Source organism: Streptomyces sp. NPDC001678, from assembly GCF_042892945.1.
Lineage (GTDB): Bacteria > Actinomycetota > Actinomycetes > Streptomycetales > Streptomycetaceae > Streptomyces.
Map to the genome: position 1 here is coordinate 55,564 of NZ_JBIAUP010000003.1, position 333,804 is coordinate 389,367.

The window sequence follows — 333,804 nt, forward strand, 5'->3', positions numbered from 1 at the left end:
GCTCGGCGCGAGCTTCAGCGGTGGCCCGGCCGCTGGTGGCGGCGGGCGGCCCAAGCGCCGCGCGGCGAAGAAAGCGGGCGCGGCCGCCTCGGGCGACTCGCTGACCTCCCCGATGCAGGGCACCATCGTCAAGGTCGCCGTCGAAGACGGCCAGCAGGTCAACGAGGGCGACCTGGTCGTGGTCCTGGAGGCCATGAAGATGGAACAGCCGATCAACGCCCACCGCTCCGGCACGGTCAAGGACCTGGCAGCGGAAGTCGGCGCGTCGCTGTCCTCAGGCGCGGTCATCTGCGAGATCAAGGACTGACGAGCGACCGCCGAGCACGAGCACAAGCACAAGCACGGGGAACACGCTGGGCATCCCATCTCGCCCTCGTTTCCCCCACGTTGAATTCCATGAACTACACGCACTGATTCCCACGAACAACACGAACAGAGGAAAGCCATGTCCAGTCGCCTGCGCACTCGCCGCCGTATAACCGCTGCCGCCGTCCTGGCCTCGGCCGCCGCCCTGCTCCTGCCGATGTCGGCATCCGCGCACGCCGAGCAGTCCGGTCCCGCCCCGCGCGCCGTAGCCGACACGGCCGCTCCCCTTCCGGCGGTCGTTCAAGGCGAGGGTCGCGCCATCCACCCCGAGGGCGTCACCTGGGACCCGACCCGCAACGCCTTCCTCATCGGTTCTCTGCGCTACGGCACGATCTCCGCTGTCGGGGCCGACGGCATACCCCACACCCTTGTCGACGACCCCCGTCTGATCGCCACCGGGGGCATCCGGGTGGACGCGGCCCACAACCGTATCCTCGCCACGTACGGCGATGTCTACGCCGGCCCGAACGCCCTGCTCAGCGTCGGTTCCACGCCCCAGACCCGGGGCCGGTACGTCGGCCTGGCGATCATCAACCTCTCGACGGGTGCCGTGGAGAAGCTGGTCGACCTCGGCCAGGGCCCGGGCCTGCACCTGGCCAACGACCTTGCCCTCGACGCCAAGGGCAACGCCTACGTCACCGACTCCTTCACCGGAACGATCTTCAAGGTGACCCCGTCCGGCACCGCCTCCACCTTCCTCCAGGACTCCGCTCTCGACGCGGGCCACGACGCCAACGGCGTTCCCAACGTGGGCGTCAACGGCATCGTGTACGACCCTGCCGGTTTCCTGATCGTGGTCCGCTACGACAACGGGTCCCTGTTCCGCATCCCGGTGCACCGGCCGAAGGACTTCCAGGAGATCCGCCTGGACGCGCCGATCCCCGGCGCCGACGGCATGGCCCTCGGCGCGGACGGCACTCTCTACGCGGCGACGAACACCATCAAGGCGAACAGCACCGACGCCCTGGTCAAGCTCCGCTCGGAGGACGGCTGGCGCAGTGCCCGGACCGTGAGCAAGGTGGCCTCACCCGAAGCGGCCCCGACCACGGTGGCTCTCACCCCGTCGGGCGACTACGTCCTCAGCGCCAACGACAACATCCTGTTCAACAGCGGCGGCAGCCAGACCCGCGACGGCTTCGTGCTGCGCCGGTTCTGACCCCACCCATGCCCCGGGACCGCGGGACGGGCATCCCCCTCCCGCCCCGCGGTCCCGGCCCCATGCCAAGGAGCCAGCCAGCAATGGCACTCGACCAGTCATTCGTGGGCCGCAGCTATCCGCCCACCGCGCCGTACGAAGTGGGCGTGGAGAAGATCCGTGAGTTCGCGGCGGCCATCGGCGACCCCCACCCCGCGTACCGGGACCGCGCGGCAGCCGCGGTACTCGGCCACCCTCAGGTGATCGCACCGCCTACCTTCGTCTTCTCCATCAGCTACGCGGCGGCGGGCCAGGTCATCGAGGACCCTCAGCTCGGCCTCGACTACAGCCGCGTGGTCCATGGCGACCAGAAGTTCGTGTACACCCGCCCCGTTCGCGCGGGCGACCGTCTCACGGTCGTCACGACGATCGAGGCGATCAGGTCCCACGCCGGCAATGACGTGCTGGACATCCGCGGTGACGTCCGGGACGACACGGGCGTCCATGTGGTGACCGCGTGGACCAAGCTCGTGGCACGTGGGACGGGAGTGGAGGAATCGTGACTGCGAGCATCCGCTACGAGGACGCCCCGCCCGGCACCAGACTGCCGGCGCAGTCGTTTTCGGTGACCCGTTCCACCCTGGTGCGATACGCCGGCGCGTCCGGCGACTTCAACCCCATCCACTGGAACGACGCCTTCGCCCAGCGGGTCGGCCTGCCGGGCGTCATCGCGCACGGCATGTTCACGATGACCGAGGCGATCCGTGTCGTCACCGACTGGGCGGGCGACCCGGGCGCGGTGATCGAGTACGGGGTGCGCTTCACCAAGCCGGTCGTCGTCCCGAACGACGATACGGGCGCGCTGATCGAGGTCAGTGCCGTGGTCGGCCAGCAGCTCGCGGACAGACGCGTCCGGGTGGACATCACGGCGACGAGCGCGGCCCAGAAGGTCCTGGGCGCGGCACGGGCAATCGTCCAGCTGACCTGAACTCCCCACCACACCCGCACACCTGACGGAGACCAATGCACCAGCGCCGACTCGCCGGCCTGGACGTCTCGGCCCTCGGCCTCGGCTGCATGGGCATGAGCGACCTCTACGGACCGGGCGACGACACCGAATCGATCGCGACCATCCACCGCGCACTGGACCGCGGTGTCACCCTGCTCGACACCGCCGACATGTACGGCCCGTTCACCAACGAGCACCTCGTCGGCCGGGCGATCTCCACGCGTCGCGACGAGGTCGTCCTCGCCACCAAATTCGGGGTGGAACGCCTCCCGGACGGCACCACCCTGGGTGTCAACGGCCGCCCCGACTACGTCCGGGCCGCGTGCGACGCCTCGCTGCGGCGCCTCGGCGTCGACCACATCGACCTCTACTACCAGCACCGCGTCGACCCGACCGTGCCCATCGAGGAGACCTGGGGCGCACTCGCCGAGCTCGTCGCCGCCGGCAAGGTCCGCCGGCTCGGCATCTCCGAGGCCAGTCCGGCCACCGTGCGCAGGGCGCACGCGGTCCACCCCATCACCGCCGGGCAGTACGAATACTCCCTCTTCAGCCGCGACATCGAGACCGAGTTGCTGCCCACGCTGCGGGAGCTCGGCATCGGGCTCGTCGCCTACGCCCCGATGGGGCGCGGTCTGCTGACCGGCACTGTCACTGGCCCCGGCCAGTTTCCCGCCGGCGATGTGCGCCGCCTCGCGCCACGCTTCCAGGAGGGCAGCCTCGTCACCAACCTCGCGCTCGTGACATCGCTGCGCGAGTTCGCCACCGCCTCGGGCGCCACCCCCGCCCAGCTCGCCCTGGCCTGGCTGCTGCACCGGGGCCCGTACATCGTGCCGATTCCCGGCACCAAGCGCCGCGGCTACCTCGAGGAGAACCTGCGGGCGGAGGGCATCGCGCTCACCCCGGACCAACTGGCGGCCATCGAAACGGCGGTTCCGGCGGGTGCCGTCGTCGGGGAACGCTACGACCCGCCCCGCATGGCCACCCTCAACCTCTGACGGAAGTCTCCGGAACCCCGGGCTCCCGCCCCGACCGATCCCACCCGAATCGAGAGAAGAGCACGCACATGACCATCACCGTCCTCGGAGCCACCGGGTCCTCCGGTCGGCACATCGTGGAAAAGCTCCTCGCCCAGGGGCATCCCGTGCGCGCCGTCGTCCGCAAGGCCCGCAAGGCCGCGGCGCTGCAGGCCGCCGGAGTGGAGGTGGTCGAGTTCGACCTGGCCTCCCCTTCCCACGAGATGTTCGTGCCGGTCTTCGCCTCCGCCGAAACGGTCATCAACGCGGCGGCGACCGGCAGTATGACCAAGAGGCAGGCCGAACTGATCGACCACAAGGGCGTTGTCGCAGCCGTCGACGCCGCCGCGGCCCTGGGCGTCAAACGATGGGTCCAGATATCGATGATGGGCAGCGGTGACCCCGGCCGGCTGCCCGGCTATCTGCGGGCCACCGGCCGGGCCAAGGACGCGGCGGACACCCACCTGACCCGGTCGGGCATGACGTGGACGGTCATCCGGCCGCCGTGGCTCACCGACGGCGCCGCCCAGGGACGCATCACCGTGGGCGACAGTGTCACGGAAGGCTCCCTCAGCCGTGCCGACCTCGCCGCCGTGGCCATCGCGTCCTTGGACGTCACCACCACGCACAACCGCATGTTCGAAGTCACGGGCGGCGGTGCCCCGATCACCGACGCCTTGCACGGCCTGGCCTGAACCCCGACGGCCCGCTCGGCGCGGTGGGCACGATGGCCCGTACGCCACAGCAGAGCTCGGCAGCGCCCGGCAGCGCCCGGCAGTGCTCGGCAGCGCCCGGTTCGCGTAACGCTCGGTTCGCGTAACGCTCGGTTCGCGTAAGCGGAATGCCAGTTATCCACAGGCTCGGCCGCTCCCCGCCGCGTTGTCGGCCGAGCAGCGCAGAATGGGGGCATGACTGAGAGCAACGGGTCCCTGCGAGGCGGCGCGGCCGAGACGCCCACCGCCTCCATCGCCACCATGCCGGACTGGGAAAAGCGCTTCCGCGCGCCGCGCACGGGGCTGCCGAGGTGGGCGGAGGACGCCCCGGACAGGTCGCTGTTCACCTCCAGCGCCACGGGGACCTTCGAGCTGTACGCCTGGGACCGGGCCACGGGCACGCAGCGCCAGGTCACGGACCGGCCCAACGGGACGACGGGCGGAGTGCTGTCCCCGGACGGGGAGTGGATCTGGTGGTTCTCCGACACCGACGGCGACGAGTTCGGCGTCTGGGTCCGCCAGCCGTTCCACGGCGGGCCCGACGAGCCTGCCACGCCGGGCCTGGAGCCCTCGTACCCGGACGGGCTGGCGCTCGGCCGGGACGGCACGGCCGTCATCGGCCGCTCCACGGACAAGGCGGGCTCATCCGTCCACGTCATAAGGCCCGGCCACGAGGCCGTGGAGATCTACCGGCACCAGCAGTCCGCGGGTGTCGGCGATCTGTCCCACGACGGCACGCTCATCGCCATCGAGCACACCGAGCACGGTGACGCCATGCACTCCGCCGTCCGCGTCGTGCGCACCGACGGCACGACCGTCGGCGAGCTCGACGACACCCGCGGCGGCACCGAGGAGCTGGGCCTGTCCGTGATGGGCTTCGCGCCCGTCGACGGGGATTCGCGGCTGCTCGTCGGCCACCAGCGGCGCGGCCGCTGGGAACCCATGCTGTGGGACGCGGTCACGGGCGAGGAGACCCCGCTCACCATCGACCTGCCGGGCGACCTGGACGCCGCCTGGTACCCCGACGGCTCCGCGCTGCTCGTCGTCCACGGCTACCAGGCGCGCAGCGAGCTGATGCGGTACGACCTGGGCAGCGGCGAGCTGACCCGCCTCGACACCCCGCCGGGCACGGTGTCCGGGGCGCTGCCGCGCCCGGACGGGACGGTCGAGTTCCTGTGGTCCTCGGCCGCCAAGCCGCCGGTCGTGCGGTCCACGGCCGGACATGTCGTACTGGAGCCGCCGGCGGCGGCGCACGGCGTCACCCACGCCCCGGACTCGGTGGCGGTCACCGACGCCTGGGTGGAGGGGCCGGGCGGCACGATCCACGCGCTGGTGCAGCGGCCCGCGGGCGAGGGCCCGTTCCCGACGGTCTTCGACATCCACGGCGGCCCCACCTGGCACGACAGCGACGCCTTCGCGGCCGCGCCCGCCGCCTGGGTGGACCACGGGTTCGCGGTCGTCCGCGTCAACTACCGGGGCTCCACGGGATACGGGCGGGCCTGGACGGACGCCCTCAAGCACCGCGTCGGGCTGATAGAGCTGGAGGACATCGCCGCCGTCCGCGAGTGGGCCGTGGCCTCCGGGCTCGCCGACCCCGAGCGGCTGGTGCTGGCCGGCGGGTCCTGGGGCGGCTATCTGACACTGCTGGGCCTGGGCACCCAGCCCGGATCCTGGGCGCTGGGCCTGGCCGCGGTGCCGGTCGCGGACTATGTGACGGCCTACCACGACGAGATGGAGGCGCTGAAGGCACTGGACCGCACCCTGCTCGGCGGTACGCCCGAGGAGGTGCCGGAGCGCTACGCCGCGTCGTCACCGCTGACGTACGTCGACGACGTGCGCGCCCCGGTCTACATCTCGGCCGGGATGAACGATCCCCGCTGCCCGATACGTCAGGTGGAGAACTACGTCGAGCGGCTGAAGCTGCGCGGCCACCCGCACGAGGTCTACCGCTACGACGCGGGGCACGGCTCGCTGGTGACGGAGGAGCGGATCAAGCAGCTTCGGCTGGAGATCGCTTTTGCGGAGCGTCATCTGGGCCGTCCGTAGCCGGACCGTCCGGGTTCGGGCCGTCCGGCTTCGGGCCATCCGGAGTCGGACCGCCCGGGCCCTCGGGGGTGATGCCCAGCGCCAGGTCCCGGGCGGCCTCGGCCTCGCGGCGGAAGAGCCGGAACCACATGAAGGCGACGAAGCCGGCGAAGACGAACCACTCACCGGTGTAGCCGAGGTTCTGGAAGGCCTTGAGGTCCAGGCCGCTGTTCGGGGGGGCGGCCGGGGGCACGGCGGTCAGGGGGGCGGGCGCCTCGCGCAGGGTGATCCACGCGTCGTACACCTCGTACGGCACCAGGTTCACCAGCGAGGCGGCGCTGATCACGCCGATCTGACCCTGGGGCAGCCCTCCGGAGGAGTGGACGCCCTTGGACGTCGAGCTCTCGGACGACTGGAGCGCACCGGTCACGGTGACCTCGCCGGACGGCGGGGCGGGCACCTTGGTGGCATCGGCGGACGCGCCGGCGTCACCGGGCAGCCAGCCCCGGACGACCGGCAGGGCCTTCCCGGCGTCGGTGCGCAGCAGGGTCAGGACGTAGAAGCCCTTGCGCTCGTCGAGGTCCCGGTCGGGTACGAGCAGCTGGTGGCCGGCGTCGTAGCGGCCGGTGGCGGTGGCCTGCCGTCCGGAGGTCTCGGTGCTCACGGGCAGCAGTTCGCGCAGGGGCGCGGAGGCGGCCGCCCGGGCGTCGTCGGCCTGGGTCTGCTGCTCGCGGTGCGAGTCGACACGCGTCTCGAAGCGGCTGAGCTGCCAGCTGCCCATGAACAGGCACACGGGGATAGCCAGCACGGTGAAGACGTTGATCCCCCACCAGCGGGGAGTCAGCAGGAACCGATACACACCACCACGGTACGGGCACCGCCCCGGCACCAATCCGCCGGGGCCGAGGGTCAGGGAATGGGGTGGGGCGGGGGCGCGGGGGAGGGTGGGGTGGGGGCGGGGGGAGGCCCCCCTAGGAGGCGCGCTAAGCGGACGGTGGAGTCGCCGCCGCCAGGGGGCCCGTGCGGTAGACGGTGCCCGCGCAGGCGTCCGGGAGGGTGGCGTCGGCGGCCTTGGGTTCGCCTACGTCGGGGGTGTGGCTGAGGACGACCGTGGCGGGAGGCTTGGGCTGGTCCGGGTCCTGGGGCTGGACCTTCTCCTCCGTCTTCGTCGCACCGGGGGCCGCGCTGGTGGTGGACTGCGGGGTGGCCGTGGGGGCCGTCGGGCGGGCGCAGCCGTTGGGGCCGCCGTCGGCCGACGGGACCCACGCGAACTTGATCTCGTAGGCCTGCCCCGGCTGGAGGATCACCTGGCTGGGCTGGACCGAGGGGTCGGGCAGCGCCGGCGCGGCGTCGCCCGATGTGTGGTCGACGACGGTGACCCGTGCGCTGTCCGCGCTGCCCCGGGCCTGGGCGGCGACGACGCCGGAGCCGGCCACGGAGCAGACGGTGCCGGAGACGTTGACCACGCGGAAAGCGCCGTAGATCTTGCCGTCCTTGCCGGCGGCGCCGACGGTGCTGGTGCCCTTGCCGAGCTGGTCGCGGTCGCAGGTGGGCGAGGCGGCGATGAGGGTGGGCCCCCCGGTGGAGGGGGCGGTGCCGGCGATGGAACCGGCCGGGCCGGTGGCGCTGCCGTCGTCCTTCTTCCGCTGCTCCTCCCGCTTCTTCTCCTCGTCCTTCTTCCGTTCGTCCGGGGTGGCGCTGCCGTGGCTCCGCTCCGGCTCGCTCTCGTCGCCGTCGGCGCCGTGCTGGCCGCCCGTGAGCTCATGGGTGCGCTGGTGGCTGCTGGCGGCGTTGGCCGCGTGGTCGTCCGCGGTGCCCGCGGTCGTGGCGACGTGGATGAGGGCGGGCAGTGCCGTCGCGCCGAGGATCACCGCTGCGGCAGCGCCGACGACGGCCTGCCGGCGCCGGGTGCGCCGGGCGGGCACGGCACGGCGCAGGTGCTCCAGCGCGTCGGGCGAGGGCTCCAGGTCGCCGACGGCTCCGTGCAGCAGACGGCTCAGCGCCTGCCCGTCGAGGCCGGGTGCGTCGGGTGCGTCGGATGAGCCGGGTACGTCGGCGAATGTGTCGGCGAAGTGGTTCGCGCCGTTCACGCCGGCGCCGTTCGTTTCGTCTGTCATGTCGTACGCGCGCGGGCCGGAGGATTCCGGCTTATCACGCCCTTCCGGGGAGTGCGGGAAGTGCTGGTGGCTCATACCGGTGCCTCCATGGCGATCCGGAGTGCCGCGATGCCCCGCGAGCCGTACGCCTTGACCGAGCCCAGGGAGAGGCCGAGGGTCTCGGCGACCTGGGCCTCGGTCATGTCGGCGAAGTAGCGCAGGACGAGAACCTCGCGCTGGCGTCGCTGAAGTCCTCGCATCGCTTTGATCAATTGGTCCCGCTCCAGTTGTTCGTACGCGCCTTCCTCCGCGCTCGCCATGTCGGGCATCGGCTTGGACAGCAGCTTCAGCCCGAGGATGCGGCGCCGGAGCGCGGAACGGGAGAGATTGACGACAGTCTGCCGCAGGTAGGCGAGGGTCTTCTCCGGGTCGCGGACGCGATTGCGGGCCGAGTGCACCCGGATGAATGCTTCCTGCACCACATCCTCGCAGGAGGCGGTGTCGTCGAGGAGCAGAGCGGCGAGGCCGAGCAGCGACCGGTAGTGGGCGCGGTAGGTCTCGGTGAGATGGTCGACTGTGGTGCCCTCAGCCATCGCCTCGTCAGCGTCCCCCGGCCGTGGCGACGGCTGTGAGGACGAGTGTGACGGGCGTGGAGACGACTGCGAGGACGTCTGTGGGGACGCCTGCGGGGCGAGCGCCGAGGAGATCGGCGTGATCGGCGCGAGCTGCGCGGACGTCGTGGAGGGCTGTGCGGGGACCTGCGGCGGAAGCTGCCCGGGGCGGGCGGCCGACCATGGAGCGATCACCGGCATACCGCCCCGTGCGCCGGAACGCGGACGCGCCGGGGCGCTGCCGCGCCTCGGTACCGTTGCGATGCTGATGACCTCTGCCACGCCTGTTGGACACGCTTCCCCCCGTCAGGGTTGTACGCGCCAGGCATCGCGATCGACGACGCGCCATGGGACGCGCCGGATGACGCGCCGCATGACGAAGCGTCATATGCCCTCATGCGTACCAGCTCTTCCTCAATGCCCCGGTTCATTCCCCGTGCCCCGGCACCGTCGCTAAGGACGGCGACAAAGACGTTCCCCGCCCAGGGCGCGGTTGCGGCGGGCGGGGAGCGCATCGTCGAACAGATCATTCGCCCAGTTCAAGAGGTCTGGACCAACGAGTTGATCACAAGACCTTCACACATTCCCCAGCCCGTCCGCCAAGTATTACGGAGCGGTAAGCTCGGCCGCCACGCATTCCGCGATCTGCGCCATGTTCAGGGCCGCGCCCTTGCGCAGATTGTCCGCGCAAACGAAGAGTTCGAGCGCCCTGGGATCGTCCAGCGACCGTCGTACCCTCCCGACCCACGCCGGATCCGTGCCGACCGCGTCCGCCGGAGTGGGGTACTCCCCTTCGGCGGGGCTGTCGCACAGCACCACGCCCGGAGCGTTGGCCAGCACCTCGTGCGCCCGTTCCACGGTCACCTCGTTCTCGAAGCGCGCGTGGACGCTCAGCGAGTGGGTCGTGATCACCGGTACGCGGACGCAGGTCGCGCTCACCCGCAGCCCCGGCAGTCCCAGGATCTTGCGGCTCTGGTCGCGTATCGCCAGCTCGGCGGAGGACCAGCCGAGCTCGGCGGAGGACCAGCCGGCGCGGTCATCGACAGAGGCCGAGGCCTCGGAAGCACTGTCGTACGACCCCGCCCACGGCACCACGTTCAGCGCCACCGGCGCCGGGAACGGGCCCGTGCCGTCCCCCACCGCGCGCCGCAGGTCACCGGGGTGCGTCCCCAGCTCCGTACCGGCCACGGCCGCGAGCTGTGCCCGGAGCGCGTCCGCCCCCGCCCGGCCCGCGCCGGAGGCCGCCTCATAGGTGGAGACGATCAGCTCGCCCAGCCCGAACGCGGAGTGCAGCGCGCCCACCGCGACGATCATCGTCAGCGTGGCGCAGCCGGGGTTGGCGATGATCCCGCGCGGCCGCACCCGGGCTGCGGGCGCGTTCACCTCGGGCACCACCAGCGGTACGTCCGGGTCCATCCGGAAAGCGGTGGAGTTGTCCACCACGACCGCGCCCTTGGACACCGCGATCGGCGCCCAGCGCGCCGAGATCTCGTCGGGGACGTCGAACATCGCGACGGCGACGCCCTCGAACGCCTCCTCGCTCAGCGCGACGACCTCGGTCTCCTCGCCCCGGACGATCAGCTTCCGGCCGGCCGAGCGCGGGGACGCCATCAGCCGGATCTCGCCCCAGATGTCCGCGTGCCGCGAAAGGATCTCCAGCATCACCCCGCCGACGGCGCCCGTGGCACCGACGACGGCGAGCGTGGGCCGCCCGGCCCGGCCGGCCCCGGCGCCGCCGCCCTGCGCGGCGGCCCCGAGGTCGGCGGCGGCCGTCATCGGCCGGTGCCTCCGTAGACGACGGCCTCGTCGCTCTCGCTGTCCAGGCCGAACGCGGTGTGCACGGCGCGCACGGCGTCCTGCACATCGTCGGCGCGCGTGACGACCGAGATGCGGATCTCCGACGTCGAGATCAGCTCGATGTTCACCCCGGCGTTGGACAGGGCCTCGAAGAACGTCGCCGTGACCCCCGGGTTCGTCTTCATCCCGGCGCCGACCAGCGAGATCTTCGCGATCTGGTCGTCGTAGCGCAGCGAGTCGAAGCCCACGCCGGCCTTCGTCTTCTCCAGCGCCCCGATCGCCTTGCGGCCCTCGGTCTTCGGGAGGGTGAAGGAGATGTCGGTCAGACCCGTCGTCGCGGCGGAGACGTTCTGCACGACCATGTCGATGTTGATGTCGGCGTCCGCGATCGCGCGGAAGATCGTCGCGGCCTCGCCCGGCTTGTCCGGCACCCCGACGACCGTGACCTTCGCCTCGGAGGTGTCGTGTGCGACGCCCGAGATGATCGCCTGCTCCATCGGCTGGTCCCCTTGCGGTTCGTTGCTGACCCAGGTGCCGGGCAGCCCCGAGAAGGACGACCGGACGTGGATCGGGATGTTGTAACGACGTGCGTACTCGACGCAACGGTGCAGCAGCACCTTGGAACCGGAGCTCGCCAGCTCCAGCATGTCCTCGAACGAGATCCAGTCGATCTTGCGGGCCTTCTTCACCACCCGCGGGTCGGCGGTGAACACACCGTCGACATCCGTGTAGATCTCGCACACCTCGGCGTCCAGCGCGGCCGCCAGCGCGACGGCCGTCGTGTCGCTGCCGCCGCGGCCCAGGGTGGTGATGTCCTTCTTGTCCGCGGACACACCCTGGAAGCCGGCCACGATCGCGATGTTGCCCGCGTCGACGGACTGCTGGATCCGGCCCGGCGTGACATCGATGATGCGCGCTTTGTTGTGGGCCCCGTCCGTGATCACACCGGCCTGGCTGCCCGTGAAGGACTGCGCCTCATGGCCGAGGTTTTTGATCGCCATCGCCAGCAGCGCCATGGAGATCCGCTCTCCGGCGGTCAGCAGCATGTCGAACTCCCGCCCGGCGGGCATCGGCGACACCTGCTCGGCGAGATCGATCAACTCGTCCGTCGTGTCGCCCATCGCGGAAACCACGACGACCACCTGGTGGCCGTTCTTCTTGGCTTCCACGATTCGCTTGGCGACCCGCTTGATGCCTTCGGCATCGGCAACGGATGAGCCTCCGTACTTCTGCACGACAAGGCCCACGTGCGCTCCTCGCAGCTATACGTAATGCGGTCGGGTCCGAGTCTAACGAGAGGTCGGAATCAGCCACGGGGGTCCCACATGGTGAGATTTTCGGCCGTGGGGCGTCAGTCCGCGAATTCCTTCAGTTCCTCGGTGTCGAGGACGATGCGGACGGGGTCGGGGATCTCGACGCTCTCGCCGAAGGACCGGGTGATGGTGCTGCGGTACCGACCTTTCGCCGGTTCCGTGTGCACGGTGACCTCGCCTCGGTCGCGGTCGACGAGGAGGTACACGGGGATGTCCGCAGCCGCGTACCCGTCCCGCTTCTCGCGCTGGTCTCGACGATCGGTGCCGGAATCGTGTGAGGTGACCTCGACCGTCATCAGCACGCCCTCGGGGTCGGCCCACTCCCCCTGACCGACGAAGTGCTTTCGAGGCACAAGGGAACCGTCCGGGCGAGCTCGACCCTTGCGGTACGCCTCCACCTTCAGCCCCTGCTCGGGATAGAGCGCAAGCCCTGGGCGCTGCTGCATGCACTGCGTCAGCAGCCACATGACGATCTCGCTGTGGTTACCGTCCGGCACCGGCTTGACCTCTACCTTTCCATTGATGAACTCAAGCCGGACGGTCTCCGGCGCGGTACGAGCGAGCTCCTCGAAGTCCTCGACGGGCATCTGGGGCCGGGGGGTCATATCGGTGCTGGGGGTCATGGCGTCGCCTCCTCCCTCCCATGGTGCCCTCACCAAGGGCGGCGCGGTCATGATGCGCCGCCTTTACGGGCGATGCCGGCGGCGGCGCGGAGGATGTCGACGTGGTTACGGACCTCGTCGGGCGACGGGCCGTTCCACCATGCCTCCGCGTCCTCCTCGTCGGGGAGGTTGTCGCTCGCGAACGCGACAGGCTCGCGCGGCGCGGAACGGTCGTCGTGGGCCTGTACGAATCTCAGGGGCACAGGGGGCATCTTCTTCTCCAATCGGTTGCGGAGGAGTGCGGGCGGGTGGCGGAGCGGCGACGGCAGCCCGGTCGTCAGTACCGCCGTCATCTGTTCGGGGGTCGCGTCGAGCGCCAGCCACTGCGCCGCGAGGGGTTCGAGTTCCGCGCACTCGACAGCGGAAAGCGTCAGTCTGGGGTCGACACGACCGAGGGAAGCGAGGGCGCGGTACGCGCGGGAGCGGCGGGGTTCTTCCGGCACCCGCTCGGACGCGGGCTCCGATTCCGGAGCCGGTTGTTCTACGGTCGGTACGTCGCCGCGCAGCAGCCGTTCCCACCACGAGGCGGGGCGCGCGGTGCGCGAGAAGAACGTACGTGTCACCCGGCGTACCCCGGTCTTCGTCACCTTGGGCAGGTGACGCATGAACACATGTCCGACCTCGCGCAGGTACCGCAGCGCCGAGCGGCACGCCTGCTGGCCGTAGTCCGGCAGGACCTTGGCCAGCGTCTTCGCGTCCATCGCCGCCCCTTCGGGCAGCCGATCGATGAACGCGGCGATCGACGCCTCGCGCCTGGGCAGATGTGCGAAGTCGTCTGCGGTGCGCGGCGCCTCGTCGGGCGCGATGCGCTTCCCGTAGCCCGGATTGGCCATCGGGTGTGCGGGGGCAGGCAGGACGGCACTAGAATTAGCAACAGCCATGGATCGAAGCCTCATTCGATCTAGCAGGTCAGGCCCCGGATCGGTGTTCGCAGCACCGGCCGGGGTCGTCTGTTATGCGGCACGCTAGGGCGTCCGCACTCCGCGTCGCAAGCGGATCACATCAAGTCACCACACTTGTGGTATGGGCGACTTGGGAGGGTGGGTGGGAGATATCCCCCACCACCCATTCCTTAGAAACAGCGCTCGGGTCTCGGGTCTCGGAGCTCGGGTCTCAAGCCCCGGCTACAAAACCCGTGAATGCCGCCCAGGCGGATGGCGTCACGTCAAGTCTCGGAGCTCGGAGCTCAAGCTTCGAATCGCGGACGTGGACGGTGTCGGGGCAGCAGGTGGCTACCTCGACGCACGCGTCGCCTTGGTCACTGCTGTAGCTGGACTTCCGCCAGGCGAAGGCGACTTCGACGCAAGCGCCGCCTTCACCACTGCTGTAGCTGGACTTGAACCAGCGCAGATCCGGGTCTCTCGATATTCGCGTCTCGGGGTTCACAGGTCTCCTAGCATCTTTTCCAGCAGACTCCTCGTGTCGTCGGGCCTCAGAGCCTGCGATCGCAGAACGGCGTACCGCATGTTCATGTCTGCGACCGCCTTCGGGTCCGACATCAGCACGCTGCCTTTTTGCACTTCGGAGTAGACGAACCGCTCCTGGTCCTGGGTTTCGAGCACGTACATGTGCCCCGCAAGCCCTGCGTGATCCCCCCTCTGGGTTGGCATCACCTGGATGTCGACGTTTCGGAGGTCCGAAAGCGCAAGCAGGCGTCGCAACTGTCCTCGCATGACTTCCTTACCTCCGATCCACCGCTCCAGCGTGGCCTGCTCCAGGACCGCACTGATCATGGCAGCCGGGGTTCGGTGGAGCAGACGCTGGCGCTCCATGCGAGACGCGACGCGCTCCTCGATCTCGTCTTCGTCGAGCACCGGTCGATCGTTGAGGAAAACCGCCCGTGCGTACTCCTCGGTCTGGAACAGGCCTGGGATCACATGGGTTTCGTACATCCCCAGCGAGGCACACTCCGCCTCGTACTTCGCATACGACTCGAACCAGTCCGGGAACTTGCTCTGCACGATGTGCTTCGCCGCCTCCCGTAGCAGCCCTCCCCCATCGCACAGCTCCTCCGCCGCGTCGATGAGCTTGCTCGACGGCTGGCGCCGTCCCTGCTCCACCGAGCAGATCATGTCCACCGAGTACTTCGCCGCCTCAGCGAGTCGTTCCCTGCTCACGCCCGCGCGTCTGCGCACTGCCTGCAGCACCGCGCCGAACATCCGCATCGTCGCCGACTTGGACCGTGCTTGCCTGCCGTCCGGCATGCTTCTCCCTCCCGGCATTCCCCGGCAGCGGCGTACCGAACCGGGGGTCCGCCTCCAGTCACTGGTCAGGCTAGGCACGATCACCCATCGTGTTCGGCGTGAAAGACGAAACTCACCCCCCAACCTCAACAATTACCTTCCGTCCAGAGTGGGTTCCGCTGTCAGGACACCACCTGTGGCGCTGTGGCGTGCACTTCGACGCGGTGCGCGCCCAAGGCGTGCTCGGTGAAGAGTTCGCCCTTCAGCTCATCGAACGCGCCGCGCCCGACCCGGGGCCGGTGGTGTGCGAGGCGAAGGGGTTCCGCTGGACGTACTTCCTGCTGCCTCCGGGTACGGCGAGGCAGTACCCGTGGCCCATGGGCGTCCAGTGGTTCAGTGGGAAGCGCACGATCGCGTACATCGGCGTGCCCGCCCTGACGGGGAACACGTGGCCGTTGCTCTGGTACTCGCGGCCAACCCGCGCGGCACCGTTCGTGGACCCGAAGACGCTGCACAACGTGACGGATCCGGCGGGTCCGATTCCGCGCTTGTGAGGTCAGGGACCCACGGGAACGCTGGCGCAATGCCTTTCAGACATGTACGTCATGTGCGTAGAGCCGTCGGCTCGTTCGTCGTGGGCCTCGCGTTCGTGGCCGGTGCGGCCCCGACCGCAACCGCCGCAACCGCCGCGCCCGCCGATCCGCCCGGCTGCACCCGTACCGCCCTGCCGAGCGGGGGCGTCCACATCGTGTGCGCCCAGGGCGTCCCCGCCGGCACGTCCCTCGACGGGACCGACAAGGCGGACGTCATCGAGGTCAGGGGCGGTGACGCCGCCACCGGCCATCTGTCCGGCACGGTCAATGGTCTCGGCGGGGACGACGTCATCGTCGTCGACAGGATCCTCGCCGGTGGCATCGACGGCGGTGACGGGGACGACAGGATCACCGTGACCGACACGGACGGCTGGAGCGTCCAGGGCGCCATCCGCGGCGGCGCGGGCGACGACACCATCACCACCGGTTCCGTGTCGTACCGGGGGCGTATCGACGGCGGCGCCGGGAACGACGTGATCGGCACCGGCACCGTGACCGCCACCAGCGTCGACGGCGGCGACGGGGACGACATCCTCCGCATCGCGGCCTACCGCGTGCCCGGGTACGACAAGACGAGCCGTATCGACGGCGGGCCGGGCGACGACACCATCGCGGTCGGGTCGTTGGGCGGCCCGGTCCACGGCGGGCCCGGTGCGGACGCGATCACGGTGGGCAGTACGGCTCCCATCGACTCCCGCCTCCCCAAACCCGCCACCGTCGACGGGGACGAGGGCGACGACGTCATCCACGTCGGGGCGGTCGGCGCGGACTCCACATCGCGCAGCACGTACGTCCGAGGGGGTGCCGGAGCCGACCTCATCGAGGTGCCGTCCGCCGGGCAGGCCGGGTACGTCACGGTCTCCGGGGACGACGACGATGACGTCATCCAGGGGCCGGGCGGTACGGCGATCGTTCTCGGCCCGTACGGGACCGTGGACGGCGGCAAGGGCGACAACCTCTGCCGTACCGACAACCGCCTCGGCGGGACCGTCGTCAACTGCCGGGCGGTGTGAGGACGGTGAACCTCAGAAGACTCTCCGCCACCCTCGCCCTCGCCGTGACCGCCGCTCTGTCGGCGTCACCCGCGCACGCGGCCACCACCACCGCCCCCGCCGCCCCCGCCGCCCCCGCCGATCCGCCCGGTTGCGTCCGCTATCCGCTCTCCGGCGGCGGCGAGCGCATCGTCTGCACGCAGGGGATCCCCGCCGGCGCGACTCTCAACGGCACCGACCGGAACGACATCATCGATATCTCCCTCAACGGCATCGTCCGCGGCACGGTCAACGGCCTGGGCGGCGACGACATCATCATCGTCCACCAGGTCCTGTCCGGCAGCGTGAACGGCGGTGACGGCGACGACGAGATCACCGTGACCGGCAAGGGCGACCAGTACGGTGACGAGAACGTCAGAGGAAACATCGACGGAGGGGCGGGCGACGACACGATCTCCACCGGCGGCGTCGTCCTGGGAACGGTCAGCGGCGGTGACGGCGCCGACATCATCGAGACCGGAACGGTCGCCGTCAACAGCACGATCAGCGGCGGCGCGGGCAACGACACGATCCGTGTCACCGAGCTCGACAAGAGCGGGCGGTTCGACCGCTCCGTCGTCCAGGGAGGTGACGGCGACGACACCATCGTCATAGAAAGCGCGGACGGCGACGTGGACGGCGGCAAGGGCAACGACTCGATCACCGTCGACAGGGTGGAGGGCGGCGGGTACGGCCACCAGCTTCACATCCGCGGCGGCGAGGGCGACGACACCATTCGCACCGGCGCCTTCGGTGGCACCGAGACGAACACCGGAAGCATCGACGGGGGTCCGGGCGCCGACGTCATCGAGGTGCCGGAGATCGGGCAGGTCAACCCCGCCACCGTCGAAGGCGGTGAGGGCGACGACATCATCCGTGGCCCGGGCGGCACGGCCCTCGTCGTCGGCCCGCACGGAACCGTCGACGGCGGCGCGGGCATGAACACCTGCCGCGTCGACAACCGCGTGGGCGGCACCGTCGCCAACTGCCGGGCGTAGCCGCCCGGCCCGGGACCGCCCGCCCCGCCCGCCCCGCCTGCCTGCCTAGGCGTCCTCGGAGACGCTGCGGGCCCGCATGGTCATCGGGCCGCCGATCTCGGCGGCCATGACGCGGCCGGCTTCCTCGGCGAGCTGCTCCTCCGGGGCCATGACGTCCGTGTCGAGGCCGTCGAGCTCGGCGAGCGGCTGGTCGAGGCGGACGTGCGCGACGAGCGACTGGAGGGCGCGCAGACAGGCGGAGGCGGTGGGGCCCCAGTTGGAGAGGTAGGAGAACTGCCACCACCACAGGGCCTCGCTGACGCGGCCGTCACGGTAGTGGGCCATGCCGTGGCGGAGGTCGGTGATGATGTCGGCGAGGTCGTCGGAGATCCGGGAGGCCACGGGCGCGGTGCGCGGGACGTAGGGGTCGAAGACCTCGGAGTAGACGTCGACGGGGTCGAGCATGGTGGCGAACCGCTCACGGAGCTCGTCGACGTCCGGCTCGGGGCCGACGTCCGGCTCGTAGCGCTCGTCGGGGACGAAGTCCTCGTGCGCGCCGAGGCGGCCGCCGGTGAGGAGGAGCTGGGAGATCTCCAGGAGCAGGAAGGGCACGGCGCTGTCGGGTTCGTCGCCTCGGGAGACCTCGGTGACGGCCACGATGAAACTCTCGATCGAGTCCGCGAGCGAGACGGCGAAGTCGTCCGGATCGCGTTTGGCGTCGTGCAGCGTTGCGTCAGACATCGAGAAGTCTTCTCCCTTCGAAGGCACGGCCGAGCGTGACCTCGTCGGCATATTCGAGATCCCCACCCACGGGCAGTCCGCTGGCCAGCCGGGTGACCTTCAGCCCCATGGGCTTCACCATGCGCGCGAGGTACGTGGCGGTGGCCTCGCCCTCGAGGTTGGGGTCGGTGGCCAGGATCAGCTCGGTGACCGTGCCGTCCGCGAGCCGTGCCAGCAGCTCGCGGATCCGCAGGTCGTCCGGGCCGACGCCCTCGATGGGGCTGATCGCCCCGCCGAGCACGTGGTAGCGGCCGCGGAACTCGCGCGTCCGCTCGATGGCGACGACGTCCTTGGGCTCCTCCACGACACAGATGACCGTGGTGTCGCGGCGCGGGTCCTGGCAGACCCGGCAGCGCTCCTCCTGCGCGACGTTGCCGCAGACCGCGCAGAAACGGACCTTGGCCTTCACCTCGGTCAGGGCGTGGGCGAGCCGGCGGACGTCGGCGGGCTCGGCCTGAAGGATGTGGAAGGCGATCCGCTGCGCGCTCTTGGGACCGACGCCGGGCAGCCTGCCCAGCTCGTCGATGAGGTCCTGGACCACGCCTTCATACACGGATCGGGTTCTCCTTCTTCGTCTTCTTCGGCTTCTTCGGCTTCAGTTCGTGGGTGTCAGTGGCGTCAGAACGGGAGGCCCGGGATGCCGCCACCGCCGCCCAGACCCTGGGCGAGCGGGCCGAGCTTCTGCTGCTGCATCTTCTGGGCGGTCTCGTTGGCGTCGCGCACGGCGGCCACGACGAGGTCCGCGAGGGTCTCGGTGTCCTCCGGGTCGACGGCCTTGGGGTCGATGACCAGGCTCTGGAGCTCGCCGGCACCGGTGACGGTGGCCTTGACCAGGCCGCCGCCGGCCGTGCCGTCCACGAGGGTGCGGGCCAGCTCCTCCTGGGCCTTGGCGAGGTCCTGCTGCATCTTCTGGGCCTGCTGGAGCAGCTGCTGCATGTTGGGCTGACCACCGGGGAACACGGTTTCGCTCCTGGCTCTCGACGACTCAATGCTTCCGAAGCTTCCGAACACATCCGATGCTTCGGTAGCCCGAGCCTACGTGCTCACCGGGCGGTACGCCCTACGCCGCAGGAAGGAGAACGGGCGCGTGGGTGCGCTTTGCGCTGCGCGCGCTCCTGACCTGCGGCTTCATGTCCGCCGATGAGCGCCGGTGGGCTACTTCTCGCCTGTTCTCGGCCGTTTTCCCGCCCGTTTCCCGCCCGTCTTCCGGCCCGTTCTCGCCCGTTACTCGTTGGCGATTTCCTCGATGACGGTCGCGCCGAGCTCGCGCACGATCAGATCGTGGCCGGTCAGGGCGGTGTCGTCGAGATCCGGGTCGTCCTCGGCGGGGATGTCGTCCTCGGGGGCGACGGGCGGGGCCTCGGGCTCCCCGCCGCCGTACCGCTGCGCCGGGCCGGAGGCCGGGGCCGCCGAAGCCGCCGAGGGGGCCGGACGGGCCTCCGGAGCGGGCGCGGCGGCGGGCTGCGGGGTGGGGGCGGGCGCTGCCGTAGCGGGGGCCGGGGCCTGCGGGCGGGCGTAGGCGGGGGCCGGGGCGGCCGCGGGGGCGCCGTAGCCACCGCCGGAGCCGCCGAAGCCGCCACCGGAACCGCCGAAGCCGCCGGAGCCGCCGCCGGGCGGGTTGGCGCCGCCGCCGGAGGGGTCGACGATCAGCTCGGTCTTCCACTGGAGGCCGAGGTCGCCGAGGGCCTGCCGCAGGACGTCCTCGCTGCCGCTGTTGGCGAAGCTGTCGCGCGCGCCGGCGTTGGAGAAGCCGACCTGGAGCGTGATGCCGTCGCAGCCGGCGACCTGGGCGTTCTGGCTGAGCAGGATCCACGTGAAACGGCGACGGTTCTTGACCGTCTCCAGGATGTTGGGCCAGAGCTGGCGGGCCTGGCTCGCGTCGCCCTGCGGGGCGCCCACGGGCCCGCCCGTGGGCGCGGCGGGGGCCGGGGCGGCGGGCGCGCCGGGCGCGGCGCTCGTCGGCCAGGCACCGGCCTGCGGGCCCACCTGCGGGGCAGCGGGGGCTTGGGCGGTTGCGGGCCACGCGCCGGCCTGCGGGGCGGAGGCCGAGCCGGGCGCGGCAGCGGTGGGCCAGGTACCGGGCACGGAGCCCGATCCCTGCGGGGCGGCAGGGGCCTGGGCCTGGCCCTGGGGGGCGGGGGTGGCAGGAGCGGCGGCGGCCGTCGGCCACGCGCCGGTCTGCGGGCCGCTCGCTGCCGGGGCGTCCGGTCCGGCGGCGGCCGACGCGGCCGGGCCCTGAGCGGCCGGGGCCGCCCCCGCCGGCCAGGCGCCGGTCTGCGGAGCACCCGCCGCCGGGCCCTGAGCCGCCGGGGCGGCACCTGTGGGCCACGCACCGGCCTGGCCGCCGGAGCCGCCCGCAGGGGCACCCGGCCCGCCCTGGGCCGGGGCGGCGGCGCCGCCCCCGGCCACCGCCGCGCGTGCCGCCGCCGGGCCGGACAGCCCGGCGGCGGCAGCGGCAGCGGGGGCAGCCGCAGCGGGAGCAGGGGCATGGGCATGGGCGTGAGCGTGGGCGTCCGGACCCGGGACGTAGCCCACAGCGGTACCGGGCGGCGCGGGGGTGAAGGCCGCCGCCGCGGTCGCGGCGCCGCGCTCCAGGCGGTCGAGACGGGCCCGTACGGACCGTTCGTCGTCGAAGGCGGCGGGCAGCAGCACGCGCGCGCAGATGAGCTCGAGCTGGAGGCGCGGGGAGGTGGCGCCGCGCATCTCGGTCAGGCCCTCGTTGACCAGGTCGGCGGCGCGGCTGAGCTCGCCGGCGCCGAAGACGGAGGCCTGGGCCTGCATGCGTTCGATGACATCGACCGGGGCGTCGATGAGGCCCTTCTCGGCCGCGTCCGGGACGGCGGCGAGGATCACCAGGTCGCGCAGCCGCTCCAGCAGGTCGGCGACGAAGCGGCGGGGGTCGTTGCCGCCCTCGATGACGCGGTCGACGACCTCGAAGGCCGCGGCGCCGTCGCCGGCCGCGAAGGCGTCCACGACGGCGTCGAGCAGGGAGCCGTCGGTGTAGCCGAGGAGGGACGTGGCCATGGCATACGTCACACCGTCCTCGGCGGCGCCGGCGAGGAGCTGGTCCATGACGGACATCGAGTCACGCACGGAGCCGGCGCCGGCGCGGACGACCAGCGGCAGGACGCCGTCCTCGACGGGGATCTTCTCCTGACCGCAGACCTCGCCCAGGTACTCACGGAGGGTGCCGGGCGGGACGAGCCGGAACGGGTAGTGGTGGGTACGCGAACGGATCGTGCCGATGACCTTCTCGGGCTCGGTCGTCGCGAAGATGAACTTCAGATGCTCCGGGGGCTCCTCGACGACCTTCAGCAGGGCGTTGAAGCCCGCCGAGGTGACCATGTGGGCCTCGTCGATGATGTAGATCTTGTAGCGGCTGGCGGCGGGGCCGAAGAAGGCCTTTTCGCGCAGCTCACGGGCGTCGTCCACACCACCGTGCGAGGCGGCGTCGATCTCGATGACGTCGATCGACCCGCGCCCGTTGCGCGCGAGGTCGAGGCAGGACTGGCACTCCCCGCAGGGCGTGGGCGTCGGGCCCTTCTCGCAGTTCAGGCAGCGGGCGAGGATGCGCGCGCTGGTCGTCTTGCCGCAGCCGCGCGGGCCGCTGAACAGGTACGCGTGGTTGACCCTGTTGTTCCGCAGGGCCTGCTGCAACGGGGCGGTGACATGCTCCTGCCCGATGACCTCGGCGAAGGACTCGGGACGGTAGCGGCGGTAGAGCGCGAGGGACGACACACCTACGACGATATCGGGCCCCACTGACAAGTGGCCTCCGTCACAGATTCCCGGCCCGCACCCGGCCTCACACCGGCCCGCCGGGACCCCGGAAAACACAAGGGCCCCTCACGCACCCGCCAGAGCCCACTTACCCTTGCTGCCTTCCGGCCCTGGGGGAGTTGGGTGAGATAGCGCCACGTGAGGGGCTTGCCCCCAGCGTAGCGGATCGCCGGGGGTGCTCGGCCACCCCTCGCCCCTCCCCACTCCCTCCCACCCCCTCCCGAGAGCACGTGTTCGCGAGCACCCCTCGGAGTCTTGTATTGTTTGCGGCGGAGGATTCGCCTAGAGGCCTAGGGCGCACGCTTGGAAAGCGTGTTGGGGGCAACCCCTCACGAGTTCGAATCTCGTATCCTCCGCCAGTGCCTCACCGGGCACTACCGAAGGCCCCGACCGGGAAACCGGCCGGGGCCTTCGGCGTTCCCTGGCCGCAGTTCTGGTTGCGGTCGCGCCGAGCCCCCGCCGTTCCGGGCGCGGGAGCGATCAACCAGCGCCACACGCCGCTCGCCGCTCGCCGCTCACTCCGAAGACGTGGCGTCGATCACAGACGACGTCAGCCGTGGCGCCACGCCATCCCCATCGAACGCCGCAGCCCCACCGCGCGCCGACCCCTGGGGTCGGCAGCACCCCCGGCCGGCCCCCACCGTTGGTAATGGTTTCCGTTTTCATATAGCGTGGCGGCACGCACCCGACGACGGAGGTCCCGTTCCCATGGCCGTGCCCAAGCGGAAGATGTCCCGCTCCAATACCCGCCACCGCCGCGCCCAGTGGAAGGCGAGCACGCCCCACCTGGTGCCGGTCACCGTCGAGGGCGCCGTGCATCTGGTTCCGCAGCGCCTGGTGAAGGCGTACGAGCGCGGGCTGCTGCGCCCGGAGGGCTGAGGTCCATGACCGATCACCGGCTGCCGGTGACTGTCCTCTCCGGCTTCCTCGGCGCGGGCAAGACGACCCTCCTCAACCACGTCCTCGCCAACCGCGACGGGCTGCGCGTCGCCGTGATCGTCAACGACATGAGCGAGATCAACATCGATGCCGCGCTGGTGCGGGGCGGAGAAGGCGCGCTGTCGCGGACCGAGGAACGCCTGGTCGAGATGACCAACGGCTGCATCTGCTGCACCCTGCGGGACGATCTCCTCGAGGAAGTGGACCGGCTGGCCCGCGAAGGACGCTTCGACTACCTGCTGATCGAGTCGAGCGGGATCTCCGAACCGATGCCCGTCGCCGCCACCTTCGCCTTCCCCCGGGACGACGGCGCGACCCTCGGCGACCTCGCCCGGCTCGACACCATGGTCACCGTCGTGGACGCCGCGAACTTCCTCCCCGAGCTCGAGAGCGGCGACGGCCTGGCGGAACGCGGCCTCGACCAGTACGAGGACGACGAGCGGACGGTGAGCGATCTCCTCATGGACCAGATCGAGTTCGCCGACGTCATCGTGGTCAACAAGCTCGACCTGGTGGACACGGCGGACGCCGCCCGGCTCCGGGCGGCGCTCGCCCGCCTCAACCCGGCCGCCCGCGTCGTGCCGACCGAGCACGGCCGGGTGGACCCGTCAGCGATCCTCGGCACCGGTCTCTTCGACCTGGAGCGCGCCCAGCAGGCGCCCGGGTGGGTCAGGGAGCTCAACGGCGACCACACCCCCGAGACCGAGGAGTACGGCATCTCCTCGACGGTCTTCCGCGCCGGGAGGGCCTTTCATCCCGAACGGCTGTGGACGTTCGTCACCGAGGAGCTCGACTCCGGGGCCTACGGCCGAGTGCTGCGTTCCAAGGGGTTCTTCTGGCTGGCCGGGCGCGACCGGGTGACCGGGCTGTGGTCGCAGGCCGGGGCCGTGGCCCGGTTCGAGCCCGCCGGCGCCCGCGAGCGGGACGGGCAGGACGGGCAGGGGCAGGGGCAGGGGCAGGGGCAGGAAATCGTCTTCATCGGTACGGAGTTGCGTCCCGAGGCACTGCGGCAGGCGCTGTCCGCCTGCCTCGTACGGCCGGACGAGTCGCAGACGTCATGGCCCGACCCCTTCCCCGCCTGGGACGCCCACGGCCTGGATGAGGACACCTGCGAGCACGACCACGGGCTGGAGACAGCCCGCGCATGAGGCCAGGGCCCCGGGCCCGGCTGTCAGCTGTCAGCTGTCCCGTCAGGGTCGCCCCGGCGGGACGGCACTCAGCGAAACGACACCGATGTCCGTCTCGTTGTGCTCCCTCGGCACACTGGGGCGGTGGTCGGCTAACCGCCGCACTGGCACGAGCCGCCGGACTGGCATCCGCAGCTGCAGCCCGGACCGCAGGTGCAGCCGGAGCCGCACGTCGGGCGGCCGCGGGGTGGCGGTGGCCGCTCGATGTCCGGGTCACCTTCTGTCGCACGGCGTGTTTCCAGCCGACTTCCGGCGACTTTCGTGAATCCCCGGCGCGGCTGACACTGGAAGGGCAGGCTCTCCCGTCGGACAGATCCGATCACGCGGGGGAGAAGGAAGGCTTCGCCATGCTGACCAGCGCGCACACTTCTCACGCGAACCACACTCACCAGCACGGTGTGGAGTGCGGGCACGTCGCCGTGCCGCACGAGGGCCACGTCGACTACGTGCACGACGGGCACCTGCACCGCGTACACGAGAACCACACCGACGAGTGCGAGCCCACCGGCCACACCGTTCACCAGGAGCACGCGCACCAGCACGGTGCGGAATGCGGGCACGTCGCCGTGCCCCACGGCGACCACGTGGACTACGTCCACGACGGGCACCGTCACGCCCGGCACGAGGGGCACTGGGACGACCACTGATCTTCAGGGCGTCTGTGCCCGCTCCTCCTCCCGGAGGCAGTCAGGACAGCGGCCGGAGAGTTCGACGGCGTGCCGGACGTCGGCGAACCCGGAGGTCCGGGCGATCCGGTCCGCCCATTTCTCCACAGGGCCGGATTCGACGGGCAGGCTGAGGCCGCACTCGGTGCAGATCAGGTAGTGGCGGTGGTCGGGGCCGGGGCGGTGGCGGAAGAGCCGCTCGCCGTTGGTGTCGCGGAAGATGTCCGCACGCCCGGCCTCGGCCAGCGCGGTCAGGGTGCGATAGACGGTGGAGAGGCCGACGGACGAGCCGTCGGCCACGAGCCGCTTGTGCAGGGCCTGGGCGCTGATGAAACCTTCCGCCACGACAAGGGCCCCCAGAACCACCGCACGCTGCTGTGTGGCGCGGCCGATCAGCGCCATGTCGTGCACGGTGTCGTGCGTCGTCGTCATTGCCTGCTGCCGGTCGTCTGCCATCGCGGCGCTCCTCCGCTCAGCCTTCAGCCAGTACGCGGGGCGGGGCGCCGTATGAGGAAGGTGGCGGCGTAAACGGCGGTGGCCGTGGCCATGATGGCGAAGCTCGGCGGCATCCGCGGTACCGCGTACGAGGCGAACAATCCCGCCCACATCTCCGTCACCGCAAGACCCACGGAGAGGGCAAGGGCACGATACGGGCGGGCGGTCAGCCGGATCGCGGCTCCGGCAGGGGCGGCGAGCAGGCCGAGCAGCAGCAGGGAGCCGACCGCTTGCGTGGCCTCGGCGGCGCTGGCCCCGGCCACGGCGAGGAAGCCGTAACCGAGCAGCCGGACCGGAACGCCACGCGCCGCGGCCACGGCTTCGTCCACCGTGGCGAACAGCAGCGGGCGGGCGGCGATCAGCGTCACCAGGCAGACACCCGCCGCGAGCAGGGCGGCAGTGGTGGCATGGGCCGCGGACATACCGAAGATCGAGCCGAACAGGACGCTGACGCCGGCAGGGCCGTCGGCTGTGCTGCGGGAGGTGGTGTAGAGGGTGACGAAGAACGCGCCCAGGCCGAGGACCCAGGAGAAGACGCTCCCTATGACGACGTCGTCCGGACGGGCTCGCCGGCCGAGCACGCCGAAGAGCAGCGCGATGACGATCGTCGCGACGAACAGTCCCAGACGCAGGTCGACGCCGAACGCGAGGGCGGCCATGGCGCCGGTGAACGCGACGTGGCTCAGCGCGTCGGCGGTGAAGACCTGGGCGCGCAGCACGAGGAAGTAGCCGACCATGCCGCAGGCGGCCGCGACCAGCGTCCCGGCGAGGAGGGCGTGCTGGAAGAACGGCTGGGACAGCGCGGTCATGAGGCGACCTCCCTGACCGGCCGGCCCGGCGAGGCCGCGCGCAGCGCACGCGTTCCCAGGGCGGCTCCCAGGGTGGCTCCCCGGGCGAGGACGTATCCGGCGAAGGCGAAGGAGGTCACGAAGAACCCCAGCGGATAGGGCGAGTAGTAGGCGGCGATGAGCCCGGCCCAGGTGGCCGCGAGGGCCAGCGCCACGGCCAGCAGCAGGCTCACCGCCGGACGGGCGGTGAGGGTCTGCGCGGTGGCGGCGGGGATCACCAGCAAGGCGAAGACCAGCAGCGTGCCCGTGATCTGGCTCGCCTCGGCGGTCGCCGCCCCGACCAGCACGAGGAACGCGATGGACAGCGCCCGCACCGGAACTCCTCGTCCGGCGGCGACCCGTGGGTCGACGGAGGCGAAGAGCAGCGGCCGGCCGATGAGCGCCAGCACCGCGAGGACGGCGACGCCCACGCAGAGCAGGACGGTGACCTGGTCGGCGGTGATGCCGAGGAAGGTGCCGAAGAGGATCGTCTGCGGCCCTTCCAGCAGTCCCCTGTAGAGGACGGTGAAGAGGTACCCGCAGGCGAGGAGGAAGGCTTGGACGGTTCCGGTCAGTGCGGATTCCGCACGGTCGCCGGTATCGCGCAGAGCCGCGAGGACCAGGGCCGCGGCGAGACAGACCGCGAAGTAGCCGAAGACCGCGCCGACGCCGAGGAGCACGGCCCCCGCGGCACCGGGGAAGGCGACGGCGGAGACGGTGTGCGCGGCGAACGTCTGCCGCCGCAGCACCACGAACCACCCGACGACGGCGGAGACCACGGCCACGATCGCGCCCACGCGGAAAGCGTTGACCATAAACGGGTACGACCACATCTGCTGGACGTCGGCCACGACGTTCCACGACCAGAGCGGGTCAGCGGGCACCACAACCGCCTCCCGGGGAATCGGGCCGGCCGACCACGACGAGCCGCCCGTCCGATGCCCGCAGCACCTCGACCGGCGTGTCGTACAGTCCCGTCAGGGTCTCGGAATTGATCACGTCCTGTGGAGCACCGGTGGCCGAGCCGCCCTCGGCGAGGTACACGACCCGGTCGAGGTGGTGCAGTATCGGGTTCACGTCGTGCGCCACCATCACCACCGCTACGCCCTCCTGGTGACAGATGCGTCCGATCAACGCGGCGATGCTGCCTTGGTGAGTGAGGTCGAGGCTGTCCAGCGGCTCGTCCAGCAGAAGGAGTTGCGGTCGCCGGACGAGCGCCTGCGCGATGAGGAGCCGCTGCTGTTCACCGCCGGAGCACTCTCCGACGGGCCGGTGGGCGTAGGCGGTCGCCCCCACCAACTCGATGACCTCGGCGACGCGTTCGCGGGCGGCGCGGCGACGCGGGCCGGGAAGGGGCAGCGGCACGCCCCAGCGGTCGCCGTCCAGGCCCAGGCGGACCACGTCGATGCCACGGATCCGCATCGAAGCGTCGAAGCTGCGGCGCTGCGGCAGATAGCCGAGGCGACGGCCGGCCGCGCCGGGCCGGGCCCCCAGGACGCGCACCTCGCCCGCCGCGACCGGCATCGCCCCGAGCACCGCCCTGACCAGGGTGGACTTGCCGACGCCGTTCGGGCCGAGGACGGCGACGAACTCCCCTGCCCCGACCGTGAGATTCACCCCTGCCCACAGGGTGCGACCACCCACCCGCACGGCGGTGTCGCGCAGCTCGAGCACGGGTGCGGCCGCCTGCCGAGGGGCGGGGATCCGGGCCTCGTCGGCCCGCGCTGCCGGCTCCATGGCCTCGATCATCGCCCGGCGACCTTGGCCAGGGCCTCTGCGATGCCCTGGAGCTGGGCGGTCTGCCACTGCTGGAAGGTGGCGTTGCCCGGGGTCGGCGTCTCCGTCACCGTGGCCACCGGAATGCCAGCCTCCTTGGCTTCCTTGACCTGCGCCTGCACGTCCGGCGTGGAGTTCTGGCTGTTGTAGACGTAGATCTTGATCTGCTTGTTCTTGATCTGGTCGTCGATGGTGGCCTTGTCCTTGGCCGTGGGGTCGGTGCCCTCGCTCATGGCGTCGAGGAACGTCTCGGGTGTGAGCATCTTCAGCCCGAGTCCCTCGGAGAGCGGGGTGACGATGGACTCCGAGGCACCGATCGGAGTGCCCGTGTACTTGCTCTTTATCTCCGATATGAGCTTGGTGTACGGGGCGAGGTCCTTGCTCTCGTAGGCGGTCCGGCGCTGGTCGAAGTAGGCGGCGTGGGCCGGGTCGGCCTTCTTGTAGTCGTCGGTGATCTTCTCGATGACCTTGTGGACGTCGTCCGGCGAGTACCAGCGGTGCGGGTTGCCGCCCTCCTTGACGCCGACGAGGTCGCCGACCTTGAGCTCGGTGCGCCCGCTCGCGGGGTTCGCGGCGAGGAGCTTGTCGGCCCAGGCGTCGTAGCCGATGCCGTTGACGATCGCGTACCGGGCCCCGGCGACGGCACGGGCGTCGGCGGCCTTGGGCTCGTAGTCGTGCGGGTCGGTGTCCGGGTTGCTGATGATGCTGGCGACGTGGACGCGGTCGCCGCCGAGCTGAGCGGCGATGCTGCCCCAGAAGTTCTCCGCCGCCACCACCTCGATCTTCCCGCCCGCACCGGATCCGCTCGCGGCCGACGTGCTGCCGCTCGTCTTCGCATCGGAGGAGGACGAAGTCGAACAGGCGGTGGCGGTCGCGGCCGTCAGGGCTGCCACGGCGGTGACGAGGGCGGTCCGTGCGGATGGTCGCGGAAATCGGGAGATGGCGGCGGTGAGCATGGGGGGCTCCTTCGTGCGGTGCCGGTGGCGCTGTGGGCCACTTCGGCGTGCGGGACCCATTCAACGTAAGTGAAAATGATTTTCATATCAACGGTAGCCGAAAACCATTGCCATTTTTTGGCTGGAGTACAACCATCCGGGCTAGACCATGCGCAGCTGTGATCACATGCGGCGCGACGAGGCCCCACCGCCACAGGCGCGGGGCCCCACCACACCGGGCGAACACACATCAGGCCGCGGGGACCGGCGTGCCCCACCACAGCCCGCCCACCTTGTGGGTGGCGTCCTGAAGGGCCCGTCCCGTCAGGTGCTGGTAGCGGCGGCGCCGCATCCGCGCCGACTTGCCCGGCTCCCAGCCCATGACGGCGTCGACGATCGCGTAGGGGACGCCGAGGTTGAGCAGGACCGTGACGGCGGTGTGCCGGGCGTCGTGGAGGCGGCCGTCGCGGACCTTGGCGGCCTTCAGCAGGTCCTTCTACTTGTGGTAGTCAGTGTTCGGGTTGAGCGGCTCGCCTGTGGGCGAGGTGAAGACGTAGCCCTCCACCGCCCAAACGGGCATCGCTCGGGCTGCCAAGCCTCACGACGATACGCGGCTCAGGCCTCCGTCGAGAGCTCGGGACACACGTCGAGGGCGGTCCGACAGACGGCCTCCTGCACGTCCGTGTAGGCCAGCAGATAGACAACCCGGATGCGCGACGCCGGATGGGCTTCGAAGTAGCTCATGGTGGCTGCCAGCAGGGTGTCCACGGTGCCGTGCAGATCGCTGTTGCCTCCGCCGGTTCCCAGCAGCGGCAGGACGACCGAGCGCAATGGCTCCCCAGCCTCGGCGAGCCGGTCAACCTCAGCCAGGATGTTGCGGGCGCACCGCGCCAGGTCCATCACCTGGCGGTAGCCCGAGCCGGGTTCCCCCTCGACCGCGGCAACATGCACGATCTTCCGGACCTGATGGCTCTCCAGCAGCTCGCCCGGCCCGGTGACCAGCACCTGGCCAGCCGACACGTACTGCCGCCCGTCCATCCGCTCGGCGAGTTCCTTGGCGATGACGTCGTCGACCATATGCCCGGCGTCGTCCCGGCGGCCCCCGTGGTAGCGGATCACAGCGGAGACGGTCGGCTCGTCGACGCGGGACATCTCCATGCGGGTGTTCTCTGGATTGACCCACACGTCGACGCCGAGCACATTCGCAAGATTTCCGGTAACCACGCCGATACGGTGCCGCCTACTGCCGCGCAGGGGGATCTCGTACCGGGTGGACTGCGCGAGCGGGCGCTGGCCTTCCCCCGTAGGACGTTCGGCTGCCAACTGCCGCTGCAGAGCCGTGTTCTCGCGCTGGGCTTTCTTCAACTGGGCAGTCAGTTCATCCCGTCGGCGGGTCTTCGCGAGCCAAGTGAAGGAGATCAACATGAAGAAGGCGGCGAAACCCGCCGCACCGCTGAGGCCGAACCCCAACGCCCTGCCCTCCGTCAGCGAAGCCGGGAAGATCGAGAACAGGAAGAGCGCCGCAGCGAGCGAGTACAGCAGGACGGAAGGGAGTTGAAGGGCGTACTGCCGTTCGGCTCGGTTCGGCGCGGACGACCAGATCTGCAGTGCGATGCCGGTGACGGTGAGGATCGCCGTGATGGCGAGCTGCAACGAAGTCAATGGTGGCGTCCCTTCCGCCTCGGACCGACACGAGCCAATCATAAGTCCCGCCGCCCTCTGGGCGTTCGGCGCACTCAAGCCGTTCAGAGGTGGCTTGGAACCATTCGTGTGGCGGAGGGCGCTACGAGAGGTGCACCTCCCCAGTCGCAGTGGTTGGATCGGTTCATGGGTCCTATCGACTTCGGTGATATCACCGACCTCAAGATCCGCCTTCAGCTCTTGGCCGAGGAGGCCGATCGTCGCCTTGTCACCGTGTTCGGTTCGGGGATCAGCAGCGAGGTCCTCCCCGGCGTCCCCCAGCTCACGGACATCTTCCGGGACCACGTGCCGAAGGCAGGCCTGGCCAGGTTCGACGCGACCGTCGCAGACGCCCCGGACCCCGGCGTCAGGTACCAGAGCGCGGCAGCAGTTTTGACCAGGCAAGCAGGTGAGCACACAGTCATGCGGGCGATCCGGACGGCTGTGCTCCAGGCATGCCCCGACGTGCCCGAGAAGGACGTGGCGGAGGTTGCCAGGGACGAGGAGCGCTGCCGGGAGCACGCAAGGACGGGGAACTGGCTCATTCCTCGCGGGTACCAGCGGTTCGCTCAGTTCTTCGCATCGCTGAGCGGGCGGGTACGGGGCCCGATCATCACCACGAACTTCGACCCGCTGATCGAGATCGCCCTCGGCCAGGCCGGTGTTCCCGCGGTCCCCATCCCCATCCCAACCGACACCACCCCCACAATGCAGCAGCTGCAGGAAGCCATCGCCCAGCCCGTGCTGCACATCCACGGCTACTGGACTGGCTCGGCGACGAGCAACGCCCCGACGAGGATCACCTCCGACCGCCCCGGACTGGACGACCTGCTGAGGAGGCTACTCACTAACTCGGTCGTACTCGTCGTGGGCTACAGCGGGTGGCTCGACGGCTTCATGAGGAGCCTGCGCAGCCAGGTCCTCAACAACAAGGCTGATCTGCTGGAGGCCGAGGTTCTCTGGGCCGCATATGAGACGGATGCCGCCGCTGTGACAAGCGGCGTTATCGGTGACTTCGTGGAGGCGCCCGGCTTCACCCTCTACCTCGGCGTCGATGGACACGAGCTGTTCACCGACAAGCCGGAGCGGCACGAGGCGGAAACCGACAAGACCTCTTCTCCCTTCGGTTACTCACGAGTTCCGCGCATTTTGGTTGACTCGGCCTCGTACCAGCCAGGGGCCTTCGCAGAGGGCAGCCAGCCGGTGTGGGCGGACGCCGCGCCTGGCTGCTGGCCTGTCCTCAGCTCAACGGTCTCCCTGGAGCAGAAGGTGGTCGAGTGCCTGCGGGTCGGCGGTGGCGGCGGCGCGGTGGCCATCGGCCCGCTCGGCGAGGGCAAGTCCCTGGCCCTGCGTCAAGTGGCGCACGCGTTGGCGGGCTCACGACCGGAGTGGAACGTGCTGTGGCGGGAACCAGGCGCGCCGGTGTTGACCAAGGCGTGGCTGAACGACGTTCGTGCGGCCGGGAAGACCCTGATCTGTGTCGACGAGGCCGACCTGATCATGGACGACATGGTGTCCACGAAGGACGTCTGGGCGGCCGAGGGGTCGGGCATCGCTTTTCTGCTTGCCAGTCACGACCGGCTGTGGTGGCAGGGCGCCGGTTCGACACTGCGACCGTGGATCGACGACGTTCTGTTCCACGGCATCACCGACGGCGACGCCAGGAATATCGCCCTGACCTGGCAGGGACTTGGGCTGCTGCCAGGCAGGAGCCCAGAGGTCGAGACCGTCGCGGAGCGCCTCACGACGTCGGCCGGCGTCATGGCCGCCGAGAGCAACACGCTCTTCGGGGCGGTTCTCGACGTCCGGTACGGGGCGGATCTGGGCGCCCGTGTGGAGGATCTGGTGCGCAAGCTGCACGAGATCAAACTGACCGACTCCGTCGACCTCGGCGACATCTTCGGGGGCATCTGCGTGATGCAGCACGCGCTGGACAAGGACGGCAACCGCGGTAAGGGGGCCAGCAGGTCGGTGATCGCGGCCATGGCGGGGCTCGACCCCGCCTTCGCCGACGGAAAGATCCTTCAGACGCTCGGCCGGGAGGCTGCAGTGACTTTTGCCGGCAACCGCGTCTACTGCCGGCACCCGTCGATTGCCGCGACGGTGGTCGACTACCTGCACCAGGAGGGAAGCGCCGAGAAGGTCTACGAACTTGTGGGCCAGGCCGGCGGGATGCGCTTGGTAAGGAAGGCTGCGACGCTCGAGGGCTATCGCGACGCCTACTTGCTGTCTCGCTCCCTGTCAGCGCCTGAGTCGGTGTGGGCGGCCAGAGGGGCGGTGAAGGGCACCGGCCAGCAGGTCCTGGAGTCACGGGTGTCTCTACTGCGGGCGCTCCGCCTGGAGGGGGAGCAGCGAACTGGTGCCTTCGCCAGGGGACTCGCGCCTCGGCTGAAGACCTACGACGACTACCACGGGGCCGTCAGGGCGTTCCTGGTGGAGTTCTCGATCTCGCTCCGAGACGAAGGGGAGCCCCAGACGTCGGCCGGTCTGGCGGCGCTCGCGCTGGACGACCGGGTCGGCTACTCGCTCGTCGAGGACCGGGCGGGCTACGCGCTGGTGAGCCTCGCCAAGTCGGCTGCGGCCCTGTACGCCCAGACTGGCGACGTAGCCACCAAGGAGGCCCCCGCCCTCTGCGCCATCCTGTTGGAACGTGTTCGCGGCAAGGAGAACGCTACTAAGTACCTCAGCCGGCACCGCCCCCCAGCACACCACGAGCTGCGGCAGCTGTCGACGGGCAAGCTGTGCGGCCGGCTCGCTACAACATTCGACAAGGCCGCTGCGCAGGCTATCCGCGAGACCAAGGTCGATTTGGAGATGCATGGGGTGCTGTCCTTCGACACCCTGCGCCGCCTAGCGGACCACTCCCGCTGGTCGGCCAGCTGGTAACCCGCACGCGCTCCTAAACGCGGCCGAAGTCGGCGCCTCGGGCACAACGCAATTGCGCCTAAGCGTCGTCCCAGACGGCCCCGAAGGAGTGGAACCGAGCAGCCCAGGACCACGTTGCTCGGTTCCGGAGGCTGGCAGAGGCCGGAAACCAGTCTGGTTGCATTCGGCTCCGTACAGGACAGTTCGAACGAAGGCGATCAAAACGCTCCGCCGCAGGTCGGGTCACACACGACCCCAGACGGACGGCCGGACGAAAGTGCGTTTGGGGCAACCCCTCACGAGTTCGAATCTCGTATCCTCCGCCAGTGCCTCACCGGGCACTACCGAAGGCCCCGACCGGGAAACCGGCCGGGGCCTTCGGCGTTTTCGTATGGCGCGCGCCCCGAAAGTTTCGTGTGACGCCGTTCACATCTCCTCTCTTCCCGCCGCGCCATCAGCGCGCCGACGCATCGCACACCCGCCCTTCCGGAATACCCCCAGGGGGTATATCGTTCTTCTCGTCGGAAGCAAGGCACCGCATCCCGCATCCCGAAGGAAGTGGCCATGACCTCCCAGCCCCGGACGAACTCCGGCTCCTGCTGCACCTCGGCCGGCACCTGCGGCACCGCCGCCGCGGCCGAGGTCCAGGGCGGCGTCACCACCGTCTACAAGGTGACCGGCATGACCTGCGGCCACTGCGAGGGCGCGATCTCGCAGGAGGTCTCCGCCCTGGCCGGCGTGGCCTCCGTCAAGGCCGTGGCCGCAACCGGCCTGGTCACCGTGGTCTCCGCCGGCCCGCTGGACGACGAGGCCGTGCGCGCCGCCGTGGACGAGGCGGGCTACGAGCTCGCCGGCCGCGCCTGAGCCACCAGGTACCCGCCACCCGATACCCCTCCCCGGTATTTCCCCGCCGGGTCGTGCCGCCCCACTGATATGGCAGCCGCACGGCCCGGCCCTCCTCCAGGAGACCCACAGCCATGACCAGCACCGCTCCCGAGAAGGCCCCCGCGCCCGCCACGACGGCCACCGCGACGGCCACCGCCGCGGTCGAGCTCTCCATCGGCGGCATGACCTGCGCCTCGTGCGCCGCGCGCATCGAGAAGAAGCTCAACCGCATGGACGGCGTCACCGCGACGGTCAACTTCGCCACCGAGAAGGCCAAGGTCTCCTACGGTGCGGGAGTGGCGGTCGCCGACCTCATCGCGACCGTCGAGAAGACCGGCTACACCGCCCAGGAGCCGCCCCAGCCGGCCGCCCGCGCGGAAGCGGCTCCGGCCGATGCCCAGGAGGCCGACGGCGAAGTGGGCGCGCTGCGGCAGCGGTTGCTGGTGTCGCTGGTGTTGTCGGTGCCGGTGGTGCTAATGGCGATGGTGCCGGCGGCGCAGTTCGACAACTGGCAGTGGCTGTCCCTGACGCTGGCCGCGCCGGTCGTCGTGTGGGGTGCGCTTCCCTTCCACAAGGCAGCGTGGACCAACGCCCGCCACGGCGCGGCGACGATGGACACGCTGGTGTCGATCGGTACGCTCGCCGCGCTCGGCTGGTCGTTGTGGGCGCTGTTCTTCGGTCATGCGGGGATGCCGGGCATGCGGCACGGCTTCGACTTCTCGATCTCCCGGGCGGACGGCTCCTCCTCCATCTACCTGGAAGCCGCCGCCGGAGTGACCGCCTTCATCCTGGCCGGCCGCTACCTGGAGGCGAAGTCCAAGCGCAAGGCCGGCGCCGCGCTGCGCGCCCTGCTGGAGCTGGGTGCCAAGGACGTGGCCGTCCTGCGCGACGGGCGTGAAGTGCGCGTCCCCACAGCCGAGCTGGCCGTCGGCGACCGCTTCGTCGTCCGCCCCGGCGAGAAGATCGCCACCGACGGCACCGTCGTCGAGGGCAGCTCCGCCGTCGACGCCTCCATGCTGACCGGCGAGTCCGTGCCCGTGGACGTGACCGTCGGCGACACCGTCACCGGCGCGACCGTCAACGCCTCCGGCCGCCTCGTCGTCCAGGCCACCCGCATCGGCTCCGACACCCAACTCGCCCGCATGGCCAAGCTGGTGGAGGACGCGCAGAACGGCAAGGCCGCCGTCCAGCGCCTGGCCGACCGCATCTCCGGCGTCTTCGTCCCCGTCGTCCTGCTCATCGCCCTGGGCACGCTGCTGACCTGGCTGTTCACCACCGGCGACGCCACCGCCGCCTTCACCGCCGCCGTCGCCGTCCTGATCATCGCCTGCCCGTGCGCCCTGGGCCTGGCCACGCCCACCGCCCTCATGGTCGGCACCGGCCGCGGCGCCCAGCTCGGCATCCTCATCAAGGGCCCCGAGGTCCTGGAGTCCACCCGCCGCGTCGACACCGTCGTCCTCGACAAGACCGGCACCGTCACCACCGGCCGCATGACCCTCCACGAGGTCATCACGGCCCCCGGCGTCACCGAGCACGACCTCCTGCGGCTGGCCGGGGCCCTGGAGCACGCCTCCGAGCACCCCATCGCCCGCGCCATAGCCGACGGCGCCGCCGAGCGCACCGGCACGCTGCCCGCCCCCGAGAGCTTCGAGAACGTCGCCGGGCTGGGCGTGCAGGGCGTCGTGGAGGGCCACGCGGTTCTGGTGGGGCGCGAGACGCTCCTCGCCGAGTGGGTGATCGAGCTGCCCGCCGAGCTCGCCGCCGCCAAGGCGGCCGCCGAGGCCGAGGGCCGCACCGCCGTGGCCGTCGCCTGGGACGGCGAGGCCCGTGGCGTCCTGACCGTCGCCGACGCCGTCAAGGACACCAGCGCCCGGGCGGTCGCCGAACTGCGCCGCCTCGGCCTCGCCCCCGTCCTGCTGACCGGCGACAACAAGGCCGTCGCCGAGTCCGTCGCCCGCGAGGTGGGCATCGACGAGGTGTTCGCCGAGGTCCTGCCGCAGGACAAGGTCGACGTCGTCAAGCGCCTCCAGGCCGACGGCCGTTCGGTCGCCATGGTCGGCGACGGCGTCAACGACGCGGCCGCCCTGGCCACCGCCGACCTCGGCCTGGCCATGGGCACCGGCACCGACGCCGCCATCGAGGCCGGCGACCTCACCCTCGTCCGCGGCGACCTCCTCGTGGCCACCGACGCCATCCGCCTCTCCCGCCGCACCCTCGGCACCATCAAGGGCAACCTCTTCTGGGCCTTCGGCTACAACATCGCCGCCCTGCCGCTGGCCGCGGCCGGCATGCTCAACCCGATGATCGCCGGCGCCGCGATGGCGTTCTCCTCGGTCTTCGTCGTCACCAACAGCCTCCGGCTCCGCCGCTTCACCTGACGGACCCGCCCGACCAGGGCCGGTACGACGAAGGCCCCGACCGGTGAACCGGTCGGGGCCTTCGTCGTACCGGCCGAGGTGTGGCGGGCGGCACATACCGGTAATTTTGGGCCTCGGGGCATCCACCGCTTCCACCCAGGAGGACGCGATGTCGCGGCACACCCGCTTGCCCGGCGAGTCCGCGGAGTACCTCGCCGCCCGGGAGGAGCTCCGTCTCGCCGAGATCGAGCTCATGCGTCACCGCGAGAGGGTCGCGGCCCAGCGTCGGGCGCTCCCCCAGGGGGCGCCGGTCGACGACTACGTCTTCGTCGAGGGCCCCGCCGACCTGGACGCGGGTGACGCGCCCGTCCGGGAGGTCACGCTGAGCGGGCTGTTCACCGCACCGGACCGGCCGTTGATCGTCTACCACTTCATGTACGGCAAGCGGCAGACCGAGCCGTGCCCCATGTGCACCATGTGGATCGACGGCTACAACGGCGTCGCCCACCACATCGCGCGCAACGCCGACTTCGTCATCGCGGCGGCCGCCGACCCGCCCACGCTGCGGCAGCACGCCCGTCGGCGCGGCTGGTCCCGGCTGCGGCTGCTGAGCTGCGGGGACAGCGGCTTCAAGTACGCCCTCGGCAGCGAGGACGCGGAAGGCGAGCAGGACTCGACCGTCTCCGTCTTCACCCGGGACGCCGACGGCACCGTCCGCCACGTCTACTCCGCCCACCCGCGCCTGGCGGAGGACATCCAGGAGCGCGGCATCGACCTCCTCAGCCCCGTCTGGCACCTCCTGGACCTGACGCCGGGCGGCCGTGACGACTGGTATCCCGGGCTGGACTACTGACCGGCCCGGGCCGCGCGAGCCGCACGGGCAGGACGAGGGGCTTCTACGGGCGGAGGCCGGAGAGACGGGGGTGCCCGGTCATCAGTGGGCTCTCTCCGGGCGCCGCCCGAGGTGGTGGCTCAGGGGTTCGTCGTGGGGTTTGTGTTGGCCGGTGGGGTCGGAGGGTGGGTCGCCGGCGGTGTCGAGCGCATGTCGCGGGCGCGTTCCAGGGAACAGATCTGCATGCCGAACGAACGGAGCCGCCACATCTTTCCCGACGTGCCCTTGATCTCGTCGACGCTCGGATAGCCCTTCTCGTCGTGGGCGACGTTGTTGAGGGCGTAGATCTTGCCGTCGGGCGCCGTGAAGGTGATGGCGAAGCCGCTGTACGGCGTCGTGTTGCAGGCCACCTTCCCCTTGTCGGGCTTGAGGGGCCACGCGGCGCCGAACTGGTCGGAGGTGACCGCCTGCGGGTTGCTCTCGGCGCCCGGCCACTTCAGGACGGCGTCGCGCTCCTCGGAGCAGCCCGTGACGAGTACGGCGCCGGCCAGCACCCCGGCCGCCAGGGCCAGCGCACGGACCCTCGTCCCGCGAGTACGAGTGATCATGAGTTTACGAGTGATCATGAGTTTCCCGCCGCCTTTCGTGCCGCGTGAGTGATGCCGAAGGTGAGGAGGGCGATGGCCGCGACGCCGACGGGGACGGTGACCGGAGTCGACCGCTGTCGAGCGCCGGAACGCCTTGGACAGGCCGCGGGTCTCGATCACCGGAATCGCCGCCGTGTACATGGTCTCTCCCTCCTTCTGCTACATGGCGTAGCACTTGTGGGTGTGGGGATGCCCCGCCACACACGTGGATTTCTTTACGACAGGCTCAAGTCTGTTGAGGAAAACGCCATCACGGCCACCGCAGCCGTCACAGCAGGATGCTGACCGTGCTCACCAGCGCCGCCGTCGCGATCCGCACCGGCCACGCCTGCCACGCCGGCATCACTCTCGGCGGCGCCGCCAGCGCCCGCGCGCGGTGGGCGAGTTCGATCCTGGGGTCGAGGAACCCCGTGCCGAGCGTGCCGATCCCCGTCGGCGAGAGGTCCGGCCTGGCCGGCCGCGCCTTGGCCTCTATCTGCGCGCACAGCGCCTTCGCCACGGCCGCCGCGCCGTCGGCCTCACGGGCGTTCTGATCCGCCCAGAGCTCGGCGGTGAGCCGCACCTCGGCGAGGACGGTCTTCCGGCCGGGTATCCACCACCACGACCGCAGGGCGCAGGTGGCCAGAAAGATCCACAAGGGGTGGTACGCCCGTGCGTGGGCGCGCTCGTGCTCGATGACCGCGGAGGCGTCCGAGGAGTCCGCCACCGCGGAGCCGAGGATGATCCGGGGCCGGACCAGGCCGACCGTGCTCGCCAGACCCTGTTCGGCCTGGCCCTCACCGTGCACGATCCACACGTCGCCGCACTGCTGCGGCGCGAGCAGCGCGACCATGCGCCCCGTGCGCGCCACCTGGATCGCCCCGGCGACGAACGACACGGCGATCGAGGCCAGCGGCACGACCGACGCGGCGAGCATCAGCTGCACCCCCAGGGCCTGCAGCACATGCTGTCCGTCGATGTCCGTGATGCCGTTGCTGATGCCCCAGGCCATCGGCGCCCGCCACGGCAGCGCGTCGCGCAGCGGGCTGTGCGGCATATAGGGAACGGCCGTCGCCAGCAGGGGCGTCACGGCGAGCCCCACCGCGAGGACGAAACGCTCACGGGCCGGTAACCGCGCCGACAGCCGCCGCAGCGCGTGCCACAGGCCGACGGCGACCAGGGGGCACCACCAGGCGAGCAGCACCTGTGGATAGCCCAGCCAGCTCATGTTCACGCGGATACCCCCGCCGTGCCCTCGGATTCGCCGTCGCCGGTGCCGTCGCCGGTACCGGTGCCGGACGGATCGGCGATGCCGGCCAGCAGCGCGCGTACCTGCGCGAGCTGGTCGGCATCGCCGCTCACCGTCCGGACGAAGTTCGCCACGGCGAGGTCCCCGAAGCCGTCGACCACCTGCCGCACCTGCTCGGCCGCCACGCGCTGCTCGACCTCGCGCCGGGAGGAGCGCGGCCAGTACACGTACTGGCGGCCCTCCTTGCGGCGGGCCAGCAGCTCCTTGACCACCAGGCGCTCCATCACCGTCTTGACGGTGGTGTACGCCTGGCCGCCGTCGAGCCGCCGGGCGCAGGTGCTCACGTCCATCCCGCCCGACGAGGAGTCCAGCGAGCCCGACGACCACATGACATCCAGGATCGCCAGCTCAAGCGGCCCGAAGTGCCCTGCCAAGCCCTGGCCCCGAGAACCTCTCCACGCTGACATGCTACGCACCATAGCAGTTCATGGCATGCGCAGGTGATCAGTATTCGCCGGCCGAACCCGCCTTCCTGGCACGGGACATGCCCACCGAGAAGGCGACCAGCCCGATAGGCAGCAGCACTGCTGGTGACCGGCCGGCCGTCCACGAGCGCCTGCACCCAGGGCTGCCACATCAGCAAGTAAGCACATAGGCACGGATGTTCGACTGAGCATCACCGCGGTTGACCACCGACGCGCCTGCAAGTCCGCTTCGGGCGAGACCAGTCCGGCGCTCCCGTGCACACGGGAGCGCCCGGCTCTTCGCGTGGAGACGGCCGCGGTGACCGCCGATGACGGGCACTGGGCCGACATCCCTCCAGCCCCGCCGACCCCCGTCATCGAACTGACGGTCGAATTCCGACCGAGGCGAGGCCCGTCCCGACTTAGCCCTATGTCCGTATTGTGCGGATATTCTATGGACTATGACCCAGCCAGGTCGGCCGCTGTTCCGTCGCTCCCCCCAGGGCGGATGGTCCCCTGTCCAGCTCTCCCCGGTGATCCTCACCGTGGTCATCGCCGCCCTGGCGTACAACACGCCCAGGCGCATGGCCTTCAGCCGCCTCCTGCCCGCCGCGCCCGCCCTCGCCGCCGCCATGTGGCCCGTGCTCCCCACCGTCCTGCTGGGCACGGTCTGCCTGTTTCTCATGATCGGCCTGAGCATCGTGTTCCCCGGGCTGGGGACGTGGTGGACGGCGGGCGGGATCGTCGCGGTCACCGTGGCGGCCGCGTACGGCAGCCATGTCCGGCTCCAGCGGGAACGGACCCTCTTCCAAGTGCGACTCGTCGCCGACGCGGCCCAGACCGTGGTCCTGGGGGCCATGCCACGCTGCTTCGGGGGCATCCGGATCGACTCGCTGTATCTCGCGGCCGCGGCGGAGGCCCGCATCGGCGGCGACTTCTACGAGGCGGCCGACACCCCGTACGGGGTCCGGCTGCTCATCGGGGACGTACGGGGCAAGGGCCTGCCGGCGGTGGGGGCGGCCGCGGCGGTGGTCAACTCCTTCCGCGAGGCCGCCCACGACGAGCCGGACCTGAGCGGCGTCGCGCGCCGCCTGGAGGCCAGCAGCAACCGCTACAGCGCCGCGTTCCCACCGGAAGACCTGGTGGAACGCTTCACCACCGCCCTGCTCGTCGAGATCCCGCACGAGATGGACAGCCTCAGAGTGCTCAATTGCGGCCACCCCCCGCCGCTCCTCCGGGGCCGCGGGGAACTGCGCACCCTCCAGCCCAGCGACCCCTCGCCGCTGCTCAACCTCGCGGAGCTCATCGGCGGCCGGTACACCGTCGACACCTTCGACCTCGCCCCCGGCGACGAACTGCTCCTCTACACGGACGGCGTCACCGAGGCCCGCGGCCACGACGGCGCGTTCTTCCCCCTGGCGGACTGGATGCGGCGGCAGAACACCGCCCAGCCCCGCGAACTCCTCGACAACCTCCACCGCGATCTCCTCAGCTACAGCGACGGAGGCCTCAACGACGACATCGCCGTCGTCGCGGTACGGGTCGGCTGACGGCCACGACCTCGTACGGCGTGCGCCGCACGCCCCGCGGAGGGACCATCGCCCCATGGACCGTGACCCTGGGGGCCCAGGCCCCGGCCGTCCCCTCCGGCTGGCGCAGCAGGAGGACGCCGACGCGCTGCTCTCGCGCAGCCCGCTCGCCGCCCTCGTCGGCATGCTGCTGGACCAGCAGATCCCCATGGAGTGGGCCTTCACCGGCCCGTACACCATCGCCCGGCGGCTCGGGCGCGACGATCTGGACGCGCACGAGATCGCGGCGTACGACCCCGAGGCGTTCGCGGCGCTGTGCGCCGGGAAACCGGCCGTGCACCGGTATCCGGGGTCAATGGCGGGACGGGTGCAGCAGCTGTGCCGGTACCTGGTCGAGCACTACGACGGGGACGCGAGCGTGGTGTGGACCGGGGCGGGATCGGGGCGCGAGCTGCTGGAGCGGCTCCAGGCGCTGCCGGGGTTCGGCCGGCAGAAGGCACAGATCTTCCTGGCGCTGCTGGGCAAGCGGCTGGGGGTGACGCCGGAGGGCTGGCGGGAGGCGGCCGGGAGCTACGGGGAGGCGGGGTCGTACCGCTCGGTGGCCGACATCACCGGGCCGGAGTCCCTGGAGAAGGTCCGGGCCTACAAGCAGGAAATGAAACGAGCCGCCAAGAAGGCAGCGGTCAAGAAGGCGTGAGACCGCCCCCTCGGGGCTGCGGCGCGTCGCGCCGCGCGTCGGGCGGGGAGCGCCGGAAGACTGTCCCCATGAGCAGCGCCAAAGCATTCCTCGAAGGCGGCCCGGACGATCTGCCGGAGCGGGTCGTGCCGATCGTCCCTCCCGGGGTCGAGCTGAAGGTCCAGTTCAAGGGTGGTTACGAGCACTTCAAGGCCACCTCGCGGCATCAGGACACCGCCGAGGGCCGGCTGCCCGTCTACGAGTGGTGGGAGCGGACCGAGATCGCCGAGTGAGCCGCTGATCACGGCGATCACGTTGGTCCGGAACGGCCGGGAGTACGGATTCCGGGGGCGGAAGTCCGGAATGCGGACTCCCGGCGGACTCCCGGGGAAAGAATTCTCGCTCAGGAGTTCCATGCATCACTCCCGGTATGCGGCTGATTGTCGTCATCGCACTCCCGCGCCATGGCTGCGCCGGGAGCCGCTCGCCCGGTAGGCTTTCCGTGTGATCTTCAAGCGCATCGGCAACGGGCGGCCGTACCCCGACCACGGCAGGGAAAGCACCCGCCAGTGGGCGGACGTCGCCCCTCGCCCGGTACGCCTGGACCAGTTGGTGACCACCAAGCAGCAGCTCGACCTCGAGACGCTGCTCGCCGAGGACTCGACGTTCTACGGCGACCTCTTCGCGCACGTCGTGAAGTGGCGTGGCGACCTCTACCTGGAGGACGGGCTGCACCGGGCGGTACGGGCCGCCCTTCAGCAGCGCCAGGTGCTGCACGCGCGCGTGCTCGAGCTCGACTGACCGCTGTCGACCTCGACCGACCGCCGTCGATCCACTGTCGACAGCCGTATCGATTTCCGCACCCGCATTCGAGTCGGGCGGGTTTCGAAAACGGTCGCATGGACGCCTATTGGCCCTTTTGGGTAGGGGTCCGGGCAACCCATTGATCATCTAGTAGGCAGCGGCTCCGCCCGGCACTACGCTGCGCTCATGAGCATGCTCACCCCTCCTGGCATGGGTGGTAAGTACCGCATCACGGGCCATCGGTTCCCGCACATGCGCCGCGCCCGCAACCGCCGAAGGATCGTGCTCGTCGGCACCGCCACGGCCGTCGTCATGGGGCTGGCCGGGTGGGGGACGGTCCAGCTCGTGGACGTCTTCTCGGGCGGGCCGGCCACGGCGCGGGCGGCGTCCCCGGCGAAACGCAACGGCGACTGCAAGAGCGGCTCCGAAGCGGCCGAGGCGGCCGGCCGGAAGCTGCCCCGGGACCTGCCCCGGCCCGGTGACATCACCGTCAACGTCTACAACGCCACGCCGCGCGGCGGGCTCGCCAAGATCACGGCGGATGAGCTGGAACGGCGCGGCTTCAGGATCGGCAAGGTGGGCAACGCCCAGGAGGACTACGACAAAAAGGTGAACGGCACCGGAGTGCTGCTGGGGTCCAAGGAATCCCTGGAGGGCGCGCTCCGGGTGCTGGGCACCCAGCTCGCCGGGGCGGAGGCCAAGGCCGACCAGCGCGAGGGGCAGGACGTGGACCTCGTGCTGGGGGCGGCCTATCAGGGGCTGACGTCGCAGGAGGATTCGGAGAAGGGGCTGGCGGCGCTGGAGCGGGGGGAGGTGCCGCCTTCGCCTTCGGCGCCTTCGCAGGCGCCGTCTTCGGCGCCGGCCTCAGCGCCGGCCTCGGCGGCGGCCCCGAAGGGCAGCCCGCCCGCCAAGTGCTGACGCACGTCGGCGGGCGGCGCCCGAGGCAGGTACGGCCTGTGCAGGCCGGTGGTCGGTTTGTGCCCACCCGTTCCGCCCATGCGGAACGACTGCCCACAAACCTGCTTAGCCTGCCGTGCCGTACATGCGGTCGCCCGCGTCGCCGAGGCCCGGGACGATGTAGCCGTGCTCGTTGAGGCGCTCGTCCACGGAGGCGGTGACGACGGTCACCGGGGCGCCCTCGAGCTCGCGCTCCATGACCTCGACGCCCTCCGGCGCGGCCAGCAGGCAGATCGCGGTGACGTCGTCCGCGCCACGGGCGATCAGCTCGTTGATCGCGGCGACCAGCGTGCCGCCGGTGGCGAGCATCGGGTCCAGGACGTAGACCTGGCGGCCGGAGAGGTCGTCGGGCATACGCGTCGCGTACGTCTCCGCCTTGAGGGTCTCCTCATTGCGGATCATGCCGAGGAAGCCGACCTCGGCCGTCGGCAGCAGCCGGACCATGCCGTCGAGCATGCCCAGGCCGGCCCGGAGGATCGGCACCACCAGCGGGCGCGGGTGGGAGAGCCGGACGCCGGTGGTGGCCGTCACGGGGGACTCGATGCTGACCTGCTCGGTGCGCACGTCGCGCGTGGCCTCGTACGCGAGCAGGGTGACCAGCTCGTCGCAGAGGCGCCGGAAGGTGGGGGAATCGGTGCGCTTGTCGCGCAGGGTGGTGAGCTTGTGAGCCACCAGGGGGTGGTCGACGACGTGGATCCGCATGACATCGACATTAACCGAGCTTTAACGCCCGAGCGCCCGCCCGGCCGCCACAGCGGGGTCACCAGGGGACTTCCACGGTCTGTCGCAGCCCTGGCATCAAACCACCACTTAGGGGGAAAGTGGGCACGTACGCCCGGCCTGTCGCCGGGCGAGGACCTCGGCACGAGGTGGTGCTGCCCATGGCTGGCCGTGACAGGCGGGGATCCGGGTCGGCTGCCCGGACGCCCCAGGAGGCAACGGAAGCGGACCCCCGGAAACCGGGCTCCATAGACCCGGCGGGCCGGGCGCCCGGCGAGCGGACGGACCCCCGGAAGTCCCGGGAGGCCGCCGGCGCCGCCCCGGACGGCGGGACGGAGAGCGCCGAGGACCGCAGACGACGACGGGCCCAGTTCCTCCGTGAGCTGAACGAGGCCAAGGAGCTGCGCGACCGCGTACAGCCGCGCCGGGCCCGGGCGGCCCGGATGCGCCAGCAGATGCGGATGCGCACCTTCCGCTGGTGACGCCCGGTGGACCGGCGCGCCCGCCCCCGCCACGTCCGTACGGCGCCCTCACGGGCCCCACGTGAGCGACATCTCTCGGACTGCTGCACGACGCAGCGCGGAAGACCTCTCGCAACGCCCAGGTTTCTGCCACGATTCCGAGTGGGCGGGGTGGTCCCCGTCCGACCCGGCACCGCCTATGACCAGTGGGAGAGTCACGGTGTACTTCGCCGCAATGCTCGCGCGCACCGAAGACGGGTGGGTAGCGAGCGACACAGAACTCGACAACGTGGAGACCCTGTCCGACATCGCCGACATCGCCCGCGAGGCATCGGAGGACGACGACACGGTCCTGGTGCTCATCGAGCAGGAGGACGCCTGGTTCGGCGTCGTCCGGGTGGACGGCGAGGACGACCCCCGGGTCTTCCTCTCGAACGCCGCCGTCGCCAACCGCAGCTCCTACGGGGCGATGCTCGTCGACGAGCTCCTGGGGCACGAGGACGACGAGGGCGACGATCTGGACACCCTCGACCTCGACGGCACCGAGGACGGCGAACCCGAGACCGGGGAGGACGACGAGGGCGACGACGGGGCGGCCGCCTCCGTCGCCCCCAGCGGCCCGCTGGGCGACGGCAGGCTGCTGGAGGACCTGGGGGTGAGCGAGAAGGAGCTCCTGGCCCTGGACGGGGACGCCCTCGGCACGATCGCCGAGGCCCTCGGCTGCACCGACGTCCTGGAGGCCGTCCGCTGACGTCCGCCCGGACGGGTGCGCTCACACTGGTGCCATGAACGAAGCCGTCCACGACCCAGCCGCCCCGGCCCACGACCCGGTGCGCGACCCCTGGCTCGCCCCCATGCGGGCCGCCCTGGCGGAGGCCGCGGCGGCCCCCGCCACGGGCGACGTGCCGGTGGGCGCCGTCGTGCTGGACCGGGACGGCTCCGTCATCGGCCGCGGCCGCAACGAGCGCGAGGCCACCGGCGACCCCACCGGCCACGCGGAGGTCCTGGCGATCCGCGAGGCCGCGCGGGCGGTCGGCGAGTGGCGGCTGTCGGGCTGCACGCTCGTCGTCACCCTGGAGCCCTGCACGATGTGCGCGGGAGCGATCGTCCTCTCGCGGGTGGACCGCGTCGTCTACGGCGCCGTCGACGAGAAGGCCGGTGCGGCCGGCTCCCTCTGGGACGTCGTCCGCGACCGCCGCCTCAACCACCGCCCCGAGGTGATCTCCGGGGTCCTCGCCGACGAGTGCGCCGAGCTGCTCACCCGCTTCTTCCGCGACCGGTGACACGGCGGGTGGGACGACCGCCGACCGTCCGGTGACCAGGACCACACCCCCGGAACCCGGAACGGATTTCGGACCACGGCCCACCGTCCGCTAAGCTCTCTCTCGGTAGCGTGTCCGAGCGGCCTAAGGAGCACGCCTCGAAAGCGTGTGTGGGGGCAACTCCACCGTGGGTTCAAATCCCACCGCTACCGCTCTTGGGAACCGCCCCCGATCCGGATCACCGGATCGGGGGCGGTTCTGTTTTCCGCCCGCCCGACGTTTCCGCCGCCCCTACGACGGTTTTGCGCTGCCCCGCCGACGCGACGCGCCCGGGCGGGCGGTCTCAGTGGATGGAATCCGGTCATCTCGCGGTACGGACCAAGCCGACGCCCGGCGGTGGACGCCTTGCCCCGGGCCAATGGCCGTGGCTTCACGCTCCGTCGGGCGCACGATTCCGGACCGTGTCCCAATCCCCCTCCTTGTGACACGAACCCACCGACCGGACGATCGGTCTGCGCTCCCGCGCGGGCACCGCGCGGGCTCTTCGAGGAGGACCGCATGAACGATCGACTCAGTCTCGCGCCCGATGCCGCACGGCAGTTGGCCACGACCACCAAGACCACCCCGCAGATGCGCGGGATCACGCCGCGCTACCTGCTGCGCGCGCTGCCCTGGGTCGACGTCGAGTCCGGCGTCTACCGGGTCAACCGCCGCCGGACGTTCATCCTCGGCGACGACCGCATCAGCTGCTACTCCGAGGGCGGCGCGCACCGCGTCGTCCCCGAGGACCTGCGCGAACTGCCCTTCCTCCGTGAGGCGGACGAGGCGCTGCTGGCGGAACTCGCGGGCGCCTTCGAACAGGTGGCCTTCGAGCCCGGTCAGATCATCGGCGCCGAGGGCGAGACCTGCGACAAGCTGACCGTGATCGTCAGCGGTCGCGCCGAGAAGCGGGTCACCGGCCGGTACGGCGAGGACGCGCTGCTGGAGGTCATCGGCGACGGCCAGTTCTTCTGTCTGGACTCCTGGACCCGATGTCAGCCCTTGCCGTTCCGGGTCAAGGCGGTCACCTCCGGTGTCGCCCTGACCGTCGGGCTCGACACGCTCAACGCGCTGGCCGACCGCGACGCGGGCCTGCGGGCCGCCCTGGACGCCCACATATCGGGCGAGGCCCCCATGCCCGGCTCCGAGGTGCCCGTCGACCTCGCCTCCGGGCACACCGGCGAGCCCGAACTGCCGGGCACGTACGTGGAGTACGAGGACACGCCCCGCGAGTACCACATGACCCTCGCCCAGACGGTGCTGCGCGTCCACACCCGCGTCTCCGACCTCTACAACGCGCCCATGGACCAGACCCGGGTCCAGGCCGACCTCACCGTCCAGGCGCTGCGCGAACGCCAGGAGGCGATGATCCTCAACCACCCCGAGTTCGGCCTGTTCAACAATGTCGCCCCGGGCCAGCGCGTCCAGCCGCGCACCGGCGCGCCGACCCCCGACGACCTCGACGAGCTGCTCTCGAAGGTCTGGAAGCAGCCCAGCTTCTTCCTCGCCCACCCCAAGGCCATCGCCGCCTTCGGCCGCGAGTGCACCCGCCGGGGCGTCCCGCCGGTCATCGACACCCGCTTCGGCAGCCCGCTGATCACCTGGCGCGGGGTGCCGCTGCTCCCCTCCGACAAGGTGCGCTTCAAGGGCAACGGCGGCGCCGCGACCACCGAGATCCTGCTGATGCGGGTGGGCGAGGCCGAGCAGGGCGTCATCGGGCTGCGCCCGGCCGGGGTGCCGGACGAGGTCGAGCCGGGCCTGTCGATGCGGAACATGGGCACGGACCAGAAGGCCATCACCTCGTACCTGCTGACGGCGTACTTCAACGCCGCGGTGCTCGTGGAGGACGCCCTCGCCGTCCTCCAGAACGTCGAGGTGTCCAAGTACCATGACTATTCCTGACGTTCGGACGTACGGGCAGCCGTTCCCGGCCGACGCGCGTTCCGCCGGCACGGGCCCGCGCCCGTACGAGCAGCCGAGGTACGAGCAGCCGACGTACGAGCAGCCGGCTGCGGACGCCGCTCCGGCGGTGCCCTCGACGGCCCCGCAGTCCACCCCGCCGCGCGCCGGGCGCGGCTTCGACCCCATGGCGGCCCGGGCGGACGTCCCCGTCCTCCACCGCACCGTCAACGGCCATCCGCTCGTCTGGCTGGACAACGGCGCGACCACCCAGAAGCCGCGTCAGGTCATCGAGGCGCTCACCGCCTACTACAGCGCCGCCAACTCCAACATCCACCGCGGCGCCCACACCATGGCCCGCGAGGCCACGGAGACCTACGAGGCGGGCCGGCAGGCCGTCGCGGACCTGCTGGGCGCGGCCTCCCCGGACGACATCGTCTTCACCCGGGGCACCACCGAGGCCATCAACCTCGTGGCCCAGACCTGGGGACGCGCGAACATCGGCCCCGGCGACGAGATCCTCGTCGCCACGCTGGAGCACCACTCCAACATCGTGCCCTGGCAGATGCTCGCCAAGGAGAAGCGGGCCCGGCTCGTGCCCATCCCGCTCCTGCCCGACGGCAGCATCGACCAGGCCGCCTTCGCGGACCTGCTCTCCTTCCGCACCCAGCTCGTCGCCGTCAGCCAGGCGTCGAACGTGCTGGGCACCGTGCCGCCGGTGAAGGAGATGACCGCGCTGGCGCACCGCTACCAGGCGAAGGTGCTGGTCGACGGGGCCCAGGCGGTAGCGCACTTCCCCGTCGACGTCCAGGACCTGGACGCGGACTTCTACGTCTTCTCCGGGCACAAGCTGTTCGCCCCGACGGGCATCGGCGCGCTCTACGGCAAGCCGGAGCTGCTCGCCGCCATGCCGCCCTGGCAGGGCGGCGGCAACATGATCGACCAGGTCGACTTCCCGGCCAGCACCTACGCGCCGGTGCCGCACCGCTTCGAGGCCGGCACCGGGCACATCTCCGGGGTCGCCGGGCTGCTGGCGGCGATCAACTGGCTGACCGGCTTCGACCGTGAGGCCGTCGCCGCCTACGAGCACGGGCTGCTGGGCTACGCCGAGCAGGCCATGTCCCAGGTGCCGGGGATCGCCGTCCTGGGCTCGGCGCCCGAGAAGATCGCGACGCTGACGTTCACCCTGGCCGGGCACAACCCGGTCGACATCGCCCGCTCGCTCGACGCCGACGGCATCGCCGTCCGCGCGGGGCACCACTGCGCCCAGCCCTCGCTGCGCCACTACGGCGTGGAGAGCGCGGCGCGGGCCTCGCTGGCGCTCTACAACACGCGGGAGGACGTCGACCGGCTGGTCGCGTCCCTGCTGCGGCTGACGTCCGGAGGCTGACGGCCCCGGGCCCGTACCCCGATGCGAACAGGGGGTACGGGCCCGGGTTTTCTCAGGGGTTCAGTCGAACGCGGCGGCGAACATGCCGGGCTCGTAGGAGCCGCCCCGCTGGTGGAGGGTCACGGCGAGCCGGTTGGCCGCGTTGACCAGGGCGACCATGCAGACCAGGGCGGCCGTCTGGTCGTCGTCGAAATGCTTTCGCACCCGCTCCCAGGTCCCGTCGGACACGCCCTCGTGCGCGTCGGCGAGCCGGGTGGCCTCCTCGGCGAGCGCCAGCGCCGCCCGCTCGGCCTCGGTGAACACGGTGCTCTCGCGCCAGACGGCGACCAGGGCGAGCCGCACCGCGGTCTCACCGGCGGCCGCCGCCTCCTTGACGTGCATGTCGACGCACCAGCCGCAGCCGTTGATCTGGCTGACGCGCAGCGCCACCAGCTCCTGGACGGTCCGCGACAGCGACGACTGGTGGAGCACCATGCCGGCGTTGGCGAACCGCTTGGCGAACTTCATACCGAGCTCGTTCTCGAAAATGTCGAACCGGGTGTCCATGGCTTCGTCCTCACTCGTGCTCGTTCGTGGTGCGGCTTTGACGAACACGAGACGCCGGCGCCCCGCTCCCTGTGACAGACGAAGGGACGTGACGAGCGCCACCGCCCACGGGTGTCACAAAGCAGCGGGAAGCGGCGTCTTGTGCGCGTGAACATTGAGAACCCCGCCACCGAGGCGTTCGTCGCCCACCGCAACCTGCTGTTCACCGTCGCCTACGAGATGCTCGGCTCGGCCGCCGACGCGGAGGACGTCCTCCAGGAGACCTGGCTGCGCTGGTCCGGCGTCGACCTCGGCGTGGTGCGGGACCAACGCGCCTATCTCGTCCGCATCACCACCCGCCAGGCGCTGGGCCGGCTGCGGACGCTCGGCCGCCGCAAGGAGTCCTACGTCGGCACCTGGCTGCCCGAGCCGCTGCTCACCGCCCCGGACGTGGCCGAGGACGTCGAGCTGGCCGACAGCGTCTCGACGGCGATGCTGCTGGTCCTGGAGACGCTCGCACCCACCGAGCGGGCGGTGTTCGTGCTGCGCGAGGTGTTCGACCTCGGGTACGACGAGATCGCCGAGGCCGTCGGCAAGAGCCCGGCCGCGGTCCGCCAGATCGCCCACCGGGCACGGGCGCACGTCGCGGCGCGCCGCCCGCGCGGGGCCGTCTCCCCGGCCGAGACCCGGGACGCGCTCGACGCGTTCCGGCGGGCGGCCGAGACGGGCGACATCCAGGGCCTGCTCGACGTCCTCGCGCCGGACGTCGTCCTCCTGGGCGACGGCGGCGGCGTCAAGCAGGCCGTCCTGCGGCCGATCGTGGGGGCCGACAAGGTGGCCCGCCTGATGATCGGCGGACTGGCGAAGATCACCGCCGTGATGTCGCTGCGGCCGGCGCGGGTCAACGGCCACCCGGCGCTCGTCGTACGGCTCGACGGCGAGCTCGACAGCGTCCTGACGGTGCGCGTCGACGACGGCCTGATCACCGGGCTCTACGCCGTGCGCAACCCCGAGAAGCTGTCGCACATGGGGCAGGAGACCACCCTGAGCCGCTGAGGTGGGGGCCGCCGGGACCCGATTCATGCGTTTTCATGGCCCGGCCGTCCACGATGTCCCGATGACGGCCGGGCGCATGGGGCGACGGCCCTGTGGAGAGGACGGACGGCATGGCGCGGCTCACGGCGGAGGACGGGAACTGGGTCAGGAGGTACGCCGCGTCTTCCGGCGCCAAGCAGGTGGTGTGCTTCCCGCACGCCGGGGGCGCGGCGGGCTTCTACCGGCCGTGGGCCATGGCGCTCAAGGACGAGTACGACCTCCTCGCCGTGCAGTACCCGGGGCGGCAGGACCGCATCGGCGAGCCGTGCGCCGCCACCATGGACGAGATGGTGCGGCGGGCCACCGCCGCCCTGCTGCCGGAACTCGACCGGCCCACCGTGTTCTTCGGGCACAGCATGGGGGGCCTGGTCGCCTTCGAGGTGGCCCGCCGGCTCGCGGCCGCGGGCCGGCAGCCGGAGGCGCTCTTCGTCTCCTGCAGCCGCGCGCCCGGCGACCGGGATCCGGCGCAGATCGGCGAGGACGACGAGAGCATCCGTACCGAGGTCCGGCGCCTGGGCGGCATGGACCCCCGGCTGCTGGACGACCCCGCGCTCATGGAGATGCTGCTTCCGCCGCTCCGCGGCGACTTCGCGCTGCTGCGGTCCTACACGTACGTGCCGGGTCCGCCGTTGACCTGCGACATCGTCTCCCTCGTCGGCACCGAGGACCCGCTGGTGTCGCCCGGGACCGCCCGGCGCTGGGGCCGGTACACCTCGGGCGGGTTCCGGGCCCACGAACTGCCGGGCGACCACTTCTACCTCGTGGAACGGCAGGCGGAGGTGCTGGGCCTCCTCCGCCGCCGTCCGGTCTCATGACGTCCCGTCGCCGCCTGACGTCCCGTCGTCGGGATAGGCGCAGCCTCGCACCGCTGGGCTGGCCCAGGCGGCGAGCGCCAGCACGGCCATCACCGCGCTGATCACCAGGACGCAGTCGCGGGTGCCCAGCGCCTCCAGAAGGAACCCGCCGGCCAGGTTGCCCAGCGACAAGGTTCCAAAGGCGGCGAGGGACACCACGGCGGCGACCCTGCCCAGGAGGGCGTCCGGGGTCACCCGGAGCTGGTAGACCCCGGCGGCCACGTTCCACACCGCCCCGGCCAGCGCCATGCACGCGAAGAGCGCGCCGAGCGCGAAGGGGTTGGCGGTGAAGGCGGCGAGGGGCATCAGCAGGGCCCACAGCACATTGGCCCCGATGACCAGGTGGGGCAGCCGGAACCACGACATCCAGCGGTTCGCGGTCAGCGCGCCGATGGCACCGCCCACCCCGGTGACGCCCACGACCAGCCCCAGCCGGGTCGCGGACCCGCCGCCCTGGCGCACGATCTCGATGAGGGCGAGGTTCAGCGCCTGGAACAGCATGTTGCTGACGGCGATCAGGCACGCCGCCACTCTGATGAACCGGTTGCGCCAGACCCAGACGACGCCCTCGACCAGTTCCGTCCACAGCCGCCTCAGCTGCCGCGGCTCCCGTGCCCGGGCCGCCCGGTCCTCCTGGGCGGCGCTCTGGAACGGGGTCCTGATGAACAGCAGGGTGACGAGCGCCAGCAGGTGCGCCAACGCGGTGAAGACGAAGGGCGCGCTGCGGCCGATCGCGAACAGCAGGGTGCCGGCCGGTCTTCCGAGCAGGCCCGCCGCCTGCTCGCGGGCCTCGTTGCGGGACAGCGCCTTGGCCAGTTCCCCGGACCGTACGAGGTTGGGGACCGCGGCCCGTTCCGCCAGCCGGTACAGGATCGTCAGGCTGGTCTCCACGAAGGCGACGGCCGCCAGGTGCGGCAGCCACACCTTGCCCAGCGCCAGCGCCAGCGCCACGCTGCCCACGGCGAGGAAACGGCCCGCGTCGCAGGCGATCATCAGCCGCCGGCGGTCCCAGCGGTCGACGAGCACACCGGCCGGCAACTGCACCAGGGTGAACGGAAGGGTGGCGGCGAAGCCGACCAGTCCGGCGTCCCGCGCCGAGCCCGTGTACCAGAGCACCAGCAGGGGGTAGGCCAGGGTGCCGACCCGGGAGCCGAGGAAGGCGAGCCCGGCACCCACCCAGAGCAGCCGGAAGTCACGATTGCCCCGCAGGGGCGGCACCCGCTCGTCCACGGGTGCCGCTGCGACGTCCGTCATCGCGGGCCGGAGCCGTTCCCGGCGGCTTCTTCCGTGCCGGCGGCGCGGCACCACTCCAGGACGGCCATGGCGCTGTGCATCTTGTTCTCGGCCTGGTCGAAGGCGATGCTCCGGGGGCCGTCGAGCACCTCGGCGACGACCTCCTCACCGCGGTGCGCGGGCAGGTCGTGCAGGAACACGGCCTGCGGGCTGTCCTCCCACAGTGCCTCGGTGACCTGGAAGGGAGCGAAGATCTCCCGCCAGTTCGCATCGGGCTTGGACGTGCCGGTGGTCTGCCAGCGCGTGGTGTAGACGACGTCCACGCCCTGCGGCAGCCCGTCCATGTGGTGGTGCTCGACGACGGACGAACCCGTGCGCGCGGCCTGGTCCCTGGCGCGCTCGAGCACCTCCGGGGCCAGTCCGTAGCCCGGCGGCGTGCGCAGTTCCAGCTCCACCCCGGCGAACCGGCTGAGGGCGAGCGCCAGCGCGACCGCCGTGTTGTTGCCCTCGCCTATGTACAGCAGGCGCAGGCCGTCGATCCGGCCGAAGTGCCGCTGCAGGGTCGTCAGGTCCGTCAGCGCCTGCGTGGGGTGCTCGTCGGCGCTCATCGCGTTGACCACGGACATCCCGCCGTCACCGGCGAGCGCGCGCATCTCGACGGGGTCCCCCGCCGTACGGGCGACGAGCAGGTCGAGCATCCGGGACATCACCCGGCCCGTGTCCTCGACGGTCTCGCCGGTGTTGGTCTGCAGATCGTCCGGGCCGTAGCTGACGATCTGCGCGCCCAGCCGCAGCGCACCGCTGGAGAAGGCGGTGCGGGTACGGGTCGAGGTCTTCTTGAAGTAGATCCCCACGACCTGGCCGGCCAGCGGGCGCTCGGCGCGCCCGGCGCCGGAGGCGAAGTGGACGCCGCGGTTCACGAGGTGCCGCAGGTCGTCGTCGGTGAGGTCGTTGAGGGTGATGAGGTGTCGGGTGGGCATGGCCCGTTCTTCCTTCTTCGGTACGTGAGGGGTCGGGAGGGCGAGGGGCGGCGGTCAGCCGTGGTGCAGACCGAGGTGGGCCGGGAGCTCGCCGCGCATCCAGTCGTCGGCCAGCGTTCCGCCCTCGGGCGCTTCGTCGTCGTGGACCAGGGCGCGGCCGAGGAACTTCACGACCTCCTTGCCCTGCTCGCCGTTGGTGAGGACGACCAGCCCGGAACCCGACCGCAGGCGGCTGAAGGCCATGGCCCGGTAGCCGACGGTCTCGCCGCCGTGCCCCACCATGACGTCGGGGGTGCTGTCGTCGACCACGGTGCCCAGCCCGTAGAAGCTGCCGGGGTGGGCCGCCAGCAGCTCGGCGGTCAGCGCCCGGTCCAGCAGCGCGGTGGGCTCGCCGCGGTGGGCGCGCTGGACCTCCAGGAGCACCTTGGCCAGGTCGGCCGCGGTCGTCCACAGGCCCGTCGCGGCCGCCGCCGGGTGGACCCGCCAGCCGCCGGGGACCCGCACGCCCTTCTCGTCGTGGCCCCGCGCCACGGGCCGTCCCGAGCGCTCCGGGAACGCCTGGTCGAAGCTGCTGCCGGTCATGCCCAGCGGCTCCAGCACCAGGTCCCTCATCAGCTCCGGCAGCGGCGCGCCGGTGACGTCGGTGAGGATCCGTTCCAGGACCGCGTAGTGGCTGCCCGACTTGCGGAAGACGGTCCCCGGCGGCAGTTCGCCGCGGACCGGTGCCGTGACCGCCGGGGCCGCGCCGTCCAGGATCTCCTGGAGCGTGGGCACCGGGCCGCCGCGCTCGTAGCCCTCGTACCGGCCCTCGGAGAGGCCCGCCAGGTGTCCGAGCAGCTGGCGCACGGTGCGCCGGGGGGCGGGGGCCGTGTCCGGCATCCGCCAGCCGGTGAGGTAGTGGCGGATGTCCTCGTCCAGGTCCAGGCGGCCCTGGCCGACGAGGGCCAGGACGCCCAGCGCGGTCACGTGCTTGCTGATCGAGGCGACCTGGAACAGCGTGTCCGGCGTGACGGGCTCGTCGGAGCCGGCCTCCAGCACACCGTAGGTCTCCACGGCCCGCACCTGCCCGTCCGCGACGAGGGCGACGGCGGCACCGGGCACGTGGTGCCCGGCCATCGTGGCCAGCGGCGAGGGAAGGACGGCCGGCCGGGTGCCGGAGGCGGTCCGGGCGCCCGCCGGGCTCCCGTCGGCCAGCCGCCGCAGCGCGGCCTCGTCCAGCCCCTCGGCCGCCGCCGCTGCCAGCGCGGAGAGCGTGTGGTGCTGGTAGAGCATCCACAGCGTGAGCGGCAGGCCCGCCTCCCGGGCGCCCGAGATCACCTCGGTGATCAGCAGCGAATTCCCGCCGAGGTCGAAGAAGTTGTCGTCGCCGCCGACCTTCTCCACCTTCAGCACCCGGCACCAGATGCCGGCCAGCACGCGCTCCGCCGGGCTGACGGGCTCGGTGTATCCCGTGTCCAGCCGCAGCTCGGCGTGCGGCGGCTCGGGCAGCGCGCGGCGGTCGACCTTGCCGGCGGTGGACAGCGGCAGTTCGTCCAGGACGACGAACACGGACGGCACCATGTACGGGGGAAGCTGCCCCGCCAGGAAGGTCCGCACGTCGGCGGGCTGGGGGTGGCGGCCTTCGGAGGGCACCAGATAGCCGGCCAGCCAGGCGCCCGACGGGCCGTCCTCGCGGACGGTCACCACGGCGGCCGAGACGTCCGGGTGGCGCAGCAGCGCCGACTCGACCTCGCCGAGCTCGATCCGGTAGCCCCGGACCTTCACCTGGTGGTCGGTCCGGCCCAGGAACTCCAGCAGGCCGTCGGGCCGGTAGCGCACCAGGTCACCGGTGCGGTACAGCCGGCCCCCGGGCCGGCCGCCGAAGCCGTCCGGGACGAACCGCTCCGCGGTCAGGCCGGGCCGCCCGAGGTAGCCGCGGGCCACACCGTCGCCGCCGACGCACAGCTCGCCGACCGCGCCCACCGGAACGGGCTGGAGCGCCGCGTCCAGCACGTACAGCCGGGTGTTGGCCAGCGGCCGGCCGATGGACACCGAACCGGTGTTCTCCGGCACGTCCCAGCTCAACGACCAGATGGTCGTCTCCGTCGGGCCGTAGACGTTCACCAGCCTGCGCACCCGCCCGCGCAGCTCGCGGGCCAGCGGCACCGGCAGCGCCTCGCCGCCCACCAGGGCGGTGACGGGACGGTCCGTGAACCCCGACTCGAGCATCAGGCGCCAGCCCGAGGGCGTCGCCTGCACATGGGTGACCCCGTGGCCGTCGATCAGGCGCGACAGCGCCCGTCCGTCGCGGGCCTCCTCGTCCGCCGCGACGACGACCCGGCCGCCCGTGGTGAGCGGGAGGAAAAGCTCCAGGCCGGAGATGTCGAAGCTGAGCGCGGTCAGGGCCAGCCAGACGTGGTCCGGGCCGCTGTCCAGCTCCGTGCGCATCGCGTGCAGCAGGTTGGCGAGCCTGTCGTGCGGGATCTCCACGCCCTTGGGGCGCCCGGTGGAGCCCGAGGTGTAGATCACGTAGGCCAGGCCGCCGGGGTGGGTCCCGCACGGCGCCGCCGGGTCCAGGGTCTCCTGGGCGTCGGCGTCGCCGTCCAGCAGGACGACGGCCCGTCCGTACAGCGCCTTCAGCCGGGCCTCGAAGACCCGCTGGCTGACCACGGCGGCCACACCGGCGTCGGCGAGCATGAATCCGATGCGCTCGTCCGGCAGCGCCGGGTCGAGCGGGAGGTAGGCCGCGCCGGCCTTCCACACGCCCAGCAGGGTGGCGAGGGCGTCCGGACCCCGCTCCAGCAGGACGCCCACCACCGACTCGGGGCCGGCTCCCAGGGCGCGGACGCGGCGGGCCAGGCGTTCGGCCCGGGCGTCCAGCTCGGCGTAGCTCAGCCACGTCCCCACGTCGACGCCGGTGGATCCGAGGACCGCCGGGGCGTCCGGCGCGGTGCGCGCCAGCTCCTCGAAGGCCTCCAGCGCCGTCGCCGCCGTCGGCCAGGCGACCTCGGTGTCGTTCCACCCGGTCAGCAGCAGCTCACGGTCGGCCGCGGGCAGCGGGTTGCCGGTGGCGTCGCCGTCCGCGTCGGCGGCCATGGCCTCCAGGACCGCGCGGTACAACTGCCCGAGGTGTTCGGCGGCGGCCCGGCCCAGCGAGCGGGTGCCGGTGTTCAGCGTGAGCCCCGAGGGCGAGGCCGCCACCGTCAGGCCGAACTCGTTGGTGCCCTCTCCCATGCTCGCGTCGACGTCGATGAGGTCGGTGTCGACGACGTGGAAGTCCTGGTAGTTGAAGTAGACGTCGATCAGCCGGTCCTGGGAGGCGGCGAGGCGCTGGATGGCCGGCAGCGGGTGGCGCCGGTGCGACCACAGCCGGGTCTCCTGGGCGAAGACCTGCTGGACGAGCTCGCCCCAGGTGCGCGCACTGCGGTCGTAGCCGAAGGGGACCGTGTTCAGGAACATGCCGTACACCCGGTCGGCGCCGAGCGCCTCGGGGCGCGCGTCGCACACCAGGCCCGTGAAGAACGCCTCTTCGCGGGTCAGCATGCTCATCACCTTCAGGTGCGCGGCGTGCAGCACGCTCTTGACGGACGCCCGGGAGCGGGCCGCCAGGTCGCGCAGCGGCTCCTCCAGGTCGGGGTACGCCACCTGGAGGCGGAAGTTCTCGTTGCGCGCCGCCGGGTCGCCCCAGCCGGCGGGCAGCTCGAACCGGGCGTGCCGGTCGACGACGTCCTGCCAGTAGGCGCGGTCCTCCTCCGACTCCAGCGAGGCCCGCTCGGCGGCGACGAAGTCCGCGTACCGCACGGCCGGCGGCTCCACCGCCTCCGGCCCGGCACCGTCACGCAGGGCCCGGTAGCAGTCGAGCAGCTCCATGAGCAGGGAGTGGTAGCTCCAGCCCTCGACGATCGCGTGGCAGACGGTGAAGGACAGGGCCCAGTCCTCGTCGCCCAGGATCTGCGCGCCGACCCGCAGCAGCGGGGCCTTGCGCAGGTCGAGCAGCGAGCCGCGCTCCCGGCGCAGGAAGTCGCGCAGGTCCTCGTCCTGCTCCTCCGGCTCCAGGTGGCGCAGGTCGCGCACCTGGACGGGCAGCCTGGCCGCACCGTGGACGAGCTGGACCGGGACGGCGAAGCTCTCCAGGTCGATGGAGGTGCGCAGCACCTCGTGCCGCTCGACCACGGTACGGACGGCCTCCTGCAGCGCGCGGGGCGCGAAGGGCCTGTCGTCACGCACCCGGAAGAGCGAGACGTTGTGGTAGCGGTTCTCCTCGGTGTCCGCGAACATCTCCAGCAGCATGCCGAGCTGGATCTGCGACAGCGGATAGGCGTCCGCCAGGCCCTCGGGCAGGGCCGCCCGGGTCTCCGCGTCGAGCAGCTCGAACGGGGCCACGGACCGGACGGGGGCGGCCGGTGCGGCGGACACCTCGGCGACGGCCGCGAGTCCGGCCACGGTGTGCCGCTCGAAGACGTCGCGGACCGTGACGTCGTAGCCGGCGTCGCGCAGGGCGCCGACGAGGGCGACGGCACGGATGGAGTCGCCGCCGACGGTGAAGAACGGCTCCTCGACGCCGACCTGCTCCAGCCCGAGGATGTCGCACCACACGGCGGCGATGCGCTCCTCGGCCTCGGTGCGGGGGGCGACGTAGGTCGCCTGGGAGCCGAGGGCGCTCTGGTCGGGTGCGGGGAGGGCGCGCCGGTCGAGCTTGCCGTTGGTCGTCAGGGGCAGCCGCTCCAGCGTCACGAAGGCAGACGGGACCATGTAGGCGGGCAGGGACGCGGACAGCAGCGTCCGCAGCTCGGCGGGTTCGGGGGCCTGGCCCTCGAACGGGACGAGATAGGCGACGAGCTGCTTGTCACCGGGGGTGTCCTCGCGGACGATCACCACGGCGTCGCGCACCAGCGCGTGAGCGGCCAGCGCGGCCTCGATCTCACCGAGCTCGACACGGAATCCACGGATCTTGACCTGGTGGTCGATACGGCCCAGGAACTCCAGGCTGCCGTCGGGGAGCCGACGCGCGAGGTCGCCACTGCGGTACATCCGCGAGCCGGCGGGGCCGAAGGGATCGGGCACGAACCGCTCGGCGGTGAGATCGGGACGGTTGAGGTAACCACGGGCCACGCCCGGGCCGCCAACGTGGATCTCGCCGGGCACGCCGACGGGGGCGAGGTTGCCGCGCCGGTCCAGGAGGTAGACCCGCAGGTCGGCCAGGGGATGGCCGACGGGGTTGCCGGCGCCGACCTCGAGGTCCGCCTCGGTCACCCGGTAGTAGGTGGTGTGGACGGTGGTCTCGGTGATGCCGTACATGTTCACCAGCACCGGCCGGTCCAGCCCCAGACGCTCCACCCAAGGAGCAAGCTCCGGAACGTCCAGCCGCTCACCAGCGAACACCACAGCCCGAAGCTCGAGTTGGTCGACTCGGGAGTCGCCGTCGGCAGCGGCCGCGACCAGCTGACGGAACGCCGTCGGCGTCTGATTCAGCACCGTCACCCGATGCTCGACCAGCAGATCGAGGAACTCCTCAGGAGAACGCGACACCCCGAAAGGCACCACCACAAGGCGCCCGCCGTAAAGAAGAGCACCCCACATCTCCCACACCGACACATCGAACGCGTACGAGTGGAACAACGGCCACACATCCGACGCACCGAACGCGTAATGCCGCTCAGCCGACGTCAAAAGCCGCAGCACATTCGCGTGCGACAGACACACACCCTTAGGCCGGCCCGTCGAACCCGACGTGTAAATCACATAGATCAGCGACTCCGGACCCGCCAACACCCCAGGATTCTCAGCCGACTCACCCGCCAGCACATCCCGGTCACGATCCAGAACCACCACCGCGCCATCGAAGATGCCCCCCAGCATCTCCACCTGACCCGACTCCGTCAGAACAACACCCGCACCCGCGTCCGCCAGCATAAAACCAAGACGATCAGCAGGATTCGACGGATCCAACGGCAGATACCCAGCACCCGCCTTCAAAACACCCAGCAGCGCCGGCATCAACTCGATGCCACGCTCCAGGCACACACCCACCAGATCCTCAGGACCAACCCCCATACCCCGCAGATGATGCGCGATACGGTTCGCCCGAGCGTTCAGCTCACCATACGAAAGCTCAACACCCTCGAAAACAACCGCCACCGCATCCGGATCAGCAGCGGCACGCTCCTCGAACACCTCATGCACACACCGGGTGACCGGGTCACCGGCGGCGTTGTCCACATCGGCCAGCAGGACGCGGAGCTCCGCCTCCGGCAGGGGGTGGGCGGTGGCGTCGCCTTCGGGGTCGGCAGCCATCGCCTCCAGGACGGAGCGGTAGAGGTTCGCCATGCGATCGGCGTTCTCGCGGCTCAGGACATGGGTGTTGGTGATGAGCGTGATGTGCCCGCCGAGCGTGGCGATGTGCAGGCCGAACTCGTTGGGACTGTCGTCGATGCTCGCGTGGAAGTCGATGAGGTCGGTGTCGACGACGTGGAAGTCCTGGTAGTTGAAGAACACGTCGATCAGGCGCTCGCCACCGGCGGCGCGCTGGATGGCCGGGAGCGGGTGGCTCCGGTGCGGCCACAGCTCGACCTCGCGTGCGAAGACCTTCTCGACCAGCTCACGCCAGGTGCGGGCATCCCGGTCGATCGCGAACGGCACGGTGTTCAGGAACATGCCGTACACCCGGTCCGCGCCCAGCGCCTCCGGTCGCGCGTCGCAGACCAGGCCGGTGAAGAACGCCTCCTCACCGGTCAGCATGCTCATCACCTTCAGGTGCGCGGCGTGCAGCACGCTCTTCAGCGACGCGTTCGCCCGGAGCGCCAGCGCGCGCAGCGGCTCCTCGAGGTCCAGGAACGGCACCCGGCTCCGGAAGTTCTCGCGCTCCGAGCGCTTGTCGCCCCAGCCCGCCGGCAGTTCGAACCGGGCGTGCCCGGCCACGATGCCGGCCCAGTAGGCGGGGTCCTCCTCCGACGCCAGCGACGCCTGCTCGGCGGCGATGAAGTCCGCGTAGCGCACGGCGGCGGGCTCCACCGGCTCGGGGGCGTCGCCGTCGCGCAGCCTGCGGTAGACGGCGAGCAGCTCCATCAGCAGGGAGTGGTAGCTCCAGCCCTCGAGGATCGCGTGGCACTCGGTGAGCGACAGCCACCACGTGGTCTCGCCGGTGACGTGCGCGAAGGCACGGAGCAGCGGCGCGCGTTCGAGGTCGAAGAGCTCGGAGCGCTCCCGCGCCGTGAACGCGTGCATGGCCTCCTGCTGCTCCTCCGTGTCCAGGTGACGGAGGTCGCGGACGCCGACCGGCATGGCGGCGGTGGCGTGGACCAACTGGAGGGGCCGCGAGTACGAGGTCAGGTGGATGGAGGTGCGCAGGACGTCGTGGCGCTCCACGATGACGCGCGTCGCGGCCTCCAGGGCCGCCGCGTCGAAGGGCTTGTCGTCGCGGACGCTGAAGGACGTCACGTTGTGGTAGATGTTCTCGCCCGTTCCGGCGAGCATCTCGACGACCATGCCGAGCTGGATCTGCGACAGCGGGTAGGCGTCGACGAGGCCCTCGGGCAGACGGCCCGCGTCCTCGGACGCGAGCATCGAGAACGGCTCCACCGTGGTGGTGGCGACGGCCGGGGCGGGCTTGCCGGTGAGCACCTCGCAGAGGCGGGCGATCGTCTGGTGCTCGAAGACGTCGCGGACGGCGACGTCGTAGCCGGCTTCGCGCAGGGCGCCCACCACGGCGACGGCGCGGATGGAGTCGCCGCCGACGGTGAAGAAGCCTTCCTCGACGCCGACCTCGTCCAGCCCGAGCACGTCGCGCCATACGGCGGCGACGTGTTCCTCGGCCTCGGTGCGGGGGGCGACGAAGGCCGCCTGGGAGCCGAGGGCGGCCCGGTCGGGAGCCGGCAGGGCGCGCCGGTCGAGCTTGCCGTTGGTCGTCAGCGGCAGCCGCTCCAGCGTCACGAACGCCGACGGGACCATGTACGCCGGAAGCGACGCGGACAGCAGCGTCCGCAGCTCACCCGGCTCGGGACCCTCGCCCTCGACAGGCACCACATAGGCGACGAGCTGCTTGTCACCGGGGGTGTCCTCGCGGACGATCACCACGGCGTCCCGCACCAGCGCATGCCCGGCCAGCGCGGCCTCGATCTCGCCCAGCTCGACACGGAATCCACGGATCTTGACCTGGTGGTCGATACGGCCCAGGAACTCCAGGCTGCCGTCCGCCAGACGACGAGCGAGGTCACCACTGCGGTACATCCGCGAGCCGGCGGGGCCGAAGGGATCGGGCACGAACCGCTCGGCGGTGAGATCGGGACGGTTGAGATACCCACGGGCGACACCCGGGCCACCGACGTGGATCTCACCGGGCACACCGACAGGCGCGAGGTTGCCGTTCTTGTCGATCAGGTAGACCCGCAGGTCGGCCAAGGGGTAACCGACCGGGTTGCCCGCCCCGGGGAGGAGGTCGGAGTCCGTGACCCGGTAGTAGGTGGTGTGGACGGTGGTCTCGGTGATGCCGTACATGTTCACCAGCACCGGCCGGTCCAGCCCCAGACGCTCCACCCAAGGAGCAAGCTCCGGAACGTCCAGCCGCTCACCAGCGAACACCACAGCCCGAAGGTCGAGTTGGTCGACGCGGGAGTCGCCGTCGGCGGCGGCCGCGACCAGCTGACGGAACGCCGTCGGCGTCTGATTCAGCACCGTCACCCGATGCTCGACCAGCAGATCGAGGAACTCCTCAGGAGAACGCGACACCCCGAAAGGCACCACCACAAGGCGCCCGCCGTAAAGAAGAGCACCCCACATCTCCCACACCGACACATCGAACGCGTACGAGTGGAACAACGGCCACACATCCGACGCACCGAACGCGTAATGCCGCTCAGCCGACGTCAAAAGCCGCAGCACATTCGCGTGCGACAGACACACACCCTTAGGCCGGCCCGTCGAACCCGACGTGTAAATCACATAGATCAGCGACTCCGGACCCGCCAACACCCCAGGATTCTCAGCCGACTCACCCGCCAGCACGTCCCGGTCACGATCCAGAACCACCACCGCGCCATCGAAGATGCCCCCCAGCATCTCCACCTGACCCGACTCCGTCAGGACAACACCCGCACCCGCGTCCGCCAGCATAAAACCAAGACGATCAGCAGGATTCGACGGATCCAAAGGCAGATATCCCGCACCCGCCTTCAGCACACCCAGCAACGCCGGCATCAACTCGATACCACGCTCCAGGCACACACCCACCAGATCCTCAGGACCAACCCCCATACCCCGCAGACGGTGCGCGATACGGTTCGCCCGGGCGTTCAGCTCACCATAAGAAAGCTCAACACCCTCGAAAACAACCGCCACCGCATCCGGATCAGCAGCGGCACGCTCCTCGAACACCTCATGCACACACCGGGTGGGCACGACAGGGGGCTCGCCGTCGGCCGCGCCGGCCGGGCGGCCGCTGATCAGCAGCTCCCGCTCGGCCGGCGAGAGGATCTCCACACGGGAGACGGGGGTGCCGGGCGCGTCGGCCACGGCGGTCAGGAACCGGACGTACTGCTCGGCGAACCGCTCCACGGTCGAACGGTCGAAGAGCGCAGTGGCGTACTCCAGCTGGCAGCCCAGCGAGCCGTCCGCGAGCTCGGAGGCCTGCAGCGTGATGTCGAACTTCGCTACCCGCCACGCCAGTTGGACCCGCTCGACGGTCACGCCCGGCAGCTCGTAGGTCGTGGACGTGGTGTCGTGCATGGTGAACGCGGCCTGGAAGAGCGGGGTGCTCGACAGGTCGCGCTCGGGCTGGAGCTCGTCCACCAGACGGGCGAAGGGCAGCTCCTGGTGGTCGAAGGACTCCAGGACCGTGTCGCGCACCCCCGTCAGCAGCTCGGTGAAGGCGGGGTCGCCGCTCCATCGGGCCCGCATGACGAGGCTGTTGATCGCATGGCCGACGAGCTGCTGGAGCTCGGGGCGGTTGCGTCCGGAGACCACCGTGCCCACGGCGATGTCGTTCTTCCCGGTGTAGCGCGACAGCAGGGCCTGGTAGCCCGCCAGCAGCACCATGAACGGCGTCGCGCCCTGCGCACGCCCGATGGCACGCAGCCGCTCCGCCACCTCGGCGGGCAGGGCGAAGCCGACGGCCGCGCCCTCGCCGGTGCGCACGGCCGGCCGGGGCCGGTCGGTGGGCAGGTCGAGGGGGGCGATGCCGTCGAGCCGGTCGCGCCAGTGGGCGATGTGGGCGTCCGTGGCGGGACCGGCGAGCCGGCCGCGCTCCCAGGCCGCGTAGTCGGCGTACTGCAGCGGCAGCGGCTCCGGCGCGGGCGCCGCGGGGTCGAGCGCCCGGCGGTACAGGGCGCCCAGGTCACGGGCGATGACGTCCTGGGACCAGGCGTCGCAGGCGATGTGGTGCAGGACCACGACCAGCAGGTGGTCGTCGTCGGCGAGGCGCAGCAGCCGGGCCCGCACCGGGTTCTCGCGCAGCAGGTCGAAGGGCGTGACCGCGTCCCGCTCCGCCAGCTCGAACGCCTCGCGCTCGCGTTCGTCCGCCGGCAGTCCGGTGAGGTCCGTGCGGGCGAGATCGGCCCGGGGGCCGGTGCCGACGAGCTGGACGGGCTCGTTGTCCCGCAGCTCGTAGCGGGTCCGCAGGATCTCGTGCCGGTCGGCGAGGTGCTGCCAGGCCAGGCCGAGCGCGTCGGCGTCGAGCGTCCCCCGCATCCGCAGGATCAGCGGTACGAGGTATTCGGGGCTGTCCGGCTCCAGCTGGCTGAGGAACCACATCTGCTGCTGTCCGGAGGACAGGGGCAGCGGGCCCTCGCGGTCGGCCTTGGGGATGCCGTCGCCGCCGCGCGCCTTGCGGGCCGCGGCGCGGCGCCGCAGGAGTTCGGCCCGGAGGTCGTCGGCGACCGGTCGTTCGTTGTCGTGCTGTCCCATGGTCAGGCCCCGTGCCCCTTCTGCGCCGTGGAGTCCGCCTCGGGGGCGGAGTCGGAGAGTCGGGCGAGTTCCGCCCGGATCTGTGCTTCCACGGCCGCCGCCAGCTGGGCGATCGTGGGTCCTTCGAAGACGGTCCTGGCGGGCAGGGTGACGTCGAATTCCTGCTGGATGCGGGCGATCAGCTTGATGGCGAGGATCGAGTGGCCGCCCAGCTGGAAGAAGTCGTTGTGCACTCCGGCCTCGACGCCCAGCAGTTCGGTCCAGATCTCGGCGACCATCTCCTCGGCCGTGGTGCGCGGGGCGACGAAGCCCCGCGCCGCGACGAGCTCGGAGCGGTCGGGGGCCGGTAGCGCCGCCCGGTCGACCTTTCCGTTGCGGTTGAGCGGGATGGTCTCCAGCTCGATGTAGACGCCGGGGACCATGTACTCGGGCAGCCGGAGCCTGCCGTGGTCCGCCAGTTCCTCCGTGCCCGGCAGGGTCGCGCCGGCCGGCACGCAGTAGGCGACGAGCTCCTTCTCGCCCGGCTGCGATTCGTGGGCCACCACGACCGCTTCCCGGACGCCGGGGTGCTCGGTGAGCACGGCCTGGATCTCCCCGGGCTCGATCCGGTAGCCGCGCACCTTGATCTGGGTGTCGATCCGGCCGAGGAAGTCGATGTCGCCGGTGGGCAGCAGCCGCACCAGGTCTCCCGTGCGGTACAGCCGGGAGCCGGGCGGGCCGAAGGGGTCGGGGAGGAAACTCTCGGCGGTGCGGTCGGGCGCGTTGACGTAGCCGCGTGCCACGCCGGTCCCGCCGACGTAGAGCTCTCCGGCGACGCCGACCGGAAGCGGCCTCATCCACTCGTCGAGCACGTAGAGGGTGACGCCGGGCAGCGGGGTGCCGATGGGCACGATCTCCCGGTGCTGGGGGCCGTCGATCACGTGGACGGAGCTGCCGACGGAGCCTTCCGTCGGCCCGTACTCGTTGATCAGGCGGACGTCCCCGAACAGCTCCAGGCCGTGGTTGGCCGTACGGCCGGTGAGCGCCTCGCCCGCCACGATGACGGTCCCGGCGAGGCCGGGCACGCGCTCGTGGCCGAGCTGGTGGTGGAGCATCTCGAGGTGGCCCGGCGTCATCTTGATCAGGCCGTAGGGGCCGGACTCGACGAGCAGCCGGCCGAGCTCCTCGGGTGCGAAGTCCCGCGGCAGCAGGTGGACCGGCTGCCCGATGAGCAGGGGCGCGTAGAGGTTGGGCACGGGCAGGTCGAAGGCGATGGACGAGAAGACGGGCGCGCCGCCGGTGCCTCCCCGGGCGCACTCGCCGGCGGCCCAGACCAGGTGGTTGGCGAGGCCCCGGTGCGGCACCGCGACGCCCTTGGGGCGGCCGGTGGAGCCGGAGGTGTAGATGACGTAGGCGATCCGGTCCGGGTCGGCGGCCACGCCGGGAGCGGTGTGCGGCCGGGCCGCCAGGGCCTCGGCCTCGTCCTCCAGGACGAGCGGGCTCGTGTCCCGGCCGGCGTCGGCGAGCAGCGCGGTGTGGCGTCGCTCGGTGACCACCAGGCGGGCTCCGGCGTTCTCGAGCATGTAGCCGAGCCGGTCGGCGGGGTGGGCCGGGTCCAGCGGCACATAGGCGCCGCCGGCCTTCCACACGCCCAGGAGGCAGGCCAGCAGGTCCGGGCCGCGGTCCAGGAGGACGCCGACGACGGACTCCGGTCCGACGCCCAGCTCGCGCAGGTGGTGGGCGAACCGGTTGGCGCGCTCGTCCAGCTCGGCGTAGGTCTGCCGGCCGTCGGCGTGCCGGACGGCCACCGCGTCGGGGGTCGTGCGCGCCTGGGCCTCGAAGAGCTCGTGGACGCAGGCGGCGGGCTCCGCCGAGGCCGTGTCGTTCCACTCGGTCAGCAGCTGCGTCCGCTCGGCGGCGGTCAGGATGTCGAGCGAGTCCAGCCGGGCCGCCGGGTCGGCGGCCGCGGACTCCAGGAGCCGGACCAGGTGCCGGGTGAGCCGCTCCGCGGTCGTCGCGTCGAACAGCGCCGTGGCGTACTCCAGGACGCCGGTCAGGGAGCCGTCGGCGCCCTGGCGGATGTAGAGCGTCAGGTCGGTGTGGGCGGTCCACCAGGCGTCGAGGAAGGTGCCGAGCTCGTCGGTGTCGGCCGCGACTCCGGTCAGGCCCTCGTCGTGGAGGTCGAGGGCGATCTGGTAGAGCGGGGTGCGCGAGAGGTCCCGTTCGGGCTGCGTCTCGTCGACGACGCGCTGGAAGGGCAGGTCCTGGTGCGCGAACGCGGACACGCAGGTCTCCCGGACCCGGTCGAGGGCGTCCTCGAAGGAGAGGTCGCCGGTCAGCCGGGGGCGCAGCACCAGGGAGTTGAGGAAGAAGCCGACGGTACCGGCGACCTCGGGCCGGTCGCGTCCGGCCACGGGGGTGCCGATGGCGACGTCCCACTGGCCGCTGTGGCGGGCGGCCAGGGTGCTGAGGGCGGTCAGCACGGTCACGAACGGGGTGGCGCGGTGGCGGCGGCCCAGCTCCAGTACCGTGCGCGCCACCTCGGGAGCCACGGTGAAGGTGACCGCGGCGCCCTGCGGGTCCCGGACGGCGGCGCGCGGCCGGTCGGTCGGGAACTCCTGGGGGGCGAGCCCGTCGAGGGCGGTGCGCCAGTGGGCCAGGTGTCGTTCGGCCTTCTCGTCGGTCAGCAGTGCGCGCTGCCACGCGGCGAAGTCGGCGTACTGGACGGCCGGTTCGGGCAGCTCGGCGGGACGGCCGGCGGCGTGTGCGGCCAGCAGCTCGCGGAACTCGCGCTCCAGGACGACGGACGACCAGCCGTCACAGGCGATGTGGTGCATGGTGAGGATGACCGCGCGGCCGCCGGAGGGGGTGCTGACGAGGGCGGCGCGCCAGACCGGTCCGCGCTCCAGGTCGAAGCCGCGGGCGATCTCCGTGCCGACCAGGCCGGACAGCTCCTCCGACGGGGCGTCGAGCGAGGCCAGTTCCACGGGGCCGGGGGCGTCGACGACCTGGTACGGCTCTCCGTCCTCGGTCACATAGCGGGTGCGCAGGACCTCATGCCGGGCGGCGAGGGTCTCCAGAGCCCGGCGTACGTCGTCGGCCTCGGTGCCGGGGGCCACCCGCAGCAGCAGGGGGACCACGTACTCGGGGCTGCCGGGGTTCATCCGGTCGACGAACCACAGCCGGTGCTGCCCGTGCGACAGCGGCATCCGGCCGGTCCTCTCGACCGGCACCACCGGCGGCACCTCGTCGCGCTCGGCCGTCAGCAGCCGGGCCTGGGCCTCGACGGTCGACGCGGCGAAGAGCTCCGCCAGCGGGATCACCGCACCGGCCACCGCGCCCAGTTCGGCGGCCAGCCTGGCGAGCAGCAGGGAGTGGCCGCCCAGCTGGAAGAAATCGTCGTGCGCGCCCACGGTCTCCGTGCCCAGCAGCTCGCGCCAGACGCGGGCGACGGTCCGTTCGGCCTCGTCGCGCGGTGCCACGTGCGCCGGGCGCCCGGCGTGCGCGGCCGGGTCGGGGGCGGGCAGCGCCTTGCGGTCCACCTTGCCGCTGGTGGTCAGCGGGAAGGCGTCGACCTCGACGAAGACCGACGGGACCAGGTGGTCGGGCAGCCGGTCGCGGAGGAAGCCGCGCAGTTCCCCGGCGTCGATCGCGCCGTCGCGGCCGAGGACGTACGCGGCGAGGCGGGCGGCGCCGTCCCGGTCCGTGAAGGCCGCCGCCACCGCGCCGCGCACGCGCGGGTGGGCCGCCAGCGCGGCCTCCACCTCGCCGGGCTCGATGCGCACGCCGTTGACCTTCACCTGGTGGTCGAGCCGGCCCAGGTACTCGAGGGTGCCGTCCGGCCGCCAGCGGGCGCGGTCGCCCGTGCGGTACAGCCGCGAGCCGGCGGGACCGTAGGGGTCGGGGACGAAGGTCTCGGCGGTCAGGCCGGGGCGCCCCAGGTAGCCGCGGGCCACGCCCACGCCGCCGACGTGCAGTTCGCCGGGGACGCCGAAGGGAGCGGGCTCGCCCTCCTCGTCGAGGATCAGCACGCGCATGTTGTCCAGCGGCCGGCCGATGGAGACGGGGCCCGCCTGCTGTGCCGGGTCGAAGCGCAGTGCCGTGACGTCGATGGAGCATTCGGTGGGCCCGTAGGTGTTCCACACCTCCACGTCGGCCAGGGCCAGCAGACGGTGGCAGAGCTCGGCGTGCAGCGGCTCGCCCGCCGAGAACACCAGGCGCAGGGCCGAGCAGCGGTCCCAGCCGGGCGCCTCCACCAGGAGCCGCAGCACCGAGGGCACCACCTGCAGCACGGTGACGTCGTGGTCGGCCACCGCCCGCACCAGGGCCGCGGGGTCGCGCTCGGCGCCCACCGGCGCGAGGACGACGGTGCCGCCGCTCACCAGCGGGGCGAAGATCTCCCAGCCGGCGGCGTCGAAGCTCAGCGAGGTCTTCTGCAGCACCCGGTCCGCGGCGGACAGGCGGTGCTCCCCCACGGTCCACAGCACCCGGTTGGCGATGCCGCCGTGGCCGATGACGACGCCCTTGGGGCGCCCGGTGGAACCGGAGGTGTAGATCGCGTAGGCGGCGCCGTCCGGGCTGAGCGTCACCTCGGGAGCCGTGCCGGGCAGCGAGGCGAGGAGGTCGTCCGCGGTGTCGAGGGCCACGACCTCGGCGTCCGTCCCGGTGAAGAGGCCGGTCAGCGACGACTCGGTCAGCACCAGGCGGCCGGCGGTGTCCCCGAGCACCCAGGCGAGCCGGTCCGCGGGGTGGGCGGGGTCCAGCGGCACATAGGCGGCGCCCGACTTCCACACGCCCAGCAGGGCGGCCACCAGGTCGACGCCACGGTTCAGGCAGACGCCGACGAGCGCCTCGGGGCCCGCGCCCCGTCCGGCGAGGAAGTGGGCGACCCGGTTGGCCCGCTCGTCGAGCTCGCGGTAGGAGATCCGGCGCTCCCCCGCGATCAGGGCCGTGGCCTCGGGGGTCTCGGCGGCCTGGAGCGAGATGAGCTCGGGCAGAAGACGACCGGCCGCGGCCGGGCCACCGGCGCGGGCATCGGGCGAGGCATCCGACCGCGGCTGGGCGTTCACGACTACTCCTTGTGTCAGCGGACCCACGGCACCGCTGCCGGGGGTGTGGGTGGCGCGTGGGGCGCGCGGGGTGTGCGACTGGGGGACGCGAGGGGGCCGTGCCGACTCCGCCGGGCCGTGTCCGCGAGGACACGGCCCGGCGGGGAGCGGGCACGACCGGGGGGTCAGGCGGCGGAACGGTCCTGCGTGCGCGAGCGCAGGCTCAGCGGGCGCATGTCGACCCAGACCTCGTTGATCCGGGTGAGGCACTCCTCACGGGTGCCCGTGGTGCCCTCGGCACGCCAGCCGGCGGGCAGCTCGCGGTCGGCCGCCCAGATCGAGTACTGCTCTTCGTCGTTGAGGACCACCTGGTACCGGAGGTCCTGCTGCTCGTCGGACATGTGTGCTCCTTCTCAGCGGTCGGTGCCGCGTGGATGTACGGGTCAGCGGTCGGCCGGGGCCGACGGGCCGGGCAGGAAGTCCTCGACCTTCAGGCCCAGGCCGGCGCTCTCGGCGCGGGTACGGACGAACTCGGCCAGGGCGATGTCCAGGACGCCCAGGCCGAACGGGGAGAAGACCCGCACCTTGTCCGGGTCCCGCTCCAGCGTCACGGTGCCGCGGATGAGCTGACCGATGGTGGCGTCGATGAAGCCGCGGTCACCGGCGAGTTCCTGGGCCAGGTGGAGGGAGGTCTTCTCACGGCAGACGTGATCCGGGTCGTCCACCACGTTCTGCGCGGCGAGGACCGACTCGGGGGTCAGGTCGCGCAGGGAGACGTTGAGGACGACGCTCCCGGGCCGGCAGTGGCTCAGGTCCGTGTACGGCTCGGCCGCCGTCGTGGCCAGCGAGACCAGGTCGTGGGCCCCCATGGCCTGTTCGAGGGTTCCGGCGACCTCGAAGGCGCCGTCCGGGAGCAGTTCGGCGCACCGCGCCGTGAAGCCCTCGGCGCGCGCCGGGTCCATGTCGAACACCGTCACGCGGGACAGGCCGGGGAAGGCGACCGTCAGGAAGCGCAGCACCTCGAAGTTGATGACGCCGCAGCCGACGAGGGTGACGCCCGTCGGGGCCGTCTCCCCGGCCATCAGGGTGGCGGCGAGGGCCGCGCTGGCGGCGGTGCGCCGGGCGGAAATGACGGAGCCCTCCACCATGGCCACGGGGCGTCCCGTCTCCATGGAGTTGAGCAGGACCGTCGCGCTGGCGCGCTCGATGCCGGATTCGATGTTCTTCGGGAAGGAGGCGATCCACTTCATACCCGCCACCGGCTCGTCACCGCCCCGGTAGGCCGGGAGGCCGATGATCCGGTCCCGCGGGCTGTCGGGGAACCGCAGGAAGATGGAGTGGGGCACGGCGGTGCGCATCTCGTCGTGCAGCCGGTAGGAGTCCCGGACGACGTCGATCGTCTCGGCCTCGCTGCCGTTCAGCACCTGCCGGACGTCACCATTGCGAATGATCAGCACAGGCCCGCTCCAACCGTGGCCTCTGCGGATTCCAGCCAGGCGTCGGACATGACCGGATGCTCCTTCCAGAGATGGGATATTTCACCGAAGTTCTGGGCGACCCAGTCATCGGAATAGATCGTGTCCAGATAACGGTCGCCGCCGTCCGCGAGAACGACCGCGACATTGGCGCCGTCGGGAATGCGGTCGGTCATCGTCTCCAGGGCGGCGAGCACCGCCCCCGAGGAACCGCCGGCCAGGATCGCCTCCCGGTCGGCCAGCTTCCGGCAGGCGACGACACAGTCCATGTCGGTCACATGGACGACCTCGTCCGCGGCGTCCGGCGTCCACAGGGCGGGCCGGACGGAGGCCCCGTGCCCGGGCAGCAGCCTGCGCCGCGGGGTGTCGCCGAAGATGGCGCTGCCGACGGCGTCCACCGCGACGACGGCCGTGGACATGCCGGTCCGCCGGACGTACTCGGCGCATCCGCGCAGCGTCCCGCAGGTGCTCGCCGCGCAGAAGAGGTAGTCCACCCGGCCGTCCAGGGCCTCGGTGATCTCCCGCATGGTCTCCACGTGGGCACTCGGGTTCAGCGGGTTCGAGTACTGGTCGGGCGAGTACGCGTCCGGTATCCGCTCGACGAGCTCCTTGACCCGGCGCTTGCGCACGGGCAGGAAGTTGCCGTCGGGGGCGTCCGCGTCGGTGACGACCTCGACCTCGGCCCGCAGGGCCCGCAGCATCGCCAGGTTCTGGCTGGTCGTCCTGGCGTCCACCACGCAGATGAAGCGCAGCCCGAAGTACCGGCAGATCTGGGCGATGCCGATGGCGAGATTCCCGGAGCTGGACTCGACGACAGTCGAGCGGCCGGGCACCAGCGTGCCGGTCCGGAGCTTCCCCAGGATCATGCTCAGCGCCGAACGGTCCTTGATACTGCCACCCGGGTTGAAGCGTTCCATCTTCGCGAACACCCGGAAACGAGAATCCGGAAGATATCTCTTCAAGTGGACGAGGGGAGTGTCACCGATCGTCGCCAGAATTCCCGGAAAAGCCTGCTCAGTCATGCCTTCTCTTTCAGTCACGCGCAAATTCAATGGTCCGCGCGAGCCCTATAAGTTCGCTATGAGACAGATATTCGGCAGGGTCTTTTCAGGGCATCGCCCCGAGTCCGAGCGCCAGAATCCGGTCGCGTTCCGAACGGTCCACGAGGGACAGCCGGCGCACCGGGGTCCCGGGCTCGTCCACACCGGCCTCGACGAGCCGCAGATAGTGCTCGGCCAGGCGCTCGATCGTCGCCGCGTCGTAGAGGTCGGCGCGATAGCGGAAGACCGCCTTCAGGGAGTGGGAGGTCTGCAGGAGCTCGACGGCGAGGTCGAACTGGCCCTCCTGCTGGGGCACGTCGAACGCGGACAGCCGCAGCCCCGCCAGCTCCAGCTCCCGGCCGGACTCCTCGCCCTCGGCGAGCACCTCCATCAGCGGTTCGGACCGGCCGGCCGCGACCATGGTGAACGTGACCTGCACCAGCGGCGACCTGCCGGTCTCCCGCGGCACCCCCAGGGCCCTCGTCAGATGGGAGAAGGGGTAGGCCGCCCGGCCCATGCCCTCCCTCACCTGGCGCTGCGCCTTGCCCGCCAGCTCCGGCAGCGTGGACGAGCCGCCCACACCGGCCCGCACGACGACGGTGTTGACGAAGCACCCCACCACGGCACGCGATCGCCTGGACAGCCTGGTCGTGGTCGGCATGCCGATCAGGAAGTCGCCCTCGCCGGTGTACCGGTGGAGCAGCGCCTGGAAACCGGCCAGCAGCAGGCTGAAGGGGGTCGTACCCGCCTCGGCCGCGCCGGCGCGCACCTTCTCCCGGACCCGCTCCGGAACGGTCACCTCGTAGCTGGCGCCCGTGTAGTCCGCGCGCGCGGGCCGGGGCCGGTCCGCCGGGAGCTCCAGGACGTACGGCGCCCCCGCGCACACGCCCCGCCAGTACTCCTCGAACTCGGCGGCCCTGTCCGACGCGAGCAGCTCCCGTTCCTCCGCGACGAACTCGGCGAAGGGAACGGGCTCCTGCGGCCACTGCGGCGACTCCCCGCACCCGAACGCGCGGTAGGCCTCCAGCAGTTCGCGCAGCACGACCCCCTGGGCGACGGCGTCGGTCACCAGGTGGTGCGCCGCGCACACCAGCACCGCGTCCTCGGGACCGGTACGCAGGACCACGAACCGGAAGACACCTTCCCCCGCCATGTCGAACGGGGCGGAGCCGGCCTCGGCGACGAGCTCGCGGAGCCGCGCCTCGCCGCTCCCGGCGGCCTCACGCACCTCCAGCCGCACCGCGGGAGCCGCGCCCGGGAACATCCGGGGCGCTCCGGCGACGTCGGCGAAGCGGGAGCGCAGGATCGGGTGCCGGTCCACGACGGCGTCCAGCGCCCGGCCCAGCACGGCGAGATCGAGCGGTCCCCGGGCGCGCAACGCCATGACCACGTTGTACGCCGCGCTGTCGGGAGCCAGCCGGTTGAGGAACCACATGGCCTCCTGGCCGGCCGACAAGGGAAGGGTCTCGGTCATCGGCTCGCCGTGACCTGGGTGTGGAGGTACCCCGCCATCGCGTTCACGGTGGGGTGGTCCCAGGTCACCGTCGGCTCGACGTCGAAGCCGAAGTGGTCCTCGATGTCGCCGCAGATGGTCAGCGCGTAGACCGAGTCCAGGCCGAGCTCCACGAGCTTGGCGTCGGGGTCGACCTCGTCCTGCGGACGCTCCAGGTAGAAGGCGACGCGCTCGGTGAACCAGTCGCGGATCTGCTCGACGGTGAGGGATTCGGTGTTTTCGGGCATGACGAAGGTCTCCGTTGTCAGTGGGAGGGCGGATCGCCCCGCGGCGACGCGGGGCACGGCGGCGGGCCGGCGGGGCTCAGCCGGCGAGCCGGAGGGCGGACAGGTCGAAGGCCCGGCGGTCCTCGTGGCGGGCCAGCAGCTCGGCCCAGGCCCGCTCCTCGGCGTCCCCGGTGCCGGCGGCGGGCCGGCGGCCCAGGCGTGCGGCCAGCCGGCTCAGGCCGACGACCAGCCAGGCCGGGGGCCGGCCGGCGCCCTCCGGATCGTGCAGCCAGTGGCCGAGGCAGGACGCCGCGGCGAGTACGACGGTGTAGCGGTCGGCGAGGGTGAACGCCTCCGGCCCGGCGGTGACCGTACGGTCCTTGGGCCGCAGCTCCGCGCACCGGACCGTGAGCTCCGCCAGCTCCTCCGTGAACGCCGCGCACAGGGCCGCGAGGGGCCCGCCGTCGGCGGCGCGGGCGGCCGAACGGAGCACGGCGCTCAGGCCGTCGGCGCCCCTGGCGTTCATCTCCAGCGCCCCGAAGTCCAGTTCGGGCAGCTCCGACTCGAAGCGGAACAGCTCCGCCGGGGCCTCCTCGGCACCGCCGCCCCAGCTCTTCCTCGCCAGCTGGGGCAGCTGGGGGATGATCGTGGCCAGGCAGACCGTGCTGTTGGCGTGCCCGAAGGTCGCCGCCGGAAGGTCCCGGAAGACCTTCTGGAAGATCGCGTGCGGGCCGTCCCGGAGGTACGACCGCGCGCCCAGCACCGTGGCCAGCCGCCGGCTCGACTCCTGGAGCAGCTTCGGCACCAGGTACTTGGCCGCCGCGGTGTAGACGCTGGTCTGGGCCGGCAGGACGTGCAGGGCCCGGGCGGCCGTCATGGCGAGGCAGTCGGCGGTCAGCAGATCGGCGTACGCGGCGGTGAGCACCGACCGGGCGTGCGGGAGGTCCGCGACGGTCCGGCCGTAGAGCCGGCGTTCCAGCGCGAAGCGCAGGACGGTGCGCAGCTGGGTGTCGCCGCCGCCCACGGCCATGCCCGGCAGGACGCCCCGGGTGACCTGGAACGCCTTGAGCACGGTCTCCATGGCCCGGCCCTCGCCGCCCACGACGCCGACGCCGCCGCCGTCGGGCACGGTGCAGTCGGTGAACTCGACACCGCCGATCCGGCAGCCGCGCACCCCGGCCGTCCGGAACCTCGGCAGGTAGCGCCGCTGCTCATCGGTAAGGCCCCGCATGTCCACCAGGACGTGGGAGTGGCTGCGGGCGCCCGCCTCGTCGGCGGTGCGCGCCAGGAAGATCGCCGCGTCGGCCCGCGCGAGGTTGTTCACCACCTGCTTCCCGCCGTTGAGCAGCACCGTTCCGTCGCCCGGCACCGCGCGGAGCTCCACGCGGGTGAAGTCGTTGCCGTGCGCCAGTTCGTTGTACCCGGCGGCGATCTTGCCGCCCGAGAGCAGCAGATCGGCGGTCCAGCGGCGCTGTTCCTCGCTGCCGGCGGCCCAGACGCCCGCCGAGGCGATGAAGTTGGTGACGCCGTAGCCCAGTCCGAGGGTGACGTCCCGGCGGAAGAGCGTGCGCAGGACCCGCACCATGTCGTCGGCCTGGGTCAGCCTGCCGCCCAGCGAGCGCGGGACGAACTCCGCGTTGAGGACGAACGCGTCGAGCATCCGCTCGCCCGCGGCGAGGATCTCGCCCTGTTCGTCCGCCTCCAGGACGGCGCGGTGGCCGAAGGGGTTGGCGTCGTCATGGGGGTCGCCGAGCAGCGCCTCGAGCGCGCCGGCCCGGTCGAGGCCCGTCATCCGGTCGTTCATGTCCCGGCCCCCGTGGTTCGGTCGGTCAGCAGAGAGTGGAGGACACCGTCGCGGTGCCGCTCCAGGAGCGCGGGGACGAGGCGGTCGTAGACCTCGTGGTCCTCCCGGTCCCCCGGCCGGAGCTGGCGCAGGAGCCTGCTCAGGCAGGCGTCCAGCCAGTCGGTCTCCTCGCGGACCGTGCCGTCGGCACGGTTGCGCAGCCAGAGCTGGAGGCAGCACGCCGCGGCGAACACCAGGGTGTAGCGCTGAGCCAGTTCGAAGGCGTGCGCGGGTACGTCCCGGGAGGACGGGCGGTGGGCGGCCATCCGCTCGTGCAGCTCGTCGGCGGCCTCCCGCAGCAGCGCGGCGCGCTCCCCGAGCGCGGCCGGCACCTCGCCGGCGGCGGCCAGTTCGCGGAGCTCCTCGACGGCCGCGGGCAGGTTCTGCACCACGCTGCAGCCGTTGCGGGAGAGCAGGGCGAGCCCGCCGTGGTCGAGGGCGGGAGTCTCCTCGGTCAGCCGCAGCGCGGCCGAGAGCCCGTCGAGGTCCGCCCGTCCGGCCCGGTACGCCCGGGCCAGCGTGCCGAACTGGTTGATCAGCATGTTCAGGTTGACCAGCGAGTTGCCGTCGAAGATGCCGACGATGCGGTGGTCCCGCTCGAGCTTCTGGAAGCGGCCGTCGCGGAAGGTGCCCGCCAGGAAGGCGCGGGCGCCCAGCAGTTGCCCCAGGCGGTCGATCATCGTCTCCACGCCGGACGGCACCAGGTACTTGGCCGCCGCGGAGACGACGCTCAGCTCGCCGGTGAGGTGGTGGAGGGACCGGCTCGCCACCAGGGCCACGGCCTCGGCGACGAAGAGGTCGGCGCAGCTCTCGCCCAGCGTCCGCCGGGCCTCGGGGAGTTCGGCCAGCCGCCGGTCGTAGAGCCGGTGTTCGAGGGCGAAGTCCACGCCCAGGCGCAGGGCGTGGTCGGCGGCGCCGAGGGAGAGCGCCGAGCACAGGGTCCGGGTGATCTGCAGGCTCTTGAGCACGGTCTCCAGGCCCGTGCCCTCGGCTCCGACGAGGGCCGAGGCGGCCACCTTCGCCCCGGTGAAGGCGATGCCGCTGATGTCCGCGCCGCGGATGCCGTGCGTACGGGCCGCGGGCAGGCAGGTGTACGCGCCCTCGCCGACCTCCTCCTTGTCGACCAGCAGCACGCTGAGGGCGCGCGGGCCCCCGTCCGGGTCGGTATTGGCGAGGAGGGAGATGATCCGGCCCCGCGTCGCGTTGTTGATCAGCCACTTCTCGCCGTCGACGCGGTAGCCGTCGGCTTCGCGCGTGGCGGTGACGCCGCTCGCCAGCAGGTCGCTGCCGTGCTCGCGCTCGGTCAGGCCCCAGGAGACCACGGCCCCGGAGACGATGTCACGGCCCAGCCGGGCGGCCTGCTCCTGCGTGCCGGCCACCCAGACGCAGACGGCGCCCAGGTAGGTCTTGCCGTGCCCGATGGCGACCGTCAGGTCGCGGCGCGCGACGGCGCGCATCAGCTGGAGGACGTCCTCGTAGCTGCGCAGCGAGCCGCCGTGCTCCTCCGGCACGTAGTAGCCGGGCAGGCCGAGGGCGTCGAGCTCCCGGCAGATCTCCGCCGGGAACTCCTCGTGCTCGTCGAGCCCGGCGCACCGGGCGTACGAGAAGGTAGCCCCGGGGTCGTCGGGGTCCCCCAGCCGCCGGTCGAAGCCGGCGGCGAGGGCGTAGGGAGGATGGGTCATGCCGCCGTCCCGTCGGAGCCGCCGTCCTGCGCGGGCGCGGGACGGAAGCGCTGCCGGGTGCCGGGGGCGAGCTCCTCGTGGAGGACCTCGAGGGCGTTCGCCTGGAAGAGCTCGCGCATCAGCCGGCGCTGGATCTTGCCGCTGGTGGTCTTGCGCACCTTGCCCGGGCGGACGAGCACCACATTGCCGATGTGGACGCCGAGGCGGTTGCCGGCCTCGGACCTGATCTTCCGCACCAGCTCCTCGACGGGCATCTCGCCGAGGTCGCGCGGCCGGATCTCCTGGACCACGACGATCTCCTCCTGCGCCGCGACGACGGAGAAGACACTGGTGGTGCCGGCCGCGGCGGCCGGGTGGACGGCCCGCACCTCGCGCTCGATGTCCTGCGGGTAGAGGTTGCGGCCGTGGGTGATGACCATTTCCTTGATGCGGCCGGTGACGTACAGCTGGTCGCCGAGGAACGCGCCGAGGTCTCCCGTGCGCAGGAAGCCCCGCTCACCGCCGGTGGTCTCGGCCTGGAAGGTCTCGCGCGTCTCGCGCTCCTTGCCCCAGTAGCCGACGGCCACGCTTCCGCCGCGCACCCAGATCTCGCCGACCTCGCCCTCGGGGAGCTCGGCGCGGCTCTCCGGGTCGACGATCCTGACGTCCAGCTCGTTCACGATGCCGCAGCTGACGACCAGGGGGCCGTCCTCGTCCTCGCCGACGGGCCGCAGGACGTTCTTCTCCAGCGCCCGCGCCTCCATCCGGGTCACCAGCGGGGGGGCCTCCCGGCGCGTCCCGGAGATGTAGAGCGTCGTCTCGGCCATGCCGTAGCAGGGCAGGAACGCCTCACGGCGGAAGCCCGCCGCGGCGAAGCGCTCGGCGAAGCGGTCCAGCGCGGTGGCGTCGATGGGCTCGGCGCCGTTGCAGGCGATCTCCCACCGCGAGAGGTCGAGGCCGGCCAGCTGCTCGTCGGTGACCTTCCGGGCGCACAGGTCGTAGGCGAAGTTCGGGGCCGAGGTCACGAGGACGTTGTGCCGGTCGATCAGCCGCAGCCACAGGTGGGGCCGCTTGAGGAAGTCGACCGGGCTCATCAGGATCGCCGTGGACCCGAGGAAGAGCGGCAGCAGGAACAGCCCGATGAGACCCATGTCGTGGTACAGGGGCAGCCAGCTGCAGAAGGTGTTGTACCCGCGTATGCCGAGGCTGGACTCGATGAGCCGGAGGTTGTGGAAGAGGTTGGCCTGGGTGACCATGACGCCCTTCGGGTCACTGGTCGAGCCCGAGGTGTACTGCAGGAAGGCCAGCGTCTCGGAACCCACGCCCTCGGGCCGGGTCCAGCCCGCGGGGTCGGCCTGTTCCGCCACCGAGGTGGCGGTGCACACGATCCGGTCGAGGCCGTCCTGGCTGAGCCAGTCGGCGATCGCCGGCAGATTGGCGCTGTCGGTGAAGACCACCGACACGTCCGCGTCGAGCGCGATGCCGGTCGCCCGCGTCAGGTGGTGGCGGTGCCCGCCGGGGAGCGGTGCGGGGACCGGGGTGACACCGGCGTACATGCACCCGAAGAACGCCTTGACGAAGTCGAGGCCCGTGGGGTGCAGCAGCAGCGCCCGCCGGCCGGCCTCGATGCCCTGTTCGCCCAGCCAGACCGCCACGGCCCGGGCGGCACGATCGAGCTCGGCGAAGGTGAGGGGCTCCTCCACCGTCTCCCCGCCGTTCGCCTTCGCCAGCACGACCGCCACCCGGTCAGGAAATTCCTCGGCGTGCCGCGCGATGAAATCAGGAAAGAACTCCGACCCAGACATTCCCCACCCGTTAATTCGAATGACACGAAATACGGGTTCGCCTTCTTCCGCCCCCCGCAGTCGGCCGTCTCCGGCACTGCCCATTCTGATCCGCACGACTTGCGGATGTCCGCCTCGGGAGATGGCAGCATCTTGCAACGGCCGGACGCTGACATGGCGGACGGCGGGCGATGGAAAATGTATGGAAAATATATGGGGTCAGGACCCGGCGGTGATCCAGCCCGACTCGACGGCCAGCGCGCCGGCCTGGAAACGGCTGCGGGCACCGAGCCGGCTCATCAGATTGGCGGTGATCCGCCGGCCGGTACGGACGGACACCCCGAGGTTGCGCGCGACCACCTCGTCCGTGTGCCCCTTGAGGAGCAGGGTGAGCACGGCCCGTTCCTGCCCCGTCAGCCCCGATCCGTCCCGGCCCCGGTGGTCGCCCAGCGGGGCCGCCTCCTCCCAGAGCCGTTCGAAGAACGCGCACAGCACCGCCACCAGGCCCCGGCCGCGCAGGACCTGGGCACGGTTGAGCTCCCCGTCGACGTCGGCGGGGAGGACGGCGACCTGGCCGTCGTAGACGACCATGCTGAGCGGGAGCACGGCGACGGACCCGACCCGGCCTCCCGCGTCCACCAGGGCCCGGGCGAGGTGGGCGACGGCCGGATTGCCGAGCAGGCTGGCCATGCACAGGCACCGGATGTCCACGCCACGTTCCAGGAGTTCGCGGTCCATCCCCTCGGGCACCCAGGCCGGGGTGCTCGTCAGCGCACCGCCGGCGGCGAATACGAGGACCTCCGAACGGCAGTTGTGCGACAGCTCCAGCACCCTGTTGCGAATCGCGTCGGCGCCCTCCAGGAATTCGGCCTCCGGGGCGCCCCGCGTCTCCTGGGTCTCACGGTATTCGGCGATTATCTGAGCCATCATCAGGCGGTTGGACGCCACCTGTTGCTGGTATTCTTGGAGTTCCGCCTCCTGGCGGGCCAGCAGTGACGAGAGCCCCACCTCGGGGCTGATCGGCCGCAGTTCCCCCAATTCCTCGGAGGACGGGCGCACCAGCGCCAGCCTGGCCAGCTCGTCGAGGGCGGCCGCTACCGACGGTACGTCGAGGCCGACCCTCTCGGCGAGTTCCCCCAGGCCGGCATCGGGCTCCTGGAGCATGGTCCGGTAGACGGACTGCGCCACGGCACTCAGCCCGAGCGGTTCCAATGGGGCTCCTCCTCGCGGATGCGCTCGACAGGCACCTAGATCGACTTCGGCGCATTCTGCGTCACGTGTACATGGTTGGCAAGTAAGGGCACTTCTTCGGAAACGAAGACAAATCACCCTTCCATCACCCTGTCCCGCTACTCCCGGGCGAAATACCCAGAACCCCCGATGCTTGACATTGACCGCAGAAGCTACCCGACGCACCTCTGCCTCCACACCCATTCAACTAAGGTCAGGAGCCGCAGCAGCGCTCCTACGCCGCCCCTCCAACTCACGCCGCCGTCAGACATATCCGGATGGTCCAGACATGCACTTGATCAATGGTCGTCTCGACACCCCACAGTGCCGGGTCAGCGCCGCCTTCCTCAATCGGCTAGCGGCCGACTGCGCCGACGAGGAGGACGGTCTTGAGCACGTCTACACCCAGGTCGACCCCCGTGGCGCCGACATCGTGCTGTTCCTGCTCCAGCCCGACGCCGCCGCGGCGACCGCGGCGGCGGACCGGCTGCTGCGCCGCATGCTGGGCTCCGAGGCCCTCCACGACTGGCGGCTCGTGCACCACACCGGCCTGCTGCCCCGGCGGACGGACGACGAGCACTGACGGAGGCGGGCCGCACGGAAGCGGGCCGCACCGTACGAAGAGGGCCGCACCGTACGACGGCGGAGACCGGGAACGACCGAAGAGCGCGCACGGACGCTGACAGGTATCGGTCACTCGCAGGACCCTGACACCCCAACGGGCCGCATCACCCCCTCGCGGACAGCAGAATCGTCCAGGGCGAGCCGTTCCGGGGGGACGGCCACAAGGCGTCGGCAAGGGGCACTCGGCACGAGGCACCCTGCTCGTTGGGGGCAACATGACATTCCATCTCCTCGGCCCCGTCGAGGTCCGTGAGGGTGGGACCACCCTCGACGCCGGCGGGCCCAAACCCAGGACCGTCCTCGCCGCCCTGCTGCTCGCCGGAGGCCACGTCGTCTCCGACACGACGCTGTCCGAGATGCTCTGGGGCGGCAATCCGCCCGCCACCAGCCCGACGCAGATCCAGACCTATGTGTCCCGGCTGCGCCGGCTGCTGGGCGAGGAGACCCCGATCGTCCGCCGCCGCCCCGGCTATCTGATGCGCGTCCCGCCCGGTCTGCTCGACCTGACGGAGTTCGAGCGGCTGGCCGCGGAGGGACGGGGCCAGCTGGCCGCCGAACGCTTCCACGAGGCCCGTGAGACGCTCACCGCGGCCCTCGCCCTCTGGCGCGGCCCCGCGATGTCCGGGGTCACGGAGCACCTGATCCACCTGGAGGGGCCCCGGCTGGAGGAGCTCCGGCTCGCCGTGACGCTGGACCGCGTCGACGCCGATCTGGCCCTCGGCAGACACGCCGAGATCATCTCCGAGCTGACCGGCCTCGTGGCCCAGTACCCGCTGCGGGAACAGCTCTACGCGCGGCTGATGACCGCCCTGCGGCTCTGCGGCCGGCAGGCCGAGGCGCTGCGGCTCTACCACCGCTGCAGACGCACCCTCGTGGCCGAGCTGGGCGTCGACCCCGGCGACGAGCTGCGCGCCCTCCACCAGCGGATCCTCCTCGACACCCGGCAGCCCGCCCGCCGCGACCCCGCGCCGCCGGCCCAGCTCCCGCCCGCCCTGGCCGACTTCGCCGGGCGCGAGCCGGAGACGGCCCGGATCACGGAGGTGCTGCGCCCCGGCGACGGCCCCCGGCCGGTCTGCGTGATCACGGGGATGGCCGGGATCGGCAAGACCGCGCTCGCCGTCCACGCCGCCCACGGGCTCGCCCCGCAGTACCCCGACGGCCAGCTGTACGCGGACCTCCGCGGCACCGGCGAGCACCCCACCCGCCCCGTGGACGTGCTCGTACGCCTGCTGGAGTGCCTGGGCGTGCCCACCGCCCGGGCCTCCGACGGCCTCGACCGGCTCTCCGCCCAGTACCGCAGCAGGCTCACCGGACGCCGGATGCTCCTGCTGCTCGACGACGCCGCCGACGCCCACCAGGTGCGGCCGCTGCTGCCGGGCACGCCCGGCTGCGCCGTGCTGGTCACGAGCCGGGGCCCGCTCGCCGCCCTGGCGGGAGCCCGCTCCGTCCACCTGGGGGGCCTCGCCCCCGACCGGTCGGCCGAGCTCCTCGGCCGGATCATCGGCCATCACCGCACGGCCGCCGAGGAAGAGGCGGCCCGGCGCATCGTCGAGCTGTGCGCGGGGCTCCCGCTGGCCCTGCGCATCGCGGGCGGCCTGCTGGCCAGCCGGCCCGAGCGGCCCCTGGCCCGGCTCGCGGACCGGCTCGCGGACGACCACCGGCTCCTCGACGCCCTCCGGCTGCCCGGTCTGCAGGTGCGGCCGCGGCTGGAGGACAGCTACCGGGCGCTCGATCCGGACGCCCGACGGGCCCTGCGCCTGCTGTCGCTCCCCGAGGAGCCCAGCTTCTCGCTCTGGACCGTGGCGGTGCTGCTCGACCTCCCCCTGACCATCGCCCGCGAGATCGTCGAGCGTCTTCTGGACGCCCGGCTGCTGCAGGTGACCACCGGTCCCTCCGCCGGGCAGGACCGGTTCTCCTTCCACCGTGTGGTGCGGGCGTTCGCCCGGGAACACGCGGCGGAAGCCGACGCCGGGGAGCGCGGCGCCGCCCTGGAGCGGGTCCTGCGGGCCTGGCAGGACGGGCAGGACGGAACGGGGGCGGTCGCCTGAACCGACCTCCCGGCCGGGCAGGACCCGGCACTCACGCCAACGCTTGCCTGCTCATAGTGACACCTGTAAGGTTCTTCTTACATACGTAAGAGGAAGTGGCTATGAGTCATGCGGTCTTGACGGGGGATGAACTGCTGCGGACCCTCGCGGCACTCGCCAACCCGCACCGGCTGCGGATCGTGGCTGCGTTGGCAGAACAGCGAAACTACGTAAGCCAGCTCGCTCGCGAGCTCGGCATGAGTAGGCCACTCCTGCATCTGCATCTCCAGCGACTCGAAGCGGTCGGTCTGGTGATCGGCTCCCTAGAGCTCTCTGAGGACGGTAAGGCGATGAAGTACTACGAGGTGGCGTCGTTCGACGTGCACCTGACACCCAAGGCGATCGCGGCGGCCGCGCCGACGCTCACCGGAGACGAGAAGGGATCTCAGCGATGAACCTGACCCCCACCGTCCTCCTCGCCGGGGGTGTCGACGGGCCGGGCTGGAGCAAGGGGCTCCTGACCGCGATAGCCGTCGTGTGCATAGCGGTGATCATCGGCATCACCAAGGTCATCCTGGCCCATCGCACCAAGCAGCCCACTTCCGACGAGTACCGCACTCTCCTCGAAGAGGCACTCGACGTACAGAACCGCACTGCCGACGAACTCAGTGAGATCAAGGCACGCATGGCCACGATCGAAAAGATCATTCGCGAAGTCGAGTAGCGAAGTCGGCACCCACGAAAAACCCCGGGCCATCGAGCGGCAACTCGACGGCCCGGGCGGTGGAAGCCGTGGCATCGCGCCCATGGGCGCGCTTTCGACAGCACACACTTCCTCTAGAAAGGAGAGCACCTCGTGCTCCCCTCAAGCAAGTTCGGGACCCGCATAGCGGGTCTCACCTGCGGACGCGTCACAAAATGGCTGGTGGTCCTGGCCTGGGCCGCCATCCTCGCCGTCGCCGTCCCGATGGCCGGCAAGCTCAAGAGCGCCGAATCCACCGATTCGACCTCCTCCCTCCCGTCCGGGGCGCAGTCCACCCTGGTCGCCGAGGTCGCCGACCGCTTCCCCGGCGGTGACCGGATCAGCGGCATCATCGTCTACAGCCGGGACGGCGGCATCACCGCCGACGACCGCGCCAAGGCCGACCGCGACCGCCAGGCCTTCGCCCGTATGACCTCCACCGAGGTGGCGCCGGCCAGGACCTCCCAGGACGGCAAGGCCCTCGCCCTCGGCGTCTCCCTCCCCGGCGACGTCGAGATGGAGCCCCTGCAGAAGCTCCAGGACCAGGCCAAGGACGGCCTGCCGCAGGGCCTCGAAGCCCACCTGACCGGCTCCGCCGGTGACCGCCTCGACTCGCTCGACTCCTTCAAGGGCCTCGACGGCACCCTGATGCTCGTCGCCGCCGGCGTCGTGGCGCTGCTCCTGCTCCTCACCTACCGCAGCCCCGTGCTGTGGATGCTCCCCCTCATCGGCGCGGTGGTGGGCAGCGAGCTCGCCAACTCCGTCGTCTACCTCCTGGCCAAGCACGCCGGCCTGGTCGTCAACGGCAAGATCGACTCGATCCTCGTCGTCCTCGTCTTCGGCGCGGGCACCGACTACGCCCTGCTGCTCATCGCCCGCTACCGCGAGGAGCTCAGGAACTACGCCGACCGGCACGAGGCCATGGCCGTGGCCGTGGCCCGCGGCGGCCCCGCCATCATCGCCTCCGCCGGCACCGTCTGCTTCGGCCTGCTGTGCCTGATGGCCGCCCAGCTCAAGCTCAACCAGTCCCTGGGCCCGGTCGCGGCGGCCGGCATCGTCTGCGTCCTGCTCGCCATGCTCACCCTGCTGCCGGCGCTGCTCACCATCCTGGGCCGCTGGGTCTTCTGGCCGCTGGTCCCGAAGCCCGGCACCGCGGCACGGACCCGTCGCACCGTCTGGGACCGGATCGGCAGCGGCGTCTCCCGCCGCCCCCGTACCGTCTGGATCGCCTCCACCCTGCTCCTCGCCGCCCTGGCCACCGGTGCCTTCGGCGTGAAGTCCGGGCTCGACTTCGAGCACACCTACCGCACCACGCCCGACTCCGTCACCGGCCAGAAGGTCCTCTCCGAGCACTTCTCCGGCGGCGGCGGCAACCCCGTACGGGTCGTCTCCGAGGCCGGTGCCGCGGACGAGGTCGCCAAGGCGCTGCGCGGCGTCAAGGGCGTCGCCGAGGTCAGGCCGGCCCAGCTGTCCAAGGACGGCAAGCTGGCCGCCATCCCCACGGTCCTCACCGACGCCCCCACCAGCAAGGCCGCCGAGGACACGGTGGACCGGGTCCGGGACGCCATCCGTGAGGTGCCGGGCGCCGACGCCAAGGTGGGCAACAGCGCCGCCGCCACGCTCGACATCGCCCGGGCGCAGGCCCACGACCGCAAGGTCGTCATCCCGCTCGCGCTGGCCGTGGTCTTCGTCCTGCTCGGTCTGCTGCTGCGGGCGCTGGTCGCCCCGCTGCTGCTGATCGCCACCGTCGTCGTCTCCTACTTCTCCTCCCTGGGCGCCAGCTGGCTGCTGTTCAAGCACGTGCTGGGCTTCCCGGCGGTGGACGACACCCTGATCATCTACGGCTTCATCTTCCTGGTGACGCTGGGCGTCGACTACAACATCTTCCTCGTGCACCGCATGCGGGAAGAGGTCGCCGGGAACCCGACGGACCGCGGCCACCGGGACGGCGTCCTGCGCTCCGTCTCCGTCACCGGCGGTGTGATCACCAGCGCCGGCGCGGTGCTGGCCGCCACCTTCGCCGCGCTCGCGGTGCTGCCGCTGGTCTCCATGACCGAGCTGGGCATCATGGTGGCCCTCGGTGTCCTGCTGGACACCTTCCTGGTCCGCTCGATCCTGGTCCCGGCGCTGGCCCTGGACACCGGCCGGAAGTTCTGGGCGCCCAGCAGGCTCTCCGCCCGCCGCTCCACCCCGACGGCCTCCCGTCCCACGGACACCCTCGTGGGCTCCGGCCGCCGCTGACCGGCGCGTGCCGGGGCGGTCACCCCCGCCGTCCCGGCGCCGCCTCCCCCTGGCGGTGCCGGGACGGATCCCGCCCCGGCACCGCCATCCCCCGGCAGTCCTCCCCGGCAGTCTTCGCCTCCTTGAGCAGAGTGAGTCGCCATGCAGACCCGCTATCCCGAACTCGCCGATGACCAGCGGATCACACTGTCCTCCCCGCACTGGTCCATACGGGCCGCGAAGGCCGCTCCCGGACGCCACGCGATCGCGCTCTACCACGACGACACCTTCGTCGACGTGCTCGTGCAGACACCGATCTACCAAGGGCTGATCCGGGACGCCTGGTACGGGAAGGGCGCGGACGGCGAGGCCTGGACGATGGCGTGGGGGCGGCTGCCCGCCGGCGCCACCACCGTGGACGTCGAGTTCACCGGCCGCGGCCGCACGCTCCACCGGACCGAGCCGTCCGTGCTGGCCGAGGCCTTCTGGTTCGCCGAGGCACCCGGCAGGTTCCACCGGGTCTCGGTGTCGTCCGGCGAACTGCGGGACGTCGTCCGGCCGGCCGAGCGGTAGGGAACAGCGGTAGGGAACGCGCCCGAGCGGCAGGGAGCGCGCCCGTCACGGCCCGGTCCGAACATCCATGGAAGAAATATGGAGTTCGGTTCGATGATGTGCGGGATTACGCCAAAAGGCCGTGCGCACAGCGAAAGAGAACGGACAGGACATGCAGCAGAGCTGGACACCGAAGGAAATCACTCCGGAATCGGTCGGCGCCGAGCCGACCGCGGACGGACTGCGGGACCTCCTCGGCGGCCGGTTCGACGTCGCGGACCAGCTCCTGCGCGAGAAGGCGCTCGTCTTCCGGGGCTTCGGAGTGGCACCGGGAACGCTCGACCCGGTCCTGGACCTGCTGCTGCCGAACCGGCTCGCCTATGTGCAGGGCAACTCCCCCCGCACCAAGGTCGGCGAGAACGTGTACACCTCGACCGAGTACCCGGCCGAGTACGCGATCTCGATGCACAACGAGCTGTCCTACGCCCACCAGTGGCCGGCCCGGCTCGCCTTCTTCTGCGAGCAGGCCGCGGCCACCGGCGGCGGCACCCCGATCGTCGACAGCGCGGCCCTGCTCGAGGCGCTGGACCCGGAGGTCCGGGCGGCCTACGCCGGTGGCGTGCGCTACACGCAGAACCTCCACGGCGGCCACGGGTTCGGCAAGAGCTGGCAGGAGACCTTCGAGACGGACTCCCGGGACGAGGCCGAGGCGTACCTGGCCTCGACCGGCGCCACCTGGGAGTGGAACGGCTCGGGCGACCTGAAACTGCGACAGGTCCGGCCGTCCACCACCCGGCACCCGGTCACCGGGGCCGAGGTCTGGTTCAACCAGTCCGACCAGTGGCACGTCGCAGGCCTGGACGGCGAGACCGCCCGGACGCTGGCCCAGATCCTCCCGGAGGACGACCTCCCGCAGTCCGTGAGCTTCGCGGACGGCACCCCGATCCCCGCCGAATACATCACCCACGTCAGGGACACGGCATGGCGGCTCGCCGTCGACGTGCCCTGGCGTACGGGCGACCTCATGGTGATCGACAACGTGGCGGTGGCCCACGGCCGGCAGTCCTTCACCGGACCCCGGCGTGTGCTCGTCGCCATGTCGGACTGACCGACCCGGCCCCCGGGAACGGGGCGGCCCCTTCGCCGCCCCGCCCGGCAGCTTTACTCAGCAAGGAGTTTTGGTGAATACCTCCCGTACGGTGATGGGATCCGCGCTCGCCGCGATCGCCGGTCTCCTGCTCTGCGGTTGTTCGCTGGACAGCGGCATCAGCCGCACCGTCTCCGACACCGCCGAGGTGAACCAGGACGTCTCCGCGATCGACCTCAAGGACAGCGGCGGCGTGATCACCGTGCGGCCGGGGCGGGAAAAGGGCGTGAAGATCGAGCGGACCGTCCACTACTCCGGGGACCGCCCCAAGCCGGACCAGGGCGTCGACGCCGGCGTGCTCAGCTTCGACCAGGGCTGCAGCGACTGCTTCGTCGACTACACGCTCACCGTGCCCGCGGCGGTGCACGTCAAGATCGACACCAGTGGCGGCACGGTCAAGGTCCAGGGCGTGAACAAGGTGGACGTCCAGGCCTCCGCCGCGTCGGTCTCCGTCTCCGACGTCCCGGGCCCGGTCAAGGTGCGCGGCTCCTCGGGTGCCGTGCGGCTGGACGCCCTGCGCGGCCCCGTGGACGTGAAGACCGCGAGCGGAAGCATCAACGGCACCGCCCTGCGGTCGGCCGACGTCGTCTCCCGGTCCACCTCGGGTGAGACCCGGCTCGTCTTCGCGTCGGCGCCCAACTCCGTCAAGGCGCGGACCACGGGCGCCGACCTGACCCTCGAACTGCCGGGCGGCCCCTACCGGGTGCGGAACGGCGGCTCGGTGCCGTCCTCGGCCCGCATCACCGTCCCGCAGTCCGGAACGGCCGACCGCGTCATCGAAGCCGAGGCGGTGTCCGGGCAGTTGAAGGTCGTCCCGCCCCAGTGAACGGACGGGCGTCCCGGTCGGTCGAGGGACGGGCGTCCCGGTCGGCCGAGGCGTCCCGCCCTACCCGGTCTGCCCGACCTGTTCGCGCAGACCGGTCCGGCGGCGGAGGCTCACGACGCCCGGGGTCTGGACCCCGCAGGCCAGTACCGGGGTGCGGGGCTCGGGGACGACGGCACCCGCCCCGCCCTCCGGGGAAGGACCGACGAGCATGTGCCGCGCCAGCTCGTCGAGCGCGGCCGTGACCCGGCGCGGCGCCCATCTCAGCCGTTCCGACAGGCCCGCCACCCCGTCGGACGGATTGTCGTCCAGCGCATGCCGGATGATCTGTACATCCGAGCACAGATTCATCTGAATGGACATATTTTCCCCCTAGTTGTACTGCTGCAGAGGTCCATCCGGCGCAGGGATGCGTCGCTCCCGCGCATGGCGCCTCCGTACTGGCTGTGCGGCCGCGCTCAAGGCTCACCGAGCGCGACACCGGACCGCCCGCGCGCCGACTCCGCGCCGCACGCGCGTTCGCGGACAGGTTCACGCCTGCCGGCCTCTCCCAGGTAGATCCATTCCCCCTGTATCACCCACCGGACTGACCAGGGGGCATTTTAGGCGCCCCCAAACGGCGAGTACAAGCCAGGCTTACCTGCGGTGAACCCGCTGAAATAGGCCGGAGTTAGCCGCGGTAAGGATGGGGACAGCCATCCACAAGGGTTATGGATAGGCCTACTTCCGTAAAACCGCCACGCTTCGCCGACTATCTGTCACAGAACACGCACATACGCACCTTGCCGCCGGGCGCAGAACTGGCCATCACTTGGGTGACCTATAACCGAGCCTTTCCCGAGTTCAAACGGCACGCCTCTCGGCCTTGCATTGCCGTGCGCCGTCCCGGGCGCCGAGTACTGTTATTTCGCATATAACGGAACTAATGACGTCAGGGAGCGGTGCCGCGTGGACGACCAGGACGAGCCCCAGCACCGCCTCCGGTTCCATGTGCTCGGCCCGGTACGGGCCGACCGTGACGGCCAGCCGCTGCCGCTCGGCTCCCCGCAGGAGCGCGCCGCCCTCGCGATCCTGCTGCTGCGCGACGGCCGCTCCCTCACCGCCCCCGAACTCGTCGACGCCCTCTGGGGCGACGACCCGCCCCACCGCGCCATGGACACCCTGCGCGCCTACGTCACCCGGCTGCGCGCCGTCCTGGAGCCCGGCCGGCCCTTCCGGGGCCGCGCGAAGGTGCTCGTCTCCACCGGCGGCGGCTACGCCGTGCGGGTGCCGCCCGGAAGCCTGGACGCGACCGTGTTCGAGGACCACCTCGCGGCCGCCGCCACCGCCCGCGCCGGCGGCGACCCCGCCGGGGCGTACGCGCGGCTGACCACCGCCCTGGCCCTGTGGGAGGGCACCGCGCTGGCCGGGCTGACCGGCCCGTACGCCGAGCGCGAGCGCGAGCGGCTCACCGAACTGCGCGCCACCGCCCGCGAGGACCACTTCGACTGCGCCCTCGCGCTGGGCCGGCACTCCGAATCGGTCGCCGGGCTGCGCGCCCTGACCGCCGAACAGCCCCTGCGCGAGAGGCCGCGCGCCCTGCTGATGCTGGCCCTCCACCGCGCCGGGCGGCAGTCCGAGGCCCTCGCTGTGTTCAGCGAGAGCGCCCGCCTGCTCCCCGAGGGGCCCGGCCCCGAACTCGTCCGGCTGCGCGAACGGATCCTCGCGGGCGACCCCGCCCTCACGGCCCCGTCCGCCTCCGGCGCGGCACCCCCGGCCGCGGAGGCACAGAGCGCCCCCGTGCCCGAACACGCCGCACCCGACTTCCTGCCGCCGGGACCCGCCGGCTTCACCGGCCGCGAGACCCTCACCGCCGAGGTGCGCGAGGCCCTCGCCGCGGGGGGTGCCGTCGCAGGGGGTGCCGTCGCAGGGGGCGTCGTCGTCCTCACCGGCCCCGGCGGCGCCGGCAAGACCGCGCTCGCCGTCCGCACCGCCCGTACCGTCCGCGCCTCCTACCCCGACGGCCTGTTCCACCTCGACCTGCGCGGCACCGACCCCGAACCCGTCGACACGGGCACGGCCCTCGCGGACCTGCTGTACGCCCTCGGCGTCACCGACGCCGCCCTGCCGGACGGCATGGAGCGCCGGGCCGCGCTCTACCGCTCCCTGCTCGCCGACCGGCGCGTGCTCGTCGTCCTCGACGACGCCCACGACACCGCGCAGGTGCTCCCGCTGCTGCCCGACGCGCCCGGCTGCGCGGCGCTCGTCACCACCCGCTCCCGGGACCTCGACCTGCCAAACGCCCGGACGGTCGGCGTGGACGCCATGGAGGAGAAAGAGGCGCTGGCCCTGCTGACGGCGGCCGGTGGCCGCGCCGCCCCGGCCGTCGCCGGGGGCGACGCCGCCCGTTCCGTCGCCGCCGCCTGCGCACGGCTGCCGCTGGCCCTGCGGATCGCCGGCGCGCTCCTTGCCGCGCCCCCCGCCTGGCCGCCGTCCGACCTCGCCGCCCGGCTCACCGAGGAGCGGGGACGGCTCGACGCGCTGCACGCCGACGTCGACGTCGACGCCGGGACCGACGTGGATGCCGGCGCCGATGCCCTCGCCCTGGAGGCCGTCTGCCGGGTCGCGCACGACGCGCTCGAGCCCGAGGCGGCCCGCGCCTTCCGGTTGCTGGCCCTTCCCGACACCGGTCCGCTCGACGCCGACTCGGCCGCCGCCGTCCTCGACCTCCCCGAGACCGCGCGCGCCGAGGCCCTCACCGACGGGCTCACCCGCGCCGGGCTGCTGGAGTCACCCGCCCCGGGCCGGCACGGCCACCACGCCCTGGTGCGGCTGTCCGCCCGGCGCCAGAGCGAACGCACCGACAGCCCGCCCGTCCGCGACGCGGCGCTGCTGCGCCTCCTGGACCACCAACTGGCCACCGCCGTCACCGCGCTCCTGCGCCTGACCCCCGACAGCCCCCTGCCCCGCCACCTCCTGCACCACCTCGCCACCGCGGGCCGCCCCCCGGCCGACGCCGGCGCCGCCCGCGCCTGGACGCACGACGCCCACGCGCACGTGCTCGCCACCGTGCGGCAGGTCCTGGCACAGGACGTCCCCGGCGCCCTGCGCCCCGCCGTCGACCTGCTGACCGTCTGGGCCGAACTGACCGCGGACACCGCCCGGCGCCAGGACCTGGAGCCGCCCGCCCGGCAGGCCCTGGACCGGGCCCGGGAGCAGAGCGACGACACCGCCACCGCCCGTACGCTGCGGCTGCTCGCCACGCCCCGCCCCGGCCCGGACACCCATGAGCGCGCCGCGCACGACCTGCGGGAAGCCCTGCGCCTGGCCGAAGGCGCCCACGATCCGCTCACGCCCCTCCTCGCCGGGTACGAACTCGGCGTCGTCCTGCTGGAGCTGGACCGCGCCGACGAGGCGCTGCCCCTGCTCGTACGGGCCGAGGAGGGCCTCGGCCGGGAGGGCGCGAAGGGCGTCGCCGCGCAGGCGCTGGCCCACGCGGCACGCGCGTACATCGCGCTGGGCCGGCCCGAGGAGTCCCTCGCCGCCGCCGACACGGCGGCCGAGCGGGCGCGGGAGCTCGGCCACGGGCGGACGCTCGCGCTGGTGCTCCTCCAGACGGGCCGCGCCCATCTGCGGGCCGACCGGACGTCGGCGGCCGCCGACCGGCTGCGGGAGGCCCTGGCCGTCGAACCGGAGGGGACCGACCCCCGCCGGGAGGCCCTGGTGTGGACGTGGCTGGCGCGCTGCCGGCTCGCGCAGCTCCGGCACCGCGAGGCCGTCGCGGCCGCGGACCGCGCGCTGGCGCTGGAGGCCGGGCCCGGGGACGACCGCGTCCGGGGCCTGGCCCTGGCCGCCCGCGGCCGGGCCCAGCTCGCCCTCGGCGAACCCCGCCTCGCCGAGGGCGCACTGCGGGAGGCGCACGAGGTGCTGACACGATGGGGCGCGACGACGGAGGCGGCGGAGGTCGCGACGCTGCTGGCCGAGGAATTCCCGGCGGGCGGCCGGGGACGGGGCGGGGCGGACGGGCCGACCCCGTAGGCCGGCCCCCTACCCCCGCCCCCTACCCGGCCAATCCGTGCCGGGCAATCGGGCTGGGGGCACCTCCCAGCGGTAGCTGGGGGAGGGTGGGGTAGAACCCGCGCCGAAGGCGCGGAAAACCCACCGGCGGCGAGCCGAAAGTCAACGGAACCCCGCCGTCAGGCGGGAACGCTGCCCACCGCAGACGGCGGAAACTCCTCCAGCCAAGCGAACGCCGCCTCGACCCCGGCGATCCGGATCACCTTCGAAACCATCGCCCCGCCCCGAACCACCCGCAACCCCGCCCCGCACCGCGCCGCGCGCGCCCGCACCCGCAGCAACAGCCGTACGCCGCTGGCGTCCAGAAAGGTCACCCCGCGCAGATCGAGCACCAGCTCACCGCGGCAGCGCGCCGCGACGCCCTCCATCCGCGGCCCCAGCGTCTGCTCGGCCAGGATGTCGATCTCACCGGTCAGTTCCATGACCACCGCTCCCCCCGCCACGCGTTCCCGCATGGTGAAGGCGAGCTCGTACACGCCCATGGCGAACCTCACCGCCCTCCCTCATCGGGCACATCGTGTGCCTTTCTGGTGCCCCGGCCGTGGGCCGATTTCACCTCTGAGGCCCAGCCGTGATCCGGCGGAATCCGGGCCGGAAGCACGGAAGCCCCGGCCCCGGACCACTGTGCGCGTTGTGGCCCGGAGCCGGGGCTTCCGGCGAACGTGGGACGGGGGAAGCGGCATCGGGGGGACAACCGCTTCCCCCGACGAGGACACGGCCTCCAAGTACGGGCCGCGGTCGGGGGGATTCGCACGGCCCGGACCCCGCAGTGAGGTCCGTATCCCTGGTCCACGAGATTCCTGCCAGATCCGTGGACCGCCCCTCCATCCTCCGCCCCGGCACGAGCGCCGGAGTCTGCCGAAGGGCCCGGTTTGCAGGGTCCAAAGTCCTTAAAGTCCGTGTGAGGGGTGTGAATCGGTCCACACCGCGCCCGCGTTCCCACCCGCGCTCCGCCCATGCGACGCGCCACGACTTTCGGTCATTCATTCGCTCGTACGTTTGCGCGGATAGACTCTCGCGATCAAGGCGGGACCGCAGGGGAGGCAGGGCGTCATCGTGCAGACAAAGAAGGTCGTGCTCTGGGGCCTCGGCATCTTCGTGGCGTACACGATCATCCATTCCCCCGCCCGGTCGGCCGAGCTCGTCCAGATAGGGTTCCAGGGGCTCTCGGACGCCGCCATGAACATCGGCGAGTTCATGACCCAGCTCGTCAGCTGAAAGAAGGCAGCAGTGATCCGTCATCTCGTCCTGTTCAAGCTCAACGAGGGCGTCGAGCGCGACGACCCGCGCGTCGTCGCCGGTGTGCAGGCGTTCGAGGAGCTGGACGGCGCCATCCCCGAGCTGCGCTCCTGGGAGTGCGCCTGGAACATCTCCGACCGGCCGATCGCCTACGACTACGCCATCAACTGCTCGGTCGAGGACACGGACGCGCTCCAGCGGTATCTGGACCACCCCGCCCACCAGGCGGGCGTCGCCCAGTGGCGCGAATTCGCGACCTGGGTGATCGCCGACTACCCGTTCTGACACCCCTTCCGGCGCCCTTTCCAGCGCCCCTTCCGGCACCCCTCGCCTCCCCGGCGAGGGGTGTTTTTTGTCGCCAACACGGTGCTATGCGGTGCTTGCACACTACGGACATGTCTTGTGATGCTATGACCGCTTTTGCCGGATGAGTTGATCGATTTTGACCGCGAAGGGGTGGTGACCATGCCGGCCCGTACAGCGCCCGAAGCCCCCCTCCGACGCGACAAGTCCACCGACGGAACCGACCGCGTCGGCGACCCCGTCGCCGACCGCCTCACCAACGCCGTCACCGACCCCGGCACCGACGCCCGCGACATCCCCGACGGCCTCCCCGACGACCTCGGGCCCGCCGGCCACGACGGGGAGCCCGCCGGGGACCACGACGCCGACGAGGACGGCCGGCCCGGCGAGCCCGGCGCCGTACGCGGCCCCCGCCCCCGGGAGGGCCGGGGCGCCGACGCCCGGGCCCTGACCCAGGTGCTCTTCAAGGAGTTCGTCACCCTGGACCCCGGCACCCCCGAGCACGCCCGCGTGCGCGCCGCCCTGATCGAAGCCAACCTCCCCCTCGTGCGGTACGCCGCGGCGCGTTTTCGCAGCCGCAACGAGCCCATGGAGGACGTGGTCCAGGTCGGCACCATCGGGCTCATCAACGCCATCGACCGCTTCGACCCCGACCGCGGCGTCCAGTTCCCCACCTTCGCGATGCCGACCGTCGTCGGCGAGATCAAGCGGTACTTCCGCGACAACGTCCGCACCGTGCACGTCCCGCGCCGCCTCCACGAGCTGTGGGTGCAGGTCAACGGCGCCACCGAGGACCTGACGGTGCTCCACGGCCGGTCGCCCACCACCGCCGAGATCGCCGACCGGCTGAAGATCGCCGAGGAGGAGGTGCTGGCCTGCATCGAGGCCGGCCGTTCGTATCACGCCACGTCCCTGGAGGCCGCTCAGGAGGGCGACGGCCTGCCTGGCCTGCTGGATCGCCTCGGCTACGAGGACCCCGCGCTGGCCGGGGTCGAACACCGTGATCTCGTACGCCATCTGCTCGTACAGCTTCCTGAGCGGGAACAGCGGATCCTCCTGCTGCGCTACTACAGCAATTTGACGCAGTCGCAGATCAGCGCGGAGCTGGGGGTGTCACAGATGCATGTGTCCCGGCTACTCTCACGAAGCTTCGCCAGGCTCCGTTCCGCAAATCGAATCGACGCCTAACCCTCGCGGGTGACCCCTCCCCCGATGTCATGGGGAAGATATATCGACTTGACGCTACAGCGTGTTGCCGACATGTGACATTCTGCTGGAACTGCGTTTGCCACAGCGCAGCCTCCGGTATTCAGGTGGAGGCTGAACCCGCGAGGGTGCCGCTGTGATCCGTCCGCGACCTCAAGGGGGTGGCATGTCCGTAGACCTGGGCAGCGCGAAGGTGCTCGCCAACGACGCACCGCACGCCGTGCTCGACGACTGTGAAGCCATCGACACCCGCACCCTCTCCCGCTCCCTCTTCCTGCGGCTGGCCGCGCTCGACCGGGACAGCGCCGAGCGCACCTACGTCCGCGACACCCTCATCGAGCTCAACCTCCCCCTCGTGCGGTACGCCGCGGCCCGCTTCCGCAGCCGCAACGAGCCCATGGAGGACATCGTCCAGGTCGGCACCATCGGGCTGATCAAGGCGATCGACCGCTTCGACTGCGAACGGGGTGTCGAATTCCCGACGTTCGCGATGCCCACGGTGGTCGGCGAGATCAAACGCTTCTTCCGGGACACCAGCTGGTCCGTGCGGGTCCCGCGCCGCCTCCAGGAGCTGCGCCTCGCCCTCACCAAGGCCAGCGACGAGCTCGCCCAGAAGCTCGACCGCTCGCCCACCGTCCCGGAGTTGGCGCTGTGCCTCGGCGTCTCCGAGGAGGACGTCGTCGACGGCCTGGCCGTGGGCAACGCCTACACGGCGAGCTCGCTGGACTCCCCCTCCCCCGAGGACGACGGCGGCGAGGGCTCCCTGGCCGACCGGCTGGGCTACGAGGACACGGCCCTCGAAGGCGTGGAGTACCGCGAGTCACTGAAGCCCCTGCTGGCGAAGCTGCCCCAGCGCGAACGGCAGATCATCATGCTGCGGTTCTTCGCCAATATGACGCAGTCGCAGATCGGCGAGGAGGTCGGCATCTCCCAGATGCACGTCTCCCGGCTGCTGACCCGCACCCTGGCCCAGCTCCGGGAAGGCCTCATCGCCGACTGACGCCCGGATCCCCGGGGATATGCAAGCGGGGGATCTGCAAGCGGGGATATACAAGCTGACGAATCGTCAGCGAAACTGGGCCGATGCGACGGAAGACGCTCGTCTGCCTGGTTGCGGTGGGCACGCTCGCCACGGCGGGCTGCGGCGGCGGCGATCGCGAGGGCCGTGTCGCCACGGGGGCCGCCGGACCGGGCACCACAGGAGCGGCCGGTCACGCCGTGCCGCCCAAGGGCGGCGTGGAGCTCATCCCGCTCCCCGCCCCGAGCACGAGCATGAGCCAGAGCCCGGACCTGAGCCGGCACCCACGTCCCAAGGACAGCGCGCCCCCTTCACGATCACCGAGCGGCAGCCTGGGCCGTACGCCTTCTGGTTCGACCGCCCCTTCGACTGCCCCTTCGACCACCCCTTCGGCGCCCGCACTCGTCATGAGCGAACCGCGCCGCGAACCGGCCGACGAACGCTGGTGCGAGCGCCTCACCCTCGCCTTCGCCAACAACGGCGGCACGGCGATCGCCTCGGGCACGGTCACCGTGACCGTCCACATCCTGGGGAAAACCGGATTCGACTGGGCGCGGATCCCCTCCACCCACGCCCTCCCGTCCCCGATAGCCCCGGGCGGCAGGGCGGAGGACACGTGGAAGGTGTGCGTCGACGAGTGGCGGGTCCTGCCGGGGATGCGGATCCAGACGCGCGAGGTCAGGGCGGAGTGGACGTAAGGGTGCCCACAGCCAGCCCGTCCGGCGTTTGAGGACCGGGGGTCCGGGGGCGGAGCCCCCGGAAAAGAGAGCTCAGCCCAGCGCGAGCCAAGCCGCCCCGGCAACGAGCACGACCGCGACGATCACGCCGACGATCAGCCCCACTCCGGGCCCGGAGGACTTGGCCCGCCGGGCCGCTGCCCGGCCCCCACCGGGGGTGGTGACCACGGGCGCCACATCGGCGCTGTCGTCGGCCACGAACGCTCGGAACATCTGCGTGCTACCCGCCGGGTCGTAGTCGCCACCGGGGTTCTGCTGAGGGTTGGCCATGGGCGGGACCCTAGCGAAAGCCCCTGCCGCCGCGCCCGGCGGGCCGCCCCTTTGCGCCCGCCCGAAGAACCCTTGGTTCTCCTTTTACCCGATAATCCCATTTTTCATTTGCCTTCAGCAACCAATCTTCCCTATGGTTGCCCAGAGCAACCTAACCGTCGAGCGAGTGGCACCCGGGAGCCGAGGCCCATGGCCGCACAGGAGCAGTACCAAGAGCTGGCGCGTCAACTGAGCGCCATCGGCGCGGTCAAGCGCGGCCTGAGCCGTGTCCTGCCGCAGGACTGTTCCCCGGCCACGGCCATCATGCTCACCCTGCTGAAGCAGCACGGCGAGATGCGGATGAGCCGCCTCGGCGAGCTGCTCTCCATCGACGCCTCGGTGACCAGCCGGCATGTCGCCTACGCCGCCGAGCGCGGCTGGCTGGAGAGGCAGCCGGACCCGCTCGACAAGCGGTCCCGGCTGCTGAGCCTCACCGCCAGCGGCCAGGAGCTGCTGGACGAGGTCTCCGCGCGGTACACGGACGCGCTCGCCCATGCCCTCCAGGACTGGTCCGACGACGACGTCGGCCACCTCATCGGCCTGATGACGCGGCTCCGCGACAGCTTCGGCGACTGCCGGTCGCGGCCGTATCACCACTCCGGCGCCACCTCAGGCGCCCCGTCCGGCGCCGAATCCACCACCCGTACACCCGTCTGACCACCAAGCGAGAAAGGAAGTCCATGGCCAAGTCCTCACCGGCAGGTGTGCGGGACGCCTCTGGAGCCCCGGCGACCGCCGGAGCCCCCACCGACGCGGCGCCCATGACGCACCGCCAGATCATGGAAGCGCTCTCCGGGCTGCTGCTCGGCATGTTCGTCGCGATCCTCTCCTCGACGATCGTCTCCAACGCCCTGCCCGAGATCATCCACGACCTCCACGGCAGCCAGTCCTCCTACACCTGGGTGGTCACGGCCTCGCTCCTGGCGATGACCGCGTCCACCCCGCTCTGGGGCAAGCTCTCCGACCTCTTCAGCAAGAAGCTGCTGGTCCAGCTGGCGCTGGTCGTCTATGTGGCCGGTTCGGTCGTGGCCGGTCTGTCGCAGAACACCGGCATGCTCATCGCCTGCCGCGTCGTCCAGGGCATAGGCGTGGGCGGTCTTTCCGCCCTGGCCCAGATCGTCATGGCCGCGATGATCTCCCCGCGGGAGCGCGGCCGTTACAGCGGCTACCTCGGCGCGACCTTCGCCGTGGCGACCGTCGGCGGCCCGCTGCTCGGCGGCGTCATCACCGACACCAGCTGGCTCGGCTGGCGCTGGTGCTTCTACGTCGGCGTGCCGTTCGCGGTCATCGCGCTGATCGTCCTCCAGAAGACGCTGAAGCTGCCCGTCGTCAAGCGTGACGTCAAGGTCGACTGGCTGGGCGCCCTCTTCATCACCGCCTCCGTCACCCTGCTGCTGATCTGGGTCACCCGGGCCGGCAAGGGCAAGGACTACGACTGGATCTCCTGGCAGAGCGCCGTGATGGTCGGCGGCTCGATCGTGCTCGCCGCGCTCTTCCTCCTGACGGAGTCGAAGGCGGCCGAACCGATCATTCCGCTGCGGCTGTTCCGCAACAAGACCATCGCCCTGTCCTCGCTCGCGAGCCTCTTCGTGGGTGTGGCGATGTTCGCCGGCACGGTCTTCTTCTCCCAGTACTTCCAGCTGGCGCGCGGCGAGTCGCCGACGATGTCCGGTGTGCTGACGATCCCGATGATCGGCGGCCTGTTCGTCTCGTCGACGGTTTCCGGTCAGATCATCACCAAGACCGGTCGTTGGAAGGCCTGGCTGCTCACCGGTGGTGTGCTGCTGACCGCGGGCCTCGGCCTGCTCGGCACGATGCGCTACGACACCCCGTACTGGCATCTCGCCATCTACATGGTGCTCATGGGCCTCGGCATCGGCATGATGATGCAGAACCTCGTGCTCGCCTCCCAGAACCAGGTCGAGCCGAAGGACCTCGGCGCCGCCAGCTCGGTCGTCACCTTCTTCCGCTCCCTGGGCGGTGCGGTGGGTGTCTCCGCGCTGGGCGCGGTGCTCGCCAACCGGGTGCCGGACTATGTGAAGGACGGCCTCACCGCGCTCGGCCCGAAGGCCGCGGCGGCCATGGGCCACGGCGGTACGGGCGGCGGTGGCATCCCGGACCTCAAGTCCCTGCCGGCGCCGCTCCGCACGGTCATGGAGAGCGCGTACGGGCACGGCATCGCGGATGTGTTCCTCTACGCGGCGCCGTGTGCGCTGATCGCCTTCATCGTGACGCTCTTCATCAAGGAGGTCGCGCTGAAGGGCACCCCGGGGGCGGCGACCACCGCTTCCGAGCCGGCCGGGAAGGCCGGCTGACGAACCCCGGCCGACGGGGGCGCGCGCCATGAGCGGAGCGCGCCGCCTCCGGAGGCCGGTGGCCCGGACGGACCGGAACGGCATAAACGGTCCGAGGGCCCACGGCCCCGGTCGGGGCGCGTGCTCACACAGGCAGGGGACGGCCTGAGCACACGCCCCCACCGGGGCCTCAACTTTTCGTAGGCCAGCCCCCTACCCGGCCAATCCGTGCCGGGCAATCGGGCGGGCGGGTGGGCGAAACCCGCGCCGAAGGCGCGGAAAAACCCACCGGCGGTCAGCCGAAAGCGCCGGAGGGGGGCGCACCCCCTCAGAACTGGGTCGCCCCGCGCGAGCGGTCCCGCATGACCTCGATCCCAGCGATGACCGTGTCGAGCGCGAAAGAGAAATCGTGCTCCCACATCCCCGCCGTATCCCCCTCATGCTGAGTCATCCGCTCCTCCACGATCTCCGTCACCTCCTCGTACGGCTCGGTGGTGTCCCGACGCTGCGCGAACGCCTCGACGACCCGCCGGTAGTACTCGTCCTCGGTGATCCCCTGCTGGCGGCAGCGCTCCTTGTACATGCCCTCGACGGACGCGAATCCGTAGACGAACTGGAAGAGCGCCGAGATCGCGCCGGTCATCGAGTGCGGTGCCACCCCGCTGCGGCGCATGACGGTGAGCGTCGCCTCGGAGAAGGCCAGCGCGCGCGGCCCCACGTTGAGGTACTGGCCGAGCAGCCGCGGCACCCAGGGGTGGGCGATGAGGACGCGCCGGTACTGGACGGCCAGGTCGCGGAGCTGGTCGCGCCAGTCGGCCGTCTCGTCGGTGAGGTCGGGCAGGTCCAGCTCGCCGCTGACGTGGTCGACGGCGAGCTCCAGCAGGTCGTCCTTGGTGTCGACGTACCAGTAGACCGACATGGCGGTCACGCCCAGCTCCGTGGCGAGGCGGCGCATCGAGAACTTCGCCAGCCCGTCGGTGTCGAGCATCCGCACGGTCGTGGCGACGATCCGCTCCAGGTCGAGCGTGCCCTCGCCGGTCTGGCCGTCGGCCTTGCGACGGGGCTTGTCGGTCAGCCACACACTGACCCGGGAACCGTCCGCGCGGCTTCCGCTGGGCATCCCGGCTCTCCCTCTTTCCACTGGTCAGTACACCTCGCATGCTACGTCCACGCCGTTCCGCTCCCGGCTACGCCGACTGCCGCTCCGCCCGGCGGAGCAGGACCGCCGCCACGATGCCGCCCGCGAGCACGGCGGTCGCGCCGACGAGCTGACTGGCCTGCACACCGGAGGCGAAGGCGTCCTCGATGGCGGTGCGGTCCGCCGCCGTACGGGCGTGGCCGAGCGCCTCGGGCAGCGAGCCCGCACCGGCGGCGACGGCCGGGACGAGTGCGGCGAAGCGGGAGTTGAGCACCGCGCCGAGCACCGCGACGCCGAGGCCGTTACCGGTCTCCTGGAGGGTGCCGTTGACGCCGGCACCGACGCCCGCCTTCTCCGGCGGGATGGCGGACATGATGGCGTTGGCCATGGCCGGCATGTTGATCGCGATGCCGACGCCCATGAGGATCAGGCCCAGCAGCATCCCGTCGTAGCCGTCCGCCCCGAGGGTGGCGATGGCGGCCAGACCGGCGGCCAGCAGGCCCATGCCGCCCGCGATGGCGGCGGGGGTGCCGATCTTCGGCAGCAGCCGGGCGCCGACGCCGGTGAAGTTGAGGACGACGATGACCAGGGCCAGCGGCGTCATCCGCAGACCGGTCTCCAGCGGGTCGTAGTGGAGGACCAGTTGGAGGTGCTGGCCGAGCAGGAAGAACGAGCCGCCCATGCCAAAGGCGACGAGGATGCCGCCCGAGACCGCGCCGACGAAACGGCTGTTGCGGAAGAAGTGCATGTCGAGCATCGGGTACGGGCAGCGACGCTCCCATATGGCGAAGAAGGCCAGCGTGACCAGGCCGACGAAGGCCGAGGTGAGCACCCGGGCGGAGGTCCAGCCGTGGGCGGGACCGGAGATGATGGCGAAGACGACGCCGGTCATGCCGATCGTGGACAGCAGCGCGCCGAGCAGGTCGGGCCGGTCGCCCGAGGGGTTCTTGGACTCGGGCACCCACTTGAGCACGGCCAGCAGGCCGAGCACGGCGACCGGCAGGTTGATCAGGAAGATCGAGCCCCACCAGAAGTGATTGAGCAGGGCGCCGCCGACGATCGGCCCGCCGGCGAAGCCGAGCGCGCTCACCGCTCCCCACAGGCCGATGGCCTTGGGGCGCTCCTCGTCGTCGAAGACCTGCACGACGACGGCCAGGGTGGTCGTCATCAGCAGCGCGCCGCCTATGCCCATGCCCGCGCGGGCGGCGATCAGCTGGCCCGTGCTCTCGGACAGCGACGCGACGAGCGAGCCGAGGCCGAAGAGGGCGAGTCCGGCGGCGAGGAGCTTCTTGCGCCCGTAGCGGTCGGCGGCGCTGCCCGCGGTGAGCAGCAGGCCCGCCTGGACCAGCGAATAGGCGTTGATCATCCACTGGATGTCGGCGGTCGAGGCGCCCATCTCCTCGGTGAGGGAGGGGATCGCGACCGTGAGGACGGTGTTGTCCAGGAGCACGGTGAGCTGGGCCAGACAGATGACGCCGAGCACCAGCCACCGCGTGGGATGGCGCTGCGGCTTCCCGTCGGCTCCGGTGCTGGACGACGGCGTTTCCGCCGCGGTCGCGGTCATATGGGTTCCCCCCTTGTACGGCCACATGGCCTTGTACGGTGTACGACTGGCTTGCGTCGTACACCGTACAGGAGTCGCTATACGCCGTACAAGGCGATTTTTTCGAGAGTCCTACGCGCGACAGCGCGGCAGTCCTACACCGCCGGCTTGATGAGATAGCCCGCGCCCCGCCGGGTGTGGATCATCGGCGGGCGGCCGGCGTCGATCTTGCGGCGCAGGTAGGAGATGTAGAGCTCGACGACGTTGGCCTGCCCGCCGAAGTCGTACGACCAGACGCGGTCGAGGATCTGCGGCTTGCTGAGCACCCGCCGGGGGTTGCGCATCAGGAAGCGCAGCAGCTCGAACTCGGTGGCGGTGAGGTGGATCTCCGTACCGCCCCGGGAGACCTCGCGGCTGTCCTCGTCGAGGACCAGGTCCCCCACGATCAGCACGGACTCCCCGCGCGGCGCGGCGGCGCGCGAGCGGCGCAGCAGTCCGCGCAACCGGGCGACGGCGTCCTCCAGGCCGAACGGCTTGGCCACGTGGTCGTCACCGCCGGCGGTGAGCCCCGCGACGCGGTCCTCGGCGGTGTCCCTGCCGGCGAGGAACAGCACCGGCACACCGGGCCGTTCTCGCCGCAGCAGGCCCAGCGCCGTCAGCGCGTCCATATCGGGGAGCGCCATGTCCAGGACCACGGCGTCCGGCCGGAAGTCCCGGGCCTGACGGACCGCTTCGGCGCCGTCGGCGGCGGCCCGGACCTCCCAGCCCTCGTAGCGCAGCGCGAGGGAGAGGAGGTCGGCGAGCGCGGACTCGGCGTCGACGACCAGGACGCGTACGGGCCTTCCGTCGTCGCGCCGCGACTGAGTACGCCCGTAGGGCGAGGCGATGGTCATGCCGACGATGGTGGAACGGGCGCGTGAGAGCGCTCTTTCGGCACTCTGTGAATCGTCTGAGAATCGGCCGGGAATATCCGGAAGGCGCCTCCGGTTGCCGTCGGCATGGCATCCGGAAATGATCACTGCATGAACGGCGCGGCCGAGTCGCTCGGCACCATCGGCGTCTGGAGCGTCGCCCTGCGCGTGGACGACCCCGCCCGGCTCGGCGAAGTCCAGGAGGCGGCGGCCGAATTGGACGAGCTGGGCTACGGCACCCTCTGGGTCGGCGGCAGCCCGTCCGTCGCCCAGGCCGCGCATCTGCTGGCCGCGACCGAGCGCGCCACCGTCGGCACCAGCATCCTCAGCATCTGGGACCACACCGCCACCGAGGTCGCCGCCGCGTACGCCGCGCTGGAGCCGGGCCGGCGCGAGCGCTTCCGGCTGGGGCTGGGCGCCAGCCACTCCCATCTGGCCTCGGGCTACGCCCGCCCGTACTCGGCGATGAAGGAGTATCTGACCGCTCTCGACACCGCGCCCGTCCCGGTCCCCGCCGGGCAGCGGCTGCTGGCCGCGCTCGGCCCGAAGATGGTGGCGCTGGCGGCGGAGCGCGCGGCGGGCGCCCTCCCCTATCTCGTCACCGCCGAGCACACCGCCCGGGCCCGGGAGCTGCTGGGCGAGGGCGCGGTCCTGGCACCCGAGCTGAAGGTCGTCCTCGATCCCGACGTGGCCCGGGCCCGGGAGACCGCCCGCGCCTATCTGTCCTTCTATCTGCCGATGCCCAACTACACCAACAATCTGCTGCGGCTCGGCTTCACGGAGGAGGACTTCGCGGGCGGCGGCAGCGACCGGCTCGTCGACGCGCTCTTCGCCCTCGGCGACACGGAGGCGATCAGGGCCCGGGTCGACGAGTTCCTGGCGTCGGGCGCCGATCACCTGGCCGTCCAGGTCGTCCTCGACGCGGAGCGGGACCCCCGGCGCGACACCCTCGCGCGCACGGAATGGCGCACGCTGGCCGAGGCCCTGCCGCTGAAGGGCTGAGGGGGCAGGGGCGGGGAAACGCCGAAGACCCGGTACGAGAACGTACCGGGTCTTCGGACTTAGTAGCGGGGACAGGATTTGAACCTGCGACCTCTGGGTTATGAGCCCAGCGAGCTACCGAGCTGCTCCACCCCGCGACGGACGAGAGACGAATCTCTCGACAGTGCGCTCGGCAGGATTCGAACCTGCAACCTCTTGATCCGTAGTCAAGTGCTCTATCCGTTAAGCTACGAGCGCTCGGCTTCCCGGCGTTTTCTTGCCGGTCGGCGTTGCGTGGACAACATTACATGAACCTCGCCGTCAGACGAAATCCATTGACCGCAGCCCCCCTGACCTGCGGAAACGTTGTTTTTCGAGATCGTTGGGGCAGGGCTGGAGGAGATCGGCGGCGGGTACGCGAAAGCCCCGGCCGTCTGGGACGACCGGGGCTTTCGTTACTGCGGAGGCGGAGGGATTTGAACCCTCGATGGGCTTTAAGGCCCAAACCGCATTAGCAGTGCGGCGCCATAGACCGGACTAGGCGACGCCTCCAACCCCCCTCGCGCGTGCGCCAGGGGTGCTCGCAGATGATGACACAACCTCGCGGCCGGTCACCAATCGCACCCCTACGGTACCGGGCGACAGGTGTCCGGGGCAAAGGCGTTCGCGGCGCGCAACGCGGGGCGCTCCGGAGCGTTAGTGCGGGTGAGGGGTCCGGCCGGGCGATCCGGCCGCCCGGCCCCGCGTTCGCTCACACCCCGGGAGTCCCCCGAATGCCGCTCCGCCGCCTCGCCCTCGCCGCCGCCCTGGCGCCCGCGCTGCTCGCGCCGGCCGCCTCGGCCGCCCCGATCCCGCTGGACGGGCTGGACCTCTCCGCCGACCACCTCACCGTCACCGTGACCGACACCGGCGGCCACGACGGCAGATACGAGCTCTACTGCCACCCGGCCGGCGGCACCCATCCACGCGCCAAAGAGGCCTGCGACCAGCTGGACGGGCAGACGACCTGGGGGAAGGACCTCTTCGCGCCCGTACCCAAGGGCTCGGACTGCACGATGGTCTACGGCGGCCCGGACCGCGCGCACGTAAGCGGAACGTGGGCCGGACGGCCGGTGAACGCGGACTTCAGCAAGGCGAACGGCTGCGAGATGGCCCGCTGGAACCGATTCTCCACTGTGTTCGGGGAGTCGAAGGGCTCGCCGAAGAAAGCACCCGCAAGGAGTCCGCTGGCCTGACCGGCACGTCCCCACGAAGAGGGACACGAGGGGCATGTCCGGCCTGCCCGAGACGCCCCGGAGAGGCTTACCGGAACCTCCCGGCACACCCGTCATCCGCAGTAGCGCCCACCACGGCAGCCCGTAGACTTCCCCTCGATGACAGGCCCCACAGGCGGTGCAAACCCGCCTGGAGCGGTCGGCAAGGTGCGGTAACCAGGGAGGAAGCGTCGTCGTGAGCAGCAGGCCATCCCGAGGCGCTGCTCGCCTCGCAGCCATACTCGACGCCCTCCCCGACGCGCTGCTGCTCGTCAACTGCAACGGCACGGTCGTCAACGCCAACCACATCGCGCTGGAGACCTTCGAGGTGCCCGGCACCGGGCTCGTCGGGCGCGGTCTGCTCGACCTGCTTCCGGAATTCGACTCCCGGCGCATCCCCGGCGGTCTGCGGGCCCCCCGCGACGAACCGGACGGCGGCCGCACCAGGCCCACCCGCATGATCGCCCGGCGCACCGACGGCACCCAGTTCCCCGTCGAGGTGACCAGCGCCAACCTCGACGGCCGCACCCCTTACGCCGAGACGGGCTCCGCCGCCTCCTACGAGGACGAGCTCCTCATGCTGGTCGTCCGCGATCTGACCGGCACCATGGACACCGAGGCCGAGCTGGCCCGTTCGCAGCGCCAGACCGAGATGATCCTGCGGGCGGCGGCGGAGGGCGTGGTCGGCGTCGACACCGCCGGCAAGGTCGTCCTCGTCAACCCCTCCGCCGCGCAGATCCTCGGCTACCGCGCGAGCGACCTCGGCGGCCGTGAGCTCCACTCCCTGATCCACCACTCGCGCGCGGACGGCACCCCCTTCCCGTACGAGGAGTCGCCCATCGCCGACACCCTGCGCTCCGGACGCAAGCACCGGGTGCGCGGGCAGGTGCTGTGGGCGAAGGACGGGCGCGCGGTGCCCGTCGACCTCACCACCGCGCCGGTGCGCGACGGCGAGCAACTCGTGGGCGCGGTGATGACCTTCACCGACCGCCGCCCCTACGACGCGCTGGCCGCGCGCCACGCCCAGCTGCTGAACCTGGTCGACGGCTCGCTGCGCGGCCCCCTCGGCCGGCTCCGCGCCGAACTCGGCACCCTGGCCGACGACCCGGCGGGCCAGCTGTGGCCCGAGGCCAACCAGATCCTCCACCATCTCGCCGCCGGATACGCCCGGATGCGCACTCTCGTCGACAACGTCCTCGCCTACCAGCGGCTGGACTCGGGAGCGGACAAGCTCGTCCGGGAGAAGGTCGCGCTCGACGAGGTCGTCGCGGCGGGCGTCGACGGCGCGATCGAGCTGATCGGCCCGGGCCGCGCGCAGTTCGCCGTGCACGCGCCGGCCATCGAGGCCGAGGTGGACGCGGAACGGTTCGCGCAGGCGCTGGCCCATCTCATCGCGGACGTGGCGGGCGTGGACTCCACGGGCGCCACGACTGCCTCGCTCTCCGGCTCGGGCGCGGGCTCCGGAGACTCGACGATCGTCGTCGCGGTGGCACAGCGCGGGGAGGTCGTCCGCATCGAGGTGCGCGGCCCCTTCCCGGGCGGCGACCCGGTGCACGGCCCGCTGGTGCGGGGCATCGTCCGGCGCCACGGCGGAGTGCTCCAGACGCACGACGTGCCGGGTTCGTCGGGTGGCAAGGCGTACGTCCTGGAGGTGCCGGTCGCGGCCGACGCGGGCCCGGTCCCGCCGGGCGCGGAGCGGCGCGGGCCGGACACGGAGAACCTGACGACGGTCATGCCGATGCCGACGCAGCGGGGCCGGGGCACGAGCCCGGACGAGGCCCGGACGGCGCCGCCGTCCTCTCCGCCCGACCAGCCCGAGCCCGCCGACGAAGCCGCGCCGCAGGGTGCCGGCAGGCGCGCCCGCCGAGGCCCGGCGGAGCCGGCGGCCGAGGGCGGTACGGATGCCGGTGCGGGTGCGGGTGCCGCCGGGGCCGTTGCGGTTCCCGCGCCCGTTCCCGCGCCCGCGCCGACGGGACGCCGCCGGGGGCCGGCGCGCGCCGAGGAGGAGCCGGCGGAGCGTTCCGGCACCGCGCTCGTCCCGCCGCAGGCCACGGGCACGCCCACCGGCCGCCGGGCGCGCCGGGAGGCGGCCGCCGCGCCGGCGGAGCCGGGCGAGGCGCCGCGCGCGGCCTTCGCGCTGCCGCCGGCGGACGCGGACCGCGCCCCCGCCGCCGCGCCCACGGGCCGCCGCGCCCGCCGCGCCGTCGCGGAGGCGACGCCGGAGGGCCAGATCCCCGTCCAGACCACCGCCGAACCGTCCGTCCCCCGCACGCCCTTCGCCCTCCCCCCGGCCGACGCCGACCGCAAGCCCCCGTCCCCCGAAGACCACCCCGACCCGACGGCCGCCCCCGCCGGCTTCGCCCGCCAGGGCGCCGAGCCGTACGGCGAGGACGGCACGCCACCGCCCGCCGAGGACGGCCGACGCGGCGGCCCCGGCACGGCGGGCACGCAGGCCGCACCGGGCTTCCCCGACGGCACCACACGCCACGGCGGCGTCGGGACGGCGGGCGCGCAGCCTGTACCCGGCTTCCCCGACGGCCAGGGCGGCACGCCCGACAACGTTGCGCGGCACGGCGCGCCCGGCGGCCCCGGCCGGCAGGCCTCCGGCTACCCCGATGGCCAGGGTGGCGCACCCGACGGCCCCGGGGCGGCCGGCACGCAGGCCGTATCCGGTGTCCCCGGCCGACAGGGCATCGGCCCGGACGGAGCCCGACAGGGCGACGCGCCGCAGGGCGCCCCCGGCGGCACGCCGGTCATGCCCGGCTTCGCCGACGGCCAGGGCGGCACGGGCGGCACGGGCGGCACGGGCGGCACGCCCAACGGCGGCACGCCCAACGGCGCCGCGCAGCACGGTGGCCCCGGCACGCCCGACGGCGCCCGGCAGGGCGACGTACGGCCCGGCACCCCCGGCCCGCACGCCATGCCCGGCTACCCCGACGGCCGGGGCGGCGCGCCCGAAGGCGCCGCGCGCCACAACGGCCCCGGGTCCCCCGGCCGACCGGCCGCACCCGGTTACCCCGACGGCGAGGGCGGCACGCCCGACGGCACCGCACGGCACGGCGCCCCCGGCACTCCGGTCGCCCCCGGCCCGTACAGCGGCGGTGGCGACAACACAGCCCCGAGCGGGCGCCCCGGCCCCGGCCAGGACGGCGTGCCGCAGGGCGGCCCCGGCGGCGGTCCGTACGGTCACGACGCCCGGCCCGGCCCGGCCGGCGAACCCGGCGGGGCCCGCCAGGACGGCGTGACCGACGGCGCCCCCGGCGCCCTCGGCACACCCGGCGCTCCCAGCAGCCCGTACGACGGCCAGGGCGGTGCGCCCGGCGACGGCCGCGCCCGGCACGGGGCCTCGGAGGCCGGCGAGCAGGCACGGGACGCGTCCGGCACGGAGCAGGTCCGGCAGGCTCCCGGCGCCGGCGGCCCCGGTGGACCGGCGGCAGCGGCCGGCACGGGTGCCGCGCCCGGTGGGTCCCAGAGCGGTCCCGGGCCGTTCGCCCTCGCGGGCGCGCCCGCGCCGCGCGAGGCGCGGAGCGGCGAGGCCCCCACGCCGGGTCCGTACGTCTTCGACGCCGCCGCCGAGGCTTCGGCACCCACCGGGCGCCGCCGGGCGCGGCGCCCGCTCGCGGAGGAGCACGGCGCGGCCGGCGCGCGGCCGATCAGCGTGCGGACGCTGGGGCAGGGCCCGGGCGCGGGGGACACCCCGGCCGCCGGGACGCCCTCCGCCGGGTCCGGACGCCGCCGCAAGCTGGCGAACCCGGCCGAGAGCGAGCGCGAGGCACAAGCGCAGACCGCACAAGCGCAAGCGCAGGCACCCGCACCCACACCCGCGCCGAAGGGCGCCGCCCGCCCCCAGTCGCTCGGGCTGCCCGAAGGCCGCGCGTTCGCCATAGGAGCGCCGGACGACGGCGCCGAGGGCCCCGAGCCGCTCGACGGCCCCAATGGCGCGGTCGAGGTCGTGGAGGCCGTGCGGCCGCCGATGGACGACGAGCTGCCGCCGGAGCCGCTGGACAATCCGCGCCGGCTGCTGGTGTGGCCCGCCCCGGACGAGTCCACGGAGGCGGCGCTGACCGAGCGCGGCTACCGCCCGGTGATCGTGCACTCGCGCGAGGAGGTGGACGCGCAGATAAGCGCGTACCCGGCGGCGCTGTTCGTCGACCCGCTGACCGGCCCGATCACCCGTACCGCGCTCCAGTCGCTGCGCGAGGCGGCGGTCGCGGCCGAGGTGCCGGTGCTGGTGACGGCGGGGCTGGGGCACGCGACGCGGGAGGCCGCCTACGGGGCCGACCCGGCCGTGCTGCTCAAGGCCCTCGCGCCGCGCGACAGCGAGATGCACCCGCCGCGGGTGCTGCTGATCGAGGAACACGAGCCCATCGCCAACGCGCTGACCGCGACGCTGGAGCGGCGCGGCATGCACGTGGTGTGCGGGGCGACGGACTCGGAGGCGGTGACGCTCGCCGCGCAGACCCGGCCGAACCTGGTCGTGATGGACCTGATGCAGGTGCGGCGCCGCCGCGCCGGCATCGTCGACTGGCTGCGCGGCAACGGCGCGCTCAACCGCACGCCGCTGGTCGTCTACACCTCGGCGGACATCGACCCGGCCCAGCTGCCGCGCCTCGCCTCGGGCGAGACGGTCCTCTTCCTCGCCGAGCGCTCGACGAGCGCGGAGGTCCAGGGCCGGATCGTGGACCTGCTGGCGAAGATCGGAACGAACTAGCCGGACGGACCAGCCGGCGCCCCAAAGGGGCGCGGGACAGTGTCGCTATGCGGCTACCGCCGCGTGGGCGCGACCGGCCACGACGCGCCCGCAGTCGCATGACCGCGCCCCCGGGGCGGAGCGCTCAGTCGCCGGGGGCGGCCTCCCGCCCGATGAGGCGCCGCGCGGCCGTGCGAACGGAAGCACGCAGCCGCGCCTGGTCCTCGCACGTGTCGCCGATCAGGATCCGCCGCATCTGCGGCTGCACGGTCGACCACGAGGCGAGGGCGATCAGCATGAAGAGCAGGTCGGGCGCGGGGATCGTCGCGTCGATGTCGCCCCTGGCCTGGGCCTCCGCGAAGGCGGCGGTCTTGCGGGCGTAGTGGTCGGCGCGCTCCTCCTCGTGGGGGATGCCGCCGGTGCCGTACTCCAGGCCCTCCCAGAAGACGAGCCTGACCAGCTCGGGGTTGGCGGCGTGGTACCTCATCAGGCGGTCGATCCAGCCGTTGAGGTCCTCGGTGTCGACGGGGTTGGCGGCGGCGAGCTCGATCAGCCGCCGCTCCAGCACCTGGGAGAAGAGCTCGGCCTTGTTGCCGAAGTAGGCGTAGATCAGCTGCTTGTTCGCCCGCGCCTCGCGGGCGATGCGGTCGATACGGGCACCGGCGATGCCGTACGCGGCGAACTCGGCGGTGGCCGCCTCGAAGATACGGGCCTTGGTGGCCTCGGGATCCCTGACTCCTGCCATGGGGAACAGAGTAACCAACTATTTGGTTGACAGCCGCGGCAGGCACTTGAGACAGTGCCTGCCGCATCTCAACCAACCAGTTGGTTACCAGCCCCGGGGGAGCAGCCGCACCAATGACCACCCAGTCGCAGTCGCCGACCACCGACGCCCCGCCCCGAATACACCCGTCCGCCGCCGAGCGCGGAGCGTCCGGCGGTGGCCCGCTGCTCGCCGTGATCGCGCTCTGCACGGCGGTCACCGCCGCGAACATCTACCTCGCCGCCCCGCTCCTCGGCCTCATCGCCCGGGACTTCGGCGCCTCCCCCTCCGGGGCCGGCTGGATCGCCTCCATAGCCCAGCTCGGCTACGCCGTCGGCCTGCTGCTCTTCGCCCCGCTCGGCGACACGGCCGACCGGCGCCGGCTCGTCGGCGTCCTGTCGGCCGTGGCCGGTGCCGCGCTGGTCGCCGCCGGGCTGGCCCCGGGGCTGCCGGCGCTGGCCGCGGCCGTCCTGGTGGCCTGCGCCGCCACGGTCGTACCGCAGCTGCTCGTCCCGCTCGTCGCCGAGCGCGCGCCCGCCGAGCGACGCGCGCGGCACGTGGCGGCGGTCGTGGCGGGGCTGTTCACCGGCATCGTCGCGGCGCGGGTGCTCGGCGGGCTCGCGGGGCAGGCGTTCGGCTGGCGCGCGGTGTTCTTCGGCGCGGCGGGACTGACCGTGGCCGTCGGCCTGCTGACCGCCGCCCTCCTCCCGGCCGAGACCCGGCCGCGCAAGGCGGCCAACCCCTTCAAGGCGATCGCCGGACTGCCGGGCCTCTTCGCCTCCTCCGCCGGGCTGCGGGCCGCGTGCCTGCGCCAGGCGGGCCTGTTCGGCGCGTGGAGCGCGCTGTGGACGACGCTGACGCTGCTGCTGACCGACGCGGACGGCCCCTACGGCCTGTCCCTGGGCGCGGCGGGCCTGTTCGGCCTCTTCGGCCTCGTCTCCACCGTCGCCGGACCGCTCTCCGGCACCTTCGTCGACCGCTTCGGCGCCCCGCGCCTCGTCACGGCCGCCTATGTGCTCACGGCCTTCTCCGTCCCGCTGTTCCTGCTCGGCGGGCACGCCCTGTGGGCGCTGTGCGCGGGCGCGGTCCTCATCCACGCGGGCCTCATGGCGGGCCAGGTCGCCAACCAGACCCGCGCCCTGGCCGCGACGGACAAGCCGGCCGCCGCCAACACCACCTACGTCGTCGCCGCGTTCATCGGCGGCGCCTCCGCCTCCGCCCTCGCGGGCCCGGCCCACGACCACTGGGGCTGGCCGGGCGTCTGCGCGATCGCGGCGGCGTGGGTCGTGGCGGGCTGGATCGGCGGAGCGCTCGTCGCGCGGAAGGGGCGACCGGCGGGGGCGTGAGCGCGCCTCACCAGGCGGTGATCTGCAGAATGTAGACCCGCTCCTGTCGCGGAACGACCTGATAGGCGAACATCCCGTCGGTCACCAGGGCGTTCCCGCCTTGCGGAGAGAACCCGTCGTAGGCCTGGCCCTCGACGTGCAAGGCCTCGGCAGCCCGTACCAGCTCGGCAGCTCGCTCCTCCACCTGGGAGACCAGGACGGGGGGAGCGCCGTCGGCGACGTGCCGCTCGTCGGGAACGTACTCCCACGTCCAGCTCACCCGGCGGCTCCTCGCGCCTCCCGCAGGACAGCCAGGATCTCGTCCATGGCGGCGCGCCATTCGGGATCGTCACGATCACGCGTCTGCACGACACCCTCCGCCTCGCGGCGGCGCGCCATGAGATCGGGGCGGCGTTCGACCTCCACCTCGCCCGCCCAGATGGTCAGCCAACCCTGAATCGGGCCGAGGCTGTTCGTCTGAGCAGCGATCTGAAACGCCTCGTTCTTCTGTTTCTCCATGTCGGCCAGGCGGTGCGGGGCGAGGCGGGCGAGCGCCATGCGCAGAGCGTCGGGGGTCCGCTCCGGGCGGGCGATCAGTTCCCCTTCGATGTGCTTTTCGGCGGCACTCACACTGCACTCCTCTCACCTCATGCCCCGGGACCGTGACCAGCCGTGAAGGCCGTGACCCATGGGTGCCACCGATGCTACAGACGCCGCGTCCACCGCACCCTTCGAACGCGGAAGGACATCCGCGTGCCCAATGTGGCGGACTCGTTTCCTCCGGGTAGTGACTTACCGGCGGGTACGCCAGCAGAATCGCCGGGAACGACCCTCGCGTAACGACGCGCGCGCAGAATGGGGAGGCTCCCGTGCAGAGCACGATGCAGGACGTACCGCTGACCGTTACCCGGATCCTGGCCCACGGGGCGCGGATCCACGGCAGCGCCCGCGTCACGACGTGGACGGGAGAAGGCGAGCCAGAGCGGCGCACCTTCGCCGAGATCGGGACCCGTGCCATCCGGCTCGCGCACGCCCTGCGCGCCCTCGGCGTCGCCGAGGGGGATCCCGTCGCGACGCTGATGTGGAACAACGCCGACCACGTCGAGGCGTACCTCGCGATCCCCTCCATGGGCGCCGTGCTCCACACCCTCAATCTGCGGCTGCCCCCCGAGCAGCTCGCCTGGATCGTGCGGCACGCCGCCGACCGCGTCGTGATCGTCAACGGCTCCCTGCTGCCGCTGCTCGCCCCCCTCCTCCCGCACCTCGACAGCGTCGAGCACGTGATCGTCTCCGGCCCCGGCGACCGCTCCGTCCTGGAGGGCGTGAAGCCCCGCGTCCACCTCTACGAGGAGCTCATCGCCGGGCAGCCCGGCGACCACTACCCCTGGCCCGAGATCGACGAGCGCCAGGCCGCCGCCCTCTGCTACACCTCCGGCACCACCGGCGAGCCCAAGGGCGTGGTGTACAGCCACCGTTCGGTCTACCTCCACGCCATGGAGGTCAACGCCGCGGCCTCCTTCGGGCTGACCCCGGCCGAGACCTGCCTCCCCGTCGTGCCGATGTTCCACGTCAACGCCTGGGGCCTGCCCCACGCCGCGTTCATGGCCGGCACCTCGCTGCTGATGCCCGACCGTTTCCTCCAGCCCGCGCCGCTCGCCGAGATGATCGAGAAGGAGCGCCCGACCGTGTCGGCCGGCGTCCCGACCATCTGGCAGGGCCTGCTGGGCGAACTCGACGCCCGCCCCCGCGACATCTCCTCCCTGCGCACCGTGATCAGCGGCGGCAGCGCCTGCCCGCCCTCGCTGATGAAGGCGTTCGAGGAGCGGCACGGCCTGACGCTCGTTCAGGCGTGGGGCATGACCGAGACCTCCCCGCTGGGCTCGGTCGCCTTCCCGCCCGCCGGGCTGGACGCCGAGGCGGCGTGGCCGTACCGCGTCACCCAGGGCCGGATGCCCGCGTCCGTCGAGGCCCGGCTGATCGGCCCCGGCGGCGAGGAACTGCCGTGGGACGGCGAGTCGGCCGGTGAGCTGGAGGTACGCGGCCCGTGGATCGCGGGCGCCTACCACGGGGGCGCGGACGGCGAACCGTACCGCCCCGAGGACAAGTTCAGCCCCGACGGCTGGCTGCGCACGGGCGACGTCGGCACGATCACCCCGGACGGCTTCCTCAACCTCACCGACCGGGCCAAGGACGTGATCAAGTCCGGTGGCGAGTGGATCTCCTCGGTCGAGCTGGAGAACCACCTGATGGCCCACCCCGAGATCGCGGAGGCGGCCGTCGTGGCCGTCCCCGACGAGAAGTGGGGCGAGCGCCCGCTGGCCGCCGTCGTCCTGCGCGACGGCGCGGCCGTCGACTACGAGGGCCTGCGCGCCTTCCTCGGCGAGCGCGTCGCCCGCTGGCAGCTGCCCGAGCGCTGGGCGCTGCTCCAGTCGGTGCCGAAGACGTCGGTGGGGAAGTTCGACAAGAAGGTGCTGCGCAAGCAGTACGCGGACGGCGAGCTGATCGTCACAACGCTCGGCTGACGCGACGCCGCCGCCCGGCGCCCCTGGCGCGTTTGTGTCCGGGGGCACCGGTTTGCGGCGCGGCTAGCATGGCGGAATGAGCGACTCCACGTCCGATGACTACAACCCGAACCCGTCAGCGACCTCGCGGTCCGGGAAACCCGTATCGCTGAGCACGCTCGGGCGCGCGGCCCGGTGGGAGACGATCGCCATTCTCGTCGTGCTGTTCGTCGCCGCCCTCGTCTTCGCCTAGGCCCCCGCCCTCGCGCAGCTCGAACCAGACGCTCTTGCCGATCACGTTCAGGGCGTCCCAGACGAGGGAAACGCCGGAGGCGTGGGAGAGGGCTTCCACGAGCATGAGCCCCCGGCCATGCTCGTCGTCGGCGTCGGCGGCCTGCCGCCGGTAGGGCCGCCGCGCGGCGTTGGCGTCGCACACGGCGATGACGACGTGCCGGTCGTAGGCGGTCACGTCCACGGAGAGGCCGTTCACGCGGGCGTGCTGGACGACGTTCGTCACGACGTCGGAGACGCAGACGAGGGCACTCTCGATGAGGTCGGGGTGACGGGTCGCTTCGAGCGCGCCGGTCACGAACTTCCGGGCCAGTCTGGGGGTGGTGGCGTCCGCCGGGGCGGACAGGTGGTAGGTGGCGGTGCGGAGTTGGCTGTCTAGCGTTGCCGATGTCATGGCTTGGTCTCCCAACGCGGTCGTCGTTGACCTGCACGCGGTCGCCGTCCGTGGCCCGGCCGTCGAGCTCGCCCCAACTGGCGGCCCGCCGACTGCACTTCGGATCTTCCCGGCCTGGCGCGCGACGCGTCGGACACTACGGGGGCATACATACCCCGGGAGAAGGTTCCCTCGAAGGTTCACGCGATCGAGTGGACCCGTCGGACACCTGCACGGCAGGCTCCGAGTCGCATGAGGATGGTGGAATGCCACCGAGGGACAGACCAACGGTTCGACAGGCCCGCCTGGGCGCCGAACTGCGGAAGCTTCGCGAAGCCGCACGCAAGACCGCCCGTGAGGCCGCCGAGTCGGTCGGGACGGATCAGGCCAAGATCAGCATGATCGAGGCCGGGCGGCGAGGCGTCAGCGAGGAACGGATCCGCCGGCTCGCGGCCTTCTACTCATGCGATGACAGCGCCCTCATCGACGCCTTGTGCGTGATCAGCCGTGAGCATCGCGGTCAGGGGTGGTGGGACGCGTACCGCGACATCCTTCCTCCCGGTTTCCTGGACATCGCGGAGCTGGAGCACCATGCGGCGTACATCCGCTGTCTGCAGCCTGTGAACTTTCCCGGTGCCCTCCAGACCGAGGACTACGCACGTGCCTTGTTCGCCGGCGTGCTCCCCAAGCTGCCGGACGGCGAGGTGGAAGCGCGCGTGGAGCAGCGTCTGAAACGGCGAGCCATCTTTGAGCGCGAGAACCCACCACGGTTCGAAGCCTTTGTCCATGAAGCCGCCTTGCGGATGCGCGTCGGCGGCCGGAAAGTGGCACGTGAACAGCTTGGCCACCTCATGGAGATGTCCGAGCGGCCGTACGCCAGCCTGCGGGTCATTCCCTTCGCACATGAGGACTTCATTGAAGTCACCCAGACCGTGCTGTATGCAGGTGGTGTCGTCCCGCAGTTGGACACCGTGCAGCTCGATACGCCCTTCGGGGGCCGCTACCTGGACGCGGTCGCGGACCGCGAGAAGTACCGGATGCTCCTCGACGCCGCGAAGCAAGCGTCACTCGGTCCGGCCGATTCCCGCACGTTCATCGGCAAGATCGCGCAGGAACTGTGAGAGAAGCGATCATGAGATCTGACATCGCATGGCAGAAGTCCTCCTACTCGGGCGGAGGCGGCGAACAGTGCATCGAGATATCCGCCGTCCCATGGCAGAAGTCCTCCCGCTCCGGTGGCGGCGAGCAATGCGTCGAGATATCCACCCACCCCCACACGATCGCCATCCGCGAAAGCGACACCCCGACCGTGGTCGTCACCACAACCCCACCCCGCTTCCGCGCGCTGATCGCCAGCATGCGCGGACGCGCGTAGAACGCGGCGACTACGCCGCGTGCGCGAGCTCCGGATCCTCCCGCAGCTTCCCGAGCGCACGCGACACCGCGCTCTTGACCGTGCCGACGGACACTCCGAGAAGCTCCGCGGTCTGGACCTCGGTCATGTCCTCGTAATACCTGAGGACGACCATGGCCCGCTGCCGGTCCGGCAGCCGGTGCACCGCGCGCCACATCGCGTCGCGCAGGGCCTGCTGCTCGGCGGGGTCGGCGACGGGCGCCGAATCGCGCTCGGGGAGCTCCTCGCAGGGGAACTCGTCGACCTTGCGCTTGCGCCACTGGGAGGTGCGGGTGTTCACCAGCGCCCGGCGGACGTAGCCGTCGAGGGCCCGGTGGTCCTCGATGCGGTCCCAGGCCAGATAGGTCTTGGTGAGGGCCGTCTGCAGCAGATCCTCGGCGTCGCACGGGTTCGAGGTCAGCGAACGGGCGGTGCGCTGGAGTACCTGTCCTCGGGCCCGTACGTACGAAGAGAACGACGGGTACACGGACGCGGTGGAAGCGCTGGTGCACACGGACGTCGAGGTCACTGTCATGCCCTCAACGCTAGGAGCGGGGGCACCACCGGCGGATCGGCCGGAGGTGCCGAAGCCCGATCCCCCTCAGGTCGTATGCGTGGGGCTGTCCCCACCTCCTGGAGGGGGAGAGGCGAGAGGCTTCCGTATATCTCAGCGAATGATCGCCACGGGGGCGTCGATGGCGTTGCGGTCGATGGTCAGTTTCCGGCCACCGTGCGTTTCCGTGACATTACCGGCGTACTGGTGGATCCGCCGGTGCGGCTGCCAGGAGCCCGACGCCAGCACGCGCTCGCTGTCCGTCGAGGCGGGAACCTTCCAGCGGGCGAACCACACCACCTCCGGCAGGTCGCCCAGCCCGTCCCGCCGGGCCAGCTCCATGTGCCGCACCCCGGACTCGGCGCTGCTGTAGAAGCCGGGCATGTAGCCGTGACGGGAGACCGTGCCGCTCCAGGAGCGGATGAAGTCGAGGGTGGTGCCGCCGCACTCCTCGTCGCCGTAGTCGTACGCCTCCATGTCCAGGTAGAGCGGGCTGCCGACGGCGATGCCCAGGTCATCGGCGCTGCGGACGGCGTCCAGGCCCTCCTCCTCGCCCTGGTCCCAGGGGTAGTAGCCGATGGGGTTGCCCCGCTTGGAGGCCGCGCGCACACAGGGTGACTGCGAGCCGACGTACACGGGCAGCACCCGCCAGCCCAGGTCGCGGGCGCCGGTGAGCCAGCGGTGGCTGAGGTAGCGCTGGTGGGGGCAGGCCCGGCCGCGACCGGCGTAGTAGACGCCGACGGCCCCGTACGACGTGGCCGCCCCCCAGGCGTTGAGGGTGGTCAGCGGGGGTGCCTGGCAGCTGTCGAAGCCCCGGCCCCGGTAGACGGAGGGCCGTTCGCCCGGGGCGGCCGTGACCGGCACGGCCTGGGCGGCCACCTGGGCCAGCGCCGCCATCAGGGCGACGAGATATCCGATGATCTTTCTCGGTCGTGGCATAACCGCGAGTCAAGGGGCCCGGACGCGACGCCCCGGCGGTGACACGCCCTCGGTTCATCCGGATGCCGCAAGAATGAGCCCCGACGTGGGAACACCGCTTCCGGCGGTGACGAGCACCCGTCCGGCCCCCGGCACCTGGTTCACGGACGTGCCGCGCACCTGGCGCACGGCCTCGGCGATCCCGTTCACCCCGTGGAGATACGCCTCGCCCAACTGGCCCCCGTGGGTGTTGATCGGCAACGTTCCGGAGGCCACGAGCCCGCCCCCTTCGCCGGGCCCGCAGAAGCCGAACTCCTCCAGCTGCATGAGGACGTAGGGAGTGAAGTGGTCGTAGAGGACGGCCACGTCGATGTCCGCCGGGCGCAGCCCGCTGTCCCGCCACAGCCGGCGCGCCACGACGCCCGTCTCGGGCAGCCCGCCGAGATCGCCCTCGTAGAAGCCCGTCATCTGCTCCTGGCCGCGCGCCGCGCCCTGCGCGGCGGCGGCGATGACGACGGGCGGGCGGCGGAGCGCCCGGGCCCTCTCCAGGGAGGTCACGACGAGCGCCTGGCCGCCGTCGGTCTCCTGGCAGCAGTCCAGCAGCCGCAGCGGCTCGGCGATCCAGCGCGAGGCGGCGTGCTCGGCGAGCGTGAGGGGACGGCCGTGGAAGTACGCGGCGGGGTTGCGAGCCGCGTGACGCCGGTCGGTGACGGCGACATGGCCGAAAACCTCCGTCGTCAGACCGTACATATGGAGATAACGACGGGCGTGCATCGCCGCCCAGGAGGCGGGCGTGATCAGTCCGAAGGGCAGGCCCCAGCCCAGCGCCACGCCCTCGGCGGAGGGCTCCCGCTGCCGCACTCCGGCGCCGAAGCGCCGTCCGGAGCGCTCGTTGAAGGCCCGGTAGCAGACGACGACGTCGGCGACCCCCGCCGTCACCGCGAGGGCCGCCTGCTGGACGGTGGCGCAGGCCGCGCCGCCGCCGTAGTGGACCCGGGAGAAGAAGGCCAGCTCGCCGATGCCGGTGGCCCGGGCGACCGCGATCTCGGGGCTGGTGTCCATGGTGAAGGTGACCATGCCGTCGACGTCGCCGGGCGCGAGGCCCGCGTCCGCGAGGGCGGCCCGTACGGCCTCGGCGGCCAGGGCGAGTTCACTGCGGCCGGAGTCCTTGGTGAAGGGGGTGGCGCCGATGCCGGCGATCGCGGCGAGGGCGGTCATGCTCCGGCCTCCTCGGACGGTTCGGAAGTGATGTTCACAAGCGCCGTGCCGGTGACGTGACGGCCGAGGCTGTTGGTGCCCGTGATGGCGACTTCGACAACACATTCGCCTTCACTTGCTTCACTTGCGGATTCACTTAAGGGTTCACTTACGGACGTGATCGATCCGGTGAAGTGAAGGGTGTCGCCCGGGTAGTTGGGCACCCCGAGCCGGATGGACAGCTTCCGGAGCCGGGCGCCGGGGCCGAGCCGCTCGGTGAGGAAGCGGCTGACGAGGCCCTGGGTGGTGAGGATGTTCATGAAGACGTCCGGGGCGCCCTTGGCCCGGGCCGCCTCGGGGTCGTGGTGCACATCCGTGAAGTCCCTGGTGGCGAGGGCCCCGGCGATGATCAGGGTGCGGGTGACGGGGACGCTGAGGACGGGGAGTTCGTCGCCGGGTTTCAGCCCGTCCCGGTCGCCGGGCTTCACAGCCCCTCCTCGTACGCCCGGAAGACGGGCAGCTCCTGGCCCCCGGACGGACCCCCGGACGGACCCCTGGACGGACCACCGGACCGCCCCCCGTACCGGACGAACTCCAGCGTCACCGGCATCCCGATCCGGATCCGGCCCGGTTCGACGCCCACCACATTGCTGATCATCCGTACGCCTTCGACGAGTTCGATCAGCCCGACGGCGAACGGCGCGCCGAAGCCCGGCACGGGTGGGTGATGCATGACGACGTACGAGAAGACGACCCCCTCCCCCGCCGCCTCGACGGCTTCCCACAGCGGGGATCCGCACTCGCCACACCCCGGCAGCCAGGGAAAACGCTGTCTTCCACAGGCCGTGCAGCGCTGGATGAGCAGCCGGTGCCCGGCGACGCCCTCCCAGAACCCGGCGTTGTCGCGATTGATCACGGGGCGGGGACGCTCGGCGGGCGAAAGGGCGGGGGCGGGGGCGGCGGCAGCCCCGGCCCGGGCCGGCGCGTACCGCAAGACGCGGAAGCGGTGGATTCCCACGAGCTCGCCGTTGGCGCGGATCTCGGTGCGGGTGGTGATGAAGTGACCGGTGCCGAGTGCTGTGGTCTTTCGGGGGGAGACCGACTCGATCACCGCGTCGAAGGTGATCTCGTCGCCGGTCCGTAGCGGCCGTAGGTACTCCTGCTCGCAGTCGGTCGCGACGACGGCGGTGCAGCCGGCGCGGTCGAGCAGGGCGACGAGCTCCTCGTACGCCGTGGCGCGTCCGACGGTGCCGGAGAGCCCGCCCATGATCCAGACCTGGAGCATGGCGGGCGGCGCCACGTCCTGCCGCTGTGGCTCGGCACCCGATTCGGCACCCGGCCCGGCACCCGGCTCCTGGACCCCCATGGCCTCGCACCAGTGTCTGATCATCGCGGCATCGACGGGGTCCCTGCCCCGCCCTCCCAGGACGGCGGGGCGCCCCTCGTACGCCGTGAGCTGCGCGGACAGGTCGGCCACGGTCATAGTTTCTGACTGTCCGTCAGATGAAGGGCGCTGTCAAGGCATACGGAAAAGCCGCGCGGCGGCACCGGAGTGCCGCCGCGCGGTGTCGTACAGACCCAGTCCGTTTCTCTCGCCACATCACCCGTGTCACCCGGGTGGGAGGCGGGCGCTCAGTGGCGCCACAGCTCCGTGAAGGTGATCCTCACGTTCTCCTGCTGGATGAAGTTGTGGCCGTGCTGTCCGGGACTGAGGATGCTCGCGGTGTTGGTCTGATTCGTGGCTCCGGTTCCGGTGGCCTGCGACAGGGTCGTGGTGCTGTTGCCGTGGTTACTTCCGCCGACGCCGCTGCCCACGATGCCGGCGGCGGCGACGTTGGAGCCCCTGTTGGCGAGCTGGCCACCGTCGTCGGCCGTGGCCACGCCGGCGAAGAGGAGGGCCGCCATCGGCAGGGCCGTGAGAGCGGCGAAGATGCGGGCGGCAGTGCGGGTGCTTGCCATTTCGATTCCTCCTGAAGGAACAGAACTACTCGATGTTGCCGGGAGGTTGGCCGACCGCCTCGGCGCTTGTTCGACGTCGCACCGCCAGAATTGCCCACCGAATCTCCACCGAACCCCCAGTCTGTCCGCATTCCCTCGCAAGCATGACGAGTCCGACTTAAACCCACATCATTGCGAAAAGCGTCGCATCCACGCCATCTCGATCCCCTTAAGTCCCATGCGCCCCATGTGGTGAACCGTTTCGTCAAGTCACTGTGAATCTCCCCCGAATTGCCCATAAGTCGACACAGTGACAGGCGTCTTCACCGGGTGAAGCCCTCCGGCTCCGGCCGGTACAACTCGTGAACTCCCTTACGGCTCACCGCACTCATCAAGCACGCACCACACACAGGACGCACGGGATGCACAAGACGCATATGGCACAGGAAGCGCATGAGTCGCATGAGTCGTCGCGTGAGTCGCGCGAAGTGCGTGAAGCGCGCTAAGCGCAGAGCTCACGAATCCTCAACAGCCGCAGCAGAAACGCAAGTCGCGCACGTCAACCCGTCTCACAGGAAGGTGCACGATGAACCTCATACTCCAGGCCCTGCCCGTCGCCGCCCCGACCGTCGGGTGGGCCGCCCACGCGCTCTTCCTCTCCCGCCGGCTCCACAGCGCCCGTACGGACCGGCTCACCGGACTGATGCGCCGCGAGGAGTTCACCGCCCGCGCCGGCCGGGCCTTCCGGCATCCGCACACGGCCGTGCTGCTGCTCGACCTCAACGGCTTCAAGCAGATCAACGACACCCACGGGCACGAGGCGGGGGATCAGGTCATCGCGGCCGTCGGACGGCGGCTCGCCGTCTGGTGCCGGGAGCGCGGCGGCTTCGCCGCGCGGCTGGGCGGCGACGAGTTCACCGCGCTGGTGCGGCTCGCGCCGGAGGCCGACGCGGACGCGGAGATGACCTGTCTCTCCGCCCGGCTCTCGGCCCCGCTCGACACGGGCCGGGTGACGCTGGCGCCACGGGCCTCCATCGGGCTGTGCCGCCCCGCCCACCGGCCCGGCGGCGGCCTGTCGGACCTGCTGCGCGCCGCCGACGAGGCCATGTACGCGGCGAAGCGGTGCGGCGACCACTGGCGGCCCGCCGGAGCCGCCCCTGTCGTCCACCGCACCGCTTCCGCCCACCGTCCGGGCCGCCCCCAGCGGTCCGGTACCCACCTGACGCTGCTCACGCCGGTGCGGCGGAAGGCGTCATGACGGCCGCCCCAACGGCCGTGCCCCCCGCTGTCAGTCGAGACGGGTGGAGACGTACATGCCGCCGAGGCGCGAGTCGCTCGGGATCAGGCCGGCGCAGTAGCCGCTCTGGCCCCCGTAGTACTGGTCGCCGTAGCGCAGCAGGTAGTTGCCGGTCGTCGGCCCGACGATCCCGTCGGCGTCCGCGCCCACCCAGTTCTGGTACCAGACGACCTGGTCCTTGGTCCGCGGGCCCCACTTGCCGTCCTCGGCGACCTGCGCCCGGCCGACCTTGGCGGCGATGCTGTTGACCTGGTGCTGCACACACCAGACGGCGGATCCGCTGGTGGTGTACCCGGAACCGACGTAGCGAGCGCCCTCGGCCGCGTTGGCCGTACCGGCGAGCCCGCCGGCGACCAGCGCGGCCGTACCCGCCACGAGGCCGGCTTTCGCCGCGTACTTCTTGAACACGTGCTCTCCCCGTTGAAAGTTGATCTCTGAACGGAGATTAGGCACTGATCTGCCCACGCCAGAAGCCGCCGACCACCGTCGGACGCCCCTGATGCGCGACCGCGACGGCCCGGTGATCTCTGTGACGGAAGCGGAACGTCCGTCACGCCCGTCCGTGAAGGCCGTCCGTGAAGGCCGTCCGTGAAGGCCGTCCGTGAAGGCCGTCCGTGAAGGCCGTCCGTGAAGGCCGTCCGTCAAGCCCGCCGGTCCGGACGCCGGAGCTCCGGTATCCGGTCAGAGGTGTCCGGCATACCGGCCGGTCCATTGACGCCCCCGCGTGCCACCCCCGAGGCTGGCGCAGCCCCCCAGTCGTACACACCAGCCGTACACACAGGCCCGTACGCCCGTAGGAGGCTCCCATGGCCCACAGCACCCGCAGTTCCCGCAGTACCCGCAGTACCCGCAGTACCCGCAGCAGACTCCGCCTGGCGCTGACCGCGCTGGGCGCCGCGGCGGCGGTCGCGGCAGGCACCGCCGCGACGCCCGCCACGGCGGCGGAACCGCGTCCGCGCGTCCCGCGCTACGTCGCCCTCGGCGACTCCTTCACTTCCGGCCCGTCCATCCCCCGCCAGGTGAACCTCCGGTGCGGCCGCTCCGACGCCAACTACCCCTCGATCGTCCGCGAGGAGCTGGGCATATCGGACCGCACGAGCTTCACGGACGCCAGCTGCGGCGGCGCCACGACCGACCACATGTGGAACCGGCAGGGCGCCACCGGCAACGCGCCCCAACTGGACGCCGTCAGCCCGGACACCTCGCTGGTGACCATCGGCATCGGCGGCAACGACATCGGCTTCGGCGACATCATCGGCCGCTGCATCCACCCGCTGGGGCCCGTGGACAGCATCCCGCGCGACAACCCCTGCCAGCGCTACTTCACGCAGAACGGCACCGACGAGCTCGACAAGCGCATCAACGAGACGGCACCCAAGGTCGCGGCCGTCCTCAAGGCCGTCCACGAACGCGCGCCGCACGCGCGCGTGGCCGTCGTCGGCTACCCGGCGCTGCTCGGCGACGACATCGAGGGCTGCCGGAAATCGGTGCGCATCGCCGACGGCGACATCCCGTACCTGCGCGGCACGCTGCGCCGGCTCAACGCCATGCTCCGCCGGCAGGCCACCGAACGGGGCGACCTCTACGTCAACACCAACACCACGACGGCCGACCACGACGCGTGCCAGCCGTTCGAGGAGCGGTACGTCGAGGGCCTCTACCCCCGTGCGAGCCGGCCCGCGGCGGCCTTCCACCCGAACGCGAACGGCGAGCGGGCGATGGCGGAGGCGATCGTCGACACGATCATCTTCGGCCCGGGCGCGCGCTGACGCGACCGTCGTGGGGGTACGCGCGGAGGCACGTACCCCCAGGTACGTCTCAGGCCCTCAGGAGGAGGGCGTCGGCCCCTCGATCTGCTCGCTGATCCACTGGAGCGGGCCGTCACCGAGGTTGGGGGCGTACGTGGCCCCGTCGTGCCGGCCGCCCTCGATCACCTTGAGGTTGGTGTGGACGGGGCCCTTGCCGTAGGTCTCGATGAACTTCCGGACGTCGGGGAGCGTGTGCTTGTTGCTCTCCCGCGTGCCGACCTGGAAGGAGAGGTAGACGTCCGGCCCCTTGGTGTCGATCAGCTGTTTGGCCAGCACCTCGGGGTTGTTCTCGGCCTTCTCCTTCTCGTGGCCGTTCCACAGCGGCGAGTCGGGCACGACGTCCGGTCCGTTGGCTATGACGGCCTTGAACTTGTCCGGGTGCTTCAGCACGGCCTTCAGACCGGCGAATCCACCGGTCGAGGAGCCCATGAACGCCCAGCCGTCCCGCGACTTGAGCGTACGGAAGTTGGCGCGCATCAGGTCCGGGACGTCCTCGGTCAGCCAGGTGCCCATCTTCGGCTGCCCCGGGATGTCACTGCCGTCCCAGTAGATGCCCTTGTCGTCCGGGCCCGGGTTCAGCACCGGCATGGCCAGCAGGAAGGGCTTGACCTTGCCCTCCTTGTACCACTTGGCCATGTTCTCCTGGAAGTTGAAGCCCGCCCACCAGTAGTTGGTGCCATAGCCCGGGCCGCCGGGCAGGGCGATCATCACGGGGAAGCCGCTCTTCGCGTACTTCGGGTCGTCCGTGTACTCCTTGGGCGCCCAGACCCACACCTTGCCCTTGAAGCCGGACTTCTTGCCCTCCAGGGTCACGAGGCTGACGTGGGTGCCGTCGTCCAGGGTCCGCGCGTTCTTGAAGTCGGCGGCCGGGCCGGTCGGCATCAGCACCTTGGAGTCCACCGGCGCGGCGGGAGCTCCCCCGCCCTTCCCCTTGCCCGGCCCCTTCTCCGGCTGCTCGATCTTGCCGTAGCTGACGGGGTCGCCCTTGTCCGTGAAGGGGGGTATCTCGTAGTGGACCATCACGGGCCAGGCGATCAGTCCGAGGACGACCAGGCAGGCCACCACGACGGCCCACCGCCTGCCCCGCGAGGCGCGGCGCCGCGGCGGCGGTGGCACGGGGCCCGGGGGCGCGTGGATACCGGAAGGCGAATGCGTCATGGCGTCGCTCCACTGGGTCGGCTGCCCGACGAGCAGCACAGGGCACATGGCGAATGGATGTGCCCTGTGGGATGCGGCCGGGGACCCGGGCGTTCCAGCCATGAGCCGTGACTTTTTGCACAGCCATTACCCAGGCATTACTCGGCAACCACACAGATACGCGGGAGTGCGCGACAGGAGCACCCCTTGGCCGGGGGCGCCCCCGTCGCGTACTCCCGCGTACTCAGCCGTACGAACGTCAGCGCTGGGCGGCACCGCGCCGACGCGCGGCGATCACCAGGCCCGCACCCGCGCCGAGGGCGACGACGGTGCCGCCGACGATCCACGGGGTGGCGGAACCGGCGCCGGTGAAGGCGAGCTCGGAGCCACCGCTCTTGGCGGACGCCCCGGAGCCCTGGGCCGACGCGGACGGCTTGGCACCGGCCTCGGCGCCGCCGCCCTGCTTCGCCGCCTGGTCGACGGAGGGAGCGGGCTTGGCGGCCTTGTCGTCCTTGGCGGCCTTGTCGTCCTTGCCGCCCTCGTGGCCGGTGCCGGACGTGTCCTTGCCGTCCTTGCCCTTGCCCTCGTCCTTGCCCTTGGCGGCGGCCTCGTCCTTCTTCCGGGCCTCGAACTGGCCGACCTCGAGGAAGTGCTTGACGGCCTCATCGGAGTTGTCCCGCAGCGCCTCGTAGGCCGCCTTGTTGACGGCGGGGCCACCGGCGCCGCCGATCCGGGTGACCATGATCCGGTCGTCCGTCCGGCGGGCGGCGGGCAGCTCGTCGAAGAAGTGCTTGACGGCCTCGGCGGTGCCTGCCCGCAGGGCGTCCTTGCCCAGCTCCTTCACGGTGGGCCCGCCGGAGTTGATGAACTGGGAGATCCGCACCTCGTCGTCGGTCAGCCGCTCCTGGTACTGCCCGACCTCGAGGAACCGCACCCGGTCCTCGGGCGTACCGTCGAGCGCCTTCCCCGCGGCCTCGCGGACGCCGGGACCCGAGTTCTTGTCGCCCAGAATCCTGGCGATGGCGACCTGGTTCTCCTCGTCCGCGGCGGCGGCCCCCTTCGATCCCCCGCCCGGCTTCGCGTCACCGGCCTTGTCCGCCACCGACACGGCGGCGGGCTGCCCACCACCGGCGGCCACCGCCGGGGAGGAGAGCAGCACGGCCGGGGCGATCGCCACGGCCGCGACGAGAGCCGACGCACGAACCAGCTTCATGTACGCACCTACTTGCCATAAGGAACAGATAAAAAAGACTCCTGTCACACTACATCCGATGATCACAGCAGACTCACCGATTTACCGGGGTTCGCTAGAGGCGCCGAAGGTGCTGGAAGCCCACCGAGTTCACGGTCGAGGACCGTGATCTCCGAGCCGGCGCGCCGCGCATACTGGGGCGATGCCCACGCCCTCCCCCGCCCGCTTCCGGGACCCCGGACATTGGAAGCACCACTTCGCCGTCTCCGGCTGGATACTCGTGCGCTGTCCCAAGTGCGAGCGGCAGGCAGGGGTGGTCACGGCCGTCCGCGACGCCCGGGACGATTCACCGGGTATGGACGCCCCGCGGCGGCTCGTGTGCCGTCACTGCGGACTGTCGCGGCAACGGAAGAAGAGCGATCCGATCGCGTTCTTCTGGGGCGGCGCCCAGGACATGCTCGACCCCTACTTCCACGAGCCCCTCTGGCTCCAGAAGAACACGCGGCACGGCCACCTGTGGGCGTACAACCCCGAACACCTCGACCTGTTGCGGCAGTACGTCCAGGCGACTCTGCGCGAACACGACCCCTGGTACGAGCCCTGGCGCAAGATGGGGCTCTTCGGCCGCCTCCCCGCGTGGATCAAGCAGGCGAAGAACCGCGACGAGGTGCTGCGCGGGCTGGACCGCATACGGGCCTCGCTCGCGGCCTGAAGCACAGGGCCCGCAATGCGGTCCGCTCCATTCCCATCCCACCGGTGTTCGTGCGGATGGTGCGCGAGCACATCGCGGTCCATGGCACCGCTCCGGACGGCCGGCTCTTCTGGGCGGTCGGCGGCGGGCGTGTCCGGTCGACTGAGTACTGCGATCTGTGGGGTCAGGCTCGCGAGATGGTGCTCAGCCCTGAAGACTTCGAGACTCCGCTCGCCGAGGTCGCGTACTCGCTACGCCAGGCTGCCATCTCCCAGTGGATCAAGGCAGGCATGGACCCCGTGGAGGCCGCCCGCCGCGCCGGGCACAGCTTCGCCGTGCTGTCACGCTCCTACGCGAAGATCCTGCGCGGCGCCCAGCGCACCGCTAACGCCCTCGTCGACCGCGCCCTGGCCGAGTCAGCGGAACGCCCTGGTCCCAGCGCCGACCGCACCCCCGCCACGGGCCCGCACTGAGCACTGCAACAAAATCCGGCGGCCAGGGCAGGGAGCGGAAGCGGCCGAGCCGAGATGTCCATGAGCTTCGACAGCACCGGGCCCTCCTTGGGCACCGGTGCTGCCCGTGCACCGCGGTGCGTCAGAGCCCCAGGGCCGGTGAGAGGTCGGTGCGACGGTCGGTGAGGGCTTGCTGGGCTGACCAGGTGTATCCGGTGTACTGCGACCACCAGATGAGGTTGTCTCCAGTACCGCGCCAGGCCATGAGGAGTTGCCCGTTCGTACCGCGCGCGAGGGCAGGTGCCGCGTCGGTACGACGGTCGGTCAACGCCTGCTGCGGAGACCACGAACTGCCGTTGAAGAAGGACCACCAGATCACAGTGTCCGGGCCAGTTCCCTTCCAGGCCATGACAGGGGTGCCGTCCGCACCGGTTCCCAGCGCCGGAGCGAGATCGGTACGACGATCCATGAGCGCCTGCTGCGGAGACCAGCTGTACCCGGTGTACTGCGACCACCAGATGTGGTTGTCACCGGTACCGCGCCAGGCCATGAGAAGCCGTCCGTCGGTGCCACGTGTCAGTGCGGGAGCCGCGTCGGTATGGCGGTCGGTGAGCGGCTGCTGCGGAGACCATGAAGTGCCGTCGAAGTAGGACCACCAGATCACAGTGTCCGGGCCGGTGCCCTTCCAGGCCATGACAGGGGTGCCGTCCGCACCGGTTCCCAGCGCCGGAGCGAGGTCCGTACGACGATCCGTAAGCGCCTGCTGCGGAGACCAAGACGTGCCATCGAACTGCGACCACCAGATGTGGTTGTCCCCGGTACCGCGCCAGGCCATGAGGAGTTGCCCGTTCGTACCGCGCGCAAGGGCGGGTGCCGCGTCGGTACGACGGTCGGTCAACGCCTGCTGCGGAGACCACGAACTGCCGTCGAACTGCGACCACCAGATGAGGTTGTCCGGACCGGTCCCACGCCAGGCCATCACGGTCCTGTCGGCGGATCGAAGGGCAGGGGCGCCGCTCGCCGCATGGGACGCCTGTGGCTGGATCACCGGAGCCACCAGGCCGGCCAACAACAAGACGACTACGGATAGGAGGCGGCCCGCGCGACCGCGGTCCGGCGACGTGGGTCTTCGAGGTAAGTGGAACATCCGTTCTCCCAAGGATGCGTGTATGCGATCACTCTGGAGCGATGACGGCTTCACCATGTACCAGAAGCAGGGGAGGCGGTAATCCCCATTTCCGGGGATTGACACCGTGGTAAGGAGCGAAAGGCGTGGGATCCCGCCGGGCTCGGGGGAGGGCGCCCCTGGCGGGTCGGAGACACAGGCCCGGCGCCTCCCCGTCTCGGCCCTGGCCCGCACGCCCTCATCGACCACGCACTCGCCGAGAACGCGTACTGCCCACCGGTGTCGACGCGCGTCCCGGTCCAGGCTGAGGGCTGCTGTGTGGTGACAGGGTGGTTCCAGTTGCTGTGACGTGCCAGTGACACGGAACAGGCAAGTCCGCCAAACGTGATCAATAGATTCATTCCTGCAGCCCGCCGGACCTCGCGGCCCCACACGAGAGAGGAGGCGGCTTGCCTGCCCGTCTCTTCGACTCTTCGTGACAAGGAACCACCGTCAATGTCCATGCTGAAGTTCCGCCGCCGTACCGCCGCCCGTGCCGCTGCCACCGCCGTGCTGGCGGGGGCGCTTCTCGCGCCGGCCGCGAGTGCCCTCGCCGCCGGGTCCGACTCCGCCCCCGGGGCGACGACCGCCCAGACGGCCTGGGCGGCTTCCAAGCGCGCCGCGGCATCCGAGGTGCGGGCGGAAAAGCTGGTGGACGGCAGCATCGCGGTGATCACCAAGCTGGGCCCCCAGCACTACCGCCTGGAGAACCTCGCCAACGGTTATGTCACCGGCCGACTCGAGGCCGACAAGCAGGACGCCGGCGGCAACTTCAACGGGATGTTCGTCGTGCTCGACTTCGGTGGCCGCGTCGCCTCCTGGACCGGCAACCAGCACCGCGGCCCCGGCTCCTTCGCCCTGCCCGACGGCAGCACCGCTGAGGTGACCAAGGTGGGCGACCACCACTACACCCTGAACGTGGTCTACGACGGCTACGTGACGGCCCGGCTCGACGCGGACAACCGCAACGCCGCCGTCAACGCCAACAGCATGTTCATCGTCCTCACCCCCGGTGGCACCTTCAGCTCCTTCATCCCGACGAAGGCCTGATGCCGTCGCCCGGCAGCATGACACCCGGGGGCGTTGGCGCAGACCCGCACAGTCCGGGCGCCGCCCGCCCCGGTCCTGGCCCGCCCCTGGCCCGCACGCCCTGGTCAACGTCGGGATCGTGCGAGCCGGACTGAGACAGTCCCAACGAGAAGGGACGCCCGGAATCGTCCGAGCGCCCCTTCTGAGCTGCGTCAACGCAGTGCTGGCGGAGACTGTGGGATTTGAACCCACGGTGACATCGCTGCCACGACGGTTTTCAAGACCGTTCCCTTAGGCCGCTCGGGCAAGTCTCCCCGTGTCGGTACGACCCGCACCGGCACGGGGGACAGCCTACCGGGTGGTGGCTCACGGTTGAGAGGGACGGCCGCGGGCCGGCCACGGGCCGGCCCCGTCGGTCAGCCGGACTTGGCTGTGGCCCGGACGCCGAAGTGGACGTAGCGGCTGCCGTCCTGCAGGGCGTAGAAGACGACGGGTATCCAGGCGTCCTTGTCGTTGCGGCGGCCGGCGAAGACCGTCTTGGACGGGGTGTCCGAGACCGGGGTGAGGTGCCAGACGAGCGGTTCGAAGGTGCCCGCGAGTCCGTCGGCTCCCTCGTAGCGCAGTTGGAGCACGCCTTCGCCGGTCGTGCCGGCGGTGATGGTCATGAGGAAGCCCTCACGCTTGTACGTGCCGGTGAACGGGTCGGTGTCGACGGCCGGGTGGTTCTCGGCGGGTTCGAACCGGGGCATGCTCACTCCGGCGAACTCGGCGGTCAGCTCGCGGCAGAGAGTGTCGTAGACCTTGGGGGCGGCGCCTCCGCCGTTGGTGAGCAGGGCTATGGCGAGGCCCTTCTCCGGGATGGCGCGCAGGTAGGCGAGCTGGCCGAAGGTGCTGCCGTCGTGGCCGAAGCCGCGTACGCCGTCCCAGTCGAACAGGCCCCAGCCCAGGCCCCAGTGGGCGCCGAGGAACCACTGGTCGGGCATCTCCACCTCGGGAGCGAGCATGGCCTCCACGGCCGCCGCCGAGAGCACCCGGGTGCCGTCCGGCGCCTTGCCTCCATCGATGAAGAGCCGGGCGAAGCGGACCACGTCGGCGGCGGTGGCGCTGATGCCGCCGTACGGTCCCGCCGAGCGGGGCAGCATGTTCCACAGCGGGGTGGGGACCGGGTCCTCTCCCGGGTCGCCCATGTGTCCCATCGCGGCACGGAAGCGCAGCACTTCCTCGGGCAGCGTCATCGTCCGCTCGAGTCCGAGCGGGTCGCAGATCAGCTCCTTGAGCGCCTCGTCCCAGGTGCGGCCGGTGATCACCTCGACGATGCGGCCGAGGACGTTGTAGGCGGTGCCGGAGTACGACATGGTGGCGCCGGGCGGGTTGGTGAGGCCGACGTTCCTGGCGGCTTCGACGTAGCGGGCCAGGCAGTCGTCGCCGCGGCCCGTGTCGTTGACGTAGTCGCCCTCGATCCCGCTGGTGTGGTTGAGCAGCTGGCGCGGGGTGACGGTCCGGGTGGCCTCGGCGTCGGCGACGGCGAAGCCGGGGAGGACGTCCACGACCGGCGCGTCCAGGTCGAGCTTGCCGGCGTCGGCGAGGCACATCACCATCGCGGCCGTGTAGCCCTTGCTGACCGAGCCGATCTGGAACACCGAGTCCGTGGTCGTCTCGACGCCGGTCCGGGTGTGCAGGATGCCGCTCGCCATCTCGTGGATCTCGCCGTCGGCGAGGACGGCCAGCACCGCGCCGGGGATGCGGTGCTCGGTGATCAGCGCGTCGAGCCGGGCCTGCCAGTGGTCCTGGTCGAACGCCCCCGGGGCGGCGGTCCTGCCCAGCGCCCGGTCCACGGCCTGGGCCGCTTCCCGGTTGGCGCGGTCCACGAGCTTGGCGACTTCCTCGTCCACGCGCTTCGAGAACTCTCCGTACGCATGCTTCGACATGACAATCCTCTGCGGTGGTTGGTGGCGGTGCGAGCAGTACGAGCGGTACGAATGCCGGCTTCTCTAACCGGCCTGCCGGGGCCGCCGGCCGACGAGGGCCGTCAGCGAGGCCACGGTCATCCGCGGGGGACGCCGGAGGTCCCGGTCGGGACGGATGACCGGGCGGGCCAGGACACGGACCAGCGCGCCGAGGACGAAGCCGTACGCCGCCACCAGTCCGTGCCCGTTGGACTGGGCGAACCACAGGGCCAGGCCGGCGACGGGCACGGCGAGCGCGAGCAGCCGCTCCTTCGGGGCGCCGTCACGAGCGCCGGCGCGCAGCAGGAGGGCGGCGGCCAGGGTCGCGGCGAGGAAGTAGGTGGCGCCCGAGCTCCCGGCGAAGTTCCGGGGATCGGCGGTGGCCCGGTCGGACTGCCCGAAGAGGGCGTCGATGTGCTGCGGCAGCAGGATGCCCGCGGCGAACAGGCCCGCCATCAAGGGGGCGCCCCAGAACCACTCCGCGAGCGCGGCGACGACCACGAGGGTGGCGATGTTCCACGCCGCCCCGAAGAAGCCGCCGTTCTGCATGAAGACCGAGGTGACCACGCGCCACCAGCCCGATTTGCTCGGATCGTCGTCGAAGGCGTCCATCGCCCCCGACCAGCAGAGCTGGGTCACCACCGCGCCGATCGCGATCACGGCCAGCCCGGCCGAGGCCCAGGGCACGCGGCGCCGGCTCACGGTCTCCGGCCCGATCAGGGCCATACCGGCCTTGAACATCAGCACCATCAGCCCCGCCGTGGTCACGTTGAACACGATCGCGCCCATCGCCGCCTCCATCCCCCTGTTTGACCTGCGATGACAGTGACCATAGCGGCAGCGGCGGACGAATTCAAACAATGTTTGAAAACTGTGGATAGACTGCCCCCATGAAGCTGACCGCGGACCGGATCATCGACGCGGGCATGATCGTGTTCGCCGAATCGGGCTATCACGGACTGTCCATGCGAAAAGTGGCGGAGCGACTCGGCGCGCACGCCGGGAGCCTCTACTACCACGTACCCAGCAAGAGCGCCCTGCTCCAGCTGATGGCGGACCGGCTGGCCCGCCAGGCCTACGAGGCCGGCACGGCCGCGCTGACCGCCCTCCCCGAACAGGCCGACTGGAAGGTCCAGTTGGAGGCCCAGGCTGTCGCACTGCGCCACAGCGTCCGGCAACACCCGGGTGGCGCCGCCCTGTTCGCCGACAGCCCGAAGGTCCTCAGCACCGGAGCGCTGTCGTTGATGGAACGGCTGTTGCAGACCCTCGTGGAAGCCGGAGTGCCCGAGGGGCAGCGCGGCGTCGCCGCCGACGCGCTGCTCAGCCACATCACGGGATTCGTGCTCCAGGAGCAGGGCGATCCGCCCGCCGTGCCCGTCACGCCCCAGGCCGTCGCCGAAATCCACGAACGCTTCCCGATGACGGTGGCCGCGGCGTCGACCTCGGCCCACGACCTGGACGAGAAATTCGTACAGAGCGTGCGGCTGCTCTGCGACGGCATCGAAGCGCGGATCCGGCCGTCCGGCCACTCCTGATCCGGGCTACTCCTACCCCGGGCCGCTCCCGCCCCAGGACGCCCCTGCCCCAGGCCGGGGTGGCACGGCGACGTTCCTGCTTCCGATGCTGGGCCGGTGCGCCGACTGGCGCACCGGCCCAGCCCCCCCAACGGCGAGTCGCTCCTAACGGCGAGTCACCTCTAGGGGAACAGCATGATCCCGAAGACCAGCACCACGAGGAAGGCGATGAGGACGACGGTGCCAATCCGCATCGGGTGATGCGCCAGCGCCGCGTTTCCCGGCCTGCCACCGCGCGGCCGGTCCTCCGGCAGCCGTGGATTCTCCGGCCTGTCGTGTGTATAGAAATCGCCACTGGCCATGAGCACACCTCCTGGTGGAGGTCGGCGAGCCCTCCCCGGGACAGGGGAGAGCTCTGGATGAGTGCTACATGGCCATTATGCGACTTTTGTCCGGAAAGCGAGATGTAGCAGGCCGGCGGGCGTCAACCCGCCCAGGCCCACCCCACCTCGGTCCGGCTCCGGTCCGCCCTCAGCCCACCTTGTCGCCGCGGCGCTCGCCCAGCGTGATCTCCGTCGTCGCCTGCTTGCCGTCGCGGACGTAGGTGACGGTGACCTTGTCGCCCGGCTTGTGGGTCCAGATCTCGCTGATGAGCGTGGGACCGCTGTCGATCGTGGTGTCGTCCAGCTTGGTGATCACATCGCCCGGCTTGAGGCCGGCCTTGTCGGCCGGGCCGCCCGGGGTGACGGACGAGCTGCCGCCGTCGCTGCCCGAGGCGATCCGGGCACCACTGACGTTGTCCTTCATGTTGACCGTCGCCGAGATGACCGGGTAGATCGGCGTGTGGTCCTTCATCAGCTGCTGGGCGACGTTCTTCGCCTGGTTGATCGGGATGGCGAAGCCCAGGCCGATGCTGCCCGACTGGCCCTGGCCGCCGCCGAATCCACCGCCGCCGTTGCCCGCGGACTGGATGGCGGAGTTGATGCCGATGACCGCGCCCTGGGCGTTGAGCAGCGGGCCGCCGGAGTTGCCCGGGTTGATCGAGGCGTCCGTCTGGAGGGCGCTCATGTACGAGGCCTGGCCGCCGCTGCCGCCGTCGCTGGAGGCGACCGGGCGCTTCTTGGCGCTGACGATGCCGGTCGTGACCGTGCCGGACAGCCCGAAGGGCGCGCCGATGGCGACCGTCGCGTCGCCCACCGCCGCCTTGTCGGAGTCACCGAGCGGAAGCGGGTTGAGCTTGGCGCCGGAAGGGTTCTTCAGCTTGATGACGGCGACGTCGTAGCCCTGGGCCCGGCCCAGCACCTCCGCGTCGTAGCTCTTGCCGTCGGAGAACGTCACCGAGAGCTTGCCGCTGTCGGCGGCCGAGGCGACCACGTGGTTGTTGGTGAGGATGTGGCCCTGGGTGTCGTAGACGAAGCCCGTGCCCGTACCGCCCTCGCCGTTGCTGCTCTGCGCCTCGATGGTCACGACGCTGGGCAGCGCCTTGCTCGCGATGTCCGCGACCGAGCCCGGCGTACGGCTCTCGAGCTTCGGGTCGCCGGAGGAGGAGACGGTGGTGGAGCTGTCGTCGCTCCCCTTCGCCGCCCAGAAGCCGATGCCGCCGCCGATGCCGCCCGCGACGAGGGCCGCGGCGAGCACGGCCGCCACCAGACCGCCCGGCCGGCCGCGCCGCGGCGGCGGGGTCGGGGCGCCCCAGGGCGCGGCCGCCGTGCCGTACGGCGGTGGCGCCGCCGCGCCGCCGTACCACTGGCCGGCACCGGGGGTGCCGGGCATGGGGACGCCGGTGGCGTTGTACGCGGGCTGCGGCGGACCGGCCGGGAACTGCGCGGTCTGGGCCTCGGGCGCGGGCGGGGGCGTCTGCCCGTACCCGGTGGCGGCATCCACCGGGGCGGGGTCGGCGGGAGCAACGAACCCGGCGGGTTCGGCAGCGGGCGCGGCGGGCTCAGCGGGAGCGGCGGAGCCGGAGGAGGCCTGCGCCTCCTTCTCCAACGCGACAGGAGCGGCGGGAGAGGCAGGAGAAGCGGGAGCCGTAGGCGCGCCAGAGGCGACCGGAGGCAGCTGCGCCGTCCGCTCGTCGGCCATCGCACCGGCCATCGCCCCGGCCGCCGCGTCGGCCGGGACACCGGCCTGGGCCGACGCCTCGGCCGGCGGTGACACCAGAGACTCCGGCCGCGGCTCCGCCGCGGACGGAACGGAGGCGCCCTCGTTCTCGGTGCTCACTGTTGTCTCCTCTGTCGAAACTCTTCATGCCCGGTCACGATCACCAGGGTCCGAGTCCAGCCTTTCCCATGGCACGTCAGGCCACCGTAAGCGGAGCCTGTGACCTCTGCCGCCGGTCCTTACTACCGACAAATCGTCCCCCATGCGCGATTGTGCCAGCCGGTGGCACCATAACGCGGTGACCCAAGAGCGCCACCTCCTCGACGTCGTCGCCCACCGCGGAGCCTCCGAGGACGCTCCGGAACACACCCTGGCCGCCTACCGCAAGGCGATCGAGGACGGCGCCGACGCCCTGGAGTGCGATGTGCGGCTGACCGCCGACGGGCATCTCGTCTGCGTCCACGACCGCCGGGTCAACCGGACGTCCAACGGGCGGGGGGCCGTGTCCACCCTGGAGCTGGCCGACCTCGCGGCCCTGGACTTCGGCTCGTGGAAGGCCGGGGCGGGCGAGCCCGAGGCGCCGGACCGCGACACCGACCCCGATCCGGCGCGGGTGAGCGGCCTCGCCGCCGACCGCGAGAGCACCTCCGTGCTCACCCTGGAGCGGCTGCTGGAACTGGTCGCCGACTCCGGGCGCCGGGTCGAGCTGGCCATCGAGACCAAGCACCCCACCCGCTGGGCGGGCCAGGTGGAGGAGCGGCTGCTGGCCCTGCTGGAGCGCTTCGGCCTGGACCGGCCGTCGCCGGACGAGCCCTCGCCCGTACGGGTGATGAGCTTCTCGGCCCGGTCCCTGCACCGGGTGCGGGCGGCGGCGCCCGCGCTGCCCACCGTCTATCTGATGCAGTTCCTCAACCCCCGCTACCGCGACGGCCGGCTGCCCCAGGGCGTACGGATCGCCGGGCCCAGCATCCGCATCCTCCGCAACAACCCGGACTACGTGGCGCGGCTGCACCGCGCGGGCAACGCCGTGCACGTCTGGACGGTGAACGAACCGGAGGACGTCGAGCTGTGCGTCCGCCTCGGCGTGGACGCGATCATCACCAACCGGCCCAAGGCCGTCCTGGCCCAGCTCGGCCGGAAGTAGCCGGAAACAGCCGGACAGCCGGAGGTGGCCGGAGGTGGCCGGGAGCAGTCGCCGGCCGGACCGGAACTTGATCGGCCGTTCGGCTGATCCGGAGGCTCCGGCGCCATTACAAGGAGTGCACCGGCGCGTTCGGTACGTATTCGGCCGTCGTGAGTGCCCCACCGGGCGGAGGTTGGCCGGTTTCCGGTCCAGTCCATTGGGGCATCCATCCCCTGACGTGGGGCAAAGGAGGTCTCGGGGGTGGCGTTGGTGGTGGCACAGGAGGTGCCCACGTCGTCGATCATGGCCGTACCCCATGGTCCAGCCGGTGTGGGCGAGGCGAGACACCGGATGCGCAAGGAATTGCGTGCCGGCGGGGTACCGGATTCGGTCATCGACGACGCGGTACTGATCCTTTCCGAGCTGCTCAGCAACGCGTACCGCCACGGGCGCCCGCTGAGCCGTGAGAACGGCGACCGGGGCCCGGACGACCCCGGCCTCGTCCGGGCCGCCTGGCGGGTGGACGGGCACGGCAGGCTCACGGTCGAGGTGACCGACGGCGGCGGGCCGACCCGCCCCTTTCCGGCCACTCCCTCGGTCACCGCGCGCGGCGGCCGCGGACTGAACATCATCAACGCGCTCTCCCAGGACTGGGGCGTCCGTGACGCCACCGGCGAGGTGACGGTCTGGGCGGCGCTCTCCGCGCGCGCCGGTTTCGCTACGCGCGTCGATCCCGGCACGAGCGTCCTGGGCTTCCCCGGTCTCGCCGACTTCGACGACCTGACCTAGCCGACCCCACCGTGCGCTTGGCGTGTCGACGCGCGTAGATGTGCGTTAGGTGCGCGTTGGACGTGCGCAGACACGTACGGACACGTGCGGACGCGTGTGTTCGGCAGGGGCCGGCAGCAGCGCCACCCTCGCGTACGCGCCCGCCCGCGCGACCTCTCCCGCGCGCCCGGCCGTGCCGTCACAGCCGGGCGCTAGGCTCGCGCCCGCAGGTAAACGGCCTGCCTCGGAAATCGAGAAATCGACCGGCCCCGGGCCCGCGCCGCACATACCCGCGGGAGGGACGGGCCGGACGCACCGATCGGGAGACACCCACACCATGGCCAAGAAGCGCCGCCCCCAGACCAAGGCCGCCCAGCCGCACGCCGGTGACGTGGTGGTCCCCGTCGTCGGCGCCCGCGAGCCCTGCCCCTGCGGCTCGGGCCGCCGCTACAAGGCCTGCCACGGCCGTGCCGCCACGCACGCCGCCGTCGAGCTGGTGCAGCGGCCCTTCGAGGGGCTGCCCGGCGAGGCCGACTGGGTCGCCCTGCGCGAGCTGGTGCCCGCCGCGACGGTGGAGCTGAAGCTGAAGGACGGGCTGCCGGAGGGCGTGCCGTCGGTGACCCTGGTGACGGTGCTCCCGATGGCCTGGCCCGCCCTGCGCCGCGACAACGGCGCCGTGCTGCTGGGGCTTCAGAACGACACCGCGACCGGCGACCTCAGCCGCGACCTGGCCGACACCCTGCTGCGCGCCCTGAAGGCCGAGCCCGGCACCCCGGTCGCCGCCGAGCGGACCGGCGCCGAGGGACCGCGCCTCCAGGACCTGCTGGACCCGGCCGCCCCCTTCGAGCCCGTCGTCCACACGGGCTTCGAGTTCTGGGTGGAGGACGCGGAGAACGCCACCGGTGAGGTCGCCGCCTCGCTGGAGCGGGCCAACGCCGCCGCGATCCCGACCGTCCGGCTCTCCGGCGTCGGCTCCGCCTACTGGTGCGAGACGCCGGAGAAGAACCACCTGCGCTGGGCGATGACCGAGCCGGAGGAGCGGCTGCTGGACGCCCTCGCCCGCCTCCACGCGGCCGGCACGAGCTCCCTCGGCGAGGGCACCCGCCTCGTCGGCTCGTTCCGCGCCCACGGGCTGACCGTGCCGGTGTGGGACCTGCCGACCACGATGCGCGCGGAGGACGTGCAGAAGCCCGCGGAGGCCTTCGCGGAGCGGCTGGCGGCGGCGCTGGCCGACGAGACTCCGCTGACGGCCGACGAGCGCCGCGCCCGCGGTGGCCTCACGAGCCGTCAGGTCACCCTGAACTGAGGCCGACTGAGGCCGACCGAGGCCGGCTGAAGGTCGGCTGAGGCACCGGCCGGGTGACGATCACATCGAACTCCCGTGATCGTCATCCGGACGGGCCCCGGCACCCACCCGGAATCGGCCGCACCGTCGAACAGGACCGGATGGGGCACTTCCGGCGCCCCGGAACGGTAAACGACCGGTCAAGCCGCGTGACTCCTGTCACAACTCCCGCTGTCAGACCGGAAATCGGCGTCCGGAAATCCACGATCGAATTTGCGAACCGCGGATCTCTTGTTACCGTTCTAGGAGCCCGGTCGCTGGTGCATCCCCCGTCGCCAGCGACCGGGCGTTTCCATGCCCGGACATCGATCGGACGTCGATCGGACGTCGATCGGATCCCGATCGGGCAGCGACCGGCGCCCTCCGGCGCCTCTCCGCCCCGGCCCCGGACCCGCTCCCGGCGCTCCGCCGACAGCCACGCGGCACTCCCCGCCCGGCCCGGCCCCTGTCAGACCCTTGTCCGGCCCTTGTCCGGCCCCTGAACAGCCGCCTCCGGCCCCGGCCGCCCACCCCGTACGTTCATTGGGCGCGGCAGCGCGCGTACGGGCTCACAGCCGGCCCAGGGGGCGCCACGGCGACCCGGAGCAAGCCCCGGGGCGCCCACGGAGCCTCAAGGCGAACGTCCCGTACGCGTCCCGTACGCGCCCCGCGCGCGAGCCCGCGCTAACCCTCCTCGGGCGCCGAGGAGTTGCTCCCGGAGCGGAGGAGAAGCTTCCCCTCCGTCGAAGCGATCTCCGAGACCGCCGCATACGAGCCATGTCCGCGCACGGTCCGTTCGTGCGGGGTCTCGCACATGTCCGGATCATCGGTTGCGGCGAGGTCGCAGTTCACCTGCACGGTGCGGCCGTCGGGGGCCATCAGGGTCAGCACGCCGACCAGGGGCGCGCCCGTCGCGTTGCGGTAGTACGTACGGGCCCAGGTGTCCCGGTCCCGCTCCAGGACGCAGGTCTGGGCCTCCACGCCCTCCGGCGAACCGAGTTCGGGACCGCACCGGGTGGCGCCCGCGAGGCCGGTGCCCAGGGCCGGAGCCAGCGGGTCCGCGGGGTCGCCGGCATCGGCGGCGCCCTGCCCGAGGGTGCCGCGCGCGGGTACCGCCGCACCGAATCCGGCCGGGCGCGGACCGCCCGCCGCGCCCCGGGCCCCGGCCCGGGCGGCGTCACCGCCGGCGCGTTCCCGGCCGGCACCCTTTCCGGAATCCGCCCCGGAACCGGCCCCGCCAGCCGCCCCGGAGTCCGCCCCGGAATCCGGCTTCGCCCGGGCCCTCTCCCGGCCCGCCACCCCCGCCGGGCCCGCCGCGGCGACGGCCAGCGGCAGCACCACCGCCAGCACCACCGCGCTCGCGAGCGCGATCATCCGGAAATTCGCCGCGCGCTGCCCGGCCGTGCCGGGAACACTGGACGCACGCACCATGGGACCACCTGCAACTCTCCACGGGCGCTCGAGCGCGCGACCGCGGGACACGGAACGGATTTCGCGGCGCGGGACGCCTCAAGGGCCCCGCACCGATGACCCCCGGTACGGACCCGCGCGAACCCTCGCCCCGCCGGGTCGACGGCGCCCTTGTCACAGCGCCCGGCACGACCCGGATCCCGAACATACGGGCACGACCCGGCTCTTCGGGGCCTCGCGCGGCCGTTTCCTGCGGTTCTCTCCTCCGCTTACACCCGGAAGAGTGAGAGCGCGTGCGTCTCCCGTCCGTACGCGCTCCCGCCGGCCGGCGCCAAGCCCCGCCCCCGGACCGCCAAGCCCCGCCCGCCGGGCCGCCGGGCCCCGCCCGCCAGGCCGCCGTGAGTGTCCCGGGACGGGCTCAGTGGGCCAGCCGGGTGCCGCCGCCCTGGCTGCCCGTGGCGCCGGCGGTCTGCTCGACCAGGACGTCGATGACCGTGGCCACGTCGGGCAGCCAGGGCCGGGCCAGACCGTCGAGCCGCCGCTTGGAAGCGGAGCGTCCGCCTCGCCCGGCGGTGGCGCCCGCCGGCCTCGGGGCCCGCTCCCAGCGCACCCGGCCCGCACCCGTGGGCGAGGGCGGCAGCACGGCGTAGCCGCCCTCGCCGTGGAAGCGCAGCGCCCCGGGCACCCAGTCCTGGCTGTGGAGGAGTTCACCGAGGACTTCGAGGGAGTAGGGGGCGACCAGCAGGGACCAGCGGGTGGGGGTGGCCACCACCGGGCCGAGGCGGACGCCCGCCCGGTCGAACGCGGCCAGCGCGCGGGCGCCGGCCACCGCCGGGAGGCTCACCGCGCACGGTGCCCGGCCGCCGGTGGCGAGGACCACGGGCGCCTCCGGGCGGTTGGTCCACCACCAGCGGACCATCCTGGCGTCGGTCGTGGCCGCCAGCAGACCCGGGTCGAAGGGGTGGGCACCGGGGAACGCGCAGTCGGGGTCGGGGCAGCCGCACTCGCGGACGCGGCCGATGCCGGGCCGCAGGCCGACGCCGGGGAGCACGGGCCACTGCCATTCCGTCGCATAGGTCAGGGCCGCGGTGAGTACGGCGGACCGGCCGGCCCGCCGGAGGGAGAGCTTGCGTCGCCTTCCGAGGATCTCGCGCATGAGCGCTCGTTCCTTTCCGTGAACGCCGAAGGTGGGCCCTTGCCGTCGGCAGGGGCCGTATTGCACGTACATGACGCTGGGCGGTGCTGCTGGAACTAACGGAAATTGCGCGTAGCCCCCGCGAACCGAGGGGACTACATGGCACTACGGGCACTGCTCGGCGCGGACCGCGCCGCGCCGTGGCTCCCGGACCGGCACACCACGTGGATCAAAGTCACTGCGCGTACGACACAGCGCATCACGACTGCGCGTACAACGCAGCGCATCACGCCGCGGGCCGAGCGTGAAACCTGGCGGGGGGTGGCGCGCGTATGGCGCTTCGTGCTGAGCCGGTGCGCCCCTCGCCTGCGGCATGGGTTGCCCCACGCCGCTCGGGGATGGGCGTGGCCGTTGACCGATAAGACGCTCGGGCCCGCCGCCGGGTTGCGGGGCGGCCCCAACTGCCGCTGCCCTTCTCCGAGTACGTACCCACCGCGGTGGATGTGACGCGCTGCTGGAGCGATGCCAGTCGATCGCAATTCCAGGGCCACGGCACTATTTTCCGGCCAAACTTCAGGGAACTCCGAGGGGCGCGGAAGCCTCACCAGACACCATGAATCCCACTGGTCCAATGCTGGACATCCCCTTGCCCGGGCGTGTACATGTGGAGCACTGACAGCGCGCGACACGACAGGGGGTTTGCGGTGCTACTGCGCGGAACACCCAGGCCAACCCACTGGTCGTGCGGGCCCGGCGGGCCACCCCGGGCCGCCTCCCGGACAGGTCCCGGCGGCAGCCGCGCACGCCCCCGCCCGGGTGGATCGCCATGACCTCCCCCCACCCGCCGAAAGTGGCCGGAATCAATCCACCGGTCCCCGCTCCCACGCACACTTCGGCCCCTGCGGTTCCCACGCCCCCCACCGCCCCCGAGCCGCCCTCGCCCGCTTCGGGCGCCCTCTTCCAGGACCGCCTCGCCGGCTGGGTCTCCGACCTGACCACGCTCCACGAGCTGACCGAGCGGCTCAGCCGCACCGCCGACCTCGACGCCGCCCTGCGCGAGCTGCTCCGCGCCGGGGCCTCCCTGGTGGGCGCCGGACGCGGCCTCGTCACCCTCCACCCCGACTCCGGCACCGGCCACCCGGTCACCGTCGGCCTGGGCCTCGGCCACGCCGACATCGGCCACATCGAGACCATCCCGCCGACCCAGGACCCACGGACCCACGCCCACACCGGCCCGTTCACCGGCCCGTACGCCGATCCGCACACAGGCCCGTACACCGGTCCGTACGTACGGCTCCTCGACGACCTCCCGCCCGAGGGCGACCGGAGCGGCAGGGTCCATCCCGACATCCCGGGCGAGGACGACCTCGACCCCCGCTACCGCGAGGTCGCCGCCCGCCTCGGCTACGCCGCCAGCTACGCCCTCCCCCTGGAGTCGGCGGCGGGACCGTCCGGGCCACCCGGGCCGTCCGGACCGTCCGAGTCGTCCGGGCCACCCGGCTCGTCCGGGCCGTCCGGCCAGGGCGCGGACGCGCCGCCCGGCGCGGGCCGCATCGGCGCGGCCGTATGGCTCTACGACGAGCCCGCCGAGCCCAGCGAGCGCCAGCGCCACCTGGCCGGGCTCTACTGCGGCTACGCCACCGAGCACCTGGCCCGGCTCATCGAGCTGACCGGCGCCCGCGACGCCGTGGCCACCCTCCGCGAGGAACTGCTGCCCAGCAGGCTCCCCCGGGTCCCCGGCATCCGCCTCGCCGTCCGCCACCGCACCGGGCCCCGGGGCGGCGGGAACTGGTTCGACGCGCTGCCGCTGCCCGAGGGCGCGCTGGGGCTCGCCATCGGCGGGATCACCGATTCCGGCCCGGGGGCGATCGCCGCGACGGGCCGGCTGCGGGCCTCCCTGCGCGCGTACGCCGTGATGGAGGGCGAGGATCCGGTCGCCGTCCTCTCCGACCTGGAACTGCTGCTCAGACTGACCGAGCCCGCCCGCACGGCGACGGCCCTCTTCGCCTACTGCGAGCCACCCGGGGCCGGGGCCGGGGCCGGGCCCCTCCCGGGCGAGGGCCGGGGCAGGAAGGTCGTCGTCGCCGGGGCGGGCCACTGCTCACCGCTGATCGTCGGCCCCGGCCGGGTCGAGTACGTGGAGACCTCGCTGTCGGCCCCGCTCGGCATGCTGGCCTGCTGGGAGGCGCCCAGCGTGGAAATCGAACCGGAACCCGGAGAAACGCTCCTCTTCTACAGCGACGGCCTCCTCCACCGCGCGGGCGACAGCATGGACCGGGCCTTCGCCCGGCTGCGCTCGGCGGCGGCTACCGTGCCCCGGTCCGCCCGGCGCGACCCGGAGGCCATCGCGGACCACGTGCTGCGCACGGTCCTGCCGGAGGACGGCGACCCGGCGGACCCGGCGGAGGACGTCATCCTCCTGGTGGCCCACTTCGAGTGACGGTCCGCACAACCTTCTCGAGGGCATTCCACCGCACATACGATGGAAAGCGGCCCCGTTCGAGGAGGAAAGCCAGTGACCGAGCAGCCCGCACCCGAAAACCCTGAAGGTGACGAGCCCATCAAGCAGCGGAAGAACGGCCTCTACCCCGCCGTCTCCGCCGAGCTCGCCGACAACATGAAGTCCGGCTGGGCCGACACCGAGCTCCACGATCTGCGGCCGATACCCCAGGCCGCCGAGACGGCGCGTCGCCGTGCCGAGCTCTCGGCCCGCTTCCCGGGCGAGCGTCTGGTGATCCCGGCGGGCAATCTCAAGACCCGCTCGAACGACACCGAGTACGCCTTCCGCGCCTCGACCGAGTACGTGTACCTCACCGGCGACCAGACCCAGGACGGCGTCCTCGTCCTGGAGCCCACCGGCGAGCAGGGCCACGAGGCCACGATCCACCTCCTCCCCCGCTCGAACCGCGAGAACGGCGAGTTCTGGCTGGACGGCCAGGGCGAGCTCTGGGTCGGCCGCCGCCACAGCCTGACCGAGGCCGAGCGGCTGCTGGGCGTGCCCGCCCGTGACGTCCGCGAGCTGACCGGCACCCTCGCCGGGGCCACCGGCCCGGTCCGGGTCGTCCGCGGCCACGACGCCGGCGTCGAGAAGGCCCTCGCCGACAAGGTCACCGCCGAGCGCGACGAGGAGCTGCGCGTCTTCGTCAGCGAGCAGCGCCTGGTCAAGGACGGCTTCGAGATAGCCGAGCTCCAGAAGGCCGTCGACTCCACCGTCCGCGGCTTCGAGGACGTCGTGAAGGTCCTCGACAAGGCCGAGGCCACCAGCGAGCGCTACATCGAAGGAACGTTCTTCCTGCGCGCCCGTGTCGAGGGCAACGACATCGGCTACGGCTCCATCTGCGCCGCCGGCCCGCACGCCACCACCCTTCACTGGGTGCGCAACGACGGCCCGGTCCGCTCCGGCGACCTGCTGCTGCTCGACGCCGGCGTGGAGACGCACACCCTCTACACCGCCGACGTCACCCGCACGCTGCCCATCAACGGCGCGTACACCGAGCTCCAGCGCAAGATCTACGACGCGGTGTACGAGGCCCAGGAGGCCGGCATCGCGGCGGTGAAGCCGGGCGCCAAGTACCGCGACTTCCACGACGCCGCCCAGCGCGTCCTCGCCGAGAAGCTCGTCGAGTGGGGCCTGGTCGAGGGCCCGGTCGAGCGCGTCCTGGAGCTCGGCCTCCAGCGCCGCTGGACCCTCCACGGCACCGGCCACATGCTCGGCCTGGACGTCCACGACTGCGCGGTCGCCCGCACGGAGACCTACGTCGACGGCGTCCTGGAGCCCGGCATGGTGCTGACCGTGGAGCCCGGTCTGTACTTCCAGGCCGACGACCTGACCGTGCCCGAGGAGTACCGGGGCATCGGCGTCCGCATCGAGGACGACATCCTCGTCACCGAGGACGGCAACCGGAACCTCTCCGCCGCCCTGCCGCGCACGTCCGCCGACGTCGAGGCGTGGATGGCCGGCCTGAAGGGCTGAGCCGGCGCCCGCACCGGGGCGACCGAAGAGAACGGCCGAAGAGCCGCGGCCTCCCCGAGGGGCCGCGGCTCTTCGGTCGTTCCGCCTACTTGTCGGCCTACTTGTCGGCGGTCAGCACGCCGGCCTGGCCCCAGCTCTCCGCCGGGGTCTCCTGGATCCACACCTGCACGGCCTCGGCGGGGATCTGGTAGGCGTCGACGAAAGCGTCGGTGATGCGCTGGACCAGATCGCGCTTGAGCTCGATGGAGCGGGGGCCCTGCTGAACGGTCACGACGGGCATGGGGTGCCTCCTGAAGTCGCGGTGGTTCCCGGCGGTTCCGGGTCGTTCACCGGTGCGGAAACAGTTCATCGCGCGGCCGTCCGCCGAACCAGGAGCACTCGGAGCCCGCAGCGATCACGAATCGTGATCGTCGGCGCCGGCGCATGCCTCCAGCAGGACGTCGAGGCGGGGGAACGGGTCGGTCGAGTGGACCGCGAGCGCCGCCGGAAGGGCCAGGCCCCGGCCGCGGACCGGCAGGAAGACCACCCTGCCGGTGCGCAGCTGCCGGGCGTGGGAGGCGTAGATCACGGTCCACAGGGGCGCGGCGGCGCCGATGGCGGCGAGGGTGTCCTGGAGGGAGCCCGCCGGTCCGGGCACCGGGGTGAATCCGGCGTCCCGGCAGGCGGAGACGACGAGGTCGACCAGGGGCGGGTTGTTGCGCCGCTCGGTGAGGCGCAGGGGCAGCGCGGCCAGGTCGGCGAGGTCGACGTCGGGCGCGGCGGCGAGGGGGTGCCGGGCGGGCAGGGCGACGACGAGCCGGTCCTGCCACACGGGTATCAGCCGGACGCCGGGATGTTCCTCGGCGCCCCGGACGAACGCGGCGTCGAGGGCGCCCGTGGCGACCTGTTCCAGCCGGCTCCGCGCGGGCGCCGAGACCAGTTCCACGGCCAGCCGGGGCGCGAGCCGGCCGAGGTTCTCCAGCACCCGGTCCAGGTGGTCGCCGAGTCCGGCGCTGGTGCCCAGGCGGAGGGTGGTGGCGCGGGCGTCGCCGAGCCCGGCGGCCACGGCCCGGGCGCGCTCGGCGGCGGCGAGCACGGCCCGCGCCTCGGGCAGGAAGCGTTCGCCCGCGGCGGTGAGACGTACGTGGCGCGGTGACCGGTCGAGGAACTCGGTGCCCAGCTCCCGCTCCAGGCGGCGGACCTGCTGGCTCACGGCGGACTGCACGATGTGCAGCCGCTCGGCCGCCCGGCCGAAGTGCAGTTCCTCGGCCACAGTGACGAAGTAGCGGAGCTGACGCAGTTCCATCGGCGCACGACCAGCCTCTCCTGGAGGTCGGACGCCGGACCGCCTCCCGTCGAGGCCGCGGTCGGGCCCGGGTGAGCACCGGCGTCCGTACGGAGGGCCCGACGCCGATGATCTTGCCCGAAGTCCGGGCGAGGCGTTCAGGACGCTGACGCTTCAGGACGCCTTGACGCTTCAGGAGGCTGACGCTTCAGGACGCCTTGACGCTTCAGGAGGCTGACGCTTCAGGACGCCTTGAGAAGGGCCGCGGCCGCCGGGCCGCCCTCCCGCCACTTGAGGATCTTGTCGAAGCTGACGACCGCCCCGGCCCGGCCCGGACGGTTGCGGACGCGGACGTGGTCGGTGAGGGACGCGATCAGGAAAAGACCCCGGCCGTGCTCGTCGTGGACGGCGGCCGGGGTCCTGGTGTGCGCGCGGGCCGGGTGGCGGCGCGGGTACCGGGGGCGTTCGGCGAATCCGGGTCCGGAATCGGTCACCTCGATGCGACAGGTGTCGCCGTCGATGAGGGCCGTCACGCGATAGCCGGTGGAGGCGTCACCGCCGTGCTCGACGGCGTTCGCACACGCCTCGCTGAGCGCCACGGCCAGGTCGTACGAGGTCTCGGGGTCGACACCGGCCGTTTCCATGGCACCGATCAGCAACCGTCGGGCGAGCGGAACGCTCGCGGCCTCGCGCCGCAAGTGGAGTGACCACCAAATGCTCATGCTCAGCCTCCTGGCTGCGGCTCGACATACCGTTACCTATAGCCACGGGGCGCGCCGCATAAGCCTGTCGGCTGTGTGAGACCGCTCATTCGGCCGACGCGCCACGCGGGTGGGGGCGTGTATGGGACGGGGCGGTGGTGGACGATCATGGACGGTCGTGGCACGGGGGACGAGCCGGACACCCTGCCGTAGGGATTCCGTGAGGCCGGTGGGATGATGGCGCGGTCATGCCTCTCCCCGTCGCGCGCGCCGGCGCCGATCTGCGACTGATCCGGGCCGCGGTGTTCACCGCGGTCTGTGTCGTGCTGTCCGCGGGCGGGCATGTGCTGGCGTCCTGCGCGAAGGTGCCGCTGTGGACCCTGGTCGCGGCGGGCGCGGCGGTCTTCGCCGTGGCCGTGCCGCTGGCCGGGCGGGAGCGCTCGCTGCCGGGCATCGCGGCCGCGCTGGCCGTGGGCCAGCTCGCGCTCCACACGCTCTTCGCGCTCGGACAGCACGGGGCGCGGGGCGCGGACGCCGCGGCCGCCCACCGGGCGGGCGCCGACGGCCACTTGATCGACTTCGCGGGGCAGCTGCTCTGCGACCAGCGGCCGATGTCCGCCGCGCGGGCCCGTGAAGTGATCGCGGGTGCCGGGCTCGACCCGGCCGCGCACGCTCCGGCTCCGGCCGTGCCGAGCGGCGCGGGCGGCGCCGGTTCGTTCGTCCACGCCCTGCTGCCCTCCCCGGCCATGGTGCTGGGGCATCTCCTCGCGGCCCTGGCCCTGGGCTGGCTGCTGCGGCGCGGCGAGGCCGCGCTGTGGCGTCTGGTGCGGCTGTCGGCCGAATCGGCGCGCGAGGTCGTGGAGTCCGCGCTGGTCCGGGCGCTGGCCGTCGCGCTGCTGCCGTTCGTCCGGGCGCTGGGCGCGGAGCCGCTCGCGGTGCCCCGGTGGCGGGCGGCCGCGCGGGACGAGCGTCCGGCGCGGGAGGCCGAGTGGCGGCACGTCGTGATCAGGCGGGGGCCGCCGAGCCTCGCCCTCGCGGCCTGACAACACGACGCATCGCTTTCCACCACCCGGCAGGGCGGGGAAGGGTGTTTCGCGCTGTCACCGCATGCGCGCCATCCCCTTCTGTTCGCTCCTGCCAGTGGAGAGTTTTCCCATGACCTCGATCTCGTCGTCCCGTCGTACCCGTACCGCCCGCGCCGCCCGCGCCTCCCTCGTCGCCGGTGTCACCGCCGGTGGTGTGCTGCTGTTCGCCGGCCCCGCCTTCGCCCACGTGAGCGTGCAGCCCGGCACCGCCGAGAAGGGCGGCTACAGCACCATCGCCCTCAAGGTGCCCAACGAGAAGGACAACGCCTCGACGGTGAAGCTGGAGCTCACCCTCGACCCCAAGCACCCGCTGGTCTCGGTGATGCCGCAGGCCGTGCCGGGGTGGGACGTGAAGGTCGAGAAGACCAAGCTCGACAAGCCGGTGCAGATGCACGGCAAGTCGATCGACGAGGCCGTCAGCAAGGTCACCTGGACCGGCGGCAAGATCGAGCCCGGTCAGTTCCAGCAGTTCCCGCTGTCCGTCGGCCAGCTGCCGACCGACGCCGACGAACTGGTCTTCAAGGCGCTCCAGACCTACTCCGACGACGACGTCGTCCGCTGGATCGACCCCTCCAAGCCGGGCGGTGAGGAGCCCGAGCACCCGGCTCCCGTCCTCAAGCTCGTCGCGAAGGGTGCCGCCGCGGGCGGCGACGACCACCACCACGACGACGCCAAGGGCGACAGCGACAAGGGCGACAGCGACAAGAAGGTGACCGCCACCGCCGAGAAGAGCGACGGCGGCAGCGACAGCACCGCCCGCGCCCTCGGCATCGCCGGCATCGTCGTCGGCGTGGTGGGCGCCGCCGTGGGCGTGCTCGCCGGGCGTCGCCGCCGCGACACCGCCGCCTGACGACGGCGGCGCCGCACAGCGAGAAGCGAGAAGCACGGAAGGCCGGTCCGGCGGGGCGTACACGCCCTGCCGGACCGGCGACACCGACCACCTCTGGAGAAGCACTCCATGCGCACCAAGATCCTCGGCGCGGTCCTCGCCGCGACCGCCGCGCTCACCCTGACGGCCTGCGGCGGCTCGGGCGGCGACGGGGGCGACAAGCCCGCCGCCGATGTCTCCGGCGAGCAGAAGAAGGCCGGGGCGATCACCCTCGACGCCCCCAAGGCCAAGCCGGACCTGGTCCTGACGGACACGTCCGACAAGAAGTACGAGCTGGTCAAGGAGACCAAGGGCCGCCCCGTCCTGCTCTACTTCGGCTACACCTACTGCCCCGACGTCTGCTCGACGGTCGTCTCCGACATCGCCGCCGCCGAGAAGAAGCTGCCCAAGGCCGACCAGGAGAAGCTCCAGGTCGTCTTCGTCACCACCGACCCCGAGCGGGACACCCCCAAGCGGATCCGTGAGTGGCTCGACGCCCAGGGCGGCCAGGACATAGTCGGCCTGACCGGCGACTTCGCCACGATCCAGGCGGCCGCCAAGCCGCTGGGCATCCTCGTGGAGCCCGCCAAGAAGGAGAAGGACGGTTCCGTGACCGTCAGCCACGGCGCCGAGGTCGTCGGCTTCTCGCCGAAGGACGACGGCGGCCACTGGATCTACACCGCCTCCACCACGTCCGACCAGTACGCCCAGGATCTCCCGAAGATCGTCAAGGGGGAGAACCCGTGATGCGCCCGAAGAAGATGAACAAGACCACCGTCGCCACCGCCACCGCCCTGCCGCTCGTCCTCGCCGGCGGGCTGCTGCTGATCACCGGCTGCCAGTCGGAGAAGGACCGGCTGTCCGTCTCCTCCGGCAAGCCCGAGCTGTCCGTCAGCGGCGCCTACCTGCCGCAGCCCGCGATGACCGACATGGCCGCCGCGTACTTCACCGTCGAGAACGACGGCGGCAAGGCCGACCAGCTCGTCGAGGTCACCACCCCGCTCTCGTCCGACGTCACGATGCACACCACCGAGGGCTCGCAGATGAAGCACGCGGCGAAGCTGGAGGTGCCCGCCAAGGGCAAGCTGACGCTGTCGCGCGGCGGTACGCACCTGATGCTGGGCAAGCTCGGCCACAAGCCGCAGGCGGGCGAGAAGATCGAGTTCACCCTGCGCTTCGCCACCTCGGCACCGATCAAGATCCAGGTTCCGGTCGAGAGCGCGTCGTACCGCCCCAAGGGCTGACACGGAGATGAGGACCCCGACCGCCGTACGACGCGGGACGTTTCGAGGGGTGTCGCGTCCCGGCACCCTCCTCGGCACCTTCCTCGTCGCGCTGTTGTGCGTGCTGACCCTCGGCACGGGCACCGCGTCCGCGCACGCGGCGCTCACCGCCACCGACCCCGCCGACGGGTCGGTGGTGGCCACCGCGCCCGCGCGGGTCACGCTCACCTTCTCCGAAGGGGTGCTGCTCAGCCCCGACTCGGTGCGGGTGCTCGACCCGCGCGGCGAACGCGTCGACCAGGGCAGGCCGCAGCACGACGGCGGACGGTCCGGGACCGCGACCGTCGCGCTGCGCGCCGGGATCGCCGACGGCACGTACACGGTGGCGTGGCAGGCGGTCTCGGCGGACAGCCACCCGGTGGCCGGGGCCTTCACCTTCTCGGTCGGCGCGCCGTCGAAGACGACCGTGGCCGTCGACTCGGCGGCCACGCGCACCGATCCGGCCGTCGCGGCCTTCTACGCGATCGGCCGGTACGCGGCGTACGCGGGCTTCGTCCTGCTCGTCGGCGGCTGTGTCTTCGCCGGGGTGTGCCGCGCGTCGCGGGCGGTGCAGCGTGTCGCGGTGAGCGGCTGGATCACGCTGTTCGTCTCGACGGTGGCGCTGTTGCTGCTGCGGGGCGCCTTCACAAGCGGCAAGGGGATGGGTTCCGTCCTCGATCTGTCGCTGCTGGGCGGCGTGTTGTCCACCAAGCCGGGGGCGGCGCTGCTGTCGCGGCTGCTGCTGCTGAGCGCGGCGGCGGTGTTCCTGGCGGTGCTGTTCGGCACGTACGCCCCCGGCGGTGCCGGTGACAGTGCCGGTGCCGGCGCTGGTGCGCGCACCGCCCCCGGCACCGGCGGGGACCGTACGCTCGGTCGCCGCCGGGACATCGCCTGGGGGCTCGGCGTCGGGGGCACGCTCGTCGCGGGTGGCCTCGCGGCGACCTGGGCGCTGGCCGAGCACGCGTCGGCGGGCCTCCAGGCGTGGCTGGCGATGCCGGTGGACGTGGCGCACCTGCTGGGCGTCGCGGTGTGGCTGGGCGGGCTGGTGGCGCTGCTGACCACGCTGTGGTCGGGCGAACGGATCCGGCGGGCGGCGGTCGCGCGCTTCTCCCGGATGGCGTTCGTCTCGGTCTGCGTGCTGGTGGCGACCGGGCTCTACCAGTCCTGGCGGCAGGTCGGTTCGTGGGACGCGCTGACGGGCACCGAGTACGGCCGCTGGCTGCTGGTGAAGGCCGGGCTGGTGGCCGTCATGGTGGGCATCGCGTTCCTCTCCCGCCGCTGGACGGGACGGCTCGTGGACGCGTCCGAGTCGAGGCGGGCGACGGGCCGGGCGACGGGCCGGAGGAAGCCGGGGCCGGGAGCGGCGAAGGCGACGCCGGGAACGAAGCCGGGGTCCGGCACGAAACCGGGGTCCGGCACGAAACCGGCGGCGGGCGCGAAGCCGACGGCGGGCGCGAAGCCAGGGTCCGGCGCGAAGCCGACGGCGGGCGCGGGCACGAAGGCAGTGGCGGACGCCGGCGCGAAGCCGACGGCTGACGCGAAGTCGGGATCCCACGCAGACGGGAAGCCGGCAGCTGGCGCAGGCGCGCAGCCGACGTCCGGCACGGGCGCGAAAGCGGCCGCCGACGCTGGAGCGAAGTCTGCGGCTGACGCGGATGGGAAGCCGGCGTCCGACGCAGGCGCGAAAGCCGCAGCCGGCGCCGCCGCAGCGCCCGGTGCGAAGGCCGCCACCACCGCGACTCCGAAGGTGCCGGCAGGCGATTCCGTGCCGGCAGGCGATTCCGTGCGGGCCGCGCAGCTCGCCCGGCAGCGGGTGGCGCGTGAGAAGGCCGCCGGGCGGCGCGCGCGGGACGCGGACAGCGGCCGCACCGGGCTGCGCCGGTCCGTCCTCGCCGAGACGGGCGTCGCCGTCGTCGTGCTCGCCGTCACCACCGCGCTGACCGGCACCCAGCCCGGCCGGGCCGAGACCGAGCAGCGCCGGGCGGCGGCGGAACGGACGGCCGCGCCGTCCGCGGCCCGGCCCGCCGAAGTGCGGATCGCCTACGACACGGGCGGCGCGAACGGACGGGGCACGGCCCGCGTCACCGTCGACCCCGCCCGCACGGGCGCCAACACCCTCACCGTCACTCTGACGGACCCGTCCGGGCGCCCGGTGGACGTACCGGAGCTGACACTGTCCTTGACCGAGAAGGAAAAACAGATCGGTCCCCTGCGGGCCGCGCTGGAGCGTCAGTCCGCCGGACGGTGGAAAGCCGGGGACTTCCGGCTTCCCATGGCCGGCGACTGGCAGCTGTCCCTGACCGTACGGACCTCGGACATCGACCAGGTCACCGAGATCGAGAACGTGAAGATCATCTGATGGCTGACACGACTGACACCACGGCCGGCGGAGTCGCCGGGGACGACACACGCCCGATCAGCGGCAAGGCGGGCGGCAAGCGCGCAGGGAAGAGTGCCGGGGCCCGCCCCGGCACCGGACCGGGCGGCCCGTCGTCGAAGGGCCGCGCGCGGCCCGGCAAGAACAACGGCACTCCTGACAAGAGCACCGGCAGTCCCGCCAAGGACGGCCCCGTCACCCGGGGCGGAGGCGGGAACGGCGGCGGCGCGAACGGCGGCGGCGACGCGGCCGCGAAGGCCGCCGCCCCCGCTGCCCCGGCCGACGGCGTCTCCCGACGCCGGCTGCTGGGCACGGCGGGCGCCGCCGGCGCGGCGGCGCTCATCGTGGGCGGGGTCGCGGGGGCCACCGGTGCCGAGGCGGTGCGCGGCAAGCCCACGCCGCTGTCCGACGTCGGCTCGGGCGTCGCGCCCTTCCACGGCACCCACCAGTCGGGCATCGTCCAGGCCGCGCAGGCGCACGGCCATCTGGTCGCCTTCGACCTCACCTCCGGGACCGACCGCAGGGGCGCGGCCGCGCTGATGCGCCGCTGGTCCGCCGCGGCGGCGGAGATGATGGCCGGCCGGCCGCCCCAGGGCGACGAGCTGGGCATCGCGCTGGACGCGGGCCCGTCGTCGCTGACGGTCACCTTCGGCTTCGGCCGCACGTTCTTCGACCGCGTCGGGCTGACGGACCGGCGGCCCGACGCGCTGGATCCGCTGCCCGCCTTCACCGCCGACGCCCTCGACGGCAGGCGGAGCAACGGCGACCTGTGGGTGCAGATCGGCGCCGACGACGCGCTGGTCGCCTTCCACGCCCTGCGGCTGCTCCAGAAGGAGGCGGCGGGCGCGGCCCGGGTGCGCTGGCAGATGACCGGCTTCAACCGCACGCCGGGCGCGACCGCGCAGCCGATGACCGGCCGCAATCTGATGGGCCAGATCGACGGGACGAACAACCCGAAGCCGTCGAGCGCCGACTTCGCCCGGAAGATCTTCGTACCGGACGACCAGCAGGGCGTCGACTCCTGGATGGCGGGCGGCTCGTACGCGGTCGTCCGGCGCATCCGGATGCTGCTGGACAGCTGGGACAACCTTTCGCTGGAACGCCAGGAACGCGTGATCGGCCGCCGCAAGTCCGACGGCTCCCCGCTGTCCGGCGGTACGGAGACCACGCGCGTGGACCTGGACAAGGTGGGCTCGGACGGCGCGCTGGCCGTCCCGGGCGACGCCCACATCCGGGTGGCGGCGCCCGCCAACAACCGTGGCGCGGCGATGCTGCGGCGCGCGTTCTCGTACCACGACGGTTTCCTCGACGACGGCGCCCCGGACGCGGGCCTGCTGTTCATCGCCTGGCAGGCGGACCCGCTGAAGGGCTTCGTCCCGGTCCAGCGGAAGCTGGACCGCGGCGACGGCCTGTCCCGCTTCCTCCGTCACGAGGCCAGCGCCCTCTTCGCCGTCCCGGGCGGCTGCGAAGAGGGCGGCTACGTGGGCCAGCGGCTGCTGGAGGGGTGAGCCGCCCCCGGCTCCGGGGGGGCGACCCCGGAGCCGGGATCGGTAGGGGCCTGCCGGGATCGGTAGGGTGGACGGCCGAGCGTTCCGTGCCCCTTTCCGGAGGAAAACATGAGGTCGGCCACCCGCTACACCTACCTCGGGCCCGAGGGCACGTTCACCGAGGCCGCCCTGCGCACCCTTCCCGAGGCGGCCACCCGCGAGCTGGTGCCCATGGTCTCGGTGCCCGCCGCCCTCGACGCCGTGCGCTGCGGCGAGGCCGCGGCGGCGCTCGTGCCGATCGAGAACTCGGTCGAGGGCGGCGTCACCGCGACCCTCGACGAACTCGCCACCGGCGAACCTCTGATGATCTACCGCGAGGTGCTGCTGGAGATCGCCTTCGCGCTCCTCGTCCGTCCGGGCACCCGGATGGCGGACATCAAGACGGTGACCGGCCACCCGGTCGCGCAGCCGCAGGTGCGCAAGTGGCTGGCGGCGAACCTGCCGGACGCGGTGTGGGAGTCGTCCGCGTCCAACGCGGACGGCGCGCGGCTGGTCCGCGAGGGCCGCTACGACGCGGCGTTCGCCGGGGAGTTCGCGGCGGCGACGTACGAGCTGGAGCCGCTGGTCACCGGCATCCACGACGCGGAGAACGCCCAGACCCGCTTCGTCCTGGTCGGCCGCCCGGCGCGGCCGGCGGCGCGGACGGGGGCGGACCGGACGTCGCTGGTGATGTGGCAGCGGGACGACCACCCGGGCGCGCTGCTGGAGTACCTCCAGGAGTTCGCGGTGCGGGGCGTGAACCTCATGCGGATCGAGTCGCGGCCGACCGGCGAGGGCATGGGGCGCTACTGCTTCTCCGTCGACTGCGAGGGGCACATCACGGACCGCCGGGTGGCCGAGGCCCTGATGGGGCTGAAGCGGACGTGCGCCGAGGTACGGTTCCTGGGTTCGTACCCGCGTGCGGGTGTCGCCCCGGGTGAACGGTCGGACGAGCGTCCGGGGACGACGGACGGCGACTTCGTGGCGGCGGCGGACTGGCTGGCACGCTGCCAGGACGGGCGGGCCTGAGCGGCTGCCCCCAGGCCGGGCCCGGGTTTCCCACAGGGTTACCCACAGACTTATCCACAGGCCGTTCTCGACCTGGGGATAAGTCGACAGAGCGAGACTCCGAGAATCCGTATGAAACGGGCAATGGTCGACATATCTCTCCGCCGACCCGGCGTGGCCGTCCACAGCCACCGATTCCCGTGACCGCCACCCGCCCGTCAGTCGAAATGCCTCGAACAACCCTTTAGGGGGACTGCGCGCCACCCCAAAGAGTGGCCGTAAGAGGTTTGCCTCATGAAACTCTGACGAATGACGGATCAAACGGAATCTCTGATTCCGACATCCACAGATTTCCCGCACACCCTGTGGACAAAGAAGCGGAACCATTCACTCCTGTGGACAACGGAGCCTCTCACCGCCATCCTCAACTGCCGTCTTCCACAAGGCGGCACGGGCCGGCGGTGGCCCGCCACCCCGCTTTCCGAAATTCCCAGAGTTGGACAAATCACAACCAAAGGGAATATCGCGTCGAGCAACCGCAGCGCACAACGGTAGCCTGGAGGGGTGATTGACCTTCGCCTGCTCCGTGAGGACCCCGACCGTGTGCGCGCGTCCCAGCGCGCCCGTGGAGAGGACGTCGACATCGTCGACGCGCTGCTCTCCGCCGACGAGCGGCGCAGGTCGTCCAGCGTCCGCTTCGACGAGCTCCGCTCCGAGCAGAAGTCGCTCGGCAAGCTCATCCCCAAGGCCACCGGCGACGAGAAGGCCGAGCTGCTGAAGAAGGCCGGCGAGCTCTCCGCCGCCGTCAAGGCCGCCGACGCCGAGCAGGACGAGGCCGCCGCCGAGGCGCAGCGCCTGCTGCTCCGGATCGGCAACATCGTCCACCCCGACATCCCGCGCGGCGGCGAGGACGACTTCGTCGTCCTGGAGACCGTCGGCACCCCCCGCGACTTCGCGGCGGAGGGCTTCGAGCCCAAGGACCACCTGGAGCTCGGCCAGACGCTGGGCGCCATCGACGTCGAGCGCGGCGCCAAGGTGTCCGGCTCCCGCTTCTACTACCTGACGGGTGTCGGCGCGCTGCTGGAGCTCGCCCTCGTCAACGCCGCCATCGCCCAGGCCACCGCCGCCGGCTTCACGCCGATGCTCACTCCCGCGCTGGTCAAGCCGCGCGCCATGGAGGGCACCGGCTTCCTCGGTCAGGCCGCGCAGGACGTCTACCACCTGGAGAAGGACGACTTCTACCTGGTGGGCACCTCCGAGGTGCCGCTCGCCGCGTACCACATGGACGAGATCATCGACGCGGACCAGCTGCCGCTTCGCTACGCGGGCTTCTCCCCGTGCTTCCGCCGCGAGGCCGGTACGTACGGCAAGGACACCCGGGGCATCTTCCGCGTCCACCAGTTCGACAAGGTCGAGATGTTCTCGTACATCGCGCCGGAGGAGGCGGAGGCCGAGCACGCGCGCCTGCTGGAGTGGGAGAAGCAGTGGCTGACCAGCCTCGAACTGCCCTTCCAGGTGATCGACACGGCCACCGGTGACCTCGGCTCCTCGGCCTCCCGCAAGTTCGACTGCGAGGCCTGGATCCCGACCCAGGGCAAGTACCGCGAGCTGACGTCCACGTCCAACTGCGACGAGTTCCAGGCCCGCCGCCTGTCCGTCCGGATGCGCGAGGGCAAGAACGTCCGCCCGCTGGCGACGCTCAACGGCACCCTGTGCGCCGTGCCGCGCACGATCGTGGCGCTGCTGGAGAACCACCAGCAGGCCGACGGCTCGGTGCGCGTGCCCGAGGTCCTCCGCCCGTACCTGGGCGGCCGTGAGGTCCTGGAGCCCACCGCCAAGTGACGCCCCCGGTCCCGCCGCCGTTCCGTCTGATCGCGACCGACCTCGACGGCACGCTGCTGCGCTCCGACGACACCGTCTCGGAGCGCACCCGCGCCGCCCTCGCTTCGGCCACGGCGGCGGGCGCCGCGCACATCGTCGTCACCGGGCGCACCGTCGCCTGGACCAAGCACATCCTGGACGCGCTGGACTACCGGGGCCTCGCGGTCTGCGGTCAGGGCGCGCAGGTTTATCACGCGGGCGAGCACAGACTGCTGACGTCCGTGACGCTCGACCGGCGGCTCGCCGCGCTGGCGCTCGCCAAGATCGAGGCCGAGGTCGGTCCGCTGCGGCTGGCCGCCAGCCGTGACGGCATGGACGGCGACGTCCTGGTCGGCCCCGGCTACCGCCTCCAGGAGGGACCGCTCCCGGTCGTTCCGATCAACGAGGTGAGCGAGCTGTGGGCCGCCCCGCTCAACAAGGTCTACCTCCAGCACCCCACGCTCGACGACGACGCCCTGGCGGAGGTCGCCCGGTCGGTCGCGGGCGGGTTCGTCGGGGTGACGATGGCCGGCTCGGGGATAGTCGAGCTGCTGCCGCTGGGGCTGAGCAAGGCCACGGGCCTGTCGCTCGCCGCGCGCCGGCTGGGCGTCAAGGCCGCCGATACGATCGCGTTCGGCGACATGCCCAATGACGTCCCGATGTTCGGCTGGGCCGCCCACGGCGTCGCCATGGCCAACGCCCACGAGGAGCTCAAGGCCGTGGCGGACGAGGTCACCGCTTCGAACGAGGAGGACGGGATCGCGGTCGTCCTGGAGCGTCTCTTCGGCTGAGCGCCGCGTCCTCGGCCGCTCCGGGCCCCTGTCCGACCGTTCCGGGCCTCTGTCCGACCGTTCCGAATCCCCGTCCGACCGTTCCGGCCGCTTACCTCACCGTTCTTCCGGCCGCCTGTCGGGCCGCTCCGGCCGCTTCCAGCGCGGCCCGGCGCACCCGGCCCGCGTCCCACCGCCAGGGCGGCCGGTCCCGGGTCAGCCACCAGCAGGCCAGGCCCAGCCCCAGGGCGATCGCGTGGCCGATGTCGGTGAACGTGCCGCCGGTCAGCAGCGGCAGGGCGAAGAAGGCCACCGCTCCCGCGAGGTAGAGCCAGCGCCACGGCCTCGGAACGCGATAGGTGAGGACGCCGACGGCACCGGCGAGCCCGTAGGAGACGCCTATGTCGACGACGTGCTTCATCGAGCGCGGCGCCGAGTGGCTCTCGATCGCGTGCAGCAGGATCTCCTGGCTGATCAGCGTCGCCGCGACATGGGCGACCGCCACCACGCACAGCCAGCGCAGGGTGCCGAGCCAGCGCTCGACGTTGGCGTGGAAGAGCTCGAAGAGCACCGCGTAGAGGGCGAACGACGACGGGGTCTCGATCCAGAAGCCGCTGATCAGCAGGGACTCCAGCGGATGCTTGTTGAGCTCGTGGATGTTGCTGCTGTTGCGGTGGAGGAGGAAGGCCTCCAGGCCCTCGCTCGCCGAGGCGATGACGAGGCTGGTGATGCCGATGATCAGCAGCCAGATGTGGGTACCGGGCGAGGAACGGACCCAGGAGCGAATCCCGTCGACTACCACCCTTAGACGGTAGCCCGGCGGACCGGGAAGCGCAGTTGTAGGATGACTGGGCAACCGGTTGAATCAGGAACATCCGAAAGCCCGTCCGGAGGACAGATGGCACTGCGAGCGGCGGGACGCCAGTCCCTCGTGGACACCGTCGTGGAACAGCTGCGCGCCCAGGTGGCCGCCGGCGAGTGGCGGGTCGGGGAGCGCATCCCCACCGAGCACGCCCTCGCCGAGCAGCTGAAGGTCGGCCGCAACACGGTCCGCGAGGCCGTCCGCGTCCTCGTGCACGCCGGGATGCTGCGCTCCCGGCAGGGCGAGGGCACCTTCGTGGTGTCCACGGCCGACCCCGCCGAGGTCATGCGCGGACTGCGGCGCGCGGGAGTGCGTGACGTGCTGGAGCTGCGCATCGCCCTGGAGGTCGAGGCCGCCCGGCTCGCGGCGCTCCGGCACGAGCCCGCCGACCTGGAGCGGATGCGGGCCGCGCTCGACGCCCAGACGGCCTTCGAGGACCCCGACGGCCAGCCCGACTCCGGCAGCCTGGATCTCTACGCGGACCACGACGTGGAGTTCCACCGAGCCGTCGTGGAGGCCGCGCACAACAGCGCGCTGACGGCGACGTACACCTGGTTCAGCAGCTCGGTGCGCGAGGCGCTGGTCGCCGGGCTCAGCGACCGCGACATGCCGCGCATCGTCCACGGCGACCACCACGCCCTCATGGACGCCATCGCCTCCGGCGACCCGGACACGGCCGCCAGCGCCGCCCGGGCGCTGCTCGAGCGGCCCAAACAGGCCGTCGAGTCCCTGCTCGGCAACGGCTGACCGCGCGAGCCGACCGCTCGCCGAGCCGACCCCCACCGGGAGCCGACCGCCCCGGCCATTCCCCGCACCGACCCTGGAGGCACCCCCTTGTCCGAAACGAGGTCCGACACCCCCGACATAGCGCCGGTCCGCGATACAGCACTGGCCGCCGTACCCGCCAGGCGGGGCGTCCTCACCCACCCCGCTTTCGCGATGCTCGGCATCGTGCTCGCCTCGCTGAACATGCGGGCGGCACTCGCCGGGGTCTCGCCGCTCATGAGCGAGATAGGCGGCCACTTCCATCTCTCGGCGGCCATGAGCAGCCTGGTGACCACGATCCCGCTGGTCTTCATGGGGCTCGGCTCGATCGTCGCGCCCCGGCTCGCCCGGCGCTTCGGCACGGAGGCCGTGCTGTGCGGGGCGCTCGTGCTGCTGTGCGGGGGCATCCTGCTGCGCGTCGCGCCGCCCGTGGTGGCGCTGTTCGTGGGCTGCGCGCTCGTCGGCACCGCGATCGCCCTGCTCAACGTGCTGATGCCGGGCCTGGTCAAGCGGGACTTCCCGGACCGCGCCGCGAGCATGACCGCGCTCTACTCCACCACGCTGATCCTCGGCGCCACGGGCTCGGCCGCGCTGTCCGTGCCGCTGGAGAACGCCCTGGGCGGCTGGCGGGGCTCGCTCGCCTCCTGGGCGCTGCTCGCCGCCGTGGCGGCCCTCGTCTGGCTGCCGCAGGCGGTCCTCACCCGGACCCGGCACAACGCCGCCCGGACGGACGCCCCCACCACCGGGTCCGCCTCGGCCACGCCGGACGACGGCCCCCGGCTCACCCGGTCGCCCCTGGCCTGGCAGGTCACGCTGATGATGGGCACCCAGTCGCTGATCGCCTATGTGTGCATCGCCTGGATGCCGACGATCTTCACCGATCACGGGATGAGCAAGGGCGAGGCCGGTCTGGTCTACGCGTTCTACACGCTGGTGCAGATGGCCGGTTCGTTCGTCGTGCCGCTGATCGCGGGCCGGATGCGCGACCAGCGCGTACCGGTGGTCGCCGTGGTGGCCCTGATGACGGCGGGCGTCACCGGCCTGCTGATCGCCCCCGCGGCGGGCGCGTGGGTGTGGGCGACGCTCATGGGCGTGGCCCAGGGCGGTCTGCTGGGCCTGGCCCTGACGTTCATGGTGCTGCGCACCCGCGACGCGCACACGGCCTCCCGGCTGTCGGGCATGGCCCAGACGTGGGGCTATCTGCTCGCCTCCGTCGGCCCGTTCGCGATCGGCTGGGTGTACGGGGTGACGGACAGCTGGACGCTGCCGGTCTCGCTGCTGCTCGTCGCCTGCGCGGCGCTGCTCTTCCTCGGACTGGGCGCCGGGCGCGATCGGAAGATCTGAGGCGTTGGGGGAGTGGAGGGACGGCCTGCGCCGCCCCTCCACTCCCCCGTTCGCTCTCCCGTTCGCGCGCTGTCCCGTTTGCAAAGTCCGCAGGAGGAATCCGCCGTCATGCGCACAGCACCCCGGATCACCGTCCCGGCCCGCCTCGTCGAGTACCACGAGGACGCGTCCGAGGGCGAGGGCGGCCCCGAGTGGATCGCCGCGCTGCCGGATCTGGCGGCGGACTTCCTCGACCGCTGGCGGCTGCGCGTCGACGGCCCGGCGGCACACGGCATGGTGGCGCTCGTCCTGCCCGTACGGCGTGCGGACGGCTCCCCCGCCGCGCTGAAGCTCCAGCCGGTCACCGAGGAGAGCGCCGGTGAGGCACCGGCGCTGCGGGCCTGGGCCGGCGCGGGAGCGGTGGAACTCCTCGACCACGACGCGGAGTCCGGCACCATGCTGCTGGAGCGGCTGGACGCCGGCCGCTCGCTCCAGGACGTTCCCGACGCGGAGGCGGCGCTGCTGTCGCTGACCGGGTTGCTGGGGCGGCTGCTGGAGGCGCCCGTACCGGCCGGGCTGCGGACGCTGGGCGGGGTGGCGGAGGCCATGCTGGCGGACGTGCCGACAGCGCTGCCCGCCCTGTCCGACGCTGCCGAACGCGCCCTGCTGCTGGACTGCGCGGCCGCCCTCCGGGAGGTCGCCGGCGAGCCGGGCGACCGGCTGCTCCACTGGGACCTCCACTACGAGAACGTGCTCGCGCCCCTGCCCGGTACGGACAGGGGCGCGTGGCTGGCGATCGACCCCAAGCCGCTGGTGGGCGACCCGGGCTTCGACCTGATGCCGGCCCTGGACAACCGCTGGGAGGACGTCGTCGCCACCGGCGACGTGACCCGGGCGGTGCGCCGGCGCTTCGACCTCATGACGGACCTGCTGGGCCTGGACCGCGAACGGGCGGCGCGCTGGACGCTCGCCCGGGCCCTCCAGAACTCCCTGTGGGACGTCGAGGACGGCGAGACCCGCCTCCAGCCGGAGCAGATCGCCATCGCGAGGGCCCTGCGGGTGTGAGGCCCGCTGCCGGAGGGGCCGCACGGCCGCCCCTCCGCCCCTGCTCCCCCGCTCCTACTCCTCCCCGGCCAGCGTCAGCGCCCGCAGCTTCCGCGCGGCGAAATACGTACCGGCGACGGTCGCGACGACCAGCAGGGTCAGCCCCAGGGGCAGCGACACCTGGGCGTTGATCGCACCGTCCGCGGCGATCCGCTGGCCCAGGGCCAGCGCCCACTGCTGCACGCTGAGCGTCCGCGCCCCCGGGATGAGGCTGCCGAACAGCGACTCCCAGACGAGGGCGTAGACGAGACCGGCGATCACCGCGTGCCGGGTGACCGTCCCCAGGAAGAGGAAGATCGCGCTGTAGGCCACGGAGGCGACCGCGGCGGCGACGGCGTAGGCCACGGCGATCTGCTGGCTGTTGCCGTTGAGCACGAAACCGGCGATGAGCGTGGGGATCGCCGAGAAGGCCACGGCGACGCCGATGGCGACGATCAGCTTGGTGATGACGATGACGTGCCGCTTGACGGGTTTGGCCAGGAGGTAGACGACGGACCCGTCGTCGATCTCCGGGCCGATCGCGCCCGTACCGGCGATCACACCGATCAGCGGCACCATCGTGGCCACCGCGAAGCCGCCCAGGACGTTGGCGGCGGTCTGGTCGTCCGCGCCGCTCAGCGCCCGGATGGCGATCGAGATGGCCAGCAGCAGGGCGGGCAGGGCGAAGAGGACGGCGGCGCGGCGGCGGCCGAGGAGGCCCCGGTATGTCAGCCGGGCGACGGTCGGGTGGTAGAGCTGGTGGAGCGACATCGTGAGCCTCCTTTCAGGCCGTGACGAGGTAGGAGAAGACCGATTCCAGGGACTCGTCGGAGGGCGAGACCGTCAGGAGCCGGATGCCGTGCGCGTGGGCCACGCGCGGCAGGAGTTCGGTGAAACGGGTGAAGTCGACGGCCTGGACGCGCAGGGCGCCCTCCTGGACGTCCACCTCGATGCCCGCGGTCGACGGGTCGGCGATGAGCGCGGCGGCCAGGGCGCGGTCGTCGCCGGACCGTACGAGGTAGCGGTGCGGGCGGTCCGTCATCAGCCGGCGGATCTTGCGGAAGTCGCCCGACGCGGCGTGCCGGCCGGCGACCACGACCTCGATATGGGCGGCGAGCTGCTCGACCTCCTCCAGGATGTGGGAGGAGAACAGCACGGTCCGGCCCTCGTCGCCCATGGACCGCAGCAGGTCCATCAGCTGCATCCGCTGGCGCGGGTCCATGCCGTTGAAGGGCTCGTCGAGGAGGAGCACGGAGGGCTCGTGGACGAGCGCGGAGGCCATCTTCACGCGCTGCCGCATGCCCTTGCTGTAGGTGGCGATCTTGCGGTCCTGCGCGTACTCCATCTCGACGGTGGCGAGGGCGCGCTGGGCCTCCTTCGCCCCCAGCCCGTGGAGCTCGGCGTTGGCCAGGACGAACTCCCTGCCGGTCAGGAAGTCGTACATCGCCTCGCGCTCGGGGACGACGCCGATGTGGCGGTAGATCCGCTCATTGCGCCAGATCGGCTCGCCGTCGAGCGTGACCGTTCCGGTCGAGGGCGCGAGGAAACCACCCATCATGTTGATGAGAGTGGACTTGCCCGCTCCGTTGGGGCCGAGGAGCCCGGTGACGCCGGGGGCGACGGACATGGACACGTCGTTGACGGCGACGACGTTCCCGAACCAGCGGGAGACGTTGTCGATGTGGATGGTCGTCACAGCCCGGCCTTTCGGTAGCGGCTCATCAGGAGGCCGTAGCAGCCGGCGATCACGCCGAGGAGCACGGCGAGGTAGACGACGCCCGCGCCCGTGCCGGGGCCATGGGTTTCGGGGAAGGCGCTGGTGGCGCCGAGGAACGCCGTCTGGACACCGTCGATGAGGGTGATCGGGGAGAAGAGGCCGAGCCAGCCGACGAGCGAGGGGTTGTCGCTGGCCAGGGCGATTCCCTGGACGGTGGTGACCGCGCCGTAGGGGATCGTCAGTACGGCGATGACGCCCGCGACGCCGAAGCCCCGGCGCGGGGTGAGCGCCGCGACGACCAGGCCGATGCCGGCGAAGAGGAGCGAGAGCAGGGTCACGGAGACCATTCCCTGGGCGAAGCCCTTCGTCTGTTCGACGAAGTCCAGCTTGGCGAGCAGGGCGCCCGCGTAGAGGATCAGCAGCGGGGTGGCCGTCAGGGCGAACAGGGCCGAGGCCATCGCCGCGAACTTGGCGACGACGTAGTCGACGCGCTCGATCGGGCGGGAGAAGTACAGCGGCACGGTCTTGAACCGAAGGTCCCGTGAGACCGACTGGGGGGCCTGCGCGGCCAGGTAGAGGCCGATGACCGCCTGGAGGTAGATCGCGTAGCGCGTGTACTCCATGGGCAGCCGGTTCATCTTCGTCGTGACGGCGACGGCGACCACGATCGCGGCCGGGAGGCACATCACGCCGAAGAGGATCATCGGCAGCACCTTGGACTTCGCCGACCGGCCGAGGCCGTAGGCGCCGCGCAGGCTCTGGGAGAACAGCGAGCGACGGGCGTAGGCACGGCCGAGGCGGGGGCCGCTGTAGTCGCGGTAGCCGATGTTGTGGATGACGTCCTGGGAGCGGTGGCCGCGCCCCGGTGCCGTCGTGGTCTCAGGCGGCATCGACGCTGCCTCCGTTCTGCTGCGCGCGCTTGTCGCTCTTCTTCTGCTTCTGCTGCCAGCCGGCGCCCCACACGGGCGCCCGGTCCGGCGCGCCGGGAGCGCCCGGGGTTCCGGGGGCGGCGGGGTGCGGAGCGGCGGACTCGTCGTCGCGGAAGAGCTCCGCGATGCGGTGGCGGCGCTGCTCCATGCGGACCAGGCCGATACCGAGCCCGGCGACGGCGTCCCGGACGATGTCGTACGTCCCCTCGTCGACGACGTCGACGAGCAGCACCCGGCCGGACATGGGCGAGCCGTCGGCCGCCCGGCCCGCGGGCCGGGTCGTCAGGCCCGCCCCGTCGAGGGCCGCCAGCAGCGCGCCGGTGCCGTCGGGGCAGGCGTCGGTGTCGGTGACCTCCACCGCGAGGGAGCCCGTGGCCTGGGTGAATTCGTCCGTGGACGAGGAGCGCAGCAGTGCGCCGCCGTCGATGACGACGACGTGGTCGCAGGTGCGCTCCAGTTCGCCGAGCAGATGTGAGGTGACCAGGACCGAGATGCCGAAGTCGGTGTGGATGCGGCGGATCAGGCCCAGCATCTCGTCCCGGCCGACCGGGTCGAGACCGTTGGTCGGCTCGTCCAGCAGCACCAGCTGGGGGTCGTGGACCAACGCCTGGGCGAGCTTGACCCGCTGCTTCATGCCGGTGGAGTAACCGCCCATGGGGCGGTACCGCTCCTCGTAGAGCCCGACGTGGCGCAGGGTGTCCGCGGTCCGCTCACGGGCGGCGGTGGGCGGCAGGCCCGACATCCGCGCCATGTGGACGACGAACTCGGTGGCCGACACATCGGGCGGCAGGCAGTCGTGCTCGGGCATATAGCCGACCCGCTCACGGATCCGGGCACCCTGGGTGGCCACGTCCAGGCCGAGCACGCGGGCGTTGCCCTCGGTGGCGGGCGAGAGACCCAGCAAAATTTTGATCAGCGTGGACTTGCCGGCCCCGTTGGCACCCACCAGACCGGTGACTCCCGGATTGATGTCGACGGTGAGCCGGTCCAGAGCGGTCACCCGGGGGTACCGCTTGCTGAGGCTTTCGGTAGCGATCACAGTCACTCTTCGACCGTAGTAGCGGAAATCGCGGCAGTCGTCAGACCAGACGGCTGGTTGTCCGTAGTCCTCGGGTCTGACGTGACCGTTCGGGCGGAGGGGGCACCGGGCCGCCGGGATCGGCCGGATCCCTTGACGCAGCCGCCAGTCATTGTCACATTCATCACTGGCAACTTTCGTATGTGGCTTCGCACTTCGGATACCGGAAACGGAACTGGTCGGAGGGTGGCGGTCGGTATGACGAGTTCGGTGAGCACCGCGGAGCTGCGCGGATTCCGGGAGACCCAGCGGCTCGCGTACGACTGCGCGGAGGCGGTCGCCGCACGGCTCGTGCCGGGGGTGACCGAGCGCGAGGCGGCCCGGATGCAGCGGGAGTGGCTGCGCGAGCGCGGTGTCCGCGACTGGTTCCACCTGCCCTTCGCCTGGTTCGGCGACCGGACGGCCTTCACGGGCTTCCGGGTGCCGCTGGAGTTCTTTCCCACCGGGCGGCGGCTGGAGCCGGGGATGCCGTTCATCCTCGACCTGGCGCCGGTGCACGGCGGCTTCACGGCGGACGTCGGCTACGCCGGCTGCCTGGGCGCGAACCCGCTGCACGACCGGCTGCTCACCGATCTGGCCGCCCATCGCGGGCTGATCCTCCGCGAGGTGCGCGAGCGCCGCCCGCTGCGGGAGATATACGAGGACGTGGAGCGCCTCATGGCGCGCCAGGGCTACGTCAACCGCCATCGCGCCTATCCCTTCGGAGTGATCGCGCACAAGGTGGACCGGCTGCGGGAGCGCCGCTGGTCACCGCGGCTGTTCGGCTTCGGCACCCAGGCGCTCAAGGGCCTCGCCTCCGACGCCCTGCGCGGACACCGGGAGGGCTGGTCGCCGCTGTGGAGCCCCCACCGCCGCTCCGACCACCCGCCACGCCCCGGACTGTGGGCGGTCGAGCCCCACCTGGGCTTCCGGGGCACAGGTGTGAAGTTCGAGGAACTCCTGGTGGTCACCGACTCACGGGATCCCGAGGAGAGCGCGTTCTGGCTGGACGACGATCTGCCGCATGTGCGGCGCCGGCAGGAGGAGAGGACGGCCGTATGAGCCTGGAGAGCGAGGGCGCCCGCGAGCGCCGGGTCACCACGGGCGGGATCGAGCTGTGCGTCCTGGAACTGGGCGACCCCGCCGACCCCACGGTGGTGCTGCTGCACGGCTACCCCGACAGCAAGGAGGTCTGGTCCGAGGTCGCCCGGCGGCTGCGGGACCGCTTCCACGTGGTGCTCTACGACGTGCGGGGCCACGGCCGCTCCACCGCGCCGAGACCGCTGCGCGGCGGCTTCACCCTGGAGAAGCTCACCGACGACTTCCTGGCCGTCGTGGACGCCGTGAGCCCCGACGCGCCCGTGCACCTGGTCGGGCACGACTGGGGATCGGTGCAGGGCTGGGAATTCGTCACCGTCGAACGTACCGAAGGCCGCATCGCCTCCTTCACCTCCGTCTCGGGACCGTCCCTGGACCACTTCGGGCACTGGCTCAAGGAACGGGCCGCACGGCCCACCCCGCGCCGTACCCTCCAGCTCCTCGGCCAGGGGGCCCGCTCCTGGTACGTCTACGCCCTCCACACCCCCGTCCTGCCGGAAGCGGCCTGGCGCGGCCCCCTCGGCAAGCGCTGGCCCAAGATGCTGGAGCGGCTGGAGACCCTGCCACCGCAGGCCCCGGCCGGCTACCCGACGGCCTCTCTCCCGGACGACGCCGCCCATGGCGCCTGGCTCTACCGCGACAACGTCCGGGCCCGGCTGCGCCGCCCCCGCCCGGACGCCCACGCCCATGTGCCCGTCCAGCTGATCACCCCGACCGGCGACCCCTATCTCTCCCAACGCCTCTACGACGACCTGGAGCGCTGGGCCCCCCGGTTGGTGCGGCGCACCCTGACCGCCGGGCACTGGGTGCCCCGCACCCGGCCGGACCAACTCGCCACCTGGATCGGCGAGTTCGTCACCGCCCAGGAGGCCGCTCGCCACGAGGGCCTGCCCGCCCGGGTGCCCGTGGGCAAGGGCCCGTACGCCGACCGGTTCGGCGGGCGGCTGGTGCTGATCACGGGGGCGGCGAGCGGCATCGGGCGGGCCACCGCCTTCGCCTTCGCCGAGGCCGGGGCGCGCGTCGTCGCGGTCGACCGGGACGCGGAGGGCGCGGTCCGCACCGCCGAGCTGGCCCGGCTGACCGGGGCCCGGGACGCGTGGGCCGAGTGCTGCGACGTCTCCGACGAGCATGCCATGGAGAAGCTGGCCGCCAAGGTCGCCGCCGAGTACGGCGTGGTGGACGTGCTGGTCAACAATGCCGGCATCGGCTTCTCCGGCTCCTTCATGGACACCACCACCGACGACTGGCGCAAGGTCCTCGACGTCAATCTGTGGGGCGTCATCCACGGCTGCCGGACCTTCGGCAGGCAGATGGCCGAGCGCGGACAGGGCGGCCACATCGTCAACACCGCCTCGGCCGCCGCCTTCCAGCCGACCAAGGCCCTCGCCGCGTACGCCACGTCCAAGGCGGGCGTGCTGATGCTCAGCGAGTGCCTGCGGGCCGAGCTGGCCGGACAGGGCATCGGGGTCAGCGCGATCTGCCCCGGCATCGTCAACACCGCCATAACGACGAGCGCGGGCTTCGCGGGCGTCCCGGAAGAGGAACAGCAACGCCTCCAGGAGAAGACCGCCCGCCTCTACGGCAAGCGCAACTACCCGCCGGAGAAGGTCGCCGAGGCGATCCTCCGGGCCGTGGCCGAGGACCGGGCCGTGGTGCCCGTGGCCCCCGAGGCACACGGCATGCGCCTGATCTCCCGCTTCGCACCACGGCTGGGCCGTCGCATCGCCCGCATCGACCCGCCCCTGTGAGCGATCCCCCGCTCCGGGCGGATCCCCGTAGCGTGCGGTCCCCGCCCCCACCGAAAGTGATCTCCCTTTCCGGAGGAGCGCCTTCATGAGAGACCGATACCGAATAGCCCCTCGACGCGTGTCGTTCGACTGGCAGGACACGCCCCTGCACTGGATCCCGGACGAGCCCACGGCCACCCATGTCATCAACGTCCTCCACCTCCTGCTGCCCGCCGGTGAGCGGTGGTTCGTCAAGGTCTTCAAGGAAGCCTTCCCCCTGGTGAGCGACGAGGCGCTACTCAAGGACGTGAAGGGCTTCATGGGGCAGGAATCCACCCACAGCGTCCAGCACTCCTATGTGCTGCGGCACCTCGCCGAACAGGGGCTGGACACCGCCCGGTACACAAAGCACGTCGACTTCCTGTTCGACGTCCTGCTCGGCGACCGTCCCCCGTTCGGCCTGCGGATCTCCGAACGCGAGTGGCTGCGCTTCCGGCTCTCCGTGATCGCCGCCACCGAGCAGTTCACCGCGGTGCTCGGCGACTGGGTCCTCCGGGCCGACTCCCTCGACGAGGCCGAACCGGACCCCGTGATGCTGGACCTGCTGCGCTGGCACGGCGCCGAAGAGGTCGAACACCGGTCCGTGGCCTTCGACATGTACCAGCACTGCGGCGGCCCGGACCCCGCGCGCTACGCGCGCCGGCTGCTCGGCATGGCGATCACAGCGCCGGTGCTCTTCTACCTCTGGGGCTGGGGCTCGGGCTATCTGATCCGCCACGACCCCTGGCTGGCGGGCCGGCTGCGCTACTCGCTGCGCGAGCACAACCGGGCCGTCGCCAAGGGCCTGTTGCCCTCCTGGCGGGAGCTGGGCTCGGCCGTCCCCCGCTACGCGCGGCGCTCGTACCACCCCTCCCAGGAGGGGTCGCTGCGCAAGGCCCTCGACTACCTGGCGACCTCGCCCGCGGCCCGCGCCGCGGCGGGCGCGGTGGGCCGGGCGGCCCTCTCGTAAGCCGCCCCCCGACGGCGGCCTTCTGTAAGGAGCACCCCTGTGCCGGAAGCGGAGTACCGGATCGAGGACCTGGCCCACCACAGCGGCACGACCGTCCGCACCATCCGCGCCTACCAGGACCGCGGACTGCTGCCCAAGCCGGAGCGGCGCGGCCGGGCCAACGTCTACCGGGACACCCACCTGGCCCGGCTCCGCCAGATCGGCGGACTCCTCGACCGCGGCTACACCCTCGCCAGCATCAAGGAGCTGCTGGACGCCTGGGCCACCGGCCGCGGCCTGGGCGGGGTGCTCGGGCTGGTCGCCGAGATCGACGGCCCGTGGTCCGACGAGGAACCCGGCCGGATCACCCGGGCCGAGCTGGACGAGCGATTCGGCGGGACCCAGGACGACGAGGCCGTCACGGACGCCGTCGGCCTCGGCGTCCTGCTCCCGCTGCCCTCCTCGCCCGGGGAGTTCCTGGTGCCCAGCCCCCGGGAGCTGGCCGTCGCCGCCGAGCTCCACGCGGCCGGCGTCCCCCTGCACGCCATCTCCGGGCATCTGCGTGAACTGCGTACCCAGGTCGAACACATCGCCTCCCGTTTCCTCGACTTCACCACCGAACACGTCTTCCAGCAGTTCCTCGGCCATCCCCCCACCGACGAGGAGGCCACCGAGGCCGCCTCCCTGGTCCGCCGTCTGCGCCCCCTGGCCCAGCAGACAGTCGACGCCGAACTCGCCCGCGCGATGCGCACCTTGGCCACCCGCCACCTTCACCAGCACCTGGACGCATGGGCACCGGACGCCGCCCCGAGCGACTCCACCGAAGCCGGCCGCGAGCCCGCACCGGAGCGGACAGCACCGCCCACCGAGAAGCAGCGGCCCGTCACGGAGCAACCGCCCGCCGTGGAGCAGGTGGTCTTGCCCGCCGCGACCGTCCGGGCCGTCCGGGCACTCGTCGGGACCGGGAACGTCGCGGCCTTCATCACCGCCGCCGCCGAACGGGAGGTACAGGCCCGCGTCATGGACGGGCTCCTCCCTCACCCCTGAGGCCCGGCCAGAGACCCGAACAGAGACCCAAGGAGAGGCCCGCCCGGAGCTCGTCCCCTCAGTGGTCGGCGAGCCAGTTGCCGTGGAAGCCGTAGGGCACTCGCCCGGGCAGATGTATCGCGGCGACGGGCGGCGCGGCGAGATCGTCGGCGTCGAGCACGACCAGGTCGCTCCGGTCGGTGGCGACGTCGTACACATAGGTGAGCAGCCAGCCCGGCCCGCCCGGGCATTCGTCCGCCGGCGCGAAAGCCGCCTCGGCCGGGACGCGCCCCGGCCCGAAGGTGTGCCGGGCGACGGATCCGGTGCGCAGGTCGTAGCGGAGCAGCTCACCGGCGGCCCGGCCCGCCCCCGGGCTCTCGCCGACGGTCACATGCCCGTACCGGGCGAAGCGTCCGGTCAGACGGTCGTCGATCCTGGGGAACTCGCAGGGCTGGTCGTCGAGTTGCTCCTCGCTCACCGTTCCCCGGGTCAGATCGACGGTCCATCGCCATAGCGCGGGCCGGGCCGCCGGGCCACCGTTCTCGTCGGCGAAGAGACGCGGGTACCGGATGACATGGAGCACGATCCGCTCGCCGTCGGCGGCGCTCTCGTCGTACGCGTTGAGGGCGTGGAAGACGTAGCAGGGTTCGATCGGAAGCCAGCGGACCGCGCCGTACGGATCGTCCCGGCGGAGCACACCCAGCCGGGCGCCGTGGTCCGGCCGCCATGTGTAGGGCATGCCCTGGCGCGTTCTCGCCCGCTCCTCGTCGAACACCACCGGCAGATCCATGAAGACGACGTGGGCGGCGGTGAGATGGAAGTCGTGCGTCATCGTGTGCACCGGCACGTCTATGGCTCTGCTGAGCGTCAACTCACCGTCGGCGTCGGCACGGTGATAGGTCAGATAGGGCGCCTCGCGACCGCCGTAGCCAAAGAAGTGCAGCTCACCGGTGTCGGGGCAGGTCTTGGGGTGCGCGGTCATCGGTGTGGTCAGCCGGCCGCCGAAGTCATACGGCCCGACCGTCTCCAGCTCACGGTCCTTCCGCAGGTCCAGCTCGTACGGGAAGGACGACTCGATCAGGGCGAGGGTACGGCCCGCGTGGCGCACCACATGGGTGTTGGCCCGTCCGGCGGTGAGATCGACGTGGCCCTCCGCGTCCCGGAAAGGGGCGCCGTGTGTGAAGGCCGAGGTGCGGACCCAGCGGTTGCGGTAGGAGGTGGCCCTGCCACCTTCCAGCCGCACCCCGTGGATCATGCCGTCGCCGAGGAACCAGTGGCCGGAAGCGGCGTCGTGGGGATTGGGGCCGTTGCGCAGGTACCAGCCGCTGAGCTCGGGCGGGATCGTCCCGGTGACCGGAAGGTCGTGGGCGGTGAGTTCCTCGGTCACCGGCGCGAAGTTGCCGGCGAGATGAGCGGGTGCGGTCGTCATCGTGCGGCCTCCTTGAGGCTCTCGTCGAGGGGTTCTCATCGGGGTTCCCGTCGTCTCATCGGGGGTTCCCGCCGGGTTGCTATCGGCGGCCCGGACCCGCTCACAGGGCGTGTCCGGGCCCTTTGCGCGTCAGGCCGCGCCGCGCGGGGCCATCCGGGTCCGGACCCGCTCGGGGTAGCCGGCGGTGAACACAGCGGGCAGCGCGAACCCGGCGACCTGGAGCGGGATGGACACCCCGGCGCCGAGGCCCTCGGCGTAGACGGCGGTCAGCGCGGCGGCGGTCAGCGTGAACGCCACCGCCCAGACGGCAGTGATCACCACATTGATCCGGCGGAAGATCGCGGTGCGCCACACCTCGGGCGGGGTCTGGCGCTTGGCGATGCCCGTGGTGAAGGGACGGCGGACGGCCAGGGTCGCCCACGCGGTCACGGCGAGCCAGCCCAGCGAGAGGGCACCGCCGTAATGCCGCAGCTCACTGTGCGGGAGGGCGAAGGCCACGGCGGTGAGGGCGACGAAGTAGACGGCTGTGCTGATCTCGAGGATCAGCGAGTCGGCGGTGTCGCCTGCCCGGCGCGCTGTCACCAGCAGCGCCACGGCCACCGCCAGAGCGGTGGCCGCCCCCCATTGCCAGCCGAGGGGGGAGACGGCCGCGAAGGCGATCCAGGGGGTGAAGCCGCGCAGATAGTTCATGGAGATCTCCCTCAGACGATCCGGCCAGGCCCTTGGCCGGCCCACCCGTGCGCCGGCCCCGTCGACCGACCTTCCAACTTCGACATGTCAAAGCTAGAAGGTCCTGCCTTGACGTGTCAAGAGTGGAATGTAGGGTGGGCCCATGAGCCTGAGACACGCGCTGCTGGGTCTGCTGTCCGACCGCCCCGCCAGCGGATACGACCTGATGAGGCGCTTCGAGACCTCGCTCTCCAACGTGTGGCCTGCCACCCAGAGCCAGGTCTACGGCGAGCTGGGCAAGCTCGCGAAGAGCGGGCTGCTCGAAGTGGCGGCGGAGGGCCCGCGTGGGCGCAAGGAGTACGCCATCACCGAGGAGGGCCTCGCCGAGCTGCACCGCTGGCTCACCGAGACCCAGCCGGAGCGGATGCGCCGCAGCGAGGCGATGCTGCGGGTCTTCTTCCTCGACCAGCTCACCCCGCTGGAAGCATTCACCTACCTCTCCACCGAGGCCGAGCGGGCCGCGGGGCAGCACGAGGCACTGGAAGGGCTGGAGAAGTCCGTCGAGTGGGACGACGGCCCGCTGTCGGTGAACGGCCGCCTCGCCCTGGAGTACGGCCTGCGCTTCACCGCCATGTACGAGGAGTGGGCCCGCTGGGCGGCGGCGCAGGTCGAGGCCCGCTCCGGCCGGCGCCTGACGCCCTCAGAGCCCGGGGGCGCCCCAGACCGGGAACCAGCGGCCCAGGTCCTCCTCGATCCGCAGATCGTCGGCGAGCAGAGCCCTGACCTGTAGTTCCAGCTCGTTGTCCCGCTTGTCCGCCACGGCGGCCCGCTTGTCCGCGACGACGGCCCCGTCCCCGCCGGCCACCGGCGCGAAGGGGTAGAAGGTGCCTCGCTTGTAGAGGTAGACGAGGGCGAGCGGGCGCCGTCCCTCATCGCGGAAGCCCATCAGCGAGCAGAGCAGCTGGGGGCCGAACCCGCCTTCCTGGAGCAGGGTGTTCACCGCGTGCAGGTCGTTGACCAGGGCGGCCGTGTCGTCCGCGGGCCGTCGCGCCAGCAGCCAGCTGTACCCGTAGGAGTCCCGGCTGAACTCCACGGGCTCGCCGTCCCGTTCGGCGTCGGCGTCCAGCAATTCCCCGACGTCCCGCCGGATCCGCTCGAACGCCCCTCCCTCCACACTCGCGAAGCACACCGAGCCCAGCCCGGTCGGGGCGAACCCGGCACCGGCCCGCAACGTCACGGCGGCGGAGGGCAGGGCGAACAACTGGTCGAGATCGGGGCGGACCGGCTTGCTGCGGCCGAGAATCACATCCAGGAAGCCCACGGGCCACGTCTCCCTCCGCGTCGGTCGGTCACCTGTCACGGGCGGCCGAGCTGGGCCGAGATCCGCCCCAGCTGGTCCAGCCGCTGTTCCAGCGTCGGGTGCGAGGACAGCAGCCGGCTCAGGCTGTCCCTGCTGAGAGCGGGTGCGAAGTAGAAGGCGTTGAAGGGCTCGGCCTGCCGCAGATCGCGCGTCGGAATGCGGGCCATCTGCCCGGTGACCTTGGTCAGCGCGGACGCCAGCGCCGAGGGCCGGCCCGTGAGCAGGGCGCCCGCCCGGTCGGCGGAGAGCTCGCGGTAGCGCGACAGCATCCGGGTGAGGAGGAAGCTGATCGCGTAGACGACGGCGCTGACCAGCGGTACCAGCACCATGATCAGAGCCGTGTTGGCGTCCCGGCCGCCCACCCGGCGCAGACCGCCCCACAGCCCGATCCGGGTGATGATCCCGGCCAGGACGCCCAGGAAGGACGCGATGGTCATCACGGCCACGTCGCGGTGCGCGACATGGGAGAGCTCATGGGCCAGGACGCCCTCCAGCTCCTCCGGCTCCAGCCGTCGCAACAGCCCTGTCGTCGCGCAGACCAGGGCGTTGCGCTGATCGCGTCCGGTGGCGAAGGCGTTGGGCACGTCGCTGTCCGCTATCGCCACGCGCGGCTTGGGCATGTCGGCGAGCGCGCAGAGCCGGTCGACGGCGCCGTGCAGCTCGGGCGCCTCCTGCGGGGAGACCTCCCGGGCGCCCATGCCGAAGGCGGCGATCCGGTCGCTGAACCAGAACTGGGCGACGAACAGACCGCCCGCGAGAACCAGGACGAACGGCCAGGCCCCGCGCAGCAGCGCCACCAGCACACCTACGAAGACCACGTAGAGCAGCCCGATGAGGAACATCGTGCCGACCATGCGGGTGGTCAGCCCCCGGTCGGGGGCGAATCGGGTCCCTTGCACGGCAGACCTCCAAGGCTCCGCGAGCATGCCCCCGTAGTGGAGCATGCCCCCCAGTAGGTGCCTCTGACCCGATTCTCCCTCTCCACCGCGCCTTGGGCGGGCTCTCCGTACGTTGGGCAGGCTCGCCGTAGGTTGGGCGGGCTCGCCGCCCACCCCGCCCCGGGACGGCCTCCCCGGTCAGGAGAGCTGTGCGAGACCCTCCGTGGCGATCTTCTCGAAGACGGCGACGTCCACCGCGAAGATCGAGTCGGCGATCGGCCAGTGCACCACGATCTCGTCGATGCCCAGCTCCGCGTGCGAGCCGGCGAAGTCGACGAAGGCGTCGAAGGAGTCCAGCGGCCGGTCGGGGGTGAAGCCGGTGAGCATCACCTTGGGCAGCTCGGCGACGTCCCGCCCGGCGTCGGCGCAGATCGCGCCGAGCCGCTCGATCTGCCCGGCGATGGCCGCCCGGGACTGCTCCGGGGTGCCCGTCTCGTAGATCTTCGGGTCGCCCGTGGTCACCCAGGCCTGACCGTGGCGCGCGGCGAGCCGCATCCCGCGCGGGCCGGTCGCGGCGACCGCGAAGGGCAGACGGGGGCGCTGCACACAGCCCGGGATGTTGCGGACCTCGTGCGCCGAGTAGTGGTGACCCTCGGAGGTGACCACGTCCTCGGTGAGCAGCCGGTCCAGCAGCGGCACGAACTCGGCGAAGCGGTCGGCGCGCTCGCGCGGCGTCCACGGCTCCTGCCCGTCCCGCAGCAGCGCCGTGGCGTCGAAGCCGGAGCCGCCCGCTCCGATGCCGAGGGTGATCCGCCCGCCCGAGATGTCGTCCAGGGAGATGAGCTCCTTGGCGAGCGTGACCGGGTGCCGGAAGTTGGGGGAGGTGACGAGGGTCCCCAGGCGCATCCTGGACGTGACGCCGGCCGCCGCGGTCAGGGTCGGTATCGCGCCGAACCACGGTCCGTCGCGGAAGGTCCGCCACGACAGGTGGTCGTAGGTGTACGCGGTGTGGAAGCCCAGTTCCTCGGCTCGCTGCCAGGACTCACGGCCGCCCTCGGACCAGCGGCGGTCGGGAAGGATCACGGTGCTCAGTCGCATGGGACCGAGCGTAGGCGCTGGGTGCGACAACCGGGCCGCGGGGGAGACCGGCCGGCGGCGCCCGGCTCAAGACCGCGCCTCGTACGCACGCTCGTACGCATGTCCGCGGCACGTGCCGGAGAATGAGAAATGTGACTTCCGCTACCGAGCAGCCCGAGACCCCGGCCACGCGCCGCACCGCCGCGACCACCCGGCTGATCGCCACCGATCTGGACGGCACCCTGCTGCGGGACGACAGGACGGTCTCCGATCGCACGGTGGCGGCCCTGGCGGCCGCCGAGGAGGCGGGCATCGAGGTCTTCTTCGTCACCGGGCGCCCGGCCCGCTGGATGGACGTCGTCCGGGACCATGTGCACGGTCACGGCCTGGCGATCTGCGCCAACGGCGCGGTGGTCGTCGACCTCCACGACGGCGGCCGGTTCGTCAAGGTGCGCCCTCTGGAGTCCGGCGCCGCCCTCGCGATCGTCCGCGCGGTGCGCGCCGCCGCGCCCGGTGCCTCGTTCGCGGTCGAGCGCGCCTCGGGCATCCACTACGAGCCGCACTACCCGCCCTTCCAGACCGACCCGTACGCGTCGATCGCCCCGGCGGAAGAGCTGCTGAACAGCGGCGACGGCCACGGCCCCGTCGTCAAGCTCCTCGCCTTCCACCCCGAGCTGGCCCCGGACGAGTTCCTGGAGCTGGCCCGGGCCGCGGCCGGTGAGCACGGCGTGTTCACCCGCTCCAGCCCGACGGCCCTGCTGGAGATCAGCGGCCCCGGTGTGAGCAAGGCCAGCACACTGGCGCAGTGCTGTGCGGAGCGCGGCATATCCCCCGAGGAGGTCGTGGCGTTCGGTGACATGCCGAACGACCTGGAGATGCTCGGCTGGGCCGGCACCGCCTACGCCATGGCCAACGCCCATCCCGATGTTCTCGCCGCCACCACGCTTCGCACGGCCGCCAACACCGAGGACGGCGTGGCGGCGGTCATCGAGCAGATCCTGCACGGCCTGTCGTAGTCACCCCGGCACCCGGTTCCGGCTGCCACCCTGCCGTCCGGGCCCGGCCCCGGACGGCGGATCTCACCCGGACGGCGGGTTTGAACACTGGGCCGCGGCCTACAGCACGACTCCGCGCGCCCGCAGCCAGCGCACCGGGTCGACGGCCGAACCGAAGTCCGCCGTCGTACGGACCTCGAAGTGCAGATGCGGCCCCGTGGAGTTCCCCGTGGTCCCGGTCAGCCCGATCCACTCGCCCGCGCGGACCTGTCGCCCCGGTGTCATGAGCGGCGCCGACAGATGCGCGTACTGCGAGTACCAGCCGTCCTCGTGCCGGATGACCACGCTCATCCCGAACGGACCGCCGCATCCGGTGGCGACCACCGTCCCGGCGCCCACCGCCCGGACGGGGGTGCCGGTGGGGACGGCGAAGTCCTGCCCGGTGTGGCCGTTGGCCCAGTGGGCGCCGGTGCCGCCGAAACCCGCCGTGAGCTCGTAGGCCACCAGGGGACGCGTCCAGCCGCTCCGTGAGATCTCCGGCGGGCGGTTGGCGGCGTCCTGGGTGTCCTCCTGCTCGCTCTGGAGCCCGTCGAGGTCGACCGGCATGCAGCGGCCGCTGCGGATGGCCATGTCCGCCATGGTGTTCAGCTCGCCCCGCGCCTTCGCCAGCCGCTCCTCCAGGGCGGCCTTCTCCACCCGGAGGCGGGCGGCGTCCTCGGTGAGCGCCAGCAAGGAGGTAGTGGTCGACAGCCGGTCGGCCGCCAGCGTGCGGCTCCTGCCGTCGGCCTCGATCAGTATCCGCGCGAGCCTCTCCCGCCGGTCGGTCTCCTGGTACTGAAGCTCCAGCAGCTCCAGGGGCTCGTCGGCGACCGCGGCGCTGCCGGGGGCGGTGAAGCCCCCGGACCGGTACTGCGCCCGGGCCACGGCCCCCGCGTCACGGCGCAGGGCGACGGTGGCGAACCGCTGGCCCGCCCACTGGCGGGTGAGCCACTCGCCCCGGGCCCTCTGGTCCTCCGCCGCGCGTACCCGGAGCTCGTAGCGCTGGCGGAGCCGCCCGGCCTCGCGGGCCAGCCGGACCACCTCCGTGCCGACGCGTACCAGCCGCTCCGGGGCACGAACGGCGGAGGACGGCTCAGCGGCGACAAGCGGGAGGGTCAGCACGCAGAGCGCGCACAGCGCCGCCCCCTTGTGCGCCCGCCCGTACGAACCGCTCGAACGTCTCGAACGGTGAATGCGACATGTGCGATATGAACGCAGCACCATGTTCGCGATCTTCACCGGCGTACCGGCCGGGCGCGCCCGCGGAAGACCGTTCGGAGGAACTCAGCCACCCACAGGGCCGCAGACAGGGCCTACAGGGGCGCTTCCCACACCACCCTCGTGCCGCCCCCGTCCTCGCCCAGACCCGGCCCGTACGAGCTGGACCCGCCGAGCGACTCGGCACGCTTGGCGAGGTTGCGCAGCCCGCTGCGGCGGCCGCCCTCCGGGATGCCCACCCCGTCGTCGGAGACGGTCAGCCGGACTCCTTCCCGGCCGTCCGGCAAGGTGATCGTGGCGTCGACCAGCACCTCGATGCGGGACGCCCGGGCGTGCCGGAAGGCGTTGGAGAGCGCCTCCCTCAGCGCGGCGATGAGGTTCTTGCCGGTGAGCTCGCCGACCTTCGCGTCGACCGGGCCGACGAAGTTCGCGGAGGGCTGGAAGCCGAGCGGCACGGCCGCCGTGCCCAGCTCGCGCAGCACACGCGTCCGCAGCCCGGCGGGCGCCTCCGTGGGCTCCTGCTGCAACGCGAAGATGGCCGTGCGGATCTCCTGGATGGTCACGTCCAGCTCGTCGACGGCCTGGCCGACCTTCCCGCGCACCTCGGTCTCGGCGGCGAGCCGCTGGGCGCCCTCCAGCAGCAGCCCGGTGGCGAACAGCCGCTGGATGACGAGGTCGTGCAGGTCACGGGCGATCCGGTCGCGGTCCTCGTAGACAGCCAGCCGCTCCCGGTCGCGCTGGGCCTCGGCCAGGACGAGCGCGAGGGCGGCCTGCGCGGCGAACTGGGTGGCCAGGACGCGTTCGGTGGCCGTGTACTTGCGGGCGCCGCGCCGCCGGGGGATGGCGAGCGTGCCGAGCACCCGGTCGCCGCTCTTGAGCGGCAGCAGCATGCTCGGGCCGAACCGCGGCGCGACCTCCGTGATCATGCGCGGGTCGGTGGCCGAGTCGTCGACGAACACCGGCTCCCCGGCGAGGAGCTGGGAGACGACCGGGCTGTGCGGCGGTATCACCGTCCCCATGAGGCCGGCGGGCTCCTCGGCGGAGACGGCGACCATCTCCAGCCCTCCCTCGCCGTCCGGCAGCAGCACGATGCCGGCGGACGAGTCCGCGAGCCTGCGCGCCTGTTCGGCGACGACCGCGAGCGCGTCCTCGGCGTCGCTGCCCGACAGCAGGGCCGTCGTCACCGCGACCGAACCGTCGATCCAGCGCATGCGCTGCCCGCGCTCCTCGTGCACGCGCGCGTTGCCGATCGCGATGCCCGCCTCGGTCGCGAGGATCTTCACCATGTGCAGGTCGGCGACGCCGAACTCGCCGCCGTCGCGTTTCTCGGTGAGGTAGAGGTTGCCGAAGATCTCGCCCCCGACCCGGATCGGCACACCCAGGGCGTGCCGACCGTCGGGAAAGGCCGCGACACGCTCGTACTCGTCCTCCGCGACCCCGTGGGTGACGAAATCCGACATCCCCTCGCCACCGGCGTCGAGCACGCCGATGGCGGCGTACCGGGCGTCGGCGAGTTCGGCGGCGGTCCGGCAGATGCGGTCGAGCGTGGTGTGGAGCTCCATGCCGGTGCCCACCGAGCGCATGGCCTCCAGCAGTTGCGGAACGCGCCCGGTGAGCTCCGTGGACAGGCCCTGGAGGCTGCGGGTGGCCTCCGTGGCGACGTCCAGCGAGTCCATCGGCTCCCGGTCGGGCACGGCCCCCCGCGGGTCCCGGTCCTGCGGGTCGGAGGGGTGTGCCGTGGCTGCCATGGGGCCGAGCCTAGTAAGCACCATTTGCCGGGGAAAGCGCCATGAGGCTGGTGTCCGCCGCCGCTTCCCGTGCCAGCGCCCGGCGGAAGGGCCCGGGCGCCTCCGCGAGCTCTTCGTACGCCCCTCGCTGCACCACGCGCCCCCGCTCCAGCACGAGTATCTCGTCGACGGCCGCCAACCCCGCGAGCCGGTGGGTGATCAGCACCGTCGTACGGCCTTCCGTCGCCGCCAGCAGATCGGCCGTCAGGGCGTCGGCCGTCGCCAGGTCGAGGTGCTCGGCGGGTTCGTCCAGTACAAGGACCGGGAAGTCCGCCAGCAGGGCCCGGGCCAGGGCCAGCCGCTGCCGCTGGCCTCCGGACATCCGCGCGCCGTGCTCGCCCACCAGCGTGTCCAGCCCCTGGGGAAGGCCGTCCACCCACTCCAGGAGCCGCGCCGCCCGCAGTGCCTCACGGAGCTCCCCGTCGTCCGCGCCGGGCCGCGCGAGCCGCAGGTTCTCGCGGACCGAGCTGTCGAAGATGTGGGCGTCCTGCTCGCACATGCCCACCAGCCGCCGCACCGCGTCCCCGTCCGTCGCCGCCGCGTCCCGCCCGCCGAGGGTGTACGAACCGGCCTCCGCGTCCAGGAACCGCAGCAGCACCCGCGCGAGCGTGGTCTTGCCCGAACCGGACTCCCCCACCACGGCGACCCGGCGGCCCGCCGTGAGCTCCAGCGCGAAGCCGTCCAGGGCCGGGACGGACTGCCCCGGATGGCGTGCCGTCAGCCCCGTCACGCGCAGCGGGAACGGCGACTTCGGCGCCGCCCCCGTCCCGTCCCGTACGGGCACGGGCGCGTCCAGCACCTCGTACACCCGCTCCGCCGAGCGCCGGACGCGCTGGCGGTACTGCACCGCGAGCGGCAGCCCCGCGACCGCTTCGAACGCGGCCAGCGGAGTGAGCACCACCACGGCCAGCCACACCCCGCCGAGCCGGCCCTCGTGCACGGCGTCCGCCCCCGCCCATGCCGAGACGGCCACGGTCAGCCCACAGGCCAGGGCCGACAGACCCGAGCCGAGGGCCGTCGCGGCGGAGGCCCGCCGGGCGATCCGGGTGAGCGCCGCGTCGGCGCCCCGCAGCCGCTCCAGCCGGCCGGGCAGGGCACCGGCGACCGTCAGCTCGGCGGTGCCGTTCAGCACCTCGACCACATGCGTGGACAACTCCCCGCGCGCGGGCGCCAGCCTGCGCTCCGCACGCCGGGCAACCGCCCCGGACAGCGCGGCCGCGACCGGCCCGGCGACCAGCAGCCCCACCGCCAGCGCCGCACCGGCCTCCGGCAGCAGCCACGCGGTGAAACCGACCGACACGGCGCCGACGAGCACGGCCGCGCCGAGCGGCAGCAGCCAGCGCAGGAAGTAGTCCTGCAACGCGTCCACATCGGCGACCAGCCGCGAGAGCAGGTCACCGCGCCGGGTGTCCCGCAGCCCCGACGGAGCCAGCCGCTCCAGCCGCCGGTAGACCGACACGCGCAGCTCGGCGAGCACACGCAGGGCGGCGTCGTGCGAGACCAGCCGCTCGGCGTAGCGGAACACGGAGCGGCCGATGCCGAAGGCGCGGGTCGCGGTGACGGCCACCATCAGGTAGAGCACGGGGGGTTGCTCCGAGGCGCGGGAGATCAGCCATCCGGAGACGGCCATCAGGCCTACGGCACTGCCCAGGGCTAGGGCGCCCAGCAGCGTGGCCAGGGCGAAGCGGCTTGCGTACGGGCGCCCGGCTGCCCGGATGCGGGTCAGAACCCCCGCGCTGCGCGCGGGGTCATGCCCACCCGCCCGCCCGGCGACCGGAACCGTGTCGACGTCCGAGGGGGCCACTGGCAGGTGATCCAGTACCCGGCGTACAGGCCGACCAACGACGGCCTTGGGCGCCTCCAGCCGTACCACCCTGTCCGCCACCGCCAGCAGTGCCGGGCGGTGTACGACCAGGACGACCGTGCGGCCGGCGGCCAGCCGTCGTACCGCCTCGACCACCGCCGCCTCGGTCTCCCCGTCCAGCGCGGCCGTCGGCTCGTCGAGCAGCAGTACCGGCCGGTCGGCCAGGAACGCCCGGGCCAGCGCGAGGCGTTGGCGCTGCCCGGCGGACAGCCCGCTCCCGTCCTCGCCGAGGCGAGTGTCAGTGCCCTGCGGCAACATGGAGACGAACTCGAGCGCCCCGGCCGCGCGCAGTGCCTCCCGCACCTGTGCGTCCGTGGCGCCGGGCCGGGCCAGCCGGACGTTCTCGGCGATCGTCCCGGCGAAGAGATGGGGCCGTTGCGGGACCCAGGCCACCTGGTCCCGCCAGCTTTCGGGGGAGAGCGATGCCAGATCCGCGTCACCGACGAACACCCGCCCGCTCGCGGGCTGTTCGAGGCCGAGCAGCACGTTCAGCAGGGTGGACTTGCCGACGCCGCTGGGCCCGGTCACCGCGACCGTCTCCCCGGGCCGGACCGCGAACGAGGTCTCGGCCAGCGAGGGCGTGTCGCGCCCCGCGTGCCGCACCACGAGCCGGTCCACGGTGAGCGCCGCGCCCCGCGCGTCGGGGGCGGGGAGGGTGCCGGCGGGCGCCGGCTCGGTCTCCAGCACCGCGAAGACCTCGTCCGCCGCGGCCAGCCCCTCCGCCGCCGCGTGGTACTGAGCGCCCACCTGCCGCAGCGGAAGATAGGCCTCAGGGGCCAGGACCAGCACCATCAGACCGGTGTAGAGGTCGAGTTCGCCGTGCACGAGCCGCATGCCGATGCCGACCGCGACAAGCGCGACCGACAGGGTGGACAGCAGTTCCAGCGCGAAGGAGGAGAGGAAGGCGAGCCGCAGGGTGCGCAGGGTGGCCCGCCGGTAGTCGGCGGTGATCGCGCGGATGGCTTCGGCCTGCGCCTTGGCCCGGCCGAACACCTTGAGCGTGGGCAATCCCGCGACGACGTCCAGGAAGTGGCCGGACAGCCGGGACAGCAGCCGCCACTGCTTGTCCATCCGGCCCTGGGTGGCCCAGCCGATCAGGGCCATGAAGAGGGGGATGAGGGGAAGCGTGAGGACGATGACGAGCGCCGACACCCAGTCGGCGGAGACGATCCGGGCGAGGACGGCCACGGGCACCACGGCCGCGAGACCCAACTGGGGGAGGTAGCGGGCGAAGTAGTCGTCGAGCGCGTCGATCCCTCGCGTGGCGAGGGTGGTCAGCTCGCCGGTGTTCCGGGTGCCGGGGCCGAGCCTGGTCGCGTGTTCGAGCAGCCGGGTCCGCAGGGCGGACTTGACCGCCGCGCTCGCGCGGTGCGCGGCCAGTTCGGTGAGCCAGGCCACCGCCGCCCGGCCGAGGGCGACGGCGGCCAGCAGCGCCAGGGGCAGCCCCAGGTCGCGGGCGGTGAGCCCGCGTTGGAAGGCCCCGGTCACCACCTCGGCGACGAGCATCGCCTGGGCGATGACCAGGCCCGCCCCGGCCAGCCCGAGCACGACCGAGGCGGCCAGGAAGAAGCGGGTCGCCGCGGCGTGCCGCAGCAGTCGGGGGTCGACGGGCTTCACGACACGCCCCGTCTCAGTGCGCGGCCGGGATGTGCTGGGTGCCGATCCGCTTGCGGAACACCCAGTACGTCCACGCCTGGTAGCCCACGATCACGGGGGTCATGAAGCCCGCGACCCACGTCATGATCCGCAGCGTGTACGGGCTGGAGGAGGCGTCGCTCACGGTCAGGCTCCACGCCGGGTCGGACGAGGAGGGCATGACGTCCGGGAAGAGCGCGAGGAAGACCATCGCGAAGACGGCCACGACCGTGACCCCGGACAGGGCGAACGCCCAGCCCTCCCGGCCCGCCCGGTTGAGGGCCAGGGCCACGAGCAGCGCCACCACCGCGACGACGGCCACGGGCAGGCTGCGTCCGTTGCCGGACTCGGCCTGCGTCCAGGCCAGGAAGGCCGCGGCGAGCGCCACGGCGGCCAGGCCGTAGCGGGCCGCGTGGGCCCGGGCCCGGGCCCGGATGTCGCCGACGGTCTTGAGCGCGGCGAAGACCGCCCCGTGGAAGGTGAACAGCACCAGCGTGAACAGGCCGCCCAGCAGGGCGTACGGGTTCAGCAGGTCGAGGACGTCACCGGTGTAGTTCTTGTCCGGGCCGATCGGCACCCCGCGCACGATGTTGGCGAAGGCGACGCCCCAGAGGAAGGCGGGCAGCAGCGAGCACCAGAAGATCGCGTTCTCCCAGTTGCGCTGCCAGCGCTCCTCGCTGCGCTTGTGGCGGTACTCGAAGGCGACGCCGCGCACGATCAGGCAGACGAGCACGGCCAGCAGCGGCAGGTAGAAGCCGCTGAAGAGGGTGGCGTACCAGTCGGGGAAGGCGGCGAAGGTCGCGCCGGCCGCGGTGATCAGCCAGACCTCGTTGCCGTCCCAGACGGGGCCGATCGTATTGATCAGTACCCGGCGTTCTGTGCGGTCCTTGGCCAGCGTCTTGGTGAGGACGCCGATCCCGAAGTCGAAGCCTTCGAGGAAGAAGTAGCCGGTCCACAGGACGGCGATCAGCAGGAACCAGAAGTCGTGGAGGTGCATGGTCGGGTTCTCCGTTCCACCGCGCGCGTCAGTACGCGAAGGTCACGCGTCAGTACGTCGCCAGTACGCCAGTACGTGGTCGCGCGTCAGTACGCGAAGGTCATCGGCTTGTCGGCGTCCTCGGGCAGCTCCGCGCCCCGGTCACCGCCCGGCATCCGCAGCCGGGGGTCCTTCGTCGGCGGCTTCTCGTCCGTGTCGGGCCCGGCCGAGCCGTACTTCACCAGCAGCTTGACCTCGACCACGGCGAGGATCGCGTAGAGCGCGGTGAAGACGGTCATCGAGGTGATCACCTCGCCCTGGCTCACTCCCGGCGAGACGGCGTTGCCGGTCTTCATCAGCCCGTAGACGGCCCAGGGCTGGCGGCCCATCTCGGTGAAGATCCAGCCGAAGGAGTTGGCGATCAGCGGGAAGCCCATGGTGAGGATGCCGATGCGCCAGGACCACTTGGTGAAGAAGGGGCTCATCTCGCGCGTCCGCGTGAGCATCAGGCGCGGGATCTCGTCCTCCCCGACCCGGTACTCGGGCGCGAGCCAGAGTTTCCTGCGGGTCGTCCACAGCCCGATGAGCGCGGCCACGAAGGAGGTCATCCCGAAGCCGATCATGAGGCGGAAGCCCCAGAAGGTCATGAAGATGCTGGGGATGTAGTCCTTCGGCTGCCCGCCGTAGCGCGCGGCCTCCTGCGCGGCGATGTCGTTGATGCCGGGGACGGGGTCGGAGAAGTTGCTGTGGGCGAGGAAGGACAGCAGGCCGGGGATCTCTATCTCGACGCTGTTGTGCCCCTTGCCGACGTCGCCGACCGCGAAGACCGAGAAGGGCGCCGGCTTCTGGGTGTCCCACAGGGCCTCGGCGGCGGCCATCTTCATCGGCTGCTGCTCGAACATCACCTTGCCCAGCGAGTCACCGCTGAGCGCCGTGCCCATTCCGGCGATCACGGCGATCACCAGACCGACGCGCAGCGAGGCCAGCATCGCCGGCAGCTGCTTGCGCTGCTTCTCGCCGAGCTCCTCGCCCTTGAGCTGCTTGCGCTTGGCGCGCCAGAGGTGGAAGGAGGCCACCCCGACGACGAACGCGGCGCCGGTGAGGAAGGCGGCGGTGAGGGTGTGGAAGACGACGACCAGCGTGGTGTTCTGCGTGAGCACGGCCCAGATGTCGGTGAGCCGGGCCTTGCCGGTCGCCTTGTCGATGCTGTAGCCGACCGGGTGCTGCATCCAGGAGTTGGCGGCCAGGATGAAGTACGAGGAGAGGATCGTGCCGATGGCGACGATCCAGATGCACGCACAGTGGATCTTCTTGGGCAGCTTGTCCCAGCCGAAGATCCACAGGCCGATGAAGGTGGACTCGAAGAAGAAGGCCAGCAGGGCCTCCATCGCCAGCGGCGCCCCGAAGACGTCCCCGACGAAGCGCGAGTAGTCCGACCAGTTCATGCCGAACTGGAACTCCTGGACCAGCCCGGTGACCACGCCCATGGCGATGTTGATCAGGAAGAGCTTCCCCCAGAACTTCGTGGCGTGGAAGTACTTCTCCTTGTCCGTACGGACCCAGGCCGTCTGGAGGCCGGCCGTGATCGCGGCAAGGCTGATCGTGAGCGGTACGAAGAGGAAGTGGTAGACGGTCGTGATACCGAACTGCCATCGCGCGAGTGTCTCGGGAGCCAGAGCCAGATTCACCGGGGTCTCTCCTTGCCTCTTGCGTCGTCGGCAGCGCGTGCAGCCGACGTTATGCCCTGACATGCCCCAGTTAAAGCAGGACATAAAGACAGAGCTTGTGAACGCGTTCACATTCACAAGCATTATGGCGCACCCGTTTTTCGGACAAACAAGGGGGGTACCCCCTTCGGCCCTAGCGCGAAGTGGGGTACCCCGGTTCCGTAGGGGCGGGCGGGCCCGCCGGCGGCTACAGCTCCTTGCGGAACTCCTCGGCCACCCGCAGGAAGATGTCGTTCGCCTCGGTCTCGCCGATCGTCACCCGCACCCCGTCCCCCTGGAACGGCCGGACGACCACACCCGCCCGGTCGCACGCGGCGGCGAAGTCCAGGGCCCGGTCCTTCAGCGGCAGCCAGACGAAGTTGGCCTGTGAGACCGGCAGCGTCCAGCCCTGCCCGGCCAGCGCCTCGACCACCCGCGCCCGCTCGGCCACCAGCGCGTCCACGCGCTCGCGCAGCGCCTCCTCGCTGCGCAGCGATGCCACGGCCGCGTCCTGGGCCACCTGGCTCACGCCGAAGGGCACCGCCGTCTTGCGGAGCGCCGCCGCCACCGGCTCGTGCGCGATCGCGAAGCCGACGCGGAGGCCGGCGAGCCCGTAGGCCTTGGAGAAGGTCCGCAGCACACAGACGTTCGGCCGGTCCCGGTAGAGGTCGATGCCGTTGGGGACGTTCTCGTCCCGGATGAACTCGATGTAGGCCTCGTCCAGGACGATCAGCACATCGCCGGGGACCCGGTCCAGGAAGGACTCCAGCTCGGCGCGGCCCACCACCGTGCCGGTGGGGTTGTTGGGGTTGCAGACGAAGATCAGCCGGGTCCGCTCGGTGATCGCGGCGAGCATCGCCTCCAGGTCGTGCGTCGCGTCCTCGTTCAGCGGCACCTCGACCGGGGTGGCCCCGGCGATCCGGGTGATGATCGGGTACGCCTCGAAGGAGCGCCAGGCGTAGATGACCTCATCACCGGGACCAGCCGTCGACTGGACCAGTTGCTGAGCCACTCCGACCGAGCCGGTGCCGGTCGCCAGGTGCGACAGCGGTACGCCGAAGCGCTCGGCGAGCTCGGCCATCAGCCCGGTGCAGGCCATGTCGGGGTAACGGTTGAGGGTGGAGGCGGCCTCGACAGCGCTTTCCAGCACCCCCGGGAGCGGCGGATAGGGGTTCTCGTTGGAGGAGAGCTTGTAGGCGACGGGGCCACCGGGGGCCGCCGGCTTGCCCGGCTTATAGGTCGGCACGGCCTCGAGCGCGGCGCGCAGCTTCGGGGTCTTCTCGTTCACCGCGGGTCCTCCTCCACCTCTGACGGGACACCTCTGGCGGGACACCCCCGACGGGACACCCCTGATGGGAATCCCGTGGGAATCCTGATCGGAATACTGCACACCTTATGAGGATTGCCCCGGGCGGCGTCCATAGGTGGCGGAGCGCTCCTCTGCCCGTCACGCGCCGTGGCGGGCGCCCTGGCGCGCATCCCTCGTGAAGGTGAGTTGAGACCTCACCGAGACCTGGACCATTCATGAGGCGTGGATATGCCACAGCCCGATGACCCACCACAAAAGCGCTCAACAGCCTGCGCTTCCATGATCATTGAAGGAAATCGCCAGAGCAGAAACGTGCCTGTCAACAGTCAAATGCCGTGCCCTGCCAAAGGACCAACCGAGCCCTACTATCGGCTCGCCATGACAGCAGCAGGGAAGCACCAGGTGAGCCGGGCCGAGACATCCCGCCGGGCCAGCCGGCAAGGACGGGCGGGCATCCGGGACGTGGCCGCCGCCGCCGGCGTCTCGATCACGACCGTCTCCGACGCGCTCAACGGCAAGGGGCGGCTCCCGGACGCGACCCGCCGCCATGTCCGCGAAGTCGCCGACCGGCTGGGCTACCGCCCGTCGGCGGCGGCCCGCACCCTCCGTACCGGCAAGTCGGGGCTGATCGGCCTGACCGTGACCACCTACGGGGATGAACCTTTCACCTTCACCGAGTTCGCCTACTTCGCCGAGATGGCCAGAGCCGCCACCTCCGCCGCGCTCGCCCGCGGCTACGCCCTGGTCATCCTCCCCGCCACCTCCCGGCACGACGTGTGGTCCAACGTCGCCCTGGACGGCACGGTCGTGGTGGACCCCTCCGACCACGACCCCGTGGTCTCCGACCTGGTCCGCCAGGGCATCCCCGTGGTCTCCGACGGCCGCCCCGCGGGCTCCCTGCCGGTGACCGCCTGGGTCGACAACGACCACGAGGCGGCCGTGCTCGGCATCCTCGACCACCTGGCCGACGCCGGGGCACGCCGGATCGGCCTGCTCACCGGCACCACCACGGACACCTACACCCGCCTCTCCACCACCGCCTACCTGCGCTGGTGCGAGCGGGTCGGCCAGGACCCGGTCTACGAGGAGTACCCCGCCCACGACCCGTGCGCGGGCGCCGTGGCCGCCGACCGGCTGCTGGCCCGGCCCGACCGGCCGGACGCCGTCTACGGGCTGTTCGACCCCAACGGCACCGACCTCCTCGCCGCCGCCCGCCGCTACGGCCTGCGCGTCCCGGACGACCTGCTGCTCGTCTGCTGCAGCGAGTCCACGGTCTACGCGACCACCGAGCCGCCCATCACCACGCTCTCGCTCAAGCCCCGGCGCATCGGCACCGCCGTCGTCCAGCTGCTCATCGACGCGATCGAGGGCCTCGACACCGGCCGGCCGGTGGAACAGGTGATACCCACCGAACTGATCGTCCGGACCTCCTCCGAACGCCGCCCGCCGCGCACCACGATCAGCGCGCCCCGCGGCCCCGCCACCCCCTGACCCTCCGCACCCCGCCCGACGCGCGTCAACCGGAAGTGGACCCCGTGTCCGGCGCACGGGCAGTGGGTCATCCGCCCCGGGGAGCCGCCCGGGAGCCGCCTGACCGGCGCTTACGGCACATTTAACGGCTCATTTGGGGAGAAATGACCGGCGATCCCGGCCTCCCGCCCCGATTCACGGCCCCTGGTGCGTCACAAGGCGCGACGGTCATTCCTATGATGGGCGCACGACACCACGGACCGCCGTCGACCAGGCAAGGTCCACAAGGTGCACGGCGGCGCGATGGTGGAGGGGTCGATGACTCAGGGGGCCGGTCAGGGAGCGGCACGGACCACGGCGGCGATGCCGCCCTTCCCCGGGTACGCCACGCCCGCGCCCGGATACGCCCATGCCGCGCCCCCGCCCGTACAGCCCGCCCACGAGTACCCGGAGTACCCCGAGGGCTACACCCCGACCGCCCGTGACCTACCGGTCATCGGCGGGCCCGCCGCGCCCCAGGACGTGCCCACCGTGGAGCTGACCCCGCTCTCCGCCCCGCAGCCGCAGCAGCAGCCCCTGCCCTCCGGGCCCGGCCCGCTGTACGTCGTCGGCGACGTCCACGGCTATCTCGACGAGCTCCACCGGGCCCTCTTCGAGCAGGGCCTCATCGACGAGCACGGCCACTGGGCCGCGGGCAACGCCCGGCTGTGGTTCCTCGGCGACTTCACCGACCGGGGGCCGGACGGCGTCGGCGTCATCGACCTGGTCATGCGGCTGTCCGCCGAGGCGGCCGCCGCCGGCGGCTACTGCAAGGCCCTCATGGGCAATCACGAGCTGCTGCTGATCGGCGCCAAGCGGTTCGCCGACACCCCGGTGAACTCCGGCGCGGGCACCGCCTCCTTCCAGGCCGCCTGGCTGCTCAACGGCGGCCAGCGCACCGACATGGAGCGCCTGGAGGACCACCACCTGCAGTGGATGTCGCGCCTGGACGCGATCGCCGAGGAGGACGGGCACCTGCTCGTCCACTCCGACACGACCGCCTATCTGGAGTACGGCGACTCCATCGAGGCCGTCAACGACGCGATCACCGAGGCCCTCCAGCGGAACGACCCCGACGAGTGCTGGGATCTCTTCCGCAAATTCACCAAGCGCTTCGCCTTCCGCGACGAGGAAGCGGGCCCCATGGCCGTACGGGAGCTGCTGCACACCTACGGCGGCAGCCGTATCGTGCACGGCCACAGCCCGATCCCCTACCTCCTGGGCGAGGTGGGTACCGAGGACGCGGACGGTGAGGAGAGCACGCCCCGCGTGGAGGGTCCGCATCTGTACGCCGACGGGCTCGCGCTCGCCATGGACGGCGGCGTCACCATGGCCGGAAAACTGCTGGTCGTACAACTCCCGCTGGCGGGCTGAGGGTTCAGCGGGCCGCCGCACGGGCAGGTGAGGAGTTCCACCGACGCGGGGTAATTCGGGAAACCGGCTGTCACCACGCGGCGGTGCGGCTCTACCATCGGCTTATCCGTAGCAGGCTCTCCTCCGTTTCCGCCCACCGTCGGCACCGGCCGGCAAGAGGGCCCTACGGAGCATCGGGGGATGCACATGAACAGCGCTCCGCACCTGCTGACCGAGGACCGCCCGGAATTCGAGCGAGTTCTCGACCAGGCGTTGCGTACCGCGAACCATGACCCACAGATCAGCGCCCTGGCCGCCGCGATAGGACAGCGCCTCAATACCGAACAGTTGCGCAGTATGGCCCTCAGCGCCATGACGGCCATCTCCGCCTGTGCGATGACGGAATATCAGGACTTCGTCAGGGCACGGGAGGAGCAGCGCGCCTGGTCGGCCACCGCCAGGCCCCCGGCGGGCGAGGACGACGGCCGTACGGGCGCGCCGTCCCCCGCCCTCTCCCCCGCGGACGTCCCCGAGGACCAGGGAGCGGGCGCCGGCGCGGTCGTCGTCGTGCTCGCCCCCGTCCTGGCGGGGATCGCCGCCTTCCTCTTCCTGCTCATCGGCTACGTCCTGCGGACGGTCGGGTCGAACGGGGCCGTCGCCGACCCGATCATCAAGATCGGCTGGTGGTTCGGCGGCTTCACCGTCGCCGCGGTGCTCATCGCCAGCTCCGGCATGCTGGTCACGGCCGTGCGCAACGGCAGGCAGACCGAGGAGACGCCACGACACGACGGCCTCTCCGACGGCTACGACCAGCTCTCCCAGGAGACCGAGCGGGCCCGTGAGGCCTGGCGGCAGGCGCTGCTGGACCGGGGCATCCTGCCCTTCCTCCGGGAGTCGCTGGCCAACACCCCGGGCGCACAACGTCGCCCGCCCTCCCCCAGAAACCACACCGGGCCCGGCCGTACCCCCCAGCTCGGCTACTCCCGGCCCGGCTTCTCGAGCCCCGACGACGGCCGGTCCTCCGCCGGCCGCACGGGCTTCACCAGCCCGGACTACACCGGCCCCGAGTTCGGCGGCCCGGGCCACCGGAAGGACTGACCGAGGGGGTGCGCGACGAGCGTCGCACACCCCCGTGAAACCGCCTCCGCAAGGCTCCGGAGAGCCCCGGAGGCGGCTCGCTCCGCCGGCTACTCGGCGATCGGGAGATACACCCGGTTGCCCGCTGCGGCGAATTCGCGGGACTTCTCCGCCATTCCGGCCTCGGGGTCGACACCGGGATCTGCGCCCGGACCCCCGCCGAGATCCCCGCCGTGCTCACGACGAATGTCCTGAGAGATCTTCATCGAACAGAACTTCGGGCCGCACATCGAGCAGAAGTGCGCGGTCTTCGCCGGCTCCGCGGGAAGCGTCTCGTCGTGGAAGGCGCGGGCGGTGTCCGGGTCGAGGGCCAGATTGAACTGGTCCTCCCAGCGGAATTCGAAACGCGCGTCGGAGAGCGCGTCGTCCCACTCCTGGGCGCCCGGGTGGCCCTTGGCCAGATCCGCCGCATGCGCCGCGATCTTGTAGGTGATCACACCGGTCTTGACGTCGTCGCGGTCCGGCAGGCCCAGGTGCTCCTTGGGCGTGACGTAGCAGAGCATCGCCGTGCCCCACCAGGCGATCATCGCCGCGCCGATCCCCGAGGTGATGTGGTCGTACGCGGGCGCGACATCCGTGGTCAGCGGGCCGAGCGTGTAGAACGGGGCCTCCTCGCAGATCTCCTGCTGGAGGTCGATGTTCTCCTTGATCTTGTGCATCGGGACATGGCCCGGGCCCTCGATCATCGTCTGGACGTTGTGCCGCTTGGCGATCCGGTTGAGCTCGCCGAGGGTCTTCAGCTCGGCGAACTGCGCCTCGTCGTTCGCATCCGCGATCGAACCGGGGCGCAGCCCGTCACCGAGCGAGTAGGTGACGTCGTACGCGGCGAGGATCTCGCAGAGCTCCTCGAAGTTCTCGTAGAGGAACGACTCCTTGTGGTGCGCCAGGCACCACGCGGCCATGATCGAGCCGCCGCGGGAGACGATGCCGGTCTTGCGGCGGGCGGTCAGCGGGACGTAGCGCAGCAGCACGCCGGCGTGGACGGTCATGTAGTCGACGCCCTGCTCGGCCTGCTCGATGACCGTGTCCTTGTAGATCTCCCAGGTCAGCTCCTCGGCCTTGCCGTCGACCTTCTCCAGGGCCTGGTAGAGCGGCACGGTGCCGATGGGCACGGGGGAGTTGCGCAGCACCCACTCACGGGTGGTGTGGATGTTGCGGCCGGTGGAGAGGTCCATGACCGTGTCGGCGCCCCAGCGGGTCGCCCAGGTCATCTTCTCCACCTCCTCCTCGATGGAGGAGGTGACGGCGGAGTTGCCGATGTTGGCGTTCACCTTGACCAGGAACTTCTTGCCGATGATCATCGGCTCGATCTCCGGGTGGTTCACATTCGCCGGGAGGACGGCCCGGCCCGCCGCGATCTCCTCGCGGACCGTCTCGGGAGAGACGTTCTCGCGGAGGGCGACGTACTCCATCTCCGCGGTGATCTCGCCCCGGCGCGCGTAGGCGAGCTGGGTGACCGCCGCGCCGTCGCGGCCCCGGCGGGGCTGGCGGGGGCGGCCCGGGAAGACCGCGTCGAGGTTCTTCAGGCCCCCTCGGGGGGACGTGTGCTTGATGCCGTCGTCCTCCGGGCGCATGGGACGCCCCGCGTACTCCTCGGTGTCGCCGCGGGCGATGATCCAGTTCTCCCGCAGCGGGGCGAGACCGCGCCGGACGTTCGTCTCGACGGCCGGGTCGGTGTACGGGCCGGAGGTGTCGTACAGCCGGACGTCCTGCCCGTTGGTGAGGTGGACCCGCCGCACCGGAACCCTGAGGTCCGGCCGCGAGCCGGTCACGTAGTCCTTGTGCCAGCCGATCTCCCGGCCGGTCGCGGACGTGCGTGCATCCTGCGTGGTCATCAGACCGTAACTCCCTACGCCGGCATTACCCGGTAACAGGTTCGGCGGTCGACGCAGCGGCGTTCGTACGTGCGGTCGTACGAAGGTCAGCGCCCTCTCAGCCCGGTGCTCCGAGCTCCCGCGATTGCAAAGGTGCCACCACGCTAGCGCCTCCGTCCGCCGGAGGGCCAGTGGGGCTTGCGATGATGCCGCAGTGAGCCCCACCGATCCCACACCCCACGCCCCCCACCCTCCCGCGCACGGCCACGCGCACGGACATTCCCATGGCCACTCCCACAGTCACGGGCCCGCGACGCCCGTCTCGTCGCACCTCCGCAAGGTGATCGCGGCGGTGCTCGTCCCCTTCACGGTGGCGGTGCTGGCCGGCCTGATAGTCCTCTGGCCCGGCGGCGCGCCACCGCACCAGCACACCGGTGTCGGCCTCGATCAGCAGTTGCGGTCGGGGCAGGTGACGAAGATCGAGAAATTCGACTGCCCGAAGTCCGGCGGGCTGCCGGCCGGGCCCCAGCAGAGCCCGTCGCCTCCCCCGGCCCCCGCCCAGGGAACCTGCGAGAAGGCCACCATCGAGGTGACCGAGGGCCCGGACAAGGGCAAGTCCTTCACCGAGATCGTCCAGCCGAGCGCGTCGCGCCGCTACGACGTGGGCCAGAAGGTGATCCTCGCCTACGCGCCGAAGGCCCCGGAGAATCTGCGCTATTCGGTCACGGACGTGGATCGTGACTTCCCAATGGCCCTGCTCGCGGGGGTGTTCGCGCTCGCGGTCGTGGTCGTGGGCCGACTGCGCGGGATCTTCGCGCTGGTGGCTCTGGTGATCAGTTTCGGGGTGCTGACGCTGTTCATCCTCCCGGCGATCCTCCAGGGCTCGAATCCCCTGCTGGTCGCCGTGATCGGCGGCAGCGCGATCATGCTGATCGCGCTCTATATGTGCCATGGGCTCAACGCGCGCACCTCGGTGGCGGTGCTGGGCACGCTGACGTCCCTGGTGGTCATCGGGCTGCTCGGGTCGCTGTTCATCGACTGGGCCCATCTGACGGGCAACACGGACGACCAGACGGGACTCGTGCACGGCCTCTATCCGCAGATCGAGATCCGGGGCCTGCTGCTCGCCGGCATCATCATCGGCTCGCTGGGGGTCCTCGACGACGTCACGGTCACCCAGACCTCGGCGGTGTGGGAGCTGAAGGACGCCAACCCGTCGGCGAATTGGCGGAAACTCTACGGTTCCGCGATGCGCATCGGGCGGGACCATATCGCCTCGGTCGTGAATACGCTGGTCATGGCGTACGCGGGCGCGTCCCTACCGCTGTTGCTGCTGTTCTCGATCGCGGACAGCGGTGTGGGCACGGTGGCGACCAGCGAGATCGTCGCGGAGGAGATCGTCCGGACGCTGGTGGGCAGCATCGGCCTGGTCGCCTCGGTGCCGGTGACGACCCTGCTCGCCGCGCTCGTTGTCAGTGCCGACCGGCATGATGGGGGCAAGGGGAGGGCGAAGGCCCGGGGCGGCAGGCGTCGCCGCGCGAAGTAGCGGGGAGACGGGGGGGCTTCCGGTGGTCGGTGAGCTGGGAAGAGTGACGGGGACGGTCGGTCCCGGGCTGGTCGGCGAGGTGATCGTGCGGGTCCGGGGCGGCGCCGAGGCCTTCCTGGCCTACGCCGCCGAGCCGGGCGAGCGCATCGAGCGGGGGACGGTCGTGATGGTCACGGAATATCAACCGCCGCGCACCGTCTATGTGACGTCCGCCTACACCTGATTCCAAGGTCGCAGGCGGGGTATCAGCGTCTTCACCCGGCCTCGCCGGGTTGCGCATCCGGCCTCGCCGGGTCGCGCATTCGTGAACGGACGGCCCCGCAGCGGGCCGTAAAGGGGGGAGACACGCATGGTCGTCGGCATCGTGGCGGGGACCGTCCTCGTCGCGGTCATCGTTCTGGTCGGGCTGTTCAAGCTCATGTGGCGGGTCGCGGAGCCCAACGAGGCCCTGATCATCTCCGGTTCCAAGCACCGCACGGAGGGCTTGGGGGACGGGCTGGGATTCCGGATAGTCACGGGGCGGGGGACGTTCGTGCTGCCGGGGGTACAGGCGGTGCGCAAGTTGTCCCTCGACCTCAACGAGGCGGATCTCAACGTGGATTGCGTCACCAAGCAGGGCATCCCCCTGAAGGTGCACGGCGTGGTGATCTTCAAGGTGGGCGATGACTTCGTCTCGATCGCCAACGCCGCCCGCCGCTTCCTCGACCAGCAGAAACATATGCCCGAGCGGGTGCACAACGTCTTCGCGGGCCATCTGCGCTCGATCGTCGGCGGGTTGACCGTGGAGGACATGATCCGCGACCGGGAGCGGCTGACGGGTGAGACCCGGGCCGCCTCGGGCACGGAGATGGAGAAGCTGGGTCTGATCATCGACTCCCTCCAGATCCATGAGATCCAGGACCCCTCGGGCTACATCCAGAACCTCTCCGCGCCGCACGCCGCCGCCGTGCGCCGGGACGCCCGGATCGCCCAGGCCGAGGCGGACCGGCTGGCCACCGAGGCGGAGCAGCAGGCCGCAGCGCGGATGTCGGAGGCCCAGCGCGACAGCGAGATCCTTCAGGCCGGCTATCAGGCCGAGCGGGACAGCGCTGCCGCCAAGGCACGGCAGGCGGGCCCGCTGGCGGAGGCCGCGGCGCGCCAGGAGGTCGTCGTCCAGGAGACGCGGGTCGCGGAGCTGGACGCCATGCGCCGGGAGCAGCAGCTCCAGGCCGACGTCCGCAAGCCCGCGGACGCGGCGGCGTACGAGAAGCGGACGCTGGCGGAGGCCGAGCGCGACGCCCGGATCTCGGCGGCCGAGGCGAAGGCCAAGGAGACGGAGCTCGCCGCGGCGGCCGAGGCGACGCGCGTGAAGACGGCGGCGGGGGCCGAGGCCGAGGCCACCAGGACGCGCGGTGACGCCGCCGCCGCGGCGACCCGTGCCACCGGTGAGGCCGAGGCCGCTGCCGCGCAGGCCAAGGGCCTGGCGACGGCCGAGGCGGCCAGGGCCCAGGGGCTCGCCGAGGCCGAGGCCCTCAAGGCCCGGGCGGCGGCCCTCGCGGAGAACCAGGACGCGGTGGTCGCGCAGCAACTCGCCGAGAAGTGGCCCGAGATCGTCCAGGCGGGCGCTCAGGCGTTCGGAAGCGTGGACCACATGGTGCTGCTGAACGGGGCGGACGGCATGTCCGACCTGTTCGCGAAGGCGCTGACCATGGGAGGTACGGGTCTGGGGCTCGCCCGGCAGCTGCTCTCGGCCATGGGCACGACCGACGGAGCGGGCCCGGGCACGAGCGCGGGCACGGTGGGGAACGGTGGCCTGATCGGCGGCGCCGGGACGTCCGGTGGTACGGGTGGCGCCGGGGGAGCAGTCGGGGGAGCAGTCGGGGGATCGGTCGCCGGCGCGGACGCGCACGGCGGTACGGCCGGCATGGCCGCGGAGACGGTGGCGGACGGCGGCAGGGGGCCGCGAGCGCGGGTCCCGGCGTTCGCTCCGCAGGGTCGGGGGGCGGCACCGCGCGCCGAGCGGGTGCCGATCGAGGAGGACGGCGATACGCCCGTGACGGGCGGCGGCGCACCGGCTCCCGAGGCCGGCTAACCCGCGTTCTGCCCCTCGGGGTTACCGGCGAGGATGCTGTCGAGCGCCGCGGCGAGTTCGTAGTCGAAGTCGGCGACCGTGTGCTCCTCGCCGAGCGGGGCGACGCGGTCGGTCCGGTCCAGGAAGGCCACCAGCGGCGCCGCCCCGGCCCGGAACAGGGCGCCTTCGCCGCCCACTTGCAGCCGGATGAAGACGTCCGACAGATGCTGGGAGGAGGCGGGGGCGATGTGCACATCGCCCTCGCCGGAGGGCTGGCTCAGCCCGTCGAGAAGCAGCTCCCTGGCGAAGGCCCATGTCACGGGCGCGTCGCCGGGGAGGTGAAAGGTGAACTTCACCGCGTAGGGGTCGCTGCTGTCGTAGCCCAGCTCCACCGGGATCCGGAAGGACAGCTCCTCGGAGACGAGGAAGGTCATGACCACTTCTGCCTGAACTGTGTCGCGCATCGCCCAATGCCCCGTCTTCGTCGGTTTGGCAGGGATTGAAGCCTGATGGCCCCAATGACGCCATAGTCTGACAAGAACGCCCGGTGGATCACAAGGAGTGATTTTCCAGTTACCCATGGAGACCGAGGGTGAGCATACGAGCTCGCCGACTCTGGAGCGTAGCGACTCGACTACGGGGCGGAGTCATAACGGGGGATTTGCTGGCACGGACCGGCCGAGAACTGGCCAAAGTGGCCCTAGGGCGCACGGATTACCGTAGGGGCGGCGCCCGAGGCGTTCACGTTGACGGAGGAATGTTGACGGGAGAGATAACTCCTCGCCTTCCGCTTCGTTGAGTTGACCAGCGGGCACCGGAAGGTGGCGTGGGCGACGTCGCCTGCCCGGTGGGCGCTGCCCGGGCGTCCCCCTCGCCCGGGACGGCCGACTCCTACCAGTCGCCCTTCGACGAGGAGGACGACGTGAACTTCTTGACGACGAAGATCAGGCCGGCGACCAGCGCCACCAGCAGCAGCGCCTTGAAGAGCAGGCTGATGACAAAGCCGAGCAGGCTCATGATCAGGCTGCCGAACACCACCAGCACAAGAACCGGCACCGCGACCCAGGTCACCCACCACGGCAGTCCCGCGAATATCCCCTTCTCAGCCATCTCGACTCCTGATCTCCGCTTCACGCGTGGATTCACACGCTGTTGTCACGTCATGGTTGTCACGTCATGGCCGCCGCACCGGCGGGAATGAATGTCCCGCCGTGATTCACCGGCCCGTCCGGAGCGGAATACCCCGGCCTGTTCTCGATGCTAGGCCCGGGGAGGGGTCCGGCGTGGGCCCGACAGCCCCCGTAGACCCCTGAACGGCCCCCTACGGGATTCCGGGGGCGGAGCTCAGCTCTCCGGTGGAGAGAAGACGACGAGAACCCGGAGATCCTCACTGATGTGGTGGAACTTGTGGGGGGTCCCGGCCGGTACGTAGACCACGCTGCCGCGCGCGACAGTGGTGGTCTCCGTGCCCACCGTGATCGCCGCCCGGCCGCTCACCACCACATAGACCTCGTCCTGGGCGTGCGGTCCCTGGGGGTCGACGGCACCGGCGTCCAGCGCGTAGAGCCCCACGGACATGTTCCGCTCCCGCAGGAACTGCAAATACGCGCCGTCGTTGGCGACCCGCTCCGCTTCCAGATCGTCCAGCCGGAACGCCTTCATCCGCCGTCCATTCCTCGCCGCCCGGCCCTGCCGGGCCGGTCGTGGTCCTCGCGCGCATCCCCGTCGGCCGCACCCGTCTGCAACGATCTCACCATGAAGAATTTCGTAGTCAAGACGATCGCCAACGCGGCGGCCCTGGCGGTGGCCATCTGGCTGCTCAAGGGGATCACGCTGTCCGGCGAGAACACCGCTCGCAAGGTGGTCACGCTCTTCCTCGTCGCGCTCGTCTTCGGCGCGGTCAACTTCATCGTCAAGCCGGTCGTGAAGCTGCTGTCGTTCCCGCTCTTCATCCTGACCCTCGGCCTGATCACCCTGGTGATCAACGCCCTGATGCTGCTGCTGACCTCCTGGCTGGCGGACAAGCTCGATCTGGCCTTCCATGTGGAGGGCTTCTGGTCCGCGCTGGTCGGCGGCGTGATCATCTCGATCGTGGCCTGGGCGATGCACATCATCCTGCCGGACGAGAACGACTGAGCCCCGGGACAGGAAGACGGCTCGAGCCTCCCCCCTCTTGGCTCGAGCCGCCACGGCTCCACGCGCGAAGAACCGCGCGACCCAGGCTAGTTGACTCTGCGTCAGTGTCCAATCACCCTAGCGGCACAGCCCTATCGACTTATTTATAGTTCCTTCACGATCGGTGGCGGCATCTCAGGGAGACGACATGGATCTGGCCCTTTTGCGCACATTCGTCACGGTGCACAGGGCCGGCTCCTTCACCCGGGCCGCGGCGCTCCTCGGCCTCTCCCAGCCCGCCGTCACCAGCCAGATCCGGACGCTGGAGCGACAGCTGGGCCGGCCGCTCTTCGTCCGCCAGGCGCGCGGGGTCCGTCCCACCACCATCGGCGACGAGCTCGCCCACAAGATCGCCCCACACATCGACGCGCTGCTGGAGATCACCGAGGCCGACCTCGACGACCAGTGGGCCAGCCGCACCCTCCATCTGGCCGGTCCCCCCGAGTTCACCTCGCTGCGCGCCCTGCCCGCGCTCGTCCCCCTGATCGGCCGGGGGCTGACCGTACGCGCCGCCCACGGCATGGCCGAGGAGCTCTTCGAGGGCCTGGCCGACGGGCGCCACGACCTCGCCATCGCCACCTCCCGGCCACGCGGCCGGCTGCTGACCGCCACACCGCTCTGCGACGAGGAGCACGTCCTCGTCGCCGCCCCGCGATGGGCGGCCCGGCTCGGCGGCCCGGCCGTCGTCCGCGACAAGGGCCTCCAGGCGCTGGAACACCTGCCCGTGGTCGAGGTCCACGAGAGCCTGCCCTTCGTCTCCCGCTACTGGTCGGCCGTCTTCGACTCCAAGCCGCTGGCCACCGGCACCGTCATCGTCCCCGACCTGCGCGCGGTGCTCTCCTGCGTCGCCGCCGGGGCCGGCATCGGCGTACTGCCGCGCTATCTGTGCGGAGAGGCCCTGGACACCGGCGAGATCGTGGCGCTCCTGGATCCGCCGGTACCACCGCTGCGCACCTATTTCCTGGTCGTCAGGGCCGGCACGCTGGCGCATCCCCATCTCGCGCGGGCGCACGAGTGGCTGCTGCGCGCTGCCGTTTCCTGGTGAGAAGGGGTTTCACCAGGGGGCTCGCGCGGCAGATGTCCCCTATGACCGAACGGCCCGTGGTCAAACGCACCGCCCGCGCCATCCTGCTCGACGGCGAACCCGGCTCCGAGGCGCTCCGGCTCGTCCTGATCAAACGCACCAAGCCCGGCCAGGCACCGTACTGGATCACCCCCGGCGGCGGGGTCGAGCCCGAGGACAGCACCGTCGTCGCCGCCCTCCACCGCGAGGTGGACGAGGAGCTCGGCGCCAAGGTCGTCGATGTGGTCCCCGCCTTCGTCGACACCGTCTCCCACTCCCTCCACCACGCCGCCCACGGTGTGAAGGTGCAGCACTTCTTCGTCTGCCGGCTGGCCTCGATGGACCTGTCCCGGCGGCACGGCCCCGAGGTCGACGAACCGTGCGGGACGTACGAGGTGGTGCGCGTCCCCTTCACCCGGGCGGGCATCGACTCGGTGGAGGTCGTGCCGCCCTCCCTCCGCGTGTTCCTGCGCGCGAACATCGAAGGGGTACGGGCGCTGCTCGCGCACGACCTGGCCTGATGCGGCCACGCGGCCCACGGTTGGAGCTTCCTCAGCCCGCTGCCGAGGCCATCAGCTCGTCTATCGAGTCATGGCGGATCCGGTGTGCCGGGATCCCTATGCCCACCAGGGTGTCCACCCCGCTGCGGACCATTCCGGGCGGCCCGGAGAGGTAAGCGTCGTAGGCGTTCCAGGGGCCGTACTTGCGGACGACCTGGGGGAGTTGCCCGCTCAGGCCGAGCGTGGGGCCGTCGGAGATCACTGGACGCACGGAGAGCCAGCGGTGCGACTTCTGCAGTCGCAGCATGGTGTCGATGTCGTAGAGGTCATCATCATGACGGGCGCCGTAGAAGACCTCGACGGGGCGACTTCGCCCATGCCGGGCGACGTCCTCGACCAGTGCCTTGATCGGGGCGATTCCGGTACCGCCGCCGAGACACAGCAGTCCGTTGTCGCTGCCGTGGTCGACGGTCATCGAGCCGGCCGGGGGGCCGAGCCGGATGACGTCGCCCGGGCGGGCGCGGCGGACCAGGGCACCGGAGACCCAGCCGGCCGGTACGGCCTTGATGTGGAAGGAGAGCAGGCCGTCCTCGCGCGGGGCGCAGGAGAAGGAGTAGTGCCGCCATACGCGCGGCCACCAGGGCGTCTCCACGCTCGCGTACTGGCCGGCGAGAAAGGGATAGGGCTGGTCGGGCCGTACGGTCACGACGGCGACGTCCGGGGTGCGCGGCTCATGGCCGACGATCTCGGCCTGCCACCAGGGCGGGGAGCTCCGCTCGTCCTCGGCGGCCGCGTCGATCATGATCTGGGAGATGGCGGTGTAGACCCGCACCCACGCGGCCTGCGCGGCGTCGTTCCAGGTCCGGGAGGCGTGGCGGGCGAGCGCGTCGATCAGGCACTCCCCCACGGCGGGGTAGTGGGTGGGGGAGGTGCCGTACTTCCGGTGTCCTCTGCCGAGTTGGGAGAGGTACGTGGTGAGGATCGCGGTGTCGTCGGCGTGGCGCGCGGCGGTGAGCAGCGCTCCGAACAGCCGGTCGCGCTGGGTGTCCATGGCGGCGGGGAAGAGGGCGCGCAGCTCCGGCCGGCGGACGAAGAGCAGGGCGTAGAAGTACGAGGTGACCTTGTCGGCGACGGGCTCGATCTCGGCGAGCGTGCGGCGGATCAACAGGGCGTCGGGGGACGGTGCGCCGCCGGCCGAGGGGGCGTTCCCGGGAAGCGTGACGGGGTCGGAGGTGGGGGCTGGGGGTGGGGCGGAGGCGAGAGGTGGGGCCGGAGCAAAGGGTGGAGCAGGGGGAAGAGGTGGGACGGAGGGAAGGGGTGGAGCGGGGCGGCTTGCGGGGGGTTCCTCGGCCGGGCGTTCGTGTTCACGCGCGTGCGCGCGGTACGCCAGCGGCTGCCAGCGGTCGCCCAGGGAAGAACCGCGTTCATGGACCGGGGTCCGGGGGCGTACCGCGGCGGGCGCCTCCCCAAGGCTCTCCCCCGCCGCCGGTAACCCTCCCGGCGCCGATATGCCCTCCGCCTCCGCCCCCGCCGGCCATGGCGCCCCGGCCGGGGTGAACCGGTTCCTCTCACCCCCCGGTCCGGACGCGCCGCCATGGGTCGGCGGGGTGGTCGGAGCGTTCATGGTTGCCTCGCCTCGAGCGTTTCCCGGCCGGGCCGCGCGCTTCCGCCGAAGAGGGCGGGAAGGTTTCCGCGATTCCCCGCGCTGCTGATGAGTCGCTGTTACCGTCCACGCAGCATGGCACCCCGGTTCCCCGATACCGGGTGTCTTCCCGGAACTCCGGGTGATGGGGCTCTGGTTGAGGCTAGGCTGTCCCGATCCGGCGTGGCACGGGGCGACCGTGCCCGCCTCCCGGACGGCGTCGGCTAAAGGTGACCGCCGGCCAGCGCGTACGCCTCCCGGAGGTCGAGGCCGTCGTACGCGTACGAGGCGATGTCCCGCACGTGATGGTCCGCGTTGACCGCGACCGAGACAGGCACCTCGGCGAAGAGCCGCGCGTCCGACATCGAGTCCCCGTAGGCCACGCAGTCGGCGCGGCCCAGCCCGTACCGCTCGCAGAGCTCGTCGGCGATCCGCACCTTCGCCGAGGCGTCGAGGATCCCCGCCGGATCCACCGGATCGCGGAACGGCACCGAGGGCCAGCGCGAGCCGTGGGCCGCGTCGGCGCCCCAGTCCAGCAGGCGTTCGACGAAGAAGCCCGGCGACAGGGAGATCACCGCGCAGCGCTCACCGCCGGCCCGGATGGCGGCCCAGACCTCCCGGATGCCGACCAGCCAGGGGGCTCCCTCGAAGGCGGCCGTGACCTGCGCTTCCGTCAGCTCGGCCCAGAGCTCCACGGCCAGTTGGGCGAACCGGGACGGCACCAGCTCCCCCGCGGCGAAGGCCCTCTCCAGCTCGCCGATCTCCTTCTCCAGGCCCAGCTGCCGGGATATCTCGACAGCGGCGGCCGAGCCGTGGATGAGCGTTCCGTCCAGGTCGAACAGATGCAGTCTGGTCATGACCACCGAGCCTAGGCGCCCGACGGGCCTGGACGCCGGGTGGGCCTGGGAGCCGAGTGGGCCCGGGCATCCAGGCGGGCCTGGGCGCCCGGGTGGGAGCACGTTCCGGAGATCAGCGGCCGGCCGCCACGGGGTCAGCGGCCTGCCGTCACGCGCTCCGCGTCGGAGGCCACCGGCTTCGGCCCCGAGGCCACGATCCGCCCGGCCGCTGACCCCCGGGCCGTGCGTCGCTCCAGCGACGCGGAGAGAAGGGCGAGGAGCAGCGCGGCCGCGGCCATCCCGGCGCCGACCCAGTTGGGCGCGGTGTAGCCGAACCCGGCGGATATCACGAGCCCGCCGAGCCAGGCGGCCATGGCGTTGCCCAGGTTGAAGGCGCCGATGTTGACGGCGGAGGCGAGCGTGGGGGCGTCGGCTGTCTGGTCCAGGACCCGCTTCTGGAGCGGCGGCACGGTGGCGAAGCCGAAGGCGCCGATGAGCGGGATGACGACCGCGGCCGCGATCTTGGTGTGGGCGGTGAGGGGCAGCAGGGCGAGCAGGACCGCGAGCCCGCCGAGGGCGGTGAAGAGCATGGGCATCAGCGCGCGGTCCGCGTACTTGCCGCCGATCAGGTTGCCCACCAGCATGCCGAGGCCGAAGAGGACGAGCAGCCAGGTGACGGACGAGGGCGCGTAGCCGGCGACATCCGTCACCAGCGGGGCCAGGTAGGTGCTCATGGTGAAGACGCCGCCGAAGCCGAGGACCGTCATCGCCATGGCGAGCAGCACCTGGGGGTTGCGGAAGGCGGCCGTCTCGCCGCTGAGCGGGACCCGCTCGGGGCGCGGCTGCCGCGGCACGAGGGCCGCGATGCCCAGGACGGCAAGCACGCCCAGCCCGGCGATGCTCAGGAAGGTGACCCGCCAGCCCACGTTCTGGCCGATGAGGGTGCCCAGGGGCACACCCACCACGGTCGAGGTGGTGAGCCCGGTGAACATCATCGCTATCGCGCCCGCCTTCTTCTGCGGGGCGACGAGCCCGGCGGCCACGATCGCGCCTATGCCGAAGAACGCGCCGTGCGCGAGCGAGGCGACGATGCGCCCGGCGAGCATCACCCCGAAGACGGGCGCGGCGGCCGAGAGCACGTTCCCCGCGACGAACAGGCCCATCAGGGCCATCAGCATCGTCTTGCGCGCGACGCGGCCGCCGACGACGGCCAGGACCGGGGCCCCCACGACGACACCGAGGGCATAGCCGGTGGTCAGGAGGCCGGCGGTCGGGATCGAGACCCCGAAGTCCGCAGCGATGTCGGGGAGCAGTCCCGACGTCACGAACTCGGTGGTGCCGATTCCGAAGGCGCCGATGGCGAGCGCCAGCAGAGCGAGGGGCATGGGGGTCCTTCGTACGGGAGCGAGGCAGGGAAGACCTTCCGGCCAAGGTGATTGCGGCCGACTTCTACAGGCCTCCACAATAATTGCAGACGCATTTACTTGCAAGCGCGGGCTATTGCGCGGGGGAGATACGCTGGTCATGACCGCACGGGCACGCGCGGACGGCACACTCGGACGTCCCCGAAGGAGGGCTCACCCATGTCCCGCACCCTGGATCCCGCCCTGACCGGCCTGTCGCAGGGCTGGTGCGCCCTCTCGGCGCTGCACAGCCGGATCGAGGCGCACATAGAACGCGCCCTTCAGGCCCACCACGAGCTGAGCGTCCGCGAGTTCTCCGTGCTCGACGTCCTCAACCGCCAGCACGACGGCGAGGGCGGCCACCTGCGGATGAACGAGGTGGCGGACGCCGTCGTCCTCAGCCAGTCCGCGACGACGCGCCTGGTCACCCGCCTGGAGGACCGCGGGCTGCTGACGCGCTACCTCTGCCTCACCGACCGGCGCGGCATCTACACCGACGTCACGGACGCGGGCCGCGCCCTTCTGGAAGAGGCCCGCCCGACCAACGACACGGCCCTCCGCGAGGCCCTGGACGAAGCCGCGAACCGGACCGAGCTCGCCCCGCTGGTCGCCGCCGTGGAGTCCCTCGCCCCCGCCGCCTCGTAACACCGGACCGGTCTCACCGGTCTCACCGGCCCGGTCGGCCCGCCGGACCCGTCAGACTTCGCGGGCGCGGTCGCGGGCCCGCTCCCGGTGCGCCTTCTGCCGGCAGGCAGCGGCGCAGTACCGGGCGGGCCGGCCCGTACGAGCGGTGGCCACAGGACCGCCGCACACGGCACACCGGGTTTCGTTACGCCCCGGGGCCGGATTCGCGGGCAGTTTCGTCACATGCCGCCCCGGGCGGAGGCTGTCGCACGCCAGCGCGGTCATCCTGCCCGGCGCCGTCCCCGGCCCCCGCCGCTGCTCCATCGACAGACACCCCATGAGCAGGGCCGTCACATCGGCGACGGACACGTCCTTCCGTACCGCGCCCGCCAGTTGGGCTCGCCCCAGCAGGACGGCGAGAGCCGCCCGGAAGTCCGCCTCGACGCCGGGAGAGGGCTCGAAACTGCCCTCCAGCGCGTCGCACAGCCCCTTGTTCCGCACGGACAGCCGCACGACGGCCGCCAGATAGCGGTAGAACACCCGGCCGGGGTCGTCCGAGTCCGCCAACTCCCGTGCCGTATCGGTGAAGAGCCGCACCCGGTCCACGACCGTGGCCCTGAACAGGGCTTCCTTGGAAGGGAAATGACGGTAGACGGTACCCGCGCCCACACCGGCACGGCGCGCGATCTCCCCGAGCGGCACCGCCAACCCCTCTTTCTCGAAGGCCGATCGGGCCGCCTGGAGGACCAGCGAGCGGTTGCGACGGGCGTCCGAGCGCAGCGGCTGAGCAGCCGGCGAGACGGTCGACGGGGTCCTGCGCTGTGCCATGCGCCTGGGCCTCCGGAGGCCTGGGAGAGAAACGGGACTGGGGTTCCGATTCTATCCACGTGAATGAGCGAGGGCCCGCAGCGCCATACCAGAACAAAAGCCAATAACAAGAAGAGGCCGGTGAAGACGGCCCGGGAAAACGAAAGAGCCGCCGCCGGCGCGTGAAGCGCCGACGACGGCTCGATACCGCTGCGGCTCGATGCGGCCGCGTCCTGCGGGTCAGCCGGAGATCACCGCGTCCCAGGCCTTGCCCGCGGCCGCCAGGGCACCGTCCTCGTCCGCGAGCGAAACGCCCAGGGCGCGCAGCCCCTCGGCGAGCGCCGCCAGCGAACCGAGAACGACCTCCCGGTCCGCGTCGAGGCCGTAGTGGTTGACCCTGATCATCTCCGTCGCGAGCGTGCCCCCGGCCGCCTGGACGGGCACGGACGCGTCCGCCGCCAGGGCGGCCGCCACGATGTCGCGGGCGTCGACGCCGTCGGGGGCGCGCAATGTGGTGGCGGCGGGTGCGGCGTCCTCGTCGCGGACGACGTAGGGCGCGAGCACGCCCAGCGCCCGTACGCCCGCGCGCGTGGCGGCGGAGGCGGCGCGGTGGCGGGCGATCACGCTGTCCAGGCCGTCCGCGGCGATGCGGTCGGCGGCCTGCTCCAGCGCGAGCATCTCCAGCTGGGCCGGCGCGTGCGGAAGGGCGGCGCGGCCGCCGTCGATCCAGCGCTCCTTCCAGTCCAGCAGGGAGAGGTAGGAGCGGCGCGGCGCCTGCTCGTTGGCGGCGATGCGCTCCCAGGCACGGGCGCTCACGGAGACGACGGAGACCCCCGCCGGGCCCGCCATGGCCTTCTGGCCGCCGATGACGCACAGGTCGACGCCCCACTCGTCGGTGAGCAGCGGCTCGGCGGCGATCGAAGCGACGGCGTCCAGCATCAGCAGGGCGCCGTGCTCGCGCACGACCGCGGCGATCTCGGCGACGGGGTTGGTGTTGCCGGTCGCCGCCTCGGCGTGCACGAGGCTGACGAAGTCGATGGCGGGGTGCGCGCGGAGCGCCTCGGCCACCTGCTCGGCGGTGACCGCCCCGCTGAACGGCGCGCTCACGGTCACCACTTCGGCGCCGCAGGAGCGCAGCCAGCCGCCGAATGTCTCGCCGTACGGGCCGGTGATGATGTTCAGCGCGGTGCTGCCGGGCCGCACGGCCGAGCGGATGCACGCCTCCAGCGGGAGCAGTGCCTCGCCCTGCATGGCGACGACGGTCTGGCGCGTGCGCATCAGCGCCGCGACCTTGTCCTCGATCCGAGCGAAGTGGCCCGCGCCGAGAGGCGCGAAGTCGAGCAGGTCCGGTGCGGTGTTCGCAGTCACGGTGCCTTCCAGGGGATGTCGCGCCGCGACGCGGCGCCCGCCAATCTCCTGTCGACTCTACGCCGCACCCCCAGTCACGCCGACAATCCGACTATCGCCAGCCGCCCGTGTCGACGCCACCCGGTACCGCGCTCCCGGGCTCGTAGGGCTCACGGGTGAAGGCGAAGGTGCCGAGGTCGAGATGGCTCACCGTGCCGTCCTCGCGGCGCACGGCCCGCAGGGTCTCCCCCGCGTAGTAGCCGTCGAGCCCCGTCCAGGTGCCGTCCTCCTCGGCGTGGAAGCGCGCGGCGCGCCCGCCGTTCCCCACCGGGGCCAGCCGCAGCCCCCGGTCGGCGGCCAGGCGCAGTACGAACGGGGTGGCGCCCCAGTACCAGGGCCCGGTCAGCTCCAGCATGGCCGGGTCCGCGCCGTCGAGCGGACGCCAGGGTTCCGGGATCCGGGGCTCGTGCTCCACGACCGTGCGCACGAGGTCCGTCACGACGGGGACCAGGCCGAAGAACGAGGTGAGGTTGCTCAGCGCCACCGCCGCGACGCCCTCCTCGGGGTCGGCCCACAGCGACGCCACGAAGCCCGGCATCGAGCCCGTGTGCCCGTACAGGACCCGGCCGTCATGGCGCGTCAGCTGGAGGCCCAGGCCGTAGGCGCCCGTCCAGTCCGGCCCCTGGGGTTCGGTCCGCGGCGTCCGCATCTCCGCCACCGTGCTCGCCTTGAGCACCCGGTCGTCGCCGTTCAGCAGGAACTCCGCGAAGCGGCACAGGTCCGCGGCCGTGGACCAGAGCTGACCGGCGGGCGCCATGCGCCCGGTGTCCACCGCGGGTTCCGGGAGCAGCACGTCCGCCCACGGGTGCACGGCCCGGCCCTCGGCGTACGGCGCCTCGGGCCCGAGAGTCGTACGGAGCATGCCCAGCGGCACCAGTACCTCCCGGCGCAGCGCCTCGTACCAGTGCTCACCGCGCAGCCGCTCCACCAGCGCGCCGAGCAGCGCGTATCCGGGGTTGGAGTAGTGGTGGAGGCGCCCCGCGGGATGGCGCTGGGGGCGTTCGCCGAAGATGTCGGCGAGCTCGGGGCGCAGAGTGCCGTCCGTACGCTCCCACCAGGGGCCGCGCGCCTCTGCCGCCAGTCCGGAGGTGTGCGACAGCAGTTGGGCGATGGTCGCCCGGCCGCCCTCGGGCGTGTCGAGATACGTCCCCAGCGGCTCGTCGAGGCCGATCAGTCCCTCGTCGCGCAGCCGCATGACGAGAACGGCGACGAGGGACTTGGTGATCGAGCCGATCCGGTACTGCGTGTCGGCACCGGGGGTCTCCCCGGCCACGTCGCCCCGCCCGGCGGACCACACCATGCGCCCGTTCCGCGTCACCGCGCCCACCAGCGAGGGCGCGCGGCCCTCGGCCTGGCCGGTGGCGACGCGGTGCAGCAGCGCGCGCCGGGTGGCCGGAAGGAGCTCGTCGGGGAATGCGGCGTCCGGGAGCTCTTCCTTGGGCACTTCGCGCGAGACAGTCATGTCCCGCACCCTAGCCAGGTGTTCTCCCCCGGCGCCGAGGGGCTCCCGCCGTTCCGGTCAGGTCTGCGCCATGTCGACGAAGCGGGAGTAGTGACCCTGGAAGGCCACGGTGATCGTGGCGGTGGGGCCGTTACGGTGCTTGCCGACGATGATGTCCGCCTCGCCCGCGCGGGGCGACTCCTTCTCGTAGGCGTCCTCGCGGTGGAGCAGGATGACCATGTCGGCGTCCTGCTCGATGGAGCCGGACTCTCGGAGGTCGGAGACCATCGGCTTCTTGTCCGTACGCTGCTCGGGGCCACGGTTCAGCTGGGAGAGCGCGATGACCGGGAGCTCCAGCTCCTTGGCCAGCAGCTTGAGGTTACGGGACATGTCCGAGACCTCCTGCTGCCGGCTCTCGGCGCGCTTGGCGCCACCGGCCTGCATCAGCTGGAGATAGTCGATGATCACGAGCTTGATGCCGCTGCGCTGCTTCAGCCGGCGGCACTTGGCGCGGATCTCCATCATCGACAGGTTCGGCGAGTCGTCGATGAAGAGCGGGGCGGCGGAGACATCGGGCATCCGGCGGGCGAGCCGGGTCCAGTCGTCGTCCGTCATCGAGCCGGAGCGCATGTGGTGCAGGGCGACGCGGGCCTCGGCGGACAGCAGACGCATCGCGATCTCGTTGCGCCCCATTTCGAGCGAGAAGATCACGCTCGGCATGTTGTGCTTGATCGAACAGGCGCGGGCGAAGTCCAGCGCGAGGGTCGACTTACCCATGGCGGGACGGGCCGCGATGACGATCATCTGGCCGGGGTGGAGGCCGTTCGTCAGGGCGTCGAGATCGGTGAAGCCCGTGGGGACACCGGTCATCTCACCGCTGCGGGAGCCGATCGCCTCGATCTCGTCGAGCGCGCCCTCCATGATGTCGCCGAGCGGGAGGTAGTCCTCGCTGGTGCGCTGCTCGGTGACGGCGTAGACCTCGGCCTGGGCCTTGTTGACGATGTCGTCGACATCGCCGTCGGCCGCGTATCCCATCTGCGTGATGCGTGTGCCGGCCTCGACCAGCCGGCGCAGGACGGCGCGCTCGTGGACGATCTCGGCGTAGTACTCGGCGTTGGCCGCGGTCGGCACCGTCTGCACCAGGGTGTGCAGATATGCCGCGCCACCGACCTTGGTGAGCTCACCGCGCTTGGTGAGCTCGGCGGCGACGGTGATGGGGTCGGCGGGCTCGCCCTTGGCGTACAGGTCGAGGACGGCCTGGTAGATCGTCTCGTGCGCCGGACGGTAGAAGTCATGGCCCTTGAGGACCTCGACCACGTCGGCGATGGCGTCCTTCGACAGCAGCATGCCGCCGAGGACGGACTGCTCCGCGTCGAGATCCTGCGGGGGGACGCGCTCGAAGCCGCTGTTCCGCTCCCAGGAGCCCTCGTCGCCCCGGTCGTGCTGCTCGCCGCGGCCCTTGCCGTCACCGCGCCGGGAGCGGGGGAAGGGGAGCCGGTCGCCGGGGCCGCTGTCGCCCCACGGGCCGTCGTCCATGGGCTCGGGAATGCTCACCCGGGCCACCTCCTCCCGTCCGCGGAGCGGACCTCGCCGTGCCACTCCTTCTTACGGCACGGCTCTGACAAATAGGACGCCCGACTCCGCTTCTGGCGCGTCGAGTTCGCGGCGGGTTCGTGTCGGACCCGTGTGGCCCGCGAAGCGATGACGGAGCGGAAGACAGACGGTGGGCGCCGGTCCACGGTAGGGCCGCGGGCACCGTCAGCCAATCTGGTTATCCACAGGGCATGTGGATGAGCGGCCCAAGCCTGTGGAGAAGTCCCCGTAACCTGTGCACAGGCCGGGGGAAAGCACTGTGGACAAACACACAATCACCTCCACCGCACCGCCCTGACCTGCAGCTTTGCCATCCACCGGCTGTTGAGAAGAAAAACTTTCCCCGTTGGCCCGAGATCACGACAAACGGCGCAGAGAAGATCGCTCACCACCCGCCCCGGTAAGGGTCCTAAGCTATATGCACTGATTACCTGTGGAAGATGGGAGGGACTCCGTGCCCCAGGCCCCCGCGCCCGTCCGGCCCGACGTCCGCCGGCACGACCGCGAGATCGTCGCCCTGGCCGTCCCGGCCTTCGGCGCCCTCGTCGCGGAACCCCTCTTCGTGATGGCCGACAGCGCCATCGTGGGGCACCTCGGCACCCCTCAGCTCGCGGGCCTCGGCATCGCCGCCGCGCTGCTCACCACGGCCGTCAGCGTCTTCGTCTTCCTCGCCTACGCCACCACCGCCGCCGTGGCCCGCCGGGTCGGCGCCGGTGACCTCCCGGCCGCCATCCGGCAGGGGATGGACGGCATCTGGCTGGCGCTGATACTCGGGGCGGTGGTCACCGCCGCCGTGCTGGCCACCGCCCCGCTCCTCGCCCACGCCTTCGGCGCCTCCGCCACGGCCGCCCCGTACGCCACCACCTATCTGCGGATCAGCGCGCTGGGCATCCCCGCGATGCTCGCCGTACTCGCCGCCACGGGAGTGCTGCGCGGCCTCCAGGACACCAGGACGCCGCTGTACGTCGCCGTCGGCGGATTCGTCGCCAACGCCGCGCTCAACGTCGCACTCGTCTACGGCGCGGGCCTGGGCATCGCCGGATCCGCCTGGGGGACGGTGCTCGCCCAGTTCGCCATGGCCGCCGCCTACCTCACCGTCGTCGTCCGGGGAGCCCGGCGGCACGGCGCCTCGCTCCGCCCCGACGCCGCGGGGATACGGGCCTGCGCCCGGGCCGGAGCGCCCCTGCTGGTGCGCACCCTCTCGCTGCGCGCCATCCTCATGATCGCCACGGCGGTGGCGGCACGGCTCGGTGACGTCGACATCGCCGCACACCAGGTCGTGCTCTCCCTGTGGAACCTCCTGGCCTTCGCCCTGGACGCCATAGCCATCGCCGGGCAGGCGATCATAGGCCGCTGTCTGGGCGCCGGGGACAGCGCCGGGGCGCGGGCCGCCTGCCGCCGCATGGTGCAGTGGGGCATCGTCTCCGGCGTGGTGCTGGGGGCCCTGGTGGTGGCGGGCCGGTCCGCGTTCATCCCGCTGTTCACCTCGGACCCGACCGTACGGGACGCCCTGCTGCCCGCCCTGCTGGTGGTCGCCGTGGGGCAGCCCGTCGCCGGAGTGGTCTTCGTCCTGGACGGGGTGCTGATGGGCGCCGGGGACGGGTCCTATCTGGCCCGGGCGATGCTGGTGGTCCTCGCCGTCTTCGCCCCCGTCGCCCTGCTGGTCCCCGCCCTGGGAGGCGGTCTGACGGCGCTGTGGTGGGCCATGACGCTGATGATGACGGCCCGGCTGGTCAGCCTCTGGCTCCGGGCGCGCTCGGGCCGCTGGATCGTCACCGGGGGCGTACGGGGCTGACGGCGCCGCCGGCGCATTCGGGCGGCCCATGCGGGCGAAACGGTTCCGCTGAACGGCGGAAGGGCCGCACCCCTCACGGGATGCGGCCCTTCGACAGCTGCCTGGTGCGAACGTCAGGCGGCGATGACCTCGATGCCGAGCTTGGCAACGACGTCGGCGTGCAGACGCACGGACACCTGGTGGGCGCCCAGGGTCTTGATGGGCGAGCCCAGCTCGACGCGGCGCTTGTCGACCTCGGGACCACCGGAAGCCTTGATCGCGGAAGCGACGTCGGCCTGGGTCACGGAGCCGAACAGGCGGCCGGCCTCGCCGGCGCGGACGGCAAGGCGGACCTTGACGCCCTCGAGCTGGCCCTTGACCTCGTTGGCCTGCTCGATCGTGGCGATCGCGCGGATCTTGCGAGCGCGACGGATCTGCTCGACGTCCTTCTCGCCACCCTTGGTCCAGCGGATCGCGAAACCACGCGGGACCAGGTAGTTGCGGGCGTAGCCGTCCTTGACGTCGACGACGTCGCCGGCGATGCCGAGGCCGGAGACCTCGTGGGTGAGGATGATCTTCATTAGTTGGTCACCCTTCCCTTATCGCGCGGACGAGGTGTAGGGCAGCAGCGCCATCTCACGGCTGTTCTTCACGGCCGTGGCGACGTCACGCTGGTGCTGAGTGCAGTTGCCGGTCACGCGACGGGCACGGATCTTGCCGCGGTCGGAAATGAACTTCCGCAGCATGTTCGTGTCCTTGTAGTCCACGTAAGCGGTCTTGTCCTTGCAGAACGCGCAGACCTTCTTCTTAGGCTTGCGCGGAGGCGGCTTCGCCATTGTCTCTCTCCTGTGAAATCAAGAAGTTTTGTGCCGTCGCCCTCGGGCCGCTGGGGCCCGGGTCCCCGGGGGACCTAGAAGGGCGGCTCGTCCGAGTAGCCGCCGCCGGAGGAGTTGCCGGAGCCGCCGCCCCAGCCACCACCGCCGCCGCCCTGCTGGCCGCCGGACGGAGCACTGGTCGCCCAGGGGTCGTCGGCGGGAGCCCCGCCGCCCTGCTGGCCGCCGGGACCGGAGCCCCAGCCGCCACCCTGCTGGCCACCACCGCTGCCGCCGCCAAAGCCACCCTGGCCACCGCGACCCGTGGTCTTGGTGACCTTCGCCGTGGCGTTCTTCAGGCTGGGGCCGACCTCTTCGACGTCGAGCTCGAAGACCGTGCGCTTGACGCCCTCGCGGTCCTCGTAGGACCGCTGCTTCAGACGGCCCTGCACGACAACGCGCATGCCTCGCTGAAGCGACTCGGCGACGTTCTCCGCCGCCTGACGCCACACCGAGCACGTGAGGAAGAGGCTTTCGCCGTCCTTCCACTCGTTGGTCTGGCGGTCAAAGGTGCGGGGAGTGGACGCGACACGGAACTTCGCGACCGCCGCACCGGACGGGGTGAAGCGCAGCTCGGGGTCGTCGACGAGATTGCCGACGACCGTGATGACGGTCTCGCCTGCCATGGATGAACCTCTCGGCGGGTGTGCTGCTGGCTGCTTGTGCTACTCGATGAGTTGCAGCCCGATTACCTCTGAACCGTCAGGTTCAGTGGGTCTCGGGACGGAGGACCTTGGTCCGGAGGACCGACTCGTTCAGGTTCATCTGGCGGTCGAGCTCCTTGACGACCTCAGGCGTGGCCTGAAGGTCGATGACCGAGTAGATGCCCTCGGGCTTCTTCTTGATCTCGTAAGCGAGACGACGACGGCCCCAGGTGTCGACCTTCTCGACCTTTCCGTTGCCCTCACGGACGACGGAGAGGAAGTTCTCGATCAGCGGGGAGACAGCGCGCTCCTCGAGATCGGGGTCGAGGATGACCATCACCTCGTAGTGACGCATGTGGAACCCACCTCCTTTGGACTCAGCGGCCACGGTCGATCCGTGGCAGGAGGGTCGTGATGCGTGAACAACGGTATCGGCGGACACTGACAATCAGCGGAAAGTCCCTGGGTTGCCCCTGGGACCGAAGCTGGGTCCGGGCAGACACCGGTGCAGACCGTACAGAGTACCCGCACTTCGGCGTGTGGTTGAAATCGGGCGACCCGGCCCCCAGTCTGGAACGGACGGGTGTGACCGGCGCCATAGTGCGGCGCCTGCCTTCAGGAGGTGCCCCCATGACACAGGCAGCACGACAGCCCCGCGGGCTCCGCTCGCTGCTCAGCGGTGTGCTGAACAGCGACGGAAAGCCCCATCCCGTCGAGAACACCTTCGTCGCCGTGACGGTCGTGCTCGGTGCGCTCGCCTTCATCTCCTCGGCGTTCAGCAACCTCCACCTGGTCTCGTCCTGGAGCGGGCTCGTGGGCATCCTCACGGGGGCCTGGGGCCAGTTCATCTCGGCCACCACAGGCGAGCGTTTCCTGCTGATCATCGGGCTCGGCGCCTCGGCCATCGGTTTCTTCCTGGGCATGGCGCACGGCGGACTCTTCGGGGGTGTGATCGGATAGCGGACCGTACGCCCAAACGGGGCGCTCCCCTGTCGCAGTAGGCTTCGGCGCGAGAGCCGGAGCCCCGACCATGGGGACACACCTGCCGAGGAGCGCCCCGCATGAGCCTGACCCTGAGGACAATCAGCCGAGAGCAGCATCTGGCATACATCCAGAGCCTGCCCGCGGCCAGTCACATGCAGGTACCGGGGTGGGCCGATGTGAAGAGCGAGTGGCGCTCCGAGAGCCTGGGCTGGTTCGACAGGACCGGGCAGATCGTCGGCGCCGGTCTGGTCCTCTACCGCCAGCTCCCCAAGATCAAGCGCTACCTGGCCTACCTGCCCGAGGGCCCGGTCATCAACTGGTACTCCCCGAACCTGCGCGACTGGCTGGAGCCCATGCTGGCCCACCTCAAGCAGCAGGGCGCCTTCTCCGTGAAGATGGGCCCGCCGGTGGTGATCCGCCGCTGGGACGCCGACGCGATCAAGAAGGGCATCGCCGACCCCGACGCCAAGCGCCTGCGCGACGTCGAGGCGACCTTCATCGAGCCGCGCGCCTTCGAGGTCGCCGACCAGCTGCGCCGCATGGGCTGGCAGCAGGGCGAGGAGGAGGGCGCCGGCTTCGGTGACGTCCAGCCGCGCTACGTCTTCCAGGTGCCGCTGGAGGGCCGCTCGCTGGAGGACGTCCACAAGGGCTTCAACCAGCTGTGGCGACGCAACATCAAGAAGGCCGAGAAGGCCGGTGTCGAGGTCGTCCAGGGCGGCTACGAGGACCTGCCGACCTGGCAGCACCTCTACGAGATCACGGCGGAGCGCGACAAGTTCCGCCCGCGCCCGCTGAGCTACTTCCAGCGCATGTGGACGGCCCTCAACAGCGAGGACCCCAACCGCATGCGGCTGTACTTCGCCGTGCACGAGGGCGAGGCCGTCGCCGCCGCGACGATGCTGATCGTCGGCGGGCACGTCTGGTACTCCTACGGCGCCTCGGCCAACCACAAGCGCGAGGTCCGTCCGTCGAACGCGATGCAGTGGCGGATGCTGCGCGACGCCTACGCCCTGGGCGCCAGCGTCTACGACCTGCGGGGCATCGGCGACTCGCTGGAGGAGACCGACCACCTCTTCGGCCTGATCCAGTTCAAGGTCGGCACGGGCGGTCAGGCGGCCGAGTACCTCGGCGAGTGGGACTTCCCGCTCAACAAGCTGCTCCACAAGGCTCTCGACATGTACATGTCGCGGCGTTGATCCAGCAGCTCCATCCACACTCAGGGAAAGGTTCCGGGACCGGCCATGGCGCTCACGCTCTACGTCGACACCGCGCGCTGGCGGGCACACCAGCAGTCCGTCATCCAGCAGTTTCCGGGGATCATCCCCGTCTGCAAGGGCAACGGCTACGGCTTCAGCAATGAGCGCCTGGCCGAGGAGGTCACGCGCATGGGCGCGGACACCCTCGCCGTCGGCACCACCTACGAAGCGGCCCGGATCAAGGACTACTTCAGCGGCGATCTGCTGGTGCTGACGCCCTTCCGGCTCGGCGAGGAGCCGGTGCCGTTGCCGGACCGGGCCATCCGGTCCGTCTCCTCGGTCGAGGGCGTACGCGGGCTGGTGGGCGCCCGTGTGGTCATCGAGGTCATGAGCAGCATGAAGCGGCACGGCATCAGCGAGGAGGACCTCCCCAAGCTGCACGCCGCCATCGAGGACGTGCGCCTGGAGGGCTTCGCGATACACCTCCCGCTCGACCACGCGGACGGCGGCAGCGGCGTGGACGAGGTCACCGCCTGGATGGAGCGGCTGCGCAACGCCCATCTGCCGCTGCACACGATGTTCGTCAGCCACCTCAAGGCCGAGGAACTCCGTGAGCTCCAGCAGCGGTTCCCCCAGACCCGCTTCCGGGCCCGGATCGGCACCCGGCTGTGGCTGGGCGACCACGACGCCACCCAGTACCGGGGCGCCGTCCTGGACGTCACCCCCGTCTCCAAGGGCGACCGCTTCGGCTACCGGCAGCAGAAGGCTCCCGGTGACGGCTACCTGGTCGTGGTGGCCGGCGGCACCTCGCACGGCGTCGGGCTGGAGGCGCCGAAGGCGCTGCACGGCATGATGCCGCGCGCCAAGGGCGTGGCCCGGGCGGGCCTGGCCACCATGAACCGCAATCTGTCGCCCTTCGTCTGGGCCGGCAAGCAGCGGTGGTTCGCGGAGCCCCCGCACATGCAGGTCTCCATCCTGTTCGTGCCGAACGACGCCCCCGCCCCGCAGGTCGGCGATGAGCTGGAGGCTCATCTTCGGCACACCACCACGCAGTTCGACCGCGTCGTCGATCACTGATCCCACCCCCCGTGTGATGTGACCGGGAGCCATGACTCAGGCGTCGTGGCTCCCCGTCCCCCATTCGACGCGTGTGCCTCCGGAAGGCTCGGCGTGCCGTTCGCGGCGCGCTGAGCCGAGGACGAATACGTCCGGGGCCCCATCCAGGACGCCTCCGGAAGGATCGTCCGAGCCGTCGCGGCGCACCACGTCCCGCTCGGGCTTCAGGATGTCCCGCACGACCAGCGCGCAGAGGTAGAGCGTGCCCAGCAGGTGGACGACGATCGCCAGTTGGTAGGCATCCATCGGCAGCCCCTGGTGCTTGTCGCCGCTGCCGGTGTAGGCCAGGTAGAGCCAGATGGCCAGGTAGTAGAGGACCTCGCAGGCCTGCCAGATCAGGAAGTCGCGCCACTTGGGCCGGGCCAGCGCGGCGAGCGGCACCAGCCACAGCACGTACTGCGGCGAATAGACCTTGTTTATGAGGACGAACAACGCCACCATCAGGAAGGCCAGCTGCGCGAAGCGCGGGCGCCTGGGGGCGCTCAGCGCGAGGGCTCCCAGACCGAGGCAGCCGAGGATCATCAGCAGTATCGCGTAGACGTTGACGTCGTTCATCGAATCGCCGGTGTGCTCGGAGATGAAGAGCCAGAGAGAACCGAAGTCGACCGGCCGTTCCTTGCTGAAGATGTAGAACTTCGCCCATCCCTCGCGGATGTGGAAACCCGTGGCGTCATGGGTGAACATGACGGGCAGATTCACCGCCAGCCAGGCGGCGACCGCGCCGCCCGCGGCGGTGAGGAAGGCCCGCGGCCGCCCGGCCCGCCAGCACAGGACGAGCAGCGGCCCCAGCAACAGCACGGGGTAGAGCTTCGCCGCGGCCGCCAGGCCGATCAGCACGCCCGTCAGCACCGTGCGCCCACGGGACCACATCAGCATCGCGACGGCCGTCAGAGCGACCGCGAAGAGGTCCCAGTTGATGGTGGCCGTGAGCGCGAGGGCCGGGGCGAGGGCCACCAGCAGCGCGTCCCAGGGACGGCGCCGGTGCGTGCGGGCCACGCACACCACGATGACGGCCGTGCAGGCCAGCAGCATGCCGGCGTTCGCGAACCAGTACAGCTGCTCGCGGTGCTGGAGGCTTCCGCCGCCCGGCGTGAGCAGCGCCGCGACCTCCATGAACAGCCCTGTCAGGACCGGGTACTCCAGATAGTCCATGCCGCCGCCGACCGACTGGGGAACCCGGTCGAAGTAGGGGAGGAGGCCCTGGTCGAAGCCCCGGCCGCTGTAGAGGTGCGGGATGTCGGAATAACAGGCGTGGGTGTACTGGGTGGTGGCGCCGAAGAACCAGCCGTGGTCGTAGCACGGCAGCTTCTGCACCATGCCGAGCGCGAATATCCCGATCGCCACGAGCGCGATCACCCGCACCGGCGTCCACCAGTGCGCACCGGTCAGCGCACGCCGCCCCACCGGTCCGCCGATGAGCTCACTGCCGGCCGCGGCCACCTCGTCCTCGACGGTGGGCCGTACAAGCTGATCGTCCCGTGCGCTCCTCATGCCCTCATCCTGCCGTACCCGCGGTCGGCCCTGCGGAGCCTGTGGAAAACCACGAGGGCCGCCCCGCGCGAACGCGGGACGGCCCTCGAAAAGACGTGCTCAGACAGTCCGTGCCGGATTCATACGATGATCAGCCACCCGGTCCGCCGAACAGTCCGCCACCACCACCGCCGCCCGGCGGGCGCCGGTTCCCGCTCGGAGACGGCGACTCACTCGGGTCTCCGGCGCCGCCGGCACCTCCGGGACCGCCCGCGGCACCTCCGTCCTTGCCGCCGTTGCCGTTGCTCCCACCGTTGCCGCCGATCCGGCACTTGAAGTCGAACGGAGCGCAGGACCCGCTCGGGGACGGGGAGGCGGACGGGGACTTCGAGGGCGAGGGGGACGCCGACGGCGGGGCCGAGGGGGGCGTGGAGGGCACGACGCTGGGGGAGGGAGTGGCCCCGTCCCCGAACACCTTCTGCCCGATCGGCTGCGGCGCGTCGAACTGGAGCACCGGCTTGCCCTTGAGCGCGTCGGTCATGTAGTCCGCCCAGATCTCCGCCGGGAACGAGGCGCCGTGGATGGTGGGCTGGCCGCCCACACCGCGCATCGACAGGAACTCCTGGTTCTTGGCATTGGGGTCGACGCGGTACATGCCGATCGCCGTCGACAGCTGCGGGGTGTAGCCCGCGAACCAGGCGGAACGGTTGCCGTCGGTCGTACCGGTCTTGCCCGCCACCGGGCGGTCGCCGAGCTTGGCCTTGGTGCCGGTGCCCGACTCCACGACGGTCCTGAGCACGTCGGTGACGTTGTTGGCGACGTTGGCGTCGAAGGCCTGGGCGCTCTTCTCCTCGTGCTCGTAGGCCGGCTTGCCGTCCTTCTCGACCTTCGTCACGGAGTAGGGGTCGACCTGCTTGCCGTTGGCCGCGAACGTCGCGTAGGCGCCGGCCAGCCGGATGGCGCTGGGCGCCGACGTGCCCAGCGAGAAGGTCGGGGTCAGCGAGGCGAGCTGGTCCTTGTCAAGACCGGCCTTGAGCGCGGCCTCCTGCACCAGGTCGGTGCCCACGTCCATGCCGAGCTGGATGTAGGGGGTGTTCACCGAGAACTGCATGGCCGTGCGGAGGGTGACGAGACCCTTGTCCTCGTCACCGTCGTTCGGCTGGTGCCACTCCTTGCCGTCCTGGTCGTGCCAGACCGTGCCGTTGTAGGTCCGCAGGGTCACCTTGTTGTTGCCGTTGTAGACGCTCTCCGGCGAGACGACCGTGCGCTGGCTGTCGCTCTGCTTCGGCCCGAGCGCCGCGTTGCGCTTGCCGTGCGTCATCGCCGCGGCCAGCACGAACGGCTTGAACGTCGAACCGACCTGGACACCGGTGTAGTCGGCGTTGTTGGTGAAGTGCTCCAGCGCGTTCTCGCCGCCGTAGATGGCGACGATCTTGCCGGTCTTGGGCTCCACCGAGGCGCCGCCGAACTGGACGAACTGGTCGACGTCACGCACCTTCGGCTTGATGTTCGCCTTGCGCACCTCCTCGACCGACTTCGACAGCGCGTCCACCCTGTCCCGGTCGAACGTCGTGTAGATCTGGTAGCCGCCCTTGTCCAGCTCCGCCTTGCTGATCTTGGAGTGGGCGGTGATGTAGTTGTCGGCGAGGTCGGTGAGGTAGCCGATCTGGCCGGCGCGGTTGGTCGCCGGCTTCGGCTTCTGCACCTTGGGGAACCCCCCCGCGACCCACTTGTCGCGCTCGTCGGCCTTCAGGCGGCCGACCTGGACCTCACGGTCGAGCGTCCACTTCCAGCGGTCGGTGGCGCGCTTGAGGTTCTTCTCCGGCGTCGCCGCCGGGCCCTGGCCGCCGTACGGGTCGTAGAGGTTCGGGCCGTTCAGCGTGGCGGACAGGAACGCACTCTCGCTGGGCGTCAGATCCGCGCAGTCCTTGTCGAAGTACGCCCGCGCCGCGGCCTGGATGCCATAGGCGCCACGCCCGTAGTAGGCCGTGTTGAGGTAGCCGGCCAGGATGTCCTTCTTGTCCTGGGTGGCTCCGACCTTGACCGAGATGAGCAGCTCGGTAATCTTGCGCTTGAGCGTCTGCTCCTGGCTCAGATAGGTGTTCTTCACGAACTGCTGCGTGATGGTCGAGCCACTCTGCGTCTCACCGCCCTGCGCCATCTTCACGACGGCTCGGGCGATGCCCATGGGGTCGACGCCCATGTCCTGCTCGAAGCTGGCGTTCTCCGCGGAGATCACCGCGTTCTGCATGGCGAGGGGGATCTGGGAGATCGGCACGATCTGGCGGTTGAGACTGCCGCCGCCCGCGACGACCATCTGTTTGCCGTCGGCCCAGTAATAAACGTTCTTCTGGACCACGGCGGCCTTCTGCGCGCTCGGCACCTGCACCACCGCGAGGGCGACCCCGACACTGCCGAGGATCAGGGCCACGAACGAGAAGATCAGACCCGTGGTGAGCTTCCAGGACGGGATCCAGCGCCGGAACCCGGACTTGCCCGCGCGCGGGTAGTCGATGAGCCGCTTGGCGCCGGACCGGCCGCCGTCCCGGCGTCCTCGCCCCCCGGGCCCCTGCACGGGGGGACGTCTGCGCCCGCCCGGCCCGCCGGCGCCGCCGGGCGGGGCACCGCGACGGGCCCCCGGCCGGCTGCCGTACGGAGGCTCACCGCGGCCGGAGCCGGGCGCGGCCGAGTGGGTGGATGGTGCTGCGCGACGGCCTGGCGTCGGCTGCTGGGCCGCGCGACGGGCCGCGGCTCGTCCGCCGCCCTCAGGCTGCGGCGGCTTGCGGCGGTGCTCGCTCATCGAACGAATACTCCTCGGGCAGGCGCTATCGCCTGACAGCGGCAGGATGGCTTGCGTTCCCCCCGACGTGCGGCCTCCACGCCCCCCTGACCGGTGGGCCGCACTGCGTACAGGTCCAGGACGTCTGTGGGCGTCACCCGGTTCCCTGTGGTCTGCATGGCGCACAGACTACGCACGGCCAAATCCAGCCCACTGCGGATGTTCACTCCAAATCAGGCCGCTTGTGTCCCACGAATCAGTGATGTGACCTCGTTCACCGTGCCTCCTCTTGTCGTTGATGATCGCCCGTTCTATCGTCTGGATGTATCGAGTCGATACATCAGCTCGCCATAAGGGACCAATAAGGATTTAGGGATCACAAGGAACTAGGCTGTGGGCGACAAGGAGGCGACATATGAGCAGACGCTCCGGCATCCTCGAGTTCGCCGTCCTCGGCCTGCTCCGCGAGGCCCCGATGCACGGCTACGAGCTGCGCAAGAGGCTGAACACCTCGCTCGGGGTGTTCCGCGCGTTCAGCTACGGCTCCCTGTATCCCTGCCTGAAGTCCCTCGTGGCGAACGGCTGGCTGATCGAGGAACCCGGAAGCTCCCCGGAGGACGCCCGCGCGGCGTCACTGGCCGGACGACGGGCGAAGATCGTCTACCGCCTCACGGCGGAGGGCAAGGAGCACTTCGAGGAGCTCCTCGCCCACACCGGCCCGGATGCGTGGGAGGACGAGCACTTCGCCGCCCGCTTCGCGTTCTTCGGGCAGACCTCACGGGATGTACGGATGCGGGTGCTGGAAGGCCGCCGCAGCCGGCTGGAGGAGCGCCTGGAGAAGATGCGCGCCTCTCTGGCCCGTACCCGGGAACGGCTGGACGACTACACCCTCGAGTTGCAGCGCCACGGCATGGAGTCCGTGGAGCGCGAGGTTCGCTGGCTGAACGAGCTGATCGAGAGCGAGCGGGCCGGGCGTGACAAACGCCCCGGCCCGGATCAGTGAGCCCTGCACCCCGCAGGGCTACGTCGAGTACAAACAGGGAGCAACCGGAATGGGTTCGGTTCGCGTAGCGATCGTCGGTGTGGGCAACTGCGCCGCCTCGCTGGTGCAGGGCGTCGAGTACTACAAGGACGCCGACCCGAACGGCCGCGTGCCGGGTCTGATGCACGTGCAGTTCGGCGACTACCACGTGCGTGATGTCGAGTTCGTGGCCGCTTTCGATGTCGACGCGAAGAAGGTCGGGCTGGACCTCGCCGACGCCATCGGCGCCAGCGAGAACAACACCATCAAGATCTGCGACGTGCCGCCGACCGGCGTCACCGTCCAGCGCGGCCACACCCTGGACGGTCTGGGCAAGTACTACCGCCAGACCATCGAGGAGTCCGCCGAGGCCCCCGTCGACATCGTCCAGGTCCTCAAGGACAAGCAGGTCGACGTCCTGGTCTGCTACCTCCCGGTCGGCTCCGAGGACGCTGCCAAGTTCTACGCGCAGTGCGCCATCGACGCCAAGGTCGGCTTCGTCAACGCCCTCCCGGTCTTCATCGCCGGCACCAAGGAGTGGGCGGACAAGTTCACCGAGGCGGGCGTCCCGATCGTCGGTGACGACATCAAGTCCCAGGTCGGCGCCACCATCACCCACCGTGTGATGGCCAAGCTGTTCGAGGACCGCGGTGTCATCCTCGACCGCACGATGCAGCTGAACGTCGGCGGCAACATGGACTTCAAGAACATGCTCGAGCGCGAGCGCCTGGAGTCCAAGAAGATCTCCAAGACGCAGGCCGTCACCTCCCAGATCCCCGACCGCGAGCTGGGCGAGAAGAACGTCCACATCGGCCCCTCGGACTACGTGGCCTGGCTGGACGACCGCAAGTGGGCCTATGTGCGCCTCGAGGGCCGTGCCTTCGGCGACGTCCCGCTGAACCTGGAGTACAAGCTCGAGGTCTGGGACTCCCCGAACTCCGCCGGTGTCATCATCGACGCCCTGCGCGCCGCGAAGATCGCCATGGACCGGGGCATCGGTGGCCCGATCCTCTCCGCCTCCTCGTACTTCATGAAGTCGCCGCCCGTGCAGTACTTCGACGACGAGGCCCGTGAGAACGTCGAGAAGTTCATCAAGGGCGAGGTCGAGCGCTAAAGGCGCCGACCGCGCACCGGACACGGGCCCGCTCCGCTCGACCACAGGTCCCCGGGTAATCCACCCGGGGACCTGTGCGTTGTGTGAGGCTGTGGACCATGCCCGTTGTGCGTGATCTTCGCGTTCTGCTCCAGCTGGGCGATTTCCGCCGGCTGCTGGCAGTACGGCTGCTCTCCCAGGCGGCCGACGGCGTCTATCAGGTCGCGCTCGCCGCGTACGTGGTCTTCTCACCCGAGAAGCAGACCTCCCCCGCCGCCATCGCCTCGGCCATGGCCGTGCTCCTCCTGCCCTATTCGCTGCTGGGCCCCTTCGCCGGAGTCCTGCTCGACCGCTGGCGCCGCCGTCAGGTGCTGCTCCACGGCAATCTGCTCCGTGCCGCGCTGGCCACGGTGACCGCCCTGCTCATCGTCGGCGGGGTGCCCGACCGGCTCTTCTACGCCTCCGCGCTCTCGGTCACCGCCGTCAACCGCTTCGTCCTCGCCGGCCTGTCGGCCGCCCTGCCGCGCGTCGTCGACTCCCCCGAGCGCCTGGTCATGGCCAACGCCGTCTCCCCGACCGCCGGCACGCTCGCGGCGACCATCGGCGGCGGCCTCGCCTTCGCCGTCCGCCTCGCCCCTCCGGAGGGCACCGCCGACGACGCGTCCGTCGTCCTCCTCGGCGCCGTCCTCTATCTCTGCGCCGCGCTCTGCTCGCTGCGCATGCCCATCGGCCTGCTGGGCCCGGACGCCCCGGCGCCCCGGACCGGGCTGCGCACGGCGCTGGCCGTCACCGCCCGGGGCCTGCTCGACGGGCTGCGCCATCTCGGCGAACGGCGCGTCGCCGCCCGCGCCCTGGCGGCGATGGCGCTGATGCGCTTCTGCTACGGCGCGCTGACGGTGATGCTGCTGATGCTCTGCCGGTACGCCTGGTCGGGCGGCGGGCCCGGCGGTCTGGTCCTGCTCGGCTATGCCGTGGTCGCCTCGGGGGCCGGTTTCTTCGCCGCGGCCGCCATCACCCCCTGGGCGGTCGGCCGGCTGGGGCGGCTGGGCTGGCTGGTGGCCTGCGCAGCGGCCGCGGCGGTCCTGGAACCCGCGCTCGGTCTGCCCTTCGAGCCCGTTCCCATGCTGATCGCCGCCTTCGTCCTGGGGCTCGCCACCCAGAGCGCCAAGATCGTCACGGACACGGTGGTCCAGGCGTCGGTCGACGACGCCTTCCGGGGGAGGGTCTTCTCCCTTTACGACGTCCTCTTCAACGTCGCCTTCGTGGGCGCGGCGGCGGTGGCCTCGCTGATGCTGCCACCGGACGGACGGTCGCCCACGCTAGTGATCGGAGTGGCTCTGATCTACGCGGCAATTGCTTCCACTATGGCTGGATTTCTACGCCGCTGACTATTACATCAAGGCCACAGCATCCCACTGAGCTGCGGAAATGTCATGGACACGGGATAACTTACGGGCGGCGTCAGCCGACCGAAAACCACCGTCCCGTGAAGGCATCCCCGTGACCACTCCGCCGCCCCACCAGAACCCGTACGGCCCGCAGGGCGGTGCCCCCTACGGCCAGCAGCCGCCCCCGCCCTACGGTCAGCAGCCCGGTCCGTACGGCCAGCCCGGCCAGCCGGCTCCGCCGCCGTACGGCCAGCAGCCGGGTGGCTGGGGTGGCGCGACGATGCCGCCGCCGGCCCCGTCCAGGGGCAAGAAGATCGGCAAGAAGATCGCCACGATCGTTCTCTGCGTCCTGGTCAGCGCGGGCATCTACACCGCCAAGGACATGCTCACGAGCGATGACACCACCGTGCTGGGGGTCGGAGACTGCCTCCAGAACAAGGGCACGGACTCCAAGCCGGACATCAAGAAGGTCGACTGCACCGACAGCAAGGCGAGCCACAAGGTGCTCAAGAAGGTCGACGGCTCCACGCTGTACACCCTCGCCTGCAACAACGTCGAGGGCACCACGGCCGCACTCACCTGGTCGGAGCGCACCAGCAAGTTCACGCTCTGCCTGGGCGACATCAAGAAGTAGCGGGCGGCTCGGCCCGGATATGGCCAGGGGCGGTGTTTCACGTGAAACACCGCCCCTGGCCCTTTCACTTGTTCGCGCCCCGGTGACGTTTCACGTGAAACACCACAGCCGTGAAACACCACCGCGCGGCATCAGCCCTGCTGGGCCCACCACTCCTTGAGCGCGGCCACGGCGGCCTCCCGCTCCATGGGGCCGTGCTCCAGACGCATCTCCAGCATGTGCTTGTAGGCCTGGCCGATCTGCGGGCCGGGGCCGATGCCCAGGATCTCCATGATCTCGTTGCCGTCGAGGTCCGGCCGGATCGCGTCCAGCTCCTCCTGCTCCTGGAGCCGGGCGATGCGCTCCTCGAGCCCGTCGTAGGCGCGCGAGAGGGCGTTGGCCTTGCGCTTGTTGCGGGTGGTGCAGTCGGACCGGGTCAGCTTGTGGAGCCGGTCCAGCAGCGGCCCGGCGTCACGGACATAGCGGCGGACGGCCGAATCGGTCCACTCCCCGGTGCCATAGCCATGGAAGCGCAGGTGGAGCTCGACCAGCTTCGAGACGTCCTTGACCAGGTCGTTGGAGTACTTGAGCTTGGTCATCCGGGCCTTGGTCATCTTCGCGCCCACCATCTCGTGGTGGTGGAAGGAGACCCGGCCGTCCTTCTCGAAGCGACGCGTCTTCGGCTTGCCGATGTCGTGGAGCAGCGCCGCCAGGCGCAGAACCAGGTCGGGACCGCCACCCGGCTGGTCACGGGGGGCCTCCAGAGCCATGGCCTGCTCCAGGACGATGAGCGTGTGCTCGTAGACGTCCTTGTGGCGGTGGTGCTCGTCGCGCTCCAGGCGCAGCGCCGGGAGCTCGGGGAGGATCAGGGCGGCGAGCCCGGTCTCCGTGAGCAGGGTGAGGCCCTTGCGGGGGTGGCTGGAAAGGATCAGCTTGTTCAGCTCGTCCCGGACCCGCTCGGCCGAGACGATCTCCAGGCGGTCCGCCATCCCGGTCATGGCCGCCACCACCTCGGGCGCCACCTCGAAGTCCAGCTGGGCGGCGAAGCGGGCGGCCCGCATCATGCGCAGCGGGTCGTCGGAGAAGGACTCCTCGGGGGTGCCGGGGGTGCGCAGGATCCGCGCGGCAAGGTCCTCCAGGCCGTTGTGGGGGTCGATGAACTCCTTCTCCGGCAGCACCACGGCCATGGCGTTGACGGTGAAGTCGCGGCGGACCAGGTCCTCCTCGATGGAGTCGCCGTAGGAGACCTCGGGCTTCCGGGAGGTCCGGTCATACGCTTCCGACCGGTATGTGGTGACCTCGATGTCGAAGTCCGACTTACGGCAGCCCACGGTGCCGAAGGCGATCCCGACCTCCCAGACCGCGTCCGCCCACGGCCGCACGATCTTCAGCACGTCCTGGGGACGGGCGTCGGTGGTGAAGTCCAGGTCGTTGCCGAGACGGCCGAGCAAAGCGTCCCGTACCGACCCGCCGACCAGGGCGAGCGTAAAGCCGGCCTCCTTGAAGCGGCGGGCGAGATCGTCGGCTACGGGGGAGACCCGCAGGAGCTCGCTCACGGCACGGCGCTGCGCCTGGCTGAGCTCGGTCGTCGACGGCGGGGTGTGGCTGTCATTGTTGGCGTTCGGCACAACAGAAGAGGGTACGTGGCCGGGCGCGCCGAAGCCTCCCGGTTGTCGGACGCACTATGACACCTCTCACAAAGCAGGCGCAGTCTGGACAACGGACCCCGCGGCGATCTTGTAGTGCGGTCCGCAGCACTTCGTCACAGCGGGCCTCGTTACCATTCGTGGACGCACCATCCGACGACCACCGACGATGACGAGGGACGGGCAGCGCGTGGCCGAGGCGGCAGAGGTCCAAGGGGCCTTCGAGGGGACATCGCCCGCTCCTGCCTGCCGGTGGTTCCGGCGCACCGCGCTGCTGCTGGCCGGGGTGCTGCTGGTCGTGGGGCTGGGGCAGCTGCCGCAGGCTCCGGCGGCACGCGCCGAGTCCGCGAGCTCGGCGAGCTCCCGGACCGTCGACGTCTCTCTCGACACCGTGACGCCCGTCGCCCCCAAGCAGGACGACACGCTCACCGTCTCGGGCCGGGTCACCAACAACACGAAGTCGACGATCACCGGTGGCCATGTGGCGCTCCGGGTGGGCCCGCAGATCACCACGCGCAGCGACATCGACGACATCGGTGGCCGGGCGCCCTTCTCGGGGGGCTCCGACGGCCCGGAGGTGGGCGGCAACCACGCCCAGAAGGTCGACAGCCTGCCCCCGGGCGTCAGCCGTGACTTCACCCTGTCCGTTCCGGTGAAGGACCTGGAGCTCGGCAAGGACGGCGTCTACCAGCTCGGTGTCACCCTCTCCGGACAGTCCGGCGGGCAGTCCGAGCAGGTCCTGGGCATCCAGCGCACGCTGCTGCCCTGGCAGCCCTCGGCGACCGACGGCAAGAAGACCCGGCTGACCTTCCTGTGGCCGCTGGTCTCCGCGACCCACCTCACCGCCCGTACGGTCTCCGACCAGCAGCAGACCCCGGTCTTCCCCAATGACGACCTGGCCGCCGAGCTGGCGCCGGGGGGCCGGCTCCAGCAGCTCGTGGCACTGGGCAAGAGCCTGCCGGTCACCTGGGTGATCGACCCGGATCTGCTCGCCACGGTCGAGGCGATGACGAAGAGCTACCGGATCGGCGGGCCGGACGACCAGAACCCCGCTCCCGGCAAGGGCCAGGCGGTGGCCAAGCAGTGGCTCAACCAGCTCCAGCAGGCCGTCGCGGACCACCAGGTGGTGGCGCTGCCGTTCGGTGACCCCGACCTCGCCTCGCTCGCCCACCGGGGGAAGGACGTCCCCGGGGCGCTCAGCCACCTCCAGTCGGCCACAGAGCTCGCCTCGACGACCGTGGAGACGATCCTCGGGGTGAAGCCGCGCACGGACTTCGCCTGGCCCGTCGACGGCGCCGTCGACTCCTCCGTCGTGGACGTGGCCACCTCGGCCGGCGCCCACAATGTGATCGCCCGCAGCGACAGCGTCCGGGAGCCCGGCGGCTCCTCGTACGCGCCCACCGCGGCCCGGCAGATCGGTGGCGGCAATACGGCGATCGTGGCGGACGCCCGGCTCTCCACCGCCTTCGACGGCGAGATGATCAAGGCCAATGACTCCTCGCTGGCCGTCCAGCGCTTCCTCGCCCAGAGCCTCATGGTGAACAAGCAGGCTCCCGAGAACGAGCGCAGCATCGTGGTCGCGCCGCAGCGCATGCCCACGACGAGCCAGGCCCAGGCGATGGCGTCGGCGCTCAAGGGCCTGACAGACGGTCGCTGGACCCAGTCGGCCGACCTCGGCGACGCGGCCAAGGCCCAGCCCGACCCGGCGGCCAACCAGCGCATCCCCGGCACGGGCTCGTACCCGGACTCGCTGCGCTCTCGGGAGCTGCCCACCGAGGCGTTCGAGGCGATCCAGCGGACCCAGAGCTCCCTGGACAGTTTCAAGGTCATCCTGACCTCCCCGGACCGTGTGGTCACCCCGTTCGGCAGCGCGATCATGCGGGAGATGTCCACCTCGTGGCGGGGCGACCCGAAGGGCGCGGAGGCGTTCCGGGACGCGGTGCAGTCGTATCTGGACCAGCTCGTCCGGCAGGTCCACCTGATCGCGAAGTCCGACGCCACCCTCTCCGGGCGCAGCGCGACCATCCCGGTGACCGTCCAGAACGGCCTGCTCCAGGGGGTGCGGGGACTCAAGCTCGTCCTCACCTCCAGCCAGCCCAACCGCCTCAAGATCGACGCGCCGCAGCCGGTGGAGATCGGGGGCGGGCGTCAGCAGTCCGTGAAGTTCGAGACGCGGGCCAACGCCAACGGCCCGGTGAAGGTGACGGCCCGGCTCTACGCCGAGGACGGCCAGCCGTACGGTGAGCCGATCTTCTTCACTGTGCATGTCACCTCCATCACCCCTATGGTTCTGCTCGTCATCGCCGGTGGGGTCCTTCTCCTGGTCCTCGCGGGACTGCGTATCTACCTCCAGCGCAAGCGGGCCGCCGCCCGTAAGGCCGCGGGTGGCGGGCCCGACGGGGCGGACGGCGGAGACTCGGGCGACAGTGGTGGGCCCGGTGACGACAAGCCGGAGCAGCCGGGTGATCCGGCAGCCGAAACCGGAGCGCGGAACGGTGACCCGTCCGGCTCAGGTGAGAAAGTGGAACGTTGACGTTTTATGGGGCCGGCAGGCCGCGGACGATGAGGTGGGGTAGCGATGAGCGCGCCGTACGACGGTGACCGCGGTCAGGGCGCCGGGGGCGATCAGCGGGGTCAGTACCCGCCGCCCCCGCCTGCCCCGGCCCCTGCCGCCGCGGACCAGCCGCATCAGGGCCCGTACGCCCGGGACCCGTACCTCCGGGACGCCTACGCGTCGGACCCGTACGCCGCGCCGCAGCCCGGCGGCTATCAGCAGCCTCCGGTGCCGCCGCGCGGCCCCGACACCCAGCCGTGGGCCCCGGCCCAGGCGCAGCAGCCCCCGGCGCCGGCCCGCCCTTACGAGGACCAGGACGCGACCCAGGTCATCGGCGTGGGCGGCTTCGGCGAGCAGCCGCAGCGGGACGCCTTCGCGCACCTCTACCGCGATCAGCAGCAGCCGTACGAGCCCCCGCGCCCGGACGGCCGGCCGATCCCGGCCCCCGGCCAGTACGGCTCCCCCGTGCCGCCCCCGCAGCCTCCGGTCCCGCCGGCGGCGGAGCCCGAACCGGCCGCGGCCGAGCCGGCGGCCAAGGGCGGCGGCAAGGCGTCCGGGCTGCTGAAGTCCAGCGCGCTGATGGCCGCGGGCACGCTCGTCTCCCGCCTCCTGGGCTTCGCCAGGAACCTCGTCATGGCGGCCGCCATCGGCGTCAGCACCCTCAGCGACGGCTACCAGGTCGCCAACACCCTGCCGACGATGATCTACATCCTGGTCGGCGGCGGCGCTCTCAACGCCGTCTTCATCCCGCAGCTGGTGCGCGCGATGAAGAACGACGAGGACGGTGGCGAGGCCTACGCCAACCGGCTGCTGACCCTCGTCGTCGTCCTGATGGCCGGTGTCACCACGGTCTGTGTGCTGGGCGCCCCGCTCTTCATCCAGATGATGTCGCCGGACATCGCGTCCGACCCGCACCGGATGGACGTGGCGGTCGCGTTCGCCCGCTACTGCCTGCCGACCATGTTCTTCATGGGCGTGCACGTCGTCCTGGGCCAGATCCTCAACGCCCGGGGCCGCTTCGGGGCGATGATGTGGACCCCGGTCCTCAACAACATCATCATCATCGCGACCTTCGGCTCCTTCATCTGGGCCTTCGGTCCCTTCACCCAGAGCGGCGTGACCTCCGCCACCATCACGCCCGAGGGCATCCGCCTGCTCGGCGTCGGCACCCTGCTGGGCCTCGTCGTCCAGGCGCTGGCCATGCTGCCCTACCTCCGCGACGCGGGCTTCCGGGTCCGGCCCCGGTTCGACTGGCGCGGGCAGGGTCTCGGCAAGGCCGCGGGGCTCGCGAAGTGGACGTTCTTCTTCGTGCTGGCCAACCAGCTCGGCCTGGTCGTCGTCACCCAGCTCGCCACCCGCGCCGGCAGCCTGGCCACCAAGGCCGGCCACGAGGGCACCGGTATCACCGCCTACAACTACGCCCTTCAGCTCTGGCAGATGCCGCAGGCCATCATCACCGTCTCGGTGATGACCGCCGTGCTGCCCCGGATCTCCCGTGCCGCCCACGACGGGGACGTCTCGGCGGTCCGCGACGACCTCTCCCACGGGCTGCGGACGTCCGCCGTCGCGATCGTGCCGTGCGCCTTCGCCTTCCTGGCGCTGGGCGTCCCCATGGCGACCCTGATGTTCGGCAGCGGATCCGGCAGCGCCGCCGCCACCAACATCGGCTACATCCTCATGGCCTTCGGCCTCGGCCTCATCCCGTACTCCGCGCAGTACGTCATCCTCCGCGGCTTCTACGCCTACGAGGACACCCGCACCCCCTTCTACAACACGGTGATCGTCGCCGCCGTGAACGCCGCGGCCTCCGGTCTGAGCTTCCTGCTCCTGCCGTCCCGCTGGGCCGTCGCCGGCATGGCCGCCTCCTACGGCCTGGGCTACGCCGTGGGCGTCGGGGTCGCCTGGCGTCGCCTGCGCACCCGGCTCGGCGGCGATCTCGACGGCTCGCACGTCGTCCGCACCTACGCCCGGCTCATCGGCGCCTGTGTCCCGGCGGCACTGATCGGTGGCGCCGCCGCATACGGAATCGGTCAGGTTCTGGGCAACGGAGTTCCCGGTTCGCTCGGCTCCCTGGTCGGTGGCGGACTGGTACTGATCGCGGTGTTCTACATCGCGGCGAAGCGGATGCGCATCGAGGAACTGACCGCCATGGTCGGTATGGTTCGCGGCCGGCTCGGTCGCTGACCGGAGCACAACCATCGCCCGCCGCCGTGTGTCGTGCATAGCGCCGGACTGTGGGCACAATTGTCTTGGCTGTGGACAGCGTCCAACGGATGGGGAGGCAGGAGCGACGGTGGCGGAACGGAGCACGGCTGCCGTCGACGTGGCTGACAACAACGGCGACCAGCCGCTGACCGCCCAGGCGGACCAGGCCACGACCGACGGGGCGAAGACCGCGAAGAAGGTCGGCACCCACAAGGACACCCAGCGCGCGGAGAGCGAAAGCCCCGCGCGCGACGCGCAACCGCCCGAGCTGCACAGCGGCCATAAGCTCGCCAGAAGGTACCGCCTGGAGGAGTGCGTCACCCGTCTGGAGGGATTCAGCAGCTGGCGTGCCGTCGACGAGAAGCTGCGCCGCGCGGTGGGCGTCCACCTCCTGCCCGCCGACCATCCCCGCGCCCGTCCCGTCCTGGCCGCCGCCCGCTCCGCGGCGCTCCTCGGCGACCCGCGCTTCGTCCAGGTCCTCGACGCCGTCGAGGAGAACGACCTGGTCTATGTGGTCCACGAGTGGCTGCCCGACGCGACCGAGCTGACGCCCGTCCTCGCCTCCGGTCCGCTCGAGCCGCACGAGGCGTACCAGCTCGTCAGCCAGGTCTCCCAGGCCATGGCCGCCGCCCACCGCGAGGGCCTGGCCCATCTGCGCCTCAACCCCGGCTCCGTGCTGCGCACCGAGACCGGCCAGTACCGCATCCGCGGTCTCGCCGTCATGGCGGCGCTGCGGGGGATCACCTCCGAACACCCCCAGCGCACGGACACCGAGGCCATCGGCGCCCTGCTGTACGCGGCCCTCACCCAGCGCTGGCCCTATGAGTCCAACGCCCACGGCCTCTCCGGGCTGCCCAAGGGCGTCGGCCTGATCGCCCCCGACCAGGTCCGGGCCGGGGTCCACCGGGGCCTCTCCGAGCTGGCCATGCGCGCGCTCGTCAACGACGGGGCCACCGCCTCCCGGCAGGAACAGCCCTGCACCACCCCGGAGGAGCTGGCCAAGGCCGTCGCGGCGATGCCGCGCATCCGGCCCCCGGAGTCGGCGTACACCGCGCCGGTGGCCTACACCCGCCCGCACACGGCGTCGCGCACCGGCGGTCCGGTCCAGCCCGTGCCCGTGCCTCCGCCGGCCCCGCTCGACGGGCGCACGGGCCGCGCCCTGAAGTGGACGGTCTCGGCCCTGCTCATCGCCGCGCTGGGCCTCGGCAGCTGGCAGCTCGCGGACACACTGCTCAAGGACGGGGAGTCGGACACGCCGCGCTCCCAGTCCTCGGGGGACGACCTTCCCAAGAAGACGCCCCAGCCGATCCGCATCGTGGACGCCAAGGAGTACGCCCCGGACGGTGGCCTCCAGGCGGGCGACGTACGGAGCACCTACGACGGCGACGAGGGCTCTCTCTGGCGTTCCCGTTCCTTCAAGGACGGCCCGACGCTCGCCCCCTTCAAGTCCGGCATCGGCATCGTCTACGACCTCGGGTCGAGTCAGAAGCTCAGCAGCGTCTCCGTGAAGATGCGCTACGACGGCGACCACACCAGCATGTCCTTCTACGCGGCCGACTCGCTGTCACCGTCGGGCCCGCTGAGCTCGATGAAGAAACTCTCGGCGACGAAGACCTCCGGGGCGACGGCCCATGTCTCCTTCAAGGAGGCCCCGGAGGCCCGTTACGTCCTGCTGTGGATCACAGCGGTGCCCTACTCGGGATACGACGGCAAGACCTACAGCAACGCCGGCTACAAGCAGGCCATCAACGAGGTGAAGTTCACCGGCTGACGGCGGTTCGGACCGCTCAAGGGGGAGGGCTCGACGGTGGACGACGTCACATGTGGCGGCGCGAGCGACGCCGAGCTGCTGGCCCTGCACATCGATGGCGATCCCGACGCCTTCGGCGAGATAGTGCGGCGCCACCGCGACCGGCTCTGGGCGGTGGCGCTCCGGACGCTCGGCGACAGGGAAGAGGCCGCGGACGCCGTACAGGACGCGCTGGTCTCCGCCTACCGGGCGGCTCACACCTTCCGTGGCCAGTCGGCCGTCACCACATGGCTGCACCGCATCACCGTGAACGCCTGTCTGGACCGGGCCCGCAAGGCCGCCTCACGGCGCACCGACCCGCTCGCGGAGACCGAGCGCCTGGAGCAGCTCCTCGAACCCCATGAGTCCGCCGCCGCGCCGGCCGAACGCGGGGATCTCCACCGCGAGCTGATCCGGGCCCTGGCCAAACTGCCCCCGGACCAACGAGCGGCCCTGGTACTCGTCGATATGCAGGGCTATCCGGTCGCCGAGGCGGCCAGGGTCCTGGACGTTCCCGTCGGCACGGTGAAGAGCAGATGTGCCCGGGGACGGGCACGGCTGCTGCCGATGCTCACCCATCTGCGCCCGGATGGCAGGGGTAGCCCCACCGCCGACAGGGAAAGGAACCGGTCGCAGGGGACGTCCGTCCCACCACCGGCGGGGCACAGCGACACAGATCCAGTGAAGGGCGGAGGTGGGCGAGCGTGACTTCGAGTACCGGCACGGACGGGCACCCGGAGGTCGCGGAGATCTCCGCACTCACCGAAGGTGTGCTCTCTCCCGCACGAACGATGGACATCCGGCAGCATCTCGCGGACTGCGCGCTGTGCGAGGACGTACGGATCTCCCTGGACGAGATCCGGGGGTTGCTCGGCACCCTGCCGGGCCCCACGCGTATGCCGGTGGATGTCGCCGAGCGCATCGACGCGGCGCTCGCGGCCGAGGCCCTGCTGAGCGCCACCGCCCCCGAGACGGGTGCCGGCGTCTCCCAGGGCAGCGGTGTTTCACGTGAAACGGGGACCGCAGAGCCCACCATGGCGTCCACGGCACTCGCCGGCGCCGCTGTTTCACGTGAAACAGCCGCCGACCGCCCGGCGGGCCGCCCCCACGCGACGACGGGCCCGAAGCGACGCGACCCCGCGTCGGGTCCGGGTACCCGGCGTGCCCGGCGCTGGCCCAGGGCGCTGCTCGGCACCGCCTGTGCCGCCGCCGTCATCGGGGTGGGCAGCTTCCTCCTCCAGTCCGGTGGGGGCGGTGACACCCATGCGGACGGTCCCCGGACGGACAGGGTCTCCCCGTCGGACCGGTCGACCGGTGATCTCACGACACGGGTCCAGGCCCTTCTGAGGTCCTCGAAGAGCGCCGAGGTCCAGGGCATGACCCCGCGGACCGCTCCTGAGAAGACACTGAGCGACTCGGGCGTGGCCGCCCCCGCATGTGTGAGGGAGGGCATCGGCCGCCCGGAGCAGGCGCTGGCCACCCACCAGGACACCTTCGACGGCGAGGACGCCTATCTGATCGTCCTGCCGCATCCCGGCGACACCACCCTTGTCGACGCGTATATGGTCTCCGCCGCCTGCGGCTCGGCCACGTCCCCCGCCCCCGGAAAGGTCTTGATCAACCAGACCCTGCCGCGTGGCTGAGCCGCCGCGCCCGCGCTGTCGTACCTGCCGGGAATGCTGGCCCCGTAGGATCCGTTGGGTGGGGTGAGACCCAGCAAGGTTCCAGACAGCTGTCGGCAGACAAGGAAGACACCCGTGAGCGACGTCCGCAACGTGATCATCATCGGCTCCGGGCCCGCGGGCTATACGGCCGCGCTCTACACCGCCCGTGCCTCTCTGAAGCCGCTGGTCTTCGAGGGCGCGGTGACCGCCGGTGGTGCGCTGATGAACACCACCGACGTGGAGAACTTCCCCGGCTTCCGCGAGGGGATCATGGGCCCCGATCTGATGGACAACATGCGGGCCCAGGCCGAGCGCTTCGGCGCCGAGCTCATCCCGGACGACGTCGTGGCCGTCGACCTCAGCGACGAGATCAAGACCGTCACGGACTCCGCCGGTACCGTCCACCGCGCCAAGGCCGTGATCGTCACCACCGGCTCCCAGCACCGCAAGCTCGGTCTGCCGCGCGAGGACGAGCTCTCCGGCCGGGGTGTCTCCTGGTGCGCCACCTGTGACGGCTTCTTCTTCAAGGACCAGGACATCGCCGTGATCGGCGGCGGCGACACCGCGATGGAGGAGGCCACCTTCCTCTCGCGCTTCGCCAAGTCCGTCACCGTGGTCCACCGCCGTGAGGCCCTGCGCGCCAGCAAGGCGATGCAGGAGCGGGCCTTCGCCGACCCGAAGATCTCCTTCGTCTGGGACAGCGAGGTCGCCGAGATCCACGGCGACAACAAGCTCTCCGGCCTCACCCTGCGCAACGTCAAGACCGGTGAGACCTCCGAGCTGCCGGTGACCGGTCTGTTCATCGCCATCGGTCACGACCCGCGCACCGAGCTGTTCAAGGGCCAGCTGGAGCTGGACGACGAGGGCTACCTCAAGGTCGCCTCCCCCTCCACCCGCACCAGCGCCACCGGTGTCTTCGGCGCCGGCGACGTCGTCGACCACACCTACCGCCAGGCGATCACCGCCGCGGGTACGGGCTGCTCCGCCGCCCTCGACGCCGAGCGCTACCTGGCCGCGCTCGCCGACGGCGAGAACGTCCGCGAGCCCGAGCAGACCGCCGCCGTCTGACCTTCACCTCCTCCTCCCCCCCCCACGCATAGAAGACTCAAGGAGACATCTCAATGGCTCTCAAGGCCGTCACCGACGCTTCCTTCGACGAGGACGTCATCAAGAGCGACAAGCCCGTCCTGGTGGACTTCTGGGCTGAGTGGTGCGGCCCCTGCCGCCAGATCGCCCCGGCCCTGGAGGCGATCGCCGCCGAGTACGGCGAGAAGATCGAGATCGTCAAGCTGAACATCGACGAGAACCCGACCACGGCCGCCAAGTACGGCGTGATGTCCATCCCGACGCTCAATGTCTACAAGGGCGGCGAGGTCGTCCAGACCATCGTCGGCGCCAAGCCGAAGGCCGCTCTGGAGCGCGAGCTCACGGACTTCATCCACGCGTAAGCGAAGGCGGAAGAAGCGGGGCGCGGTTTCACGTGAAACCGCGCCCCGCTTTTTCACAGCGGTCGTAGCGCGGGTTCCTTCTGGACGGCTCCGAGCAGCCGGTCCAGGGCCAGCTCGACGTCTTCCTTCCAGGAGAGCGCCGAACGAAGCTCCAGCCGCAGCCGGGGGTAGCGGGGATGCGGGCGCACGGTCTTGAAGCCGACCGCCAGCAGATGGTCGGCGGGCAGGACACACGCCGGCTCACTCCACCGGGCGTCACCGAAGGCCTCGATCGCCTTGAATCCCCTCCGGAGAACGTCCTTGGCGACGGTCTGCACCATGACCCGGCCCAGCCCCTGCCCCTGATAGGCGGGCATCAGCCATGCCGTCATCAGCTGAACGGCATCCGCGGCGACCGGACTGGTGGGGAAGGCGGTCGAGCGGGGGACATAAGCGGGGGGAGCGTAGAGAACAAAGCCCACCGGGATCTCATCGACATAGACCAACCGGCCGCAGGATCCCCACTCCAGCAGCACGGCGGAGATCCAGGCTTCCTTCTCCAGCTCCGGGTGCCCAGCTCTCAGCGCGGCTTCACCACTGACGGGATCCAGCTCCCAGAAGACACAGGCGCGGCAGCGCTTGGGCAGGTCCGGGAGGTTGTCCAGAGTGAGCGGTACGAGCCGACGCCCCATGCAGTCAGTTCCTCACTTCCGTCGCGTGCCACGCTCCGGGCGGTGGCAAGGACGCTCCGCTCCCGGAGAAGACTGCCGACGAATCCGCCGACTGCTCCCAGGCTCAAGCCCGCTGCCATCAGTCCGGTCCGGCTCACCGTTCGCATGGCCCCGCCCCTCCGTGAACTGCGTCCAACGTGGATGTGCCACACCTCAACGCATCGTATCCGCACGTCGATTGAGCCGATAGCTCGACAGGGCAAAGGGCGGGTCGTGTTCCACGCAAAAGAGTTCCACGTGAAACACGACCCGCCCTCTAGGTGAGCGCTATGCGAATCCAACGGGCCCGGCGTCGCCCCGGGGACTACGCGTCGGCGTTCCGCTCCTCGTCGGTGGAGAGCCGCTGCTCCAGCACCCGGCCCTCGCCGGGGGCGAGCGTGCCCAGAATCCGCTCAAGGTCGTCCATCGAGGCGAACTCGACGACGATCTTGCCCTTCTTCTGGCCGAGGTCAACCTTCACCCTGGTCTCGAAGCGGTCCGACAGCCGCGAGGCCAGATCGGTCAGCGCCGGGGCGACACGAGCGCCGGCCCGGGGGCCCTTGCCCTTCGCCGGCTTCTTCGACCGCGACTTCAGCAGAGTCACGATCTCCTCCACCGAACGCACCGACAGCCCCTCGGCCACAATGCGATAGGCGAGCTTCTCCTGCTCCTCCGAGTCCTCGACGGAGAGCAGGGCCCGGGCGTGACCGGCGGAGAGCACACCGGCGGCGACCCGCTTCTGCACGGTCGGCGACAGCTTCAGCAGCCGCAGCGTATTGGAGACCTGGGGGCGCGAGCGGCCGATGCGATCCGCCAGCTCGTCATGCGTACAGCTGAAGTCCTTGAGCAGCTGGTCATAGGCCGCCGCCTCCTCCAGCGGGTTCAGCTGAGCCCGGTGGAGGTTCTCCAGAAGCGCGTCCAGCAGCAGCTTCTCGTCGTCGGTGGCCCGGACGATGGCGGGGATCCGCTCCAGCCCGGCCTCCCGGCACGCCCGCCAGCGGCGCTCGCCCATGATGAGCTCATAGCGCTCCGGGCCCAGCTGCCGCACCACAACGGGCTGGAGGAGACCGACCTCACGGATGGAGGTCACCAGCTCGGCGAGGGCGTCCTCGTCGAACACCTCCCTGGGCTGCCGGGGGTTGGGCGTGATGGAGTCCAGCGCGAGCTCGGCGAAGTGGGCGCCGGCCACCTGGCCGCCGTCACTCCCGCCACTGGGACCGGCCGCGAGGGCGCCCTCGGTTTCACGTGAAACGGAGTCCGGTGAGCCGGAGTCGCGCAGGGAGTCCCGGACCGTGCCGATCTCCTCCAGGGGAAGGGCGGCCACCTTCGCCGCGGCGATCCCCCGCTCGGCCGTCAGCACCGGCACCGCGGTCGGGGACGTCACACCGGTCCCGACCGCCGGTCCGCTCTGCTCCCCTCCCTTCGGCGCTGGCGGGATCAGCGCACCGAGCCCCCGGCCCAGTCCTCTACGTCGCTCACTCACTGAAGCCCCTCCGACATGCTGTGCTGCTCTTGCTGTTGCTGACGGCCCACGGTATGCGCCCTGCTGCCGTCGTACCGCACCCCGATCCCCCGTAGCGCGATCTCCCGGGCGGCCTCCAGATACGACAGCGCGCCGCTGGAGCCCGGGTCATAGGTGAGAACGGTCTGCCCATAGCTGGGCGCCTCGGAGATACGCACCGAGCGGGGGATGCTGGTGCGCAGCACCTCATGCCCGAAGTGGCTGCGCACTTCCTCCGCCACCTGGGAGGCGAGCCGGGTGCGGCCGTCGTACATCGTCAGCAGGATCGTCGACACATGGAGCTTGGGGTTCAGATGCCCCCGGACCAGCTCCACATTGCGCAGCAGCTGCCCCAGGCCCTCCAGCGCGTAGTACTCGCACTGAATGGGGATCAGCACCTCCGCGCCGGCGACCAGGGCGTTGACCGTCAGCAGGCCGAGCGAGGGCGGGCAGTCGATGAGGATGTAGTCCAGCGGCTGCTCATAGGCCTTGATCGCCCGGTCCAGCCGGCTCTCCCGGGCCACCAGGGAGACCAGCTCGATCTCGGCGCCGGCCAGGTCGATCGTGGCGGGGGCGCAGAAGAGGCCCTCCACGTCCACGACCGGCTGGACCACTTCGGAGAGCTGCTTGTTGTCCACAAGGACGTCATAGATCGACGGGACATCGGCATGGTGGTCGATGCCCAGCGCGGTCGAGGCGTTCCCCTGCGGGTCCAGGTCGATGACCAGTACCCGGTTGCCATGGAGCGCCAGCGAGGCCGCCAGATTCACGGTGGTCGTGGTCTTGCCGACCCCGCCCTTCTGGTTGGCCACCACCATCACTCGGGTCTGCTCCGGCCTCGGCATGGGAGGCGGCGGCGTTTCCCGTGAAACAAGCTCACCCATGGGCAGGGGGCCGGGAGCGGACATCGATTCGGAGTCGGAGGGGCGGGGACCGGGGACCGGGTCGGTCATCGGCCCCGCGATATTGGCGTCGGACCGCAAGGATTCACTCTCCTCGACATCAGGCTCGCGATGGACAGAGCCTGCCATGCTTTCGGTGCCGTGAACCAGCGAGGCCCGTTCTCCTGTGGATGAATCCCATGGACCTGTGGACGACTCCACATCCTTGACCGCTCGGCGGTCACGCGGCGCGGCGGCCGCGCGACCGCGGCCGATGATTCCATGCAACAGGGAGCGATGTTTCACGTGAAACACGATGCATGGCACACACCGTCACCGCGCCGCGACACTCCGCTACGGGTAGTTTTGCCAGCTTGTATGGAGCATCAGCGACGACGCGCCCGGTTCGCCCTGGCCGCCTTCGCCCGCTTGGCGGCGAACCGCACTCCGCCGGGGCTCTCCCCGACCTCGACCCGCACCAGCGTCGACAGCGGATCCACCACTCCCTCGCCGACCTGGAGCACCGAGGTCCTGACGACCCCCAGCTTGCCCAGCGCGGCACGGGCGGCCTTGAGCTCCTCCTCGGCCGTGTCGCCCTTGAGCGCCAGCATCTCGCCGTACGGCCGCAGCAGCGGCACGCCCCAGCCCGCCAGCCGGTCCAGCGGGGCCACGGCCCGCGCGGTGACCACATGCACGGGGTCGATCTTCCCGAGCATCTCCTCGGCGCGACCGCGGACCACCGTGACATGGTCCAGGCCCAGCAGCTCCACGACCTCCTGGAGGAAGGTGGTGCGGCGCAGCAGCGGCTCCAGCAGGGTGATCTGGAGGTCCGGCCGGACCAGGGCCAGGGGGATACCGGGCAGCCCGGCACCCGAGCCGACGTCGCACACGGAGACGCCGTCCGGCACGGCCTCGGCCAGCACCGCGCAGTTCAGCAGATGGCGCTCCCACAGCCGCGGGACCTCACGGGGGCCGATCAGCCCGCGCTTGACGCCCGCGTCCGCGAGCAGCTCCGCGTAGCGGACGGCCTCCGGAAAGCGGTCACCGAAAACAGCCCGCGCCGCCGCGGGCGCCGGGGGGAGCTCCGCTGCCTCTTCCACGGGGAACCGTCCTTCCGTACAAACGTCAATGAACGTTGATTGGCAAACGTTGATCTGTGGGTCTCCGGACACCGGCCATCCGGATGTCGGAGTCTGAATATCAGTCGGAGTCTGAATATCAGGCTGACAAGGATCGGCCCCGTCTGCGAGCAGACGGGGCCGTACACACCTGGACGTGGGACAGGTCAGGCGGGCAGAACGACCACGCGACGCTGGGGCTCCTCGCCCTCGGACTCGCTGCGCAGGCCGGCGGCGGCAACGGCGTCGTGGACGACCTTGCGCTCGAAGGGGGTCATCGGGTCCAGCTTGACCGGCTGACCGGTGCTCAGGGCCTCCTGGGCGGCCTTGGCGCCCAGCCCGGCCAGCTCCTCGCGCTTGCGCGCCCGGAAGCCAGCGATGTCGAGCATCAGCCGGCTGCGGTCACCGGTCTCCCGGTTCACCGCGAGCCGGGTGAGCTCCTGGAGGGCCTCCAGGACCTCGCCCTCCCGGCCGACCAGCTTCTGGAGGTCACGGCTGGTGGAGTCGCTGATGATCGAAACCGAGGCGCGGTCGGCCTCGACGTCCATGTCGATGTCGCCGTCCAGGTCGGCGATGTCGAGCAGACCCTCGAGGTAGTCGGCCGCGATCTCGCCCTCCTGCTCAAGGCGGGACAGGGTGTCGGTGCCCTCGGCGGTCTGGCGCTCCGTGTCCGTCACGGGGGACTCCTTCGTCACTTCTTGGTCGGGTGCTTGGGGCGCTGCGGGCCGCCCTTGCGCTGTCCGGACTTGGCGCCGCGGGCGGTACCGCCGGCCTGCTTGGCCTTGGTCTCGCCGGATTCCTCGTCCTGCTTCTCCAGCGAGGTCTTCTTACCGGAGGAGGCGGCGACGGCATGACCCGGGCCACCGGTCTGGCGCTTGGCCTTCGTCTGGCGCTTCGGCTGCTGGCGGGCGGCACGGGCGGCCTCGGCCACCTCACGCGCCTCGGCCTGCGCCGGGTCCTCCTTCAGCTTGCCCTTGGCCCGCAGGCGCTCCTGGCGCTGCTGGAAGGCGAGGCTGCCGGGGGTGGGGTTGCGCCGGATGACGAACATCTGCTGACCCAGGGTCCACACGTTGGTGGTCAGCCAGTAGACGAGGACACCGACCGGGAAGTTGATGCCGAAGACGGCGAACATGATCGGGAAGACGTACATCAGCATCTTCTGCTGCTGCATGAACGGCGTCTTCACCGTGAGGTCGACGTTCTTCGTCATCAGCTGGCGCTGCGTGTAGAACTGCGACAGCGACATCAGGACGATCATGATGACCGTGACGACCCGGACGTCGGTCAGGGTGGCGCCCAGGGACTCGACCTTGGACGCGGAGTCCATGAACTTCACCGACAGCGGGGCACCGAAGATGTGTGCCTGCCGGGCGCTCTCCAGGAGCGGCTTGTCGATGACGCCGACGACCTTGCCCTGCGCGATGTGGTTCAGGACCTGGTACAGCGAGATGAAGAAGGGCGACTGGGCCAGGATCGGGAGACAGCTCGAGAGCGGGTTGGTGCCCGTCTCCTTGTAGAGCTTCATCATCTCTTCGGACTGGCGCTGCTTGTCGCTCTTGTAGCGCTCCTGGATCGCCTTCATCTTCGGCTGGAGCGCCTGCATGTTCCGCGTGGCCTTGATCTGCTTCACAAAGAGCGGGATCAGGCAGATGCGGATCAGCACCACCAGCGAGACGATCGACAGACCCCACGCCCAGCCGCTGTTCTTGTCGAAGATCAAGCTGTAGAACGCGTGGAACTGGACGATGATCCAGGAGACAACGTAATAGAGGGGACCGAGGATCGTGTCCACGAATCAGGCTCCTTGGGCGTTGGACTGGGTCTCGGGCTGTGCGGTGGGCCCCATGGCGGGGTGCCCGCCCAGTCGGCTCCTCAGCCGCTGGTGCCAGACCGGACGCTTCCGGGGAGGGACGTGGTCGACGCCACCGAGCGACCACGGGTTACAGCGCAGGATGCGCCAGGCCGTCAGCACTGTTCCTTTGACCGCACCGTGCCTGTCGATCGCGGTGTAGCCGTAGTGCGAGCAAGACGGGTAGTACTTGCAGACCGGGCCCAGCAGGGGGCTGATGGTCCACTGGTAGATCTTGATCAACAAGAGCAGCGGGTACTTCACTGTGCGCTCCCTCCCGGGTGACCGGGGCTCCGGGGGTCACCCCCCGGGGGATTGCTTCGCGGCGCCCCTCCCAGGAGCCGCTCCAGCGCGGCGTCGAGATCACGGGACAGCTGATCGTGACCCGCCTCGCCCGCGCCCGGCAGGGCTCGCACCACCACCAGGCTACCGGCGGGCAGCCGATCCAGCCGGTCCCGCATCAGATGACGCAATCGCCGCTTGACCAGATTGCGGACGACAGCGCCGCCCACGGCCTTGCTCACGACGAAACCCGCACGCGCCGAGGGGGCGACCCCCCCGGGCGCGTGCGGGTCCGTGTTACCGCTGCGTAGGTGGACGACGAGGAGCGGGCGGCCTGCCCTGCGTCCTCGGCGAACCGCGGCCGCGAAGTCCTCGCGCCGCCTCAGCCGAGACTCGGAAGGCAGCACGTCAGAACCTCGACGTCAGGCTGGTCAGGCCGACAGGCGAGCGCGACCCTTGCCACGGCGGGACGCGAGGATCGCGCGGCCGGCACGGGTGCGCATGCGCAGGCGGAAGCCGTGGGTCTTCGCGCGGCGGCGGTTGTTCGGCTGGAAGGTGCGCTTGCTCACTCGGGGACTCCAGAAATGAATTGATGGCGGGACATCGCCTGGCTGTCACCGTGCGCCCACGAGGAGACTCGCAATACGCCCAAGTGCACCGCTTCATGATCCCGGACTCGGAGTCCGTGATCTTTGCCCATCGGAGGCAGGCGGCAGCAGCCATCGACAACTCGACCTGGTCACGGTACGCGTGGTTACGCCATTCGGTCAAACCGGCAGCGCACCCAGGCTCCACCGTAGCCTCTCCGGCGCCGGGAAGACGCCAGGCGACACCTCATGGCACATTTGTACACACCCTGTGGACAACGACTTGAACCACGCGCCTCGCCCTGACTACCGTGGCTGAACTCTGAATCCTTCCCGCCTGTCCCGAGAACCACACATTCGTGGGACTCCGGGGCGCCCCCCGTGACTGAGAGAGCGTGCCCTGTGGCTGACCTGCCCGCCGATCTTGCCGCAGTGTGGCCGCGCGTGCTCGAACAGCTCCTCGGTGAGGGGCGTGGTCAGGGCGTGGAGAGCAAGGACGAGCACTGGATCAAGCGCTGCCAGCCGCTGGCGCTGGTGGCCGACACCGCCCTGCTGGCGGTGCCCAACGAGTTCGCCAAGGGCGTCCTCGAGGGCCGGCTCGCCCCGATCGTCAGCGAGACCCTGAGCCGTGAGTGCGGCCGCCCCATCCGGATCGCGATCACCGTCGACGACTCCGCCGGCGAGCCCCCGGCCCAGGCCCCCCAGCAGCCCGAGCGCCCCCGTCCGCACGCCCCGGGCCAGGGCCGTGACACGTTCGAGGGCTATGAGGGCCACGGCGGCTACGGCGCCCGTCCGGGCGACGACCTGCCGACCGTGCGCCCCGCCTACCCGGACTACCAGCAGCCCCGCAGCGAGCCGCCGGGCGCCTGGCCGCGCCACTCGGGTCCGTCCGGGCCCCCCGGCGGCGACCGCGGCGACTACGGCTGGCAACAGCCCCGGCTCGGTTCGTACACCGAGAGTGACCGGGACCCCTACGCCTCGCAGTACGAGCAGCAGCCCGAGTACCGCTCCCCGGAGCGCCCCGAGCGCCCGCCGTACGAGCCGCAGCGCCGTGAGCTGCCCGACACGGGCCCCGTCGGCCGTCCCGCCGACCGGCCGGCGCCGTCGGCGGCCCCGACGCCCTCCGGATCCGGCTCGTCGTCCTCGTCCTCGTCGGCGGGTACGGGAGCGGCCGAGCCGACGGCGCGGCTGAACCCGAAGTACCTCTTCGACACGTTCGTCATCGGCGCGTCCAACCGCTTCGCCCACGCGGCCGCGGTGGCGGTGGCCGAGGCGCCGGCCAAGGCGTACAACCCCCTGTTCATCTACGGGGAGTCGGGGCTCGGCAAGACCCACCTGCTGCATGCCATCGGGCACTACGCGCGCAGCCTCTACCCGGGCACGCGGGTGCGCTACGTGAGCTCCGAGGAGTTCACCAACGAGTTCATCAACTCCATCCGCGACGGCAAGGCGGACGCGTTCCGCAAGCGCTATCGCGACATGGACATCCTGCTGGTCGACGACATCCAGTTCCTCGCGAGCAAGGAGTCGACGCAGGAGGAGTTCTTCCACACGTTCAACACGCTCCACAACGCGAACAAGCAGATCGTGCTGTCCTCGGACCGGCCGCCCAAGCAGCTGGTGACCCTGGAGGACCGGCTGCGCAACCGCTTCGAGTGGGGCCTGATCACGGACGTCCAGCCGCCGGAGCTGGAGACGCGCATCGCGATCCTCCGCAAGAAGGCGGTCCAGGAGCAGCTGAACGCCCCGCCGGAGGTGCTGGAGTTCATCGCGTCCCGGATCTCGCGGAACATCCGTGAGCTGGAGGGCGCGCTGATCCGGGTGACGGCCTTCGCCAGCCTGAACCGGCAGCCGGTGGACCTGGGCCTGACCGAGATCGTCCTCAAGGACCTGATCCCGGGGGGCGAGGACGCCTCGCCGGAGATCACCGCGACGGCCATCATGGCGGCGACCGCCGACTACTTCGGGCACACCGTGGAGGACCTGTGCGGGGCCTCGCGCAGCCGGGTGCTGGTGACGGCCCGGCAGATCGCGATGTACCTGTGCCGGGAGCTCACGGACCTCTCGCTGCCGAAGATCGGCGCACAGTTCGGCGGCCGTGACCACACGACCGTGATGCACGCGGACCGCAAGATCCGCGCGTTGATGGCCGAGCGGCGCTCCATCTACAACCAGGTGACCGAGCTGACGAACCGCATCAAGAACGGCTGAGACGGCCCGCCGAGGGCTGTCCCAGGGCGCTCCGGGACGCTTCCCGGAGCGCCCTTTCGGCGTTTCAGGGGCCGTCCCGGGGACCGCCGGAGGCGTCCTGGGGACCGCCGGAGCCGTCCCCGGTGCCGCGCGCAACGCCCCGACATCGCCCCGGCACCACCCCCGGCGCCGCGCCCGCCGTCCCCAGCCTGTTCGAATCTTGCCTCTGACCTGCCGGTTCTCCACAGATTCGGGCTCTGTCCACCGTCCACACCCTGGGGACCGCGAAGTTATCCATAGGGTGTCCACAGACCGGGCTGTTGATATGCCATCAGGCGAGGTCAGCCGCGTGTGGATTTGTGGCAAACCTTGTTCCACAGCCTGTGGACAGCCGCCGCACCCACAACCGCCCTCGAAGTTGTCCACCGGCCGCCCACAGGAGAACCGGTGTTATACACAGCCTTTCCACACCGCTGTCCACTGTTCGGCAACGAAACGCCCGATCTCACCGCACCGAGTGAAAGGCGTCACACCAGGGTGCCGGGTTGGGCTGTGGGCAACGTGGGTAAAGCTGGGGACAGGCCTGGGGAGAAGTGCGCCCCGCCTGTGCACTGGGTGTGCAGAACTTTCCGCGTTCCACAGACCACCCCGGTTTTCCACGGCCCCCACCCACAGCCCCGGTGGATAAAAAATCGGCCCTGACCTGGGCAAAGGAAGTTTTCCACGGTTTCCACAGCCCCTACTACTACGACCACAGAGTTCAAGCGGAGAACTCGTTTCGAAGTGGGTGCTGTGGATGACCGCGCCTCGCGCCACGGAGCTCGATTTGACCGCCGGCAGCGCCGACTGTCAGCGGCGTGCGTCAGACTGGTCCCCGGCACTCAGCCGACGAAGAAGCCAGCAGGGCGAGCCAGCAACAAGCAGGAGGCGGTTCCGGTGAAGATCCGGGTGGAGCGCGATGTACTCGCGGAGGCAGTGGCCTGGGCGGCCCGCAGCCTCCCGGCCCGTCCGCCGGTACCGGTCCTCGCGGGCCTGCTGCTGAAGGCGGAGGACGGCTCCCTGAGCCTCTCCGGCTTCGACTACGAGGTCTCCGCCCGCGTCTCGGTCGAGGCGGATGTGGAGGAGGACGGCACCGTCCTCGTCTCCGGCCGGCTGCTCGCCGACATCTGCCGCGCACTTCCCAACAGGCCTGTGGAAATCTCCACCGACGGTGTGCGCGTGACCGTGGTCTGCGGCTCCTCGCGATTCACACTCCACACCCTGCCTGTGGAGGAATACCCGGCGCTGCCGCAGATGCCGACCGCCACGGGCACGGTCCCGGCCGAGGTCTTCGCCTCCGCCGCCGCCCAGGTCGCCATCGCCGCCGGCCGCGACGACACGCTGCCGGTGCTCACGGGTGTGCGCGTCGAGATCGAGGGCGACACCGTCACCCTCGCCTCCACCGACCGCTACCGCTTCGCGGTCCGCGAGTTCATGTGGAAGCCGGAGACCCCGGACATCTCCGCCGTCGCCCTGGTGCCCGCCAAGACCCTGCTGGACACCGCCAAGTCCCTCAGCGGCGGCGACACGGTCTCGATCGCGCTGTCCGGCTCCGGCGCCGGTGAGGGCCTGATCGGCTTCGAGGGCGCCGGCCGCCGTACGACCACCCGTCTGCTCGAGGGCGACCTGCCGAAGTACCGCACGCTCTTCCCGACCGAGTTCAACTCGGTCGCCGTGATCGAGACCGCGCCGTTCGTCGAGGCCGTCAAGCGTGTGGCCCTGGTCGCCGAGCGGAACACCCCGGTGCGGCTCAGCTTCGAGCAGGGCGTGCTCATCCTGGAGGCCGGTTCCAGCGACGACGCACAGGCTGTGGAAAGGGTCGACGCCCAGCTCGACGGCGACGACATCTCGATCGCCTTCAACCCGGGCTTCCTGCTCGAGGGTCTCTCGGCGATCGACTCGCCGGTCGCCCAGCTGTCCTTCACCACGTCCACCAAGCCGGCCCTGCTCAGCGGCAAGCCGGCCATGGACGCGGAGGCGGACGAGGCCTACAAGTACCTGATCATGCCGGTTCGCCTGTCCGGCTGAGGACGCCGCCGAAGGGCTCGCAGCCGGACATTTCGGCTGCGGGCTCGTCGTGGCTGGTCGCGCAGTTCCCCGCGCCCCTTTCGGGGCGCGACCCGACCCGTTTGAGCGTCCTGACCCCACAGGTGTGCGTTCATCCCCAGGCGTAGGCTCGAAGCACGTACCCCTGGTACGACCCGCACGACTACGGCAAAGAGGATCACCCATGGAGCTCGGTCTCGTCGGTCTCGGCAAGATGGGCGGCAATATGCGCGAGCGCATCCGCCGCGCAGGCCACACCGTCATCGGATACGACCGCAACCCGGACCTGGCGGATGTCCACAGCCTGAAGGAGCTTGTGGATTCCCTCCAGGGCCCGCGTGTCGTGTGGGTCATGGTCCCGGCCGGTGCCGCGACCCAGTCGACGATCGACGAGCTGGCCGAGCTGCTCTCCCCCGGCGACGTCGTCGTCGACGGCGGCAACTCCCGCTGGACCGACGACGAGAAGCACGCCGAGGAGCTGGCGGCCAAGGGCATCGGCTTCGTCGACTGCGGCGTCTCCGGCGGTGTCTGGGGCCTGGAGAACGGCTACGCGCTGATGTACGGCGGCTCCGCCGAGAACGTCGCGAAGGTCCAGCCGGTCTTCGACGCGCTCAAGCCCGAGGGCGACTTCGGCTCGGTCCACGCGGGCAAGGTCGGCGCCGGCCACTTCGCCAAGATGGTCCACAACGGCATCGAGTACGCGATGATGCAGGCCTACGCCGAGGGCTGGGAGCTCCTGGAGAAGGTCGACTCCGTCACCGACGTGCGCGAGGTCTTCCGCAGCTGGCAGGAGGGCACGGTCATCCGCTCCTGGCTGCTGGACCTGGCCGTCAACGCCCTCGACCAGGACGAGCACCTCGACAAGCTGCGCGGCTACGCGGCCGACTCCGGCGAGGGCCGCTGGACGGTCGAGGCCGCCATCGACAACGCCGTGCCGCTGCCCGCGATCACGGCCTCGCTCTTCGCGCGCTTCGCCTCGCGCCAGGAGGACTCCCCGCAGATGAAGATGATCGCCGCGCTGCGCAACCAGTTCGGTGGCCACGCGGTCGAGACCAAGAAGTAGTCCGAAGCAACACCCAGCAGCCGGGGGAGGTCGGCACGCAACCATGCACGTCTCGCATCTGTCGCTGGCCGACTTCCGCTCGTACGCCCGGGCCGAGGTCCCGCTCGACCCGGGCGTCACGGCCTTCGTGGGCCCCAACGGCCAGGGCAAGACCAATCTCGTCGAGGCCGTCGGCTATCTGGCCACCCTCGGCAGCCACCGGGTCTCCTCGGACGCGCCGCTGGTGCGGATGGGCGCCGACCGGGCGATCGTCCGCGCCGCCGTCACCCAGGGCGAGCGGCAGCAGCTCGTCGAGCTGGAGCTCAACCCGGGCAGGGCCAACCGGGCCCGGATCAATCGCTCCTCCCAGGTCAGACCGCGCGATGTGCTCGGCATCGTGCGCACCGTGCTGTTCGCCCCCGAGGACCTGGCCCTCGTCAAGGGCGACCCCGGCGAGCGCCGCCGGTTCCTCGACGAGCTGATCACCGCGCGCTCCCCCCGGATGGCGGGAGTCCGCTCCGACTACGAGCGCGTCCTCAAACAGCGCAACACCCTGCTGAAGTCCGCCGCGATGGCCCGCCGCCACGGCGGCCGCCAGATGGACCTGTCCACCCTGGACATCTGGGACCAGCACCTGGCCCGCGCCGGCGCGGAGCTGCTCGCCCGGCGGCTCGATCTGATAGCCACCCTGCGTCCACTGGCCGACAAGGCCTACGAGCAGCTGGCGCCCGGCGGCGGCCCCATCTCCTTCGACTACCGCGGCCCGGCCGGCATCGAGGGCGCCCACACCCGCGAGGAGCTCTACGAGGCGCTGCTCGCCGCCCTCGCCGAGGCCCGCAAGCAGGAGATCGAGCGCGGTGTGACGCTCGTCGGCCCGCACCGCGACGAGCTGCTGCTGCGCCTGGGCGAGCTGCCCGCCAAGGGGTACGCGAGCCACGGCGAGTCCTGGTCGTACGCGCTGGCGCTGCGCCTGGCCTCGTACGAGCTGCTGCGCTCGGAGGGCGACGAACCGGTGCTGGTGCTCGACGACGTCTTCGCCGAGCTGGACGCCAGACGGCGGGAACGGCTGGCGGAGCTGGTCGCTCCGGGCGAGCAGGTCCTGGTGACGGCGGCCGTGGACGACGACGTGCCCGGTGTCCTCACCGGAGCCCGTTACGCGGTCGAGCGGGGCAGGGTCGAGCGCGTATGAGCACGCCGGCCGGCCATCGGGACCACGGTCCGGGGGACAAGGGGAAGACCCCGGAGCCCTCCGGCGTGGACCTGGCGCGCGTGGCGCTGCGGGCCGCCAAGGAGCAGGCCCGGGCGCGGGGCGCGGCGGCGCAGCAGAAGAAGCAGGCCCGCCGCGGGGGACTGCGCTCCGGGGCGCGCGCCGACGGCCGCGATCCGCTGCCCCTGGGTGCCGCGATCAACCGGCTGATCACCGAGCGGGGCTGGGAGACGCCCGCGGCGGTCGGCGGGGTGATGGGCCGCTGGCCGCAGATCGTGGGGGACCAGCTGGCGCTGCACTGCGAGCCGCAGAAGTACGACGAGGACGCACGGGTGCTCACGGTGCAGTGCGACTCGACGGCCTGGGCGACCCAGCTGCGGATGCTGGCGCCCACGCTGGTGGCCCGGCTCAACGACGACCTGGGCCAGGGCACGGTGAAGTCGATCAAGGTGCTGGGGCCGGGCGGTCCCGGGCGCCGGTACGGGCCGCTGCGCGCCCCCGGGAGCACCGGCCCCGGCGACACCTATGGATGATCCACCGGTCATGGTTGGTCAAAGGTTGTCCCAGGTCCGAAGCCCCGGGGACGGCCGTGCGGAGGCCGGGCCGGCGACGGTTGATGCGCAGAGTGACGCCCGGGGCCGGTGGATACTCCGCGCACGGTAGCGGGTGGTTGACAGCCCGAAGCGCTGAGTGCCCCTGTGAGCCTCTTGGAGGCCGGGGCCGAATATGGGGAGTCGGCTGATGCCGGTTCAGGGCGCCACAAGAGGACTCAGGCACCGGCAAACCCCCATTCATGTCAGCGCCACCGGTACACTGGTAGTAATCCCGCCGGATCGCGGGAGTCGTCGACCAACACTGAACGACGCAGCCGCTCCTGCCTGCCCCCGGGGATCCCCGCCGCGGTAGGGGATGGCCTGTGCTGTGCCAGAAAGGGCGCTTCGTGGCCGATTCCGGCAACCCCAACGAGAACACCACCCCCTCCGAGGCTGTGGGCGCCGGGTCCGGCGCCCCCGGCGGTGAGACGTCGTACGACGCCAGTGCGATCACCGTGCTGGAGGGCCTGGACGCGGTCCGCAAGCGGCCCGGCATGTACATCGGTTCCACCGGCGAGCGCGGTCTCCACCACCTCGTCTACGAGGTCGTCGACAACTCCGTCGACGAGGCCCTCGCCGGTCACGCGGACACCATCGACGTGACGATCCTGTCCGACGGCGGCGTCCGCGTCGTCGACAACGGCCGTGGCATCCCGGTCGGCATCGTGCCCTCCGAGGGCAAGCCCGCCGTCGAGGTCGTCCTGACCGTGCTCCACGCGGGCGGCAAGTTCGGCGGCGGCGGCTACGCCGTCTCCGGCGGTCTGCACGGCGTCGGCGTCTCCGTGGTCAACGCACTGTCCACGCGCGTCGCGGTCGAGGTCAAGACCGACGGCTTCCACTGGACCCAGGACTACAAGCTCGGCGTCCCGACCGCCCCGCTGCAGAAGAACGAGGCGACGGACGAGACCGGCACCTCCGTCACCTTCTGGGCCGACGGCGACATCTTCGAGACCACCGAGTACTCCTTCGAGACGCTCTCGCGGCGCTTCCAGGAGATGGCCTTCCTCAACAAGGGCCTGACCATCTCGCTGACCGACGAGCGCCCGGCCCACGTGGACGAGGAGGGCAAGCCCCTCTCCGTCCGCTACCACTACGAGGGCGGCATCTCCGACTTCGTCCGCTACCTCAACTCCCGCAAGGGCGAGGTCGTGCACCCCTCGGTGATCGCCTTCGAGGCCGAGGACAAGGAGCGGATGCTCTCCCTCGAGGTGTCGATGCAGTGGAACACCCAGTACAGCGAGGGTGTCTACAGCTTCGCCAACACCATCCACACCCACGAGGGCGGCACCCACGAGGAGGGCTTCCGCGCGGCGCTCACCGGTCTGATCAACCGCTACGCGCGTGACAAGAAGCTGCTCCGCGAGAAGGACGACAACCTCACGGGCGACGACATCCGCGAGGGCCTGACGGCGATCATCTCCGTCAAGCTCGGCGAGCCGCAGTTCGAGGGCCAGACCAAGACCAAGCTGGGCAACACCGAGGCCAAGACCTTCGTCCAGAAGGTCGTCCACGAGCAGCTCACGGACTGGCTGGACCGCAACCCCAACGAGGCCTCGGACATCATCCGCAAGTCCATCCAGGCGGCCACCGCCCGGGTGGCGGCCCGCAAGGCGCGCGACCTCACCCGCCGCAAGGGCCTGCTGGAGACGGCGTCGCTGCCGGGCAAGCTGTCCGACTGCCAGTCGAATGAGCCGGCCAAGTGCGAGATCTTCATCGTCGAGGGTGACTCCGCCGGCGGCTCGGCCAAGTCCGGCCGCAACCCGCAGTACCAGGCGATCCTCCCGATCCGAGGCAAGATCCTCAACGTCGAGAAGGCCCGGATCGACAAGATCCTCCAGAACACCGAGATCCAGGCGCTGATCTCCGCCTTCGGCACCGGTGTGCACGAGGACTTCGACATCTCCAAGCTCCGCTATCACAAGATCATCCTGATGGCGGACGCCGACGTCGACGGTCAGCACATCAACACCCTGCTGCTCACCTTCCTCTTCCGCTTTATGCGTCCGCTGGTCGAGGCCGGGCACGTCTACCTCTCCCGTCCGCCGCTCTACAAGATCAAGTGGGGCAAGGACGACTTCGAGTACGCCTACTCCGACCGCGAGCGCGACGCCCTGATCCAGCTGGGCCGGGAGAACGGCAAGCGGATCAAGGACGACTCGGTCCAGCGCTTCAAGGGTCTCGGCGAGATGAACGCCGAGGAGCTGCGCGTCACCACCATGGACGTCGACCACCGTGTGCTCGGCCAGGTCACGCTGGACGACGCCGCGCAGGCGGACGACCTGTTCTCGGTGCTCATGGGTGAGGACGTCGAGGCACGGCGCTCCTTCATCCAGCGCAACGCCAAGGACGTCCGCTTCCTCGACATCTGAGCCTGTCGGCCGACCGAAACAGCCGCAGCGCGAAAGGACTTTGAACAGCAATGGCCGACGAGACCCCTGAGATTCCCACCGCTCCCGTCCCCGAAGTGACGCCCGAGGGCGCCCCGGCGCCCCTGGAGGGCGTGGGCATGCGCGTCGAGCCCGTCGGGCTCGAGACGGAGATGCAGCGCTCGTACCTCGACTACGCGATGAGCGTCATCGTCTCGCGTGCGCTCCCCGACGTCCGCGACGGCCTCAAGCCGGTGCACCGCCGTGTGCTCTACGCGATGTACGACGGCGGATACCGGCCCGAGAAGGGCTTCTACAAGTGCGCCCGCGTCGTCGGTGACGTCATGGGTACGTACCACCCGCACGGCGACGCCTCCATCTACGACGCGCTCGTCCGCCTCGCCCAGCCCTGGGCCATGCGGATGCCGCTCGTCGACTCCAACGGCAACTTCGGCTCCCCGGGCAACGACCCGGCCGCCGCCATGCGCTACACCGAGTGCAAGATGGCGCCGCTGTCGATGGAGATGGTCCGGGACATCGACGAGGAGACCGTCGACTTCCAGGACAACTACGACGGCCGCAACCAGGAGCCGACGGTCCTGCCGTCGCGCTTCCCCAACCTGCTGGTGAACGGTTCCGCCGGTATCGCCGTCGGTATGGCCACCAACATCCCGCCGCACAACCTGCGCGAGGTGGCCGAGGGCGCCCAGTGGTTCCTGGCCAACCCCGAGGCCTCCGCCGAGGAGCTCCTCGACGCGCTCATCGAGCGGATCAAGGGCCCCGACTTCCCGACCGGCGCCCTCGTGGTGGGCCGCAAGGGCATCGAGGAGGCCTACCGCACCGGCCGCGGCTCGATCACCATGCGCGCCGTCGTCGAGGTCGAGGAGATCCAGAACCGCCAGTGCCTGGTGGTCACCGAGCTGCCCTACCAGGTCAACCCGGACAACCTCGCGCAGAAGATCGCCGACCTGGTGAAGGACGGCAGGATCGGCGGCATCGCCGACGTCCGCGACGAGACCTCCTCGCGCACGGGCCAGCGCCTGGTGATCGTCCTCAAGCGGGACGCGGTCGCCAAGGTCGTCCTCAACAACCTCTACAAGCACACCGACCTCCAGACCAACTTCGGCGCGAACATGCTGGCGCTGGTCGACGGCGTGCCGCGCACCCTCTCGCTGGACGCGTTCATCCGCAACTGGGTGACGCACCAGATCGAGGTCATCGTCCGGCGCACCCGCTTCCGGCTGCGCAAGGCGGAGGAGCGCGCCCACATCCTGCGCGGTCTGCTCAAGGCCCTGGACGCCATCGACGAGGTCATCGCGCTCATCCGGCGCAGCGAGACCGTCGACGTCGCCCGCACGGGTCTGATGGGCCTGCTCCAGATCGACGAGGTCCAGGCCAACGCCATCCTCGAGATGCAGCTGCGCCGCCTGGCCGCCCTGGAGCGCCAGAAGATCACCGCCGAGCACGACGAGCTCCAGGCGAAGATCAACGAGTACAACGCCATCCTGGCCTCGCCCGAGCGGCAGCGCGGCATCATCAGTGAGGAGCTGACGGCGATCGTCGAGAAGTTCGGCGAGGACCGGCGCTCCCACCTGGTGCCCTTCGAAGGCGACATGTCCATCGAGGACCTGATCGCCGAGGAGGACATCGTCGTCACGATCACCCGCAGCGGCTATGTGAAGCGCACCAAGACCGAGGACTACCGCTCGCAGAAGCGCGGCGGCAAGGGCGTGCGCGGTACGAAGCTGCGGGAGGACGACATCGTCGACCACTTCTTCGTCTCCACCACCCACCACTGGCTGCTCTTCTTCACCAACAAGGGCCGGGTCTACCGGGCCAAGGCGTACGAGCTGCCGGACGCCGGCCGGGACGCGCGCGGTCAGCACGTGGCCAACCTGCTGGCCTTCCAGCCGGACGAGAAGATCGCCCAGATCCTCGCCGTCCGCGACTACGACGTGGCGCCCTACCTGGTGCTCGCCACCAAGTCGGGCCTGGTGAAGAAGACCCCGCTCAAGGACTACGACTCGCCGCGCTCCGGCGGTGTCATCGCCATCAACCTCCGGGAGACGGACGGTGGCGTCGAGGACGAGCTGATCGGCGCCGAGCTGGTCTCGGCCACCGACGACCTGCTGCTGATCAGCAAGAAGGCGCAGTCCATCCGCTTCACCGCTTCGGATGACACCCTCCGTCCCATGGGCCGTGCCACCTCCGGTGTCAAGGGCATGAGCTTCCGCGAGGGTGACGAGCTCCTCTCGATGAATGTGGTCCGTCCCGGTACGTTCGTCTTCACCGCCACCGACGGCGGGTACGCCAAGCGCACCAACGTCGACGAGTACCGCGTCCAGGGCCGAGGCGGCCTCGGCATCAAGGCCGCCAAGATCGTGGAGGACCGCGGTTCCCTGGTCGGCGCCCTGGTGGTCGAGGAGGGCGACGAGATTCTGGCCATCACGCTGGGCGGCGGTGTGATCCGCACCCGGGTCGCCGAAGTCCGGGAGACGGGCCGTGACACCATGGGCGTCCAACTGATCAACCTGGGCAAGCGCGATGCCGTCGTGGGCATCGCCCGGAACGCCGAGGCCGGTCGCGAGGCTGAGGGTGTCGACGAGGCGATCGACGCGGCCGAGGGCGGGTCCGAGGCGGCCGAGGGCGCCACGCCCCCCGCCGAGCACACCGAGGAGTAGTACGTGAGTCGAGCCACGGGCACCGCCAAGAGCGGTGCGGGCGCCGAGCGGCCGGAAGCCGCCCCACCCGTCCCCTCCGACACGGAGGCCCGTGGCTCGACCGCGGACAGCACGGCCGACAAGGACGGCGCGGGCTCCCGGGCCGGTGGCACCACCAGGACCGCAGGCAGGGGGAAAAGCATGACGGAGACCCGAGGCCCACAGCCGTATCACCCGCCGAAGGCGTACGAGCCTCCGGCCGAACGCTCCGACTCCGAGGCCGGTTCCGGTTCCGGGGCCGCCGAGGCCTCCGGCGGTGCCGCCAAGGGGTCCAAGGACGGTAAGGGTGCCAAGGACGGGAAGACCACCAAGACCGCCCAGGCCACCCAGGCCACCGGGACCGCCCAGGCCGACCGGAGCGGTCAGGCCGCGAAGGCGGGCAAGGACGCCAAGGACGGGAAGGCCGTCAAGGTGCCCAGGCCCGCCCAGCCGGCCGAGCGCGCCGCCGGCCAGGACCCGGCCCCCGCGCAGCGCCCCGAGGCCCGTACGGCCGCCACGGGCCCGCGTACGCGCAAGGCGAGGCTGCGGGTGGCGAAGGCCGACCCGTGGTCGGTGATGAAGGTCAGCTTCCTGCTGTCGGTCGCCCTGGGCGTCTGCACGATCGTGGCCGCGGCCGTCCTGTGGACGGTCATGGACGCGATGGGCGTCTTCCAGGCCGTCGGCGGCACCGTCAGCGACGCCACCTCCTCCTCCGGCGAGGGTGGCGGCTTCGATCTGGAGTCGTTCCTGTCGCTGCCGCACGTGCTGCTCTTCACCACCGTCATCGCGGTGGTCGACGTCGTGCTGGCGACCGCCCTGGCCACGCTCGGCGCCTTTGTCTACAACCTCGCCGCCGGTTTCGTGGGCGGTGTTGAGCTGACGCTCGCCGAGGACGAATAGCGCCACCCGCGGCGTGGGGCCCGGGCGATTTTGGGACTGGGCCCCAAGTGCGCTAATCTTTCGGTGTCGCAAGGCGCGGGGCTATAGCTCAGACGGTTAGAGCGCTTCCCTGATAAGGAAGAGGCCACAGGTTCAAGTCCTGTTAGCCCCACAGTACGATCGGCCCGGACGGAATTCTCCGTCCGGGCCGATCGCTTTTGGGAGTTCGGCGCCGGGCGCGACCGCCGGCGGGCCCGGGCGCGGACGGCCGGCGGGGGTGCCCCCGGAGGGGGAGCGGGCACAGGTCACCGATCGGTATCGGCCGGTGTGTATCATCGGCCACCAGAGGCTCCCTTACGTCAAGGAAAGACGAGGTCGCGCGGTGAAGAAGCTGCTCCTGGTCGCACTGGCCGCCATCGGCGGGCTCCTCGTGTACCGGCAGATCCAGGCGGATCGCGCCGAGCAGGACCTGTGGACGGAGGCGACCGACTCCGTTCCCTCGGGTTCGGGTGTGTGAGTCGCCGGATCCGCGACACGAACTGAACTGAAGCAGGGCCCCGGCCGCCGAGCGGCCGGGGCCCTGTTCGTCTGTCGCCAGGTGTTTGCGCCACCCGTTTGCACCCTCGATTTCGTTGCGTACGCAAATAAAATGATTGCGAACGTAAAGATCATCCGCCCTGGCCGGCGAGCAGCGCCCACACCCCGATCAGGAGGCTGAGCAGCGCCACGAGCAGCACCGGCACGACCACCTTCGGCGGCGGCCCCGCAGGCCGTCGTGAGCCCCGCGAGGGGGTCACGACGGGCTCCCGCGCGGGCGGTGGGGGAAGAGGCGGTGGAAGCGGCCGCGGGGCGGTGTAGGGGCGCGTGGGCGGATAGGCGGGACGCGGCGGCGCCGCGGGCGGGAGGGGTTCCGGACCGCGCTCCGGGCCGTCCCGGCCGAAGCCCGGCGGCAGCGGGCCCAGCTGGTCGAAGACCTCGATCCGCTCCTCGTCGGCGTCGGGCGGATCCAGCAGCTCCACGGCCGCCGCGAGGGCCTTGCGCGCCCCCGTGGCCGTACGGAAGCGGGCGTACGGATCGGGGTGGAGCAGACTGGCGACGACCTCCCAGAGCGGCTCGGGCACCTCCTGGGGGGCGCTCGGCACGCCCTGCTCGGGGAACAGCTCGACCAGCGCCTCGGCGTCCGGTTTCCGTCCCGTGAGGAGATAGAGGGCCACCAGCCCGACGGCGAAGAGATCGGCGGGAAAGTCCGGTTCCTCGCCCAGCATTTGCTCGGGCGCGAAGTAACCCGGTGTCCCCATGACGAAGTTGGTGTCCGTGAGCCTCGGCTCGCCCTTGCGCATGGCGATCCCGAAATCGGAGAGCCGTAAATGCGGGCGGCCCGTACCGGTCGCCTCCAAAAGGAGGTTGGCCGGTTTGATGTCCCGGTGCACCACGCCTTCCGCGTGCACCGCGGCGAGCCCGGACAGCAGCTGGTCCAGCAATACGCAGACGAAATGCGGCGGCAACGGCCCGTAGTCGCCGATGAGATGGGCGAGCGAGCCGCCGCCCACCATCTCCATGGTGAACAGCACCTTGTCGTCGTCGGCCGCCCAGCTCATCGGGGCCAGCACATGGGGATGGTCGATGCGCAGCGCCTGCTCGCGGACGAACCTCAGCAGCGTGTGGGCGTCGCTCTGCTGAAGCACCTTCGCGGCCACGTAGCGCTTCCGCCGCTGGTCCCAGGCCCGCCAGACGGCGCCCGCCCCGCCCCGCCCGATCGGGTCCACCAGCTCGTACCGCCCAGCGAAGAGCTCACCCATGTCGTGCGCGTCACCCCCGCCTCCGCCGTGCGCCGGCTCCCCCCGGCACGGTCAGTTCTGGTGCGCCTCGTAGTGGGCGACCGCCTCGGCGGTCCGCCCGGCGCCGTACACCCGGAGGAACTCGGCGAGTTCGGGATGGGTGGGGGCGAGGGTCTCGGCGGCGTCGATGATGTCCCCCGCGCCCGCCACCGACCGCAGCAGCGACTGGATCTCGCGCACCACCCGGCGCACGGTGGGCGCCCCGCTGCTGGCCGTGGTCTGGGTGGAGTTGAGGACGGAGCCGCCCGAGCTCTTCTTGACCTCCTCCATCCGCTCGGCGGCCTCGGCCGCGCTCACGGTGCCGTCCGCGACCTGGCTGGAGAGCTCCTGGAGCGCCTGCACCCGCTGCACCACTGCGGGGTTGCCGATCTTGGCGCGCTGACCGCTCATCAGCTGGGAGAGCATGGGGGCGGAGAGGCCCAGAACGGACGCGAGGCGGGCCTGGTTGAGGCCGAGGTCGTCGATGAGACGGCGGAAGAGTGCCCCCAACGGCTCCCCGTACCAGCTGCGCTGTAGCTCCCGTGCGCGGGCGGTGGCTTCCTGCTGTGCTGCGTCCATCACGCTCTCCCCTTCGCTTCGCTGCCGCGAATCTTGCGGTGCATCCTACGGAGAGTGGTGGGTCGCGGCGATACCCGGTCGGGAAAGAGCGCCGACACCGGGTAGTCTGGTCCCCGACGGGGCCTTAGCTCAGTTGGTAGAGCGCTGTCTTTGCATGGCAGATGTCAGGGGTTCGACTCCCCTAGGCTCCACAAGAAAACCCCTCCGACCTGCGGAAACGTGGTCGGAGGGGTTTTGTCTTCCCGGGGGTCCGGGTGGTGCGGCCGACTCGTGTGCCGACTGTGTGCGGGCCGTGTGGAGGGCCTGTGCCGGTGGACGTTTCGCCGTCCCCCGGAGGCGGTCGTCGGGGTGGTCGTCCGGGTGGCCGTCAGAGGCGGTTGCCGGAGGCGGTCGTCAGGGGCGGTCGTCGTCGCCCTCGGTGGAGGCCTCCGTGTCCGCCCGGTCCTGCTTGGCCTGGACCTCAGGGTCGAGGGAGGAACGGTCACCGCTGCCGTCGACGGAGGACAGGTGCGGACGGTCGGCGGGCTCGGTGGCCTCCGGGGGCTCGACGAGCCAGTCCGGGTTCGCCTGCCGGTCCCACCACTTCCAGGCGATGACGGCGCCGGCCGTGAGGAGTCCGAACACCGCGAGCCGCCTGGCCACTCGCCCGGTGCGGCAGCGGCGGTCCCGGCGGCGGGTCAGCTTCTCCACGTCCTCGGCGGATACCTGGCCGCGCAGCGCGGCGAGGGCGGCGGTCCCCCGGGAGAGGGCCTCGTCCCGTACGGGCTCGGCGGCGGCGCGGGCCCTCGTCGCGACCTGGTCGACCTTGGGCGGCAGGGCGCCGCGCGCGTGTTCGATACGCGGCTGGAGATGGACGTCGTACTGCGAGCGGGCCTGGTGGGCGGCCTCGACGACCTTGGGCGCGAGCCGGGCGCGGGCCTCGTGGGCGTAGTGCACGGCGGCGTCCTTGGCCGTGCCGGCGTAGGGCGCCACCACGTCCGCGGCGTGGCGCACGCTGTCCTTGGCCGTGCTGGTCGCGGCGCGCACGCTGTCCTTGCGGGTCACGGGATCCTCCTCCTCGGTGGCGTATGGTTTGTCGCCTTTCCACCCAGTGGAAAAATCATGCCTGCCGATGGGCGGTCCGGCATGTGCGATCGGGCATCCGGGTCATCAGGGGAGCTCCGGTCGACAATGCCACGGTTCGCCGCCGCGTGCCGGGCTTTGTCGGCTACTCGCCGCGATCCCGCCGTGCGAGGATCGGTAGCTGTCAGTGAACACTATGGAAGGTAGATCGTGGCCGAGCAGCTTTACGCCACCCTGAAGACCAACCAGGGCGACATCGAGATCCGGCTTCTGCCGAACCACGCCCCGCAGACGGTCAAGAACTTCGTCGAGCTGGCGAACGGCGAGCGCGAGTGGGTGAACCCGAAGACGGGCGCCAAGACGACGGACAAGCTGTACGACGGCACGATCTTCCACCGTGTCATCAGCGGTTTCATGATCCAGGGCGGTGACCCGCTGGGCAACGGCACCGGCGGCCCGGGCTACCAGTTCAAGGACGAGTTCCACCCGGACCTCGCCTTCACCAAGCCCTACCTGCTGGCCATGGCCAACGCCGGCCCGGGCACCAACGGCTCGCAGTTCTTCATCACCGTGGCCCCCACCGCCTGGCTGACCGGCAAGCACACCATCTTCGGCGAGGTCAGCAACGACGCCTCGAAGAAGGTCGTGGACGCCATCGCCACCACCGCCACCAACCCGCGCACCGACCGTCCGGTCAACGACGTGGTCATCGAGTCGGTCGTCGTCGAGACCCGCTGACGACCGCTCCGCACACCCCGCGAAGATCCGCCGTAGGGCCCCCGGGCCCCGGCGTCTCATGGGAACCTGGCGCCCCGCCCGTCCGTATGACGGGCGGGGCCGTGCGTTGTGCGGTGGGCACACCGGCCCGACACGGGGGGCGAGGGCCCCGACACAGGGGCGAGGGAGAGCATGAACGAGCAGGCCGTCCGCTGCTACCGGCATCCGGACCGGGAGACCGGCATCCGCTGCGTCCGCTGTGAGCGCCCCATCTGCCCCGAGTGCATGGTGAGCGCCTCCGTGGGCTTCCAGTGCCCGGAGTGTGTGAGCGCTGGTTCCGGTACGGGCCACGACCACCGGGCGACGGCCGCGCGCACGGTCGCCGGCGCGGTGCACACGAGTGATCCGCGGCTGGTCACCAAGGTCCTGCTGGGGATCAACATCGCCGTGTGGATCGCGGTGATGGCCACCGGGGACCGGCTGCTGGACGGCATGGAGCTGTTCGGGGAGGCCAGGCTGGTGGACGGTGGTCCGCTGGAGGGTGTCGCCCATGGGCAGTGGTACCGGCTGCTGACCGCGATGTTCCTCCACCAGGCGGCCACGCACATCGCCTTCAACATGCTCTCGCTGTGGTGGCTGGGCCCGCCGCTGGAGGCGGCGCTGGGCCGGGTCCGCTATCTGGCCCTCTATCTGCTGGCCGGTCTCGGCGGCAGCGCGCTCACCTATGCCGTCGCCGCGCCCAACCAGCCGTCGCTCGGCGCCTCGGGCGCGATCTTCGGCCTGCTGGGTGCCACGGCCGTGCTGATGCGGCGTCTGAAGTACGACATGCGGCCGGTCATCGCGCTGCTCGTGCTCAACCTGATCTTCACCTTCACCTGGAGCAACATCGCCTGGGAGGCGCATGTCGGCGGCCTGGTGGTGGGCACGGCAGTGGCCTACGGGATGGTGCACGCCCCGCGCGGCAAGCGGCTGCTGGTCCAGCGGCTGACCTGTGCGGCGGCCCTGCTGGTGATCTTCGCCATGGTGGTCGTCCGGACGGCGCAGCTCGCCTGATCCGGCCGTGGGTCCGCTTGATCCGGCCGTGGGCCCGCGCCGGGGCGGCGTGTGCCGACGGGGCCCGCGCCGACGCGGCGCGGGTCACCCACAACGGTGGAAGCACAGGTTGTCCACAATGGGTGCGGGATCTCGCGCCCGCCACGCGGGAACATTTGTTCAAGGTCCCCGCACCCCCGCCGAGCTGCGTTTTCGCTGGAAGGCGCCGGTGTGACGATGGATACGCAGCGCTTGCGATCAGTCACACCGGCGTCAACGCCAGGGAAGTTATCCACAGATCTTCTGAGTTTTCCCCACTGTGGACGAGGGTGTGGATAACTCGCGCTACTTCCACTGGGTGGAGACGACGAACCCCGCCGCGATGAAGCCGAAGCCGACCACGATGTTCCAGTTCTTCAGGGACTCCACCGGCATGTCGCCGCTCGTCACGTAGAAGACGACGATCCAGGCCAGGCCGATCAGGAACAGCGCCAGCATCAGCGGCGCCACCCAGCGACGCCCTGTGGCCAGCCTGATGCTCTGCTGCTTCACCGGCGGCGGTGTGAAGTCGTCTTTCTTGCGGATCCGTGACTTCGGCACGAGGGAACTCTCCTGTCGATGCGCTGCGTGACCGCGCTGGGGTTCACATGGGGCTGGGTTTCACATGGGCTGTCCGCCGGGGCGGGAGCGACGGGAGCGCTTCGTTCCCCCGGGCGTCCGTTAGCGTAGTGCTTCCGCGGCGTCGGAGAGGATAAGGGTACGGTGAGTAATTCTGCGGACTCCACCAGCGAGCCCGTCCGGCGCTTCCGGCCGGTGCGGTTGCTGACCGGCGGTGTCTTCGCCCTCGCGGGCCTCATCTTCTGGACGAGCTTCAACACGGCCCAGGGCACCAACATCCGCACCGACGACTCCATGCTCCGGCTGTCGGACCTCATCCGGGAGCGCAGCCGCAAGAACGGCGACCTCGAGGACAGCGCCGCGGCGGCCCGCGCCCAGGTCGACGCCCTCGCCCGGCGCGACAACGGCGGTACGGAGGCCGAGCAGCGAAAGCTCGCCGCGCTGGAGGAAGCCGCCGGCACCCGCAAGCTCGCGGGCCAGGGCCTGACCGTCACCCTCACCGACGCCCCGCCCAACGCCACCGCGAAGATCCCCGGGGTGCCCCAGCCCCAGCCCAACGACCTCGTCATCCACCAGCAGGACCTCCAGGCCGTCGTCAATGCCCTCTGGCAGGGCGGCGCGCGGGGCATTCAGGTGATGGACCAGCGGCTGATCTCCACCAGCGCGGTCCGCTGCGTGGGCAACACCCTCATCCTCCAGGGCCGCGTCTACTCGCCGCCGTACAAGATCACCGCAGTCGGTGACCGGGGCGCGCTCCGCAAGGCCCTGGACGGCTCCCCGGCGATCCAGAACTACCTCCAGTACGTCGCCGCCTACGGCCTCGGCTGGAAAGTCGACCAGCACGAGACGGTGACTCTCCCCGGCTACTCGGGCACAGTGGATCTCCACTACGCCAAGCCCATGGGATGACCCCCCCGGGAGGTGTCCGGCCGGTGCGATCACGCCTCGTCGTACGGACGCTCAGCGAGCTGTGCCTGACCGTCGGCACGCTGATCGTGCTCTTCGTGGTCTACCTCCTCTACTGGACCGGCGTCCGCGCCGACAGCGCCATGGACGACGAGATCGGCCGCCTCCGGGAACGCTGGGCCGCCGGCCCGCCCGCCGCCGGGGCACCACCCGCCGCCGGGGCACCGTCCTCCGCCCCTGCCCCCGCCCCCGGCGCGCCCCCGCCGCCCGCCGACGGCCTGCAGGACTCCCCGGCGCCCCGTGCCGGCACTACCGGAGGCGGCGCGGAGACACCAGCGCAGACACCACCCGCGCCCCCGGCCGGCCGGCGCCCCGGAGCGGCCTTCGCCGTGATGTACGTCCCCCGTCTGGGCGCCGGCTGGGCCAAGCCCGTCCTGGAGGGCACCGGCACCGAGCTGCTGAAACGGGGCCTCGGCCACTACTCGGGCACCGCGCCCCCCGGCGCCACCGGCAACTTCGCCGTCGCCGGCCACCGCCGCACCTACGGCGACCCCTTCAAGGACCTCGACGAGCTCCGCCCCGGCGACGCGGTGGTCATCAACGACGGGGCGACCTGGTTCACCTACCGCGTCGACACCCGGCCCCACCGGACGCTGCCCACCGACGTCGCGGTGATCGACCCGGTGCCCGCCGGGTCCGGATACCGGGAGCCGGGCCGCTATCTGACCCTCACCACCTGTGAACCGGAGTGGGGGCACAGCCACCGGCTCATCGTGTGGGGCCATCTGGCCGAGACCCGTCCGGTCTCCGACGGCAGGCCCGCGGCTTTGTCCGGCTGACCCCCGCGGCCGGGGTGGCGACCCTTAGTCTGGTGCCCAAACATCCAATCATCGGCGAGTGGGTAGAGCATGTACGTCTGGATCTGGCGTCATCTGCCGGGCAACGCGTGGGTGAAGGCGCTGGTCTCGCTCCTGCTCGTGCTGGGAAGTGTCTACGTCCTCTTCCAGTACGTCTTCCCCTGGGCGGAACCGCTGCTGCCGTTCAACGACGTCACGGTCGACAACGGCATGCCGGTGAGCAACGGAATGGTGGCGGTGGTCCGGTGAGCGCACGCATCCTCGTCGTGGACAACTACGACAGCTTCGTCTTCAACCTCGTCCAGTACCTCTACCAGCTCGGCGCCGAATGCGAGGTGCGCCGCAACGACGAGGTCGAGCCCGCGCACGCGCAGGACGGCTTCGACGGCGTCCTCCTCTCGCCCGGCCCGGGCGCGCCCGAGGAAGCCGGCGTCTGCATCGACATGGTGCGCCACTGCGCCAACACCGGAGTGCCGGTCTTCGGCGTCTGCCTGGGCATGCAGTCGATGGCCGTCGCCTACGGCGGCGTCGTCGACCGGGCCCCCGAACTGCTGCACGGCAAGACCTCCCCCGTGACGCACGAGGGCAAGGGCGTCTTCAACGGCCTCCCGTCGCCCTTCACGGCCACCCGCTACCACTCGCTGGCCGCCGAGCGCGACAAGTGGCCGGACGAGCTGGAGATCACCGCCTGGACCGACACAGGGGTGATCATGGGCCTGCGCCACCGCGATCTGCCGGTCGAGGGCGTGCAGTTCCACCCGGAGTCGGTGCTCACCGAGTGGGGCCACCGCATGCTCGCCAACTGGCTGGTCGCCTGCGGCGACATGGGGGCGGTGGAACGGTCGGCAGGGCTCGCCCCGGTGGTGGGCAAGGCCGGGGCGTGACCGCGCTCCGGCCGGAACGCGATCCCTCGCGGGAAGCTTCGCCACGTTCCTGGCAGGCGCCGCCCCGGCCGACGACGTACGGCACGGGCGCGGCGCACGGCACCGCGCCTCTGGAAAGCGAGCCGTTCGGCTCTGAACCGTTCGAGACCGAGCCGTTCGAGACCGAGCCGTTCGGCTCCGAGCCGTTCGGCTCCGGAGCCCATGGTTCCGGGGCGCACCATTCCGGGACGTACACCCCCGGCGCCGTATCCCAGCCGCTGCCGCCCGAGGACGACGCGACGATGGCGCTGCGCCGGGTCGAGCCGACGCTGTCGGGGGCGTCCGGGGGCCGTGTGGAGCGGCCGGTGGTGACCGGCGGGCGTGCGGAGCGCCGCCGCGCCGCCCAACGGGCCGCGCGCGCCCGCCGGGACAGCCCCGGGGTGATAGCCAGCCGGGTCGTGGGCGAGCTGTTCATCACCTTGGGCGTGGTCATGCTGCTGTTCGTCGCCTATCAGCTGTGGTGGACGAACGTCATCGCCCACCGCCAGGCGGGCGGCGCCGCCAACGACTTGCGGAACAGCTGGGACAAGGGCGGCGCCCGGGACGCGGGGGAGTTCTCCCCGGGCCAGGGCTTCGCGATCATCTACATCCCCAAGCTGGATGTGAAGGCCCCCATCGCCGAGGGCGTCGGCAAGCACCAGGTGCTGGACCGGGGGATGGTCGGCCACTACGCCACCGGAGCCCTCAAGACCGCGATGCCGTGGGACAAGCAGGGCAACTTCGCGCTGGCGGGCCACCGCAACACCCATGGCGAACCGTTCCGCTACGTCAACAGGCTGCAACCCGGTGACAAGATCGTGGTGGAGACCGGGAGCACCTTCTACACCTATGAGATGACAAGCCGTCTGGATCAGACGTCCCCGGCGAACACCAAGGTCATCGAGCCCGTTCCGGCGGGCTCCGGCTTCACCGGGCCCGGCCGCTACATCACGCTGACCACCTGCACCCCGGAGTTCACCAGTACGTACCGCTTGGTGGTGTGGGGCAAGATGGTCGACGAGCGGCCCCGGAGCAAGGGAAAACCGGACGCGCTCGTGGAGTGACGGCACAGCGGAGAACGGGGTACGGGCGCGGTGGCACGGACCGAGGGCGACGAGCCACAGCGACAGGACCTGGCGCGGAGGCGGCTCGCCGCCGTTGTCGGGGTCATAGGTGAGCTGCTGATCACAGCGGGCGTGATCATGGCGCTCTTCGTGGCCTACTCGCTGTGGTGGACGAACGTCCTCGCCGACCGCGAGGCCAAGCGCCAGGGCAGCCACGTGCGCGACAACTGGGCCAAGGCCCCCGCCTCGGCCGCCGGCCCCGGCGCGCTGGACACCAAGGACGGCATCGGCTTCCTCCACGTACCGGCCATGAGGAACGGCGAGGTGCTGGTCAAGCCCGGCACCGGCAGCAAGGTCCTCAACGAGGGCGTCGCCGGCTTCTACCGCGAGCCCGTCAAGGCGGGCATGCCCTGGGACAAGCAGGGCAACTTCACCCTCGCCGCCCACCGCGACGGGCACGGCGCCAAGTTCCACAACATCGACAAGATCAAGACCGGTGACGCGGTCGTCTTCGAGACCCGCGACACCTGGTACGTCTACAAGGTCTACGCCGACCTCAAGGAGACCTCCCGCTTCAACGTCGACGTCCTGGACACCGTGCCGAAGGAGTCCGGGAAGACCCGTCCGGGCCGCTACCTCACCCTGACGACCTGTACGCCGGTCTACACCTCCGACTACCGCTACATCGTCTGGGCCGAGCTGGAGCGCACGGAGAAGGTCGACGCCAAGCGCACCCCGCCCAAGGAACTGCGCTGAGCGGCGGCTGAACAGGCTCGGGCAGGCCGACAGGTGACAGCGTGAAGCCCCGGCATCCATGAAGGATGCCGGGGCTTCACGCTGTCTTACAGACGCCGGTCAGTGGCGACGGCCGCCGATGATCCCGCCGAAGAAGCCGGTGTCCTGGTCGGTGCCGCCGGGCTGGCCGCCCTGCTGACCACCGGGGTTGCCGCCCGGGTTCGGCACGCCGGCGATGGTCGTCAGGTTGACCGGGGTGTCCTTGGGCACCTGGGCGCCCGCGCCCGGGTCGGAGACCAGCACCAGGGCGTTGTCGTCCTGCGGGCCGGTGATGTTGCCGACCTTCAGGCCCGCGCCCGTCAGCGCGTTCCTGGCGTCTTTGAGCTTCTGGTTGACCACGCCCGGCACGGTGGCCTTCTGCTGCGCGGCGCCCTTGGAGACGAACAGGGTGACCGTGGAGCCCGCCCGCGCGGAGGTGTTGCCGTCGGGGCTCTGCCGGGTGACCGTACCGGCCGGCTTGTCCGAGTCCTCGTCCTCGCGGTTCACCACGAAACCGAGGTCGCCGAGCTGCTTCTTCGCCTGGTCGAAGGGCTGGCCGGTCACGGACGGCACCGTCTTGGTCGCCGCCTGGGAAGCCACGGTGAGGGTGATCTCCGCGCCCTTGTCGGCCTTCTCACCGGGGTCCGGGTCCTGCTTGGTGACCGTGCCGGCGGGCTGGCCGGACTCCTCCTGCTTCTGCGTCACCGTGAAGCCCAGGGCCTCCAGCTGCGACTTGGCCTGGTCGAACGGCTGCCCCGTCACCTTCGGGACCTCGATCTGGGCCGGGCCCTTGGAGATCGAGACCTTGACGTCGCTGTCGCGCTCGACCTTGGCGCCCGCCTTGGGGTTCTGGTCGCAGACCTTGCCCTTGGGCTGGTCGCAGTTCTTCTGCTCGCCCTCGGTGACCTTGAAGCCGCCGTTGTCGCCGGAGCGCTTGGCCTCGGCGAGGGTCTGGCCGAGGAGGCTGGGGACGGTCACCTTGGAGTTGTTGCCGCCGCCGCTGAAGAGCGACTTGCCGATGAAGATCGCACCGACGAGCACCAGCACGCCCGCGACGATCAGCAGGATCGTCGAGAGGTTGCTCTTGCGGCCGTTCCCGCCGCCCGCGCGCCGGCCGCCGTGGGAGCCGTTGTCGTAGCCGCCGTAGCCCCCGCCGTCCGCCACCGGCGGCATCATCGACGTCTGGGCCATGTGCCCCTGGTCCTGGGACCGGAGCATGGTGGTCGGCTGGTCCTCCATGCCGTAGCCGCCCGCGCCCATGCCGCCGAGCGCGGCGGCCGCGGCCACCGGACGGCCGTCCAGGGCCGCCTCGATGTCGGCGCGCATCTCGTCGGCCGACTGGTAGCGGTAATCGGGGTCCTTGGTCAGCGCCTTGAGGACGATGGCGTCGATCTCGGGCGCGATCTCGGGGTCGTACGTGCTCGGCGGGTTCGGCTCCTCCCGCACGTGCTGATAGGCGACGGCCACCGGCGAGTCGCCGATGAACGGGGGCCGGACCGCCAGCAGCTCGTAGAGCAGACAGCCGGTGGAGTAGAGGTCGGAACGCGCGTCGACCTGCTCGCCCTTGGCCTGCTCGGGCGAGAGGTACTGGGCGGTGCCGATGACGGCCGCCGTCTGGGTCATGGTCATGCCGGCGTCACCCATGGCCCGGGCGATGCCGAAGTCCATGACCTTGACCTGGCCCGTGCGGGTCAGCATGACGTTGGCGGGCTTGATGTCGCGGTGGACGATGCCCGCCCGGTGGGAGTACTCCAGCGCCTGGAGCACGCCGATGGTCATCTCCAGCGTCCGCTCGGGCAGCAGCTTCCGGCCGGAGTGCAGCAGTTCGCGGAGCGTCGACCCGTCGACGTACTCCATGACGATGTACGGGATCGAGACCCCGTCCACGTAGTCCTCGCCGGTGTCGTACACGGCGACGATCGACGGGTGGTTGAGCGAGGCGGCCGACTGGGCCTCACGGCGGAACCGGGCCTGGAAGGACGGATCGCGGGCCAGGTCCACCCGCAGCGTCTTCACGGCGACGGTGCGGCCGAGCCGGGTGTCGTGCCCGAGGTAGACCTCGGCCATGCCACCGCGGCCGAGCACCGAGCCCAGCTCGTACCGGCCGCCGAGGCGACGCGGCTCTTCCATAGCTCCAGCCCTTCCGTGTTCCTGACCTCACCGGCGTGGGTCCGGCGGTGTGCTGTCCGGCATACCGTACCCGGCACGCCGGGCGCCTTCGGGGCGCCACCGGCACCCGATATACGACCGGTACAGACGGAGGAGTGGTTCGGCCGTGGCGAGTGAGCCGGATCACTTCTCCGAGTTGATGACCGCCTCCATGACGTTCTTCGCGATCGGCGCGGCGAGCGCGCCACCGGCGATGTCGTCACGGGTGGTGTCCGAGCCCTCGATGACGACGGCGACGGCCACCGGCGAACCCTTGTCGGTCTTCGCGTAGGAGATGAACCACGCGTACGGGTTGCCGCTGTTGTCGACGCCGTGCTGGGCGGTACCGGTCTTGCCGCCCACCTTGACGCCGTCGATCTGGGCGTTCTTGCCGGTGCCCTGCTCGACGACCGTCTCCATGATGCTCTGGAGCTTCTGGGCGTTCTCCGCGGAGACCGGCTGGCTCATCTGCTTGGGCTGGTGGTGCTCGATGACGTTCAGGTTGGGCGCGCGCAGCTTGTCGACCATGTACGGCTCCATGAGCTTGCCGTTGTTGGCGACGGCCGCGGCCACCATGGCCATCTGCAGCGGGGTCACCCGGTTGGACGCCTGGCCGATGCCGGCCATGGCGTTCTGCGGGCGGTTGTCCTTGGGGAAGATGCTGGGCACGGCGCGGACGGGCGTGTCGACCGGCTTGTTGAAGCCGAACTTGTTCGCTTCCTCGATCATCTTCTGGTTGCCGAGGTCGGCGCTGATCTTGCCGAAGACGCTGTTGCAGGAGATCCGCAGCGCCTCCCGGAGGGAGCCGTCCTTGCAGGTGGGCAGATTGCCCTCGTTCTTCAGCTCCACGCGGGTGTCCGGCAGGATCCACGGCAGCGGCGAGTCCGTCTTGGCGTCGACGTCCTTGTAGAGACCGTTCTCCAGCGCCGCGGCGGCGGTGACGACCTTGAAGGTCGAGCCCGGCGGGTAGGTCTGCTTCAGCGCCCGGTTGAGCATGGGCTGGTTCTTGTCGGCCTGGAGGGCGTTCCACGCCTTGCTGTCCCGGGCCCCGGCGATCGTCGACGGGTCGTACGAGGGGGTGGAGGCCAGCGCGAGGATCTTGCCCGTGCGGGGGTCGAGGGCGGCGACCGCGCCCTTCTTGTCGCCGAGGCCCTTGAAGGCGGCTTCCTGGGCCTTGGTGTTCAGGGTGGTGATCACGTCACCGCCCTTCTTGCCCTTGCCGGTGATCATGTCGACCGTGCGGTTGAAGAACAGCCGGTCGTCGTCGCCGGTGAGGACCTTGTCCTCGAGCTTCTCGATCTGGTTGGCGTCGAACACCTGTGAGCTGTAGCCCGTGACCGGAGCCCACATCGGACCGTTCTTGTAGGTGCGCTTGAACTTGAAGTCGATGCCGCCGGTCTCCTGGGAGCCGGTGATCGTCTGGCCGTCGACGATGATGTTGCCGCGCGGCTGGCTGTAGCGGGCGATGGTGACGCGACGGTTGTGCTTGTTCGTCTTGAGCTCGTCGGCCTGGACGAACTGGATCCAGTTGTCCCTGATCATCAGGGCGAGGACGAGGAGACCGCAGAAGATGGCGATCCGGCGCACGGGCTTGTTCACGGGCGGACCACCTGGGTCATCTCGGCGTCGGGGGACGGGGCGGGCGCCGGCGCGGGGCGTCGCGCGGTGTCGCTGATCTTGATGAGCACGGCGATCAGCGCCCAGTTGGCGATGACGGAGGAGCCTCCCTGAGCCATGAACGGCATGGTCATACCGGTCAGCGGGATGAGGCCCATGACACCGCCGGCGACCACGAAGACCTGGATGCCGAAGGCGCCGGACAGGCCCGTGGCGAGCAGCTTGCCGAAGGGGTCGCGAGCGGCGAGGGCGGTACGGACGCCGCGCTCCACGATCAGGCCGTAGATCAGGAGTATCGCCATGACGCCGGCCAGACCGAGCTCCTCGCCGACCGTGGCCAGGATGAAGTCGGAGTTGGCGGCGAAGCCGATGAGGTCGGAGTGGCCCTGACCCCAGCCCGTGCCGAAGACCCCGCCGGAGCCGAAGGCCATCAGGGCCTGGGCGATCTGGTCGGAGCTGCCGTCCTTGAAGGCGTCGAAGGGGTGCAGCCAGGCGGTGACGCGCTCCTGGACGTGGTGCTCGAAGCTGGCCACGGCCACCGCGCCGACGGCCGACATCAGCAGACCGAAGACGATCCAGCTGGTGCGCTCGGTCGCGACGTAGAGCATCACGACGAACATGCCGAAGAACAGCAGCGACGTACCGAGGTCGGTCTCGAAGACGAGGATGAGGATCGAGAACGCCCAGACCGCCAGGATCGGGCCGAGGTCACGGCCGCGCGGCAGATAGAGCCCCATGAAACGGCGGCTGGCCAGGGCCAGCGCGTCGCGTTTCACCATCAGATAGCCCGCGAAGAAGATCGCCAGGACGATCTTGGCGAACTCGCCGGGCTGGATCGAGCCCAGGCCCGGGATGGTGATCCAGATGCGGGCGCCGTAGACCGCCGGGAAGAACATCGGGGCGATCAGCAGGACCAGCGCGACCGCCATGGAGATATAGGTGTAGCGCTGGAGGATCCGGTGGTCCTTGAGGAAGATCAGGACACCCACGAACAGTGCGATGCCCAGCGCCGAGAACAGCAGCTGGTTGGTCGCGGCGGGGGCGAAGACCTTGCCGGCCCGCAGCCGCGGCGACTGGTCCAGCCGCCAGATGATGACGAGGCCGATGCCGTTGAGCAGCGTCGCCAGGGGCAGCAGCAGCGGGTCGGCGTACCTGGCGAACTTACGGACGACCAGGTGGCCGACGCCTGCCATCAGGCCGAGGCCGATGCCGTAGCCGAGCATGCCGGAGGGCATCTCGCCGTCGAGGGCCAGACCCACGTTGGCGTAGGCGAAGCACGGCAGGATGACGGCGAAGGCCAGCAGCGCGAGCTCGGTGTTGCGCCGGCTCGGCGGGCCCACGGTGCTGATCGTCGTCGTATTGCTGCCGGAGTTGGGAATGGGTGAAATCGCTGACATGGCGGTGGTGGCCCCCTACGGCTTCACTGCTGAGCGCTGCTGCACTGCGGGACCAACTTCTGCTCTTCCTCGCTGAGGGTGGGGCCCGGGGTGGGGGCCGGGGTGGCCTGGGCGGCGTGGGAGCGGGCCTCGCCGGATTCCTTGTCCTTGGCGGTGCCGCTCGTGGCCCCGCCCGTGCGGTCGCTGTTCTGCTTCTCGCTCTCGCGCTGCTGCTGCTCGGCCTTGTGCCGCTCGGCTTCCTTCTTGCAGGCGCCGGCGAGCGTGCCGAGCTCCTTGGCCTTCTGCACGGCCTGGTCCCGGCTGCCGACGGCGATCGTGTCCACGACACGACTGCGCTGGTCGACCGGCAGGTACTTGAGTTCGATCTCGGGGTGGTCCTTGTACAGCTTGCTCAGGCTCACCCACGCCAGGTCCTGGTTGATGCCCTGGTAGACCGCCACGTGGTCGTTGTCCTTCGCGCCCACGTAGTACTGCGTCTGGGTCCACTGGTAGCCGCCGTACAGACCGCCGCCGACCACGCCCAGCGCCAGGGCGATGATCAGCGAGCGCTTGAGCCAGCGGCCCTTGCGCCGGGGCTTGACGAAGTCCTCGTCCGTGAACGGGCCGAAGGCGCCGTCCGGCATACCGGACGCCCCCGCGTCGCCGCTACCGGGCGGGCCGAAGCCGCCGGGCGCCGTCTCCTGCGGGGGCACGGGCCGGCCCAGCTCGGCGGCGCGGCCGGCCGGGGTCTGCATGGCCCGCTTGTCGATGATGTGCAGCTGGTTCTCGGCGACCGCGCCGACGATCACCGGAGTGTCGTTGAACTCGGCGGTGAGGGTGTCCCCGCCGTCGACGTCGAGGACGTCGGCCACGATGCAGGTGATGTTGTCCGGGCCGCCGCCGCGCAGGGCGAGCTGGATCAGCTCCTGGATCGTCTCGTGCGGGCCCTGGTAGCTGGCGAGGGTCTCCTCCATCGTCTGGTGGCTGACGACACCGGAGAGACCGTCGGAGCAGATCAGATAGCGGTCGCCGGCCCGCACCTCGCGGATCGACAGGTCCGGCTCGACGTGGTCGCCACTGCCCAGCGCGCGCATCAGCAGGGAGCGCTGCGGGTGGGTGGTGGCCTCCTCCTCGGTGATCCGGCCCTCGTCGACCAGCCGCTGCACCCAGGTGTGGTCCTGGGTGATCTGCGTGAGCACACCGTCGCGGAGGAGGTACGCGCGGGAGTCGCCGACGTGGACGAGACCGAGCCGCTGACCGGTCCACAGCAGGGCCGTGAGCGTGGTGCCCATGCCCTCCAGCTGGGGGTCCTCCTCGACCATCACGCGCAGCTGGTCGTTGGCGCGCTGCACGGCGGTGCCGAGGGAGGTGAGGATGTCGGAGCCCGGGACGTCGTCGTCCAGCGTGACCAGCTGGGAGATCACCTCGGAGGAGGCGACCTCGCCGGCCGCCTGGCCGCCCATGCCGTCGGCGATGGCGAGCAGCCGGGGGCCGGCGTAACCGGAGTCCTCGTTGCCCTCCCGGATCATGCCCTTGTGCGATCCGGCGGCGAAGCGCAGTGACAGACTCATGCGCACCTCGCCCGTCGGCTCCGGGTACAGCCCCTTCCCAGCCACGCTGCCCACCCTCCGGTCGTCATGGTCCTACTACTTCCGCAGCTCGATGACGGTCTTGCCGATGCGGATCGGCGCGCCGAGCGGAATCGGGGTCGGGGTGGTCAGCCGGGTCCGGTCGAGGTAGGTGCCGTTGGTCGACCCGAGGTCCTCGACGATCCACTGGCCGTCGCGGTCGGGGTAGATCCGGGCGTGCCGGCTGGAGGCGTAGTCGTCGTCCAGCACGATCGTCGAGTCGTGGGCGCGGCCGAGGGAGATGGTCTGGCCCTGGAGGGCCACCGTGGTGCCGGTCAGGCTGCCTTCGGAGACCACCAGCTTGGTGGGCGCGCCACGACGGCCGCGGTCGGCGCGGCGGCCGCCGGGCTGCTGCTGGCGCTGCTGCGGCGGCGCGGCCGGGGCCTGCGCGCGCTGCGGGCGGGCCTCCCCGCCGCGGCGGGAGCCGCGCTGGGTCACGCGGGTGCCGAACAGATCGCTGCGGATGACCTGGACGGCCACGATGACGAACAGCCACAGTACGGCGAGGAAACCCAACCGCATGACCGTGAGGGTCAGCTCTGACATTGCCCCCGCTTCACCCTTCGGCTTGCCGATAAACGATGGTGGTACTGCCCACGACGATCCGTGAGCCGTCGCGGAGCGTAGCGCGCGTGGTGTGCTGTCCGTCCACCACGATGCCGTTGGTCGACCCCAGGTCCTGGACCGTGGCGGGGGTGCCGACCCGGATTTCGCAGTGCCGGCGGGAGACGCCGGGGTCGTCGATGCGTACGTCCGCTTCGGTGCTGCGGCCCAGCACGAGCGTGGACCGCGAGATCTGATGACGGGTGCCGTTGATCTCGATCCAGCGGCGCGTCTGAGCCCCGGGCACCGCGCCGGGACCCGGTCCGCCGGTGCGCGGCAGGGGACGGACACCTGGCGGCGGCGACGCGGGCATGGGCGGCACGCCGGAGGGCTGCTGCGGATGACCGGCGCCCTGGGTGACACCGGACGGGCCGGGGCCGGGGCGCGCGGGCTGCTGCTGCCGGGCGTGCGGGTCCTGCGACTCGCTGGAGGCGAGGGTGCGGCTGCGCACCCGGTACAGACCGGTGTCGAGATCGTCGGCCTTCTCCAGGTGGACCTTGATGGTCCCCATGAAGGTGTACCGCTGCTGCTTGGCGTAGTCGCGGACCATGCCGGCCAGCTCGTCGCCGAGCTGGCCGGAGTAGGGGCTGAGGCGCTCGAAGTCCGGGGCGCTCAGCTCCACGATGAAGTCGTTGGGGACGACGGTGCGGTCACGGTTCCAGATGGTGGCGTTGTTGTCGCACTCCCGCTGGAGTGCTCCCGCGATCTCGACCGGCTGCACCTCGGACTTGAACACCTTGGCGAAGGTGCCGTTCACGAGACCCTCGAGTCGCTGCTCGAAGCGCTTCAGTACTCCCACGGGGCACCTCCTTCCCTCAGTGACGTCTCTGATGCTCAGTGTCGTTCCTGATACTGCTTACTGATCGTATCCACGCGTCGGGAAAACGGCTGGTTCCCCTTCGACGCCAGGAGTGACGAGTGTCGCCTCCACGCGGATCGTAGAGGTGCCCCGAAGCCAGTGTCCCGCAACCGGAGCCCTCCCCGGGCCCTCCCCCGGGCACGGGCCGGAGGCAATGGGTGTGAACGCACCGTCGAGGGCGTGCTAATGTTCTCGATGTCGGAAGGCGAACGGACAAGAACCGGGCGGAAACGCCGGGGGAACGGTCCGGAAAGCGGAAGACACACCCATGCGCGGGTGGCGGAATAGGCAGACGCGCTGGATTCAGGTTCCAGTGCCCGAAAGGGCGTGGGGGTTCAACTCCCCCCTCGCGCACAGACGAGACGGTCGGCATCGTGATCACGATGCCGACCGTCTTGCTATGTCCTCGTCCGGTGTGTGGGAGTGCTCACACATACCGGTCCGGCCGGAGCGGGTGTGCTCCGGCCGGACGATCAGACGATCGGACGGTCAGGCCGTCAGCTTCGCGACCGCCTCCGTCAGCGGCAGCTCCTCGCTCTCACCGCTGCGGCGGTCCTTGAGCTCCACCACTCCCTCGGCGGCCCGGCGGCCGACGATCAGGATCCTCGGGACGCCGATCAGCTCCGCGTCGGTGAACTTCACCCCCGGAGAGACCCCGGCCCGGTCGTCGACCAGCACCCGCAGGCCCGCCGCGCGCAGCCGCTCGGCGGCGTCCAGGGCGAGCTCGGTCTGCGCCGCCTTGCCGGCCGCGACCACATGGACGTCGGCCGGGGAGACCTCGGCGGGCCAGCACAGGCCCTTGGCGTCGGCGGTCTGCTCCGCCAGCGCCGCCACTGCCCGTGAGACGCCGATGCCGTACGAACCCATGGTCACCCGCACCGGCTTGCCCTGCGGGCCCAGCACGTCCAGCTGGAAGGTGTCGGCGTACTTGCGGCCGAGCTGGAAGATGTGCCCGATCTCGATCGCCCGGCCGAGCTTCAGGCCCGCGCCGCAGGACGGGCACGGGTCGCCCTCCTCGACCACGACGACGTCCAGATAGTCGTCGACCTCGAAGTCCCGGCCGCAGACGACGTCGCGCGCGTGGGTGTCCGGCTTGTTGGCGCCCGTCACCCAGGCGGTGCCGGGGGCGACGCGCGGGTCGGCGATGTAGCGGACCTTCTCGAGGCCCTGCGGGCCCACGTAGCCGCGCACCAGGTCCGGGCGGCCGGCGAAGTCCTCGGCGGTGACGAGCTCGACGACCGCCGGGGCCAGGTGCTCGCCCAGCTTGCCCAGGTCCACCTCGCGGTTCCCGGGCACGCCCACGGCCACGATCTCCCCGTCGACCTTGACCAGGAGGTTCTTCAGCGTCGCGGAGGCGGGGACAGCCAGCTGCCGGGCCAGGGACTCGATCGTCGGGGTGTCCGGGGTGTCCAGCTCCTCCATCGGGCCCACCGCGGAACCGTCCACCGGCCGGGCCCGGTCCGCCAGGTCCGCCAGGTCCGCCCGGTTCGCCAGGTCCGCCGGGAAGGTGACCGCCTCCGTGTTCGCCGCGTACCCGCACGCCGGGCAGTCGACGAAGGTGTCCTCACCGGCCGCGGCGGGGGCCAGGAACTCCTCCGAGGTCGAGCCGCCCATCGCCCCCGACACCGCCGACACGATCCGGTGGTCCAGCCCCAGACGGGCGAAGATCCGCTGGTAGGCGGCCCGGTGGAGGGCGTACGACTCGGCCAGGCCTTCGTCCGTGATGTCGAAGGAGTACGAGTCCTTCATCTGGAACTCCCGGCCGCGCAGCACCCCCGAGCGCGGCCTGGCCTCGTCCCGGTACTTCGTCTGGATCTGGTAGAGCATCACCGGCAGGTCCTTGTAGGACACGCACTGGTCCTTCACCGTCTGAGTGAAGATCTCCTCGTGCGTGGGGCCCAGGAGGTAGTCCGCGCCCTTGCGGTCCTTCAGCCGGAACAGCAGCTCGCCGTACTCCTCCCAGCGGCCGCTCGCCTCGTACGGCTCCTTGGGCAGCAGTGCCGGCAGCAGCACCTCCTGGGCGCCGATGGCGTCCATCTCCTCGCGCACGACGGCCGAGACGTTGTCCAGGACCTTCTTGCCCAGCGGCAGCCAGGTCCAGACGCCGGCCGCGTTGCGGCGCACATAACCGGCCCGCACCAGCAGCTTGTGGCTGAGCGTCTCGGCGTCGGCCGGATCGTCGCGCAGAGTCTTCACCATCAGCCGGGACATCCGCTGGACCTGGGACACGTTGACTCCTTGCGAGGGGGAGAGCGATGCGATGGGTGTGCAGGGTATCCAGCGCGTCCCTCCATCCAGAAGCGGATTTCGTCGGGGAAGACCTGATATGTGTGGCAGGCCAATGGGCTTGTGGACAAGGTGATTTGCCGCGTGGCCGCCCTGCCGGACACGGCCGCCGGCGGGGCGGTACGGTCGGGGAAGATCGACACCAACGGGCGGTTCACGCCGATGGGGGAGGTGGCACCGCGATGACGCGACTGCCGTACGTACCGGGATTCGCCCAGCCGACGGCCGCAGAGCCGGCCGGGACCGCGCGCGAGGCCGCGCGCGAGGCCGCGCGCGAGGCCGCGCGCGGCGCCGTGCCCGGGCCCGGCAAGGCCGGCAAGGCCGCGAAGGTGGCGGGCAAGGCCCTGCGCGACGCGGTGCCCCGCGCCGCGCACGCCCGGTGGCGGCCAGCCGCGGGGCGCCCCGGCGCGGTCGAGAGCGTCGAGGAGGCCAACGCCGGGCGGCTGCCCGAGCTCGTCCCGATCCGCGTGGGCCGCATGGTGGCCTCCCCCTTCGCCTTCCTGCGCGGCTCGGCCGGGCTGATGGGGTACGACCTGATGGGCACGGCCGTCACGGGCGTGGGCGCCCAGCTGTGCGGCGACGCGCACGCCGCGAACTTCGGCCTCTACGGCGACGCGCGGGGCGAAATCGTCATCGACCTCAACGACTTCGACGAGACCCTCCACGGGCCGTGGGAGTGGGACGTGAAGCGCCTCGCCGCCTCCCTGGTGCTGGCCGGGCGCGAGGCGGGGGCCGACGAGGACACCTGCCGCACGGCGGCACGCGACGCCGCCGGCGCCTACCGCCACACGATGCGGCTGCTGGCCCGGATGCCCGCGTCCGAGGCCTGGAACGCCATCGCCGACGAGGAACTCGTCTCCCACGCCGACGCCCACCAGCTGATGGGCACGCTGGAGCGGGTCGGGGCGAAGGCCCGGCGGAACACCAGCGCCCGCTTCGCCGCCAGGTCGACGGAGGAGGACGGGCTGGGCGGCCGCCGGTTCGTGGACGCGCCGCCCGTGCTGCGCCGGGTGCCGGACCGGGAGGCGGCCGCCGTCGCGGCCTCCCTCGGCCCGTACCTGAGCACGCTGCCGGAGGAGCTGCTGCCGCTGCTGGCCCGGTACACGATCCAGGATGTGGCGTTCCGGATAGTGGGCACCGGGAGCGTGGGCCTGCGGTCGTACGTGGTGCTGCTGCACGACCACCGGGGCGAGCCGCTGGTGCTCCAGGTGAAGGAGGCCCGGTCGTCGGTGCTGCTGCCCTACGCGGAGAAGACGGGCTTCGAGGCGCCGCTCGCCGGGCACGAGGGGCGGCGCGTGGTGCTGGGACAGAAGTCGATGCAGGTCGTCAGCGATGTGCTGCTGGGGTGGACGACGGTCGAGGGGCGCCCGTACCAGGTGCGGCAGTTCCGCAACCGCAAGGGCAGCGTGGACCCGGCGGCGCTGGCCCCCGGCGAGCTCGACGACTACGGGCGGATGACGGGCGCCCTGCTGGCGCGGGCGCACGCGCACAGCGCCGACCCGCTGCTGATCGCCGCCTACTGCGGCAAGGGCGAGGAGCTGGACGAGGCGATCGCCGCCTTCGCCGTCGCGTACGCGGACCGCATGGAAGCCGACCACGCGGAGCTGGCGGCGGCCGTCCGCACCGGGCGGGTGGCGGCGGAGACGGGGGTCTGACGGGCACGGGGCGCGGTGGGGGCGGGGCGCTGGTGCCGGTGGCGGTGGGCCTCCGCGCCGGTGGGGTGCTGGTGGGGGCGGGTTTCCGTGCCGGTGGGCCGCTGGTGGGGGCGGGTTTCCGTGCCGGTGGGGCGCTGGTGGGGGCGGGTTTCCGTGCCGGTGGGGCGGTCCGGGCCGGAACCCGGGGTCCGGGCCGGAGGCCACCTCGTACCCTGGGCGGGTGATGAACCCGGAAGCTGAGACGGCCGACGAGCCGCGTGCGGAGGAACCCGGTACCGAGCGGCTCGCCCAGGCCGTGCGGTCGGCCGAACAGGCCTTGATCGAGTTCGAGATAGCGGTGGAGACCTTCCGGGTCGAGGTGGAGAACTTCTCCCGCCTGCACCACCAGCGCCTCGGCCCGATGTACGCCCGGCTCGACGAGCTCGACGCGCTGATCGCGGAGGCCGTCGCGGCCCGCTCGGGCGACGCCGAGGACGTCCGGCGGGCCCGGGAGGCCAGGGCGCTGGTGCAGCCCATGCCGGGGGTCGACGACCTGCTGGGCGGCTGGATCGACGACTCCGGGATGTCCCCGGAGGCCGCGGCCATGCTCAACGAGCAGCGGGTACGCCCGCCGGCCCGGGTGCGGCCCAGCGACGCGGCCCGGCGCGCCTACCGCGAGCTGGTCCGCAAGGCCCACCCGGACCTGGCCCCGGACGAGGCGGACCGGCTGCGCCGCGAGGCCTTCATCGTGCGGGTGAACGCCGCCTACGCCGACGGCGACGAGGCGCTGCTCCGGGAGCTCGCCGAGGAGTGGGCCGCCGGTCCCGTGCCGGCGCAGCGGCGCGCCAGCCCCAGCGAAGAGCTGTACGAGCGGCTGGAGTGGCTGGCGCAGCGGAAGGACATGCTGTCGGCGGTGGCCGCCGAACTGGAGGCCTCAGCGATCGGCGCGATGCTGCGGATGGCGCCGGACGACCCGGACGGGCTGCTCGTGGAGATCGCCGACGGGCTGCTGGCGCAGATCGCGGAAAGGGAGGCCCATCTGGCCTCGCTGGCCGGATAGCCGGTCGGGTAGCGTCGGGGACATGGTTTTTGGTTCCGGAGTGCCCACGGTCGGCGTCGACGCCCTGTCCGCCGACGATTTCCTGGTGGACGTGCGTGAGGACGACGAGTGGCAGGCGGGGCACGCCGAGGGCGCGCTGCACCTTCCGATGAGCGAGTTCGTGGCGCGCTTCGGTGAGCTGACGGAGAAGGCCCCCGAGGGCGGCCGGATCCATGTCATCTGCCGGTCCGGGGGCCGTTCCGCGCAGGTCACGGCCTATCTGGTGCAGCAGGACCTCGACGCGGTGAACGTCGCGGGCGGGATGCAGGCGTGGGAGGCCGTCGGCCGTCCGGTCGTGGACGCCGTCGGCGCTCCGGGCGTTGTGATCTAGCCCTTCTTCAGCCCGTTCCTCGGCCTGTTCCTCAGCTCAGGGGGTGGGCGGCCAGCAGGTCGCCCAGGGCCTCCTCGTGGGCGGCCGCCGGGCCGAGGGAGAGCTCCAGCTGCTTGGCCCAGGCGTGATAGCGGTGCAGGGCGTACTCGGTGTCCGCGCCGAAGCCGCCGTGCAGATGCTGGGCGGTCTGGACGACGCGGCGTACGCCCTCGGAGGCCCAGACCTTGGCGACGGCGATGTCGGCGCCGGCGGGCAGGGCGTCCGTGAGCAGGGCGTCCGTGTTCGTCGTGGGCGTCTCGACGCGCCAGGCCGCTTGGAGGAGCGTGGCCTCCATCGCCCTCAAGTCGATATAGCGATCCGCGCACTGGACCGCCACGGCCTGGAACGTGGCGAGGGGGAAGCCGAACTGCTCCCGCTTGCTCGTGTAGTCGCCGGTCATCCGGGCGGCCGCCTCGCCGACGCCGAGCGCCAGGGCGCAGGTGCCGACGGTGAGCAGCTCGCGCAGCCGTGCCCAGGCGCCGTCCGCCGTGATCGTCTCGTCCTGCCCGGCGCGCACCGTGTCCAGGGTCACCCGGGCGTAGCGCTCGCCGTTGGTGGAGACCTGGTCGTCCAGGGTGACCCCGGGCCGGCCGGGCGGGACCAGGGCGAGGACCGTGCGGCCGTCCCCGGTGTGGGCGGGCAGCAGGATCCGGTCGGCGGTGGGTGCCCAGGGCACGGCGGTCTGCTGCCCGTCGAGGATCCAGTGGCCGTCGCTGTCCTGCCGGGCGGTGACGGCGCGTTCGGGGGCGTCATGCCCGGTGCGCCCGTGGGCGGCGGCCGTGACGACGAGCTCGCCCCGGCCGATGGCGTCCAGCAGCGGGCCCGTCGCGGCGCCGCCGTACGCGCCCAGGACGAAGGCGGCGGCGCTGGTCTCCAGCAGGGGGACGCGGGCCAGGACCCGGCCCGCCTCGCGGAGCACCAGGCACAGGGCGATCGGCCCGAGCCCCGCACCGCCGCGCTCCTGGGGCAGGAGCAGGCTCAGCAGGTCCGCGTCGGCGAGGCGGCGCCACAGCGGGCGGTCGAAGTCCTCGGCGACCGCTCCCGCCACCAGGGCCGGGCTGGGCACCCCGTCGACGCTCACCCCGCCGAAGACGGCCCGGGCCGCCTCGGCCGCCGCCTGCTGCTCCTCGGTGAAGGTGAAGTCCATGGCCGCCCCTTCCTCGTACGGACATCCGAGCGGATGAGTTCGGATGAGTGAGGATCTGACGATCTGTCAAAGTAAGGCAGGGGCGGGGAATTGGGAATGTGGTCAGCGGTCGAAGTCCAGTTCCACTTTCTCCGTGGTGGCGTGGGACTGGCAGGCCAGCACGTATCCCGCGTCCAACTCCTCCTGTTCCAGCGCGAAGTTACGGTCCATCCGCACCTCGCCCGACACCAGGAACGCGCGGCAGGTGCCGCAGACGCCGCCCTTGCAGGCGTAGGGCGCGTCGGCACGGTTGCGCAGAACCGTCTCCAGCAGCGTTTCCCCGTCACGCACGGGCCAACTGCCGCTGCGGCCGTCCAGCTTGGCGGTCACCTTGCTGTGGGCGGGGGCCGTCGCCGTGCCCGCCGACGGGGCCGTGGCACCCGTCGGGGTCTCCTCCACATGGAAGATCTCCTCGTGGATCCGCTCACGCGGGACACCCAGGGCGCGCAGCGCCCGCTCCGCGCCCTCCACCAGCCCATGGGGGCCGCACAGGAACCAGCCGTCGACCGTCCCGACCTGCAGCAGCGCGGGCAGCAGCCCGGTCAGCCGCTCCTCGTCCAGCCGGCCGGAGGCGGGCCCGGCCTGCTGCTCCTCGCGGGAGAGGGTCTGTACGAGCTGGAGCCGGTCGGGGTAGCGGTCCTTGAGGTCGGCGACCTCGTCGAGGAACATCGTCGAGGCGGTGGTGCGGTCGCTGCGTATCAGGCAGAACCGGGCCTCCGGCTCGCTCGCCAGCAGGGTCGAGACGATGCTGAGGACGGGCGTGATCCCGCTGCCGCCGACGATCGCGGCGAAGCGGCCGGGCCGGGGCCGCAGCACGAACCGTCCGGCCGGGGCCATCACCTCCACGGTGTCCCCCGCGGCCAGTTCCTTGAGGGCGTACGTCGAGAACGCCCCGCCATCCACCAGCCGTACCGCGACCCGTAGCGTCTCGGGCCCCTCGGGGCCGGGGGCCCGGCCGCAGATGGAGTAGGTGCGGCGTATCTCCGTGCCGTCCACGGTCCGGCGGAGGGCGAGGTGCTGGCCGGGCGCGTGCCGGAAGCCGGCGCGCAGGGCGGGCGGGACCGCGAGGGTGACGGCGACCGAGTCGTCGGTGAGGGGCTCGACGGCCGTCACTCGCAGCGGGTGGAAGGCGCCATGGCGGGCCGCTGCCATCACAACTCCTTGAAGTGGTCGAACGGTTCGCGGCATGCCTCGCAGCGGCGCAGCGCCTTGCAGGCGGTGGAGGAGAACCGGCTCAGCAGCGTGGTGTCGGTGGATCCGCAGTGCGGGCACCGAATGGCCAGACCGACCATGACGGGGCCTCTGGCCCCCGTCGGCCCCGGTGGCGCGATGCCGAACTCCTCCAGTTTGCGGCGGCCTTCGGCCGTGATGTCGTCGGTGGACCAGGGCGGGGAGAGGACGGTGCGGACGGTGACCTCGGGCTGCCCCTGTTCATTGAGCACGCGTTCGATGTCGGCGGACATCGCCTCGACGGCGGGGCAGCCGGTGTAGGTGGGGGTGAGCTCCACCTCGACCCTGCCGGGGCCGGTAACGCGCAGGCCGCGCAGGACGCCCAGCTCGGCCAGGGTGAGCACGGGCAGCTCGGGATCGGGGACGGACCCGGCCAGGGCCAGGAGCTCCTCTTCGAGGCGGGAGGCGGGGGCTCCCGCGGACGCGCTCACCATGTCGCCCCCGGGTGGCTGCGGTGCAGATGCTGCATCTCCGCGAGCATCCGCCCGAACGGCTCGGTGTGGATGCCCTGCCGGCCCGCGCCGGCCGTCCACCCGCCGGCCTGGGGGCCTTCGGGCAGGGTCAGCGTGGCGCGCCGGAGGACGCCGGTCACGGAGGTCAGCCAGCCATCGCGGAGAGCGGCGGGATCGACGGGCAGTCCTTCCACGGGCTCGAAGAGCTCGCCCGTGAACCGCCACAGGGCGTCGAGGGCGCGCTGCATCCGGGAGTGGCTCTCCGCCGTGCCGTCGCCGAGCCGCAGGGTCCAGTGCTCGGCGTGGTCCCGGTGGTAGGCGACTTCCTTGACGGCCTTCGCCGCGACCGGCGCGAAGGCCGATTCCCCGTCGCCGGCCAGCCGTTCGTACAGCAGGTGCTGGTAGGTGGAGAAGTAGAGCTGGCGGGCGATGGTGTGGGCGAAGTCGCCGTTGGGCTGCTCGACGAGCTGGACGTTGCGGAAAGCGCGCTCCTCTCGGAGGTAGGCGAGCTCGTCCTCGTCGCCCACGAGGGAGAGCAGGACGCGGGCCTGGCCGAGCAGGTCGAGCGCGATATTGGCGAGGGCGACCTCCTCCTCCAGCACGGGGGCGTGCCCGGCCCACTCGCCCAGCCGGTGGGAGAGCACCAGGGCGTCGTCGCCGAGGGAGAGGGCGGCGGCCGCGGGGGCCTTTACGGGGGCGGTCACAGGTGCTTCACCCCCGCCGGGATGTCGTAGAAGGTCGGGTGGCGGTAGGGCTTGTCGGCGGCGGGCTCGAAGAAGGGGTCCTTCTCGTCCGGCGAGGAGGCGGTGACGGCCGTGGACGGCACCACCCAGATGGAGACGCCTTCGGAGCGCCGGGTGTAGAGGTCACGGGCGTTGCGCAGGGCCATCTCGGCGTCCGGGGCGTGGAGGCTGCCGGCGTGGGTGTGGGACAGGCCCCGCCTGCTGCGCACGAACACTTCCCACAGGGGCCAGTCGGTGCCGGTCATGCTGTCGCCTCTCCGTGTTCGGCCGCGTGCTTGGTGGCGTACGCGGCGGCTGCCTCGCGGACCCAGGCGCCCTCCTCATGGGCTCTGCGGCGCTGGGTGATCCGCTGTTCGTTGCACGGGCCGTTGCCGCGGAGGACCTCGTGGAACTCGTCCCAGTCGATGGCGCCGAAGTCGTGGTGGCCGCGCTCCTCGTTCCACCGGAGGTCCGGGTCGGGGAGGGTGAGGCCCAGGGACTCGGCCTGGGGGACGCAGATGTCCACGAAGCGCTGGCGCAGCTCGTCGTTGGAGTGCCGCTTGATCTTCCAGGCCATGGACTGCGCGGAGTGCGCGGACTCGTCGTCGGGCGGGCCGAACATCATCAGGGACGGCCACCACCAGCGGTCCACCGCGTCCTGCGCCATCGCGTGCTGGGCCTCGGTGCCCCGGCTGAGGGCGAGCAGCAGCTCGTAGCCCTGGCGCTGGTGGAAGGACTCCTCCTTGCAGATGCGGACCATGGCCCGGGCGTAGGGGCCGTAGGAGCAGCGGCAGAGGGGGACCTGGTTGGTGATGGCCGCGCCGTCCACGAGCCAGCCGATGGCGCCGACGTCCGCCCAGGTCAGGGTGGGGTAGTTGAAGATCGAGGAGTAGCGCTGGCGGCCGGCGTGGAGCTTGTCGAGCAGCTCGTCGCGGCCGGTGCCGAGGGTCTCGGCGGCGCTGTAGAGATAGAGGCCGTGGCCCGCCTCGTCCTGCACCTTGGCCATGAGGATCGCCTTGCGGCGCAGCGAGGGCGCGCGGGTGATCCAGTTGGCCTCGGGCTGCATGCCGATGATCTCGGAGTGCGCGTGCTGGGCGATCTGCCGGACGAGCGTGGCGCGATAGGCGTCGGGCATCCAGTCGCGTGGCTCGATGCGCTCGTCGGCGGCCACGGCGGTTTCGAACACCGCCTCCAGCGCTTCCGTCTCCGGCGCCGTCGTGGTCATGCCGTGCCCCCTCGCCTTGATGACTCTCCCTACCGACCGATCGTTCGGTTCAATGGTGGGGCGAGCCCCAGACCCTGTCAAGCCTGTGGATAACCCGTGGGCGCTGGGCCTCGTGGGGCCGCGTCGGTACGGTTCGGGTGCACGCCGGGGCACTCGGGCGCCCGGCGGCGCGCCATGGGCGCATGGACCGGCGGACACGGAATCGGGGCGGATCGATGGAGACGGACGAGGCGCGCGAGCGGGCCGGCGGCGCCGCCGGCCCGGAGGGTCTGTCCCTGCCGTCACGCGTCGTCGTCGCCGTGGGCGCCGCGGTGGTGACGCTGGCGGTCGCGGTGCACCTGACGATGATGTTCCTGCACGTGGCGCCGCCGAACACGGTCAGCAAACAGCACGCGGCGGAGATAGACGACTACGTCTACCCGGAGTTCGAGCAGAACTGGAAGTTCTTCGCCCCCAATCCGCTCCAGCAGAACGTCGCCGTCCAGGCGCGCGCCGAGCTGACCGGCCCGGACGGCCGGACCACCGTCACCCCCTGGACCGACCTGTCGGCCCGCGACGGCGCCGACATACTCCACAACCCCGTCCCCAGCCACACCCGGCAGAACGAGCTCCGCCGCGCCTGGGACTTCTACGCGGGCACCCACGACGCCCAGGAGCGCTCCAGTGGCCTGCGCGGCCGCCTCGCCGAGCAGTACGTCCGCCGCATCGCCGTCTCCCGGCTGGGCGCGGTCCAGGGCGGCCGCCCGGTCGAACGCGTCCAGGTGCGGTCCGTGTCCACCTCCATCGCGCCACCGCCCTGGAGCGACGAGAAGGCCGACACCAAACCGGTGTACCGGGTGCTGGGCTGGTGGCCGGTGACCACCGCCGATCTCGCGGAGGCGAGGAACCGATGACCACCTCACTGGCGCGCGCTCTCGCCCGCGTCACCGGCGCCTCCCTGGGCCCCTATCAGACGGCCCTCCTGCGGATCGGCCTCTCCTTCACCTGGCTGTGCTACCTGCTCCGCGAATGGCCCAACCGCCATGAGCTCTACGGGCCTAACGCCCCCTGGAGCTGGGGGATGGCCCGCGAACTCACCGGCGACAACCACGCCTTCACCGCGCTGATGTGGTCCGACAGCCCCGTGTGGTTCGAGACCGTCTACGCGCTGGCCATCGTCTTCAGCGCCCTGCTGATGCTCGGGTGGCGCACCCGGACCATGTCGGTCCTCTCCATGCTCGGTGTGCTGTCGCTGCAGAACCGCAGCGTGTTCATCGGGGACGGCGGCGACAACGTCGTCCATCTGATGGCGCTCTACATGGTCCTGACCCGCTGCGGGCAGGTCTGGTCCCTCGACGCCCGGCGCGCGGCACGCCAGGCGCGGGAGGGTGCCGACGCCGGCTCGAAGGACGTGCCGGGTGTCGTGCTGTGGGCGGTGTGCGGGATCGGGCTCGTCCTCGCGCAGTTCCTGGGCGACGACCGCATGTCCTGGACCGGGGAGGGGCCATTGCCCGGCCTCTCCTGGCCCGTCGCCCTGTGGGGGCTGTGGGCCGTCCAGGGACTGTGGTGGGCCGTGCGGCGCCACGCCCCCGGGGAGCCGCGCGCCGTGCTCGACTCGCTGGCCCATCTGGCGCACAACGGCGCCCTGTTGGTGATCATGGCGGAGGTCTGTCTGATCTATGCCACGGCCGGCTGGTACAAGGTCCAGGGAACGCGCTGGCAGGACGGCACCGCGCTGTTCTACCCGATGCACATCGACTACTTCTCGCCCTGGCCCTGGCTCTCCCACGCCCTCGCCGCCAGCAGCATCGTCGTCCTGCTGCTCAGCTACGGCACGGTGGCCGTCCAGGTCGCGTTCCCCTTCACCCTGCTCAACCGGCGGGTGAAGAACGTGCTGCTGGCGCTGATGATGGCCGAGCACCTCGGCATCGCCGTGCTGCTGGGCCTGCCCTTCTTCTCCCTCGCGATGATCGTCGCGGACGCGGTGTTCCTGCCGACGTCCTTCCTGCGCCGGCTGGAGGGCGCCCGGCGCCTGCTGCCCCCGGCCCGCAGACGGCCGGAGCCGGCGGGGTCCTGCCCCGCGCCCCGGACCCCGGCCGAGGAGGAGGCCGGCAGACCGGCGGACGGCCCGGCCGCCGTGCCGGAGGCCGGCCGGCGGACCGTAGGCTGAGGCCCATGACCCAGGACGAACCCGGCACCGCCGCGCTGCGGCGGTGGGCCGCCGACGCGCCCGGCGCCGTGCTGCTCGACGGCTTCCACGCGCTCAAGCACGCCCTGCGCTTCGGGGCGCCCGTGGGGCCCGCCCTGACCAGCGACAAGGCCTCCGTCCTGGCGCTCTCCGCCGACCTGGCCGACGATCTGACGGACACCCTCGACGACCTCCTGGTGGAAGTGCCCGCGGCGACGCTGAAGGAACTCGTGCCCCGGATCCACCCCACGGGCGTGGCCGCCCTGGCCACGCGGCGGGACCGCCGCGACAACCTCGACACGCTGGCCCGGCGCCCCCGGCAGGCGCCCGTCGTCGTCCTGGACAACCCGCGCAACCTCGGCAACGTCGGGGCGGTGGTCCGGCTGGCGGCCGGCTTCGGGGCGACCGGCGTGGTCACCACCGGGGACATCGACCCCTGGCACCCCAACGCCGTGCGCTCGGGGGCCGGGCTGCACTACGCGACGGCGGTGGAGCGGCTGCCCGCCGACGATCTGCCCCCGGGGCCGCTGTACGTCCTGGACCCGGAGGGGGACGACATCCGGGGCGTCCCCCTGCCCGACGACGCGCTGCTGGTGTTCGGGTCGGAGCGGCACGGGGTCTCGGCGGAGCTGCGGGGCAGGGCGGACCGCTTGGTCGCCCTGCCGATGCGGCCGCAGGTGTCCAGCTACAACCTGGCCACGAGCGTGGCGATGGCGCTGTTCCACTGGGGCGGGGCCGGGGCGGCGCCCACGGCGGGCTGAGCCCCGGCCCCGGCCGGCTCAGGCCTGGCGGCGTACCTCCACCGTGCGGAAGCGGGTGGCGACGAAGGCGCTGTCGCACAGGACCGCGTTGGCCGAGGGGTTGCCGCCCGAGCCGTGGAAGTCGGAGAACGCGGCCGTCTGGTTGACGTACACCCCACCGGTGAGGTTGAGGGAGAGCTGGGCGCACTCCTCCAGGCAGGCCTCCTCGATCAGCCGCTCGACATCGGCCGAGGTCGTGTACGCCCCGACCGTCATCGCGCCCTTCTCCCGCACCGTGCGGCGCAGCAGCTCCACCGCGTCGGCGATGGAGTCGACCGCCACCGCGAAGGACACCGGGCCGAAGCACTCCGAGAGATAGGCCGCCTCGGCGTCCGGCTTGGCGCCGTCGAGCTTGACGATGACCGGGGTGCGGACCGTGGCGCCGGGGAAGTCGGGGTTGGCCACGGAACGGGAGGCGAGAGCGACCTCGCCGAGCTGCGCGGCGGCGTCGATCCTGCCCTTGACCTGGTCGTTGACGATGGCGCCGAGCAGGGCGTTGGCCCGGGCGTCGTCGCCCAGGAGCCGCTCCACGGCCGTGGCGAGGTCGGCGACGAGCTCGTCGAAGGACTTGTGCCCGGCGTCCGTGGCGATGCCCTCGCGCGGGATGAGCAGGTTCTGCGGGGTGGTGCACATCTGGCCGCTGTAGAGGGACAGCGAGAAGGCCAGGTTGGAGAGCATGCCCTTGTAGTCGTCGGTGGAGTCGACGACGACGGTGTTGACGCCCGCCTTCTCCGTGAAGACCTGCGCCTGGCGGGCGTTGGCCTCCAGCCAGTCGCCGAAGGCGGTGGAGCCCGTGTAGTCGATGATGCGGATCTCCGGCCGGACGGCCAGGGACTTGGCGATGCCCTCGCCGTCCCGCTCGGCGGCCAGCGCGACCAGATCGGGGGAGAAACCGGCCTCGGCCAGCACCTCACGGGCGACACGCACGGTCAGGGCGAGCGGCAGCACCGCGCGCGGGTGGGGCTTGACCAGGACGGCGTTGCCGGTGGCCAGCGAGGCGAACAGGCCCGGGTAGCCGTTCCACGTGGGGAAGGTGTTGCAGCCGATGAGCAGGGAGACGCCGCGCGGCACGGCGGTGAACTGCTTGTTCAGCTTCAGGGGATCGCGCTTGCCCTGCGGCTTGACCCACTCGGCGGTCTCCGGGGCCGCGCCCGTCTGCTCGGCGTAGGCGTAGGCGACGGCCTCCAGGCCGCGGTCCTGTGCGTGCGGCCCGCCGGCCTGGAAGGCCATCATGAACGCCTGGCCGCTGGTGTGCATGACCGCGTGCGCGAACTCGTGGGTCCGGGCGTTGATCCGGGCCAGGATCTCCAGACAGACCGCCGCCCGCGCCCCTGGGCCCGCCTCCCGCCACGCGGGCATCGCCGCGCGCAGCGTGGGCAGGAGGACGTCGACATCGGCGTGCGGATACTCGATGCCCAGCTCGAAGCCGTACGGCGAGACCTCCGAGCCCGTCCAGCCGTCGGTGCCGGGCTGGTCCAGCTCGAAGCGCTTGCCGCGCTGGGCGTCGAAGGCGGCCTGGCCCTCTGCGGCGCCCAGGCTGCCGGGCGCGCCCTCGGGCCCGTAGGCCTTCGGGTGCTCGGGGTGCGGGGACCAGTACGCGCGCGAACGGATGGCGTCCAGGGCCTGGTCAAGAGTGGGGCGGTGCTTCTCGATCAGCTGGGCGGTGGTGAGTCCGGCGGTCACGTCAGACCAACTCCTCGTCGAGCGGGGCTCCGATACGGGGGATCAGAAGCGCCCCCGGTGGATACAGTAACCGAACGATCGGTCGGGGCAAGGGGGCCCGGCGAACCTGTGGACAACTCATCGGGGAGGATCACTGTCATGACCGCAATCGACCCGGCCCGAGCCGTCGCCGTCGTCGGCACCGGCACCATGGGCCAGGGCATCGCCCAGGTCGCCCTGGTCGCGGGCCACCCCGTACGGCTGTACGACGCGGTGCCCGGCCAGGCGGAGGAGGCGGCCCGGGCGATCGCCGCCCGGCTCGGCCGCCTGGTGGACAAGGGCAGGCTCGACGCGGCCGGCCGGGACGCGGCTCTCGCCCGTCTGCGGCCCGTCGCGCGGCTCGCCGAACTCGCCGACTCCGCGCTCGTCATCGAAGCGATTGTGGAGCGGCTGGACGCCAAACAGAAGCTCTTCCAGGAGCTGGAATCAGCCGTCGCGGACGACTGCCTGCTCGCCACCAACACCTCCTCCCTGCCGGTGACCGCCGTCGCCGGGGCCCTGCGCCGGCCCGGCCGCTTCGTCGGCCTGCACTTCTTCAACCCCGCCCCGGTGCTCCCCCTCGTCGAGGTCGTACGCGGCCACGCCACCGACGACGCGGCCGCCGAGCGGGCCCGGGCCACCGTCGCCGCGTGGGGCAAGACCCCCGTGGCCTGCGCCGACACCCCGGGCTTCATCGTGAACCGCCTCGCCCGGCCCTTCTACGCCGAGGCCTTCCGCGTGTACGAGGAGCGGGGCGCCGACCCCGCCACCATCGACGCGGTGCTCCGGGAGAGCGGCGGCTTCGCGATGGGCCCCTTCGAGCTGACCGACCTCATCGGCCAGGACGTGAACGACGCCGTCACCCGTTCGGTCCACGAGGCGTTCTTCCGCGACCCGAAGTTCACGCCGTCGCTGGCCCAGGGACGGCTCGTGCAGGCCGGGCTGCTGGGCAGGAAGACCGGCGCGGGATGGTTCCCGTACGCCGACGGCGCCGAGAGGCCCGAGCCGAGCACGGCGGAGCCCCGCGAGGCGCCCGCGGAGATCGGGTGGCACGGCCAGGTGCCGCCCGTCTGCGCGCCGCTGCGCGCCATGATCGAGGAGGCGGGCGTCAAGGTCGTGCGGGACCGAGCGCCGCACGAGCCCGAGTGGTACATCGCGCTGCCCGGCGGCACGCGGCTCACGCTCACCAAGGGTGAGGCCGCCACTCCGCAGAGCGGTGGGACGACCATCCACTTCGACCTCGCGCTCGACTACCGCTCCTGCACCCGGGTCGCCCTCGCCCCGTCCCGGAAGGCGCCGGAGGCCGACGTGCGCGCCGCCGTCGGCCTGTTCCAGGCGCTCGGCAAGAAGGTCAGCGTCATCGACGACGTCCCGGGCCTGATCGTCGCCCGCACGGTGGCCATGCTCGTCGACTTCGCCGAGGACGCCGCCGCCCGGGGCGTCGCGAGCCGCGAGGACATCGACACGGCCATGCGGCTGGGCGTGAACTATCCGCGCGGGCCCCTGGAGTGGGGCCGCGAGCTCGGTCTGGAACGGGTCCGGAACATCCTGTGGGGGCTGGACCGGGAGTACCCCGGCGGCCGCTACCACCCGTCCTTGTCCCTCCGCCGCCGTGCGGCCGTCGAAGAGAGCCTGCTGTAATCATGACCATGGCCAAGCGCGACACCTACACGCCCGAATCGCTGCTCGCGGTCGCCGTCAAGGTGTTCAACGAGCGGGGCTACGACGGCACCTCCATGGAGCACCTCTCCAAGGCGGCCGGGATCTCCAAGTCCTCGATCTACCACCACGTCAAGGGCAAGGAAGAGCTGCTGCGGCTCGCCATAAGCCGCGCGCTGGACGGCCTCTTCGCGGTGCTGGACGAGCCGGGCGCCACCGGCGGTCGGGCGGTCGAGCGGCTGGAGTACGTCACCCGGCGGACCGTCGAGGTGCTGATCGCGGAGCTGCCCTACGTGACACTGCTGCTGCGCGTGCGGGGCAACACGGACACCGAGCGCTGGGCGATGGAGCGGCGGCGCGAATTCGACCACCGCGTCGCCGGGCTGCTGAAGGAGGCCGCCGCCGACGGCGACCTCCGGCAGGACGTGGAGGTCCGGCTGGCGACCCGGCTGCTCTTCGGAATGATCAACTCGGTCGTGGAGTGGTACCGGCCGGACCGGGGCGGGGCCGCCACGAGCGACGAGGTGGCCGACGCGGTGGTCCACACGGCCTTCGCGGGCCTGCGCACCTACCGCTGACGCCCCCGGTCGGACACCGCCCGCCGCCGGCGGCCGCACCGCGCCCCCGGGCGCCCTAGCGGCCGTCGTCGAGCGGGCGGTCCTCCTTGAGGTCCGTCTCCTCGAAGACCAGCAGCGTCCGCGTGCTCAGGACCTCTTCGATCGCCTGGATACGGCTCAGGACGAGCTCGCGCAGGGCGCGGTTGTCCTTGGTGTGGACGAGCAGCAGGACGTCGAAGTCCCCGCTCACCAGGGCGATGTGGGCGGCGCCCGGCAGCTCCCGGAGCTTTTCGCGGACCGTGCGCCAGGAATTCTGGACGATCTTCAACGTGATGTAGGCCGAGGCGCCGTGCCCGGCCCGCTCCTGGTCGATCCGGGCGCCGAACCCCTTGATCACACCGTCGTCGATGAGCCGGTTGATCCGCGCGTAGGCGTTGGCCCGCGAGACGTGCACCCGCTCGGCCACGGACCGTATCGAGGCCCGGCCGTCCGTCTGGAGCATGCGCAGGATCGAGCGGTCTATGTCGTCGAGGGGTCGGGCGGGCGGTCTGCCGCCCGAAGTGGCCATCTGTTCGTCCGGCATACCGCCATGCCTCCCCTTCATGGACGTCCTGCCCATATCTCAGGTTGTGGAGAACCGTTTGTCCACAGGCTCGGGTCGCCTGTAGCCAAAAAGTGCCGACGACCGAACAATCGGTAGGGAGAGCGCAGGACGCTTTCCGGTCAAGCTCGTCCCAAGAGGAGGTGCTCGCCATGACGGTTCTGGAGCAGCCCGGCTCGTACCGGCCCATCCCGCCCCCGGCCTGGCAACCCCGTACCGACCCCGCGCCGCTGCTGCCCGACGCGGAGCCGTTCCGGGTGCTCGGCACCCCGGCCGCAGGCGGGTGCGACCCGGCACTCCTGCTGCGGCTGTACGGACAGCTCGTACGCGGCCGCCGCTACAACACGCAGGCCACCGCGCTGACGCGGCAGGGCCGGCTCGCCGTCTACCCCTCCTCCACGGGCCAGGAGGCCTGCCAGGTCGCCGCGGCCCTGGTCCTGGAGCCGCGCGACTGGCTCTTCCCCAGCTATCGCGACACCCTCGCCGCCGTCGCCCGCGGCATGGACCCCGTGCAGGCCCTGACCCTGCTCCGCGGCGACTGGCACACCGGCTACGACCCGCACGAATACCGCGTAGCCCCGCTGAGCACCCCGCTGGCCACCCAGCTGCCGCACGCGGTCGGCCTCGCGCACGCCGCCCGCCTCAAGGGCGACGACGTCGTGGCCCTCGCCATGGTCGGCGACGGCGGCACCAGCGAGGGCGACTTCCACGAGGCGCTGAACTTCGCGGCCGTCTGGCGGGCCCCCGTCGTCTTCCTCGTGCAGAACAACGGCTTCGCCATCTCCGTCCCCCTCGCCAAGCAGACCGCCGCCCCCTCCCTGGCGCACAAGGCCGTCGGCTACGGCATGCCCGGCCGGCTCGTCGACGGCAACGACGCGGCGGCCCTCCACCAGGTCCTGACCGAGGCGGTCCACCGGGCCAGGACCGGCGGCGGCCCCACCCTGATCGAAGCCGTCACCTACCGCATCGACGCCCACACCAACGCCGACGACGCCACCCGCTACCGCAGCGACGCCGAGGTCGAGGCCTGGCGCGCCCACGACCCCATCGCCCTGCTGGAGCGCGAACTGCGCGACCGCGAGCTGCTCGACGACGCCGCCATACGGGCCGAACAGGACGCCGCCGAACGCATGGCGGCCGATCTCCGCGAACGGATGCACCAGGACCCGGTGCTCGATCCGATGGAACTGTTCACGCATGTTTACGCCGAGCAGACTGCCCAACTGCGCGAGCAGGCAGCACAATTGCGTGCTGAGCTGACCGCCGCGGGAGAGCTCCCGGGCGCCCGCGCGGGCGGCCCCCAGGAAGGAAGCCAGCGATGACCACCGCGTCCGTCGAAACCGGCCGCAGGCCCGCCAGCATGGCGCAGGCGCTCGGCCGCGCGCTGCGCGACGCCATGGCCGAGGACCCGGCGGTCCACGTCCTCGGCGAGGACGTCGGCACCCTCGGCGGCGTCTTCAGGATCACCGACGGGCTGGCCAAGGAGTTCGGCGAGGACCGCTGCACGGACACCCCCCTGGCCGAGGCCGGCATCCTCGGGTCGGCCGTGGGCATGGCCATGTACGGACTGCGGCCCGTCGTGGAGATGCAGTTCGACGCCTTCGCCTACCCCGCCTTCGAGCAACTCGTCAGCCATGTCTCCCGGATGCGCAACCGCACGCGCGGAGCCATGCCCATGCCCATCACTGTCCGCGTCCCCTACGGCGGCGGCATCGGCGGGGTCGAGCACCACAGCGACTCCTCCGAGGCCTACTACCTGGCCACCCCCGGCCTCCACGTCGTCGCCCCGGCGACCGTCGCCGACGCCTACGGGCTGCTGCGCGCCGCCATCGCCTCCGACGACCCGGTGATCTTCCTGGAGCCCAAGCGGCTCTACTGGTCCAAGGCCGACTGGGACCCGGACCGACCCGACGACGTGCCGGGCATCGGCAAGGCGGTCGTCCGCAGACGAGGCACGTCCGCCACGCTCATCACCTACGGGCCGTCGCTGCCCGTCTGCCTGGAGGCCGCCGAGGCGGCCGTGGCGGAGGGCTGGGACCTGGAGGTCGTCGACCTCCGGTCGCTGGTCCCCTTCGACGAGGAGACCGTCTGCGCGTCCGTACGGCGGACCGGGCGCGCGGTGGTCGTCCACGAGTCGACCGGATTCGGCGGCCCGGGCGGGGAGCTGGCGGCCCGGATCACCGAGCGCTGTTTCCACCACCTGGAGGCACCGGTGCTGCGCGTCGCGGGCTTCGACATCCCGTACCCGCCGCCGATGCTGGAGAAGCACCATCTGCCGGGCGTGGACCGGGTCCTGGACGCGGTGGCGCGGCTGCAATGGGAATCGCAATGGACCCCTGACGAGGATGAGAGTGGTGCGCGCTGATGGCGGTGGTGCGCGAGTTCACGCTGCCCGACCTGGGCGAGGGCCTCACGGAGGCGCAGGTCGTCCGCTGGCTGGTGAAGATAGGCGACGTCGTCGCCGTCGACCAGCCCGTGGTCGAGGTCGAGACGGCCAAGGCGATGGTGGAGGTGCCCTGCCCCTACGGGGGCGTGGTCACCGCCCGCTTCGGTGAGGAAGGGGAGGAACTACCCGTCGGAGCACCGCTGCTGACCGTGGCGGTCGGGGAGACGGCGCCCACGGGCGGCGCGGACGCTGCTCCCTCGACGGACCGCGGCGAAGCCGCCGGGGCCAAGGCCAACGGTGAGGAGGGCTCGGGCAATGTGCTGGTCGGCTACGGCACCCAGGCCCCCGCGGCGCGCCGCCGCCGGGTCAGGCCCCAGGCCCGCGAGAGCGGACACCCGGCCGAACGGGCACCGGCGCCCACGGCCGTCGCGGTGATCTCCCCGCTCGTCCGGCGGCTCGCCCGCGAGCGCGGCGTGGACCTGACCCGGGTCCGGGGCACCGGCCCCGACGGGCTGATCCTGCGCGCCGACGTCGAGGAGGCGGCGCTCACCGCGCTCACCGCGCACGCCCCCCGCACGGCGCCGGTGGGCCAGGCGGCGCGGCACGCCGCCCGCCCCGAGGCGGCCCGGCCCGCCCGTCGCGCCTCCGGCGGGCGACGGGTGGCCGACGGCCTGCGCGTACCGCTGCGCGGCGTACGCGGCGTGGTCGCCGAGAAGCTCAGCCGCAGCCGCCGCGAGATACCCGACGCCACGTGCTGGGTGGACGCGGACGCCACCGAACTGCTGGCAGCGCGCCGGGCCATGAACGCCTCCGGCGGCGCCAAGGTGTCCCTGCTCGCCCTGCTGGCCCGGATCTGCACGGCGGCGCTCGCCAAATACCCCGAGCTCAACGCGACCGTGGACACCGAGGCCCAGGAGATCGTCCGGCTGCCGGACGTCCATCTGGGCTTCGCCGCCCAGACCGATCGCGGCCTGGTCGTGCCCGTGGTGCGCGACGCCAGCGCGCGCAACGCGGTCGAGCTGTCCGTCGAGATGGCCCGGCTCACCGAGGCCGCGCGGGCGGGCAAGATCAGCCCGGCCGAGCTGGCCGGCGGCACGTTCACCCTCAACAACTACGGGGTGTTCGGCGTCGACGGCTCCACGCCGATCATCAACCACCCCGAGGCGGCCATGCTGGGAGTCGGCCGCATAGCACCCAAGCCCTGGGTGCACGAGGGGGAGTTGGCCGTACGGCATGTGGTGCAGCTGTCCTTCACCTTCGATCACCGGGTGTGCGACGGCGGCACGGCGGGCGGCTTCCTGCGGTACGTGGCCGACTGCGTCGAGCAGCCGGCGGTGCTGCTGCGGACGGTCTGATCCGGACGGTCTGTTTCGGATGGTCTGATCCGGGCCGTCCGGGCCGAGGCGGTCGTGGCGGTGTCGCCATACTCGACGGGTGACGGTTTTCGACGCGGTAGTACTGGCCGGAGGCGCCGCCCGGCGGCTCGGAGGAGCGGACAAGCCCGCCGTGCGGGTCGGCGGCCGGGCGTTGCTCGACCGGGTGCTGGGCGCCTGCGCCGGGGCCGGGCGGACCGTGGTGGTCGGCCCCCGGCGGCCCACGGTCCGGCCCGTGACCTGGGCCCTTGAGGCCCCGCCCGGCGGCGGGCCCCTCGCGGGCCTGGCCGCCGGGCTGCGCGAGGTCCGCGCGGAGCGGGTGCTCCTGCTCTCGGCCGACCTGCCGTTCCTGGAGACGGGAGCGGTACGGGGGCTGGTCGCGGCGCTCGACGACGGCGGCACGGGTGCCGAAGGCGCGGTCCTCGTGGACGGGGACGGACGGGAGCAGCCGCTCGTCGCCGCCTACTGGGCGGAGGCGCTGCGACGGGAGCTCGGGCTGCTCGTCGCCGAACACGGCACGCTTGTCGGCCTCCCGCTGCGGATGCTCACGAGTGAGCTGTCGCTCACCCGGCTGCCCCACGCCGGCGCCTCCTTCGACTGCGACACCTGGGAGGACATCAGCGAGGCCCGCTCGCGCATCAGGGACGATAGGCATGTGCTGGATGAATGGATCTCCGCGGTCAAGGCCGAGCTGGGCATCGAACTCGACGTCGACAGGGCCGGTCTCCTGGACCTCGCGCGTGACGCCGCCCACGGCGTGGCCCGCCCCGCCGCGCCCCTGACGACCTTCCTCGTCGGATACGCCGCCGCGCTGCGGGGCGGTGGCCCGGAGGCCGTGGCCGAGGCGGCCCGGGTGGCGGGTGCGCTGGCCGAGCGGTGGGCGGCGGAAGCGGAAGCGGAAACGGACGGGAAGCCGTCGTGAGCGGGCGCGGGCGCGAGAACGGACGCGGGCGCGTGAGTGGCCGGGACGGCGAGGACGCGCTCGAGCGCGCCACGGAGGAGGCGCTGGCGCTGCTCGCCGGGGAACGGCGGGATGCGCTGCGGGCGCCGCGGGCGCCGCAGGGCGGCCGTGCGGCCGAGGCGGCTCAGTCGGCTCGGACGGCTCGGACGGACGACGCGGCCAGGGCGGCCGGGGAGATGGCCCGGGGGCGGGACGAGCGGTTCCGCTTCGACTTCGACGCGGATCCGTTCGCCGAGCCGTTCGTACCGCCCGAGGCCGAGCGGGGGGCGGACGCGGGGCGGCTTGATGTGCCGTTCGCGGGGGTGCGGTTCTACGACACGTTGTTCGCCCCTGACCCTCCCCTTCCCGAAACCGGGGCTGCGCCCCGGACCCCCTCCGCCGGCCTGATCCCCGCGCCCGGCCATGAGCCGGACACCCGGGTCATGGCCGCGCACGGCCCCGCACGCCGTTCCGCCGGCACGGCTTCGTCTGCTGCGCAGGCCGCCGACCAGCCCGACGGCCAGCCCGCCGGCCAGCCCGACGCCGATCCGGCCGACCCCGGTCGCGCTGTGGCCAAGCCGAAGAAGCGCACTGCGGCCGCCAAGCGGCGTCGGGCCGCTGCCGCGCCCGTAGACGCCGGGTCGGCCGACTTGCCCCGTGCCGCTGCTGGGACCGCGGATCCCGCGTCCGCCAGGCGACGCCATGCCGCCGCTGCCTCCCCCGACGCCGAGTCGGCCGATCCGGCCGATCCGTCCCGCGCCGCCGCCGAAGCCACGGACTCCGTGCCCGCCGACCCCGCACCCGATGAACCCGCCCCCGCCCCCGCAACCGCCGCTCCCCGTGAAGGGCGTCCCGGGCATTCGGCCGCCACCCCCTGGGACGTCGCGCGGAACGTCGCCCGGCGGGTGGCCGGGCGGAAGGAAGAGGGCGCCCGGGTCGTGGCGCTCGACCGGGCCTTGGGGCAGACGCTCGCCGGGGCGCTGGTGGCGCTCACCGATCTGCCCTCCTTCGACAGCTCCGCGATGGACGGCTGGGCCGTCGCCGGGCCCGGGCCCTGGCGGTTGCTCACCGACCGGGGCCACCGCGGCATCCTCGCCGGTCAGGTCGGCGACGTGCGGCTGGGCGACGGCGAGGCCGTCCGGATCGCGACCGGCGCCCCGGTTCCCCCCGGTGCCACCGCTGTGCTGCGGTTCGAGCACGGCGTCGTACGGCCGCACGAGGAGCTGTACGCCGACCGGCATCTGACGCAGGGGCAGGACGTGCGGCCCCGGGGACAGGAGTGCCGGGAGGGGGACGAGTTGCTGCCCGCCGGGGTCGTCGTGACGCCCGCCGTGATCGGGCTGGCGGCGGCCGGCGGGTACGACGAGGTACCGGTCGTGCCACGCCCCCGGGTCGAGGTGCTCGTCCTCGGGGACGAGCTGCTCCGCGAGGGACTGCCGCACGACGGGCGGATCCGGGACGCGCTCGGGCCCATGCTCGGGCCCTGGCTCGGCGCGCTCGGCGCCGAGGTCGTGGCGACGCGCCGCCTCGGCGACGACGCCTCGGCGCTGCGCGCCGCGCTGGAGGCGTCGGACGCCGATCTCGTGCTGACGACCGGCGGCACGGCCGCGGGGCCCGTCGACCACGTGCGCCCCACGCTGCGTCGGCTGGGCGCCGAGCCCCTGGTCGACGGGGTCGCGGTGCGCCCGGGGCATCCGATGCTGCTCGCGCGCCTCGCGCCCGGCCGCCATCTGGTCGGGCTGCCCGGCAACCCCCTCGCGGCCGTCGCCGGTCTGCTGACGCTGGCCGAGCCGCTGCTGCGTACGCTCGCGGGCCGCCCCGCGCGGCGCACGTGCCGGGCCCCGCTCACCGAGGACGTGCCCGGCCACGCCACCAGCACCCGGCTGGTGCCCGTGGTCCGTACGCCCGACGGGTACGCCCGGCCGCTGCGCTTCCACGGCCCCGCCATGCTGCGCGGCCTGGCCGCCGCCGACGCGCTGGCCGTCGTACCGCCGGGCGGGCTGGGCCCGGACCGTGAGGCCGAACTCCTCGCCCTCCCCTGGGAGGGCGACCGGTGAAGCTCCCCGAGCACGAGCCGCAGCAGGACCGGCACGCCACCGACTCCCGTGTCCGCCTGCCCCGCTACACCGTGGCCCCGATACGGCAGGTGGGTCGGCGACTGCTGCTCGCGCTGCTGGTCATGGTCGCCACCGTCGCCATCGTCTACGGCGACCGCGGCGGCTATCACGACAACGCCGACGGCAGCGTCGACTTCCTCGACGCCGTCTACTACTCCACCGTCACCCTGTCCACCACCGGATACGGCGACATCGTCCCGTACAGCGACAGCGCGCGGCTGTCGAACATCCTGCTCGTGACGCCGCTCCGTGTCCTATTCCTGATCATCCTGGTCGGCACCACCCTCGAGGTCCTCACCGAGCGCACCCGTGAGCAGTGGCGGCTGGCCCGCTGGAGGTCCGCCTTGCGCGAGCACACCGTCGTCGTCGGCTTCGGCACCAAGGGCCGTTCGGCCGTACAGGCACTCTGCGCGGGCGGACAGGCCAGGGAGAGGGAACGGATCGTCGTCGTCGACCCCAACCCCAAGGTCGTCGAATCGGCCACCGCCCTCGGCTACGCGGGGGTCATCGGCGACGCCACCCGCAGCGACGTCCTGCTGCGCGCCGAGGTCCAGAAGGCCCGTCAGGTCATCGTCGCCACCCAGCGCGACGACACGGCCGTCCTGGTGACCCTCACCGCCCGCCAGCTCAACCGCGCCGCCAAGATCGTGGCCGCCGTGCGCGAGGAGGAGAACGCCCCGCTGCTGCGGCAGTCCGGCGCGGACGCGGTCATCACCAGCGCGAGCGCCGCCGGCCGGCTGCTGGGCATGTCCGTGATCAGCCCCAGCGCCGGGACGGTCATGGAGGACCTCATCCAGCAGGGCAGCGGCCTCGACCTCGTCGAACGCCCCGTGGTCAAGGCCGAGGTGGGGCGGAGCGTGCGCGACACGGACGACCTGGTCGTCTCCGTGCTGCGCGGCCACCGGCTGCTCGGCTACGACGACCCCGAGGCCAGCCCCCTGAAGGCCACGGACCGGCTGATCACGATCGTCCGGGCCCGCCAGGTCGCGCCGGACGAGTGACCGGGAGCGGGCGCGCGGCCATACGAACCGCCCCGCGGTCATATGAACCGCCGTGCGGCCGTACGAACCGCCGCGCGTCCCCCGGGAGTCGGCGGCCCCCGGAGTAGCCTCGCGGTCATGCATGCCATCACCATTCCCGTACCCGGCGGACCCGAGGCCCTGGTCTGGGCCGAGGTCCCCGACCCCGCGCCCGGCGGGGGAGAGGTCCTGGTCGAGGTCGTGGCCGCGGGTGTCAACCGCGCCGATCTGCTCCAGCGGCAGGGCTTCTACGATCCGCCCCCCGGCGCCTCCCCCTACCCGGGCCTGGAGGTCTCCGGCCGGATCGCCGCGCTCGGCCCCGGGGTGAGCGACTGGGCCGTCGGCGACGAGGTGTGCGCGCTGCTGGCCGGCGGCGGTTACGCGGAGAAGGTCTGTGTCCCGGTGGGGCAGTTGCTGCCCGTGCCCAACGGCTTGGACCTGGTCTCGGCGGCGGCGCTGCCCGAGGTCACCGCCACGGTCTGGTCGAACGTCTTTATGATCGCCCATCTGCGGCCCGGTGAGACCTTCCTGGTCCACGGCGGCGGCAGCGGCATCGGCACCATGGCCGTGCAGCTGGCCAAGGCGGTCGGCGCCCGCGTCGCGGTCACGGCGGGCGGGGCGGAGAAGCTGGAGCGCTGCCGGGAGCTGGGCGCGGACATCCTCATCGACTACCGCGAACAGGATTTCGTCGAGGAACTGCGCAAACTCACCGGCGGCATCGGCGTGGACGTCGTCCTCGACATCATCGGCGCCAAGTACCTGGAGCGGAACCTCGACGTCCTGGCCGTCAACGGCCGGCTCGCCATCATCGGCCTCCAGGGCGGCCGCAAGGGCGAACTGGACCTGGGGAAGCTGCTCGCCAAGCGCGCGGCGATCACGGCGACCTCGCTGCGCGGCCGCCCGCTCGCCGAGAAGGCCACGATCGTGGCGGCGGTGCGCGAGCACGTGTGGCCGCTGATCGCGGGTGGCCGGGTACGGGCGGTGGTCGACCGCACCGTGCCGATGCGGGACGCGGCGGCCGCCCACCGTGTGGTGGAGGACAGCGCGCACGTCGGGAAGGTCCTGCTGACCGTCTGAGCCCTTCACCCGCGTACGCCGTCCAGCGCGCCCCGCGCCGGGCGGCGTGTGAGGGTGGAGGGGTCCGTAGGGGGGTCTCCCGTACGGAGGCCGGCGACCATGACCACCGCCACCGGATCGACCACCGGATCGACCACTGGACCGCGGCATACGGGCAGGACGTTCCTTTCCGGGCTGGCGATATCGGCGGCATCGATGGCGCTGGCCTTTCCCTCGATGGCACTGGCCGTTCCCTCGGCGGCGTGGGCGGACGAACGGGAGCCGATGGACCCGGCGCCCTCCGTCCCGCTCGTGGCCACGACGTCGACCACCGTGTTCCCGTCCGCGCCGTCCTCCCCTGTCTCCGGCCTGCTCGCCGGCACCGTCGCGGGCGAGGGGCGGGGGCACCCCGGCCGCACGGAGATATCCCCGTCCGCGACAGCGCCGTCGTCATCGCCGTTTTCGTCGCCGTCCACCCCCGCCGGGGCCGCCCCGGGCGGGCGATCGGGCGGCGCGGGCCCCGGTGCGGTGCCGGGCGGGGAGGAGGCGGGCCGGCACCGGGTGGCACCGCCCTCGTACGCGCCGCGCGGCGCCGCTCACGCGCCGGGGCGGCGGGAGGCGGCCGGAGAGCCGGACCGGGTGATGCGGGTGCTCCCGCTGGGAACCGGAATGACGCTGACGGGACTGGGGCTGGGCTTCATCGCGCTCCGTTTGCGGCGCAGATAGCCGGAAACACGGCGCGCTTCCATGCGCCCCCCACGGTGGATCAGGCGTGTACGAGGGCATCAAGAGGGGGAAATCAGCTGTGCGAGAGAATGGCGGCATGGATATGCCGAGGAATGAACGGTCGCAGGAGAGCCCGCACGTCCTGGTCGTGGGACCGGACGGCATGGCTCTCGGCAGCGCCAGCCCCGGCGGCGGGGAGGGCGACGACGAGCCGCGCGAGGTCCCGGTGACGGAGATGGTGGAACAGCCCGCCAAGGTGATGCGCATCGGCAGCATGATCAAGCAGCTGCTGGAGGAGGTCCGGGCGGCTCCTCTCGACGAGGCGAGCCGGGTCCGCCTCAAGGAGATCCACCACAGCTCGGTCAGGGAGCTGGAGGACGGTCTCGCGCCCGAGCTGGTGGAGGAGCTGGAGCGGCTGTCGCTGCCCTTCACCGACGACACGATCCCCACCGAGGCGGAGCTGCGGATCGCGCAGGCCCAGCTCGTGGGCTGGCTGGAGGGCCTCTTCCACGGCATCCAGACCACGCTGTTCGCCCAGCAGATGGCCGCCCGGGCCCAGTTGGAGCAGATGCGCCGGGCCCTGCCGGCCGGCGTCTCCATCGACGACGACCACGACGGCCTCCAGCACGGCGGCGCCCGCTCCGGCCCGTATCTGTAGTCACTCCGTAGCCACGTAGGCCGGGTTCACGAGCAGCACGAAGGCCGGTTGTCGCGTCTCACGCGACAACCGGCCTTCGTGCGAACCGTTACGGCGTTACGACGTCAGGAGCCCGACTCGCCCGTCGAGACCGTCAGGACGAACTGGTCGGTCTTCGGGTCGAACGGGTCGCCCGACTGCGGCTGCTGGGTCATCACGGTGCCCTTGCCCCAGGTGTTCTCGTTCACCTTGTCGACGCGGTACTTCCAGCCCGCCGCCTGGAGGCATTCCTTGACCGAGTCGACGTAGATGTACTTGAAGTCCGGCGAGCTCTTCTTCGTCTTGTCCTGGAAGTTGTCGTAGGCCTTGGTGCACTTCTCCGGCTCGATGGTCTTGGACTTGTCGCCGTCCTTGACCTTCGTCTGGGCGCCGTTGGCGTTGCCGTTCCCATTGGCGTTGCCCTTGCCCGTCCCGTTGGCGTTGCCGCCGGCCGAGCCGCCCGCGGTGCCTGCGCCGCCGCCCGAGCCGCCGGTGGTGCTGCCGTTGCCGCCGCCGGGGTCGGCGGGGGCCGGGGCGGAGCTCTGGCCGCCTCCGCCCGCCTGGTTCTTGTTGTCATCGGTGTGATCGCCGCCGTTGAGCGCGATCGCGGCGATCACACCGATGACCGCGAGCACCGCGACGACGCCGGAGCCGATGAGCACCGGCTTGTTGCTCTTGCCGCCGGAGCCGGAACCGGATCCGGCGGTGGCGCCGACGGGCGCCGAGGGAGCGGCGTAGGCGGCCGTGTCCCCGTACGCGGGCGTCGCGTAGGCCTGGGGGCCCGGAGGGGGCGTGGAAGGCCCGTAGCCGCCGTTGTACGGGCTCGGCGGGGCCGGGTGGGGCTGGTACGGCGTCTGGACGCTCTGCGGGCCCGGAGCGGGCGTCTGGCCGTCCACGGGCGGGAAGACCGCCGAGCCGACGCCGGCGCCGCTGCGGGCCGGCGGGCCGCCCGCGATGATGATCGGCGCGGGTGCCGCCTGGGCGGTGCCCGCGACCCGGGCGCACTCGTCGCGCATGGCCTCGGCGCTCGGGAAGCGCTCGTTCGGGTTCTTCTTCAGGGCGCGCATGACCAGCGCGTCCACGGCCGGCGGGATCGAGCGGTTGATCGTGGAGGGCGCGACCGGCTCCTCCTGGACGTGCGCGTAGGCGATCGCCAGCGGGGAGTCCGCGTCGAAGGGCAGCCGGCCGGTCAGCAGCTCGAAGAGCATGATGCCGACCGAGTAGAGGTCGGAGCGGGCGTCGACGCCGCGGCCCAGGGCCTGCTCGGGCGAGAGGTACTGCGGGGTGCCGACGACCATGCCGGTCTGGGTCATGGAGGTGACGCCCGACTGCATGGCGCGGGCGATGCCGAAGTCCATGACCTTGACCACGCCGCGCTTGGTCATCATCACGTTGCCGGGCTTGATGTCGCGGTGGACCAGGCCCATCTCATGGCTGACCTCGAGCGCGGCCAGCACATCGGCTGTGATCTTGAGCGCTTTCTGTGCGGGCATCGCGCCGTACTGGGCGACGTCCGCGTCGAGCACCGAGCGCAGCGGCTGTCCCTCGACGTACTCCATGACGATGTACGGCATCGTCGAGCCGTCGAGGTCGTCCTCGCCCGTGTCGAACACCGAGACGATGTTGGTGTGGGTGAGCTTGGCCACGGACTGGGCCTCGCGGCGGAAACGCTCGCGGAAGGAGGATTCGCGGCCCAGCTCGGTGTGGAGGGTCTTGACCGCGACCTGTCTGTCCAGCACCGTGTCGTAGGCCAGGTGCACGGACGCCATGCCGCCCTCGCCGAGCAGGTCGCGCAGCTGGTAGCGGCCCCGGCCGACAGATCGTCCCGCGTAGCGGCCCTGAGCGCCGTCCTGGCTCATGGTGTTGCTTCCCCCTCGGCCTCGGCGCACTGCCTGGCGAAACTGGCGTCGCTGGAGTGGTTTCGTGACGCGCCCGGGGCGCGTCGATCCAGCTGTCCTTCGTCGTATCCCGGCCAAGTCTGCCCGAGGCGCCGGGCACGTCAAGCCGCGTGCCCGTTCCGTGACCGGATGCGCGACAAGGTGTCACGGGATTTGCCTTGCTCGTACCGGTACGGGTTTGATAGCCGGTCCATCCCGGACCGGGACACGTCGCAAAGCCTGTAGCGTGCCCTAGCGGAAGACTGCTTTCTCGAGTTACCCCGCGCAATCGCCTTCCGACGAGAAGCGACGGCGGCGGACCAGACACGACGGCGAGGACTGATGGCACAGACGCAGAGCGCCCAGGGGCCGTCCGACCCTGACGCCAACGGGGGCGGAATGCCCGATGTGCCTGAAATGTGGGGCAACGGAGGGCTGGTCGGTGACGGCCGCTACCGCCTCACACACCGGCTGGGCCGGGGCGGCATGGCGGAGGTCTTCGCCGCCGAGGACGTACGGCTGGGCCGTACCGTCGCGGTGAAGCTGCTCCGCGCCGACCTCGCCGAGGACCCGGTCTCCAAGGCGCGCTTCACCCGCGAGGCACAGTCCGTCGCCGGGCTGAACCACCACGCCGTGGTCGCCGTCTACGACTCCGGCGAGGACACCGTCGGCCGCAATGTCGTGCCGTACATCGTCATGGAGCTGGTCGAGGGCCGCACCATTCGCGACCTGCTGCTCAACTCCGAGGCGCCGCCGCCGGAGCAGGCGCTGATCATCGTCTCCGGGGTGCTGGAGGCGCTGGCCTACAGCCATCAGCACGGCATCGTGCACCGCGACATCAAGCCCGCCAACGTGATCATCACCAACACGGGCGCGGTCAAGGTCATGGACTTCGGCATCGCCCGGGCCCTCCACGGCGCGGCGTCCACCATGACCCAGACCGGCATGGTCATGGGCACGCCCCAGTACCTCTCCCCCGAGCAGGCCCTCGGCAAGACCGTCGACGCCCGCTCGGACCTCTACGCCACCGGCTGTCTGCTCTACGAACTGCTGGCCCTGCGCCCGCCGTTCACCGGTGAGACCCCGCTGTCGGTGGTCTACCAGCACGTCCAGGACATCCCCGTGGCGCCGTCCCAGGTGCAGGCGTCGGTGCCGCCGGAGCTGGACGGGCTCGTCATGCGCTCCCTCGCCAAGGACCCGGACGACCGGTTCCAGAGCGCGGAGGAGATGCGCGGGCTGGTCCAGTACGCGCTCCAGATGCTGCACGAGGCGGGCAGCCACACGGGCGTCTGGAACACCGGCCCGATCGACCACGCCACCGCCGCGACCCAGGTCATCGGCGGCGTGGGCATCGGCGGCGGTGTGGGCGCCACCTCGGCCATGCCGCACCCGCAGCACGGCGACACCTCGCAGCAGCCGGTGATCCCGCGCCGCCAGGGTGCCGACGACGGCGGTTTCAACGGCTACAACGGCGGTTACAACGGCGGCCGCGGCGGTTCGGGCGGCGGCAAGGGCAAGCTGTGGCTGGTCGCCGCGCTCGCGGTGGTCGCGGTCGTGGCGGGCATCGCCTTCATGCTCAAGCCCGACGGCAAGGGTGGCGACAGCAACAAGACGACCAGCGACAAGGTCACCACCACCCCCAGCGCGCCCACGCCCAGCAGCGAGAAGCCCAGCCGGAAGCCCTCCAAGGGCCACACGTCCGACACGGGCACCGGCACCGGCGGCGAGACCGACGACTGGAGCGACAACACCCGCAACCGGCAGCGCGAGCCCTCCGACGACTCGACGGGGCACGTGACCAAGCCGCCGACCGGCAATCCGACGGCCAACCCGTCGGGCGGCACGGACCCGACGGCGAACCCGACCAAGTCCCCGGACGACGGGAAGCAGCCGCCCCACACGCCGGACCCGCCGGACAAGGGCACGCCGGGCACCACCACCCAGGGTGGCGCCAACCAGGGCACCGTCGGCTGAGCCGATACGAAACGAGGCCGGACCCCATCGGGGGTCCGGCCTCGTCCGGTGAAGGCGCTGCTCCGGTCTCAGTCCGTGCTTGCCCCGGTCTCAGTCCGTGAACGCCTCGCGCACGGACTCGTACGCGCCCGTCCACCACACCGCCAGCGCCGCCGAGGCCGGGAAGCCCGGGTCGGCGCGGTGGTCGCGCAGCTGGTAGCGCCAGCGCAGCATCCAGAAGTCGTTCAGCCGCTCCCACCACACCCGGTGCACGGCGGCGCCCAGCTCGGCGGCGTCCGCGCCGGTGACCCGGCGGTAGGCACGCGCGTAGGGCCGTATCTTCGCCAGGTCCAGCGTGCCGTCCGGGCGGAGGAAGAAGATGACCGCGGCCCGTACGGCCTCCTCGGCGCGCGGCTGGACGCCCAGCCGGTCCCAGTCGACGATCGCGGCGGGCTCGGCGCCCCGGTAGAGCAGGTTGAGCGGGTGGAAGTCGCCGTGCACCCAGCCCCTGGCGGGGGTGGCGGCGGCCGGCGGGCGCCGGTGGGCGTGCAGCTCCAGCAGGGCGCGGCGCTCGATCAGGCGGTGCTCGGCCAGCTCGTCGAAGCAGTCGCGGGGGCGGCTGTCCCCGCCGCGGACCAGGCTCAGGAGCTCCTCGATCAGGGCGAAGGTGTCCTCGGGGTCGGCCGCCGCGTCCCGGGCCGTCACGGCGCCCTGGAAGGCGCCCTCGGGGCCTTCCATGACCTGCTCCAGGGTTTTGTGCACCCGGCCCAGCAGCGCGCCCAGACGGCGCGACTGGGCGGCGGTGAGCTCGCCGCCGTCCCGGTGCCGGCCCTCGATCCAGGGGTGGAGGGCGTAGCAGCGGCCGCCGAGGACCACGACGGTCTCGCCGGCGCTGTCCGCCACGGGCGGGGCGACGGGCAGACCGAGGGCGCCCAGCCGGCGGGTGGCCTCGTGCTGACGGGCGATGGCGTCGCGGTCGCCGTCGAGGTGGTGCTTGAGGAAGAAGCGGCCGCGGGTGGTGGTGAGCCGGTAGCCGCGGTTGAGCAGGCCCTCGGTCAGCGTGTCGCAGGCGACGGGCTCGCCGGCCTTCTCGTAGCGGCGCAGCAGGGCGCGCAGGGTGCCGGTGTCGGCTGGGGCATCGGCATCGGTGACAAGTGAGCGCGGCACGCCCCAAATGTTAGTTCACGCTGAGTGTGCGGCTCGTCGCGCGGGTACGCCTTCGAGGTGGTGCAGGGTGATGAACTGAGGTTCTATGCACAGGTATTCGGGGATGAAGGGCGCGTCGTCGGCGGAGTGCGGGGCGCGGCCGAAGAGCCGGTGCTCCTCCGGGCCGGGGACGAAGATCCGCGCCGTGCCGACGAACTGCACGGTCCAGACGGATTCGTCGCCCTCCTCGCGGTCGGCGAGGTTGTCGGCGCCGTACGCCACCACGCTGCCGTCGCAGGCCTGGGCGTAGCCGAAGCCGCCGTGCAGCCGCATGAGGACCTTGCCGTCGACGACGACGTGGCGGGCGACGGTGACGAAGGGCAGGGCGCGCATGCTCACCGAGACCCTGCCGTAGGGCGTGCGGGAGAGCAGTTCGAGCGCGCGGTACTCGTCCGCCCGGTGTCCGTCGTGAGGCGCGGTTGGCATGGGCACCACTTTGCACTGCCGTCGCGCACGGCTCGTAGGGGCCACCCGCCCCAGATGGCCGGGACCTAGGTCCCGGACGCGTGCCCCGAAGGGGCGCGGGGCGGTGTCGATATGCGGCTACCGCCGCGTGGGCGCGACCAGCCACGGGCGGCCCGCAGACGTATGACCTCGCTACCGACGTATGGCCTCGCTCCCAGCGGAGCGCCTAGCGCTTCTCCGCCTGGAGCCGGGCCACATAGGCGGCGGCCTGGGAGCGGCGTTCCATGCCCAGCTTGGAGAGGAGGCTGGAGACGTAGTTCTTGATGGTCTTCTCGGCCAGGTGCAGCCGTTCGCCGATGACGCGGTTGGTCAGGCCCTCGCCGATCAGGTCGAGGATGCGGCGCTCCTGGTCGGTGAGGGAGGCGAGGCGGTCGTCGCCCCGGGAGGTCCTGCCGTCGCGCAGCCGCTCCAGGACGCGCGCGGTCGCCACGGGGTCCAGCAGGGATTTGCCGGCCGCCACGTCGCGTACGGCCGAGAGCAGCTCATTGCCGCGGATGGCCTTGAGGACATAGCCCGCCGCGCCCGCCATGATGGCGTCGAAGAGCGCTTCGTCATCCGCGTACGAGGTGAGCATCAAGCATTTGATGCTTTCGTCCTGCGAACGGATCTCACGGCATACTTCTACTCCGCTGCCATCCGGAAGGCGAACGTCCAGTACGGCGACGTCCGGTCTGGTGGCGGGAATGCGCACCAGCGCGTCCGCGGCGGTTCCGGCCTCGCCCACGACCTCGATGTCCGGCTCCCCGGCGAGCATCTCGTGGACGCCGCGACGTACGACTTCATGGTCGTCAAGCAGAAATACCGTGATTTTTCCTTGTTCGCGCACGGTGCCAGTCTCGCACGTCAAGTCTTCCCCCGCCCTTGTCCGGCGGGATAACGTGCCCCCGTTCCGACGGCGGTTCGCAAGGCGCTGACCAGTGGATTGGCACCTCCATTGGCCCGGCTTTCTCGATTTACTTGGAAATCCAAGCAAAATCGCAGGTCAGGTGGGGTTTCGCAGGAATGCCTCGCACTGGGTAACGTGCTTATTGCAGGCCATTCGCCGGGGCAACCTGTCACGCCCGGTTCCGGCCTCGGCACACCCACCCCGTGTGCCGTCGGGGATCGAGCGAGCCTCTTCCCGCCTCACGGCGGGGAGACCCCCTCCGGCCGCCGGCGACCCCGGGGGCCGGACAGACGGAGGAGCACACGTGACCGTGGACAGCACTGCCGCGCGCAAGTCGCGACGCAGCGGCGTCAAGCGCGCCGGGGCCAAGAAGGCCACCGGCGAGCCCGAGCTCGTACAGCTGCTGACGCCGGAAGGCGAGCGGGTCGAGCACCCGGACTACTCCATCGACCTGTCGCCCGAGGAACTGCGGGGCCTGTACCGCGACATGGTGCTGACCCGCCGCTTCGACGGCGAGGCGACGACCCTGCAGCGGCAGGGCGAACTGGGCCTGTGGGCCTCGCTGCTGGGCCAGGAGGCCGCGCAGATCGGCTCCGGTCGCGCCACCCGCGACGACGACTACGTCTTCCCGACCTACCGCGAGCACGGCGTCGCCTGGTGCCGTGGGGTCGACCCCACGAACCTGCTGGGGATGTTCCGCGGCGTGAACCACGGCGGCTGGGACCCCAACGAGAACAACTTCCACCTCTACACGATCGTCATCGGCTCCCAGGCGCTGCACGCCACCGGCTACGCGATGGGCGTCGCCAAGGACGGCGCGGACTCCGCCGTGATCGCCTACTTCGGCGACGGCGCCTCCAGCCAGGGCGACGTGGCGGAGGCCTTCACCTTCGCCGCCGTCTACAACGCGCCGGTGGTCTTCTTCTGCCAGAACAACCAGTGGGCCATCTCCGAGCCCACCGAGAAGCAGACCCGCGTCCCGCTCTACCAGCGCGCCCAGGGCTACGGCTTCCCCGGCGTCCGGGTCGACGGCAACGACGTGCTGGCCGTCCTGGCCGTCACCAAGGCCGCCCTGGACCGCGCCCGCACCGGCGAGGGCCCGATGCTGATCGAGGCGTTCACCTACCGCATGGGCGCCCACACCACCTCCGACGACCCCACCCGCTACCGCCGCGACGAGGAGCGGGAGCTGTGGGAGGCGAAGGACCCGATCCTGCGCCTGCGCGCCCACCTGGAGCGCGAGGGCCTCGCCGACGAGGACTTCTTCACCGCGCTGGAGAGCGAGAGCGACGCGCTCGCGAAGCGGGTCCGCGACACGGTGCGCGCCATGCCCGACCCCGACCACATGGCGATGTTCGAGCACACCTACGCCGACGGCCACGCGCTGGTCGACGAGGAGCGCGCCCAGTTCGCCGCGTACCAGGCTTCGTTCGCAGAGGAGACCAACTAGCCATGAGCGTCGAGAAGCTCACGATCGCCAAGGCGATCAACGCCTCCCTGCGGACCGCCCTGGAGACCGACCCCAAGGTCCTGATCATGGGTGAGGACGTCGGCAAGCTCGGCGGCGTCTTCCGGGTCACCGACGGCCTCCAGAAGGACTTCGGCGAGGACCGCGTCATCGACACGCCGCTGGCGGAGTCCGGCATCGTCGGCACCGCGATCGGGATGGCGCTGCGCGGCTACCGGCCGGTCGTGGAGATCCAGTTCGACGGTTTCGTCTTCCCGGCGTACGACCAGATCGTCACGCAGCTGGCGAAGATGCACGCCCGCGCGCTCGGCAAGATCAAGCTGCCCGTCGTCATCCGCATCCCCTACGGCGGCGCGATCGGCGCGGTGGAGCACCACAGCGAGTCGCCGGAGTCGCTGTTCGCGCACGTCGCCGGTCTGAAGATCGTCTCGCCGTCGAACTCCGCCGACGCCTACTGGATGATGCAGCAGGCCATCCAGAGCGACGACCCGGTCATCTACTTCGAGCCCAAGCGGCGCTACCACGACCGCGCCGAGGTCGACACGGCCGCGATCCCCGGCCCGCTGCACGCCGCGCGCACGGTGCGCGAGGGCACGGACCTGACGCTGGTGGCCTACGGCCCGATGGTCAAGACCTGTCTGGAGGCCGCCGCGGCGGCCGCCGAGGAGGGCAAGTCGCTGGAGGTCCTGGACCTGCGGTCGATCTCGCCCATCGACTTCGACGCGATCCAGCGGTCGGTGGAGAAGACCCGCAGGCTGGTCGTCGTCCACGAGGCGCCCGTCTTCTTCGGATCGGGCGCCGAGATCGCCGCCCGGATCACCGAGCGCTGCTTCTACCACCTGGAGGCCCCCGTCCTGCGGGTCGGCGGCTATCACGCCCCCTACCCGCCGTCCCGGCTGGAGGACGAGTACCTGCCGGGCCTGGACCGTGTGCTCGACTCCGTCGACCGCGCGCTGGCGTACTAGGGACGAGGAAGAGTCGTGACGATGACCGCTAACACCCAGCGCTTCCGTGAGTTCAAGATGCCGGACGTCGGCGAGGGACTGACCGAGGCCGAGATCCTCAAGTGGTACGTGAACGTCGGCGACACGGTCGCCGACGGACAGGTGGTCTGCGAGGTCGAGACCGCCAAGGCGGCCGTGGAACTGCCGATCCCCTTCGACGGCGTGGTGCACGAGCTGCGCTTCGGAGAGGGCACGACGGTGGACGTCGGCCAGGTGATCATCTCGGTGGACACCCAGCCCGGCGCGGGGCCCGCGGAGGAGGCCCCGGCGGCGGCCCCGGCCGCCACCGAGGAGCCCGAGCCGGAGCAGCAGGGCCGCCAGGCCGTGCTGGTCGGCTACGGCGCCGCGCCGTCCTCGACCAAGCGCCGACCGCGCAAGGCGTCCGTCGCCGCCGCGACGGGCACGGCCGGGCCGCACGCCGGCGTCCCGGCGGAGGGCACCGGCCCGGCCGCGACGGGCGCGACGGTGGCCGCCGCGATCCAGGCCGAGCTCAACGGGCACGCGGGCACCGCACCGGTCGCCCCGGTGGCTCCCGCCGCGCCTGCTCCGGCACCCGCTCCGGCACCCGTTCCGGCGCCTGCCCCGGTGGCCGGCTCGGCCGCGGCACCCGTTGGTGCTCGTCCGCTCGCCAAACCTCCGGTGCGCAAGCTCGCCAAGGACCTCGGCATCGACCTGACCACGGTCGTCCCGACCGGTCCCGGCGGGGTCGTCACCCGGGAGGACGTCCACGCCGCGACCCAGGCCGCCGCCCAGGCCGCCGCACAGCCGGCCGCCGAGGTCGTGGCCCCCGCTGCCGTAGCCGTCGCCGCGCCCGTCGCGAACGGGGCACGGGAGACCCGGATCCCCGTCAAGGGCGTCCGCAAGGTCACCGCCCAGGCGATGGTCGCCAGCGCCTTCACCGCGCCGCACGTCACGGAGTTCATCACCGTCGACGTCACCCGCACGATGAAGCTCGTCCAGAAGCTCAAGGCCGACCCCGACATGGCCGGTCTGCGCGTCAATCCGCTGCTGCTCGTCGCCAAGGCCCTGCTCGTGGCGGTCAAGCGCAACCCGGACGTCAACGCGGCCTGGGACGAGGAGAACCAGGAGATCGTCCTCAAGCACTACGTCAACCTGGGCATCGCGGCGGCGACGCCGCGCGGGCTGATCGTGCCGAACATCAAGGACGCCCAGGACAAGGCGCTCCCGGAGCTCTCGCGGTCGCTGTCCGACCTCGTGGCCACCGCGCGCGAGGGGAAGACGTCCCCGGCGGACATGGCCGGCGGCACCCTCACCATCACCAACGTCGGCGTCTTCGGCGTCGACACCGGTACGCCCATCCTCAACCCGGGCGAGTCCGCGATCCTGGCCTTCGGGGCGATCAAGCTCCAGCCGTGGGTCCACAAGGGCAAGGTCAAGCCGCGTCATGTCACCACGCTGGCGCTCTCCTTCGACCACCGCCTGATCGACGGCGAGCTCGGCTCCCGCTTCCTCGCGGATGTCGCCGCCGTCCTGGAGGACCCCAAGCGCCTGATCACCTGGGCGTGACGCGGTCGCCCCCGGAGCTTTCCGTTCCGGGGGTTCCGGGGGTTCCGGGGGTTCCGGGGGTTCCGAGGACCGGCCGATCCATGCATGGGCCATATTGATCCGTGCATAGGCCATATAAAACCGGCTCGGCGGTCCGGAAAACGGGCCAATGGCCGACATGTCGCGTACAGGACAGAGGGCCCGGATACCCCCTCCTCACCCCCCTCCAGTGAGGAGAGAGCATGGCGTCCGGGCCCTCTGTCCGTATGCGGAGCGGCCTCGGGGCACCACCCCGGCAGAGGGTGGAATGGCCCGTGCTGGGCAAATTACTTAAGATTGACCGACACTTGCACTGTCGGATTGGGAGGCCGCTTTGAAAGCCGCGGTGGACCGCGCGGACGACGGTGAATCCATCAGCCGTCTGCTCCGGGCCTGGCGGGGCCGCGTCGACGCGCGGACGGTCCGCGAGCTGCGCGGGACTTTTCCCATACCGGGGCGTCGGCTTTCGCAGGCGCATGTCGCGCGGATGACCGGCGTCAGCGAGGGTTGGTACCGCGCGCTGGAGGCCGGCCGTCGGCAGGACTTCTCCGAAAGGTTTCTGCTGAGGGTCGCCGAAGCCCTCCGGCTCAGCGAGGCGGAGACGCTCACCCTCTTCCTGGCCGTCTCCGGCCGTCGCCCGCCCGAGGCCGGGCGCGACCGCACGGACCTCCCCCAGGGCGTCCAGGCCCTGCTCCACCAGCAGGTCACCTATCCCGCCTACCTCTCCGACGGCGCCTGGAACGTCGTCGCCGCCAACGCCCTCATGGGCGAGTGGTTCCCCTGGGTCCTGCGCCCCCGTCCCAATCTGCTGCGCTGGGCGCTCCTCGACCCCGAGGCCCGCGAGCAGATGCTCGACTGGGAGGACGCCTGCGCCCGCGTCTACCTCGCCATGCTCCGCGTCGCCGCCAACAGCGACCCCGGCAACGCCGAACTGCGCGCCCTGGTCCAGGAGATCCTCGACTCCGACGCCGACTGCCGCCGTATCTGGGCCGAGGAGTACGACGTGGTCGAGCACCGCGACGGCCATGTCTTCCGGCTGTGCCTGCCGTACCACGGGCACGCCGAGGTATGCGTGACCACCCATGTGCTGCTGCCGATACAGCGCACGGATCTGCGCTTCGTCTTCATCACTCCGGCGGACGGCTGGGCGGGCGTCCCGAGGTGACGTTTCGCCGGTGCGCCGGGGCCGGCTCCTAGACGGACGATCGTCCGTATCGCGGACAGGGCCTCATCACGCATCTGTGTTGTATCTATGCTGTGCGCATGCCGAGCGCCCCCGCCGTCCAGAGCAGACGTCCCGCCGCCGCCGACCGTGTCTACGCACATGTGAAGGAAGCCGTACTGCAACGGCGTTACGAAGGCGGCACGCTCCTCACCGAAGGCGATCTGGCGCAGGCCGTCGGGGTCTCCCGGACCCCGGTGCGCGAGGCGCTGCTGCGACTGGAGGGCGAGGGGCTGCTCAAGCTCTACCCGAAGAAGGGGGCGCTCGTGCTGGCCGTGTCCGCACAGGAGATCGCGGATGTGGTGGAGACCCGGCTGCTGGTCGAGAAGCACGCGGTGGGCAGGGCCGTACCGGCCCCACCGGCGCTGATCGCCCGGCTGGAGGAGCTGGTGGACGACATGCGGGAGCAGGCCGCGACGGGCGATCTGAACGCGGTCTCCCGCAGCGACCGCGCCTTCCACGCGGAGATCGTGCGCAGCGCCGGCAACCGCATCCTCTCGGACCTCTACGAGCAGCTGCGCGACCGGCAGCTGCGGATGGGCGTGGCCGTGATGCACGCCCACCCCGACCGGATCGCCAAGAACATCGCCGAGCACACCGAGATCCTCACCGCCCTGCGCTCCGGGGACGCCGCGGCGGCGACGGAGATCGTCCACCGGCACGTCAGCTGGGTGCGCAACCTGGCCCGCGGGGAGACACGGTGAGCCCCGGCGGAGGCGCCGCCCCAGGACTGCCCGGCGACCCACCCGGTGGCCGCCGGGCCATGGTCGTCTGGGGCGTCGGCGTCACGGTCTACTTCGTCGCCATCATCTTCCGCACCAGCCTGGGGGTCGCCGGCATCGACGCCGCCGACCGCTTCCACGTCGGCGCCTCGGAGCTGTCGGCGTTCTCCATACTCCAGTTGCTCGTCTACGCGGGCATGCAGATACCCGTCGGCCTGATGGTCGACCGGATGGGCACCAGGAAGGTGCTCGCCCTGGGCGCGGTGCTCTTCACCACCGGCCAGTTCGGCTTCGCCTTCGCCCACTCCTACGGCGCGGCGCTCGCCTGCCGGGCCCTGCTGGGCTGCGGCGACGCCATGACCTTCATCAGCGTGCTGCGGCTGGGCGCCCGCTGGTTTCCCGCCCGCCGGGGCCCGATGATCGCGCAGGTCGCGGCGCTCATCGGGATGGGCGGCAATCTCGTCTCGACCGTCGTCCTGTCCCGGCTGCTCCACGACATCGGCTGGACCGCGGCCTTCGCGGGCAGCGCGGCCGCCGGTCTCGTGGCGCTGGGCCTGCTCCTGCTCTTCCTGAAGGACCACCCCGAGGGGTACGAGCCCGCCCCCGGCCCCCGCCCCGGCAAGGGCGCGGTGCGCGGGCAGCTCGTGGGGGCGTGGCGGGAGCCCGGCACCCGGCTGGGCCTGTGGACGCACTTCACCACCCAGTTCCCCGCGATGGTCTTCCTGCTGCTGTGGGGCATGCCGTTCCTGGTGGAGGCCCAGGGGCTGGCCAGGGGGACGGCGGGCACCCTGCTGACGCTCGTGGTCCTGTCCAACATGGGCGTCGGCCTGGTCTACGGACAGGTCGTCGCCCGCCACCACGAGGCCCGGCTGCCCCTCGCGCTCGGCACGCTCGCGGCGACGGCCCTGCTGTGGGCGGCCGTCCTCGGCTGGCCCGGGGCGCACGCGCCGCTGTGGCTGCTGGCCACCCTGTGCGTGGTGCTCGGCGCCTGCGGCCCGGCCTCGATGATCGGCTTCGACTTCGGCCGCCCCGCGAACCCGCCCGAACGCCAGGGCACCGCCTCCGGCATCGTCAACATGGGCGGCTTCCTCGCCACCATCACGACCCTGCTGGCCGTCGGTGTCCTGCTGGACGCCACCGGCGGCAGCTACCGGATCGCCTTCTGCGCCGTCTTCGCCCTCCAGGCGCTGGGTCTGTCCCGGATCCTGCTGCTGCGCGGCCCGGCGCTGCGGCGCGAGCGGGAGCGGACCGTGGCGTCGCGCGTGGCGACCGTGCACGTACCGGTGCGGGACAACAAGGGCGGCGGACTGCGCGCCTGAGGGGCCGCAGGGGCCGTACGAGTCTCAGGGGCCTTACGGATCCAAGGGGTTACGGCTTCAGGGCGTTACCGCGAACTCCCGGAGGACCGACCACGCCAGTTCCTGATCGCCTTCGGTCTTGACCCGGTCGGCCACCGACTGCGCCCGTACGCGCCCGCACGCGAGGCGCACATACGTCTCCCAGTCCAGGATGAGCGTCGCCGTGGGCCCCAGGCAGACGCTGGCGTCGATCGTCCCCCTGCCCTGCGTGCCGACCCGCACGGTGCGCAGGAACTCCAGCGGGCCGTGCACGTCGAAGGCCACCGTCGTGCCGGGCCGCGCTCCCGCGTCCTGGGACACCACCCGGGGCAGCGCCGCCAGCAGCATGTCCCGGGCGATGACGGCGGCGGGCGAGTCGAGGTTCCCGGGGACGCCCAGGGCGCGGCGCAGGTCCTGTTCGTGGGCCCAGACGTCGAAGGCCCGCATGGTCAGTGTCCGTTCGAGGGTCCGCTCGCTGCCGCCGCCCAGCGGCCAGCGGACGGACGCCTGCGGGGAACGGTGCTCGTTGCGCAGCTGCCGTGACCGGCGGATGATCGTGTAATCCAGCTCGGAGGTCATCTCCGGCGCCGTGTGACAGCGCCGCACATCCACCTGGACCTCGATGTAGCGCGAGAACTCGTCGGTGACGTGCCGCAGATCGCGTGGCAGGGTGTGGATCGGCCGTGGCTCGCCCAGCATTTCGCACTCCACGCCGATGATGTGCGAGACCACGTCCCGGACGGACCAGCCGGGACACTCGGTGGCCCGGTTCCAGTCGCTCTCGGCCAGGGGTTTGACCAACTCGTGCACGGCTTCGATCGATTGTGTCCAGGCGTCGATCGTGGGCTGAAGGCTGGGGTGGACTGTCACGGGCGGATCCCTCGGCGGTGCTGGGCGGCGGCTGCGGTGACGGGCGACGGCGGGTGACGGCGACGGCGGGCTGCGGAAGCTGAGCAGGGCTGTCCGGGGCGAGCAAGGCTGTCGGGGTTCTCACTCGTTAAGTTACGCTGCGGACGGTCGCCACGGCAGAGGTTTCGTGTGACGCATGCGGAGAGTGGTGGTACTGTGCGCGCTTCCCTGATCCAGTTCGAAGTCGATCCGTTCGAACCGGTCGCCGCGCGCCGCGAGCGCGCCGCCGGACTCGTCCGGTCGCAGAGCGACAGCGATCTCGTGGTGCTCCCGGAGCTGTGGCCCGTCGGAGCCTTCGCCTTCGAGTCCTTCGCCGCCGAGGCCGAGCCCCTCGACGGCCCCACGGCCGAGGTCATGGCGGCCGCCGCCCGGGACGCGGGCGTCTGGCTGCACGCGGGCTCGATGGTCGAACGGGCCCCCGACGGGGCCCTGTTCAACACCTCCCTCGTCTTCTCGCCCGACGGAGCGCTCGTCCGCACGTACCGGAAGATCCACCGCTTCGGCTTCGACAAGGGCGAGGCGATCCTGATGAGCGCGGGCACCGACCCCGTCACGGTGCCCCATCCGCAGGCCACGCTGGGCCTGGCGACCTGCTACGACCTGCGCTTCCCCGAGCTGTTCCGGGCCCTGGTCGACGCGGGCTCGCGGCTCTTCGTCGTCACGGCGGGCTGGCCGGAGCGCCGCCGCGAGCACTGGACCCTGCTCGCCCGCGCGCGGGCCGTGGAGAACCAGTCCTACGTCCTCGCCTGCGGCACGGCGGGCACCCACGCGGGCGTCGAGCAGGCCGGCCACAGCATCGTCGTCGACCCCTGGGGCGAGGTCCTGGCGGAGGCGGGCGCGGACGAGGAAGTGCTGACCGTCGACCTGGATCCGGCACGGGTCGACACGGTCCGTGAGGAATTCCCGGCGCTGAAGGACCGCGTCCTGGGAATGCGGGGAACGCGCTGAATTAGCGCCGCACAGGCTTCAGCCGCACAGACTTCAGCTGCACAGGCTTCATAGGACGGTAATACTTTCCGATGGTGCCTGGGGAAGACTTTCCGGCCCGATGTTGTTGGATGGACTCATGGCTTCCCACGCACGCGTCCGCGCCCCCGAACTCATCGGAAAGGGCGGCTGGCTGAACACGGGCGGCAACGCCCTCACCCTCGCCGATCTGCGGGGTCGCATCGTCATTCTCGATTTCTGGACGTTCTGCTGTGTGAACTGCCTCCACGTCCTGGACGAGCTGCGCGAGCTCGAGGAGAAGCACCGCGACACCGTCGTGATCATCGGCGTCCACTCGCCGAAGTTCGTCCACGAGGCCGAGCACCAGGCCGTCGTCGACGCCGTCGAGCGCTACGGGGTCCACCACCCCGTCCTCGACGACCCCGAGCTCGCCACCTGGAAGCAGTACGCGGTCCGGGCCTGGCCCACACTCGTCGTCATCGACCCCGAGGGCTACGTCGTCGCCCAGCACGCCGGCGAGGGCCACGCCCACGCCCTCGCCAAGCTGGTCGAGGAGCTGGAAGCCGCCCACGGCGCCAAGGGCACCCTGCGCCGCGGCGACGGCCCCTATGTCGCCCCCGAGCCGGTCGCGGGCGACCTGCGCTTCCCCGGCAAGGCCCTGCTGCTGCCGGACGGCGGCTTCCTCGTCTCCGACTCCACCCGGCACCAGCTCGTCGAGCTCGCCGCCGACGGCGAGACCGTCGTCCGCCGTATCGGCACCGGCGAGCGCGGCCTCGTCGACGGCCCGGCCGGCACCGCCGCCTTCAGCGAGCCCCAGGGCCTCGCCCTGCTCCCCGACGGCACGGTGATCGTCGCCGACACCGTCAACCACGCGCTGCGCGCCTACGACCCGGCCACCGGCGCCGTGACGACCGTCGCCGGCACCGGCAAGCAGTGGTGGCAGGGCTCGCCGACGAACGGCCCGGCCCGCGAGGTCGACCTCTCCTCCCCCTGGGACGTCGCCTGGTTCGACGGCCGCGTCTGGATCGCCATGGCGGGCGTCCACCAGCTGTGGACGTACGACCCCGCGACGGCCACCGTCGAGGTCGCCGCCGGCACGACCAACGAGGGCCTGGTGGACGGCCCCGCCGCCGAGGCCTGGTTTGCCCAGCCGTCCGGCCTCGCCACCTCCGCCGACGGCGAGCGGCTGTGGCTCGCCGACTCGGAGACGTCCGCGCTGCGCTGGATCGACCGCGAGGGCACGGTGCGCACCGCCGTGGGCGCCGGCCTCTTCGACTTCGGCCACCGCGACGGCGACGCCGCCCAGGCCCTCCTCCAGCACCCCCTCGGCGTCACCGCCCTGCCCGACGGCTCGGTGGCCGTCTCCGACACGTACAACCACGCGCTGCGCCGCTTCGACCCGGCGACGGGCGAGGTGTCGACGCTGGCCACGGATCTGCGGGAGCCCTCCGACGCGGTCCTCGCCGGCGAGGACATCGTCGTGGTCGAGTCCGCCCGGCACCGGCTGACGCGGCTGCGGCTGCCGGAGGAGGCGGTGCGGGTGGAGTCCGTCGCCCACCGCACCCAGCGCGAGGCCACCGAGATCGCCCCGGGCACGCTCCTGCTGGACGTGGTCTTCCAGGCGCCCGCCGGGCAGAAGCTCGACACCCGCTACGGGCCGTCGACGCGGCTGCTGGTCAGCTCCACCCCACCCGAGCTCCTCACGGAAGGCGCCGGGAAGGGCACGGACCTCAGCCGTGAGCTGCGGCTCGCGGACGGGGTGACGGAGGGCGTCCTCCACGTCTCGGCGATGGCGGCGTCCTGCGACGACGACCCGGAGAACGAATACCCGGCGTGCCATGTCCACCAGCAGGACTGGGGCGTCCCCGTGCGGGTGATAGCCGGCGGCGCGGACCGGCTGCCGCTGGTGCTGGCGGGGCTGGACGCGTAAGCGCTCCGCTGGAAGTCCGGTACGTCGTCCGCGGGTGCGTCGTGGCTGGTCGCGCCCACGCGGAGGTAGCCGCTATCGATGCTGTCCCGCGCCCCTTCGGGGCGCTACCGAACCGCACCGGACTTCACCAGGCCGCCCGGCGGAGGCCCGGCGCGCCCGCTGTCCCCGGCCGTCAGCCGGGGACACCGCGGATCACCACTTCAGGGCGGCGTCCTCCGCGTCGACCCAGTACGTCGTGCGCGCCGAGTCGTCCACGTGCAGCGATCCGCCCGGCGCGGCCGCCGAGGACGGGTCACCCGCGAGGGGGTCCCCGCCCGGGGTCTGGAAGGTGACCGACAGCTGCTTGGCGTCCCGGCCGGTGCCGCCCGAGCCGTCCGCGGCGGAGGCCAGCACCCCCGCGTAGGCCGACTTGCCCGGGGCGATCGTGACCTTGCCCTTCGGCTTGCTCTCCTCGACCGCGATCGCCGTGGCCTGGTCCTGGTCGAAGCGCAGGAACGGGAAGCCATAGGCGGTGCAGGGCGACTTGGAGGTGTTGGTCGCCACCAGCAGGACGTGGTTGACGGGCGACTTCACCGCCTTCGCCTCGATCTTCACGGTGCCGGGGCCGCAGGCGTCGCCCTTGTCCTGCTCCTGGCCGTTCTCGTCGTCCGAGGTGGTCTCCCCGCCCTCGTCGGTCCCGCCGGTGGCGGCGTCGGCCGTGACCTGCTCGTCCTTGGCCGCCTTGTCCTCCCCGCCGTCCGAGCCGCCACAGGCGGTGAGCGTGAGGGCGGCCGTGGCGGTGAGCGCGGCGACGGCGATCCGCAGGGTGCGGGTGGTCATGGTGCTTCCCCCGGGGGGTGGGACGGACGTATGACGTGTGAAGGCTGTATATCAGCCCTCGGTAGCCGTCATCGAGAACGATCAGTCAAGAACGATCAATTGGCGATCATCCTTCAAGGAAAGCGGTCAGCGCGGCGGCGAGAAGATGGGGGTCCTCGGCGCCGCAGAGCTCACGCGCGGAGTGCATCGAGAGAATCGCCACACCGATGTCGACGGTGCTGATGCCGTGCCGCGCCGCGGTGATCGGGCCGATGGTGGTGCCGCAGGCCACGGCGTTGTTGGAGACGAAGTGCTGCCACGGCACCCCGGCCCGCTCGCAGGCCGCGGCGAAGACGGCCCGTCCGGCGCCGTCGGTGGCGTAGCGCTGGTTGACGTTGACCTTGAGGATCGGGCCGCCGTTGGGCATCGGGTGGTGGCCCGGGTCGTGGCGCTCGGCGTAGTTGGGGTGCACGGCGTGGCCGGTGTCGGAGGACAGACAGACGGTGCCGGCGAAGGCGCGGGCCCGGTCCTCGAACGTACCGCCGCGGGCGAACACCGAGCGCTCCAGGACATTGCCGAGCAGCGGGCCCTCGGCGCCGGTGTCGGACTGGCTGCCGTTCTCCTCGTGGTCGAAGGCGGCCAGCACGGGGATGTACGGCAGGCTCGCGGAGGAGGACACGGCGACGAGGGCGGCGATGCCGGCGTGCACGGACAGCAGGTTGTCCATGCGCGGGCCGGCCACCAGCTCGTGGTCGCGGCCGAGGTAGGCGGGCGCCTCGACGCTGTGCAGCATCAGGTCCCAGCCGCCGATCTCATCGGCCGCGACGCCGGTCTCCTCGGCGACGAAACGGATCAGATCGCCCTGGCCCACCTCGCCGAGGCCCCAGATGGGAGTCATATGGCGCTGCTTGTCGAGCTTGAGGCCGTCCTGGTTGACCCCGCGGTCGAGATGGATGGCGAGCTGCGGGACGCGCATGAGCGGCCGGTCGACATTGACGAGCCGGTGGCTGCCGTCCCGCAGGGTGATCCGCCCGGAGAGACCGAGGTCGCGGTCGAGCCAGGTGTTGAGCAGGGTGCCGCCGTAGAGCTCGACGGCCACCTGCCGCCAGCCGTGCGAGGACGTGTCGGGCAGGGGCTTGATCCGCAGATTGGGGGAGTCGGTGTGCGCGCCGATGACGCGGAACGGGGTGGCGGCGGTGGCCCCTTCGGGCACGTACCAGGCGATGACGGCGCCGCCGCGCGTCACATACCTGCCGCCGGCCTGTGCGTCCCAGGCATCGGTTTCCGCGACCTGACGGAAACCGGCCTTCTCCAGCCGCTCCGCGGTGTTCGCCACCGCGTGGTACGGCGACGGACTGGCCGCGAGGAAGGTCATCAGGTCGTCGGTGTGGCCGCGGTCGAAGCGGTGCGCAGAGCTCATGGCCTCAGATTAACGATCCTCCCCGGCCGGGGCCGAGGATTCCGGTCCTGCCGGACCGGAGCGCTAGTGCCTTGCGGGTTCACGCTGGTTGGCGCTTCACGGACCGGGCCGCCCCGAGGCTCGCTTTCGACCGTACGCAGCGGGGCGCGGGCTGTCCCGGAGACATCGGGAAGCGGCATTTATCAGGGCCGAAACGGGAGGGGAGCGCTGTCGTAATGAACCGGAGGGGCAAGGGCGACGGCCTCGTCAGCCGTTTCGCCCCTGCCCCTCCGGGTCGGGAACCCGCTTAGAAGGCGGCCTCGTCCAGCTCCATCAGGGACTGGTCGACGGACTCGGCGAGCGTGCGCTCGACGGAGAGGGCCGGCAGGACCGTGTGGGCGAAGAACTTCGCCGCGGCGATCTTGCCCTCGTAGAAGGACTTGTCCTTGGTGGAGGCGTTCGGCAGCTTCTCGGCCGCCACGGCCGCGCCCTTGAGGAGGAGGTAGGCGACGACGACGTCACCGGAGGCCATCAGCAGACGGGTGGTGTTCAGGCCCACCTTGTAGATGGACTTGACGTCCTTCTCCGTGGCGGCGAGGTCGGTCAGCATGGCGCCGACGATGCCCTCCAGGTCCACCGCGGCCGTGGCGAGCTTCTCGCGGGCCTCGGCGAGCTCCTCGCCGCCGGCGGCCTCGGCGAGGAACTTCTTGATCTCCTCGGAGAGGGTGGTGAGCGCCTGGCCCTGGTCGCGGACGATCTTCCGGAAGAAGAAGTCCTGGCCCTGGATGGCGGTGGTGCCCTCGTAGAGGGTGTCGATCTTGGCGTCCCGGATGTACTGCTCGATCGGGTACTCCTGGAGGTACCCGGAGCCACCGAAGGTCTGCAGCGACTGGTGGGACAGCAGCTCGTAGGACTTCTCCGAGCCGTAGCCCTTGACGATGGGCAGCAGCAGGTCGTTGAGGCCGTGGAGGGCCTTGGCGTCCTCGCCGGCGGCCTCCTTGACGGCGATCTCGTCCTGGACGGTCGCGGTGTAGAGGACGAGGGCGCGCATGCCCTCCGCGTACGCCTTCTGGGTCATCAGGGAGCGGCGCACGTCGGGGTGGTGGGTGATGGTGACCTTGGGCGCGGACTTGTCCATGAAGTTCGCGAGGTCCGTGCCCTGCACGCGCTCCTTGGCGTACTCCAGCGCGTTGAGGTAGCCGGTGGAGAGGGTGGCGATGGCCTTCGTGCCGACCATCATCCGGGCGAACTCGATGATCATGAACATCTGGCGGATGCCGTCGTGCTTGTCACCGATGAGCCAGCCCTTGGCGGGGTGCTTGTCGCCGAAGGTCATCTCGCAGGTGTTGGAGGCCTTGAGGCCCATCTTGTGCTCGACGTTGGTGGCGTAGACGCCGTTGCGCTCGCCCAGCTCGCCGGTCTCGAAGTCGAACTCGTACTTCGGCACGAGGAAGAGGGAGAGGCCCTTGGTGCCGGGGCCGGCGCCCTCGGGGCGGGCGAGGACGTAGTGGAGGATGTTCTCCGCCATGTCGTGCTCACCCGAGGTGATGAAGCGCTTGACGCCCTCGATGTGCCAGGAGCCGTCCTCCTGCTGGACGGCCTTGGTGCGGCCGGCGCCCACGTCCGAGCCCGCGTCGGGCTCGGTGAGGACCATGGTGGAGCCCCACTGCTTCTCCACCGCGATCTTCGCGATGTGCTTCTGCTGCTCGGTGCCCTCGTCGAAGAGGATGCCCGCGAACGCGGGGCCCGAGGAGTACATCCAGATGGCGGGGTTGGAGCCGAGGATCGCCTCCGCGTACGCCCAGATCAGGGAGCGCGGCGCGGTGGTGCCGCCGATCTCCTCCGGGATGCCCAGGCGCCACCACTCGGCGTCCATGAAGGCCTTGTAGCTCTTCTTGAACGAGGCCGGGATCGGGGCCGTGTTGGTCTCCGGGTCGAAGACCGGAGGGTTGCGGTCCGTGTCCGCGAAGGACTCGGCCAGCTCGTTCTCCGAGAGGCGGGTGATCTCCGAGAGGACGCTCTTCGCGGTCTCGACGTCCATCTCCGCGAACGGGCCGGAGCCGTACGCCTTGTCGCGGCCGAGGACCTCGAAGAGGTTGAACTCGATGTCGCGAAGATTCGACTTGTAGTGGCCCATGACAGACGGCTCCGTAGGTGACGGGAGGGCGATCCTCTGTGCGTACCGGTCAGTAAGCAGCATGATGCTACCCACCGGTAATAAGACGCAAGACCTGATCGGCCAACTGTGACCCGTACGACCCTCTAGGCTTTGGAGCCATGTACGGCTACGACCAGAACGCGGCACAGCAGGGCTACGCGCCCCCGCAGCAGCCCGGCGGCTACGGCGAGCAGCCGCTGTACCCCGAGCCGTCGCCCCCGTCGCTCGCCGACGCGGTACGGGCCTTCACCACGGGCCAGATGTCCGCCGAGGACTTCCAGACGGTCTTCTCGAACTCCAAGGTCTACTGCCCGCGCGGCGAGAACCCCGGATTCCTCGCGCTGCACAACACCCAGCAGCCGGTGATCCCGATGTTCACCTCGCTGAAGGAGCTGCGGCGGTACGCGGGCAAGGAGTCCAAGTACTTCGTCATCACCGGCGCCGAGGTCCTGGACCTGCTGCCGACCGGCTACGGGTTCGTCCTCGACATGGAGGGCGACCACCGCATGGTCTTCGACGCGAAGTCGGTGGAGCAGATGGTCGACTTCGCGATGCGGCGGATGTACGGCTGAGCGCTCCGCTGGAAGCGCGGTCATCCGACTGCGGGCCGTCAGCGGCCGGTCGCGCCCACGCGGCGGTAGCCGCTATCGATGCTGTCCCGCGCCCCTTCGGGGCGCGGTACCGCGCCGGACTCCCGCGTGGCGCGGGCTCAGCGCGTCGCGCGGTCGTACAGCTTCTTGACGGCGGGCCCGAAGTACGACGCGTACGACGTCTCCTCGTCGCCGCCCTCGTCCTTGCCGCCGAGGACGCCGACCAGCGTCCCCAGTCCCGTCCCCGGGTCCAGGTCCGTCAGGAACGGGCTGCCGCTCGTCCCGTTCGGCAGGCCCTCGCAGTCGAAGCGCAGCTGGGTGTCGCCCTCGCCCTGCGTGGTGTTCCGGCAGGACACGGGCCGCTCGTCGTCGTTGGGGTAGCCCAGCACCTGGGTGAGCCGCTCGCGCGGCGGGTCGAAGCGCACCCGCTCCGCCCCCGTCACCCGCTCGACGGGGGCGCCCCCCTTCGCCGGGCGGACGCGCAGGAACGCCACGTCGTGGTCCGGGTCCCGGTCGGCCGCCCACTCCGGGGCGACGTCGATGGAGGTCGGTACCCACACCCCGTAGGGAGCCGTGCCGTCCTGGTAGCCCGGGACGAAGGCGAGGTCGGTGCGGAAGCCGTCCATGTACACGCAGTGCGCGGCGGTGACGACCAGGTCGCCCGCCGGGCTGTGCACCACGCTCGCGGTGCAGCCGTGGGCCGGGACCCCCTCGGAGGTGTAGAAGAGCGTCCCCACGGCGGAGGAGGGGGCCGCCTCCGCGGCGGACGGCGGCTGTGCGGGGGACGCCGGGGCGGCCTCGGCGGGGCCGGCCTGCGGCGGGGCGTTCAGCGGGGCGGGCGCGGCCTGCCGGGGGATGCGCAGTACGCCCTTCAGCGCCTCCGCCGCCTCGTCGGCCGCCGCTTTCGACTGTCTGTAGTGCCCGGTCGCGTCGCCGGTGGCCAGCGGCGCGTCCGAGCCCGGGCCGCGGCTCGCCACGAAGAGCCCCAGGGCGGCGAGGGCCAGCACTGCGGCGGCGACGAGGGCGGCGTGAGTCGGTCGCATTGATCAAGTGTCCCTCCTCCGGGAATGAACGCTCCTTGCCAGTGGTTCACCATTCAACTAAATTGGAACCGCACCCCACCCGAGGAGGCCGCAATGCCCGCCGTGACCGTAGAGAACCCGCTGACCCTGCCCCGCGTGGCCACGCCCGCCGCGGACGTGGCGCGGCGCCCGGTGCTGTACGTCGGCACCGCCCCCGGCGGCTTCGAGGGGGAGGGCTTCCCCGTCCGCCGGGCCTTCGCGGGGATCGACTACCGCTACCTGGACCCGTTCATCATGATGGACCAGATGGGCGAGGTGGAGTACGCGCCGGGTGAGCCGAAGGGCACCCCGTGGCACCCTCACCGCGGCTTCGAGACCGTCACCTACCTGATCGACGGAACGTTCGTGCACCGTGACTCCCACGGAGGCGGCGGAACGATCAGCGACGGCGACACCCAGTGGATGACCGCCGGGTCGGGCCTGCTCCACATCGAGGCGCCGCCGGAGTCGCTGGTCGTCAGCGGCGGGCTCTTCCACGGCCTCCAGCTGTGGGTGAACCTGCCGAAGAAGGACAAGATGATGCCGCCCCGCTACCAGGACATCGGCGGCGGCAAGGTCACGCTCCTCACCTCCGCCGACGGCGGGGCGCTGATCCGCGTGATCGCGGGCGAGATCGACGGTCACCGGGGGCCGGGGGTCACCCACACGCCCATCACGATGACCCACATCTCCCTCAGCCCCGGCGCGGAGCTCACGCTCCCCTGGCGCTCGGACTTCAACGCCCTCGCCTACGGCCTGTCCGGCCGTGGCACCGCGGGCGTGGAGGGACGGCCGTTCCGCACGGGCCGGACCGTGGTCTTCGGCGACGGGGACGCGCTCACCCTCCGGGCGGACGCGAACCAGGAGTCGCGCAGCCCGAACTTCGAGGTGGTCCTGCTGGGCGGGCAGCCGATCCGTGAGCCGATGCGGCACTACGGCCCGTTCGTGATGAACACCGACGCCGAGCTGGCCCAGGCCTTCGAGGACTTCCGGGCCGGCCGGCTGGGGACCGTCCCGACGGTCTGAGCACGCCCCGCGCCCAGGGGCCCCGGCGCTGATCGAGTGGTGCCGGGGTTCCGGCGGGCGCAGGGTGGGAAAGGGCGGGTGTTACCAGCGGAATCCTCCAGAATGGAGGCCCGGTCATGCCGATCAGGCCCTATGGCGTACTGGCGGCCCGTGCCACCGACCGACGTCGGGAGGGCGGCACCCAGACGCCTCACTACCAGCTCTTCCTCAAGGACAACGCCGGCGCCTCCTACCAGGTGCCCGTGAACGTCCTGTCCAAAGTGGCCCCGTCCGAGCTGCTGTTCCTGGCGGACGACGACTTCCGTCACCCGGTGACACAGCTCCTGCCACCGGCGGGCAGCGGCTGGACCCCGCTCGCCTCGCAGGCGGGCTCGGGCGCCCTCGACTTCATCCGCGGCAATCTCTTCGATCACACCCGGATGCGTCCGCTGCCGCCGGACCGCCCCGGCGTGGACAACGACCTCTCCGACTTCCTGGACCACTACGCCGAGCGCGCCATCGCCGACCCCACGGTGGCCGTCTACGCCTTCGGCCAGGGCTTCGGGCCCCATCGCTCCCTCCTCGCCAGGATCTTCCGGTTCCGGTCCGCGCGGAGCGGCCCCGCCGTCATCGGCGTCCACGACATCCATATGAACCAGGGCAACGTCGACCCGTTCGTCCCGGACGACGGCGTGTGGCAGGACGGCGGGCTGCTGTTCCACGTGACCGCCGAGGACCGCTGGGTGGGAGTCTTCCTGGCCTTCCAGTCACAGGCGTGGCACACCGACGACACCACCGGGCACACCCTCCACGTACCGGGCGCACCGCTCCCGGCCGGGGAACGCGAGGCCCCCTTGCGCATCGTGGCCGCCCGCGTCGGCCCGGCGCGCCCGGGGCAGGGCACCGAGTCCGTCACGCTGCTCAACGCCTCCCCCGACCCCCTCGACATGGGCGGCTGGCGGCTCGCCGACGGCCGCGGACACCTCCGCCCGCTTCCCCAGGGCTCCCTCGCCTCCGGGTCGACCATCACCGTCGCGGGAGGCGACGGATTCCGGCTCGGCCCGGAGGGGGGAGCGGTCACCCTGATCGATCCGGCGGGGCTCAAGGCGCACGGCGTCGCCTACACCCGCGACCAGGTCCGGGGCGCGGGGTGGGCGACGACGTTCTGACAGCGCGCCGGACGGTCCCTACGTCACGCCCTCGAACTGCGCCTCCACCCCGGAGGCGGCCTCGTACAGCTCGAACCAGATGTTCTTGCCCTCGCCTCGGGGGTCGACGCCCCAGGCCCCCGCCAGCAGTTCCATCAGCACCAGGCCGCGTCCCGAGGAGGCCATCTCCCCGGGATGCCGGCGGTGCGGCAGCTCGTCGCTCGAGTCCGCGACGTCGACCCGGACGCAGCGGGTGCCGCGCTCGCCCGATATCTCGGCGATCAGCAGCGCGTCGCCGTCCGTGTGGACCAGGACGTTCGTCACCATCTCGGAGACCATCAGCACCGCCGAGTCCGTCTGGTCCTCGTCCGGCCAGTCGTGCATGAGCTCACGGATCTGCTGCCGGGCCTGCGCGATCCGCTCGGGCTCGGCCTGGGCGATGGTCATCACCGTGCGGCGCGGCGGATGCGGCAGCGCCCCCGGCGCGGCGCCCTCCGGCGCGGCGGCCGGGACCGTGCGGCGGAGCAGCAGCAGGGCGATGTCGTCCTCGCGGCGGTCGATGAGCGGCCCGGTCGTGTAGTGCGAGGGCGGCCCGTGGACGGCCTGGACGAGCGCGTCGGCGAGCTTCTCCAGATCGCCGTCCGGGCCCTGATCGCCGGCCCCGTCCAGGGCGTGGCCCTCGACGGTCTGCCGCAGCCGGGCCATGCCGGACTCCAGGTCGTGGCCGCCGGTCTCGATGAGCCCGTCGGTGAAGACGAGCATGGTCTCGCCGGGCTCCAGGACGATCCGGGTGGTGGGGTAGTCCGTGTCGGGGATGATCCCCAGCGGCAGCCCGCCGGCCGTGGGCCGTACCAGCAGGGTGCCGTCGCTGAGCCGGATCGCCGGGTCGGGGTGGCCGGCCCGCGCGATCACCAGCAGTCCGCTGGAGGGGCACACCTCGATGTAGAGACAGGTGGCGAAGCGCTGCTCGTCGCCCGTGTCGCCGGAGCCGTTGATGCCGGCCAGGAAGCGGGAGGCGCGGGAGAGCACCGCGTCGGGGTGGTGGCCCTCGGAGGCGTACGCGCGCAGCGCGATCCGCAGCTGGCCCATGAGCCCGGCGGCCTTGACGTCATGGCCCTGGACGTCGCCGATGACCAGGGCGATCTTGCCGTTGGGCAGCGGGATCATGTCGTACCAGTCGCCGCCGACCTCCAGCCCGCCGCCGGTGGGCACATAGCGGGCGGCCACCGCCATGCCCGGGATGTCGGGCTGGACGGTGGGGAGCATCGAGCGCTGGAGGCCCACGCTGAGCTCGCGCTCGGACTCCGTGACACTGGCCCGGCCGAGCGCCTGGGCGAGCATCCGGGCGACGGTGGTGAGCACCGAGCGCTCGTCCGGGGTGAAGGCGACGGGGACGCTGAAGCCGGCCATCCAGGCGCCGATGGTGCGGCCCGCGTTGATCAGCGGGAGGAAGGCCCAGGAGGTGCGGCCGAAGTGGGCCACCTTGCGATAGGCCTCGGGGAAGCGCCGCCGGTAGTCGTCGGGCGCGGGCAGATAGACGGCGCGGCCGGTGCGGATGACCTCGGCGGCGGGGTAGGCCGAGTCCAGCGGCTGGTCGAGGAACGGGTCCGCCTCGCCCGGCGCGTAGCCGTGGTGGCCGATCACCCGCACCCGGCCGGCCTCGCCGACGAAGACCGCCAGCCCCGACGGCTCGAACCCCGGCATCGACAGCCCGGCCGCCACCCGCAGCACCTCGGACGTCGAGTGGGCCTCGGCCAGTGCCCGGCCGGCGTCCAGCAGGAACGCCTCGCGGTTGCGGTGCCAGTCGGCGACGATGGGCATCCGGGCGGTCGAGGTGCCCTCCATGGCCTCGGCGATCTCCTCGACGGTGCCGACCATGAGATAGTCGCTGCCGCCCCGGACCGGCTTGGCGCGCAGCCGTACGGTCCGGAGCGTCTCGCCCCGGTCGTCCACCACGCGCATCCGCAGCTCGCCGAGGGTGCCCTCGGCCGCGGAGAGGGCGAGGAGGCTGCGGAACTCCAGCCAGTCGACCGCGTGGAAACGGGCGCGGATGACACTCTCGGTCAGCGGGGCGCGCTCGGGCAGCGCCAGCAGTCGCCTGGCCTCGGCGTCGAGGGTGACGGCTCCGGCGGCGTTGTCCCAGCACCACAGACCGGTCGCCACGGTGGCCAGGACGTCCTCGGTGCGCATTGCCCCACCTTATGCAGGTATGCACAGGGGAGACCACCGATGCCGGGTGGGGCAGTACCCTTGCTTGGTGCTGTATGCACTGTGCGGCGCACCTTAGACCAACGCCCTCGACCACGACTTGGATGAACGATGCATCGGTACCGGTCCCACAACTGCGGCGAGCTCCGTGCGGCTGACGTCGACACCGACGTCCGTCTGAGTGGCTGGCTGCACAATCGGCGTGACCTGGGCGGCATCCTCTTCATCGATCTCCGCGACCACCACGGCATCACCCAGCTGGTGGCCCGCCCCGGCACCCCGGCGAACGAGGCCCTGAGCCACCTCACCAAGGAGACCGTCGTCCGCGTGGACGGCAAGGTCGCCAGCCGCGGCGCGGACAACGTCAACCCCGAGCTGCCCACCGGCGAGGTCGAGATCGAGGTCACCGCGGTCGAGGTGCTCGGCGCCGCGGAGCAGATCCCCTTCACCATCAACACCGAGGACGGGGTGAACGAGGAGCGCCGTCTGGAGTACCGCTTCCTCGACCTGCGCCGTGAGCGCATGCACAGCAACATCATGCTGCGCTCCGCCGTCATCTCCTCCATCCGCGAGAAGATGACGAACCTCGGCTTCAACGAGATGGCCACCCCGATCCTGTCCGCCACCTCCCCCGAGGGCGCGCGCGACTTCCTGGTGCCGTCCCGGCTGCACGCCGGCAAGTTCTACGCGCTGCCGCAGGCCCCCCAGCAGTTCAAGCAGCTGCTGATGATCGCGGGCTTCGACCGCTACTTCCAGATCGCGCCCTGCTTCCGCGACGAGGACGCCCGCGCCGACCGCTCGCCGGGCGAGTTCTACCAGCTCGACATGGAGATGTCCTTCGTCGAGCAGGAGGACGTCTTCCAGGTGATCGAGAAGGTCATGACCGACCTCTTCGAGGAGTTCGGCAACGGCCGCCACGTCACCTCCCCCTTCCCGCGCATCCCGTTCCGCACGGCGATGCTGAAGTACGGCTCCGACAAGCCGGACCTGCGCGCCAAGCTGGAGCTCGTCGACGTCACCGACGTCTTCGAGGGCTCGGAGTTCAAGGCCTTCGCGGGCAAGCACGTCCGCGCCCTGGCCGTGCCGGACACCGGTGACCAGCCGCGCAAGTTCTTCGACGGCCTCGGCGACTACGCGGTCGAGCAGGGCGCCAAGGGCCTGGCCTGGGTCCGCGTCGGCGAGGGCGACGTCCTCACCGGCCCGATCGCCAAGTTCCTCACGGCGGAGAACGTCAAGGCCCTCGTCGAGCGCCTCGGCCTCACCCCGGGCCACGCCGTCTTCTTCGGCGCCGGCGAGTTCGACGAGGTCTCCAAGATCATGGGCGCCGTGCGCGTCGAGGCCGCCAAGCGCGCCGGCCAGTTCGAGGAGAACGTCTTCCGGTTCTGCTGGATCGTCGACTTCCCGATGTTCGAGAAGGACGAGGAGACCGGCAAGATCGAGTTCTCCCACAACCCGTTCTCCATGCCCCAGGGCGGCCTCGAGGCCCTGGAGACCATGGACCCGCTGGACATCCTGGCCTGGCAGTACGACATCGTCTGCAACGGCACCGAGCTGTCCTCCGGCGCCATCCGCAACCACGAGCCCGACGTCATGTACAAGGCGTTCGAGATCGCCGGTTACAGCAAGGACGAGGTCGAGAAGGAGTTCGGCGGCATGCTGCGCGCCTTCAAGTTCGGCGCCCCGCCGCACGGTGGCATCGCCCCGGGCATCGACCGCATCGTGATGCTGCTGGCCGACGAGCCGAACATCCGCGAGACCATCGCCTTCCCGCTCAACGGCAACGCCCAGGACCTCCTGATGGGCGCCCCGAGCGAGGTCGAGGAGTCCCGCCTGAAGGAGCTCCACCTGTCGATCCGCAAGCCGCAGACCCAGGTGAAGTAACCCTTTCCGCGCATGCGAACGCCGCCGGGGGGGGGGGCCCCCGCGCCCCCCCCGCGGCGGGTGAGACTGAGGTGAGCACGGGGTCAGCCGGGCGGGGCGTTTGGGGCT

Annotated in this window: 288 protein-coding genes, 9 tRNA genes, 1 other RNA gene, 4 pseudogenes and 1 riboswitch (1 of these 303 only partly in view); of the genes and pseudogenes, 158 read left to right on the forward strand and 144 right to left on the reverse strand. The window is 71.5% G+C overall.

Annotated features, from left to right (window positions below; translation table 11 throughout):
• The 7 genes from ACFYZR_RS07005 to ACFYZR_RS07035 all read left to right on the forward strand — a co-directional run.
• Nucleotides 1-307, forward strand: partial view of an acetyl/propionyl/methylcrotonyl-CoA carboxylase subunit alpha gene (locus tag ACFYZR_RS07005; protein ID WP_391906221.1) — the final stretch only. It extends 1,451 nt beyond the left edge of the window; the window shows 307 of its 1,758 coding nt (coding positions 1,452-1,758); its start codon lies beyond the left edge, outside the window; the stop codon is at nt 305-307.
• A 138-nt stretch (nt 308-445) separates the two neighbouring features.
• Entirely contained in the window at nt 446-1,522 is a 1,077-nt protein-coding gene (locus ACFYZR_RS07010) for a hypothetical protein (protein WP_391906223.1), read from the forward strand.
• An 83-nt stretch (nt 1,523-1,605) separates the two neighbouring features.
• Entirely contained in the window at nt 1,606-2,064 is a 459-nt protein-coding gene (locus ACFYZR_RS07015) for a MaoC family dehydratase N-terminal domain-containing protein (protein WP_391906226.1), read from the forward strand.
• On the forward strand, nt 2,061-2,489 hold the full coding sequence (locus ACFYZR_RS07020; protein ID WP_391906229.1) for a MaoC family dehydratase: 429 nt from the start codon (nt 2,061-2,063) through the stop codon (nt 2,487-2,489). The genes ACFYZR_RS07015 and ACFYZR_RS07020 overlap by 4 nt, the downstream gene beginning before the upstream one ends.
• Nucleotides 2,490-2,524: 35 nt before the next feature.
• A complete protein-coding gene (locus tag ACFYZR_RS07025; protein ID WP_391906232.1) occupies nt 2,525-3,505 on the forward strand; it encodes an aldo/keto reductase in 981 nt (326 codons plus the stop codon).
• A 68-nt stretch (nt 3,506-3,573) separates the two neighbouring features.
• Entirely contained in the window at nt 3,574-4,218 is a 645-nt protein-coding gene (locus tag ACFYZR_RS07030; RefSeq protein WP_391906235.1) for an SDR family oxidoreductase, read from the forward strand.
• A 279-nt stretch (nt 4,219-4,497) separates the two neighbouring features.
• The gene (locus ACFYZR_RS07035) at nt 4,498-6,282 is read left to right on the forward strand and encodes a S9 family peptidase (protein ID WP_391907290.1); all 1,785 of its coding nucleotides are present in this window, start codon (nt 4,498-4,500) and stop codon (nt 6,280-6,282) included.
• On the opposite strand, the gene ACFYZR_RS07040 is transcribed toward ACFYZR_RS07035, so the two are convergent.
• From ACFYZR_RS07040 to ACFYZR_RS07080, 9 genes are all read right to left on the reverse strand, one after another.
• On the reverse strand, nt 6,227-7,120 hold the full coding sequence (locus ACFYZR_RS07040) for an SURF1 family protein (RefSeq protein ID WP_391906238.1): 894 nt from the start codon (nt 7,118-7,120) through the stop codon (nt 6,227-6,229). The genes ACFYZR_RS07035 and ACFYZR_RS07040 overlap by 56 nt on opposite strands.
• A 124-nt stretch (nt 7,121-7,244) precedes the next feature.
• Complete coding sequence (locus ACFYZR_RS07045; RefSeq protein ID WP_391906241.1) at nt 7,245-8,378, reverse strand: hypothetical protein; 1,134 nt, start codon at nt 8,376-8,378, stop codon at nt 7,245-7,247.
• A 71-nt stretch (nt 8,379-8,449) separates the two neighbouring features.
• Entirely contained in the window at nt 8,450-9,250 is an 801-nt protein-coding gene (locus ACFYZR_RS07050) for a SigE family RNA polymerase sigma factor (protein ID WP_391906243.1), read from the reverse strand.
• 324 nt (nt 9,251-9,574) lie between these two features.
• A complete protein-coding gene (locus ACFYZR_RS07055; protein ID WP_391906245.1) occupies nt 9,575-10,744 on the reverse strand; it encodes an aspartate-semialdehyde dehydrogenase in 1,170 nt (389 codons plus the stop codon).
• Nucleotides 10,741-12,012 (reverse strand): aspartate kinase, encoded by a 1,272-nt coding sequence (locus ACFYZR_RS07060; protein WP_391906247.1) that lies wholly within the window; start codon nt 12,010-12,012, stop codon nt 10,741-10,743. Before ACFYZR_RS07060 ends, ACFYZR_RS07055 begins: the two co-directional genes overlap by 4 nt.
• A 104-nt stretch (nt 12,013-12,116) precedes the next feature.
• The gene (locus ACFYZR_RS07065) at nt 12,117-12,701 is read right to left on the reverse strand and encodes a Uma2 family endonuclease (RefSeq protein WP_391906250.1); all 585 of its coding nucleotides are present in this window, start codon (nt 12,699-12,701) and stop codon (nt 12,117-12,119) included.
• A gap of 47 nt (nt 12,702-12,748) precedes the next feature.
• Nucleotides 12,749-13,573 carry a hypothetical protein gene (locus ACFYZR_RS07070; protein ID WP_391906253.1) on the reverse strand — a complete coding sequence of 275 codons (825 nt, stop codon included), beginning with the start codon at nt 13,571-13,573 and terminating at the stop codon, nt 12,749-12,751.
• Between the two features lie 280 nt (nt 13,574-13,853).
• Nucleotides 13,854-14,108: a DUF397 domain-containing protein gene (locus ACFYZR_RS07075; protein WP_391907293.1), complete on the reverse strand. Its 255-nt coding sequence runs from the start codon at nt 14,106-14,108 to the stop codon at nt 13,854-13,856.
• Nucleotides 14,109-14,122: 14 nt separating this feature from the next.
• Nucleotides 14,123-14,944, reverse strand: a complete 822-nt coding sequence (locus ACFYZR_RS07080) for a helix-turn-helix domain-containing protein (protein ID WP_391906255.1) — start codon at nt 14,942-14,944, stop codon at nt 14,123-14,125.
• Between the two features lie 188 nt (nt 14,945-15,132).
• Here ACFYZR_RS07080 and ACFYZR_RS07085 point away from each other — a divergent pair, with 188 nt between their 5' ends.
• From ACFYZR_RS07085 to ACFYZR_RS07095, 3 genes are read left to right on the forward strand one after another with little or no spacing between them, the layout of a single operon-like run.
• Nucleotides 15,133-15,477 (forward strand): hypothetical protein, encoded by a 345-nt coding sequence (locus ACFYZR_RS07085; protein WP_391906258.1) that lies wholly within the window; start codon nt 15,133-15,135, stop codon nt 15,475-15,477.
• 53 nt (nt 15,478-15,530) lie between these two features.
• Entirely contained in the window at nt 15,531-16,529 is a 999-nt protein-coding gene (locus ACFYZR_RS07090) for a hypothetical protein (protein WP_391906260.1), read from the forward strand.
• A 5-nt stretch (nt 16,530-16,534) separates the two neighbouring features.
• On the forward strand, nt 16,535-17,545 hold the full coding sequence (locus ACFYZR_RS07095; RefSeq protein ID WP_391906263.1) for a calcium-binding protein: 1,011 nt from the start codon (nt 16,535-16,537) through the stop codon (nt 17,543-17,545).
• A gap of 45 nt (nt 17,546-17,590) precedes the next feature.
• On the opposite strand, the gene ACFYZR_RS07100 is transcribed toward ACFYZR_RS07095, so the two are convergent.
• From ACFYZR_RS07100 to ffs, 5 genes are all read right to left on the reverse strand, one after another.
• Nucleotides 17,591-18,265, reverse strand: coding sequence for a DUF5063 domain-containing protein (locus ACFYZR_RS07100; protein WP_391906266.1), 675 nt, complete (start codon nt 18,263-18,265; stop codon nt 17,591-17,593).
• The gene (recR, locus tag ACFYZR_RS07105; protein WP_391906269.1) at nt 18,258-18,857 is read right to left on the reverse strand and encodes a recombination mediator RecR; all 600 of its coding nucleotides are present in this window, start codon (nt 18,855-18,857) and stop codon (nt 18,258-18,260) included. The genes ACFYZR_RS07100 and recR overlap by 8 nt, the downstream gene beginning before the upstream one ends.
• Nucleotides 18,858-18,922: 65 nt before the next feature.
• Complete coding sequence (locus ACFYZR_RS07110; RefSeq protein WP_391907295.1) at nt 18,923-19,240, reverse strand: YbaB/EbfC family nucleoid-associated protein; 318 nt, start codon at nt 19,238-19,240, stop codon at nt 18,923-18,925.
• A gap of 288 nt (nt 19,241-19,528) precedes the next feature.
• Nucleotides 19,529-22,042 (reverse strand): DNA polymerase III subunit gamma and tau, encoded by a 2,514-nt coding sequence (locus ACFYZR_RS07115; RefSeq protein WP_391906272.1) that lies wholly within the window; start codon nt 22,040-22,042, stop codon nt 19,529-19,531.
• Between the two features lie 97 nt (nt 22,043-22,139).
• Nucleotides 22,140-22,234: signal recognition particle sRNA small type (ffs, locus tag ACFYZR_RS07120), an RNA gene on the reverse strand.
• Between the two features lie 121 nt (nt 22,235-22,355).
• Here ffs and ACFYZR_RS07125 point away from each other — a divergent pair.
• From ACFYZR_RS07125 to ACFYZR_RS07140, 4 genes are all read left to right on the forward strand, one after another.
• Nucleotides 22,356-22,443 (forward strand) — tRNA-Ser (locus ACFYZR_RS07125).
• Between the two features lie 349 nt (nt 22,444-22,792).
• Nucleotides 22,793-22,963 carry a 50S ribosomal protein L32 gene (rpmF, locus tag ACFYZR_RS07130; protein ID WP_391906274.1) on the forward strand — a complete coding sequence of 57 codons (171 nt, stop codon included), beginning with the start codon at nt 22,793-22,795 and terminating at the stop codon, nt 22,961-22,963.
• A 5-nt stretch (nt 22,964-22,968) separates the two neighbouring features.
• Entirely contained in the window at nt 22,969-24,171 is a 1,203-nt protein-coding gene (locus ACFYZR_RS07135) for a GTP-binding protein (RefSeq protein ID WP_391906277.1), read from the forward strand.
• Between the two features lie 386 nt (nt 24,172-24,557).
• On the forward strand, nt 24,558-24,857 hold the full coding sequence (locus ACFYZR_RS07140; protein ID WP_391906280.1) for a hypothetical protein: 300 nt from the start codon (nt 24,558-24,560) through the stop codon (nt 24,855-24,857).
• 3 nt (nt 24,858-24,860) lie between these two features.
• On the opposite strand, the gene ACFYZR_RS07145 is transcribed toward ACFYZR_RS07140, so the two are convergent.
• The 7 genes and pseudogenes from ACFYZR_RS07145 to ACFYZR_RS07175 all read right to left on the reverse strand — a co-directional run bounded on the left by ACFYZR_RS07145 (nt 24,861) and on the right by ACFYZR_RS07175 (nt 30,561).
• Nucleotides 24,861-25,331, reverse strand: a complete 471-nt coding sequence (locus tag ACFYZR_RS07145; RefSeq protein WP_391906283.1) for a Fur family transcriptional regulator — start codon at nt 25,329-25,331, stop codon at nt 24,861-24,863.
• A 23-nt stretch (nt 25,332-25,354) separates the two neighbouring features.
• A complete protein-coding gene (locus ACFYZR_RS07150) occupies nt 25,355-26,179 on the reverse strand; it encodes a metal ABC transporter permease (protein WP_391906286.1) in 825 nt (274 codons plus the stop codon).
• Nucleotides 26,176-27,081, reverse strand: coding sequence for a metal ABC transporter permease (locus ACFYZR_RS07155; protein ID WP_391906289.1), 906 nt, complete (start codon nt 27,079-27,081; stop codon nt 26,176-26,178). The genes ACFYZR_RS07150 and ACFYZR_RS07155 overlap by 4 nt, the downstream gene beginning before the upstream one ends.
• Complete coding sequence (locus ACFYZR_RS07160; RefSeq protein ID WP_391906291.1) at nt 27,071-27,934, reverse strand: metal ABC transporter ATP-binding protein; 864 nt, start codon at nt 27,932-27,934, stop codon at nt 27,071-27,073. The genes ACFYZR_RS07155 and ACFYZR_RS07160 overlap by 11 nt, the downstream gene beginning before the upstream one ends.
• Before the next feature lie 8 nt (nt 27,935-27,942).
• A complete protein-coding gene (locus ACFYZR_RS07165; protein WP_391906293.1) occupies nt 27,943-28,929 on the reverse strand; it encodes a metal ABC transporter solute-binding protein, Zn/Mn family in 987 nt (328 codons plus the stop codon).
• Nucleotides 28,854-29,497, reverse strand: a pseudogene (locus tag ACFYZR_RS07170) (tyrosine-type recombinase/integrase); the annotation flags it as partial. The pseudogene ACFYZR_RS07170 and the gene ACFYZR_RS07165, both read right to left, overlap by 76 nt.
• Nucleotides 29,498-29,523: 26 nt before the next feature.
• A complete protein-coding gene (locus tag ACFYZR_RS07175) occupies nt 29,524-30,561 on the reverse strand; it encodes a hypothetical protein (protein WP_391906296.1) in 1,038 nt (345 codons plus the stop codon).
• Between the two features lie 174 nt (nt 30,562-30,735).
• Here ACFYZR_RS07175 and ACFYZR_RS07180 point away from each other — a divergent pair, with 174 nt between their 5' ends.
• From ACFYZR_RS07180 to ACFYZR_RS07195, 4 genes are all read left to right on the forward strand, one after another.
• Nucleotides 30,736-33,474 carry an SIR2 family protein gene (locus ACFYZR_RS07180; protein WP_391906298.1) on the forward strand — a complete coding sequence of 913 codons (2,739 nt, stop codon included), beginning with the start codon at nt 30,736-30,738 and terminating at the stop codon, nt 33,472-33,474.
• A gap of 543 nt (nt 33,475-34,017) precedes the next feature.
• Entirely contained in the window at nt 34,018-34,317 is a 300-nt protein-coding gene (locus ACFYZR_RS07185; protein ID WP_391906301.1) for a heavy-metal-associated domain-containing protein, read from the forward strand.
• A 113-nt stretch (nt 34,318-34,430) separates the two neighbouring features.
• Nucleotides 34,431-36,716, forward strand: coding sequence for a heavy metal translocating P-type ATPase (locus ACFYZR_RS07190; RefSeq protein ID WP_391906304.1), 2,286 nt, complete (start codon nt 34,431-34,433; stop codon nt 36,714-36,716).
• A 148-nt stretch (nt 36,717-36,864) separates the two neighbouring features.
• A complete protein-coding gene (locus ACFYZR_RS07195) occupies nt 36,865-37,548 on the forward strand; it encodes a DUF899 family protein (protein ID WP_391906307.1) in 684 nt (227 codons plus the stop codon).
• Nucleotides 37,549-37,667: 119 nt separating this feature from the next.
• Here the strand turns inward: ACFYZR_RS07195 and ACFYZR_RS07200 are convergent, their stop codons facing one another.
• The 3 genes from ACFYZR_RS07200 to ACFYZR_RS07210 form a co-directional block, all read right to left on the reverse strand.
• Nucleotides 37,668-38,135: a hypothetical protein gene (locus ACFYZR_RS07200; protein ID WP_391906310.1), complete on the reverse strand. Its 468-nt coding sequence runs from the start codon at nt 38,133-38,135 to the stop codon at nt 37,668-37,670.
• A 307-nt stretch (nt 38,136-38,442) separates the two neighbouring features.
• Nucleotides 38,443-39,381, reverse strand: coding sequence for a hypothetical protein (locus ACFYZR_RS07205; RefSeq protein ID WP_391906312.1), 939 nt, complete (start codon nt 39,379-39,381; stop codon nt 38,443-38,445).
• 2 nt (nt 39,382-39,383) lie between these two features.
• Nucleotides 39,384-39,869 carry a BlaI/MecI/CopY family transcriptional regulator gene (locus tag ACFYZR_RS07210; RefSeq protein WP_391906315.1) on the reverse strand — a complete coding sequence of 162 codons (486 nt, stop codon included), beginning with the start codon at nt 39,867-39,869 and terminating at the stop codon, nt 39,384-39,386.
• 458 nt (nt 39,870-40,327) lie between these two features.
• Here ACFYZR_RS07210 and ACFYZR_RS07215 point away from each other — a divergent pair, with 458 nt between their 5' ends.
• The 5 genes from ACFYZR_RS07215 (at nt 40,328) to ACFYZR_RS07235 (ending at nt 43,793) form a co-directional block, all read left to right on the forward strand.
• Nucleotides 40,328-41,416 (forward strand): PP2C family protein-serine/threonine phosphatase, encoded by a 1,089-nt coding sequence (locus ACFYZR_RS07215; protein ID WP_391906318.1) that lies wholly within the window; start codon nt 40,328-40,330, stop codon nt 41,414-41,416.
• A 55-nt stretch (nt 41,417-41,471) separates the two neighbouring features.
• Entirely contained in the window at nt 41,472-42,092 is a 621-nt protein-coding gene (locus ACFYZR_RS07220) for an HhH-GPD-type base excision DNA repair protein (RefSeq protein WP_391906321.1), read from the forward strand.
• A gap of 68 nt (nt 42,093-42,160) precedes the next feature.
• Nucleotides 42,161-42,364: a DUF5988 family protein gene (locus ACFYZR_RS07225; RefSeq protein WP_391906323.1), complete on the forward strand. Its 204-nt coding sequence runs from the start codon at nt 42,161-42,163 to the stop codon at nt 42,362-42,364.
• Nucleotides 42,365-42,575: 211 nt separating this feature from the next.
• Complete coding sequence (locus ACFYZR_RS07230; RefSeq protein WP_004929488.1) at nt 42,576-42,872, forward strand: type II toxin-antitoxin system VapB family antitoxin; 297 nt, start codon at nt 42,576-42,578, stop codon at nt 42,870-42,872.
• Nucleotides 42,873-43,061: 189 nt separating this feature from the next.
• Nucleotides 43,062-43,793: a LytR C-terminal domain-containing protein gene (locus ACFYZR_RS07235; protein ID WP_391906326.1), complete on the forward strand. Its 732-nt coding sequence runs from the start codon at nt 43,062-43,064 to the stop codon at nt 43,791-43,793.
• A gap of 105 nt (nt 43,794-43,898) precedes the next feature.
• On the opposite strand, the gene upp is transcribed toward ACFYZR_RS07235, so the two are convergent.
• Entirely contained in the window at nt 43,899-44,534 is a 636-nt protein-coding gene (gene upp / locus ACFYZR_RS07240) for a uracil phosphoribosyltransferase (RefSeq protein WP_391906328.1), read from the reverse strand.
• A gap of 179 nt (nt 44,535-44,713) precedes the next feature.
• Between upp and ACFYZR_RS07245 the strand changes: the two genes are divergently transcribed.
• From ACFYZR_RS07245 to ACFYZR_RS07270, 6 genes are all read left to right on the forward strand, one after another.
• The gene (locus ACFYZR_RS07245; RefSeq protein WP_391906330.1) at nt 44,714-45,034 is read left to right on the forward strand and encodes a hypothetical protein; all 321 of its coding nucleotides are present in this window, start codon (nt 44,714-44,716) and stop codon (nt 45,032-45,034) included.
• Nucleotides 45,035-45,233: 199 nt separating this feature from the next.
• Nucleotides 45,234-45,764 carry a hypothetical protein gene (locus tag ACFYZR_RS07250; protein WP_391906332.1) on the forward strand — a complete coding sequence of 177 codons (531 nt, stop codon included), beginning with the start codon at nt 45,234-45,236 and terminating at the stop codon, nt 45,762-45,764.
• A gap of 34 nt (nt 45,765-45,798) precedes the next feature.
• A complete protein-coding gene (gene tadA / locus ACFYZR_RS07255) occupies nt 45,799-46,296 on the forward strand; it encodes a tRNA adenosine(34) deaminase TadA (RefSeq protein ID WP_391906334.1) in 498 nt (165 codons plus the stop codon).
• 104 nt (nt 46,297-46,400) lie between these two features.
• A tRNA-Ser gene (locus tag ACFYZR_RS07260) sits at nt 46,401-46,487 on the forward strand.
• Between the two features lie 346 nt (nt 46,488-46,833).
• Nucleotides 46,834-48,216, forward strand: a complete 1,383-nt coding sequence (locus ACFYZR_RS07265; protein ID WP_391906336.1) for a family 2B encapsulin nanocompartment shell protein — start codon at nt 46,834-46,836, stop codon at nt 48,214-48,216.
• Complete coding sequence (locus ACFYZR_RS07270; protein WP_391906339.1) at nt 48,203-49,603, forward strand: SufS family cysteine desulfurase; 1,401 nt, start codon at nt 48,203-48,205, stop codon at nt 49,601-49,603. Before ACFYZR_RS07265 ends, ACFYZR_RS07270 begins: the two co-directional genes overlap by 14 nt.
• 60 nt (nt 49,604-49,663) lie before the next feature.
• On the opposite strand, the gene ACFYZR_RS07275 is transcribed toward ACFYZR_RS07270, so the two are convergent.
• Entirely contained in the window at nt 49,664-50,149 is a 486-nt protein-coding gene (locus ACFYZR_RS07275) for a carboxymuconolactone decarboxylase family protein (protein ID WP_391906341.1), read from the reverse strand.
• A 147-nt stretch (nt 50,150-50,296) separates the two neighbouring features.
• Here ACFYZR_RS07275 and ACFYZR_RS07280 point away from each other — a divergent pair, with 147 nt between their 5' ends.
• A complete protein-coding gene (locus ACFYZR_RS07280; protein ID WP_391906343.1) occupies nt 50,297-51,184 on the forward strand; it encodes an RNA polymerase sigma-70 factor in 888 nt (295 codons plus the stop codon).
• A gap of 110 nt (nt 51,185-51,294) precedes the next feature.
• Nucleotides 51,295-52,038, forward strand: a complete 744-nt coding sequence (locus ACFYZR_RS07285; protein WP_391906345.1) for a thioesterase II family protein — start codon at nt 51,295-51,297, stop codon at nt 52,036-52,038.
• On the opposite strand, the gene ACFYZR_RS07290 is transcribed toward ACFYZR_RS07285, so the two are convergent.
• The 13 genes from ACFYZR_RS07290 to ACFYZR_RS07350 all read right to left on the reverse strand — a co-directional run bounded on the left by ACFYZR_RS07290 (nt 52,033) and on the right by ACFYZR_RS07350 (nt 80,926).
• The gene (locus ACFYZR_RS07290) at nt 52,033-53,331 is read right to left on the reverse strand and encodes an MFS transporter (protein ID WP_391906347.1); all 1,299 of its coding nucleotides are present in this window, start codon (nt 53,329-53,331) and stop codon (nt 52,033-52,035) included. The genes ACFYZR_RS07285 and ACFYZR_RS07290 overlap by 6 nt on opposite strands.
• Nucleotides 53,328-54,290, reverse strand: a complete 963-nt coding sequence (locus ACFYZR_RS07295; protein WP_391906349.1) for an ornithine carbamoyltransferase — start codon at nt 54,288-54,290, stop codon at nt 53,328-53,330. Before ACFYZR_RS07295 ends, ACFYZR_RS07290 begins: the two co-directional genes overlap by 4 nt.
• A gap of 54 nt (nt 54,291-54,344) precedes the next feature.
• Complete coding sequence (locus tag ACFYZR_RS07300) at nt 54,345-65,165, reverse strand: amino acid adenylation domain-containing protein (RefSeq protein WP_391906352.1); 10,821 nt, start codon at nt 65,163-65,165, stop codon at nt 54,345-54,347.
• Between the two features lie 2 nt (nt 65,166-65,167).
• The gene (locus tag ACFYZR_RS07305; protein WP_391906354.1) at nt 65,168-70,213 is read right to left on the reverse strand and encodes an amino acid adenylation domain-containing protein; all 5,046 of its coding nucleotides are present in this window, start codon (nt 70,211-70,213) and stop codon (nt 65,168-65,170) included.
• Nucleotides 70,214-70,377: 164 nt separating this feature from the next.
• Nucleotides 70,378-70,593, reverse strand: coding sequence for an MbtH family protein (locus ACFYZR_RS07310; RefSeq protein ID WP_391906357.1), 216 nt, complete (start codon nt 70,591-70,593; stop codon nt 70,378-70,380).
• A gap of 42 nt (nt 70,594-70,635) precedes the next feature.
• On the reverse strand, nt 70,636-71,649 hold the full coding sequence (gene sbnB / locus ACFYZR_RS07315; protein WP_391906360.1) for a 2,3-diaminopropionate biosynthesis protein SbnB: 1,014 nt from the start codon (nt 71,647-71,649) through the stop codon (nt 70,636-70,638).
• Entirely contained in the window at nt 71,643-72,689 is a 1,047-nt protein-coding gene (sbnA, locus tag ACFYZR_RS07320) for a 2,3-diaminopropionate biosynthesis protein SbnA (RefSeq protein ID WP_391906363.1), read from the reverse strand. The genes sbnB and sbnA overlap by 7 nt, the downstream gene beginning before the upstream one ends.
• A gap of 85 nt (nt 72,690-72,774) precedes the next feature.
• Entirely contained in the window at nt 72,775-74,181 is a 1,407-nt protein-coding gene (locus tag ACFYZR_RS07325) for a condensation domain-containing protein (RefSeq protein WP_391906366.1), read from the reverse strand.
• A complete protein-coding gene (locus tag ACFYZR_RS07330; protein ID WP_391906368.1) occupies nt 74,178-74,447 on the reverse strand; it encodes an acyl carrier protein in 270 nt (89 codons plus the stop codon). The genes ACFYZR_RS07325 and ACFYZR_RS07330 overlap by 4 nt, the downstream gene beginning before the upstream one ends.
• Before the next feature lie 76 nt (nt 74,448-74,523).
• Complete coding sequence (locus ACFYZR_RS07335) at nt 74,524-76,230, reverse strand: acyl-CoA dehydrogenase (protein ID WP_391906370.1); 1,707 nt, start codon at nt 76,228-76,230, stop codon at nt 74,524-74,526.
• Nucleotides 76,227-77,951, reverse strand: a complete 1,725-nt coding sequence (locus tag ACFYZR_RS07340; protein ID WP_391906372.1) for an acyl-CoA dehydrogenase family protein — start codon at nt 77,949-77,951, stop codon at nt 76,227-76,229. Before ACFYZR_RS07340 ends, ACFYZR_RS07335 begins: the two co-directional genes overlap by 4 nt.
• The gene (locus tag ACFYZR_RS07345) at nt 77,948-79,819 is read right to left on the reverse strand and encodes a fatty acyl-AMP ligase (protein WP_391907298.1); all 1,872 of its coding nucleotides are present in this window, start codon (nt 79,817-79,819) and stop codon (nt 77,948-77,950) included. Before ACFYZR_RS07345 ends, ACFYZR_RS07340 begins: the two co-directional genes overlap by 4 nt.
• A 114-nt stretch (nt 79,820-79,933) precedes the next feature.
• Nucleotides 79,934-80,926, reverse strand: coding sequence for a LuxR C-terminal-related transcriptional regulator (locus ACFYZR_RS07350; RefSeq protein WP_391906375.1), 993 nt, complete (start codon nt 80,924-80,926; stop codon nt 79,934-79,936).
• A gap of 307 nt (nt 80,927-81,233) precedes the next feature.
• On the opposite strand from ACFYZR_RS07350, the gene ACFYZR_RS07355 reads away from it, so the two are divergent.
• The 8 genes from ACFYZR_RS07355 to ACFYZR_RS07390 all read left to right on the forward strand — a co-directional run bounded on the left by ACFYZR_RS07355 (nt 81,234) and on the right by ACFYZR_RS07390 (nt 89,082).
• The gene (locus tag ACFYZR_RS07355; RefSeq protein WP_391906376.1) at nt 81,234-81,527 is read left to right on the forward strand and encodes a hypothetical protein; all 294 of its coding nucleotides are present in this window, start codon (nt 81,234-81,236) and stop codon (nt 81,525-81,527) included.
• Nucleotides 81,528-81,783: 256 nt separating this feature from the next.
• Nucleotides 81,784-83,616, forward strand: coding sequence for a BTAD domain-containing putative transcriptional regulator (locus ACFYZR_RS07360; RefSeq protein WP_391906379.1), 1,833 nt, complete (start codon nt 81,784-81,786; stop codon nt 83,614-83,616).
• Between the two features lie 101 nt (nt 83,617-83,717).
• The gene (locus tag ACFYZR_RS07365; RefSeq protein ID WP_391906381.1) at nt 83,718-84,050 is read left to right on the forward strand and encodes an ArsR/SmtB family transcription factor; all 333 of its coding nucleotides are present in this window, start codon (nt 83,718-83,720) and stop codon (nt 84,048-84,050) included.
• Nucleotides 84,047-84,319: a hypothetical protein gene (locus tag ACFYZR_RS07370; RefSeq protein ID WP_391906384.1), complete on the forward strand. Its 273-nt coding sequence runs from the start codon at nt 84,047-84,049 to the stop codon at nt 84,317-84,319. Before ACFYZR_RS07365 ends, ACFYZR_RS07370 begins: the two co-directional genes overlap by 4 nt.
• Before the next feature lie 132 nt (nt 84,320-84,451).
• Entirely contained in the window at nt 84,452-86,578 is a 2,127-nt protein-coding gene (locus ACFYZR_RS07375; RefSeq protein ID WP_391906386.1) for an MMPL family transporter, read from the forward strand.
• Between the two features lie 141 nt (nt 86,579-86,719).
• Nucleotides 86,720-87,130 (forward strand): hypothetical protein, encoded by a 411-nt coding sequence (locus tag ACFYZR_RS07380; RefSeq protein ID WP_391906388.1) that lies wholly within the window; start codon nt 86,720-86,722, stop codon nt 87,128-87,130.
• Nucleotides 87,131-87,251: 121 nt separating this feature from the next.
• Nucleotides 87,252-88,217 (forward strand): TauD/TfdA family dioxygenase, encoded by a 966-nt coding sequence (locus ACFYZR_RS07385; protein WP_391906391.1) that lies wholly within the window; start codon nt 87,252-87,254, stop codon nt 88,215-88,217.
• A 73-nt stretch (nt 88,218-88,290) separates the two neighbouring features.
• Nucleotides 88,291-89,082, forward strand: coding sequence for a DUF4097 family beta strand repeat-containing protein (locus ACFYZR_RS07390; RefSeq protein WP_391906393.1), 792 nt, complete (start codon nt 88,291-88,293; stop codon nt 89,080-89,082).
• Between the two features lie 60 nt (nt 89,083-89,142).
• On the opposite strand, the gene ACFYZR_RS07395 is transcribed toward ACFYZR_RS07390, so the two are convergent.
• The gene (locus ACFYZR_RS07395) at nt 89,143-89,442 is read right to left on the reverse strand and encodes a hypothetical protein (protein ID WP_391906394.1); all 300 of its coding nucleotides are present in this window, start codon (nt 89,440-89,442) and stop codon (nt 89,143-89,145) included.
• Nucleotides 89,443-90,027: 585 nt separating this feature from the next.
• Here ACFYZR_RS07395 and ACFYZR_RS07400 point away from each other — a divergent pair.
• Nucleotides 90,028-93,096, forward strand: a complete 3,069-nt coding sequence (locus ACFYZR_RS07400) for a BTAD domain-containing putative transcriptional regulator (RefSeq protein WP_391906397.1) — start codon at nt 90,028-90,030, stop codon at nt 93,094-93,096.
• A gap of 158 nt (nt 93,097-93,254) precedes the next feature.
• Here ACFYZR_RS07400 and ACFYZR_RS07405 read toward each other — a convergent pair whose 3' ends face one another.
• Nucleotides 93,255-93,611 (reverse strand): STAS domain-containing protein, encoded by a 357-nt coding sequence (locus ACFYZR_RS07405; protein ID WP_391906399.1) that lies wholly within the window; start codon nt 93,609-93,611, stop codon nt 93,255-93,257.
• 580 nt (nt 93,612-94,191) lie between these two features.
• On the opposite strand from ACFYZR_RS07405, the gene ACFYZR_RS07410 reads away from it, so the two are divergent.
• The 5 genes from ACFYZR_RS07410 (at nt 94,192) to ACFYZR_RS07430 (ending at nt 97,599) form a co-directional block, all read left to right on the forward strand.
• Complete coding sequence (locus ACFYZR_RS07410) at nt 94,192-94,353, forward strand: hypothetical protein (protein ID WP_391906402.1); 162 nt, start codon at nt 94,192-94,194, stop codon at nt 94,351-94,353.
• Between the two features lie 12 nt (nt 94,354-94,365).
• On the forward strand, nt 94,366-94,659 hold the full coding sequence (locus ACFYZR_RS07415) for a Dabb family protein (protein WP_391906405.1): 294 nt from the start codon (nt 94,366-94,368) through the stop codon (nt 94,657-94,659).
• A gap of 312 nt (nt 94,660-94,971) precedes the next feature.
• Entirely contained in the window at nt 94,972-95,865 is an 894-nt protein-coding gene (locus ACFYZR_RS07420; RefSeq protein WP_391907300.1) for a SigB/SigF/SigG family RNA polymerase sigma factor, read from the forward strand.
• Nucleotides 95,866-96,049: 184 nt separating this feature from the next.
• Nucleotides 96,050-96,883: an RNA polymerase sigma factor SigF gene (locus tag ACFYZR_RS07425; protein WP_391906407.1), complete on the forward strand. Its 834-nt coding sequence runs from the start codon at nt 96,050-96,052 to the stop codon at nt 96,881-96,883.
• Between the two features lie 83 nt (nt 96,884-96,966).
• Nucleotides 96,967-97,599 (forward strand): hypothetical protein, encoded by a 633-nt coding sequence (locus tag ACFYZR_RS07430; protein WP_391906410.1) that lies wholly within the window; start codon nt 96,967-96,969, stop codon nt 97,597-97,599.
• 72 nt (nt 97,600-97,671) lie between these two features.
• Here the strand turns inward: ACFYZR_RS07430 and ACFYZR_RS07435 are convergent, their stop codons facing one another.
• Nucleotides 97,672-97,908 (reverse strand): hypothetical protein, encoded by a 237-nt coding sequence (locus ACFYZR_RS07435; protein WP_391906411.1) that lies wholly within the window; start codon nt 97,906-97,908, stop codon nt 97,672-97,674.
• Between the two features lie 189 nt (nt 97,909-98,097).
• Between ACFYZR_RS07435 and ACFYZR_RS07440 the strand changes: the two genes are divergently transcribed.
• Nucleotides 98,098-98,604 (forward strand): MarR family winged helix-turn-helix transcriptional regulator, encoded by a 507-nt coding sequence (locus ACFYZR_RS07440; RefSeq protein WP_391906413.1) that lies wholly within the window; start codon nt 98,098-98,100, stop codon nt 98,602-98,604.
• 23 nt (nt 98,605-98,627) lie between these two features.
• Nucleotides 98,628-100,247 (forward strand): annotated as a pseudogene (locus ACFYZR_RS07445) (MDR family MFS transporter); the annotation flags it as partial.
• 322 nt (nt 100,248-100,569) lie between these two features.
• On the opposite strand, the gene ACFYZR_RS07450 reads toward ACFYZR_RS07445, so the two are convergent.
• From ACFYZR_RS07450 to ACFYZR_RS07460, 3 genes are all read right to left on the reverse strand, one after another.
• Nucleotides 100,570-101,361: a TetR/AcrR family transcriptional regulator gene (locus ACFYZR_RS07450; protein ID WP_391906414.1), complete on the reverse strand. Its 792-nt coding sequence runs from the start codon at nt 101,359-101,361 to the stop codon at nt 100,570-100,572.
• A gap of 67 nt (nt 101,362-101,428) precedes the next feature.
• Entirely contained in the window at nt 101,429-102,943 is a 1,515-nt protein-coding gene (locus tag ACFYZR_RS07455; protein WP_391906416.1) for an MFS transporter, read from the reverse strand.
• A 134-nt stretch (nt 102,944-103,077) separates the two neighbouring features.
• Nucleotides 103,078-103,815: a response regulator transcription factor gene (locus ACFYZR_RS07460; RefSeq protein WP_391906418.1), complete on the reverse strand. Its 738-nt coding sequence runs from the start codon at nt 103,813-103,815 to the stop codon at nt 103,078-103,080.
• 129 nt (nt 103,816-103,944) lie between these two features.
• Here ACFYZR_RS07460 and ACFYZR_RS07465 point away from each other — a divergent pair, with 129 nt between their 5' ends.
• A complete protein-coding gene (locus tag ACFYZR_RS07465; RefSeq protein WP_391906421.1) occupies nt 103,945-104,835 on the forward strand; it encodes a TIGR03620 family F420-dependent LLM class oxidoreductase in 891 nt (296 codons plus the stop codon).
• Nucleotides 104,836-104,898: 63 nt separating this feature from the next.
• On the opposite strand, the gene ACFYZR_RS07470 is transcribed toward ACFYZR_RS07465, so the two are convergent.
• The 3 genes from ACFYZR_RS07470 to ACFYZR_RS07480 form a co-directional block, all read right to left on the reverse strand.
• A tRNA-Met gene (locus ACFYZR_RS07470) sits at nt 104,899-104,972 on the reverse strand.
• Nucleotides 104,973-104,999: 27 nt separating this feature from the next.
• Nucleotides 105,000-105,072: transfer RNA gene (locus tag ACFYZR_RS07475), tRNA-Arg, on the reverse strand.
• A gap of 203 nt (nt 105,073-105,275) precedes the next feature.
• Nucleotides 105,276-105,366, reverse strand: a tRNA-Ser gene (locus tag ACFYZR_RS07480).
• Nucleotides 105,367-105,587: 221 nt separating this feature from the next.
• On the opposite strand from ACFYZR_RS07480, the gene ACFYZR_RS07485 reads away from it, so the two are divergent.
• The gene (locus ACFYZR_RS07485) at nt 105,588-106,049 is read left to right on the forward strand and encodes an SSI family serine proteinase inhibitor (protein ID WP_391906423.1); all 462 of its coding nucleotides are present in this window, start codon (nt 105,588-105,590) and stop codon (nt 106,047-106,049) included.
• Between the two features lie 214 nt (nt 106,050-106,263).
• Nucleotides 106,264-110,778, forward strand: a complete 4,515-nt coding sequence (locus tag ACFYZR_RS07490; protein ID WP_391906426.1) for a PAS domain-containing protein — start codon at nt 106,264-106,266, stop codon at nt 110,776-110,778.
• A 124-nt stretch (nt 110,779-110,902) separates the two neighbouring features.
• On the opposite strand, the gene ACFYZR_RS07495 is transcribed toward ACFYZR_RS07490, so the two are convergent.
• Nucleotides 110,903-111,502 carry a TetR family transcriptional regulator gene (locus ACFYZR_RS07495; protein ID WP_391906429.1) on the reverse strand — a complete coding sequence of 200 codons (600 nt, stop codon included), beginning with the start codon at nt 111,500-111,502 and terminating at the stop codon, nt 110,903-110,905.
• A 113-nt stretch (nt 111,503-111,615) separates the two neighbouring features.
• Here ACFYZR_RS07495 and ACFYZR_RS07500 point away from each other — a divergent pair, with 113 nt between their 5' ends.
• A complete protein-coding gene (locus tag ACFYZR_RS07500) occupies nt 111,616-112,866 on the forward strand; it encodes an MFS transporter (protein ID WP_391906432.1) in 1,251 nt (416 codons plus the stop codon).
• 7 nt (nt 112,867-112,873) lie between these two features.
• On the opposite strand, the gene ACFYZR_RS07505 is transcribed toward ACFYZR_RS07500, so the two are convergent.
• Together ACFYZR_RS07505 and ACFYZR_RS07510 are read right to left on the reverse strand one after the other, a co-directional pair.
• Nucleotides 112,874-113,125, reverse strand: coding sequence for a hypothetical protein (locus ACFYZR_RS07505; protein ID WP_391906435.1), 252 nt, complete (start codon nt 113,123-113,125; stop codon nt 112,874-112,876).
• Nucleotides 113,122-113,475 carry a hypothetical protein gene (locus ACFYZR_RS07510; protein ID WP_391906438.1) on the reverse strand — a complete coding sequence of 118 codons (354 nt, stop codon included), beginning with the start codon at nt 113,473-113,475 and terminating at the stop codon, nt 113,122-113,124. The genes ACFYZR_RS07505 and ACFYZR_RS07510 overlap by 4 nt, the downstream gene beginning before the upstream one ends.
• A 239-nt stretch (nt 113,476-113,714) precedes the next feature.
• On the opposite strand from ACFYZR_RS07510, the gene ACFYZR_RS07515 reads away from it, so the two are divergent.
• Nucleotides 113,715-115,367, forward strand: coding sequence for a long-chain fatty acid--CoA ligase (locus ACFYZR_RS07515; RefSeq protein WP_391906441.1), 1,653 nt, complete (start codon nt 113,715-113,717; stop codon nt 115,365-115,367).
• A gap of 115 nt (nt 115,368-115,482) precedes the next feature.
• On the opposite strand, the gene ACFYZR_RS07520 is transcribed toward ACFYZR_RS07515, so the two are convergent.
• Nucleotides 115,483-116,031 carry an ATP-binding protein gene (locus ACFYZR_RS07520; protein ID WP_358215923.1) on the reverse strand — a complete coding sequence of 183 codons (549 nt, stop codon included), beginning with the start codon at nt 116,029-116,031 and terminating at the stop codon, nt 115,483-115,485.
• A 245-nt stretch (nt 116,032-116,276) separates the two neighbouring features.
• Between ACFYZR_RS07520 and ACFYZR_RS07525 the strand changes: the two genes are divergently transcribed.
• Together ACFYZR_RS07525 and ACFYZR_RS07530 are read left to right on the forward strand one after the other, a co-directional pair.
• Nucleotides 116,277-117,131 (forward strand): helix-turn-helix domain-containing protein, encoded by an 855-nt coding sequence (locus ACFYZR_RS07525; RefSeq protein ID WP_391906444.1) that lies wholly within the window; start codon nt 116,277-116,279, stop codon nt 117,129-117,131.
• Between the two features lie 11 nt (nt 117,132-117,142).
• Complete coding sequence (locus ACFYZR_RS07530) at nt 117,143-117,385, forward strand: DUF397 domain-containing protein (protein ID WP_391906447.1); 243 nt, start codon at nt 117,143-117,145, stop codon at nt 117,383-117,385.
• Nucleotides 117,386-117,395: 10 nt separating this feature from the next.
• On the opposite strand, the gene ACFYZR_RS07535 is transcribed toward ACFYZR_RS07530, so the two are convergent.
• From ACFYZR_RS07535 to ACFYZR_RS07560, 6 genes are all read right to left on the reverse strand, one after another.
• Complete coding sequence (locus ACFYZR_RS07535; protein ID WP_391906450.1) at nt 117,396-117,938, reverse strand: SigE family RNA polymerase sigma factor; 543 nt, start codon at nt 117,936-117,938, stop codon at nt 117,396-117,398.
• 132 nt (nt 117,939-118,070) lie between these two features.
• A complete protein-coding gene (locus ACFYZR_RS07540) occupies nt 118,071-118,895 on the reverse strand; it encodes a DUF1906 domain-containing protein (RefSeq protein ID WP_391906453.1) in 825 nt (274 codons plus the stop codon).
• Between the two features lie 54 nt (nt 118,896-118,949).
• Complete coding sequence (locus ACFYZR_RS07545; protein WP_391906456.1) at nt 118,950-120,092, reverse strand: lipid-transfer protein; 1,143 nt, start codon at nt 120,090-120,092, stop codon at nt 118,950-118,952.
• Nucleotides 120,089-120,559, reverse strand: coding sequence for a MaoC family dehydratase (locus ACFYZR_RS07550; protein ID WP_391906458.1), 471 nt, complete (start codon nt 120,557-120,559; stop codon nt 120,089-120,091). The genes ACFYZR_RS07545 and ACFYZR_RS07550 overlap by 4 nt, the downstream gene beginning before the upstream one ends.
• On the reverse strand, nt 120,556-121,554 hold the full coding sequence (locus ACFYZR_RS07555) for a bifunctional MaoC family dehydratase N-terminal/OB-fold nucleic acid binding domain-containing protein (RefSeq protein ID WP_391906461.1): 999 nt from the start codon (nt 121,552-121,554) through the stop codon (nt 120,556-120,558). The genes ACFYZR_RS07550 and ACFYZR_RS07555 overlap by 4 nt, the downstream gene beginning before the upstream one ends.
• A gap of 149 nt (nt 121,555-121,703) precedes the next feature.
• Entirely contained in the window at nt 121,704-122,030 is a 327-nt protein-coding gene (locus ACFYZR_RS07560; RefSeq protein WP_391906464.1) for a hypothetical protein, read from the reverse strand.
• 565 nt (nt 122,031-122,595) lie between these two features.
• Here ACFYZR_RS07560 and ACFYZR_RS07565 point away from each other — a divergent pair.
• Nucleotides 122,596-123,267, forward strand: a complete 672-nt coding sequence (locus ACFYZR_RS07565) for a GGDEF domain-containing protein (protein ID WP_391906467.1) — start codon at nt 122,596-122,598, stop codon at nt 123,265-123,267.
• A 30-nt stretch (nt 123,268-123,297) separates the two neighbouring features.
• Here ACFYZR_RS07565 and ACFYZR_RS07570 read toward each other — a convergent pair whose 3' ends face one another.
• Nucleotides 123,298-123,714 carry a peptidoglycan-binding protein gene (locus tag ACFYZR_RS07570; RefSeq protein ID WP_391906470.1) on the reverse strand — a complete coding sequence of 139 codons (417 nt, stop codon included), beginning with the start codon at nt 123,712-123,714 and terminating at the stop codon, nt 123,298-123,300.
• A gap of 398 nt (nt 123,715-124,112) precedes the next feature.
• Here ACFYZR_RS07570 and ACFYZR_RS07575 point away from each other — a divergent pair, with 398 nt between their 5' ends.
• A complete protein-coding gene (locus tag ACFYZR_RS07575) occupies nt 124,113-125,075 on the forward strand; it encodes an SGNH/GDSL hydrolase family protein (RefSeq protein ID WP_391906473.1) in 963 nt (320 codons plus the stop codon).
• Nucleotides 125,076-125,132: 57 nt separating this feature from the next.
• Here ACFYZR_RS07575 and ACFYZR_RS07580 read toward each other — a convergent pair whose 3' ends face one another.
• Nucleotides 125,133-126,272: an alpha/beta hydrolase gene (locus tag ACFYZR_RS07580; protein ID WP_391906475.1), complete on the reverse strand. Its 1,140-nt coding sequence runs from the start codon at nt 126,270-126,272 to the stop codon at nt 125,133-125,135.
• A 238-nt stretch (nt 126,273-126,510) separates the two neighbouring features.
• Nucleotides 126,511-127,464 carry an LAETG motif-containing sortase-dependent surface protein gene (locus tag ACFYZR_RS07585; protein WP_391906478.1) on the reverse strand — a complete coding sequence of 318 codons (954 nt, stop codon included), beginning with the start codon at nt 127,462-127,464 and terminating at the stop codon, nt 126,511-126,513.
• A gap of 334 nt (nt 127,465-127,798) precedes the next feature.
• Here ACFYZR_RS07585 and ACFYZR_RS07590 point away from each other — a divergent pair, with 334 nt between their 5' ends.
• Entirely contained in the window at nt 127,799-128,155 is a 357-nt protein-coding gene (locus tag ACFYZR_RS07590) for a hypothetical protein (RefSeq protein ID WP_391906481.1), read from the forward strand.
• A 44-nt stretch (nt 128,156-128,199) separates the two neighbouring features.
• The gene (locus ACFYZR_RS07595) at nt 128,200-128,607 is read left to right on the forward strand and encodes a hypothetical protein (RefSeq protein ID WP_391906484.1); all 408 of its coding nucleotides are present in this window, start codon (nt 128,200-128,202) and stop codon (nt 128,605-128,607) included.
• Between the two features lie 121 nt (nt 128,608-128,728).
• On the opposite strand, the gene ACFYZR_RS07600 is transcribed toward ACFYZR_RS07595, so the two are convergent.
• A complete protein-coding gene (locus tag ACFYZR_RS07600) occupies nt 128,729-129,655 on the reverse strand; it encodes a hypothetical protein (RefSeq protein WP_391906487.1) in 927 nt (308 codons plus the stop codon).
• Between the two features lie 552 nt (nt 129,656-130,207).
• Here ACFYZR_RS07600 and ACFYZR_RS07605 point away from each other — a divergent pair.
• A complete protein-coding gene (locus tag ACFYZR_RS07605; RefSeq protein WP_391906489.1) occupies nt 130,208-130,801 on the forward strand; it encodes a hypothetical protein in 594 nt (197 codons plus the stop codon).
• 203 nt (nt 130,802-131,004) lie between these two features.
• On the opposite strand, the gene ACFYZR_RS07610 is transcribed toward ACFYZR_RS07605, so the two are convergent.
• The 3 genes from ACFYZR_RS07610 to ACFYZR_RS07620 all read right to left on the reverse strand — a co-directional run bounded on the left by ACFYZR_RS07610 (nt 131,005) and on the right by ACFYZR_RS07620 (nt 133,515).
• A tRNA-Ser gene (locus ACFYZR_RS07610) sits at nt 131,005-131,094 on the reverse strand.
• Between the two features lie 102 nt (nt 131,095-131,196).
• Nucleotides 131,197-132,708, reverse strand: coding sequence for a serine hydrolase domain-containing protein (locus tag ACFYZR_RS07615; protein ID WP_391906492.1), 1,512 nt, complete (start codon nt 132,706-132,708; stop codon nt 131,197-131,199).
• A gap of 63 nt (nt 132,709-132,771) precedes the next feature.
• A complete protein-coding gene (locus tag ACFYZR_RS07620) occupies nt 132,772-133,515 on the reverse strand; it encodes a hypothetical protein (RefSeq protein WP_391906495.1) in 744 nt (247 codons plus the stop codon).
• 101 nt (nt 133,516-133,616) lie between these two features.
• Between ACFYZR_RS07620 and ACFYZR_RS07625 the strand changes: the two genes are divergently transcribed.
• Nucleotides 133,617-134,261, forward strand: a complete 645-nt coding sequence (locus ACFYZR_RS07625) for a TetR/AcrR family transcriptional regulator (protein WP_391906497.1) — start codon at nt 133,617-133,619, stop codon at nt 134,259-134,261.
• A 161-nt stretch (nt 134,262-134,422) separates the two neighbouring features.
• On the opposite strand, the gene ACFYZR_RS07630 is transcribed toward ACFYZR_RS07625, so the two are convergent.
• Together ACFYZR_RS07630 and ACFYZR_RS07635 are read right to left on the reverse strand one after the other, a co-directional pair.
• Nucleotides 134,423-134,602: a hypothetical protein gene (locus ACFYZR_RS07630; protein WP_391906500.1), complete on the reverse strand. Its 180-nt coding sequence runs from the start codon at nt 134,600-134,602 to the stop codon at nt 134,423-134,425.
• Between the two features lie 169 nt (nt 134,603-134,771).
• Nucleotides 134,772-136,334: a trypsin-like peptidase domain-containing protein gene (locus ACFYZR_RS07635; protein ID WP_391907303.1), complete on the reverse strand. Its 1,563-nt coding sequence runs from the start codon at nt 136,332-136,334 to the stop codon at nt 134,772-134,774.
• 304 nt (nt 136,335-136,638) lie between these two features.
• Here ACFYZR_RS07635 and ACFYZR_RS07640 point away from each other — a divergent pair, with 304 nt between their 5' ends.
• The 3 genes and pseudogenes from ACFYZR_RS07640 to ACFYZR_RS07650 all read left to right on the forward strand — a co-directional run bounded on the left by ACFYZR_RS07640 (nt 136,639) and on the right by ACFYZR_RS07650 (nt 139,537).
• Complete coding sequence (locus ACFYZR_RS07640; RefSeq protein ID WP_391906502.1) at nt 136,639-137,484, forward strand: glycerophosphodiester phosphodiesterase; 846 nt, start codon at nt 136,639-136,641, stop codon at nt 137,482-137,484.
• A 153-nt stretch (nt 137,485-137,637) separates the two neighbouring features.
• A pseudogene (locus ACFYZR_RS07645) lies at nt 137,638-138,252 on the forward strand (ATP-binding protein).
• 316 nt (nt 138,253-138,568) lie between these two features.
• The gene (locus ACFYZR_RS07650) at nt 138,569-139,537 is read left to right on the forward strand and encodes a DUF5926 family protein (protein WP_391906505.1); all 969 of its coding nucleotides are present in this window, start codon (nt 138,569-138,571) and stop codon (nt 139,535-139,537) included.
• A 702-nt stretch (nt 139,538-140,239) separates the two neighbouring features.
• Here the strand turns inward: ACFYZR_RS07650 and ACFYZR_RS07655 are convergent.
• Together ACFYZR_RS07655 and ACFYZR_RS07660 are read right to left on the reverse strand one after the other, a co-directional pair.
• Nucleotides 140,240-140,986, reverse strand: coding sequence for a hypothetical protein (locus ACFYZR_RS07655; protein ID WP_391906508.1), 747 nt, complete (start codon nt 140,984-140,986; stop codon nt 140,240-140,242).
• Nucleotides 140,987-141,383: 397 nt separating this feature from the next.
• Complete coding sequence (locus ACFYZR_RS07660; RefSeq protein WP_391906512.1) at nt 141,384-142,121, reverse strand: bifunctional DNA primase/polymerase; 738 nt, start codon at nt 142,119-142,121, stop codon at nt 141,384-141,386.
• An 805-nt stretch (nt 142,122-142,926) separates the two neighbouring features.
• Between ACFYZR_RS07660 and ACFYZR_RS07665 the strand changes: the two genes are divergently transcribed.
• Together ACFYZR_RS07665 and ACFYZR_RS07670 are read left to right on the forward strand one after the other, a co-directional pair.
• Nucleotides 142,927-144,540, forward strand: a complete 1,614-nt coding sequence (locus ACFYZR_RS07665; protein WP_391906515.1) for a PP2C family protein-serine/threonine phosphatase — start codon at nt 142,927-142,929, stop codon at nt 144,538-144,540.
• A 75-nt stretch (nt 144,541-144,615) separates the two neighbouring features.
• The gene (locus ACFYZR_RS07670; RefSeq protein ID WP_391906518.1) at nt 144,616-146,073 is read left to right on the forward strand and encodes an aminopeptidase P family protein; all 1,458 of its coding nucleotides are present in this window, start codon (nt 144,616-144,618) and stop codon (nt 146,071-146,073) included.
• A 97-nt stretch (nt 146,074-146,170) separates the two neighbouring features.
• Here the strand turns inward: ACFYZR_RS07670 and dmpI are convergent, their stop codons facing one another.
• From dmpI to ACFYZR_RS07685, 3 genes are all read right to left on the reverse strand, one after another.
• Nucleotides 146,171-146,353 (reverse strand): 4-oxalocrotonate tautomerase DmpI, encoded by a 183-nt coding sequence (gene dmpI, locus ACFYZR_RS07675; protein WP_358215953.1) that lies wholly within the window; start codon nt 146,351-146,353, stop codon nt 146,171-146,173.
• Nucleotides 146,354-146,467: 114 nt separating this feature from the next.
• Complete coding sequence (locus tag ACFYZR_RS07680) at nt 146,468-147,358, reverse strand: LysR substrate-binding domain-containing protein (protein ID WP_391906521.1); 891 nt, start codon at nt 147,356-147,358, stop codon at nt 146,468-146,470.
• Between the two features lie 221 nt (nt 147,359-147,579).
• Nucleotides 147,580-148,059, reverse strand: coding sequence for an ATP-binding protein (locus ACFYZR_RS07685; RefSeq protein WP_361701215.1), 480 nt, complete (start codon nt 148,057-148,059; stop codon nt 147,580-147,582).
• 227 nt (nt 148,060-148,286) lie between these two features.
• Here ACFYZR_RS07685 and ACFYZR_RS07690 point away from each other — a divergent pair, with 227 nt between their 5' ends.
• The 9 genes from ACFYZR_RS07690 (at nt 148,287) to ACFYZR_RS07730 (ending at nt 158,815) form a co-directional block, all read left to right on the forward strand.
• Nucleotides 148,287-149,081 carry a hypothetical protein gene (locus ACFYZR_RS07690; protein ID WP_391906524.1) on the forward strand — a complete coding sequence of 265 codons (795 nt, stop codon included), beginning with the start codon at nt 148,287-148,289 and terminating at the stop codon, nt 149,079-149,081.
• Between the two features lie 112 nt (nt 149,082-149,193).
• Entirely contained in the window at nt 149,194-149,973 is a 780-nt protein-coding gene (locus ACFYZR_RS07695) for a YcnI family protein (RefSeq protein WP_391906526.1), read from the forward strand.
• A 108-nt stretch (nt 149,974-150,081) separates the two neighbouring features.
• Entirely contained in the window at nt 150,082-150,738 is a 657-nt protein-coding gene (locus ACFYZR_RS07700) for an SCO family protein (protein WP_391906529.1), read from the forward strand.
• Nucleotides 150,738-151,235, forward strand: a complete 498-nt coding sequence (locus tag ACFYZR_RS07705; protein ID WP_391906531.1) for a copper chaperone PCu(A)C — start codon at nt 150,738-150,740, stop codon at nt 151,233-151,235. The genes ACFYZR_RS07700 and ACFYZR_RS07705 overlap by 1 nt, the downstream gene beginning before the upstream one ends.
• A 49-nt stretch (nt 151,236-151,284) precedes the next feature.
• Nucleotides 151,285-153,612, forward strand: coding sequence for a FixH family protein (locus ACFYZR_RS07710; protein WP_391906534.1), 2,328 nt, complete (start codon nt 151,285-151,287; stop codon nt 153,610-153,612).
• The gene (gene efeB, locus ACFYZR_RS07715) at nt 153,612-155,138 is read left to right on the forward strand and encodes an iron uptake transporter deferrochelatase/peroxidase subunit (protein ID WP_391906536.1); all 1,527 of its coding nucleotides are present in this window, start codon (nt 153,612-153,614) and stop codon (nt 155,136-155,138) included. Before ACFYZR_RS07710 ends, efeB begins: the two co-directional genes overlap by 1 nt.
• Nucleotides 155,139-155,246: 108 nt before the next feature.
• On the forward strand, nt 155,247-156,185 hold the full coding sequence (gene pheA / locus ACFYZR_RS07720; RefSeq protein ID WP_391906539.1) for a prephenate dehydratase: 939 nt from the start codon (nt 155,247-155,249) through the stop codon (nt 156,183-156,185).
• A gap of 543 nt (nt 156,186-156,728) precedes the next feature.
• The gene (gene serS, locus ACFYZR_RS07725; RefSeq protein WP_391906542.1) at nt 156,729-158,006 is read left to right on the forward strand and encodes a serine--tRNA ligase; all 1,278 of its coding nucleotides are present in this window, start codon (nt 156,729-156,731) and stop codon (nt 158,004-158,006) included.
• Nucleotides 158,003-158,815: an HAD family hydrolase gene (locus tag ACFYZR_RS07730; RefSeq protein ID WP_391906544.1), complete on the forward strand. Its 813-nt coding sequence runs from the start codon at nt 158,003-158,005 to the stop codon at nt 158,813-158,815. Before serS ends, ACFYZR_RS07730 begins: the two co-directional genes overlap by 4 nt.
• Before the next feature lie 91 nt (nt 158,816-158,906).
• Here ACFYZR_RS07730 and ACFYZR_RS07735 read toward each other — a convergent pair whose 3' ends face one another.
• Complete coding sequence (locus ACFYZR_RS07735) at nt 158,907-159,596, reverse strand: rhomboid-like protein (protein ID WP_391906548.1); 690 nt, start codon at nt 159,594-159,596, stop codon at nt 158,907-158,909.
• Nucleotides 159,597-159,692: 96 nt separating this feature from the next.
• Between ACFYZR_RS07735 and ACFYZR_RS07740 the strand changes: the two genes are divergently transcribed.
• The 3 genes from ACFYZR_RS07740 (at nt 159,693) to ACFYZR_RS07750 (ending at nt 162,809) form a co-directional block, all read left to right on the forward strand.
• Nucleotides 159,693-160,403: a FadR/GntR family transcriptional regulator gene (locus tag ACFYZR_RS07740; RefSeq protein ID WP_391906550.1), complete on the forward strand. Its 711-nt coding sequence runs from the start codon at nt 159,693-159,695 to the stop codon at nt 160,401-160,403.
• 87 nt (nt 160,404-160,490) lie between these two features.
• Nucleotides 160,491-161,765 carry a CynX/NimT family MFS transporter gene (locus ACFYZR_RS07745; RefSeq protein WP_391906552.1) on the forward strand — a complete coding sequence of 425 codons (1,275 nt, stop codon included), beginning with the start codon at nt 160,491-160,493 and terminating at the stop codon, nt 161,763-161,765.
• 108 nt (nt 161,766-161,873) lie between these two features.
• Entirely contained in the window at nt 161,874-162,809 is a 936-nt protein-coding gene (locus tag ACFYZR_RS07750; protein ID WP_391906554.1) for an aminoglycoside phosphotransferase family protein, read from the forward strand.
• Nucleotides 162,810-162,863: 54 nt separating this feature from the next.
• Here the strand turns inward: ACFYZR_RS07750 and ACFYZR_RS07755 are convergent, their stop codons facing one another.
• From ACFYZR_RS07755 to ACFYZR_RS07770, 4 genes are read right to left on the reverse strand one after another with little or no spacing between them, the layout of a single operon-like run.
• Nucleotides 162,864-163,598 (reverse strand): ABC transporter permease subunit, encoded by a 735-nt coding sequence (locus tag ACFYZR_RS07755; RefSeq protein WP_391906557.1) that lies wholly within the window; start codon nt 163,596-163,598, stop codon nt 162,864-162,866.
• A 13-nt stretch (nt 163,599-163,611) separates the two neighbouring features.
• The gene (locus tag ACFYZR_RS07760) at nt 163,612-164,523 is read right to left on the reverse strand and encodes an ABC transporter ATP-binding protein (RefSeq protein ID WP_391906560.1); all 912 of its coding nucleotides are present in this window, start codon (nt 164,521-164,523) and stop codon (nt 163,612-163,614) included.
• Entirely contained in the window at nt 164,520-165,434 is a 915-nt protein-coding gene (locus tag ACFYZR_RS07765) for an ABC transporter permease (RefSeq protein ID WP_391906563.1), read from the reverse strand. The genes ACFYZR_RS07760 and ACFYZR_RS07765 overlap by 4 nt, the downstream gene beginning before the upstream one ends.
• Nucleotides 165,424-166,512, reverse strand: a complete 1,089-nt coding sequence (locus tag ACFYZR_RS07770; RefSeq protein WP_391907306.1) for an ABC transporter ATP-binding protein — start codon at nt 166,510-166,512, stop codon at nt 165,424-165,426. Before ACFYZR_RS07770 ends, ACFYZR_RS07765 begins: the two co-directional genes overlap by 11 nt.
• Before the next feature lie 237 nt (nt 166,513-166,749).
• Between ACFYZR_RS07770 and ACFYZR_RS07775 the strand changes: the two genes are divergently transcribed.
• From ACFYZR_RS07775 to ACFYZR_RS07790, 4 genes are all read left to right on the forward strand, one after another.
• Nucleotides 166,750-167,592 (forward strand): M24 family metallopeptidase, encoded by an 843-nt coding sequence (locus ACFYZR_RS07775; RefSeq protein WP_391906566.1) that lies wholly within the window; start codon nt 166,750-166,752, stop codon nt 167,590-167,592.
• Nucleotides 167,589-169,376 carry an SDR family oxidoreductase gene (locus tag ACFYZR_RS07780; protein WP_391906569.1) on the forward strand — a complete coding sequence of 596 codons (1,788 nt, stop codon included), beginning with the start codon at nt 167,589-167,591 and terminating at the stop codon, nt 169,374-169,376. The genes ACFYZR_RS07775 and ACFYZR_RS07780 overlap by 4 nt, the downstream gene beginning before the upstream one ends.
• Before the next feature lie 85 nt (nt 169,377-169,461).
• Complete coding sequence (locus tag ACFYZR_RS07785; protein WP_391906571.1) at nt 169,462-170,364, forward strand: metal-dependent hydrolase; 903 nt, start codon at nt 169,462-169,464, stop codon at nt 170,362-170,364.
• A 39-nt stretch (nt 170,365-170,403) separates the two neighbouring features.
• Nucleotides 170,404-171,390 (forward strand): MerR family transcriptional regulator, encoded by a 987-nt coding sequence (locus tag ACFYZR_RS07790; protein ID WP_391906574.1) that lies wholly within the window; start codon nt 170,404-170,406, stop codon nt 171,388-171,390.
• Between the two features lie 58 nt (nt 171,391-171,448).
• Here the strand turns inward: ACFYZR_RS07790 and ACFYZR_RS07795 are convergent, their stop codons facing one another.
• Together ACFYZR_RS07795 and ACFYZR_RS07800 are read right to left on the reverse strand one after the other, a co-directional pair.
• Nucleotides 171,449-172,798, reverse strand: coding sequence for a carotenoid oxygenase family protein (locus ACFYZR_RS07795; RefSeq protein ID WP_391906577.1), 1,350 nt, complete (start codon nt 172,796-172,798; stop codon nt 171,449-171,451).
• A gap of 129 nt (nt 172,799-172,927) precedes the next feature.
• Nucleotides 172,928-173,488, reverse strand: coding sequence for a hypothetical protein (locus ACFYZR_RS07800; protein WP_391906579.1), 561 nt, complete (start codon nt 173,486-173,488; stop codon nt 172,928-172,930).
• Between the two features lie 142 nt (nt 173,489-173,630).
• Between ACFYZR_RS07800 and ACFYZR_RS07805 the strand changes: the two genes are divergently transcribed.
• Nucleotides 173,631-174,257 carry a PadR family transcriptional regulator gene (locus tag ACFYZR_RS07805; protein ID WP_391906581.1) on the forward strand — a complete coding sequence of 209 codons (627 nt, stop codon included), beginning with the start codon at nt 173,631-173,633 and terminating at the stop codon, nt 174,255-174,257.
• Here the strand turns inward: ACFYZR_RS07805 and ACFYZR_RS07810 are convergent.
• The 3 genes from ACFYZR_RS07810 to ACFYZR_RS07820 form a co-directional block, all read right to left on the reverse strand.
• The gene (locus ACFYZR_RS07810; RefSeq protein ID WP_391906584.1) at nt 174,168-174,788 is read right to left on the reverse strand and encodes a hypothetical protein; all 621 of its coding nucleotides are present in this window, start codon (nt 174,786-174,788) and stop codon (nt 174,168-174,170) included. The genes ACFYZR_RS07805 and ACFYZR_RS07810 overlap by 90 nt on opposite strands.
• A gap of 35 nt (nt 174,789-174,823) precedes the next feature.
• Complete coding sequence (gene htpX, locus ACFYZR_RS07815; protein WP_391906586.1) at nt 174,824-175,726, reverse strand: zinc metalloprotease HtpX; 903 nt, start codon at nt 175,724-175,726, stop codon at nt 174,824-174,826.
• Nucleotides 175,727-175,903: 177 nt separating this feature from the next.
• Nucleotides 175,904-176,803, reverse strand: coding sequence for an LLM class flavin-dependent oxidoreductase (locus ACFYZR_RS07820; RefSeq protein WP_391906588.1), 900 nt, complete (start codon nt 176,801-176,803; stop codon nt 175,904-175,906).
• A 122-nt stretch (nt 176,804-176,925) separates the two neighbouring features.
• On the opposite strand from ACFYZR_RS07820, the gene ACFYZR_RS07825 reads away from it, so the two are divergent.
• On the forward strand, nt 176,926-177,798 hold the full coding sequence (locus tag ACFYZR_RS07825) for an HAD family hydrolase (protein ID WP_391906591.1): 873 nt from the start codon (nt 176,926-176,928) through the stop codon (nt 177,796-177,798).
• Nucleotides 177,799-177,897: 99 nt separating this feature from the next.
• Here ACFYZR_RS07825 and ACFYZR_RS07830 read toward each other — a convergent pair whose 3' ends face one another.
• The 6 genes from ACFYZR_RS07830 to hisC form a co-directional block, all read right to left on the reverse strand.
• Complete coding sequence (locus ACFYZR_RS07830) at nt 177,898-178,938, reverse strand: M23 family metallopeptidase (RefSeq protein ID WP_391906594.1); 1,041 nt, start codon at nt 178,936-178,938, stop codon at nt 177,898-177,900.
• Nucleotides 178,939-179,129: 191 nt separating this feature from the next.
• Nucleotides 179,130-180,728, reverse strand: coding sequence for a GAF domain-containing protein (locus ACFYZR_RS07835; RefSeq protein ID WP_391907308.1), 1,599 nt, complete (start codon nt 180,726-180,728; stop codon nt 179,130-179,132).
• Between the two features lie 64 nt (nt 180,729-180,792).
• Entirely contained in the window at nt 180,793-184,302 is a 3,510-nt protein-coding gene (cydD, locus tag ACFYZR_RS07840) for a thiol reductant ABC exporter subunit CydD (RefSeq protein WP_391906597.1), read from the reverse strand.
• 13 nt (nt 184,303-184,315) lie between these two features.
• Nucleotides 184,316-185,317, reverse strand: a complete 1,002-nt coding sequence (cydB, locus tag ACFYZR_RS07845) for a cytochrome d ubiquinol oxidase subunit II (protein WP_391906599.1) — start codon at nt 185,315-185,317, stop codon at nt 184,316-184,318.
• An 86-nt stretch (nt 185,318-185,403) separates the two neighbouring features.
• Nucleotides 185,404-186,984 (reverse strand): cytochrome ubiquinol oxidase subunit I, encoded by a 1,581-nt coding sequence (locus tag ACFYZR_RS07850; protein ID WP_391906601.1) that lies wholly within the window; start codon nt 186,982-186,984, stop codon nt 185,404-185,406.
• A gap of 226 nt (nt 186,985-187,210) precedes the next feature.
• Complete coding sequence (gene hisC, locus ACFYZR_RS07855) at nt 187,211-188,290, reverse strand: histidinol-phosphate transaminase (RefSeq protein ID WP_391906603.1); 1,080 nt, start codon at nt 188,288-188,290, stop codon at nt 187,211-187,213.
• Nucleotides 188,291-188,689: 399 nt separating this feature from the next.
• On the opposite strand from hisC, the gene ACFYZR_RS07860 reads away from it, so the two are divergent.
• From ACFYZR_RS07860 to ACFYZR_RS07870, 3 genes are all read left to right on the forward strand, one after another.
• A complete protein-coding gene (locus ACFYZR_RS07860) occupies nt 188,690-189,802 on the forward strand; it encodes a LacI family DNA-binding transcriptional regulator (protein ID WP_391906605.1) in 1,113 nt (370 codons plus the stop codon).
• 297 nt (nt 189,803-190,099) lie between these two features.
• The gene (locus ACFYZR_RS07865; RefSeq protein ID WP_391906607.1) at nt 190,100-191,194 is read left to right on the forward strand and encodes a metallophosphoesterase family protein; all 1,095 of its coding nucleotides are present in this window, start codon (nt 190,100-190,102) and stop codon (nt 191,192-191,194) included.
• A gap of 180 nt (nt 191,195-191,374) precedes the next feature.
• A complete protein-coding gene (locus ACFYZR_RS07870) occupies nt 191,375-192,271 on the forward strand; it encodes a hypothetical protein (RefSeq protein ID WP_391906609.1) in 897 nt (298 codons plus the stop codon).
• An 89-nt stretch (nt 192,272-192,360) separates the two neighbouring features.
• Here ACFYZR_RS07870 and thiC read toward each other — a convergent pair whose 3' ends face one another.
• Nucleotides 192,361-194,145: a phosphomethylpyrimidine synthase ThiC gene (gene thiC / locus ACFYZR_RS07875; RefSeq protein WP_391906612.1), complete on the reverse strand. Its 1,785-nt coding sequence runs from the start codon at nt 194,143-194,145 to the stop codon at nt 192,361-192,363.
• Nucleotides 194,140-194,277: riboswitch (TPP riboswitch) on the reverse strand. (Overlaps the previous gene by 6 nt.)
• A 61-nt stretch (nt 194,278-194,338) precedes the next feature.
• Here thiC and ACFYZR_RS07880 point away from each other — a divergent pair.
• From ACFYZR_RS07880 to ACFYZR_RS07890, 3 genes are all read left to right on the forward strand, one after another.
• Nucleotides 194,339-195,670, forward strand: a complete 1,332-nt coding sequence (locus ACFYZR_RS07880) for a YibE/F family protein (RefSeq protein ID WP_391906614.1) — start codon at nt 194,339-194,341, stop codon at nt 195,668-195,670.
• 22 nt (nt 195,671-195,692) lie between these two features.
• Complete coding sequence (locus tag ACFYZR_RS07885; protein ID WP_358623517.1) at nt 195,693-195,893, forward strand: hypothetical protein; 201 nt, start codon at nt 195,693-195,695, stop codon at nt 195,891-195,893.
• Between the two features lie 126 nt (nt 195,894-196,019).
• Nucleotides 196,020-197,741: a flotillin family protein gene (locus ACFYZR_RS07890; protein WP_391906619.1), complete on the forward strand. Its 1,722-nt coding sequence runs from the start codon at nt 196,020-196,022 to the stop codon at nt 197,739-197,741.
• Here ACFYZR_RS07890 and ACFYZR_RS07895 read toward each other — a convergent pair.
• From ACFYZR_RS07895 to ACFYZR_RS07905, 3 genes are all read right to left on the reverse strand, one after another.
• Nucleotides 197,738-198,184 (reverse strand): SsgA family sporulation/cell division regulator, encoded by a 447-nt coding sequence (locus ACFYZR_RS07895; protein WP_126915073.1) that lies wholly within the window; start codon nt 198,182-198,184, stop codon nt 197,738-197,740. The genes ACFYZR_RS07890 and ACFYZR_RS07895 overlap by 4 nt on opposite strands.
• 427 nt (nt 198,185-198,611) lie before the next feature.
• Nucleotides 198,612-198,830: a DUF5326 family protein gene (locus ACFYZR_RS07900; protein WP_189455475.1), complete on the reverse strand. Its 219-nt coding sequence runs from the start codon at nt 198,828-198,830 to the stop codon at nt 198,612-198,614.
• Nucleotides 198,831-199,064: 234 nt separating this feature from the next.
• Nucleotides 199,065-199,382: a cupin domain-containing protein gene (locus ACFYZR_RS07905; protein ID WP_391906623.1), complete on the reverse strand. Its 318-nt coding sequence runs from the start codon at nt 199,380-199,382 to the stop codon at nt 199,065-199,067.
• A gap of 93 nt (nt 199,383-199,475) precedes the next feature.
• Here ACFYZR_RS07905 and ACFYZR_RS07910 point away from each other — a divergent pair, with 93 nt between their 5' ends.
• From ACFYZR_RS07910 to ACFYZR_RS07920, 3 genes are all read left to right on the forward strand, one after another.
• On the forward strand, nt 199,476-199,856 hold the full coding sequence (locus ACFYZR_RS07910; protein ID WP_391906626.1) for a phage holin family protein: 381 nt from the start codon (nt 199,476-199,478) through the stop codon (nt 199,854-199,856).
• Between the two features lie 187 nt (nt 199,857-200,043).
• The gene (locus ACFYZR_RS07915) at nt 200,044-200,940 is read left to right on the forward strand and encodes a LysR family transcriptional regulator (RefSeq protein WP_391906628.1); all 897 of its coding nucleotides are present in this window, start codon (nt 200,044-200,046) and stop codon (nt 200,938-200,940) included.
• Nucleotides 200,941-200,981: 41 nt separating this feature from the next.
• Nucleotides 200,982-201,479: an NUDIX domain-containing protein gene (locus tag ACFYZR_RS07920; RefSeq protein WP_229355244.1), complete on the forward strand. Its 498-nt coding sequence runs from the start codon at nt 200,982-200,984 to the stop codon at nt 201,477-201,479.
• Between the two features lie 31 nt (nt 201,480-201,510).
• On the opposite strand, the gene ACFYZR_RS07925 is transcribed toward ACFYZR_RS07920, so the two are convergent.
• The 3 genes from ACFYZR_RS07925 to ACFYZR_RS07935 all read right to left on the reverse strand — a co-directional run bounded on the left by ACFYZR_RS07925 (nt 201,511) and on the right by ACFYZR_RS07935 (nt 205,321).
• A complete protein-coding gene (locus tag ACFYZR_RS07925) occupies nt 201,511-203,082 on the reverse strand; it encodes a globin domain-containing protein (RefSeq protein ID WP_391906631.1) in 1,572 nt (523 codons plus the stop codon).
• 242 nt (nt 203,083-203,324) lie between these two features.
• Nucleotides 203,325-203,957: an HAD family hydrolase gene (locus ACFYZR_RS07930; RefSeq protein WP_391906634.1), complete on the reverse strand. Its 633-nt coding sequence runs from the start codon at nt 203,955-203,957 to the stop codon at nt 203,325-203,327.
• A gap of 134 nt (nt 203,958-204,091) precedes the next feature.
• Nucleotides 204,092-205,321, reverse strand: coding sequence for an MFS transporter (locus tag ACFYZR_RS07935; RefSeq protein WP_391906636.1), 1,230 nt, complete (start codon nt 205,319-205,321; stop codon nt 204,092-204,094).
• A 198-nt stretch (nt 205,322-205,519) separates the two neighbouring features.
• Here ACFYZR_RS07935 and ACFYZR_RS07940 point away from each other — a divergent pair, with 198 nt between their 5' ends.
• Entirely contained in the window at nt 205,520-205,984 is a 465-nt protein-coding gene (locus tag ACFYZR_RS07940) for a MarR family winged helix-turn-helix transcriptional regulator (protein WP_391906639.1), read from the forward strand.
• Between the two features lie 51 nt (nt 205,985-206,035).
• Here the strand turns inward: ACFYZR_RS07940 and ACFYZR_RS07945 are convergent, their stop codons facing one another.
• The 4 genes from ACFYZR_RS07945 to dnaB all read right to left on the reverse strand — a co-directional run bounded on the left by ACFYZR_RS07945 (nt 206,036) and on the right by dnaB (nt 211,154).
• Nucleotides 206,036-206,791, reverse strand: coding sequence for a TetR/AcrR family transcriptional regulator (locus ACFYZR_RS07945; RefSeq protein ID WP_391906642.1), 756 nt, complete (start codon nt 206,789-206,791; stop codon nt 206,036-206,038).
• 219 nt (nt 206,792-207,010) lie between these two features.
• A complete protein-coding gene (locus tag ACFYZR_RS07950) occupies nt 207,011-208,138 on the reverse strand; it encodes a pyridoxal-phosphate-dependent aminotransferase family protein (protein WP_391906645.1) in 1,128 nt (375 codons plus the stop codon).
• A 91-nt stretch (nt 208,139-208,229) separates the two neighbouring features.
• Entirely contained in the window at nt 208,230-209,639 is a 1,410-nt protein-coding gene (locus ACFYZR_RS07955; protein ID WP_391906648.1) for a serine hydrolase domain-containing protein, read from the reverse strand.
• A 57-nt stretch (nt 209,640-209,696) separates the two neighbouring features.
• Nucleotides 209,697-211,154 carry a replicative DNA helicase gene (gene dnaB, locus ACFYZR_RS07960; RefSeq protein ID WP_391907311.1) on the reverse strand — a complete coding sequence of 486 codons (1,458 nt, stop codon included), beginning with the start codon at nt 211,152-211,154 and terminating at the stop codon, nt 209,697-209,699.
• Nucleotides 211,155-211,665: 511 nt separating this feature from the next.
• Between dnaB and ACFYZR_RS07965 the strand changes: the two genes are divergently transcribed.
• Nucleotides 211,666-213,006, forward strand: a complete 1,341-nt coding sequence (locus tag ACFYZR_RS07965) for an MATE family efflux transporter (protein WP_391906651.1) — start codon at nt 211,666-211,668, stop codon at nt 213,004-213,006.
• A 113-nt stretch (nt 213,007-213,119) separates the two neighbouring features.
• Here ACFYZR_RS07965 and rplI read toward each other — a convergent pair whose 3' ends face one another.
• From rplI to rpsF, 4 genes are all read right to left on the reverse strand, one after another.
• The gene (gene rplI, locus ACFYZR_RS07970; RefSeq protein WP_229349274.1) at nt 213,120-213,566 is read right to left on the reverse strand and encodes a 50S ribosomal protein L9; all 447 of its coding nucleotides are present in this window, start codon (nt 213,564-213,566) and stop codon (nt 213,120-213,122) included.
• Between the two features lie 18 nt (nt 213,567-213,584).
• On the reverse strand, nt 213,585-213,821 hold the full coding sequence (gene rpsR, locus ACFYZR_RS07975) for a 30S ribosomal protein S18 (RefSeq protein WP_004950692.1): 237 nt from the start codon (nt 213,819-213,821) through the stop codon (nt 213,585-213,587).
• Nucleotides 213,822-213,895: 74 nt separating this feature from the next.
• Nucleotides 213,896-214,483: a single-stranded DNA-binding protein gene (locus ACFYZR_RS07980; protein ID WP_391906654.1), complete on the reverse strand. Its 588-nt coding sequence runs from the start codon at nt 214,481-214,483 to the stop codon at nt 213,896-213,898.
• Between the two features lie 82 nt (nt 214,484-214,565).
• Complete coding sequence (gene rpsF, locus ACFYZR_RS07985; protein WP_049719052.1) at nt 214,566-214,856, reverse strand: 30S ribosomal protein S6; 291 nt, start codon at nt 214,854-214,856, stop codon at nt 214,566-214,568.
• Between the two features lie 275 nt (nt 214,857-215,131).
• On the opposite strand from rpsF, the gene ACFYZR_RS07990 reads away from it, so the two are divergent.
• From ACFYZR_RS07990 to ACFYZR_RS08000, 3 genes are all read left to right on the forward strand, one after another.
• Entirely contained in the window at nt 215,132-215,461 is a 330-nt protein-coding gene (locus ACFYZR_RS07990; RefSeq protein ID WP_387577276.1) for a hypothetical protein, read from the forward strand.
• A gap of 101 nt (nt 215,462-215,562) precedes the next feature.
• Nucleotides 215,563-216,681 carry a lipid II:glycine glycyltransferase FemX gene (locus ACFYZR_RS07995; protein WP_391906657.1) on the forward strand — a complete coding sequence of 373 codons (1,119 nt, stop codon included), beginning with the start codon at nt 215,563-215,565 and terminating at the stop codon, nt 216,679-216,681.
• A 45-nt stretch (nt 216,682-216,726) separates the two neighbouring features.
• Entirely contained in the window at nt 216,727-217,758 is a 1,032-nt protein-coding gene (locus tag ACFYZR_RS08000; protein ID WP_391906660.1) for an alanine racemase, read from the forward strand.
• Between the two features lie 36 nt (nt 217,759-217,794).
• Here ACFYZR_RS08000 and ACFYZR_RS08005 read toward each other — a convergent pair whose 3' ends face one another.
• Both ACFYZR_RS08005 and ACFYZR_RS08010 read right to left on the reverse strand, forming a co-directional pair.
• Nucleotides 217,795-219,288: a glycosyltransferase family 87 protein gene (locus ACFYZR_RS08005; RefSeq protein ID WP_391906663.1), complete on the reverse strand. Its 1,494-nt coding sequence runs from the start codon at nt 219,286-219,288 to the stop codon at nt 217,795-217,797.
• A gap of 130 nt (nt 219,289-219,418) precedes the next feature.
• Nucleotides 219,419-222,067 carry a transglycosylase domain-containing protein gene (locus ACFYZR_RS08010; RefSeq protein ID WP_391906665.1) on the reverse strand — a complete coding sequence of 883 codons (2,649 nt, stop codon included), beginning with the start codon at nt 222,065-222,067 and terminating at the stop codon, nt 219,419-219,421.
• Between the two features lie 394 nt (nt 222,068-222,461).
• Here ACFYZR_RS08010 and ACFYZR_RS08015 point away from each other — a divergent pair, with 394 nt between their 5' ends.
• The 4 genes from ACFYZR_RS08015 (at nt 222,462) to ACFYZR_RS08030 (ending at nt 226,182) form a co-directional block, all read left to right on the forward strand.
• Nucleotides 222,462-223,049, forward strand: coding sequence for a PadR family transcriptional regulator (locus tag ACFYZR_RS08015; protein ID WP_126915051.1), 588 nt, complete (start codon nt 222,462-222,464; stop codon nt 223,047-223,049).
• 49 nt (nt 223,050-223,098) lie between these two features.
• Nucleotides 223,099-224,181 (forward strand): inositol-3-phosphate synthase, encoded by a 1,083-nt coding sequence (locus tag ACFYZR_RS08020; RefSeq protein WP_391906668.1) that lies wholly within the window; start codon nt 223,099-223,101, stop codon nt 224,179-224,181.
• 98 nt (nt 224,182-224,279) lie between these two features.
• Nucleotides 224,280-225,548, forward strand: coding sequence for an MFS transporter (locus ACFYZR_RS08025; RefSeq protein WP_391906671.1), 1,269 nt, complete (start codon nt 224,280-224,282; stop codon nt 225,546-225,548).
• 112 nt (nt 225,549-225,660) lie between these two features.
• A complete protein-coding gene (locus ACFYZR_RS08030; RefSeq protein ID WP_391906673.1) occupies nt 225,661-226,182 on the forward strand; it encodes a hypothetical protein in 522 nt (173 codons plus the stop codon).
• A 131-nt stretch (nt 226,183-226,313) separates the two neighbouring features.
• Here ACFYZR_RS08030 and ACFYZR_RS08035 read toward each other — a convergent pair whose 3' ends face one another.
• Nucleotides 226,314-227,789, reverse strand: coding sequence for a CCA tRNA nucleotidyltransferase (locus ACFYZR_RS08035; protein ID WP_391906676.1), 1,476 nt, complete (start codon nt 227,787-227,789; stop codon nt 226,314-226,316).
• Between the two features lie 208 nt (nt 227,790-227,997).
• On the opposite strand from ACFYZR_RS08035, the gene ACFYZR_RS08040 reads away from it, so the two are divergent.
• The 7 genes from ACFYZR_RS08040 (at nt 227,998) to trxA (ending at nt 237,467) form a co-directional block, all read left to right on the forward strand.
• Nucleotides 227,998-230,340 (forward strand): DUF6049 family protein, encoded by a 2,343-nt coding sequence (locus ACFYZR_RS08040; RefSeq protein ID WP_391906678.1) that lies wholly within the window; start codon nt 227,998-228,000, stop codon nt 230,338-230,340.
• 45 nt (nt 230,341-230,385) lie between these two features.
• Nucleotides 230,386-232,545, forward strand: coding sequence for a murein biosynthesis integral membrane protein MurJ (gene murJ, locus ACFYZR_RS08045; protein ID WP_391906680.1), 2,160 nt, complete (start codon nt 230,386-230,388; stop codon nt 232,543-232,545).
• A 109-nt stretch (nt 232,546-232,654) separates the two neighbouring features.
• Complete coding sequence (locus ACFYZR_RS08050) at nt 232,655-234,337, forward strand: protein kinase family protein (RefSeq protein WP_391906683.1); 1,683 nt, start codon at nt 232,655-232,657, stop codon at nt 234,335-234,337.
• A 36-nt stretch (nt 234,338-234,373) separates the two neighbouring features.
• Complete coding sequence (sigM, locus tag ACFYZR_RS08055) at nt 234,374-235,063, forward strand: RNA polymerase sigma factor SigM (protein ID WP_391906686.1); 690 nt, start codon at nt 234,374-234,376, stop codon at nt 235,061-235,063.
• Nucleotides 235,060-235,998, forward strand: coding sequence for a hypothetical protein (locus tag ACFYZR_RS08060; protein ID WP_391906689.1), 939 nt, complete (start codon nt 235,060-235,062; stop codon nt 235,996-235,998). The genes sigM and ACFYZR_RS08060 overlap by 4 nt, the downstream gene beginning before the upstream one ends.
• A 114-nt stretch (nt 235,999-236,112) precedes the next feature.
• Nucleotides 236,113-237,087: a thioredoxin-disulfide reductase gene (trxB, locus tag ACFYZR_RS08065; protein ID WP_391906691.1), complete on the forward strand. Its 975-nt coding sequence runs from the start codon at nt 236,113-236,115 to the stop codon at nt 237,085-237,087.
• 53 nt (nt 237,088-237,140) lie between these two features.
• Entirely contained in the window at nt 237,141-237,467 is a 327-nt protein-coding gene (gene trxA, locus ACFYZR_RS08070; RefSeq protein WP_391906694.1) for a thioredoxin, read from the forward strand.
• A gap of 53 nt (nt 237,468-237,520) precedes the next feature.
• Here the strand turns inward: trxA and ACFYZR_RS08075 are convergent, their stop codons facing one another.
• From ACFYZR_RS08075 to rpmH, 9 genes and pseudogenes are all read right to left on the reverse strand, one after another.
• Nucleotides 237,521-238,138 carry a GNAT family N-acetyltransferase gene (locus ACFYZR_RS08075; RefSeq protein ID WP_391906697.1) on the reverse strand — a complete coding sequence of 206 codons (618 nt, stop codon included), beginning with the start codon at nt 238,136-238,138 and terminating at the stop codon, nt 237,521-237,523.
• A 343-nt stretch (nt 238,139-238,481) separates the two neighbouring features.
• Nucleotides 238,482-239,639, reverse strand: a complete 1,158-nt coding sequence (locus ACFYZR_RS08080; RefSeq protein ID WP_391906700.1) for a ParB/RepB/Spo0J family partition protein — start codon at nt 239,637-239,639, stop codon at nt 238,482-238,484.
• A complete protein-coding gene (locus ACFYZR_RS08085; RefSeq protein WP_391906703.1) occupies nt 239,636-240,688 on the reverse strand; it encodes a ParA family protein in 1,053 nt (350 codons plus the stop codon). The genes ACFYZR_RS08080 and ACFYZR_RS08085 overlap by 4 nt, the downstream gene beginning before the upstream one ends.
• Nucleotides 240,689-240,924: 236 nt before the next feature.
• Nucleotides 240,925-241,638 (reverse strand): 16S rRNA (guanine(527)-N(7))-methyltransferase RsmG, encoded by a 714-nt coding sequence (rsmG, locus tag ACFYZR_RS08090; RefSeq protein ID WP_391906706.1) that lies wholly within the window; start codon nt 241,636-241,638, stop codon nt 240,925-240,927.
• A 185-nt stretch (nt 241,639-241,823) separates the two neighbouring features.
• A complete protein-coding gene (locus ACFYZR_RS08095; RefSeq protein ID WP_311614590.1) occupies nt 241,824-242,333 on the reverse strand; it encodes a R3H domain-containing nucleic acid-binding protein in 510 nt (169 codons plus the stop codon).
• A 14-nt stretch (nt 242,334-242,347) separates the two neighbouring features.
• Nucleotides 242,348-243,448 carry a membrane protein insertase YidC gene (yidC, locus tag ACFYZR_RS08100; protein ID WP_391906710.1) on the reverse strand — a complete coding sequence of 367 codons (1,101 nt, stop codon included), beginning with the start codon at nt 243,446-243,448 and terminating at the stop codon, nt 242,348-242,350.
• 3 nt (nt 243,449-243,451) lie between these two features.
• Nucleotides 243,452-243,769 carry a membrane protein insertion efficiency factor YidD gene (gene yidD / locus ACFYZR_RS08105; RefSeq protein WP_391906713.1) on the reverse strand — a complete coding sequence of 106 codons (318 nt, stop codon included), beginning with the start codon at nt 243,767-243,769 and terminating at the stop codon, nt 243,452-243,454.
• A gap of 56 nt (nt 243,770-243,825) precedes the next feature.
• Nucleotides 243,826-244,194 (reverse strand): annotated as a pseudogene (gene rnpA, locus ACFYZR_RS08110) (ribonuclease P protein component); the annotation flags it as partial.
• A 24-nt stretch (nt 244,195-244,218) separates the two neighbouring features.
• Complete coding sequence (gene rpmH, locus ACFYZR_RS08115) at nt 244,219-244,356, reverse strand: 50S ribosomal protein L34 (protein WP_003949374.1); 138 nt, start codon at nt 244,354-244,356, stop codon at nt 244,219-244,221.
• Nucleotides 244,357-244,776: 420 nt separating this feature from the next.
• Between rpmH and dnaA the strand changes: the two genes are divergently transcribed.
• From dnaA to ACFYZR_RS08165, 10 genes are all read left to right on the forward strand, one after another.
• On the forward strand, nt 244,777-246,585 hold the full coding sequence (dnaA, locus tag ACFYZR_RS08120) for a chromosomal replication initiator protein DnaA (protein WP_391906716.1): 1,809 nt from the start codon (nt 244,777-244,779) through the stop codon (nt 246,583-246,585).
• 915 nt (nt 246,586-247,500) lie between these two features.
• Nucleotides 247,501-248,631, forward strand: coding sequence for a DNA polymerase III subunit beta (gene dnaN / locus ACFYZR_RS08125; RefSeq protein ID WP_391906719.1), 1,131 nt, complete (start codon nt 247,501-247,503; stop codon nt 248,629-248,631).
• Between the two features lie 202 nt (nt 248,632-248,833).
• Nucleotides 248,834-249,712, forward strand: coding sequence for a phosphogluconate dehydrogenase (NAD(+)-dependent, decarboxylating) (gene gnd / locus ACFYZR_RS08130; RefSeq protein ID WP_391906722.1), 879 nt, complete (start codon nt 248,834-248,836; stop codon nt 249,710-249,712).
• Nucleotides 249,713-249,755: 43 nt separating this feature from the next.
• Entirely contained in the window at nt 249,756-250,880 is a 1,125-nt protein-coding gene (gene recF / locus ACFYZR_RS08135) for a DNA replication/repair protein RecF (protein ID WP_391906725.1), read from the forward strand.
• Complete coding sequence (locus tag ACFYZR_RS08140) at nt 250,877-251,431, forward strand: DUF721 domain-containing protein (protein ID WP_391906727.1); 555 nt, start codon at nt 250,877-250,879, stop codon at nt 251,429-251,431. Before recF ends, ACFYZR_RS08140 begins: the two co-directional genes overlap by 4 nt.
• 383 nt (nt 251,432-251,814) lie before the next feature.
• On the forward strand, nt 251,815-253,860 hold the full coding sequence (gene gyrB / locus ACFYZR_RS08145) for a DNA topoisomerase (ATP-hydrolyzing) subunit B (RefSeq protein WP_391906730.1): 2,046 nt from the start codon (nt 251,815-251,817) through the stop codon (nt 253,858-253,860).
• Nucleotides 253,861-253,910: 50 nt separating this feature from the next.
• Nucleotides 253,911-256,538: a DNA gyrase subunit A gene (gene gyrA, locus ACFYZR_RS08150; protein ID WP_391906734.1), complete on the forward strand. Its 2,628-nt coding sequence runs from the start codon at nt 253,911-253,913 to the stop codon at nt 256,536-256,538.
• Between the two features lie 180 nt (nt 256,539-256,718).
• The gene (locus ACFYZR_RS08155; RefSeq protein ID WP_391907314.1) at nt 256,719-257,456 is read left to right on the forward strand and encodes a DUF3566 domain-containing protein; all 738 of its coding nucleotides are present in this window, start codon (nt 256,719-256,721) and stop codon (nt 257,454-257,456) included.
• Nucleotides 257,457-257,533: 77 nt separating this feature from the next.
• Nucleotides 257,534-257,607, forward strand: a tRNA-Ile gene (locus tag ACFYZR_RS08160).
• 210 nt (nt 257,608-257,817) lie between these two features.
• Nucleotides 257,818-257,952, forward strand: a complete 135-nt coding sequence (locus ACFYZR_RS08165) for a DLW-39 family protein (protein ID WP_208809277.1) — start codon at nt 257,818-257,820, stop codon at nt 257,950-257,952.
• A gap of 151 nt (nt 257,953-258,103) precedes the next feature.
• On the opposite strand, the gene ACFYZR_RS08170 is transcribed toward ACFYZR_RS08165, so the two are convergent.
• Nucleotides 258,104-259,234 (reverse strand): serine/threonine-protein kinase, encoded by a 1,131-nt coding sequence (locus tag ACFYZR_RS08170; RefSeq protein ID WP_391906737.1) that lies wholly within the window; start codon nt 259,232-259,234, stop codon nt 258,104-258,106.
• A 51-nt stretch (nt 259,235-259,285) separates the two neighbouring features.
• Nucleotides 259,286-259,831, reverse strand: a complete 546-nt coding sequence (locus ACFYZR_RS08175) for a DNA-binding protein (RefSeq protein WP_229357762.1) — start codon at nt 259,829-259,831, stop codon at nt 259,286-259,288.
• Between the two features lie 118 nt (nt 259,832-259,949).
• On the opposite strand from ACFYZR_RS08175, the gene ACFYZR_RS08180 reads away from it, so the two are divergent.
• A tRNA-Ala gene (locus tag ACFYZR_RS08180) sits at nt 259,950-260,022 on the forward strand.
• 202 nt (nt 260,023-260,224) lie between these two features.
• Here the strand turns inward: ACFYZR_RS08180 and ACFYZR_RS08185 are convergent.
• On the reverse strand, nt 260,225-260,875 hold the full coding sequence (locus tag ACFYZR_RS08185) for a DUF5324 family protein (RefSeq protein ID WP_391906739.1): 651 nt from the start codon (nt 260,873-260,875) through the stop codon (nt 260,225-260,227).
• A 228-nt stretch (nt 260,876-261,103) separates the two neighbouring features.
• Between ACFYZR_RS08185 and ACFYZR_RS08190 the strand changes: the two genes are divergently transcribed.
• Both ACFYZR_RS08190 and ACFYZR_RS08195 read left to right on the forward strand, forming a co-directional pair.
• Nucleotides 261,104-261,631 carry a peptidylprolyl isomerase gene (locus ACFYZR_RS08190; RefSeq protein WP_391906743.1) on the forward strand — a complete coding sequence of 176 codons (528 nt, stop codon included), beginning with the start codon at nt 261,104-261,106 and terminating at the stop codon, nt 261,629-261,631.
• Nucleotides 261,632-261,802: 171 nt separating this feature from the next.
• Nucleotides 261,803-262,663, forward strand: coding sequence for a rhomboid family intramembrane serine protease (locus ACFYZR_RS08195; RefSeq protein WP_391906746.1), 861 nt, complete (start codon nt 261,803-261,805; stop codon nt 262,661-262,663).
• 324 nt (nt 262,664-262,987) lie between these two features.
• On the opposite strand, the gene crgA is transcribed toward ACFYZR_RS08195, so the two are convergent.
• Nucleotides 262,988-263,242 carry a cell division protein CrgA gene (crgA, locus tag ACFYZR_RS08200; protein WP_391906749.1) on the reverse strand — a complete coding sequence of 85 codons (255 nt, stop codon included), beginning with the start codon at nt 263,240-263,242 and terminating at the stop codon, nt 262,988-262,990.
• Between the two features lie 162 nt (nt 263,243-263,404).
• Between crgA and ACFYZR_RS08205 the strand changes: the two genes are divergently transcribed.
• The 6 genes from ACFYZR_RS08205 (at nt 263,405) to ACFYZR_RS08230 (ending at nt 267,745) form a co-directional block, all read left to right on the forward strand.
• Nucleotides 263,405-264,169, forward strand: a complete 765-nt coding sequence (locus tag ACFYZR_RS08205; RefSeq protein ID WP_391906752.1) for a DUF881 domain-containing protein — start codon at nt 263,405-263,407, stop codon at nt 264,167-264,169.
• A 23-nt stretch (nt 264,170-264,192) separates the two neighbouring features.
• A complete protein-coding gene (locus ACFYZR_RS08210) occupies nt 264,193-265,005 on the forward strand; it encodes a class E sortase (protein ID WP_391906755.1) in 813 nt (270 codons plus the stop codon).
• A gap of 69 nt (nt 265,006-265,074) precedes the next feature.
• Nucleotides 265,075-265,272: a hypothetical protein gene (locus tag ACFYZR_RS08215; RefSeq protein ID WP_391906758.1), complete on the forward strand. Its 198-nt coding sequence runs from the start codon at nt 265,075-265,077 to the stop codon at nt 265,270-265,272.
• A complete protein-coding gene (locus tag ACFYZR_RS08220) occupies nt 265,269-265,907 on the forward strand; it encodes an aminodeoxychorismate/anthranilate synthase component II (RefSeq protein ID WP_391906761.1) in 639 nt (212 codons plus the stop codon). Before ACFYZR_RS08215 ends, ACFYZR_RS08220 begins: the two co-directional genes overlap by 4 nt.
• Nucleotides 265,904-266,989, forward strand: coding sequence for a class E sortase (locus ACFYZR_RS08225; RefSeq protein ID WP_391906764.1), 1,086 nt, complete (start codon nt 265,904-265,906; stop codon nt 266,987-266,989). The genes ACFYZR_RS08220 and ACFYZR_RS08225 overlap by 4 nt, the downstream gene beginning before the upstream one ends.
• A gap of 30 nt (nt 266,990-267,019) precedes the next feature.
• Nucleotides 267,020-267,745: a class E sortase gene (locus ACFYZR_RS08230; RefSeq protein ID WP_391906767.1), complete on the forward strand. Its 726-nt coding sequence runs from the start codon at nt 267,020-267,022 to the stop codon at nt 267,743-267,745.
• Nucleotides 267,746-267,844: 99 nt separating this feature from the next.
• Here the strand turns inward: ACFYZR_RS08230 and pknB are convergent, their stop codons facing one another.
• From pknB to ACFYZR_RS08260, 6 genes are all read right to left on the reverse strand, one after another.
• Complete coding sequence (gene pknB, locus ACFYZR_RS08235) at nt 267,845-269,893, reverse strand: Stk1 family PASTA domain-containing Ser/Thr kinase (RefSeq protein WP_391906769.1); 2,049 nt, start codon at nt 269,891-269,893, stop codon at nt 267,845-267,847.
• Nucleotides 269,894-270,055: 162 nt separating this feature from the next.
• Nucleotides 270,056-271,510, reverse strand: a complete 1,455-nt coding sequence (locus tag ACFYZR_RS08240; protein WP_391906772.1) for a peptidoglycan D,D-transpeptidase FtsI family protein — start codon at nt 271,508-271,510, stop codon at nt 270,056-270,058.
• Nucleotides 271,507-272,925 carry an FtsW/RodA/SpoVE family cell cycle protein gene (locus tag ACFYZR_RS08245; protein WP_391906774.1) on the reverse strand — a complete coding sequence of 473 codons (1,419 nt, stop codon included), beginning with the start codon at nt 272,923-272,925 and terminating at the stop codon, nt 271,507-271,509. Before ACFYZR_RS08245 ends, ACFYZR_RS08240 begins: the two co-directional genes overlap by 4 nt.
• A 23-nt stretch (nt 272,926-272,948) precedes the next feature.
• The gene (locus ACFYZR_RS08250) at nt 272,949-274,475 is read right to left on the reverse strand and encodes a PP2C family protein-serine/threonine phosphatase (protein ID WP_391907317.1); all 1,527 of its coding nucleotides are present in this window, start codon (nt 274,473-274,475) and stop codon (nt 272,949-272,951) included.
• 75 nt (nt 274,476-274,550) lie between these two features.
• Entirely contained in the window at nt 274,551-275,078 is a 528-nt protein-coding gene (locus ACFYZR_RS08255; RefSeq protein WP_391906776.1) for an FHA domain-containing protein, read from the reverse strand.
• A 10-nt stretch (nt 275,079-275,088) separates the two neighbouring features.
• Nucleotides 275,089-275,934: an FhaA domain-containing protein gene (locus tag ACFYZR_RS08260; RefSeq protein ID WP_391906779.1), complete on the reverse strand. Its 846-nt coding sequence runs from the start codon at nt 275,932-275,934 to the stop codon at nt 275,089-275,091.
• Between the two features lie 330 nt (nt 275,935-276,264).
• Between ACFYZR_RS08260 and ACFYZR_RS08265 the strand changes: the two genes are divergently transcribed.
• Nucleotides 276,265-276,348, forward strand: a tRNA-Leu gene (locus tag ACFYZR_RS08265).
• A gap of 135 nt (nt 276,349-276,483) precedes the next feature.
• Here ACFYZR_RS08265 and ACFYZR_RS08270 read toward each other — a convergent pair.
• A complete protein-coding gene (locus ACFYZR_RS08270) occupies nt 276,484-278,223 on the reverse strand; it encodes a proline--tRNA ligase (protein WP_391906782.1) in 1,740 nt (579 codons plus the stop codon).
• A 239-nt stretch (nt 278,224-278,462) separates the two neighbouring features.
• Between ACFYZR_RS08270 and ACFYZR_RS08275 the strand changes: the two genes are divergently transcribed.
• From ACFYZR_RS08275 to ACFYZR_RS08285, 3 genes are all read left to right on the forward strand, one after another.
• Complete coding sequence (locus ACFYZR_RS08275) at nt 278,463-279,935, forward strand: DUF2252 domain-containing protein (protein ID WP_391906784.1); 1,473 nt, start codon at nt 278,463-278,465, stop codon at nt 279,933-279,935.
• Between the two features lie 223 nt (nt 279,936-280,158).
• A complete protein-coding gene (locus ACFYZR_RS08280; protein WP_391906786.1) occupies nt 280,159-280,974 on the forward strand; it encodes a J domain-containing protein in 816 nt (271 codons plus the stop codon).
• Between the two features lie 22 nt (nt 280,975-280,996).
• Nucleotides 280,997-281,344, forward strand: coding sequence for a rhodanese-like domain-containing protein (locus ACFYZR_RS08285; RefSeq protein WP_391906788.1), 348 nt, complete (start codon nt 280,997-280,999; stop codon nt 281,342-281,344).
• Nucleotides 281,345-281,375: 31 nt separating this feature from the next.
• On the opposite strand, the gene ACFYZR_RS08290 is transcribed toward ACFYZR_RS08285, so the two are convergent.
• The 6 genes from ACFYZR_RS08290 to paaA all read right to left on the reverse strand — a co-directional run bounded on the left by ACFYZR_RS08290 (nt 281,376) and on the right by paaA (nt 286,198).
• Nucleotides 281,376-282,530 carry an acyl-CoA dehydrogenase family protein gene (locus ACFYZR_RS08290; protein WP_391906792.1) on the reverse strand — a complete coding sequence of 385 codons (1,155 nt, stop codon included), beginning with the start codon at nt 282,528-282,530 and terminating at the stop codon, nt 281,376-281,378.
• A gap of 102 nt (nt 282,531-282,632) precedes the next feature.
• Nucleotides 282,633-283,721, reverse strand: a complete 1,089-nt coding sequence (locus ACFYZR_RS08295; RefSeq protein ID WP_391906794.1) for a 2Fe-2S iron-sulfur cluster-binding protein — start codon at nt 283,719-283,721, stop codon at nt 282,633-282,635.
• Nucleotides 283,721-284,233, reverse strand: coding sequence for a 1,2-phenylacetyl-CoA epoxidase subunit PaaD (paaD, locus tag ACFYZR_RS08300; protein WP_391906797.1), 513 nt, complete (start codon nt 284,231-284,233; stop codon nt 283,721-283,723). The genes ACFYZR_RS08295 and paaD overlap by 1 nt, the downstream gene beginning before the upstream one ends.
• Entirely contained in the window at nt 284,227-284,955 is a 729-nt protein-coding gene (gene paaC / locus ACFYZR_RS08305; protein WP_391906799.1) for a 1,2-phenylacetyl-CoA epoxidase subunit PaaC, read from the reverse strand. Before paaC ends, paaD begins: the two co-directional genes overlap by 7 nt.
• Nucleotides 284,952-285,239, reverse strand: a complete 288-nt coding sequence (gene paaB / locus ACFYZR_RS08310; RefSeq protein WP_391906801.1) for a 1,2-phenylacetyl-CoA epoxidase subunit PaaB — start codon at nt 285,237-285,239, stop codon at nt 284,952-284,954. The genes paaC and paaB overlap by 4 nt, the downstream gene beginning before the upstream one ends.
• Nucleotides 285,236-286,198, reverse strand: a complete 963-nt coding sequence (gene paaA / locus ACFYZR_RS08315) for a 1,2-phenylacetyl-CoA epoxidase subunit PaaA (RefSeq protein ID WP_391906804.1) — start codon at nt 286,196-286,198, stop codon at nt 285,236-285,238. The genes paaB and paaA overlap by 4 nt, the downstream gene beginning before the upstream one ends.
• Nucleotides 286,199-286,413: 215 nt before the next feature.
• Here paaA and ACFYZR_RS08320 point away from each other — a divergent pair, with 215 nt between their 5' ends.
• The 3 genes from ACFYZR_RS08320 to ACFYZR_RS08330 are packed head-to-tail and all read left to right on the forward strand — an operon-like array spanning nt 286,414 to nt 289,126.
• Nucleotides 286,414-287,091, forward strand: a complete 678-nt coding sequence (locus ACFYZR_RS08320; protein ID WP_391906806.1) for a DUF5819 family protein — start codon at nt 286,414-286,416, stop codon at nt 287,089-287,091.
• Nucleotides 287,088-288,347, forward strand: coding sequence for an HTTM domain-containing protein (locus ACFYZR_RS08325; protein WP_391906809.1), 1,260 nt, complete (start codon nt 287,088-287,090; stop codon nt 288,345-288,347). The genes ACFYZR_RS08320 and ACFYZR_RS08325 overlap by 4 nt, the downstream gene beginning before the upstream one ends.
• Before the next feature lie 5 nt (nt 288,348-288,352).
• Nucleotides 288,353-289,126 carry a TrmH family RNA methyltransferase gene (locus ACFYZR_RS08330; protein ID WP_391906812.1) on the forward strand — a complete coding sequence of 258 codons (774 nt, stop codon included), beginning with the start codon at nt 288,353-288,355 and terminating at the stop codon, nt 289,124-289,126.
• Between the two features lie 18 nt (nt 289,127-289,144).
• Here ACFYZR_RS08330 and paaN read toward each other — a convergent pair whose 3' ends face one another.
• Nucleotides 289,145-290,848, reverse strand: a complete 1,704-nt coding sequence (gene paaN / locus ACFYZR_RS08335; protein ID WP_391906815.1) for a phenylacetic acid degradation protein PaaN — start codon at nt 290,846-290,848, stop codon at nt 289,145-289,147.
• 138 nt (nt 290,849-290,986) lie between these two features.
• Here paaN and ACFYZR_RS08340 point away from each other — a divergent pair, with 138 nt between their 5' ends.
• A complete protein-coding gene (locus ACFYZR_RS08340) occupies nt 290,987-292,507 on the forward strand; it encodes a 3-hydroxyacyl-CoA dehydrogenase (protein ID WP_391906817.1) in 1,521 nt (506 codons plus the stop codon).
• Nucleotides 292,508-292,509: 2 nt separating this feature from the next.
• On the forward strand, nt 292,510-293,103 hold the full coding sequence (locus ACFYZR_RS08345) for a TetR/AcrR family transcriptional regulator (protein ID WP_391906820.1): 594 nt from the start codon (nt 292,510-292,512) through the stop codon (nt 293,101-293,103).
• Nucleotides 293,104-293,158: 55 nt separating this feature from the next.
• Here the strand turns inward: ACFYZR_RS08345 and ACFYZR_RS08350 are convergent, their stop codons facing one another.
• Nucleotides 293,159-293,665: an Lrp/AsnC family transcriptional regulator gene (locus tag ACFYZR_RS08350; protein WP_229348933.1), complete on the reverse strand. Its 507-nt coding sequence runs from the start codon at nt 293,663-293,665 to the stop codon at nt 293,159-293,161.
• 170 nt (nt 293,666-293,835) lie between these two features.
• Between ACFYZR_RS08350 and pdhA (ACFYZR_RS08355) the strand changes: the two genes are divergently transcribed.
• From pdhA (ACFYZR_RS08355) to ACFYZR_RS08395, 9 genes are all read left to right on the forward strand, one after another.
• Nucleotides 293,836-295,005 carry a pyruvate dehydrogenase (acetyl-transferring) E1 component subunit alpha gene (pdhA, locus tag ACFYZR_RS08355; RefSeq protein ID WP_391906824.1) on the forward strand — a complete coding sequence of 390 codons (1,170 nt, stop codon included), beginning with the start codon at nt 293,836-293,838 and terminating at the stop codon, nt 295,003-295,005.
• On the forward strand, nt 295,002-296,048 hold the full coding sequence (locus tag ACFYZR_RS08360; RefSeq protein ID WP_391906827.1) for an alpha-ketoacid dehydrogenase subunit beta: 1,047 nt from the start codon (nt 295,002-295,004) through the stop codon (nt 296,046-296,048). Before pdhA (ACFYZR_RS08355) ends, ACFYZR_RS08360 begins: the two co-directional genes overlap by 4 nt.
• Nucleotides 296,048-297,424 (forward strand): dihydrolipoamide acetyltransferase family protein, encoded by a 1,377-nt coding sequence (locus ACFYZR_RS08365; protein ID WP_391906830.1) that lies wholly within the window; start codon nt 296,048-296,050, stop codon nt 297,422-297,424. The genes ACFYZR_RS08360 and ACFYZR_RS08365 overlap by 1 nt, the downstream gene beginning before the upstream one ends.
• A gap of 79 nt (nt 297,425-297,503) precedes the next feature.
• Nucleotides 297,504-298,364 (forward strand): NTP transferase domain-containing protein, encoded by an 861-nt coding sequence (locus ACFYZR_RS08370; RefSeq protein ID WP_391906833.1) that lies wholly within the window; start codon nt 297,504-297,506, stop codon nt 298,362-298,364.
• A 461-nt stretch (nt 298,365-298,825) separates the two neighbouring features.
• Nucleotides 298,826-300,439: a molybdopterin molybdotransferase MoeA gene (locus ACFYZR_RS08375; protein ID WP_391907320.1), complete on the forward strand. Its 1,614-nt coding sequence runs from the start codon at nt 298,826-298,828 to the stop codon at nt 300,437-300,439.
• Nucleotides 300,436-301,500 carry a potassium channel family protein gene (locus ACFYZR_RS08380; RefSeq protein WP_391906836.1) on the forward strand — a complete coding sequence of 355 codons (1,065 nt, stop codon included), beginning with the start codon at nt 300,436-300,438 and terminating at the stop codon, nt 301,498-301,500. The genes ACFYZR_RS08375 and ACFYZR_RS08380 overlap by 4 nt, the downstream gene beginning before the upstream one ends.
• A 117-nt stretch (nt 301,501-301,617) precedes the next feature.
• Nucleotides 301,618-302,595, forward strand: coding sequence for an NAD(P)H-quinone oxidoreductase (locus ACFYZR_RS08385; RefSeq protein WP_391906838.1), 978 nt, complete (start codon nt 301,618-301,620; stop codon nt 302,593-302,595).
• A gap of 99 nt (nt 302,596-302,694) precedes the next feature.
• Nucleotides 302,695-303,300 carry a hypothetical protein gene (locus tag ACFYZR_RS08390; protein ID WP_391906840.1) on the forward strand — a complete coding sequence of 202 codons (606 nt, stop codon included), beginning with the start codon at nt 302,695-302,697 and terminating at the stop codon, nt 303,298-303,300.
• A 97-nt stretch (nt 303,301-303,397) separates the two neighbouring features.
• Complete coding sequence (locus ACFYZR_RS08395; protein WP_391906843.1) at nt 303,398-303,958, forward strand: bacterial proteasome activator family protein; 561 nt, start codon at nt 303,398-303,400, stop codon at nt 303,956-303,958.
• 104 nt (nt 303,959-304,062) lie between these two features.
• Here ACFYZR_RS08395 and ACFYZR_RS08400 read toward each other — a convergent pair whose 3' ends face one another.
• Complete coding sequence (locus ACFYZR_RS08400; protein WP_391906846.1) at nt 304,063-305,835, reverse strand: protein kinase; 1,773 nt, start codon at nt 305,833-305,835, stop codon at nt 304,063-304,065.
• Between the two features lie 360 nt (nt 305,836-306,195).
• Here ACFYZR_RS08400 and ACFYZR_RS08405 point away from each other — a divergent pair, with 360 nt between their 5' ends.
• The gene (locus tag ACFYZR_RS08405; RefSeq protein ID WP_391906849.1) at nt 306,196-307,827 is read left to right on the forward strand and encodes a protein kinase; all 1,632 of its coding nucleotides are present in this window, start codon (nt 306,196-306,198) and stop codon (nt 307,825-307,827) included.
• A 90-nt stretch (nt 307,828-307,917) separates the two neighbouring features.
• Here the strand turns inward: ACFYZR_RS08405 and ACFYZR_RS08410 are convergent, their stop codons facing one another.
• From ACFYZR_RS08410 to ACFYZR_RS08420, 3 genes are all read right to left on the reverse strand, one after another.
• Complete coding sequence (locus ACFYZR_RS08410) at nt 307,918-308,973, reverse strand: phosphotransferase (RefSeq protein WP_391906851.1); 1,056 nt, start codon at nt 308,971-308,973, stop codon at nt 307,918-307,920.
• Between the two features lie 15 nt (nt 308,974-308,988).
• Nucleotides 308,989-309,438: a pyridoxamine 5'-phosphate oxidase family protein gene (locus tag ACFYZR_RS08415; RefSeq protein ID WP_391906854.1), complete on the reverse strand. Its 450-nt coding sequence runs from the start codon at nt 309,436-309,438 to the stop codon at nt 308,989-308,991.
• 205 nt (nt 309,439-309,643) lie between these two features.
• Nucleotides 309,644-310,303, reverse strand: a complete 660-nt coding sequence (locus tag ACFYZR_RS08420) for a response regulator (RefSeq protein WP_391906857.1) — start codon at nt 310,301-310,303, stop codon at nt 309,644-309,646.
• A gap of 364 nt (nt 310,304-310,667) precedes the next feature.
• Between ACFYZR_RS08420 and pdhA (ACFYZR_RS08425) the strand changes: the two genes are divergently transcribed.
• The 6 genes from pdhA (ACFYZR_RS08425) to ACFYZR_RS08450 all read left to right on the forward strand — a co-directional run bounded on the left by pdhA (ACFYZR_RS08425) (nt 310,668) and on the right by ACFYZR_RS08450 (nt 317,643).
• Nucleotides 310,668-311,813: a pyruvate dehydrogenase (acetyl-transferring) E1 component subunit alpha gene (gene pdhA, locus ACFYZR_RS08425; protein WP_391906860.1), complete on the forward strand. Its 1,146-nt coding sequence runs from the start codon at nt 310,668-310,670 to the stop codon at nt 311,811-311,813.
• 2 nt (nt 311,814-311,815) lie between these two features.
• Nucleotides 311,816-312,796, forward strand: a complete 981-nt coding sequence (locus tag ACFYZR_RS08430; RefSeq protein ID WP_391906862.1) for an alpha-ketoacid dehydrogenase subunit beta — start codon at nt 311,816-311,818, stop codon at nt 312,794-312,796.
• Nucleotides 312,797-312,817: 21 nt separating this feature from the next.
• Entirely contained in the window at nt 312,818-314,362 is a 1,545-nt protein-coding gene (locus ACFYZR_RS08435) for a dihydrolipoamide acetyltransferase family protein (RefSeq protein WP_391907323.1), read from the forward strand.
• A 352-nt stretch (nt 314,363-314,714) separates the two neighbouring features.
• Complete coding sequence (locus ACFYZR_RS08440; protein ID WP_391906865.1) at nt 314,715-315,545, forward strand: helix-turn-helix transcriptional regulator; 831 nt, start codon at nt 314,715-314,717, stop codon at nt 315,543-315,545.
• Nucleotides 315,546-315,643: 98 nt separating this feature from the next.
• Nucleotides 315,644-316,306, forward strand: a complete 663-nt coding sequence (locus ACFYZR_RS08445) for a GntR family transcriptional regulator (RefSeq protein WP_391906868.1) — start codon at nt 315,644-315,646, stop codon at nt 316,304-316,306.
• A 59-nt stretch (nt 316,307-316,365) separates the two neighbouring features.
• A complete protein-coding gene (locus ACFYZR_RS08450) occupies nt 316,366-317,643 on the forward strand; it encodes a nitrate/nitrite transporter (RefSeq protein WP_391907326.1) in 1,278 nt (425 codons plus the stop codon).
• A 57-nt stretch (nt 317,644-317,700) separates the two neighbouring features.
• Here the strand turns inward: ACFYZR_RS08450 and ACFYZR_RS08455 are convergent, their stop codons facing one another.
• Nucleotides 317,701-318,531 carry a maleylpyruvate isomerase family mycothiol-dependent enzyme gene (locus tag ACFYZR_RS08455; RefSeq protein WP_391906870.1) on the reverse strand — a complete coding sequence of 277 codons (831 nt, stop codon included), beginning with the start codon at nt 318,529-318,531 and terminating at the stop codon, nt 317,701-317,703.
• Between the two features lie 195 nt (nt 318,532-318,726).
• Here ACFYZR_RS08455 and ACFYZR_RS08460 point away from each other — a divergent pair, with 195 nt between their 5' ends.
• Both ACFYZR_RS08460 and ACFYZR_RS08465 read left to right on the forward strand, forming a co-directional pair.
• Nucleotides 318,727-319,518: a carbon-nitrogen family hydrolase gene (locus ACFYZR_RS08460; RefSeq protein ID WP_391906873.1), complete on the forward strand. Its 792-nt coding sequence runs from the start codon at nt 318,727-318,729 to the stop codon at nt 319,516-319,518.
• A gap of 118 nt (nt 319,519-319,636) precedes the next feature.
• The gene (locus tag ACFYZR_RS08465; RefSeq protein WP_391906875.1) at nt 319,637-321,448 is read left to right on the forward strand and encodes an NHL domain-containing thioredoxin family protein; all 1,812 of its coding nucleotides are present in this window, start codon (nt 319,637-319,639) and stop codon (nt 321,446-321,448) included.
• 192 nt (nt 321,449-321,640) lie between these two features.
• Here the strand turns inward: ACFYZR_RS08465 and ACFYZR_RS08470 are convergent, their stop codons facing one another.
• The 3 genes from ACFYZR_RS08470 to ACFYZR_RS08480 all read right to left on the reverse strand — a co-directional run bounded on the left by ACFYZR_RS08470 (nt 321,641) and on the right by ACFYZR_RS08480 (nt 325,782).
• Complete coding sequence (locus tag ACFYZR_RS08470; RefSeq protein ID WP_391906877.1) at nt 321,641-322,267, reverse strand: DUF4232 domain-containing protein; 627 nt, start codon at nt 322,265-322,267, stop codon at nt 321,641-321,643.
• 106 nt (nt 322,268-322,373) lie between these two features.
• On the reverse strand, nt 322,374-323,666 hold the full coding sequence (locus ACFYZR_RS08475) for a M18 family aminopeptidase (RefSeq protein WP_391906881.1): 1,293 nt from the start codon (nt 323,664-323,666) through the stop codon (nt 322,374-322,376).
• 286 nt (nt 323,667-323,952) lie between these two features.
• A complete protein-coding gene (locus ACFYZR_RS08480; RefSeq protein ID WP_391906882.1) occupies nt 323,953-325,782 on the reverse strand; it encodes an acyl-CoA dehydrogenase in 1,830 nt (609 codons plus the stop codon).
• A 140-nt stretch (nt 325,783-325,922) separates the two neighbouring features.
• Here ACFYZR_RS08480 and ACFYZR_RS08485 point away from each other — a divergent pair, with 140 nt between their 5' ends.
• A complete protein-coding gene (locus tag ACFYZR_RS08485) occupies nt 325,923-326,375 on the forward strand; it encodes an SseB family protein (RefSeq protein WP_126914970.1) in 453 nt (150 codons plus the stop codon).
• 137 nt (nt 326,376-326,512) lie between these two features.
• Here ACFYZR_RS08485 and ACFYZR_RS08490 read toward each other — a convergent pair whose 3' ends face one another.
• Nucleotides 326,513-327,436 carry a trypsin-like serine peptidase gene (locus ACFYZR_RS08490; RefSeq protein WP_391906885.1) on the reverse strand — a complete coding sequence of 308 codons (924 nt, stop codon included), beginning with the start codon at nt 327,434-327,436 and terminating at the stop codon, nt 326,513-326,515.
• A 93-nt stretch (nt 327,437-327,529) separates the two neighbouring features.
• Here ACFYZR_RS08490 and ACFYZR_RS08495 point away from each other — a divergent pair, with 93 nt between their 5' ends.
• Together ACFYZR_RS08495 and ACFYZR_RS08500 are read left to right on the forward strand one after the other, a co-directional pair.
• A complete protein-coding gene (locus ACFYZR_RS08495) occupies nt 327,530-328,480 on the forward strand; it encodes a pirin family protein (protein ID WP_391906888.1) in 951 nt (316 codons plus the stop codon).
• A 116-nt stretch (nt 328,481-328,596) separates the two neighbouring features.
• Complete coding sequence (locus ACFYZR_RS08500) at nt 328,597-329,628, forward strand: DUF2278 family protein (protein WP_391906891.1); 1,032 nt, start codon at nt 328,597-328,599, stop codon at nt 329,626-329,628.
• 18 nt (nt 329,629-329,646) lie between these two features.
• Here ACFYZR_RS08500 and ACFYZR_RS08505 read toward each other — a convergent pair whose 3' ends face one another.
• A complete protein-coding gene (locus tag ACFYZR_RS08505; protein WP_391906894.1) occupies nt 329,647-331,797 on the reverse strand; it encodes a SpoIIE family protein phosphatase in 2,151 nt (716 codons plus the stop codon).
• Between the two features lie 129 nt (nt 331,798-331,926).
• Here ACFYZR_RS08505 and aspS point away from each other — a divergent pair, with 129 nt between their 5' ends.
• Entirely contained in the window at nt 331,927-333,696 is a 1,770-nt protein-coding gene (gene aspS / locus ACFYZR_RS08510) for an aspartate--tRNA ligase (RefSeq protein WP_391906897.1), read from the forward strand.
• Nucleotides 333,697-333,804: the final 108 nt, after the last annotated feature.

Excerpts from the sequence above, each read along its gene's own strand:
- ACFYZR_RS07010 (WP_391906223.1), top strand. The coding sequence starts at position 446 with ATGTCCAGTCGCCTGCGCACTCGCCGCCGTATAACCGCTGCCGCCGTC.
- ACFYZR_RS07015 (WP_391906226.1), top strand. The coding sequence starts at position 1,606 with ATGGCACTCGACCAGTCATTCGTGGGCCGCAGCTATCCGCCCACCGCG.
- ACFYZR_RS07025 (WP_391906232.1), top strand. The coding sequence starts at position 2,525 with ATGCACCAGCGCCGACTCGCCGGCCTGGACGTCTCGGCCCTCGGCCTC.
- ACFYZR_RS07030 (WP_391906235.1), top strand. The coding sequence starts at position 3,574 with ATGACCATCACCGTCCTCGGAGCCACCGGGTCCTCCGGTCGGCACATC.
- ACFYZR_RS07035 (WP_391907290.1), top strand. The coding sequence starts at position 4,498 with ATGCCGGACTGGGAAAAGCGCTTCCGCGCGCCGCGCACGGGGCTGCCG.
- ACFYZR_RS07045 (WP_391906241.1), bottom strand. The coding sequence starts at position 8,378 with ATGACAGACGAAACGAACGGCGCCGGCGTGAACGGCGCGAACCACTTC.
- ACFYZR_RS07055 (WP_391906245.1), bottom strand. The coding sequence starts at position 10,744 with ATGACGGCCGCCGCCGACCTCGGGGCCGCCGCGCAGGGCGGCGGCGCC.
- ACFYZR_RS07065 (WP_391906250.1), bottom strand. The coding sequence starts at position 12,701 with ATGACCCCCAGCACCGATATGACCCCCCGGCCCCAGATGCCCGTCGAG.
- ACFYZR_RS07070 (WP_391906253.1), bottom strand. The coding sequence starts at position 13,573 with ATGGCCAATCCGGGCTACGGGAAGCGCATCGCGCCCGACGAGGCGCCG.
- ACFYZR_RS07080 (WP_391906255.1), bottom strand. The coding sequence starts at position 14,944 with ATGCCGGACGGCAGGCAAGCACGGTCCAAGTCGGCGACGATGCGGATG.
- ACFYZR_RS07100 (WP_391906266.1), bottom strand. The coding sequence starts at position 18,265 with ATGTCTGACGCAACGCTGCACGACGCCAAACGCGATCCGGACGACTTC.
- ACFYZR_RS07110 (WP_391907295.1), bottom strand. The coding sequence starts at position 19,240 with ATGCAGCAGCTGCTCCAGCAGGCCCAGAAGATGCAGCAGGACCTCGCC.
- rpmF (WP_391906274.1), top strand. The coding sequence starts at position 22,793 with ATGGCCGTGCCCAAGCGGAAGATGTCCCGCTCCAATACCCGCCACCGC.
- ACFYZR_RS07135 (WP_391906277.1), top strand. The coding sequence starts at position 22,969 with ATGACCGATCACCGGCTGCCGGTGACTGTCCTCTCCGGCTTCCTCGGC.
- ACFYZR_RS07140 (WP_391906280.1), top strand. The coding sequence starts at position 24,558 with ATGCTGACCAGCGCGCACACTTCTCACGCGAACCACACTCACCAGCAC.
- ACFYZR_RS07145 (WP_391906283.1), bottom strand. The coding sequence starts at position 25,331 with ATGGCAGACGACCGGCAGCAGGCAATGACGACGACGCACGACACCGTG.
- ACFYZR_RS07150 (WP_391906286.1), bottom strand. The coding sequence starts at position 26,179 with ATGACCGCGCTGTCCCAGCCGTTCTTCCAGCACGCCCTCCTCGCCGGG.
- ACFYZR_RS07160 (WP_391906291.1), bottom strand. The coding sequence starts at position 27,934 with ATGGAGCCGGCAGCGCGGGCCGACGAGGCCCGGATCCCCGCCCCTCGG.
- ACFYZR_RS07165 (WP_391906293.1), bottom strand. The coding sequence starts at position 28,929 with ATGCTCACCGCCGCCATCTCCCGATTTCCGCGACCATCCGCACGGACC.
- ACFYZR_RS07180 (WP_391906298.1), top strand. The coding sequence starts at position 30,736 with ATGGGTCCTATCGACTTCGGTGATATCACCGACCTCAAGATCCGCCTT.
- ACFYZR_RS07185 (WP_391906301.1), top strand. The coding sequence starts at position 34,018 with ATGACCTCCCAGCCCCGGACGAACTCCGGCTCCTGCTGCACCTCGGCC.
- ACFYZR_RS07190 (WP_391906304.1), top strand. The coding sequence starts at position 34,431 with ATGACCAGCACCGCTCCCGAGAAGGCCCCCGCGCCCGCCACGACGGCC.
- ACFYZR_RS07195 (WP_391906307.1), top strand. The coding sequence starts at position 36,865 with ATGTCGCGGCACACCCGCTTGCCCGGCGAGTCCGCGGAGTACCTCGCC.
- ACFYZR_RS07200 (WP_391906310.1), bottom strand. The coding sequence starts at position 38,135 with ATGATCACTCGTACTCGCGGGACGAGGGTCCGTGCGCTGGCCCTGGCG.
- ACFYZR_RS07205 (WP_391906312.1), bottom strand. The coding sequence starts at position 39,381 with ATGAGCTGGCTGGGCTATCCACAGGTGCTGCTCGCCTGGTGGTGCCCC.
- ACFYZR_RS07210 (WP_391906315.1), bottom strand. The coding sequence starts at position 39,869 with ATGTCAGCGTGGAGAGGTTCTCGGGGCCAGGGCTTGGCAGGGCACTTC.
- ACFYZR_RS07215 (WP_391906318.1), top strand. The coding sequence starts at position 40,328 with ATGACCCAGCCAGGTCGGCCGCTGTTCCGTCGCTCCCCCCAGGGCGGA.
- ACFYZR_RS07220 (WP_391906321.1), top strand. The coding sequence starts at position 41,472 with ATGGACCGTGACCCTGGGGGCCCAGGCCCCGGCCGTCCCCTCCGGCTG.
- ACFYZR_RS07225 (WP_391906323.1), top strand. The coding sequence starts at position 42,161 with ATGAGCAGCGCCAAAGCATTCCTCGAAGGCGGCCCGGACGATCTGCCG.
- ACFYZR_RS07235 (WP_391906326.1), top strand. The coding sequence starts at position 43,062 with ATGAGCATGCTCACCCCTCCTGGCATGGGTGGTAAGTACCGCATCACG.
- upp (WP_391906328.1), bottom strand. The coding sequence starts at position 44,534 with ATGCGGATCCACGTCGTCGACCACCCCCTGGTGGCTCACAAGCTCACC.
- ACFYZR_RS07245 (WP_391906330.1), top strand. The coding sequence starts at position 44,714 with ATGGCTGGCCGTGACAGGCGGGGATCCGGGTCGGCTGCCCGGACGCCC.
- tadA (WP_391906334.1), top strand. The coding sequence starts at position 45,799 with ATGAACGAAGCCGTCCACGACCCAGCCGCCCCGGCCCACGACCCGGTG.
- ACFYZR_RS07265 (WP_391906336.1), top strand. The coding sequence starts at position 46,834 with ATGAACGATCGACTCAGTCTCGCGCCCGATGCCGCACGGCAGTTGGCC.
- ACFYZR_RS07270 (WP_391906339.1), top strand. The coding sequence starts at position 48,203 with ATGACTATTCCTGACGTTCGGACGTACGGGCAGCCGTTCCCGGCCGAC.
- ACFYZR_RS07275 (WP_391906341.1), bottom strand. The coding sequence starts at position 50,149 with ATGGACACCCGGTTCGACATTTTCGAGAACGAGCTCGGTATGAAGTTC.
- ACFYZR_RS07285 (WP_391906345.1), top strand. The coding sequence starts at position 51,295 with ATGGCGCGGCTCACGGCGGAGGACGGGAACTGGGTCAGGAGGTACGCC.
- ACFYZR_RS07290 (WP_391906347.1), bottom strand. The coding sequence starts at position 53,331 with ATGACGGACGTCGCAGCGGCACCCGTGGACGAGCGGGTGCCGCCCCTG.
- ACFYZR_RS07295 (WP_391906349.1), bottom strand. The coding sequence starts at position 54,290 with ATGCCCACCCGACACCTCATCACCCTCAACGACCTCACCGACGACGAC.
- ACFYZR_RS07300 (WP_391906352.1), bottom strand. The coding sequence starts at position 65,165 with ATGGGACAGCACGACAACGAACGACCGGTCGCCGACGACCTCCGGGCC.
- ACFYZR_RS07310 (WP_391906357.1), bottom strand. The coding sequence starts at position 70,593 with ATGTCCGACGAGCAGCAGGACCTCCGGTACCAGGTGGTCCTCAACGAC.
- sbnA (WP_391906363.1), bottom strand. The coding sequence starts at position 72,689 with ATGACTGAGCAGGCTTTTCCGGGAATTCTGGCGACGATCGGTGACACT.
- ACFYZR_RS07325 (WP_391906366.1), bottom strand. The coding sequence starts at position 74,181 with ATGACCGAGACCCTTCCCTTGTCGGCCGGCCAGGAGGCCATGTGGTTC.
- ACFYZR_RS07330 (WP_391906368.1), bottom strand. The coding sequence starts at position 74,447 with ATGCCCGAAAACACCGAATCCCTCACCGTCGAGCAGATCCGCGACTGG.
- ACFYZR_RS07335 (WP_391906370.1), bottom strand. The coding sequence starts at position 76,230 with ATGAACGACCGGATGACGGGCCTCGACCGGGCCGGCGCGCTCGAGGCG.
- ACFYZR_RS07340 (WP_391906372.1), bottom strand. The coding sequence starts at position 77,951 with ATGACCCATCCTCCCTACGCCCTCGCCGCCGGCTTCGACCGGCGGCTG.
- ACFYZR_RS07345 (WP_391907298.1), bottom strand. The coding sequence starts at position 79,819 with ATGGGCAGTGCCGGAGACGGCCGACTGCGGGGGGCGGAAGAAGGCGAA.
- ACFYZR_RS07355 (WP_391906376.1), top strand. The coding sequence starts at position 81,234 with ATGCACTTGATCAATGGTCGTCTCGACACCCCACAGTGCCGGGTCAGC.
- ACFYZR_RS07360 (WP_391906379.1), top strand. The coding sequence starts at position 81,784 with ATGACATTCCATCTCCTCGGCCCCGTCGAGGTCCGTGAGGGTGGGACC.
- ACFYZR_RS07365 (WP_391906381.1), top strand. The coding sequence starts at position 83,718 with ATGAGTCATGCGGTCTTGACGGGGGATGAACTGCTGCGGACCCTCGCG.
- ACFYZR_RS07370 (WP_391906384.1), top strand. The coding sequence starts at position 84,047 with ATGAACCTGACCCCCACCGTCCTCCTCGCCGGGGGTGTCGACGGGCCG.
- ACFYZR_RS07380 (WP_391906388.1), top strand. The coding sequence starts at position 86,720 with ATGCAGACCCGCTATCCCGAACTCGCCGATGACCAGCGGATCACACTG.
- ACFYZR_RS07395 (WP_391906394.1), bottom strand. The coding sequence starts at position 89,442 with ATGTCCATTCAGATGAATCTGTGCTCGGATGTACAGATCATCCGGCAT.
- ACFYZR_RS07425 (WP_391906407.1), top strand. The coding sequence starts at position 96,050 with ATGTCCGTAGACCTGGGCAGCGCGAAGGTGCTCGCCAACGACGCACCG.
- ACFYZR_RS07430 (WP_391906410.1), top strand. The coding sequence starts at position 96,967 with ATGCGACGGAAGACGCTCGTCTGCCTGGTTGCGGTGGGCACGCTCGCC.
- ACFYZR_RS07435 (WP_391906411.1), bottom strand. The coding sequence starts at position 97,908 with ATGGCCAACCCTCAGCAGAACCCCGGTGGCGACTACGACCCGGCGGGT.
- ACFYZR_RS07440 (WP_391906413.1), top strand. The coding sequence starts at position 98,098 with ATGGCCGCACAGGAGCAGTACCAAGAGCTGGCGCGTCAACTGAGCGCC.
- ACFYZR_RS07450 (WP_391906414.1), bottom strand. The coding sequence starts at position 101,361 with ATGCCCAGCGGAAGCCGCGCGGACGGTTCCCGGGTCAGTGTGTGGCTG.
- ACFYZR_RS07455 (WP_391906416.1), bottom strand. The coding sequence starts at position 102,943 with ATGACCGCGACCGCGGCGGAAACGCCGTCGTCCAGCACCGGAGCCGAC.
- ACFYZR_RS07460 (WP_391906418.1), bottom strand. The coding sequence starts at position 103,815 with ATGACCATCGCCTCGCCCTACGGGCGTACTCAGTCGCGGCGCGACGAC.
- ACFYZR_RS07465 (WP_391906421.1), top strand. The coding sequence starts at position 103,945 with ATGAACGGCGCGGCCGAGTCGCTCGGCACCATCGGCGTCTGGAGCGTC.
- ACFYZR_RS07485 (WP_391906423.1), top strand. The coding sequence starts at position 105,588 with ATGCCGCTCCGCCGCCTCGCCCTCGCCGCCGCCCTGGCGCCCGCGCTG.
- ACFYZR_RS07495 (WP_391906429.1), bottom strand. The coding sequence starts at position 111,502 with ATGGCAGGAGTCAGGGATCCCGAGGCCACCAAGGCCCGTATCTTCGAG.
- ACFYZR_RS07500 (WP_391906432.1), top strand. The coding sequence starts at position 111,616 with ATGACCACCCAGTCGCAGTCGCCGACCACCGACGCCCCGCCCCGAATA.
- ACFYZR_RS07520 (WP_358215923.1), bottom strand. The coding sequence starts at position 116,031 with ATGACATCGGCAACGCTAGACAGCCAACTCCGCACCGCCACCTACCAC.
- ACFYZR_RS07525 (WP_391906444.1), top strand. The coding sequence starts at position 116,277 with ATGCCACCGAGGGACAGACCAACGGTTCGACAGGCCCGCCTGGGCGCC.
- ACFYZR_RS07530 (WP_391906447.1), top strand. The coding sequence starts at position 117,143 with ATGAGATCTGACATCGCATGGCAGAAGTCCTCCTACTCGGGCGGAGGC.
- ACFYZR_RS07535 (WP_391906450.1), bottom strand. The coding sequence starts at position 117,938 with ATGACAGTGACCTCGACGTCCGTGTGCACCAGCGCTTCCACCGCGTCC.
- ACFYZR_RS07540 (WP_391906453.1), bottom strand. The coding sequence starts at position 118,895 with ATGCCACGACCGAGAAAGATCATCGGATATCTCGTCGCCCTGATGGCG.
- ACFYZR_RS07545 (WP_391906456.1), bottom strand. The coding sequence starts at position 120,092 with ATGACCGCCCTCGCCGCGATCGCCGGCATCGGCGCCACCCCCTTCACC.
- ACFYZR_RS07555 (WP_391906461.1), bottom strand. The coding sequence starts at position 121,554 with ATGACCGTGGCCGACCTGTCCGCGCAGCTCACGGCGTACGAGGGGCGC.
- ACFYZR_RS07560 (WP_391906464.1), bottom strand. The coding sequence starts at position 122,030 with ATGGCAAGCACCCGCACTGCCGCCCGCATCTTCGCCGCTCTCACGGCC.
- ACFYZR_RS07565 (WP_391906467.1), top strand. The coding sequence starts at position 122,596 with ATGAACCTCATACTCCAGGCCCTGCCCGTCGCCGCCCCGACCGTCGGG.
- ACFYZR_RS07575 (WP_391906473.1), top strand. The coding sequence starts at position 124,113 with ATGGCCCACAGCACCCGCAGTTCCCGCAGTACCCGCAGTACCCGCAGT.
- ACFYZR_RS07580 (WP_391906475.1), bottom strand. The coding sequence starts at position 126,272 with ATGACGCATTCGCCTTCCGGTATCCACGCGCCCCCGGGCCCCGTGCCA.
- ACFYZR_RS07585 (WP_391906478.1), bottom strand. The coding sequence starts at position 127,464 with ATGAAGCTGGTTCGTGCGTCGGCTCTCGTCGCGGCCGTGGCGATCGCC.
- ACFYZR_RS07590 (WP_391906481.1), top strand. The coding sequence starts at position 127,799 with ATGGACGCCCCGCGGCGGCTCGTGTGCCGTCACTGCGGACTGTCGCGG.
- ACFYZR_RS07605 (WP_391906489.1), top strand. The coding sequence starts at position 130,208 with ATGTCCATGCTGAAGTTCCGCCGCCGTACCGCCGCCCGTGCCGCTGCC.
- ACFYZR_RS07615 (WP_391906492.1), bottom strand. The coding sequence starts at position 132,708 with ATGTCGAAGCATGCGTACGGAGAGTTCTCGAAGCGCGTGGACGAGGAA.
- ACFYZR_RS07620 (WP_391906495.1), bottom strand. The coding sequence starts at position 133,515 with ATGGGCGCGATCGTGTTCAACGTGACCACGGCGGGGCTGATGGTGCTG.
- ACFYZR_RS07625 (WP_391906497.1), top strand. The coding sequence starts at position 133,617 with ATGAAGCTGACCGCGGACCGGATCATCGACGCGGGCATGATCGTGTTC.
- ACFYZR_RS07630 (WP_391906500.1), bottom strand. The coding sequence starts at position 134,602 with ATGGCCAGTGGCGATTTCTATACACACGACAGGCCGGAGAATCCACGG.
- ACFYZR_RS07635 (WP_391907303.1), bottom strand. The coding sequence starts at position 136,334 with ATGGCCGGTGCGATGGCCGACGAGCGGACGGCGCAGCTGCCTCCGGTC.
- ACFYZR_RS07650 (WP_391906505.1), top strand. The coding sequence starts at position 138,569 with ATGGCCAAGAAGCGCCGCCCCCAGACCAAGGCCGCCCAGCCGCACGCC.
- ACFYZR_RS07655 (WP_391906508.1), bottom strand. The coding sequence starts at position 140,986 with ATGGTGCGTGCGTCCAGTGTTCCCGGCACGGCCGGGCAGCGCGCGGCG.
- ACFYZR_RS07660 (WP_391906512.1), bottom strand. The coding sequence starts at position 142,121 with ATGCGCGAGATCCTCGGAAGGCGACGCAAGCTCTCCCTCCGGCGGGCC.
- ACFYZR_RS07665 (WP_391906515.1), top strand. The coding sequence starts at position 142,927 with ATGACCTCCCCCCACCCGCCGAAAGTGGCCGGAATCAATCCACCGGTC.
- dmpI (WP_358215953.1), bottom strand. The coding sequence starts at position 146,353 with ATGCCCGTCGTGACCGTTCAGCAGGGCCCCCGCTCCATCGAGCTCAAG.
- ACFYZR_RS07680 (WP_391906521.1), bottom strand. The coding sequence starts at position 147,358 with ATGGAACTGCGTCAGCTCCGCTACTTCGTCACTGTGGCCGAGGAACTG.
- ACFYZR_RS07685 (WP_361701215.1), bottom strand. The coding sequence starts at position 148,059 with ATGAGCATTTGGTGGTCACTCCACTTGCGGCGCGAGGCCGCGAGCGTT.
- ACFYZR_RS07690 (WP_391906524.1), top strand. The coding sequence starts at position 148,287 with ATGCCTCTCCCCGTCGCGCGCGCCGGCGCCGATCTGCGACTGATCCGG.
- ACFYZR_RS07695 (WP_391906526.1), top strand. The coding sequence starts at position 149,194 with ATGACCTCGATCTCGTCGTCCCGTCGTACCCGTACCGCCCGCGCCGCC.
- ACFYZR_RS07700 (WP_391906529.1), top strand. The coding sequence starts at position 150,082 with ATGCGCACCAAGATCCTCGGCGCGGTCCTCGCCGCGACCGCCGCGCTC.
- ACFYZR_RS07705 (WP_391906531.1), top strand. The coding sequence starts at position 150,738 with ATGCGCCCGAAGAAGATGAACAAGACCACCGTCGCCACCGCCACCGCC.
- efeB (WP_391906536.1), top strand. The coding sequence starts at position 153,612 with ATGGCTGACACGACTGACACCACGGCCGGCGGAGTCGCCGGGGACGAC.
- pheA (WP_391906539.1), top strand. The coding sequence starts at position 155,247 with ATGAGGTCGGCCACCCGCTACACCTACCTCGGGCCCGAGGGCACGTTC.
- ACFYZR_RS07740 (WP_391906550.1), top strand. The coding sequence starts at position 159,693 with ATGGCACTGCGAGCGGCGGGACGCCAGTCCCTCGTGGACACCGTCGTG.
- ACFYZR_RS07750 (WP_391906554.1), top strand. The coding sequence starts at position 161,874 with ATGCGCACAGCACCCCGGATCACCGTCCCGGCCCGCCTCGTCGAGTAC.
- ACFYZR_RS07755 (WP_391906557.1), bottom strand. The coding sequence starts at position 163,598 with ATGTCGCTCCACCAGCTCTACCACCCGACCGTCGCCCGGCTGACATAC.
- ACFYZR_RS07765 (WP_391906563.1), bottom strand. The coding sequence starts at position 165,434 with ATGCCGCCTGAGACCACGACGGCACCGGGGCGCGGCCACCGCTCCCAG.
- ACFYZR_RS07775 (WP_391906566.1), top strand. The coding sequence starts at position 166,750 with ATGACGAGTTCGGTGAGCACCGCGGAGCTGCGCGGATTCCGGGAGACC.
- ACFYZR_RS07780 (WP_391906569.1), top strand. The coding sequence starts at position 167,589 with ATGAGCCTGGAGAGCGAGGGCGCCCGCGAGCGCCGGGTCACCACGGGC.
- ACFYZR_RS07785 (WP_391906571.1), top strand. The coding sequence starts at position 169,462 with ATGAGAGACCGATACCGAATAGCCCCTCGACGCGTGTCGTTCGACTGG.
- ACFYZR_RS07795 (WP_391906577.1), bottom strand. The coding sequence starts at position 172,798 with ATGACGACCGCACCCGCTCATCTCGCCGGCAACTTCGCGCCGGTGACC.
- ACFYZR_RS07800 (WP_391906579.1), bottom strand. The coding sequence starts at position 173,488 with ATGAACTATCTGCGCGGCTTCACCCCCTGGATCGCCTTCGCGGCCGTC.
- ACFYZR_RS07805 (WP_391906581.1), top strand. The coding sequence starts at position 173,631 with ATGAGCCTGAGACACGCGCTGCTGGGTCTGCTGTCCGACCGCCCCGCC.
- ACFYZR_RS07820 (WP_391906588.1), bottom strand. The coding sequence starts at position 176,803 with ATGCGACTGAGCACCGTGATCCTTCCCGACCGCCGCTGGTCCGAGGGC.
- ACFYZR_RS07825 (WP_391906591.1), top strand. The coding sequence starts at position 176,926 with ATGAGAAATGTGACTTCCGCTACCGAGCAGCCCGAGACCCCGGCCACG.
- cydB (WP_391906599.1), bottom strand. The coding sequence starts at position 185,317 with ATGCACCTCCACGACTTCTGGTTCCTGCTGATCGCCGTCCTGTGGACC.
- ACFYZR_RS07860 (WP_391906605.1), top strand. The coding sequence starts at position 188,690 with ATGACAGCAGCAGGGAAGCACCAGGTGAGCCGGGCCGAGACATCCCGC.
- ACFYZR_RS07865 (WP_391906607.1), top strand. The coding sequence starts at position 190,100 with ATGACTCAGGGGGCCGGTCAGGGAGCGGCACGGACCACGGCGGCGATG.
- ACFYZR_RS07870 (WP_391906609.1), top strand. The coding sequence starts at position 191,375 with ATGCACATGAACAGCGCTCCGCACCTGCTGACCGAGGACCGCCCGGAA.
- thiC (WP_391906612.1), bottom strand. The coding sequence starts at position 194,145 with ATGACCACGCAGGATGCACGCACGTCCGCGACCGGCCGGGAGATCGGC.
- ACFYZR_RS07890 (WP_391906619.1), top strand. The coding sequence starts at position 196,020 with ATGGTCGTCGGCATCGTGGCGGGGACCGTCCTCGTCGCGGTCATCGTT.
- ACFYZR_RS07895 (WP_126915073.1), bottom strand. The coding sequence starts at position 198,184 with ATGCGCGACACAGTTCAGGCAGAAGTGGTCATGACCTTCCTCGTCTCC.
- ACFYZR_RS07900 (WP_189455475.1), bottom strand. The coding sequence starts at position 198,830 with ATGGCTGAGAAGGGGATATTCGCGGGACTGCCGTGGTGGGTGACCTGG.
- ACFYZR_RS07905 (WP_391906623.1), bottom strand. The coding sequence starts at position 199,382 with ATGAAGGCGTTCCGGCTGGACGATCTGGAAGCGGAGCGGGTCGCCAAC.
- ACFYZR_RS07910 (WP_391906626.1), top strand. The coding sequence starts at position 199,476 with ATGAAGAATTTCGTAGTCAAGACGATCGCCAACGCGGCGGCCCTGGCG.
- ACFYZR_RS07915 (WP_391906628.1), top strand. The coding sequence starts at position 200,044 with ATGGATCTGGCCCTTTTGCGCACATTCGTCACGGTGCACAGGGCCGGC.
- ACFYZR_RS07920 (WP_229355244.1), top strand. The coding sequence starts at position 200,982 with ATGACCGAACGGCCCGTGGTCAAACGCACCGCCCGCGCCATCCTGCTC.
- ACFYZR_RS07925 (WP_391906631.1), bottom strand. The coding sequence starts at position 203,082 with ATGAACGCTCCGACCACCCCGCCGACCCATGGCGGCGCGTCCGGACCG.
- ACFYZR_RS07930 (WP_391906634.1), bottom strand. The coding sequence starts at position 203,957 with ATGACCAGACTGCATCTGTTCGACCTGGACGGAACGCTCATCCACGGC.
- ACFYZR_RS07935 (WP_391906636.1), bottom strand. The coding sequence starts at position 205,321 with ATGCCCCTCGCTCTGCTGGCGCTCGCCATCGGCGCCTTCGGAATCGGC.
- ACFYZR_RS07940 (WP_391906639.1), top strand. The coding sequence starts at position 205,520 with ATGTCCCGCACCCTGGATCCCGCCCTGACCGGCCTGTCGCAGGGCTGG.
- ACFYZR_RS07945 (WP_391906642.1), bottom strand. The coding sequence starts at position 206,791 with ATGGCACAGCGCAGGACCCCGTCGACCGTCTCGCCGGCTGCTCAGCCG.
- ACFYZR_RS07955 (WP_391906648.1), bottom strand. The coding sequence starts at position 209,639 with ATGACTGTCTCGCGCGAAGTGCCCAAGGAAGAGCTCCCGGACGCCGCA.
- dnaB (WP_391907311.1), bottom strand. The coding sequence starts at position 211,154 with ATGGACGACGGCCCGTGGGGCGACAGCGGCCCCGGCGACCGGCTCCCC.
- rplI (WP_229349274.1), bottom strand. The coding sequence starts at position 213,566 with ATGAAGATCATCCTCACCCACGAGGTCTCCGGCCTCGGCATCGCCGGC.
- rpsR (WP_004950692.1), bottom strand. The coding sequence starts at position 213,821 with ATGGCGAAGCCGCCTCCGCGCAAGCCTAAGAAGAAGGTCTGCGCGTTC.
- ACFYZR_RS07980 (WP_391906654.1), bottom strand. The coding sequence starts at position 214,483 with ATGGCAGGCGAGACCGTCATCACGGTCGTCGGCAATCTCGTCGACGAC.
- rpsF (WP_049719052.1), bottom strand. The coding sequence starts at position 214,856 with ATGCGTCACTACGAGGTGATGGTCATCCTCGACCCCGATCTCGAGGAG.
- ACFYZR_RS07990 (WP_387577276.1), top strand. The coding sequence starts at position 215,132 with ATGACACAGGCAGCACGACAGCCCCGCGGGCTCCGCTCGCTGCTCAGC.
- ACFYZR_RS07995 (WP_391906657.1), top strand. The coding sequence starts at position 215,563 with ATGAGCCTGACCCTGAGGACAATCAGCCGAGAGCAGCATCTGGCATAC.
- ACFYZR_RS08000 (WP_391906660.1), top strand. The coding sequence starts at position 216,727 with ATGGCGCTCACGCTCTACGTCGACACCGCGCGCTGGCGGGCACACCAG.
- ACFYZR_RS08005 (WP_391906663.1), bottom strand. The coding sequence starts at position 219,288 with ATGAGGAGCGCACGGGACGATCAGCTTGTACGGCCCACCGTCGAGGAC.
- ACFYZR_RS08010 (WP_391906665.1), bottom strand. The coding sequence starts at position 222,067 with ATGAGCGAGCACCGCCGCAAGCCGCCGCAGCCTGAGGGCGGCGGACGA.
- ACFYZR_RS08015 (WP_126915051.1), top strand. The coding sequence starts at position 222,462 with ATGAGCAGACGCTCCGGCATCCTCGAGTTCGCCGTCCTCGGCCTGCTC.
- ACFYZR_RS08020 (WP_391906668.1), top strand. The coding sequence starts at position 223,099 with ATGGGTTCGGTTCGCGTAGCGATCGTCGGTGTGGGCAACTGCGCCGCC.
- ACFYZR_RS08025 (WP_391906671.1), top strand. The coding sequence starts at position 224,280 with ATGCCCGTTGTGCGTGATCTTCGCGTTCTGCTCCAGCTGGGCGATTTC.
- murJ (WP_391906680.1), top strand. The coding sequence starts at position 230,386 with ATGAGCGCGCCGTACGACGGTGACCGCGGTCAGGGCGCCGGGGGCGAT.
- trxA (WP_391906694.1), top strand. The coding sequence starts at position 237,141 with ATGGCTCTCAAGGCCGTCACCGACGCTTCCTTCGACGAGGACGTCATC.
- ACFYZR_RS08075 (WP_391906697.1), bottom strand. The coding sequence starts at position 238,138 with ATGGGGCGTCGGCTCGTACCGCTCACTCTGGACAACCTCCCGGACCTG.
- ACFYZR_RS08085 (WP_391906703.1), bottom strand. The coding sequence starts at position 240,688 with ATGGCAGGCTCTGTCCATCGCGAGCCTGATGTCGAGGAGAGTGAATCC.
- gnd (WP_391906722.1), top strand. The coding sequence starts at position 248,834 with ATGGAGCTCGGTCTCGTCGGTCTCGGCAAGATGGGCGGCAATATGCGC.
- recF (WP_391906725.1), top strand. The coding sequence starts at position 249,756 with ATGCACGTCTCGCATCTGTCGCTGGCCGACTTCCGCTCGTACGCCCGG.
- ACFYZR_RS08140 (WP_391906727.1), top strand. The coding sequence starts at position 250,877 with ATGAGCACGCCGGCCGGCCATCGGGACCACGGTCCGGGGGACAAGGGG.
- gyrA (WP_391906734.1), top strand. The coding sequence starts at position 253,911 with ATGGCCGACGAGACCCCTGAGATTCCCACCGCTCCCGTCCCCGAAGTG.
- ACFYZR_RS08155 (WP_391907314.1), top strand. The coding sequence starts at position 256,719 with ATGACGGAGACCCGAGGCCCACAGCCGTATCACCCGCCGAAGGCGTAC.
- ACFYZR_RS08170 (WP_391906737.1), bottom strand. The coding sequence starts at position 259,234 with ATGGGTGAGCTCTTCGCTGGGCGGTACGAGCTGGTGGACCCGATCGGG.
- ACFYZR_RS08175 (WP_229357762.1), bottom strand. The coding sequence starts at position 259,831 with ATGGACGCAGCACAGCAGGAAGCCACCGCCCGCGCACGGGAGCTACAG.
- ACFYZR_RS08195 (WP_391906746.1), top strand. The coding sequence starts at position 261,803 with ATGAACGAGCAGGCCGTCCGCTGCTACCGGCATCCGGACCGGGAGACC.
- ACFYZR_RS08215 (WP_391906758.1), top strand. The coding sequence starts at position 265,075 with ATGTACGTCTGGATCTGGCGTCATCTGCCGGGCAACGCGTGGGTGAAG.
- pknB (WP_391906769.1), bottom strand. The coding sequence starts at position 269,893 with ATGGAAGAGCCGCGTCGCCTCGGCGGCCGGTACGAGCTGGGCTCGGTG.
- ACFYZR_RS08245 (WP_391906774.1), bottom strand. The coding sequence starts at position 272,925 with ATGTCAGCGATTTCACCCATTCCCAACTCCGGCAGCAATACGACGACG.
- ACFYZR_RS08250 (WP_391907317.1), bottom strand. The coding sequence starts at position 274,475 with ATGAGTCTGTCACTGCGCTTCGCCGCCGGATCGCACAAGGGCATGATC.
- ACFYZR_RS08255 (WP_391906776.1), bottom strand. The coding sequence starts at position 275,078 with ATGTCAGAGCTGACCCTCACGGTCATGCGGTTGGGTTTCCTCGCCGTA.
- ACFYZR_RS08275 (WP_391906784.1), top strand. The coding sequence starts at position 278,463 with ATGACGCGACTGCCGTACGTACCGGGATTCGCCCAGCCGACGGCCGCA.
- ACFYZR_RS08280 (WP_391906786.1), top strand. The coding sequence starts at position 280,159 with ATGAACCCGGAAGCTGAGACGGCCGACGAGCCGCGTGCGGAGGAACCC.
- ACFYZR_RS08285 (WP_391906788.1), top strand. The coding sequence starts at position 280,997 with ATGGTTTTTGGTTCCGGAGTGCCCACGGTCGGCGTCGACGCCCTGTCC.
- ACFYZR_RS08290 (WP_391906792.1), bottom strand. The coding sequence starts at position 282,530 with ATGGACTTCACCTTCACCGAGGAGCAGCAGGCGGCGGCCGAGGCGGCC.
- ACFYZR_RS08295 (WP_391906794.1), bottom strand. The coding sequence starts at position 283,721 with ATGGCAGCGGCCCGCCATGGCGCCTTCCACCCGCTGCGAGTGACGGCC.
- paaD (WP_391906797.1), bottom strand. The coding sequence starts at position 284,233 with ATGGTGAGCGCGTCCGCGGGAGCCCCCGCCTCCCGCCTCGAAGAGGAG.
- paaB (WP_391906801.1), bottom strand. The coding sequence starts at position 285,239 with ATGACCGGCACCGACTGGCCCCTGTGGGAAGTGTTCGTGCGCAGCAGG.
- paaA (WP_391906804.1), bottom strand. The coding sequence starts at position 286,198 with ATGACCACGACGGCGCCGGAGACGGAAGCGCTGGAGGCGGTGTTCGAA.
- ACFYZR_RS08320 (WP_391906806.1), top strand. The coding sequence starts at position 286,414 with ATGGAGACGGACGAGGCGCGCGAGCGGGCCGGCGGCGCCGCCGGCCCG.
- ACFYZR_RS08325 (WP_391906809.1), top strand. The coding sequence starts at position 287,088 with ATGACCACCTCACTGGCGCGCGCTCTCGCCCGCGTCACCGGCGCCTCC.
- ACFYZR_RS08330 (WP_391906812.1), top strand. The coding sequence starts at position 288,353 with ATGACCCAGGACGAACCCGGCACCGCCGCGCTGCGGCGGTGGGCCGCC.
- ACFYZR_RS08340 (WP_391906817.1), top strand. The coding sequence starts at position 290,987 with ATGACCGCAATCGACCCGGCCCGAGCCGTCGCCGTCGTCGGCACCGGC.
- ACFYZR_RS08345 (WP_391906820.1), top strand. The coding sequence starts at position 292,510 with ATGACCATGGCCAAGCGCGACACCTACACGCCCGAATCGCTGCTCGCG.
- ACFYZR_RS08350 (WP_229348933.1), bottom strand. The coding sequence starts at position 293,665 with ATGCCGGACGAACAGATGGCCACTTCGGGCGGCAGACCGCCCGCCCGA.
- pdhA (WP_391906824.1), top strand. The coding sequence starts at position 293,836 with ATGACGGTTCTGGAGCAGCCCGGCTCGTACCGGCCCATCCCGCCCCCG.
- ACFYZR_RS08360 (WP_391906827.1), top strand. The coding sequence starts at position 295,002 with ATGACCACCGCGTCCGTCGAAACCGGCCGCAGGCCCGCCAGCATGGCG.
- ACFYZR_RS08365 (WP_391906830.1), top strand. The coding sequence starts at position 296,048 with ATGGCGGTGGTGCGCGAGTTCACGCTGCCCGACCTGGGCGAGGGCCTC.
- ACFYZR_RS08375 (WP_391907320.1), top strand. The coding sequence starts at position 298,826 with ATGGCCGCGCACGGCCCCGCACGCCGTTCCGCCGGCACGGCTTCGTCT.
- ACFYZR_RS08385 (WP_391906838.1), top strand. The coding sequence starts at position 301,618 with ATGCATGCCATCACCATTCCCGTACCCGGCGGACCCGAGGCCCTGGTC.
- ACFYZR_RS08390 (WP_391906840.1), top strand. The coding sequence starts at position 302,695 with ATGACCACCGCCACCGGATCGACCACCGGATCGACCACTGGACCGCGG.
- ACFYZR_RS08395 (WP_391906843.1), top strand. The coding sequence starts at position 303,398 with ATGGATATGCCGAGGAATGAACGGTCGCAGGAGAGCCCGCACGTCCTG.
- ACFYZR_RS08400 (WP_391906846.1), bottom strand. The coding sequence starts at position 305,835 with ATGAGCCAGGACGGCGCTCAGGGCCGCTACGCGGGACGATCTGTCGGC.
- ACFYZR_RS08405 (WP_391906849.1), top strand. The coding sequence starts at position 306,196 with ATGGCACAGACGCAGAGCGCCCAGGGGCCGTCCGACCCTGACGCCAAC.
- ACFYZR_RS08415 (WP_391906854.1), bottom strand. The coding sequence starts at position 309,438 with ATGCCAACCGCGCCTCACGACGGACACCGGGCGGACGAGTACCGCGCG.
- ACFYZR_RS08430 (WP_391906862.1), top strand. The coding sequence starts at position 311,816 with ATGAGCGTCGAGAAGCTCACGATCGCCAAGGCGATCAACGCCTCCCTG.
- ACFYZR_RS08435 (WP_391907323.1), top strand. The coding sequence starts at position 312,818 with ATGACCGCTAACACCCAGCGCTTCCGTGAGTTCAAGATGCCGGACGTC.
- ACFYZR_RS08445 (WP_391906868.1), top strand. The coding sequence starts at position 315,644 with ATGCCGAGCGCCCCCGCCGTCCAGAGCAGACGTCCCGCCGCCGCCGAC.
- ACFYZR_RS08450 (WP_391907326.1), top strand. The coding sequence starts at position 316,366 with ATGGTCGTCTGGGGCGTCGGCGTCACGGTCTACTTCGTCGCCATCATC.
- ACFYZR_RS08465 (WP_391906875.1), top strand. The coding sequence starts at position 319,637 with ATGGCTTCCCACGCACGCGTCCGCGCCCCCGAACTCATCGGAAAGGGC.
- ACFYZR_RS08470 (WP_391906877.1), bottom strand. The coding sequence starts at position 322,267 with ATGACCACCCGCACCCTGCGGATCGCCGTCGCCGCGCTCACCGCCACG.
- ACFYZR_RS08475 (WP_391906881.1), bottom strand. The coding sequence starts at position 323,666 with ATGAGCTCTGCGCACCGCTTCGACCGCGGCCACACCGACGACCTGATG.
- ACFYZR_RS08480 (WP_391906882.1), bottom strand. The coding sequence starts at position 325,782 with ATGGGCCACTACAAGTCGAATCTTCGCGACATCGAGTTCAACCTCTTC.
- ACFYZR_RS08485 (WP_126914970.1), top strand. The coding sequence starts at position 325,923 with ATGTACGGCTACGACCAGAACGCGGCACAGCAGGGCTACGCGCCCCCG.
- ACFYZR_RS08490 (WP_391906885.1), bottom strand. The coding sequence starts at position 327,436 with ATGCGACCGACTCACGCCGCCCTCGTCGCCGCCGCAGTGCTGGCCCTC.
- ACFYZR_RS08495 (WP_391906888.1), top strand. The coding sequence starts at position 327,530 with ATGCCCGCCGTGACCGTAGAGAACCCGCTGACCCTGCCCCGCGTGGCC.
- ACFYZR_RS08500 (WP_391906891.1), top strand. The coding sequence starts at position 328,597 with ATGCCGATCAGGCCCTATGGCGTACTGGCGGCCCGTGCCACCGACCGA.
- ACFYZR_RS08505 (WP_391906894.1), bottom strand. The coding sequence starts at position 331,797 with ATGCGCACCGAGGACGTCCTGGCCACCGTGGCGACCGGTCTGTGGTGC.
- aspS (WP_391906897.1), top strand. The coding sequence starts at position 331,927 with ATGCATCGGTACCGGTCCCACAACTGCGGCGAGCTCCGTGCGGCTGAC.